This window comes from Streptomyces sp. NBC_00029, from assembly GCF_045160505.1.
GTDB lineage: Bacteria > Actinomycetota > Actinomycetes > Streptomycetales > Streptomycetaceae > Streptomyces.
In genome coordinates, this window is record NZ_CP108292.1 from 6,425,001 (window position 1) to 6,886,373 (window position 461,373).

Below are 461,373 nucleotides of genomic sequence, written 5' to 3' on the forward strand. Positions count from 1 at the left end.
CTGGTCGTTGTTTGAGAACTACACAGTGGACGCGAGCATCTGTGGCCAAGTTTTTAAGGGCGCACGGTGGATGCCTTGGCACCAGGAACCGATGAAGGACGTGAGAGGCCGCGATAGGCCCCGGGGAGCTGCCAACTGAGCTTTGATCCGGGGGTGTCCGAATGGGGAAACCCGGCAGTCGTCATGGGCTGTCACCCACTGCTGAACACATAGGCAGTGTGGAGGGAACGCGGGGAAGTGAAACATCTCAGTACCCGCAGGAAGAGAAAACAACCGTGATTCCGGGAGTAGTGGCGAGCGAAACCGGATGAGGCCAAACCGTATGCGTGTGATACCCGGCAGGGGTTGCGCATGCGGGGTTGTGGGAATTCTTTTGATCGGTCTGCCGGCCGGTCGGCGAGTCAGAAACCGTTGATGTAGTCGAAGGACATGCGAAAGGTCCGGCGTAGAGGGTAAGACCCCCGTAGACGAAACATCAGCGGCTTGCTTAAGAATCTCCCAAGTAGCACGGGGCCCGAGAAATCCCGTGTGAATCTGGCGGGACCACCCGCTAAGCCTAAATATTCCCTGGTGACCGATAGCGGATAGTACCGTGAGGGAATGGTGAAAAGTACCGCGGGAGCGGAGTGAAATAGTACCTGAAACCGTGTGCCTACAAGCCGTGGGAGCGTCGCCGTTGTTCTTCGGAACAACGGTCGTGACTGCGTGCCTTTTGAAGAATGAGCCTGCGAGTTAGCGGTGTGTAGCGAGGTTAACCCGTGTGGGGAAGCCGTAGCGAAAGCGAGTCCGAATAGGGCGATTGAGTTGCACGCTCTAGACCCGAAGCGGAGTGATCTAGCCATGGGCAGGTTGAAGCGGAGGTAAGACTTCGTGGAGGACCGAACCCACCAGGGTTGAAAACCTGGGGGATGACCTGTGGTTAGGGGTGAAAGGCCAATCAAACTCCGTGATAGCTGGTTCTCCCCGAAATGCATTTAGGTGCAGCGTCGTGTGTTTCTTGCCGGAGGTAGAGCACTGGATAGGCGATGGGCCCTACCGGGTTACTGACCTTAGCCAAACTCCGAATGCCGGTAAGTGAGAGCACGGCAGTGAGACTGTGGGGGATAAGCTCCATGGTCGAGAGGGAAACAGCCCAGAGCATCGACTAAGGCCCCTAAGCGTACGCTAAGTGGGAAAGGATGTGGAGTCGCAGAGACAACCAGGAGGTTGGCTTAGAAGCAGCCACCCTTGAAAGAGTGCGTAATAGCTCACTGGTCAAGTGATTCCGCGCCGACAATGTAGCGGGGCTCAAGCGTACCGCCGAAGTCGTGTCATTGCAGCAATAGGGCCAACGCCCGCTGTGATGGGTAGGGGAGCGTCGTGTGCCGGGTGAAGCAGCAGCGGAAGCTAGTTGTGGACGGTTCACGAGTGAGAATGCAGGCATGAGTAGCGATACACACGTGAGAAACGTGTGCGCCGATTGACTAAGGGTTCCTGGGTCAAGCTGATCTGCCCAGGGTAAGTCGGGACCTAAGGCGAGGCCGACAGGCGTAGTCGATGGACAACCGGTTGATATTCCGGTACCCGCTTTGAAACGCCCAATATCGAATCCTCTAATGCTAAAGCCGTGAAGCCGTTCCGGACCCTTCGGGGAAAGGAAAGTGGTGGAGCCGCTGACCCAAGGTGGTAGTAGGTAAGCGATGGGGTGACGCAGGAAGGTAGTCCAGCCCGGGCGGTGGTAGTCCCGGGGTAAGGGTGTAGGCCGAGGGGTAGGCAAATCCGTCCCTCATTAAGGCTGAGACCTGATGCCGAGCCGATTGTGGTGAAGTGGATGATCCTATGCTGTCGAGAAAAGCCTCTAGCGAGTTTCATGGCGGCCCGTACCCTAAACCGACTCAGGTGGTCAGGTAGAGAATACCGAGGCGTTCGGGTGAACTATGGTTAAGGAACTCGGCAAAATGCCCCCGTAACTTCGGGAGAAGGGGGGCCATCACTGGTGATCGGACTTGCTCCGTGAGCTGGGGGTGGCCGCAGAGACCAGCGAGAAGCGACTGTTTACTAAAAACACAGGTCCGTGCGAAGCCGTAAGGCGATGTATACGGACTGACGCCTGCCCGGTGCTGGAACGTTAAGGGGACCGGTTAGTGACCTTTCGGGGTTGCGAAGCTGAGAACTTAAGCGCCAGTAAACGGCGGTGGTAACTATAACCATCCTAAGGTAGCGAAATTCCTTGTCGGGTAAGTTCCGACCTGCACGAATGGCGTAACGACTTCTCGACTGTCTCAACCATAGGCCCGGTGAAATTGCACTACGAGTAAAGATGCTCGTTTCGCGCAGCAGGACGGAAAGACCCCGGGACCTTTACTACAGTTTGATATTGGTGTTCGGTTCGGCTTGTGTAGGATAGGTGGGAGACTTTGAAGCAGCCACGCCAGTGGTTGTGGAGTCGCCGTTGAAATACCACTCTGGTCGTGCTGGATGTCTAACCTCGGTCCGTGATCCGGATCAGGGACAGTGTCTGATGGGTAGTTTAACTGGGGCGGTTGCCTCCCAAAGGGTAACGGAGGCGCCCAAAGGTTCCCTCAGCCTGGTTGGCAATCAGGTGTTGAGTGTAAGTGCACAAGGGAGCTTGACTGTGAGACCGACGGGTCGAGCAGGGACGAAAGTCGGGACTAGTGATCCGGCGGTGGCTTGTGGAAGCGCCGTCGCTCAACGGATAAAAGGTACCCCGGGGATAACAGGCTGATCTTCCCCAAGAGTCCATATCGACGGGATGGTTTGGCACCTCGATGTCGGCTCGTCGCATCCTGGGGCTGGAGTCGGTCCCAAGGGTTGGGCTGTTCGCCCATTAAAGCGGTACGCGAGCTGGGTTTAGAACGTCGTGAGACAGTTCGGTCCCTATCCGCTGTGCGCGTAGGAATATTGAGAAGGGCTGTCCCTAGTACGAGAGGACCGGGACGGACGAACCTCTGGTGTGCCAGTTGTCCTGCCAAGGGCATGGCTGGTTGGCTACGTTCGGGAGGGATAACCGCTGAAAGCATCTAAGCGGGAAGCCTGCTTCAAGATGAGTATTCCCACCTCCTTGAGAGGGTAAGGCTCCCAGTAGACGACTGGGTTGATAGGCCAGATGTGGAAGCCCGGTAACGGGTGAAGCTGACTGGTACTAATAGGCCGAGGGCTTGTCCTCAGTTGCTCGCGTCCACTGTGTTAGTTCTGAAATAACGAACAGCTGTGAAAACACCAGCGTTCAAATTTCATAGTGTTTCGGTGGTCATAGCGTTAGGGAAACGCCCGGTTTACATTCCGAACCCGGAAGCTAAGCCTTTCAGCGCCGATGGTACTGCAGGGGGGACCCTGTGGGAGAGTAGGACGCCGCCGAACAACCCGCCCTTTTAGCTCAGTCGGTAGAGCGTCTCCATGGTAAGGAGAAGGTCAACGGTTCGATTCCGTTAAAGGGCTCCAAAGGAAAAGGCCCCCGCCATCTGGCGGGGGTCTTTTTTGTTTTGTGCCGAGCCCCGGCAGTACGTCGCCGGGCGCGCCCGGGCCCGCCTGCCTAAAGTGGATGTCATCCCGTTGGCTCAGGAGGCGTGATGACCGTTCCCCCCAGCGCGGCGCCGCAGCACACGCAGAGCGACCCCGAGGACGTGCTCAAGCAGGTTGGAGCCGCTTGGTACTGGGCTCTCGGCCTGGCTCTCGCGACGCTGATCCCCGGCATTCTGGTGCTGGTCTGGCCCGACGAGACGCTTCACATCCTGGCCGTCATCATCGGCCTGCAGCTCCTGGTGGCGGGTGTCTTCCGCTTCGTCGCGGCCTTCTCCCACAGCGGTGACGGGGGGAGGCTGGCCGGCGTACTGATCGCCGTGCTGGCGTTCCTGGCCGGCGTCCTGGTCCTGAGACATCCGATGCAGACGATCGGCGCGCTGACCCTGATCGTCGGGGTGTTCTGGCTGCTGACCGGAGTGCTCACGGCGTTCACCGCGATCGCGGACCACTCGCTCCCGCACAGGGGCCTGCGGTTCGGCCTGGGCGCCCTGGGCGCCGTCGCCGGCGTCGTCGTGCTCTGCTTCCCGGTGGACTCCGCGGTCGCCCTGACCCGGCTGCTGGGGCTCTGGCTGGTCCTGCTGGGCGTCTTCGAGCTGGTGATGGCCTTCGCGCTGCGTTCCGCCACGCGCCGGATCTCCTGAGTCCGGCCCGGGTCAGTCGCCGGTGCGCTGTTCCGGGACGCGGAAGGCCAGGATCGCCATGTCGTCCGAGGCCGGCTCTGCGGCGAAGCGTTCCACCGCGCGCAGGACGCGGGAGGCGACCGCGCCCGCCGTGAGGCCCGTACACGTGGTGAGGACTTCGGCGAGGCCGTCGTCGCCGAGCATGCGGGTGCCCTCGCGGCGTTCGGTCACGCCGTCCGTGACGCACAGCAGGACATCGCCGGGGTCGAGGGTGAGGGTCTGTTCGTAGAGGTCCAGATCGTCGATGACGCCCAGCAGGGGCTGCGGGTCCGCGGCCGCGTCGACCTGGCCGTTCGGGCGCAGGCGCAGCGGGAGCGGGTGGCCCGCGCAGACGACCTTCATCAGGGCACCGCCGTCGGGCTGGGGGTGCAGCTCGCCGTAGAGGAGGGTGAGGAAGCGGCTGCGGGCCCCCTCGTCGAGGATGGCCGCGTTCAGGCGCTGGAGGACCGCGGGGCCGCCGAGGCCCTCGCGGGCCAGCAGGCGCAGCGCGTGGCGGGCCAGGCCCGTGACGGCGGCCGCCTCCGGCCCCGTACCGCAGACGTCGCCGATGGCGAAGCCGTACGCGCCGTCGCGGATCGGGAAGACGTCGTAGAAGTCGCCGCCGACCTCGTTGCCCTCGCCGGCCGCGCGGTAGATGACCTCGACCTCCATGCCGGGGATGGCGGGGGAGCCGGGCGGCAGGAGGCTGCGCTGCAGGGAGCGGCTGATCGCGGTGCGCTCGGAGTAGAGGCGGGCGTTGTCGAGGGCCAGGGCGGCCCGGCGGGAGAGGTCCTCCGCGAGTTCGAGGATCTCCTGGCGGAAGTGCTCCTCGCGGGGCTTGCCGAGCGTGAGCATGCCGATGACGCGGTTCCGGGCGAGGAGGGGGAGGACCACCGTCTCGCCGCCGACCGCGAGGGCGGCCTCGGACCACGGGCGTGCGCCGGCCTCGCGGACCGGTTCGGGCGGGCTGACCCGGGAGAGCAGGTCCTTGAGGCCGTCGATGCGCTCCTCGTCCTCGTGCAGGACGTAGGAGAGGTACGGGTCGGAGGACTGGTCGGCGATCGTGTAGACGGCGCACCAGGTGGCGAGGGTGGGGACCGTCATCTGGGCCATGAGGGCCAGGGTCTGGTCCCGGTCGAGGGTGCCGGCCAGCAGGTCGGAGGCCTCGACGAGGAAGGAGAGGGATCCGCGGCGCAGCCGTTCCAGCTCGCCGAGGCGGGCGGATTCCACGGCGAGGGCGATGCGGTCGGCGGCGAACTGGAGGTGCAGCGCCTCTTCGTTGGAGTAGCGCCCGGGGGTTTCGGCGGCGACGCCGAGGGAGCCGGTGAGGCGGCCCTCCACCTTGAGCGGGACGGTGACGGCGGAGCGCATGCCGGTGGCCTCCAGGAGCGGGACGGCTCCGGGGGAGGCGATGAGGTCGTCGTGGACGGCGGGCATGCGGGCGGAGCCGTAGCGGTTGGTGCCGGCCTCGACGGGGACGCGGGCGAAGCGCTGGCGGGTGGAGGGCAGGCCGGTGGTGGCGCGGACCTCCAGCTCGGTCTCGTCGTCGGTGGCGAGCAGCAGGAAGGCGGCGTCGGCGTCGAGGAGGTCGCGGGCGCGTTCGACGGTGCGCTGGAGGAGTCCGTCGAGGTCGTCGGGGGCGGGGGAGCCGATGAAGACCTCGAAGGGGTCCGTCGGGCGCGGATCGGTGAAGTGGCCGCTGTCGGAGGTGGGCACCCGTACCGGGGTCTGGAGCAGGGCGCGCTCGTCGTCGTGGACCAGGAGGCAGACGATCGACGGTTCGCCGTGGGCGTCGCGGACCCGCAGGTGGGAGGCGAAGACGGGGATGACGCGGCCGTCGGCGCCGCGGAGGCCGTAGCTGCCCTCCCAGCGGGACAGGCGCAGGGCCTCGGCGATGCCGGTGCCGGTGCCGGGGGTCTGCGGCCAGGCGGCGAGCTCGGCGAGCGGGCGGCCCAGCGCCTTCTCGGCGGGGTGGCCGAAGATGTGCTCGGCGTCCTCGTTCCAGGCGGAGATGGCGTCGTCGGCGTCGATCTGGAGGACGGCGACGCGGACCCGGCTGTCGGCCAGGGGCAGCAGCTGGTCGGGGACGACGGGGCCTGCGGAGCGGGTACCGACCGGCCGGTCCGGGAGGTCGAGGCGGAACCACACGTGCTTGTGCGTGGCCGTGTATTCGACGCCCCAGCGGGTGGCGAGGGCGGCGCAGAGCATCAGGCCGCGGCCGTTCTCGCGGTCGGGGTCGGCGTAGGGGCGCTCGCCGGGGTGCTGGAGCGGGAGTTCACGCTCCGGATACCGGTCGGCGACCTCGACGCGTACGCCGCCCTCGGCGCGCAGGCACAGGACCTCGGCCCGGGTTCCGGCGTGGACCACGGCGTTGGTGACGAGCTCGCTGGTGAGGACCACTGCGTCGTCGACGATGTCCGCGAAACCCCAGCCGTGCAGGGTGTCGCGGACGAAACCGCGGGCGGCGGCGACCGAGCGCCCGAGGGGATCGAAGCTGGCAGCCGCCCGTGCCGTGATCACTAGTCTCCTTCGACGCGGTTGGACATCGGGTGCCAGGTTACTTACGTTCGCGGTCGGCGTGGTGCCGTCGTCGGGGATTCCACCCGCAGGGTACGGCGGGTGTGCGATGGTGCCGAAGTGTTATGGCCGGGTTCGGCCAGGGTGAAACACTGGGCAGGCTTGCAGAGCCGGCTCGTGACGAGTCAGGCGTCCGGTGGATGAGTGGTCGACCCTTTCGGGAGGGACACGGTGGAGTCTGGCGCAGCGGTGCGGCGTACGGGAACGCGGCCGAAGGGCGGACGTTCCCGGCGCAGTGGCACGACGGAGGTCGATACCGCCGCTCTGAACCGGCTGCTCACGGCCCTGGTGTCGATGCGGGACGGGAACTTCCGCAAGCGGCTGACGGTGTCCGGCGACGGCGTGATGGCGGAGATCGCCGCCGTCTACAACGAGGTCGCCGACCGTAATCTTCATCTCACCGGGGAGCTGTCCCGGGTGCGGCGGATGGTGGGCCGCGAGGGCAAGCTGAGCGAACGGCTGGAAACAGGTGCCTGTGAGGGCTCCTGGGCGGCCGCGATCGATGCCTCGAACCAGTTGGTGGACGATCTGGCCCGGCCGGTGTCCGAGGTGGGCCGGGTGCTGTCGGCGGTGGCCGAGGGCGATCTCGACCAGCGGATGGATCTGCGGACGCAGGCGGCCGAGGGGGCCGGGCATCCGCTGCGCGGGGAGTTCCTGAAGGTCGGGCGGACGGTGAACAACCTGGTCGACCAGCTGTCCGCGTTCACCGACGAGGTGACGCGTGTGGCGCTGGAGGTGGGCACCGAGGGCAAACTCGGCGGTCAGGCCCAGGTGCGCGGGATGTCGGGTTCGTGGAAGGACCTGACGGACTCCGTCAACACGATGGCGTACCGCCTCACCGCTCAGGTGCGTGACATCGCTCTCGTCACGACGGCGGTCGCCAAGGGCGATCTGTCGCGCAAGGTCACGGTGCATGTGGCCGGCGAGATGCTCCAGCTGAAGAACACCGTGAACACGATGGTGGACCAGTTGTCCTCCTTCTCCTCCGAGGTGACAAGGGTCGCCCGAGAGGTGGGTACGGAGGGCGAGCTGGGCGGCCAGGCGAAGGTGCCCGGGGTCGCGGGCGTGTGGAAGGACCTGACCGACTCGGTCAACACCATGGCCGGGAACCTGACGGCCCAGGTGCGCGGGATCGCGCAGGTGACGACCGCGGTCGCGAACGGCGACCTGTCGCAGAAGGTACGGGTCAGCGCGCGCGGCGAGGTCGCGCAGCTGGCCGAAACGATCAACCAGATGACCGAGACGCTGCGGACCTTCGCGGACGAGGTCACGCGCGTGGCCAGCGAGGTCGGGGCCAAGGGTCTGCTCGGCGGCCAGGCGCAGGTGCCGGGGGCGGCGGGCACGTGGAAGGACCTCACCGACTCGGTGAACACCGTCTTCCGCAATCTCACCACCCAGGTGCGGGACATCGCCCAGGTGACGACGGCGGTCGCCAACGGCGACCTGTCGCAGAAGGTCACCGTCGATGTGGCCGGCGAGATGCTGGAGTTGAAGAACACCGTCAACACCATGGTGGACCAGCTGTCCTCCTTCGGTGCAGAAGTGACGCGTGTGGCCCGTGAGGTCGGCGTCGAGGGTGAACTGGGCGGCCAGGCGCAGGTGCCCGGAGCCGCGGGGACGTGGAAGGACCTCACCGACTCGGTGAACACGGCTTTCCGCAACCTCACCGGGCAGGTCCGCAACATCGCTCAGGTGACGACGGCGGTGGCCAACGGCGACCTGTCGCAGAAGGTCACCGTCGACGTCTCCGGCGAGATGCTCCAGCTGAAGAACACCGTGAACACGATGGTGGACCAGCTGTCCTCCTTCGCGGACCAGGTCACGCGGATGGCGCGGGACGTGGGTACGGAGGGCCGGCTCGGCGGCCAGGCCCGGGTCGAGGGGGTGTCCGGCACCTGGAAGGAGCTCACCGACTCCGTCAACTTCATGGCCGGGAACCTGACGTCGCAGGTGCGCCAGATCGCGCAGGTGACGACGGCGGTTGCCCGCGGTGACCTGTCGCAGAAGATCGATGTGGACGCCCGGGGCGAGATCCTGGAGCTGAAGAACACCATCAACACGATGGTGGACCAGCTCTCGGCCTTCGCCGAGCAGGTGACCCGGGTGGCCCGGGACGTGGGGACCGAGGGCCGGCTCGGCGGTCAGGCGCAGGTGCCCGGGGTGGCCGGCGTATGGCGTGACCTGACGGACTCCGTGAACGGCATGGCCGGGAACCTGACCTCGCAGGTGCGCAACATCGCCCAGGTCGCGACGGCGGTTGCCCGCGGTGACCTGTCGCAGAAGATCGATGTGGACGCCCGGGGCGAGATCCTGGAGCTGAAGAACACCCTGAACACGATGGTCGACCAGCTCTCGAACTTCGCGGAGCAGGTGACGCGGGTGGCGCGCGAGGTGGGTACCGAGGGCATCCTCGGCGGCCAGGCGGAGGTGAAGGGGGTCTCCGGTACCTGGAAGGACCTCACCCAGTCCGTCAATTTCATGGCGAACAACCTGACGTCGCAGGTGCGCAACATCGCCGAGGTGACCACGGCCGTCGCCATGGGCGACCTCTCCAAGAAGATCACCGTCGACGCCAAGGGCGAGATCCTCGAGCTGGTCACCACCGTGAACACGATGGTGGACCAGCTGTCGTCGTTCGCCGAGCAGGTGACGCGGGTGGCCCGTGAGGTGGGCTCCGAGGGCATCCTCGGCGGTCAGGCCCGGGTGCGCGGGGTGACGGGCATCTGGAAGGACCTGACCGACAACGTCAACCTGATGGCCAACAACCTGACCTCCCAGGTGCGCAACATCTCCCAGGTCTCGGCGGCGGTCGCCAACGGTGACCTGACGAAGAAGGTCACGGTCGAGGCGCGCGGCGAGGTCGCGCAGCTCGCCGACACCGTCAACACGATGGTGAAGACGCTGTCGTCCTTCGCGGACGAGGTGACGCGCGTGGCCCGCGAGGTGGGTACGGAGGGACGCCTGGGCGGCCAGGCGCACGTGCCGGGCGTCTCGGGGACGTGGAAGGACCTCACCGACTCGGTGAACTTCATGGCCTCCAACCTCACCGGCCAGGTGCGGCAGATCGCCATGGTCACGACCGCCATCGCCAAGGGCGACATGACCAAGAAGATCGACATCGACGCCCGGGGCGAGATCCTGGAGCTGAAGACGACGATCAACACGATGGTGGACCAGCTGTCCTCCTTCGCCGACCAGGTGACCCGGGTGGCGCGCGAGGTGGGCACCGAGGGCATCCTGGGCGGCCAGGCCCGGGTCCGGGACGTCGACGGCACCTGGCGGGACCTGACCGAGTCCGTGAACGAGATGGCCGGGAACCTCACCCGGCAGGTGCGCGCGATCGCGGCCGTGGCCACCGCGGTGACCCGCGGCGACCTGAACCTGAAGATCGACGTGGACGCGGCGGGCGAGATCCAGGTCCTCCAGGACAACATCAACACGATGATCGCCAACCTGCGCGACACCACCTTGGCCAACAAGGAGCAGGACTGGCTCAAGGGCAACCTGGCCCGGATCTCGGCCTTGATGCAGGGCCGCCGGGAGCTCGACGACGTGGCCTCGCTGATCATGAGCGAGCTGACCCCCGTGGTCTCCGCGCAGCACGGCGCCTTCTTCCTGGCGCTGCCGGCCGGCGGTACCACCGAGATCGGGACGGAGGGGGGCGCGGACGGTTCGTACGAGCTGCGGATGCGCGGGAGCTACGCGTACGCGGGCGGCCAGATGCCGATCTCCTTCCGGCCGGGGGAGGGCCTGATCGGGGCGGTCGCCGAGGAGAAGCGGATGATCCTCGTCGAGAACACCCCGCCGGGCTACCTGAAGATCTCCTCGGGTCTGGGCGAGGCTCCGCCGGCGCACGTCATCGTGCTGCCGGTGCTCTTCGAGGGGAAGGTGCTCGGCGTCATCGAGCTGGCCTCCTTCACGCCCTTCACGCAGATCCAGAAGGACTTCCTCAGCCAGATCGCCGAGATGATCGGTACGAGCGTCAACACCATCAGCGTCAACTCCAAGACGGAGATGCTGCTGAAGCAGTCGCAGGAGATGACCGAGCAGCTGCGCGAGCGTTCCGACGAGCTGGAGAACCGGCAGAAGGCCCTGCAGGCCGCCAACGCGGAGCTGGAGGAGAAGGCCGAGCTGCTGGCCCAGCAGAACCGGGACATCGAGGTGAAGAACACCGAGATCGAGGAGGCCCGGCAGGTCCTGGAGGAGCGCGCCGAGCAGCTCGCGGTCTCGATGCGCTACAAGTCCGAGTTCCTGGCGAACATGTCGCACGAGCTGCGGACGCCGCTCAACTCGCTGCTGATCCTGGCCAAGCTGCTCGCCGACAACGCGGACGGGAACCTCTCGCCCAAGCAGGTGGAGTTCGCCGAGACCATCCACGGCGCGGGCTCCGACCTGCTGCAGCTGATCAACGACATCCTCGACCTGTCGAAGGTCGAGGCGGGGAAGATGGACGTCTCGCCGACCCGGATCGCGCTGGTCCAGCTCGTGGACTACGTGGAGGCGACCTTCCGGCCGCTGACGGCGGAGAAGGGCCTGGACTTCTCGGTCCGGGTCTCGCCGGAGCTGCCCGCCACCTTGCACACCGACGAGCAGCGGCTGCTCCAGGTGCTGCGCAACCTGCTGTCCAACGCGGTGAAGTTCACCGACAGCGGGGCGGTGGAGCTGGTGATCCGTCCGGCGGGGGCGGATGTGCCGATCGCGATCCGCGAGCAGCTGCTGGAGGCCGGTTCGCTGCGGGAGGCGGACGCGGACCTGATCGCCTTCTCGGTCACCGACACCGGGATCGGGATCGCGGCGAGCAAGATGCTGGTGATCTTCGAGGCGTTCAAGCAGGCGGACGGGACGACGAGCCGTAAGTACGGCGGCACCGGGCTGGGTCTGTCGATCAGCCGGGAGATCGCCCGGCTGCTGGGCGGCGAGATCCACGCGGCCAGCGAGCCCGGCCGCGGGTCCACCTTCACGCTGTACCTGCCGCTGCACCCGAGCGAGCTGCCTCCGCAGGGGTACGCGCCGCCGACGCCCGGCGGAGCCCGCGGCGAGCTGTACCGCAGGTCGCTGGACGGGGGACGGCCCGCGCTGCCGGGCAACCAGGCCGGGCCCGCGTCCGTACCGTCGGTGCAGTCGCAGCCGGCACGTCCTGCGCTGTCGGCGGCCGAGCCGGCCGGGCAGGGTCAGGGCGGCGGGGGCGCCGCGCTGTTCCGGCGGCGGCGCAAGGCTCCGAGTGACCTGGAGCCGCGTACGGCGGTGCCGGGGCAGCCGAACGTGGTGGGGCCCGAGGACGGCTGGGGCAGTGCGGACGAGGAACTTCCGGTGGTGCCCCGGACGTACGACTTCCACGGCGAGAAGGTGCTCATCGTCGACGACGACGTGCGCAACGTCTTCGCGCTCACCAGTGTGCTGGAACAGCACGGGCTGGCCGTGCTGTACGCGGAGAACGGGCGGGAGGGCATCGAAGTCCTGGAGCAGCACGACGATGTGACGGTCGTACTGATGGACATCATGATGCCCGAGATGGATGGGTACGCCACGACTTCGGCGATCCGGCGGATGCCGCAGTTCGCCGGGCTGCCGATCATCGCGCTGACGGCGAAGGCGATGAAGGGGGACCGGGAGAAGGCGATCGATTCCGGTGCTTCCGACTACGTCACCAAGCCCGTCGATCCCGACTACCTGCTGTCGGTGATGGAGCAGTGGATGCGCGGCAAGTGATCGCAGGGAGAGCGGACGGACGCCGGAGTTGACTCACTGTGCCCGGAGCGGTGTGGGAGAGCGGTATTCGGGGAACCTTCTGCTCTCCCACCACGTTTCTGCTTCGTGCACAGTGACATCTTGGTGACAGGGTGTGGCGATCTCGGGACTGGGGCTACGATGACCGGCACAAGGACGGACGGCGCAAGGATGCCGTCCTCTGGGGCGGGGCCCGGCGCACAGGCCGGAGCCAGGAGCCGGGGAGGCCCCGTGCCGGGGCGAGGAGGACAGGGCATGGTGCAGAAGGCCAAGATCCTCCTGGTCGACGACCGGCCGGAGAATCTGCTGGCGCTGGAGGCCATCCTCTCCGCGCTCGATCAGACACTGGTCCGGGCGTCGTCGGGGGAGGAAGCGCTCAAGGCGCTGCTGACGGACGATTTCGCGGTCATCCTGCTGGATGTCCAGATGCCGGGCATGGACGGATTCGAAACGGCCGCGCACATCAAGCGGCGGGAGCGGACCCGGGACATCCCGATCATCTTCCTCACCGCGATCAACCACGGTCCGCACCACACGTTCCGCGGTTACGCGGCGGGTGCGGTCGATTACATCTCCAAGCCCTTCGACCCGTGGGTGCTGCGGGCCAAGGTCTCGGTCTTCGTGGAGCTGTACACGAAGAACTGCCAACTGCGCGAGCAGGCGGCCCTGCTGCGGCTCCAGCTGGAGGGCGGCAGCTCGGGCGGCGTGGACGCGAGCAAGGAGACGGCCGGACTGCTGGCCGAGCTCTCCGCACGGCTCGCGGCCGTCGAGGAGCAGGCCGAGGCGCTGACCAAGCAGCTCGGCGAGGACTCGGCCGACGCGGGAGTGGTCGCGACCGCGGCCCATCTGGAGCGCAAACTCACCGGACTGCGGCGGGCACTCGACGCCCTGGAGCCCGGAACGGCCGGAGGGGCTGCGGCCCTGCCCGCGCAGAACTGACCGTACGCGGGTCGGTACTGGCGGTGCGTCAAAGCACCTACAGAGCCGACGACACGAACGGGTGAAGGGGTGGGCACGCGTGTCCACCGGCGCGCGCACCGGTAACCTCGGCCCCATGGCCTCAAGTACGTCCGGTAAGGGTTCCCAGAGCACCGCGGGCACCGCGAAGGGCCGCACCGGCCGTACGACGGCGCCGGCGAAGAAGGCTGCGCCCGCGCGCAAGCCGCCCGCGAAGAAGGCCGCGGCCGCCCGGCGCGCTCCGGCCAAGAAGGCGGCGGTCAAGCCCGCGCCGTCCCCGACCGGGGGTGTGGTGCGGCTGGTGCGCGCCGTCTGGCTCGGCTGCGCGCACGCCGTCGGTGCCGTCTTCCGCGGGCTCGGCCAGGGGGCCAAGAACCTCGATCCCGCCCACCGCAAGGACGGCGTGGCCCTGCTGCTGCTCGCCCTCGCGCTGATCGTGGCCGCCGGCACCTGGTCGAACCTGAGCGGTCCCGTCGGTGACCTGGTCACGATGCTGATCACCGGGCTGTTCGGACGCCTGGATCTGCTCGTGCCGATCCTGCTCGGCGTCATGGCGGTACGTTTCATCCGCCATCCCGAGCAGGGCGATGCCAACGGCCGCATCGGCATCGGGCTGTCCGCCCTCGTCATCGGTGTCCTGGGCCTGGTCCACATCGCCTGCGGGGCGCCCGGCCGGGACGAGGGCACCACCGCGATGCAGAACGCGGGCGGCCTCATCGGCTGGGGCGCCTCGAAGCCGCTGATCTTCACGATGGGTGCGCCGCTGGCCGTGCCCATGCTGGTGCTGCTCACGATCTTCGGGCTGCTCGTGGTCACCGCGACCCCGGTCAACGCGATCCCGCAGCGGCTGCGCAGGCTCGGCATCCGGCTCGGGATCATCGCCCCGAACGAGTACGACGAGGGCTACGGCGACGAGGCCGAGGGCGCCGCCGGGGAACGGCACGACCCGGAGCAGTGGCGGGCCCGTACCGCAGCCGGCTCCGGGGATCCGGCGGACGAGGCCGAGGAGGAGGCCCTCGCCCGGCGGCGCCGGCCCCGCAGGGCCCCGGCCCGGCCGGGCATGGAACGGGAGATGGACGCCGTCGACGTGGCCGCGGCGGCCGCCGCCGCGCTGGACGGGGTGGTCTACGGCGGAATGCCGCCCTCCCCGCTCGTCGCCGACCTCACGCAGGGGATCACCCCCGAGCGGGAGGGCGCGGAGCTCACCGCTCCGGTGCCGACCGCCCGCGGGGAGCGTCCCGTACCGCAGGCCGCGCCCGAGGCCGCGCCCGAGGCGATGCCCGACGCCTCCGCGCAGCAGCCGTACGCCACCACCGCCGCGGCCTCCGGGACGCTGTCGGTGCCCGACCTGACCAAGGCCCCGCCGCAGACCCAGGCGCTGCCGCCGCGCGCCGAGCAGCTCCAGCTGCGCGGGGACATCACGTACGCGCTGCCCTCGCTCGACCTGCTGGAGAAGGGCGGGCCGGGCAAGACCCGCAGCGCCGCCAACGACGCGGTGGTCGCCTCCCTGCGCAACGTGTTCACCGAGTTCAAGGTCGACGCGGACGTCACCGGCTTCACCCGGGGTCCGACCGTCACCCGGTACGAGGTCACGCTGGGCGCGGCGGTCAAGGTCGAGCGGATCACCGCCCTGACCAAGAACATCGCCTACGCCGTGGCCTCGCCGGACGTCCGGATCATCAGCCCGATCCCGGGCAAGTCCGCGGTCGGCATCGAGATCCCGAACACCGACCGCGAGATGGTCAACCTGGGTGACGTACTGCGCCTCGCGGACGCGGCCGAGGACGACCACCCGATGCTGGTCGCGCTCGGCAAGGACGTCGAGGGCGGCTACGTCATGGCCAACCTCGCCAAGATGCCGCACGTGCTGGTCGCCGGCGCCACCGGTTCCGGCAAGTCCTCCTGCATCAACTGCCTGATCACCTCCGTGATGGTCCGGGCCACCCCGGAGGACGTCCGGATGGTGCTCGTGGACCCCAAGCGGGTCGAGCTGACGGCGTACGAGGGCATCCCGCACCTGATCACGCCGATCATCACCAACCCCAAGCGGGCCGCCGAGGCGCTCCAGTGGGTCGTGCGCGAGATGGACCTGCGCTACGACGACCTGGCCGCCTTCGGCTACCGGCACATCGACGACTTCAACAAGGCGATCCGGGACGGCAAGATCAAACTGCCGCCGGGCAGCGAGCGGGAGCTCAGCCCGTACCCGTACCTGCTGGTGATCGTCGACGAGCTCGCCGACCTGATGATGGTCGCGCCGCGCGACGTCGAGGACTCGATCGTCCGGATCACCCAGCTGGCCCGGGCGGCCGGCATCCACCTGGTGCTCGCCACCCAGCGGCCCTCGGTGGACGTGGTCACCGGCCTGATCAAGGCGAACGTGCCCTCGCGGCTCGCCTTCGCCACCTCCTCGCTCGCCGACAGCCGGGTCATCCTCGACCAGCCGGGCGCCGAGAAGCTGATCGGCAAGGGCGACGGGCTGTTCCTGCCGATGGGGGCGAACAAGCCGGTCCGGCTCCAGGGCGCCTTCGTCACCGAGGAAGAGATCGCCGGGATCGTCCAGCACTGCAAGGACCAGATGGCGCCCGTCTTCCGGGACGACGTCACCGTCGGGCAGAAGCAGAAGAAGGAGATCGACGAGGACATCGGCGACGACCTCGACCTGCTGTGCCAGGCGGCGGAGCTGGTGGTCTCCACGCAGTTCGGGTCCACTTCGATGCTCCAGCGCAAGCTGCGCGTGGGCTTCGCGAAGGCCGGGCGGCTCATGGACCTCATGGAGTCGCGGGGAATCGTCGGCCCGAGCGAGGGGTCGAAGGCCCGCGACGTCCTGCTGAAGGCCGATGACCTGGACGGAGTGCTCGCCGTCATCCGCGGTGAGGCCCATCCGTAATGAAATCGCGGGCAACCGTTTCCCTTGGGCCCGCGTCAAGTTGAAGAGAGGTGGCGGCACCGCGCACGAGATCGCTCGTAGCGTCGGACCGCCGCACCGGAGAGGACCCGACTTCGCCATTCGGATGGCGTAGGAAGGGCACCCTCCGGTTGCTCCACCCTTTCGTCACCCCCCTAGACTGGACATCCAGCAGGTGGCTACACGCTCGAAAGGCGCCCACGTGTCCATCGGCAACTCCAACTCCCCCGAAGAAGAGCGGCCTTCGACCGACGACCGGTCCGAGGATCGGTCCGAGGACCGCATCGTCGAACGGCCCGTCGAAGGCCCGTCCATCGGGACGGCCCTCAAGAAGGCCCGGATCGCCGCCGGGCTCACAGTCGACGAGGTCTCCTCCACCACCCGCGTGCGCATCCCGATCGTTCACGCGATCGAAGAGGACGACTTCACGCGGTGCGGCGGCGACGTCTACGCCCGCGGTCACATCCGTACGCTCGCCCGCGCCGTGGGCCTCGATCCGGCACCCCTGGTCGAGAGCTACGACGACGCTCACGGCGGCCGGCCGGTACCCACGCCCGCCGCGCCGATGTTCGACGCCGAGCGGATCCGCCCCGAGCGGCAGCGGCCCAACTGGACCGCCGCCATGGTCGCCGCCATCGTCGCCGTGATCGGCTTCGTGGGCTTCACCGCCTTCAGCGGTGGCGACGACAAGGACAAGCGCCCGGTGGCGGAAGGTTCCGCCTCGCCCAAGCCCGCACCCAAGCAGAGCGGTGCCAAGCCGGCCGCACCGCCCCAGCAGACCCCGCAGGCACCCAAGCCGGAGCCCTCGGACAGCGCCATCGCCGCCGCGCCCAAGGACCTCGTCACCGTGGTCCTGACGGCCGACACCGGCGAGAGCTGGATCTCCGCGAAGGACTCCACCGGCCGGCTGCTCTTCGACGGCACCCTCGCCCAGGGTGAGTCCAAGACCTTCACGGACAAGGAGTCGGTCGACCTCGTGCTCGGCGACGCCGGGGCCGTGAAGCTCTTCGTGAACGGCAAGGAGATCAAGGACGACTTCCAGTCGGGTCAGGTCGAACGGCTGAAATACACCAAGGCCGACCCTCTCCAGGATCAGCCCCAAGCGGGCTGACGCCGGGCCGCCCTAGGGCGGAAGGCTTTGATCCGGATCCCCGGGGTGCTGCGCCGCACCCCGGGGATCTTGCTGTACGGGGACTTGCGGCTGGGGCCGACGCCGGGACGAAGTAGTCTTGAGTCCATGCCCGAACGCCGTACCGTCGCCCTTGTCACTCTTGGCTGCGCCCGTAACGAGGTGGACTCGGAGGAGCTCGCAGGCCGCTTGGCGGCGGATGGCTGGGAGCTCGTCGAGGACGCCGCCGATGCGGACGTAGCCGTCGTCAACACCTGCGGCTTCGTCGAAGCCGCCAAAAAGGACTCCGTAGACGCCCTCCTGGAAGCCAACGATCTCAAGGATCACGGCAAGACCCAGGCCGTCGTCGCCGTCGGCTGTATGGCCGAGCGCTACGGCAAGGAACTCGCCGAAGCGCTCCCCGAGGCCGACGGAGTCCTCGGTTTCGACGACTACGCCGACATCTCCGACCGCCTCCAGACCATCCTCAACGGCGGCATCCACGCCTCCCACACCCCGCGTGACCGGCGCAAGCTGCTGCCGATCAGCCCGGCCGACCGCCAGGCCACCGAGGTCTCCCTGCCGGGCCACGCCCAGTCGGCGCTCGCCGAGGAGCCGACCGAGGCCCCCGCCGACCTGCCGGACGGGCTCGCGCCCGCCTCGGGGCCGCGCGCGCCCCTGCGCCGCCGCCTGGACAAGAGCCCCGTCGCCTCGGTGAAGCTCGCCTCCGGCTGCGACCGGCGCTGCTCCTTCTGCGCCATCCCGTCCTTCCGCGGCTCCTTCATCTCGCGCCGCCCCAGCGACGTGCTGGGCGAGACCCGCTGGCTGGCCGAGCAGGGCGTCAAGGAGGTCATGCTGGTCTCCGAGAACAACACCTCGTACGGCAAGGACCTGGGCGACATCCGGCTGCTGGAGACCCTCCTGCCGGAGCTGGCCGAGGTGGACGGCATCGAGCGCGTCCGCGTCAGCTACCTGCAGCCCGCCGAGATGCGGCCCGGCCTGATCGACGTACTCACCTCGACCCCCAAGGTCGTGCCGTACTTCGACCTGTCCTTCCAGCACTCGGCCCCCGACGTGCTGCGCTCCATGCGCCGCTTCGGTGACACCGACCGCTTCCTGGAGCTGCTGGACACCATCCGCTCCAAGGCCCCGACGGCCGGCGTCCGCTCCAACTTCATCGTCGGCTTCCCCGGCGAGAAGGAGTCGGACTTCGCAGAGCTGGAGCGTTTCCTCACCCACGCGCGCCTCGACGCCATCGGCGTCTTCGGCTACTCCGACGAGGACGGCACCGAGGCCGTCACCTACGAGAACAAGCTGGACGAGGACACCATCGCCGAGCGGCTCGCACACATGCAGCGGCTCGCCGAGGAGCTCACCTCGCAGCGTGCCGAGGAGCGCATCGGGGAGACCCTGGAAGTGCTCGTCGAGACCGTGGAAGCGGTTGACGAGGACGGCGAGGGCGCCTACGGGCGCGCCGCACACCAGGCGCCCGAAACAGACGGCCAGGTGGTCTTCACGGACAGCACGGGCCTGGTCCCGGGGCGTATCGTCACGGCAAAGGTGGTCGGCACCCTCGGTGTGGACCTGGTGGCCGAGCCGCTCGGCATGGATCTTGAGGAGGCGGCCGGATGACCGGAGTCCCGGCATCTGCGGCGGGCGGGACCGGCCGTCGGCCCGTACCCGGCGCGAAGCTGGGGGCCGCGGCGGTCAATCAGGCCAGCCTGTGGAACATCGCCAACATCCTGACGATGATCCGGCTCGTGCTGGTGCCGGGCTTCGTCTTCCTGCTGCTCACCGAGGGCGGCTACGACCCGGCCTGGCGGGCCTGGGCCTGGGCGGCGTTCGCCGTCGCCATGATCACGGACATCTTCGACGGGCATCTGGCCCGCACGTACAACCTGGTCACGGACTTCGGCAAGATCGCCGACCCCATCGCCGACAAGGCGATCATGGGGTCGGCGCTGATCTGTCTCTCCTGGCTCGGTGACCTCCCGTGGTGGGTGACCGGGGTGATCCTCGGCCGGGAGCTCGGGATCACGCTGCTCCGCTTCTGGGTCATCCGCTACGGCGTGATTCCGGCCAGCCGCGGCGGCAAGATGAAGACCCTGGCGCAGGGCACGGCCGTGGGCATGTACGTCCTCGCGCTCACCGGGGCGCTGGCGACCATGCGCTTCTGGGTGATGGCGCTCGCCGTCGTGCTGACCGTCGTCACCGGTTTGGACTACATCCGGCAGGCCGTCGTGCTGCGCCGCCAGGGTCTCGCCGCGGAGCGGGGCGCGGAGCGGGCCGCGAAGTGACCGACGCGGCGGGGGATCCTCCGGCGGCGGGAGCCGGTTCCGGAGCGGCGGGAGCGACGGGAGTGGCTGCGGATGCGCTGCGGCTGCTCGCGGAGAGTGACCAGACCCTCGCCGTGGCGGAATCCCTGACCGGCGGCATGGTCGCCGCCGAGCTCACGGCCGTTCCCGGCGCCTCCCGGTCCTTCCGAGGCTCGGTCACTGCGTACGCGACGGAGATCAAGCACCTGGTCCTCGGGGTGGACGCGGGGCTGCTGGAGGCCGAAGGCGCGGTGAACGCGCAGGTCGCGGCCGAGATGGCGGCCGGCGTACGACGGGTGATGGGCGCTTCGTGGGGAATAGCGACCACCGGGGTGGCCGGTCCGGAGCCGCAGGACGGGCAGCCGGTGGGCACCGTTTTCGTCGCTGTGGACGGTCCGGGGGGCAGGAAAACGGTCCGTCTGAGGTTGAAAGGCTCCCGGGCGGAAATCCGTAGGGAGAGTGCACGCACAGTGCTCAGGCTTCTCTCGGACCAACTCCGCGGGAATGCGCGGGGGCAGGATACGGAACAGAACGGGGGGATTTGATGTTTGCAGCCCTGAGTGAACACGACATCGCTCCCCGCACGGCCGCGGCGCGAGGCGGTACGGTGGGGCGTGAAGGATGCGGCTACACGGTCAGAGGAGGGAGCCACCGATGATTCTGCTCCGTCGCCTGCTGGGTGACGTGCTGCGTCGGCAGCGCCAGCGCCAGGGCCGTACTCTGCGCGAAGTCTCCTCGTCGGCCCGAGTTTCTCTCGGCTATCTCTCCGAGGTGGAGCGGGGGCAGAAGGAGGCATCCTCCGAGCTGCTCTCCGCGATCTGCGACGCGTTGGACGTACGGATGTCCGAGCTGATGCGCGAAGTCAGTGACGAACTGTCGCTGGCCGAGCTGGCACAGTCGGCCGCGGCAAGCGAACCGGTGAGTGTGCCGGTCCGCCCGATGCTCAATTCGGTCTCCATGGCTTCGGTCACGGGTGGGCCGGAGCGGGTGACCATCAAGGCGCCTGCGGAAGCGGTGAATGTCGTAGCCGCGTGAGCGAGCACGTGCGTGTTTGAGCGTGGCCGGAGCCCCGGCCGGTGCCTTGTGCACCGGCCGGGGCTCCCGGCCGTTCTGGGTGCGGTGGCGGGAGGGGTGCGGGAGGATGGGGGCCGTCCGGGTTCCGGCCCCAGGGAGGTAGCCGTGCGGCGGTTGCTGCGCATACCTGCGGTGTCGGCCCTCGCGTTCACGGTGGGGGCGCTGTGGTGGTGGGCCGTGCTGCGGCTGGTGCTGGTGCCCGAGGAGTCGGGGGCCGTGGAGGGCGCGGTGGCGGTGGGCGGCTGGGGGCTGGGGCTCCTGCCGGTGCACTGCGTGCCGGGCCCGGTGCGCAGGGCGAAGGCGCGCCGGGAGGCGCTGTCGGCGGCGGGTGGGGCCGATGCGGGGAACGGGGCCGACGGGGCTACCAGGGCATGGACACCCCACCGTTCGGGCGAAGGATCTGACCCGTCATGAAGGACGAGGCGTCCGAGGCGAGGTAGAGCACCGCCCGGGCGATGTCCTCGGGCTCGCCGACCCGGCGCAGCGGGGACATGCGGACCATGGCCGCCTCGGTCTGTTCCTGGACCTCGGGGCTGTGGCGGCCGGTCATCGGGGTGCGGATCCAGCCCGGGGCGACGGCGTTGACGCGTATGCCGTGCGGGCCCGCCTCGGTGGCGAGGGTCTTGGTGAGCTGGACGACGGCGGCCTTGGCGGCGCTGTAGCAGAGCAGGCCGGGCTGGGCGGCGTCCACGGCCCCCGAAGCCATGGTGACGATCGAACCGGCACGGCCTGCAGCGATCATGGAGCGGGCGGCTTCCTGGCAGGTGCGCAGCACCCCCTTGAAGTTGATGTCCAGGATCCGGTCGAGGTCCTCGTCGGACGTCTCCAGGACGCTGCTCGTGTGCATGACCCCGGCGATGGCGGCCGTGATGTCCAGCGGGCCGGCCGCGGTGACGGCGGCACGGAGCGCGGCCCGGTCGGTGACGTCGAGGGGGTGTACGGTCGCGGCGCCGCCGGCCTTGGCGACGAGGGCGGCCGTATCGGCGAGTCCCTGCTCGTCGCGGTCCGCGCAGTGCACGTGCGCGCCCGCCTCGGCGAGGAGGACGGCGGTGGCGCGGCCGATGCCGCTGGCCGCGCCGGTGATCAGGGCGGTGCGGCCGGTGAGGCCGTACGGGGCTGTGGGTGTGGGCATGCGGGGACCGTACGACCGTATCTGACGGACCGTCAATCGGTGTGCACCGGTGCTTCCCAGGTGCTTCCTGCGGCCCGGACGCGTCCTACGGGGTCGGGCCCGACTGGCAGCGGGGGCACCAGTAGGTGGGGCGGTCGTCCTGGGGAGCCTCCCGGACGGGGGTGCCGCAGCGCAGGCAGGGGCGGTGCGCGCGGCCGTAGACGAAGAGGTCCTGGCCGGGGCGGCGGCTGCCGGTCGTGTTGCGGGGACCCGGCCGCTCGCCGGTGTTCGCGGCCAGCAGGCGGTGGGCTGCGGAGGCCAGCCGGGGGAGTGTCGACTCGGGGAGCGCGCCGACCGGGGTCCACGGCGTGACCTGGGCCAGGAAGCAGAGCTCGGCCTTGTAGATGTTGCCGATCCCGGCGAGGTTGCGCTGGTCGAGCAGCGCCTCGCCGAGGGACCGCTCGGGGGCGGCGAGGAGGTTGGCGGCGGCGAGGGCGGGATCCCAGTCCGGTCCGAGGAGATCGGGGCCGAGGTGGCCCACGGCGCGGTCCTCCTCGGCGGTCCGGATCAGCTCGAGGACGGGGAGGCGGTAGCCGACGGCCGTGTGGTCGGCCGTGCCGAGGACGGCCCGGATCTCGTGGGCGGGGCCGCCGCGCCACTTCTCGCCGGGGGCGAAGACGTGCCAGGCACCGTCCATGCGGAGGTGGCTGTGGAGCGTGAGGCCGCCCTCGAAGCGGGCGAGGAGGTGTTTGCCGCGGGGGGTGACGTCGAGGGTGGTGCGGCCGGTGAGGTCGGCGGTGGCGAAGCGGGGGACGCGGAGGTCGCTGCGGGTGAGCGGGCGGCCTGCCAGGGCGGCGTGGAGCCGGGTCGCCGCGCGCCGGATGCTGTCGCCTTCGGGCATGGGCCCATTGTCCTCTGCCGTGGCCCGATCGGGCGTGAGCGGGCCTGAGCGGGCCGGGTGGTGCGGGAGCCCGGCGGAGCCCGCGTCCGGCGGTTCAGGCGAACGGCGAGGGCCCCCGCGGCGAGGTGCAGCCGCAGGGGCCCTTCGGGTCAGGGCGGTGAAGAGGGGCCGCGTGGGCCGCTCATCACTTCCAGACGAGCCCCTTGTTCGGGTAGTTGTAGGGGTTGCCCCAGTACTCGGCGGCGGTGACCTTCGTCTGGGCCGACGGGGCGAGGGCCACGGCGCAGCTGGTCTGCGTCTGGCCGTTGGTGAAGCCCTTCGGCAGCGCCTCGTTCGGGCACTTGTCGAACTTGCCGATGATCGAGACGCGCTGGGCCTCGGTGCCGTCCGCGAGCAGGCCCTTGACCTGGGTCACGGAGGAGTGCGACAGGTCCGTGGTGCCGGTGTTCTTGACCGAGTAGCGGATGTAGTACGGAATCATCCCCTTCACCTTGTCGCCGAGCTTGAGCGTGTCCAGGTCGGCGGGGTTGCCCTGCTCGATCGCGGTGACGGTGAGGGCGATCTGGCCGCCCTTGTTGCTGCCGTAGCTGAACGGCATCTCCGCGGCCTCGCCGATCTTGAACGTCTGGCCGGACTTCGCCGTGCCGTTCGCACCGGGGGCCTCGCTGCCGCCGGCGCCGGGGGCGGCCGATTCGGACGGGGCGGCGGGCGAGGCGGACGGGGCGGCGGCCGAGGTGGCACCGCCCGGCTGCGCGGGGGCCAGCTCCTCGTTGCCGTTCTTGCAGCCCGTCAGGGCCAGGGTTCCGGCGACGGCCAGGCCGACCGCACCGAGGGTGGTGGAACGCATGCTGATGGTGCTCACTCTTCTTCTCCCCCATGACTGTGCATCGCCAATGCAATGCCTGTGATCATCTTGATAAGGGATGAATAAGCGCCACTTCCAGCTCAGGGGTGGCTCAGGACGGTTCTGTGACATGTCCAGGACGTGAGCGGAACAGTCGGCGCCGTTTTGCAGCCATCAGGAACGCAAGCGCAAACCCCTCGGCGTCGCGTGGAAACCGGCCGCCTCCAGGGTCCGTCCCAGCGGAGAGGTCAGGGCCGCGGCCGCATTGATGCGCTCCACCGTGAGGGCCGGGAGCGTGCCCGCGCGCGAGGCCGCGGCCAGGGCGGCCGTGGCCGCCGTGAGCCGGGGGTCCTCCGGCGGGGGCCAGGCCAGCAGGGTCTTGCCGCCGCGCTCCAGGTAGAGGGTCAGTTCCCCGTCGACCAGGACGACGAGGGAGCCCGCCTTGCGGCCCGGCTTGTGGGTGGCCCCGGCCGGGGGTTCGGGCCAGGGCAGGGCCGCGCCGTACGCGTTCGCCGGGTCGGCGGCCGCCAGGACCACCGCCGCCAGCGGGGGCGGGGTCCGCTCGGCGGCCCGGAGGCGGTCCACCGCGCCGTCCATCGCGAACTGGGCCGCGCCCAGCCCCTCGACCACATAGCCCCGGCGGGCCTGGCCGCTGTCCTCGAAGGCCGCCAGGACGCGGTAGACCGCGCTGAAGCCGCCCTCCACGCCTTCCGCGGCCACCGCTCCGCGGGTCACCACCCCGTGCCGGTCCAGCAGGGTGCGGGCCAGGGCGTGGGCCCGGTGGGTCGGGTCGGGGGCCGCGCCCGGAAGGAGCGACCAGCGCCCGGAGACCGTGGGCGGCCCGGTACGGGACACGGTCGCGCTGAGCGTGCCGTACCGGCCGCGGGGGACCGTACGCCGGGCCCGGTGCGCCGTCGAGCCCGCCGTGCGGCCCGAGCCGAGCAGGGAGCGCAACGGGCCCAGGGTGTCGTTGGTGAGCCGGCCCGACCAGGCAAGGTCCCACACCGCCTCGGAGAGCGCGATGTCGGACACCTCGGGGAACTCGCCCCGGATCGACTGCGCGATCTGCCGGAAGAACAGGCCGTACCCGCCCGCGAGGGACGCCAGGACCGCCTGGTGGAGGGGGCTCTGCTCCAGCGGGTGCGGCGGGGGCAGCAGCAGCGGGGCCGCCTCCGCCAGGTAGAGGGAGATCCAGCCGTCCTTGCCGGGGAGGGCTCCCGCGCCGGCCCAGACCACCTCGCCCGCGGTGGTCAGCTCGTCCAGGAGGCCGGGGGAGTACCCGCTCACCCGGGAGGGGAGGATCAGCCGTTCCAGCGCGGAGGCCGGGACCGGGGCGCCCTGGAGCTGTTCGACCGCCCGGGCCAGGCCGTCGAGGCCGCGCAGGGCCCCGCCCAGGTGCTGCCACTGGGGCAGGAAGGTGGCCAGCGAGGTGGGCGGGACCGGTTCCAGCTCCTGGCGGAGCGCGGCGAGGGAGCGGCGGCGGAGCCTGCGCAGCACCGTCGCGTCGCACCACTCCTGCCCGATGCCCGCCGGGTGGAACTCGCCCTGCACCACCCGGCCGGCCGCGGCCAGCCGGTGCAGGGCGCCCTCGGTCACCGCCGCGCCCAGGCCGAAGCGGGCGGCGACCGCCGCCGTGGTGAAGGGCCCGTGGGTGCGGGCGTACCGGGCGAGCAGGTCGCCGAGCGGGTCCTTGACCGGTTCGGTGAACGCCTCCGGGACGCCGACGGGCAGCGCCGTGCCCAGCGCGTCCCGCAGCCGGCCCGCGTCCTCGATCGCCGCCCAGTGGTCCGTGCCGCCGATCCTGACCTGGATGGCGCGGCGGGCCGCCGTGAGCTCCTGCGCCCAGGCCGGATCGGCCCCGCGCTCGGTCAACTGGCCCGGCGTCAGCGGGCCCAGCAGGCGCAGCAGGTCGGCCACCGACTCGGGATCCTTGGCCCGCCGGTCCTCGGTGAGCCACTGGAGCTCCCGTTCCAGCTCCTCCAGCACCTGGGCGTCGAGGAGTTCGCGCAGTTCCGCCTGGCCGAGCAGCTCGGCCAGCAGCCGGGAGTCCAGCGACAGCGCGGCCGCCCTGCGCTCGGCCAGCGGCGAGTCGCCCTCGTAGAGGAACTGGGCCACATAACCGAAGAGGAGGGAACGGGCGAAGGGGGAGGGCTCCGGCGTGGTGACCTCGACGAGCCGGACACGGCGCGCCTCGATGTCACCCATCAGCTCGGTCAGTCCGGGCACGTCGAAGACGTCCTGGAGGCATTCGCGCACGGCCTCCAGCACGATCGGGAAGGAGCCGAACTCCGAGGCCACCTGCAGCAGCTGGGAGGCGCGCTGCCGCTGCTGCCACAGCGGGGTGCGCCGGCCCGGGCTGCGGCGCGGCAGCAGCAGGGCGCGGGCCGCGCACTCGCGGAAGCGGGAGGCGAACAGTGCGGAGCCGCCGACCTGGTCGGTGACGATCTGCTGGACGTCGCCGTGGTCGAAGGCCACGTCGGCCGCGCCCAGCGGGGCCTTCTCGTCGTCGAACTCGAACCCCTGCGGAGCGGCAGGATCGTGGTCCAGGAGGTCCATGGACAGCAGGTCCGCGTCGGGGAGCCGGAGCACGATCCCGTCGTCGGCGTGCATCACCTGCGCGTCCATGCCGTACTTCTCGGCGAGGCGGGCGCCCAGCGCCAGCGCCCACGGCGCGTGCACCTGCGCGCCGAAGGGGGAGTGGACCACGACCCGCCAGTCGCCCAGCTCGTCACGGAACCGCTCCACCACGATGGTCCGGTCGTCGGGGACGTGCCCGCAGGCCTCGCGCTGTTCCGCGAGGTACGCCAGGACGTTCTCGGCGGCCCAGGCGTCCAGGCCCGCCGCCAGCAGCCGCAGCCGGGCGTCCTCCTCGCCCAGGCCGCCGAGCTCGCGGAGGAACGCGCCCACCGCGCGGCCCAGTTCGAGCGGGCGGCCGAGCTGGTCGCCCTTCCAGAACGGCAGCCGCCCCGGCACCCCGGGAGCGGGGGTGACCAGGACCCGGTCGCGGGTGATGTCCTCGATCCGCCACGAGGTGGTGCCCAGCGTGAAGACATCGCCGACCCGGGACTCGTAGACCATCTCCTCGTCGAGCTCCCCGACCCGGCCGCCGCCCTTCTTCGGGTCGGAGCCCGCGAGGAAGACTCCGAAGAGACCGCGGTCGGGGATCGTGCCGCCCGAGGTGACCGCGAGGCGCTGGGCCCCCGGCCGGCCCGTGATCGTCCCTGCCACCCGGTCCCAGACCACGCGCGGCCTGAGCTCGGCGAACGCGTCCGACGGATAGCGACCGGCCAGCATGTCCAGCACCGCCGTGAACGCCGATTCGGGCAGCGCCGCGAAGGGCGCCGCCCGCCGCACCAGGGCGAGCAGGTCGTCCAGCTGCCAGGTGTCCATCGCCACCATCGCGACCAGCTGCTGCGCCAGCACGTCGAGCGGATTGGAGGGCACCCGCAGGGACTCGATCGCCCCCGTGCGCATCCGCTCGGTGACCACCGCCGCCTGCACCAGGTCGCCGCGGTACTTGGGGAAGACCACACCGGTGGAGACCGCGCCCACCTGGTGCCCGGCACGTCCCACCCGCTGCAGTCCCGAGGCCACCGACGGCGGGGACTCCACCTGCACCACCAGGTCCACCGCGCCCATGTCGATGCCCAGCTCCAGGCTGGAGGTGGCGACCACGGCGGGCAGTCGGCCCGCCTTCAGATCCTCCTCCACCAGGGCCCGCTGCTCCTTGGACACCGAGCCGTGGTGCGCGCGGGCCAGCAGCGGCGGGGCTCCCAGGGCTGCCCCCGACTGGGCCATGACCTCGGCCGGGGGCGCTCCCTCCGGCAGCTTCTCGCCCATGGCGCGCTCGTACGCGATCTCATTGAGCCGGTTGCACAGCCGCTCCGCGAGCCGGCGGGAGTTGGCGAACACGATCGTCGAGCGGTGCGCCTGCACCAGATCGGCGATCCGCTCCTCCACATGCGGCCAGATCGACGGCTTGTCCCCGCCCTCCCTGCCCTCGGTCGCGGGAGAGCCCCCCAACTCGCCCATGTCCTGCACCGGGACGACCACCGACAGGTCGAACTCCTTGGTCGACGGCGGCTGGACGATCTCCACCTTGCCGCGCGGTGCGAGGTACCGGGCCACCTCGTCCACCGGCCGGACCGTCGCCGACAGCCCGATCCTGCGCGCCGGGCGCGGCAGCAGCTCGTCCAGCCGCTCCAGGGAGAGCGCGAGATGGGCCCCGCGCTTGGTCCCCGCGACCGCGTGCACCTCGTCCAGGATCACCGTCTCGATCCCGGCGAGGGAGTCCCGGGCCGCCGAGGTCAGCATCAGGAACAGCGACTCGGGCGTGGTGATGAGGATGTCCGGCGGGCGCGTGGCCAGCGCCCGGCGCTCGGCGGGCGGGGTGTCGCCGGAGCGGATCCCCACCCGGATGTCCGGCTCGGGCAGGCCGAGGCGCACCGACTCCTGGCGGATGCCCGTCAGCGGGCTGCGGAGATTGCGCTCCACATCGACGGCCAGGGCCTTCAGGGGCGATACGTACAGCACGCGGCAGCGCTTCTTCGGCTCGGCGGGCGGCGGGACCGAGGCGAGCCGGTCGAGGGCGGCGAGGAACGCGGCCAGGGTCTTGCCGGAGCCGGTGGGGGCCACCACCAGCACGTCCGAGCCCTCCCCGATCGCGCGCCAGGCACCCTCCTGGGCGGTGGTGGGCGTGACGAAGGCCCCCGTGAACCACGAGCGGGTCGCGGGGGAGAACGAGTCGAGCGCAGCGCCTGCCATGCCCCCATCGTGCACCCGGCCACTGACAACGGGCCGGACCTGGGGAAACGCGCGCAGCGGGCGGGGCGCAGAATGGGGGGATGGGCACGGACGAGGGCGCCGCGGGCCGCCGGGAGTGGGCACGGCACTGGCAGTACGCGGAACTGCCCGGCCTCGACCTGCTGCGCGCCCACTACGTACGCCACACCTTCCCGCGCCACGCGCACGACGGGTACGTCATCGCGGCCGTCACCGGCGGCATCGAGGAGATCGGGCTCCCAGGGCACGTGGTGCGCGCCGGGCCGGGCAGCGTGGTCCTGATCAACCCCGAAGTCCCGCACACCGCGCGCGCCGGGGTGCCCGAGGGCTGGGCGTACGCCACCCTCTACCCCTCCAGTGAGCTGATCGCGGAGGTCGCCGACGAGATCGGCACCCTGCGCGGCACCCCCGGCTTCACGGCCGACATGGTCGCCGACGCCCCGGGCGCCCGGGCGATCACCGAGGTCCACCGGGCCGCCGAGGCGGGCAACGCGCTGGCCGCCGACACGCTGCTGCGGAGCGTGGTGGCCCGGATGCTGACCCGGCACGCCGGCCCGCTGCCCGCCCGTACGGTGCAGGGCGCGGGCGGCGCCGACGCGGCGGCGGCGCGGGCCGTACTGCAGGAGAGGATGGCAGACCCGCCGTCGCTGGAGCAGCTCGCGGCGGAGCTGGGAACGAGCCCCTTCGCCCTGCTGCGGGCCTTCCGCGAGCGGTACGGGATGCCGCCGCACACCTGGCTGACCGACGCCCGGGTCCGCCGGGCGCGCCGGCTCCTCGACGCCGGCACGGCGCCGGCGGAGGCGGCCGTCACCGTCGGCTTCACCGACCAGCCGCACCTGAACCGGCACTTCACACGCATCGTGGGCGTGCCGCCGGGCGCGTACCGGCGGGAGCGGGCGGCCGGTTAGGGTCTCCGTCGAGGATCTTGGCCAGGGAGGGCGTACGGATGGACCGGCTGGAGCGGGCCCGGGTGCTGGGGGCGTACACGGCACAGGTGCGGGGGCGGGGGCCCCGGTGGCCGCCGACCGGAGCCGTGGTGGAGCTGGACGGTCCCCTCGTGCGGACCCACTGCGGCACGCACGGGACCGTCGGCCACGGGCCGCTGACGGACATCCCGCGCGCCGGGATCGCGGAGCTGGTGGGGCGCGGGACGGACGCCTTCGCCGCGCGCGGTGAGCCCGTGCGGTGGAAGGTCCACGGTCACGATCCGGGCGCCCTGGCCGCCGAACTGACGGCCGCCGGGTTCACGGCCGGTCCGGAACGCTCGCTGCTGGTGGCCGAGTTCGCCCGGCTGGAACCCCTCACAGCCCTGGAGCGGGGCCGGGCGCCCCGGGCCGGGGTGCACAGCCTGATCAGCAGCGGCTCGGGTTCCCCCTGGTGGGAGGCGGCCCGGGCCCTGGCCGAGGCCCCCGGTCCGCACGCCGAACCGCACGCCGAGCCGCTCGCCGACTTCGAGGCCGACGGCGGGCCGGTGTGGAAGGAGCGGGACGCGGCGGTGCTCCTCGAGGACGGCCGTGTCATCGCCGCGGGCTGGGCGGAGGTGCCCCGGGGCACCGACTTCCTCGTGATCGGCGGTGTGACGGGCCCGCACGCGGAGTTCCCCAGGGCCTGGCGCGAGCTGGTGACGCCGCCGGAGCACTACCACCGCAGCCTGCATCGGCCCGTGCCCTATTGCGTCGCCGAGGCGGCGGGAGAGCTCCGGACGGCCCTGCTCGCGGCCGGTTTCGCCGAGCTGACCACCGTACGCACCCATCACTGGGCCCCGCCCACGGTCCCGGCCGGTCGCCCTGCTCGACCCGCGGTGCGAGGACCGGCTGTGGGACCGGGTGGAACGCGAGTACGGCTTCCAGCCCAGAATCGAGCGGTTCTGCGCGTTCGAGGGCCCGGCCGCCGGTGCCACGTGGCGGCTCGACCGCGCGCTCGCCGACGAGCTGGAACGGATCGTGCGCCCGGCGCTGCAGGCGGTCACCCGCCCCGGCGAGCGGCTGGCCTGGCTCGACTGGAACCACACCTGCTACGACTTCGACCCCCACCGGGTGGGCGGGCCCGGCGAGCCGGACTGGCCGGGCGAGGCGTACCCGAACGGCGACTACCACCTCTTCCTCGACCACGACCTGCGCTTCGGCACCTTCGGTCACCCCTGGGAGGAGACCCTCACCGTCTTCGGGGCCGATCTGCTGGCCGCCGTCGGGGGAGGGCTGACCGCGCTGCTCGGCGAGCCGCTGCGGCGCACCGGATGAGGACCCGCTGGGGAGAGGCCGCGACGTGCGCGCAAGAACGTACAAGACCGGGCCGCCCCGACCTGCGTAGTTTCGGGGCGTGGGAGAACATCAAGCAGTGATGCAGGAGACCCCCGAGGGGGTCGCCGGGGGACGGCCGCGCGCCGCTGTCGTGCGCGACGCGCTCGGGGTCGGGGTGGCCGTCGGGCTGTCCGGGTTCGCATTCGGGGTGACCGCCGCCGGGGCCGGCGTCAGCACCCTGCAGGCCTGCGTGCTGAGCCTGCTCGTCTTCACCGGCGCCTCGCAGTTCGCCCTGGTCGGGGCGCTGGCGGCGGGCGGGAACCCGTTCACCGCCGCCGCCGGGGCCTTCTTCCTCGGCACCCGCAACGCCTTCTACGGGCTGCGGCTGTCGCAGCTGCTCAAGCTGCCCCGCGCCGTGCGGCCGCTCGCCGCGCACTGGGTGATCGACGAGACCACCGCCGTCGCCCTGGCCCAGCCCGACCGCAAGTCGGCCCGCCTCGGCTTCACCGTCACCGGGCTCACCCTCTACGCGCTGTGGAACCTCACCACCCTGCTCGGCGCCCTCGGCGCCGAGGCCATCGGGGACACCAACGCGTGGGGGCTGGACGCCGCCGGGCCCGCCGTGTTCCTGGCCCTGCTGGCGCCGATGCTGAAGACCTCCACCGAGCGGGCCGTCGCCGCCCTCGCGCTCGTCCTCGGGCTCGGCTTCCTGCCCGTGCTGCCCGCCGGAGTGCCCGTGCTGATCGCCGCTCTGGCCGCCCCCGTCGTGCTGTGGATGAAGGGACGCCGCCCGTGAACGTCTGGATCGCCATCGGACTGACCGTCCTCGGCTGCTACGCCGTCAAGCTCGCCGGGCTGCTCGTTCCCGCCGGGGCCCTGGAGCGGCCGCTCGTACGCCGCCTGGCCGCCCTGCTGCCGGTCGCCCTGCTCGCCGCGCTCACCGCCCAGCAGACCTTCAGCACCGGGTCCGCCCTCGTCGTCGACGCCCGCGCCGCCGGACTCGCGGCCGCCGGGCTGGCCCTGCTGCTGCGCGCCCCGTTCCTCGTCGTGGTCGCCGCCGCCGTCGTCGTCACCGCGGGGGTACGGGCCCTGGGGGGCTGACCCCGTCCGGCGAGCGCCCGTCCGGCAGGCGCCCGTAGGCCCGCAGGGTGAGCAGGGCCTCCAGGGTGGCGATCGGCCGCCGCTCCAGCGAGCTGCCCGGCGCCCAGGCCCGCCGGCGCACCGGCCAGCCGCCGTCCGGCTGCTGCTCGGAGGACAGGAAGTCCAGCGAGCGGCGCAGCTCCGCGTCGGTGAACCAGCCGCGGGCCAGCGACTCCGGCCGCCGCGCGAAGTCGTGCGGGTGGAGCCGCTCGCCCGGGGCGTAGCCGGGGGCCTCCGGGTACTCCGCCCGCCGCACCGGATCGAGCACGACGAGTCGCTGCTCGCGCACCAGCCGGCCCAGCCGGTCCGCGGCCGCCGCCGCGCGCGCCCGGTCGGGGATGCCGTCGAGGAAGGCCACCGCGCTCTGGACCTCGTACGGATGCGTGTGGCGCAGGTTCTCGACCCGGTCCCAGCAGAAGTCCGTGGCCCGGAAGAGCCAGGCGTGCCAGACCCGGTTGCGGTGCAGCGCGCCGACGACCGGGCCCGTGGTCAGCAGCTCGCCCGGCGGGTCGTCGTGCATCGGGTGATAGGGGGCGGCGGGATAGTCGCGGGGCCCCGGGAAGACCACCGGAAGCGCGCCGTCCGTGGTGGAGACCCCGGTCAGGTGGCGGCAGAGCCGCTCGATGCGCTGTCCGGAACAGCGGCCGAGGCTGTCCAGCACGCGCAGCGCGTGGGCGGTGTGCAGGGGCTGGCTGAGCGGACCGCGGAGATCCGGATCGAGTGCGTGACCGTAGCCCCCGTCCGGGTTGAGGTACGAACCGAGGGCCGTGTCCACCGGGTCGGCGGCCCCGCCGAGGAAGTGGAACGCGAACCGTCGCTGCTCCAGCACGCGGGCCGTGAGCCAGATGAACCTCTCGGCGCGGGCCAGTGGGTCCTGCGGTGGCCGGGCGGCCTGCGGTGTCTGCGGTGTCCGCGACGGCTGTGATGTTTGTGATGTCTGCGGGGTCTGCGGGGAAGCTTCGTCTCCGGGCATGGCTGCAACGTAGGACGCCGCGGTGCGGCCAGGAGGGCCGAACGCGGGCGGTGCACTCTCCCGGGGCGGGATACTGGGGGCATGCGGTTGACGATTTTCTGGGAACGGATGGCGGAGCACTTCGGTGCGGGCTACGCCGACTCCTTCGCGCGGGACCACGTCATGACGGAGCTGGGCGGGCGCACCGTCCACCAGGCGCTGGACGCGGGCTGGGAGGCCAAGGACGTCTGGCGCGCGGTGTGTTCGGCGATGGACGTGCCGGCGTCGCTGCGCTGACGGAGGGCCGGTCCGGAGCGCTGCCGTCCGGCGGCTTCGCGGTACGGGGCGGCCGTGGGACAGACTGGGCGCCGTGGCAGCCAGCGAAGAGACGAACGATCAGCCCGCGGACGCACAGGGAGTGACACCGCCGGGACAGCCGGGGCGACCGGGACGGCCCGCGACGCAGCCGTTGCGGGCGGAGGATTCGGGACCGGCGGAACCGCCGCTGCTCCCCGGTCCGCGGCGGCCCGGTGCGGCCCCCGCCGAGGACGATGCGCGCATGCCGCGCTGGCTGCCGCGCGCAGTGATCCTCGTACTGGCCCTCGTCGCCTGTTTCCAGCTCGGCAGCTGGGCCTTCCACCAGCTGATCGGCCTGCTGGTCAACATCCTGATCGCGTTCTTCCTCGCGCTCGCTATCGAACCCGCAGTGGCGAGGATGGCGGCCCGCGGCGTGCGCCGGGGGCTCGCCACCTTCCTGGTGTTCCTCGCGGTCTTCGTCGCGGTCGCCGGCTTCCTCGCCCTGCTCGGCTCCATACTCGCCGGGCAGATCGTCGCCATGGTGGAAGGCTTCCCCGGCTACCTCGACCGGGTGATCCACTCGATCAACGACACCTTCCGCACCGACCTGTCGCGGCTGGAGATCCAGGAGAGCCTGCTGCGCTCCGACTGGCTGCGCAAGTACGTGCAGAACAGTGCGACCGGCGTGCTCGACGTGTCCGCCACCGTGCTCGGCGGACTCTTCAAACTGCTGACGATCGGGCTGTTCTCCTTCTACTTCGCCGCCGACGGACCGCGGCTGCGGCGCGCCCTGTGCTCCGTACTGCCGCCCGCCAAGCAGGCCGAGGTACTGCGCGCCTGGGAGATCGCCGTCGCCAAGACGGGCGGCTACCTCTACTCGCGCGGGCTGATGGCGCTGATCTCCGGGGTCGCGCACTACATCGTGCTGGCGGTGCTCGGCGTGCCGTACGCGCCCGCGCTCGCGGTGTGGGTGGGGCTGGTCTCCCAGTTCATCCCCACCATCGGCACCTATCTGGCGGGCGCGCTGCCGATGCTGCTCGCCTTCACCGTCAACCCCTGGTACGCGCTGTACGTACTGGGCTTCGTGGTGATCTACCAGCAGTTCGAGAACTACGTCCTCCAGCCCAAGCTGACCTCGAAGACCGTGGACATCCACCCGGCGGTGGCCTTCGGATCGGTCGTCGCGGGCACCGCCCTGCTCGGCGCGGTCGGGGCGCTCATCGCGATTCCGGCCATCGCCACCCTGCAGTCCTTCCTCGGCGCGTACGTCAAGCGGTACGAGCTGACGCAGGACGCGGATTCCTCTACTGCTCGTCCGCGACGACGCGTACGACTGCCAGGGCTTCGCTGACGGTCGCCTCGACGCCGGCCTTGTCCAGGCCGAGGCCGTGCAGCGGGCCCTCACCGTTCTCCAGCTCCAGGAGCGCGAGCAGGATGTGCTCCGTACCGACGAAGTCGTGGCCCAGGCGCAGGGCCTCGCGGAAGGTGAGCTCCAGGGCCTTCTTCGCGGACGCGTCGAAGGGGATCAGGTCGGGGACCTCCGCCAGGGGCGGCGGCAGCAGGGCCGTCACGGCGGCGCGTACGTCGTCCGCAGCGACCCCGTGGGTGCGCAGGGCGTACCCCGAGAGGCCCTCGGACTCGGCGAGGAGGCCCAGGACCAGGTGCTCGGTGCGGATCTCGGCGCCGCCGGCGGCGCGGGCCTCGTTCTGTGCGGTCATGACGACGTTGCGGGCGCGCGGGGTGAACCGGCCGAAGCCCGCGCTGGGGTCCAGAGCGCCGTCGCCCTCCTTGTCGGCCTTGGGGACGAAGCGCTTCTGGGCGGCCTGGCGGGTGACGCCCATGCTCCGGCCGATGTCGGTCCAGGAGGCCCCGGAGCGGCGGGCCTGGTCGACGAAGTGACCGATGAGGTGGTCGGCCACGTCGCCGAGGTGCTCGGCGGCGACGACGGCGTCGCTGAGCTGCTCCAGGGAGTCGGTGTGGACCTTCTTGATGGCCTCGATCAGGTCGTCGAGGCGTACCGGATTGGTCATGCGAACGGGTTCCACTGAAGGGTTCGTCATAGGTGAAACCGTAGGTTGACACTTCGAGGAGTGTCAACCCTGGGTTGTCACCAGCGTGGGGTGTTCGTGGGGACGGTGCGCCGGTGCCATGCTGAGCGGGAGCAGCGGGGGCGAGCAGCGGAGGCCGTCATGGGGTTCTACGCCGACCAGGCAGTGCCGCGGATCCTCAACGTCGCCTGCGGTGCGAAGGTGGGCCGGCCGCTGCGGCGCCGGGTCTGCGAGGAGCTGAGCGGCGAGGTCGTCGAGATCGGCTTCGGGGCGGGCCACAACGTCCCCTTCTATCCGCCGGGCATCAGGGGCGTGGCGGCCGTCGAGCCCTCCGACGTCGCGTGGCGACTGGCGGCGAAGCGTGTACGGGACGCCCGCGTCCCGGTGCGGCGGGCCGGCCTGGACGGCCAGTCGCTGCCCTTCGAGGACGGCTGCTTCGATTCCGCGCTGTCCACGTGGACGCTGTGCACCATCCCGGACGCCGGGGCCGCCCTGCGCGAGTTGCGGCGCGTGCTGAGGCCGGGCGGAACCCTGCACTTCGTCGAGCACGGGCTCGCTCCGGAAGGGGACTGGCGGGTGCGCCGCTGGCAGCGCAGGCTCGAACCCCTCAACATGCGGATCCTGGGCGGCTGTCACCTCACGCGGTCGGCCCCGGACCTGCTGAGGGCCGTGGGGTTCACGATCACCGCTCTCGATGTCTTCTACGAGGAGGGCGGTCCGAAGGTCCTGTGCGCCGAATCCCTCGGGACGGCGGTCTCCCTCTGACGGCCGGCGCCCCGACGACTGGCGCCCCGACGACTGGCGGCCAGACGGCTGACGGCCCGACGCCCCGACGGCCCGTCACAAAAGCATCACGAGGGGCACGGGCCCGGACGGCCCCTGACAGCATCGGTCGCACCGATCCAGGGGGGTTCCAGGTTCCATGCGATTCCGTGTGCGTGTCCCCGTCACCGTCTCCGTTCCCGTATGCGTCGTCGCCGCCACCGTGCTGCTCAGCGGCTGTTCCCGGACTCCGGCCGAGCAGCTGGAGGACTGGTACGGCTCCGGCGGCGAGGCGCAGATGAGGAAGCTGACCGAGGACGCCGGCCGGGTCAACGAGGTGAGCATGCGCACGATCGACGTCCAAGGGCCCGCCTGCCAGGACCTGCTGGCCCAGACCGCCAAGGCCGAGAAGCTCGACCCGATCCCCGACGAAGGGGTCCAGCGGTACTGGAAGGAGGCCCTCGGCGGATTCAGGCGGGGGGCGGGCGAGTGCGCCGACGGAGCCGCGAAGAACGACGAGTCCCAGGTCTCCCGGGGCATCATGGCGGTGCAGACGGAAGGCCTCCCCAAGCTGGTGAGCACGGTCTCGTTGCTCAGGGCACGCCTGGCGTCGGCCAAGTGACCCGGACCGGGGACGCGTTCGGCGTCGCCGCCGGTGCCGGAGCCGTCCCGCGCAGCCTGTCGGCAGCCGCCGTCCACGTGCACCGCGACCAGGATCCGCTGCCCGTCACGGACCTCGCCGACGAGTTCCTCGCCCTCCGAGGCCGTCCCCCGATCGCCCGGGCCGCCCTCGAGGGTGCCCCCGGCCTCCCGTAATCGTGTCGATCCCGGCGCGGGGCGTTGCTTAGGCTGCTCGCATGCCCCACGCGAAGACCTCGTACATCTGCCTGCCCTGCCGGGCCGCGTACAAGCAGCCCTACGACAGGGACCGGGAACGGGTCTGCCCGCGCTGTGCGCGCACCCTCGTCCATGCCGGGTCGGCCTTCGCCGCGCCCCGGCGGCGCGACGACGCGGCGTGGCGCACGCTGTCCGTGCTGCTGAACGCGGGCGTGCGCTTCCACAAGAGCTGCTGCGGCGGGCCGGGTTACCGCCCGCGCACCCTGCACGAGGCGCGTGAGCGGATGACGTACGCGAAGCGGACCGGCAAGCCCTTCGCGGAGGCGCTCGTACTGCGGGAGCTGCCGTGACCGGGCCCGGCTCCCTGGCGCGGCTCGTTCCGCCGCCGGCCGCACCCGTCGACGCCCGCGGGGACTGGACCGCCGCCGAGGCCGCGCTCGGGGTGCGGCTTCCCGACGACTACAAGTGGACGGTCGCCACGTACGGGTGGGGGGAGTTCTGCGATCTCCTGTACCTCCACACGCCGTTCGGCACGAGCCGGCACAACGGCATCGAGTGGCAGCGCGCCCACCATCTGACGCAACCGGCGGAACGGGACGTTGAGCGCTACCCCTACCCGCTGCACCCGGAGCCGGGCGGGCTGCTGGTCTGGGGCACCACCATGGACGCCGACCGGCTGTGCTGGCTCACCGGTGGGGAGGCGCCCGAGGAATGGCCCGTCGTGGTGTGGAGCAGCGAGGGGTGGTACGAGACGCACCGCACGGGCGCGGCAGCCTTCATCGAGGGCTGGGCCGCCGGACGCCTCCGCTCCCGCCTGCTCGGCGCCATGCAGCCGGACCTGGCGCCCTGGTTCAACGCGTTCCGGCCCCGCATCGACCGGTGCCTGCGCCTGTCCGAGGGGCCCCTGCCCCACGACGAGCGTCTGAGGGCGCTGCGCGCGGCCCTGGCCCCGACCACGGACCGGGGCGCATGGAGGTCGAAGCACGACGAGATGGCGCAGGACCACTTCGCGACCGTCGACACCGACTGGCTGCTCACGTACGACGCGTCGCGCCCTCACCAGATCCGGATAGGTTTCCCGCCCGAGGACGCGGAGCGGGCCCGGGTGCGGCTCATGGCCGCCGTGGAGCTCATGCAGTGCCGGCTGCTCGAGCTGACGACCGCGGCGGGCACCACCTTGCCGGCCTGGGACACGCCCACGGACGAGGACGACGAGGAGTGACCGTCGACGGGGGCCGGGCGCCGGCGCCGATATCGGGGTGCGGGCCCGGCCGGGAGGGTGCCACAGTCCCGTCGTGACCTTGATGGACGTACTCGTCGACTTCTCCCGCACCGGCCGCATCGGGCCGCTCACCTGCGGGATGTCCCTGGCCGAGGCCGAAGACCTCCTCGGCCCGGGCCGCCCGCATCCGGCCCATCTCATGAAGGGGCCCGATGTCGACGGCTACTTCTACACGTGGGGCGGGCTGCGACTGGTGGTCACCCGGCGGGCCGTGAGCGGCATCTGGATCAGCCTCCGGCCGGGTTCGGCCGCCGGGCTCCCGCCGCTCGTCCTACCCGGTTCCGAGACCCTCGATGCCACCGTCCTGCGCGAGGAGCTGATCGCCGCCCTGGACCGCGCGGGCTGCCGGCACGCGGTCAACGGCGACCTCACCTTCGACGGGCAATCGAGCATCCTCACCCTGCCCGCCGAGGTCTGCGCCGTCTTCGCCCTTCCGGGACGTGACGAGCCCGCCCCGCACCGTGACCGTCACCACCTCATCGCGCTGCACCGGCACACGGCCTGATGTCCGTGGTGGGCGGCAGGCCGCCCACCACGACCGCGACCCGGGCGCGTCGGTGCAGGTGGGGGAGGGGTGGGCGTGGCGCGCTTGACAGGGAAATCGAACATCCATTCTGATGAGTTATCCACAGCCGAAACGCTCGTGGAGGCGCATTGTCAGTGGCAGGCATTAGCGTCAGTGACGTGAAGCGATCGACTCAAGCAAACCGGGTGGAACCCATGGCAGGCACCGACCGCGAGAAGGCTCTCGACGCCGCGCTCGCACAGATTGAACGGCAATTCGGCAAGGGTGCGGTCATGCGCCTCGGCGACAAGCCGAACGACCCCATCGAGGTCATCCCCACCGGGTCGACCGCGCTGGACATCGCCCTCGGCGTCGGCGGGCTGCCCCGCGGCCGTGTGATCGAGGTGTACGGCCCGGAGTCCTCCGGTAAGACGACCCTGACCCTGCACGCCGTGGCCAACGCACAGAAGGCCGGCGGCACCGTCGCCTTCGTGGACGCCGAGCACGCGCTCGACCCCGAGTACGCCAAGGCCCTCGGCGTCGACACCGACAACCTCATCCTGTCGCAGCCGGACACCGGCGAGCAGGCGCTGGAGATCGTGGACATGCTGGTCCGCTCCGGTGCCCTCGACCTGATCGTCATCGACTCCGTGGCGGCGCTCGTGCCGCGCGCGGAGATCGAGGGTGAGATGGGCGACTCGCACGTGGGTCTCCAGGCCCGACTGATGAGCCAGGCCCTCCGGAAGATCACCGGTGCGCTCAACCAGTCCAAGACCACCGCGATCTTCATCAACCAGCTCCGCGAGAAGATCGGTGTGATGTTCGGCTCGCCGGAGACCACCACCGGTGGTCGCGCGCTGAAGTTCTACGCCTCCGTGCGCCTCGACATCCGTCGCATCGAGACCCTCAAGGACGGCACGGACGCGGTCGGTAACCGCACCCGCGTCAAGGTCGTCAAGAACAAGGTCGCGCCGCCGTTCAAGCAGGCCGAGTTCGACATCCTCTACGGCCAGGGCATCAGCCGCGAGGGCGGCCTGATCGACATGGGCGTGGAGCACGGCTTCGTGCGCAAGGCCGGTGCCTGGTACACCTACGAGGGCGACCAGCTCGGCCAGGGCAAGGAGAACGCCCGTAACTTCCTGAAGGACAACCCCGACCTCGCCAACGAGATCGAGCGGAAGATCAAGGAGAAGCTGGGCGTGGGTGTCCGCAAGGACGCCGCCGCCGAGGCCGGTGCCGACACGGCCGACGCCGCGGCCACCGCCGTGCCCGCCCCGGCATCGAAGGCCAAGACGACGGCCAAGGCCGCCGTGGCCAAGAGCTGACCCGTGCGCGAGCAGGAAGGGGGCGGCGAGCGCCGGGGTGGCCGTGAGGGCCGTCCGGAGCTGCCGCCCCAGAGCCCCGAGGAGCAGGCGCGGGCGATCTGTCTGCGCCTGCTCACCGGGAGCCCGCGCACCCGGCGCCAGCTCGCGGACGCCCTGCACAAGCGGGGCATCCCCGAGGAGGTGTCGCAGCAGGTCCTCTCCCGGTACGAGGAAGTGGGCCTGATCGACGACGCGGCCTTCGCCGGAGCCTGGGTCGAGTCCCGCCACCGCGGCCGGGGCCTGGCCCGTCGGGCACTGGCCCAGGAGCTCCGTACCAAGGGGGTGCACGCCACCCTCGTGGAAGAGGCCCTGGAGCTGCTGGACTCCGACCAGGAGGAGCAGACCGCCCGGGAGCTCGTGGAGCGCAAGCTCCGCTCCACCCGGGGCCTGGAGCGGGACAAGCGGATCCGTCGCCTCGCCGGGATGCTGGCGCGCAAGGGATACCCGGAGGGCATGGCCCTGCGAGTGGTGCGCCGCGCGCTGGAGACGGAGGGCGAGGACGCCGACGACCTGGGGTTTGCGGGGGAGTGAGCCGGTGGGCCCGGGGTGGGGGTAGCCCCCGGGACCGGACGCCGGGACACGCCAATGCCAGGCGCCCGGCACGGCGGCAGAGTTGCCCGCATGATGCTGCGTTACGCCCTTCAGACCGTCAGGGACCGCAAGGCCGGTTTCCTCGGCGCCTTCGTCGCGCTGCTGTGCGCGGCCGCCCTCGTCACCGCCTGCGGGACCCTCCTGGAAACGGGACTCCGCGGAAGGATCGGCACCGAGCGCTACGCGGCCACGCCGGTCCTCGTCTCCGCCGACCGGAACGTCCACGAGACGACGGTCAAGGAGAAGAAGGGCAAAACCAAGACCAAGCACAAGGCCAAGCCCGTCGCCGAGCGGGCCTGGCTGCCGGCCGCCACCGTGGACACCGTCCGGGCCGTGCCCGGCGTCGGGCAGGCCGTCCCCGAGCTCACCTTCCAGGCCGTCCCGCTGGTCAAGGCACCCGGTGCACCCAAGCCCTCGTACGGGCACGCCTGGACCTCCGCCGCACTGACGCCCTTCACCCTCGCCGAGGGCCGCGCCCCCCGCAGCGGTGACGAGGTCGTCGTCGACCGTGCGCTGGCCGCCCGCGCCGGCCTGGCACCCGGATCCGGACTCACCGTGCAGTCCACCGGCGAACCCAGGACGTACCGGGTCAGCGGCATCGCGACGACGACCCGCGGCGACCTCGCCCACCAGAGCGCTCTCTTCTTCAGCGACGACGAGGCCCACAGGCTCGCCTCCCGCGACGGCCGGGTCAGCGCCATCGGAGTGCTGCCCGCACCCGGCGTCGGCGCCGCCGAACTCGCCACCAGGGTCGAGCAGGCACTGAAGGGCACCACCGCACAGGTCGCCACGGGCGACGAGCGCGGCCCCGTCGAGTTCCCCGGCGCAGCCGACGCCCGCATCAAGCTGGTCTCCATGGGCGGAGCCATGGGCGGCACCTCCCTGCTCGTCGCGGTCCTGGTCGTCGTCGGCACCTTCGCGCTCGGCATCCAGCAGCGCCACCGCGAACTCGCCCTGCTGCGGGCCATCGCCGCCACCCCCCGTCAACTGCGCCGCATGATCGGCCGGGAGGCGCTGCTCGTCGGCCTGGCCGCCGGGGTCTGCGGGGCGCTCGCCGGGCTGCCGCTCGCCGCCCGGCTGCACGGCCGGTTCGTCGACAGCGGGGTCGTCCCCGTCACCCTGGAGCGCACCGCCGGCATCTTCCCGATGTTCGCCGCAGTCGCCACCGGCCTGTTCGGAGCCTGGGCCGCCGCGCGGATCACCGGGCGGCGGATCGCCCGGATCCGTCCGGCCGAGGCCCTCGCCGAAGCCGCCGTCGAGCGGGCCCGGCCCCGCTGGATCCGCAGCGTGCTCGGCGTGCTGATGCTGGCCGGCGGGGCGGTGCTGGTCGTCGTGCTCGGCTCGCTGCGCACCGAGCCGGCCTCCACCCCGGTCACCTTCCTCGCCGTGGTGGTACTGGCCGGGGCGGTCTCGCTGCTCGGCCCGCTGCTCGTCAGGGGCGCCACCGCGCTGCTCGCCGGCCCGCTCCGCCTGGCGGGCCCGGGCGGCCACCTGGCCACCGCCAACCTGCGCGGGAACGCCACGCGGATGGCCTCCGCCGTCACCCCGATCGCGCTGCTGATCGGCATGACCTGCACCGTGCTCTTCATCACCCCGACGCTCGGGGACGCCGCCCGGGCCCAGGCCCGCGACGGGATCCGGGCCCCGTGGGTGCTGGCCGCCCAGGGTCCCGGCGTCACACCGGAGGCTGCCGAGCGGGTCCGGCGTACCCCGGGGGTCGCGGCGGCCACCGAGATCGTGCACACCTCGGTACGGGTGGGCCTGACGAAGTACGCCGCGCAGGGCGTGACCCCGGCCGGACTGGCCCGGACCTGGGACCCCGGGGTCACCGGAGGCAGCCTGGACGGCTTCGGCGAGGGGAGTGCGGCGGTGAGCGAACTGGCCGCCGATCAGCTGGGGCTGAAGCCCGGGAGCCCGCTGAGGCTGACGCTGGGGGACGGCACCCCGGTCACGCTGACGGTCTCGGCCGTGTACGCGCGGGGGCTGGGCTTCGGGGACCTGACGCTGCCGCACCCACTGGTGGCCGCGCACATGGACAACCCGCTGGCGAGCAGTGTGCTGGTGGCGGCGGAGCCGGGCTCGGGCACGAGCCGGGAGCAACTGGCCACGGCGCTGGCGGCATTCCCGGGCGTACGGGTGCTGACGGCGGCGGACGCCGACGCGGCGCGGGCTCAGCGGCAGGAGGCAGGAGCGGAGGTCAACCTGCTGGCGATGGGGCTCGTACTGGCCTTCACCGCGATCGCGGTGGTGAACACCCTCGCGATGTCGACCGCCGAGCGGTTCCGGGAGTTCGCGATGCTGCGGCTGGCCGGGGCGAAGCGTCGGCAGGTGCTGCGGATGCTGCGTACGGAGGCGCTGGCGGTGGTCCTGATCGGGACGGCGCTGGGCTCGGGGATCGCGCTGGCGGTACTGACCGCGTTCAGCGTGGGCATGACGGGGGCGGCCGCGCCCGCGGTGCTGCCGGTCGCGTACGCGGTGGTGGTGGGGGTGGCCGGGGTGCTGGCCCTGGCGGGTACTTCCCTCCCGGGGCGGGTGGCGTTGCGGGTGGCGCCGGTGGCTGTCGCCACGGCGAAGGGATAGCCCCGTACGGGGATCCGGCCCCGGGACCGTACCGCCTGAGCGGTGCGGTCCCGGAGCCGTCGCACGTGCGGCGCCGTTGCCGGGGGCGCTGCCCCCGGACCCCCGCGCCTCAAACGCCGGCGGGGCTGGATGAGCGACTCAAACGCCGGCGGGGCTGGAAGAGCGCCTCAAACGCCGGCGGGGCTGAGGGGGTGCCTAAACGCCGAGAGGGCCGGAACCGGTGGGGGTGACGGGGAGGCCCGCCGACCTCCACGCCTGGAAACCGCCCGTCAGGTCCGTGGCGCGGGCCAGGCCCAGGGCGTGGAGGGAGGCCGCGGCGAGGCTGGAGGCGTAGCCCTCGTTGCAGATCACCACCACCTGGAGGCCGTGACTCGTGGCCTCCGGAAGGCGGTGGCTGCCCTGCGGGTCCAGGCGCCACTCCAGCTCGTTGCGCTCGACCACCAGCGCGCCCGGGATCAGCCCGTCCCGTTCGCGCAGGGCCTGGTAGCGGATGTCCACCAGGAGCGCCCCGGCGAGCGAGGCGGCGTACGCCTCCTGCGCGTCCACGCGGGTGTAGCGCGCACGGATCCGTTCCAGCAGCTCGTCGATGCCGACCGGCGCGCTCACTGCCAGTCCGCCGGACGCTCGACGTGCTCCAGGCTGAGGACCGGGCCGCTGCGGCTGTAGCGGCGGATCAGCGGGAGCGGCGGGTAGTAGGCGTGCACGGAGACGGCGTGCTCGTCCGGGGACTCGTTGAGGACCTCGTGCACATGGTGTTCGCGGAAGGCCCGGCCCGAGCCCGCGGTCAGCGAGCGGCGGCGGTCGACGTCCGGTGCCAGCTCCAGGGACTTCCAGCCCTCCGACGGCAGGCGCACGGTCAGCGAGTGTTCGGTGAGCCGGCCCCGGGCGGTGGCGAACGCGCCCCGGGATTCGGCGTGGTCGTGCCAGCCGGTACCGGTGCCCGGCGGCCAGCCGATCAGCCAGGCCTCGCTGCCGCCCGGCCCGTCCAGCCGGATCCAGGTGCGGCCCTCGGGGTCGAGCGGCAGCGAGGCCACGATCGCGGGGTCGGCGGCGGTGCGCAGTGCGAAGTCGAGGAGTTCGGCGGCCGTGGGGCCCCCGGCGGGCACGTGCTCAGGGGCGTGCGCGGGCGCGGATACGGATACGGATGCAGACATGGGAGGAGACCGTTCCTGGGTTCGCGGAGGTGCGCGCAGGCCGGTGGACGGCACGGGGCGCGCGAGGGGAAGGGCGAATCAGCAGGAAGGGCGACACACGCAGCCCGCGTAGCGGAGCAGGTCCATATGGACCCTCCGCCACAGGCGTACGTCGTTGCCGGTCATTCCGCGAGTGAACCACGGAGTCCCGGAGACGGTCAATCGATCACCACGGTCGGTGCCGGCGCCGAAGAGGGCGCCGCGGTCGGTGTCGTCGTGGACGGCGTCGGCACCCGGGACGCGGGCGCGCCCGCCCGGACCGTGTCCGCCGCCTCGTACAGCTCGGCCGGGCGGACCCCCGCGAAGGTCGCCGCCAGGTGCCCGTCCGGCCGGACGAGCAGCACGGTGTGCGCCGGGGCCCCCGGGTAGCTGTCGGCGACGAGCAGATCGGTACGGACCGGCAGCGCGCTCACGGCCGCCGCGAGTCGGGGCATCAGCCCGGCGCCGAGCCAGTGGCGCCGGTCCCAGACCCCGGTACCCGGAGCGACCAGCACCACCAGCAGCCGTCCCTGCCCCAGCAGGTCCCGCAGCGGGACGGTGGACCCGTCGGGCGCGGTCACCGGGACGTTCGCCACCGGACCGCCCGGCTCCGTGGCCGTCGGCACCTCGCGCACCGCGACCGGCGGGGCGTACGTGGGCTCCGCGCCCAGCGGTCCCCGTCCCAGATGGCCGTCGGTGAGCAGGGACTCGGCGGAACGCGCGGCGCCGGGCAGGTAGGTGCGCAGACCGCCGCCCGCCCGCAGCGTCGGCATCGCCTGATCTGCCGCGCGCAGCCGGGAGGCGACCGCGGTGCGCCGCTCGTCCTCGTAGCTGTCGAGCAGGGCCTCGGAGGCCCCTTGGTGCCAGGCCAGGGAGAGCTTCCACGCGAGGTTCTCGGCGTCCCGGAGCCCTTCCTCGACCCCCTGGGTGCCGAGCGCGCCCAGCAGGTGCGCGGCGTCACCGGCGAGGAAGGCGCGGCCGTCGCGCCAGCGCCGGGCGAGGCGGTGGTGCAGGGTGTGGACCCCGGTGTCGATGAGGTCGTACGGGGGTGTCGTGCCGCCGCACCACACGGCGAGGGTGTCGCGGATCAGGGTCACCAGCGCGTCGGGGGTCACCAGCTCCCCGCGGGCCGGGAGCAGCCAGTCCAGCCGCCACACCCCGTCGGGCAGCGGCCGGGAGGTGACCTCCTGCGGCGGGTTGCGGTGCAGCAAGGCCTCGCCGGGCCAGGGCAGTTCGGTGCGCAGAGCGGCCACGGCGTGCCGTTCCACGGCGGTGCGGCCCGGGAAGCGGATGCCGAGCAGTTTGCGCACGGTGGAGCGGGCGCCGTCGCAGCCGACCAGGTAACTCCCGCGCCACCAGGTGGTTTCGGCGCCCCGGGTGTGTGCGGTGACGCCCCGGCCGTCCTGCTCCACGGTGTCCAGTCTGCTGTCGGTGACCAGTCGCACGAGCGGGTGCGCCGCGGCGGCGTCGCGCAGTCCGCGCGTGAGCGCGTGCTGCGGCAGGTGCAGCGGGGCCGGGTGGTCCTCGAAGGTGATCCGCCGGTCGGGCCGGCTCCGGCGCATGGTGCGCCAGGCGGCGAAGTACGCCCCCTCGTCGCGCAGCGTCGAACAGCCCAGCCGGTGCACCATGGCCGCGGTGTCGGAGTGCAGGACGACGGTACGGGCCGGGCGGACCTCCTCCTTGCCGGGCCCTTCGTCGAGCACGACGGAGGGCACGCCCGCGCCCGCCAGGGCGAGCGAGAGGGACAGCCCGACGGGCCCCGCGCCGACGACGATCACCGGGTCCATGGCGCGGCTCCCGATGTCCGGTATGTGATCACAGAACGTATGCAACCCACTGTAGGTGCCCGCGTCAAGTGACACCGGTCCGTACAACGCCGTGTGGTGCGGCGGATGAGATCCGCCGCACCACAAAGGTTACGCACTATGACTGACCGTATGTCAGACCCGGGGGGCCGTCCGAAGGGGCTCCGGCATCAGGCTCCGGCCGCGGTGTTCGCCCCGGGGATCGGGTCGTCGATCTCGTCCGTGCCGAGCACCGCGCCGGTGCTCTTCTTCGACTTCCGCAGTCGGCCCTCGAGCTGGGAGGCGAAGGTGGTGAGGCCGAAGTTCACGACGATGTAGATCAGTGCGATCACGACGAGCGTGGCGATGGTGTTGCTGTAGTTGGCCGAGATCTGCCGGTTCATGGAGAGCAGCTCCGCGAAGCCCAGCAGGGCGCCACCGAGCGCGGTGTCCTTGAGGATCACCACGAGCTGGCTGACCAGGGCCGGCAGCATCGCGGTGACGGCCTGCGGGATCAGCACGTGGACCATGGTCTGCCCCTTGCGCATGCCGATCGCCTTGGCCGCGTCGGTCTGGCCGCGGGGCAGGGAGAGCACACCGGCCCGGACGATCTCGGCGATGACGGCCGAGTTGTAGAGGACCAGGCCCGTGACCACGGCCCAGAAGGGCCGGGTGTCGGAGGGGACGTCCATGAGCTGGGGTGCGTACAGCGCACTGCTGAACAGCATCAGCATCAGCACCGGGATGGCACGGAAGAACTCGACCCACGCGCCGACCGAACCCCGCACCCAGGCGTGGTCCGACAGCCGGCCGATGCCCAGCAGCGCGCCCAGCGGAAGGGCGATCACCATGGAGAGCGCCCCGGCCTTGAGGGTCTCGATCAGGCCGGGGATCAGGTACGTGGTCCACACCCGGCTGTCGGTGACGAACGGGGTCCACTTGTCGGCCTCGAGCTGACCGTTCTCCGCCATGAGGGACAGAGCCCACCACATGACGAGCCCGAACAGGACGATGAAGATCCCGCTGTAGATCCAGTTGCGCGCCTTGGCCTTGGGGCCGGGGGCGTCGTACAGCACGGAGGTCATCGCTTCACCGCCACTCGCTTGGCGACCCAGCCCAGCAGGAGACCGGTGGGCAGGGTCAGCAGGACGAAACCGAGGGCGAAGACCGCGAAGACCGCGAAGACCGCCTGCGCCTCGTTCTCGAGCATTTCCTTCATCAGCAGGGCCGCCTCGGCCACGCCGATGGTCGCCGCCACCGTGGTGTTCTTGGTGAGCGCGATCAGTACGTTGGCGAGCGGTGCGATGACCGCCCGGAAGGCCTGGGGGAGCACGATCAGGGTGAGCACCTGGAAGAAGCTCAGCCCCAGTGCGCGGGCCGCCTCGGCCTGGCCGACGGGCACGGTGTTGATACCGGAGCGCAGGGCCTCGCAGACGAAGGTGCCGGTGTAGGCGATCAGTCCGAGGACCGCGAGCCGGAAGCCGATCTCCTTGAAGCTGTCGCCGCCCAGGTTGATTTTGAGGGTCTGGCTGAGACCCAGTGAGCAGCCGATGACCAGCAAGGTCAGCGGGGTGTTGCGCACCAGGTTGACGTACGCGGTACCGAAGCCCCGCAGCAGCGGGACGGGGCTGACCCGCATCCCCGCCAGGGCGGTGCCCCAGATCAGGGATCCGGCCGCCGAGTAGAGGGTGAGCTGAACCGTCACCCAGAAGGCTCCGAGCACGTCGTACTGCCCGGAATCAAGAAAATCGAACACGATGCCCTGCGCTCTCCCCAGGATGGCCGGTGAGGTGCGCCGCCGCCCGCGGCAGGCGGGCGGCGATGCTCCTCACCGATGAATCAGCTGCCTTCGGTGATCTGCGGGGCAGGCTCGCTCTTGAAGTTGGCCGGACCGAGGTTCTTGTCCACGGCCTTCTGCCAGCTGCCGTCCTCGACCATCTTCTTGAGCGCGGCGTTGATCTTGGTCTGGAGCTCCTTGTCGCCCTTCTTCAGACCGATGCCGTAGTTCTCGTTGCTCAGGCTCAGCCCGACCAGCTTGAACTTGCCCTTGTTCTTCTCCTGGGCCGCGTAGCCCGCCAGGATCGAGTTGTCCGTGGTCAGCGCGTCCACGGCCTTGTTCTCCAGGCCGGTCAGGCACTCGGAGTAGCCACCCTGCTCCAGCAGGTCGGCCTCGGGGGCCAGCTTGGTCTTGACGTTCTGCGCCGACGTCGAGCCGGTGACCGAGCAGAGCTTCTTCTTGTTCAGGTCCTCGGCCTTGGTGATGCTCGTGTCGTCGGCACGGACCAGCAGGTCCTGGTGCGCGAGGAAGTACGGGCCGGCGAAGTCGACCTTCTCCTTGCGCTTGTCGTTGATCGAGTACGTCGCGACGACGAACTTCACGTCGCCGTTCGCGATCAGGTTCTCGCGCTCGGCGCTGACGGCCTGCTTGAACTCGATCTGGTTCGGCTCGTAGCCGAGCTCCTTGGCGACGTAGGTCGCGACGTCGACGTCGAAGCCGGTGTACTTGCCGTCCGGGGTCTTCAGGCCCAGACCGGGCTGGTCGTACTTGATGCCGACGACGATCTTGTCCTTCGCGCCACCGGACGCACCGCCGTCACTGGCGGCGTCCTGCTTGCTGCCGCCACAGGCGGTCGCGGTCAGGGAAAGGGCGACGGCGACGGCCGCGGCCGCAGCGGCCTTGGAGATCTTCATGATGAACTTCCCTCGGATGAGACGTTGTTGAACGACGAGCGACGCTTACGGCGCACGCACGGCCGACAGGAACGATCCGGCGGTGATCCGCATACGGATGACTACCAGACGTGAACCTCAGTGATGCAGGATCTTCGACAGGAAGTCCTTGGCGCGGTCACTGCGCGGGTTGCTGAAGAACTGCTCGGGTGTGGCCTCTTCGACGATCTTGCCGTCGGCCATGAAGACGACCCGGTTGGCCGCCGAGCGGGCGAAGCCCATCTCGTGCGTGACGACCACCATGGTCATCCCCTCGCGGGCGAGCTGCTGCATGACCTCCAGCACCTCGTTGATCATCTCCGGGTCCAGCGCCGAGGTCGGCTCGTCGAAGAGCATCACCTTCGGCTCCATGGCCAGCGCCCGGGCGATCGCCACGCGCTGCTGCTGGCCACCGGAGAGCTGCGCCGGGTACTTGTCGGCCTGCGAGCCGACGCCCACCCGCTCCAGCAGGGCCACCGCCTTCTCGTGGGCCTCGGCCTGGTTGGTCTTGCGGACCTTGAGCTGGCCCAGCATGACGTTCTGCAGCACCGTCTTGTGCGCGAAGAGGTTGAACGACTGGAAGACCATCCCGACGTCGGCACGCAGCCTGGCAAGTTCCTTGCCCTCGGAGGGCAGCTCCTTGCCGTCGAGCGTGATGGTGCCCGAGTCGATCGTCTCCAGCCGGTTGATCGTCCGGCACAGTGTGGACTTGCCCGATCCCGAGGGACCGATCACCACGACTACCTCACCGCGGGCAATGCTCAGATCGATGTCCTGAAGCACGTGCAGCGCGCCGAAGTGCTTGTTGACGTTGCTCAGTACGACCAGGTCGTCTGCGGCACCGGCCGCGTCCTGCACGTCCTTGGTCACTGATACTCCGCTCATCGGCTTCTTGCTCCGTCCTCCTCGGTTGGGAGGACAGTAGTGATGTGACGCGCACAACGTCATCACATCTGAGGGAGAATTGAGGATAACGATCCGGCCTCTTCCGGATACGCTCCGTGCGCGGTCCCGGCGTGGTCGATCATGTCCGCGTACCGGGTGCATAACGGAAGGCGCGCCGGAGCGGGACCCCCTTGACGTGGGACTCCGCATCGGCGTGGATGCATGGTGGACGCGTGTGACCATGCCTGGAGAGGCCCGAGCGAGAAAAAGAGGAGAGGGGGACGACATGAGACTGCTGCTCGTCGAGGACGACGATCACGTCGCGGCGGCCCTGTCGGCGATCCTCGCCCGCCACGGCTTCCAGGTCACCCATGCCCGCAACGGCGAAGAGGCCCTGCAGGCACTCCTGCCCGCCGGCGCCGCGACCTGCCCCCAGCCCTACGGCGTGATCCTGCTCGATCTCGGTCTGCCCGACCAGGACGGCTACGAGGTGTGCGGCAAGATCCGCAAGCGCACCGCCACGCCCGTGATCATGGTGACCGCGCGGGCCGACGTGCGCTCGCGCATCCACGGCCTGAACATGGGCGCCGACGACTACGTGACCAAGCCGTACGACACCGGTGAGCTCCTCGCCCGCATCCACGCCGTCGCCCGGCGCACCGGCGCCGCCGAGGAGGCCATCGCCGGAACCGGCACGCCCGCCACCGTCCGGCTCGGCACCGTCAGCATCGAGCTGCCCAACCGCCGGGTCAGCGTGGACGGCGCCGACGTACCGCTCACCCGCAAGGAGTTCGACCTGCTCGCCCTGCTCGCGCAGCGGCCCGGCGTCGTCTTCCGCCGCGAGCAGATCATCAGCGAGGTGTGGCGCACCAGCTGGGAGGGGACCGGACGCACCCTGGAGGTCCACGTCGCCTCCCTGCGTTCCAAGCTGCGCATGCCCGCCCTCATCGAGACCGTCCGAGGGGTGGGCTACCGGCTCGTCGCCCCGGGCGCTCCCTAGCGGTCCTCTGTCGTGCGTGCCCGTCTGCTCCCGCTGCTCGTCATCCTGATGGCGGGCACGCTGCTCGCCCTCGGTTTTCCGCTCGCGGTGAGCCTGGCCGCCGGGCAGCAGCAGAAGGTGGTCGTCGACCGGATCGACGACAGCGCCCGCTTCGCCGCCCTCGCGCAGTTCTTCATCGACGCCGAGGGCTCCGGATCCACCGGCGCCGACGAGCGCCGCACCGCGCTCGGGCTCGAACTCGCCCGCTACCAGACCCTGTACGGGATCCGCGCCGGCATCTTCCACCGCGACTACAACGCCCTCGCCCGGTCCCCCGGCTGGTGGCAGCTCCCGGACACGCGTGAGGGGAAGCTGGCCCTCAAGGAGGCGCTGGCCGGAAGGCGCAGCCACGACCCGCCGCAGGTGTGGCCGTGGCAGACCGACGGCAAGCTCCTCGTCATCTCCCCGGTCGTCCTCAACGGCGACGTGGTCGCGGTCGTCGCCACCGAATCGCCGACCGACCAGATGCGCGCCCGGATCCTGCAGGGCTGGCTGCTCATCGCGGGCGGCCTCGCCGCCGCCATGCTGGTCGCCTTCGGCGCCGCCCTCAGGCTCACCAGCTGGGTGCTCAAGCCCGTCCAGACCCTGGACGCCGCCGCCCACGGCATCGCCACCGGACGGATGAACTCGCGCGTCGCGGCCGCCGGCGGCCCCCCGGAACTCCAACGCCTCGCCCACTCGTTCAATGAGATGGCCGACAACGTCGAAGAGGTCCTGGAACAGCAGCGCGCGTTCGTCGCCGACGCCTCCCACCAGCTGCGCAACCCGCTCGCGGCACTGCTCCTGCGGATCGAGCTGCTCGCCCTGGAACTGCCCGAGGGGAACGCGGAGATCGCCTCCGTGCGCACCGAGGGCAAGCGCCTGACCCAGGTCCTGGACGACCTGCTGGACCTGGCGCTGGCCGAGCACGCCTCCGCCGAGATCAGCCTCACCGACATCGGTGCACTCGCGGCCGAGCGGGTCGCCTCGTGGCGCCCGTACGCCGAGGAGAAGGGCGTACGGCTCACCGAGACGGGCCGCACCGCCGTCACCGGCTGGGCCGACCCCATCGCCCTGTCCAGTGCGCTCGACGCCGTCATCGACAACGCGCTGAAGTTCACCCCCACGGGTGAGGAAGTGGAAGTGTCGGTCTCCACCGCGGGGCGCTCCGTCCGTGTGGTCGTCGCCGACCGGGGCCCCGGCCTCACCGAGGACGAGCTGCTGCGCGTCGGCGACCGGTTCTGGCGCAGCGGCCGCCACCAGAACATCAAGGGCTCCGGGCTGGGCCTGTCGATCTCCCGTGCCCTGCTCGCCGCGGGCGGCGGATCCCTCTCCTACGAGAAGAACCCGCCGCACGGGCTCCGCGTGACGGTGGCCGTCCCGCGCACCGCCCCCCAGAGCTCCTGAGCCGCCGGGCCGCCGTGCCCCTCGGCTCCCCGGCCCCCGGGCGGGCCGCGGCTACCAGGTGAGGGTGGTGCGGGCCGGCGCCGACACCGCGTACAGCTCGTCGACGGCCCTGACCTCGAAGGCGGCGGCCCGCTCCCGCCCGGCGCGCGGGACGGCGGGCAGGTACAGGGCGGTGCCGCAGGTGCCCCCGAGGAAGCTCCGGGTGCCGTCCGGGAGGACCCGCCACACCTCGTAGTGGCGCGGCCGCCCGCCCGCGCCGCCGGATGCCGCCGCCCGCCAGGACAGGCGCAGCCGGGCCACGCCGTCCTGCCGGGCCGAGGCGTCCACGGCCGGTGCGGTGGGCGGGGCCGGGCGCCGGGTGCGGGTCTCGTCGTGTACCGACAGAGCGCCGATCCGCCACACCACCGGCCTCTTCCCGCGTGCGGTGATCCGTACCGCCAGGCCGTACGCGGTCCTGCCCGCCAGTGACGCCAGCGGGGCCCGCGTCGTGCGCCAGCCCTGCCCGCCGTCCCGGATCCCGGCCGGCAGCCACGTGTACGGGACCGGCCCGCCGGGAGCGGACGGCTCGCGCACGGCCACACCGATCTCCACCCCGACCGGATCCGCCCCGGTGGCGTGCACCAGCTCCAGGACCGACCCGCGGGTCAGCGGCAGCCGGGTGGAATGCAGCCCGATGACCACGGGCGCGGTCAGGCCGCCCTCCACCAGCACGCTCGAGCCGCCGCGCCACGCGTCCGCGAAGTCCAGGGTGACGGAGGGCCGCTCCCCGGCGGTGTCCACCACCCAGCGGCGTCCCGGGAGCCGGTCCTGGAGCCCGAGGTGGTTCCACGGCGTGTCCGAGACGACCCTGCCGCCGTCGTACCAGCGCAGCCCGTGCCCGGTGTTGAAGGAACAGGCGAAGGGAAGGCCGGTGACGGTGGACCGGTCGGCGACGGCCGTGGCGGGGGCCCGCCAGCGGGCCTCGGGCGCGGGCCGCGCCGGGTCCAGGGACTCGCCCGTCCAGAACCGGTCGTCGGCGCGGTGGAAGGCCCCGGGCGAGCGGTCGGCGAGGTGATTGCGGGTCCACTCGGGCCGGTAGAAGCCGAAGCTGACGACGTGGTCGCGACCGCGCGGGACGATCGCGTCCCAGCGGACGGGGGAGTCCCACCCGCGGGACTCGGTGTCCACCGCGGCCCACAGTTCGTGGCGGGAGCGCCCGAGGCGGTCGGCGAGGGCGCCGGACGCGGCCAGGGTGTCCGGGGTCCAGCGGAAATCCACGAACATCGTGTCCGAGACCTTCCCGGACCGGTCCTCGAAGAACTCCTGGTTGAGCGGGTTGAGGGCGCCCTGCCAGCCCACCCGCCCGCTGGTGTTCATGGCGTCGTACCAGGTGATGCGCAGACCGTGGGGCTCGCCCGCCGCCCGCAGGGCGCGCAGGAACTCCCGCATCCGGCCGGCGAGCGCGCTGTCCCCGCCGTCGGTCTCGGCGTTCACGAACCAGCCGTCGAATCCGTACGTGCGCGCCACCTGGACGAGCCTGTCCGCGATCGGGAAGCGGCCGAGGGAGTCCTGCTGCACCAGGTCCCGGGTCCAGCGCAGGTCGCCGCCGTAGGCGACGGGCGGCAGGAAGACGTTGCCCAGCACCCGGACCCCGTTGCGGTGGGCGGCGTCGACCACGGGCGCGTTCGGGGCGAGCACGATCCCCTCGCCGGCGGAGCCGCCCCAGAAGACCAGCTCGTCGATGTACGCCCAGTGCGTGAGCGCGTAGTGGTCGGCGGTCGGGGAGCCCTGGGACGGGTTCCCGGCCGTGGGCCCGAAGGAGACGAGGGAGGAGATCCGGGCCTGGCCCATGCGGGCGTCCCGGTTCGCCGGAACCGGGGTGAACCGCTCCGCCAGGGGCACGGTCGAGGTGTTGTGGGCCAGGTCGGGGTCGCTCCCCGGGGTCCAGCGGCTGAGCGATCTCCACACGATGCCGGGGCCGGGGGTGCCCGCCGGGAGGGAGTCCGGGAACCAGTAGGAGGCGTACGGGGCCAGGTCGGCCGGGGCCGGTGCGGCCGGTGCGGGGGCCGCGGTGTCGGCTGCGGCCCGGGCGCGGCCCGCCAGGCCCAGCAGCGCGGCGGCCCCGGCACCGGTGGCCAGCACTCTGCGCCGGGTCGGACGTATCGCGGTGGGCGGCGGCGCACCAGGATCGACGCCGTGGTCGGTCTCGGGCATGCGGGGCTCCTCACGAAGGGATCGGGTCGGATCGGTTCACGAAGGCATCGGGTCGGATCGGATCGGTTCAGGAACGGATCGGATCGGTCAGGTCACGTCGTGCACGCGCAGCACCTCGGTGATGCCGCGCGCGGCCAGATGGGCCGGGTCCGCGGCGCGCTCCTCCAGGACCACCGCCGGGCGCACCCCCTGGGCCGTCAGCGCGGCCCAGACTTCGAAGAACGCGCCGCCCGGGGCGCACACCGAGCGACCCGGGGCCTCCTCGGCCCCGCCGACGTCGACGGCGAGCGCGGTGGACCGCGGGGCCGGGCGGTGTGCGCGCCCCCGCCACTCCTCGGCGATCCGGGCGACGGCGGCGCCGGCCGGCTTGATCCGGCGGTCGTTGGTGAGCAGGCCGAGGCCGTACTCCAGCTCCGGGAAGTCGGCAAGCTCCCGGGACACGTCGTGCGAGCACCACCAGGTCACGCCCCACACGTCCGGGCAGTCCAGGGCGTTCGCCACGGTGGCCTCGGTGAACCGCGCCGCGCGCCCGGGCGGGATCAGCGGCGCCGGGGCGCCGACCTCCTGGAGCCAGACCGGGCGGTGCGGGTCGAGGGCCCACGCCTTGGAGAGCTCGATCAGGTACGCGGCATGGTGCTCGGTCGCCGTCCCGTCCACGCCGTGGCGCTGCGCGGTGCCGTTGAACACCCAGGAGTGCACGGCGGTGGCCGCGCCCAGCCGGGCCGCCTGGCCGGCGGTGAAGGGATGCCCGTCCTGGTACCAGGCGGCGTCGTACTCGCCGTGCACGTGGAACCGCCCGGGCGCACCCTCCTCGCAGGCGGCCAGCATCCGCTCCAGCCAGCGGTCGGCCTGGTCCCGGGTGATCCGGTCGGGGTCGGGGTGAGGGGCGTCGGAGAACTGGTTGATCTCGTTGCCGACGGTCATGCCCAGGAAGTTCGGCCGGTCGGCGAGGGCCGAGGCCAGCGTGCGCAGGTACTCCGCCTGTCCGCGGACCACGTCCGGATCGGTGAAGAGGCTGCGCCGGTGCCAGGTCCGGGTCCAGGCGGGCAGGAAGTCGAAGCTCGACAAGTGCCCCTGCAGTCCGTCCACGTTGACGTCGAGCCCGCGCTCGGCGGCCGCGTCGGCGAGCGCCACGAGCTGCTCGACGGCGCGCGGCCGGATCAGCGTCCGGTTCGGCTGGAAGACCGGCCACAGCGGGAAGACGCGGATGTGGTCCAGCCCGAGCGAGGCGATCGAGTCGAGGTCGGCCCCGACCTCGTCGAGGTCGAAGTCCAGCCAGTGGTGGAACCAGCCGCGGGCCGGCGTGTAGTTGGCACCGAAGCGGAGCGCGTCATCGGGCACGGGGCGTCCTGGAGTTCGGAAGGGGCGAGATTTCGGGAGTCAGGGAGTCAGGGAGTCCGGGAGCCCGGGGGACCGGAAGTTCGGGAGCTCTGGCGGAATTCACCGCAGGTGCCACAACCTGCCGGTGCGGATGAGGAAAGTCAACAGGGCCTCCGGTGCGTGCACTTATGCGCTTCAGCCCTGTTGACACAAGGGTTGTATTCGGCTGACTCTGGAGTGACTAATGCGCTTTAGTTGTGGCCGTCGAAAGAAAGTGTGCAGAAATGGACAGCGGTATTTCGGTCACGGCCGTCACCACTCCGGCGCTGTTCACCGGGCCGCCAGAGGCGCCGGCGCAGGTGGTCCGCGTACGGATCCGCAGAGACCGCCCCGCCGGCCCGCTCCACGTCACCGTGCCCGGCGCGGGCCTCAGCCGGGTCCGCTGGCGGTGACCGTCCACAACCCCGGTGTCGTGGACGCGGACCGACCTGGTCCGCGTGTCGGCGGACCCGGCTGCACTGGGACTCACGGGGCTCGCCGGACTCACGGGGCTCGCCGGACTCACGGGGCTCGCCGTGCCCTCGGCCCTCTCGGCCCTCAACGCCGCGCAGGCGCACCGGATCACCGTCCGCGACGCCGAGGGCCGACCCGGCGCGCGGCGGCGGACTCGCCCGGCTGCTGGGCCGGCGCACCGGGCAGGAGCTCATGAGCGCCGGGAAGGTGGACGAGCTGCTCGTGCAGGACGAGTACGACGCACACCCCTTCTTCGGGGAAGGCCCCTGGCACCTGCTGCCCAAGGGCCCGGGCACCGGCTCGGGCTCCGCGCCCGCCACGTCCTGCCGGGCGGAGCGCGGGCCGCTCGGGGCCCGGATCGTCGCCACCGGCCGCACCGGGCCGGTCCGCTGGACGCGCACGACCACCCTCCGGCACGGTCTCGACCGCGTCGAACCGACCACACGGATCGACGAGTTCGCCGACTCTGACCCACTGCTGCGGCTGCGGATCCCGGCCGACGCGCCGGGCGCGGTCCCGGTCGCCGGGACCGCCGCCGCGGCCTTCGGGCGCGGCTTCGCCTTCCCCGGGGCGGATGCCGGGGCCGACCCCACCCGGGTCCCGTGGACGCTGAACAGCTCCTGCCTGAACTGGTTCGCGCTCTCGGCGCCGCTGGCCGGGCCGGACCGGGCGCTGGGAGCGGGGGAGATCGTGCTGCCGGACGCGGGATCTCCCGACGGGCTGCGGGAGTTGATGACCGCGCTCGGCCGTCACGGGGTCACCGCCACCCCCACCCTGCCCGCCGGTCCGCGGCGGGGTGATCCGGCGGCGGACAGCAGCCTCCCGGACTTCCGGATCGCCCTCGGCGGTCCCGCGGCCGGTGCCTTCACGGCGGCGGTGCTGGAGGCGGCCGATCCCGCTTACGCACAGGCCGTACGAGAGCGCCCCCGGGTCCGGATCCCGGCCCGGGCCCCGCTCCGCGCGCTCTGGAGCCCCGGCTGCGACCTCACCGGGATCCGGGACCTGCCGGTCCTGGTGCACACCGGGTCACCGGCGGAACTGGCCCGGGCCGTCGGCGCCGCGGGCCGACTGGAGGCCGCCGGGCAGCCGGCCGAGGTGGCCGCGCGCGAAGCTCCGTACGCGCAGCGGACCGTCGGGATCCTGGCCAGGGGCACGCCCGGCTTCGCGGTGGACACGGCGGGCCGCCTGCACAGCGCCCTGATGCGTTCCTGCACCGGCCGGCCCGCCGGGGAGTGGATGGACCCTCCCCGGCGCACCGCCCCGGACGGCAGCTCCTTCCAGCTCCAGCGCTGGACCCACGTCTTCGAGCACGCGCTGGTGGCGGCGGAGGGGGACCGGCGCGAGCTGGATCTGTCGCGTCGGCGACGGGAGTTCAACAACCCCCTCACCGCCGTGACCGTGGCCCCGGGCGCGGGGTCTCGTACGGGCCCGGATCGGTGCGACCGGCGTGCGGACCGCGCTGACGGGACGGGCGTACGCCGTCTCCCCGTACGGCACCTGGCAGTTGATCGCCCTCGCGAGCCTGCCCCTGCACATCCCGGCGGACGGGGTGGCCGAGGTGGGGTTCGCGCTGCGGCCGCCGCTCGACGCACCCCCGGGGGACCACTGGATGCTCATCAAGGCCGCCCGTCGGGGAAGGATCGCGTACGGTCCGGCCATATCCCTCCGTATTCCGCCACGCGTGACGCATCCGAAGGACGAATGAGGCAGTCCATGGCCCGCAGACCCACGATCAAGGACATCGCCCGGCAGGCCGGGGTGTCCGAGAGCGCCGTCTCCTTCGCGCTCAACGACCGGCCGGGCGTCTCCCAGGACACCCGGGCCCGGATCCGGCGCGTCGCCGAGGAACTCGGCTGGCAGCCCAACAGCGCCGCCCGGGCCCTGTCCGGGGAACGCGCCGGGGCCGTCGGCCTGGTCCTCGCCCGGCCCGCGCACACGCTCGGCGTCGAGTCCTTCTTCCTCCAGCTCGTCTCCGGCATCCAGGAGGTCCTCTCCGCCGCCCGGACCGCGCTGCTGTTCCAGGTCGTCGAGGACATCGACGCCGAATGCGCCCTCTACCGCCGCTGGTGGGCCGAGCGGCGGGTGGACGGAGTCCTCGTGGTCGACCCGCGTACGAGCGATCCGCGGCCGGCGCTCCTGGAGGAACTGGCCCTGCCCGCGGTCACGATCGGCGAGGCCGCGCCGACGGGCGGCAGCGGGGTTGGGGCCGGGGCCGGGGCCGGGAGCGGGGCCGGGAGCGGGGGTGCTGCGTCCGGGACCCTTTCCTCGGTCCGGGCCGACGACGCCGGCGCCATGGCCCAGGTCCTGGACCACCTCCACGGGCTCGGCCACCGCCGGATCGCGCACATCGCCGGGCTCCCCGGCCTCGCCCACACGGTCCGCCGGATGGACTCCCTGCGGACCGAGGCCGCCCGGAGGGGGCTCGGCGCGGACCAGGTGCGCTCCGTCGTTACCGACTACTCCGACGCCGAGGGCGCGGCGGCCACCCGCCGGGTCCTCGCAGAGCCGCGGCCGCCCACGGCGCTCGTCTACGACAACGACGTGATGGCCATCGCCGGGAGCGCGGTCGCCGCCGAGCTGGGCATCCCCGTCCCGGGCCGGCTGTCCATCGTGGCCTGGGACGATTCCGCGCTCTGCCGCGTCACGCACCCCCGGCTCACCGCTCTCGTGCGGGACACCGCCGGGTTCGGACGGCTGGCCGCCGAGGAACTCCTGGCCGTTCTCGCCGGCAGCCCGCCCGGAGTGCGGATCAGCGAGCAGCCTCGGCTGGAGCCTCGTGAGAGCACGGCGCCGCCCCCGGCGCATACTGAATCCTGAAACCTTCCTGGAGCCGCCACCGTGATCATTCCCACCGCCCCGTTGCCCGCTGTGCGGGCCGCCGCAGCTGCCTCAGGCCCGACGGTGGCGATCGACATCGGCGGTACGAAGATCGCCGGTGCGCTGGTGCACCCCGACGGCACGATGACGGCCACCACCCGCCGCCCCACCCCGCGCGGGGTGGACGCGGACGGCGTCATGGCGGCGGTCGCCGAGGTCGTCGCCGAACTCGCCGAGTCGCCGCTGTGGGGCTCGGCGGTCCGGTGCGGGATCGGCAGCGCCGGCCCGGTGGACGCCTCCCGGGGAACCGTCAGCCCGGTCAACATCGGGGCCTGGCGGGAGTTCCCGGTCCAGGAACGGGTCGTGGCGGAACTCGCGGCCCACGGGGCCGATCTGCCGACCGTGCTGGCCGGTGACGGAGTGGCGATGACCGCGGCCGAGCACTGGCTGGGCGCGGCCCGGGGCCGTGCGAACGCGCTGTGCATGGTCGTCTCCACGGGCGTGGGCGGCGGCCTGATCCTGAACAACCAGCTCCACCCCGGCCCCACGGGCAACGCAGGGCACATCGGCCACATCAGCGTGGCCTTCGACGGCGAGCCGTGCGTCTGCGGCGGCCACGGCTGCGTCGAGTCGATCGCCTCCGGTACGGCGATCGCCCGCTGGGCCCTGGAGCAGGGCTGGACTCCGCCCGCCGCAGCGGACGGCGGCGGGCGCGATGCCACGGCCGCGGGCGTGGCCGCTGCCGCCGCCGCGGGCGACCCGATCGCCCTGGCGGCCTTCGACCGGGCGGGCCGCGCCCTGGCCGCCGCCATCGCGGCCACCGCGACCCTCGTGGAAACGGACATCGCGGTCATCGGCGGGGGAGTGGCCGCCGCCGGGGACACCCTCTTCGCCCCGATCCGCAGCCACCTCGCGGCCTACGCCACGCTCTCCTTCGTCAAGGACGTCCAAGTGGTGCCGGCGATGCTGGGCACCCACGCGGGGCTGATCGGCGCCGCCGCGGCGGCGCTCATGCTGCTGCCGTCCCCGTCCTCGTCCTGAACCCCGGCGCAGTCCCTGCACCCGGCGCACCTGGCGTCCCGCGCAGGCGCGCCCCGGGGGACCTCAGGGCTTGACGGACCGGTAGTACCGGCGCGCGCCCTCGTGCAGCTCCAGAGGGTCGGTGTAGATCGCCGTGCGCAGGTCCACCAGCTGCGCCGCGTGCACCTCGCGCCCGACGAGGTCGCGGCTGGAGATCACCGTCTGCGTCAGCTGCTCGGTGAGCGCGGGGTCCGTCTTGGCCGTGGTCACCAGCAGGTTCGGTACGGCCAGCGTCGTCACGGAGCTGGTGTTGCGCGCCAGCGCGTACGCGTCCTGCGGCATCACCGCCGTCCGGTAGTAGCGCGCCGGGCTGCCGCCCTGCTGCAGCTGTTCCACCAGGTCGCCCAGTTGCACGAGCCGGATGTCGAACCGCCCCGACAGCTCGCTCACGGCGTTCGTCGGCAGGCCGCCGGACCAGAAGAACGCGTCGATCCTGCCCGCCTCGAGCTCGCCCGGCATGGTGTCGATGCCTATGGTCACCGGCGTGATGTCCAGCACCGGGTCGATCTTGGCGGCCTTCAGCAGCCGCTCCGAGACGAGCCGCACGCCGGACCCGGGCTGGCCGATGGCGACCCGCTTGCCGCGCAGGTCACGGGCCGACTGCACCGGGGAGCCGGCCGGGACCACCAGCTGCACGTAGTCGTCGTAGAGCCGTGCGACCCCGCGCAGCTTGTCCGCGGCGGGCTTCCCGTCGAGCCGGTACTTGGCAACCGCGTCCGCCGTCGCCACGGTGAAGTCCGCCTCGCCGGTGGCCAGCCGCTTCAGGTTCTCCTGCGAGCCCTCGCTGGTCTCCAGCCGTACGTCCACCCCGGGCATGCTCTCCCGGAGCTCCTGCTCCAGCAGCTGGCCGTAGCGGTGGTAGACACCCGTCCGCGCGCCCGTGCTGAAGACCAGGTCGCCCGCCAGTTCCGTCTGCCCGAAGGGCTTCAGCCACCAGGTCAGGACGCCGAGCACGGCGAGTACGGCCACCAGGACCCGCAGGGCGTGGCGCCTGCTGATCCGGGGCGGTACGAGAGGCATGGCCGCGATCCTGCCACCCCATCCGCCGTCCTGTCACGGCGCGGCCGGTCCGGGGGCTCCCGAGCGGAGCCTTTTCAGCAGCTCGCGGGCGGCCGGGCCGGACGGTCCGTCCGCCCGCCAGGCCACGGCGACCCGCCCGTACAGCGCGGGCTCCGTGATCCGCAGGGCGCACAGCCCGCCGCCTCCCCTGCCCCCGCCCTCGGCCGCGGCCGCGCTGCCCGTCTCGCTCTCGGCCCCTGCCGCGCTGCCGGTCTCGCCCGGGCCGCCGGTCTCGGCCGCGCTGCTCGCTTCGGCCGCGCCTCCGGTCCCGGCCGCGCTGCTCGCCTCGGCCGCGCCTCCGGTCCCGCCCGCGCCGCCGGCTTCCGCCGCGCCGCCCGTCCGTCTGCCCGCGGTGGGTGCGCCCGCTCCTGACTCCGCCCCGGAGGGCACCACCGCCACCCCCAGCCCCCGCGCGGCCAGCCGGACCAGGACGGCGGGTGCCGCCGCCTCGAAGTCCACCCGCGGGGCGAATCCCGCCTGCGCGCACGCCCGCTCCAGCACCGCGCGCAGCCCGGTCCCGCGCGGCAGGCCGATCAGGGCCCGCCCGCGCAGGGCGGCCAGCGGGATCGCCCCGTCCACGGCCGCCGCCACCAGGGGGTCGTCCGCCCGGACCGCCGCGACCAGCGGTTCGTCGAGGACCACCTGCGTGGCGATACCCGGCGGTGCCTCCCCGCCGAGGCCCACCACCGCCAGGTCCAGCTCCCCGCGCAGCAGCGCGGCCAGCATCCGCTCCGAGGTGTCCTCCGACAGCGCGATCTCCACCCCGGGGTGCTCGTCGTGGAAGTCCCCGAGCGCCCCCACCACGTCGAACCCGTCCACCACCGCCCCGGCCGCCCCCGGAACCAGCCCGAGGGCCACCCGCCCGCGCAGCAGGCCGGAGAACTCCTCCGCCGTCCTGCGCACGCCCTCCACCGCCGCCAGAGCGGCCCGCGCGTACGAGAGCACCGCACGGCCCGCCTCGGTCGGGGTGACCCGCCGTGCGGAGCGGTCGAGCAGCCGCTGCCCGAGCTCCCGCTCCAGCTGCGCGATCTGGGCGCTCACCCCGGGTTGTGACACGTGCAGCCTCGCCCCGGCCCGGGTGAAACTGCCCTCCTCCACCACGGCCACGAAATAGCGCAACTGAGCCAGTTCCATAAGCTCGGATTCTAGATCGCAGAAGCATCTGCTCTTGGACTTATGAAAGGTCCCGCCCCGACCCTGGATCCATGAGCCGATCAGCGCCCCGACCCGAGCCCCGCCCCGGCCCCCGCCCCGGCCCCCGACCCGCGCCCGCCCCCTCCGTGCGCCGCCGTACCATCGCCGCGGCCGTCGCCGCCGAACGCCGCGAGCTGGCCGACGTACTGGACTCCCTCCCCCCGGACCAGTGGGACGCACCGTCCCTCTGCGCCGGCTGGCGCGTCCGCGAGGTCGCCGCCCACATGTCCCTCGGCTTCCGCACCACCCTCCCCGGTTTCGCCGCCGAGCTCCTGCGGGCCCGCGGCGGCCTGCACCGGATGACCGACCGCACCGCCCGCCGGGACGCGGCCGCCTTCACCGAGCGCGAGCTGGCCGCCCTGCTCCGCGAGAACGCCGCCCACCCCTGGAAACCGCCCGCGGCCGGCCCCACCGGAGCCCTCGCCCACGACGTGGTCCACGGCCTCGACATCACCGTCGCCCTCGGCCACCCGCGCCGCGTCCCCGAGGACCGGCTGCGGCTCCTCCTCGACGCCGTCACCCCCCGCTCCCTGCGCTTCTTCGGCGCGGACCTCACCGGCATCCGGCTGTGCGCGCAGGACCTCGACTGGTCCCACGGCGAGGGAACCCCGGTGCACGCGGACGCCCAGGACCTGCTGCTCGTCCTCTTCGGGCGCCGCCTTCCCGAGGATCGGCTGAACGGGGGACCGGAGGGCCACCGGGTACCGCCTACCCTTATTGCATGACCAGCAGCGACCGGAGCCAGGCAGTGGACGTGAAGCGAAGCTACGAGGTGCGCACCTACGGGTGCCAGATGAACGTGCACGACTCGGAGCGGCTCTCCGGTCTGCTGGAGGACGCCGGCTACGTCCGGGCGCCCGAGGGCGCCGACGGCGACGCCGACGTCGTGGTCTTCAACACCTGCGCGGTCCGCGAGAACGCCGACAACAAGCTCTACGGCAACCTCGGCCGGCTGGCCCCGATGAAGACGAAGCGCCCCGGCATGCAGATCGCCGTCGGCGGCTGCCTCGCGCAGAAGGACCGCGACACGATCGTCAAGCGGGCCCCCTGGGTCGACGTCGTCTTCGGTACGCACAACATCGGCAAGCTCCCCGTGCTGCTGGAGCGCGCCCGCATCCAGGAAGAGGCGCAGGTCGAGATCGCCGAGTCGCTGGAGGCGTTCCCCTCCACGCTCCCGACCCGCCGCGAGTCCGCGTACGCCGCCTGGGTCTCGATCTCCGTCGGCTGCAACAACACCTGCACCTTCTGCATCGTCCCCGCGCTGCGCGGCAAGGAGGAGGACCGCCGGCCCGGCGACATCCTCGCCGAGGTGGAGGCCCTGGTCGCCGAGGGCGTCTCCGAGATCACCCTGCTCGGCCAGAACGTGAACGCGTACGGCTCGGACCTGGGCGACCGCGAGGCCTTCAGCAAGCTGCTGCGCGCCTGCGGCCAGATCGAGGGCCTGGAGCGGGTCCGCTTCACCTCCCCGCATCCGCGCGACTTCACCGACGACGTGATCGCGGCCATGGCCGAGACCCCGAACGTCATGCCGCAGCTGCACATGCCGATGCAGTCCGGCTCGGACCCCATCCTCAAGGCGATGCGCCGCTCGTACCGCCAGGAGCGCTTCCTCGGCATCATCGAGAAGGTCCGCGCCGCCATCCCGCACGCCGCGATCTCCACCGACATCATCGTGGGCTTCCCCGGTGAGACGGAGGAGGACTTCCAGCAGACGATGCACGCGGTGCGCGAGGCCCGTTTCGCGAACGCGTTCACCTTCCAGTACTCCAAGCGCCCCGGCACCCCCGCCGCCGACATGGACGGGCAGATCCCCAAGGAGGTCGTGCAGGAGCGGTACATGCGCCTGGTCGCCCTGCAGGAGGAGATCTCCTGGGACGAGAACAAGAAGCAGGTCGGCCGGACCCTGGAGGTCATGGTCGCCGAGGGCGAGGGCCGCAAGGACGGCGCCACGCACCGCCTCTCCGGCCGCGCGCCCGACAACCGGCTGGTCCACTTCACGAAGCCGGAGGCGGAGGTCCGCCCGGGTGACGTGGTCACCGTGGACATCACCTACGCGGCCCCGCACCACCTGCTGGCCGAGGGCCCGACGCTGACCGTGCGCCGCACCCGCGCGGGCGACGCCTGGGAGAAGCGCAACGCGGCCCCGGCCCAGCCGGCGGGCGTCATGCTCGGCATCCCGACGCTGGGCGTCCCGGCGCCCCTGCCGACCGTGACCGCAGGCTGCTCGGTGCCCGCCTCCTCCTGAGGCGCCTGCTGCCCGCCCGGCCCGCGCCCTGCCCGGTCCGCCCGGTCCGACCGCCTGCCGTCCGCCGACCGGGCCGCGGGCGCGCGCCGACGTGCGTCCCGCCCCTCGTGCGCGTCCGGCTAGGCTGCGGATCATGCTCGTAGCCGCCGCCGTCTGTCCCGCCCCGCCGCTGCTCGTACCGGAGGTCGCCGCGGGGGCCGCCGCCGAACTCGGCGACGCCCGCACCGCCTGCTCCGACGCGCTGGCGGTGCTCGCCGCGTCCCGGCCCGACCTGCTGGTCGTGGTCGGGGCGGCCGGCCACGACCATCGCGGGGCCTACCCGCAGGGTGCCCGCGGCAGCTTCCGCGGATTCGGCGTCGCGAGCGACGTACAGCTGGGGGAGGGCGAGGAGGGACCGCGCCTGCTGCCCCCCTCGCTCGCCGTCGGCGCCTGGCTGCTCGGACACGCGCGCTGGGGCGCCGCCCCGGTCGAGGGGCTCGGGGTCGAGGAGCCCCTGGATACCGCGCGCTGCCTGGAAACCGGCCGGGAACTGGGCGCGCGCCACGACCGGGTCGCGCTGCTCGTGATGGGTGACGGCAGCGCCCGGCGGACCCTCAAGGCCCCCGGCTACCTCGACGAGCGGGCCGCCGCCTTCGACGAGGCCGCGGCCCGCGCGCTGGGCGCCGCCGACGTGGCCGCGCTCACCGCCATCGACGCCGGTCTCGCGGCCGAGCTCCAGGCCGCCGGACGGGCCCCCTGGCAGGTGCTGGCCGGCGCCGCGGAGGGCGCCGAGCTGGAAGGCCGCCTGCTGTACGAGGACGCGCCGTACGGCGTGGGGTACTTCGTGGCCACCTGGTCGTAGGCGCCGCGTACGGGCCGAGAGGCCCATGGAACGCCGAAGGGGCGCGGGACCGGCATCAGCTCGTCCCGCGCCCCTTTCCGGGACCGCGTCAGGAGGCGGCCGGCGGCGTCGGCCCGCCGGGAGCGTCCTTGTGCGCGATCTTCCCCAGGGCGTCCTTCGCCTTGCCCGTCCCGCTCGTGATCTGGCCGCTGTACTTGCCCTTGGTCTTGGAGTCCACGGCCTTGGCCACCTTGTCGAGACTCTCGCCGATCCTGCCCTCGTGCTGCTGGGCGAGGTCGCCGACCTTGTCCTTCGCCGGACCGAGCTTGGCCTTCAGATTGTCCAGCAGGCCCATGGGTCACCTTCCGTTGGCGGTGGCTACGTGCGGGCGCCCTCACCGGTCTCGCTGTCCGCGGCCACCTCGGCCGACTGCTGCTTCGGAATCTCCACGGCCTCCGCCGCCTGAGCCTCCGCGGCCGCAGGTCCGGCCTCGTCGGCCGCACCGGACTCCGCCGTCGGGTCCGTCGCCGCGACCTCCTCGGTCACGACCTCGTCCTTACGACGAAAAAACCGATCAAAAACGCCCATGTCTGCTCCTGTAACGTTACTCGTGTGAGTGAAGTTCCGCCTTGACCGGACCGGCCTCCGCCGGGCGTACGCCGGGCGTATGCACGGCCGGAACCTCGCCAGGGCAACGACCTCACCCCCACCCCGTCACGTCACTCGATCGGGTACATGCTCCTGTCTTGACCAGCGGCTGCGAGACTGGGGCGGTGAGGAAAGCAGCCCCCGCCCCGCGGGTCATCGCCGTCGTCGGTCCCACCGCGGCGGGAAAGTCCGACCTGGGCGTCGCCCTGGCCCGCCATTTCGACGGCGAAGTCGTCAACGCCGACTCCATGCAGCTCTACCGGGGGATGGACATCGGCACCGCCAAACTGACGACCGAGGAACGCGGTGGCGTCCCGCACCACCTCCTCGACATCTGGGACGTCACCGACACCGCCAACGTCGCCGACTACCAGCGACTGGCCCGCCTGGAGATCGACAGGCTGCTCGCCGAGGGCCGCACCCCCGTCCTCGTCGGCGGATCCGGCCTGTACGTCCGGGGCGCCCTGGACGTCATGGAATTCCCCGGGACCGATCCCGAGGTCCGCGCCCGGCTGGAGGCGGAGCTCGCGCTGCGCGGCCCCGGCGCCCTGCACGCCCGCCTCGCCGCCGCCGACCCGGCCGCCGCCCAGGCCATCCTGCCCAGCAACGGCCGCCGCATCGTCCGCGCGCTGGAGGTCATCGAGATCACCGGCCGCCCCTTCACCGCCAACCTTCCCGGCCACGAGTCCGTCTACGACACCGTGCAGATCGGCGTCGACGTGGCCCGGCCGGAGCTCGACGAGCGGATCGCACTGCGCGTGGACCGGATGTGGGAGGCCGGGCTGGTGGACGAGGTCCGCACCCTGGAGGCCCGCGGCCTGCGCGACGGAATCACCGCCTCCAGGGCGCTCGGCTACCAGCAGGTGCTGGCCGCGCTGGCCGGCGACTGCACCGAGGACGAGGCCCGGGCCGAGACCGTCCGCGCCACCAAGCGGTTCGCGCGCCGCCAGGACTCCTGGTTCCGCCGCGACCCGCGCGTGCACTGGCTCAGCGGGGCCGCCGCCGACCGGGGGGAACTCCCCGGGCTCGCGCTGTCGTTGGTCGAACGAGCGGTCACAGCCTGATCACGTGATTGCATCGGGACGCCTCACGCGCCAGTAGTGGGGCCGGGGGCGTGCCATCATCAAACTCGAGCGGGTGCGATCACCTGCGATGAACGGCGGCAAACCGAGTCCGAGTGGGGAGGGCGCGTGGCGATGGAGGCCGGCCCTCGTGACACCGGGCGGGACGAAACCCGGAGGGAAGCGGACCCGATGCTTCTGGACGGGACGGACGGGCCCGCCGGGCTCGGGCTGCCCGCGGAGCCCGCGCGGCTGACCCCCGACGGCCCGGACACGCCGGACCCCGCCGAGGCGGAGGCCGCCGCCGGACCCGAGTTCGAGGTCGAACTGCGTCCGCAGCGCCGCCTGCGCCTGTGGCAGATCGCCCCGATCGCGATGCTCGCCGCCACTGGCTCGCTGATGTTCGCCTTCCCGCTCGCCTTCGAGTTCGGCGACGGCGGAGCAGTGGTGGCCATGCTCGGCTTCCTGATCAGCTGCTGCGCCGGAGGCTGGGGGATGATGGCCGCTCGACGGGTGGGCTACACGTGGCCCGGTCTCCCGGCCCGGGGGAGCGGCCGCCGCCCGGACTGGCGCCTGGCCGCGCTGTACGCCGTGGTCGCACTGGCCGTCGTAAGTCTCGCCGTGTACCGGGTCGCCCGGCTCCGCTGACCGCCCCTCGGACGGCTCGACCCCTCTGAGCAGGGGCTGGGTACCATGTGCGGGTGACGCAGACCACCCTCTCCTTCCTCAAGGGCCACGGCACCGAGAACGACTTCGTGATCGTCCCGGACCCGGACAACGCCATCGAGCTGCCCGCGTCCGCCGTCGCGAAGCTGTGCGACCGGCGGGCCGGCATCGGCGCCGACGGCGTCCTGCACGTCGTCCGGTCCGCCGCGCACCCGGAGGCCGCGCACCTGGCCGACGAGGCGGAGTGGTTCATGGACTACCGCAACAGCGACGGCTCCATCGCCGAGATGTGCGGAAACGGCGTGCGCGTCTTCGCCCGCTACCTCCAGTACGCCGGACACGTCGAGCCCGGTGGACTCGCCGTCGCCACCCGGGGCGGCGTCAAGCGCGTGCACCTCGACAAGGGCGGCGACGTCACCGTCTCCATGGGCCGCGCCGAGCTGCCCGAGGGCGAGGTCACGGTCTCGGTCGGCGAGCGCTCCTGGCCCGCCCGCAACGTGAACATGGGCAACCCGCACGCCGTGGCCTTCGTGGACAGCCTCGACGACGCCGGAAACCTGTACACCGCCCCGCCGTTCAGCCCGGCGTCCGCCTATCCCACCGGCGTCAACGTCGAGTTCGTCGTCGACCGCGGCCCCCGGCACGTCGCCATGCGCGTCCACGAGCGCGGCTCCGGCGAGACCCGCTCCTGCGGCACCGGCGCCTGCGCCGTCGCCGTGGCCGCCATCCGCCGCGACGGCGCGGACCCGGCCGCCACCGGCGAACCGGTCTCGTACACCGTCGACCTCCCCGGCGGAACCCTGGTCATCACCGAACACCCCGACGGGCGGATCGACATGACCGGACCGGCCGTGATCGTGGCCGCGGGAGAGTTCGACGGGGCCTGGCTCACCGAAACGGCTTTCGCGTGAAGCTTCCCTCTAATGGGTGATCCGTTTCACGCTGAGCGAGAGGTGGACTGCGCCACGTGGTGGGGTCGGTAACATCAGGCACCGGCCCTGAGGGCTCACCCCATGCCCGCCACCGCCGGTCGAAGCCGCCGGAGGTGCCCATGAGTGCAGAGGCCACGAACCCCGAAGCACACCCCGAAGCGCGCCCTGAGCTCCGCAGACGTGGGCGGACCAGGCTCGATCTGCGCCGTCTCGGGCGTGCGGCCCTGCTCGGGCCGACGTCCAGGGACAGGCTCCCGGACGCCATCGGACACGTCGCCGAGGCGCATCGCGCCCACCATCCGGACGCCGATTTGTCCATTCTGCGCCGCGCGTACCTCCTCGCGGAGACCTCGCACCGCGGCCAGATGCGAAAAAGTGGTGAGCCGTACATCACACATCCACTCGCCGTCACCCTGATCCTCGCCGAACTCGGCGCCGAGACAACCACCTTGACGGCCTCTCTGCTCCACGACACCGTCGAGGACACCGACGTGACCCTCGACCAGGTCCGGGCGGAGTTCGGCGACGAGGTCTGTTTCATCGTCGACGGCGTCACCAAGGTGGAGAAGATCGACTACGGCGCCGCCGCCGAACCCGAGACCTTCCGCAAGATGCTCGTCGCCACCGGCAACGACGTCCGCGTCATGTCCATCAAACTCGCCGACCGGCTGCACAACATGCGCACCCTGGGCGTGATGCGACCCGAGAAGCAGGCGCGCATCGCCAAGGTCACCCGCGACGTCCTCATCCCGCTGGCCGAGCGGCTGGGCGTCCAGGCCCTCAAGACCGAGCTGGAAGACCTCGTCTTCGCGATCCTGCACCCCGAGGAGTACGAGAGCACCCGCGCGCTCATCGCCGCCCACGCGGGCGAGAGCGACCCCCTGCCGGCCATCGCCGACTCCGTGCGCGGCGTGCTGCGCGACGCCGGCATCGCCGCCGAAGTACAGGTACGGCCACGGCACTTCGTCTCCGTGCACCGCATCGCCCGCACCCGCGGCGAGCTGCGCGGCTCCGACTTCGGCCGCGTCCTCGTCCTCGTCGGCGAGAACGCCGACTGCTACGCCGTGCTCGGCGAACTCCACACCTGCTTCACCCCGGTCATCTCGGAGTTCAAGGACTTCATCGCCACCCCGAAGTTCAACCTGTACCAGTCGCTGCACACCGCCGTCGCCACGCCCGAGGGCTACGTCGCCGAGGTCATCGTGCGGACCCGGCAGATGCACCGCGTGGCCGAGGCCGGCGTGGTCGCCCTCGGTAATCCGTACGCCACTGCGACTCCCGACGCGGCCGCCGACCCGGACGAGGAGCGCGTGGACCCCACGCGGCCCGGCTGGCTGTCCCGGCTGCTCGACTGGCAGCAGTCCGCGCCCGACCCCGACACCTTCTGGACCGTGCTCCGGGCGGAGCTGGCCCAGGACCGGGAGATCACCGTGTTCCGGGCCGACGGGGGCACCCTGGGCCTGCCGGCCGGCGCGAGCTGTATCGACGCCGCCTACGCGCAGCACGGCGAGGCGGCCCACGGCTGTATCGGCGCCCGGGTCAACGGGCGCCTCACCTCCCTGTCCTCCCCGCTGTCCGACGGGGACACCGTTCAGCTGCTGCTCGCGCAGGACGCCTCCTCCGGACCCGCCGTCGAGTGGCTGGACCACGCGCGGACCCCCGCCGCCCGGATCGCCATCAGCAGCTGGCTCGAATCCCATCCCGACCGTGCCATGGCCACGACCTCCGCCGCCCGGGCGCCGCTGTCGGTGGTCGGGGCCCGCGGCGGCGGGGGCAACGCGGTCGCGGATCTGCCGGACGCCACCGTGCGCCTGGCCGGGTGCTGCACCCCGGTGCCGCCCGACGCCGTCGCCGGCTTCCTGGTCCGCGGCGGGGCCGTCACCGTGCACCGCATCCACTGCGCCGCGGTGGCACAGATGCGCGCAGTCGGGCGCACGTCCGTGGCCGTGCACTGGCGGGCCACGGCGGACTGCCGGGTCACCCTGCTCGCTGAATCGTTCGGCCGCCCGCACCTGCTGGCCGACCTGACCGAGGCCATCGCCCGTGAGGGGGTCGAGGTGGTCTCCGCGACCGTGGAGCCCCCGGTCGAGCAGCGGGTCCGGCACAGCTACACCCTGCAGCTGCCCGACGCGGCCGGGCTGCCGGCGCTGATGCGGGCGATGCGGGACGTGCCGGGCGTGTACGACGTCAGCCGGGTGTAGCCGGGCCGGTCGGACTGCGGTCTGTCAGCCGGTCGGTCAGCCGGTCAGGCCAGTCGCTCGGACTGCCCGTCGGTGGGTCGGTCAGCCGGTCGCTCGGACTGCCGGCCGTGGGTCGGTCAGCCGTCGGCCCGCAGCGGTCGCGACGCCGGCCCGGCGCGGTCGTGGCGTCAGCCCGGCGTAGGCCGGTACGGCTCCGGAAGGCCCCGTTCGGGTGGAACCGTCGCGCGTCGTACGCGGCCGCGTGGCGGGCGCTGGTAAGCGGTGGTGGATGCAGCTCTCCTCCCCCCGCCTGCGCGCCGCCCTGCTCGCCGCGGCCTCCCTCACCCTCGTCGCCGCCGTACTGCCCCCGCCGACGGCGCTGGGCATCGGCGACCGGCTCTTCCCGGAGCTCGGGAACCCCGGCTACGACGTCCTCTCGTACGACCTGTCCTTCGCCTACAAGGACAACCTGAGCCCCCTCGACGCGGTCACCGTCATCGACGCCCGGGCCACGGAGCGGCTGGAGCGCATCAACCTGGACTTCACCCACGGCAAGGTGGCGTCCGCCGAGGTCAACGGGGAGCCGGCGCAGTTCGACAGCGTGGGGGAGGACCTCGTACTGACGCCCGCGCGCGCGGTGGCCGGCAACATGCCCCTGCGGATCACCATTCGGCACACCAGCGACCCGCGCGGACGCGGGGACGGCGGCTGGGTGCCCACGGAGGACGGCCTGGCCATGGCCAACCAGGCGGACGCCGCGCACCGCGTCTTCCCTTGCAACGACCACCCCGCCGACAAGGCGTTCTTCACCTTCCGGATCACCGCCCCGGCCGGTCTCACGGCCGTCGCCAACGGCGAGCCGGTGGCCCCCGCCCTGCGGCTCGGCCCCACCACGACCTGGACGTACCGGACCCGGCACCCCATGGCCACCGAGCTGGCCCAGGTCTCGGTGGGCCGCTCCGAGGTCGTGCACGGCACCGGACCGCACGGGCTGCCGCTGCGCGACGTGGTGCCCGCCCAGGACCGGCAGCGGTTGGACCCCTGGCTGAAGAAGACCGCGGGACACATCGAATGGATGGAGGAGCGGGTCGGCCGCTACCCCTTCGAGAACTACGGGGTGCTGATCGCGCGGGCGACGACCGGCTTCGAGCTGGAGACGCAGACCCTCTCGCTGTTCGAGAGCAATCTGTTCTCGGGCGAGGGCTACCCCGACTGGTATGTCGAGTCCGTGATGGTCCACGAGCTCGCCCACCAGTGGTTCGGTGACAGCGTCACCCCGCGGACCTGGTCCGACCTGTGGCTGAACGAGGGACACGCCACCTGGTACGAGGCCCTGTACGCGGACGGACTCGGCAAGTACTCCCTGGAGCGGCGCATGCGCGAGGCGTACCAGCGCTCCGACCAGTGGCGGGCGGCGGGCGGCCCCCCGGCCGCCCCGAAGGCCGCCGCGCCCGGCGAGAAGATCGGTCTGTTCCGGCCGGTGGTCTACGACGGGTCCGCGCTGATCCTCTACGCGCTGCGGCAGGAGATCGGCGCCCCGGCCTTCGACCGCATCGAGCGCCGCTGGGTCACGGAGAACCGGGACGGGGTCGCGGGCACGGCCGACTTCGTACGTCTGGCCTCGCAGGAGGCGGGCCGGGACCTCACGGCCTTCCTGCAGCCCTGGCTGTACGGGACCACGACCCCGCCGATGCCGGGGCACCCGGAGTGGAGCGGGAAGGCGGCCGCCGGGCAGGCCTCCGGCGGCAGGGCGGCCTCCGGGCAGGCCGCCCCCGGCAAGGGCGCGTAGGGCGGAAGACCCGATAAAGCGTGTGACCGGCGAGGAGCGGGCATGTCACCATCGACGGGGCCGCGCGGGGAATCCCCCGGCGGTGTGACACGTTGGACGTGACAGTTAACGTGGCACTGCTATTCGAATCGACGTAAGGATCCAATGACCTCCTCTTCTTCCCCTTCCCAGGACGAGCGGGACGCACAGGACGTGCGGGACTCGCAGAGCTTCACCGAGAGCCTTCGGGCCGATGCCCTGATGGAAGAGGACGTCGCCTGGAGCCACGAGATCGACGGAGACCGGGACGGCGAGCAGCTCGAACGCTCCGAGCGCGCGGCCCTGCGCCGCGTGGTCGGCCTCTCCACCGAGCTCGAAGACGTCACCGAGGTCGAGTACCGGCAGCTGCGCCTCGAGCGCGTCGTGCTCGTCGGTGTCTGGACCTCCGGCACGGTGAACGACGCGGAGAACTCCCTCGCGGAGCTCGCCGCGCTCGCCGAGACCGCGGGTGCCCTCGTACTCGACGGCGTGATCCAGCGCCGTGACAAGCCGGACCCGGCCACCTTCATCGGTTCGGGCAAGGCGCGCGAGCTGCGTGACATCGTCATGGAGAGCGGCGCCGACACCGTCGTCTGCGACGGTGAGCTCAGCCCCGGCCAGCTCATCGCGCTCGAGGACGTCGTCAAGGTCAAGGTGGTCGACCGGACCGCCCTGATCCTCGACATCTTCGCCCAGCACGCCAAGTCCCGAGAGGGCAAGGCGCAGGTCGCGCTCGCGCAGATGCAGTACATGCTGCCGCGGCTGCGTGGCTGGGGTGCCTCGCTGTCCCGGCAGATGGGTGGCGGCGGCGGTGGCGGCATGGCCACCCGAGGCCCCGGTGAGACCAAGATCGAGACCGACCGGCGACGGATCCGCGAGAAGATGGCGAAGATGCGCCGGGAGATCGCGGAGATGAAGACCGGCCGTGACATCAAGCGGCAGGAACGGCGCCGCAACAAGGTGCCCTCGGTCGCCATCGCCGGCTACACCAACGCGGGCAAGTCCTCGCTGCTCAACCGCCTCACGGGCGCGGGCGTGCTGGTGGAGAACGCACTGTTCGCCACCCTCGACCCGACCGTGCGCCGGGCCGAGACGCCGAGCGGCCGGGTCTACACCCTGGCCGACACGGTCGGCTTTGTCCGGCACCTGCCCCACCACCTGGTCGAGGCCTTCCGCTCCACGATGGAAGAGGTCGGCGACTCCGACCTCATCCTGCACATCGTGGACGGTTCGCACCCGGCGCCGGAGGAGCAGCTGGCGGCGGTACGCGAGGTGATCCGCGAGGTCGGCGCGGTGAACGTGCCCGAGATCGTCGTGATCAACAAGGCGGACGCCGCGGATCCGCTCGTCCTGCAGCGGCTGCTGCGGATCGAGCGGCACTCGATCGCCGTCTCGGCGCGCACGGGCATGGGCATCGAGGAGCTCCTCGCGCTCATCGACTCCGAGCTGCCGCGGCCCGAGGTCGAGGTGGAGGCCATGGTGCCGTACACCCGCGGCTCGCTGGTGGCCAAGGCGCACGCCGAGGGCGAGGTGATCTCCGAGGAGCACACCCCGGACGGCACCCTGCTCAAGGCGCGGGTCCACCAGGAACTGGCGGCGGACCTGGCGCCGTACGCGCTCGCGAAGCGCTGAGCACCGGTTTGACGGTGTGACGACGGAGGCCCCCCTGCACCGCAGGGGGGCCTCCGTCGTCGGTCCGGGCTCCGGCTCCGACTCCAGTTCGGGCTATGGCTTCGGGCTCTGGCTACGGCTTGAGCTCCGGTGCCCGGTCATGCGCGCGCAGTGCGGCAGGGGTTACTTGAACTTGCCGCTGACGGCGTCGAAGACGCCCTTCGCCTCCGGACCCAGCCGCGGTCCGGCGAGCCAGCCCGCCTTGGCCGGGCCGATCGAGGTGTTCGACACCAGTGCCGGCCTGCCGTCGGCGCCCGCCGCGACCCAGCCGCCGCCCGAGGAACCGCCGGTCATCGTGCAGCCGATGCGGTACATCACCGGGTCGTTCGCCTTCAGGGAGAGCCGGCCCGGCCTGTCCGTGCACTGGAAGGCGCGCTGACCGTCGAACGGAGCCGCCGCCGGGTAGCCCGTCGCCGTGATGCCCGCGACCTTCGGCACGGCCTGGGCGTTGAACTCCACGGGGAGCGCCGAACCGACCGTCTCCTCCAGCGACTTGCCGCTGCCCTTCTCGGGCGTCACGTGCAGCACGGCGAAGTCGTACGGGGCACCCGCGCCGCCGGTCGGACCGCCGGTCGCGATCCACTGGTCGGAGGTCTGCGCCCAGTCGCTCCACCAGACGCCGAACGGGGCCACCTGCGAACGGGGCGCGCCCTTGAGCTGCGCCGCCGGCTTGCCCGCGTTGTTGTAGGACGGGACGAAGGCGATGTTGCGGTACCAGCCGCCGGCCTTGCCCGCGTGCACGCAGTGGCCCGCAGTCCAGACCATGTTCGACTTGCCGGGGCGGGCCGGGTCCTTGACCACGGTCGCGGAGCAGACCATGGAGCCCTCGGGGCCGTCGAAGAAGACCTTGCCGGACTCCGGAACGCTCCGGTTGTAGGGCGCGGTGGCCTGCTTGGCCGTCACCGGCACCGGAGTCGGGTCGGTGACGCCCTGGTCCTTGCCCGCGTCCGGGTCGACGGAGGGACGCTGGGGCTGCTCGGCGTCACGCATGCGGTCGGGGTCCCAGAGGTCCTCGATGATCGGGTTGACGTAGTCGCCCGCCTCGCGGAGCCAGTCCTCTCTCTTCCAGTTCTTCCACTCACCCCCCTTCCACTTCTCCAGGTCGATTCCGTGCTCCTTGAGCTTGTCCTTGAGCTGGTCCGGGATCTTGATCCCGTCCTGGCCGGGAAGGCTCGCCGCGACGGTCGGCTTGGCGTCGCCGCCGGCCTCCCCGTCGCCGGGGCCGCAGGCAGCCGCGGTCAGCGCGAGCGTGGCCGCGCACACTATCGCGGTGACCGGTCGGTTCCGTCGCATGTCTTTCGTCCCCCTGGGAGTTCGAGGAGTGGATGCAGCTCACCACTATGCCGCTGTCGCCGAGGACGACACAGCCCGGGGCCGTGGTTCCTGACGCTCGTCCCGTGAGGAACAAGGATCTTGAGCCGACCCGTGATCGGTCGCCGTCACCGTCGTTGGTACGTACGGGGGATGGGGGAGCAGCGTTCATGTTCGAGACGCAATCCGGAAGAGCAATCAGTGCGGGAGGACCGACACTCGTGGCTGTCACCGAGCCGGCCGCGGCGGCGGCCGCGGCAGAGATCCCGCCGCAAGTGCCGCCGCAGGGGAACCGGGTGGCCGGTCCGGGCGGCCCGGGCGGGCGCGGTGCCCCGACCGGCACCCCGGCCGGTACGGAAGTCCCCGAGGGCATCCTGCGCAGGCAGGCGCAGCGCGAGTCCGCGGCGCGGACGTACGCGCGCTCCCTGCCCATCGTCCCGGTGCGGGCCCGCGGACTGACCATCGAGGGCGCCGACGGCCGCCGTTACCTCGACTGCCTCTCCGGTGCAGGCACGCTCGCCCTCGGACACAACCACCCGGTGGTGCTCGAAGCCATCAGGGGAGTCCTCGACTCGGGGGCCCCGCTGCACGTTCTGGACCTCGCGACCCCGGTCAAGGACGGCTTCACCACCGAGCTGTTCGCCAACCTGCCGCCCGCGCTGGCCGCCGACGCCCGCATCCAGTTCTGTGGCCCGGCCGGTACGGACGCGGTCGAGGCCGCCCTCAAACTGGTGCGCACCGCGACCGGCCGCCCCGGGCTGCTCGCCTTCACCGGGGCCTACCACGGCATGACCGCCGGGGCCCTGGACGCCTCCGGTGGCGCACCGGAGGTACGGGTGACCCGGCTGCCGTACCCGCAGGACCTGCGCTGCCCGTTCGGCGTGGGCGGTCCCGAGGGCGCCGAACTGTCCGCGCGCTGGACAGAGAACCTGCTGGACGACCCGAAGGGCGGGGTGCCCGCCCCCGCCGGCATGATCGTCGAACCCGTGCAGGGCGAGGGCGGCGTGATCCCCGCCCCGGACAGCTGGCTGCGCCGGATGCGCGAGATCACCGCGGCGCGGGGGATCCCGCTGATCGCGGACGAGGTGCAGACCGGGGTCGGCCGGACCGGCGCCTTCTGGGGGGTCGACCACAGCGGGGTCGTGCCCGACGTGATGGTCCTCTCGAAGGCGATCGGCGGAAGCCTGCCGCTCGCGGTGATCGTGTACCGGGCCGAGCTGGACGTCTGGGCCCCCGGGGCGCACGCGGGCACCTTCCGCGGCAACCAGCTCGCCATGGCCGCCGGTACCGCCACGCTCGCCTTCGTACGCGAGAACCGGCTCGCCGAGCGCGCCGCCGTGCTGGGGGAGCGGATGCTGGCGGCCTTGCGGGGCCTGGCCTGCGGCCACCCCTGCATCGGGGACGTACGGGGCCGGGGCCTGATGATCGGCGTCGAACTCGTCGATCCCGACACCGGGGACGCCGCACCGGCCCTGGCCGCCGCCGTCCGCCAGGAGTGCCTGGACCGCGGCCTGATCGTCGAACTCGGCGGCCGCCACGGCGCCGTGGTCCGCCTCCTTCCCCCGCTGACCCTGACCGACGAGCAGGCCGCGGCGGTCCTCGACCGTCTCGCCGACGCCATTCCGGCCGCCGCCCGCCGGACCCACTGACCCGCACCCCGAGGACCCGCGATGGCAGACCCGCACCAGTCCACGCCCACCACCGAGACCCAGCCGGACCCCACACCCGCGGCCGCGGTTCCCGACCGCCCCTCCCCACCGTCGGAGCCGGCCCAACCGCACCCGCAGCTGGTTCCGCTGCCGGACCCCGAAGCCGCCGCCCCGGGGCAGCCGTCATCGCCGTCGGGCACCGCGGCCCCCGTACGGAAGTCCGCCGAGCTGCCGTCCCCGCAGCCCCGGCCGGACGTGCCCGAGGCGAAGGGCCCGGAACGTACGGTCACCTCGCCGGCCCGGCCCCTGCCCGCCGGGGAGGCACCGACGCCGCCCCCGCCCCCGGCCGCCACGCCGGACCACGCCGAAGGCGCCATCGCGGGGCACGCGCCGACGGGCCCGGCGGGCATGTCCGCCGCCGCACCGGCCGAGCAGTTCCCCGCGACCGCCAACGGGGCAACGGCCACCGTGCCCCGGCAGAAGGACGGCACGCCCCGGCCCCGCCTCGGGTGGACGAGCCCCCTGCGGCTGGAGCCGACCACACTGCCCGACCTCCTGAACCACCCCGACCCGGCCGTCGCCGCCGAGGCAGCGTCGGTGGAGAACCTGCTCCGCTGCTGGGTCCGGGAATCCGGACTCGGCCGCCCCGACGGCCCCGCCGGAAGCCCCCTGCGCATCCCCCTTCCCGCCTCCGGTACCGCCCTGCTCGTCCCCGTCCGCCACTGGTCCCACTCCGGCTGGCACCGCTTCGGTGCCGTCCGGCTCGAAGGCACGACCGCCGCCGCGCCCCCGCTCGACGCCGTCACCGTCGCCGCGCTCATCGCCCGTGAGGGCTCGAGCGGAGGCCGCGGCGCCGCCGACCTCGTCGGCCGGGTGGCCGACTCGGTCCGCCGTACCGCCGAGTTCATCGCCGACCGGCGAGAACGCCCCACCGGCCCGGCACCCGTCAGAGGGGACCGCTTCCTCACCGCCGAACAGTCACTCCTGCTCGGCCACCCCCTCCAGCCCGACCCGAAGAGCCGCGAAGGACTCTCCGAGGCCGAAGCGCGCCGCTACTCACCCGAACTCCACGGCTCCTTCCCCCTGCACTGGTTCGCGATCGCCCCCGCCGCCCTCGCGAGCGAATCGGCCTGGACCGAGAGCGGCCGCCCCGTCTCCGCACCACAGCTCCTCGGCCGACTCGCTCCCGGGCTCCCCCTGCCCCACGGCACCACCCCTCTTCCCCTGCACCCCTGGCAGGCCCGTGACCTGCTCCAGCGCCCCGCCGTCACCGCCCTCCGCGACGCGGGACTCCTGCACGACCTGGGCCCGCACGGCGAGCCCTGGTACCCCACCTCCTCCGTCCGCACCGTCCACCGCCCGGGCGCCCCCGCGATGCTCAAGCTCTCCCTGGGCCTGCGCATCACCAACTCCCGCCGCGAGAACCTCCGCAAAGAACTCCACCGCGGCGTCGAGGTGCACCGGCTGCTCCGCACCGGCCTCGCCGAGCAGTGGCAGGCATCCCACCCCCGCTTCGACATCGTCCGCGACCCCGCCTGGGTCGCCGTCGACGCCCCGGACGGCACACCCGTCCCAGGCCTCGACGCCCTGCTGCGCCACAACCCCTTCCGCCCGGGCGACGACCCCGTCTGCATCGCCGCACTCACCGCTCCCCGCCCGTGGCCCGGCCGGACCACCATGAGCTCCCGCCTCGCCGAACTCGTCACCGGCCTCGCCACCGCCACCGGACACAGCACGTCCGCCGTCGCCGCCGAGTGGTTCCTGCGCTATCTCGACCACGTGGTCCTGCCGGTCCTCGCCTTCGACGCGCTCGCCGGTATCGCCCTCGAAGCGCACCAGCAGAACACCCTGGTGCTCCTCGACCAGGCCGGCTGGCCGACCGGCGGCCGCTACCGCGACAACCAGGGCTACTACTTCCGCGAATCCCGCCGCACGGAACTGGAGCACCGGCTCCCCGGCATCGGAAGCGCCAGCGACACCTTCGTCTCCGACGCCGTCACCGACGAACGCTTCGCCTACTACCTCGGCATCAACAACGTGCTCGGCCTCATCGGAGCCTTCGGATCCCAGCGACTCGCGGACGAACGCGTCCTCCTCGCCGCCTTCCGCCGCTTCCTCGCCAAGGCCGCAGGCCTCGGCCCGCTCCCCACCCGGCTCCTCGACTCACCCACCCTGCGCTGCAAGGCGAATCTGCTCACCCGCCTCGGCGGACTCGACGAGCTGGTCGGCCCCGTCGACACCCAGTCCGTCTACGTCACCATCACCAACCCCCTTCACGATTGACGCGTCGGCGCCGACGCGGAGAAGAGCCCCCGATGCGCTCCACCGACACCACAGCCCCCGCCCCCGGATCAGTCCGCGACGCCCGTGACCCCCGCGCCGCCACCGGCGTCGCGGAAGGATCCGAAGGAAGGCGCGAACGGCGCGTGCCACGCCTCGACGCCACCCTGTTGCCGCTGCTCGCCGAGGCCGACCTGCTCGACTCCCCCGCCACCTGGGGCAGCGTCACCACACCCGTCGGAGCCTTCCGCCTCGAACCCGTACGGCCGGTCCGTGACCTGGAGCTCCTCACCGGCTGGATGAACGATCCCGAGGTGGCCGCCTACTGGGAGCTCGCCGGCCCCGCCGCGGTCACCGCCGCGCACCTGTCGGCCCAGCTCGACGGCGACGGCCGCAGCATCCCCTGCCTCGGCCTCCTCAACGGCACGCCGATGAGCTACTGGGAGATCTACCGGGCCGACCTCGACCCGCTCTCCGGGCACTACCCGGCGCGCCCCCACGACACGGGTATCCACCTGCTCATCGGAGACGGCACGAACCGCGGCCGCGGACTGGGAACGGCTCTGCTGCGCGCCGTCGCCGACCTCGTCCTCGGCAACCGCCCCCGCTGCACACGCATCGTCGCGGAACCGGACATCCGCAACACCCCCTCCGTATCGGCCTTCCTGAGCTCTGGTTTCCGCTGTTACGCGGAAATCGACCTTCCCGAGAAGCGGGCCGCCCTGATGGTCCGGGAGCGGGTGCTGCGCAATCTCCTCTGAGTGCCGCCCCGCAAGCCCCGACCCTCGTCGGCAGCTTCGCACCTCTCACTTCGATAACTCTGCGTGACGAAGCAAAGTTCCCGATCACCGAGGAGCCCCGTGCCGAACTTCCCCACAGTCCCCGACGCGGCCGAACCGGCTGTGCCACCCTCACCCCAGCACCCGTGCACGCCGCCCGAACTCAACCGCACGACATGGGACTTCGCCGCTCGTCGGCTCCTCGCCAAGATGCTCGGCGAATTCGCCTACGAGGAGATCATCCGCCCCGTCCCCACCCCGGTCGCCGCCGGCGACGCCTGGACCCTCACCCTTGACGACGGCAGCATCCTCGGCTTCCGCGCCCGCCGCCGCTCGTACGGCAGCTGGCACGTCACCCCGGACACCATCACCCTCACCCCGCCGGCACCCCCGACGACCGGGCTGCCCCCGATGACCGGGCTGCCCTCGCCGACCGGACTGGCCACGCCGACCGGACCGGCCACGCCGACCGGGCAGCCTTCATCGGCCGGGGCGGGAGACCTCGGGAACCCGACCGCCTTCGGCGACCCGTACTCCTTCCTCATCCGGGCCCGCACCCTCCTCGGCCTCGACGGACCCACGCTCGGCCACCTCGTCCGCGAACTGAGCGCCACCCTCGCCGCCGACGCCCGGCTCGACCACACCGCACTCACCGCCGACGTCCTCGCCGACCTCGACTACGCCTCCCTGGAAGGCCACCAGACCGGCCACCCCTGGCTCGTCCCCAACAAGGGCCGCATCGGACTCTCCGCCTCCGACACCGCGGCCTGGGCCCCCGAGGCCCGCACCCGCCAGCGGCTGCCCTGGCTCGCCGCCCACACCTCGCTCGCCACCTACCGCGGCACCGCCGGCCTGGAGGACCCCGCCCGCCTCTACACCGCCGAGCTCGGCCCCGTCACCCGCGCCACCTTCGACCAGTGCCTGCGCGACCGCGGCCTCGACCCGCTCCACTACCTCTATCTCCCGGTCCACCCCTGGCAGTGGGACGAGGTCGTCCTCCCCCTCTTCGCCCCCGCCCTCGCCTCCGGCGCGCTGGTGCCGCTCCCCGCGGATCCCGACGTACGGCTCCCGCAGCAGTCGGTCCGCACCTTCCTCAACCTCAGCCGACCCGACCGCCACAGCGTCAAACTCCCGCTGTCCGTCTTCAACACCATGGTCTGGCGCGGACTGCCCAGCGACCTCGCGCTCGCCGCCCCCGCCGTCACCGCCTGGATCCACTCCCTCCGCGACGGCGACCCCTTCCTCCGCGACGAATGCCGGGTCGTCCTCCTCGGCGAGGTCGCCTCCGTCACCGTCCGCCACCCCGTCTACGACGTACTCCCCGAGGTCCCGTACCAGTACAAGGAGCTCCTCGGCGCGATCTGGCGCGAGCCGCTCACCGGCCTGCTGGCACCCGGCGAGCGTGCCCGCACGCTCGCCTCCCTGCTGCACACCGATCCGCGCGGCCGGTCCTTCACCGCCGAGCTCGTCGCCCGGTCCGGGCTGACACCCACCGTCTGGCTGCAGCGCCTCTTCGCCGCCCTCCTGCCCCCACTGCTCCACTTCCTCTACCGCTACGGCACCGTCTTCTCCCCGCACGGCGAGAACGCCGTCGTGATCTTCGACGAGCACGACGTGCCGGTCCGCCTCGCGGTCAAGGACTTCGTCGACGACGTCAACATCAGCGACGAACCGCTGCCCGAGCTGGCGTCCCTGCCCGACGAGGTCCGGGCGGTCCTGCTCACCGAGCCCGCCGACTTCCTGCCCCAGTTCATCCACTCCGGTCTCTTCGTCGGCGTCTTCCGGTACCTCTCGGCCCTGTGCGAGGACCGCCTGGGCGTCCCGGAGGACGAGTTCTGGTCGCTCGTACGGGCGGAGATCCTGCGCCACCAGGCCCGCTTCCCCGAGCTCAAGGACCGCTACGAGCTCTTCGACCTGCTCGGCGAACGCATCGGACGGCTCTGCCTCAACCGGAACCGGCTCTACGAGGACGGCTACCGCGACCGCGCCGACCGGCCGCACGCGGTGCAGCACGGCACCGTCCCCAACCCCTTGCACCGGCCATGATTCCTCGCCGGTGCGCTCGCTGTCAGTGCGGCCCCGTAGGGTTGGCAGTGCTATGACGAAGCCCTCCCTCCCCGACCTGCTGCACGCCGCCGTCTCCGCCGTCGGCGGTACGGAGCGCCCCGGCCAGGTGGCCATGGCCGAAGCCGTCGCCGAAGCGATCGACGACAACTCCCACCGGCTCATCCAGGCCGGTACCGGCACCGGCAAGTCCCTCGGCTACCTGGTGCCGGCCCTCGCCCACGGCGAGCGCGTGGTCGTCGCCACGGCGACCCTCGCCCTCCAGCGGCAGCTGGTCGAGCGCGACCTGCCCCGGACCGTGGACGCACTGCATCCGCAGCTGCGCCGCCGTCCGCAGTTCGCCATGCTCAAGGGCCGGTCCAACTACCTGTGCCTGCACCGCCTGCACGAGGGTGCTCCACAGGACGAGGAGGACGGCCTCTTCGACCAGTTCGAGGCGGCCGCTCCCACGAGCAAGCTCGGCCAGGACCTGCTGCGGATGCGCGACTGGGCGGACGAGACGGAGACCGGCGACCGCGACGACCTGACCCCGGGCGTCTCGGACAAGGCCTGGTCGCAGATCTCCGTCTCCTCACGCGAGTGCCTGGGTGCGACGAAGTGCGCGTACGGCGCCGAGTGCTTCGCGGAGGCCGCCCGCGAGCGGGCCAAGCTCGCGGACGTGGTCGTCACCAACCACGCACTGCTGGCCATCGACGCCATCGAGGGGGCCCCGGTGCTCCCGCAGCACGAGGTCCTGATCGTGGACGAGGCCCACGAGCTGGTCTCCCGGGTGACCGGGGTCGCCACCGGTGAGCTCACCCCGGGGCAGGTCAACCGTGCCGTGAAGCGTGCGGCCAAGCTGGTCGACGAGAAGACCGCCGACTCCCTGCAGACCGCCGCCGAATCCTTCGAGCGGGTCATGGAGCTGGCGCTCCCGGGCCGGCTGGAGCAGGTCCCCGAGGACCTGGGCTATGCGTTGATGTCCCTGCGGGACGCCGCACGCAATGTGATCTCGGCGATCGGTGCGACGCGGGACAAGTCCGTCCACGACGAGGACGCCGTGCGCAAGCAGGCGCTGGCCGCAGTGGAGAGCATCCACGGGGTGGCGGAGCGGATCACCAACGGCTCCGAGTACGACGTCGTCTGGTACGAGCGCCACGACCGCTTCGGCGCCACCCTCCGGGTCGCCCCGCTGTCGGTGTCCGGCCTGCTGCGCGAGAAGCTGTTCGAGGACCGCTCCGTGGTGCTGACCTCCGCCACCCTCAAGCTGGGCGGCGACTTCAACGGGGTCGCGGCCTCCCTGGGGCTGTCCCCCGAGGGCGTCGAGGGGGACGACGTCCCCGTCTGGCGGGGGCTCGACGTCGGCTCGCCCTTCGACTACCCGAAGCAGGGCATCCTCTACGTCGCCAAGCATCTGGCCACGCCGGGCCGCGAGGGAACCCGCGGCGACATGATGGACGAGCTCGCCGAGCTGATCGAGGCGGCCGGCGGCCGCACCCTCGGTCTCTTCTCCTCCATGCGCGGCGCCAAGGCGGCCGCCGAGGAACTGCGCGGCCGGCTCGACAACCCGATCCTGCTCCAGGGCGAGGAAACCCTCGGCGAGCTGATCAAATCCTTCGCCGCCGACCCGAAGACCTGCCTGTTCGGGACGCTGTCCCTCTGGCAGGGCGTGGACGTGCCCGGCCCCAGCTGCCAGCTCGTGATCATGGACCGGATCCCGTTCCCGCGCCCCGACGACCCTCTGATGAGCGCCCGCCAGAAGTCGGTGGAGGAGCACGGCGGCAACGGCTTCATGGCCGTCGCGGCCACGCATGCCGCGCTGCTCATGGCCCAGGGTGCGGGTCGTCTCGTACGGGCCTCGGGTGACCGGGGTGTCGTGGCGGTCCTCGACCCCCGGCTGGCCACGGCCCGGTACGGGAGCTTCCTGCGGGCCACGCTGCCGGACTTCTGGTACACCACGGACCGCAACCAGGTCCGCCGCTCCTTGGCGGCGATCGACGCGACGGCCAAGGCCGACGGCAAGTAACCCGCGAGGCCTTCCGTCGTACGGCTCTCCCTGCTTCCGGGGCCGGCCTGCCGAGCCCGCCCGCCGGTCCCCGGGCATGAAACAACCCCCGGGACCGGCGCAGTGGATCCCGGGGGCTGAATGGGGGCAGCGGGTCAGACCCGGCGCAGTACCGCGACGACCTTGCCGAGGATGGTCGCCTCGTCGCCGGGGATCGGCTGGTAGGCGGCGTTGTGCGGGAGGAGCCAGACGTGGCCGTCCTCGCGCTTGAAACGCTTGACGGTGGCCTCGCCGTCGAGCATCGCGGCGACGATGTCGCCGTTCTCCGCGACGGGCTGGCGACGGACCGTGACCCAGTCGCCGTCACAGATGGCTGCCTCGATCATCGAGTCGCCGACGACCTTGAGGACGAAGAGCTCACCGTCACCGACCAGCTGGCGGGGGAGCGGGAACACGTCCTCGACCGACTCCTCGGCGAGGATCGGGCCGCCGGCCGCGATCCGGCCGACCAGGGGAACGTAGGAGGCGGCGGGCTTGCCCGTCGTGTCCGTGGGCTGCGAGCTCGGCTGGTCGGAGCCGCGCACTTCGTAGGCCCGGGGGCGGTGCGGGTCGCGGCGCAGGAAGCCCTTGCGCTCCAGGGCCATCAGCTGGTGGGCGACCGACGACGTGCTGGACAGGCCGACGGCCTGGCCGATCTCCCGCATGGACGGCGGGTAACCCCGCCGCTGGACGGAGTCGCGAATGACCTCGATGACCCTCCGCTGCCGGTCCGTGAGCCCGGAGCTGTCGGCGCGGATGCCTGGAGGTCGACCTGGCAGCGAGCGTGCGGGGCGTACTACGGGCTCCGCATCCGGGTTCAGGTTTGCGTCGTTCATGGCATGCACCGGCTCGAGTCGGCTCTGGCTCTGGGAGCGGTTCTGGGCAGTGATGGCGGCACTGTCTGCGGTGGTGGTCACGTCGGCCCCTCTCGAAATGTTCTCCCTAGCTGGACAACGGTAGTTGCTTTCGAAAGGTTGCGCCAAACACACGTTCGAGTGAAAAAACGCAGATCGTCCTTCGTGTGCATATCAAGAGGTGTATGGACGATCGGTTCGCCGAACGCGGGTTCGGCCCTGCATCCGCCGCTTACGGTACCCTTCCCGGTCGTATCGCCACCGTCCGGGCCCGTGTCCAGTGTGGCACCGGGAGGCCGCGCGTCCGCTCATCGGACGCCGCGACACGCGGGGTCGTAGAAATCCGCCACAACCCAAGATCTAGTGGTTGGATGAGCGCTGCCACCCAGAGGTTGTGGTCCTCGGGTCTTCCGAGGCCCCCGGCATCGCATATGCTGGTGGCTGCTGCACGAGCCCCCGACGGAGTCCGCCTCCGCCGTTCAGGGGCTCCGTGGGGTGATTCAGTCGTGCCAAGAGGGAGGGTGAGGGAACCATGCACTGCCCTTTCTGCAGGCACCCCGACAGCCGCGTCGTCGACAGCCGCACCACGGACGACGGCACGTCGATCCGCAGGCGCCGTCAGTGCCCCGACTGCTCCCGTCGCTTCACGACGGTGGAGACGGCCTCGCTGATGGTGATCAAGCGCAGCGGGGTGACGGAACCCTTCAGCCGTACCAAGGTCATCTCCGGCGTGCGCAAGGCGTGCCAGGGGCGGCCGGTCACCGAGGACGCCCTCGCCAAGCTCGGCCAGCGGGTCGAGGAGGCGGTGCGCGCCACCGGGAGTGCCGAGCTGACCACCCACGATGTGGGTCTGGCCATACTCGGCCCGTTGCAGGAGCTCGACCTGGTCGCGTACCTGCGCTTCGCGTCCGTTTACAAAGCTTTCGACACCCTTGAAGACTTCGAGACCGCCATCGCGGAACTCCGCGTGTCGCGGCCTCGCCCCGAAGAGTGCGAGCTCGCGGCGACCGCCCAGGTCCCCGTGCCCGCCTCCGCCGCCGACTAGCCGGACGTCCCGTGCCGCGGCGCTCACGCGTCGTGACACGGCCGGCTGATCAGGCGAAGAGACGTAGAGACAAGACACAGCACCGTGCCGCGGAATATCGCTGGCACTTTAGGGCGTTTTTGCCCGCATATGGGAGGAAGCGGCATGACAGAGACGGCGAGCAGCTCGGCACGTGGTTCCCGCGCCAAGGGGACCAAGGCTGCCAAGGGCGGCCTGCGTATCGAGCGCATCCACACCACCCCGGGCGTACACCCCTACGACGAGGTGAGCTGGGAGCGCCGTGACGTCGTCATGACCAACTGGCGCGACGGCTCGGTCAACTTCGAGCAGCGTGGCGTCGAGTTCCCCGACTTCTGGTCGGTGAACGCGGTCAATATCGTCACCAGCAAGTACTTCCGGGGCGCGGTCGGCACCCCGCAGCGCGAGACCGGTCTCAAGCAGCTGATCGACCGGATCGTGAAGACGTACACGAAGGCCGGCGAGGACTTCGACTACTTCTCGTCGCCCGCCGACGTGGAGATCTTCGAGCACGAGCTCACCTACGCCCTCCTGCACCAGATCTTCAGCTTCAACTCCCCGGTGTGGTTCAACGTCGGTACGCCCCAGCCGCAGCAGGTCTCGGCCTGCTTCATCCTGGCCGTCGACGACTCCATGGAGTCGATCCTCGACTGGTACAAGGAAGAGGGCATGATCTTCAAGGGCGGCTCCGGCGCCGGCCTGAACCTCTCCCGCATCCGCTCCTCCAAGGAGCTCCTCTCCTCCGGCGGCAACGCCTCCGGCCCGGTCTCCTTCATGCGCGGCGCCGATGCGTCCGCAGGAACGATCAAGTCCGGCGGCGCCACCCGCCGCGCGGCCAAGATGGTCGTCCTGGACGTGGACCACCCGGACGTCGAGGCCTTCATCGAGACCAAGGTGAAGGAGGAGGAGAAGATCCGCGCCCTGCGCGACGCGGGCTTCGACATGGACCTGGGCGGCGACGACATCACGTCCGTCCAGTACCAGAACGCCAACAACTCCGTCCGCGTGAACGACGAGTTCATGACGGCCGTCGAGAACGGCACCGAGTTCGGCCTGCGTGCCCGCATGACCGGTGAGGTCATCGAGAAGGTCGACGCCAAGGCGCTCTTCCGCAAGCTCGCCGAGGCCGCGTGGGCCTGTGCCGACCCGGGCATCCAGTACGACGGTGTGATCAACAACTGGCACACCTGCCCCGAGTCCGGCCGCATCACCGCGTCCAACCCCTGCAGCGAGTACATGCACCTGGACAACACGTCCTGCAACCTCGCCTCGCTCAACCTCATGAAGTTCCTGAACGACGACGGCAAGGGCAACCAGTCCTTCGACGCCGAGCGCTTCGCCAAGGTCGTCGAGCTCGTCATCACCGCGATGGACATCTCCATCTGCTTCGCGGACTTCCCGACGCAGAAGATCGGCGACAACACCCGCGCCTTCCGCCAGCTGGGCATCGGCTACGCCAACCTCGGCGCCCTGCTGATGGCCACCGGCCACGCGTACGACTCGGACGGCGGCCGCACCCTCGCCGCGTCGATCACCTCGCTGATGACCGGTACCGCGTACAAGCGCTCCGCCGAGCTGGCCGCCATCGTCGGTCCGTACGACGGCTACGCCCGCAACGCCGAGTCGCACAAGCGCGTCATGAAGCAGCACGCCGACGCCAACGGCGTCGCGCCGCGCACCGACGACCTGGACAACAGCATCTGGGCCGCGGCCACCGAGGCCTGGCAGGACGTCCTGCGCCTCGGCGAGAAGAACGGCTTCCGCAACGCCCAGGCCTCCGTCCTCGCGCCGACCGGCACCATCGGTCTCGCGATGTCCTGCGACACCACCGGTGTCGAGCCGGACCTGGCCCTGGTCAAGTTCAAGAAGCTCGTCGGCGGCGGTTCGATGCAGATCGTCAACGGCACCGTCCCGCAGGCCCTGCGCCGCCTGGGCTACCAGGAGGAGCAGATCGAGGCGATCGTCTCCCACATCGCCGAGCACGGTGTGGTCGTCGACGCCCCGGGCCTGAAGGCCGAGCACTACTCGGTGTTCGACTGCGCCATGGGTGAGCGTTCCATCTCCGCGATGGGTCACGTCCGCATGATGGCCGCGATCCAGCCCTGGATCTCCGGCGCGATCTCGAAGACGGTCAACATGCCGGAGACGGCGACCGTCGAGGAGATCGAGGAGATCTACTTCGAGGCGTGGAAGCTGGGCGTCAAGGCGCTCGCGATCTACCGCGACAACTGCAAGGTCGGCCAGCCCCTCTCCGCCAAGAAGAAGGAGGAGGAGAAGGAGGAGGTCACCGCCAAGACGGAGGAGACCATCCGCGCCGCCGTCGAGAAGGTCATCGAGTACCGCCCCGTCCGCAAGCGCCTCCCCAAGGGCCGCCCGGGCATCACCACCTCCTTCACGGTCGGTGGCGCAGAGGGCTACATGACGGCGAACTCCTACCCGGACGACGGTCTGGGCGAGGTCTTCCTGAAGATGTCCAAGCAGGGCTCGACCCTCGCGGGCATGATGGACGCCTTCTCGATCGCCGTCTCGGTCGGCCTGCAGTACGGCGTTCCGCTCGAGACCTACGTCTCGAAGTTCACGAACATGCGCTTCGAGCCGGCCGGCATGACGGACGACCCGGACGTGCGGATGGCGCAGTCGATCGTCGACTACATCTTCCGCCGCGTGGCGCTCGACTTCCTGCCCTTCGAGACCCGCTCGGCCCTCGGCATCCACTCCGCCGAGGAGCGCCAGCGCCACCTCGACACCGGCTCCTACGAGCCCCTCGAGGACGAGTTGGACACCGAGTCCCTGACGCAGGCGACCCCGCTGGCCGCCGTCCCCTCGGCCCCGAAGCCGGTCGCGGCCGTCTCCCTCCCGGCCCCGAAGACGGCGCACAGCAGCGCCGAACTGGTCGAGATGCAGCTCGGCGTCTCCGCCGACGCCCCGCTGTGCTTCTCCTGCGGTACGAAGATGCAGCGCGCCGGCTCCTGCTACATCTGCGAGGGCTGCGGATCCACCAGCGGCTGCAGCTGAAAGTAGGCGCCCACCAGGTATGACGTGCCTGGTCCAAGCGGGGAGTCGGCGATGCGCCGGCTCCCCGTCGGCGTTCTTGCGCGTGGCATCCGAAGCAACGTCCGGCCTCCCCCGGCCCCCCCTGGCCGTCAGTGGGGGATGCGCAGCGACGGGCGGGTGACCAGCTCCTCGCGGAATTCGGCGATCCGGGAATGGACCTGGCGCAGCAGCTGGGTGTCCTCGATGAGGTCCAGGTAGAGGCAGCGGGCGGCCAGGCCCGGCAGGTCGAAGGCGAAGCACAGCGACATCAGCGGGTTCACGAAGAGCTCGCTGCCCTTGGTGCGGGTGGTGAACTGCACGTCGCCGAACGAACCCCGGACGGCCGCGGCGATGGAACCGTTCACGATGCTGGGCCGGTCCGGGGTCTCCGCCTGGGCGTGAGCCACCGCGTCGAGGAAGAGTGCGCCCTCCCGGGTGGCGCGCGGTACGGAGAACGCGCCGAGGTACGCGCCCTCGCGCTCCAGCGCCGCGATGTTCTCCAGCACCAGTCCGTGGCTGACCCCGTGGTACGCGTCCACGCCGAAGCCCACCGACACGACGAGGCGCTGCGGTACGTGGTCCAGTGCGGCCAGCGCCGCGACGCTGGTCATGTCCTCCTCCGGGGTGCCGAGGCCCGCTTCGTCGCCCCGCATCAGGATGTCCGTGCCACCGTCGACCAGGACGATCGCGTCGATGCGGTGGAGGTCGATCAGCTCGCGGTAGGCGGCGCGCAGTGGCTGCACCCCGGTCTGGGGGAACGCGTACACGGTGGCGGGGTAGCCGTGCCTCTTCAGCCACTGGGCCAGGGTCCGCTCGGGGAAGTAGGACAGGTGGGGCGCGGAGTCCGGGGTGATGGCGGCGAGATCGGGGGCCACCCACTCCTCGACGGGCAGTCCAGCGAGCGAGCTGAAGGACAGGTTCGCCAGGTGGACCTGCTTGCCCTGGTGCATGAGGGACAGGGCGATGGGGAGGCCGGCGTAGATGTCGAAGCCGCCGCCCGCACCGGCTATCAGGATGTTCTCGGCTTCGGAGAGCCGGTCGAAAAGCGGGTTGGTGTGCAGAGCCGTCATGGCGATCATTGTGCGGGGTGCCTGCCCCGGCGCGCCTTCGAATTGCACGGCGGTGCGACGGCGGACGGCGCTTGCAGTCGGGACAACGGGGCAACGGGGAGATGGTCGGCCATGTGGAGCGGTGACGAACTGGATCTGGACGCCTACTTGGCGCGGATCGGAATACAGGGGAGTGCGGGGGACACGGAGCCGTCCGGGGAACTCCGGCCGGACCTGCGCACGTTGTACGCAGTGCACCGGGCCCACACCGCCGCCATCACCTTCGAGAGCCTGGACGTCCTGCTCGGCCGCCCCGTCGCGCTGGACCTCAAGTCGATCGAGGACAAGATCGTGCACGGCCGCCGCGGCGGCTACTGCTACGAGCAGAACTCGCTACTGGCCGCTGCCCTGGAGCGGATCGGCTTCGAGGTCTCCGGACGCGGTGCCCGCAACCGCACCCGTGGGACCTCCCTCCCGGCCGTCACCCATGCCGTCCTCGTGGTCACCGTCGAGGGGGAACCGTGGCTGTGCGACGCGGGGTTCGGCTACCAGGGACCTCGCGAGCCGGTACCGCTCGGACGGCCGGGCACCGAGGTGCGGCAGGGGGAGTGGACGTACCGCGTCCGCGAGGAGGAGGACGGCGTCCTCGTCCTGTGCCTGCTCCGCGGGGGCGTCTGGCGGGACCTGTACGCCTTCTCCCCGCAGCGCTACCACCCCGTCGACTACGTCGTGCTGAACCACTACAGCTCCAGTCACCCCGCCTCGTCCTTCGTCGGGCGGATCATCGTCCAGTACCCGGGGGACGGCGTCCGCCGGGCGCTCGTCGGGCGCGAGCTCACCCGCCTGTACCCCGACGGTCGGGCCGATCGGGAGATCGTCGGCCCGGACGGGCTGCTCGCCGTGCTCGACCGGGAGTTCGGACTTCGGCTGCCCGAGCGGGACGCGGCGGAACTGGTACGGATCCACCGCGCCGGGGACTGACCGGGGCCCCGCCCGGCCCGTACGATGGCGCAGTGCTGGTCAAGTGGATTCGCTGCACGGTGACGGACCGACGCGGGTTCGAGCGGGGGCAGCGAAAATGGGCGGGGCTGCCGGGCGAGCCGGGATTCCGGGGGCAGGGCGGCGGCTGGAGCCGGGGCCGGCAGGGGGTCGCGCATGTCTTTGCGTTCTGGGAGAGCCGGTCCTTCTACGACTCCTTCATGGCGCGCTCGCACGACCGGCTGGCCGCCTCCCAGAACGGCACCTACACCGATCTGCGGGTTACCCTCTTCGACCACCGCTTCGACGTGAAGACCGGCTTCGAGCCGCGCTTCACCGATGCCGACGTGGTACGGGTCGCGCACACGCGCGTCCGGGAGGGCAGGGTCGACCACTTCGCCCTCATGCAGGAGAAGGTGTGGAATCCGGCGATGGCCGGCTCGCCCGGGATGGTGCGCGGCCTCTTCGGGGAGGCCCCCGGCCGCGAGTTCCTGGTGCTGTCGATGTGGCACGCCGCCGCCGAGCACGGCAAGTACCGGCAGGAGCGGGTCGAGCGGCTCTCCCTGCGCGCCCAGATCCAGGCCGATGTCGAGGCGCTCACCGGGGACGTCGTCGACCTCGAACCCTCCTGGACGGTATGACCGTACGATGACCGCCGCGCCGTCGGCGTGCCCGGTCCGTGGGCCGCCCGATGGCCGAATAGGGTCGAGGGATGGTTCGACCACGGCGCATCGTCCTTGTCCGGCACGGGGAATCGGAGGGGAACGCCGACGACACGGTGTATGAGCGGGAGCCCGACCACGCCCTGCGCCTGACCCGGAACGGGCGCGAGCAGGCGTCGGCGGCCGGCGAGCGGCTGCGCGAGCTCTTCGGCGAAGAGACGATCAGCGCCTACGTGTCCCCCTACCGCCGCACACTGCAGACCTTCCGCGAGCTCCGGCTGGACCCGACACGGGTGCGGATGCGCGAGGAGCCGCGCCTGCGCGAGCAGGACTGGGGGAACTGGCAGGACCGGGAGGACGTACGGATGCAGAAGGCGTACCGGGACGCGTACGGACACTTCTTCTACCGGTTCGCGCAGGGCGAGTCCGGGGCCGACGTGTACGACCGGGTCGGCTCCTTTCTGGAAAGCCTCTACCGCAGCTTCGAGGCCCCCGACCATCCCGAGAACGTGCTGCTGGTGACCCACGGGCTGACCATGCGGCTGTTCTGCATGCGCTGGTTCCACTGGTCCGTGGCCGAATTCGAGTCCCTGTCCAATCCGGGCAACGGCGAATTCCGGGTCCTTCTGCTCGGTCCGGACGGCCGGTACCGGATGGACCGCCCGTTTGAGCGGTGGACCACACCCGAGCCTTATGACCTGGACGGCTAGAGTTGCCCGCGATGACGCCTGACTCCACTCCCGAACTGCGCTACGCGCGCGCCATGTCCAGCCTGCGAGGGCTGGCGCTGGGTGACGCCCTGGGCTCCCAGTACTTCGTCCCCGTCAACTACCCGCTGCTCAAGCGGCGCGAGCTGCCCACCGGCTCCGGCACGTGGCAGTGGACCGACGACACCGAGATGGCCTGCTCGGTGGTGGCCGTGCTGGCCGAGCACGGGCGCATCGACCAGGACGCGCTCGCGCGTTCCTTCGCCCACCACCACGACTTCGACCGTGGTTACGGTCCCGCGGTGAACCGGATGCTGAGACTGGTGCGGGAGGGGCAGGACTGGCGGACGCTGGCCGCCGAACTGTTCAACGGACAGGGCTCGTGGGGCAACGGCGCCGCCATGCGGATCGCCCCGCTCGGCGCCTGGTACGCAGACGACCCGGAGCAGGCCACGCACCAGGCCGAGATCTCCGCCTACACCACCCACCAGCACCGCGAGGCCGTGTGCGGGGCGATGGCCGTCGCCGCGGCTGCCGCGCTGGCCGCGAGCACGGACGGCCCTGTGAAGGCCTCCGACCTGCTGGACGGGGTGATCGCGCTGGTGCCGCGCAGCGCGGTGGGCGCAGGGCTGCGAAGGGCCCGGGACATGCTGGACTACGGCGACGCGACCACGGTCGCGGCAGTGCTGGGCTGCGGGCGGCGTACGAGCGCGCACGACACCGTGCCGTTCGCGCTGTGGTCGGCGGCGCGGGCGCTGGACGACTACGAGCGGGCGTTCTGGACCACCGCGCAGGTGGGCGGGGACGTCGACACGACCTGCGCGATCGTCGGCGGAGTACTGGGCGCGCGCGGGGACGCCGTGCTGCCGGCCGCGTGGCTGGCGCGTACGGAAGCCCTGCCGGCCTGGCTGCCGGAGGTTGCCGCGGGCTGAGGCCCGTGGAGCCGACGGGACCCGTGGACCCTCCGCGTCCGGGTGCCCGGGGTGTTCGGCGCCCCAGCGGCGCCCCAGCGGCCCCGGCGGCGCTCGGCGCGTTCGGCGTGGTGAAATCTCCCCTTCCGATTGTCACGGTCCTGCCACAGCACTCTTTTGATCCTGTTCAAAACTGCATCGCACCGGCCTACCCTGTCCGCACCGCCGCCCCACCCTGAACTCCGGGGCGGCCGACAGGGGAGGGAAACCGATGTCGGAGAACACCGGAGGGGCCGATGAGGCCCAGTCCAAGGACGCGGTCAACACAGAGGCCACGTCCGCGCATTCGCCCGCGGATTCGCCCGCGGATTCGACCGTGAGGCCGGCCTCGCCCGGGGGCAGACACACCGGTGCGGCCGGCCCACCGCCGCCGGCGCCCGCCGGTGCATGGGCCGGGAACCCCTGGCAGGTGCCCCAGAGCTCCGCCTCGCCCTCCTGGGCCACGCTGGTGCGCCCCGCCGACCCCGCGCCCATCCGGACCGCGACCCTCGTCGCCGTCCTCGCCTCGGGCCTGGCCACCGCGCTGCTGCTCGGCGACGGCATGGGCCCCGGCCTGCTGGTTGCCGTGGTGCCCGCCGTCGTCGCCGCGTACTTCGCCGCCCGCACGGCCGGCCGCGCCGCCCGCCCCTGGACCCTGGCCTGGGTGATCGGCTGCCTCGCGCTCCTCGTCGTACCCGCCCTGCGCGACTCCGCGTGGCCGGCCACGCTGGCGATCCTGTCCGCCGTCCTGCTCGGCGCGCTGGCCCTGCACGGCAGCCGTACCTGGCCCGGCGTCCTGCTCAGCCCGCTCGGCTTCCTCGACGCCGGTGTGTCCGGGACGGCCTGGCTCCTGACCGGGCTGCGCTCGCGTGGTGGGGGCAGCAAGGACCGCTGGCTGCCCATCGCCAAGGCGACCGGTGTGGCCGTCGCCCTGCTGCTGCTCTTCGGCGCGCTGTTCGCCTCCGCCGACGCGGCCTTCGCCGATCTGCTGGGCGACCTGCTGCCCGACGTGTCGGTCGAGGACGGACCCATCCGGTTCATGCTCTTCGTCCTCGGCGTGGTCCTCGCGCTCGCCGCCGCCCGCACCGCCGCCGCCCCGCTGCGCTGGGACCGGATCGAGGTGGCCCCGGGCAAGCCGCGGTCCCGTCTCGAATGGGCCCTTCCGCTCATCGTGCTGATCGTGCTGTTCGCCGGCTTCAACGCCGTCCAGCTGGCGGTCCTGTTCGGTGGCTACGACAAGGTTCTGGAGAGCACCGGCCTGACCTATGCCGAGTACGCCCGCCAGGGCTTCTGGCAGCTCCTGTGGGCCACCCTGCTCACCCTCGCAGTGATCGCACTGGCTCTGCGCTGGGCTCCGCGAGCCGGGGCGGGCGACCGCCGCCTGGTGCGCGTCGTGCTCGGGGTGCTCTGCGCGATGACGCTGGTCGTCGTCGCCGCCGCGCTGCGCCGCATGGACCTCTACGTGGATGCGTACGGGCTGACCAGGCTGCGCGTCTCCGTGGCCGCGATGGAGCTGTGGCTCGGGCTGGTCATCGTACTGATCATGGCGGCCGGGCTGTTCGGTGGACGCTGGCTGGCGCGCGCGGTCGCGGGCAGTGCGGCCGCCGCCGTCCTGGTCTTCGGCCTGATGTCCCCCGACGGGATGGTCGCCGAGCGGAACGTGGCCCGCTTCGCGGCCGACCAGAAGATCGATCTGGCCTACTTCCAGTCGCTCTCGGCGGACGCCGTACCCGCTCTGGACCGCTTGCCCGAGCCGCAGCGGTCCTGCGCCCTGCGCGGGATCAACGACGAGATGGCCCGGGCCGGAGACGTCCCCTGGTACGCCATGAGCATGGGCGAGTACCGGGCCCGGCAGATCCTTCGCGAGCGTCCGGTCACCGCCTCCTACGAGGTCTGCTCGCGCATGGGCTCTTTCGGCAGCCGCGTCGAGTACTAGACCGTCATGCGTACGGGGCCGGGCGTGGGCAGCGTTGCCCGCGCCCGGCCCCGTACGGCGCGGTGCGGTCAGGCGGCCGGACCGGCCTTCGCGGCGGCGCCCGCCAGGGCCTCCAGGTCGCTCTTGCGCACCCGGATCACCAGCAGGGCGGTGGCCAGGGCGAGGCCCGCCATGGCGACGGCCGCGTAGAACGCGGTGGAGATGCCGTGGGTGAGGACCAGGTCCCCCCAGGGGTCGGGCAGTAGCCCGGTCTCCTGGAAGGCGGCGATCTCCTCCGGGTCCGCCTGCGCCATGAAGGCCGGGACCTGCCTCGTGGCCTCGTCGCGGCCGGCCGTGCCGAAGACGGTGACCAGGATGGACAGCCCGAGCGAGCCGCCGACCTGCTGGCTGGCGTTGAGCAGACCGGAGGCCGCGCCCGCCTCCTTCGGGGCCACGCCGGAGACGGCGGTGAGGGTGAGGGTCACGAAGTTGAGTCCCATGCCGAAGCCGAACAGCAGCATCGGCCCGAGCACTCCGGAGACGTAGGAGCTGTCGGTCCGGACGAAGGTGAGCCAGGCCAGCCCCGTGCCGGTGAGCGCGGACCCGGCGACCATGAAGGGCTTGGGGCCGAAACGCGGCAGGAACCGCTGCGAGAGACCGGCGGCGGTGACGATCGCGACCGTCACGGGCAGGAAGCCGAGTCCGGACTGGATGGGGGAGAAGCCCAGTACGTTCTGCACGAACTGGACGATGAAGAAGAACATGCCGAACATCGCCGCGGCGAGGCCGAGCATGATCACGTAGGTGCCGGTGCGGTTGCGGTCGGCGAACATGCGCAGCGGGATGATCGGCTCGCGGGCCTGCGACTCGATGACCACGAAGAGCGCGAGCAGCACCAGGGCCGCGGTGAACGAGCCGAGGGTGAGCGCGTCGCGCCAGCCCTCCTCCGAGGCGCGGATGAACCCGTACACGAGCGAGGCCATCCCGCCGGTGGAGGTGAGGGCTCCGGCGATGTCGAAGCGGCCGGGGTGGCGCTCGGACTCGGTGATGTAGAGCGGGGTCAGGACCGCGATCAGCACGCCGATCGGCACGTTCACGAAGAGGACCCAGCGCCAGTCGAGCCACTCGGTCAGCATGCCGCCGGTCAGCAGGCCGATCGCGCCGCCGCCCGCCGATACGGCGGCGAACACCCCGAACGCCCGGTTCCGCTCAGGGCCTTCGGGGAAGGTCGTGGTGATCAGGGCGAGCGAGGTGGGCGAGGCGATGGCGCCGCCGACCCCCTGCAGGGCGCGGGCCGCGAGCAGCTGCCAGGGCTCCTGGGCGAAGCCGCCGAGGAGCGAGGCCAGGGTGAAGAGCAGGATGCCGGCGAGGAACACCCGGCGCCGGCCCAGGATGTCGCCCGCCCGGCCGCCGAGCAGCAGCAGGCCACCGAAGGTGAGGGTGTACGCGCTGAGCACCCACGACAGGTCGGTGGTGGTGAAGTCGAGCGCGGTCTGGATGTGCGGGAGCGCGATGTTCACGATCGTCGCGTCGAGGACGACCATGAGCTGGCATGCGGCGATCACTGCGAGCGCCACGCCGGGGCGCCCCTCCCGGCGTGCCGCGCCCGGTATCCGGGGTGTGGCGAGTTGAGAGCTTGTCACTGAGGATCCCCCCCCAAAGTGAAATAGTGAACGCATCCGTTCACTGCGGTCCACGGTAGGAGCCGCGCCTTAGTGAACGCAAGCGTTCACTAAGGCTGAAAATGCGTGTGTCGAACGCACAAGCCGGTCGGAGGTGGGGAGATGGTGGGTTCGCGCTGGTCGGCGGCGTCACCGGGGCGCAGGCGGGGCCCGGAACTCGAACGGGCGATTCTCGACGCCGCGTTGGAGCAGCTGAGCACGGTCGGCTGGAACGCGCTCACCATGGAGGGCGTCGCAGTCGGCGCGCACACCGGCAAGGCCGCGCTCTACCGCCGCTGGCCGTCGAAGGCGGACCTGGTGGCCGATGCGCTGCGGACCGGTCTGCCGCGGATCGGTGACATTCCCGACTGCGGATCGATCCGCGAGGACCTCCGCCTGCTGTGCGTGCGGATGCGGGACGTCATGCATTCGCGCGCCGGGCAGGCCCTCCGGTCGGTACTTCACGAATGCGATCACATGCATGCCGATCGCTTCCGTGGAGTGATCTGGTCCGGTGTGCACGAGCCTGCCCAGCATCTGATCAGGGAGCTTGTGGGGCGCGGAATCGACCGGGGCGACGTGCGGGCGGACGCGACTGGTCCGTTTGTCGTGGATGTCATTCCGGCCATGCTGATGTACCGCGCCAAGGTATGCGGAAGCGAATGGGGAGATGCGGAGATCGCGGCATTGATCGACGAGGTGATGGTGCCGCTGCTCAGGGTGTGAGACGCGGCGGGGCCGCCGCGGGGCGCGTGAAGCGGCATTCGCGTCCGATCGCGGGCGGGTCGGACCCGGGCGGGGGTGTGCAGTCGGCTCGGGGCGGCGTAACCTTGCTGGCGCCATGCCGTACGAAGCACCCACCCACACCGTCGAACGCTCCCTCCGTGCAACCACCGGCGCCAAGGTCATCGCCGGGGTCGACGAAGTCGGACGAGGGGCCTGGGCCGGACCCGTCACCGTGTGTGCGGCGATCACCGGCCTGCGCCGGCCGCCCGCCGGTCTCACCGACTCCAAACTGCTCACCCCCAAGCGACGTGACGCGCTCCTCGATGTCCTGGAGGACTGGGTCACCGCGTACGCACTCGGGCACTCCTCGCCCGAGGAGATCGACGAACTGGGGATGACGGCCGCCCTGCGACTGGCGGCGGAGCGCGCGCTCAACGCTCTGCCGGTGCGGCCGGACGCGGTGATACTCGACGGCAAGCACGACTATCTCGGCCCGCCCTGGCGGGTTCGTACGGTGATCAAGGGCGACCAGTCCTGTATCGCCGTCGCCGCGGCCTCGGTCATCGCCAAGGTCCGCCGCGACCGCATGATGGCCGAGCTGGGGGAACAGGGCGGTGGAATCGCGGACTTCGCTTTCGCGGCCAACGCCGGTTACCCCTCGCCCGTGCACCGGGCGGCACTGGAGGAGCTGGGGCCGACCCCCTATCACCGGCTCTCGTGGTCGTACCTCGACGCGCTGCCCCGGTGGCGCCACCTCAAGAAGGTGCGCCGCAGCGAGGAGTCGATGGAGCTGGAAAACGGAGGCCAACTCGGCTTCGATTTCTGATCGCACGCATGTGCCACCGACCGGTACGTTTCGTACCGGTGTTTGATAGATATCAACTCACGCCTCTCACACCCGCCATCGAGGAGCCTCAGATTCACGAGAGTGCCCAGGGTCCCCGCGTCACGCCGGCCGCGAGCCGCACCGCGCAGACCCCCCGCCCTGTACCTGGTCCGCGTCCCGCCGCCGTACCGCGGCCCGGCCGCCCCGGTCCCGCCCCCGCCGCGGCAAGCCGCGCGGGAGGTGCCCCCAGGCCCGCGCCGCGTGCGCCGCAGGCCACCCCCGGACCCGTTTCCGCAGCCCCTGCCCCCACCGCACCGTCCGTCTCCGCGGCGGTGCCGCAGATCCAGCTGATCCCGGCCTCCGCCGAGGGTGCGCTGGACGCGGCCGAAGAGGCCGTGGACCTGCTGCTCGACACCGGGCGCGCGCCCGGCGACATCCTGGTGCTCACCAGTGGCGACCCGCACCCGTGGGCCGCGCACGAGCTGTCCTTCGGCGAGGCCGCGTACTGGGCCCAGCACGACGCCGGGGACGACGTCTTCTACGCGGACGCGGCGCAGGCCCAGCGCGCCACCGGCCGTCCCGTCGTGGTCTTCGCGGTCAACGGCGGGGCGGTCGACTCCGTCGCGGGCGCCCTGCCGGTCGCTCTCACCCGGGCGGGTGCGCTGCTGATCGTGTGCGGCGACCCGCAGCAGATCAACTCCGTGCTGGGTGCGGGCGTCTGACGCCCTGTACCCCGGCACGGGCGAGGGGCGGGGCGGGCTTCGAGCCGGCCCCGCTGAAGCCCGCGCCGGGGCCCGAACCGGAGCTCGACGCCTGAGCCGCCGTACGCCCGCTCCCGGGTGTACGGCTGTGAGGCATGCCCGCGGCGCCCCGCTCGAGGCCTCGTGCCGCGCCCTCTCGTACCGCGCCCTCTGCTACCGCGCGTGGTCCGGCGAGGAGTGGCCGTACGGCGGGCAGTCCCCCGAAGCCGGCCGTACGAGGCTCAGCGCGCGGCGGTCCGCCGCAGGGCCTCGACCGCGCCGCCCCCGGTGTGCAGGGCCAGCGGAGAGAACTCGGCCACGGTGTCGCCGAGGCGCTGCGGCCTCGATTCGGAGCTCGGCCGTCGGCCACCGCGGCCCTCACCCAGCACCTGCCAGCCCTCACGGGTCAGCGTGATGTACGCGCCGCAGCGCAGGCCGTGCAGGGTGCAGGCGTCCCGCAGCCCCCACATCCACGCGCCGTCCTCCTCGGTCCACCGCTCGTCGCCCTCGCGGCAGTAGAGCAGCACCGCCGTCCGGACCGGGGTCCGTCGCCGCAGGTCGTGCGGCAGCACCCGGCGCAGCCGGGACAACAGGGCGTTGCGGTACTCCCAGCCGTCGGCCGAGGCCGACCGCTGCACGAAGGAGGCGCTCGCCACGAGCTGCTCCTCCGGGCCGAGGACGGCGATCACCGCGGTCGAGGGCACGGGGCTGTGCCGGGAGTGCAGCCCGCTGACGACCTCGCGCGGATTGCGCAGCAGCGGAATGCCCGCCGCTGTCCATTCCGCCGGTTCCAGCAGCCTGCCGTGCCGGCTGGTACCGCCGGTCGCTCTTGCAAGGGACGTGGTCGGGGGCGGCGCGAATCCGAAGGTCACGGTCCTCCCTTCGGGTACACGCCCGCGGACGGGCACGGCTGGAGTCAGGGCGCGCCGCAGCGCGGCCCAGGAGGGTGCCGAGGAGCCGAGCGGGAGCACCCCAATTCTCGCGTGGCCACGGAGCGTGCGGCAACGAGCAATTGACGCCGTGGACCGGAATTGGCCGGTATGCCGTTCATATCCTTGCCCCGCCACGCCGAGGATGACGCATTCGGCTATCCCTGGAGCGCCAGCACCAGAGGGAACACCTCCTTCGCGCCTGCCCGCCGCAGCAGCCGGGCGGTCACCGCAAGGGTCCAGCCGCTCTCCGCGCGGTCGTCGACGAGGAGCACCGGGCCCGCGGCCGCCGCCAGCGCCTCGGCCAGCGCCGGGGGCACGGTGAGGGACTGGTGGAGCCCGCGTACCCGCTGTGCGCTGTTCGAGGACACCGACCCGAACTCAGGGGCCCGGTCCGTGTACGCGACGGTGCCGAGCAGCGGCATCCGCCCGACCTCCGCGATCCGCGCGGCCAGCGAACCGATCAGCTGGGGGTGGCTGCGTGAGGGCAGGGCGACCACGCCCAGCGGCCGGGCCGGGGCGTCGGGCGCCCCCGAGGCCCAGCCGCCGGGGCCGCGGGCCCAGTCGGCCAGCACTGCGACCACGGCCTGCGCCACGTCGTCCGGAACCGGCTGGTCCGGAGCCTGGGGGGCGAGCATCGGGCGCAGCCGGTTGCCCCATCCGATGTCGGACAGCCGGCCCAGTGCCCGGCCCGTCGAGGCCTGCTCGCCGGCGGGGATGCGCCCCTTGAGGTCGACACCGACCGCCGCGAGCCCGGTCGGCCACATCTTGCGCGGCTCCAACTCCACTCCCGGGCGGCCGAGCTCACCGCGCGCGGTGTCCAGCGCGGTCGTGGAGACCTCCGCGGTGAACCGGGTCCCGGCGCAGTTGTCGCAGCGGCCGCAGGGCGCGGCCTCCTCGTCGTCCAGCTGGCGGCGCAGGAACTCCATCCGGCATCCGGTGGCCGAGGCGTAGTCGCGCATGGCCTGCTGCTCGGTGGCCCGCTGGCGGGCCACCCAGGCGTAGCGTTCGGCGTCGTAGGCCCACGGCTCGCCGGTCGAGGTCCAGCCGCCCTTGACCCGGTGCACGGCGCCGTCGACGTCGAGCACCTTGAGCATGGTCTCCAGCCGGGTGCGGCGCAGATCGACCAGCGGCTCCAGGGCGGGCAGCGACAGCGGCCGGCCGGCTTGGGCCAGGACGTCGAGCGTGCGGCGGACCTGCTCCTCCGGCGGGAAGGCCACCGAGGCGAAGTACTGCCAGATCGCCTCGTCCTCGCGGCCGGGGAGCAGCAGGACCTCCGCATGCTCCACGCCACGGCCCGCGCGGCCCACCTGCTGGTAGTAGGCGATGGGGGAGGAGGGCGAGCCCAGGTGCACCACGAAACCGAGGTCGGGCTTGTCGAAGCCCATCCCGAGGGCGGAGGTGGCCACCAGCGCCTTGACCCGGTTCGCCTGGAGGTCGTCCTCGGCCTGCTGGCGGTCGGCGTTCTCCGTCTTGCCGGTGTACGAGGCCACCGTGTGACCCCGGTGGCGCAGGTACGCGGTGACCTCCTCGGCGGCCGCCACGGTCAGCGTGTAGATGATTCCGGAGCCCGGGAGGTCCCCGAGGCGGTCGGCGAGCCAGGCCAGCCGGTGCGCCGCGTCGGGCAGTGTCAGCACCGCCAGGCTCAGGCTCTCGCGGTCCAGTGGGCCGCGCAGGACCAGCGCGTCCGTGCCGGCACCGGTCCCCAGCTGCTCGGCGACGTCGGCGGTCACGCGGGCGTTGGCGGTCGCGGTCGTGGCGAGCACCGGGACGCCCGGCGGCAGGTCGGCCAGCATGGTGCGCAGCCGGCGGTAGTCGGGGCGGAAGTCGTGGCCCCAGTCGGAGATGCAGTGGGCCTCGTCCACCACGAGCAGGCCGGTGGCGGCGGAGAGCTTGGGGAGGACCTGGTCGCGGAAATCGGGATTGTTGAGCCGCTCCGGACTCACCAGCAGGACGTCGACCTCACCCGCCGCGACCTCGGCCTGGATCCCCTCCCACTCCTCGGGATTGGCGGAGTTGATGGTGCGGGCGCGGATCCCGGCTCGGGCAGCGGCCTCGACCTGATTGCGCATCAGCGCGAGGAGCGGGGAGACGATCACGGTGGGGCCGGCGCCGCTCGCCCGCAGCAGCGAGGTGGCGACGAAGTACACCGCGGACTTGCCCCAGCCGGTGCGCTGCACCACCAGAGCCCGCCGCTTGTGCGCCACGAGGGCCTCGATCGCCCGCCACTGGTCCTCGCGCAGCTTGGCGGTCCCCGTGGGGTCGCCCACGAGACGGGCTAGTACGGAGTCGGCCGAGGACCTCAGGTCTGCGTTCATGCCCCCATGCAACCCGATGCCTCCGACATCGCGCCAATGCCGCTCCGGGCCTGTGGACAGCGGCGCCGGTAGTTATCCACAGGGCTTTCGGGATCGGATCATGCGCGGGACCTTCGTGTCATGACGAGCAACCACGAATCACGCACCCCGTCCGGCCGGCCCTCCATCAGCCCGGCCGGAGCAACCACCGGACCCCAGATCACCCTGCGCAGCCCGGCCGAACTGGCCGACGCGCTGCCCTACATGCTCGGCTTCCACCCGACCGACTCCCTCGTGATGGTGGCCGTGCACGGCGAGGGCGGACGCTTCGGCGGCCGGCTCCGCGTCGGGATCCCGGCCACGTCCGCGGAATGGGAGGACACCGCCCGACAGGTCGCCGAGTGCCTGATCCGGGGCAGCGAACGGCGCGGGAGCAAGCCCGACGGCATCGTCGTCTACCTCTGCCAGGAGCCGGGCGGGGAGGAAGGCGGTCTTCAGGTAATGAAGCGGCTTCGGCCGCTCGCCCAGGGGATCCGGCTGGCCTGCGGCGCACTGGACGTGCCCGTACTGGAGGCCCTGTGCCTGTCGGAGGGGCGGTTCTGGTCCTACGTCTGCCCCGACGAGCGGTGCTGCCCGGCCGAGGGCAGCCGGCTGGCCGCCGTCGGTACATCGGTGCTCGCCGCGACCGCCACCTTCGCAGGTCTCCAGGTCCGGGGCTCCCTGAAAGAGATCGAAGGCAGGCTGGCACCGCTGCACGGGGCCGTGGCCGACGAGGCGGAACGGGCCCTCGACCGGGCCGCCGCAGCCCTCATGCCGAGGATTCTCGACGGGGCCACCCGTGAGGAGGTCGGCGCCGAGACACTCGCCCTGGCCCGGACCCTGATGCGGCGGATGACCCTGGCGCCGCCCGTCGAGGGCGGCCCCCACGCCGACGACTGGGACGACGCGCTGCTCGGCCACGACGAGGCCGCCTCGCTGATCTTCGGCCTCCAGGACCGCGAGATCCGGGACGTCGCCGCCGAGTGGATGGAGGACGAGGAGGCGGCCCCCGCCCTGCGGCTGTGGCGGGCCCTGGCCAGGCGCTGCGTCGGGGCCTACCGCGAGCACGCCGCGGCTCCGCTCACCCTCGCCGGATGGGTCTCCTGGTCCACGGGGGACGAGCCGACCGCCCGGATCGCTTTCGGGCTGGCCCTGCGGGCCGACGCCGAGTACCGCTTCGCCCAGCTGCTCCACCACGCCTGCAACGAGGGGATCGACCCCGAGGGGCTCCGGGAGTGTCTGCGGGAGGAGCGGCGCCGCCGGGAGCCCGGGCGGGGGCGGTCCTCGGCCGGTACGCGCCCTCCCGGCCGACGGGGCCGCACGGCCACCCGCCGCAGGTCCCGCCGCACCGCGGGGAGCGGGCAGTGAACGCGCACGGGTTGTCGCACAGGCGTCCGGGACGGCTGCTCCGGTGCACCCGGGCCCTGCTCCGACTGCGTGGGCCGCGGGCCCGGCACGGCCCGCCGGGGGCCGGGCCCGTGACCCGGGCGGGGGTGGGGGCGTTCAGCTGGGGGGTGGTGGGGCCCCGGCCGCGCCGCCGCCCTGTTGAACCGACCGGAGCGCAGACAAGGCGACACATGTCTCACCTCGCACCTCCCCGCCCAGCCGGCGCGCCCGCGGCCCGCCGGTCCGAACTGCCGCCCGTGCACGGCGCCGTCATCTGCGTCGCCGCGCCCTGTCTGGTCATTTCCCCGGAGCACGGCCAGCTGACCGGGCAGGGAATCGACGGGATCTACCGATCCGGGCGCCGGCTGCTCTCCCGGTGCGTACTGCGCGTCGGCGGCCGGGATCCGGTCGCCGTGCAGGGGCGCAGCCTCGGCGCGGACCGGGCCGCATTCACCGCGACCGTGCGCACGGGGGCCGAGCCCGGTCCCGACCCCGACATCGGTGTGGAACGGGTCCGGCACGCGGACGGCACCGAGCGGATCACCCTGCGCAGCTTCGCGGCCCGGCCGGTACGCCTGCCCGTGGAGGTGCTCCTCGGCACCGACCTGGCGGAGCTGGCCGCCGTGGCCGCAGGCCGGGCCGGGCCGGAGCTGCCCGCCGGGGTGCACGCGGCCGGATTGCGCTGGAGCACCGGCGAGGCGCAGGCCGTGACCGCCGCCGAGCCGCCGCCGGACGACGCGCTGGCCTCGGCCGGGCTGCTGCGCTGGCAGCTGGAACTGGCCCCCGGCGAATCCCGCACCATCGAGCTGCGGACCACGCAGCACCGGGTGGAAAGGCCCCCCGTGGGGCAGGTGGCGAACCCGCTGGCCGACGCACGGGCCGAGGGGGACGACCCGAGGGCCGAGGCATGGCTGCGGTCCAGCGTCGAGGACCTGGGCGCCCTGCTCCTGAGGGACCCCGAGGAGCCCGGCGACGCCTTCGCCGCGGCGGGAGCGCCGTGGCGGCTGGGACTGTCCCCGGCCGAATCGCTCTGGGCCGCCCGCATGGCACTGCCGCTCGGGACCGGTCTCGCCGCGGCCACCCTGCGCATCCTCGCCCGGACCCAGACCGAGGAGCGGGGGCCGGACCTCGGGAAGATCCCGGGCCCGCTGCGCGGAGCGGGCGCGCAGCTTCCACCGGGGTGCACCGCCACCGAGGCGACCCTGGCCTTTCCCGCAGTGCTGGCCGAGGCCCGGCTCTGGGGCCTGCCGGAAGAGGATGTGGCCCGACTGCTCCCGGCCGCCGAAAGGTGCCTCGACTGGCTGCGGGGCGCGCTGGGGGAGGACGGGTTCCTGGCCGACCCCGACCCCGGCCCGCGGCGCTGTGAGACCCAGGCCCACGCCCACCGGGCCGCCGAGCTCGGCGCCGACCTGCTCGCCGCCTGCGGGCGGCCCGGCGCCGCGGAGTGGCGGGACCGCGCGGCCGCGCTGCGTGAGCGGTTCCGGGCAGCGTTCTGGATCGACGGTCCGGACGGCGGGCGGCCCGCTTCGGCCCTGCATCCCGACGGACGGCCGCTGCCACGGCTGACGGGGGCCGCCGCGCACCTGCTGGACACCGGACTGCTCAGTGGCGGCCGGATCGCCCCGGGGCTCCTGGACCGGACCCGCGCCGAGCAGCTGGCCCGGCTGCTCGGAGCTCCCGCGATGGATTCGGGATGGGGGCTGCGGAGCATGGCGGTCAAGGAGCCGGGGCACAACCCGTTCGGCCACCGCTCCGGGGCGGTGCGGGCGTACGAGAGCGCGGTGGCCGTGGCGGGCCTGGCCCAGTCGGGCTTCGAGAAGGAGGCCGCGGGCCTGCTCAGGGGCCTGCTGGACGCGGCGGAGGCCTTCGGGTACCGGCTGCCGGAGATGTTCGCGGCCGAGCAGCGCACGGCGGGCAGCGCCCCCGTCCCGCACCCGGCGGCCTGCCGCCCGGCCGCCGTGGCCGCGGCGGCCGGGGTCCAGGCGCTGACCGCCCTCGCCGGGATCCGCCCCGACGCCCCCGCGGGCACGGTCGCCCTCGTCCCTCTCCCCGGCGCGCCCCTGGGCGCGCTCAGACTCTCGGGCCTGCGTGTGGCGGGGGAGCCCTTCACCGTCAGGATCAGCCGGCTCGGCCTGGGCATGGTGGAGGAGGCGGCCGATGGGCTCCAATTGGGACGCTGAGCCCCCGCGCCCCGCTCGGGCCGGACCGGCTGCCCGACCAGAGGCCCCCAGCCTTCGGGGGAGTGTCTTCAAGGTCACCAAAGCGCTGTTTATCGTCAGGCAGACGACTATGATCGCGGCATGTCGCCCTACGACCCGTCGGCCTACCCGCCCTTTGCCGTCACCGTCGACCTGGTCGTGCTCACCGTGCGGCGCCACGCGCTCTGCGCGCTGGTCGTCCGGAGAGGTGAGCCGCCGTTCCAGGGGAGCTGGGCGCTGCCCGGAGGATTCGTCCGCGGGGACGAGGACCTGGCGGGCGCCGCCGCCAGGGAGCTCTCCGAGGAGACCGGCCTGTGCGCGCACGATCCCGCCCTGCCCGGTGCGGGCAACGGTGCGCACCTCGAGCAGCTGGCCACCTACGGCGATCCGAAGCGCGATCCGCGGATGCGCGTCGTCAGCGTGGCGCACCTGGTGCTGGCTCCGGACCTGCCTGCGCCCCGGGCCGGAGGCGACGCCAACAGTGCGCGCTGGGCCCCCGTCGACGAGGTGCTGGCCGACACCGGCGAGGGCGCCACGGGACTGGCCTTCGACCACGCCCGGATCCTCGCCGACGGTGTGGAGCGGGCCCGCTCGAAGATCGAGTACTCCTCGCTGGCCACCGCCTTCTGCCCGCCGGAGTTCACCGTCGGCGAGCTGCGCCGGGTCTACGAGGCGGTGTGGGGCGTATCCCTCGATCCGCGCAACTTCCACCGCAAGGTCACCGGCACCCCGGGATTCCTGGTGCCGGCCGGAGGGACGACTACCCGTCAGGGCGGGCGTCCGGCCCAGCTGTTCCGCGCGGGCGGGGCCACCCTGCTCAACCCGCCGATGCTGCGTCCCGAAGTCTGACGCCACACCGTACGCATCGCGGCCGCCGGCGTCGGGATCACCGGCCGCAGGAGCGGGCCCGGGGCCGCCGCCCGTTCGGGGCCCGGCAGCTGCAGGATCGGCATTCGATCGGACCGGTTGCGCCGAAAATCGGACATATCGCGTTATCTTGCTTGCGGTACCCACCCTGCCGCTGAGCGGTCTCACCCCCCGCGAGAGAAGCGATGCTCCAGGCCATCGGACTCACCAGCAAGCCCCGTCCCGACGCCCAGCCCCTCGTGGACGACCTCACCTTCGAGGCCCGCCCGGGGCATGTGACCGCCCTGCTCGGTGAGCCGGGATCGGGCAAGACCACCGCACTGCGGCTCATGCTCGAACTCGAACCGGGCCGCGGCGTCACCTACTTCCGCGGCCGCGCGCTGCACCGGATCCCGCACCCCGGCCGTGAGGTCGGCGTGCTCCTCGGCGACGTCCCCGGCAACCCCGCGCGGACCGTCCGCAACCAGCTGCGGATGCTCTGCGCCGCCGCCGGGGTGCCGGCCTCCCGGGCCGACACCATGCTGGAGGTCGTCGGCATCGCGGGGCTGCGGGACCAGCGGCTCGGCTCGTTGTCGCTCGGCATGGAGCGCCGGGTCGCACTGGCCTCGGCACTGCTCGCCGATCCGTGCACCCTGCTGCTCGACGAGCCCGGCGCCGGACTCTCCCCCCGCGAACGCGGCTGGCTGCACGGGCTGCTGCGCGGCCACGCCTCCCTCGGCGGAGCGGTGCTCTTCACCACCGATGACGCCAAGGAGGCCGCCCGCAGCGCCGACCGCGTCGTCAGCATCGAGGCCGGCCGGCTCGTCGCCGACCAGGACGCGGCCGAGTTCGCCCGGACCAGGCTGCGGCCGCGGGTCGCCGTGCGCACCCCGCACGCGGCCCGGCTGGCCGACGTGCTGGGCCGGGAGGCCCGCGCCGCCCGGCGCGCGGTGGAGATCGTCGCGGAGAGCGGCAGCCGGCTGTCGGTGTACGGCAGCAACTGCGCCGAGGTCGGCGAAGCGGCGTTCCGGCACGGCGTGCTGGTCCACCAGCTCGCCGACGAGACCGGTGACGCCGGTGCGCCCACGGCGCCGGTTCCGGCCGCCCGCACTGAGACGGGATCCGGGCCGGAGCCCGGCGCACCACCCACCGCGGCTCCAGGTGAACATCCCCGGCAGATCCGATCCGGGCGCCCGGCCTCGACCGTGCGCCGTGTGGGCGGCCCCCTGAGGCCGCTGCGCTACGAACTGCTCCGGGTCTTCGGGACCACCACCCCCGTCCTCACCGCCGCCCTCGTCGTCGCCTTCTCCGTCCTCACCGCCCTGGTGCTGGCCCGGACCGGGCAGACCCCGCAGAACCGGCTGCTGGCCGCCTGGCCCGAGCTGCTGCCGCTGCCGCCCGCAGCCCTGGGCGCGGGGCTGCTCGGCGCGCTGGCCTTCGGCGAGGAGTACCGCTACCCCGCCCTCGCCGCCGACCGCGGCACCGTGCCCCGTCGGATGGGGCTGCTCGCCGCCAAACTGGGCGTCTGCGCCGCCCTCGCCCTGCTGCTGGGGGTCCTGACGGTGACCGCCGACGCCGCCGCCCTCGCGCTGGTCTTCGACAGCGGCCCGCTGCGCACGCCGGTTGAGTGGCTGTCCCCTGCGGCGAGTTGGGCCGGGCTGCTCGTCGGGTGCGCCTGGGCCGGCGTACTGGCCTCCGGTGTCTTCCGGTCCGCCACCGCAGGACTGGCGGCGGTGCTCGCCGTACCGGTGATGGTGGTTCCTCTGGTTCGCAAGGCTCTGGAGGGCTCGTCCGCGTACCCGTCGACCGGGCTCGCGCACCGCTTGCGCGGCCTGACCTGGGGTCAGTGGCCTCCGGAGGTCGACCGGCTGCTCGCGGGGGCCCTCCGGGTGATGACCCAACCCGTCGGGACCGCGCTGGTGTTGTCGCTGATGGTCCTGTTGTGCGCCTATGGGTTCACCGGACTGCGCAGCCGGGTCCGTTGGTGACCGTTCCGGGTCGGGAGAAGTCGAGGACGGGACCGTTGCCTTCCGTGTCACGTCAAGCGGATCGCAACTCCCCGCAATACGCCCGGTTCCTTACGATAAGTCGTCAATTGCGTAGGTGGCACCGATCACCCTTTCGTGTGCTTTTCACCAAAGACCTCAAGGGTGATGGAGGCACGGCCGACAAAGGATTCGTGAGTACCCTTGCGCACACCATGATGACCGCCGCCCGCCATGCCGACTCCGGCCTCGCCGGCCCGGGCGACCTCGACCGCTACCCCTACGCGGAAACCCCCGGGTCCGACCGCGTCGGAGCACCTCATTGGGACGGTGCCGACGTCGAGTTGAGCCGAGTGGGCCGCCGCGCGGCAGGCAGCCGCGGACGCGGACTGCACGGCCAACTCGTCCAGCAGCTCGGCCAGATGATCGTTTCGGGCGACCTCGGTGCGGACCGCCCGCTGGTCCCCGAGGAGATCGGCCAGCGTTTCGAGGTCTCCCGCACGGTCGTCCGCGAATCCCTGCGGGTCCTGGAGGCCAAGGGCCTCGTCAGTGCCCGCCCCAACGTCGGCACCCGGGTCCGCCCCGTGGCCGACTGGAACCTGCTCGACCCCGACATCATCGAATGGCGGGCCTTCGGCCCCCAGCGCGACGACCAGCGCCGCGAGCTGGGCGAGCTCCGCTGGACCATCGAGCCGCTCGCCGCCCGCCTCGCCGCGGGCCACGGCCGCCCGGACATCCAGCAGCGCCTCGCCGACATGGTCGAGATCATGGGCCACGCCCTCGGCCAGGGGGACGCGATCACCTTCGCGCGCGCCGACAACGAGTTCCACGCGCTGCTGATCCAGGTCGCCGGGAACCGCATGCTGGAGCACCTCTCCGGCATCGTCTCCGCTGCCCTCCAGGTCTCCGGCAGCCCGATCACCGCCTGCGACCGCCCGAGCGAGACCTGTGTGGCGCACCACGCACGAATGGTCGAGGCCCTCGCCGCGGGTGACGCCATGGGCGCCGAGAACGCCATGCGGCAGCTCCTGACGGTTCATCCGGAGGTCGAGCGCGTGGTTCCCGCCCCGCGCGAGCACTGACGGGCGGACGCGCGGGGGCGTGGGGGTGCAGAACGTGTCGCCGGGCCCGGTCGGGTCCGGCGACACCGGCGTGAGGCCCTCTTTCGCGGCGGTCCGGGCCCCGGTGGAACACCGGGTACGACCACATGACCGGCACGGGTGGATACGGGGTGTGACTCGGGCCACGAATATTGGGCGTAACGCTCTGCGAGGTCACGCGATGACTTAAGAGGTGATGGCCGACGGAGGGAAGACAGCAGCCCTTGGGGGTGCTGTGCAGCTCCCCGGCCCCTGCCCGCGCCGCCGGCCCATCCCCGGTCGGAGGTCGTCGGCTCCGGTCCAGCACCACCAGGCCCGGGGTCGGAAGCCGTTCCCATCGTTCCGAGAGGTTGTTCGTGTCGGCCAGCACATCCCGTACGCTCCCGCCGGAGATCGCCGATTCCGAGTCTGTGATGGCGCTCATCGAGCGGGGCAAGGCCGAGGGGCAGATCGCCGGCGATGACGTGCGTCGGGCCTTCGAGGCTGACCAGATTCCTGCGACCCAGTGGAAGAATGTTCTGCGCAGCCTCAACCAGATCCTCGAGGAAGAGGGTGTGACGCTGATGGTCAGTGCCGCGGAGTCGCCCAAGCGCGCCCCCCGCAAGAGCGTCGCAGCCAAGAGCCCGGCCAAGCGGACGGCCACCGAGACCGTCAAGAAGACGGCGGCCAGGACGACGGCAGCGCAGCCCGCGGCCACTCCCGTCCCGGCGGACGCGGAGATCGTGGAAGCCCTCGCGGGAGAGCCCGGAACGGAGCCCGCCGCCAAGAAGACGACGGCGAAGAAGACGGCGGCCAAGAAGGCCGCTCCCGCCAAGAAGACCGCCGCCAAGAAGACGACGGCGAAGAAGACCGCCTCCAAGAAGGACGCGGACGACGGCGACGACGAGACCACGGACGAGGGCCCCGACGCCGCAAAGGCCGAGACCGAGGAAGAGGAGGAGGGCGGGGAGAACAAGGGCTTCGTCATCTCCGACGACGAGGACGACGCCCCCGCCCAGCAGGTCGTGGTCGCCGGCGCCACCGCCGACCCGGTCAAGGACTACCTCAAGCAGATCGGCAAGGTCCCCCTCCTCAACGCCGAGCAGGAGGTGGAGCTCGCCAAGCGCATCGAGGCGGGCCTGTTCGCCGAGGACAAGCTGGCGAACTCCGACAAGCTGGCGCCCAAGCTCAAGCGCGAGCTGGAGATCATCGCCGAGGACGGCCGCCGCGCGAAGAACCACCTGCTGGAGGCCAACCTCCGCCTCGTGGTCTCCCTCGCCAAGCGCTACACCGGCCGCGGCATGCTCTTCCTGGACCTGATCCAGGAGGGCAACCTCGGTCTGATCCGCGCGGTCGAGAAGTTCGACTACACCAAGGGCTACAAGTTCTCGACCTATGCCACGTGGTGGATCCGCCAGGCGATCACGCGCGCCATGGCCGACCAGGCCCGCACCATCCGCATCCCGGTGCACATGGTCGAGGTCATCAACAAGCTCGCCCGCGTGCAGCGCCAGATGCTCCAGGACCTGGGCCGTGAGCCCACCCCGGAGGAGCTGGCCAAGGAACTCGACATGACCCCCGAGAAGGTCATCGAGGTCCAGAAGTACGGCCGCGAGCCGATCTCCCTGCACACCCCCCTCGGCGAGGACGGCGACAGCGAGTTCGGTGACCTCATCGAGGACTCCGAGGCCGTCGTCCCGGCCGATGCCGTGAGCTTCACGCTGCTGCAGGAACAGCTGCACTCGGTGCTCGACACCCTGAGCGAGCGCGAGGCGGGCGTGGTCTCGATGCGCTTCGGCCTCACGGACGGCCAGCCCAAGACCCTCGACGAGATCGGCAAGGTCTACGGGGTCACGCGCGAGCGGATCCGCCAGATCGAGTCGAAGACGATGTCGAAGCTCCGGCACCCCTCCCGCTCCCAGGTGCTGCGCGACTACCTGGACTGACCGGGCGGCTTCCGACGGCGCCCGGCGCCGTCGGAAGCCCACGGAGCCGACGGGGCGACGGTGACCGCGCGGGTGCGCTCGGCCACCGGGCATCCCACTCTGGGTGGAGTCATGCACACTCGGAGTCAGGAGGCCTCATGCGTCGTCCCTTTGCCCGTGCTCTGGCGGGAGCGCTGACCCTGGCGGCGGGAGCGGCCGCTGCGCCGCTCGCCCAGATGCCGCAGGCGGCCGCGGACAGCGTGGTGATCGGCGGGAAGCCGGTGAAGGTCGCAGACAGCCCGTGGGTCGTCGCCCTGGCCAGCCGTGACCGGTTCGGGGGTACGCGGGGCGGGCAGTTCTGCGGAGGGGTCGTCGTGGCCCCGACCAGGGTGCTGACGGCGGCGCACTGCCTGGGCAGCCAGGTGCTGGGCGGCCCGGTGGAGTCCGTGGCCGACTTCCGGGTGATCGCCGGGCGTACGGAGCTCCGGGCGGCCGACGGCCGGGAGGTCGCGGTGCGCGGGGCACGGGTGAACCCGGCCTACGACCCGGCGAGCAATGCCGGGGACCTCGCCGTGCTGGAGCTGGCCGAGCCCCTTCCGGCGCACCACGTGCTGCCCATGGCGGGGGCCGGGCATCCCGCCTACGGGGCGGGGACCGAGGCGGCCGTGTACGGCTGGGGCGACACGAGCGGCTTCGGTGACTACGCGTACGCGCTCCGTGCCGCGGGGGTGACGGTGCTGGCGGACGAGGTCTGCGCGCGCGCCTACCCCGGGGACGCGGACGGCCAGTACCGCGCGGAGTCCATGGTGTGTGCGGGGGACAGCGGTGGCGGCAGGGACGCCTGCCAGGGCGACAGCGGCGGGCCGCTGGTGGCGCAGGGGCGGCTCATCGGGCTGGTCTCGTGGGGCCGGGGCTGCGGGCGCGCCGACAGCCCCGGGGTCTACACGCGTATCGCCCCGCTGGTCGACTTCGTGCTCGCCCCGGAGACGGCCGCGCAGGCCGCGAAGGTCCAGGACATCCGATGGGACGCCCGCAGGGGCTCCCAGCCGCACGCAGGGCCCGTACAGGGGCATCGCACGTCGTAGGTGCAGGTCGCGGACGTGAGGACGGGCGGCACCCCTGGGTCTCAGGGGTGCCGCCCGTCGACCGGCCTAGCCGGTCCTGGCTCGTCGGATGCGAGGTGCAGGCCTTGTGTCAGCGGTCCTCGGGTTCGGCATTGGCAGCCGGAGCGGACGTGAGCCGCTCGGTCTCATCCTGTATTTCCGCGGCGATCTTCTTGAGTTCCGGCTCGAACTTGCGACCGTGGTGGGCGCAGAAGAGCAGTTCACCGCCGCTCAGCAGGACGACGCGCAGATATGCCTGGGCGCCGCAACGGTCGCATCGGTCAGCGGCCGTCAGCGGGGTCGCGGGTGTCAGAACAGTAGTCACGTCGCCTCTTCTCTAGCTCGACGAGCTGTCGTACCAGGGTCAACATCCAACCAGGCCGAAAACGTTCCCGCTCGCGGCTTTTCCTCGAAACTTCCTTCCGAAGCTGGCCGGCTGTTGCCGGTTGGCGGCGAAGGAGCCGTATTGCGTTGCTTTACGGTTTCGCGTTGTCAGTCGTGCGCTTCTTGCAGTTCCATCCTCCCCCGGCGAGAGTGCCAGGTTGTTCATGAGGACGTGCCCGAACCCTAAATGGTTCATGCGCGGAAGGGAACGTGATGTTTCCTTCACCCGCCCGGGGGATCGAACACCCGTGCGGATCTGGACTAGGCTGTGGAATGCGCGAGGGTGGCGTTGCATCGGCTCTACCTGGCCTCGGTACCCTTCGAGCGGCACCCGAGCCACCCCTGCGCCCCACCGGGCCAGAAAAAGAATTCAGCGAGGAGCGAACTGCGTGACCGCCGACACGTCCGTGCCTTCCAGCGCGCTGCTGTCCGGAGCAGACCGGGACGGTTCCAACTACACCGCGCGGCACCTGCTCGTCCTCGAAGGGCTGGAGGCCGTCCGCAAGCGTCCCGGCATGTATATCGGCTCGACCGACAGCCGGGGCCTCATGCACTGCCTCTGGGAGATCATCGACAATTCCGTCGACGAGGCCCTGGGCGGCTACTGCGACCACATCGAGGTGATCCTCCACGAGGACTCCTCCGTCGAGGTCCGGGACAACGGCCGCGGCATCCCCGTGGACGTCGAGCCCAAGACCGGTCTGTCCGGCATCGAAGTCGTCATGACCAAGCTGCACGCCGGCGGCAAGTTCGGCGGCGGCTCGTACGCGGCCTCCGGCGGCCTGCACGGCGTCGGTGCCTCCGTGGTCAACGCCCTCTCCGCCCGTCTCGACGTCGAGGTCGACCGCAACAGCGCGACCCACGCCATCAGCTTCCGCCGCGGCGTCCCGGGGATGTTCACCGAGCAGGGCCCCGACAGCCCCTTCGACCCCGCCAACGGCCTCCGCAAGGTCAAGCGGGTCGCCAAGGGCCGCACCGGCACCCGGGTCCGCTACTGGGCCGACCGCCAGATCTTCCTCAAGGACGCCCGGCTCAACCTGGAGACGCTCTACCAGCGCGCCCGCCAGACCGCCTTCCTCGTCCCCGGCCTGACCCTGGTCGTCCGCGACGAGCGCGGCATCGACGGGGCCGGCAAGACCGAGGAGACCTTCCGCTTCGACGGCGGCATCAGCGAATTCTGCGAGTACCTCGCCCAGGACAAGGCGGTCTGCGACGTCCTGCGCCTGACCGGTACGGGCACCTTCAAGGAGACCGTCCCGGTCCTCGACGACCGCGGCCACATGACCCCCACCGAGGTCACCCGCGAGCTCGGCGTGGACATCGCCCTGCGCTGGGGCACGGGGTACGAGACCAACGTCAAGTCCTTCGTGAACATCATCGCCACCCCCAAGGGCGGCACCCACGTCTCCGGCTTCGAGCGCTCGGTCGCCAAGACCGTGAACGAGGTGCTGCGCTCGGCCAAGCTCCTGCGCGTCGCCGAGGACGACGTGGTCAAGGACGACGCGATGGAGGGCATGACCGCCGTCGTCACCGTCCGGCTCGCCGAACCCCAGTTCGAGGGTCAGACCAAGGAGGTGCTCGGCACCTCCGCGGCCACCCGCATCGTCGCCGCCGTGGTCGCCAAGGAGCTCAAGGCCTTCCTGACCTCCGCCAAGCGCGACGACAAGCAGCAGGCCCGCGCCGTGATGGAGAAGATCGTCGCGGCCGCCAGGACCCGGATCGCGGCCCGTCAGCACAAGGAGGCGCAGCGTCGCAAGACCGCGCTGGAGACCTCCTCGCTCCCCGCCAAGCTGGCCGACTGCCGCAGCGACGACGTGGACCGCAGCGAGCTCTTCATCGTCGAGGGCGACTCCGCCCTCGGCACCGCGAAGCTCGCGCGGAACTCGGAATTCCAGGCGCTCCTGCCCATCCGCGGAAAGATCCTCAACGTCCAGAAGTCCTCGATCTCGGACATGCTGAAGAACGCCGAGTGCGGGGCGATCATCCAGGTCATAGGGGCCGGCTCGGGCCGGACCTTCGACCTCGACGCCGCCCGGTACGGCAAGATCGTGCTGCTCGTCGACGCCGACGTCGACGGCGCGCACATCCGCTGCCTGCTGCTCACGCTCTTCCAGCGGTACATGCGGCCGATGGTCGAGGCGGGCCGGGTCTTCGCGGCCGTACCGCCGCTGCACCGGATCGAACTGGTCCAGCCGAAGAAGGGCCAGGACAAGTACGTCTACACGTACTCGGACAACGAGCTGCGCCAGACCCTGCTGGAGTACCAGCGCAAGAACATCCGGTACAAGGACTCGATCCAGCGCTACAAGGGCCTCGGCGAGATGGACGCGGACCAGCTGGCGGAGACCACCATGGACCCCCGCTTCCGCACCCTGCGCCGGATCAACATCGGCGACCTGGACTCGGCCGAGCAGGTCTTCGACCTGCTCATGGGCAATGAGGTGGCGCCCCGCAAGGAGTTCATCACGAGCTCCGCGGCGACCCTGGACCGCTCACGCATCGACGCCTGACCCGGGTGCCGCCGGAGTCCCGCGGCCACCGGCACCGAACGCGCCACGGCATACCGGCGCTCGTCACTCCATCACCTGTTGGAGTGAAGAGCGCCGGTACACCAGTCCGGAAAGCGGCATTCCGCACATCCTTGTGAGCACGCGGCCAATGCGGCAGCGGACAAGGAGAGTTCGGTGGACAAGCACGAAGGTCGTGATACCGGAACGATCCGGCTGGACGACCCCTGGTACGACGCACTCGCCGTCGGGTGGGGCGAGGGTGAGGAAACGTCCCAGCCGGCCCCGGTCCCCGGTGGCGGTCGCCCCGCGCCGGGCGCATCCGACATCTACCTCGAAGTGCAGCGCAGTGCCGCCTTCCAGGAGGTCCGCACCCGCTACCGCAGGTTCGTCGTCCCCGCCACCGCCGGGTTCTTCCTCTGGTACGTCGCCTACGTCGTCGCCGCCACCACCGCGCCCGGCCTGATGGCCCGGCCCGTGGTGGGCGCGGTCAACGTGGCCATGCTGGCGGGGCTCGGCCAGTTCCTCAGCACCTTCCTGCTGACCTGGGCGTACGCCCGGCACGCGCGGCTGCGCAGGGACCGGGCCGCGCTCGACCTGCGCTGGACCGTCTTCGAACAGGAACGCGGCCAGGAGCGGACCCGGGCGAGGAGGGCGGGCCGGTGACCACCGAGCACCAGACCCTCGCGCTGATCCTGTTCAGCGTCTTCATCGCGGTGACCCTCGGCATCACCACCTGGGTCAGCCGCAACCGGCACGGGTCGGCCGAGGAGTTCTACGCGGGCGGGCGGTTGTTCTCCCCCATGGAGAACGGTTTCGCCATCGCGGGCGACTACATGTCCGCCGCCTCCTTCCTCGGCATCTCCGGCCTGATCGCCCTCTTCGGCTACGACGGCCTGCTCTACTCGGTGGGCTTCCTCGTGGCCTGGCTCGTCGTGCTGTTCCTCGTCGCCGAACTCGTCCGCAACTGCGGGCGCTTCACCCTCGCCGACGTGGTCGCCGCCCGGATGAGCGAGCGTCCGGTGCGGATCGCCGCCGGCACCTCCTCGGTCGTCGTGTCCGTGCTCTACCTCATCGCGCAGATGGTCGGTGCCGGCAGTCTGGTCGGGCTGCTGCTGGGGAACTCCAGCGCCGTCGCCCGGACCCTCACCGTGGTGGGGGTGGGTGCGCTGATGGTGGTCTACGTGTCCTTCGGCGGGATGCGCGCCACCACCTGGATCCAGATCGTGAAGGCCGTGCTGCTGATGGGCGGGGCGATCACGCTGACCGTGCTCGTACTGCTGCGCTTCCACGGGAACTTCGACCAGCTGCTCACCAGCGCCGCCGACCGCAGCGGGCACGGCCGGGCGTTCCTCGGCCCCGGACTCAAGTACGGCGGGGACTGGACCGCCCGTGTCGACTTCATGAGCCTCGGTCTCGCGCTGGTCCTCGGGACCGCCGGGCTGCCGCACATCCTGTCGCGCTTCTACACCGTGCCCACCGCGCGCTCGGCCCGACGCTCGGTGGTGTGGGCGATCGCGCTGATCGGCGGCTTCTACCTGATGACCATCGTGCTCGGCTTCGGGGCGGCCGCCCTGGTGGGGCCGGACGCCGTACGGGCCTCCAACGCCTCCGGGAACACGGCAGTTCCGCTGCTGGCGGCCTTCCTCGGCGGGGGCGCGGGTTCCACCGGGGGCGCGGTGCTCTTCGCCTTCGTGGCCGCCATCGCCTTCGCCACCATCCTGGCCGTGGTGGCCGGCATCACCCTGGCCTCCTCGGCCTCCGTGGCCCATGACCTGTACGCCTCCCTCAAGCGCCGGCACGCGAAGCAGCGCAGCGAGGTCGCGGTGGCCCGGGTCGCCGCCGTCGGCATCGGGGCCGTCGCGATCGCCCTCGGACTGCTCGCCCAGAACCTGAACGTGGCGTTCCTGGTGGGCCTGGCCTTCGCGGTGGCGGCCTCGGCCAACCTTCCGGTGCTGCTGTACTCGCTCTTCTGGCGCGGCTTCACCACCCGCGGAGCCGTGTGGTCGGTGTACGGCGGGCTGATCCCGGCGGTGCTTCTCGTGCTGGTCTCGCCGGTGGTGTCGGGCAGCGCGGAGTCGCTCTTCCCCGGGGTGGACTTCCAGTACTTCCCGCTCCAGAACCCGGGGATCGTCTCGATCCCGCTGGGCTTCCTGGCGGGCTGGCTGGGCACGGTCACCTCGGGCGAGGAACCGGACGAGGCCAAGCACGCGGAGACGGAGGTCCGCTCCCTGACCGGCGCCGGAGCGGTCTGAGCGGCCGACGCCCGGCTCCTGGCTCACGGCTCCCGTCAGGCAGGTCCCTCCGACGGGAGCCAGGTGTAACGGTGCTCCGGGCGGCCGGTCTCGCCGTAGCGCAGGGCGAGGCTGACCCGGGCGGTGCGTTCGAGGAGCTTCACGTAGCGCTGGGCGGTCTGGCGGCTGATGCCCGCCCGGTCGGCGATCTGCTGGGTGGACAGGGGGCCCTCCGCGCTGCGCAGGACCTGGCGGACCAGCTCCGCGGTGGTGGGGGAGTGGCCCTTGGGGAGCTCGTTCGTGGATCCCGCGGCGGCGAGGGTGCCGAAGATCCGGTCCACCTCGGCCTGTTCGGCCTCACCGCCCGTGTCCAGGGTGCGGCGCAGGGCCCCGTACGCCTCCAGTCGCGTGCGCAGCCCGGCGAAGGTGAACGGTTTGACGAGGTACTGCAGGGCGCCGAGGCGCATGGCGGACTGCACGGTGGCGAGGTCACGGGCGGCGGTGACCATGATCACATCGGTGTGGTGGCCGAGCTCGCGCAGGCGGCGGACCAGGTCCAGGCCGTTCTCGTCGGGGAGGTAGTGGTCCAGCAGGACGAGGTCCACAGGATGCGCGGTGAGGAACTGCAGTGCCTCGGCGGCGGAATGTGCCTGCGCCGTCACCCGGAAACCGGGAACCTTCGCCACGTACGCCGCGTTGATCCGGGCAACACGTACATCGTCGTCGACGACCAGTACGGCATGAACCCTGCTCGGGGTCTCGTTCATCGCAGGGCCTCCGGGAGTACGACGGAGAACTCCGCCCCTCCGTCCGTTGCTTCACCGGCCCGGGCGCTGCCGCCCTGCCGCTCCGCGAGGCGGCGGACGAGGGCGAGACCCAGCCCGCGTTCGCGGTGGGCCCGGGGCTGCTTGGTGGACCAGCCCTCCGTGAAGATCTCTTCGCGACGCGCGGTGGGCACCCCGGGGCCGTTGTCGCGCACCATCAGCACGGCGGTACGGCCTTCGGCGCGCAGCTCCACCTCGACCAGGGGCGCCGGCGAACCGGCGGCCGCGTCCAGGGCGTTGTCCACCAGGTTGCCGAGGATGGTGACGAGGCCGCCCGGGTCCACCAGACGGTCGGGGAGCAGCGTGGCCCCGGCCAGGCGCAGCGGGACGCCGCGTTCGGCGGCGACGGTCGCCTTGCCCACCAGAAGGGCGGCCAGCAGGGGGTCGTGGACCTTCTCGGTCACCTGCTCGGCCGTCGTGCGGTGCACCCCGGCGACCTCGGTGACGAACTCCACCGCCTCCTCGTGCAGGCCCAGCTCCAGCAGGCCGAGGAGGGTGTGGAGGCGGTTGGCGTGCTCGTGGTCCTGGGCGCGCAGGGCGTCGATCAGGCCCCGGGTGGAGTCGAGCTCGCGGCCCAGGCGCTCCAGCTCGGTGCGGTCGCGCAGGGTGGCGACCGCACCGCCGTCCTCGGTGGGCATGCGGTTGGCCACCAGGACCCGGGGGCCCTGGACGGTGAGCAGGTCCCGGCCGGTGACGCGGCCCGACAGGACGTCCGCGGTGCGGCCCGCACCGAGTACCTCGTCCAGTGGACGCCCGGCGAAGCCGCCGGTGGCGTCCGGGGCGAGGCCCAGCAGACGGGCGGCCTCGTCGTTGACCAGCCGGACGCGGCCGTCGGGGGCGAGGGCGATCACGCCCTCGCGGATGGAGTGCAGCATCGCCTCGCGCTCGGCGAGCAGGCCCGCGATGTCGGAGAACGCCAGATCGCGGGTCTGGCGCTGGATCCTGCGGGAGAGCAGGTAGGCGGCGAGGGCACCCGCCGCCAGTGCGCCGCCCGCGTAGGCGAGCAGGCCGGGGATCGCGCCGAGCAGCCGTTCGCGGACGCTGTCGTAGGCGATGCCGACCGAGACGGCGCCGACGATCTCGCCGTCGGCCGCGAGGAGCGGGACCTTGCCGCGGGCGGAGCGGCCCAGGGTGCCCTCGTCGATCTCCATGACCTCGCGTCCCGCCAGGGCGTCGCTCGGATCGGTGGAGACGGGCAGCCCTATCCGGTCGGCGCTGGGGTGCGAGCGGCGGATGCCGTCGAGGTCGAGCACGACGACGTACTGGGCGCCGGTGGCCCGGCGGATCCGTTCGGCGGAGGACTGTACGGGGCTGTCGGCCGAGGCCCCGGAGTCCAGGAGCCCGGCGGCCAGTGAGGGGTCGGCCGCGGCGCTCTGCGCGATGGCCAGGGCGCGCCGCATGGCCTGGTCGTCGAGCTGGGCGCTCAGCGGCGCCAGGAACAATCCCGTCGCCAGTGCGACGACCCCGGCGGCGATGGCCAGCTGGGTCAGCAGGATCTGGGAGACGGCCCGTCTGGGCAGCCCGAGGCGCCGAGCGCTCATGAGGGGGAACCGCATGGGCAGCAACGGTAGGTCGGCCCCGGCGGGAGCGGAATGCTCTCGCCCTGCTTGTCGGGTTCCCCACTCCCGCCCTGCCCGGACCGTGTTCCGCCCCTCACCGGGGGTGAAGCGGGCGTCCGGATCCGTCACTGCACAGGCGTGGGTGCGGGCATCGGCTGTGGCGGGCGGGGTCCGTGGTACTGCCCGCTCGGTCGCATCCGCAGCGGCCGTTCCTGGTACTCCTCCAGGGCGTGAGCCATCCAGCCCGCCGTCCGAGCCACCGCGAAGACCGTCTCCCCAGCCTCCGCCGGCATTCCGCACGAGACCGTCAGCACGGCCAGCGCAAGATCCACATTGGCGTGCAGTCCGCCCTGCCGGGCCATCACCGAAGCCACCTCGCGCGCCGCGCCCAGTGCCGGACCGGCCTGCTCCAGCCCTTCCAGCCGGGCGAAGAGGGCCCGCGCCCGCGGGTCCTCGCCGCGGTACAGCCGGTGGCCGAGCCCCGGGACGCGGCGCCCCGCCCGCAGGTACTCGGCCACCACCGGCGCGGCCCCGCCCTGCTCCAGCACCTCCACCAGCATCCGGTGCGCGAGCCGTCCGGCCGCACCGTGCAGCGGGCCCTCCAGGGCGCCGAGCCCGGCGGACACCGCCGCGTACGGATGGGCGCGGGCCGACGCGGCCACCCGGACGGCCAGGGTCGAGGCCGCCAGGTCGTGGTCGACCAGCAGCGCCAGCGCCAGGTCCAGCACGGCCAGCGCGTCCGGGTCCGGCTCCCGCGCCGTCAGCCGGAACCACAACTGCCGGGCGATCCGGCCGTCCCCGGCCCAGCGGTCCGGGCCCGCGGTGGGCAACGCGCCGACCAGCGTGGGAATCAGGGCGCGCGCGGAGCCCAGTACCGCCTCCTCGGACAGGTCGAAGCGCAGCGGGTCCGCCACGGCAGCGGCGGCGACCGCCACCCGCAGCCGGTCAAGGGGGCCGCCGTGTTCCGGGAGCGCGGCGACCGCCCGCCGGGCCGCCGCCAGGGCCTGCGCGGGAGCGGTGAAGCGGGCCCCGGGGGTGAAGGTGCCCGTCCAGAGCCACTCGGCGACCTCCTCGTAGCGGTACCGGGAGGCCAGGTCCACGGCGTCCACGCCACGGAAGTAGTACCCGTCGGGCTCGATGAGGGTGAGCGCGGTGCGGACGGTGAGTTCCCCGGTGGGAGCCGCGGCCTCGCGCCTGCTCCGGCGGGCCAGCGCCTCCACCTCCGCGGCATCGAAACTGCTGCCCCGCCCGGCCGTGTCGCGGCGGCTGGTCAGCTGGCCACGGCTCACGTAGGCGTACACCGTCGCCGGTTTCACGCCGAGTGCGCGGGCCGCCTCCTGTGTGCTGAGCCTGTGCCCGCCGTCCGTCTGCTCGCTCATGACACATACCCTACAGATGGATAGCTATGTTGACTCAATCAATATTGACAGCGATTGAATCCATCATGGATGGTCGATCCATGGACACCACCTTGGAAGTACCCCGCGGTCTCGCGGGAGTCGTGGTCACCGAAACCGGGCTGGGCGACGTCCGGGGCCGGGAGGGCTTCTACCACTACCGCCAGTACTCGGCCGTCGAGCTCGCCGCCGGACGCAGCTTCGAAGACGTCTGGCACCTGATGTTCCGCGGCACGCTCCCGGCGGACGCCGCCGAACGCGGCGCCTTCGCGGCCGGCATCGCACCCCTGCGCCATCTGCCCGAGGAGGTGCGCAACGCCCTGCCGGACCTGGCCCGGGCCACGCGGCTCTCCGGCCCCCTCGCCGGGCTGCGCACCGCGCTCTCGCTGCTCGGGGCCTCGGCGGGCTTCCGCCCCGTCTACGACCTCGCCCCCGGCCGCCGGGCCGCCGACGCGCTGGCCGCCTGCGCCGCAGTACCCACCCTGCTGACCGCCCTGCACCGGCTGGGGCAGGGCCTGGAGCCGGTGGAGCCGCGCGACGACCTGCCGTACGCCGCCAACTACCTCTACATGCTGACCGGCCGGGAACCCGATGCGGCCCGGGCCCGGGCGGTCGAGCAGTACCTGATCTCCACCGTCGACCACGGCTTCAACGCCTCGACGTTCACCGCCCGTGTGATCGCCTCCACCGGAGCCGACGTCGTGGCCGCTCTGACCGGTGCGATCGGCGCGCTCTCCGGCCCCCTGCACGGTGGCGCCCCCAGCCGGGCCCTGGACACCCTCGACGCCATCGGGACGGTCGACCGGATCGGGCCGTGGATCCGCGAGAGGGTCCTGGCGGGCGAGAGGATCATGGGCTTCGGTCACCCCGTCTACCGGACCGAGGACCCCCGCTCACGCATGCTGCGCGAGATAGCCCTCCAGTTCGGCGGCCCCCTCGTGGACTTCGCCGTCGAGGTCGAGCGCCAGGTCGAGGAGATCCTCGCCGAACTGAAGCCGGGCCGGGAACTGCACACCAACGTGGAGTTCTACGCGGGCGTGGTCATGGAGCTGTGCGAACTCCCGCGCGAGATGTTCACCCCCACCTTCTGTGCGGCCCGCGTGGTCGGCTGGAGTGCGAACATCCTCGAACAGGCCTCCGATTCGAAGATCATCCGACCGGCCGCCCGGTACACCGGCCCCACCCCGCCCCAGCCGGTGCCGCCCCTGCACTGACGGAGGCTGGCTACGATCGACCGGGTGAACAGCAGGCAGCCCATCCCCGTCGTCGTCCTCGCCGGTTTCCTCGGATCCGGCAAGACCACCGTGCTGAACCATCTCCTCGCCAGTCGTGGGGGCACCCGGATCGGGGTCGTCGTCAACGACTTCGGTTCCATCGAGGTCGATGCCATGTCGGTGGCGGGCCAGGTCGGGGACTCGATGGTCTCCCTCGGCGGCGGCTGTCTGTGCTGCGCCGTCGACGGCAGCGAACTCGACGCGTACCTGGAGAAGCTCTCCGCCCCCGCGCACCGGATCGACGTGATCGTCATCGAGGCGAGTGGGCTGGCCGAGCCCCAGGAGATGATCCGGATGCTCATGGCCGGCGAGAACCCCGACGTCCGGTACGGCGGGATGGTGCAGGTCGTGGACGCCGCCGAGTTCGACGCCACCCGGGCGAGGCACCCGGAGACCGACCGCCACCTCGCCGTCGCGGACCTGGTGGTGCTCAACAAGACCGACCGGGTGGACGCCGCCGAGCGGGCCAGGATCGAGAAGGAGCTGGCCGCGCTGTGCGCCCCGGGCATCCCGGTCGTGGGCGCCGACCACGGGCGGATCGACCCGGAACTGCTCTTCGACCGCCGCCCCTGGACCGAGACCCGGGGACAGCTCTCCTTCGAGGACCTGCTCGCGGAGGCGGAGGGCCACGACCACGACCACTGCGGTCACGCGCACGCCGCGTACGAGAGCACGGAGTTCACCTCCGAGCAGGCCCTGTCCCCGCGCCGGTTCATCGACTTCCTCGACCGGCGCCCGGCCGGGCTCTACCGGATCAAGGGCTTCGTCTACTTCGGCGTGCCCGGGCACGAGGAGCGCTACGAGGTCCACGCGGTAGGCCGCTTCCTCCGCTTCGCCCCGCGGCCCTGGGGGCGGGGCGAAGCGCGCCTGACACAACTGGTCATGATCGGCGCCGGCACCGACGGGGCGGGGCTGCTGCGCGGCCTGGAGGCCTGCAGGGAACCCGCCCCGCACGAGGCGAGCCCCGAGAGCATGTGGGGAGTGCTGCGGTACGTGGCGCGGACCGCGGAGCCCGAGGCAGGGACGGGCGACGTAGGGGCCGGCGAGGCAGGGGCGGGCGAGGAACTCCTCGAAGACGGCCCGGACAGGGTCTAGGCGACCTCTACCCCGTACTCGCCCAGCAGGGCCTCCAGGCCGCCGCGGTAGCCCTTGCCGCCGATCACGAAGTCCCAGTCGCCGTTGGCGCGGCGCCGGAACGAGCCGAGGACCAGAGCCGTCTCGCCCGCGCGCCCGTCGGAGACGTCGAGCCGGCCGAGTTCCTCGCCACCGGCCGACAGCAGGCGGATGTGGGCGTCGGTGAATCCGGCGAGATCGGCGTGCGGATCGACCTCCGGATCTATCGCGGCCACCAGGACCAGCCTGTCGGCCTGCGACGGCAGGGCGTCGAAGGAGACCTCCAGCGCCGCTTTGTCGGGCATCGCGTGGTCACGGGAGCGGACCGAACCGTCCGGGGTGCGCGGGTTGTTGAAGAAGACGAAGTGGTCCTCGCTGAGCACCCGGTTGCCCGTGCAGACGAGGGCGCACACGTCCAGGGCGACCGAACCCGACCAGGACATGCCGAGCACGTTGTGGTCCGCCGGGGGAGCCGGCTCCGGCTCGGGAGCCCGTCGCGCGGGCGCCGCGGCGGCGCCCCCGCCGAGCCGGCCCCGCAGCCCGTACTGGTGGAGCAGCTCGACCAGGTCCGCCCCGGGAACCAACTCCAGCGGCTTGCCGTTGGCAAAGGTGTACGACCCCGGCCCGAAGGACGCGGTGGTGACCAGCACCCCCTTGTTCGCCCCCTTGTCCTGGACCGTGCCGTACAGATCACGCACGGCCGTCGGCGGCACCGTGTTCCGGTAGCGCTTGACCTGCACCACGATCCGCCCGCCCCGGATCGGCGCCGGGTCCACCGCCTCCACGTCCACCCCGCCGTCGCCCGACCGCTGCGTGGTCACCGCCTCCATGCCCATCGCCCGGAACAGCTCGGCGACCAGGTTCTCGAAGGCGATCGGGTCCATCACGAAGAGATCGGGCTCGTCGTCGTCCGCGCCGCCGGTGTGCCCGCCATGGCTGACCACGTCCCCGCCGACCTCGTCCGGCCGGCGCCCGGGGCGCACCGCCGTCAGCTGGTCGGGCCGCGCCGACAGCTGCCCGCCCAGCCCCGAGACCAGACAGTCCACCGCGCTGACCTGCTCCAGGCGCAGCCCGGCGAAAGCACTGCGCGCCGCCGGCACGGTGGCGAGAACGAACCGCGCCTCCTGCCCCGTCACCGGATCGTGGCAGTCCACGAACCCGTTGACCACGACCGACTCCAGTACACCGAACTCGTCCGCCGCGTACAGCTCGCGCACCACCAGCAGCACGCACTGCGCAAGCAGGTCCCGGTAGAGCGCCCGTCGTTCCGTGACCGGGCGGGGCTTCACCTTGTCCTGGTCCGTGCTCGGCAGGTACTGCACCGCCCGGGCCTCCGGCACCACCGCGTACCCGGGCAGCTCCCAGTCCAGCACCAGCTGGCGCGCGGCCGGGTCGTAGGCGGCCGTCACCTGCCTCGGCAGCGCCTCGGGCCAGGCCGTGGAGGCGTACAGGGCGGCCGAGAAGTACTCCACCGCCGCCTCGGCGTCGCCCGCGCGCAGGGCGTCGGCCAGCTCGGTGAGCCCGCTGTTGTGTTCCCGTACCCCGGCGAGCTGCTCCGCCGCCCACCGGTCGTACTGCTGCCGGTACGCGGCCAGTTGCTGCTGGCGCTGCGCCTCCGCCGCGTTCGCGGCCTGCCAGGCCTGGGTGTACCGGGCGTGCGCCTCGCGCTCCGCCTGCGCCCGGTGGCCCGAGCCGAGCGTCCAGCCGCTGCTCTGCCGCTGGAAGTCCTCGATGCGGGGCATCGGCACCGGCTGGGCCAGAGCGCCGGGGTTGAAGGGTTCCAGCCGGTCGGGCCGGGCCAGGTCGGACATCCGGAACGCCGGCGCCCGGCACCCGGCGGCCAACAGGCCCTTGAGGGCGGCGACCTCGGCGTCGAACTGCGCGGTGCGCCGCAGGGCCTCGGCCTCGCGGTACTGCCGGTGGCTGCGGGTCGCGTCCCGTTCGTAGGCCCGCTGCCGGCGCTCGGCATCCCGCTGCTGGACCAGCTGCGTCTGTTGCTGACGGCGCTGCGCCTCCGCCCAGTTCCCGATCAGTCCGCTGCCCGCTCGACGGCTCATCAGCTGCGTTCTCCCCCCACCACGTCCAAGGGGAAAACACTAGTCGGCATTCGGGTGGTACGTCCCCCCGGTCGCGCCACCCGAATGCCCTCGTACGGACTACAGCGCGGCTCCCGCCAGCGCCGCGACCACGGCCGGCAGCGCCGTTCCCGAGCCGTCCCGGCGCGGGTCCACGGCCGGCAGGCCGGCCGGAGTGCCGTTCGCCGACGCCGCACGGACGGGGGAACCGCCCGCCCAGGCCAGGACCAGCACGTCCTCGCCCTTCAGGAACCGCTGGCAGCGCACGCCACCCGTGGCCCGGCCCTTGCGCGGGTACTGGTCGAAGGGGGTCAGCTTCCCGGACGTCACCGAGTCGTCCAGGGTGCCGTGCGAGCCCGCCACCGTGAAGACCACGGCGTCCCGCGCCGGGTCCACGGCCGAGAAGTGGATCACCTTGGCGCTGCCGGCGAGCTTGATGCCCGCCATACCGCCCGCGGGGCGGCCCTGCGGGCGGACCTGGCCCGCCGGGTAGCGCAGCAGCTGGGCGTCGTCCGTGATGAAGACCAGGTCCTCCTCGCCCGTGCGCAGCTCGACCGCGCCGACGATCCGGTCACCCTCCTTGAGGGTGATGACCTCCAGCTCGTCCTTGTTCGCCGGGTAGTCCGGCACGACGCGCTTGACCACGCCCTGCTCGGTGCCCAGCGCCAGACCCTGCGAGGACTCGTCCAGCGAGGTCAGGCAGATGACCTTCTCGTCCGCCTCCAGCCCGGAGAGGAACTCCGAGACCGGGGCGCCGCCCGCCAGGTTCGGCGCGGCGTGGGTGTCCGGCAGCTGCGGCAGGTCGATCACCGACAGCCGCAGCAGCCGCCCGTACGAGGTGACCGCGCCGACGTCGGCCCGGGCGGTCGCCGCGACCTGCGAGACGATCAGGTCGTGCTTGGCGCGGGCGCCGCCCTCCTCCTCCGGCAGTGCGTCGCCGTTCGCCGTACGCGCCAGCAGGCCCGTCGAGGACAGCAGCACGCGGCACGGGTCGTCCGCGACCTCCAGCGGAACCGCCGCCACCGCGGTGCCCGCGGACTCCAGCAGCACGGTCCGGCGCTCGGTGCCGAACTTCTTCGCGACCGCCGCCAGTTCCGCGGAGACCAGCTTGCGCAGCTCGCTGTCCGACTCCAGGATCCCGGTCAGCTCGTCGATCTCGCCGGTCAGCCGGTCGCGCTCGGACTCCAGCTCGATCCGGTCGAACCGGGTGAGCCGGCGCAGCGGGGTGTCCAGGATGTACTGGGTCTGGATCTCGCTCAGCGAGAACCGCTCCATCAGCCGGGACTTGGCCTGCGCGGAGTTGTCGCTGTCCCGGATGAGCCGGATGACCTCGTCGATGTCGAGGAGCGCCACCAGCAGGCCCTCGACGAGGTGCAGCCGGTCGCGGCGCTTGGTGCGGCGGAACTCGCTGCGACGCCGTACGACCTCGAAGCGGTGGTCGAGATAGACCTCCAGCAGCTCCTTGAGGCCCAGCGTCAGGGGCTGCCCGTCCACCAGCGCCACGTTGTTGATGCCGAAGGACTCCTCCATCGGCGTCAGCTTGTAGAGCTGCTCCAGCACGGCCTCCGGGTGGAAGCCGTTCTTGATCTCGATGACCAGGCGCAGGCCGTGCGAGCGGTCGGTGAGGTCCTTGACGTCGGCGATGCCCTGGAGCTTCTTCGAGCCGACCAGGTCCTTGATCTTCGCGATGACCTTCTCGGGGCCGACCGTGAAGGGCAGTTCCGTGACGACCAGGCCCTTGCGGCGCGCCGTCACGTCCTCCACGGCCACGGTCGCGCGGATCTTGAACGTGCCGCGGCCGTTCTCGTAGGCGTCCTTGATGCCCGAGAGGCCGACGATCCGGCCGCCCGTGGGCAGGTCGGGACCCGGCACGAAGCGCATCAGCGCCTCCAGGTCCGCCTGCGGGTGGCGGATCAGGTGGCGGGCGGCCGCGATGACCTCGCCGAGGTTGTGCGGGGGCATGTTGGTGGCCATGCCGACCGCGATCCCGGACGCGCCGTTGACCAGCAGGTTCGGGTACGCGGCCGGGAGGGCGACCGGCTCCCGCTCCTGGCCGTCGTAGTTCGCGGTGAAGTCGACCGTGTCCTCGTCGATCGACTCGGTCATGAGCGACGTGGCGTCGGCCATCTTGCACTCGGTGTAACGCATCGCGGCCGGCGGGTCGTCGTTGCCGAGCGATCCGAAGTTGCCGTGGCCGTCGACCAGCGGCAGCCGCATGGAGAAGGGCTGGGCCATGCGCACGAGGGCGTCGTAGATGGACGCGTCACCGTGCGGGTGGAGCTTGCCCATGACCTCGCCGACGACACGGGCGCACTTCACGTAGCCGCGGTCGGGGCGCAGGCCCATCTCGTTCATCTGGTACACGATGCGCCGGTGCACCGGCTTCATGCCGTCCCGGGCGTCGGGCAGGGCGCGGGAGTAGATCACCGAGTACGCGTACTCGAGGAAGGAGCCCTGCATTTCGTCGACGACGTCGATGTCGAGGATCTTCTCCTCGAAATCCTCCGGCGGCGGGGTCTTCGTGCTGCGGCGGGCCATCGCTGCGCGGCTCCTTAACCAAAAATGGGGTGTGCTGGGTGGCTGGGTCTGGCGGTCTCGTCGTGGTCCGGCGGTCCGGGGGTGTCCGGCGAGGGTACGACGCGGACCATTGTGGCCCGACGCACCGACAACGCCGACTCCGACCCCGGGGGTCCCCCGGACGGAGTGCGGGGGAGTGACCCGGGAACTTATCCGGCGGTCGACGCGCTTGCATACAGTGGCAGGTCGATAAGAAATCTCTGCATCGCGATCGAAGGGACCACATGCCCATGGGTCACACGGCCACAGCCCAGGCCGGCTCCGGCGGCCTGACAGCGACCGAGCACCGGCTGGCCAACGGCCTGCGCGTGGTGCTGTCCGAAGACCACTTGACCCCGGTCGCCGCGGTCTGCCTCTGGTACGACGTCGGCTCCCGCCACGAAGTCAAGGGGCGTACCGGCCTGGCTCACCTCTTCGAGCACCTGATGTTCCAGGGCTCGGCGAGCGTACCGGGCAACGGGCACTTCGAACTGGTCCAGGGCGCCGGCGGTTCGCTCAACGGCACCACCAGCTTCGAGCGCACCAACTACTTCGAGACGATGCCGACCCACCAGCTGGAGCTCGCGCTCTGGCTGGAAGCGGACCGGATGGGGTCCCTGCTGGCCGCCCTGGACGACGAGTCCATGGAGAACCAGCGGGACGTCGTCAAGAACGAGCGCCGCCAGCGCTACGACAACGTGCCCTACGGCACTGCGTTCGAGCGGCTCACGGCCCTGGCCTACCCCGAGGGCCACCCGTACCACCACACCCCGATCGGCTCGATGGCCGACCTGGACGCGGCCTCCCTGGAGGACGCGCGCACCTTCTTCCGTACGTACTACGCGCCCAACAACGCGGTGCTCTCGGTCGTCGGGGACATCGACCCCGAGCAGACCCTCGCCTGGGTGGAGAAGTACTTCGGCACCATCCCCGCGCACGACGGCAAGCAGCCGCCCCGCGACGGCTCGCTGCCCGACACCATCGGGAAGCAGCTGCGCGAGGAGATCGTCGAGGAGGTCCCGGCGCGTGCGCTGATGGCCGCCTACCGGCTGCCGCACGACGGCACCCGCGAGTGCGACGCCGCCGACGTGGCGCTGACCATCCTGGGCGGCGGCGAGTCCTCGCTGCTGCACAACCGGCTGGTGCGCCGTGACCAGACGGCCGTCGCCGCCGGCTTCGGCATGCTGCGCCTGGCCGGGGCGCCGTCCCTGGGCTGGCTGGACGTCAAGACCTCCAGCGGGGTCGAGATCCCCACGATCGAGGCGGCCGTCGACGAGGAGCTCGCGCGGTTCGCCGCCGAGGGCCCGACGGCCGAGGAGATGGAGCGCGCCCAGGCGCAGCTGGAGCGGGAGTGGCTCGACCGGCTGAGCACGGTGGCCGGACGCGCCGACGAACTGTGCCGCTTCGCGGTGCTGTTCGGCGACCCGCAGCTGGCGCTGACCGCCGTCCAGCGGGTGCTGGACATCACCGCCGAGGAGGTGCAGGCCGTGGCCGCGGCCCGCCTGCGCCCGGACAACCGCGCGGTGCTCGTGTACGAGCCGATCGCGGCCGACGAGTCCGACCAGCACGACGAGTCCGACGAGAACGAGGGGGCGGAGCAGTGAGCGACACCGCAGCCGTCACGATGACCTTCCACCCGCAGCCGCAGGCCGGCGAACCGCAGCCGTGGGCCTTCCCGGCCCCCGACCGCGGGCAGCTGCCCAACGGGCTGACCCTGCTGCGCTGCCACCGGCCGGGACAGCAGGTCGTCGCGGTCGAGGTCAACCTCGCCGCCCCGCTCGACGCCGAGCCCGAGGGCCTGGACGGCGTGGCGACCATCATGGCGAGGGCGCTCTCCGAGGGCACCGACAAGCACTCGGCCGAGGAGTTCTCGGCCGAGCTGGAGCGGTGCGGCGCCACCCTCGACGCGCACGCCGACCACCCCGGCATCCGGGTCTCGCTGGAGGTTCCGGCCTCCCGGCTACCCAAGGCGCTCGGCCTGCTCGCGGAGGCGCTGCGTGCCCCCGCCTTCGCCGACGCAGAGGTGGACCGGCTGGTGCGCAACCGGCTCGACGAGATCCCCCACGAGCTGGCCAATCCGCAGCGCCGCGCCGCCAAGCAGCTCTCCAAGGAGCTCTTCCCGGCCACCTTGCGGATGTCCCGGCCGCGCCAGGGCACCGAGGAGACGGTCGCGCGGATCGACTCCGCCGCCGTGCGCGCCTTCTACGAGGCCCACGTACGCCCCGCGACGGCCACCGCGGTGGTCGTCGGCGACCTGACCGGCATCGACCTGGACGCCGTGCTGGCGGACACCCTGGGCACCTGGACGGGCAACACCGCCGCGGCCCGCCCGGTGCCGCCGGTGACCGCGGACGACACCGGCCGCGTGGTCATCGTGGACCGGCCCGGAGCGGTCCAGACGCAGCTGCTGATCGGCCGGATCGGGTCGGACCGCCACGACCGGGTGTGGGCGGCCCAGGTGCTGGGCACCTACTGCCTGGGCGGCACCCTCACCTCGCGCCTGGACAAGGTGCTGCGCGAGGAGAAGGGGTACACCTACGGCGTGCGCGCCTTCGGCCAGGTGCTGCGCTCCACCGCGGACGGCAAGGGCGCCTCGATGCTCGCCATCAGCGGCTCGGTGGACACCCCGAACACCGGCCCGGCGCTCGAGGACCTCTGGAAGGTGCTGCGTACCCTCGCGGAGGGCGGTCTGACCGACGCCGAACGCGATGTCGCCGTACAGAACTTGGTGGGCGTGGCCCCGCTGAAGTTCGAGACGGCGGCCTCGGTCGCGGGCACTCTCGCCGACCAGGTCGAGCAGGAACTGCCGGACGACTACCAGGCGCAGTTGTACGCCCAGCTCGCCGAAACCGGCACCGTGGAGGCCACTTCCGCGGTCGTGAAGGCCTTCCCGGCGGACCGGCTGGTCACCGTTCTGGTGGGCGACGCCTCGCTGATCGAGGAGCCCGTCCGGGCCCTCGGGATCGGTGCGGTGACGGTCGTCTCCAACTGACGCCCAGGTGACGGTCCTTTGAGGGCCGGCTGAAGGATTCGGCAAGGGGTTCTGGTGACTTGTTCACCAGAACCCCTTTTGTCCGTTTAGTGGTGAGGTTGCTTGTATGCGGTGTGGCGTACGCAACAAAAAGCCGTGTCTGTTTGGCGATTGACTGATGATCCGCCTAGCGTCGGCCGTGCTGTCCGTCAGTTGTGCCCGCCGCACCCGCGGCACCGGACAGTGATCGCCGAGTCCCCGTCAGGCGCGAGCCTGGGGAGCCGGGGACCCACATGTGTCCCTGGGGTGAATCGGACCCCCTCGCAAGAGGAGATCCGTAGGAGACCTTCCTGCTCCGAACCCGTCAGCTAACCCGGTAGGCGAGAAGGAAGGAAAGGATCAAACCCTTCATGGCGTTTGGCAGTCGTCCCGCTGGCTCCGGTAAGCACCGTGGTTCCAGCCGTCTGAGCCGCAAGACCGCCGGTTACGCCGGTATCGCCGCGATCGCCACCACGGGTGTCGTCGGCTCCCTCGCCGCCCCGGCCTTCGCCGCGGACAACCACAGCAGCAACATCGGCCAGGACAACGGCCTGAACGCGGTGGTCGTCGCCGAGGACCTCGCGGGCGACATTTCCGACCAGGCCGACTCCCAGCGCCGCGCCGCCGAGCACGACGCCGCGAAGGCGCAGGCCGAGGCCGACGCGAAGCAGCGGGCCGCGGAGGCCAAGCGCCTCGCCGAGGCCAAGGCGAAGGCCGAGCGCGAAGCCGCCGAGCGTGCGGCCCGCGAGGAGGAGCGCAAGCGCCTCAACACCTTCGTCGCCCCGCTCTCCGACTCGTACGTCAGCACGCAGTACCACGCGGGCGGCGGCATGTGGTCCTCCGGCAGCCACACGGGCATCGACTTCCACGCTTCCTCCGGCACCTCGGTGCACGCGGTGGGCGTGGGCACGGTCGTCGAGGCCGGCTGGGGCGGCGCGTACGGCAACAACGTCGTCATCAAGCACAACGACGGCACGTTCACGCAGTACGGCCACCTGTCCTCGCTGAGCGTCTCCGTCGGCCAGCAGGTCACCCCGGGCCAGCAGATCGGTCTGTCGGGCTCCACCGGCAACTCCAGCGGCCCGCACCTGCACTTCGAGGCCCGCACCGGCTCGCAGTACGGCTCGGACATCGACCCGATCGCGTACCTGCGCTCGCACGGCGTCAGCCTCTGACCCGGCCCCGCACCGCTTCACCGAAGACCCCGGCTCCCCGAGCCGGGGTCTTTGTGTTGCGCCCTTGTGCAAATGTTTCGTATTTCCGGCCGCTCTCGGAAATTATCGTGTGTTGCAATAGAGTCGCAGCACGCGCTTGGGCGTGCAATGAGGCTGGCAGTCGGAAATAGGCGGAGGTCCTGTCTTGCGTATTCCTGCGCACGCGGTATGCACAGCAATCCGCGACGACATCGTCTCCGGGGTGTTCGAGCCGGGCGGCCGGCTGACCGAGGAGGTGCTGGCCCGCCGGTACGGGGTCTCGCGCGTCCCGGTCCGCGAGGCCCTGCGGACCCTGGAGTCGGAAGGGTTCGTGACCACGCGGCGCCACGCGGGGGCCTGCGTGGCCGAGCCGACCGAGCAGGAGGCCGCGGACCTGCTGGAGGTGCGGATGCTCCTGGAGCCGCTGGCCGCCGCCAGAGCCGCCCGGCGGCGCACAGACGCGCACCTCAAGGTGCTGCGGGGGCTGGTCAGGCTGGGGCAGGAGCGGGCCAGGCGGGGCCAGGGGGAGGATCTGCGGTCCCTGGGCGGCTGGTTCCACGAGACGCTCGCACAGGCCTCCGGCAGCCCCGGCCTGATCGCGATGCTCACGCAGATGCGGCACAAGATCGCCTGGATGTACGTGGTGGAGGCGCCGGCCCGGCCCGTGGAGTCCTGGGCGGAGCACGGCGCGATCGTGGACGCGGTGGCGCGCGGCGATGCCGAACGGGCGCGAGCGCTGACCGTGCTCCATGCCGACCGGGCGGCGGGGGCGCACCGGCCGAGGCTCCGCCCGGCGGTGAGGACTTCGCAACCTGTCGTAAACATGTCGAGCGGCCGGCATTAACAGCAGCCGTATACAAAGGATGGAATCACGCGAATTCGCTGCGCGGTGGGCGGTCGATTTCCGCCCCGAGGCAATGTGCCGTGCCGAATTCCTGCGGAGCTGAATGCCGGTGCGCCCGGCATTTCGGCGAGACCCTTTCCGTGCCGCCGGGCCGGTTTCTTCCCGTTCCGATTCCGGAGGGGAAGCCGTGCGGGCGGGGCCGTTGCCGGGAGCGGCGGTCAGGGCGCGGGAATGACGAAGCCGCGGTCCCCGTCCGGGGGCCGCGGCTTCGTGGTGGGGTCGAACCCGAAGGGTCAGACGGTCTCGGGGAGCTCCTCGAGACCCTCGGCGACCAGCTTCGCGAGGCGGTCCAGCGCGGCGTCCGCACCCTCGGCCTCGGAGGCGAGGACGATCTCCTCGCCGCCCTGGGCGCCCAGGCCCAGGACCGCCAGCATGGAGGCGGCGTTGACGGGGTCGCCGCCGGACTTCGCGATGGTCACCGGGACGCCGGAAGCGGTCGTCGCACGGACGAAGATCGAGGCGGGACGAGCGTGCAGGCCCTCGGCCCAGCCGACGTTGACGCGGCGCTCTGCCATGGTGATGCCCTTCAGGTTCTTACGGTTGTCTAGACCAGTCTCTCACGACGCCCGGAATGCTCGGACCGACCTTCGGCCTGAATTTTTCGCCGTTCGACCTTCCCCAGCTTGCACTGACTTGTCCCGATATGCATCATGCGCCGCGCGCGCACTGCCGGGCCCGATCCGGCCGTAAGGTAGGCCCATGACCATCGAGTCGGACCCCTCCTACCCGGCCCACTGGGAAGCCGATGTCGTCCTCCGTGACGGCGGCACCGCCCGGATCAGGCCCATCACCACCGAGGACGCGGGCCGGCTCGTCAGCTTCTACGAGCAGGTCTCGGACGAGTCGAAGTACTACCGCTTCTTCGCTCCCTACCCCCGCCTCTCCGACCGCGACGTGCACCGCTTCACGCACCACGACTACGTGGACCGGGTCGGCCTCGCCGCAACCATCGGCGGGGAGTTCATCGCCACCGTCCGCTACGACCGCATCGACGCCGACGGCCGGCCCGCCTCCGCACCCGCCGACGAGGCCGAGGTCGCCTTCCTCGTCCAGGACGCCCACCAGGGCCGCGGGGTCGCCTCCACCCTCCTCGAACACATCGGGGCGGTGGCCCGGGAACGCGGCATCCGGCGGTTCGCCGCCGAGGTGCTGCCCGCCAACACCAAGATGATCAAGGTGTTCACGGACGCCGGCTACCAGCAGAAGCGCAGCTTCGAGGACGGCTCCGTCCACCTCACCCTCGACCTCGAACCCACCGCCGAGTCCCTCGCCGTGCAGCGCGCCCGCGAACAGCGCGCCGAGGCCCGCTCCGTGCAGCGGCTGCTGGCCCCCGGCTCGGTGGCCGTGGTCGGAGTCAGCCGTTCCGGCGCGGGCGTGGGCGCGGCCGCACTGCGGAACCTGCGCGACAGCGGCTTCCACGGCCACCTCTACGCCGTCAACGAGGCCGTCACCCGCGACCTGCTCGACGGCGTACGGGCCTACCGCACGGTCGAGGCCATCGGCGGCCCCGTCGACCTCGCGGTGATCGCGGTCCCGGCCGACCGGGTCCCCGACGCGGTGGCCGCCTGCGGCGAGCACGGCGTGCAGGGGCTCGTCGTCCTGTCCGCCGGATACGGCGAGAGCGGCCCGGCCGGACTCGCCCGCCAGCGCGAACTGGTGCGGCAGGTGCGCTCGTACGGGATGCGGCTCATCGGGCCGAACGCCTACGGGGTGATCAACACCTCCCCGGACGTGGAGCTCAACGCCTCCCTCACCCCCGCCCCGATGCCGACGCGCGGCCGCATCGGCCTGTTCACGCAGTCCGGGGCCATCGGCATCGCCCTGCTCTCCGGTCTGCTCCGGCGCGGCGAGGGCCTGTCCTCCTTCGTCTCCGCGGGGAACCGGGCCGACGTCTCGGGCAACGACATCCTCCAGTACTGGTACGACGACGAGGCCACCGACGTCGCGCTGCTCTACCTCGAAACCCTCGGCAACCCGCGGAAGTTCACCCGCCTCGCCCGCCGGACGGCGGCCGTCAAGCCCGTGGTCGTCGCCAAGGGCGGCCGCCACAGCCCCGCCGGGCACGTCGTCCCCGACACCAGGCTGCCGGACGCCACCGTCTCCGCCCTGCTGCGGCAGGCCGGCGTCATCCGCGTCGACACGGTCACCGAGCTCGTGGACGTCGGCCTCCTGCTCGCCGCGCAGCCACTGCCCGCCGGGCCCCGGATCGCGATCCTCGGCAACTCCGAATCCCTCGGGATCCTCACCTACGACGCCTGCCTCACCCAGGGCCTGCGGCCGCTGCCCCCGCTGGACCTGACGACGGCCGCCTCACCGGCGGACTTCCGCGCCGCCCTCACCGACGCACTGCGCTCCGAGGACTGCGACGCGGTGGTCGTCACGGCCATCCCCTGGGTGAGCGAGGACGCACCCGCGGACGACCTGGCCGGCGCGCTGCGCGACGCGGTGGCCGAGTACCCCGGCAAGCCCGTGGCGGTGGTGCACGTCGAGCTCGGCGAGCTCGTCGAGGCACTCTCCGCGGTGCGGGGCCTCCCGCAGCCCGCCCCCTACCGGAACTGGGGCCCGGCCCCGGACCCCGCCCCGGACGCCGCACCCCCGGCGGCGGTCCCGCTGTCCGCCGCGGGCGACAGCATCCCCAGCTACCCCGCCGCCGAGCGGGCGGTCAAGGCCGTCGCCGAAGCGGTCCGGTACGGGCAGTGGCGCCGGGCCACCGCCGACGCCGGGCAGGTCCCCGAGTACGAGGACATCGACGAGGCCGGGGCCGCGGCGCAGCTGGCCGGACTCCTGGTGGACGTCGACGCCGGGGCCGTGCTGACCCTGACCGACTGGGACGCCCGCGAGCTGCTCGCGCGGTACGGGATCCGGGTCCTGCCCACCCTGCCCGCCCCGAGCGCCGACGCGGCGGTCCGGGCCGCCGGGGTCCTGGGCTACCCGGTGGCGCTCAAGACCACCGCCCCCCACCTGCGCCACCGCGCGGACCTCGGCGGCGTACGGCTCGACCTCACGAGCGAGGCCGAGCTGCGGCGCTCGTACGAGGAGCTCACCGACGCGCTCGGCAAGCCGGCCGAGCTCCAGCCCGTGGTGCAGGCCATGGTGCCGCGCGGGGTCGACACCGTCGTCCGCTCGGTCATCGACCCGGCCGCGGGCGCCGTCCTCTCCTTCGGGCTCGCCGGTGTGGCCTCCGAGCTGCTCGGCGACACCGCGCACCGGCTCGTGCCGGCCACCGACCGGGACGCCGCCGGACTGATCCGGTCCATCCGGACGGCTCCCCTGCTGTTCGGCTGGCGCGGCAGCGACCCCGTGGACACACCCGCCCTGGAGGACCTGCTCCTGCGGCTCTCCCGCCTCGTCGACGACCATCCCGAGGTGACGGGCGTCCTGCTGGAGCCCGTCGTGGTCGCCGCGGAGGGCGTCTCGGTGCTCAGTGCCACCGTCCGTGTCGCGCACCCGCCCGCCCGCGGTGATCTCGGTCCGCGGACCCTCCCCAGTTACTGACCGGGTACGGCGCGGTGGGAGGGCACCCGAAGGGCCTTACCATTGACCCCATGGCGAAATCCGGTACGACGACCCAGGGGCTGCGCACGGCGATCGAGCGCAGCGGCTACTACCCGGCCCTCGTGGCCGAGGCCGTGGAGGCCGCGGTGGGCGGCGAGCCGATTTCGTCGTACCTGGTCCACCAGGAGACGACCTTCGACTCCAACGAGGTGCGCCGCCACGTCACGGTGCTGGTCCTGACCGGTAACCGGTTCATCGTCAGCCACACCGACGAGCAGGCCGCCGACGCCGGGTCCCCCTCCCCGTACGCGACCACCTCCACCGAGTCGGTCAAGCTGTCCAGCATCTCCTCCGTGGTGCTCAGCCGCGTCGTCGCCAACCCGGAGTCCTACACCCCCGGCACGCTGCCCCGTGAGGTCGTCCTGACCATCGGCTGGGGCGCGGTCTCCCGGATCGACCTGGAGCCGGCCGCCTGCGGCGACCCGAACTGCGACTCCGACCACGGCTACACCGGCAACTCCACCGCCGACGACCTCAGCCTGCGCGTCAGCGAGGCCGGCGACGGCCCGGAGGCGGTGCGCCAGACCCTGGTCTTCGCGCAGGCACTCTCCGAGGCAACGGCTGCGACCTCCACCCCCGCCCGCTGATGGCGTTTTCCGCGGCGCAGGAGTGGCCCGAGCCGGAGCTGCTGGACCTGGCCGGTGCCCCCGTCCCGGAGTACGGCACCGGGTCGCTCGCCGACCTGCTGCCCACGCTCGTGGCCGGCCAGGGCGTCCCCGGTTTCACGGCCGCCATCACGGAGCTGACCCCGGCCGACCGGAACTGCGTGTTCCTGGTCGACGGCATGGGCTGGGAGCAGATCAAGGCCCACCCGGACGAGGCCCCGTACCTCACCTCCCTCCTCGGCAGCTCGCGCGGCGGCACCGGCCGCCCGATCACCGCGGGCTTCCCGGCGACCACCGCCACCTCGCTGGCCTCCGTGGGCACGGGGCTGCCGCCGGCCCGCCACGGCCTGCCCGGCTACGCCGTGCGCAACCCGGCCACCGGCGAGCTGATGAACCAGCTCCGCTGGCACCCGTGGACCGCGCCGAAGCCCTGGCAGCCGTACCCGACCGTCTTCCAGCAGGCCGACAAGGCAGGCGTGGCGACCGCCCAGGTGTCCTCGCCCGCCTTCCAGACCACCCCGCTCACCAAGGTCGCGCTCAGCGGCGGCACCTTCCTCGGCCGGATGACCGGCGAGGAGCGGATGGACCTGGCGGCCGAGCGCCTCGCGGCCGGTGACCGCTCGCTCGTCTACACGTACTACAGCGAGCTCGACGGGGCCGGACACCGCCATGGAGTGGACTCCGACGCCTGGCGTGGCCAGCTGATGTACGTGGACCGGCTCGTCCAGCGGCTCGCCGAGCAGCTTCCGGCGCGCACCGCCCTCTACGTCACCGCGGACCACGGCATGGTCGACGTCCCCTTCGACGAGGACTCCCGGATCGACTTCGACGAGGACTGGGAACTGAGCGCCGGCGTCGCCCTGCTGGGCGGCGAGGGCCGGGCCCGGCACGTGTACGCGGTGCCGGGCGCGCAGGCCGACGTACTGACCGTGTGGCGCGAGGTGCTCGGCGACCGGTTCTGGGTCGCGAGCCGCGAAGAGGCCCTGGAGCTGGGCTGGTTCGGCGTGCCGGGGGAGTGCGACGAGCGCGTGCTCGGCCGTATCGGCGACGTGGTCGCGGCCGCCCAGACCGATGCCGCGATCACCGCCTCGCGCAACGAGCCGAACGAGTCCGCGCTCGCCGGAATGCACGGCTCGATGACCGCCGCGGAGCAGCTCGTCCCGCTCCTCGAAATCCGCACCTGACGCCTCACCCTTCATCCCTCACCCACCACCTGCCCACGACCCGAAAGGTCCGTACTTCCCATGCCCGAGCTGGTGTTCTTCTCCGGAACGATGGACTGCGGAAAGAGCACCCTGGCGCTCCAGATCGCCCACAACCGTGACGCCCGGGGCCTGCAGGGAGTCATCTTCACGCGGGACGACCGGGCGGGTGAGGGCAAGCTGTCCTCGCGCCTGGGGCTGGTGACGGAGGCGGTCGAGGCGCCGGAGGACATGGACCTGTACGCGTATTTGGTCGCGCAGTTGTCCAAGGGCGGCAAGGCGGACTACGTGATCGTGGACGAGGCGCAGTTCCTGGCTCCCGAGCAGATCGACCAGCTGGCCCGTGTCGTCGACGACCTCGGCCTGGACGTGTTCGCCTTCGGCATCACCACCGACTTCCGCACGAAGCTGTTCCCGGGCTCGCAGCGACTGATCGAGCTGGCGGACCGCCTCGAACAGCTCCAGGTGGAGGCGCTGTGCTGGTGCGGCGCCCGTGCCACGCACAACGCCCGTACGGTGGGCGGGGAGATGGTCGTCGAGGGCGCCCAGGTCGTCGTGGGCGATGTGAACCGCCCGGCGGAGGAGATCGGCTACGAGGTGCTCTGCCGCCGCCACCACCTGCGCCGCATGACCTCGGCCGCGGCCCATGCCGGCTCCCTCTCCCCGGACGTCCTCCCGGTCAACCACGCCTGACCGGCTGGGCACCCGCGGCGGCGATCCGGTGGCGGAGATCGGCGGCCATGGCTACTGCGTGCTGCCCTGGGTCGAGGGTGAGCACGTCCAGGGGACCGACCTCACCCTTGCCCAGGCGCGCGATCTCGGCGTCCTTCTGGCGCGACGCCACGAGGCCCTCCACCACCGGCGCGGCCTCCTGGCGCGGTACGCCGCTGCCGGGCCGAAGGGCGAGGTCCCGGCCGGGCCCCACAGCTGGACGCACGGCGACTTCCCGTACCGCAACCTGCTGCGGCAGGACGGGCGGGTCGTGGGGACAAGCGGCCTACGCGGCCCGCCGGCAACCTTGCCGCCGGGCGGGCCGGCCTTCCCTGCCGCCCGCGCCGGAGGCGTACGCCGCAACCCGGAGCGGGCGCATACCGGCGACTGCCGGATGGCAGCCGCAGCCGCCACTGCCCGGGGTGCGCACGGGCCGTCCGGGCGACCTGCTGACGGTCCCCGACGCGCTGGCGGGCCGTGGGGCGACCGGCTGGGGTCCGCTCGCTCGCCGGATTCAGCGGCGTGCTCGCCAGGTGCCGTAGAGGGCGGCGACGGCGCTGATGACTCCGGCGAATCCGGCTTCGCCGACGGTGAGATAGGTGCCGGCGCAGGTCGCGAGGAGCGCGACCAGGACCACGGCATCGGGGGTGCGGTGCCGCCTGGTCTCCAGTTCCGGTTCGCGGGCGGCGGGGGGCCGGTCGGGGTCGGGTGTCTGCGGGGTGGTGCCGGTGTCGGTCATGACTCCAGGAGAGCGCGTCTTCTGCCGGGTTCCCAGTGATCCGTACGGGCCCGCCCGGACCCGGACGTCATTGCGTTTCGGCCGATGGAGACCGGTCCGGTTCCGGACGGGCCGAGGCGTTCGTAACCGTTCGGAGCATTCCGCATACGTACGGTCTCACCGCCCTCTAGCGTGGCCTTTCCGTACTGGCAGGGGGTTGGATGGCAGCCGAAGAATCCGGGGTCGAGCCGCGGGACAGCGAGGCGGTCGAGGCGTACGAGGCAGCGCTGGCTGCCTTCGCCGAGAAGCTGAACCTGCTCCACATTTCCGGCGGTTCCCCCTCCTACGCGACGGTCGCCGCCGCCTCCGTGCAGCCGCGCCTGACCACCACCGGCGTGACCGAGATGCTCTCCGGCAAGCGCCTGCCCTCCCTGGAGTCGCTCCTCGAGTTCGTCCGGGTCGTCACCACCCCCAGCGGCCTGGACAAGCCGACCGCCGTAAAGTTTCGCGCCGACTCCGCCCTCGTCAAGGAGTGGCGCGGGTCCTGGCAGGACGTCAAGCTGGCCCAGCGGCGCGCCCAGTGGGAGAGCAAGCGCCAGCGGGCCACGGCCCCGTCCCAGGGCGGTTCTCCGGCCGGCTCGGCGGCGGACGCAGATGCGCCCCCGGAGGACCGGCGCCCCAAGGTCCCTGTGCAGGGGCCTGATCCAGCGGATGGCCGTCCTGCAACCGACCGGGCTGGAAGCCCGGTTTGCGCGGAGCCCTCCGAGTCGCCGGTCTCGGCGCAGGTATCCGCAGTGTCGGCACGATCAGGTGCGGGGCGGAGCTTCTGGCTCAGGCTTCCGCGCTGGCTAATGGTGGTGATCGCGTTGGTGTCGGTGCTCGCTTTGATCGCGGGTGGCTGGTGGTGGTACGTAGAGCGGGGGAGGGTGGCTGAGGATCTTGAGAATCTCGAGAATCAGCGGAAAGTGGACGCGCAGTTTCGCAAGGCTCATTGCGGCACCACGAACCAGGCCCTGACGACTGCGTCCGACGTGTGTGTGGGGATCACCGACGGCAGTGACGGGCCAGGCGTCTTCGGTCCCGGGCTCGAGCCGGCATTGGCCGTGCTCAACGCCGAGAACACGGCCGTGGAGAAGACCGACGGCTATGTCACCGTGGCGCTGATGGGGCCGCTGACCCAGGGCCCGGGCAGCCTGACCGGCGACCGCGCCGTGCACCAGATCGAGGGAGCCCTCATCGCAGTGCTCAAGGCGAACAAGGGCGACGTCTACCCCAAGATTCGGCTGGTGCTGGCCAACATGGGCTCGGACGAAACGCATTGGCATGGAGTCGTCGACCAGCTCAAGACGATGAGCAGTGCGCCCGGCGCAGCGGGCCCGCTCGTCGCGGTGACCGGGATGGGCCTGAGCCAGCAGGAGTCGATCGATGCCGCACGGTCACTGTCGGCAGCCTCCATCCCGATGGTCGGCGACGTCATCACCGCAGACGGATTCGATACCACCGGAAGTATCGACACCGGAGCCAGGATCGAGGGTCTGGTACGTGTCGCAGCCAACTCCAGCGCACAGCTGCAGGCGATCAGTCAGGAACTCCGCAAGCGTCCGGAGCTGAAGACCGCCGCCCTTGTGACCGCCCCGACCACTCCCGCCGGAACCCCCGACTTCTACACGAACTCCATCGCAAAGGCAGCCCAGAACCCGGCAACCGGGCTCCTTCCCTACCTGCAGGCCGGAAGTATCTCCTTCAACTTCGACGTTCGAGGCGGCGCCGCGCAGACCAGCCTCGGCACCATCAGCAAGAACCTCTGCGGCAAGGTCACACCCGACGTGGTGGTCTACGCAGGGCGCGCGACCTTCCTGCCCACCTTCCTCGAGAAGTTGCGCCAGCGGCAGTGCCGCACCATCCCGATCACCGTGGTCACGGGCTCCGACGCGGCCACTCTGGATCGCAAGCTGCCTGCCCTGAACGACCCCGATGCACCCATTTCAGTCCTTTACGTCCCGCTCGCCGATCCCAGCCAGCTCGGTGACAACACCAACCCCGACCGAGGCCTCTACCAGGCCTTCGCCGACGACTTCGGTCGCGTCCACCACGATCAGAAGTTCGACACAGGCCACCTGGCCAGCGGATGGGCAGTCATGGCCCACGACGCGACCGGCACCGCGATCCTGGCCATCCGCAACGCCGTCGACCCGCCCCAGACGCCGCCCACCGTTTATGCGGTCAGAGCGCAGCTCTACCTCTTCGACGTCACCAACGTCATCGAAGGAGCCAGCGGCGTCTTTCGCATCGACCCTCAGACCGGCAACCGGAAGAGCCTCCACACTCCCCAGGTGGTACGCCTGGGCACCCCCAGCGGCTGACCGGACGACACCGTCCCCCTGCAGCGCCCTGTCACCTGCCCGGTCCGCGCCTCCGGGTCTCTCGCAGAGGCATGCTCACACATCGCGGTGCCTCACGACGAGCACGGCGAGCGCGACCGCGAGCAGTGGCCAGAGTGCGTACACGATCCAGGAGCCGGGGACCGTGGCGGCGTGTCCCAGGGATCCGGGGTCCGGGTCCCAGTTCTGGACCAGGCGCTTCCAGGCGGTCGACACCATCGCGTGGTTGACGGCCGCCGACCAGCGATCGTTCTCCGTGAACATGGGGGGCAGCATGAGCAGGGTGAAGACGCAGGCGAGCATGGTTGCGGCGCTGTGGCGGAGCAGGACGCCGAGGCCCAGACCGATCAGGGCGCAGACCGGGGCCAGCAGCGCGGATGCCACCAGCGCCCGGAACACCCCGGGGTGGGTGAGCGGGACCCCAGAGTGCCGCCCGCTCAGGACGGCCTGGGAGACCAGGAAGGAACCGGTGGAGATGACCGCGCCGACCGCGGTCCACAGCGTGGCGGTGACGGCCGCCTTGGCCAGGACCACCGAGCCGCGGGCGGGCACGGCCACGGTGGTGGTGCGGATCAGGCCGCTGCTGTACTCGCTCACGACGGTGAGCGCGCCGATGCTGCCGGCGACGAGCATCAGCGTCCAGTAGCCGGCCGGCGGATAGGCGTCGTAGGGCAGGAAGTCAGCGGGGCCGGAGCGGGCGGCGCTGTCCGCGAGTGTGGCCACGGCGGAGGACCCGATGACGAACACGATGGTGAGTGCGATCGTCCATGGTGTGGAGCGCAGGGACCGCATCTTGATCCACTCGGAGGCGAGCAGGTCGCGGAAGCGGGTGGGAGGCCCGGTGACCGGGGTGGTCGGGGGGACAGGGGCGAGTGTGGTCATCGGGGCTGTCCTGCCTGGTATTCGACACTGTCGGCGGTGAGTTCCATGAAGGCCGCCTCCAACGAGGCTGCGTGGGTGCTCAGTTCGTCCAGCCGGATCCGGTTCTCGAAGGCGAGCGCTCCGATCCGGTCTGCCGGGAGTCCGGTCACGGCGAGTTTCTCGCTGCCCGCCGAGCCTTCCGGTTCGACCGTTGCGCCCGCCGCGGTCAGCAGGGCTGTCAGCTCGGCGGCCTGTGGTGTCGCCACCACGACGCTGCGACGGGTTCCGCGTGCCGCGAAGTCCCGTACCGACTCGGCGGCGATGAGGCGACCCCGGCCGATGACGACGAGCTGGTCGGCGGTGTTCTCCATTTCCGACATGAGGTGGCTGGAGAGGAAGACGGTTCGTCCCTCGGCGGCCAGACGCCGGAAGAGCCGGCGTACCCAGAGCACGCCCTCCGGGTCCATGCCGTTGATCGGCTCGTCGAACATGAGCACGGGCGGGTCGCCGAGCAGGGCCGTGGCGATCCCCAGCCGCTGCTTCATGCCGAGGGAGAAACCGCCGATGCGACGGCTCGCCGCCTCGGCCAGCCCGACTTCCTGGAGCACCTCGTCCACCCGGCGCCGCGGGATGCCGTTGCTGCGGGCCAGGGCGGACAGGTGGGCGGCGGCGCGGCGGCCGCCGTGGACCTGTCCGGCGTCGAGGAGGGCGCCGACGTGCCGCAGTCCCCGCGCGTGCTGGTGGAAGGGGACGCCGCTGACGGTGGCGGAGCCGGTGGTGGGCGCATCCAGGCCGAGGATCATCCGCAGGGTGGTGGACTTGCCGGCTCCGTTGGGGCCGAGGAATCCGGTGACCTGACCCGGCCGCACGGTGAAGGACAGATGGTCGACGGCCGTCTTGCCGCCGTAGCGCTTGGTGAGTTCGTTGACTTCGATCACGGCATCCACACTGCCGGGAGGACCCCGGCCGGGCATGGGGCCGTGGGAGGCAATCGCGCGGCAGGGTTGGCCCGTGGGCGTACGTCCCGGGGCCAATACCGCGCGGGCGGTGGGCCGGTTAGTCTCGCGGTGTGGACCTCATAACGATCATTCCGCTGCCTGCGCGTCCTGCGTACCGCGGCCTTGTTCCCCGGTCCGGGGCACGCCGCCGATGACGAGAACGAAGGCCGTGGCCTGGGCGGGGGGTGCCTCCTACCTGCTCATGGCGGGTCTGCTGGTGGGTGGCGCGCCGCGGGCCTCGGGCACGGCCCACGGGGTCGGGTCGCTGCTGGCCGTGAGCCTGCTCGTCGGCGTGGTACGACGGACGCCGCTGCTGGCTCTGGCCATGACGATCATCGGATCCACCGCCGTGGTGGTGGGCACCCCGAGCTCCGTCCATGCGGACCTGTCGGCGGGGTATCAGGGGCAGTTCCTGTCGTTCCTGGCTGTGGACCTCGTCCTGGGCTTCATCGTCGTCACCTGCACCCGGCGAGCCTCGCTCGTCGCCGTAACCGTGTCCTGCTCCGTGCAGCTCCTGGTCATCGCAGTCTTCGCGCACGGGGACAACTTGATCGTCAACGTCGTGATCGCCCTCTTGGCGACGGCCGCGTCCTGCACGGTCGGTCTGCTGAGCCGCGAGCGCCGTGAGCACGTGGCGGCGCTGCGTTCACAGGAGGTGGCCGAGGCCGTGACCGCCGAAAGGCTGCGGATCGCAAGGGAGCTGCACGACATGGTCGCGCACAGCATCGGCATCATCGCCATCCAGGCCGGTGTGGGCAGCCGGGTCATCCAGACCCAGCCGGCGGAGGCCCGCGAGGCCCTGCGCGCCATCGAGGCCACCAGCAGGGAGACCCTGTCGGGTCTTCGTCGCACGCTGGTGTCGCTCCGTCAGGCCGACCAGGGCGCCACCGGATCGGAGCCGTCACCGCTCGCGCCCTCGCCGGGGCTGGCGGACGTCGAACGGCTGGCGGCAGCGACCGCGGACGCAGGGGTACGCGTCGACGTGCGCCGCACCGGGAAGCAGCGTCCCCTGCCGGCCGACATCGACCTGTCCGCCTACCGGATCGTGCAGGAGGCGCTGACCAACGTGGTCCGTCACGCGGGCACCGGGCGTTGCCGGGTGGCCATCGACCACGGGGACGAGGAACTGTCCGTGGAGGTCGTCGACGACGGGCGCGGCGCCACCGGGGACAGCTCGGCCCGCGGTTTCGGCATCATCGGGATGCGGGAGCGGGTCGCCCTGCTGGGTGGTCACCTCAGCGCCGGACCGTGGGCCGAGGGCGGCTTCCGGGTCGCGGCCAGGCTGCCGCTGCCCGCACCCGTCGGAGTTCCGGTGGAGGCCCGATGACCGTACGAGTGGTGCTCGCCGATGACCAGCCGCTGGTGCGGTCCGGTCTGCGCGTACTCATGGCCGACCATCCCGACCTGGAGGTCGTCGGCGAGGCCCGCACCGGTGCCGAGGCGGTCCGGCTGGTCCAAGATGTCAGCCCCGACGTCGTGGTGATGGACATCCGGATGCCCGGCATGGACGGGATCGAGGCCACCCGCCTGATCATGGCCGGTCCCGCGACGACCCGCGTCCTCGTCCTGACCACATTCGACGAGGACGACTATGTCTACGGCGCGCTCCGGGCCGGCGCGAGCGGCTTCATGGTCAAGGACATGGCGCTGGACGACATCCTCGCGGCGGTCCGCGTGGTCGCCGCCGGCGACGCACTGATCGCACCGGGTGTGACGCGCCGTCTGATCGCCGATTTCGTCGGGCGCCCCGAAGTCGTTCCTGCGCGTCCCCCGCGGCCGGTCGAGGGCATCACCGAACGGGAAAGGGAAGTGCTGACCCTGGTCGGACGCGGCAGGTCGAACACCGAGATCGCGGAGGACCTCTTCATCACGGTGGCCACCGCCAAGTCGCACGTCTCACGGCTGCTCACCAAGCTGGGCGCCCGGGACCGGGTCCAGCTCGTGATCACCGCCTACGAAATGGGGCTGGTCACACTGCCTCGCTGAGACCGGCTCCGCGCCCGCGGCCCGGTTCCAGCACATCCGGGACCAGGGGAGCGCCAGTTCGGCCGGGGACGTGACCGGGAGCGGAGCCAGGGAGTCGACGGCGGCCGCCTCGCGGTGGCGGGCGTACACGCTGTCCACGTAGCGGTGCCCGGTGTCGGCGGCGATGAACAGGACCGTACGTTCCGGGGCCCGGGACCGTTCCCAGCGCGCGGCGAGGTAGCCGGCCCCGGTGGACAGACCGGCGAACACCGCGTGCCGCCGCAGCAGATCGACGCTGCCCGCCAGCGCGGCGTCGAAGGAGATCCAGTGCAGCGTGTCGTACGACGCGTGGCCGACGTTCCCGAAGGGGATGGAGCTGCCGATCCCGGCGATGATGATCTCGGGGTCGGCGACGTGCTCCGCGCCGAAGGTGACACTGCCGAAGGGCTGCACGCCGACGAGCCCGACGTCGGGGGAGTCCTCCCGGAGGTAGCGGGCGAGGGCCCCGGTGGAGGCGCCCGAGCCGACCCCTCCGACGATGGTGAGGCGCTCCTCGCCCGTGGACCTGCGGATCTGCTCGGCCACGGCGCGGTAGCCCAGGTAGTGGATGTCGTCGTGGTACTGGCGCATCCAGTGGTATTCGGGGTGCTCGGCGAGGATCTCGTGGATGCGCTCGACCCGCCGCTTCTGGTCCAGCTTCAGGTCGCTGCAGGGCTCCATCTGCTCCAGCGTCGCGCCGAGGAGGGCGAGCTGGACGCGCAGCGTGTGATCGACGGTCGTCGAGCCGACGATGTGGCAGCGCATGCCGTGCCGGTGGCAGGCCAGGGCGAGAGCATGGGCGTAGATCCCGCTGGAGCTGTCCAGCAGGGTGTCCCCGCGCCGCACGACCCCGGTGTCGAGCAGGTGGCGGACGGCGGCGAGGGCGGAGGCGACCTTCATGCTCTCAAAGCGCAGGCAGATGAGCCGGTCGTCGAGGCGTATCAGGTCCGGCCGGCCGATGGCCTCCGCGATGTGCTGGTCCACTCGGGAACTCCTTGGTCGTCGGGAGGGGAGAGAGGGTCGTGAAGACACGGGTGACCGTGATGCCGTTGCTGTCCAGGGCCCGTACGCAGTCACGGATCCGGTGGCGCAGCCCGCGGGCCGCCGGATCGAGGAGCAGGCCGGCCACCGCGCCGCTGTGCGCGATCTGCACCCCCACGGCCCCGAGCCGCCGGGCGATGTCGGTGAGCGTGTCGAACTCCGGGTGGCACAGCACCTGTTGTCCCCGTCGTGCGCTGGCGCTCGCGACCCGGCCCAGCAGGGCCGCGTCAGCCGTGGCCACAGCCCGCCGCAGCAGGGCGCGCAGCCGCTCGAAGGCACGTACGTCGCTGTCGTCGTACGCGCGGACCGGCAGGGAGAGGGTGTCCACCGGCGCGCCTTTGCCGAGGGCGCAGCCCACCACGACGAGGGGTGGCAGGCAGGCGCCGAGGACCTCCAGGACCCGTCCCTCCCGCTGGGCGAAGAGCACCGGGCGGGCGTCGAGCATCAGCGGGTCGCAGGCCTGTTCGGCGCGCACCGCCAGCCGGGCGACGGTGCCGGGCGCCAGCCGCATCCCGTAGGAGTCCGCGACCGCCCGTACGACGGCGATGACATCGCTGGTGGAGCTGCCCATGCCCAGGCCCACCGGGATGTCGCCGGTGATCCGCAACTCCCCTCCGCAGGGCGGCTCCCGGCGCCGCAGCGCGCACTCCTCGACGGCGAGGACCGCCGCGCGGGCGGCCTTCGTACGGTCGCCCGGCAGGACGGTGAGCTGTTCCGGCGGGGTGCCGGGGCGGCGGGTGAACTCGGCCCGGCTGGCCGGTCCGGTCATCGGCAGGGTGACCAGGCCGGCGCACCGGCGCCCGGCGGCGTCGAGGAAGACGCCCTGGAGGATCTCGCCGTGGTGGCAGGAGGCCTGCCCCGCGCCGTACCCCGCGCTGTGCCCCGGACCGTGTCCCGCCCCGTGCCCCGCCCCGTGGTGTGCGGTGGGCGCGGTCACGGCCGCCCCGCCGTCCGGTAGCGGTAGAGGGTCGTCGGGTCGGCGCTGAACTGGGAGAAGGGAAAGGGTTCCGCGGACAGGGCGGTCACCCCGGAGCCGAGGAAGGCCCGGGCCACCGCGCTGCCGCTCTGCGCGTAGACGACCAGCGGGATCCCCCGGGCGCGGCACCGGCCCAGGACGGTGTCGAAGGAGCCGTTCCCGAGGGTCATGCCGGTGGCGACGACGGCGTCGGCGCGCTCCAGCACCTCGTGCATGTCGGTGGTCACGGGATCGCCCCACCGGGTGGCCCTGAGGTTGAAGTCGCACGGCAGCGGTTCGCCGCCGCGCTCGCGGATGGCCGCGACCAGCGGGTCGACCACGCCGATGAGGCCGACCCGCGCGCCCGCGTCGATGTCCAGCAGTCCGGCGATGGCCGCGTCGCGCGCCGCGGCCCGCACTTCGGGGGTACCGGCGGGGAGGATCACCGGCTCCGCTCCGGCGTCGCGGTGCGGCCGCTGCCCGGACAGGTACGCGTCGAGGGCGGCGATCCGCAGCGGGCGCGGCGCCTCGCGCAGCAGGACGTCGAGCGGGACGCCCGAGGAGTCCCGGCAGATCGACGGGTCGATCTCGCCGGCTTCGAAGGCGCAGCCTCCGAAGGAGGCGCCGAGACGCACCAGGACGTACTGGTTGAGGTAGGTGGTGTGGCCGCCTGCCAGCCGGGTGCCGTGGTGGATCCAGAACACGCTGGTCGCCACGGACTCGGCGGGCAGCGGGCCGTGTTCACCGGCCAGTACGGCGGCGATGAGGGCATCGACGGTCGGTGCGGGCATGGGCGGCGTGGCTGTCTGGGGCGTCATGACGTTCCTTGTTCGGGTACGGAGGTGAGTGCGGGAGCGGCATCGGCTGCGCGAGCGGATGCAGGGGCGCGCAGCGGCCCGCGGTAGGAGACCGTGGGGCGCCCGCGGGAGTCGGTGGCCAGTTCGGCGTCCACGTCGAAGATCCGGGCGAGGTGCCCGGCCGTCAGGACGGCGGCGGGGGCGCCGGCGGCGATCAGGCGGCCCCGGTCCATGAGCAGCAGCCGGTCGCAGTAGCGGGCGGCCAGGGTGAGGTCGTGCAGGGCGACCAGTACCGTCTGCCCGGTGCCGGCGAGCAGCTCCATGAGCTCCAACTGGTGCTTGACGTCGAGATGGTTGGTGGGCTCGTCGAGGAGCAGGCCGTACGGCTGCTGGGCGAGCGCGCGGGCGATGTGGGTGCGCTGCCGCTCGCCGCCGGACAGCGTCCTCCAGGACCGTCCGGCGAGGGCGGTGAGCCCCACCCGGTCCAGTGCGGCGGCGACGACCGCCCGGTCGGTGGCGTCCGGTCCGCGCCAGCGGTCGCGGAAGGGGGTCCGCCCCAGCCCCACGACGTCGGCGACGCCGAGGTCGGTGTCGAATCCGGAGTCCTGCTCCACGAAGGCGATCCGGCGGGCGATCCGGCGGGCGCTCCAGTCCCGTACGGGCTGTCCGTCGTAGCGCACCGTGCCCGCGTCGGGCACGCGCAGCCCGGCCAGGCAGCGCAACAGCGAGGACTTGCCCGAGCCGTTGGGGCCCAGCAGCCCGACCGTCTCGCCCGGCGCGATGTCCAGGCCGACCCCGCGGACGACGGGTGTGCCCGAGGCCGACCAGCTCAGTCCTTCGGCGGTGATCCTCACAGCTCACCCCTCCTGCGCAGGACGAGGAGGAACAGCGGTACGCCGAGCAGCGCGGTGATCACGCCGACGGGTACCTCGCGCGGTGCGAAGGCCACGCGCGCCAGGGCGTCGGTCCACACGAGGAACACCGCGCCCGCGAGCGCCGCGTGGGGCAGCAGCACCCGGTGCAGGGGACCGGCGAGGAAGCGCACCCCGTGCGGGACGATCAGCCCGACGAACCCGATGGCGCCGACCGTGGCCACGGCCACCGAGGTCAGCACGGCCGTCACCACGAGCAGCAGCATCCGGGTGCGCCGTACGCCGATCCCCAGGGAGGCGGCGGTGTCGGCGCCGAACGCGAGGCCGTCGAGGGCGTTCGCGCACAGCCAGGCGGCCGCCAGCCCGAGCGGGGTGACGATCGCGCAGACCACGACGGAGTCCCAGCGGGCCGGGGCCATCGAGCCCAGCAGCCAGTGGGTGAGGGCGCGCGTGGTGTCGGCGTCGGCCGATGCCATGAGGACGAGCGAGGTCAGGGCGGTGAACAGCTGCCCGACGACCACGCCGGTCAAGGTGATGCGGACCGAGTCCAGGCCGGTCCGCCGCAGCAGCGCCAGCAGCAGGCCGAAGGAGAGCAGGGCGCCGACCAGGGCGCCGCCCGTGATTCCGAGCGGTCCGGCGCCGAGCCCGGACAGGGGCAGGACGGCCACGGCGACGGCCCCGGCCGAGGCGCCCGAGGACACCCCGAGCAGGTACGGGTCGGCCAGCGCGTTGCGGGTGACGGCCTGGAGCACGGTGCCGCAGACCGCGAGCGAGGCACCGACCAGGGCGGCCATCAGGACCCGCGGCAGCCGCAGGTCCCAGACGAGCGAGTCCAGCAGCGGCGGCAGCGGTTCGGTGCCCAGGCCCAGCCGGGCCCCGAGCGCCCGGCCGAGGTCGGACCATCCCACGTCGGCGGTGCCGATACGGGTCCCGGCCGCCACCGAGGCGGCCAGTACGAGCACCCCCGCGAGGAACAGCCCCGCCCGGGCCGGGGCCCCGGTCCGCCCGGTCCGGGTCGGCGGCGAGGGCGCGTCGACCCGGACTCCGCGGGCGGCCGGCAGCAGCAGGTCCACGGCAGCCGCCGGGTCAGCGGACATACCCGAGGTCCTTCATCGCGGCCGCCAGCAGCCCCAGGGCGTGCACGGAGCGTACGGAGGGGTCGAGTTCGATGCCCGGCACCTCGACGATCCGGTTCTCGCGCACCGCCGCCAGCCGGGAGACCACGGGGTCCGCGGCCATGGTGTCGCGCTTCTCGGCGGCGCTGTCGCCCGGCCGGCCGCGCTCGGACAGGTCGCCGATCACGATGAAGTCCGGGTTCCGCCTGGCGACCTCCTCCCAGGAGACCTCCGGCCAGTCCTCGTCCACGTCGTCGAAGGCGTTCTGTGCGCCGACGATCCGGCTCATTTCACTGGGCAGTCCGGTCCGGCCCGCGACGTACGGCATGCCGTTGAAGACCGAGTAGAGGTACACGACGGTGGGCCGCTTGCCGCCCTGGCCGACGGCCTTGGACGCGTTCTCACCGGCCTTGGCGACGGCGGCGCGCTGCTCCCGGGCGAGCTCGCCCGCCCGCTCCTCGCTGCCGAAGGCCCTGCCGAGCCGCTCGTAGTCGGAGAAGAGCAGTTCGAAGGGGGATTTGCCGGCCTCGTTCTGCTGCGGGCAGTCCACGGCGCTGACGAAGGTGGGGACCCCCAGGGCCGCCAGCTCCTCGCGGGTGCCGGCCCGGTCCTTCGTGTAGAGGTCGGTGGAGCCGCCGATCACGAAGTCGGGTGTGGCGGATCGCAGTTGCTCGCCGGTGGCGAGCTTGGGGGCGATGACCGGGACCTTGGCGTACGCCTCCTGGTACTGCGCGGGGATCTTCGTCTTCAGGTTGGCCGTCCCGGCCATCCGTTCCTGGAGCCCCAGTTCCAGCAGGGTCTCGGTCGAGGTCTGGTCCAGGGTGACGGCGCGCTCGGGGGGCCGGTCGAAGGAGAGCTGCCGCCCGCAACTGCTGAATGCGGCCGGGGCGCCGGCCGCCGCGCGGTCGTCGACGGCGGTGGTGGTCGTCGCGCAGCCCGCGGTCGCGAGGGCCAGGACGAGGGTGAGGGGAATGCCGAATCGGGCGCGGTGGCGCATGGGTTCTCCGGTCTGGAAGGAGTAGGGGTGTCGTCGTGCACCGGGCAGGAGTGCCACGTTCGAAGGGTACTGTAATGGTTATCGTTTTCATTAACACCCCCGGGTCCGGGTTTTCCGAACCCGCGATCCGGCATCCACCGACGAAGAGGAGCACCACACCGTGGCGACCACACCCCTGCCCGCGACGCCCAGGACCGGTCCACCGCCCGCCCGTTCCGTCCTGCGCGACACCGCCTTCCTGCGCCTGTGGGCGGGCACCACCGCCTCCGGACTCGCGACCTGGGCGCTGCCCTTCGTCCTGGGGCTCGCGGTCCTGCACCGGGAACTCGGCGCGGCCGGGCTGGGCCTGGTCCTCGCGGCACGCACCGCCGGCTTCCTCGTCGCCGTCGCCGTCGGCGGGGTGCTGGCCGACCGGCACTCGCGCCGGGCCGTCGTGCTCTGGTCCGCCCTCGCGGCCGCCGTCGCGGCCCCGCTCCTGGCCCTCGGCCTCGGCCGGTCACTGGTCCTGATGACCCTCGCCGCCGCGCTCGCCGGCGCCGGGCAGGGCGCGTGCCGCCCCGCCTTCCAGGCGCTCACCGCCGAGGTCGTCGCCGCCGACCGCAGGCAGCAGGCCAATGCCGCCATGACCGTGGCGGTACGGGCCTCCACGCTGGCGGGCCCCACCCTGACCGCACTGCTCGCCGCGTTCGTCGACGTGGGGACGCTGCTGCTGGGGATCGGCCTGCTCTGGCTGGTCGCGGCCCTGCTGCCGGGCCGGGGCGCCGCGGCGGCCGCACCGGGAGCCGCCCCCGCCCCGCGCGCCTCGTTGCGCGCGGAGTTCGTCGACGGGATACGCGAGGCCCGCCGGCACCCCTGGTTCCTCGCCGGACTCGGCGCCCTGACCACCGTGATAGCGCTGGGCTACTCCGCGACCAGCGTCGCCCTGCCCCTCATCAGCCGCGACCGCTACGGCACCGAGTGGGTACTGGCCGCGGCCATGACCGCCTACACCGTGGGCGCGCTCGGCGGCGCCCTGGTCGCCGCCCGCCGCCGGCCCCGCTCCCCGGGCTGGAGCGCCTTCGCCGGACTGGCCGTCTACGGGTTCGCGCCGCTCAGCCTGATGCTGCCGGTCCACCCGGCCGTGGTGATCGCGGCCTACGTCGTGGCCGGTATCGGGATCGAGCTGTTCAACGTGCCCTGGTTCACGGCCACCCAGCGCGAGGTCGCCCCGGACAAGCTCGCCCGCGTCTCCTCGCTGGACTTCCTCCTGTCCTACGGACTCGCCCCGCTGGGCCTCGCCCTCATCGCCCCGGCCATCGACGCCTTCGGCGTCACCCCGGTCCTCGCCGTGTGCGCCGCGGCCTGCTTCCTCCTACCCGCGGCGGCCGCCCTCGTCCCCACGGCCCGCCACTTCGGACGGACGCCGGGGCCGAGGGCGCGCTGAGCTCAGCGCCGCGCCCGCACGATGGCGAAGACCGCGCCCTCCGGGTCCGCGACCGTGGCCTGCCGGCCGCGCGGGCCCTCCCGGGGCGGGTCGACGACGCGCCCGCCGAGCTCGACGACCCGGGCCGCCGCCACGTCGGTGTCCTCCACCGCGAAGTAGGCCATCCAGTGCGGCCCCCGGTCGTGCGGCAGCGAGCGGCCGACCCCGTGCACGGCGGCCACCGGCCGGCCCTCCAGGTGCAGGGTCAGGTAGTCGAAGTCGTCGGAGGCCGTGGCGTGCGTCTGCGCCTCGTGGCCGAAGACGTGCTCGTAGAACTTGCCGACCGTCGAGGTGTCCTGGGTGACCAGCTCGTTCCACACGGGGGTGCCCGGTGCTCCGTGCAGCCGGGTGCCCATGCGGCTCTGCGCCTGCCACAGCCCGAAGATCGCACCCAGCGGGTCCGAGCAGATCGCCACCCGCCCCGCGATCCCGGCGTCCAGCGGGCCCACCGCGACCGTGCCGCCGCAGGCGCGGACCGACTCCGCGGTCGCGTCCGCGTCGTCCGTGGCGAGGTACGTCGTCCAGGCCACCGGAAGATGCCGGTCCGGCGGCATCTCGCCGATCCCGGCCACCTCGTGCCCGTTCAGCACCGCACGGACGTACGGGCCGAGCTGCTCGGGTCCCGGTTCGTACTCCCAGCCGAACAGGTCGGCGTAGAAGTCCTCGGTGGTCCCGAGGCCGTGCACCATGAGGCTCACCCAGCACGGGGTACCGGGCGTGCGCCGGGTTGCTTCCGCTGCCTCGGTCATGTCAGCCGTCTCCTCCGTCGTGGCGCTTACCGGTGCTGATGCTTCCACTCCCGGGGACTCGGCGCGCCCCGACCGGGCCGCATAAATGCGGCCCGGCACGGAGTTGACCGGATCGGTACGGCCTCCCGATGACGGGCTTGTTACGCGGGTGACGGGCGGGGAGGAAGATGGCCGGCATGACTGCGAAATCTGCGATCCTCGCCGCCGCCGAACTGAGGAACGAGCTGGCGGGCCCCCGCCCGCCGGTGCTGCTGGACGTCCGCTGGCAGCTCGGCGGCCCCGACCAGCGGCCCGCCTACGAGGCAGGACACCTGCCCGGAGCGGTGTTCGTCGACCTCGACCGCGAACTGGCAGGTCCGCCCGGGGCGGGCGGCCGCCACCCGCTGCCCGACCCGGAGGCCTTCGGGGAGGCGATGCGCCGGGCGGGCGTCCCGGCGGACGGGCCCGTCGTTGTGTACGACGGCGGTCTGGGCTGGGCGGCCGCCCGCGCGTGGTGGTTGCTGCGCTGGACAGGTCACCCGAACGTGCGGGTTCTGGACGGCGGCCTTGCCGCCTGGACGGAGGCCGGCGGCGCGGTGACGGCCGATCGGGTGACTCCCGCGGAGGGCGATTTCAAGCCAACGTCGGGGGCGGTCGGACTGCTGGACGCGGACGCGGCGGCCCTGCGCGCGAGGGAAGGGGTCCTCCTGGACGCCCGCGCGGGGGAGCGCTACCGGGGCGAGGTCGAACCGATCGACCCGGTCGGCGGCCACATTCCGGGCGCGCTGTCGGCCCCGACCTCGGAGAACGTGGGCCCGGACGGGCGGTTCCTGCCGGCGGACGCGCTGCGAGCCCGGTTCGAGGGGCTCGGCGCCCTGGAGGGGACCCCGGTCGGCGTGTACTGCGGCTCGGGAGTCTCCGGAGCGCACGAGGTACTTGCCCTGGAGGTGGCGGGCATCGAGTCCGACCTCTATGCGGGCAGTTGGTCGCACTGGTCGGCCGACCCGGCCCGGCCGGTGGCCACGGGACCGGACCCCCAGTAGGCGCGGGCCGCCGCCGGGTGAAGGCCCGGCGGCGGTGCTACTCCTGCTTCTTGCGGCGGGTGCCGAAGACGATCTCGTCCCAGCTCGGCACCGCCGCACGGCGCCCGGGGCGGACCCCGTCGGCCTCGGCCTGGCGGTCGGTGGTGCCCGTCAGGCGGTCGCGGTGGCCCGCCACCGTGCGGGGCATCAGGACATCGGCGTACGCGGCGCCCGCGCCCGCGGATGCGGCGGGGGCCGGCGGCTCCTCCGCCTCCGGTTCCGTCTCCGGGGCCTCGGTGCGCTCCGGGACCACCATGTCGCCCCGGAAGCTCGGTACCGCCTCCAGCAGGCTGGTCAGGGTGTCCCGCTCCTCCTCCGGTTCCGGCGCGGGGGCCGGCCGGCTGTCGGCCCGCTCCAGCTGCCGGTCCAGGGCGCGGTCCAGCGGCCGGTCGCGCGGCAGCCGCGCGATCCTCGGCACGAAGGGGAAGCTCGGCTCCGGCGTGGCCGGCAGGTCCTCGGACTCGCCGATCAGGGAGCGCGCCTCGTCGTCCACCGCCACGACCAGCCGGCGCGGCGGGTCGTAGGTCCAGCTCGCCGAGTGCGGCTCGCTCGCGACCCGGTAGACGAGGAGGACCTCCCAGGTGCCGTCGTCGCGGCGCCAGGAGTCCCACTGGACGGATTCCTTCTCGGCTCCGCGCAGGGTCAGCCGCTCCTGCACGGCCTCGCCGAGCTGGGGGCCGGTGTTCTCACCGGGACGGCGCACGGGGGTCTTGCGGGCGCGCTCGGCCATGAACGCGCGCTCGGCCAGCACCGGGCCCTCGAAGCGGCGTACGCGGTCGACGGGGATGCCGGCGAGTTGAGCGACCTCCTCCGCGGAGGCACCGGCCCGTATGCGGGCCTGGATGTCGCGGGGGCGGAGGTGGCTCTCCACCTCGATCTCGATCTGGTTCAGGCGTGCGCGATCGTTGCGGACGGCGGCGCGGAGCCGCTCATCGATCGGAAGCGTGTACTCCGTGCTGTCCGCAGCCTTGAGCACCAGTCGTGTGCCGTCATTTGAGACGGCCACGACACGCAGTTCGGGCATGGGGACCTCCCGGGTGGTGCCTGCCGACGTCACGTGCGTCGCTGCTTCCGCTAGTCGAGTGTGGCCTGCCCGGGTGCAGCCTGCCACAACCTTGCCGAGTTAAACCGGCGTGTCGGGCATGCGCCCTTGATCGCCGTTATGGCACGGTTACCTGTTGGGCACGCACAGTGACCGAACGGTTACTGTGCGCAGCAGGAGCCCGTGCAATACCGCGGCATCACCGGTCTTTGAGTGCCGTTTTCCATCAGTCGGCCCCCTCTCCCGAGTCCGGACATCCGAAAGGAAGGACGGCCCCAGGGCTCGCCACAGTACTCCATTCGGGCCACCTGGGTGGACCGCCGCGCCGCCGAAGTTTCCCCGGACGGCGGGAGTTGGCGTGCCCTCGATCGGGTCCGACCTGCACCCGTGGTCCGTTTTCGGGTGTCTTGCTTCACATAATCACCAGAAACGGAACTTTCCGCTTCGCACAGGGGTCGGTAACTCCTGTAAGGGCAGAAGCGCGAGAGGCAGGACACCCCGGGCATGGCGATGGGTCAGAGGGCGACGCGGGACGCCGAGGACGAGCCGGAGAAGAAGAAGCTCGATCTGAGCGCGGCCCAGGTTGCCGGTTCCTCGCTCGCCACGGTCGCGGCGGCGCTGCTCGCCTCGCAGATGGGCGTCTACGGAACCATCCTCGGGGCCGGTGTGGTCAGCGTGGTCGCCACCGCGGGCGGGCCCGTCATCCAGCACTTCTTCCGGCGCACAGGTGACCAGCTGCGCGAGAGCGCCCGCCCCAGGGCCCGTCAGGTACCGCTGCCCCGCGAGGAGTCACCGGTGGACGGTGCCGCGGAGCCGACGGCCACCGGGGAGTTCGGCGAGGCCACCGTGCACGGCACCCGGATGCGGGGCTGGAGGCGCACCGCGGTGGCCTCCGGTGCGGCCTTCGCCATCGCCATCGGCGGCCTCGGCACCTACGAGGCGATGGCCGGCACCTCCGTCAGCAGCGGCGGCGGCACGCTCTTCTCCGGCGGCACCCGCAAGGTGGGCCAGGACCCGCCCGCACCGCCGCGCAAGGAGCCGGGCGGCGAGGAGAAGAGCGGGGGGAGCCCCGGTCCCCGGACCTCCCCGAGCCCCTCGCCGTCGCACGGCGGCCGGAGCCCGAGCCCCGGCACCGGCCCCTCGGACCCCGGCAACTCCGTGGACCCCGGCAACTCCGGTGCCTCCGGGGAGCCGACGCCCGGGCCGTCCCCGTCGGGGAAGGCCCCGAGTTCGTCCCCCACCCCCGCACCACCGGCCCCGACGCACAGCCCCGACGCGTCGGTACCGGCGGTGCGGGATGCGCCGCGGCCGTGACCGGCGGGCACCGGCGGCTCAGTCCCCCAGGACGCGCCGCAGGTAGTCGTTGCCGAAGACCCGGTCCGGGTCGAGGCGGTCGCGCAGCGCGGTGAACTCACCGAACCGCGGGTAGACCTCCGCGAAGTACGCCGCGTCCCGCGTGTGCACCTTGCCCCAGTGCGGACGCCCGCCGTGCGCGGTGAAGATGCGCTCGGCCGCCGTGAAGTAGGACTGGTACGGGGTGCCCTTGTACATGTGCACCGCGATGTACGCCGTTTCGCGCCCCGAGGCGGTCGACAGCGTGATGTCGTCCGCCGGAGCCGTCCGTACCTCCACGGGGAAGCTGATCCGCAGTCCGGAGCGGTCGACCATCGCCCGCAGCTCCCGCAGCGCCTGGACCACCTGCTCGCGCGGGAGTGCGTACTCCATCTCCACGAAGCGCACCCGGCGCGGACTGGTGAACACCTTGTACGGGATGTCCGTGTAGGTGCGTGCCGACAGGGCGCGGCTGGCCACGCGGGCGATGGAGGGAATGCTGGCCGGGACCGCGCGGCCCAGCGTGTTGACGGCCTGGAAGAGGCCGTTGGAGAGCAACTCGTCCTCGATCCAGGCGCTCACCGGTCCGGGCGGGGCGGCGGGGCCCTGGCTGCGGTTGTTCCGCTTGGTGTTGCAGTTGCCGGTGTGCGGGAACCAGTAGAACTCGAAGTGCTCGTTCTCCGCGAAGTGTTCCTCGAACTCCGCCGTCACCCTCTCGAACCCCATCGGCTCCTCCCGGGCGGTCAGGAAGAAGAGCGGCTCCACCGCGAAGGTGATCGCGGTGACGATGCCGAGCGCGCCGATGCCGAGCCGGGCCGCCGCGAAGACCTCGGGCTCCTCCTTCTCGGAGCAGGTCAGCAGCCGGCCGTCGGCGGTGACCAGTTCCAGGCCCCGGATCTGGGCGGCGATGGAGGCCGAGTCGCGGCCCGTGCCGTGGGTGCCGGTGCTGGTGGCGCCGGAGACCGTCTGCTCCATGATGTCGCCCATGTTGGTGAGCGACAGGCCCTCCTGGGACAGTGCCGTGTTGAGGTCCTTCAGGACTGTGCCCGCCGCCACCGTGACGGTGCCGGCGGCCCGGTCGATCGAGCGGATCCCGGTGAGCGACTGCGGGCGTACGAGCACCCCGTCGGTCGCGGCGGCCGCGGTGAAGGAGTGGCCGGTGCCTACTGCCTTCACCCGCAGCCCGTCCTCGGCGGCCCGGCGGACCGCCTCCTGGAGCTCCCCGACCGAGGCCGGGGTCACCACGCGAACCGGGGTGGCGGTGATGTTGCCCGCCCAGTTACGCCACGCGGTCCGTTCCGTGCTGCTCTGCCCTGCTGTCGCCGTCCCCATCGGTTGCTGGCTCCTCCCCTTGCGCCGGCCTCGTCAGCCGGCGGTATCCCGCGAACGCAACCGCCGCCGCGGCCACTCCCGCCGAGACGGAGACGACGTACCCGGTCTGCGCCCCGGCTGCGTCGACGACCCAGCCGGTCACGGAGGACCCGAGCGCGATTCCGACCGCGAGGCCGGTGCTGATCCAGGTCATGCCCTCGGTCAGCTTCGCGTGTGGCACGTGCGCCTCGATCAGGGCCATCGTGGTGATCATCGTGGGAGCGATGGCGAGGCCCGAGACGAAGAGCGCCACGGCCAGAAACGGAAGGTTCCCGGCCAGTAGGAGGGGGATCATACTCACGGCCATCGCACTGATGCCCAGGATCCAGCGAGGTTCGGCCCTGCCCTTGAAGTGCAGAAGGCCGAAGACGATGCCCGCGAGGCAGGATCCGAACGCCCAGACCGCCAGGAACACCCCGCCGAGGGACTTGTTGCCGTGCTCCGCGGCGAAGGCGAGGGTCGAGACGTCGACGGACCCGAAGATCGCGCCGGTCGCCACGAAGGTGGCCACCAGGACCTGCAGGCCCGGGGAGCGCAGCGCCGAGGAGCGGTCCGTGTGCTCGTGGTGCGGATGCGGCGCAGGCTCGGTGGCGGTCAGCGCCGTCAGCCACCACACGCCCGTCACCAGGCAGACGAGGGCGACCACCGGGCCGGCCTCCGGGAACCAGCCGGCCGAGAGCGTCGCGGCCAGCGGCGGACCGATGATGAAGCAGAGCTCGTCGACGATGGACTCGAAGGAATAGGCCGTGTGCAGCTGGGGGGTGTCGCGGAACAGGGCCGTCCACCGGGCCCGGACCATCGATCCCACGCTGGGCACGCACCCGGCGACGACGGCGAAGACGAAGAGGGTCCAGCTCGGCCAGCCGTTCGCCGCCGCGACCAGCAGTCCGGTCACCGCGGCGGCCGCGATCAGCGTCGCCGGACGCAGCACCCGCCGCTGTCCGTACTGGTCCACCAGCCGCGAGACCTGCGGGCCCACGGCGGCGGCGGAGAGCGCGATGGTGCCGGTGAGCGCACCGGCGAGCCCGTAGCTGCCGCCGAGCTCAGTGATCATCGTGAGGACGCCGATGCCCACCATGGCCAGCGGCAGCCGGCCGATGATGCCGGCGCCCGTGAACCCCTTGGTGCCAGGGGTGGCGAATATGGCGCGGTAGGGACTGGGCAAGGTGGTGCCCTCCGTAAGGGACGTGGTTGGCTCACACAGATTACGTCCGCCGACAAGGCGCCCGCATGGGGAAAATACCGACAGGAAGTTAGGGTGACCTTACCTTCTGTCCGAGGTGTGGGACGGGCCGGGTCCGTTGCCCGGGCCCGGACCCCGGGTGGCAGGATTCGAGACATGTCAGACCAGCTCCGTGCCCCCGACGGCGGCTCCGCCGCCCCTTACGACGCCCTCCTGCTGCTGTCCTTCGGCGGCCCCGAGGGACCCGACGACGTCGTGCCCTTCCTGGAGAACGTCACGCGCGGGCGCGGCATCCCGCGCGAGCGGCTCAAGGAGGTCGGGCAGCACTACTTCGGATTCGGCGGCGTCAGCCCCATCAACGGGCAGAACCGCGAACTGCTGGACGCGCTGCGGGGGGACTTCGCCGGGCACGGGCTGGACCTCCCGGTCTACTGGGGCAACCGGAACTGGGCCCCGTACCTGACCGACGTGATGCGGGAGATGGCCGCCGACGGGCGTCGCCGGATCGCGGTCCTCGCGACCAGCGCCTACGCCTCGTACTCGGGCTGCCGCCAGTACCGCGAGAACCTCGCGGACGCGCTGGCCACGCTCGCCGAGGAGGGCGTGGAGCTGCCGCGGGTCGACAAGCTGCGCCACTACTTCAACCACCCCGGCTTCGTCGAGCCCATGATCGACGGGGTGGTGGCCTCCCTCGCCGAGCTGCCCGAGGAGGTGCGCTCCGGCGCGCACCTCGCCTTCACCACCCACTCCATCCCGACCGCCGCCGCGGACACCTCCGGCCCGGCCGCGGACCACACCGAGGACGGCGAGGGCGGGGCGTACGTCAAGCAGCACCTCGACGTCGCCCGGGTGATCGCGGACGAGGTCGCGGCCCGGACCGGGGTCGCGCACACCTGGGAGCTCGTCTACCAGTCCCGCAGCGGCGCCCCGCACATCCCGTGGCTGGAGCCTGACATCTGCGACCACCTGGAGGCCCTGCACGCCGCCGGTGCGCCCGCGGCCGTGATGGTGCCCATCGGCTTCGTCTCCGACCACATGGAAGTCCTCTACGACCTGGACACCGAGGCCACCGCGAAGGCCGCCGAGCTGGGGCTGCCCGTGCGGCGGTCCGCGACCGTCGGCGCCGATCCGCGCTTCGCCGGGGCCGTAAGGGAGCTGGTGCTGGAGCGCGCCGCCAAGGAGCGCGGGGAGCCGGTCCGGGAGTGCTGGGTGGGCACTCTGGGCCAGAGTCATGACCTGTGCGCGGTGGGCTGCTGCCCGGCGCGGGGCCCCCGGCCGGCGGCCGCGGGCGTGGACAGTCCGTACGCGTAGGAAGTGGGACCGTGATCTCTGACGAGCTGAAGGCCGAGCTGCTGGACGTGGGCCTGGAGGCCGCCCGGCAGGCCGGAGCTCTGCTGCGCGACGGCCGCCCGGCCGATCTGGCGGTGGCCGCGACGAAGAGCAGCCCGATCGACGTGGTGACCGAGATGGACATCGCGGCGGAGAAGCTGATCACCGGCATCCTCGCCGAGCGGCGGCCCGAGGACGGGCTGCTGGGCGAGGAGGGCGCGGACACCCCGGGGACGAGCGGGGTGCGCTGGGTCGTCGACCCGCTGGACGGCACCGTGAACTACCTCTACGGGCTGCCGAGCTGGGGCGTGTCCATCGCGGCCGAGTACGGGGGCGAGACCGTGGTGGGCGTCGTGGCGGCGCCGATGCGCGGGGAGACCTACCACGCGGTGCTCGGCGGCGGCGCCTGGATGGGGACGTCCCGCCTCGCCTGCCGGCCGGCGGCGCCGCTGGACCAGGCGCTGCTGGGGACCGGCTTCGCGTATGTGCAGACCCGGCGGGCCCATCAGGCCGGGGTCGTGGCACGGATCATTCCGCTGGTGCGGGACATCCGGCGGGGCGGGTCGGCGGCCCTGGACCTGTGCGACGTGGCCGCCGGGCGGCTGGACGGGTACTACGAGCGGGGGCTCAACCCGTGGGACCTGGCCGCGGGTGACCTGATCGCCCGGGAGGCCGGGGCGCTGACGGGAGGACGGCCGGGCGAGCCGGCCTCGGGCGAGCTGACCCTGGCCGCCTCGCCGGCCGTCTTCTCCTCGCTGCAGCCGCTGCTGGAGGAGTCGGGGGCCTGGCACGACTGAAAGCACGTGGACCCCGGCCGCCCACTCGGGCGTCCGGGGTCCACGTCGTGCAGGGGTCGTTCAGCAGAAGTCGTTCAGGAGTCGTGCCGGGGTCGTGCCGGTGTGCGGGAACAGCGGGCCGGGCAGGCCGTGGATCAGCAGGCGGGCACGGCGGCCGAGACCGGGACACCGTGTTCGGCGGCCAGGCGCTGGAGATCCTCCAGCTCCGCCAGTTCCACTTCCGCGAGGAAGTCGTCGCCCGTCTCGCGGGCGTGCCTGAGGTCCGACTGCGTGGTCCTGATGCGCTGCAGGAGACCCGCGGTGAATGCGTCCATGGTGGGTTCGCCCCCTCTTCGTGGGTCGGCGGCGGCACGTGGCTGTCCGCCGTCAGGGAGTGGTCGGGGTGTGATCTCGTCCTCCCCTGCACCCCGGCCCCAGAAACCTCGTAGGGCCAGGGAATCCTCACTTCTGCCCCGCCAGCCCCTCCCCGATCCGCCTTACAGCCGGTTTACGGCCGAAACGGGCAGGATGGGCGACGCCATACACGTGTGCCCTTCTGGGCTCGGAGGAAGGAAACGACGTGCGCGTACTCGTCGTCGAGGACGAGCAGCTGCTCGCCGATGCGGTGGCCACCGGCCTGCGCCGGGAGGCCATGGCCGTGGACGTCGTGTACGACGGCGCCGCCGCCCTGGAGCGGGTCGGGGTGAACGACTACGACGTGGTCGTGCTCGACCGGGACCTCCCGCTCGTGCACGGTGACGACGTGTGCCGGAAGATCGTCGAGCTCGGCATGCCCACCCGGGTGCTGATGCTGACCGCATCCGGTGACGTGAGCGACCGGGTGGAGGGCCTGGAGCTCGGCGCGGACGACTACCTGCCCAAGCCCTTCGCCTTCACCGAGCTGACCGCCCGCGTACGGGCGCTCGGCCGGCGCACCACGGTCGCGCTGCCGCCCGTGCTGGAGCGGGCCGGCATCAAGCTGGACCCGAACCGGCGCGAGGTGTTCCGCGAGGGCAAGGAGGTCCAGCTGGCGCCGAAGGAGTTCGCGGTGCTGGAGGTGCTCATGCGCAGCGAGGGGACCGTGGTCTCCGCCGAGCAGCTGCTGGAGAAGGCCTGGGACGAGAACACCGATCCCTTCACCAACGTCGTGCGGGTGACCGTCATGACCCTGCGCCGCAAGCTGGGGGAGCCGCCGGTCATCGTGACCGTGCCCGGTTCCGGGTACCGGATTTGAAGCGCGTACCCGCCACTCCGGAGCCCCCGGTCGCGCCACCGAAACCGACCTGGGACCCGGGCCAGCCCGAGGGGCCCTTCCCCTGGCTGCGGCCGACCATCCGCATACGCCTCACCCTGCTGTACGGCGGGATGTTCCTGATCGCGGGCATCCTGCTGCTGTCGATCATCTACCTGCTGGCGGCGGAGGCGCTGCGGCAGGGTCTGACGCTGCCGTTCCAGATCGTCGGCGGCGAGGTCAGGGTCTCCAGCCCCAACTGCTCGGGGGTGATGGGCGGCCCCCTGGAGCCGGAGCAGTTCAACGCGGCGGTCAACCAGTGCGTCCTCGATCAGCGCCGGCACGCCCTGGACGACCTGCTGAGCAGGTCGCTCATGGCGTTGCTGGGTCTGAGCATCATCGCCTTCGCCTTCGGCTACGCGATGGCCGGACGGGTGCTCTCGCCGCTCGGCAAGATCACCCGGACCGCCCGCCGGGTGGTCGGCTCCGACCTGACCCGGCGGATCGAGCTGGACGGGCCGGACGACGAGCTCAAGGAGCTCGCGGACACCTTCGACGAGATGCTCGACCGGCTGGAGCGGGCCTTCACGGCTCAGCAGAGGTTCGTGGCGAACGCCTCGCACGAGCTGCGCACTCCGCTCGCGATCAACCGGACGCTGCTGGAGGTCCACCTCTCCGATCCCGGGGCCCCCGTCGAGCTCCAGCAGCTCGGGAAGACCCTGCTGGCCACCAATGAGCGCAGTGAACAGCTGGTCGAAGGCCTGCTGCTGCTGGCGCGCAGCGAGAACCAGATCGTCGAGCGCAAACCCGTGGACCTGGCGGAGGTCGCCTCGCGCGCCGTCGACCAGGTGCGCGGCGAGGCCGAGGCGAAGGGCGTGCAGATCCGGGGCGAGCGCGCACCGGCGGTGGTCCAGGGCAATGGCGTGCTGCTGGAGCGGATCGCCCTCAACCTGGTGCAGAACGCCGTCCGGTACAACGTGCCGGAGGGCGGCTGGGTGGAGGTCGTCACGGAGTCTCAGCACGATCAGGCGGTCCTCCTGGTATCGAACGCAGGTCCCGTTGTTCCCGCGTACGAGGTGGACAACCTCTTCGAGCCCTTCAGGCGGCTGCGTACGGAGCGAACAGGCAGCGACAAGGGGGTGGGACTGGGTCTGTCGATCGCGCGCTCCGTGGCGCGCGCACACGGCGGCAGGATCCAGGCGATGCCCCGGGAAGGCGGTGGCCTCGTGATGCGTGTCACTCTTCCCTTGTGAAGCCCCCGCCCCGTGTTCGCTTTTGGCTGAATGCTTGCCCTGTGAAAACAAGTGGGCCTGTGTGATCGATCACAGTGGCCGGTGTCTGCCCATGTGCGTTCAGTGACCCCGGCGCGGCCGGAACGCCCGGGAAGTCCGGGTTTCCGGCCCCTCGGATGGCGGGAAATACACGGGGTGGCGTTTGTGCATGACGGCCCTCGGACCGTGTACGGTCCCGCTCGTCATCCCAGCCAATCGCCCTTCAGGCGGGCGGCTGGGTGTCGATTGAGTAACAGACCTTGATGTGAGGCAAAATCTCCGCCTCAGGTCGGGCACAAGTCCGGCCTCTCGTGCGTTACGTGCGCTGAGACACCGCTAACACCCAGAGGGGGAGAGCGAACAATGGCAACGGACTACGACACCCCGCGCAAGACCGACGATGACGTCGACAACGACAGCATTGAAGAGCTGAAGGCCCGGCGCAACGAGAAGTCGACTTCGTCCGCGGACATGGACGAATTCGACTCTGTCGAGAGCATGGAGCTTCCCGGTGCGGACCTCTCCAATGAGGAGCTGGCCGTCCGGGTCCTGCCCAAGCAGGCCGATGAGTTCACCTGCATGAGCTGCTTCCTGGTGCACCACCGCAGCCAGCTTGCACGTGAGAAGAACGGTCAGCCGATCTGTCGCGACTGCGACTGAGAGGCGTCGGCCGTGGCTGGCTCCACACCCTTTCGGAAGCGAGTCTTCCGGAAATCTGGTGATCCGGCGGAGACGCAGGTGGCACCCATCGATCCGGAAACGGGTCCGGGAGCTCCCGGCGGCTCCGCCAGTGCGGCGATCGCCGTGCCCTCCGACACCGCCCCGGCGGTGCCGTCGGCCACAGAGACCGACGAAGGGTCCCGGCAAGGTTTCGGGGCTCGTCGGATGCAAGCCGTCAAGAACGGTGTACGCAAGGGCGGCGAAAGTGTCAGGGACGCCGCCCTGTACCTCACGGACAGGGTCATCGAGAACGCACCGCGCGTTCCGGTTCGGGACCTCGCGACACTGCGCGCGCAGTTCCCGGGCCTCGGCCCCGATCAGCTCGCCGACAAGCTGATCTCGGGCGCCGCCAACGCCACCTCGACCGTGGGCGCCGGAATCGGCGCGGCGGCCATGCTGCCGGTGCCGCCCGCGATGCCGGCGGAACTGGCGGCCGAGATCACCGCCGTCGCGGCCATCGAGCTGAAGCTCATCGCCGAACTCCACGAGGTCTACGGCCAGCGGCCGCACGGCGACCTCAAGCAGCGCAGCCTCGCCTACCTCACCGCCTGGACGGAGGAGCGCGGGGTCGACCTGACCAAGCCGACCACGCTCAACGCGGCGCTCGGCGGACAGGTGAAGCGCGAACTGCGCCAGCAGATCATGAAGCGGATGTTCCGCAACCTGCCGAACCTCATGCCGTTCATGGTGGGCGCCGCCGTCGGCGCGGTCATGAACCGACGGGACACCCGCAAACTCGCCGAGAAGGTCCGTGGTGACCTGCGCAGGCGTGCCGTGGGCTGGGAGGTCCTGCGCTCCCTGCCGCCCCTGGAAGGGCCCGTACAGCCCCTTCCCGAGGCCACCAGGGTCGCACTGGAGGCCTCGGATCCCTCCGCGTACGGCTGAGGCCCTCCGCCGGGGCGCTCCGCCCCGGCCGGGGCATCCGGTCCGACGGCCCGTTCAGGCCGCCCGGGTGCGGGCGGCGAGCAGGGCCGCGGCCAGGGCCTGCGGCTCGCGGGTGGAGACGTAGACGTACGGGGTCGGGTCGGCCGGGTCGGTGACCTCGATGCGGACCGCGGTCGGCACGTAGCTGCGCATCAGCATGAAGGCGCGCGTGTCCGCCTTGTACGACCGCCAGGCGCGCGCCTGTTCGGCGTCCAGGATCTCGGGCTCGCCCAGGGCCGTCACCGGGATCCGCGCATCCCCGGCCGCCAGCGCACCGTTCACCACGCGCACGCGCGCGGAGCCGTACGAACTCACCAGCAGCCCGGCCAGCGCCGTGCCCCCGACCAGGCCGGCCAGCAGCGGCATCGTGCCCAGCGGCAGCAGCATCAGCGCGCACGCGAGGCCGATCAGTACGGCGATGCCCCACCAGGAGCGGGGGGCGGTCAGACGTTCGTCGTGGTGCACGGTGGAGAGCTGCATGCGGTCAAGCCTGCCACGAGGCGACCGGTGGGTAGCCGCGCGGGTAAGGTCTGCGGCTGTGAGTGGACGAAACACAGCGTTGACGCCCCCGGACGATGCCGCCGCGCCGGTCCGGCACCCCGACGCGCCCGCACCCGGCGAGCTCCTCGGTGCGCACTACGAGCACTGTTTCGGATGCGGCGGGGGCCAGCCCCACGGACTGCATCTGGAGGCACGGGCCGGTGAGGGCGTGCGCGTCACCGCCGAGTTCACCGTCAAGCCCGCGCACCAGGGCGCACCCGGTCTCGCGCACGGCGGCGTGCTCGCCACCGCGCTCGACGAGACGCTCGGCTCCCTGAACTGGCTGCTGCGCGTCATCGCGGTGACAGGACGGCTGGAGACCGACTTCGTGCGGCCCGTGCCGGTGGACACCGTGCTGTACCTGGAGGCCGAGGTCACCGCCGTCGCCGGCCGGAAGATCTACTGCACGGCCGTCGGCCGGATAGGCGGACCGCAGGGCCCGGTCGCCGTGCGCGCCGACGCCCTCTTCATCGAGGTGAAGGTCGACCACTTCATCGACAACGGACGGCCCGAGGAGATCCAGGCGGCGATGGCCGACCCGGACCAGGTCAGGCGCGCACGCGCCTTTGAGGTGAACCCCTGATGTCCCAGACCAACCACGATTCCCGGCCGCCGGTCGACGTGCTGATCCGCCGCGTCGACCCGGAGGTGCCGATTCCGGCCTACGGGCATCCCGGGGACGCCGGCTGCGACCTGGTCACCACCGAGGCCGCCGAGCTGGAGCCCGGTGAGCGCGCCGTACTGCCCACCGGTGTGTCCATCGCGCTGCCCGACGGCTACGCGGCCTTCGTGCACCCGAGGTCCGGCCTGGCCGCCCGCTGCGGGCTCGCGCTCGTGAATGCCCCGGGGACGGTGGATGCCGGGTACCGTGGAGAGATCAAGGTGATCGTGGTCAATCTCGACCCTCGCGAGAGCGTCCGGTTCGAGCGTTTCGACCGCATTGCCCAGCTGGTTGTCCAGAGGGTCGAGAAGGTGCGCTTCCACGAGGTGGCGGAACTTCCCGGCTCGGCCCGGGCCGAGGGGGGCTTCGGCTCCACCGGCGGTCATGCGGCCGTGGCCGGATCCGGCGCTGGTCAGCAGGGTGGGAATGGCTACGCTTCGGTCGTAACCGACCGGGAAGGACAGTGACGTGTTCGGACGTCGCAAGAAGAACGACTCCGCCCATGACGGCGGCGCGGCCGAGCAGGTCGTAGACGGCGTCGGCGCTGAGCAGGACGACGCGGGCGAGCAGGAGAGCGCTGCCCAGCCGCGCCGGGTGAACCTGCCGCCGGCCCCGCGGCCCGACGGCCCGTGGGACGTCTCCGAGGTGCTCGGAAACCCGGCCGACGGCCGGGTCGACCTCGGCGGCATCCTCGTACCCGGTGTCGAGGGCATGGAGCTGCGCGTCGAGGTCGCCGGTGACGCGATCGTGGCCGCGACCGTGGTCCTCGGCGACAGCGCGGTGCAGCTGCAGGCCTTCGCCGCGCCCAAGAAGGAAGGCATCTGGGGCGAGGTCCGCGAGGAGATCGCCACGGGCATCACCCAGCAGGGCGGCATCATCGACGAGGCCCAGGGCTCGCTGGGCTGGGAGCTGCGCGCACAGGTGCCCGTACCGCTCCCGGACGGACAGACCGGCGCCCAGCTGGTCCGCTTCGTCGGCGTCGACGGCCCGCGCTGGTTCCTGCGAGGCGTCATCTCCGGCCAGGGCGCGGTGCGTCCCGAGTCGGCGGGCGTACTGGAGCAGATCTTCCGGGACACCGTCGTCGTCCGCGGTGACGGCCCGATGGCTCCCCGCGACCCGATCGTCCTGAAGCTCCCGAACGACGCCCAGATGGTGCCGGACGGCGTGCAGACGGACGACCAGGAAGGCTCCCGCTTCGGCGGCGGCATGGGCCAGCTCGAGCGCGGCCCGGAGATCACCGAGGTCCGCTGACCTCGGACGGCCCCCGCGCACAGGGGGGCTCGTCATGCGTTTCGGCCGGTGGGCCCCACTCCTTCGGGGTGGGGCCCACCGGCTTGTCCGTGCCGCGTCAGGGATCCGTCAGGGATCGGCGCAGGGGCCCGGATCGGTGCGTGCACGGCGTGGACGTCCCGGAGAATGGGGCGCATGGGACGCGGCAAGCTCAGGATCTACCTCGGCGCGGCGCCCGGTGTGGGCAAGACCTACGCGATGCTCTCCGAGGGCCATCGCCGGGTGGAGCGGGGCGCCGACTGCGTCGTCGGCCTCGTCGAGCACCACGGCCGGCCGCGCACGGAGGTGATGCTCCACGGCCTCGAACAGGTCGGGCGCAAGGCCTTGGCGTACCGGGGCGCCGAGTTCACCGAGATGGACGTGGACGCGCTCCTCGCCCGCAGGCCCGCCATCGCGCTGGTGGACGAGCTCGCGCACACCAACGTGCCGGGCTCGCGCAACGCCAAGCGCTGGCAGGACGTGGAAGAGCTGTTGCGGGCCGGCATCGACGTCGTGTCCACCGTGAACATCCAGCACCTGGAGTCACTCGGTGACGTGGTCGAATCGATCACCGGGGTGCGCCAGCGCGAGACCGTGCCGGACGAGGTGGTCCGCCGGGCCGATCAGGTCGAGCTGGTCGACATGTCCCCGCAGGCCCTGCGCCGGCGGATGGCCCACGGCAACATATACAAGCCCGAGAAGGTCGACGCCGCCCTCTCCAACTACTTCCGGCCGGGCAACCTCACCGCCCTGCGCGAGCTCGCGCTGCTGTGGGTCGCCGACCGCGCGGACGAGTACCTCCAGCAGTACCGGGGCGAGCACGACATCCGCTCGACCTGGCAGGCGCGCGAGCGGATCGTCGTCGGGCTCACCGGCGGGCCCGAGGGGCGCACGCTCATCCGGCGGGCCTCGCGGATGGCCGCCAAGGGATCGGGCAGCGAGATCCTGGCCGTCTACATCGCCCGCAGCGACGGACTGACCGCCGCCTCGCCGAAGGAGCTCGCGGTCCAGCGGACCCTGGTCGAGGACCTCGGCGGCACGTTCCACCATGTGATCGGCGACGACATCCCCGACGCCCTGCTCGCCTTCGCACGCGGCGTCAACGCCACCCAGATCGTGCTCGGATCCAGCCGCCGCCGCTCGTGGCAGTACGTCTTCGGCCCCGGGGTCGGCGCGAGCGTCGCCCGCGACTCGGGGCCCGACCTCGACGTGCACATCGTCACGCACGAGCACGTCGCCAAGGGCCGCGGCCTGCCCGTCGTACGCTCGGCGGCCCGGCTCGGGCGGCCCCGGATCATCGCCGGCTGGGTGGTGGGGACGGTCCTCCCCGTCCTGCTGTGCCTGCTGCTCACGCACATCGACGCGGACCTCGGGCTCGCCAACGACATGCTGCTCTTCCTGTCGCTGACGGTGGCGGCCGCACTGCTCGGCGGGCTCTGGCCGGCCCTGGCCTCCGCCGCCCTCGGCTCGCTGCTGCTCAACTACTTCTTCGCGCCGCCCCTGCACCGGTTCACGGTGTCCGACCCCAAGAACATCGTTGCCATCGCCGTCTTCTTCGGGGTCGCCGTGTCCGTGGCCTCGGTGGTGGACCTGGCCGCGCGGCGCACCCACCAGGCGGCCCGGCTGCGTGCCGAGTCCGAGATCCTCTCCTTCCTGGCCGGCAGCGTGCTGCGCGGCGAGACCACCCTGGACGCGCTGCTGGAGCGGGTGCGCGAGACCTTCGCCATGGAGTCGGTGGCCCTGCTGGAGCGGGCGAACGACGTGGAGCCCTGGAAGCCGGCCGGCAGCGTCGGCCCGGCTCCGGCAGCCCGGCCCGAGGACGCCGATGTGGACATGCCCATCGGGGACCACATGGCGCTGGCCCTCTCCGGCCGGGTGCTGCCCGCCGAGGACCGCCGGGTGCTCGGCGCCTTCGCGGCCCAGGCTGCCGTGGTCCTGGACCGCCAGCGGCTGGTCGGCGAGGCCGAGGAGGCCCGTCGGATGGCCGAGGGCAACCGGATCCGCACCGCGCTGCTGGCCGCCGTCAGCCATGACCTCCGTACGCCGCTGGCCTCCATCAAGGCGTCCGTGAGCTCCCTGCGCTCGGACGACGTGGAGTGGTCCGAGGAGGATCGGGCCGAGCTGCTCGAAGGCATCGAGGACGGCGCCGACCGCCTCGACCACCTGGTGGGCAACCTGCTGGACATGTCCCGGCTGCAGACCGGCACCGTCACCCCGCTGATCCGGGAGATCGACCTCGACGAGGTGGTCCCGATGGCGCTGGGCGGCGTACCCGAGGAGAGCGTGCTGCTGGACGTGCCCGAGGCACTGCCGATGGTGGCGGTGGACCCGGGGCTGCTGGAGCGGACCGTGGCCAACGTGGTGGAGAACGCCGTCAAGTACAGCCCGGCGGGTGAACCCGTACTGGTGGCGGCCAGCTGCCTCGGTGACCGCGTCGAGGTACGGGTCGTCGACCGCGGGCGCGGTGTGCCCGACGAGGCCAAGGACCGGATCTTCGCCCCCTTCCAGCGGTACGGGGACGCCCCGCGCGGGGCCGGCGTGGGCCTCGGGCTCGCGGTCGCCCGCGGGTTCGCGGAGGCCATGGACGGCACCCTGACGGCCGAGGACACCCCCGGGGGCGGGCTGACCATGGTGCTCACCCTGCGCGCGGTAGCCAGGGGGCGGGAACCGGACCGTGCCACGGCGGACGGCGGCGGGGCCGCGGCCCTGACCCTGGAACCGACGGAACCGACGGGAACGGTCCAGCCGATGGAACCGATGGAACCGATGGAACCGATGGAACCGATGGAACTTGATCACGACCGTGATCGGACGACGCGACAGAAGGCAGGACCTCAATGACCCGGGTGCTCGTGGTGGAAGACGAGCCGCAGATCGTCCGAGCGCTCGTCATCAACCTGAAGGCGCGCAGGTACGAGGTCGATGCCGCGGCCGACGGCGCGAGCGCACTGGAGCTCGCGGCCGCCCGCCACCCCGACGTGGTCGTCCTCGACCTCGGGCTGCCCGACATGGACGGCGTCGAGGTGATCAAGGGCCTGCGCGGCTGGACCCGGGTACCGATCCTGGTCCTCTCCGCCCGGCACACCTCCGACGAGAAGGTCGAGGCCCTGGACGCGGGTGCCGACGACTACGTCACCAAGCCGTTCGGCATGGACGAGCTGCTCGCACGGCTGCGCGCCGCCGTCCGCCGGGCCGAGCCGGCCGCGGGCGCAGGCGGCGGCGAGGACGAGGTGATCGTGGAGACGGACGGCTTCACGGTGGACCTGGCCGCCAAGAAGGCCGTGCGCGAGGGGCGCGACGTACGCCTGACGCCCACCGAGTGGCACCTGCTGGAGGTCCTGGTCCGCAACCCCGGCAGGCTGGTCAGCCAGAAGCAGTTGCTCCAGGAGGTCTGGGGGCCCTCGTACGGCACCGAGACGAACTATCTGCGGGTCTACATGGCCCAACTGCGGCGCAAACTGGAGGCCGACCCCTCGCATCCGCGGCACTTCATCACCGAACCGGGCATGGGATACCGCTTCGAGCGGTAGTGGGCGCGCCGGTACGCTTCCTGTATGAGTGCTGAACCGCGTCCCGAGAAGCCCGCGAAGCCGGCCAGGCCTGCGGGCCGGTTCCGCCGGATGATTGAGCGGCTGTCCACCTCCCAGGAGGAGCTGCATTCGGCGGAGCTGCAGGAGGACGCAGAAGCCGCGGGGTGCACGCGGATCTGCGACTGCCACGACCGCCAGATAGTCAAGGTGACCGGGACGCTGCGTACGGTCACCCTGCGACCGCGTGCGGGCGTACCCGCCCTGGAGGCGGAGCTCTTCGACGGCTCGGCCGCCCTTGACGTGGTCTGGCTCGGGCGTCGCTCGATCGTGGGAATCGAGCCCGGCCGACGCATGATTGCCTCGGGGCGCATCTCCATGACCCACGGCCGTCGGGTGCTCTTCAACCCGAAGTACGAACTCCGCCCGCTCGGACAGGAGCAGTAACCGGTGACGTCACTCGACAAACCGACCACCCCGGAACCCGCCGGGCCGCGCCATGCGGCCGCGCCGTCCGAGGACCAGAAGGCCGTGACGCAGGCGGCGCTCTTCGATGCCTTCGGCGGCATCCGGGGCACCGTGGAAACGATGCTGCCCGGGCTGCTCTTCGTCATGATCTACACGATCAACAAGGACGTGAAGTGGTCCGCCGTCGCGGCGGGTGCGGTCGCCGTCTTGCTGGTGATCGTCCGGCTGCTGCGCAAGGACACGGTCAAGCACGCCTTCAGCGGGGTCTTCGGCGTGGGCGTGGGCGTGGCCTTCGCCCTCTTCACGGGCAGCGCGAAGGGCTTCTACCTGCCCGGCATGATCTACGGCGTCGGCCTGGGAGTGGCCTTCACGGTCTCCGCGCTGGTGGGCTTCCCGCTGCTGGGCGTGATCCTGGGCCCGGTGTTCAAGGAGAACCTGTCCTGGCGCACCCGCAACCCCGGACGCAAGAAGGCGTACGTCAAGGCCAGCCTGGCCTGGGGCCTGATCTTCCTCGCCAAGTACGCGATCCTCTTCCCGCTGTACTGGTGGGGCGACGCGACGCAGCTGGGCTGGGTACTGATCGCGCTGAAGCTGCCGCCGATGGTGCTCGCGGTGTACTTCACCTGGGTCTTCCTGGCGAAGGCGCCGCCGCCGATCGACGTGATCGCGGAGTGGGAGGCCAAGGAGGCCGCGGAGGCCGCCGCCAAGGAGACGAAGGCCTGACCGACGGCCCGCACTGAGGCCCGCAGCCGACGAAGGGGCGGGACCGGCCCAAGAGGCCCGGTCCCGCCCCTTCGCGCTGCCGTGGGGCCCGGGAAGCCCGAAGGGGGCGCCCCTCGTACGGGGGCGCCCCCTTCGCCGTCCAGCGTGCCCGCAGGGCTCGTGGCTAGCGACGGGCCTGGAGGAGGTCCTCCAGCTGTTCCTCGCGGGCCTGGGCGGCCACGAAGAGCAGTTCGTCGCCCGGCTCCAGGGTCTCCTCGCCGTGCGGGGTGAGGACCCGGTTGCCCCGGATGATCGTGACCAGTGAGGTGTCCTCGGGCCAGGTGATGTCGCCGATCTGGGTGCCGGCGACCGAGGAGTCCGGCGGCAGGGTCAGCTCGACGAGGTTGGCGTCACCGTGGCTGAAGCGCAGCAGCCGTACGAGGTCGCCGACGCTGACGGCCTCCTCGACCAGGGCCGACATCAGGCGCGGCGTGGAGACGGCGACGTCGACACCCCAGGACTCGTTGAAGAGCCACTCGTTCTTCGGGTTGTTGACGCGGGCCACCACGCGCGGGACCCCGTACTCGGTCTTGGCGAGCAGCGAGACGACGAGGTTGACCTTGTCGTCGCCGGTGGCCGCGATGACCACGTTGCAGCGCTGGAGCGCCGCCTCGTCCAGCGAGGTGATCTCGCAGGCGTCGGCCAGCAGCCACTCGGCCTGCGGCACCCGCTCCACCGAGATGGCGGTCGGGGCCTTGTCGACCAGGAGCACCTCGTGGCCGTTCTCCAGCAGTTCGCCCGCGATGGAGCGGCCCACCGCGCCTGCCCCGGCGATCGCGACCCTCATGCGTGTGCCTCCTCAGGCCCTTCGGCGAACGCCGCCTCGACCTTGTCGATCTCGTCCGTGCGCATCATCACGTGGACGAGGTCGCCTTCCTGCAGGACCGTCGCCGACGTGGGCAGCATCGCCTCGCCCAGGCGGGTGAGGAAGGCCACGCGGACGCCCGTCTCCTCCTGGAGCTTGCTGACCTTGTGCCCGATCCAGGCCTCGGAGGTGTGGACCTCGGCGAGCTGCACACCACCGCTCGGGTCGCGCCACAGGGGCTCGGCGCCCGAGGGCAGCAGCCGGCGCAGCATCTGGTCCGCGGTCCATCGCACGGTGGCGACGGTGGGGATGCCGAGGCGCTGGTAGACCTCGGCGCGCTTGGGGTCGTAGATGCGGGCGGCGACGTTCTCCACGCCGAACATCTCACGGGCCACGCGGGCGGCGATGATGTTGGAATTGTCACCACTGCTGACGGCGGCGAAGGCGCCCGCGTCCTCGATTCCCGCCTCCCGCAGGGTGTCCTGGTCGAAGCCGACCCCGGTGACGCGGCGGCCGCCGAATCCGGCGCCGAGCCGGCGGAATGCGGTGGGGTCCTGGTCGACGACGGCGACCGTATGCCCCTGCTGTTCCAGGGTTTGCGCGAGGGCGGAGCCCACTCTTCCGCAGCCCATGATGACGATGTGCACGGCCGTCCTTCCGGCTGTCAGCGACTCGCTGGTTCCCAGCCTCATTGCATGCTCTGGTTTAACAGGGTCTCAGACCATGGCCCAAGCTACACACGGGCGGTCACCGATGGGGCCTCTTGCGTCGCAGTCGTGCTGCGGGTGGGGAGGAATTGCGGCGGGATTGCGGTATGAGGGGGTGGGGGTTCGTCAGTCTGATTTCGAACGCTTACGATCCTCTGCGTGTCCAAACTGACCGACGTGCCCAAACGGATCCTGATCGGCCGGGCGCTACGCAGCGACCGCCTCGGAGAAACACTCCTTCCCAAGCGGATCGCCCTTCCCGTCTTCGCCTCCGACCCGCTGTCCTCTGTGGCATATGCCCCTGGCGAGGTACTGCTGGTCCTGTCGATCGCGGGCGTGTCGGCGTACCAGTACAGCCCCTGGATCGCGCTCGCGGTCGTCGTGCTGATGTTCACCGTGGTGGCGTCCTACCGCCAGAACGTCCACGCCTACCCCAGTGGCGGCGGCGACTACGAGGTGGCCAACACCAACCTCGGACCCAGGGCCGGCCTCACCGTGGCGAGCGCCCTGCTCGTCGATTACGTGCTGACCGTCGCCGTCTCGATCTCCTCCGGAGTCGAGAATCTCGGCTCCGCCGTCGATTTCGTCATCGAGCACAAGGTGCTCTCGGCGATCGTCATGATCCTTCTCCTCACACTCATGAACCTGCGCGGTGTGAAGGAATCCGGGAAGCTCTTCGCGATCCCGACCTATGTCTTCGTCGCCGCCGTCTTCGTCATGATCGCCTGGGGTGCCTGGAAGGGCATCGTCCTCGACGAGACCATGACGGCCCCGACCGCGGATCTCGAGATCAAGCCCGAGCAGCAGGGCCTGGCCGGCTTCGCGATGGTGTTCCTGCTGCTGAGGGCCTTCTCCTCCGGCTGTGCCGCCCTGACCGGTGTCGAGGCGATCAGCAACGGCGTACCCGCCTTCCGCAAGCCCAAGAGCAAGAACGCGGCCAGCACCCTCGCCCTCATGGGCGGCCTGGCCGTCACCATGTTCTGCGGGATCATCGGCCTGGCCATGGCCACCGACGTGCGGATGGCCGAGAACCCGTCCGCCGACCTGCTCGACAACGGTGTCCCCGTCGGCCCCGACTACGTCCAGCACCCGGTCATCTCGCAGGTCGCCGAGGCCGTCTTCGGCAACGGCAGCTTCCTCTTCATCCTGCTGGCCGCCGCCACCGCGCTGGTGCTCTTCCTGGCCGCGAACACCGCGTACAACGGCTTCCCGCTGCTCGGCTCGATCCTTGCCCAGGACCGCTACCTGCCGCGCCAGCTGCACACCCGCGGCGACCGGCTCGCCTTCTCCAACGGCATCGTGCTCCTCGCGGGCGCGGCCATGCTGCTCGTGTGGATCTACGACGCAGACTCGACCAAGCTGATCCAGCTCTACATCGTCGGCGTCTTCGTCTCCTTCACGCTGAGCCAGATCGGCATGGTCCGGCACTGGAACCGGCACCTGAAGACGGAGCGCGACGTCGCCGCCCGCCGCCGGATGCACCGCAGCCGGGCCATCAACACCTTCGGTGCCTTCTTCACCGGCATGGTGCTGGTCGTCGTCCTCGCCACCAAGTTCACCCACGGCGCGTGGGTGGCCCTGCTCGGCATGGTCATCTTCTACGGCACCATGAGCGCGATCCGGAAGCACTACGACCGGGTCTCCGCGGAGATCGCCGCCGCCGAGGGCCCCAGCGAGGACAGCGTGCGGCCTTCCCGGGTCCACTCCATCGTCCTGGTCTCCAAGGTCCACAAGCCCACGCTGCGCGCCCTGGCGTTCGCCAAGCTGACCCGCTCGGACACCCTGGAGGCGCTCAGCATCAGCGTCGATGTGGCCGAGACCAAGGCACTGCGCGAGGAATGGGACCGGCGCGGGATCAACGTACCGCTCAAGATCCTCGACTCCCCGTACCGGGAGATCACCCGCCCGGTGGTCGAGTACGTCAAGGGCCTGCGCAGCGAGAACCCGCGCGACGCGGTCAGCGTCTACATCCCCGAGTACGTCGTCGGCCGCTGGTACGAACACCTGCTGCACAACCAGAGCGCGCTGCGGCTCAAGGGCCGGCTGCTCTTCACCCCCGGCGTGATGGTCACCTCGGTGCCCTACCAGCTGGAGTCCTCGGAGCTCGCCAAACGGCGGGCGAAGAAGCGCCAGGACTGGAACGCCCCGGGTGCGGTGCGCCGCGGCCCGGTGGACAGCCCCGTCCGGACCTCGCCGCCGAAGGAGCCCACCGGGAAGGGCACCCCGAAGGGCTGAGCAGGTTGGTGAACGGCCGGACGAGATCCACGTAAACTGGTGGGTCGGTCGTCCGGCCGTTTTCCTTTTCAGTTTTTTGGAGTCTCCCCACCATGACGAGCGTCGAGCAGAACGAGAAGCAGTCACTGGTCGGGGAGGAGTACGAGGTCGAGGTCGGCCCCGTCGCACACGGCGGGCACTGCATCGCCCGGACCGAGGACGGCCGCGTGCTGTTCGTCCGCCACACCCTGCCCGGTGAGAAGGTCGTCGCCCGGGTGACCGAGGGCGACGTGGACTCCCGCTTCCTGCGCGCCGACGCGATCACCGTGCTCGACGCCTCCAAGGACCGGGTCGAGGCCCCCTGCCCGTACGCCGGCCCCGGCAAGTGCGGCGGCTGCGACTGGCAGCACGCCAAGCCCGGTGCCCAGCGCCGGCTCAAGGGCGAGGTCGTCGCCGAGCAGCTGAAGCGGCTCGCCGGGCTCACCCCCGAGGAGGCAGGCTGGGACGGCACCGTGATGCCGGCCGAGGGCGACAAGCTGCCGGCAGGGCAGGTGCCGCAGTGGCGCACCCGCGTGCAGTTCGCCATCGACGAGGACGGCAACGCGGGCCTGCGCAGGCACCGCTCGCACGACATCGAACTGATCGACCACTGCATGATCGCCGCCCCGGGTGTCAGCGAGCTGGGCATCGAGCAGCAGGACTGGCCGCAGATGGCCACGGTCGAGGCGATCGCGGCGACCGGCTCCCAGGACCGCCAGGTCGTCCTGACCCCCCGCCCCGGCGGCCGCCTCCCGCTGGTGGAGCTGGACAAGCCGGTCTCCGTCCTGCGCGTGGAGGAGAAGGACGGCGGGGTCCACCGCGTCCACGGCCGCCCCTTCGTACGGGAGCGCGCGGACGGCCGTACGTACCGCGTGGGCATGGGCGGCTTCTGGCAGGTCCACCCGCAGGCCGCGGACACCCTGATCAAGGCCGTCATGCAGGGCCTGATGCCGCGCAAGGGCGAGATGGCCCTCGACCTCTACTGCGGCGTCGGCATCTTCGCGGGCGCCCTGGCCGAACGCCTCGGCGAGACGGGCGCGGTGCTCGGCATCGAGTCGACGAAGCGCGCGGTGGAGGACGCCCGCCACAACCTGGCGGACTTCCCGCGGGTCCGCATCGAGCAGGGCAAGGTCGAGCAGATCCTCCCGAAGACGGGGATCACGGAGTGCGACCTGGTCGTCCTGGACCCCCCGCGCGCGGGCGCGGGCAAGCAGACGGTCCGCCACATCACGGGCCTCTCGGCGCGCAGGATCGCGTACGTGGCCTGCGACCCGGCGGCCCTGGCCCGCGATCTGGGCTACTTCAGGGAGAACGGCTACAAGGTCCGCACGCTCCGCGTCTTCGACCTCTTCCCCATGACGCACCACGTGGAGTGCGTGGCGATCCTGGAACCGATTGCCAAGGGCGCCTGACCTGTGATTTCACAGTTTCGGTAGTTCACCCGACCTGTGGCTGTCCATGAGGAATGGCGGTACCAGGCGCCGCCCGGCCTCCCTCCACGCTCAAACCGGAGGGAGGCCTGTCGCTCGAGCAGGGTGGACGATTCCAGGCCTGCGAAGGCAGGGAACATCACGAGGTGCAGGGCCCTGCCGTGGCGACTGCACGGCTCACGTCCGGTCGCCAAACCCCATGACCGTGTTCAGGTTCAGGACAGGTCCCGCGCCTCCCAGCGGTCCCGGAACCACGCCAGGGCCTCGAAGAGGCGCTCGCGGTTGGCGTCCTTCTCCAGCAGGGAGAGCCGGATGTTCGGACGCAGGTCCAGCCTGCCCTCCGGGATGTCGACGCCCTCCATTTCGTTGAGACGCCGGAGCAGTTCGGAGCGCAGCGCGCGGTCGGTGAACGGCTCCCGGCCGGCCAGATGCTGGAACACGACCTCCGCCGTGCCGCCGCGCCCGCTGCCCGGGTACAGGGTGAGCGGCCAGATGCCGCGGCCCGGACTGCCCGCGTCGCCGAGCATCAGGAAGGCACTGGTGGTGACGCGCCCTGAGCCGTGCCCGATCCAGCCGCCGAGCTCCTCCCAGTGGGCGAAGACGTCACGTACCGCTTCAACTGTTTCGGGGGAGTCGTCGACGTTCAACTGATGGAAGAAACGCTCGGCGCGCGTCTGCTCGCCCGGGCCCCCCGTATCGGCGCGCTCCGTGGTCTCCGCACCGTCCACGTCGTCACCGGTACCCCCAAGCAGTAGGGCGAGGTCGTCAGCCGTGAGGCGCTGAGCGGGGTCAGCTGCTCCGCTCCCGGTGAAGTGGATGCCGTCGGCGGTCAGTCGGGATCGGACGTTTCCTCCCGCTTCCTCGGGCGCCCACCGGAAGCCGTCGGCTACCTTGCCGTCGGCCGTCAAGACCCGGTACGCGTTTACGACACCCGCAGTGTCCGCCAAGTGGTTGCCGACGGCCTGGGCGCCGGAGCCGATGAAGGCTGCGAGATCGCCGTAGGAGGTCCACGTCCCGTGGGGGAGCGCAGCCAGTACCTGGTGGGCCAGCTGCCAGTCCCGGCTGCGCTCGGCCCTGCCCACCCCACGAAGGGGAGCCGGCCACAGACCGATCGCGCGGGCGGCGAGCTCGTCGGCGCGAGCCAGAATCTCCTTCGCCCCCCAACTCTCGGTGGCCGCGATACGGCGGTTCATCTCCAGGTGGCTGCCGTGGAGGAGATCCTGCTTGCGCTCGAACGGATGGTTGGAAAGTTCTGAGTTGACCGCGGTGAGCGTCAGATTCCCGAGAGTGTGCTGCAGCCGGGCGTGCAGCTCCTCCGTGCTCTCCCCGTCCGCCACGTCCTCGCCCAGCATCTGCAGCCATTCGTCGCCAGGGGACTGCGGCATGACGTGCTCGATGGTGAGCTGCGCGGCCGCGAAGTCCACCGGTTCCGGATGCTCGTGGCTCTCTTCCAGGCGCTGTAGTACCGACTTGCGCTGGTGCCAGCGCCCGAACTGGTAGAACGGGGCGGTCCGGACCTTCTCGCGCAGTTCGTCGTCGTCGGGCCAGAACCGGTTTTCGGAGGAGAGGAGTTGGCGCAGGCCGTCGGCCACAGGGAGATCGCGGGGAAGCTGTCCGGGCAATGCCTGGAAGATCCTGTTGAGGTTGTTCGTCGGCACCCGGCAGATCATCCGGCGGACGAGGAAGCTCTCGATGTACGACAAGGATCGGGCCGTTTCGGCGGAGTCCAGATCCCCGCGCTCGCGGCGGTCGAGCAACAGCATGAGTGCCGGATACGTGACCTGGGACTGCCACTCGTTCAGGCGGTGCAGGTGGGCGCGGACCAGCTGGTCCGGTTCCTCCTCGGGGTGGATCAGCCGCCGGAAGAGAGAACTGAGCCGGTGCAGCTCCCGGATGTACGCCTCGATGGCTTCCTCGCCCGTCTCCCGTCGCTCGAAGCGCTGCTGCTGGGCCGTGTAGAGGTCTTGGCGGCGGACCCGGTCGTCCCCGTCGAGTACGAGTTGCAGCCACATGAGCTGTTCGAGCTCGTCGTTGCTCAGGCTCGCCTGCATCGGCAGCCAGCGGGTCTCGTAGACGTGCTCCCCTCGGGTGGGCAGCCGCATGAACAGGTAGTTGCGCAGCAAGTCCGCCTGGCTGAGCTTGAGACCGGTGTTGTTGAGCGACTCGAAGATGCGGTGCACGTTGTCGCCGCGTTCAGCGGTTACCGCGACGAGGGTGAGGCGTGACGTGATGGCCTGCTCCATGCGGAACACGTCCTGGGATGCCGCCGGATCGCCGACGGCCACGAGCTTGCGGCGGAAGAACTGGTAGGCGTTGGCCACGCTGCCTCCGACGGTCGTTGCCGCCTCGTGGCCACGGATGTGTGAGGCGAACTGGGACCGGTCGGCCTGGGTCGGCAGCAGACGAAAGTGGTCGTCGCCGCTTTTGCGCTTGTTGATGAGGTATTCCTCGTCAATGCGCTCCGCCTCGTCGGGCTGGGACCCGGCGACGTGATCACGGATCGCTGCCAGGGCGAGGGAGAGCGTCGTGAGTCGCTGCTGACCGTCGACAACGAGCCAGCGGGGGAAAGTCGCCTCGTTCTGCGGGGACGGTGCAAGCACGACGGAACCGAGGAAGTGGGTGCTCGCCGGCTCCCCGGATTCGATCAGTTCGGCCTGCTCCAGAATGTCGCTCCACAGCTGACCCAGCTGCTTCTCCGTCCAGGAATACGTCCGCTGGTACAGGGGCACCTGGAACTGCTGGGCCCTTCCCTGCACAAGATCGGCGAACAGGGTTTCCTTCGCCTGCATTACTCCCCCTTTGTGGCGATTCGGTTGGTTCTGGTGCTCACGAACGTGAACGGACCAGCTGCCTGGTGAGCTGTTAAGCGGCTGCCGAGCCGGACGGTGGGCCGTCGCCTGCCAGCAGCTCGGCTGCCCTCCCGGCCTGGCGGTCCGCGTCCTCGGGCAGGAAGCGGCTGGCTTTGCCGTTCCACGTCACGACCAGTTCGTCGCGAGCCCGGGTGGCGGCCACGAACAAAAGCGAGCGGGCCCGCTGCTGCTCTTGGCGGTACCGGGCCGGATTGGCCAGACGGAACGCCTCGATGCGTTGATGCGGCACAAGGCCTTCACTGACACCGGCCAGGAATACGCGCTGGAACTCCAGGCCCTTGAACCGGTGCATGGTGCCGATCCGCACCGTGTCGGTGTCACGCGGGCCGTCCCGGCCGATCTCGGCGGCCGGAATGAAGAACGGCGCGGAGGCCAGGGTGTAGGCGAGCTGGGTCACGGCTGCCTTGTCGGGGACGCTGACGGCCATGGCCGCATAGGGAGTGCCGTAGCGGTCGTGCCGCTCCTTGATCAGCGTGGCGACCGTCCGCATCTCCGTCTGCCAGTCCGGCGCACGCCAGTACTGCGGAGCGAGCCCGGTCAGTACGGAGCGGTACCCGTTCAGCGTGTCGGCCCCGTCGTCGAGGTCGTCGAACGCCTCTCCGTGCACCAGGCCGTGTGCGCTGCCGAGGATCTCCCGTGTGGTGCGGTAGTTGAGCGTCAGTCGCCTCGATGCCCGGCCCGGCGTGCTGATGCCGAACCTGCCCAGCACCACTTGGTGCGAGTAGATGCGCTGGTGTGCGTCACCCACCAGGAAGATGTCGTTCGGTCCCGGTGCCACCATCGCGCGCAGCATGCGCCAGTGCGATGCGGACAGGTCCTGCGCCTCGTCCACGATGACGTGCTGGTAGCGGGGCTTCAGCCACATGCCGCTGCCCGCCTCGCGGTGGATGAGGTCGAGGCCGCCGTGTTCCGCCTTGTAACGGGCCTGCTCCGCAGCCTTGGCCATGCGGCGCTCCTCGATCCGGGCCGCTTCGTCCGCGATGAGCGCGTACGTGGTCCGGCGCGGTGGCTGAGCCAGATGCGCCCGATACATTTCGACCAGCTGCCACACCTGCCGGCGCTCTTCACGCTGCAGCTTGCCCCGGCCCTTGCGTTCGGCTCGGAAGTACAGCCGGTCGTTTCCGCAGCCCTGGGCGAGGATGACGTGCTTGAACTCCGAGTCCAGGAACTCCGCGTCGTAGTCGAAGACTCCGGCCTCCGTGCACACGGTGTGCCAGAGGTTCAAGGCCTCCTCGTCGCCCAGCGGAGTACCGAGGACGGCAGTGGGCTGCTGCTCGACCACCTCGCGAGCCAGCTGGTCAACGGACTTGATGTCGACCCGGCTCACTAGCTCGTCACCGCCGAGGCGGTGGAGCCGGTCCTTCAGATCGGAGGCGAGGTTGGTGTTGTACGTCGTCAGCAGCACCGGGCGGGTCCTTCCCGGCGGCAGCTGCGCGACGAGGTGCCGGACCCGGTGCAGGGCGACGACGGTCTTGCCCGTGCCGGGGCCTCCCGTGACCTTGGCGGACCCCTTGAAGGAAGCCGTGGCCAGCCGCTGCTGCTCGGGGTGGAGGAACAGCCGCCAGGCGTCGAAGGTGTCGCCGAGGGCATCGAGGACCGCCGCGTCCTCCGTGCTGACCTGGGACACCGGCCGACGCGCGGCCCTGGCCCAGTCATGCGGATCGACGGCCTCCTCGGCTTGCCACTTGCTGGTGATGTGTTCGCGGACCGCGTCCGGCTCCATGCCGTCGTGCAGAGCCAGCAACACGTCGCGGGTGAGCCCGGGAAGGTTGTGGGACAGCAGCGCTTCCAGCTGTCGGTCGTCCGTGACCCGACGCAGCGTGGGGAGGAGGGAGGCGATGACTCCCAGGCCGACGAGTTCGGAGTCCGGGTAGCGGGCGAAGAGCGGGACGGACAGGGACCGTGGTGAGGGAACGGACCCGTCGGCGCCGTCGGCAGATGCGGCCGGGGCCTCCTCGTGCCCGCCGGCGTCAGGTTCCGGCCGTACCGGCAGAGCGACGACGTTGGCGCTGACCTCGCTCTGGTCGACGAGCTCGACGCCGCCCGAGACGGCGTTGATCTCCACGGTCAGCCGGGCCAGCTCGTCCCGGGCGGTCGCGCCGACGCGGACGGCGAGCAGGTTGAAGCGGTTTTCCTCCGTTTCCAGGAACAGGCCCATCCGGCTGCCGTCCAGCGTGGCGAGGTACAGCCGCCCGTTCGCCCCAGCCTCGCGCAGCGGAACGAGGCGCAGGGCGCGGTTGGAGCGGTCCGCCCGCAGCCTGCGGACGAAGTCGCCCACCGCGTTCTTCGTCGCCGGATCCAGACGCCTGATGTCCTCGTTCGCTTGCGGCGCGACGGCGACCTGAGTCCTGACCGCACTGCTCATGTCCACTCCCTCCCTCTCCGACCGACCCCGTGCTGCTAGCGCAGCAGGCCGGCCAGCCCTTCCTCGTCCCAGCCGTCGGGTGCCCGGACCTCCCACCCCGCCGCCGCGCACTCGGCCATGTACGCCGCGTCTTCCGCGTCCTCGCCCAGGACGATGGCGATCCGCCGGTCGGGCCAGGCGAGTTCGAGCGGTCGCGAGATCCCGTCGGCATCCCAGCCGGCCTCGGCCGGTCGTACGTCGCCGCGCGCCGCGAGTGCCTGGGCCAGTGCGTCGATCGCCGGGTCGCCCATGTACGACAGCTCGCGCAGGACGACCTCCCAGGCAGCCCGTTCGACCGCGGTCGGTGTTCCAGCCGCATCGGGGGCCGCTGCGGCGGACGAGGGCGGCGCCGCTTCCGGCTCCGCGGCCGGCGCGGCCTCTTCCTGTTCCGATCCCGCTGTCAGCAGCCCGCTACCGGGCAACTCCTCGCGGAGCGCGGTCAGGAGTCCGTCGGCACGGACGGCTGTCGCAGCGAGCAAGCCGGCATCGAACGAGTCCAGTCCGCTGCGGGCGAGCTGGAGACCGTCGGCCCGGCCCGTACCGGTCGGGTCCAGGAACTGGAGTACGTTTCCCCAGCTCAGCCAGGCCTTCCAGCGCCGCCGGTGTGCCGCGCCGTCACCCCGTACGGCCTCGTCGCGATCGTCGAGCACGGCCAGGGCACTCAGCCCCGCAGGCTGCACCCGAGCATCGCCTATCAGCACGAAGGGCAGACCCGAGGAGTCCCGCACGGGGTAGAGCCGTAGCCCCTTACCGCCGACGGCAGGTGTGGCCTCGTCACGCAGCGCCGACTCGATCCAGGGCACGGCGGTCTTGGGGTCGGCGTCGACCACGTCCTCGCGCTGGGCGAGCTTCATCAGACCCCCCACGACGAGGCGTGCCAGAGCACGCCATCGGCCGAGGTCAGGATCGGCGAGGAATCCGAGCAGGGCCGGGATGGCACCGGTGTAGAGCCGGTCGATCTCGGCCGCATTCAGGGTCTTCTTCTCCCAGGCAGCCCGGGCCTTCCCGCCGGGCGTGCTCTCGCCCTGAACCGGGTACGGCGGCCAGGCCGCCTGCGCCGAGGGGCCGGCCAGAGCGGGCAGCAGTGCCTTTACGCCGCCGTCGTCCTCGGCCGTGCCCCGTCCGGCCTGCGTCCGCAGTTCCTTCTCCCAGGCGATCACGTCGTCCCAGGTGATCTGCCAGACCAGGGTGCCGTCGGCGCGGAGACGGGCGCGCTTGGCCGCGTCCCCGGCGATGCGGTTGGTGGCTGCCGAGGCGTGCCAGCGATATCCGTCCAGGTAGATCGCGACGGGCATGGGCGGCGCGCCGTCGCTCGTCGTCTCACCCGCAACCGGGCGCAACAGCAGGTCGGGCACGGTGCCCTGGGCGTACAGCGGCTTCTGGGCCACCGACTCCCAGCGGATCGGCGAGCCGTCCCGCCGCCGCAGGGTGAACTGCTTGCCGTGCCGCCCGGTCGGCGTCTCCTCGTGGTCGACATCGGCCTGGTGGGCGGGATCGGCGAGCCAACGGTCCAGGCAGTCGATGAAGCGCCGCTCCAGATCGCTCTGTGCCTGCTCGGCGAAGCGGATCCGGGCCTCTTCCTCGGCCGCTTCCCTCCCCGCCTGATCCTTGCGTACAGGGTGTACCGCCCAGCGGCTGCGGCCGTCCTCGCCCAGCATGTCGTCGAGCATCCACAGGGCCTCCTGCCGGTCCAGGAGTGGGTACTCCCGCTCCGGGGCGTAGCCGAGGAGGCACAGGTGGCAGGCGCGCCGCCGCCCGTCCCTGCAGGGGCAGTCCCGCAGATACGCCTGGGCCGCCGCCAGGACGGCCCGGAACTCCTCGCCCTCGCCCTCGACGAGCCGCTGGAGGTATCCCGTACCGCCCGGCAGGGAGTCGTACAGCACCAGGTAGTTCCGGGTCAGGCCGCTCTCCCGGTCCGGCTCGGTGCTCGGAGTGGAACGGATGTGCGCCGGATCGCCGCCGTAGCGCAGGGCCAGGCCCAGGTGCAGGGCGGCGGAGAACGAGGCCAGCCGCTCCGGCACGTGGAGGGTCGCCGCTTGCAGCAGGATGCGCAGCGCCTCCGTCTTGTGCTCGGTGGCGGTGATCACCCGCCGGTCCTCGGCGTGCACGGGCCGGTCCCGGCGCCGGGTGGGGCACCAGGGCCGGTGGTGCGCCAGCTCCGGGCGCCCGGCCAGCGACTCGCTCAGTTCTTCCTGTACGGGGGCGTGCCCCGGCTCGCGGTCCGACGCACCGCCGCACAGCGGGCAGACCACGAACGGGGTGACGCTGACCTCGGCCCCGGCGAAGTGCGTGTCCGGCCGCCGGGTCAGCTTGGCGGGACCCAGGTTGAACCGCCGGATCACGGCTTCACGCACGTGATCGACACCGAAGGTCGTACCCGCGTGCCGCCAGCTCTCCTTGATCGCGGCGGGATCGATGTCCACGGCCGTGGCCGTCGAGTAGTACCGCTGGTTGCGCGAGTCGTGGTCGTCGATGATCCGGGCGTCGTCCCTCTTGTCGCGCGAGGTGACCTTGCGGGGCACGATGACGTGGTGCAGGGCGGTCCGCCCGCCGATGCCGGGACCGGCGCAGCGCGGGCAGGGCGCGGTGTCCGTCTCCGCGTTCTTGGTGCGGACGTACCCGCATTCCTGGCAGACCCGCCATGCGACCACGGCCGAACGCGGGTCCTCCTCGCCCTCCTTCGGGCGCGGCCCCAGGTCGAAGCCGTCGATCTTGTGGCGGTAGCCGCGGACGTAGTACGAGTTGCCGGGGGCGAGCTCGGTGAGCGCCGATTCCGACGGCCGGTCGTACACCCGGTTCTCGGTGCGCCACTGCGACTTGGGTGCTTCGCCGGATACGGTCGCCCGGCTCCGGCGCGGGGGCTCCTTGCGGGTGAGGGCGGCCTCCAGCCGCACCCCGTCCTCCACCAGGCTGTAGTTCGGCAGCAAGCCCCGCTCCACGAGGAAGGCCTGTGCTCCGACCTGGGCGAACTCCTGTACCCGCTTGCCGACAGCAGCGGCCTCGCGGGCGAGGTTGCGCTTCTCCCGCGCCTCGTCCTCGACGTTCTCGTGCAGCGCCTCCGCCGCCTCGTTGATCATGGCGCGGCGGTCCACCAGCTCGGCCCGCTCCGACTCCCAGGCGTCCTCGGCCTCCTGCAGGGCCTCGGCCAGACCCCCGTCCGCGTACCGGCGCAGCGCCTTGCGGGCATCGCGCGACACACCCGAGTCCGGCACTCCCCCGATCTCGGGGAACAGGTCCAGGAACTCGCCCACGAGATCCATCCGGCCCGTCACGGCCTGCTCGAACCGCCGCAACCAGCCGACGCGGCCGAACAGCGCCGTCACCCGGTCGGGCAGCGGCTGTACGCCCTCCAGCCGGCCGCGTGCGGCCAGGTCGAGCAGATGCGCCGTGTACTGGCGGCGCAGCAGCTCGCCCGCCGACAGGAAGCAGCCGGGGGGCAGGATGCGGCCCGCGATGAGCTGCCGCGGTTCGGAGAGGTGGTACAGCGCGCGCGGACTGGTGTCGGCGAGCGAGACCATGAGGGCATTGCCCGTCGACCGGCCGGCGCGGCCCACCCGCTGTACGTAACCGGCGGTGCTCGGCGGCAGCGAGGCAAGGATCACCGCCTCCAACTGCCCGATGTCGATGCCCAGTTCCAGGGTGGGCGTGCAGGAGAGCACGTTCGGGTCGGTGTGCCGGACACCCTGCCGGAACCCCTTCTCGACCTCCTCGCGCTCCTTGCGGGTCAGCACGCCCGTGTGTTCGGCGGCGACGACGCTGTACGGGCCGGCCTCGCGGTACAGCCGGCGGTAGTAGTCCGACCGGTAGTCCCGCGCGGCCCGCCCCGCGGCCTGTGCCGAGGGTACGGCGAGCTCGCCCGCGCAGCCCTTGAGCGGGCACGGCAGTCCCTGCCATACCCCGACCCGCTCCGGCGGAACGGTCTGCGTCCAGCCGCACTCCGGGCAGGCGAGGGCCGCATGCGCCGTCTGCTCGTCGCTGAGCGGCCGCACCCGGACGTGGCCGGGGGTGAGCCCGTACACGCCGTGGCCCTTGTTGTTGCCGCCGGCCTTGTTCTCGCCGGTACGCCGGTACGCGAGCGCCCCGATCTCGCGGTCCGCCAGCCGCGGCAGCAGCTCGGCCAGGTATCCCGCCGCCAGCGCGCGGTCCATGCCCAGACAGCGCTCGGCGAAGTCGGTGTACCAGCTCTCCTTGGTGTCGACCCGCTCGAAGTCGGTACGGCCCGAACGCGCTCCGGACAACACGAACGCGGGAGCGTCCGAGTTCCGGCCGAACGCCTGCATGCCCTCGGGGCGCCCGGTCCAGATCGTGTAGCGGCTGCGCCCCTCGCCCTCGATGAACCCGTTCAGCCAGGCGTGCTGAACGCCTCCGCTCACGCGCAGGTGTTCCAGCAGGCCGCGTACGAACCCCTCGAAGCGGCGCAGCCGTTCGGGCCCGGAGGCCGGGAGGGCCGGCTTCGGGGCCGGTGCGAGATCGTCCTCGTGGCCGTCCACCGCCGGGAGTTCGCCCTGCGGGTCCACGGGCAGCTGCCGCCGCAGGTGCTCCTCGTACAGTCCTTCGGCCGTCCTCGCCGCTCGTTCCGGATCAGGGAGGTACACCTCCGCGGCCACCGTACGCGTGAGCTCCAGGGTGCGCCCCTGCCGGGAGTTCAGCCCGAACTCCAGCAGGGCGTTGAAGGCCAGACGCTCGCCGACCAGGTCCCAAGTGCCCTTGAGTAGGCGCTTCTTGCCGGCCAGCAGCCGCTTCACCCGGTCCACGTCGTGCAGATCCGGCGGCACGACGGAAGCCAGGAGCTTCTCCTTGTCGACGGAGGCCCGGCGCACCAGAGCCGCGATCAGCTCATTGAGCGGCACACCGTCCTTGTCGAAGCCGAGAACCTCCGCGGAGCGCTCCGCCAACTGCTCGTGCACGAGCGCGCGCAACGAGAACTTCCATGCCCGGCTCGCCACGAAGCCCGCCCGGTGCGCGGCGTCCTGCACCGAGTCGTTGAAGATCAGGGTCTTGCGCCGGTCACTGCCCTCGTCGTCCTTCTTCGGCAGCTCGCCACCGGTGAACAGCTGGGTGACCGCCACGGAGGCGAGGGGGGCCACACCGGCACCGAGGAAGCGGATGCCCTGGGCCTGGCCACAGGCGGGGCACCGGTCCTGCTTCGCGTAGTCGTCCTGGTCGGCGTTGTCGAACCAGGCCTTGACGAAGACCCCGTTCTCCGGGGCCTCGGCGATCCGCCCGTCGGCGAGGAACACCTCGTCCGGGTCGACGCGCCGCAGCGTCTCGCCGTTGTCCTCCAGCACCAGTACGGTGGCCTCGTGGGTCGCCGAGCGGCGCCCGCGCCGCAGGCTGCGTGCCAGGGCCCGCCGGGCCTGCTCGGCCGCCTCGGCCTGCGTGGCGGTGATCAGCGCACGCACCCGCGCCTTGCCGGCGCCGCCGCCCGCACTGAGCCGGTAGATGTCGTCGGGGGCCGTCACGAGGGAGGACGGGTTGCGTTCGGGGCACACGGCGGACCAGCCGGAGCGCCCGCAGTGCCGACAGTACGCAGACGGCAGCCGCCCGGAGCGTGCCGCCTTCCGGCGCCGCTCCTCCTGGGCGGCCGACGCCACCGCGGTGGCTGCGGCCTGGTCGGCGTCCGACCAGGAGAACACCGGCGTCGGCGAGACGAACCGCAGCACGCGCGACAGGGACCGTACCCACAGGTGCGTCTCGATCAACAGGAGCGGCCGGTCCTGGCCCGCGGGTGCATCAGGGGCCCGGGCCACCGAGACCAGGGCGATGAACCGGGCCAGTGCTTCGGCGGCGGTCTTCGGGTCCTGGGCCGCCGCGACGCACCACGCGGAGGTGGCCGGGAAGGAGCCCAGCACCTCCTCGGCGGTCAGCGGCTGGTCCACGTCGGCGCCCAGCAGCTGGTGCGTGAGGGGGTGTGCGAGCAGCCGCCGTCCGAGCTCGCGGGGGTCGGAGGTGTCGCAGCCGAGGACGGCGCGTGCGATGTCGTCCAGGCCGTGGTCGGCGGGGGCAGGCTCGGGGAGAGCCGCGAGTTCGGCGGGGGAGGGGAGCGGCAGGGACAGATCAACGGGGTGCAGGAAGGAGTTCAGGTCACGCCGGTCCTCCCCGATGACGGAGTCGTCGGGGAACCGCGTACCGAACACCTGCGAGGCCACGTCCAGCATGGCGCGCGGTCCGGAGCCTCCTTGTACCTGCTTGTCAGCTGCTACAGGTGCTTCGCCGAGGGTCGCGGAGGTCGCGACGGGGCAGATCGAGCCGAGCGGGCGCCCGTCTTCGGAGGCTCCGACCACCTTGCCGAGCCGGCGCAGCAGCATGGCGACGTCCGTGCCCTGGGCGCCGTCGTAGGTGTGGAACTCGTCGATCACGATGTACGCGAGGTCCGCGTCGGCCCACAGTGGGGCGTCCTGCTGCCGCTGGAGGAGCAGGTCCAGCATCTTGTAGTTGGTGATCAGGATGTCCGGCGGATTGCGCCGTATCTCGGCCCGCTCGACCATGACCCGCCCGTACGGGGAGCCGTTCGCGGTCGAGCTGGCCTCACCGATGTAGAGCCCGGCGGTGACGTCGGCAAGCCGCTCGTCCTCCAGGAGTTTGCCGAGCCGGTCGGCCTGGTCCCCGGCGAGGGCGTTCATCGGGTAGAGAAGGACGGCCTTGATGCCGGGCTTGCCGGCTGCCTTCGCGCGACGGCAGTGGTCGACGATGGGCACGAGGAAGGACTCGGTCTTACCGGAACCGGTACCGGTTGTGACCAGTGTCGGCTGCGGGGTGTGCCCGCCCTTGGTGGTCAGGCGCGCGAAGGACTCGGCCTGGTGCGCGTACGGCCAGAAATCGTCCTTGTACCAGTCGAGGTGCTGCTGCCAGCCGTCCTCGGCGGCCCGGAAGGGCCGCCGGATCCGGAGGTAGGGACCGCGGAAGAGCCCGTCGGCGGGGTCGGTGAGGAAGTCGGTGAGTGCCTGCTGGGTGGCGGGTTCGGCCAGCGCGAAGGTGGTGGTCAAATACTCGACCGTGGTCTCGCGCAGTGCCTGCGCGGCGAGTGTGGGTCTCATGGCTCGCCGGCCCTCCCGTAGATCCTGCTCACGACTCGTGTCACTGATCGCGACGACGATCTCGACCACTCTACGTGCGCGCTCCGACAGTCGGGCCGGTTTCAGCCGATGAGGGCTGGTGGGAGGGGGTGCGGGCCATCAGGGCGCGGGTGACGCAGCCGGTGCCCCCGCCTCGTACTCCGCCCAGACGATCTTTCCGGGCCCTCCTTCGGGGCGGTAGCCCCAGTCCCAGTGGGAAGCGAGGGCGGCGACGATGTTCAGGCCACGGCCGTGCTCGGCGAGCGCGGTGTCGTGGATCTGGGTGGGGAGCCGTTCGGCGCGGGTGTCGGTGACCTCGACACGGAGCGTGGTGGGGGTGATCGCCTTCAGGTCGAGACGGAAGTCCCGGCCGGGTACGTGGCCGTGCTGGATGGCGTTGGCGCAGAGCTCGGCGACGAGCAGGGTCACTTCGGCGTGGGCGGTGCTGTCGTACGGGTACCCCCACGCGTCGAGGCGTACGGCGGCCAGCCGCCGGGCGAGGCGGGCGCCGCGCGGGGTGGAGCTGAACCGCATGCTGAAGTGGTGGGTGGGGTTGCTGAGTTGCGTGACTGCCGTCGGGGTGGCGGGTTGTTCCATCATGCGGACAACGCTTCCGGTGGTGGCGTAGCGTGACCAGTGGTGACGCACTGACGCGGACTGCTTGTACGCGGTGGTGCGTGAGGTGTACGCGGGGCAGCGCGCGGCGTGGTGGACAGGCGGTGGCTGGTGGAAGACGACCTGGGTGTAGACGAGCCGGACGGCGGCGAGGGCCCGCGCCCGGAGGACGAACCGGGGACGGGGATCGTCGCCGCGTTCGGGAGGCAGCTGAAGCTGGTCCGGGTGGCGGCGGGCGTGGAACGGGCCGAGCTGGGTGCGCGGCTCGGCTACTCGGCGTCGAGCATCTCCTCGTACGAGCAGGGGCGCCGCATTCCGCCGCCGCGGTTCATCGACCGGGCGGATGAGGAGTTGGGTGCGGGTGGTGTCCTGAAGGTGCTGAAGGAGGAGGTGGCGCGGGCCCAGTACCCGGCGTTCTTCCGTGACGCGGCCCGGTTGGAGGCGAAGGCGCTGGCGCTCAGCGTGTACGCGGCCATCGCCGTGCCGGGGCTGCTCCAGACAGAGGACTACGCGCGGGCCGTGTTCCGGATGCAGCGGCCCCTGCTGGACGACGACCTCATTGAACAACGTGTGTCGGCCCGCTTGGCGCGGCAGGAGATCTACGATCGGCGTCCGGCTCCGCTCCTCAGCTTCGTGATCGAGGAGTTCGTGCTGCGCAGGCCCATTGGCGGGCGAGAGGTTCTGCTCGGGCAACTGGAACAGGTCCTGCTCCTGGGGCAGAAGCGCAACGTGGAGATCCAGGTCATGCCAGTGGACAGGGAGGATCACGCCGGCCTCGGTGGCCCGTTCAACCTGATCGACACTGCGGACGGGCAGCGCATCGCCTACACGGAAGTGCAGGACGACAGCCGCATGTACACGGCTCGCGCCAAGATCCACGAGCTCGAATCCCGCTATGGCATCATCCGGTCTCAGGCGCTCACCCCGCGTGAGTCGTCGGAGTTCATCGAGAAGCTGCTGGGAGAGAGATGACTGTTCAGCCCAACGGATCCGTGGTTCCGGACTCGGCCTGGTTCAAGAGCAGTTACAGCGGTGGTGGCGGCGGCGAGTGCGTGGAGGTCGCGACCACCGGTGGTTCCGTGTACGTCCGCGACTCGAAGACCTTGGCTGGCCCGATTGTAAGAGTGTCCCCGGCGGCGTGGTCGGGCTTGGTCGCCGTGGCCGTTGCCCACGACGCCTGATCGGTTGCCGAGCGGGGGAGCCCTGCCGCCTGCACCAGGCGGCAGGGCTCCTGCGTGTGCGCTACACCTCCGCCGCCGCTGGCGGCTCGGTGTCCCCGGGCTCCCAGCCGGCCGCCCGAAGCCGCCGCGTGAACTCCGCGTGCGCGGCCCGCATCTCCTTCACCCGATCCGCCCGGTAGAGCGGCCCCTCGTACCCGTCGGGCACGTTCGCTTCGAGCGGGAAGTTCTCGTGCGAGCTGAGCTGCTTCCAGGCGTCCTTGGGCTGGCCGTAGCCGTGCACCTGGTGCGCCTTGGTGATCCGCCGCCCGGTCGCGTCGAACCACATGTTCTCTTCGTACTGCTGGAGCACGGGGAAGCGAGCCCGGTACATGGCGACGAGCTCGTCCGCGCTGATCCCGAGCCACACCGCCACGAGAGCGTCGATCTCAACGAGAGCAGCCCGTCGGGCGAATTCGGATCGCAAAGGAGTTCTAACGGTCCACGTGGGGCCAAGGCCGTCCGTCAGGGGTCGGACTCCGGATGGCACTTGCTCGACGACCCAGTCATCAGATTTCCATGAAGGGTCGTGCAACTCGGCCCAGATTGCTGCGTAGGACGAGGTTTGGCTGTTCAGGCGCAGGGTGCGCAGCAATAGTGAGGGCGCGAGTGGGTGGCCTGCTGTGGGCGCCGGGAAAGAAGACGCCTCTCCAATTCGAAGGTGGCGGATGTTGTTGATTCGGAGGTAGTAGTCACTGGGCAAAGCAGCCCAGAATCCAGCGGCAAGGCAAGTTGTCATGGTCTCGTTGAGGGCCATGGTGTCGACCAAGTCAACATGGGCCGGTCCCGGTGGCATCAAGCAAGCGGTGAGGCTGCGCTCAGTATTCGAAGGAACCATGACCCGCCAGGCAACGCGGTAAAACTCAGAATAGGGGCGCATGCTAGCTGTGCGTAGCACTGAATCAACTGCCCGTTCGCGTTCGGTCGTGCTCAGGTCTGGGTAGTTCGTATCGACCTCGGCTTCGGCTGCGGCAACGGCGTAATGACTCGCCCGCAGTTGCTCAAGCCGATTGTGGTCCACCCAGCGATCCTGTGCTGCCAGATACCGCGTTCGCTGACCGGCTGGCCGGTAGTTCGTGCGTGGCACCTCGTTTTCGGCCAGGCCGTTGGGGTTCCACGCCTCCAGCTCAGTCGATGCTCGGGCGCCGTCAACGGGTCGCTTTGCAAACGGCGTCGCGATGCCGAAGAACGGGCCCTGAAGGATCACGTCGTCCCAGCTCTGCGCGGGTCCTGAGTCCCAAGTGAAGTAGCCGGCGGTACGGTCGTTCTTCTCGTGGAAGCCAGGGCTGATGCGTGGTTCGAGTGTTCCAAGTCGGTGAGGCCACTGCGCGAGTGCAGAAATGGCCGACTCCTCTGATGCCGTCACGGGGAAAAGCAGTTTGGCTTCCTCGACAGGCAGCGGTTTCTCGTCGCCCGCCAGCTTCTGCCAGTCAGCCAGTGTCGAGCGATCCACCGTGATCACGCGGTCTCGGTGCGCTCGCCTGTCCCAGGTGCCCTTGTGCTTGATTCCCGGAGAGTCCCCTTCGCCGTTGTGGCGCAGCGAGCCCGCGAGTACGAGCGGGTGGACAAGCCAGCTCAGGTGCTGGAATCGGATCGGGCGTTTCCGCCCGTAGATGTTCACACTGAAGTGAGTGCTGTGGTCGACGGGCCGTGCGAACAGGTAGAGCTCGTTCACGAAGTCGGCATGCATGCGGAGGTGACTGTAGGCCGCCTTGCGCAGTGCACCTTCCTTGGCGCCGGTGAGATGGGTGGCGGGGTGAATGAGCCCAACTGTGCCTCGCTCGCCCGATACGCGCCACGTCAGAAGCATGAAGGCGCGGTAGAGGTCAGGCTGCGTCCCGACTAGCTCCGGGTAGGCTTCGACTGAGGCGAGATACCCGGACATCGCGGCCGAATCGGCCAGCTCGGTCGTAAACGCCGACCGCGCTTTCGCCTGCTCAAGTACATCGTTCTTGCGGTCAGCCCACGCCTCATTGCTCGGCTTCTCCGCCAGCTCGAACCACGGCTCGAACTCGGCGAGGACGCCACTTTCCTTCCATTCCTGCTTGACCCATGGCGGGTTGCCGACCATCAGGTCGAAGCCGCCCTCCGCGAAGATGTGGGCGAAGTTCAGCTCCCAGTGGAAGAAGCCGCGGTCCTTTGCGATGCGGACGGCCGTGCCATGCCAGGGGAAGAGGTCGCCCAGGCTGAGGGGGTCGACCCAGCCTGAGAGCTCGGTCATTTTGTCGTCGAGGGACCGCTCGAACTCGTCCAGTCCCTTGAGGCCGTTGACCTTGGGGATCTCGAAGAGTGAGCCGGCGTCCTTGCCCGGGTCCACGTCGACACGACCGACGACGGACTCCGCGAACTCGATCCAGTCGTCCAGCGAACTCAGGGCTACCTTCCGGTCGCGGCCGCCCTTCTTGATCTTCTTCAGGTCCTGGTCGCCGTTGAAGTAGTCAGCCGCCGTACCGTCCAGCAGCGCCACTTCCTCCAGGGGCCAGAACCACAGCGCGCACCACGCGTCCATGATCTGCTTGAGCCGCCAGTACGGGCTGCCCTCCACCTGGAGGGCCTGCCTGACCGCCTCGCGGTCCATCACCGGTGTGGAACGGTCCGCATCGACCGGCATGCCCCAGACCGGGATGTCGCGGGAGATCTCCTGCTCCGACAGCTCAAGCCGCAGCTTGACCAGGTCCCACAGGTATTCCACCCGCTCTGCGAGTGCCCGCAGGCGGCCCGTCTCGGTGCGGCCGTCACCGGTGTCCGGGGTCTCGGGCTGCTTTGCCGCCCGCTTGGTCGGTGCAGGGGGCTCCGCCGGGACTTCGAGGCCGGGCTGTTCCCAGATGTCCAGGCCCAGGTCGAAAGAGGCCTGGCCAGTCCGGGTCTCCTTGGCGAGGGCCGATGCCTGGGTGGTGGGGGCCTTTGTACTAGGAGCCTTCTTCTCGCCCTTCGGGGCTCGGCGGATGCCCGAGCGCCACTTCTTCATCGCCTCGATGAGCTCGGGCTCCAGCCAGTCCGCCACGGAGCCGGCCACCACGCTCTGGCCGGTGCCCTTCCGTACCGAGACCGAGTCGCCGACCGAGCCCCAGCCTAGCGCCGGCAGCAGGAATTGGTGCACCGGCCGGTGCACGCCCGTCCCCGTCAGCTTCTGCGACAGCGGGACTGCCTTCGGCGCCTGCTGGGCCGAGGCCTTGAGCCAGCCGCCCTCGCCCAGGGTCTTGCCCGGGTAGACCTTCCGCGCGGCCCCGATCAGGGAGTTGCCCCGGTGCAGGTGCAGCCCGTACCAGGGCGCCCGCATGCCCGGGTACATGGTGTTGAGCCAGAGCGAGATCTCCGCCAGTTCCACCGCCGTCTTGTTGAGGTCGACGCCGTACGCGTTGTGCAGCGCGATGTACGCCTTGACCTTCTGGAGTTCGCGCGGGTACTCCTCCGGGTCGATCTGCTCGTCGGCCTCGTGCTGTGCCAGTTTCAGGTACAGCTCCGCCAGCTGGTTGACGGCCTCGTTCAGGAACGCGCCCGAGCCGAGTGCCGGCTCGCACACGCGCCAGCGCAGGACCTCGGCCGCCGTGACGTCCGACTTCTCCGGTTCGCGCGGGTCGACCTTCCCGTCGTCGTCCAGCCGGAAACGGAGCGTCTGCTCAACCGTCGCCTGGGTCAGGGACTCCGGCGTGTAGTACGAGGCGCTCGTCTGCCGGTCCCGACCCGCCAGCCGGTAGACGTACGAGCCCACCGGGTGGATGACCGAATCGGGTACGCCCGTCTCCGGGTTGATGTCCTTGGTCTTGACGAAGACGCTGTCGCCCGGGGTGTCCGCGTACAGACCCGACCGCACCTGCCTCGCGGTGATCAGCCAGGAGCCGCCCTCCGGGTTGCCGCCCTTGGCGACCTCGTACAGCGGCTCGGTGGCGATGAAGCCGGTGTACGACATCAGGCCCTCGTACACCGCGCCCAGGTGGTTGATGCTGAGGTTGGCGTAGCTGATGAAGCCGCCGCGGCTCTTGCCCCGGCCCTCGACCAGGGTCAGGTTGCGCAGGACCTGGTGCAGCACCTTGTTGCGCAGGCGCAGGTCCAGCGGCTGGGCCGGAGCCGGGGATCCGTCCGGGCGGACCGGGTCCGGGTAGTCGATCTTCTGGCCGACCAGCCCTATCGAGGCCGGGTCGAACAGCCGGGACCGCAGGGCTTCGATGCGGATGCCCTCGTAGCCGTCGTCCTCGACCAGCTCGGGTGCTTCCTCGCGCAGGGCGTCGCGGCTGGTGACCGTGTTCGCCACCGGGTGGCCGGTGAACACCTTCTCGAAGAGCAGGGCCAGCGACTCGTGGAAGTGGTACCGGTCCCGGGAGGTGCTGCTCAGCTTCTCCTGGACGACCAGCTCGCGCAGCCGGGCCACGCTGTACCCGGTCGCGTACTCCTCGCTCTTTACCGGCAGGATGCTCAGCTCCGGCCGGGCCTCCGCATACAGGAGGAACAAGATCCGGTACAGGTACCGGAGCGACTCCTCCGTCAGGAGGCGGGGGAGGTCGCCGGGCTCCTTCAGGGTCTCCGGCAGCCACTCCTGGAGGTCCTCCGGGTGGACGCCGTGTTCCTCGCGGGCCCGCCGCAGGACCTCGTTCGCGATCAGCTGGACGGACTTCTGCAGACCCACGCGCAGCTCGGCGGTCACGCCCACCGAGTGGTCACGGGACTCGGCGACCAGCTTGGCGATCTCGTCGTCCGAGCCGTCTTCCTTCGGCCGGAGCGACGTGGCGGCGAAGATAGCCGCGATCAGGTCGATCTCGTTGGCCTTCGCGCCTTTGCCTGCCTTGCGGGGCAGGGCCGTGTCCAGGTTCACCGCGAGGTAGCGGCCGCGGGAGAAGGCCTGGCTGTCCGCCAGGATCAGCACACCGCCGAAGAGCAGCAGTGCGTACCGGGGCGCGTTCTCCGCGTTCAGCAGCCAGGAGGCCAGCTCGCGCACGGTGGTCAGCGTCTTCGTGGCGGACACCCGGACGGGCGCCGGCAGGCGGTTGGCGGGACCGTCGCCCCGGGTGGCGTCCAGGTCCTCGGCGAAGCCGCCGGTCAGGACCACGATGCCGGGCTCGGAGTGGGCCACGGGAGCGGCGACCGGGCCGGTCGGGGTGTGGGCGGTGAAGTGCCCCGGCTGCGGGGTGAAGCCCAGGGCCTTCAGCAGGCCCTCGTGCCAGCCGGCCAGGGCCGCCCACCACTCGCCCTCGGGGGAGGTGTCCGCCTCACCCTCGGCCGCGGCCGGGAGGGGCTGGAAGGCGGGCGGCACCGTCTCCGCGGGAAGTGCCTTGAGTAGCGCGGCGGCCTGCTCCTGCGCGTCGACGGCTCGCGCGTACAGCAGGGAGTTGTACTTCTCGGCGTCCGGCCCGAGGACCGCCCGTACGTCCATGTAGGGGCGGGTCAGGTCGCGCAGGTTCTGTCGGGGCGTGGCCTGGCCCTGACGCTCCAGGGCCGTCCATTCCTTCAGCGGGCCGCTCGCGAGCTGCTTGGGCAGGATGTCGTCCAGGTAGAACGAGGGGAAGTACTCGCTCTCGTTGATCAGGGAGTCGAACGTCACGCCTGCTGCTCCTGCTCGCTGTTCTTCGGGGTGGTGCCCTGCCGGGGGCTGCGATGGTCGAGGCGGCCGGTCACGTGCCCGGTTCCAGTACGGCCAGCACCCGGACCATCGGGTCGCCTGCGGTACGCATCCGGGCGGCGGCTGCGGCCAGGGCCTCGGCGGCCTTGTCACGGGCCGTCTTGCCGCCGGTGAAGCCGAAGAGGGCATCCTGCTGCCAGTCGCCGACACGCTTCTCGTAGGCGCGCAGCGGAGCGTCGACTTCCTGGTCGGCGAGCTTCCGCAGGTGTCCCAGCGTGCGGCGGGTCTCCGCCACGGCCATGGGGACCAGGGTCTGGAGGGCCGCGCGGTCACCCGGCTGGTAGTGGTCCGGCATGTCGGGGCGGATGCCCAGTTCGGCCAGGAGTTCCGGGGTGAGTTTGCGGGTCCGCGGCTCAGGGGTGTCGAGTCGGTCGACGGCGAGCCAGGCGACCAGGGTCGGGCGTCCTTCCGCGTTGGACCACACGCCCTGCGTGAGGACCACCGGGACGGGCGCTCCCTTCGGGTCCACCTGGATGATCGGGGCCTGCTGCCGGCCGAGCTGGACCAGCACCTTGTCGGTGATCCACTCCACGACGGGGTGGAGTTCACCCACGTAGTGGGCGTCCGGCCAGAGAGAGGAGGAACCGGAGTCCTCGCGGGCGCGCTTGAGGGACTCCGCCGCGTCCTTGCGGCTGAAGGTCAGCTTCATGCGGCGGGTGATGTTCTGGTCGCGCAGATAGCCGGGCGGCAGGACGTCGAGCCGGTCGGCCAGGTCCTCGGGGGTGTCGAAGCTGAGGTCGGTGCCCGCGATGGTGGTGTTCAGGCGGAAGGACTCCAGCTCGGCGAGCTCGGCCAGACCGGCGAGCACGTACTCGTGGCGGTTGCGTTCCGCGGACGGGTCGAACAGCCGCAGTTCCTCAACGGTGGGGATGTCGGAGGCCCGGTCGGGCTGTGCGGTTTCACCGTCGGGTTCGGGGGCGGGTGCCTCGGCGGCGGACCCGTAGTCGTCGAGGTCGATGTCGAAATCATCGTCCAGGTCGAATTCCTCGAAGTCCTCGGACGCTGCGAAGTCTTCGGCGACTGGCGCAGGCCCCGTACCGAATTCACTCATCGTCTGCCGCTCCACCGGGAGTTCGGCAGCGAGGCCGAGGCCGTCCACCCCGTCGAGGGCGTCCACCGCTACAGCCTCAAGCTCCGCGACTGCCTCCTCGGGGGTGGCGTGGCGCAGCAGCGCCTCCATGACCCGACGCTCCTCCTTGGCTCCGTCGTTCTCCTTGGTCGCCGCCTCGACTGCGCCGAGCACCTCGTGGACTTTCGCCTCACGGGCGAGGACCTTCTCGGCGACGGTCCGGTCGTCGAGGGCTCCTTCGACGGCACTGGTGAGGATCAGGGCGCGGAACTCGGGCGGCCGGGTCTGCCCGTATCGGTCGATGCGACCGTTGCGCTGCTCGACGCGGATCAGGCTCCACGGGAGGTCCCAGTGGACGAGGTGGTGGCACTGGCGGTGCAGGTTGACGCCCTCGGAGGCGCCGTCGCCGGTCAGCAGCACCCGGACGTCACTGCCCGCGCGCGCGAACTCGTCGACGTAGTCCATCTGCACGGTGTCGGAGATCTCGCTGTGCATGACCTTGACGGCGGCCGCCGCGTCCTCGTTGCGCTTCCAGCCCAGCAGCGGGGGAAGGACGAGGCCGAGCCAGTTGAGGGTCTCGCGGCGCTCGGAGAAGACGACCGCACGGGTGGTGCTTCCGGGCTTGACGCCGATCTTGCGGAGCTCGGCCACGAGGCCGGCGAGCTTGGAGGTCGCGCCGAGGCCCATGGCCGACGCCTGCTCGATCTTGCGGGCGAGTTCGGTGAGGCGGATCAGGGAAGTGACCTCAGCCGGGGCCGTGTCATGGCCGGGCAGCGGCGGGTCGGTGACCTCTTTGTGCCCCGCGGGCAGGGCGTGGCCCAGAGTGGCGAGCTTTGCGCGGGCGCTGGCGAAGAGCGCGCGGTGCGAGGAGAGGAAGGACTTGAGCAGGACGTACGGGAAGAGGTGGTCGGCATCCTGCGTCTGAGGATTGCTGAGCCATGTGTGTGCCAGCTCGGCGAAGACCTGCTCTTCCAGCTCTCCCGCCGTGCAGGGGATGGGGTGTGACTTGCCGCGCGGGGCCCAGGAGCCTTCGAGGGCCGTCGCGACCTCCTCGCTCCGCTTCGTCCTGCGCAGCATGAGGTGGTGGAGCTCGGATGCTTCGGGCTTGTTCGGGTCCTTGACCGCCATGGGGTCGAGGAGCCGGACCAGACCGGTGAAGGCGCGCATGTCACCGTTGTGCGGCGTGGCACTGGCGAGGACCAAGGCGTCTGTGTGCTCGGCGAGCAGATTGGCGAGGATGCGCCGGTCGCTGCCCTGGTTGATCAGGTTGTGCGACTCGTCGATCACGACGGCGTCCCACTCGATGTTCTTCAGCCACGGGCCGTAGCGCTTGGCGTTCTTGAGCGTGTCCATCGAGATGATCACGCGCTTGTAGTACGTGAACGGGTTCCGGCCGACCGGGATCTTCCGCTCGATGCGCGAGACGCCCACGCTGTCGAGGCGCACCAGCGGCAGCGAGAAGCGCGTCCACATCTCGTGCTGGAACTGCTCCAGGACAGGAGCCGGCGTGACGACGAGGATGCGCTCGCCGCGACCCCGGCGGATCAGCTCGCCGAGCAGAATGCCGATCTCCAGGGTCTTGCCGAGGCCGACGACGTCGCCGATCAGCAGCCGCGGGCGCAGGCGGTTCTCGAGGGCCTTCGCGGCGGGGCGCAGCTGGTAGTCCATGCGGTCCAGCAGGAACCCATCGGTCAGGGCGAGCCCGCGCTCGATCTGGGGGAGGGGGGTCTTGCGCAGCGCGGCCTCCAGGAAGAGCCGGCTGCGGCGGAAACCGGGGGACGGATCGTGATCGATCCAGGTGTCCTCGGGACGCAGGACGCGGGGCGGGCCGTCGAGCGAGGTGAGGAAGCGTGCCTCGTGGCCTCGTACGAGCTCGGACGCACCGATGGCCTCGATGAGGATCTCACCGGGGCGGACCAGACGGCTGCTGCGGACCAGCCACTCCTCGTCGCGGACCTCGATCACCGTGCCTGCCGGGGGCGGGCCTGAGGCGAGACCGGGCGCTGCGTCGGGCATGGAGGGCGTTCCTTTCGGCGAACCGCTGTGCCCGCCGGACGGGGGCGGGTGGTTCTCTATTGTCGGTGCAGGAGCGGCGGAGGTTCCGCCGTTCAGAGGCGACCGCTGTGCGCGTATGCCTTGCGCAGACGCTCGGCGGCTTTGGCCGCGGCGGGCGGGACCGAGGGGCCGGCGTCACCGGGGGCATGTGGCGGCGTCGGTTGGGGCGGCGCCAGCGGGTAGCTCGTGACGGAGACAGGGTTACCCAGGGCGGGCGCGGGGCCGGGGAGCGGGTGGGCCTGCGGGTCGAGCACGGTGGGCACGTAGTCCGCGGGGGTGGCAGGAAGGGGCTCCTCAGCGGGAAGCTCGATGTCCGCGATCTCCTCGTCGAGGAACTCATCGAAGAGGTCGGGCTCATGGGCGGCCCACGGGCTGTCCGGATCGGCACCTTCATCGACGGCCTGCTGGGCAGCCTGCTGGAGCTCCGGGTCCGCCTCGTTGTCGCGGGCACGCTCCGGCAATTCGGGAATCAGCCCCGACCCGGCGACCAGGGTGCGGAGCTCCTCCGCTGCAGCCTCGACGGTCCGGCCATGCACGGCAAGCAGCTGGACCAGTTCGCCCTCGATCTCGGTGAGGGTGGGACGCTGCGTGGGGACCAGCGCGAGGAGACGGGCCAGGAGCGGGCGGTAGTCCGGCGGCACTCCCTCCCAGCTCGGGGTCAGCCCGGTCGGGCCGTAGGGGTAGGGGGAGCGGACGGCAGCGGCGAAGAAGAGGACCGCTCCCAGGGCGAAGATGTCCGACGGAGCCTCCACGTGTTTGGCATCCTGCGTCTGCTCCGGCGACATGTAGGAAACGGTGCCGAAGCGGGCGCCGGTCTTGGTGAGCGCCGCACCGCCGTCGCGCTCGGTCAGCACCGCGAGACCGAAGTCGAGGACGACGGGACCGTCCGGGCCCAGGGCGATATTGCCCGGCTTGAGGTCGCGGTGGAGCAGCTTCACCTCGTGGATCGCGCGCAGGGCGTCGACGAGCGCGAGACCGAGCGCTGCATACGGCCCCACCTCGAGAGGGCCGCAGCTGTGGACGACCTTGTGGAGTGTGGGCCCGTGCACGTAGTCCATTGCCAGCCAGGGCCGGGCGGCCTCGGGGTCGGCGCCGATCAGCGCCGGCACGCGGGCACTCGCCACGGTGCCCATCGTCTGTATCTCCTGCGCGAAGCGCGCCCGGGCCTCCTGCTCCGAGTTCTCGGTGCTGTCCCGCAGCTTCGACGGCTTGATCACTTTTACGGCAGCGAGTACGGGTTCGGCCTCACCGTCCGTGGCTGTCAGGTGGTACGCCGTCTCCTGCTCGGGGGCGAGGTTGGCCAGGTCCAGCTTGCGGGCGAGATAGGTGCGGCCCATGCCACCCTGGCCGAGCACCGCAAGGAGCTCGAACGGCCCGAGCACGGCCGGATCCGTCTCTTGGTTCAGCTCGTACATTGCGCTTCGTCCCCACCCGTATCGAACCTGGGATCCCATCGGCTGTGTGGACGGGTCCGGTGTGGTCGAGGTCCCCGAACGACGGCGATCACAGCTTGTGGGCCAGTTTACGCAGTGTGCCCACAAGATCAGCAGGATCTGGTCAGGTCCGTGCAAGGGCATGGAGCCCGTCTCACCCCAAGGGGTGGGGGTGCTTTTGGCTCTGTCGATCACGGGCGTGGTGCAAGCTCGAGGCCAGGCCCGTTCCGATGCCCCACGACCTGGGGCGCGTGGCGATTTCCGGAGCCGGTCGAGAAGGGCACCGGACGTGCAAGTCTCGCCGGCCCACCGGGTACCGGACGGTGTACGCGGTGCAGGTGCCGGAGCTCCCATAGCCCCGCCACCGCAATGCACCGCGCACCCCCGGCGTGGACCGCCGTGGCGGTCGCGGCAGTCCGTGCCTCGTTAAAGCGAGCGTGTCGTCCTCGGCCGCATGGGCGTTGCCGGGTTCGGTACGCGACGGTTGAAGACCCACACTCCTTGCGAGTACGTGGCTCCCAATACGCGTCCCGCGTCGCGGAGCCAGGGGTTCGCCTTCTGGAACGGTGCGAAGTTGTCGTTGGAGATGATCACCCCGCCGACTTCCTCGGCAATGCTGATCACCAGGGCGTCACCCCGGCCCTCGGTCCCTGCCGGAGGCTGGACTACCTTGCCGTCGGCGATCGCGGCTTCCACCCGGGGGCGCTCCTCGGCGGACACGTCGTGGCGCAGCGTGGCGTCGACCACCACGTGGATGTCACGGCCGAGATGTTTGAACTGCAGGGATCGTACTGCGGCTTCCAGGGCGGCGAAGCTCGGCCTGCCGCCGGCAGTGCGCGGAGGCCGACCGTTCCAGGCGAGATTGGAGCCGTCCACGACGAGCGCAGGCACGCCAGGATCTGCGGTCCGGGGTGCGGACCGCGGGGGAGTGGGCTTGGGAGTGCCGCCCGTTCGGCCCTCCGGGCCGCCCTGCCGCGGAGGCGGCGGCACCGTGGCTGGCCGGCCCGGCGTGGCGAGGTTGATCAGGCGGTTAAGCTCGTTCTGTACCTCGGGCAGGACGTTCCCGTCCCCGAACACCTTCACCTCTCCGTCGAGAACGACATCGCCGGTCTTCTGGAGAGTCGCCCTGACGGTCAGCAGGCCTTCCTTGCTGTACGTGTACTCCAGGTCGAAGACCCCGTCTTCGGCCTTGCCGCGCTGTGGGTACCTGAGGACGAGATCCGTCAGTTTCACGTTGTCGGGGTGGTCGACCTCACGGTCCGGGTCACCCTCCCAGACTTCCACGGTCAGCTCGGAGACGTTGTCCCTGGTCGGCTCGTAGGATTTCACGCGCTGCTGCGGCAGACGCTGGTTCCGGTCGATGAGGGCACTGAAGTTCCGCCTGCCCTCGCGGTCCTTGGTGATGGTGCCGAGGGCATGCGTGTTGACCACGCGAATGATGCTCTTCAGCTCGCCGTCCATGGCCGCTGCCGTGATGGCCGCTCCTTCGGCCACCGCGGTCATGGGATCGCACAGCGCGGTATCGACGAGTTCGCAGTCCAGTGCCTCCGACACCGCCGCACGTACGGCCGGGATCTGGCTGCTTCCGCCGATCATCAGGACCGCGGTGAGGTCGCGCGGGTCGATCCGAGCCTGCTCCAGACATTCCTCGACCGGGTCGAGCGCCCGGCTGATGAGGTCTTGTATGGCTTCGGCGAACTCCTCCTGTCCGATCGCGACGACGACCCCGTCGGGCGTCTGCACGTCGACGGACTCCTGGTGCGAGAGAAGGATTTTGGCCCGCTCGATGTCGAGGGCGAACTTCCGCTGTTCTGAGCCGCTCCACTGACCCCGCGCGGGCGCCCGCTGGAGGATCAGGCGACGCAGCCGGGCGTCGATCTCCAGACCGCCGAGGCGGTTGACGCCCCGGCTCGCCTTCTCGTCGAAGAAGCCGTCGTCGTGCAGGAGCAGGGTGGCGTCCATGGTGCCGCCACCCCAGTCGAAGACCAGGAACTCGCCGTCGACCTCCATCTCGTGTGCATAGGCGATTGCCGCGGCCGTCGGTTCGTTCAGCAGGGTGCGGACCGAGATCCCGGCGGCACGCGCGGCCTCACGCGTCCGGAATCGGGCGGCTCCGGTCGCATTGGCGGGAACGGTGATGACGGCTTCGTGGATCTCGGTGGCGGCTTCCTCCTCCGCAGCTCCTGCGATGGCGCGGAAGACACCGGCCGCGGCCGTGGTGGCTGCGAACCTCTGTCCGCCGAGGCTGACGAAGGGTTCCTCGCGCAGCATCCGCTTGCACGCTTCGACGGCCTGCTCGGAGCGAAGCTTGGCCTCCCAGCCGAACAGCGTGCCCGGACGCAGCGAGCTGGTTCCCACGACCGATGGGTAGAGCAGCTCGAACCCCTTCCGTCGCCAGTTGGCATCGAGCCCCTGTCCGCCGATCTCCAGTACCTCGACGTACTCGCCGTTCCATTGGGCGGCTACCGAGTTGGTGGTCCCGAAGTCGATTCCTGTCGCTGTCATGCCTCTTCCCCCCCATTGACACCCGCGGGGGCGGCGACGCGCCGCAGTTGTCCCGCGAGAACGACCTTCCCGGTCAGCTCGTCGACGTATGCCGGGCTCAGCAGTTCGAAGGTGTCTCCCTCACCCTCGGTCACCACGAAGCGGTCGCTCTCTTCGGGCTCCGTCACTCGGAGCAGTCGAAGTTCGCGCAGGTGGGCGGACATCGCGCTCTCGACGGTTTCGCTGCTGCCTCCGGCCCGGGAACGGAGGAGTGCATCGATCTCGGCGAGGCGGCCGGTGAACTGGGCACGCGTGCGGAACTCGTCCAGGACTGCCCTGCGAACGGCGGCGGCAAGGGCGCTGGACGAAGGCGCATCGCCGATCTCGGCGGCCTTCAGGGCGTCGGGCAGTCGACCCGTCACTCCCCTGATCACCGTCATCGCGTCGATCGGATCGGGCGTGGCCGGAATGCCGGCGACGTCGGTCGACGGGGCCGGAGACTCGGTGCTGCGTTCTCGACGACGCCTCAAGCCCCCGGGCTTGTGTGGTGCTTCCTTCGTGCTCGTGCCGGGTTGCGTCTGGCCGCAGGCGGGGCACGGGCGGTGGGAACGCTCCCTCTTGGGGATCTTCTTCTTGGGAGGCATCAGGCTCTGCTTCGTTCGGTTCGGGCGGTGGATCAGATCGCGGATGCCGATGTGGTCATCGGGCTGAGCTGTGGCGGTCGAGGTGGGGAGCGGTGCTGCGGAAGTCGTCGAGGAGCTCGACGGCGGCACGGGCACGAATCGTCTCCAGCTCCCTACCACTCGTCACCGGAGTCCGGCGCGGCAGGCCCTCCACCGGCGGCACGAGATGCCGCGGTACCTGAGAGGGCATCACGTAGCGCGATGGGTCCAGCGGCAGTTGGTAGAAGACGTCCCAGCCCGCCTCGTTGCGCAGCGCTCCTCGGATGCGCTCCTCGGCCATGTTCAGGGCGGATTGTGCTCTGGTGTCGCCTTCGTACCCGCGGAATATCTCTCGGCAGCGTTCCTCCCACGCGTCTGCACCGTGATCCAGGCCGATTTCGAGGAAGGGATTGCTGAACCGGCCTCGGACATTCCGTCTCGTCTCCCGCCAGGCACGCAGAAGCCGGAGGTTGCGTTCGGCAACGGAGCTTCCGTGATCTGCGGCCATCTCCGCGTACTTCTCCGCAGAGTCGAGCAATCTGTCCCTGGCCGCGGGTGACTCGGCGTTCTCGCTCTGCACTGCGGCCGCGTAGGCAGCAAGGGCGCAGCCTTCCTCCACGAGCTCTACCGAGATCCTGCGGCTGCTGCTGCTGCCGCCGCGCGCCAGCGAATGCGCCTGACGAGCAGCAGCCTCCAGATCGCCTGCCTTGACCGCATCGTAGGCCCGCTGCGCGGCGATGAGGGCGTAGAAGGGACTACGACCTGCGTCCACGGTCTCCCTTGGTTCCCACAGGGCGGCCATCAGTTGCCAGAGCCCGAGGTCCTCGCCCATGGCAGTCGGCCACTGTCCCGAAAGAGCGCCCGACTTGAGATCGCGCAGTTCGATCTGCTGGGTACGGGGCAGAGCCGCGTCGAGCGCGTCGAACACCGTCAGGTCGCCGTCGAGGACGACGTCGTACAGCAGATCCCACACGTCGTCCGGCTCCTGCCGCGTGAGCGGCTCACCACGCAGGAATGACTGCCGACGCAGGAAGCCCTGCCAGCCGAGCCTCGAGGCTTCCTCATCGGTGATTTTCTCCGGCACGAGCCGTGCACGCAGGTAGAGGGCCTCCTGCGCGTCCCGCGTCATCCAGGGCGTGTCTTCGGCAAGCAGCCCGCCGCGATCGACGAGGTCGTCGATGACGGTCAGGGGAGCCCACGGGAGCAGCTCGTCCAGGAACCGGTTCGGCAGGGGCACCGCGCCCCGGGTGGCGGCGGTGGCGAAGAGGGAGAAGGCGGGACCGCCCGTCACCGCGTGGGACCGCGTGCCGACGAGGTCCAGGCTGGGCGCCGTCGAACACAGCAGCCGGCACCGCTCCAGGCCCGCCTCGGTGAGCCATTGGACGCCGGCCGCCCATAGGTTTCGTATGTGCCCCAGTATCGAGGCCGGTGGAAGGAGGGCAAGGCCCGAGCGCACGGCGGGCAACAACTCCACTCGGTCGGGATCTCCTTCCAGTGCCCGGAGGAGCACAGTCTTGTCCGCCTCGGGTATCCCGGTGGCGGCCGCCGTCTCCGCAAGCATGGCCAGCACGGCTTCGACCGCTTCGCTGCCTCCGACACCGAGCCACCGCCACTTGCGCTGCACGAAACCGCTCACGGCAGAGGGGTCTCGGCCTTCCCGGCGCTCCCGCGCCCGCGTCAAGCGCTCGCGTTCGGCTGCCTTTGCCGCCTGACGGGCGGCGAGCGCATCTGTCATTTCGTACACGGCGACAGGTTATCCGTGCACCCTGACGAACCGTACGGTCGCGCACGCATCGTGACCTTGGCGAGGCATGGTGCGGCGGCACCGTAGGCCGGGCGTCGAGCACAGGACGGCTCTTACCGATGACCGTGTGCGGGGGCGAAGGGCGCACACCGGCGCCGCCGGACCTCGGCGGCCGGCATCCCGGCCGAGCCGGAGGCTCCCCATGAGCGCACGGACCTTCCGGCAGCGGTCAGCCCGGGCGATGGGAGCCGGATGCTGATCCCGTTCGCGCGCAAGGCGGAAGACCGTGTCGATGCAAAAACAAAATTGCATGCTGCCAAAGCCGTGGGGCCGCGCACTCATACCTTCGTCCTGTCAGAAGCGCTGTCACTGAAGGATCGAGGGGAGTCGTAGCATGCAGCAGCACAGGAGTCTGCTCTTCATTCTGGTCATCCAGGCCGCCGTGATCGTCGGCCTGCTGGCCGGCATCATCCAGTTCGCTGATGGGGGACAGCTGATGGGGGCGATCAAGTACGGCGGCGTGGCCTTCGCAGGTGCCATGGGGCTGGGCATTTCGACCGTCACCTGGCTGAGGCCGTCATGACGTTGTCCGGACGGCACGGCTCGTCAGAGTTAAGAAGTGTGTGGCGCGCGTTGGACGCGTTGTGTGCCGCCTCGGCGCCGGAGCTCGGTCACCAGCTCGCCCTCCAGGTGATCTTCCTGAGATCGTGGCCCGCACCCGATGGGGCAGGGCTCGACCGGTCCTTCGGGCCCGCTGAGCCTGCGCTGAACAGAGCATGGGCACTTCTGGAATTCGGCCGCTTGTCCGACCCGGTGGCCCATCAGGCGGTCCGGTCCCGCAGGCTTCACGGAGAGGCCGACCGCGCGCTGGCCGCGCTGATCGCCCAGGTCGCTCGGCTGGAACAGCCCGCAGGCCTGTTCGACGCTTGCCTCGACCGGTACTCGTCCCGGTTCGGGGCGGGAGGGGACTACTACACCCCCCGTCCGCTGGCCCGGCTCATGGCCGGCCTGGCCGCGCCCCAGCCCGGAGAACGCGTCCTTGACCCCGTCTGCGGAAGCGGAAGGCTTCTGGTTGCCGCAGACGAGTGGGCGCGCGGAAAGGAGCACGGGCCCGGTGTGCTGGCGGTACATGGCCGGGACATCCGTCCTGAGGCTCGTCGCGCCGCAGCGATGAACCTGACGCTCGGTGGACTGCACTACGAACTGGGCGGTGAGGCGGTCGACAGCCTGCATGCCGGCCCGACCGGCCTGTCCCCCGATGTCATTCTCGCCAACCCACCGCTGAACACCAACGACTGGGGATACCAGGAGCTGATCCGAGACCCACGGTGGAGCCTCGGCCCTCCGCCGAAGGGAAACGCGAACTTCGCCTGGCTCCAGCACGTCGTGCACGAGCTGTCGGCTCAAGGGCGGGCAGTCATACTGCTTCCGGACAGTGCGACGAGAGGGCTCAACACTGCGGAGTCGTACATCCGCCGCCGCCTGGTGGAGCGTGACCTACTGGCCGGCGTGGTGGCCCTGCCGTCGCGGCTCTTCCCTCACACGAGGTCGGGCGCAACCCTTTGGCTTCTCGCCAGGGACAAGAGCGCGAGCCCACGCTGGGGCCGGAAGTCCCGGGTGGGCGAAGTGCTCCTGGCGGACGCGCGGCGATTGGGCACCCCAGCCGACCGGGCGGGCGGCGCTCCCCGCGCGGACGCGGCCATCGATCGGATCTGGCAGATCTTCGCGAACTGGAGAGGCACCTCCTCCGCCCAGGAGGACGGAACCGGGCAGGTTGACTGGTGCCGCTCTGTGAACCATGACGACATCGCACGCCGCGGCTACGACCTCAGCCCGGGCAGTTACGTACAGACGGCCCCCGCGAGCACGGAGGACGCATTGTCCGAGGCGGAGCACCGGCATCCGAAAGACGCGCTGTACGAGCACTTCGAGCACGCCCTGCGCATGAGCGAGCGGCTCCGGGACGTACTCGGGACGGAACCGGCGGAGTGGGTGCAGGAGTGAAGCGCACAAGGGAAGCCGGCGCATTCGATGCGCCGGGGTGGATCACATGCGAGCTGGCCGACGTACCCGGCGTCGAGTCGGTCTCCTACGGCGTGGTGCGCCCAGGCAGGCACGACCCGGGGGGCGTCCCCATGATCCGGGCCGGCGATATTGCGGACGGAGCCGTAGACACGAGCGAGCTTGCACGGATCGCCCCGGATGTGCACCGGCAGAACCGGCGGACGTCACTTCGGGCGGACGATCTCCTCGTCGTGCTGGTCGGGAGGATCGGGGACACGGCAGTCGCCGGTCCGGACAACCACGACTGGAACGTCGCCCGATCAGTCGCCGTCATCCGGTTCACCGTGGCCGGACTGACCCACGGGATCGACATGTGGATCCGCTGGTGGCTTGGCACGCCCCGAGCCCGAGACCTGCTGCGCGTGGGCTCCGCGGGCGCTGAGCACGCGACGCTGCCTCTCGCCGACCTCAAACAGCTTCCCGTTTCGGTTCCGCCACAGCATCTTCGTGAGCGGATCCTGCTCACGATCGACCTCGCGCAACGGAAGACGGCGCTGAACACGAAGATCGCGGGTCGCGCGACCGAACTCGCGGACGCGTACTTCGGCCGCTTCGCGCAGGGCCACGCCCGCAGCGACATGCACCGGCCAGGAGTGACTGTCGCGGACGTAGGCCAGGTCATCGGCGGTGCTCCCCAGGCCGGACGGCTCGACGGTGACCGAGCCCTCGCATGGGCATCGCCGAGGGAAGTACTCAACAACAGGACGGTTCATCTGGACCGCACTGCCGGGATCACCTGGGCGCCATGCGATATGGCCTGCCCACCGGGAACGCTGCTGATCGCACCGCGGCCGGGCGAAGTCAGAACGGTCGCGGCGGCGATGCCTATCGTTCCCGGGCGCGGCATGCTGGCGATCCGCACGGGAAGCGAGGTGGACCGGATGTGGCTGCTCCACGAGTTGCGGGCCAGAAGCGAGGAGCTGGTCGCCACGGCGCAAGGAGAACAAGCGCGCGCGATGAGCCGGAAGGCGTTCTCGAAGTTCCCCCTGTCGTGGCCGCCGGAGGAGGTACGAGAACGGTTCGCCGGTATCGCTGCTCCGCTCCACGCCCGGGCCCTCGCGGCCCTCAGGGAGAACCGCGCGCTCCAGGAACTGGTCGTGTTCGAAATGACCGGGGATCCGACAGCCAAGAGGTGAGTAATGTGCCCCCACAGAACGAGCAGACGGCAGCCTCCAGCTTGTTGCGGAAGGTCACGAAGACCCTGCGCGGAACCATGGACGCGGCCCAATACAAGAGCATCGTCCTGACCCTGCTCTACTTTCGCTTCCTGTCCTTGGAGTTCGAGCAAGCACGACGACGGACAGAGGCGGAGGGCCTGCGGGACGAACACCTCCTCCATGGCGCCGGAGGACCGCGATGGGTCCCTCCCCTGGCCCGCTGGGACACCCTCATCCGGCGCGTCCGGGATCCTGACGACGATCCGGTGACGGCGCTCGACGAGGCACTCGACGCCATGCGGCGAAGCGAGGGTGATCTCGCCGACCTCTTTCCGCCCGCCAATGCCCTCATCGGAGGCCTGCGGCGATCGCAGGTCACCGAACTGTTCACCCTCCTGGACGAGCCCCTCGACGCCGCGTCGTACGAGAACCTTCTCGGAGAGTTCGCCCGCTTCGAAGGCAAGAAGGGCGGCGAGTTCCACACGCCGAGGAGTGTGGTGCGCCTCCTCGTCGAGACGTTGCAGCCGGAGCGTGGGCGTGTGTACGACCCCTGCTGCGGTTCCGGCGGGATGCTGATCCAGTCGGCGAGGTTCGTGGTCGAGCGAGGGGGCGATCCGGATGCGGACCTGGCGTACTACGGGCAGGAGGTGAACGCCGGCAGCTGGAAGCTGGCGCGGATGAACCTGCACGTTAACGGGGTCCCGGCAGACCTGCGCCGCGCCGATGTGCTTGAGCGTGACCCGATTGCGCGGCTCAAGGCGGACTGGGTGTTGGCCAACCCACCGTTCAACATGCGGGATTGGGCGCGCAACGAGGGGGATCTGCGTTGGCGCTACGGGGTTCCACCGCGTACCAACGCGAATTTCGCCTGGTTGCAGCACGCCGTCGACAAGCTGAGTGATCAGGGGAGCGCCGGCCTCGTACTGGCGAACGGTTCCTTGTCATCCAAGCAGATGGGTGAAGGTGAGATTCGCCGGGCGATGGTGGAGGACGACCTGGTCGCGTGTGTCGTAGCGCTGCCTGCCCAGCTCTTTTCGTCCACTCTGATATCGGCATGTGTCTGGTTCCTGACCAAGGACAAGTCGCCGCAGGGGAAAGCGGGATTGGCGGACCGTCGTGGTCAGACGCTTTTCGTTGACGCCCGCGGTATGGGTGACCTGGTCGGGCGAGCTCATCGCGTGCTGACGGATAGTCATCGATCGGAGATCGCCGGTGTCTACCACGCCTGGCGCGGAACGGGTCGCCGAGGCGACGTGTACAAGGACGTGCCCGGCTTCTGCCGTTCCGTAGGGGGAGATGAAGTCCGGCGGAACCAGCACATTCTTACCCCGGGCCGATATGTAGGCGAGGCGCCGGCGGCGGGCTCGGCCCCGGGCGACCGGCAGGCCGACGAGCTCATCTTCGAACTGGAGCGTGAGCTTCTCGAGCTGCTGGAGCGATCCGATCAATTGGCACGGCAGATCCGTCTCCATCTGGACACGTGAGGTCGCCCAGGGAGGCGTGATCCAAGCGCTTCATCGACCAGCTGACGTGGGAAGGGGAGGCCGCCGAGCAGGCTCTGGCCTTATACGGCGAAGTGCTGGGGCGGCGGGGTGAGCTGCAGGCCGTCGCTGCACGACATCGTCGCGCAGTTGCGGGCCCTCCTCGTGCTGGCAGCCGAGGAGGTGCCGGATACGGCCAAGACCAATCGCGCGCGCCGCCCTCGCCAGCCGCATTGCCGTGCTCGCCGACAACGCGCAAGCCTCATGGAATCGCTCACGCGGACGATCGACCTCCACGACATGGGCGAGTACGTCTTCGTCGGCTGGGGCCAGCTCGTCCAATAGCTAGAGCGCTTCATCCAGGAGCTGATCAGCCTCGGCGGGCGCATCGTTCGGCTGATCCTGGAGCTGGAGGGCGACGGCCTGATCCAGCGCCTGTTGCGGGCTGCTGCTCGCGAGGCCGCCGACGCAACCCTGCAGGGAGCCGCCCATGCCGAGCTGGCCGCGTACGAGCGGTGGGCCGGACGCTGTTGGTGGACCTTGAGGAACGAGCATGTGCATCCAGCCGCGACGCTCGTTTGACGCTCTCGGAACCGGCCCGCCCGCAGAGCTGGGAAACCGCCTCTGACCAGCAACTTTTGCGGGCCCGGTTCGCATGACGTGTAAACGATGACCCACCACGTGGAGTGCGTGGCCATCCTGGAGCCGATCGCGAAGGGCGCCTGACCAGCAGTTTCGCCGGTGCGCGGGATGTGCGCCAGGGGTGATCATCAGTGAAGGAATGCCGCCTCTCCGGCGTGGCCGCACGGCTTTGCAGGGGGGCGGCTTCTTTGCGCCACGGACGGCCGAGGGCTGTTCGTGGCCGAAGCCGGCCGGACTCGTTCTGTGGTCACGCTGAAGTGGAGACAGGCCGTGCTGTGCCGCGGCCGCGGCGGATGTCACCATGATCCTCTGCGCTCGCGAGTGAAAGCGCGCCGTTCCGGGGCAGCCGCAAGGTGCCGCGGGGAGAACGGCGTGGCGTGCCGGAACCGGTTCTCCTGTCGCGGGTGTTGACCTCGCGCGTCGTAGACGTCCAACAGCACCGTGTGCCACCACAGGAGGAAGCCCGTCATGCCTGAAGCCCCGAGCTGGAGCACCCGGCGGGTCGTCGTCATCGGGGGCAGTATGGCCGGCATGCTCGCTGCGGCCGCGGTCAAGGACCACGTCGAATCCGTGGAGATCATTGAGGCCCACGACCTGCCGGCGGGGCCCGGTCCGCGTACCGGCGTGCCTCAGGCCGGCCACATCCACTGGCTGCAGACCGCAGGCGCCGAGGCGATGGACGCGCTCTTGCCGGGCAGTGTCGGTCTGCTGCTGGCCGCCGGCGCCCACCGGATCCCGGTGACCACCGACATGGTCATCCACTCGCCCGAGGGCTGGTACCGGCGTTGGCGGCGCGCCACCCACTACGTGATCACTGCCAGCCGGGACCTGACCGACTTCGTTGTCCGGGAACAGGTCATGAAGGACCCCCGGGTCAGAGTGCGGATGCAGACCAGGGTGGTCGGTCTGCTCGGTGACCGTCGTACCGTCACAGGCGTACGGGTTTTGGCCGCCGACGGCACCGAGGCGGAACTGCCCGCCGACCTGGTCATCGACGCCGGCGGTCGGGGCACCCGCATGCCGCAGTGGCTCAACGGGCTGGGAATCACCGGCCTCACCGACGAGCACGTCGACTCCGGCTTCGCCTACGCCAGCCGTATCTACCGGGCCCCCGTCCCGACCAGCGGCTGGCCCGTGGTCGGCATTCAGGCCGACCCGCGTCTGCCCGGGCCGGGCACGGCCGGCGGCATCCTGCCGATCGAGGGCGACCGCTGGCACGTCAGCCTGATGGGAGGCCCCGGCGGGCACCCCACCGATGACGCGGAGGCCTTCGAGCCCTTCGCCAGAACCCTGCGCCACCCCCTCATAGCCGACCTCCTCAAGCACGCCGAACCGCTCACCGACGTCGGCGTCACCCGTAGTACCGCGAACCGGCGTTACTACTACGAGCGGCTCCGCCCCTGGCCCGAGGGCCTGGTGGCGCTGGGAGATTCCGTCGCTGCCTTCAACCCGGTGTATGCGCAGGGCATGTCGGTGGCGGCACTGGGGGCGCTAGCCCTGCGCGATCTGCTCTCGGCCGGCTCAGGGCCCGGCCTTGCCCGCCGGGCCCAGCGCGCCGTTGCCCGCCCTGTCGATGCCGCGTGGGCCCTTGCCGTGGGCCAGGACATCCATTTCCCCACCACCCGCGGCAAGCGCCCGAACCTCGCCGATCGTCTCCTGCACCGCTATGTCGGCCGCCTGTCGCGTACGGCGACCGGCTCGTTCCATGCCGCCACGGCCCTGACCGACGTGCTGTCGCTCCAGGCCCCGCCCACGTCGCTGGTCAGGCCGAGCGTGCTGCTGACCGCGCTCGTCGGGCCCTTGCGGGCTCCGAGCGACGGGCCCACGTTCACCCGGTCCGAACGGATGCTCCTGGACCGCCTTGTTGCGGATGAGCCAGCCGGCGAGTAGCAGGCGCATTGCATCCTGCAGACCGTCCGGCCCGGTGGGTCCGTCGGTCTATGGCGCAGGTTGGCTCAGAGTGGCGCATGAGTGGCACACGTTCTGACCTGGCGTTTTGAGGTTCCTCGCGATTGTGGCGCCAGATTGGCTCGACGTGGCGCCATGTGTGTGTCATGCTGTGGGACATGGACCTCTCGCCCTATGTCGCCAGTCTTCGTAACGAGCTCGCGGTTGCCGCCGAAGCCGGTGGTGAAGAAGCTCGCGCTCTCGCCGAGCGCATCACCGCGCCGCTGGAGTCGGCAGCCAGACTCACCCTGTTGAACGCCCTGTCCGATGCCATGGGTGAGGTCACCCGGGAGCTCGCTCCGGGGTCGGTCGACGTGCGGTTGCGGGGGCTCGATCCGGAGTTCGTCGTGACCGCGCCGCCGAAGGAGGAGCCCTTCGTCGTGCAGGGATATGAGGAGGCGCACGCGCTGCCCGCAGTTCCGGTCGTGCCGGAGGGGGAGGACGGCACCACCGCGCGTATCAACCTCCGACTCCCCGGCCACATCAAGGCGCGCGCGGAGCAGGCGGCCGCGCGGGAAGGGCTTTCGCTCAACGCATGGCTCGTCAGGGCCGTTTCGGGTGCTCTCGAGCCCGGCGGTGGGCGTCAGGGCGACGCGGCGGCACCCCAGCGGGGCAGCAGCAGGAAGAGCTTCACCGGCTGGGTGAGCTAGCCCCGCCGCAGCACTGTTTCGGCCTGCGGGAGGCCGACCACTCTCGCGACATGTTCACGTCCCCGGAGCGGGGACGACCACCAGACTCACGAGGACGGGACAGCCATGCCTTCTTACGAGACCGACGGACCCATCACCGCGATCATCCACATCGAGGTCGGAGTCGCCCGGATCAGTGCGACGGACCGCACCGACACGGTGGTCGAGATCCACCCGCGCACCGCCGGGGACAAGGACGACATCCGCGCCGCCGAGGAGACCAAGGTCGACCTCAACGACGGCACCCTGTCGATCCGTACCCCGAAGGCGCGTGGGCTGTTCTCCGCCCGGGGCGCGGTCACGGTCGACGTCGCGCTGCCCCAGGGCTCGCGGCTCGTCGGCACGCTGGAGATGGGTGACCTCAGCTGCAAGGGGACGCTGGGCGAGTGCGAGGTCCGCACCAGCGCCGGGGACATCCGGCTGGACCAGGCCGGCGTGGTGCGGCTGAAGACGCAGCACGGGGACGTCCAGCTCGACATGGCGGCAGGCGATGCCGACATCACCACCGGGTCGGGCGATGTCCGTGTCCGCATGGTCGGCGGCACCGCCGAGATCAAGAACTCCAACGGCAACACCTGGCTCGAGGACGTGGTGGGCGATCTGCGACTGAGGGTCGCCAATGGCAGCATCACGGTCGGCCGGGCACAGGGGTCCGTGTCGTCGAAGAGCTCGAACGGCGATGTACGCATCGAGGAAGTGGCGCGGGGCACTGTCGCGCTCCAGACCAAGGCCGGCGACCTCGAAGTCGGGATTCGCCAGGGCACTGCCGCCTGGCTCGACATCCACTCCCAGGCCGGGGTGGTCCACAGTGCCCTCGGATCCGCCGAGGGTCCGGCGGAGGGCGCGGAGACCGTCAAGGTGCACGCGAGGACCAGCCTCGGTGACATCACCATCCAGCGCGCGCCCGGCGCCTGACGACACCACTCGGCCTCGCAACAGCTACGAAAGGGAGGGGGCACGATGAGTGCCGCGACCGGACAGATGACCCCACCCAAGGGGATCAGCGCAGTCGGCCTGCGCAAGTCGTACGGCGAGAAGGTCGTACTCGACGGGATTGACCTGCATGTGCAGGCGGGCACGATCTTCGCGCTGCTCGGTCCCAACGGAGCGGGGAAGACCACCACGGTCCAGATCCTCTCCACCCTCATCGCCGCCGACGGTGGCGAGGCGACGGTGGTGGGGCACTCGCTGGAGCGGAGCGCGGACGACATTCGTGCCCGGATCGGTGTCACCGGCCAGTTCGCGGCGGTGGACGGCCTGCTGACCGCCGAGGAGAACATGCTCCTGATGGCGGACCTGCACCACCTCGACCGTGCGGAGGGCAGGCGCCGCACCGCGGAGTTACTCCGGCAGTTCGAACTCACCGACGTGGCGGGCAAGATGGCCTCGACCTTCTCCGGCGGTATGCGCCGCAAGCTCGACCTGGCGATGACCCTCGTCGGCAACCCGAGCCTGATCTTCCTCGACGAGCCGACCACCGGCCTCGACCCGCGCAGCCGCCGCACCATGTGGCACCTGATCCAGCAGCTCACCGCCGCCCAGGGCGTGACGATCTTCCTCACCACGCAATACCTGGAGGAGGCCGATCAGCTCGCCGACCGGATCGCCGTCCTCGACAAGGGCAAGATCGTCGCCGAGGGCACCGCGGACGAGCTCAAGCGCCGTGTACCCGGCGGGCACATCCGCCTCCGGTTCTCCGACCCGCTCAGCATGGACGCCGCCTCCCGCCGCCTCGGCCTCGACGAGGGCGCCCGCGACGAGGAGAAGCTCACCCTGCAGATCCCGAGCGACGGCAGCATCCCCGCGCTGCGCTCCGTACTCGACCTGCTGGAGGGCGCCGGTGTCGCGGCCGATGCGCTGACCGTCCACACACCCGACCTGGACGACGTCTTCCTCGCCCTCACCGGTGACGGATCGCGCCACCACGCGACCACCGTTCCCGACTCCGCCGACACGGTGCAGGAGGCCCGCCGATGAGCACCACGTACGCGATGCGCGACTCGATGACGATGCTGCGCCGCAATCTCAAGCACGCGCAGCGCTACCCCTCGATGACGATATCGATCGTCGCGATGCCCATCCTGATGCTGCTGCTGTTCGTGTACGTCTTCGGCGGCGCGCTCGGAGCCGGCATCGAACTGCCGGGCGGCGGTACGGGAGACCGCGACGATTACACCAACTTCGTGGCCCCCGGCATCCTCCTGATGGCGGCCACCGCCGGCGCGGTCTCCACCGCGGTCTCGGTGTGCACGGACATGACCGAAGGCATCATCAACCGCTTCCGGACCATGTCGATCGCGCGCTCCTCCGTGCTGACCGGGCATGTGGTGGGCAACGTCATCCAGACCATGATCAGCCTGGTCCTGGTCATCGGTGTCGCGCTCCTGGTGGGCTTCCGGCCCGATGCCACGGTCGTCGAGTGGTCCGCTGCCATCGGCATCCTGGCCCTGCTCTCCTTCGGCCTCAGCTGGCTGTCCGCGGCGATAGGCCTGGGCTCCAGCAGTATCGAGGCGGCGAGCAACGCGCCCATGCCGCTGACCTTCCTGCCCTTCCTCGGCAGCGCGATCGTCCCGCCGGAGTCCATGCCGGTCGGCCTGCGCTGGTTCGCCGAGTACCAGCCCTTCACCCCGATGACCGACACTCTCCGCGGCCTGCTCATGGGCACGGAGATCGGAAACAGTGCATGGCTCGCGCTCGGTTGGGGCGTCGTCCTCAGCGCCCTCGGCTATCTGTGGGCCCGCTCGGCCTTCAACCGTGAGGCGCGTCGCTGACCCGCCCGCACCACCGCACCACCCGAACGGGGTTGCCCGGCCGAAGGCCGGACAACCCCGTTCTGCGTGTTCCCCGACCTTCCGTCGACGGGGAAGCAGGAACACACAGAACAGGGCACGGCGGCCGGGAATGCCGGCCGCGATCCCCGGTTGCGGGGCTCAGAGCCAGCCGCGTTGGGCCGCCTTGAGGCCGGCTTCGAAGCGGCTGGCCGCGTCGAGTCGTTCCATGAGGGCGGACATCTGACGCCGTACGGTCCGCAGGGAGACTCCGAGCCGTTTGCCTGCGGCTTCGTCGGTCATGCCGGAGGCGAGGAGCTTGAGGAGTTCCCGCTCCCCGCCGGTGATGCCCTCCTGCGTGGTCGTCCTGCGGGCCGCGCCGAGGGGTACGGCGGTGTCCCAGGTCTGGTGGAACAGGCTGACGAGGGAGGCCACGATCCCGGGAGCCGTGGTGCACAGCGCTCCGAGACGGGAGTTGGCCGGGTCGATCGGGACGACGGCTGTGGCCCGGTCGAAGATCAGCAGCCGCGGTGGCAGTACGGGGCTGGTGCGGACCTCTCCGCCCCGCTCGGTGGTCCACTGCGCGTAGGCGAAGGTCGCCGGGTCGTTCCTGACGCTGTCCTGATAGATGACGCGCATGCCGACCCCGCGCGCGAGTGCCTCCTCGTCCAGCGGTCGCGAGGCGTCCAGGCTCGCCTGCGACTGGGCGCCGCCCGGCATGATCGCCAGGCACTCCCGGCCCAGGTCCCGAGTGAGCACCTCCAAGCGGGACTGGATGGCATCGAGACCGACGAGACGCTCCGCACCGTCGGTCTCGGTGTTGGGGCGCAGGTCCGCGTACTCGGCGACGGCGCGGGCCGCGGCCGCCTTGCTCAGGGCCAGTTCGTGCTGGCGCCTGACGAGTTCTTCCTCCTGGCGGCGCAGCAGCTGTTCCAGGCCCGCCTGGGGACTGATGGCGCGCAGCCCGCCGGACGTATCCCGGGACGCCGCGAGCAGACCGAGGTCCACCAGCCGGTCCAGTGCCTCCCTGACCTGGGACTCGGCCATTCCGAGCCGCCGCCCGAGCTCCTCCACGCCGCCGGAGGGATCCGCGAGCATCCCTCGATAGACGGTTTCTGCATGTACGTCCAGCCCCAACGCTTTCAGCATTGTTCAGCCCCCCCGGCTGCACTTCGGTATCAGTCTTGATCAAACCCCCAGCGTGGCGATCTTAATCGCCGGTGCGGCGAGCCGTGGCCCCAAGGTGCCCGGCAGCTTGGTGCCAGCCGTGATCCCTTCCGGTGGAGTGCGCCCGGCAGCAGGATGGTGATCACCGGACGGCGGGGCGCACGAGCCCCACCCCAGGCCAGGGCCGAAAGGCCGTCCGGTGCGGTGCGCATCACCCATCTTCCGTACCAACTGCCCATGTTCCAGGGGGAACTCATGTCGCGCACCACCCGCCTGATCGTCGCTGCCGGCCTCACCGCACTGCTCTCCGCCGGCGCAGCCTCCCTGGCCCCCGTGGTCACCGGCCCGGGTGTGATCGGCTGGGACTCGGTCCGGGCGGGCGGCGGCGGATCCGAGGTCATCGGCTGGGACTCGGTCCGGGCGGCCGGCAGCAGTTCCCAGGTCATCGGCTGGGATTGAGCTCCGTGCGTGTGATCCAGGCCTCTCTCGTCCGCACCTCGGCGGACCCGCCGGCCGAAGGCGCGGCGCCGCTTCTGCAAGATCTGCTGTGGGCGCACGCCAGACCGTCCGACGGCCTGGAGCACGTCCGGGCCCGGCCTGTTGAACACGGCCTGGACGTAGTCCTGTTCGTCCACGCCCCGTGCGACGTTTCGGCTCTCACCCAGATGCGTGCGCTCCTCGACCGAGTGCACGGGCCCATCGCCGTGCATGGATTCACCCTCGCGCTCCCCTGACCTCGCCCGTACCTGACGCGTACTCACGACGGCGACCTGCCGGACCCCGGGGGATGCGGCGATTTAACTCGCCAGTAGCCCTTCTCCTCCTTCCTCGCCCTCCACCGTTCCGGGAGCAGCCATGTCCAGACGACCGCACCGATCCACCTTCGCGAGCGCCGCTTTCGTGGCACTGGCCGTCTGTACCGCCGCTGTGGCGACGGGCTGCAGCCACGGCCGGAACGGGGCCTCGCCCGCCGCAGCCGCTCGGGAGGTATCGGCCGTTGCCCCGGCACCGTCACCCTCGACCGGCTCGCCCCCGCCGGCACCGGCATCCGGAACCCCGGAGGCAGCCGGGCGGCCCGCCGACCCCGCGGGGTCCGGGCCCGCGAACGGAACGACTGCACAGGCCGTTGCGGATGCGGGCGCCGCACGCACCGCCGCGGTCACTCCTGAGGGCGTGGCGAAGCTGCCCGCGCAGAAGGCGCTCGGGTGGAAGCCGGACGGCCCCCTGTCCAGCCAGGACCTGAGCGACGGCCGGAAGATCACAGTCAACGAGTGCGCAGCCGTCGCCGGTGCCACCCTCTGGCAGCAGCAGGGATACCGCAGTTCGGCCGGGAGCCCGGCCGGCCAGCAGCTGTTCGCCTTCCCGGACGCCGAGGCCGCGCAGAGCGCGTACCGGCGACTGGTCGCCGACATGAACAACTGCCAGACCGTCTCCCGGCATGTTCAGAAGCGTGAGGGCGTACGGCAGGACGCCGTCGTGACCACCACCGCGACGACCGGAGACGGCACCGCCTGGGCGCGCCACTGGACGGGCGTCGGCGGGCTGTCGGCCCCGGACACACAGACCAACCACCTCTACGTCGTCCACCAGGGCGACCATCTCACGCTCTTCCAGTTCGACGAGTTGGCCGAGCGCGCGGCGCCGCCGCACGACACCGGCACCGACGCCGCCGTGCTCGGCGCGCTGGCCGAACTCGGCGCCAAGAGCTGACCGCGGCGAAGAACCGCGAACGCTCCGCCCGGCCCTTCTTCCACTTCTCTCTTCACCAGGAGTCCAGTTGTCCATCAAGACCTCGGCCTTCCGCACTGCCGGCATCATGACCGCCGCCTGCGCCGCCTCGCTCGTCCTGTCGGTCCTGCCCGCCCATGCCGCCGGCACCCAGGCCGCCCCGACGGGTACCGCTTCGCAGGGCACGACCGTCGACGTCGAGCGCCCCCAGGGTCAGCCGGGCCCCCTCAAGACCACAGGTACGAAGAACAAGTTCGCCGGAGCCGCTGCGGCCGCGGAGAGCAGCAGTGCCCCGATCACCCGTAGTTCCGTCATCGCCCGGGCCAAGACCTGGGTCGACGCCAAGGTTCCGTACAGCCAGAGCAGCTACCGCGAGGGCTACCGCACCGACTGTTCCGGCCTGGTGTCCATGGCCTGGAACCTCGGGACGAACGCCTGGACCGGAAACCTCGACACCTACGCGAACCGGATATCGAAGAGTGAGCTGCGCAAGGGCGACATGCTGCTCTTCCACAACGCCGCCAACCCGGTCAGCGGTTCGCACGTGGTCCTCTTCGAAAGCTGGACCGACTCCTCGATGACCTCCTACATCGGCATCGAGCAGACCCCGCCGCACGCCGTGCGCAGGGTGATCCCCTACTCGTACTTCAGCAACGCCGGCTCCTACGTCCCGTACCGCTACAAGAACATCGTCGAAGACCAGGTCGCTGCCCCTTCGAAGGTGCATCTGGAGGTTGTTGGTGCGGATGGTGCGATGTGGAACACCGATGGTGATTATGCGGCGGGTGCCTGGTCGGGTTCCTGGACGTCGCTGGGTGGTTCCGGTCTGAAGGCGCTGACGAGTGTGGTGACCGATGACACGATGCACGTCTTTGCCATCGGTTCGACGGGTCGTGTCTATACGAAGGACGCGAACTACGGGACGGGTCAGTGGAGCGGGGACTGGGTCGAGGTTCCGGGTGGGTTCGAGGGTGCCAGTGCGTTGACGGCTTCGGTGACCGGCAGCAAGGTGCATCTGGAGGTTGTTGGTGCGGATGGTGCGATGTGGAACACCGATGGTGATTATGCGGCCGGTGGCTGGTCGGGTTCCTGGACGTCGCTGGGCGGCTCGGGTCTGAAGGCGCTGACGAGTGTGGTCACCGGGAACACGATGCACGTCTATGCCATCGGTTCGGGCGGCCGTGTCTTCACCAAGGACGCCAACTACACGACGGGGCAGTGGAGTGCGGGCTGGGCGGAGGTGCCGGGCAATGCTGAAGGCGCCACGGCGCTGACGGCATCCGTCACCGGCAGCAAGGTTCACCTCGAGATCGTCGGTGCGGATGGTGCGATGTGGAACACCGATGGTGATTATGCGGCCGGTGGCTGGTCGGGTTCCTGGACGTCGCTGGGCGGTTCCGGTCTGAAGGCGCTGACGAGTGTGGTCACCGGGAACACGATGCACGTCTATGCCATCGGTACGGGCGGCCGTGTCTTCACCAAGGACGCCAACTACACCACGGGCCAGTGGAGTGCGGGCTGGGCGGAGATCCCCGGCAGCGCCGAAGGCGCCCTCGCCCTCACCGCATCCGTCACCACCAAATAGCAGGGACCGGCTCCGGAGCAGCAGCCCGGTCGCGCCTACCGCACCGACGGTTGGCGCGGCCGGGCTGCCCGGGTGTTTTCCACGGGTCGGTAGGCGGCCGCGACCTTGAGGAGCCACGCGATCTCCTCGCGCGGGGTGCGGCCGCCGACGGAACGGTCGAGCGTGGCGGGGAGAGAGGGCGCCGGGAGGCCCCTGGCCCGCTGTTGTACCGCGAGGCGGAGCCAGCGGGCTTCGGTGCCGGCCGGGTCCTCCTCCGCGCCGCCGTCCGGCACGGGGGAAGCGGGGACCGCGGTGGGAGTGTCGTCGCGCAGGGCGAGAGCGGCGTCGCGGATGGCGAAGGCGCGGTGCGCGACGTCGATGGTCCGGTCCCCGGGAGTGAACAGGTCGCGCAGACGGCTGGTGGGGGTGCCCAGGACCACGTGCGGTACTGCCGTCACCAGGTCCGCCCACAGGGGGTGGAGGCGCCACAGGGCGTACTGGTCGCGGACGTAGTGCAGCAGCGTGCGGGTCGGCGGTATGGATACGCCCAGGACCAGCAGGACCACGGACACGGCGGGAAGCAGTTCGGAGACGGGATCCGTGAGGGGCACGGGCTTTCCGTCGGCGTCGAGCGTCGTGGAGTCGCCCTCCCGCAGGACGAAGTAGATCCGGTACACGGTGTAGAGGAGCCCGTTGGCCGTGGCCGCGGCGAGGCAGGTGACTCCGGCTCGTAGCGGTCCCGGGGGCACGTTGCGGCGGTTCGTCCAGAACAGGAGGGCCGCCTGTGCACTGGCAACCCCGTACACGGTGTAGATGACGGCGAGGTAGACCTGGACGCCGGGGTGGCCGTAGTGGGCGTCGAGGCCGTCCGCGCCGGTGTAGTCGTGCGGGAGCCAGAAGACGAAGAGCGCGGTCAGGGTGGTCATCGCGGCGATGACGAAGACGAGCTTCAGGCGCGAGGCGCGCTTGTGGTGGGGCCGTTCCTGGATGGCGTGGACGTAGTCGAGCAGGAAGGACGCCGCCATCACGATGGCGAGGTGCTTGATCAGCAATGTCACATCGCCGATGCCGGTGACCGTTTCCAGGGCGTGCGCGATCCAGGGGGGACGGGTGGTGAGACCGACCGCGCCCGACACGAACGTGGCCCACAGAGCACGGTTCGCACGCGACCCGAATGCGGACGGCGTTCGCCAGATCACCACGCTCCACGCCAGGAGCGGCATCAGCCATTCGAACAGCGGGCGCATCAGCGCTTTCTCCATCGGCGAGTACGTATGGGGTGCAGCAGGCTCTCGGCCAGTCGGCCGGAGGTGGGATCGGCCGTGGCTGTGGGCCCGCAGAGATCTGCCAACAGCAGCGCGATCATCTCCGCCTCCTGCTCCTCGACGGTGTCGTAGCTGGTGCGCCCGGCGCCCATCGCCTGGGCGATCACCTCCGGAGTCAGATCGGGCATCAGCGCCGCCAGGTGGGCCAGTTCGAACACCCCGGAGTGGCCGCACAGGACGTGGCCGAGCTCGTGCAGTTTGATGAGGTCCTGGTGCGCGGGGCTGGTGTGCTGTTCGTAGAAGACGACGTCGACACTCGGCAGCGCGATCCACAGGCCGCACGGTGCGTCACGGCCGAGGACGGGGAGCGGTTCCATGACGATGGGCCGCCCGCGCTGCTGTTCCAGCGAGGCGCGGAAGCCGTCGACGGTGAAGGGGCTGGGCAGGTCCAGGCCTGCGAGAACCGACTCGCAGCGCTTGCGCAGGCCTCGGGGGAGCGGCATGACTCGGGAAACGTTCTTTCTTGATGGGGGCGTAGGCGTGTCCGTGCCGGGCGTTGTACGCCTCATGCCCCGTCGGAGACGCCCGCTCGCCGTTCGCCGGTTGCCGCGTTCTCCTCGAGCTGCTTGAGCTTGTCTGCGAGGGCCACCAGCATGTGCAGGCTGCCGTCGGAGAGGCCCGATGCCCGCTGGACGAGGCTGACCACCTCGGAGTTGCCCAGGGCCTGCCTCAAGTCGCCCATCTTCTCCAGCCGGTCGAGCTGTTCGTCCACCACGGCGGCCTTGGTGTCGTCCACGAAATAGCTCGCGCCGGCCTGGATGCCGAAACCGCGGCCCAGCCAGTCGAGTGTGTCCACCGTGGGATTGGGGACCTGCCCCTTCTGGTTCACACCGTGGTGCAGGTTGCGGATGGTGTCCTTGGAGATGACGTCGCGGCCCGCCAGCCTGTTGATGCGGTCGGTCAGCTCTCGGTACGTCGGGGACCGCCCGCCCGCTTTGGCCGCTTCCCGGCCGATGAGCCGGTCCAGCCGGTCGGCGATCTTCCGAGCGCGCTCCGCAGGGCGGCCGGTCTCGTCTGTGGCGCCGGTGGCGCCGCGCCCCGCTGAAATCACCGTTACCTCCGATCCGGACCTCCACACCGTACCGTCGCCAGCCGCCGGGCCGCCCCCGCGACCGCGAGCGGTCGACTGCGCAGCGCCCGAGGGTGTCCGCGACCGCCCGGACGCCCGAGGGTGTCCGCGACCGCCCGGGTCACCTCGGGCTCCTGTGACCGGGGAGAAGCGACCTCCTCCGAAGAACCGGACCCTGGACCCGGAGACCCGTGCTCGCTCCACCGCAACAGCCCCTCGCCCGGCACGTCGTGGCCGTGCGCGCCGGAGCACGTGCAGCGGCACCCCCCGGCACGGCGAAGGGTGGGCGCGGTGCCGGACGACCCGCACCGGAGCCCGCCCCTCGGCCGTCTTCGGTCATTCCGCGGGATGACGCAGCCGCCTCACGCGGTGCCGACGGCAACCGAGTCGGAGGCCATCGCCTCGCGCAGGCTCTTCGGCCGCAGGTCGGTCCAGTGCGCCTCGACGTATTCCAGGCACTGCCGGCGGCTCTCCTCGCCGAACACGATGCGCCAGCCGGCGGGAATCTCGGCGAACGACGGCCACAGTGAGTGCTGCTCCTCGTCGTTCACCACGACGTAGAACCGGCCGTCGGCGTCGTCGAACGGGTTGCTGCTCATCAGTCCACTCCCATACGAACCGTCATCCATTGATGGGGACGGAGTCGGTGAGACCGCCGTGCCCGATCACGGGCGCTCCGTGGAGGCCGGCGTGCGGATGAGGCGCTCCGGCGGTCGTCGATGTGTCTTCCCCGCCGCCCCGTTGAGGTGGCGGCGGTAACACATTCCCCGAATTCGCTCCGATCCGCACCGAGTTCGCAGAGATGGGCTTCCGGTCCGGTGTTCTCGAATGCACTGTCGTCGCCGATGCGGCGTGAACCGGCGACCGTGCCGGATGCCCAGGACGCGGGATGCTCCCGGTAGCGGCTCCGCCGGGAGTGGCCGATCACTGCTTGCGGAGCCATGTTGGCACTATTGGCGCCGAGGTGATGTCGGGGTGGCGCCGGTGGAGTTGGCGGGATCGCATGCGATGTCGCGAGCTGTACCGGCGATCTCCTGAATCCCGGCGTTGAGCAGCTCCAGCAGTCGATTCGGGGACCGTTTCTCCTGGTGGGCCCCCTGGTCGGGTGACGCCTCGCGCCGCTTTCCGGGTGCGCCTCTCTCTGGCGGGCAGGGAGCATTTTTCGGCCAACTCGATGCGATGGCTCAGATTTGGCGCGACAATGGCGCCATTGATGTGCCACTATGGCGTCACGGATTCGGCGGTGCGGATCACGCCGCCGAGGGTGAGACGCCCGCCGTCCCCGCTCCGGGCCGCCGGTCGAACCAGCCGGCCGACCCGCCGGCCGTCCGACTCGAATCGCCCCTTCGTTCCATGCCGATCGACACAGGAGTTCTGTCTTATGGCCACCTTCCTCTACAAAGTGGGCCGTCTCGCCTTCCGGCGACGGGGCCTGGTGTCACTGCTGTGGCTCGCCGTCCTCGTCGGGGTCGGGTTCGCCGCCTCCGCCGCTCCGCCTCCGCCCACCGACACGTTCTCGATGCCGGGTACGGAGTCACAGAAGGCTTTCGACCTGCTCAAGGAGAAGTTCCCGGCCATGAGCGTGGACGGCGCGACCGCCCGCGTGGTCGTCCGGGCACCGGTCGGCGCGAAGCTCTCCGACCCGGCCGAGAAGGCCAAGGTCGAGAGCCTCGTCGGTGCGCTCGCCAAGGCGCCTGACGTGGTCTCCGCCTCCGACCCCTTCAAGACCAACGCCCTCAGCCAGGACGCCACCACGGCGTACGCCGTGGCCACGTACAAGGTCTCCGCCCTCAAGGTGACCGACGAGGCGCACAAGGGCCTCGACGAGGTACTCGAGGACGCCCGCACCACCGGGCTGGTGGTCGAGGCCGGCGGTGACGCCGTCAAGGTGGACGGAGCACCCGGCGGCGGTGCCGAAGGCATCGGCATCCTCGTCTCCGCCATCGTCCTGGTGCTCACCTTCGGCTCGATGATCGCCGCGGGCATGCCCCTGCTGACGGCCATCATGGGCGTCGCCATCGGCGGAGCGGCCATCACCGCACTCGGCAGCACCCTCGGCCTGTCCAGCACGACCTCCACCCTCGCGCTGATGATCGGCCTCGCGGTCGGCATCGACTACGCCCTGTTCATCGTCTCCCGCTACCGCTCCGAACTGGCCGAGGGCCGCGAACGCCAGGACGCCGCGGGACGGGCCGTCGGCACCGCCGGCTCCGCCGTCGTCTTCGCCGGACTCACCGTCATCATCGCCCTCGCCGGCCTCAGCGTCGTGAACATACCGATGCTCACCAAGATGGGCCTCGCCGCCGCCGGCACGGTCGCCGTCTCCGTCCTCATTGCCGTCACCCTCGTCCCGGCCCTCCTCGGCTTCGCGCCGATCAAGGTCATGCCCCGCCGGGAGCGCAAGAAGTACTACGGCAAGCCGCTCACGGAGCGTCAGCAACGCAAGGCCGACAAGCGGGCCGCGCGCCAGAAGCCGAACCTGGGCACCCGCTGGGCGGCCTTCGTCGTCCGCCGCCCGCTGGCCGTACTGCTCCTCGGTGTCGTGGGCCTCGGCGTCGTCGCGGTGCCCGCCGCCGGCCTCCAGCTCGGTCTGCCCGGCGAGGGCACCATGGCGGCGGACACCACGCAGCGCAAGGCGTACGACATGCTGTCCGAGTCCTTCGGGGCCGGGTTCAACGGGCCGCTGATGGTCACCGTCCAGGCCAAGGACGCGGTGACCGCGGCCGGCAACGTGGGCAAGGAGCTCGGCAGGGTCGAGGGCGTCGCCGCGGTGACCCCGGCCACGCCCAACGACAAGGGCGACACGGCGGTCCTCACCCTCATCCCGACGACCGGACCCGCAGAGCACGAGACCGAGGAACTGGTCGGGAAGATACGCGGCATCGCGAGCGGCCTGGGCGCCGAGAACGGGGCCGAGGTCCTGGTCACCGGTCAGACCGCGCTGTTCATCGACTTCTCGCGGACCCTCGACGACGCGATGCTGCCGTACCTGGGCCTGGTCGTCGGTCTCGCCTTCGTCCTGCTGGTACTCGTCTTCCGCTCGCTGCTCGTCCCGCTCAAGGCGGCCCTCGGCTTCCTGCTCTCCGTCAGTGCGGCCCTCGGTGCGGTCGTGGCCGTCTTCCAGTGGGGCTGGCTCGCGGACCTCTTCGGCATCGACCAGCCGGGCCCGATCATGAGCACGCTGCCGATCTTCATGATCGGTGTGGTGTTCGGTCTCGCGATGGACTACGAGGTCTTCCTCGTGACCCGGATGCGGGAGGCCTACGTCCACGGCGCGCAGCCGGGCGAAGCCGTGGTCACCGGATTCCGCTACGGCGGCCGGGTGGTCGGCGCCGCCGCGATCATCATGGTCAGCGTCTTCTCCGGCTTCATCATGGAGGTGAACGTCTTCGTCAAGATGGTGGGCTTCAGCCTGGCGATCGCCGTCCTGTTCGACGCCTTCATCGTCCGCATGGCCCTGGTGCCCGCGCTCTTCGCCCTGCTCGGCCGGTCTGCCTGGTGGCTGCCCCGCTGGCTCGACCGGATCCTGCCGAACATGGACGTCGAGGGCGAGAAGCTCGGCCGCACGACCGCCACCCCGGTCCTGCCCGCCCAGCAGCGCCGGGAGCAGGAGGCCAACCTCCCGGGCTGATGACCCACCGAAGCGAAAGCCCGTACGCCGACGGCCCCGAGCCGCCGGCGCGCGGGCTTGCCCGCTGCCGGCTTGGCCCGCCGGGCGGGATCCCGCCGGGCCGGATCCCGCCGGGCCGGATCCCGCCGGGCCTGATCCCGGCAGCGTGGGCCAACGGTGCACGTATGCCGATCAGGGGCCGACGGGCAGGCCGTTCGGTTCCTTGATGCGCTTCATGATGATCTGCGAGTTGACCTCGGTGATGCCGGTGAGGGCCGTCAGTTTCTCGATCCACAGGCGCTCGTACGCGCGCAGGTCCGCGACGGCGATGCGCAGCAGGCAGCCGGGGCTGCCGAAGAGGCGATAGGCCTCGATGACGTCGGGGATGTCCTGGAGGGCCGCCTCGAAGGCCTCGACCGCCTCCCGGTCGCGGCGCACCTCGACCGATACGAGCACCTCGAACCCGCGGTCCACCGCCTCGGGTGAGATCACCGCGCGGTAGCCCTGGATCACCCCGTCCTGCTCCAGCTGCCGCACCCGGCGCATACAGGGGGAGGGGGTGAGTCCCACACGCTGGGCGAGTTCCTGGTTGCTCAGGCGGCCGTCTGCCTGGAGCTCACGCAAGATATCTCTGTCGATGGCGTCCATGGCGCAATTATCACCCGGCGAGTGTGAACGGGCCTGGCGGAAAACGCAATCACATTGCGCATGGATCGCTCTATCATTGCTGCTTTAAGCACATATGTACGAGTGACGTATGAGTGACACGAGTGACACGAGTGAAGGGTGGCCACGGCCAATGGGACGGATCGTCGTCATCAGCACCGGCGGGACGATAGCCAGCCGCTGGCAGGGTTCCGGCTTCGCGGCGGAGGCCGACGGCAACGAGGTGATCGCGACCGCGCCCCTCCCCGAGGGCATCACCGTCGAATTGGTCGACCTCTTCAGCGTGAACAGCCCGCGGCTCACCACCGCGCACCAGCTCACCCTGCTGCGCACCGTGCACGAGGTACTCGCCGACCCCGGCGTCGACGGCATCGTCGTCACGCACGGCACCGACACCCTGGAGGAGTCGGCCTTCCTCCTCGACCTCCACCACCACGACCCGCGCTCCGTGGTCTTCACCGGCTCGCAGCGCCCCATGGGAACCGCCGACGGCGACGGCCCGGGGAACCTCTACGACGCCCTGCTCACCGCCGCGAACACGCGCGGGCTCGGCGTGCTCATCGCCTTCGCCGGACGGGTGCACGCCGCACGCGGCACCGTGAAGACCCAGGCCGTGGAACTGGACGCGTTCGCCGACCCCTCGAAGGAGCTCTTCGGGAAGATCGGCTTCGGCAAGGTCACCATCCTGCGCACGCCGCAGCGCCCGGCGCCGCTCCCGCTGCCTGCCATGCCGGAGATCCCGCCGCGCGTGGACGTGGTGGTGCACCACGCCGACGGTGACCCGGTCCTGCTGAACGCCGCCGTCGAGGCCGGCGCCCGCGGCATCGTCCTCGTCGGGACCGGCGCGGGCAACGCCACCCCGGAGATCGTGGACGCCGTCCGGGCCGCCGTCGCACGCGGAGTGCTGGTCGCCCTGAGCACCCGCGTCATGGCCGGACCGGTCACCGAGATCTACACGCACGGCGGCGCGGTGGACCTCGTCGCCGCCGGAGCCGTCCCGACCGGCACGCTGCGCGCCGGCCAGGCCCGTATCGCCGTCCTTTCCGCGCTGCTCGCCACGGACAACAAGGTGGAGCAGGCCCGCATCCTGCGCGAGGCGCTGGGCGCGGACGGCTCGGTACTCGTCGGGGCATAACCCTCCGGGGCGGCGTCGGCGACCGTTAGGCTCCGGGCCAACGGTCGCTACGCTGCGGGGGGTTGCATGGATCCCGTGAACATCGGTATCCGGCTGGCCTCGACGGCCGTCGGACCCCTCGTCAAGAAGCTGTTCGTCACGGAGGGCGGCGGAGCCGGCCTCGTCGACAAGCCGATCCGCATCTCGGGTCATGTGTCCTTCAAGGGCGAGAAGCGCTCGCTCACGGAAGCCGATCTGCGGACGCTGGCCGCCAAGCTGGTCACGCAGGCCTTGCGGACCGGCGGCGAGCGTCCGATCGCGGCGGACGAGCGGCAGGCGGTCACCGATGCCCTCGCGCAGACCCTGCGGGGCCTCGGCGAACTGAAGATGACCGACCTGGACGCCGTCCGGCTCGGCTCGGCGGCCTTCGCCGGGGCGCTGCGCGCAGCCGCCGGCCATCCCGAGCGGGAGCTGAGCGCCGACGCCACGTACTTCTACGAGCGACTCGTCGACGCCGCCTGCCTCCACATCCTGCAGTTCTTCACGCAGCGCTCGACGTTCGTGGCCCACGCCCTGGTCCAGCAGACCCGCGGGATCGCCGAACTGACGGCCAAGGTCGACGAACTGATCCGCCGCGCCCCGCTGCCCGGCGGGCAGGACGCCGCGTTCGAGCAGCTGTACCTCCCGTACGTGGAGAAGAAGCACGGCCAGCTGACCATCTACGGCATCGATCTCATCAACTCCCCGACGCGCTGGCCGCTGGACGCGGCGTACCTGAGTCTGGAGGCGACGCCGCTCGCGTTCCGCCGGCCGGTGAACGGCCCACCGCCCCCGCCCGACCGGGAAGCGCGCGAACCGGACGCGGTCACCGACGTCATCGCAGCGGCATCCCTCGCGCACCGCACCACGCGGGACCCGGGGTCCGCAGCGGCCCCCGGCACACGGGCCCACACGCCGGCGACCGGGCTCATGGGACTGCGACCGGCGGACCAGGAGCAGGTGGGCGAATGGGCGCGGAGGTTCGCCCGGAGGTTCGCGCCGAAGCCCGCCGACCAGGCTCTCGCGGAGAGCCCCCGGGTGCTGCTCCGGGGCGAAGCCGGGTCCGGAAAGTCCACGCTGGTGCAGTGGCTGGCCGTCACGGCCGCCCGTCAGGACCTCACCCCGCAGATGGACTACCTCTACGACCGCATCCCCTTCGTCCTGCCCCTGCGTACGCTGACCCGCCATGGTGAACGGCTGCCCGCCCCCGCGGACTTCCTGTCCTCCTCCGGCTGTCCGCTCGGGGCCGAGCAGCCCCACGGCTGGGCGCACCGCGTCCTCGCGGCGGGCCGCGGCCTGGTCCTCGTCGACGGCATCGACGAGATTCCCGACGCCGAACGGGAACGGGCCCGCCGCTGGCTGCGGGACCTGATGGACGCCTACGGCGGCGACAACCGCTGGCTCGTCACCTCACGGCCCTCCGCCGTGGGAGCGCACTGGCTCGCCGAGGAGGCCTTCACCGAGCTGACCCTTTCCGCCATGGGGCCGGTGGAGGTCGCCACCTTCATCAAGCGGTGGCACGGCGCCGCAGGCGACGACGACGGGGACCGGGACGCACAGCTGAGTGCGTACGAGGCGCAGCTGCTCACCGCCGTACGGATCAAGCCCGACCTCGGGAGGCTGGCCACCAACCCGCTGATGTGCGCACTGATCTGCGCCCTGCACCGGGACCGGCGCGGCTACCTCCCGCACGGCCGCAAGGACCTCTACGAGGCGGCCCTCTCCATGCTGCTGATCCGCCGCGACCGGGAGCGGGACATGAAGGTCCCGGACCTGCGGGAGGAGCCGCAGCTCGACCTGTTGCAACGCCTCGCGTACTGGCTGATCAAGAACGGCCGCACCGAGATGGACCGGTCCCGCGCCGAGGACATCATCGCCCGCGCGCTGCCCATGGTCCCCGAGGCAGCCGCCCTGGGCGATGCGCCCGTGGTCTTCGAGCACTTCCTCGAGCGCAGCGGGCTGCTGCGGGAACCGGCTCCCGGCACGGTGGTCTTCGTCCACCGCACCTTCCAGGACTTCCTCGGCGCGCGGGCCGCGGTGGAGGAGGGCGACTTCGGGCTTCTCATCGCCCATGCCGACGACGACCAGTGGGAGGACGTCATCCGGATGGCGGTCGCCCTCGCCCGGCCGGGGGAGCGCGGGGCGCTGATCCGCGACCTGCTCGACCGGGGAGACCGCTCCTCCGGCAAGCGCGCACAGTCCCGGATCTACCTGCTCGCCGCCGCCTGTCTGGAGCACGCCACCACACTGGATCCCGCGATCCGCACGGCCGTGGAAGTCTGCACCTCCATGCTCATTCCACCGTCGAACGAGCAGGAGGCGCGCGCCCTCGCGGAGGTCGGCCCCCTGATCCTGGGCCTGCTCCCGGGACCCGAGGGCCTCGGCGACCGCGATGCCTACCATGTGGTGATCGCCGCCTCGCACGTGAAGTCGGACGCCGCTCTGTCCTTCCTCACGCAGTTCGCCAGGCACCCCTTGCTCCCGGTCCGGTCCCAGCTCCTTTGGGCCTGGTCGCGCTTCGACTGCGCGGACTATGCCGATGAGGTGATCGCACGGCTGGACCCCTCGGACCTGCGTTACTCCATCCGCTCGGACGAACAGCTGCACCAACTGGAACGTCTCCAACTCCGGCCGGACCGGCTGGACATCAGGACCGAGGTGTCCCTGGAAGCCCTGGCCGGGTACTTCGACCGGAAAAGGCTCACGGAAGTCGCGCTCGCGCACGACGCCGTGACCGATCTGGGCTTCCTGAGGCAGCAGTCCGCCCTGGAAGTCCTCGACATCAACCGCTGCCCGGACCTGATCGACCTCTCCGCGATCGGCGGCCTGCCGATCCGGCGGCTGAGCATCACGACGCACCGGCCGGACATCGATCTGAGTCCGGTCGCGGACCTGGGGCGGCTGGAATCACTCAGCGTCGAGGGAACCGGGGGTATGACCTGGTCCGCGCGGACCCTGCCGGCCGGTGCTCCGCTGCGTCAGCTGGCGGTGGGTGGCTTCGCGACTTCCGCGCACGGGCTCGACGGTCTCGGTGCGCAGTCCGAGCTTAGGGAGCTGATGCTCGACGAGCTGTCCAGCCCGGCCTCGGCGGCCGAATGGCGGGAGATCGGCGACCTGCCGGCCCTCTTCCACCTCAAGGTGTTCGCCCTGTCGCTCGAAGCGCTGCCGGCGGACGCGGTGCTGCCGGGCGTCACCAGTCTGGCCCTCCTCGCGGGCGGAGGGGACAGGACCGTACAGGCGGCGATCTCGCGATTGGCCGCAGCCTTCCCGCGGCTGAACGAGTGCACGTTCATGGGGGACTTCCCCGCAGAGGGAGACATCGACGTCGCGCCACTGGCCGGGCTGTCCCAGCTGCAGTACGTTGCCGTCTCCGTCGGCCGAGAGCGCATCCGCAATGCCGAGCTGCTGCGGCCGGCCGTGGAACTGATCTGTCTGTGAGGGACCGGCGCCCGCGTCGGGCGCCGGTCCGTCCTCAGCTTCCTGCGTTCCCGAACGCCGACAGGATGCGGTCCGCCGCCGACGTCGGTGTCACCGTGCCCGCCCGGACCGCGGACTCCAGATCCGGCGCCAGCTCCCGTACCGCCGGGTCCGCCCGCAGGCGTTCCAGCAGTTCGTCGCGGACCATCGACCAGGTCCACTCCACCTGCTGCGCCGCCCGCTTCGCCGTCAGCCGGCCCCCCGCCTCCAGCAGGGTCCGGTGCTGCTCCAGGCGGCTCCACACCTCGTCCAGCCCGGCCGACTCCCGCGCGCTGCACGTCAGCACCGGCGGCGTCCAGGCCGCGTCCACCGGGTGCATCAGGCGCAGCGCGCCCGACAGTTCACGGGCCGCGGCCTTCGCGTCGCGCTCGTGCGGGCCGTCCGCCTTGTTCACCGCCAGGACGTCGGCCAGTTCCAGGACGCCCTTCTTGATGCCCTGCAGCTGGTCGCCCGTACGGGCCAGGGAGAGCAGCAGGAAGGAGTCGACCATCCCCGCCACCGTGGTCTCCGACTGGCCCACGCCGACGGTCTCGACGAGGACCACGTCGTAGCCCGCCGCCTCCATCACGATCATCGACTCGCGGGTGGCCTTGGCGACCCCGCCCAGCGTGCCCGCCGAGGGGGACGGGCGCACGAACGCCGCCGGATCCACCGACAGCCGCTCCATCCGGGTCTTGTCACCCAGGATGGAGCCGCCCGTGCGCTTCGACGAGGGGTCCACCGCGAGGACGGCCACCCGGTGGCCGAGCCCCGTCAGCATCGTGCCGAAGGCGTCGATGAAGGTGGACTTGCCCACCCCCGGCACCCCGCTGATGCCGATCCGCCGGGCCCGGCCCGCGTGCGGCAGCAGCTCCGCCAACAGCCCCTGCGCCAGGACCCGGTGAGCGGGCAGGGTGGACTCGACGAGCGTGATCGCGCGCGCGACGAACGCGCGCTTCCCGTCGAGTACCCCCTTCGCGTAGGCCTCGATGTCTATCTTCGGCACCGGCGGCCGCCTACAGCTCGTGGCCCAGGTCCGCGGCCAGCCGCGTCACCAGGTCGTGGGCCGCGTCCGGGATCACCGTGCCCGGCGGGAAGACCGCCGTCGCGCCCATCTCCAGCAGCGTCGGGACATCGGCGGGCGGGATCACCCCACCCACGACGATCATGATGTCCTCGCGGCCCTCCTCCGCCAGCTGCTCGCGCAGCGCCGGTACGAGGGTCAGGTGGCCGGCCGCCAGCGACGACACGCCCACCACGTGGACGTCCGCCTCGACGGCCTGACGGGCCACCTCCGCCGGGGTCTGGAACAGCGGGCCGACGTCCACGTCGAAGCCCAGGTCGGCGAAGGCGGTCGCGATCACCTTCTGGCCGCGGTCGTGCCCGTCCTGGCCCATCTTGGCGACCAGGATGCGCGGACGCCGTCCCTCCGCCTCCTCGAACCGGTCGACGAGCGCACGGGTGCGCTCCACGGACGGGGACTCGCCTGCTTCGGTGCGGTACACACCCGAGATCGTACGGATCTGGCTCGCGTGCCGCCCGTACACCTTCTCCAGTGCGTCCGAGATCTCACCCACGGTCGCCTTGGCGCGCGCCGCGTCCACCGCCAGGGCCAGCAGGTTGCCGTCACCGCGCTCGGCGGCGTTCGTCAGCGCCCGCAGGGTGTCCTGGGTGACCGCCTCGTCGCGCTCCTCGCGCAGCCGCCGCAGCTTGGCGATCTGCTGCGAGCGCACCGAGGAGTTGTCGACCTTCAGGACGTCGATCGCCTCGTCGTTCTCCACGCGGTACTTGTTGACGCCGATCACCGGCTGGCGGCCCGAGTCGATCCGCGCCTGCGTACGGGCCGCGGCCTCCTCCACGCGCAGTTTCGGGATGCCCGCGTCGATGGCCTGCGCCATGCCGCCGGCCGCCTCGACCTCCTCGATGTGCTGCCAGGCCCGGCGCGCCAGGTCGTACGTCAGCTTCTCGACGTACGCGCTGCCGCCCCACGGGTCGATGGACCGGCAGGTCCCCGACTCCTGCTGCAGCAGCAGCTGGGTGTTGCGGGCGATGCGAGCCGAGAAGTCCGTCGGCAGTGCGAGGGCCTCGTCGAGGGCGTTGGTGTGCAGCGACTGGGTGTGGCCCTGGGTCGCGGCCATCGCCTCGATGCAGGTGCGCGTCACGTTGTTGAAGACGTCCTGCGCCGTCAGGGACCAGCCCGAGGTCTGCGAATGCGTGCGCAGCGACAGCGACTTGGCGTTCTTCGGGTCGAACTGCTTGACCAGGCGCGCCCACAGCAGGCGGGCCGCGCGCAGCTTCGCGACCTCCATGAAGAAGTTCATGCCGATCGCCCAGAAGAACGACAGGCGCGGTGCGAACGCGTCCACGTCCAGCCCGACGGCCTGACCGGCCCGCAGGTACTCCACGCCGTCGGCCAGGGTGTAGGCCAGCTCCAGGTCGGCCGTGGCCCCGGCCTCCTGGATGTGGTAGCCGGAGATGGAGATCGAGTTGTACCGGGGCATCTTCTGCGAGGTGAACGCGAAGATGTCCGAGATGATCCGCATCGAGGGCTTCGGCGGGTAGATGTAGGTGTTGCGGACCATGAACTCCTTGAGGATGTCGTTCTGGATGGTCCCGGCGAGCTTGTCGGGGGAGACGCCCTGCTCCTCCGCCGCCACGATGTAGAGCGCGAGGACCGGCAGCACCGCGCCGTTCATCGTCATCGACACCGACATCTTGTCCAGCGGGATCCCGTCGAACAGCTGCCGCATGTCGTAGATCGAGTCGATCGCCACGCCCGCCATGCCGACATCGCCCGTCACCCGCGGGTGGTCGCTGTCGTAGCCGCGGTGGGTGGGCAGGTCGAAGGCCACCGACAGGCCCTTCTGGCCCGACGCCAGATTGCGCCGGTAGAAGGCGTTCGACTCCTCGGCCGTGGAGAAACCGGCGTACTGCCGGATCGTCCAGGGCTGGTTCACGTACATCGTCGGGTACGGGCCGCGCAGGTACGGGGCCACGCCCGGGTACGTCCGCAGGAAGTCCAGGCCCTCCAGGTCCCGCCCGGTGTAGAGCGGCTTGACGCCGATGCCCTCGGGCGTCTCCCACAGCAGGTCGGCGGCCGCGGTGCCGGTGGACTCCTTCACCGACGAGCGCCACTGCTCCTCGGTCACGCCGGAGGGGGCGGTCGGGTCGAGCGCCAGCTCGGAGAAATCGGGGATGCTCAAGACGGCACTCCCATCCGGTCGAGTACGGAGGAGAGCACGGCGACGGCGTCACAGCCGGCGAAGACGTACTCGTCCACGGAAGCCTCTGCGGTGCCCGGCCGGCCGGCGAGGAAGACGGTCGTGGCGCCCGCCGCGCGCAGGGCCTCGGCCACCGCCGCGGCCTGGTCCTCGTACAGCGCGTCGCTGGAGCAGAGCACGGCCATGCCGTCGGCGCCGCTCGCGGCGTAGGCCTCGGCGGCCGTCGCCGGATCGACCGACACCGGATCGTGCACCGGTTCGATGCCGCCCGCCTGGAACAGGTTCGAGGCGAAGGTGGCGCGCGCGGTGTGCGCCGCCGCCGGGCCCAGCGCGGCGAGGAAGATCCTCGGCCGGGCGCCGGTCGCCGCCAGATGCGCGTCGCTGCGGGCGCGCAGGGCCTCGTACGCCTCGTCGCGCCGCACGCGCGGCAGGCCGCCGGTGGGACCGGCGGGCGCGGGCTCGCGGACGACCGGCTTCTCCGAGAGCAGCGGGAACTCGCTGACGCCCGTGATCGGCTCGCGCCGCTTCGCCAGCTTCTTGGACCGCGCGGCCCAGGTGGCGGCGAGCCGCTCGGCCACCAGCCCGGAGCGCAGGGCGGCGGCCTGACCGCCGGCCTTCTCCAGGGTCTGGAAGAACCCCCAGGCGGCGTGGGCGAGTTCGTCGGTGAGGCGCTCGACGTAGTACGAGCCGCCGGCCGGGTCGATCACCCGGGCCAGGTGCGACTCCTCCAGCAGGATGGTGGAGGTGTTGCGGGAGATCCGGCGCGCGAAGGCGTCCGGCATGCCCAGCTCGCTGTCGAAGGGGAGCACCGTCACCGAGTCGGCGCCGCCCACACCCGCGGCCATGCAGGCCACGGTGGTGCGCAGCATGTTCACCCAGGGGTCGCGGCGGGTCATCATCACCGGCGAGGTCACCGCGTGCTGGAGCTGGGCACCCGCCTCCGGGGCCCCCGAGGCCTCGGCGATACGGGACCACAGCCGGCGCGCGGCGCGCAGCTTGGCGATGGTGAGGAACTGGTCCGCGGTGGCGGCGTAGCGGAACTCCAGCTGTCCGAGCGCCGCTTCGGTGCCGAGGCCCGCTTCGGTGAGCGCGCGGAGGTAGGCGACACCGGTGGCCAGGGACAGGCCCAGCTCCTCGGCGGCGCTGCCGCCGGCCTCGTGGTAGGGCAGTGCGTCGACGGTCAGGGCGCGCACCCCGGGCCAGCCGGCGGAGGCCTCCAGGGCCAGTTCCACGGCGCCGGCCGGGTCCAGGACCTCACCGGTGCGTGCCTCGTGGCCCAGGGGGTCGGCGCCCAGCGAGGCCCGAGCGGCCTCGGGGGCCACCGCGCTCTCGGTGTAGAGGCGCAGCAACGCGCGGGCGGCTTCGGCGTATTGGGCTCCGGCGTCCAGGGCGATGGGGGCGAGGTCCAGATAGACCCCGTCCAGCGCCCGGGCGAGGCCCTCGACCGGGAGCCCGCCGCTGCCGACGGTGAGCCACAGGGAGGTGACGCCGTTCTCGAGGTCGGCGAGGGCCGCCTCGTTCAGGCGCGCCGGATCGGTTCCGGCGAGGCGCTGGCGCACGTCCCAGCCGTTCGCGGTGGTGCCTTCCGGCCTGCCTCCGCGGACGAACGGGGCGAAGCCGGGCAGACCGATATCGGGAGCCGACCCGTCGGGCGGCGCGGTGTAGAGCGGGCGCGTGATGAGCCCGTCCTCGATTGGGGTGGACAACGCGTCTTCTGCGGCCTCGCCGGAGACTTCCTTGCCCGACTTGCGCAGTACGCCTTCTACAAGGCGCTGCCACTGCTCATGCGTCGCGTCAGGGAACTCGGCGGCCAGGGAGAGCCCGTCGTCAGGCAGGACCGTCATGGCTCGAATGTAGGGGAGCGCGCTCAGGTGGCACCATACCGATGGGTGTGATCTCCCCCTCTCGGGCCATGCCGAATGGATCCTGGAACACCCGGCTGAGCAGCACGGTTGCCGCGGCCTCCGGGAGGACGGCAGGTCCCGCGTGCGGTACCACGATCCGCCCGGGGTCGTCGCAGACGTGCGAGAGCTCCATCGCGGCGGCCCGGACCTCCTCCAGATATCCCTCGTCCAGGACGCTCGCCAGCTCGGTCACGACCATGACCGCCGGATTGAAGACATCCAACAGAAGAGCCGCCGCGCGGCCGACCGCTCGGGCGCGCTCGCGCAGCAGCCGGTCGGCGCGCGGGTCGCCGGTGGCGGCCGCGTCCACCAGCAGGTTGACCGAAGGGTCCGGGACGATGCCCCGGCGCACGGCCTCGGCGCCGAGCGCGGTGTCGGACGCGGTCGCCTCCAGGCAGCCCGTACGTCCGCACGCGCACGCGGCCCGGGAGCGCGGCACCGGCAGATGGGCCACGTCGCCCGCGGCCGAGCCCGGACCCTGGTGCACGGTCCCCTCGATCCCGAAGGCGGCGTCGACGACCCGGCCGATGAACAGGTGCACCAGGCTCCGGCGGGCCTCGGGCCGGCCGAAGAGGATCTCTGCCCGCGCGACGGCCCGCGCGTGGTTGTCGATCCACACCGGCAGCCCGAGCGCGGCCGACAGTTCGGCGGCGAGCGGCTTGCGGCTCCAGCCGAGGGCTGGGTGCCGTACGACGATCCCCTCGTCGGGATTGATCCAGCCGCCCAGGGCCGCGCCGACGCCCAGGAGCGGCCGCCCGGCGGTGAACTCGTCGAGGAAGCGGCGGAGTCCGGAGGCGATCACGGGGGACAGGTCGGCCGCGGGCAGCCCCTCGTGCGGGAAGGCGCGGCGGGCGAGCAGCTGCCCCCGCAGGTCGACGAGGCTGAAGGTCGAGTGCGGCACCCCGATGTGCAGCCCGGCGGCGACCGGCCCGCCGACGGCCCCGGTGTGCAGGTCCAGCGGGATCCGCGGCCGCCCCACCCCACCGCCGGGCCCGGGCAGCTCGCGCAGCAGCCCGCGGCGGACCAGGCCGGTGGTCTGCCGGGACACGGCGGCGGGACTCAGCCCGCACAGCGGGGCGATGCCGCTGCGGGCGACCGGTCCGTGGTCGAGCACCGTCCGCAGCACGGTGGCGGCATTGGCGGCGGTCCGGCTGTCACCGGCCATATGCGTCACGCGGTCTCCTCGGGGGGCTGGGGGCGTGCCCCCGATCATGCCGGTTCCCCTGCGGGGGTCAGGGGGTGTCCCGGCCGTCCCGGGCCGTCGCTTCCGGATCCTGCCGGATGAGCCCGGGGCGGCCGGTGCGGTACGTCGCCCGGCGGGATCCGGCGGGGACGGCCCGGTCGGGGTCGCTCCAGGGCCGCCAGGTCTGTCGGTCGGTAGGTCGGGCCGGGGGTGTGCAGGCGCAGGGGCGGCGCCGGTCGTACCCGCGCGAGGCGACACCGCGGCGAGCGCGCGTGCCGGGCCGCGCCGATCGGGCGGGAGTTGCGGGCACGCCCCGTGGTCCGGCCCGATCGGCAGGGCGAGCCATGGGGGCGTGGCCGCACGAGAGCGGCGGCGGGTCGTACCCGCGCGGGACGCGCCGACGCGGCGAGCGCGCGTGCCGGGCCCCGCCGGCCGGGCGGGAGCTTCACGTCCCGGGCCCGCGACCGGGTGGCGGGGGCGGATCCCGGCGAACGCGTGGCGGCCGCATTGCGGGGCCATGAAATCCAGCCACGCTTTTCGGCCGCCGGGGCGGGCCGGGGCGCGGGTCGGCGCGCGGGGGAAAGCGCAGGTCGTGGGCGGTGTGCGGGGTGGACTCGGAGGCCGGCGAGGGGTGCGTTCGGCGGCCGCGGGCGGGGGTTGACCGCCGCCGGGGCCGCTGACACGCTCCGGGACATGTCCGCGAACGCATTCCTCGCCCCGCGGCTCCACACCACCGGCCTCTGTACCGAGCCGGGCGCGTGTCCGGGCCGCTGTCCGGCCCCCGGCCGCGCCTGACCGCGCCGATCCGGCGCCCCGCCTGACCGGTCCACCCGGTCCAGGACGGTCCCCCGGATCCGGCTCGCGCCCGCCCGACCCGCTCCCGTCCGGTGGTGCACCCCCAGGGGTGGTGCACCACCGGACAGGTGACCGCCCGGGCCCCGTCCGGGCGGTCACCTGCCGGGGCGGCGGGTCTTCGCCGTCCGTGGTTCCGGGCGGGGCCGGGTCGCCCGAGGGGCCTCCGCGGCCTCGGGCGGCCGGCTGCGTACCGCCTCGCCCCCGCACGACCGTGCACCCGTACTCGTCACCGCACCGGCACCCGCACCCGCACCCGCACCCGTACTCGCGCTCGCACTCGTCACCGCACCCGTACCGCTCGGCGCAGCGCCGCGCCCTGCTGCTCCGTCCCGCCATTTCTTCCGCTGCGGAAATAACTCAGCGCCCCGACCCAGGGAGTCCTCATGGCCACTGCCACAACCACCGCCGCCACCACTACCGTCACCAGGATCGGCGGCCGCATCGGCGCCGAGATCGGCGGCGTACGGCTCGGCGGCGAGCTGCCCGACGGCACCGTCGCCGAGATCCGGGCCGCCCTCCTCGCCCACAAGGTCGTCTTCTTCCGCGGCCAGGACCACCTCGACGAGGCCTCGCACGAAGCCTTCGCCCAGCGGCTCGGTGCGCCCGTCGCGCACCCCACCGTCCCGTCCGCCGACGGCCGCTACGCCCTCGGCATCGACTCCCACCACGGCGCCCGCGCCAACCAGTGGCACACCGACGTCACCTTCGTCCCCGCCTACCCCGCCTTCTCCATCCTCCGCGCCGTCACCGTCCCCCCGTACGGCGGCAACACCCTCTGGGCCAACACGGCCACCGCCTACAGCAACCTCCCCGAGCCGCTCCGCGCCCTCGCCGACAGCCTGCGCGCCGTCCACTCCAACGAGTACGACTACGCCGCCCTGAAGCCCGACGCGCTCCCCGAGGCCCTGGCCCAGTACCGCGAGGTGTTCACCTCCACCAAGTTCCTCACCGAGCACCCGCTGGTCCGCGTCCACCCCGAGACCGGCGAGCGCACCCTGCTCCTCGGCAACTTCGTCCAGCGGATCAACGGCCTCACCGGCCGCGACTCCCGCGCCCTCCAGGACCTCTTCCAGTCGCACATCGAGAGCCCCGAGAACACCGTCCGCTGGCAGTGGCGGGCCGGCGACGTCGCGATCTGGGACAACCGCGCCACCCAGCACTACGGCGTGGACGACTCCGACGACCACGAGCGCACCCTGCGCCGCGTCACCGTCGACGGCGACGTCCCGGTCGGCCCCGACGGCGAGCCCTCCCGCCTGATCAGCCCGGAGGCCGTCCCGGACCCGGCCTTCGGCATCGCTTCCGGAGCCTCCACCACCGCCTGATCCCCCCGCTCCCCGTACGAATCCCAAGGAGCCCCCGTGCCCAGCCTGCTCGCCATCACCGGCAGCCCCTCCGCCCACTCCCGCACCGCCGTCGTCGCCGACCACGTGCTGCGCCGCCTGGCCCACTCCGGCTTCGAGACCGCCCACCTCTCCGTGCGCGACCTCCCCGCCGCCGACCTCCTCGCCGCCCGCCGCGGCGAGCCCGGGATCCGCCGGGCGCTCGAGGCCGTCGCCGAGGCCGACGGCCTGGTCATCGCGACCCCGGTCTACAAGGCCTCGTACACCGGACTGCTCAAGGCCTTCCTCGACCTGCTCCCGCAGGACGGCCTCGACGGCAAGACGGTCCTGCCGCTCGCCACCGGTGGCAGCCTCGCCCACGTCCTGACCATCGACTACGCCCTGCGCCCCGTGCTCGCCGCCCTCGGCGCCCGGCACGTCACCGCCGGCCGGTTCGTCCTGGACTCCTCCGTCGAGCGCGGATCCGGCCCCGACCGGCTGCGGCCCGAGGCCGAACTGGACCTCTACCAGGCCGTCGACGAGTTCTCCGCCGCCCTGCGTTCGACGCCCACCGCCGCCCTCACCGCAACCCCGTAACACCGCCACCACGCAGGCCCATACCCGTACCGACAAGGAACCGTCATGCCCGCAGCCTTCACCTCGACCACCACCTCCCGACGCCAGTTCCTCACCCTGCTCGGCATCTCGGCGGCCGCGGTGAGCTGCGGCACGGCCACCGCGGGCAGCAGCGGTTCCGGCGCCCAGATCAAGACCCTGAAGTACCAGGGTTCGGTCGGTGCCGTCACGCTGCCCGAACTCGCGGCCGACCTCGGTTACTTGGAGGACCTCAAGCTGGAGTGGGTCGGCAACACCATCAGCGGCCCGCAGGACATCCAGTCCGCCGCCACCGGCCAGACCCACTTCGGCGGCGCCTTCAACGGCGCGATCGTCAAACTCGCCTCCAGCAAGGCCCCCATCAAGGCCGTCATCTCCTACTACGGCGTCGACGAGCACTCGTACAGCGGCTACTACGTCCTGGAGGACAGCCCGATCCGCTCCGCCCGCGACCTCCTCGGCAAGAAGGTCGGCATGAACACCCTGGGTGCGCACTCCCAGGCCGTCCTCGACATCTACCTGAGCCGCAACGGCCTCGCCAAGGCCGACTCCTCGAAGGTCGAGTCGCTCGTGGTGCCGCCCGTCAACACCGACCAGGTGCTGCGCCAGAAGCAGATCGACGTGGGCGTGCTGGGCGGCATCCTGCGCGACAAGGCCGTGGCGGCCGGCGGGATCAGGCCGCTGTTCAGCGACTTCGACCTGCTCGGCAAGTTCAGCGCCGGCTCCTACATCATGACCGAGCGCTTCATCAAGCAGAACCCGGACACCGCACGGACCTTCGTGACCGGCGTGGCCAAGGCCATCGAGTGGGCCCGCACCACCCCGCGCGAGGAGGTCATCGCCCGGCAGACCGAGATCGTCAAGAAGCGCGGCCGCAACGAGGACGCCTCGACCCTCCAGTACTGGCGCTCGTACGGGGTCGCCGAGACGGGCGGCCGGATCGAGGACAAGGAGTTCCAGCTCTGGCTGGACTGGCTCGGCGAGCGCGGCGACATCAAGCCGGGACAGCTGAAGCCCGCCGACCTCTACACGAACGAGTTCAACGGCTTCGGGAAGGGCTGATCCGCCATGGCGAAGATCGTGTTCGAGGAAGTGACCAAGACCTTCCCGACCAAGGACAGGAAGAGCAAGGAGCAGTTCACCGCACTCGACGGCATCGACCTGGAGATCGAGGCGGGGGAGTTCGTGGTGGTCGTGGGCCCCAGCGGCTGCGGCAAGTCCACCCTCCTGGACCTGCTCGGCGGGCTGACCCGGCCGACGTCCGGGCGGATCCTGCTCGACGGGAAGCCGATCACCGGGCCCGGCCTGGACCGGGGCATCGTCTTCCAGCAGTACGCGCTGCTGCCGTGGCGCACGGCGCTCGGCAACGTGGAGTTCGGCCTGGAGGCGACCGGCGTCCCGCGCCGCGAGCGCAGTTCGAGGGCCCGGGAGTTCCTGGACCTGGTCGGCCTCACCGGCTTCGAGGACCGGCACCCGCACGAACTGTCCGGCGGCATGCGCCAGCGCGTGGCCATCGCCCGCTCGCTGGCCTACGACCCGGACGTGCTGCTGATGGACGAGCCGTTCGCCGCGCTCGACGCGCAGACCCGCGAGTCCCTCCAGGACGAGCTGCGGCGCATCTGGCAGCGCACCGGCAAGACCGTCGTCTTCATCACGCACGGCATCGAGGAGGCGGTCTACCTCGGCCAGAAGGTGGCCGTCATGACCTCCCGTCCGGGCCGTGTCAAGGAGATCGTCCCGGTCTCCTTCGGCGCCCGCGGCGCCGGTTTCCTGGGCGAGGACCTGCGTTCCAGCCCCGAGTTCGCCCGGTATCGCCACGAGATCTGGACCCTGCTCCACGACGAGGTGGCCCGCGCCCAGCAACTGGAGAAGGAAGAGGCCACCGTATGACCACCGACATCACGACCCCCGCCGATGCCCCGGCCGACCGACAGGCGGTAAGCGAGGCGGTACGGCAGGACACCGCGCCCGCGGCCCCCGCGACCGCCGACCGGGAGTCCCGCAGGCCGCGGTCCGGTCTCCCGTCGCTGCTGGTACGCCGACTACGCGGCGCCGGCCGGGCGGCCACGGCAACGGCACCCGCCCCTGAGCGGACCCCGACGGCCTCGGCGACCCCGACGGCCTCGGCGACCCCGACGGCCCCGGCGACTCCGGAGGCACCCGCGGCCCCGGAGGCACCCGCCACCGGACCGGACGCCGCGCCCGCGCCGAAGGGCCCCGCCGCCCCGGGCGCCGGTCGAGGCACCGCCCACGGACGCAGCGCCCCGTCCCCCGTCCGGAAGGCCGCCGGGGCACTCGGCCGGTGGCTGCGCGCCGCCGCCCTGCGGTCGGCGGCCCTCGTCGCCCTGCTCGCCCTCTGGGAGACCGCGCCCCGCCTCGGCCTGGTCGACGCCACCTTCCTGCCGCCGGTCAGCGAGGTCGCCACGGCCTGGTGGGACCTCCTGGGCAACGGCCAGCTCGGCCAGCACACCCGGGCCAGCCTCGCCCGCTCCTTCGGCGGCTTCGGCATCGCCGTCGTCGTCGCGGTCCCGCTCGGCCTGCTCATCGGCTGGTACCGGCCGGTGGCCGCGTTCCTCGGCCCGCTGCTGGAGGTGTTCCGCAACACCGCCGCGCTGGCCCTGCTCCCGGTCTTCGTGCTGCTGCTCGGCATCGGCGAGACCTCGAAGGTCTCGATCGTCGTCTACGCCTGCCTCTGGCCGGTCCTGCTGAACACCATCAGCGCGGTGGGCAACGCCGACCCCACCCTGGTCCGACTGGCCCGCTCGATGGACCTGTCCACCCCGCGGCTCTTCCAGAAGGTGATCCTGCCGTCGTCCGTGCCGGCCATCTTCACCGGCATCCGGCTGGCCGGAGCGGTCTCCATCCTCGTGCTGGTGGCCGCCGAGATGATCGGCGCCAAGGCGGGACTCGGCTACCTGATCAACGCCTCGCAGTACAACTTCGCGATCCCGCAGATGTACGCGGGCATCATCACCATCTCCGCCGTCGGCGTGGCCTTCAACCAGCTGCTGGTCACCGTCGAACGCCGTCTGAGCACCTGGCGCGTCCCCGCCTGACGTCCCCCCCTGACGCCCGCGCCTGACGCCCGCGCCGTCCGGGCCCGCCACCGTACGCAACGCCACCGAACACAGGGAACAGCCATGACCGCGAACCGCACCCTCCACCTCAACGCCTTCCTGATGAACGCCGGTCACCACGACGCCGCCTGGCGCCACCCCGACAGCCGGCCCGAGCGGATCACCGACCTGCGCTACTTCCAGGACCTGGCCCGCACCGCCGAGCGCGGCCTGCTCGACTCGATCTTCTTCGCCGACGGGGTCGCCCTGTGGGGCAAGGCCCGCCACAACGCCCTCGGCGGATTCGAGCCGCTCACGCTGCTCTCCGCCATCGCCGCCGTCACCGAGCACATCGGGCTCATCGCCACCGTCTCCACCACCTTCAACGAGCCCTACAACCTGGCACGCAAGTTCGCTTCGCTCGACCACATCAGCGCAGGCCGCGCCGGCTGGAACATCGTCACCTCCGGCACCGTCGACGAGGCCCGCAACTTCAACCGCGACGAACACCTGGAGCACCACCTCCGCTACGAACGCGCCCGCGAGTTCCTGGACGTTGCCACCAAGCTCTGGGACAGCTGGGAGGACGACGCGATCGTCCTCGACAAGGAGCGCGGCATCTACGCCGACACCGACAAGCTGCACCCCGCCGCCCACCGCGGCGAGCACTTCGGCGTCGCCGGCCCGCTCAACGTCCCGCGCTCCCCCCAGGGGTACCCGCTGCTCGTGCAGGCCGGTTCCTCCGAGGACGGCAAGGAGTTCGCCGCCCAGTACGCCGAGGCCGTGTTCACGGCCCAGCAGACCCTCGCCGACGGCCAGACCTTCTACAAGGACCTCAAGTCCCGCCTGGCCAAGTACGGACGTACCGAGAACGACCTGCTCGTCCTGCCCGGCATCGCCCCCGTCATCGGATCCACCGAGGCCGAGGCGAAGGCCCTGGAGCAGCAGCTCACCGACCTCCAGGTGCCGGAGTACGGGCTCGCCCAGCTTTCCGGGATGCTGAACGTGGACCTCACCGGCCTGCCGCTGGACGGCCCGCTCCCGGACCTGCCCGAGGAGCGGGACATCAACGGCAACAAGAGCCGCTTCACCCTCGTCGCCGAGCTCGCCCGCCGCGACGGCCTCACCCTGCGCCAGCTGATCGCCCGCCTCGGCGCCGGCCGCGGCCACCGCGTCTTCGCCGGCACCCCCGAGCAGATCGCCGACCAGCTGCAGGAGTGGTTCACGCAAGGGGCCGCCGACGGCTTCAACATCATGGCGCCGGTCCTGCCCACCGGCCTGACCGCCTTCGTCGACCATGTCGTGCCGATCCTGCAGCGGCGCGGGCTCTTCCGCACCGAGTACACCGGCGCCACCCTGCGCGAGAACTACGGCCTCGGCCGGCCGGCCAACCGGCACACACGGGCAGGCGCATGACCGAGTACGCCGCCGACGTCCTCGTCGTCGGCGGCGGACCGGCCGCCACCTGGGCCGCCGGGGCGGGAGCCCGGTTCGTCCTCGCCGACAAGGGCTACCGCGGTACGAGCGGCGCCGAGGCCGCGGGCGGCACCGGTGTCTGGTACGTCCCGCCCGAGCCCGCCGCCCGGGAGGCCGCCATGGCCTCCCGGGAGGGCCTCGGCGGACAACCGGCGGACCGCCGCTGGATGGCCCGGGTCCTCGACGCCACCCACGACCGGATGAACGAACCGGCCGTGCGGGGGCGTTACCCGTTCCCCACCGGCCCCGACGGGCAGCCGCTCCGGGGCGGCCTGCAGGGACCCGGGTACATGCGGCGGATGCGCATCCGGATCCGCACCCTCCTCAGCGGCGCCCTCGGTACCAACACCGACACCGGCGACGGCGCGCTGTTCGCCGCCGCCTCCTGCCGCAGGACCCGGCCCCGGCGGCGCGCACGTGTGCCGCGCGGCGGCTCAGACGGTGAGGACGATCTTGCCGCGGGTGCGGCCCGCGGCGCTCAGCTCCCAGGCCTTCGCGGCCTCCGCGAGCGGCAGCACGCTCTCGACGTTGACCGTGAGGCGGCCCGAGTCCGCGAGTTCGGCGAGGAAGGTGAGGTCGGCGGTGTCCGGCCGGACCCACAGCTGGTGCGCGCCCTTGGCCGCGGCCTCGTAGTCGGCGATGGACACGACCCGGTCGCGCTGCTTGACCAGGGACTGCAGCACGTCGACGGCTCCGTCCCCATGGAAGTCGAGGCCCGCGTCGATGCCGTCCGGCGCCAGTGCGCGGATCCGGTCGGCCATGCCCTCTCCGTACAGGACCGGCTCGGCGCCGAGGGAGCGCAGGTAGTCGTGGTTGTGCGCGCCCGCCGTGCCGATGACCCGCAGGCCGAGCGCGATCGCGATCTGCACGCCGAAGGACCCGGTGCCGCCGGCCGCGGAGTGGATGACCACCGTCTCCCCGGCCTTGAGGCCCGCGCGGGCGAGCGACTGATAGGCGGTGAGGCCGGCCAGCGGGATGCCCGCGGCCTGCTCGAAGCTCAGCTCGCGGGGCTTGCGGGCGAGGGTGCGGACGGGGGCGGACACCAGCTCGGCGTACGTGCCGAGCTCGACCCACTCCTTGCGGACGTACCCGTACACCTCGTCGCCCGCGGCGTAGTCGAAGGTGTCCTCGCCGACCGCTTCGACGACTCCGGCCACGTCCCAGCCGGGTATGACCGGGTGGCGGACCTCGAGGATCGGGTCGAGGTATCCGGCGGCGAGCTTCCAGTCCACCGGGTTGACGCCGGCGGCCCTGACGCGGACGAGCACCTCGCCCGGGCCCACCTTGGGCTGCGGCACGTCAACGAGCTTGAGGGTGGCGGGAGTTCCGTATGCGCTGTAAGTGATGGCCTTCATGATCGACCCCAACGCGGGGCCACGAACGCGTATTCCGGGCCGTCGGCCGTCGGGCCGTCGGGCCGCCGGGCCGACCGGGCCGGCCGCGTCGTCAGGCCGGCAGGGTGTTGCGGTGCGAGCTGCGCCGGGCCGCGCTGAAGAGCGCCTGGATCTGCGTCCCCGCCTGTTCGACGTCGTCGAGGGGCGAGGGGAAGGGCAGCCGCACGTCGCGGTGGCCGCGCCGCTCCTCCAGCCGCAGGGTGATCCCGTACCGGTCCATGGCGACGGGCAGCGCGCGGACCACGGAAGCGGTCGGCAGCGGCCGGACCAGGCGCAGCAGCAGGGTGACGAGGTCGTGGTGGTCGTCGAGGAGGTGCGTGAGCATGCCCGCCTCGTACGGGGCCAGCGGGTCGGGGCAGGCCGCGTCCAGCTCGTCGAGCCCGACGTGCGAGCGGCCGTCCGCGGTCTCCAGGACGGCCCGGTCGAATTCCATGCAGGTGGAGTTGACGCCGGAGTCGTCGGCCAGGTCGGTGTACGGGGTGAGCAGGCGGCCCAGCACGGTGACGCGGGCGCGCACCCGGTGCCGTACGGGGGTGGGGGCGACGTCGGTGAACTCCAGCCGGATGGTGGGCCGGTACTCGCTCTCGCCACCCGGTTCGGCGGGGTGCAGGTGCAGCCGCCCCATCGGGTCGCTGCCGTCGAGGTGGCGGACCTCCGACCGCAGGCCGTCGGTGACCGCGGTCATGGAGTGGGCGGCGGTGAGGATCGACCGGATGCGCTCGGCATCGGTGGGCCGGTCGGCCGGGGTGGCGGGGGCACCGAACAGGCGCATGCGGATCTCTCCATCGTCCGAGTGACTTAGGTATGCCTAACCTAACCTATCTGGCTCTTGGGGAGTACCCGTCATGGCTCGTGTCGTTGTTGGGCTGAACGGGTGAAACGCGAGAGGATGGGGGGATGCACATGAAGCGCACGGCCGGGGCGGCCCGGTGAGCAGGTACGACGTCACCGACGAACAGTGGGAGGGGCTCGCGCAGGTGGTCCCCCTGCGCAGTCGCAACGAATGGCCCTCCCGGGTGGACCACCGCACGATTCCCAAGGCACCCGGAGCCTCGGCGGCGGAACAGCGGCGCTTCGTGGTGATCAGAGTCCAGATCTTCGCGGACGCCCGCGAGGTGGCCGAGTACCTGATCGCGCAGATCCCGGTGCTGCTCGACCTCACCGGGGCGGACAGCGAAGTGGCCAAGCGGATCCTGGACTTCAGCAGCGGCGTCGTCTTCGGACTGGGCAGCGGGATGCACCGGGTGGACCGGAACGTCTTCCTGCTCGCGCCGGTGGGGACCGAGGTCGAGGGGATCGCGGCCGCGGCCGTCCCCCGATCGTAGGAAGGTCCCCGCGAGGGAACGGTTCGCCGGAGCCGCGGGGGGTCCGGCGGGCCGTACCGTCCCGCGCATGGACGCCACCCTGGACGCGACGGCGGGGCGGACCACCGCCACCGCCGCCGTCGCGTTAGCCGACACCCCTGCCGTTCCCGACGAGGCCGGGCGGGCCGGTGAGCCGCGCACCGCGGTACACCCGGCCCCGTGCCCGCCCCCGCCCCCGCCTCCCGTGACCTCGGCCGCGCCGGCGGGTGGCCGTCCCGCGGAGGCGGCGGAAGTCCCGGAGGCGGCGCAGGCCTCGGCGAGGACGGGGGCCTCGGCGAGGACGGAGGCCTCGGGGGCGGCGGAGGCCGACGCCCCGGTCGTGCCGACGCAGGCCCGCCCCGGCGGTTCCGGCCGTCCTGCCGAGCCCGCGCAGCGGTACCCGAGGCCCGTGGTCACCGAACTGAGGCTCTCCGCCTTCGGACCGCACCGCTCGGCGGTCTTCCCGCTCGGCCCCCTCACCCTCTTCGCCGGGCCGAGCGGCAGCGGAAAGTCCCAGGCCCTTCAGGCTTACGAGGCCATGGCCGCGCTGGGGTCCGGAGCCACCCTGGAAGAGGCCTTCCCCGACCCGCGCGCCCGCATCCCCGAGCGGGCCGTCCCCGACGCCGAGCGCCGGCGCGGGTTCCGCCTCGGCTGCACCGTCGACGGTCCGGCCGGCCCGGTCCGTCTCGACCTCGCCGTCCAGGCCGAGCCCACGCTGCGGATCGTCGGTGAACGCCTCTCGCAGGACGGGCAGATCCTGCTCGCCACCGCCCTGCGCGACCCGGGCCGGCGCTCCGTCCAGGCCGCCTGGCTGACCGGCGGCGCCGTCGGCGTCACCAGGGCCCCGCTGCCCGACGACCGGCTCGGCACGGCGCTGCTCCCGCTCCGCGTCGCCGGGTCCACGACCGGCCAGCGCCAGGTACTGGCCGCCGCCGAGCAGGTGGTCGTGGCCCTGCGCTCGGTGTTCCCGTGCGACCCCCGGCCCGGCCGCATGCGCACGGCCGTACCGCCGGGCGAGGGCCGGCTGCTGGGGGACTGCGCCAACCTGGCCGACGTGCTGCGCCGGACCCGCAGCGAATGCGGCACCCGGCACGCGCTGCTGGCGGAGGCGGCCCGTACCGGCTGTGCGGGGAGCGTCGTGGGGCTGGACGTACGGATTCCCGCCGGCGGCGGCCCCGTCACGGCGGTACTGGACCGCGGCCCGGGCCGGCCCGCCACCGAGCTCGCCCGGCTGGGCGCGGGCGAACTCCGCTTCCTCGCCCTGGCGCTGGTCCTGCTCACCGGGCCGGGGGTGCTGGCCATGGACCCGGCCGCCGAACTGCTCTCCGCGCGGCAGGCGCTGACGGTGCTGGCCGACGGCTTCGACCGGGGCCTCGACCGGCGGCAGAGCGCCGAACTGCTGCGCCTGGCCGGGCTGTCCTGCGGCCGTGGCCACATCAGGCTGGTGGCGGAGGTGGGGGAGGGGACGGCGGCCGCCGCCCGCGACCTGCCGGGCGTCGCAGTGGTAGACCTGGTGCCATGAACGAGACGCAGGAACAGCCGCCCGAGCCGACTCGGCAGCCCGAGCCGTCGCAGCCGGCCGGGCGGCGGCCCGACGAGCGGCTGGAGCAACTGCAGCGCCGGCTCGCGCAGTTCGCGGCGGCGCGCGGCTGGGAGCCGTACCACACGCCCAAGAACCTGGCGGTGGCGCTCAGTGTGGAGGCGGCCGAACTCGTCGAGATCTTCCAGTGGCTGACGCCCGAGGAGTCGGCGAGGGTCATGGAGAAGCCGGAATCCGCCCATCGCGTGGCCGATGAGGTGGCCGACGTGCTCGCGTATCTGCTGCAGTTCTGTGAGGTCCTCGGGGTGGATGTGCTGGATGCGCTCGCCGCGAAGATCGAGAGGAACGAAATCCGCTTCCCCGTGCCGGGTACACCGACACCGAATCGTCACTCTTCGGAGTGATGGACTCATCCACAATCACGTTTGTGTCCACATTTTCCGAATACCCCTGGCTTTACTGGCTCATTGCCCTCACTCTGGGTAGTGGTGAGGACGGCGGGATGTCGTGCGGACGGGGGACGGCATATGGATGCGGTACGGCTCATCGCGGCCGGCCGGCACGCGCTGGCACAGAGCGGGGCTGCGTGGGACATCGTGGGCGAGGCCTGGCAGACCCAGGCGCTCGCGCAGGGCATAGGGAGCTATCTGGCGGTCACCGGGCCGCCGGAACTGAGATCGGAGGCACGGGGACTGGGGGAAGCGGGAGGCAGAGGCTGCGGGGTGATCGACCGGGCGGCCCTGCGCGGAGAGGGCAGCGCGCCCGAGTATCCGCCGAGGGCGGCGCAGTTGAGCGAGGTGTCGGACGTCCGGCAGGCGCTGCTCGGACTCCAGGCACTGCTGGGTGAAGTGGGGATAGCCCTGGTCGGGGTGGCCTGCGGGACGGACGAGGAGGCCCTCTACTGGCAGTGCATAGAGTCGATCGACGCGGCCGACGAGTCGAGTGACCGGGTACGGGCGATCCTGCGCCGCATGACGGTGCGCGAGCGGGGTTCGGCTTCGGGCGTTGCCTGAGGGCGGTACGGGCGGGGTCCCGCCGTGCGCGACGGGACCCGCACGGTCAGGACGGCCGGGAGGACGGGCGCCCGCCCTCGGGGGTGCGGTCCGTGGAGGCCTGGAGATCGGCGTCGAGCCGGGACAGATCGGCGTTCAGTGCCGCCATCAGTTCTTCCATCTGCTGCAGGAGGCCCTTCGGCGCGCCTTCGGCCCGGTCGGGTACCGCGGGCTCCTGACCTGCAAGGTCGGGCGCTTCCTGTGCTGTCCGTCCGGTCGGTCCGGTCTGTGGGTGGGTCTCCGGCGCGGCCTCGTGGGACATCGCGGCCTCCTCGGCTCTGGCCCTTCCGGGGCGGAAGGGGGCGGTGGACGCACCGACGGGAAGCCGCCGGCGCGCGGGCCGGGCGGTCCGGCTCCGTCCGAGCCAACGATCACCGTCCGGGCTGGTCACTGGCGGGCCCGGGGGCGGGCCGTCCGGTTGACGAAGATTCACCCTGCCGGGGCGGGAAGTGCAGGATGGGGGGTATGGATCTTCGCATTTTCACCGAGCCCCAGCAGGGCGCGAGCTATGACACCCTCCTGACCGTCGCCAGGGCCACCGAGGACCTGGGTTTCGATGCGTTCTTCCGCTCCGACCACTACGTGCGGATGGGATCGGCCGACGGCCTGCCCGGCCCCACCGACGCGTGGATCACCCTCGCGGGCCTGGCCCGGGAGACCAAGCGGATCCGCCTCGGCACGCTGATGACGGCCGGCACCTTCCGGCTGCCGGGAGTCCTCGCCATCCAGGTGGCCCAGGTCGACCAGATGTCCGGCGGCCGCATCGAACTGGGCCTGGGCGCGGGCTGGTTCGAGGAGGAGCACAAGGCGTACGGGATCCCCTTCCCGGCGGACCGGATGTCCCGGCTGGAGGAGCAGCTGGCCATCGTCACCGGCCTGTGGGCCACCGGCGCCGGCGACACCTTCGACTACGAGGGCAAGCACTACCGGGTGGAGAACTCGCCCGCGCTCCCCAAGCCCGCCCAGGCCAAGGTCCCCGTCCTGATCGGCGGCCACGGAGCCAAGCGCACCCCGCGGCTCGCCGCCCGCTACGCCGACGAGTTCAACATGCCCTTCGCGTCGATCGCGGACAGCGAGCGGCAGTTCGGCCGGGTCCGCGAGGCTGCCGAGGAGGCCGGCCGCAAGGCCGACGACCTGCGCTACTCCAACGCCCTGGTCGTCTGCGTGGGCAAGGACGACGCCGAGGTGGCCCGCCGGGCTGCCGCCATCGGCCGCGACGTGGACGAGCTCAAGGCCAACGGCCTGGCCGGCTCCCCGGCCGAGGTCGTGGAGAAGATCGGCGCCTACGGCGCCACCGGCTCCTCCCGCATCTACCTCCAGCTGCTCGACCTCGACGACCTGGACCACCTGGAGCTGATCTCCGCCCAGGTGCTGTCCCAGCTCCGCTAGGGGCGCGACCGATGCCTCGCGCGACCGGCCCGCTCGCCGAAGCCCTGGCCCGCAGGGCCGTGCTCCTGGACGGCGGGCTCAGCAATCAGCTCGCCGCCCAGGGCTGCGACCTGTCCGGCGACCTCTGGACGGGCCGGGTGCTCGCCGAGCGCCCGGACCAGGTGGAGGCCGCCCACGCGGCGTACGCGCGGGCCGGCGCCGAGGTGCTGATCACCGCCAGTTACCAGATCGGCCCCGGCCGCGCCGAGTCCACCGCCCTGCTGCACCGCAGCGTGGACCTGGCCGCCCGCGCGGCCGACGCCGCCGACCACGAGGTGTGGGTGGCCGCCTCCGTGGGCCCGTACGGCGCGGTGCTCGCGGACGGCTCCGAGTACCGCGGCCGCTACGGCCTGACCGTGCGCGAACTCGCCGCCTTCCACCGCCCCCGCATCGAGGCCCTGCTCGCCGCCGGGCCCGACGTCCTGGCCGTGGAGACCGTCCCGGACACCGACGAGGCCGAAGCGGTGCTCACCGTCCTCGCGGAGACCGGCGCGCCCGCCTGGCTCTCGTACACGGTGGCCGACGGCCGCACGCGGTCCGGCCGGCCGCTCCCCGGGGCCTTCGCCCTGGCCGCGGCGTCCCCGCAAGTCATCGCGGTCGGCGTCAACTGCTGCGACCCCGCCGATGTCCTGCCCGCCCTCGAGGCCGCGGCCGCCGCGACCGCCAAACCGCTGCTGGCCTACCCCAACGACGGCTCGGTCTGGAACGCGGACACCCGGACCTGGCACAGCCCCCGCACCCCGGCCCCCTGGCCCACCGAGGCCTGGCACACCACCGGCGCCCGCCTCATCGGCGGCTGCTGCCGCATCGGCCCGGACCGGATCGCAGCCCTCCGTTCGCGGCTGCCCGGCCGGCCGCGCTGAGCTGCGACCTCGAAAAACCGGAGGCAGGCCGGGTGGGTGACCAGCAACAATCGATGGTGTGTTCCTGACGATCTCCACCACCGGCTCCCCCGAACGCCCCGCTACCGACCTGGGTCACCTGCTGCACAAGCATCCCGACAGGACGCAGGCGTTCTCCACCTCCCACGGCACCGCCCACGTGTTCTACCCCGAGGCCTCGGCCCAGCGGTGCACGGCGGCACTGCTGCTGGAGGTGGACCCCGTCGCGCTCGTGCGCCGCGGCCGGGGCAAGGGCCGCGGCGGGGCGCCGGACGCCGCCCTCGCGCAGTACGTCAACGACCGGCCGTACGCCGCGTCCTCGCTGCTCGCCGTCGCGCTCAGCGCAGTGTTCCGCACCGCGCTCAAGGGGCAGTGCGCCGCCCGTCCGGAACTTCCGGAGCAGGCCCGGCCGCTGCGCATCGAGATCCCGGTACTGCCCGCCCGCGGCGGCGCCGAGCTCGTGCACAGGCTGTTCGGCCCGCTCGGCTGGGACCTCGTACAGGCCGAGGCCGTGGCGCTCGACGCGCAGTTCCCCGAGTGGGGGGACTCCCGCTACGTACGGCTCGTCCTGGAGGGCGAACTGCGCCTCGCCGACGTCCTGCGCCAGCTCTACGTACTGCTCCCGGTGCTCGACGACGGCAAGCACTACTGGGTCTCCCCGGACGAGGTCGACAAGCTGCTGCGCGCCGGAGACGGCTGGCTCGCCGCCCACCCCGAGAACGGCCTGATCTCCTCCCGCTACCTGGCCCGCCACAAGCGGCTGACCCAGGACGCCATCGAGCGCCTGGAACTGGTCCGCCTCGCCGAGTCCGACGGCAGCGAGGTCGAGGAGCTCGACAACGCGGTGGACGAGGACCGCGACACGGAGGAGCGTCCGGTGCCGCTCGCCGTGCAGCGGCGCGAGGCGATCCTCGCCGCGCTGCGGGGCGCCGGCGCCCAGCGGGTACTGGACCTCGGCTGCGGACAGGGCCAGTTGGTCCAGGCGCTGCTGAACGACCCGGTGTACACCGAGATCGTCGGTATGGACGTGTCCGTGCGCGCCCTGCAGATCGCGGCCCGGCGGCTGCGGCTTGACCGGATGGGTGAGCGGCAGAGCGCGCGCGTCACCCTGCTGCAGGGCTCGCTCGCGTACACCGACAGGCGGCTCGGCGGCTACGACGCGGCCGTGCTCAGCGAGGTCATCGAGCACCTGGATCCGGAGCGGCTGCCCGCCCTGGAGTACGCGGTGTTCGGCTCGGCCCGTCCCCGGACGGTCCTCGTCACCACCCCGAACGTCGAGTACAACGTGCGCTGGGAGACCCTGCCCGCCGGGCACGTCCGCCACGGCGACCACCGCTTCGAGTGGACCCGCGAGGAGTTCCGAGCCTGGGCGGACGAGGTCGCGCGCCGCCACGGCTACGGGGTCCGGTACGTGCCCGTCGGCGACGACGACCCCGAGGTCGGGCCGCCGACCCAGATGGCCGTCTTCACCCAGAACGACACCACCGACACCGCTGACACCACCGACACCCCGAAGGAGGGCGAGGCAGCATGACCGGCACCGAGACCCCCCGTACGCGCACACTTCCCGTCACCGACCTGTCCCTCGTCGTCCTGATCGGGGCCACCGGATCGGGCAAGTCCACCTTCGCCCGCAAGCACTTCAAGCCCACCGAGGTCATCTCCTCCGACTACTGCCGGGGCCTGGTCTCGGACGACGAGAACGACCAGAGCGCCAGCCGGGACGCCTTCGACGTCCTGCACTACATCGCGGGCAAGCGCCTCGCCGCCGGCCGCCTCACCGTCGTCGACGCCACCAGCGTCCAGGCCGAGGCCCGCCGCGGGCTGGTCCAGCTCGCCCGCGAGCACGACGTCCTGCCGATCGCCATCGTCCTGGACATGCCCGAGCAGGTCTGCGCCGAGCGCAACGCCGCCCGCCCCGACCGGGCCGGCCTGCCCCGCGCGGTCATCCAGCGGCACCGCCGCGACCTGCGCCGCTCGCTGCGCGGCCTGGAGCGCGAGGGCTTCCGCAAGGTCCACGTACTGCGCTCCGTCGACGAGGCCGAGACCGCCGAGGTGGTCCTGGAGAAGCGGTTCAACGACCTCACCCACCTCACCGGCCCCTTCGACATCGTCGGTGACATCCACGGCTGTTCCTCCGAGCTGGAGACCCTGCTCGCCAAGCTCGGCTACGAGGACGGCGTCCACCCCGCTGGCCGCACCGCCGTCTTCGTCGGCGACCTCGTCGACCGCGGCCCCGACAGCCCCGGCGTGCTGCGCCGCGTCATGGGCATGGTCAAGTCCGGCAACGCCCTGTGCGTGCCCGGGAACCACGAGAACAAGCTCGGCCGTTATCTGAAGGGCTCCAAGGTCCAGCGGACCCACGGCCTCGCCGAGACCATCGAGCAGCTGGAGGCGGAGCCGGAAGAGTTCGTCCAGGAGGTGCGGGAGTTCATCCGCGGCCTCGTCAGCCACTACGTCCTCGACGGCGGCAGGCTGGTGGTCTGCCACGCCGGGCTGCCCGAGAAGTACCACGGCCGCACCTCCGGCCGGGTCCGCTCGCACGCCCTGTACGGGGACACCACCGGCGAGACTGACGAGTTCGGCCTGCCCGTGCGCTACCCGTGGGCCGAGGACTACCGCGGCAAGGCCGTCGTGGTCTACGGCCACACCCCGGTCCCGGACACGACCTGGATCAACAACACCATCTGCCTCGACACCGGCGCCGTCTTCGGCGGCCGGATGACCGCCCTGCGCTGGCCCGAGCGCGAACTGGTCGACGTACCGGCCGAGAAGGTGTGGTACGAGCCGGTCAAGCCGCTCGTCGCCGAGGCGCCGGGCGGACACTGGGGGTCCCCCCGGACGGAGTCCGGGGGAGGGCGCCCGCTCGACCTGGCCGACGTGCACGGCCGCCGGGTCGTGGAGACCCGGCACCTGGGCAACGTCAACGTGCGCGAGGAGAACGCGGCGGCGGCCCTGGAGGTCATGAGCCGCTTCGCCGTGGACCCCCGCCTCGTCCCCTACCTGCCGCCGACCATGGCGCCGACCGCCACCTCGCGGGAGGAGGGCTATCTGGAGCACCCGGCCGAGGCCTTCGCCCAGTACCGCAAGGACGGCATCGCCCAGGTGGTGTGCGAGGAGAAGCACATGGGCTCCCGCGCGACCGTCCTGGTCTGCAAGGACGCCGACGCGGCCCGGACCCGCTTCGGCGTCGACGGCCCGACGGGCTCCGTCTACACCCGTACCGGGCGGCCCTTCTTCAAGGAGCCGGAGGTCACCGAAGAGGTCCTCGCACGGCTGCGCGCGGCGGTCACCGACGCCGGTCTCTGGGAGGAACTCGGCACCGACTGGCTGCTGTTCGACGGGGAACTCCTGCCTTGGTCCCTGAAGTCCACCGGCCTGCTGCGCAACCAGTACGCCGCCGTGGGCGCGGCGTCCGGCGCCGTCTTCCCGGACGCCGTCGCGGCCCTGGAGGCGGCCACCGCCCGGGGCGTCGACACCGGTGCACTGCTGGAGCGCCAGCGCGGCCGGGCGACCGACGCGGCCGCCTTCACCGACGCGTACCGGCGCTACTGCTGGACCACCGACGGGCTGGACGGCGTACGGTTCGCGCCGTTCCAGCTGCTCGCGGCGGCCGGGCGGTCGCTGGCCGCCGTGCCCCACGACGAGCAGCTGTTCTGGCTGGACCGCCTGGTCGCCGCCGACGAGGCGGCCGGCACCGGGCTGCTGCGCCGCACCGGCCGGATCCTGGTGGACACCGCGGACGAGGACTCCGTACGGGCGGGCACCGACTGGTGGCTGGAGCTGACGGCCGCCGGCGGCGAGGGCATGGTCGTCAAGCCGCTCCAGGCGTACGCCCGGGACGGAAGCGGCCGGCTGGTCCAGCCCGGGGTGAAGGTGCGCGGGCGGGAGTACCTGCGGATCATCTACGGCCCGGAGTACACGCGTCCGGACCACCTGGAGCGGCTGCGCGAGCGGTTCCTCGGGCACAAGCGCTCGCTCGCCCTGCGCGAGTACGCGCTCGGGCTGGAGGCACTGGACCGGCTGGCGGCCGAGGAGCCGCTGTGGCGGGTCCACGAGGCGGTCTTCGCGGTGCTCGCGCTGGAGTCGGAGCCGGTCGACCCGCGCCTGTGAGCGAGCACGCTCGCGGGCGCCGTCGCGGGGGCGGGCCGCGTCAGCACGGTACGTAAAGGAGTGGCCCCCGTACGGCCTCTAATTAGGTCGTATGGGGGAACTTTCGCGGAGAACTCCGGGAAACCCATCGGCGGGATCGTTCAACCAGGGCAGCGGAATGTCCGCGACCCTGGAAGGACGGAACGTCACCTATGAAGATGACCGCGCGCGGAAGCATTGCGGCACTCATGACCTGTATGGCTGCGGCCGGCGCGGCCACCCCGGCCGTGGCCCAGTCGGTACCGGTCGATGTCCCGCTGGACGCCGTGAAGGCCACGCTGGGCGTGGACACCCCGCGCGTGGGCACCGGCGTGCCGATGCCGGTCGTGGGAGCGCCCGAGTCACCCCGCTTCCACAAGGGGAACATGCTCCCGACCCCACTGCTCCCGTCGGTACCGGTCGGCACCGAGCTCGGCAGCACCCTCGTCACCTCCCCGGTGCCGAACCTGCTGGGCAAGCCGGAGACGGACGGCGAGGGATCCGTGAAGGCGCCGGCCACCGACCTGCTGGCCCGGACGCCCGCCCTGGTCGCCGGCGGTCTGCTGACGATGCCGGACGCCTCCAACTCCGGGGTGCCGAACCTGACCGCGCCCGAACTGGGCCTGACCACCCCGGAACTCACCGGCGCCCCTTCGGCGCTTCTCGGCCTCGCGACCCCTCGCTGAGCGGACGCCACGTCAAAAAGCCGTTCGGTCTGGGAATGTGTACGGCATGGGATTCCATGTCGACTCCGAGACCGGGCGGCTTCGCCGCGTCATCCTCCACCGGCCCGACCTGGAGCTGAAGCGGCTCACACCGAGCAACAAGGACGCGCTCCTCTTCGACGACGTGCTGTGGGTGCGCCGGGCCCGCCAGGAGCACGACGGCTTCGCGGACGTGCTGCGGGACCGGGGCGTGGAGGTCCACCTCTTCGGGGACCTGCTGTGCGAGGCCCTCGACATCCCGGAGGCGAGACACCTCGTACTGGACCGCGTCTTCGACGAGAAGGAGTACGGACCGCTCGCCACCGACCACCTGAGATCGGTCTTCGACGGGCTGTCCTCGGCCGAACTGGCGGAGGCGCTGGTCGGCGGGATGACCAAGCGGGAGTTCCTGGAACGGCACGCCGAGCCGGTGTCCGTGCGCTTCCACGCGCTGGACCTGGACGGGTTCCTGCTGGGCCCGCTGCCCAACCACCTCTTCACCAGGGACACTTCCGCCTGGATCTACGACGGGGTGTCCATCAACGCGATGCGCTGGCCCGCCCGGCAGCGCGAGACGGTCCACTTCGAGGCGATCTACAAGCACCACCCGCTCTTCACCACCTCCGGCGCCTTCCACACCTGGTCGCAGGGGCAGGCGGACTATCCCTCGACGATCGAGGGCGGGGACGTACTGGTCATCGGCAACGGCGCGGTGCTGATCGGGATGAGCGAGCGGACCACCCCGCAGGCGGTGGAGATGCTGGCACGGGGTCTGTTCGCGGCGGGTTCGGCGACGACCATCGTGGCGCTCGACATGCCCAAGTCGAGGGCCTTCATGCACCTGGACACGGTGATGACCATGGTCGACGGAGATACGTTTACTCAGTACGCGGGGCTCGGCATGCTCCCCTCCTACACGATCGAGCCGGGCGGCGGGCCGCATGAGCTGAAGGTGACCGACCACCCGGAGGACCACATGCACCGGGCCATCGCGGGGGCGCTCGGTCTGGACTCGATCCGGGTGCTGACCGCGACGCAGGACGTGCACTCGGCGGAGCGCGAGCAGTGGGACGACGGCTGCAACGTGCTGGCCGTGGAGCCTGGAGTGGTCGTCGCGTACGAACGGAACGTGACGACCAACACCCACCTGCGCAGGATGGGCATCGAGGTGATCGAGATCCCGGGCAGCGAGCTGGGGCGGGGCCGGGGCGGCCCGCGCTGCATGAGCTGTCCCGTCGAGCGGGACGCGGTCTGAGACCGGCCGGGCCCGGGGAAGGGGTCCCGGGCCCGGCCGGTGGACCGGTCTGTATATCAATACAGAGGATCGTATAGACTTCCAGCATCCCCTGTCACCGTGACGCTGGAGCGACCCCATGGCCACCGACCTCGCCGGCCGCAGTTTTCTCAAGGAGCTGGACTTCACGGCCGCCGAGTTCCGCGGCCTGATCGAGCTCGCCGCCGACCTGAAGGCGGCCAAGAAGGCCGGGGTCGAGCAGCGGCTGCTGCAGGGCAGGAACATCGCGCTGATCTTCGAGAAGACCTCGACGCGGACCCGCTGCGCCTTCGAGGTCGCCGCCGCGGACCAGGGTGCCCACACCACCTACCTCGACCCCGCCGGATCCCAGATGGGCCACAAGGAGTCGGTGAAGGACACCGCCCGCGTGCTGGGCCGGATGTTCGACGGGATCGAGTACCGCGGTGACAGCCAGGAGGCCGTCGAGGAGCTCTCCGCCCACGCCGGCGTCCCCGTCTTCAACGGCCTCACCAACGACTGGCACCCGACCCAGATGCTGGCCGATCTGCTCACCATGACCGAGCACACCGCCAAGCCGCTGAACCACGTCGCGTTCGCCTACCTCGGCGACGCCCGCTTCAACATGGGCAACTCCTACCTCGTGACCGGCGCGCTGCTGGGCATGGACGTACGGATCGTCGCGCCCCGGGCCTACTGGCCCGCCGAGTCGGTGGTGGCCGCAGCCCGGGAGCTCGCGGCGGAGAGCGGCGCCCGCCTCACCCTGACCGAGGAGGTGGCCGAGGGGGTCGCCGGGGCGGACTTCGTCGTGACCGACATCTGGGTTTCCATGGGCGAGCCCAAGGAGGTCTGGGACGAGCGGATCGCGGCCCTGTCCCCGTACGCGGTGACCATGGACGTGCTGCGCGCCACCGGGAACCCGGACGTGAAGTTCATGCACTGCCTGCCGGCCTTCCACGACCTCGGCACCAAGGTGGCCCGGGAGATCCACGAGCGGCACGGCCTGGAATCCCTGGAGGTGACGGACGAGGTGTTCGAGTCCGAGCACTCCATCGTCTTCGACGAGGCCGAGAACCGGCTGCACACCATCAAGGCCGTACTTGTCGCCACGCTCGGCCGGCCCGGCCGGAGTGACGCATAGTCATACGCCGGGGCCGAATGCCGTGCCGTGGCGGGGTCACGCCCTGCCGGGGCCGGTCTGCTGCGCGGGCAGGGTGAACCACACGGCCTTGCCGCCCGGGGTGGGGCGGTGACCGCAGTCGGAGCTCAGGGCCCGGATCAGCAGCAGCCCGCGGCCGTGCTCCTGCCAGAGGTCGGGGCGGTCCGCGGCCGGACGGGCCGACAGGTTGCCGGGCGGGCTCGGATCCCCGTCGTGGACCTCGACCTGGCAGCCGCTCGCCAGCAGTTCCACGACCAGCTCGATCGGGGCGCCGGAGCGGGTGTGCTCCACGGCGTTCGCGACCAGTTCCGCCGTCAGGAGCTCCGCGGTGTCCCGGTCGGCGGGTGCGTCGGTGTCGGCCAGCGCGGTGCGGACGAGGGCGCGGGCGAGGGGCACGGCGGCCGCCGTGCGGGGCAGGGCGATCCGCCAGGCGGAGGCGTCGGGCAAGGAAGGACCATCCGTTCCGGTGTCGGGTGTCGCGTCGGGAGCGAACCGTGCGCAAGTGGAGAGCTCCCGCTTTCAACGATACGAAGTCGAATTCTCGTCCCGCAGGGCACCCCGGGCGCAAAAGTGTCGCGCTTCTGTGACGGCAGTCACGATCTGGTGATACCTTCGGTGGTGTGAGCCCCTTCACCGGTTCCACACCAGCGACCGAACGGTGGCACCACCTCCGGATCACCCGGCAGGACGGCGTCGCCACCGTCACCTTCGACCGCCCCCAGAAGCTGAACGCGCTCACCTTCGGTGCCTACGCCGACCTGCGCGATCTGCTCGGCGAACTCTCCCGCGAGCGCTCCGTGCGCGCCCTCGTGCTCGGCGGCGAGGGGCGCGGCTTCTGCTCCGGCGGGGACGTCGACGAGATCATCGGCGCCACCCTCGCCATGGACACCGCCCAGCTCCTCGACTTCAACCGGATGACCGGCCAGGTGGTCCGCGCCATCCGCGAATGCCCCTTCCCGGTCATCGCCGCCGTGCACGGCGTGGCCGCCGGTGCCGGGGCCGTACTCGCGCTCGCCGCCGACTTCCGGATCGCCGACCCCACCGCCCGCTTCGCCTTCCTCTTCACCCGCGTCGGCCTCTCCGGCGGCGACATGGGCGCCGCCTACCTGCTGCCCCGGGTCGTCGGCCTCGGCCACGCCACCCGGCTGCTGATGCTCGGAGAGCCCGTGCACGCGGCCGAGGCGGAGCGGATCGGCCTGCTCAGCGAGCTCACCGAGGAGGGCAAGGCCCACGTACGGGCCGCCGAACTCGCCGCGCGCCTGGCCGCGGGCCCCGCCCTCGCCCATGCGCAGACCAAGGCGCTGCTCACCGCCGAGCTCGACATGCCCCTGGCCGCGTCCGTGGAACTGGACGCCGCCACCCAGGCCCTGCTGATGCACGGCGAGGACTACGCGGAGTTCCACGCGGCCTTCACCGGGAAGCGGCCGCCGGAGTGGAAGGGCAGGTAGTCACATGACTCCGGGTGCCATGCGGGTCGCCGTCGTCGGCGGGGGACCGGGAGGGCTGTACGCCGCCGCACTGCTGGCCCGCCAGGGCCACACGGTGGAGGTCTGGGAGCGGGGCGCCCCGGACGACACCTTCGGCTTCGGCGTGGTGCTCTCCGACGAGACCCTCGGCGGCATCGAGCGGGCCGACACCGTCGTCCACGCCGCCCTGAGCGCGGAGTTCGTGCGCTGGGACGACGTGGACATCGTCCACCGGGGCCGGCTGCTGACCTCCGGAGGCCACGGCTTCGCGGCCATCGGGCGGCGCCGGCTGCTGGAGATCCTGCACGAGCGCTGCGCCGGGCTCGGCGTCCGGCTCCGTTTCCGCTCACAGGCCCCGGCCGCGGCCGTGCTCGCGGCCTCGTACGACCTGGTCGTCGCGGCCGACGGGGTGCACAGCGCCGTCCGGGAGGCGGACTCCGCGCACTACGGCCCCACGCTCACCGCCGGACGCTGCCGCTACATCTGGCTCGCCGCCGACTTCGCCTTCGACGCCTTCCGCTTCGAGATCGCGGAGACCGAGCACGGGGTCATGCAGCTGCACGCCTATCCCTACTCGGCGGACGCCTCCACCGTGATCGTGGAGATGCGCGACGAGGTGTGGCGGGCGGCCGGCTTCGACCTGTGCGACGAGGAGGAGTCGGCGGCCCGCTGCGCCAAGATCTTCAGCGAGGCCCTGCGCGGACGCCCGCTGCACTGCAACCGCTCCACCTGGACGCAGTTCCGCACCGTCGTCAACGCGCACTGGTCGCACGGCAACACGGTGCTGCTCGGCGACGCGGCGCACACCGCCCACTTCTCCATCGGTTCCGGCACCAAACTGGCGGTGGAGGACGCGCTCGCGCTCGCCGAAGCCGTGGCCGCCGCGCCGGACGACGTACCGGCCGCCCTCGCCGCCTACGAGACGGCCCGCCGCCCCGCGGTCGCCAGCACCCAGCGGGCGGCGGCCGCGAGCCGGCACTGGTTCGAGGAAATCGCCGGCTACGTCGACCAGCCCGCGCGGCAGTTCGCCTTCAACCTCCTCACCCGCAGCCGCCGGGTCACGCACGAAAACCTGCGGCTGCGCGACGAGCGGTTCACGCGGGCGGTGGAGCGGGACTTCGGCTGTCCGGACGGCACCCCCGCGATGTTCACGCCGTTCACCCTGCGCGGCCTGACCCTGCGCAACCGGGTCGTCGTCTCTCCGATGGACATGTACTCCGCCGAGGACGGTGTGCCGGGGGACTTCCACCTCGTGCACCTGGGCGGGCGGGCCCTCGGCGGGGCCGGGCTGGTGATGACCGAGATGGTCTGCGTGTCCGCCGAGGGCCGGATCACCCCCGGCTGCACGGGCCTCTACACCCAGGAGCAGACGGCCGCCTGGAAGCGGATCGCCGACTTCGTCCACACCTCGGCGCCCGGCACCGCCCTCGGCGTCCAGCTCGGGCACGCCGGCCGCAAGGGCTCGACGCGGCTGATGTGGGAAGGCATGGACGACCCCCTGCCGGAGGGCAACTGGCCGCTGGTGGCCGCCTCCGCGCTGCCCTACCGGCCCGGCGTCTCGGCGCTCCCGCGGGCCCTGGAGCGCACGGACCTGGCGGCGCTGCGCTCCGAGTTCGCGGCCGCCGCGGTCCGGGCCGCCGACGCCGGATTCGACCTGCTCGAACTGCACTGCGCCCACGGCTACCTGCTCTCCGGGTTCCTGTCCCCCCTGACCAACCACCGCACCGACGAGTACGGCGGCTCCCTGGAGAACCGGCTGCGCTTCCCGCTGGAGGTCTTCGACGCGGTCCGCGCGGTCTGGCCCGAGGACCGCCCGATGACGGTCCGCCTCTCGGCCACCGACTGGGCACCCGGGGGCACGTCGTCCGAGGAGGCGGTGCGGATCGCGGCCGCCTTCGCCGCCCGCGGCGCGGACGCCATCGACGTCTCGACGGGCCAGGTGGTCGCGGACGAGGCCCCCGAGTACGGTCGCTCGTACCAGACCCCGTACGCCGACCGGATCCGGGGCGCGCTCGGCGTCCCCGTCATCGCGGTCGGCGCCATCTCCTCCTGGGACGACGTGAACTCCCTGCTGCTGGCCGGCCGCGCCGACCTCTGCGCTCTGGGCCGCCCCCACCTCTACGACCCCCACTGGACCCTGCACGCGGCCGCCGACCAGTCCTACGAAGGCCCTGGTGCGCCCTGGCCGGCCCCGTACCGCGCGGGCAGCCGCCCCCCGCCGACGGGCCGCGGCTAGGCCGTCCGGCCCGTCAGGCCGAGACGATCTCCGTGCGGTCCTCGACCGGGGTGTAGCCCAGACGCAGGTACACGCCGTTGCTGGTGGGGTTGGCCAGGTCCGTGAAGAGGAGGACCTCGGCGGCGCCGGTCGCGTACGCCGCTTCGCTCGCCGCGTGCGTGACCCCGGCGGCGTAGCCGCGGCCGCGGTGCTCCGGCGGGGTGTAGACCGGGCCGATGCGGGAGGCCGAACCGATCGCGCGGGAGAAGCCGGCCAGCGAGACGGGGGTCCCGGCCCGCTCCCACAGCAGGGCCCCGCCGTAGGAGATCCGGTCGCGCAGCACGGGCTCGGAGGCGCTGCCCGGCACGCCCGCCTCGGCCTTGAAGGCCGTGACCCACTCCAGCAGCAGCGGTAGATCGGCCTCGGTGGCGGGCCGGGCCCGCCCGGCCGGGGCGGGGTCCGGGGCGGCCAGGGCGGCCAGCCGGTACAGGCGCTGCTCCTCGGAGGTCCGGGTGGGCCGCCCCCATGCCTCGGCCAGCACCCGGGCGTCCGGGCGGCGGGCGTTGAGCGTGCGCACCCCGGCGAGCAGCGGTTCGGTGGCGAGCGCCGCCCCCAGCGCGCGGACCGCTTCCTCGGGCACCACGCCGAGGTGCAGCGGGAACGGCGGGGTGCACAGCAGGCCGCCGGCGACGGCGCCGTCGGTGCCGGTCCACCAGCCGAAGAAGGGGGTGCCGCCGCCGTAGGCATCGGGACCGCGCCGCGCCAGAGCGTCGGTCACGGTCAGCAGGACGGTGTGGGGGACGGGCCGCGCGGCCAGGGCCGGGCCCGCCGCGCGCACGAAGGCCGCCAGATCTGTGGTGAAGGTCCAGTTCATGTCCCATGCTGGCGCGGTGCCCGGCCCGCCCGCATCCGGTTTTCCCCTGACAGGCCCCCCGGAGACGGCCTAAGCGGGCAGCCAACCCGGCCACCACGGCGGCACGTTGCCGGGTCCGCACCTGGTGCGGTCCCCGGGATAGCCGTCGAGGGTGCCGCGCACGGCGAAGTACAGGACCGTCAGGCCTGCCAGCACGAACAGGACGGTGCCCAGTTGCAGCGCCACGGGCTGCCGGTCCAGCAGGTACGCCACGAACAGGGCGATCGCCGTGAAGGCCACGGTCAGCGGGAGCAGCGTGAGGCTCAGCTCCAGGATGCCGCCCGGGTCCGCGCCGGCGTCGCAGTAATGCCGGGCGTGGGAGGCCAGCGAGATGGCGGCGCAGCCGAACGCGAGTCCGGCGAGTGCGGCCGGGCCCAGCGTGAGGAGACGCCTCTTGGGGGAGGGCCGCGCAGCAGGTGACGTCATGTGTGGGTAGGACGTGCCCCGGCCCGTCACGGTTGCGCGAAGCGCTCCCCCGCATCCCGCAGGCGTTCGTGCAGTTCGGCGAAGACGGCCGCCGAGCGGTCGCCCGGCCAGCCCGCCGGCAGCAGCGCGCGCGGCAGGCCCGGGTCGGCGTACGGCAGCCGGCGCCAGGTGTCGAGTGCGAGGAGGTAGCCGCGGTAGGCCTCCTCCGGGGTCGGCTCCGGGCCCGACTGGAGGGCGCGCAGAGCCGGTTCGTGCAGGTCGAGGAACTCCTCGTGCTGCTTGGCCAGGGCCGCCAGGTCCCACCAGCGCGCCACCGTCTCGGCGGTCGGCGCGAAACCGAGGTGGGCGCCGCGGAACAGTTCCACGTACGGCGTCAGGTGCAGCCGCTCCAGCGTGTGCGCGGCCTCCTCGTACAGCTGGGCCGGGGCGATCCACACGCCCGGCGCCACCGCGCCGAAACCGAGCCGGGCCAGCCGCGAGCGCAGCAGGTGCCGCTTGTTCCGCTCCTGCTCGGGGACGGAGAACACCGCCACCAGCCACTCGTCCGACAGCTGCGGGCTGCCGTAGATCCGCCGGTCGCCGTCGTCCAGCAGCTGCCGCGCCTCCTCGGAGAGCCCGTACGCCGCCGAACCGTCCGCCGCGCGCCCGGGCAGCAGGAAGCCGCGGCGCTTCAGCCGGGACACCGACGAGCGGACCGACGGGGCGTCCACGCCGGCCGCGCCCAGCAGGCGGATCAGCGCGGACACCGGGACCGGGCCCTCGAAGGCCCGCCCGTAGGCTCCGTAGAACGTGACGATCAGGGATCGCGGGGTGTGCTGCTCGACCACGGGTTCACTCTAGATCCTGTCGGGCGGATCGGGCCGGGCGCCGGGTTCGCGCAGCCGGAAGCGCTGCAGCTTGCCCGTCGCGGTGCGGGGGAGCGCGGGCAGGAAGACGAAGGAGCGCGGGCACTTGTGCGGGGCCAGTTCCGCCCGCATGAAGGTGCGCAGGACCTCCTCCGTCAGCACCGCGCCGTCGCGTGCCACGGTGTACGCCACCACGATCTGTCCGCGCCGCTCGTCCGGGAGGCCCACCACGGCCGCCTCCACCACGTCCGGGTGGCGCAGCAGGGCTTCCTCCACCTCGGGCCCCGCGATGTTGTAACCCGCCGAGACGATCATGTCGTCGGCGCGGGCGACGTAGCGGAAGTAGCCCTCCGGATCGCGGACGTAGGTGTCACCGGTCAGGTTCCACCCGCCCTGTACGTACTCCCCCTGCCGGGGGTCGGCCAGGTAGCGGCAGCCCACCGGGCCGCGTACGGCCAGCAGCCCCGGCTCGTTGTCCGGGACCGGCCGCCCCGACCGGTCCACCACCCGGGCCTCCCAGCCCGGGACCACCCGGCCCGTCGTACCGGGCCGGATGTCCTCGTCGGCGGCGGAGATGAAGATGTGCAGCAGCTCCGTCGCCCCGATGCCGTTGATGATGCGCAGGCCGGTGCGCTCGTACCAGGCTTGCCAAGTGGCGGCGGGCAGGTTCTCCCCGGCCGAGACGCAGCGGCGCAGCGCGGACAGGTCGTACATGCCCACGTCGTACGGGCCCAGGGCGTCCAGCATCGTCCGGTAGGCGGTGGGCGCGGTGAACAGCACCGTCACCCGGTGCTCCGCGAGCGCCGGCAGCAGCCGGCGCGGTACCGCCTCCTCCAGCAGCAGCGCCGAGGCCCCGGCCCGCAGCGGGAAGATCACCAGCCCGCCGAGACCGAAGGTGAACCCCAGCGGCGGACTGCCCGCGAAGACGTCGTCCGGGCGGGGCCGCAGCACGCTGCGGGAGAAGGTGTCGGCGACGGCGAGCAGGTCGCGGTGGAAGTGCATGCAGCCCTTGGGGCGTCCGGTGGTCCCCGAGGTGAAGGCGATCAGGGCGACGTCGTCCGCTGAGGTCGGGGCGGCCGGGAAGGGCTCGGGATGTCTTTCTGCCAGCCGGAGCAGATCGCCCGGCGCCCCGCCCCCGTACACGGTGATCCGCAGCCCCGGCACCTCGGCCTTGACCAGGTCGTCCAGTACGTCCGCGTGGCACAGGGCGTGGCCCACCCGGGCCATCGCGCAGACCGTGGCCAGCTCCTGCGCGCGCTGCTGCGGCAGTACGGTGACCGCCACCGCGCCCGCCTTCATCACCGCGAGCCAGCAGGCGGCGAGCCAGGGGCCGGTGGGTCCGCGCAGGAGCACCCGGTTGCCGGGGACCACGCCGAGGTCGGCGGTGAGCGCGTGGGCCAGGCGGTCCACGCGCTCGCGCAGGCCGCCGTAGGTCCACACCTCGCCCGCGCCGCTGCGGAAGGCCGGGCGGTCGGCGCCCGCGGGACCGAACCGGGCGATGGTGGCGTCGAGCAGCTCGGCACCGCAGTTCAGGCGGTCCGGGTAGGCCAGTTCGGGCAGATCGAAGACCAGCTCCGGCCAGGTGTGCGCGGGTGGCAGATGGTCACGGGCGAAGGTGTCGGTGTGAGCGGAAGGCTTGAGGTCCAAGGCGGGTCGCCCCCTGCAGCGGTCCGGGGTGGGGTGGAGCCGGCCGTGCGGTAGTTCCTCCAGCCACCGCTGGAGGTCCTTCCAGGAGCGTATCGTGATGGTGACGGCAGTCAACAGGACGCGATAGAAGCGGGGATATTCGGATGACCGGATTCGCGCTCGGGGTGGACCAGGAGGAGTGGTGCGGGCAGTTGCGCGCACTGGCGGCGGAGCGGCTGAGGCCACTGGCCGAGAAGGGGGAACCGGGTCGGGTCAACCGGCCGCTGCTGGCGGCGCTGGGGGAGCTGGGCCTGCTGGATCGGGTGTTCGCCTCGGGCGCGCTGGACCTGTGCCTGCTGCGGGAGTCCCTCGCCCACGGTTGCACGGAGGCCGAGACGGCGCTCGCCCTGCAAGGACTGGGCGCGTACCCGGTGCTGCACGCGGGGAGCGAGGCGCAGCGGGAACGCTGGCTGCCGCAGGTGCGCGCCGGGCGGGCGGTGGCGGCCTTCGCGCTGAGCGAGCCGGGGGCGGGCTCGGACGCCGCGGCGCTGGCGCTGGCGGCGACCGTCGATCCGGCCGCAGCTCCGGCCGACGGTGGGGGCTGGCGGCTCAGCGGTGAGAAGCGCTGGATCTCCAACGCCCCCGAAGCGGATTTCTACACGGTGTTCGCCCGAACGGGCGAGGGGCCGGGGGCGAAGGGGGTCTCGGCCTTCCTGGTCCCGGCCGACCGCCCCGGACTCTCCGGCGCTCCCCTGGACATGCTCTCCCCGCACCCCATCGGCTCCCTCGCCTTCGACGGGGTACCGGTCGGCCCGCAGGACCTGCTCGGCGAGCCGGGACGGGGCTTCCGGGTGGCGATGGACACCCTGAACCTCTTCCGGCCGAGCGTCGGCGCCTTCGCGGTGGGCATGGCCCGGGCCGCGCTGGACGCGACGCTCGCGTACACGGCCGGCCGCAGCGCGTTCGGCGGGACGCTGAGCGACCTTCAGGCGGTGGCGCACCGGGTGGCGGAGATGGCCACCCGCACGGAGGCGGCCCGACTGCTGGTGTACGCGGCGGCCGCGGCCTACGACAGCGGGGCGGGCGACGTCCCGCGCCGGGCGGCGATGGCGAAACTGCTGGCCACGGAGACCGCCCAGTACGTGGTGGACCACGCGGTCCAGCTGCACGGGGCGGTCGCCCTGCAGCGGGGCCATCTGCTGGAACACCTCTACCGGGAGGTACGGGCGCCACGGATCTACGAGGGGGCGAGCGAGGTGCAGCGCATGATCATCGCGAAGGAACTGTACGGAGCCCTGCCGCAGGCCCGGCCGGGGAAGGTGGCGGCGCGATGAGCCTCGACCGGATCAACCCGGCGGAGCTGTCGCCCGCGACGGGCTTCTCGCACGCGGTCGCGGTGACCGGCACCCGGCTGGTGTTCCTGGCGGGCCAGACCGCGCTGGACGGCGAGGGCAAGGTGGTGGGCGACAGCCTGCCGGAGCAGTTCGAGGTCGCCCTCGCCAACCTCCTGACGGCCCTCGCCGCGGCGGGCGGCGCCCCGGCGGACCTGGCCCGGGTGACGGTGTACGCGGTGGACGTGGCGGCGTACCGGGCCCATGCGGCAGAACTGGGCCGCATCTGGCGGCAGTCGGCGGGCCGCGACTATCCGGCGATGGCCGTCATCGGCGTGGTCCGCCTCTGGGACGACCGGGCGATGGTGGAGCTCGACGGCGTCGCGGTCCTCCCGTAGCCCGGACGCCGCCCGCGTCGGGCGGACACTGCGCCCGACGCGGCGCCGCGGCCCGACGAGGCCCGGCCGCTACGACCGTGCGCGGCGGCGGTACTCATCCGTCGGGACGCCGCCGACGCCCCAGTCCTCCAGGTCGACCTCGTCGATGAGGACGAACGTGGTGGCAGGGTCCTTGTCGAGGACCTTGACCAGCAGGTCGGTCACGCCGGCGATGATCGCGGCCTTCTGGGCGGCGGTGGCGCCTTCGCGGGTGATCTTGACGTTGACGTACGGCACGGTGGATCGGTCTCCCATTTTCTCGGGGGCAGGGCAGGGCAGGGCAGGGCAGGGCCGGGCAGGGCCGGGCAGGGCCGGGCGGGTTGCGGCTCAGGCGCGGCCGGTGACGTGGCCGCCGTCCACGCGCAGGGCGTGGCCGGTCACGAAGGTGGCGCCCGCGAGGTAGAGCACCGCCCCGGAGACCTCCGAGACCTCGCCGACCCGCTCCAGCAGGGCGAGCCCGCCGAAGGCGTCCACGTCGGAGCCCGCGTGCAGCGGAGTGCGGATGATGCCGGGCGACACGAGGTTCACGCGGATACCGTCCGCGGCGAGTTCGGCGGCCAGGCTGGTCGTCAGTGCGTGCACCCCCGCCTTGCTGACCACCGGTGCGGAGGACGGGAAGCCCGCCAGCGCGTGGTCCACGAGGACGGTGCCGATGTTGACGATGCTGCCGCCCCGGCCCTGCGCGCGCAGCGCCCGTACCACGGCCTGGGTGGTGAGGTAGGTGCCCTTGAGATTGCCCGTCAGGAAGCCGTCGAGTTCCTCCTCGGTGACCTCGGTGAAGGGCTTGGGAGCGAAGGTGCCCGCGTTGTTGACCAGGACGTCGATGCCGCCGAACCGGTCGAGGGCGGTACGGACGAGGGCCTCGCCGGTCGCCGGGTCGGCGATGGCGCCCGCGACCCACGCGGTCCGCTCGGGATGGCCGAGTCCGGCCGCGGCCTTCGCGAGGCGGTCGGCGTCCCGGCCGTTCAGGACGACCTCGGCGCCGCTCTCCAGGAAGGCGCGGGCGATGTCCAGGCCGATGCCGCTGGAGGAGCCGGTGACGATCGCGGTGGTGGTGGCTGACGTGGTGGCCGTGGTGGTGGTGTCGGTCATGGTGCTGGTGCCCTTCGTGGGAGGCCGGGGGTCCGGCCGGCTGACACCACGAACCTAGGAGCGCCCAACTCATAACACCACGACGAAGATTGGAGCGTGTGATAATCCAGCGTTATGGATGTGGACCTGCGTGACCTGGAGCTGCTCGCCGCCACCGCCGAGGCCGGCTCGCTGACCGCCGCCGCCGAGCGGCTCTACGTCAGCCAGCCCGCCCTCAGCCAGCGGCTCACCCGGCTGGAGGCACGCCTGGGCATGGCCCTCTTCGATCGCAAGGGCCGCCGCCTGATCCCCAACGCCGCCGGCCGCCGCCTGCTGGTCGCGGCCCGCCACGTCCTCGGCGAACTGGACTCGGCGGCCCGGGACCTGCGCGAGATCCGCGACGGGCGCGACCGGCGGGTCCGCTTCACCGCGCAGTGCAGTACGACCTTCCCGTGGCTGCCGCCCGTACTGCGGGCCTTCCGCGAGCGCGCACCGGACATCGACGTGCGCATCGAAACCGTCGCCGACGACGCGCCCGTCCCGGCCCTGCTCGCCGACCTCGTCGACGTCGCCCTGGTCACCAAGCCGGACCTGCAGATGGACCGGGTGTCCCTGACCCGGCTGTTCGAGGACGAGATGATGGCCGTGGTGCCGGCCGGCCACCCGTGGGCGTCGCGCGCACACCTGACCGCCCGTGACTTCGACGGCGCCGACCTCGTCCTCTACGACTTCTACGACCAGAAGCGGATCCCGTCGATGCCGCTGCCGATCCCCGCGGGGGCCAGGCCGGCGAGGATCACCACCATGCCGGTGGTGACCGACCTGGTGATCGAGATGGTGGCGGGCGGCCAGGGCGTGACCGTGCTGCCCAACTGGGTGGCCGGCCCCTACGCGGCCTCGCACGACCTCGCCCTCGTCCGCATCGGCGCACGGCCGCTGACCCGCACCTGGTACTGCGCCACCCGGACCGGCCCCCGCCCGCCCCACCTGGAGGCCTTCGTCGAGGAACTCACGACCCGGCTCGGGGACACCCGCGCGGACGGGCGGACCGGCCACTTCGGCACGTGAGGCGGGGCCGAGGGGCTCAGCCCTCCAGCAGCCGGCCCATCCACTCCTCGATCCCGGCCACCGTGCGCGGCAGCGCGCCCGACATCAGGCGGGCGCCGTCCGACGTGATGACCAGGTCGTCCTCGATGCGCACGCCGATGCCCCGCAGCTCCGCCGGGAGGGTCTCGTCGTCGGGCTGGAGGTAGAGGCCCGGCTCCACCGTCAGGACCTGTCCCTCCTCCAGGACTCCGTCCAGGTAGGTCTCCGCCCGCGCCTTCGCGCAGTCGTGCACGTCCAGCCCGAGCATGTGGCCGCTGCTGCACAGCGTGTACCGCCGGTGCAGGTCGCCCTCGGCGTTCTTCAGGACGCCCCACTGCGCCAGGCCCTCCGCGATCACCCGCATCCCGGCCCGGTGGAAGTCCCCGAAGCTCGCTCCCGGGCGGAGCGCCGCGATGCCCGCCTCCTGGGCGGCCAGGACCAGCTCGTACACCTGGCGCTGGACGGGGGAGAAGCGGCCCGACAGCGGGAGGGTGCGGGTGATGTCCGACGTGTAGAGGGTGTCCGTCTCCACGCCCGCGTCCAGCAGGAGCAGTTCCTCCCCGTTCAGCCGGCCGTCGTTGCGGATCCAGTGCAGGGTGCAGGCGTGGGCGCCCGACGCCGCGATCGTCTCGTACCCGGTGCCGTTGCCCTCCGCCCGGGCGCGCAGGCCGAAGACCCCCTCGATCCACCGCTCCCCCCGCGGGTGGGCCAGCGCGCGCGGCAGGGCCCGTACGACGTCCTCGAAGCCCGCCGTCGTGTGGTCGACGGCCAGCTGGAGCTGCTCGACCTCCCAGGCGTCCTTGACCAGGCGCAACTCCGAAAGGGCGGAGGCGAGTTCGGCGTCGGTCGCCGCATTGCGGCCGGACGGTGAACCGAGCCGGTCCAGGTGCGCGCAGCGGATGCCGGTGAGGCGTTCGGCCTCCGCGAGGTCCGGCCGGCGGCCCACCCAGAACTCCCCGTACCGGCGGTCCCGGTAGAACTCCCCGTTCCCGTCCGCCCGCGGCGAGCGCGGCCGCAGGTACAGGACGGCCTCGTGCGCGTGCGGGCCCGACGGCTCCATGACCAGGACGTGGCCCGCCTGGTCCTCGCCCGTGAGGCCGGTCAGCCAGGCGTAGGCGCTGTGCGGCCGGAACCGGTGGTCGCAGTCGTTGGAGCGGACCTTCAGCTCGCCGGCCGGGACGATCAGCCGCTCGCCCGGGAAGCGGGCCGAGAGCCGGGCCCGCCGGGCCGGTGTGACGGCGTGGCCGGGGACGCGGGTGGAGTCGGACAGGGGGGTCGGGGTCCAGTTGCCCGCCATGAACCGGGACAACTCGGGTGACACCGGGCGGTCGTGACTGCCCGTGTTGAGGTGGGCGGAGGTGTCGGCCGGGGCGTCGGTGGGGGCGTCGGTCACGAGGGCTCCCTCAAGAAAGATGCGAACTGGTGGGCGCATAGGGCTTGTCAGTGCAATTTCACATTACTATGTTACAGCTCACACCGCGGCACGTTAACCCCCGTCAAACGCCGTGTGACGCAGGGCAGTTCACGCACCACCCCCCACCTCACCTCTCTCCAATCAGGAGTTCTCGGTGCTCAAGCACAGAGCTGTGCGCTCTTCCCTTCTCGCCTCCGCCGTAGCCGTGACCCTCCTTGCCGGCGCGGGTCAGGCCGTCACGCAGGCCGCAGAGTCCGCGGCCCCGGCCACCTTCACCGGCGCACAGGCCGCCCCGGCCACCCCCGCCCCCGGCCCCACGGGGAACCCGTTCGACGAGGTCGAGCGCCTGGCCAACCCGAAGGACAACGCCCCGGCGCCCGCCCCGGCCCCCGGCGGGCAGAAGATCGCCGGACAGGTCCCCGGCGCCTCGACGGCCGCCGCCGCGCCCGCCGACGACCTGGAGAAGCGCGGCAGGGCCGCCAAGTCCGTCCCCACTGCGAAGAGCGTCGCCGCGGGCGTCCCCTGCACCCTCGACGGGATCACGAACCTCACCCCCGAGCAGTTCGCCGACTTCCTCGCCGACCAGGCCGTCACCGCCGACGGCTGCCTGCGCGGCCTCATCTGGACCTGGGACGCCCGCCTGACCCCGGTGATGTCGGACGCGCACGTCCAGGCCGTCTCCCGCCGGATATCCAGCCTGGCCGCCGCCCACGACGGCCGTAACTCCTCCCACCTGGAGGAGATGTTCACGTACCTGCACGCGGTCGCCTACCACGACTACTCGCGCACCGAGATCGACGTCACCGACGCCCCCACCGTCGACGCCATGTGCCGCGCCATCGCCGACTTCGGCGCCGCCGCCCACACCTTCGACGCGACGCCCTCCAACGCCCGCACCCTGCGCGAGGCCCTCTACGCCGGCAGCGCGCCCGGCCTGCGCCAGCACCAGCTCGGCCTCATCAAGCAGGTCCTGGCCACCATGGACCCGGCCCACCCGGCCACCCACCACGACGCCGGCTGGGCGGGCGCCGCACTGGCCGCCCTGTCCGTCACCTACCTGGGCGTCTACCCGGGCAACCAGGACGCCGCCTTCCATTCCGCGGTGGCCGCCGACGCCACCTACCGCCAGGCCTTCAAGGCCTTCTCGACCTACATGCACCTCAAGGACACCGGCAACGCCTGGGTGGTGCGCGACGCGCTGAGCGAGTACGCCCGCTTCGGCCAGGTCGAGGGCCTGCGCGACCAGGTCGTCGCCGAGCTCGGCGCGATGCTCGGGCCCGTCAAGGCCGCCTTCGGCAACGGCAGCGAGCCCTGGGCCAAGGTCGTCTCCTGGCTCAACTTCTACGACGCCTGCAAGCCGTACGGGGTGTGCAAGGAGGACATCGAGAAGCAGCTCTTCCCCTACACCTACTCCTACGACAACGGCGCCATCAAGGTCCGCACCGCCCTGGACCGGGCCACGGTCGACCAGCTGTACTACGCGAGCAAGCAGGTGAAGGCCCAGTACCACCGCGTGCTCGGCACCGACCAGCCGCTCGCCGGCGACCCCAACTCCACCCTGAACATCGTGCTCTACGGCTCGCGCGCCGACTACGTGAACTACCACCCGATCCTGACCGGCTACGACACCAACAACGGCGGCATCTACATCGAGAACGGCGCCACCTTCTACACCTACCAGCGCCGCGTCCCGCAGGACTCCTCGCTCACCCTCGAGGAGCTCTTCCGCCACGAGTACACCCACTACCTCAACGGCCGCTTCGCCGTCCCCGGCTTCTTCGGCGAGGGCCCCTGGTACGAGGGCGACCGCACCACCGCCATGGACGAGGGCACGGCCGAGTTCTTCGACGGCGCCACCCGCGACAACGGCATCGCCGTCCGCAAGTCCCTCGTCAAGAGCATCATCAGCGACACGGCCGGCGGCGGCCCGCGGATGAGCGTCGAGCAGCTGCTCAACGCCACGTACGACGGCGACGGCTTCCGCTTCTACAGCTACGCGGGCACCTTCTTCGAGTTCCTGTGGACCGAGAAGCCCGCCCTGCTGCGCGAGATGTACACGCACCTGCGGGCCAACGACGTGGCGGCCTACGACGCCTGGCGCCACCGGACGGGGGCGGACACCTACCTCCAGCGCGACTACGACCGCTTCCTGGACGCGCAGATCGCCAAGGTCGACCAGCTCTTCGTGCCGAACACCACCTTCACCCCGAACGGGCAGCTGCGCGACGCGGCGCTGGCCTCGGTGAAGTCGTCCTTCGCCTCGGCCACGCAGAACACCCCGGACTGTGTGGAGAACGGCGACGCCGCCAAGCGCCGCTTCACCTGTACCGGCCGGATCACCGCGAACCTGAAGAACTGGCGCAGCGACGACCAGGTTTTCAAGGACATGTCGGAGACGGTCGACTACTTCATCCTCGACCGGGCGGGCGCGGCCTCCAACAACCTCGCCGACATGAACTGCTCCTTCGGTCCGGTGGAGATCTGGACCAACAAGGTCGCGGGAACCTCCAGTTACAGCTGTGAGGGTCCCCTCCGCAGCTGACCGGCAGCGCCTTCGGCCCGGCATCTGGGCAGGCCCTAAAGAATGTGACATATTACTGTCGTGCTCAAGAGACACTCCCTGGACGCCGTGATCATCGGCGCCGGCGTCGTCGGGGCGGCCTGCGCGTACTACGCGGCCCGCGCCGGACTCTCCGTGGCCGTGGTCGACCGGGGCCCCGTCGCGGGAGGCACCACCGGCGCCGGCGAAGGCAACCTGCTCGTCTCCGACAAGGAGGCCGGACCCGAACTCGACCTCGCCCTGCTGTCCGCGCGCCTGTGGACCGAGCTCGCCGCGGTCCTCCCGCGGGAGATCGAGTACGAGTCCAAGGGCGGGCTCGTCGTCGCCCCCGACGACAGGACCGTCAAGGCCCTGCGCACCTTCGCGGAGGGCCAGCGCGCCTCCGGCGTCGACGCGGTGGAGGTGGCGGCGGACGCCCTGCACGAACTGGAGCCGCACCTGGCCCCGGGACTGGCGGGCGGCTTCCACTACCCGCAGGACGCCCAGGTCCAGCCCGCGCAGGCGGCGGCCCGGCTGCTGGCCGCGTCGGGCGCCGAGGTCCACCTCGGTGAGGAGGTGACCGGGATCCTGCTGGACCGGGGCGCCGTACGCGGAGTGCGCACGCCGCACCGTGAACTCCTGGCCCCGGCCGTGGTGAACGCGGCCGGCACCTGGGGCGGCCGCATCGCCTCGCTGGCCGGGATCACCCTGCCCGTCCTCCCTCGCCGCGGCTTCGTCCTGGTCACCGAACCCCTGCCGAGGGTGGTCCGGCACAAGGTCTACGCCGCCGACTACATCGCGGACGTCGCCAGCGGCTCGGCCGCCCTGCAGTCCTCGGCGGTGGTCGAGGGCACCCCGTCGGGCCCCGTACTGATCGGCGCCACCCGCGAGCGGGTCGGCTTCGACCGCACCCTCTCGACAGAGGCCCTGCGCCGCCTGGCCGCCCAGGCCGCGGCACTCTTCCCCGTCCTGGCCGACATCCGGGTGATGCGCGCCTACCACGGCTTCCGCCCCTACCTGCCCGACCACCTCCCGGCGATCGGCCCGGACCCGCGGCGCCCCGGGCTGCTGCACGCCTGCGGCCACGAGGGCGCGGGCATCGGCCTGGCCCCCGCGACGGGGCTGCTGATCGCCGCCGCCCTGACGGAGGCCGAACCGCCGCTCCCCGTGCACCCGTTCCGCCCGGACCGCTTCGCCGCGGACCCGGACCCGGCCGCCTTCGACATCCCCGAGGAGCAGCACTGATGCGCAGCCCCCGCTCGCTGGTCGGCGGCAGCCCGGCAGCCGTGCACGAGATCACCTTCGACGGCCGGGAACTGGCCGCCCAGCCCGGCCAGAGCATCGCCGCCGTGCTCTGGGGCGCCGGCATCCTCGCCTGGCGGACCACCCGCGAGGGCGGCGCCCCGCGCGGCGCGTTCTGCGGGATCGGCAGCTGCTACGACTGCCTCGTCACCGTCAACGGCCGCCCCAACCAGCGCGCCTGTCTGGTCCCGGCCCGGCCCGGGGACACCGTCACCACCCAGGAGGGAACCGGCCGTGCCGACCTCGCCGTCTGAACCCGCCGGCCCCGGCCCCGGCCCGGGCCCCGGCGCCGCCCCCGTGGCCGACCTGGCCGTCGTCGGGGCCGGGCCGGCGGGCCTCGCCGCCGCCGTCACCGCCGCCCGCCTCGGGCTGCGGGTCACCCTCCTCGACGCGGGCGACCGCCCCGGCGGGCAGTACTACCGCCACCCCGCCCCGGGCCTGGGTGCGGCCCGCCCCGAGGCCCTGCACCACGGCTGGGACGGGTTCGCGACCCGCGAAGCCGCCCTGCGCGCCCACGAGTCGGCCGGCCGAATCCGCCACCTCGCGGGCCACCACGTCTGGACGGTGCTCCCGCACGAGGACGCCTGGATCCTGCACGCCGTGGCCGGCCACGCCCCCGAGGAGCGGGCCGCGACCGTCACCGCCCGCGCCGTGCTCATCGCCACCGGCGCCTACGAGAGGCAACTGCCCTTCCCCGGCTGGACCCTGCCCGGGGTGGTCGGGGCCGGCGGGGCGCAGGCCATGCTCAAGGGCGGGCTGGTGCTGCCGGGCAGGCGGGTGGTCGTCGCCGGGAGCGGGCCGCTGCTGCTCGCCGTCGCCGGGTCGCTCGCCGCCGCCGGAGCCGCCGTGCCCGCCGTGGTGGAGGCCGCCGCCTACACCGCGTACGCCGGCCGGCTGCCCGCCCTGCTGCGCAACCCCGGCAAGCTCGTCGAGGCCGCGGGCTACGGCGGGGCGCTCGCCCGCCACCGCGTCCGGCTCCTGACCCGCCGCGCCGTCACCGAGGCGCACGGCACCGACCGGGTCGAGGCCGTCACCGTGGCCCGGCTCGACCGGAACTGGCGGCCGCTGCCCGGCACGGCACGCCGGATCCCCTGCGACGCCCTCGCGGTGGGCCACGGGCTCGTGCCCCAGCTGGAACTGGCCACCAACCTCGGCTGCGCCACCCGGCCCGCCCCCGACGGCACCGTCGCCCTCGTCCTGGACGCCGGGCAGCGGACCTCCGTCCCCGGCATCTGGTCGGCGGGCGAGACCGGCGGCATCGGCGGGGCCCAACTGGCCATGATCGAGGGGGAACTGGCCGCGCACTCCGTGGCGGGGGCATGGCCCGCCCCCCGGCTGATCCGGAGCCGTGCGCGGCTGCGCGCCTTCGCCGACGCGATGGCCGCCGCCCACCGCCCCGGCGAGGGCTGGACCGGCTGGCTCCGCGACGACGCCGTCGTCTGCCGCTGCGAGGAGGTGCCGGCCGGGCGGATCCGCGAGGCCACGGACGACCTCGGCGCGCGTGACGCCCGTACCGTCAAACTCCTCACCCGGGCCGGGATGGGCTGGTGCCAGGGCCGGATGTGCGGTCCCGCTGTCGCGGCCCTGGTCGGAGAGGGGCCCGCGCCCGACCGGCGGCCGCTGTCCTGCCCGGTGCCCCTGCGCCACCTCGCCGAACTTCCGCCCGCCGGGCACTGATCGGGTGCCTGTGGCCCTTGTGGCCGCGCCACACCCACTAGTAAAATGTCACACACCACTCTAGGGAGCTCTCACATGACCCACGCGCACACCCCCGCGCCCCGCACCCGCCCCTGGCACGGAATCATGGTCGCCACCGCGCTCCCGCTGCGCGAGGACCTCACCGTCGACCACGACGCCTACGCCGAACACGTGGCCTGGCTGATCACCAACGGCTGTGACGGCGTGGTCCCCAACGGCTCCCTCGGGGAGTACCAGACCCTCACCGAGGAGGAACGGGCGCGCGTCGTGCGCACCGCCGTCGAGGCGGCCGGCGACGGCGACCGCGTCATGCCCGGCGTCGCCGCCTACGGCAGCGCCGAGGCCCGCCGCTGGGCCGATCAGGCCGCCGAGGCCGGAGCCGGCTCCGTCCTGCTGCTGCCCCCCAACGCCTTCCGGGCCGACGAGGACGCCGTACGCGCCCACTACGCCGAGGTCGCCCGCGCCGGGCTGCCCGTCGTCGCGTACAACAACCCCATCGACACCAAGGTGGACCTGACCCCGGCCCTGCTCGCCCGGCTCCACGCCGACGGTTCCATCGTCGCCGTCAAGGAGTTCAGCGGCGACGTGCGCCGCGCCTACGAGATCGCCGAACTCGCCCCCGGCCTCGACCTGCTCATCGGCGCCGACGACGTCCTGCTCGAACTCGCCCTCGCGGGCGCCGTAGGCTGGATCGCCGGCTACCCCAACGCGCTCCCGAACTCCTGCGCGCGCCTTTACCGGGCCGCCGTCGCAGGAGACCTGGAGACCGCCCTGCCGCTCTACAAGTCCCTGCACTCGCTGCTGCGCTGGGACTCCAAGACCGAGTTCGTCCAGGCCATCAAGCTCTCCATGGACCTGGCCGGGCGCCCCGGCGGCGCCACCCGCCCGCCCCGTTTCCCGCTCACCGGCGAGACCGAGGCCGCCGTCCGCGCCGCCACCGAGAAGGCCCTCGCCGAGGGCCTCAACTAGTCACCGGGGGGAATCCGGAATGCGTACGCGCCACGTCTACCACGCGGTGGACTCGCACACCGAGGGCATGCCGACCAGGGTCATCACCGGGGGAGTCGGGGTGATCCCCGGCGCCACCATGGCCGAGAAGCGGCTCCACTTCATCGAGCACATGGACCACGTCCGGACCCTGCTCATGTACGAGCCGCGCGGGCACTCCGCGATGAGCGGCGCCATCCTGCAGCCCCCGACCCGCCCGGACGCCGACTACGGCGTCCTCTACATCGAGGTGTCGGGCCTGCTCCCCATGTGCGGGCACGGCACCATCGGGGTCGCCACCGTCCTCGTCGAGACCGGCATGGTGCCGGTCGTCGAGCCCGTCACCACCGTCCGGCTCGACACCCCGGCCGGGCCGGTGAGCGTCGACGTACGCGTCGAGGACGGTGCGGCCACCGCCGTCACCCTCACCAACGTCCCCTCCTTCAGCGTCGGCCTCGACCTCAAGGCCGACGTCCCCGGCTTCGGCACGGTCACCTACGACCTGGCCTACGGCGGCAACTTCTACGCCTTCGTCGAACTCGACGCTCTGGGCCTGCCCTTCGACCGCGCCCGTAAGGACGACCTGATCGCCGCCGGACTCGCGGTGATGGACGCGATCAACGCCGGCCCGGACCGGCCCGTCCACCCCGAGAACCCCTCCATCGCCGGGGTCAAGCACGTCTACCTGGCCGCCCCCGGCTCCGACGCCCGCCGCAGCCGGCACGCCATGGCCATCCACCCCGGCTGGTTCGACCGCTCGCCCTGCGGTACGGGCACCAGTGCGCGGATGGCCCAGCTGCACGCCCGCGGCCTGCTGGAACTCGGCACGGACTTCGTCAACGAGTCCTTCATCGGCACCGAGTTCACCGGCCGGCTGGTCGGCGGGACCACCGTCGGCGGGCTCCCCGCCGTGGTCCCCACCGTCACCGGCCGGGCCTGGATCACCGGCACCGCCCAGTACTTCCTCGACCCGACCGACCCCTTTCCCGGAGGCTTCCTCCTGTGATCACCGTCCGCACGGTGGACTACCACACCGCCGGCGAGCCCTTCCGGATCGTCGATTCCGGCGCCGCGGGAATGCCACCGGTCCCCGGGGACACCGTCGCCGAGCGCTGCGCCACCGTCATCGGCCCGGGGGGCTCGGGGACCGCCCCGCGCCGGGGCGCGCTGGACGACGTACGGCGCCTGCTCGTGCAGGAGCCGCGCGGACACGCCGGGATGTACGGGGGGTTCGTGGTCCCCCCGGACGACGACGGGGCCCACTTCGGCGTGCTGTTCTGGCACAAGGACGGCTACTCCACCGCCTGCGGACACGGCACCATGGCCCTCGGCGTCTGGGCCGTGGAGAGCGGGCGCGTGGCCGCCCCGGACGACGGGGACGCCCCGGTGCGCATCGACGTACCGTCCGGGCGGGTCACCGCCACCGTGCACCGCGGCGGGGGCCGCACCACCGGGGTCACCTTCCGCAACGTCCCGGCCCGGGTGGGCGCCCGCAAGGTCCCCGTCGCCACCTCGCTCGGGCTCGCCGACGTGGACATCGCCCACGCCGGGGCCTGTTACGCCTCGGTCCGCGCCCGCGACCTCGGCCTGGACGTCTCCCGGGCGGCGCTGCCCGCCCTGGTGCGGGCCGGACAGGAGATCAGGGCGGCGCTGGCCACCCATCCCGCCACCTGGCACCCGGGCGGCCCGCTGCTGTCCGGGATCTACGGGGTGATCCTCCACGAGGAGCTGCCCGACACCCCGTTCGGGCCGCACCAGCGCAACGTCACCGTCTTCGCCGACGGGCAGATCGACCGCTCGCCCTGCGGCTCGGGCACCTCGGCGCGGCTCGCGCTGCTCGCCGAGGACGGGCGGATCGGCCCGGGGGAGGACCTGCTGCACGAGTCGGTAGCCGGCACGGTGTTCACGGGGCGGATGCTGGACGGCGGGGTCACCGAGGTCAGTGGCACCGCCCACCGCACCGGTGAGCACGCCTTCGTGGTGGACCCGCACGACGCGCTCGGCGCCGGGTTCCTCCTGTGACGGACATCCCCCGGCTGGGCGCCGGGCGGATGGCCGCACTGATCACGCCGGCCGCGGCCGCCGACGCCGTGGCCGCCGCCCTGCTCGGCGGCCTCGACCCGGAGAGCTGCCCGCCGCGTTCCGCGATCGGGGTGCCCGGCGGGGGCGAACTGCTGCTGATGCCGGCCGCGTCCGGCGCGTACGCCGGGGTGAAGATCGCCGGGGTCGCGCCGGGCAACCCGGCCCGCGGGCTGCCCCGGATCACCGGCTCCTACCTCCTGCTGGACGGGCCCACCCTGCGCCCGCTGGCCCTGCTCGACGGGGCGGCGCTGACCACCCTGCGCACCCCGGCGGTCTCCGCCCTCGCCCTGCGCCACCTGGCGCCGGCCGGCCGGCCGTTGCGGCTGGTGCTCTTCGGCTCCGGGCCGCAGGCGTACGGGCACCTGGAAGCCACCTCGGCCGTACGGGAGCTGGCCGAGGTGGTGGTGGTCGCCCGGGACGCGGCGGGCGCCGAGCGGCTCGCCGCGCACGCCCGGACGCTGGGCCCGCGCGCCCGGACCGGCACCCCGAAAGAGGTGGCGGACGCCGATCTGGTGATCTGCTGCACCACGGCCCGCGAACCGCTCTTCGACGGCGGGCTGGTCGGCGCGGGCGCCACCGTCGTCGCGGTCGGATCGCACGAACCGACGGCCCGGGAGACGGACACCGCCCTTGTGCGACGGGCGGCGGTGTACGTGGAGTCCCGGGCGGCGGCCCTGCGGGAGGCCGGGGACCTCCTCGTCCCGGAGGCCGAGGGGGCGATCGGGCCCGGTCACATCACCGGCACCCTCGCCGATCTGGTCGGCGGGCGGATGCCCGCGGGCGGGCCGCGGAGTTGTCCACAGCTCTTCAAGAGTGTGGGCATGGCCTGGGAAGATCTCGCTGTGGCGGTCGCGCTCTACGAGGCCGCCGGAGTGTGAGCAGCGCAACGTGACATTGTACGCTGGTCCTCTCCTCGTCGGTCGTGTACGGGGGTCTCGGAGGAAATGCAATGGGTGACCTGAAGCAGCACAGTCTCATCAAGGCCCAGGAACGCCTCCGCGACCAGGTCGGCCACGCACTCCGAGCCGCGCTGATAGCGGGAGAGCTGCGCCCCGGGAGCGTCTACTCGGCCCCGGGTCTCGCGGCCGAACTCGGCGTCTCGGCCACACCGGTGCGCGAGGCCATGCTGGACCTGGCCCGCGAGGGCCTCGTCGAGCCCGTCCGCAACAAGGGCTTCCGCATCACCGAGGTCAGCGAGCGCGACCTGGACCAGTTCACCGAACTGCGCACCATGATCGAGGTGCCGACCATCGGCCGGATCACGAAGATCGCCACGGCCGAACAGCTGGAGGCGCTGCGTCCCATCGCCGAGGAGATCGTCACCAGCGCGCGCGAGCACAACCTGATCGGCTACCTGGAGGCCGACCGCCGCTTCCACCTGTCGCTGCTGGCTCTCGCGGGCAACGACCGGCTGGTGGAGACCGTCGGCGACCTGCGCAAGCGCTCCCGGCTGTACGGCCTGACCGGCCTGGACGAGGCCGGCAAGCTGGTCTCCTCCGCGCAGGAGCACATCGAACTGCTCGACCTGATGCTCAGCGGCGACGCCGAGGCGGCACAGGAGTGCATGCTCCGCCACCTCGGCCACGTCCGCTCCCTCTGGGCCCAGGGCCGCGACGAACCGGTCGGCCGCGTCCCCGGGGGCCTCGGCTCGGGCGTCCAGTAGCCTCCGGGGCGATCAGCAGGGGGCACGGCCCCCGCCGCGGACCGGCTGCGGCCGGTCCGCGGAAATGATCGCCGCCTCCGGGCGCGGCACGGGCGTGCCGTCGGGCAGGAGCAGGACCGGCGGGTCCACCACGGTCCCCACGTCGGCCGCCGCGCCGCTCGTGTTCGCCGCCGTGACCCGCCCGCGGGGCGGCGGCGTCAGCACCGCCGTCTCGCGGACGTACGCGACGAAGCTCTCGAAGTCGCGCTGGTGCCGGTAGGGCTCACGGAAATCGGAGAGCGCCGGGTAGCCGTCGCTCGCGAGGAGTGTGTACGAGGGCGCCGCGAGCCGGTAACTGCCGCCGAGATCGAGCGGGTTGCCGTCGATGAACACCTCCTCGGGGTGCACCCGGTCCCCGGCCGGCCCCTGCGCGTCGAAGCTGTAGCGGACGTTGCGGGAGACGGCCAGGGGAGCGAAGCGCAGCTCGCCGTCCTCCGTCGTCGTCCACTGTTCCTCCAGGGCGTCGTGGATCCGCTGCCCGGTCACCCACGCGCTGACGACCGGGTCACCGAACCCGAGGGCGCGCCAGGCGCTGCCGAAGGTGACGGCGCCGTCCGAGGCCGCGTCCAGGACCAGGTCCCCGGCGATGACCGTCTGGCCGACCCGCGGCGCGGCTGCGACCACGGCGAGCTGGGCCGGGACGTTGGGGTGGATGTTGCCGTCGTTCTCGGGATCGGCGGGCCGGCTGCCCGCCCACAGCGCCCAGTCGGCGGCCAGATTGCCCATGGTGCTCTCGCCCGCCGCATTCCGGGCCCGCAGGAACGAGCCGGTCTGCCGTCCGATCCGGGTCCGGTCGCGCTCGGCCGCCTGCCCCGCCCAGTGGTCGACGACCTCCTGCAGCCCCGGATGAGGGGCGATGTCACGCGTGTTGGGGTGGTTGGTGGAGACGGTCAGTTCCCGGACCACCCGGCCGGTGAGCGGGTCCAGCCGCAGGCTGATCTCGTTGATGATCTGGCCGTAGCAGCCCGCCTCGACGAATGGGCGGGGGACTCCGTTCGGATCGGGGACCATCATGTTGAAGCGGGTGTGCCAGTGCCCGGTGACGATCGCGTCGATGTCCGGGGAGACCCGCAGCGCGAGGTCGAGGGCCGGCCCCGAGGGCGCGGAGCCGCTGTTGAAGTCCGCGCCCGCGACCGCCCCGTCGTGCAGGCTGAGCACGATCGCGTTCACTCCCTGCGCCTTCAGCAGCGCGGCGCAGCGATCGGCGGTGGCGACCTCGTCCAGGGTGGCGAGGCCCGGCTGGAAGGAACCGGGGAAGCGTTCGCTGCCCAGGGCGGTGAGGTGGATGAAACCGATCGGCAGCTCCCGGCCGTCGGCCGTGCGGACCTGTTCGACGTGGTAGGCGGGCAGGACCGTACGGCCGTCCGCGCCCCAGACGAGGTTGGCGCTGTAGTAGCGGAAGTCGGCGCCGTGGAAGCGCAGGCCCGAGGAGTCGGTGAAGGAGTGGTCGCGGCCCTCGACGGGGAAGGGGACACCCTGCTCCATGTGCCGCTGGAGCATCGCGGGGGACTTGTCGAACTCGTGGTTGCCGGCCGTGGCGAAGTCGAGCCCCATCCGGTTGAGGGCCTCGATGGTCGGCTCGTCCGCGAAGGCCGCGGCGTCGAACTCCCAGCCGGAGAAGGCGTCCCCGGGGGTGAAGAAGAGCGAGTTGGGGCGCCCGGCACGGAGCCGTTCGAGGTGCGCGGCCATATGGGCGACGCCTCCGACGGTGTAGCTCCGGCCGCCATTGCCGATGATGACGGAGTTGCTCCCGGGGGCGCCCTGCAGGAAGCCGTGCAGGTCGGTGATGCTGAGCAGCTGGACGTCGACGTACTCGACGGCGGTGACGGCGTCCCGGCCGGCGGCGGTGGCCCGTGCGGGAACCCCGAGGGCGAAGGTCGCCGCCGCCGCTCCCGCGGCGGTGAGGAAGTCCCGCCGCCCGGGCTCCCGCCGGTCGGGCTCCCCTCGCCCCGGATCCCGCCGGTCCGGCGTCCGGCTTCGTGAACTCCTGCTCCGCTGCGCGGCCTTGGCCTGCGTGATCACACCCGGCATGCTCCCGCCCGCCGGGCCGGGTGTCGCGCCGACGCGCCGACCAGTCGTTCGGGACACGGCTGGATAACGGCGTGGCCAACCCCTTGTCAGTGCAATTTCACATTACTATGTTACCGGTCACATCCTAGAGCGCGGCCCTTCACTGGAGTGACCATGACCAAGCGCACCCAACTCGCCCTCGCCACCGCCCTGGTGGCAGCTCTCGCACTCGGCGCCTCGGGCTGCTCCGGCACCACGAAGGGCTCGGCCGGCGCGGGCGCCTCCAACCCCGCGGCCGCCAACGACGGCAAGATCCTCGGCGGTACCCCGGCCAAGGGCGGCACCCTCACCGTCCTGTCCAACCAGGACTTCGCGCACCTAGACCCGGCCCGCAACTGGACCATGCCGACCATGGACTTCGGCACCCGGCTGCTCTACCGCACGCTCGTCACCTTCAAGGCCGAGCCCGGCAAGGCCGGCAGCGAACTGGTCCCCGACCTCGCCACCGACCTCGGCACCCCATCCAACGGCGGCCGCACCTGGACCTTCACCCTCAAGGAGGGCGTCAAGTACGAGGACGGCACGCCGGTCAGGGCCCAGGACGTCAAGTACAACGTCGAGCGCTCCTTCAGCCCCGACCTCACCGGCGGCCCCGATTACGCCGCCCAGTACCTCGCCGGGACCGAGGGCTACAAGGGCCCGCTCCAGGGGCAGCACCTGGACTCCGTCAAGACGCCCGACGACCGCACGATCGTCTTCGAACTGAAGCGTCCCGTCGCCGAGTTCTCCGCGACCGCCACCCTGCCGACCTTCGCCCCCGTGCCCCAGTCCCAGGAGAAGGGCACCCAGTACGACGCCCGCCCGTTCTCCTCCGGCCCGTACAAGATCGAGTCGTACGACCGCGACAAGAAGCTGGTCCTGGTCCGCAACGAGCACTGGGACGCGAAGACCGACACCGTCCGCAAGGCCTACCCGGACAGGTTCGTGGTCGTCATGGGCCTCAAGGGCGGCCAGATCGACGACCGGATCATCGCCGGCGAGGGCGCCGACGCCTCCGCCGTCCAGTACTCAGACATGCGCCCCGAGAGCGCCCCCAAGGTGCTCCCCAAGCCGGACGTCAAGGCCCGGCTGCTCGCCGAGTCCCAGGGCTGCACGGAGATGCTCCACCTGAACAACTCCCGCGCCCCCTTCAACGACCCCAAGGTCCGCGAGGCCATGCAGTACGCGGTGGACAAGGAGGCCGTGGTCACCGCGGGCGGCGGCCCGGCCCTCAACGAGATCGCCACCGCCTACCTGCCCCCGGCCCTCTCCGGCGGCAAGCAGGCCGACGTCCTGAAGATCGCCCCGGCCGGCGACCCGGCCAAGGCCAAGGAACTCCTCAAGGCCGCCGGCAAGGAAACCCTGAAGGTGTCCCTCTCCGTCTCCACCGGCGACAAGGGCAAGGCGGAGGCCATCCAGCAGGGCCTGTCCCGCGCGGGCATCGAGGTCGTCATCGACACCGTCGACCCGGGCGCCTACTACGACGTCATCGGCGACCTCTCCACCACCCCCGACATGACCCTCACCGGCTGGTGCCCCGACTACCCGTCGGGCTCCACCTGGATCCCCTTCGTCTTCGACGGACGCACCATCAAGGACAAGGGCAACCAGGGCAACTACAGCCAGTTCCGCGACGAGGCGACCATGAAGCGGATCGACGAGATCAACGCCATGGCCGACGCCAAGGAGGCCAACCAGGCCTGGATCGACCTCGACGCGGCCCTGATGGCCAAGTCCCCGAACGTCCCGCTCCTCCTGGAGCGCAAGCCGCTCCTCGTCGGCACCAACATCGCGGGCGCCTTCGGCCACCCTGTGTGGACCGGCACCGTCGACTACGCGACCGTCGGTCTCAAGGACCCCGCGAAGAGCCAGGGCTGAGGAAGCCGGAGGCCTGCGACACCATGACCACCACCGCACCGGTCCCGGACGACCGGGCACCCCTTAGCCCCGACGGCACCCCGGCCACTGATGCAGCACGGGCCCCGGGCAGCGGCGCACCAGCCCCCGGCGCAGCCCCTGCCCCCGGCACGGCCTCAGCCCCCGAAGCCGCCACGGTCCGGCCCGCGGCAGCGCCCGGCAGCAGCCCGTGGCAGCTCGCCCGGCGGGAACTCCGCCGCCGCCCCGCCGTCCGCGTCAGCCTCGGCGTCGTCCTGCTCTTCGTCCTCATGGCCGTGACCGCCCCCTGGCTGGGCGCCCTCGGCGGCTGGTCCCCGAACGAGTTCGACAAGACCGCCATCGACCCCTACCTCGGGGGCCAGCCGCTCGGCGCCCTCGGCGGGATCAGCTCCGAGCACTGGCTCGGCGTCGAACCCGTCACCGGCCGCGACCTGTACGCCCGGGTGATCCACGGCGCGCAGGTCTCCCTCCTGATCGCCTTCGCCGCCACCGCCATCGTCGTGGTCGCCGGCACCGCCGCCGGGATCGCCGCCGGCTACTTCGGCGGCCGCACCGACGCGGCCCTGTCCCGGCTCATGGACCTGACCATGTCCTTCCCCTCGCTGATCTTCATGATCGCGATGCTGTCCGTGGCCAAGGACGTCAACCGGATCGTCCTCATGACCACCGTCATCGGAGTGTTCGGCTGGCCCGGCGTCGCCCGCGTGGTCCGCGGCCAGACCCTCTCCCTCAAGCACCGCGAGTACGTCGACGCCGCCCGCGTGGGCGGTTCCGGGCCCTGGCGGATCCTGACCCGCGACATCCTCCCGGGCGTCTCGGGCCCCGTCATCGCCTACACCACCCTGCTGATCCCCGGAATGATCAGCACCGAGGCCGCCCTCAGCTACCTCGGCGTCGGCGTCCGCCCGCCCACCCCCTCCTGGGGCCAGATGATCGCCGAGTCCGTGGCCTACTACGAGACCGACCCCATGTACTTCGTCATCCCCAGCGTCTTCCTCTTCCTCGCCGTGCTCGCCTTCACCCTGCTCGGCGACGCCCTGCGCGACATCCTCGACCCGAGGGGCGGCCGCAGTTGATCCTCTACCTCGCCCGCCGGCTGCTCGCCCTCGCCGGCGTGCTCCTCGCCATCGCCGCCGTCACCTTCCTCATCTTCTACGTCCTGCCCTCCGACCCGGCCGCGGCCGCCTGCGGCAAGACCTGCAGCGCCGAACGCCTGGCCGACGTACGGGCGTACCTCGGCCTCGACCAGCCCCTGTGGAGCCAGTTCACCGACTTCCTCACCGGCATCTTCACCGGCCGCACCCTCGGCACCGGCCAGTACGCCGTCGACTGCGACTTCCCGTGCCTGGGCTACAGCTACGAGAACTCGCTGCCCGTCTGGGACCTCCTGACGGACCGGCTCCCGGTCTCCGCCTCCCTCGCCTTCGGCGCCGCCGCGCTCTGGCTGGTCCTCGGCCTCGGCGCCGGGGTCACCGCCGCCCTGCGCAAGGACACCGCCACCGACAAGGCCCTGATGGTCGGCGCCGTCGCCGCCGCCTCCCTGCCCGTGTACTTCACCTCCGTGATGCTCATCTACGGGGTCATCCGCATCGCCGGTCTCCTGCCCTACCCCACCTACCAGGCCTTCACCGACAATCCGCTCGCCTGGGCCTCGAACCTGGCCCTGCCCTGGATCGCGCTCGCCCTGCTCTACGCCGCCATGTACGCGCGCCAGAGCCGCGGCTCGATGATCGAGGCGATGGCCGAGCCGTACATCCGTACCGCCCGTGCCAAGGGCATGCCCGAGCGCACGGTCGTCGTCAAACACGGGCTCCGCTCCGGCATGACCCCGATCCTGACCATCTTCGGCATGGACCTCGGCGGGCTGCTCGCCGGAGCCGTCATCACCGAGTCCATCTTCGGACTCCCGGGCATCGGGCGGCTGTTCTACGGCGCCCTGGTCAACTCCGACCAGCCCGTGGTCCTCGGCGTCACCCTGCTCGCCGCCTTCTTCATCGTCGTCGCCAACCTCCTCGTCGACCTCCTGTACGCCGTCATCGACCCGAGAGTGAGGTACTGATGGCAGCCGACACCGCCGCTCCGCTCCTCGAAGTACGAGATCTGCGCGTCACGTTCACCACCGGGCGCGGGGCCGTACGGGCCGTCGACTCGATCGGCTTCACCGTCGAGGCCGGACGCACCCTCGGCATCGTCGGCGAGTCCGGCTCCGGCAAGTCCGTCACCTCGCTCGCCGTCATGGGACTGCACCGGGGCCCGGTCGAGGTCAGCGGCTCCGTGGCGCTGGCCGGACGCGAGCTGACCGGGCTCCCGGAGCGCGAGCTGTCCAAGGTCCGCGGCCGCCGGATGGCGATGATCTTCCAGGACCCGCTCTCCAGCCTGCACCCCTACTACACGGTCGGCGAGCAGATCGCCGAGCACTTCCGGGTGCACTTCAAGGCCGGCCGGGCCGCAGCCCGCAGGCGCGCCGTCGACATGCTCGGCGAGGTCGGCATCCCGGAACCGGCCCGTCGCGCGGGGGAGTACCCGCACCAGTTCTCCGGCGGCATGCGCCAGCGCGCGATGATCGCCATGGCGCTGGCCTGCGAGCCCGACCTGCTGATCGCCGACGAGCCGACCACCGCCCTGGACGTCACCGTGCAGGCGCAGATCCTCGAGCTGATCGCCCGGCTCCAGCAGGAGCGCGGACTCGGCGTCGTGATGATCACCCACGACCTGGGTGTCGTCGCCCGCGTCGCCCACGAGGTGCTCGTCATGTACGGCGGCCGGGCCGCCGAACAGGCACCGGCCGACGAGCTGTTCGCCGACCCCGCCCACCCCTACACCCGGGGCCTGCTCGACTCGCTGCCCCGCCTGGACACCGCCGACGACGTCCCCCTGCCGTTCATCCCCGGCTCCCCGCCCTCCCTGCTCACGCCCGCCCCCGGCTGCGCCTTCGCCCCGCGCTGCCCGAGGGCGGCCGCGCGCTGCACCGACGTACGGCCCGAACCGGCGGCGTACGGGGACGGACCCGCGCGGACCGTGGCCTGCCACTTCGCCGGGGACCGCACCGCCCAGGAGGCGGCCCGATGACCGAGACCGCAACGCCCCTGCTGTCCGTACAGGACCTGACCATGACCTTCCCCGGCCGGCGATCCGTGACCGGGCGCCGGGGGGCGCCCGTGCGCGCCGTCGACGGGGTGTCCTTCGACCTGGCGGCCGGGCAGACCCTCGGCCTGGTCGGGGAGTCGGGGTGCGGCAAGTCCACCACCGGCCGGATGCTCGTGCGGCTGCTGGAGCCCACGTCGGGCCGGGTCGCCTTCGAGGGCAAGGACATCAGCCGCCTCTCCCCGTCCGCGATGCGCCCGCTGCGCAAGCACATCCAGATGGTCTTCCAGGACCCCCACTCCTCTCTCAACCCCCGCCAGACCGTGGCCCGGATCATCTCCGACCCGCTGCTGGTGCAGGGCTGGAGCGCGGGCGATGCCCGCCGGCGGGCCGCCGAGCTGATGGAGCTCGTCGGACTGATCCCCGAACACATCGACCGCTACCCGCACGAGTTCTCCGGGGGCCAGGCCCAGCGCATCGGCATCGCCCGCTCGCTGTCCACCAGCCCCCGGCTGATCGTCGCCGACGAGCCGGTCTCCGCGCTGGACGTCTCCGTCCAGGCCCAGATCGTCAACCTGATGGAACGGCTGCGGGCCGAACTCGGCCTCGCCTACGTGTTCATCGCCCACGACCTGTCGGTGGTCAAACGGGTCAGCGACCGGGTCGCCGTCATGTACCTCGGCAGGATCGTCGAGATCGGGGACAAGAAGTCCCTCTACGAGGACCCGCAGCACCCGTACACCCGGGCGCTGTTGTCCGCCGTCCCGCTGCCCGACCCGGCGGCGGAACGGCGGCGGGAGCGGATCGTGCTGCTCGGCGACCCGCCGAGCCCGGCCGCTCCACCCCCGGGCTGCACCTTCCACCCGCGCTGCCCCAAGGCCCAGCAGCTCTGCCGCACGGAGCGCCCGCTCCTGCGTCTTGCCGCCTCCCGCGAGGTGGCCTGTCACTTCCCTGGTGACTGACGGGGAGCCATGGGAAGAGAGAGGAGGACCCGGGCCGACACGATCGGCCCGGGTCCTTCCGTTGCCCAGGTGTTCGCGCAGCGTCCCATAACATCATTCAACGCAAATGATCTAGGGGTGGACATGGCATCAAGTAGCGACGGATATGCGGCGAACGCCGCGTCCATCAACGGCAATTCGCATCTCCTCGTAGAACTGGCCGGGCTTTTGTACGCGGGGCGGCCCGACGGCGAGTTGACGGTCATGGCCCGGGTGCCCCGCTCGCACCAGGAGGTGTCGACCGCTCTGGACTCGTTCGCGCGGTTCGGCAACGACCAGTACCTGGACACCGTTTCGCTGTTGGCCGCGCTGGCCACCAAGCTGAAGGTGGCCGGCGGCGACTACGCGCAGACCGACCTCGCCACGGAGGGCGCGTTCCGCGCGGTTCTCGACAACGGCCGGTTCATACCGGCCGAGGACAGGTGACCGGCATGACCTACCGCACCGAGGTTGAGTTCCTCGAACTGTGCAGTCCTCCCCTGATCGAACGCACCGCCCAGGAGTACCGCAGGCTCCACCTGCTGCTGGACTCCGCCGACTCGGCCTTCCTCAAAGCGACGCGCACCTACTGGGTGAGTGACGCCGAAGAGCTCTATGTCAAGCGGCTGGGCGAGGCCGAGAAGCTGGCCACCGCCCTGTCGGGCGCCTTCCGGAGTGTCCATGCCGCGCTCGTGGACTACGCCGAGGCGGTAGGCCGGGCCAAAGGTCGCTACGAGAGCGGTCTGTCGAGCGAGCGCGCCCTGTCCAGGGTCATGGCGCGGGTGGCGAGTCCGGTGACCGAAACCGCGCAGCGGGCCGAGCCGATGAGGCAGTGGGAGGACCTCCGCAAGCGCACCGGGATCCTCGACTGGCTGGCGGAGATCACGGTCGACGTCGACGAGATCCGTGACGAGGCGGAGCAGCAGTACAACGGGGCGAAGCACGCCTTCGGCGACGCCGAACGCATCGAGCACGAGGCGCGCACCACGTGCGTAGCCCAACTCGGCAAGGCCCAGCGCGACTTGCCCGACTTCCGGGGCGACCTGCCGCACCCTTCGGTGCTCCTCGCCGGGATGCCCGCGTTGAGGCAGGAGGTGGGAGAGGCCGCACACGACCCCAACGCGGCGCTCCCCGGCGCCGGCCCCCGGGTCGACGGCATCGCCCACAACGTCGGCAGTGAGACGGTGTCCCCCAAGCTCCGGGAGATCCGGTCCCGGCTGGACGGACTGCCGCCCGCCATGGACCAGAACAAGTGGGGTCCGTCGGATTCGGACGAGGATCGGCGCGAGTGGATCCACACCAACCGCGCGCACATCCGCGACGCGGCCGCGTACACGGGCCTGCCCGCCGACATGATCGCGGGCATCGCCTGGCAGGAGGTGCAGGGCGACCCCAAGTGGGCCGACAACATGGCGGTGAACTACCGGCGGAACCAGCACGAGGTCTGGCCCGAGTTCCAGTGGGTGGCGGAGCAGATCGGACTGGCGGGTGAGGCTGACCAGACGTCCATGGGGCCGATCGCCATCCAGCTGCGCCGCTCCGCGGAGGTGCTCGGCTACGATCCGGAGAACCTCACGCCGGACCAGCGGGACGAGATCCAGGAGGCCACGCAGAACCCGTCGACGAACATCTACATCGCCTCCGAGTACCTTGCCCAGCTCAAGGCGGAGAGCTCGTTCGCGAACGTACCCGCCGACCAGATGACCCCTGCGCAGTACCAGGAACTGGCGGCCCGGTACAACGGCGGCCCGGGCTGGCGTACGGACGATGCCCAGGGCTACGGTCGTGGCTTTGGCGTGAACATCGAGGACGCGAGGCGGGCGCTGAATGACTGAGCAGGCAGTACCGGGGCCCACCCGACGCCATCGGGTGGCGGCGGCCGCGGGGGCGGTCGTCCTGCTGGCGCTGCACACCGTGGCGGGCTTCTTCCTTTACAACGCGCTGCTCACCGAGTCCGAGGGACCCTGGGACCGGTCGGTGACGCAGACCGTCCGTCTGATGGGCGTGCTCAGCCTGTCGGTGGAGCTCCTGGCCGTCGCGGTCACGGCGGTCTGTGTGAACACGGGCCGGCTCGGTCGCTGGTGGTACGCGCCCGTGACGGCTCTGGTCCTCACCGCGCTGATCCGGATGGTCTTCGCCCCGCAGCCCTGACCGCCCGGCCGGGCACGCCCCGCCGGTGCCGAGGCCGGCGGGGCGCAGGGGACGGCGCTCAGGCCAGTTCGCGGCGGAAGAACTCCAGTTCCAGGGCCATCAGCTTCTCCCGGGTGCCGCCCGGGGTCATGTGCGTGACGCCGGGCAGCGCCAGGAGCTGGTGCGGGCGGCCCGCGTCCGTCAGCGCCTGCGAGAGGCGCAGGGTGTGCGACGGGTGGACGTTGTCGTCGGCGAGGCCCGTGATCAGCAGCAGGGGGCGGGAGAGCTTCGGGGCGTCGGGGACGAGGGAGTCCCGCTCGTAGACCTCCGGGTGATCCTGCGGGAGGCCCAGGTACCGCTCGGTGTACGCGGTGTCGTAGTGCCGGAAGTCGGTCGGCGCGGCCCCGGCCGCCGCCGCGTGGAAGACGTCCGGGCGGCGCAGTACGGCCATGGCCGCGAGGTAGCCGCCGTACGACCAGCCGCGCACCCCGACCCGGCCGAGGTCGAGGTCGGTGTGGCGGGCGGCGAGCGCGTGGAGGGCCGCGACCTGGTCGTCGAGGGTGACCTCGGAGAAGCCGCGGTACATGGCGTGGGTGTGGGCGGGGGAGACGTACGGGGTGCCGCGGTTGTCGACGGTCACCACCGCGAAGCCCTGGTCGGCCCACCACTGGCGGTGCTGGCGGCGGCGCGGATCGGCGGTGATGTCCTGCGCGCCGGGGCCGCCGTAGCCGTCGACCAGGACCGGTAGCCGCCGGCCGGGGACGTGGTCGCGGGGCAGTACGAGGGCGGTGGGGACGCCGTGTTCGGTGACCCGCTCCAGGATCGCGTCCACCCGGTAGGGCAGTGGCTCGGACAGGTCGGCGGGGGACAGCTCCCGCCCGTCGGGGGTGCGTACGGTGCGGCGTACCCCGTCGGGCCCGGCCGAGGTCAGCAGCAGGGTCCCGGCCGCCGCGGACACGGTGTGCACCCCGGGCCCGTCGGCGAGCGGGGTCAGCTCCCCGGTGGCCGGGTCCAGCAGCAGCACCTGCTGCTCGGACGGGTCGCGCAGGCCCGCCTCGATCAGCAGCCGGCCCTCGTGGACCCCGGCCACGCAGCGGACCTGGATCCCGTCGCCGGTGAGCAGCTCGCCGTCCACCGCGAGGGCGCGGGCGGCGCCGCCCGGGGTGTCGGCGGCGGTGAGCATCCGCCCGTCGGCGAGGCGGGCCGGAGTGCCGGGGACCAGCGGGTCCACCCACTGCGGGTGGGTGGTGCGGGACAGTTCGGTGGTGCGGCCGGTGGCCGGGTCGGCGGAGAGCAGCAGGACGCATCGCTGGAGCCGGTCCTGGACGGTGAGCAGGATCTCGGTGGCGGACTCCCAGCCCGCGTCGCTCACGTACGGGAAGGCCCCGGCGTCCCAGTCGAGCCGTGTCCGGGCCCCGCCCTCGCCGAGCACCCACAGCTGGACGTCGGCGTTGGGCCCGCCGGCCTCGGGGTACGCGAAGTCCTCGGCCGGGAGCTCGGGGTGTGCCGGGTCGGCGAACCAGCGCCGCTGGAGGGCGGATTCGTCGACGCGGGCGGCCAGCAGGGTGACCCCGTCGGGGGACCACCAGTGGCCCCGGGTGCGGCCCAGCTCCTCGGCGGCGGCGAACTCGGCGAGGCCCCAGCGGGCCCCGTCGTCGGGGCTGACCCGGCCGCCCGGGACGACGTACAGGACGTCGTCGGCGACGTATGCGGTGCGCGAGCCGTCGGCGTTCGGCCGCGGGTCCAGGGCGGGACCGGCGGCCGGGATCTCCTCGGGCGTTCCGGCTTTGCCGGCGGTGACCTCGAAGAGCCGCCCGTACAGGGCGAAGACGGCGTGCAGTCCGTCGCCGGAGAGGGCGTACGAGCCGATTCCGGCGGCGACGAGCCGGGTCCGCTCGCGGAGCCGGCGCTCGGCGACCGGCAGGGGCCCAGGCTCGGGGCACAGTTCGCGGGGATCGGCGAGCCGGGTCTCGGCGCCGGTGGCGGTGTCGAGCACCCAGAGGCTGTCGAAGGCGTCGGTGGGGCCGGTCGAGCGGAGGAACCAGAGCAGCCGGCCGTCGTCCCCGAAGGAGAACGCGCGCGGGGCGCCGTGGGTGAAGCGGGCCGTGCTCGCGGAGAGCCTGAGGAAGTCATCCATGATCGTAGTGTGACATGTGAAATGTCACCCCCACTAGGCTGTTCGAGTGGTGACCCCTGGGGCACGGGCTTAGCGTCGAAAAGGTGGACCCGAACGCATCGCCTGGCAACAACGGGACCGACGGCAAGGTCCGGGCAAGCAGCGGACTCGCCCTGTTCGTCATCGCCTCCTGCCAACTCATGGTGGTTCTCGACATCACGATCGTGAACATCGCGCTGCCGCACATCCAGACCGCTCTCGACTTCTCGACGGAGAGCCTTTCCTGGGTCGTCAACGCCTACACGCTGGCCTTCGGCGGCCTGCTGCTCCTCGGCGGCCGCACCGGCGACATCCTCGGCCGCAAACGCGTCTTCATCTTCGGTGTCCTGCTCTTCGGACTGGCTTCCCTCCTCGGCGGACTCGCCCAGAACGAAGGCCAGTTGATGGCCGCACGCGCCCTCCAGGGCGTCGGCGGCGCCATCGCCTCGCCCACCTCCCTCGCCCTGATCACCACCACCTTCCGCGAGGGACCCGCCCGCAACCGGGCGTTCGGCGTGTTCGCCGGGGTCTCGGCCGCCGGCGGCGCCATCGGACTCCTCGCGGGCGGCATCCTCGTCGAATGGCTCGACTGGCGCTGGGTGCTCTTCGTCAACGTCCCCATCGCCATCGTGATCGCGGTCCTCGCCACGAAGGTCCTGCGCGAGTCCGAACGCCACCCGGGCCACTTCGACTTCGCCGGCGCGCTGCTGTCCACCCTGGGCATGGTCTCGCTCGTCTACGGCTTCATCCGGGCATCCCAGGAGGGCTGGCGCGACCCGGTCACCCTCGGATCCTTCGGCGCCGCCGTGGTCCTGCTGACCCTCTTCATCCTCAACGAACGGCGCTCGCCGCAACCGATCACCCCGCTGCACATGTTCGCCGACCGCAACCGGGCCGGGACCTACGGCATCATGCTCATGCTCGCCTGCGCGATCTTCGGCATGTTCTTCTTCCTGACCCTCTTCGTGCAGATCGTGCTGGGCTTCAGCCCGATCCAGGCCGGCCTCGCCTTCCTGCCGGTCAGTGCCGTGATCGCCGTGGGCGCCGCGATCACTGCGAAACTGCTGCCGAAGTTCGGCCCCAAGCCCTTCATGGTCACCGGCGCGCTGTCCTCGGCGGCCGGCCTCGCCTGGCTGACGCAGACCGACGTCGACTCGACGTACCTCGGCAGCATCCTGGGCCCGATGCTGCTCTTCGCCCTGGGCATGGGCCTGCAGTTCGTCTCGCTGACGCTGATGGCCCTGTCCAACGTCACCGACCGGGAGTCGGGCGCGGCGTCCGGCCTGCTGAACACGATGCAGCAGGTGGGCGGCTCACTGGGCCTGTCGATCCTGGTGACCGTCTACGGCACGTCCAGCCGCAACGAGGCCAAGGAGCAGATACCGGAGTTCCTCAGCACGGCCGGCCCGGTGCAGAAGGCCTTCTTCCAGCGCACCGGGCAGCTCCCGAAGCCGTGGAGCGACCAGGTCCTCACCTCGGGCATAAGCTCGGCCTTCGTCGTGGCCGCACTGTTCACGCTGGTCGGGGCGCTGATCGCACTGTTCGTCATCCAGGTCCGCCCCTCGGACCTGGAACGTCTCAAGGGCAACCACACACCGGCGGCCGACCACAGCTGACGGCGCGGGCGGCGACGGCAGCGGTAGCGGCAGCGGCGACGGAAGCGGCAACGGCAGCCCTCTGGGTGGGCCGGCGGGTCACGCCGCGGTGTCGGTGACGCGGGCAGCGAAGGCGTCCAGGTTGTCCGTCATGCGGGCGAGCCGCTCGTCCAGCGTGAGGGACTCCTCGTACCGCCCGGCGCGCAGCTTCGGCTGCCGCTTGCCGCGTACGTAGAGGGGGCAGGCGAGGTCCGCGCAGATGTACGTGCCGACCGTGTTGCCCTCACGGCCGCGGGCCCCCGCCAGCGGGGCTGCCAGCAGGGTGACCCCGGAGGAGGCGTGACCCGTGAGGCAGATCTGGCACAGGCTGGACTTCACCGCGCTGGTGCGGCCGAGGGCCGGTACGCGCAGCACCAGATGGGCCCGCAGGGGCGCGCCCGGGTCCACCCACCCCAGGAAGTCGAGCTCCTGCCAGGGCAGTTCGGCGAAGTCGAGGGGCAGCCGCAGCCGCGCCGCCTCGCCCTTGGTGCTGTTCACGAACGACGAGCGGATCTGTTTCTCGGTGAGTGGTTCCACGTGGACCGACCCTACGACCGGTTCCGGACCGCCCGCACCCCAATATCCACGGACAATCCGCCCGGAACCGTCTCCGTCGTCCGTTCGTCATGACCGGACGCCCGGCCGCTACCCGTCCGAGCGGCGGATCCGGCACCGCGCCGGACCGTTCGTCCGCAGGGTGATCCCCGCGCCGACCGGGATCTCGGTGTCCACGGCTTCGAACTCGTACGCCCGCAGGATCATCGCCAGCGCGATCACCGACTCCAGCATCGAGAAGTGCTGCCCGATGCAGGCGCGCGGTCCCCCGCCGAAGGGGAACCACGCGTACCGCGGACGCCCCGCCTCCGCCTCGGGTGAGAAGCGCTCGGGGTCGAAGCGGTCGGGGTCCGGCCAGTGGGCGGGGTGGCGGTGCGTCACCCAGGGCGCCAGGATCACGTCCGCGCCCGCGGGGATGGTGTGCTCCCCGATCCGGGTGGTGGCGACGGCCTTGCGGCCGATGACCGGCGCGGCCGGATAGAGCCGCATGGCCTCCTTGAGGACCTGGGTGAGGTACGGCAGCCGCTCCAGGTCGGCGGCCCCGGGCGTACGGTCGCCCAGCACGCGGGAAATCTCCTCGCGGGCCCGGTCCTGCTGCTCGGGATGGCGGGCCAGCAGGTGCAGGGCGAAGCAGAGGGAGGTGGCGGTCGTCTCGTGCCCGGCGAGCAGGAAGATCAGCACCTGGTCGCGCAGCTCGGAGGCGTCGAACTCCCCGTCGTCCGAACTCCTGGCGGCGGCGAGCAGCGTCAGCAGGTCCTCACCGGCGGCTCCGGCTCCGGACTCCGCCTCCGCCTCCGTCCCGGTCCCGGCGCGCCGACGCTCCGCGATGATCCTGTCGCACACCCCGTAGAGCTCGTCCATCGCGGCGGCCGCCCGCCGGTTGCCGGGGGTGGGCCAATGGCGCGGGATGTTGGCGGGGGAGTAGCCGCGGCGCAGCACGTAGTCGGTGATGACCGGAAAGCATTCGGCCACGACATCGGCGGTGGCCTCGACATCGGTGCCGAAGAGGATGCGGGCCACGGCACGCAGGGCGAGGTGCATCATCTCGTCCGAGACGTCGACGACACCGTCGACGGCCCCGCCCCAGGCGCTGATGACCGATGCGGTCTCGGCGGCGATCGCCTCGGCGTAACCGTCCACCCGGCGCCGGGTGAACAGCGGCTGCACGAGCCGCCGCTGGCGCAGGTAGTCCTCGTCCTGACTGGTCAGCAGCCCGTTGCCGAAGGACTCCCGGACCTCCTGGTAGAAGCGGTTGTCCTTGCGGAAGCGGGCGGCGTCGGTGGCGAGCACCTGCTGGGCGCCCGCGGGGGAGAAGACGCAGTACAGCTCGGCCCGCATCCCGGGCGGGCCGGCCGAGATCCGTACCAGGTCACCGTGCTGGTGCTGGGCCCGCAGATAGGTGCCGAGGGAGTCGGACTTCAGGTCGAACAGCGACCCGAGCAACGGCACCCCGGTCAGCCCGGGCACCTCCGTCCCCGTGTCCGCGCCGGAGTTCGTTCCCACTGCCATGGCCGCCCCTTCGTCCTACGGAGGCCCGATTCTGCCGTGCCGGCGCCGCAGATGGCGAGGACGGCAGCCGGATCGGGCCGCAGAGTGGCCTGATCACGTTCTTCCCGCCTGCGTGGCGATCAGTGAGGGGTGAAGCCACAATGGAAAGGCTTTCCGTGCGTCGCACCCCGAGGTGATCGCTCATGTGTCGATGGCTCGCGTATTCGGGAACACCCCTGCTGCTCGAAACCATCCTCTACAAACCGGCCCACTCGCTGATCGACCAGAGCCTGCACTCCAAGCTGGGTGTGGAGACGACCAATGGCGACGGGTTCGGCGTCGGGTGGTACACGGAGGAGGAGACGGGCTCCCCGGCGATCCTGCGGGAGATCGGTCCCGCCTGGAACAACCGGAACCTGCGGGAGATCTCGGACCACGTCCGCTCCCCGCTGTTCTTCGCCCACATCCGGGCGTCGACGGGTACGGCGGTGCAGCAGACGAACTGTCACCCCTTCCGGCACGGCCGCTGGATGTTCATGCACAACGGGTCGATAGCCGAGTTCCACCGCATGCGGCGGGACCTCACGCTGCTCATCGACCCCGAGCTGTACCCGTACGTCGAGGGAACGACGGACTCCGAGGTGATGTTCCACCTGGCGCTCACCCTGGGCCTGGAGGAGGACCCGCCCGGCGCGGTGGCCCGGATGGCGGGCGTGGTGGAGCGCGTCGGCCACGAGCACGGTGTGGAGTACCCGCTCCAGATGACGCTCGCCATCAGCGACGGCGAACGCCTGTGGGCCTTCCGCTACTCCAGCCAGGGCGCGTCGAGGTCGCTGTTCTACAGCAGCCGCGTGGACGCCCTGCGCAAGCTGCACCCGGACATGGCGTTCCTCCAGGAAGTCTCCGACGAAACCCGCCTGGTCGTGTCGGAACCCCTCGGTGACCTGCCGGGCGCCTGGAACCAGGTCCCGGAGAGCTCCTACGGACTCGTCGAACCGGGCAAGGACGCGCTGTACCCCTTCACCCCGCAGGCCGCGTAGGCCCGGGGAGGTCAGTAGCCCCAGCGCTGACCGACGCTGCTGTCCTTGCGGCAGTGGATCGTACGTCCTCCTGCGTCGCGCCCGGACGTGCCGACATCGGCCTTCCGGCATATCTGCCCGGCCTTGTAGCAGTTGCCGGCGTTGGAGAGGGGATAGCAGTCGGCGGCCGCCTTGGTGGGCGCGGGTGCGGGCGCCTGGGTACGGGTGCGGGTGGGAGCCGGCGGCGCGGGCTTGGCGGCTTCCGGTGCCTTGGTGGTGCGCTCGACGGCAGGGGCCGCAGAAGTCGGCGCGGCCGTGGTGGGCGGGACGCTGGCGCTCGGACTGGGACTGGGACCGGTCGGCGCGACCGAGGGACTGGCGCCGGCGGTGGCCGTGACGCCGACGCTCGGGGTACCGGCGGCCGGCGCGGCCGGATCGCAGGCGACGAGCGACAGAACGGCGGCGACAACGGCAAGGGCGCCGCCGAAGCGCCTGCCGCCGGACAGCATGGTCATAGGGAACTCCCGGGTGCCGAGGATGCCTTGAGGGGCGCCAAGATACCCAGAAAGTTGAATCCGGAACCGGTTGTTGAAAAGAAATGAGATGCCACGACAAAGCGACCGCACAACATGGACGCCGATCCGCCGCTCCGGACCCCGGGGAGGCCCATGCCTGCCGCGCGGGCGTGTGCGCGGAGGGCCGTCTTCGGTGTCTCCGCAGGGGCGGAGGCGCCGGAGACGGCCCACGGGCGGCCCGGGAAGGCGGGGTCGGTCCGGGCTGCGGCGGACTCAGATGTCGCGGAAGATCTCGATCTGGGCGCCCACCGAGTTGAGGCGCTCGGCCAGTTCCTCGTAGCCGCGGTTGATCACGTAGACGTTGCGCAGGACCGAGGTGCCCTCCGCCGCCATCATCGCCAGGAGGACGACCACGGCCGGGCGCAGGGCCGGGGGGCACATCATTTCTGCCGCGCGCCAGCGGGTGGGGCCCTCGACCAGGACGCGGTGGGGGTCCAGGAGCTGGAGGCGGCCGCCCAGGCGGTTCAGGTCCGTCAGGTAGATGGCCCGGTTGTCGTAGACCCAGTCGTGGATCAGGGTCTGGCCCTGGGCCACGGCGGCGATGGCCGCGAAGAACGGGACGTTGTCGATGTTCAGCCCGGGGAACGGCATGGGGTGGATCTTGTCGATCGGGGCTTCGAGCTTCGAGGGGCGGACCGTGAGGTCGACCAGGCGGGTGCGGCCGTTGTCCGCGTTGTACTCCGGCGAGCGGTCGTGGTCCAGGCCCATCTCCTCCAGGACCGCGAGCTCGATCTCCATGAACTCGATCGGCACCCGGCGGATGGTGAGCTCCGACTCCGTGACGACCGCGGCGGCGAGCAGGCTCATCGCCTCGACCGGGTCCTCGGAGGGGGAGTAGTCCACGTCCACGTCGATGCTCGGCACGCCGTGCACGGTGAGCGTCGTGGTGCCGACGCCGTCGACCCGGACGCCCAGCGCCTCCAGGAAGAAGCACAGGTCCTGGACCATGTAGTTGGAGGAGGCGTTGCGGATGACGGTGACGCCGTCGTGCCGGGCGGCGGCCAGCAGCGCGTTCTCGGTGACGGTGTCCCCGCGCTCGGTCAGCACGATCGGGCGGTCCGGGGAGATTCCGGGGGCGACCTTCGCGTGGTAGATGCCCTCGGTCGCGGTGATGTCCAGGCCGAAGCGGCGCAGGGCGATCATGTGCGGCTCGATGGTGCGGGTGCCGAGGTCGCAGCCGCCCGCGTAGGGCAGACGGAAGGTCTCCATCCGGTGCAGCAGCGGACCCAGGAACATGATGATGCTCCGGGTCCGGCGGGCCGCGTCCGCGTCCATGGCCTCCATGTCGAGGCGGGCGGGCGGGATCAGCTCCAGGTCCACGCCGTCGTTGATCCAACGGGTGCGCACGCCGATGGAGTTGAGGACCTCCAGGAGGCGGTAGACCTCCTCGATGCGGGCCACCCGCCGCAGTACCGTACGGCCCTTGTTGAGCAGTGAGGCACAAAGCAGCGCGACGCACGCGTTCTTGCTCGTCTTGACGTCGATGGCACCCGACAGGCGGCGGCCGCCGACCACGCGCAGGTGCATCGGGCCGGCGTAGCCGAGGGAGACGATTTCGCTGTCGAGCGCTTCGCCGATCCGGGCGATCATCTCAAGGCTGATGTTCTGGTTGCCGCGCTCGATCCGGTTCACGGCGCTCTGGCTGGTGCCGAGGGCGTCCGCGAGCTGACTCTGTGTCCAGCCCCGGTGCTGCCGGGCGTCACGGATGAGCTTGCCGATGCGTACGAGGTAGTCGTCTGCCATGGGGGCACGCTATCTCAGATATGAGATGACTCCCGCGCCGGGTGTGGCAAATGGGTGATTTGAGAGGGTGTTACCGGTCTCCGGGCTCCATGGCGGGGTCTCCGTGGGCGTGATGCTCGACGATCCGGCCCAGCAGGCGCACCAGCTGCTGCCGCTCCTGGGCGGACAGCGGCGCCAGGAGCTCGTCCTGGGCCGCGTCGAGGATCTGCTCCAGGGTGCGCAGCCGGCGCCTGCCGAGCGCCGTGACCGTGATGACGTTGCGCCTGCGGTCCTCGGGGTCGGGGGTCCGTTCGACCAGTTCGCGTGCGGCGAGTTCGTTGATGACGGCGACCAGGTCGCTGCGGTGGATGCCGGTGCGGGCGCTCAGGCCGGCCTGACTCGCCGGGCCGGATTCCTCCAGGGCGACCAGGGCTGCGTAGTGCCATTTGCGGGCATCTGCCCCACTCAGTCCCTCGGTTACGAGTCGCTGCGCGTGGGTGGAGGCCTGTCCGAGCAGTCGGCTGGGCAGCTCGCGCAGCCGTGCGGGGACGAGGGTTCCGTTCTCTTCCGTGGTCATGGGGCGATGGTACTCATTGCGTTAGTGCCACTAACGATATAGCTTCGTTGGTGTCGCTAACGTTAGTTGCCCGAACGATATTCGGAAAGGGTCTCCATGGCCACGATCGACGTGCTCGACTCGACCATGTACTACGAGGACCGCGGCGCGGGCACCCACGGTGTGCCCTTCGTCTTCCTGCACGGCAACCCGACCTCCTCCCACCTCTGGCGCGGCGTCCTGCCCCGCATCGAGGGAGGGGTCCGCGTCCTGGCCCCCGACCTCATCGGCATGGGCCGCTCCGGAAAGCCGGGCGGGGAGTACCGCTTCGAGGACCACGCCCGCTACCTGGACGCGTGGTTCGACGCCCTCGGCCTCGACGAGGTGGTGCTGGTCGGTCAGGACTGGGGCGGCGCACTCGCCTTCGACCGGGCCGCCCGGCACCCCGGGCGGGTCCGCGGCATCGCCTTCATGGAGACGATCGTGCGGCCGCTGAGCTGGGAGCAGTACCCGCCCGCCGCGCGGGTCCGGTTCGAGGCCCTCCGCACGCCGGGCGTCGGGGAGGAGATGGTCCTGGACCGGAACATCTTCATCGAGGACAGCATCAGGCAGACGGTCCTGAACCCGATGAGCGAGGATGACCACGCGGTCTACGCCGCCCCCTACCCGACCCGCGAGAGCCGGCTGCCCATGCTGCGCTGGGCCCGTTCGCTGCCGATCGACGGCGATCCGGCGGACGTGCACGCCGTCGTGGAGAAGTACGACGCCTGGCTGGCAGACAGCCCGCAGGTGCCCAAGCTGCTGCTCACCTTCGACGGCTCGCCGGCGCTCATGACCGACCCCGGAACGGTCGCCTGGTGCGAGGAGAACGTCTCGGCGCTGGAAACCGAGTACTGCGGCCCGGCCGCCCACCTCTGCCCCGAGGACCGGCCGGAGGAGATCGCCGCCGCCGTCAACGCCTGGGCCGCCCGGCACGGCCTCGCAGCAGGCTGACCCCGGCGCGGCAGGCCACTGCCGGCCGCAGCAGGCCAGGCCCCGGCAGCGGCGCCCCGCTCAGTGCTTGCAGGCGTGGTGGCGCCCCCCGGCGTGCACCGCCGCGTACGAGGCCGGGCGCGGGCCGGAGGCGGCGCCGGCCACCCGCGCCGACGCGGCTTTCCCCGACGCCGAATCCGCGTCGTGCACCACCCGGCCGCCGACCAGGGTCATCCGTACCCCCGTCCCGCTGATGTCCGCCACCGGGCAGCGCGTCACGTCCCGGTCCAGCACCACCAGGTCCGCCGCCCTGCCCTGCTCCACCGTGCCCGTCAGCCCCTCCTGGCGCAGCTGCCACGCGGTGCCCGAGGTGTGCATCCGCAGCACCGTGTCCCGGCCGAGCCCCTCCAGTTCGCGGTACAGCGGGCCCGCCCCGAAGGCGCCCTGCCGGTCGATCGCCGTCCGCAGCTGGTTCCACACCTGGAGGGCGTCCACCGGCCAGTCGGAGCCGCCCGACAGCCGCGCCCCCGCCTTCTCCAGGCTCCGCGCCGGGTACATCCACCGGTGCCGCTCGGGGCCGATGTACGGAAGCAGCGCCTCCATCGTCCAGGTGTCCTTCGCCGCCCACTGGAGCTGCATGCACGCAGTGACCCCCAGCTGCGCGAAGCGCCGCAGGTCCGCCGGGTCCACGAGCTGCAGGTGCGCCACGGCGTTGCGGGCGTCCCGTCGGCCCGTCACCCGCTTGGCGTACGCGTATCCGTCCAGAGCGGTGCGCACCGCACGGTCGCCGAGTCCGTGGGCGTGCATCTGCCAGCCCGCCCCGTTGAAGGCTGCGGCGAGCCGGCCGTAGTCCGCCGCCGAGGTGTAGAGCTCGCCCCGGTTGCCGGTCGGCCCGCCGTTCCCGTCGAGGTACGGCGCCAGCAGCGCGGCCGTCTGCGCCGGGTACTCGATGACCCCGTCCAGGAAGACCTTGATCATCCCAAACCGGAGCCCCCGCACCCCCTCGAACTCCCGCCGCAGGCCCCGCGCGTACGCCAGCGCGCCCGCCGGGTCCCTGGTCTGCTCCGCCTCCAGCCGGATGGCCGGCACGATCCGCTGCGGCAGCTTCCCCGCCGCCGAGAGGGCCTGGTACAGCTCCAGCTCGTGCCGTCCCACCAGCGCGTCCATCATCGTCGTGACCCCGGAGGCGGCCGCCAGCTCCAGCACCTTCGCGCACGCCGCGACCAGCTCGGCCCGGGTGGGTTCCGGTATGTGCCGCCGCACCAGGCCCTGGGCGTCGTCCTTGAGGACGCCCGTCGGCCGGCCGTCCGCACCCTTCACCACCTTGCCGCCGACCGGGTCGGGCGTGGCCGCCGTGATCCCGGCGATGTCCAGGGCCCGCTGATTGGCCCACAGGTTGTGCCCGTCGCCGCCGACGAGGGCGATCGGCCGCCGGGTCGGGAGCGCGTCCAGCACCGCGTGGTGCGGGTGGGTGCCCACGGGGAGCAGTCCGACCGGGTTCCAGTCCTCGACCACCAGCCAGCGGTCGGGCTCCGCGCCCGCGCCGCCCGTGTCGGCGAGGAAGCCGGTCAGGATCTCCTGGAGCTCGGCCGGGGTGGTCTCCGCGCCGCCCAGCGAGGGGGACAGCGAGCGTTCGCCCGCGCCGAGCGGGTGGACGTGGCCGTCGTGGATGCCGCTCATCACCGTGCTGCGGCGGGCGTCGACGACCTCGGTGTCCCGGCCCACGTGCCGGCGTACCGCCGCGTCGGTGCCGGTGGCCAGGATCCTGCCGTCCCGGCCGACCGCGACGGCCTCGACGGGTGCCCGGCCGCCGGTCCCGGTGAACACCGAGGCGTTGTGGACCACCAGGGCCGCCGACCCCCGCCCGGCGGTGGCGGGGGAGGCCGAGGCTGCCGGGGAGGCGGCGGCCGGAGCGGCTCCCAGCAGGCCAGCCGCCCCGGCGACGCCGGCGACCCCGGCGGCCGCGAGGAGGCCCCGGCGGGAAAGAGGAGAAGACGTCATGCTCACTCCAAACGTTGGTGTGGCCAGGACACTGTTTGATTAACCGCTTAACCAGAAGCCGCCTCCGCCGACGAAATCCGTACGATGGCCGCGTGCCAGAGCACCCACCCGCGCCGGGCCCGACACCCGCGCCGGGCCCGACACCCGCACCGGGCCTCCCGTCCGGCCCGACACCCGCACCGGGCCCCACGCCCCCGCCCGGCCCGACCCTCGCCGACATCGCACGCGCCGCCGAGGTCTCCACCGCGACCGTCTCGCACGCGCTCAACGGCACCGGCCGCCTCGGGGGTTCGACCCGCAGACGGGTCCGCGAGGTGGCGGGCGCGCTCGGCTACGGAGCGCGCCGCGGCCCGCGCACCCGCAGCCTCGGCCTCGCGGTGACCACGTACGCCGGCGACGCCTGGGACTTCGCGGGGATCGCCTACTTCTCCCGCTGGCTCACCGCGGCGACCTCGGCCGCGCACGCGCACGGGTACGCCCTGACCACCCTGCCCGCCGACCGCGGCGCCGAGCCGCTGTGGCACACGCTCGCCGTGGACGGGATGCTGCTGCTCGACAGCCCGGCCGGCGACCCGGTGCTGAGGGCCCTGCGGGCGCGGGGCATGCCGGTGGTCTTCGACGGGCGGCCGCCCGACCCCTGGCCGGGGGACGTTTGGGTGGACAACGACCACACCGCCGCCACCCGCGAGGTGCTCGACCATCTCGCGGCGTCCGGCGCCCGGCGGATCGCACTGCATTCGGGCTACGGCCGCGAGTTCTACACCGGGGCCGTCACCGCGGCCTACGAACAGTGGTGCGCGGAGCGCGGCCTGGCCCCGCTCCTGGTCCCCTTCGACCCGGACGACACGGCCGGGCACGCCTTCGACCCCGCGTTGGCCGGAGCGGACCGGCCCGACGCCGTGTACTGCGTGTACGACCCGGGGGGCCGCCAGGTGCTGGCCGCCGCCGAGCGCCACGGTCTCCGGCTGCTGCTGGTCTGCGCCAGCGAGGATCCGGCGTACGCGGAGACCGAACCGGCCGTGACCACCGTCACCCTGAATCCGGAGCGGATCGCCGCCTCTGCGGTGTCTGTCCTGGTCAACCTGATCGAATCCGGGCATGCGGAATCGACTGGTCAGCTGACGGTCCCGGCAGGACTGCGGGTGCGCGCCTCGTCCCTCCCCCCGGACATGTACTAGAGTTATCTCGACATCGAGATATCTGCCGAAGGCGTACCGCAGCCGCCCCCGCTGGTAAGGGTTACCTAACTTAGCCCTACCTTAGCGGATTGGCCAAGGGGCGTGGCGGCAGGATTGCGGTTATACGCGCGAATTCATGCATGAAGGAGACTGTCGTGTCGGCGAACAGCTTCGACGCCCGCAGCACGCTGCAGGTGGGCGACGAGTCGTACGAGATCTTCAAGCTGGACAAGGTCGAGGGCTCCGCCCGCCTTCCCTACAGCCTGAAGGTCCTGCTGGAGAACCTGCTCCGTACCGAGGACGGCGCGAACATCACCGCCGCCCACATCCGGTCGCTCGGCTCCTGGGACTCGCAGGCCCAGCCCAGCGAGGAGATCCAGTTCACGCCGGCCCGCGTGATCATGCAGGACTTCACCGGCGTTCCCTGCGTGGTGGACCTCGCCACCATGCGCGAGGCCGTCAAGGCCCTCGGCGGCGACCCGGCGAAGATCAACCCGCTCTCGCCCGCCGAGATGGTCATCGACCACTCCGTCATCGCCGACAAGTTCGGCACGCCGGACGCCTTCGCGCAGAACGTCGAGCTGGAGTACGGCCGCAACAAGGAGCGCTACCAGTTCCTGCGCTGGGGCCAGACCGCCTTCGACGACTTCAAGGTCGTCCCCCCGGGCACCGGCATCGTCCACCAGGTCAACATCGAGCACCTGGCCCGCACGGTCATGGTCCGTAACGGCCAGGCGTACCCCGACACCCTCGTCGGCACCGACTCGCACACCACCATGGTCAACGGCCTCGGCGTGCTGGGCTGGGGCGTCGGCGGCATCGAGGCCGAGGCCGCGATGCTCGGCCAGCCGGTCTCCATGCTGATCCCGCGCGTCGTGGGCTTCAAGCTGACCGGCGAGCTGCCGACCGGCACCACCGCCACCGACCTCGTGCTGACCATCACCGAGATGCTCCGCAAGCACGGCGTCGTCGGCAAGTTCGTCGAGTTCTACGGTGAGGGCGTCGCCGCCACCTCGCTGGCGAACCGCGCCACCATCGGCAACATGTCTCCGGAGTTCGGCTCCACCGCCGCGGTCTTCCCGATCGACGACGAGACCCTGAAGTACCTGCGCCTGACCGGCCGCGACGCCCAGCAGGTCGCGCTCGTCGAGGCGTACGCCAAGGCCCAGGGCCTGTGGCTGGACCCGGCCGCCGAGCCCGACTTCTCCGAGAAGCTGGAGCTCGACCTCTCCACGGTCGTCCCCTCCATCGCCGGCCCGAAGCGGCCGCAGGACCGCATCGTCCTCGCCAACGCCGCCGAGCAGTTCGCCGTCGACGTACGCAACTACGTCTCCGACGACGAGGAAGCCGGCAAGGAGTCCTTCCCGGCGTCCGACGCCCCGGCGTCCTCCAACGGTGTGCCCACCAAGCCCACCGCGGTGACCCTGGCCGACGGCACCTCCTTCGAGATCGACCACGGCGCCGTCACCGTCGCCGCGATCACCTCGTGCACCAACACCTCGAACCCCTACGTCATGGTCGCGGCCGCCCTCGTGGCGAAGAAGGCCGTGGAGAAGGGCCTCGCCCGCAAGCCGTGGGTCAAGACCACCCTGGCCCCGGGCTCGAAGGTCGTCACCGACTACTTCGACAAGGCCGGCCTGACCCCGTACCTCGACAAGATGGGCTTCAACCTCGTCGGGTACGGCTGCACCACCTGCATCGGCAACTCGGGTCCGCTGGAGGAGGAGATCTCCAAGGCGATCAACGACGCCGACCTGGCGGTCACCTCGGTCCTCTCGGGCAACCGCAACTTCGAGGGCCGCATCAACCCCGACGTCAAGATGAACTACCTGGCCTCCCCGCCGCTGGTCGTCGCGTACGCCATCGCGGGCTCCATGAAGGTGGACATCACCAAGGACGCCATCGGGATCGACACCGAGGGCAACCCGGTCTTCCTGAAGGACATCTGGCCCTCCGAGGCCGAGGTCAACGACGTCGTCGCGAACGCGATCGGCGAGGACATGTTCAGCAAGTCCTACCAGGACGTCTTCGCGGGCGACGCCCAGTGGCAGGCCCTGTCGATCCCGACCGGCAACACCTTCGAGTGGGACCCGCAGTCCACCTACGTGCGCAAGCCCCCTTACTTCGAGGGCATGACGATGGAGACCACCCCGGTCTCCGACATCGCCGGCGCCCGTGTGCTGGCGAAGCTGGGCGACTCGGTCACCACCGACCACATCTCCCCGGCCGGTGCGATCAAGGCCGACACCCCGGCCGGCAAGTACCTCACCGAGCACGGCGTCGAGCGCCGCGACTTCAACTCCTACGGTTCCCGCCGCGGCAACCACGAGGTCATGATCCGCGGTACGTTCGCCAACATCCGCCTGCGCAACCAGATCGCCGCGGGCACCGAGGGCGGCTTCACCCGCGACTTCACGGTCGAGGGCGCGCCGGTCTCCTTCATCTACGACGCCTCGCAGAACTACCAGGCCGCCGGCATCCCGCTGGTCATCCTGGCGGGCAAGGAGTACGGCTCCGGCTCGTCCCGCGACTGGGCGGCCAAGGGCACCGCGCTGCTCGGCGTCAAGGCCGTCATCGCCGAGTCCTACGAGCGCATCCACCGCTCCAACCTGATCGGCATGGGCGTCCTGCCGCTGCAGTTCCCGGAGGGTGCCACCGCGGCCTCCCTGGGCCTGACCGGCGAGGAGACCTTCGCGTTCACCGGTGTGGAGGAGCTGAACAACGGCACCACCCCGCGCACGGTCAAGGTCACCACCGACACCGGTGTGGAGTTCGACGCGGTCGTGCGCATCGACACGCCGGGCGAGGCGGACTACTACCGCAACGGCGGCATCATGCAGTACGTCCTGCGGAACCTCATCCGGGGTTAAGGGCGCGCCAAGCGGAGCCCTTCTCCGCTGAATCGGCACCATAGGGCCGTATCCCCGTCACGGGGGTACGGCCCTTCCGCATTTTCGTCACGCGGTGCCAGATGACGGACAGGTCTCAACTCGGAAAAGCTGGCGGTCATCCTTGTGCACGATCTTGCTCAGGCGAGCGGAAGTGGACTATACCTGTGCCCGTCCAGGTCGCTTCGTAGGAGCGGCCCCGGACCCGGGGGACAGCGGGGAACTGCGGCGTCGTCCGCATGGACGGCAACTGCCGTGATTTCCCGCGTCCTTCACACTTCTGACGAAGGCGAGGACATGAGCATGGCATCCACCGGTGAGGGCCTCGGCCGCCGTGATCTGATCAAGCGCTCTGCGGCACTCGGCCTGATCACCGTGCCGACGATGGGCTTCCTGTCCGCCTGCGCGTCCGGCGGCGGCGAATCCACCAGCGGCCCGTCCAAGGCCGCGACGAGCGCGCAGAACCCCTTCGGCGTCTCGAAGGGCAGCAAGATGGACGTCGTCGTCTTCAAGGGCGGGTTCGGTGACGACTACGCGAAGGCCTGGGAGGCCGCCTTCGACAAGAAGTGGGGCACCACCAGCTCCCACCTCGGGACCCAGGAGATCACCGGAAAGCTCCAGACGCGCTTCAACGGCGGAAACCCGCCGGATGTCGTCGACAACTCCGGCGCCCAGCGGATCAAGCTGGACGTGCTCTTCAAGAGCAACCAGCTCGCCGACCTCACCCCGGTGCTCGACGCGCCCTCGCTCGACGACCCGAGCAAGAAGGTCCGTGACCTGCTGATCGCGGGCACCGTCGAACAGGGCACGCAGGGCGGCAAGTTCATCTCGCTCAACTACGTCTACACCGTCTGGGGCTTCTGGTACTCGGGCAAGCTCTTCAAGGAGAAGGGCTGGACCGCCCCCAAGACCTGGGACGAGTTCCTCGCCGTCTGCACGAAGGCCAAGGAGGCCGGCATCGGCGGCCTCGCGCACCAGGGCAAGTTCCCTTACTACATCAACGTCGTCATCATGGACCTGATCGCCAAGAAGGGCGGTCTGGACGCCGTGAAGGCGATCGACAACCTGGAGCCGAACGCCTTCGAGGGCAGTGCGGTGGCCCTCGCCGCCGTCGAGGCCGTCTACGAGGTCGTCGAGAAGGACCTGCTGCTCCCGGGCACCAACGGACTGACCCACACGGAGTCCCAGACCGCCTGGAACCAGTACAAGGCGGCCTTCATCCCCTCCGGCTCCTGGCTGGAGAACGAGCAGCTCAAGCAGACGCCGGAAGACTTCGACATGCAGTTCCTGCCGGTCCCGCTGCTGGCCGACAGCAAGCTGCCCCTCGAGGCCATCCGGGCCGGCGCCGGCGAGCCCTTCATCGTCCCGGAGAAGGCGGCCAACAAGGCGGGCGGCCTGGAGTTCATCCGTTCGATGCTGTCCCGCGAATGGTCGACCATGTTCGCCCAGCAGGCCAATTCGCTCACCGTGGTCAAGGACGGCGTGGACCCGAGCGTGAAGCTACGGCCGGGCACCCAGTCGGCCGTGGGGGCGCTCAAGGCGGCGGGGGACAACACCTTCAACTACCTTTACCCCGACTGGTACAGCGAAATGGACACGGCGATCCAGGACGCGTCCAATGAGCTGATGGCGAAGCGGATTCAGCCGAAGGAGTGGATCAAGCGGGCCCAGGCTGCGGTAAACAAGGCGGCGCAGGACCCGAACGCCAAGAACAACCGTCGCAGCTGACCTCGCGCTCCACCGGGCACCGGTCACCGGGCACTCCAGGGACGGACACCATGAGCCAAGTAGCCCAGGGCAGGGGACGGGGCGGCTTCATCGCCGGCTTCCTCCTCGCACCCCTCGCGCTGTACCTGACCTTCGTCATCTGGCCGTACGTACAGACGTTCGGCTACTCCTTCACCAACTGGACGGGCCAGTCACCGACCTTCGATTTCGTCGGGGTGGACAACTACACGGCCCTGATGAAGGACGAGGTCTTCCGCGGCGCCCTGTGGAACAACCTGCTGCTCCTGGTGTTCGTCCCGGTGGTCACCATCCTGCTCGCCCTCTTCTTCGCCTTCATGGTGAACGCGGGCGGGCGGGGCGGGGCCGGCGGGGTGCAGGGCGTACGGGGATCGGGCTTCTACAAGATCGTCTACTTCTTCCCGCAGGTCCTCTCCCTCGCCATCCTCGCGGTGCTCTTCGGCGCCGTGTACCGCACCGACGAGGGCGGCCTGCTCAACGGCGTCCTCATCCGCCTCGGCCTGGTCGACCGGCAGCATCCGGTCGAATGGCTCAACGAACCGCGGCTCGTGCTGTGGTGCCTGCTCCTGGTCGTCGTCTGGCACGGCGTCGGCTTCTACCTCGTCCTGTTCTCGGCGGCCATGCAGTCCGTCCCCAAGGACATCTACGAGGCCGCCCTGCTCGACGGGGCCGGGCGCGCCCAGACCTTCTTCAAGGTCACCCTGCCCCTGCTGTGGGACTCTGTGCAGACCTCCGCGGTCTACCTGGGCATCGCCGCGATGGACATGTTCGTCCTGGTGTCGACCATGACCTCGGGCCAGTTCGGCGGCGGCCCCGACCACCACAGCGAGGTCATGGCGACGGTGCTGATGAGGAACTTCCTCTACTTCGGCAAGAGCGGCTACGCCTGCGCCATGGGCGTGGTCATGCTCGTCCTCACCATGATCCTTTCCGTCATCACGCTGCGCGCCACCCGCCGCGAGCGCATCGAGTTCTGAGCGGGAGACCCTCATGACCACAGTGATCAAGGCTCCGGGCGAAGCAGCCGCGGAGCGGTCCGGGGGAGCCGGACCGAGCGGCGAACGGGGCGCGAAGAGCTCCGAGGGCATGGTCCTCAACGTCTTCTCCCACGGCTTCCTCGCCGTCTGGGCCGTACTGATCGTCCTGCCCCTGATCTGGCTGGCGCTCGGCTCCTTCAAGACCGACGCGCAGATCGGCGGATCGGCCCTCAGCTGGCCCTCCAACTGGAACCTCGACGCCTTCGGCCGCGCCTGGGACAAGGGCATCGGCGACTACTTCGCGAACACCCTGATCGTGATGGTGTTCTCGGTCCCGCTGACGATGCTGCTCGGCTCGATGGCGGCGTACGTACTGGCCCGCTACCCCTTCCCGGGGAACCGGTTCGTCTACTACTTCTTCGTCAGCGGGGCGATGTTCCCCGTCTTCCTCGCGCTCGTCCCGCTGTTCTTCATGGTCAAGCGGTTCGACATGCTGAACACGTACCAGGGCCTGATCCTCGTGTACGTCGCGTACTCGATGCCGTTCACCGTCTTCTTCATGCACTCGTTCTTCCGGACGCTGCCGACGGCGGTGCACGAGGCGGCGGTGATCGACGGGGCCTCGGACACCCGGATCTTCTTCCAGGTGATGGTGCCGATGGCCAAGCCCGGCCTGATCAGCGTCGGGATATTCAACATCCTGGGCCAGTGGAACCAGTACATCCTGCCCTCGGTGCTGATGCAGCCCCAGACCGGCTCGGACCCCGAGCGCTACCTGCTCACCCAGGGCCTGATCCAGCTCCAGCAGCAACAGGGGTACGAGACCGACCTGCCCGTCCTCTTCGCCGGTGTCACCATCGCGATGATCCCGATGCTGGTGGTCTACCTCTCCTTCCAGCGCCAGATCCAGGCCGGCCTCACCTCGGCGACGCTGAAGTAGCGGCTCCGGCCCCCGGTCTCCGGCCTCAGGAGCCGCCGGAGGTCTTCCGCAGCCTGTACAGCCTCCGGGAGCCCGGGTCGCCGACGTTCTGGCTGATCCGGGGCTCCCGGGCGGTGCCGTCGACGGCCCAGGCCGGCCACGGGCACTCGGGGATCCGTACGCGGACCTCCTGGGACCGGGCGTCCCGCCCGCTCTCGTACGACCAGGTCCCCGAGCCCGAACACCGCCGCGACGGGCCGCTGGGGTGCTCGCCGGAGCGGTGCAGGCCGACGCCGGACGCCGTGACCCGGCCGTCCGGGGTGAAGACCAGCGTTCCGCTCGTGTGGTCGGTCCAGGTGCCGGGCATGGTCTGCGGTCCGATCCTCGGCGGCTCGTACGCGGGCAGCAGGCCGGCGGTGAGTCCGAGAGCGCCGAGCAGGCCCGTGCCCGCCACCACCGCCGTGCCCCCCAGCGCCACCCGCCGCAGCAGTCCCTCACGCCTGGGCAGGGCGGTCAGCGCGCCCAGCGAGAGCGAGGCGGTGGCGCAGGCCCAGAAGATCAGCGTGGATCGCGTGGGCACGTCGTTGTACGCCGAGAAGCCGAAGACGGGCAGCGCGAGCAGGACCGCCACCATCAGCGGCGCCGACCACCATGGCGCGTGCCGGCCGAGCAGGCGCCCGAGGAGGTCGGCCAGTGCGACCGCCGGCAGCACGAGGACCAGCGACAGCAGGAAGGCGATGACGGCGACGAGGGGCCAGGCCGAGAACACGGCCCCCGTGATGGCGGTGTGGTCGGGTGGCGTGTCCGGCGGCGGCTGCGTCTGGGCGTACAGCACCGCCACCACGACGGCGAGCGCCACCTCCAGGTTCCCCACCAGCGTCGAGACCAGCAGAACCCTGCCGTAGGAACGTTTCTGATGCACGCTCGATCCCCCCTCGCGGCGTGACGGACGAACGCGCCGGCCCGGCCGGCGGCGTCCGGATCCATAGTGCCAGCCGGGCTGAACGTGTTCAATTCATTCTTCGCCCCCGCCCGTCCCGGGCGCGACCGCACCACGGGGTGGCTCCTGCGTTCAGGCCCCTACAGCCAGGTGTTGAACTTGCGGATGTACCAGGTCTTCACCAGCTGCGTGAGCGTGCAGTACGCGAGCAGTACGCCGATCAGCCACGGGAAGTAGCTCGCCGGCAGGGCCACGAAGCCCAGCGAGGGCGCCAGCGGCGAGAAGGGCAGCCAGAGCCCGGTCAGCACCGCGAGGACGGTCATCACCATCACCGGCCAGGAGGCGCGGGACTGGATGAAGGGGATCTTCCGGGTGCGGATCATGTGGACGATCAGGGTCTGCGAGAGCAGGCCCTCGATGAACCAGCCGGACTGGAAGAGGGACTGGCTCGCCGTGCTGTTGGCCTCGAACACGTGCCACATGATCAGGAACATCGAGATGTCGAAGATCGAGCTGACCGGACCGATGGTGACCATGAAGCGGCCGATGCCCTTGGCGTCCCAGTTGCGGGGCTTCCTCAGGTACTCCTCGTCCATCCGGTCCCACGGGGTCGCCAGCTGCGAGATGTCGTAGACGAGGTTCTGGACCAGCAGCATGATCGCGAGCATCGGCTGGAAGGGGATGAAGGCGCTCGCCACCAGGACCGAGAAGACGTTGCCGAAGTTCGACGACGCGGTCATCTTGATGTACTTGACCGTGTTGCCGAAGGTGGTCCGGCCCTGGACGACACCCTGCTCCAGGACGGTCAGGTCCTTCTCCAGCAGGATGATGTCCGCCGACTCCTTGGCGATGTCCACGGCGGTGTCCACCGAGATGCCGACGTCGGCGTCCCGGAGAGCGGCCGCGTCGTTGATGCCGTCGCCGAGGAACCCGACGGTGTGTCCCTCCGCCTGCAGGGCCCGTACGATCCGGGCCTTCTGGACCGGATTGACCTTGGCGAAGACCGTCGTACGGACGGCCAGCGCGCGCAGTTCGGTGTCGCCCAGGCCGTCGGTCGCGGAGCCCGGCACCACCTGCCCGACATCGATGCCGACGTCGGCGCAGACCCGGGCGGCCACGAGCTCGTTGTCGCCGGTGACGACCTTCACCGCGATGCCCTTGTCGGACAGACCCTGCAGGGCCCGGGCGGCGTCCGCCTTCGGCGGGTCGAGGAAGGCCAGGAAGCCGACGAGGGTGAGCCGGTCCTCGTCCGCGACCGAGTAGGTCTCGCGCGGGGTGTCGATCGTGCGGGTGGCGACGGCGAGGACCCGCAGGCCCTGCCGGTTGTTGTCCTCGGCGATCCGGGTGACGTGCCACCGCAGCTGCTCGGTGAGCTCGACCCTCCCCCAGCCTTCGGCCGGGGGGACCCCCTGGCCGCGGTCCGTCATGTGCGTGCAGAGGTCCAGGACCTCCTCGACGGCACCCTTGGTGATCATGATGTGTTCGGAGCGGCCGAAGTCGCCCACCACGCTGTTGCGGTCCAGGACCACGGTCATCCTGCGCCGGGCGAAGTCGAAGGGGATCTCGTCGACCATCGAGAACCGTGCGTCGACGACAACCTCCTCGGCCTCGTCCACGCGGTCGATGACGGCCCGGTCCATCAGGTTCTTCAGGCCGGTCTGGAAGTGCGAGTTGAGGTAGCCGTACTCCAGGACCTCGCCGTCCTCCTGGCCGTGCACGTCCAGGTACCGGTCCAGGACGATCCGGTCCTCGGTGAGGGTGCCGGTCTTGTCCGTGCAGAGCACGTCCATCGCGCCCAGGTTCTGGATGGCGTTGAGCCGCTTGACGACCACCTTGCGCCTGGACATGGCGACCGCGCCGCGCGCCAGGTTGGCGGAGACGACCATCGGCAGCATCTCGGGGGTCAGCCCGACGGCGACGGCGATGCCGAAGAGGAAGGCCTCGTCCCAGTCGCCCTTCGTGAAGCCGTTGATCATGAAGACGACCGGGACCATCACCAGCATGAAGCGGATCAGCAGGAAGCTGACCCTGCGCACGCCGGTGTCGAAGTTGGTCTGCGGGCGCTCGCCGACCAGCGAGCCCGCCATCGAGCCGAAGTAGGTGTCGGCGCCGGTGGCGACGACGACCCCGGTGGCGGTGCCGGAGGTGACCGAGGTGCCCATCAGGGCCAGGTTGTCGGCCTCCACCGGGTCGGTGGTGTCCGGCCGGCCGAGGTCCGGTGCGCGGGTGTCGGCCTTCGCCACCGGCAGGGACTCGCCGGACAGGGCCGCCTGCGCGACGCTCAGGTCCTTGGCGGTGACGATCCGCAGGTCGGCCGGGATCAGGTCGCCTGCCGCCAGCTTGACCACGTCGCCCGGGACCACCTGGTCCATGGGTACCTCGAACGTGGTGGGCGCGGAGCCGCTGCCGGCCCTGCGCTGCACCGCGCAGGTGGTGGTGACGAGCTGCTTCAGCGCATCTGCGGCGCGGCCCGAGCGGAACTCCTGCCAGAAGCGCAGCAGCCCGCTGATCCCCACCATCACGGAGAGGATGACGACGCCCGGATCCTCGGGGTCCTGCCAGTACATGACGGCGGCCAGGAAGGCCAGGACGGCGATGAAGGGGTTCCAGAAGGCCTTCGCCAGCTGGACGTACCAGCGGGGCGCGCGCTCCTGGGCGACGACGTTCGGGCCGTGGCGCTCCAGGCGCAGTGCGGCCTCGGCGTGGGTGAGGCCGGCCGTCGAGGCGTCCACCTCCTGCAGGACCTGGACGCCGGAGCGGGCGCTGATCGCGGTGAGGCGCTCGCCGACGAGCCGGGTACGGGACTCCAGCTCGGCGGCCTTGCGCTCGCGCCGGGACCGGCCCGGCGGTGCGAGCTTGGCCGGAGTACGGGGGGTGAGCATGGTCATGACGAATACCTCCCTCCACGGTGTCCGGGCAGCGCGAAGCCGAGCGGTCACGTGGAGTGATCATGGGTCGGCGCGGAACGGCCCGAGGGGACGCGGGCACGCCGATGGGCATGGATGACGCACGCCCGGCGGAGTTGGCAGGGCATGCGGAAGGAAGGGAACGTGGAAGTAAGCAGCGCAAGCGCGCACGGGGCAGCGGTCCGCCGCTGCCGCGGGCACTCGGAGAAAGGTCAGCCGGTCACAAGGTCAGCCGACGGGAGCGCTGCAAGGACTTCGATCGGGACTCATCCCGAACACCTCCTTGCATAGCGCGGTCATAGCGAGACGCCCGATCCGGCCGGAATGGCCGCAGATGATCGGCGTCTCGGCGACCGTAGCACGATCCAGGGGCCGCTTCTCTCCCCCTTTGGGTCGGTAGTGGGCGGTTCATGCCGTGTCAGCCTCTTGACGTGTGGAAGCGCAAAGGCTCGACTTAAGGTTCACAAGTTGGAGAGATGCCGGGGTCTCGGAGCGTGAAGCCGTGACGTGCCCCGGCCGGGGGGCGACGGCTGGCCGTCGCTAATGGGCAGGAGTGGATGAGTCGTGCAGACTCCCGGATCGCAGTCGTCACTGCATCGCGCGAATCTCGAACGGGTCGTGCGGGCGGTGCGGCTCGCTGGATCGCTGACCCAGGCGGAGATCGCCCGCGCCACCGGACTGTCGGCGGCCACGGTCTCCAACATCGTCCGGGAGCTGAAGGACGGCGGGACCGTCGAGGTCACCGATACGTCGGCCGGCGGCCGCCGCGCGCGCAGCGTCTCGCTCAGCGGTGACGCCGGCATCGTCATCGGTGTGGACTTCGGCCACACCCACCTGCGGGTGGCGGTGGGGAACCTCGCCCACCAGGTGCTGGCCGAGGAGTCCGAGCCGCTGGACGTCGACGCATCCTGGGCGGACGGCTTCGACCGGGCCGAAGCCCTGGTCGGACGGCTGATCGCGGACATCGGGGTGGGCCTGGAGAAGGTCATCGGCGTCGGGCTCGGCGTGCCCGGACCGATCGACGTGGAGTCGGGGACCCTGGGCTCGACGGCGATCCTGCCGGGCTGGGCGGGCATCAACCCCCGTCAGGAGCTCTCGCAGCGCCTCGGGGTGCCCGTGTACGTGGACAACGACGCGAACCTCGGCGCCCTCGGCGAACTCGTTTGGGGGAGCGGGCGGGGAGTAAAGGACCTCGCCTACATCAAGGTGGCCAGCGGCGTCGGCGCAGGCCTCGTGATCAACGGCCAGATCTACCGCGGACCGGGCGGCACGGCGGGCGAGATCGGGCACATCACCCTGGACGAATCGGGCCCCGTCTGCCGCTGCGGCAACCGCGGCTGCCTGGAGACCTTCGCCGCCGCCCGGTACGTGCTGCCGCTGCTCCAGGGCACGCACGGCCCGGAGTTGACGATGGAGCGGGTGGTCGAGCTGGCCCGCGAGGGGGACCCGGGCTGCCGCCGGGTGATCACGGACGTGGGCCGGCACATCGGCAGCGGCGTGGCCAGTCTGTGCAACCTGCTGAACCCGAGCCGGGTGGTGCTGGGCGGCTCGCTGGCGGAGGCCGGTGAGCTCGTGCTCGCCCCCATCCGCGAATCGGTCGGGAGGTACGCGATCCCCAGTGCGGCCCGGCAGTTGTCGGTGCTGACGGGGAACCTCGGAGGGCGCGCCGAAGTGCTGGGCGCACTGGCACTCGTACTCAGCGAGATGGGCGATTCGACACTTTTGTCAGATCATGGAAGTGGAGTGCGAGCTCCCGCCGTCTTGTCTTCAGGTAGATAACGAATGGCACCGTTGTCATCTCGTTAAGAATTCACTCCTTGACGGCAAAACGCGGCCGGGGTTGACTCACATCCACCTCGGCCGCGGCGTAGCGGCCTCGTCAGGGAGGTTCAAGTAATGAACACGCGTATGCGCAGAGCCGCTGTAGCCGTTGCCGCCGGCGCCATGGCCGTTTCCCTCGCCGCTTGTGGCAGTGCCAAGGAGGCCGGCGACAAGACCAAGGAGTCCTCCGGCGCTGCCAAGGGCGACGCGATCAAGGTCGGTCTGCTCCTGCCGGAGAACCAGACCGCGCGTTACGAGAAGTTCGACAAGCCGCTCATCGAGAAGAAGGTCGCCGAGCTCACCGGCGGCAAGGGCGAGGTCGTCTACGCCAACGCCAAGCAGGACGCGACCACGCAGAACTCCCAGGTCGACACGATGATCACCAACAAGGTGGACGTCCTGATCATCGACGCGGTGGACTCCAAGGCCATCGCCGGCTCGGTCAAGAAGGCGAAGGAGGCCGGCATCCCGGTCGTCTCCTACGACCGCCTGGCCGAGGGCCCGATCGACGCCTACACCTCCTTCGACAACGAAGAGGTCGGCAAGGTCCAGGGCAAGGCCCTGCTGGAGGCCCTGGGCGACAAGGCCAAGGACGGCCAGATCGTCATGATGAACGGTTCGGTCACCGACCCGAACGCCAAGCTCTTCAAGTCCGGTGCGCACTCCGTGCTCGACGGCAAGGTGAACGTCGGCAAGGAGTACGACACCGTCGAGTGGAAGCCGGAGAACGCCAACACCAACATGGCGGCCGCGCTCTCCGCGCTCGGCAAGGACAAGGTCATCGGCGTCTACTCGGCCAACGACGGCATGGCGGGCGGCATCATCACCGCCCTCAAGGCCGCCGGCGTCTCCCCGCTGCCCCCCGTCACCGGCCAGGACGCCGAACTCGCCGGCGTGCAGCGCATCGTCGCGGGCGAGCAGTTCATGAGCGTCTACAAGCCGTACGCCCCCGAGGCCGAGGCCGCCGCGAAGATGGCCGTCGCCCTCGCCAAGGGCGGCAAGCCCGAGGGCACCACGTCCACGGTCGACAGCCCCACCACCAAGGGCGTTCCCTCCGTGCTGATCCCGGTCATCTCGCTGACCAAGGCCAATATCAAGGACACCGTCGTCAAGGACGGCGTCTACTCGGTCGACGAGATCTGCTCCGACAAGTACGCGGCGGCCTGCGCCGCAGCCGGCCTGAAGTAGCGGCCCCCGTCGCCTCCTCGCGAGGCGGCCCCCCATCCCTGACCGGCGTCCCGCCCACTCATCCCCGCCACTGGGCGGGGCGCCGGGCAGAAACGTTCCCCCATTCGCCCCGCTCCTGCTCTTTTTGCACGACATCCCCGCCGGTCAGGCGGCGAAGGAGATGGTTCATGTGTCCGCTGCGCCCGTGCTGGCGTTGCGAGGGGTCTCGAAGCGGTTCGGCGCCGTTCAGGCCCTCACCGACGTAGAACTCGAGATCCACTCCGGTGAAGTGGTCGCCCTCGTCGGCGACAACGGTGCCGGAAAGTCCACGCTGGTCAAGACGATCGCCGGCGTGCACCCCATCGATGAAGGTGTCATCGAGTGGGAAGGGCGCCCGGTCTCCATCGGCAAGCCCCACGACGCCCAGAACCTGGGCATCGCGACGGTCTACCAGGACCTGGCGCTGTGCGACAACATCGACGTTGTCGGCAACCTCTTCCTCGGCCGTGAGCTCAAGAGCTTCGGCATCCTCGACGAGGTGGAGATGGAGCGCCGCGCCCGCGAGCTCCTGACCACCCTGTCCATCCGGATCCCCAGTGTCCGCATCCCGATCGCCTCGCTCTCCGGCGGTCAGCGCCAGACCGTGGCGATCGCCCGTTCCATGCTGGGCGAGCCCAAGCTCGTCATCCTCGACGAGCCCACCGCCGCCCTCGGTGTCGAGCAGACCGCCCAGGTCCTCGACCTGGTCGAGCGGCTGCGCGAGCGCGGCCACGCCGTCATCCTCATCAGCCACAACATGGCCGATGTGAAGGCCGTCGCCGACAAGGTGGCGGTTCTGCGGCTGGGCCGCAACAACGGTGTCTTCAACGTCGCCGACACCTCGCAGGAAGAGATCATCTCCGCCATCACCGGTGCCACGGACAACGCCGTGACCCGCCGGGCGGCCCGCACCTCGGAGGCCGGCAAGTGAGCACCCAGAACCCTGCCACCGGTCCACTGGACAAGGGCCCCGTGGACCAGCCGGAGCACATCGACCCGGTCAACCCCGCGGCCGCGCACGACGCGATCCCGGCCGTGGACCCCCGCCTGCTCGTCCGCGAAGAGGGCCTCGCCGGATACGTGGGCGAGTTCAAGCGCAAGATGAAGGCGGGCGACCTCGGTTCCCTCCCGGTCGTCATCGGCCTGATCGTCATCTGGTCGATCTTCCAGGGGCTGAACTCGAACTTCCTCTCCCCGGAGAACCTCACCAACATCGCGATCACGATGACCGGCACCGGCATGATCGCCATCGGCATCATCTTCGTGCTGCTGCTCGGTGAGATCGACCTCTCGGTCGGCTCGGTGAGCGGTGTCTCGGGCGCCATCGTCGCCGTCCTCGCCGTCACCAACGGCGTGAACGAATGGCTGGCCATCCTCGCGGCCATCGTGGGAGGCGCCCTGATCGGCTCCATCCACGGCTTCTTCTTCGCCAAGATCGGCGCCCCGGCCTTCGCCGTCACCCTGTCGGGCCTGCTCTTCTGGCTCGGCGCGATGCTGCAGATCCTCGGCAGCAACGGCACGATCAACATCGACTCCGACGGCGTGGTCGGCCAGCTGACCACGTACTTCTTCTCGGAGGTGGCCGTCGCCTACGGGCTGGCCGCGCTCGCGGTGGCCGGCTACTTCCTCGCGGCCTTCCTCGACGCGAGGCGCCGCGAGGCCGCCGGGATGCCCTCCCGGCCGCTCGCCGAGATCCTGCTGCGCACCGGCCTGCTCGCCCTGTGCACCTTCGGTCCCGCCGTGCTGTTCAACCAGTACAAGGGCCTGCCGCTCGCGGTGGTGCTCTTCCTGCTGGCCCTGGTCGTCACGGACTTCCTGCTGCGCCGTACGACGTTCGGGCGAAACGTTTTCGCACTGGGTGGCAGCGTCGAGGCCTCCCGCCGTGCGGGCATCAACGTCACCCGGATCCGGATCACGGTCTTCGCGATCTCCAGCACCTTCGCCGCCATCGGCGGCCTGTTCTGGGCCTCCAAGATCGCGGCGGCCAACCAGAGCGCCGGAGCCGGCGACCTGCTGATGAACGTGATCGCGGCGGCCGTCATCGGCGGCACCAGCCTCTTCGGTGGCCGGGGCCGGACCTGGAACGCCCTCCTCGGCGTCATGGTCATCGTCTCGATCCAGTACGGTCTGGCCCTGGAGGGCATCGCCACGCCGATCCAGTACATGATCACCGGCGCGGTGCTGCTGGCGACCGTGGTGATCGACTCGGTGACCCGCAAGACCCAGAAGACGGCCGGCCGCGCCTGATCGCACGTCCGACCGCCCGCCGGAGCGGCATCCGGCGGTAAGACCGGTCACAGTGCCCGGCGCCACTTCTCGTGGCGCCGGGCATCCGTGCGTGCACGTACGGGGTACTCATGTGCGGGTATACATCCGTATGTGATGTGTGGCCGCGCGATCATGCGTACATGTATGACAAAGGTGTGACGCCCCAGGGACGGCCCGATGACCGTGCCCGGGAACGGAACATTAGACTCGACAGACCAGCAAGCAACTGCAAGGAGGCACGGGTGCTGCTGACCCGCATCAAGGGACCGCGCGATCTGGACCGGCTCAGCCAGGAGGAGCTCGACCAGCTCGCGGCCGAGATCAGGTCCTTCCTCGTCGACGCCGTCTCCAAGACCGGCGGGCACCTCGGCCCCAACCTCGGGGTGGTCGAACTGACGATCGCCCTGCACCGGGTCTTCGACTCGCCGAAGGACAAGGTCCTCTTCGACACCGGCCACCAGGCCTACGTCCACAAGCTGCTCACGGGCCGCCAGGACTTCGCCGGCCTGCGCACCAAGAACGGCCTCTCCGGCTACCCCTCGCGCGCCGAGTCCGACCACGACGTGATCGAGAACTCCCACGCCTCCACCGTGCTCGGCTGGGCCGACGGCCTGGCCAAGGCCAATGAGGTGCTGGGCCGCGAGGACCACCACGTCGCCGCCGTCATCGGCGACGGCGCGCTGACCGGCGGCATGGCCTGGGAGGCGCTGAACAACATCGCCGCCGCCAAGGACCGCCCGCTGGTCATCGTCGTCAACGACAACGAGCGCTCCTACGGGCCCACCATCGGCGGCCTCGCGAACCACCTGGCGACCCTGCGCACCACGGACGGCTACGAGCGGTTCCTGGCCCGCGGCAAGGAGATCCTGGAGCGCACCCCGGTCGTCGGGAAGCCGCTCTTCGAGACTTTGCACGGCGCCAAGAAGGGCCTCAAGGACTTCATCGCCCCGCAGGGCATGTTCGAGGACCTCGGCCTCAAGTACATCGGGCCCATCGACGGCCACGACATCGAGGCCCTGGAGTCCGCCCTGCAGCGCGCCAAGCGTTTCAGCGGCCCGGTCATCGTGCACTGCCTCACCCAGAAGGGCCGCGGCTACACCCCGGCCCTGGAGCACGAGGCGGACCGCTTCCACGCGGTCGGCGTGATCCACCCCGACACCGGCCTGCCGGTGAAGACCGCCGCGGCCAGCTGGACCTCCGTCTTCGCGGACGAGATGGTCAAGCTCGGCCACGAGCGCGAGGACATCGTCGGCATCACCGCCGCCATGCTCCACCCGGTCGGCCTCAACAAGTTCGCCGAGGCCTTCCCGAACCGGATCTACGACGTGGGCATCGCCGAGCAGCACGGCGCCACCTCGGCGGCGGGCCTGGCCACCGGCGGGGTCCACCCGGTCTTCGCGGTGTACGCGACCTTCCTCAACCGCGCCTTCGACCAGGTCCTGATGGATGTCGCCCTGCACAAGTGCGGGGTCACCTTCGTCCTGGACCGCGCCGGTGTCACCGGTGACGACGGCGCCTCCCACAACGGCATGTGGGACATGTCCATCCTCCAGGTCGTGCCCGGCCTGCGGCTGGCCGCCCCGCGCGACGCCGAGCAGTTGCGCGCCCAGCTCCGCGAGGCCGTCGAGGTCAAGGACGCCCCGACCGTCGTGCGCTACTCCAAGGGCGTCGTCGGCCCGGCCGTTCCGGCCGTCGGCCGGATCGGCGGCATGGACGTCCTGCGCGCCCCGGGCGCCGAGGTCACCCGTCCGGACGTACTGCTCGTCTCGGTCGGCGCACTCGCCCCGATGTGCCTGGAAATCGCCGATCTGCTGGACAAGCAGGGCATCTCCACGACCGTCGTCGACCCCCGCTGGGTCAAGCCCGTGGACGAGGCCCTGGCCCCGCTCGCGGACCGTCACCGCGTGGTCGTCACCGTCGAGGACAACGGCCGTACCGGCGGTGTGGGCGCCGCCGTCTCGCAGGCCCTGCGGGACGCGGGTGTCGACGTACCGCTGCGCGACTTCGGCATTCCGCAGCGCTTCCTCGACCACGCCCTCCGCAAGGAGATCATGGCGGAGATCGGCCTGACCGCGCCGGACATCGCCCGGCAGGTCACCGGCCTCGTGGCGAAGCTGGACGGCCGTTACGACAGCGAGCCGGCCGCCACCGTCGACTAGTCCGGAAACCACCGCTTGCGCCGTTCGTAGATCGACGCGCGGTTGCACGTCACGGGCCGGGAGATCACTCTTGAGGAGTGGGCCTCCCGGCCCGTTCGTGCGCCCGGCCCGTTCGTGCGTCGTCACCTCTCGGAGGCGTCGGTGAGCAAGGATCTGAACAGCCCATTCCGCACCAAGACGGTGGAGCAATCCATCCGCGACACGGAGGAGCCGGAACACGCCCTCCGAAAGTCGCTCTCCGCCTGGGACCTCACGGTCTTCGGTGTGGGCGTCATCATCGGCACCGGCATTTTCGTCCTGACGGGCATCGCCGCCCGCAACAATGCCGGTCCCGCCACCGCCCTCGCCTTCGTGGCCGCGGGCATCGTCTGCGCCCTCGCGGCGCTCTGCTACGCCGAATTCGCGTCCACCGTCCCGGTGGCCGGGTCGGCGTACACGTTCTCGTACGCCTCGATCGGAGAGCTGCCCGCCTGGATCATCGGCTGGGACCTGGTGCTGGAGTTCGCACTCGGCACCGCCGTCGTCGCGGTCGGCTGGTCCGGGTACGTGCGCCACCTCATGGACACCAACCTCGGCTGGACCCTGCCGACCTCCCTGTCCGGCCCCGATGCCGGCGGGCACTTCGACCTTCTGGCGTTCCTGCTGGTCCTGGTGCTGACGTGGATCCTGGTCGTCGGGACGAAGCTCTCGGCCCGGATCACCGCGGTCGTCGTCGCCATCAAGGTCACGGTCGTGCTGCTGGTCATCGTCGCGGGCCTGTTCTTCATCAAGGCCGACAACTACTCGCCGTTCATCCCGCCGGCCGTGCCACAGGCCGAGGGCGTCAGCGGCTGGCACGCGCCACTGGTCCAGTTGCTCTTCGGCTACGAGCCCACGAACTTCGGCGTCATGGGCATCTTCACGGCGGCCTCGCTCATCTTCTTCGCCTTCATCGGCTTCGACGTGGTGGCGACGGCGGCAGAGGAGACCAAGAACCCCCAGCGGGACATGCCGCGCGGCATCCTCGGCTCGCTGCTGATCTGCACCGTGCTCTACGTCGCCGTGACCCTGGTGGTCACGGGCATGCAGAAGTACTCGGAGATGTCCCCGACCGCGCCGCTCGCCGAAGCCTTCAAATCGGTGAACCAGCCGTTCTTCTCGGGCGCCATCAGCCTCGGTGCGTCCGTCGGTCTGATCACCGTGTGCATGATTCTGCTGCTCGGCCAGACCCGCGTGTTCTTCGCGATGAGCCGCGACGGACTGCTGCCGCGCGTCTTCTCCGTGACGCACCCGAAGTACCGCACCCCCTACCGGGCGACCATGCTGCTCGGCGGGATCATCGCGGTCGTCGCCGGCTTCACCAGCCTGGAGAGCCTCGCTGAACTGGTGAACATCGGCACCCTGTTCGCCTTCGTGGTGGTCGCCCTCGGCGTGATCATCCTCCGCAAGTCCCGACCCGACCTGCACCGGTCCTTCCGCACCCCGTGGGTGCCGTTCGTCCCGATCCTGTCGATCGCGGCCTCGTTCTGGCTGATGCTCAACCTGCCGGCCGAGACCTGGCTGCGCTTCGGCATCTGGATGGCCATCGGCATCGTCGTCTACTTCGCCTACGGCTACCGCAACAGCCGCCTGCACAAGGTCGGCCAGGAAGCGGAGTTCTGACCGCCGGCCCGCACCGCGCTCATGACGCAGCGGGCCCGTACGGGAGGGAATCCCGTACGGGCCCGCTGCGTCATGAGCGCGGTGCGGCGGCCGGAGCCTCAGCCCTTGGCGGGGGAGTCCTTCGCCGAGGCCGGGACCTTCTGGTCGTTGCGCAGGGCCTCCCACAGCTGGGTCGCCTGCGGTTCGGCCACGATCACGCGGTTCGGGTCGACCTTGTCGTAGGCGACCGGCAGCATGATGGTCTCCATCGTCTCCGGATTCACGCCCTTCATGCTCTGCGCGAAGTCGGACAGCGCGGTGAGCGAGGCGAGGTCGGAGTCGGTGGTCAGCGACTTGGTGCCGGCGTCCGCGAGCTTGTAGAGCCGCGCCGGGTTGCCGAGGGCGTCCTGCTTCTTGATCTCGGACAGCATCGCCAGCATGAACTGCTGCTGCAGGCCGATGCGGCCGAGGTCGCTGCCGTCGCCGTAGCCGTAGCGGGTACGGACGAACTTGAGCGAGTCGGTGCCGTTCAGCCGGTGCGTGCCCGCGTCCAGCTTGAGGCCGCCCTTGGCGCCGCTCATCGGCTTGTCCAGGGTGACGGTGACCCCGCCCAACGCGTCCACCAGGCCCTTGAAGCCGGCGAAGTCCACCTCGACGAAGTGGTCCACGCGTACGCCGGACAGCTGCTCGACCGTGTTGACCACACAGGCCGGACCGGCCAGCGAGTAGACGGAGTTGAACATGACCCGCTTGGCGGACGGCACGGTCTTGCCGTTCGCGTCCTTGCACTCGGGCCGGGTGATCAGGGTGTCGCGGGGGATGCTCACCGCGGTCGCCTTGGACCGGCCCTCGGGTATGTGCACCAGCATCGCGGTGTCCGAGCGGGCGCCGCTGACGTCGCCGTGGTCGAGATCGGCATTGGCCCCGGCGCGCGAGTCGGAGCCGAGCACCAGGATGTTCTGCGCGTTCGCGACGACCTTCGCGGGCCTGTTGTCGCCGATCGCCCGGTCCAGGTCGACGCTGTCGATATTGGAGTTGAGGTGGCTGTACGTCCACCAGCCGGCCCCGGCCGTGCCCAGGATCAGCACGGCGACCAGCAGGAGGGTGATCCGCAGAATGCGGCGGCGGCGCCCGGGCCGCGCGTGCTTGTCCGTCATACGGGTGAATCTTAGACAGGTATTCGAATGGCCGAAGCCCGCCCCCCGAAGGGGGCGGGCCGACCGTTTCGCAGCCGTCTGCGACCCGGACTAGACCGGGACGCTCGCCAGGCCCGGGGCGAGGAACTTCTTGCCGTTCACGCGCTCCGAGACACCTTCACGGTCCAGGTACGGCGTCACGCCGCCCAGGTGGAAGGGCCAGCCGGCGCCCGTGATGAGGCAGAGGTCGATGTCCTGGGCCTCGGCCACGACACCCTCCTCCAGCATCAGGCCGATCTCCTGCGCCACCGCGTCCAGGACGCGGTCGCGGACCTGCTCCTCGGTCAGGACGACGTCGCCCTGCACCAGGAGGGCGGCGACCTCGGGGTCCAGCTCCGGCTTGCCGGAATCGTAGACGTAGAAACCGCGCTTGCCGGCCTTGACGACCGCAGCCAGGTTCGGGGAGACGGTGAAGCGCTCCGGGAAGGAGCGGTTCAGGGTCTCGGAGACGTGCAGACCGATCGCCGGTCCCACGAGCTCCAGGAGCACCAGCGGGGACATCGGCAGGCCGAGCGGCTCGATGGCCTTCTCCGCCGTGGCGACCGGGGTGCCCTCGTCGATGACGTTCTGGATCTCGCCCATAAAGCGGGTCAGGATGCGGTTCACGACGAACGCCGGGGCGTCCTTGGTGAGGACCGCGGTCTTCTTCAGCTTCCGCGCGACACCGAAGGCCGTGGCCAGCGAGGCGTCGTCGGTCTGCTCGCCGCGGACGATCTCCAGCAGCGGGAGGATCGCGACCGGGTTGAAGAAGTGGAAGCCGACCACGCGCTCCGGGTGCTGAAGCTTGGAAGCCATCTCCGACACCGACAGCGAGGAGGTGTTGGTGGCGAGGATCGCGTGCGCCGGGGCGACCGCCTCGACCTCCGCGAACACCTTCTGCTTGACGGACATCTCCTCGAACACGGCCTCGATGATGAAGTCCGCGTCCGCGAAGCCCTCGGCCTTGTCGAGCACACCGGAGACCAGGCCGGTCAGGCGGTTGGCCTTGTCCTGGTTGATGCGGCCCTTGCCGAGCAGCTTCTGGATCTCGGCGTGGACGTAGCCCACACCCTTGTCCACGCGCTCCTGGTCGATGTCGGTGAGGACCACCGGCACCTCCAGGCGGCGCAGGAAGAGCAGCGCCAGCTGCGAGGCCATCAGACCCGCGCCGACGACGCCGACCTTGGTGACCGGACGGGCCAGGGACTTGTCCGGGGCACCGGCCGGGCGCTTGGCGCGCTTCTGGACCAGGTTGAAGGCGTAGATGCCCGAGCGCAGCTCGCCGCCCATGATGAGGTCGGCCAGGGCCGTGTCCTCGGCGTCGAAGCCGGCCTGGAGGTCGCCCGACTTGGCCGCGGCGATGATGTCCAGCGCGCGGTAGGCGGCCGGAGCGGCACCGTGCACCTTGGAGTCCGCGATGAAGCGGCCCTTGGCGACGGCCGCGTCCCAGGCCTCGCCGCGGTCGATCTCGTCGCGGACGACCTCGGTGGTGCCGTTCAGGACGTTCGCGGTCCACAGGAGCGACTGCTCCAGGAAGTCCGCGCCCTCGAACAGCGCGTCCGCGATGCCCAGGTCGAAGACCTGCTTGCCGCGCAGCTGCTTGTTCTGGTTGAGCGAGTTCTCGATGATGACCGAGACCGCGCGCTCGGCGCCGATCAGGTTCGGCAGGATGGCGCAGCCGCCCCAGCCGGGGACCAGGCCGAGGAAGACCTCGGGCAGCGAGAAGGCCGGGATGGCCTTCGAGACGGTGCGGTAGCTGCAGTGCAGACCGACCTCGACGCCGCCGCCCATGGCCGCGCCGTTGTAGTACGCGAAGGTCGGGACCGCCAGCGCCGAGAGGCGCTTGAAGACGTCGTGGCCGCCCTTGCCGATGGCGAGCGCCTCGTCGTGCTTCTTCAGGAGCTCGACGCCCTTGAGGTCGGCGCCGACTGCGAAGATGAACGGCTTGCCGGTGATGCCGGCGCCGACGATGGAGCCCGCGAGGGCCTCCTGCTCGACCTGGTCGATCGCCGCGTTCAGGTTGGCGAGGGACTGCGGGCCGAAGGTGGTCGGCTTGGTGTGGTCGAAGCCGTTGTCCAGCGTGATGAGCGCGAAGCGCCCGGCGCCGAACGGCAGGTCCAGGTGGCGGACGTGCGCGGACGTGACGACCTCGTCCGGGAACAGCTCGGCCGCGCCCTTCAGGAGCTCAGCGGTGGTGCTCACTTGGAGTCTCCCTCGGCGTTGAAGTTCGGGTTCTCCCAGATGACCGTGGCGCCCATGCCGAAGCCGACGCACATGGTGGTCAGGCCGTAGCGGACGTGCGGCTGCTCCTCGAACTGACGGGCCAGCTGCGTCATCAGGCGCACGCCGGACGAGGCCAGCGGGTGACCGAAGGCGATGGCGCCGCCGTACTGGTTGACGCGGGCGTCGTCGTCGGCGATGCCGTAGTGCTCCAGGAACGCGAGGACCTGGACCGCGAAGGCCTCGTTGACCTCGAAGAGGCCGATGTCCTCGATCGTCAGGCCGGCCTGGGCCAGGGCCTTCTCGGTGGCCGGGATCGGGCCGTAGCCCATGACCTCGGGCTCGACACCCGCGAAGGAGTACGAGACCAGGCGCATCTTGACCGGGAGGTTGTTCTCGCGGGCGAAGTCCTCGGACGCGATGATCGCGGCGGTGGCACCGTCGTTGAGACCGGCGGCGTTGCCCGCGGTCACGTTGCCGTGCACACGGAACGGGGTCTTCAGGCCGGCCAGGTTCTCCAGCGTGGTGCCCGGGCGCATCGGCTCGTCGGTGGTGACCAGGCCCCAGCCCGTCTCACCGGCCGCCTCGTTGGTGTTGCGCACCGAGATCGGGACCAGGTCCTGCTGGATCTTGCCGTCGGCGTACGCCTTGGCGGCCTTCTCCTGCGAGCGCACGGCGTACTCGTCGGCGCGGAGCTTGGTGATCGTCGGGTACCGGTCGTGCAGGTTCTCGGCGGTCATGCCCATGAACAGGGCGGACTCGTCGACCAGCTTCTCGGAGACGAAGCGCGGGTTCGGGTCCACGCCCTCGCCCATGGGGTGACGGCCCATGTGCTCGACACCGCCGGCGAGGGCGACGTCGTAGGCACCGAAGGCCACACCGCCCGCGACGGCGGTCACGGCGGTCAGCGCGCCGGCGCACATGCGGTCGATGGAGTAGCCCGGTACGGACTGCGGGAGGCCCGCGAGGATGCCGGCCGTGCGGCCCAGCGTGAGGCCCTGGTCACCGATCTGCGTGGTCGCGGCGATGGCGACCTCGTCGATCTTCTTGGGGTCCAGGTCCGGGTTGCGGCGCAGCAGCTCCCGGATCGCCTTCACGACGAGGTCGTCGGCGCGGGTCTCGTGGTAGATGCCCTTCGGGCCCGCCTTGCCGAACGGGGTGCGGACGCCGTCGACGAAGACGACGTCCCTGACGGTACGAGGCACGTTGGCTCTCCTCCAGGTGCGGGGTGGCACTGCTGCGCGCGGGGGCGTTCGGCGTACGTTGCTGAGCGCCCGCTCACCCGACCATGCTACTTGCGGGTAACCAATGTGCACACCCCCTCCCGGAGGAGCGGCGAAGGTCACACTCGGCCCGCGCTTCCACGGCCCCGCGCCCCGACCGATCGGACCCGTCCGGCCAACCCGTTCAGGTCACGTGCGCCCGGCCCCCGGCCGTGATGGTGGCGCCGCCCCCGGGCAGTCCCGATCCTGACCGGGCCGGAGCGTCCCCCTCCGGCCGAGTCGACGGAGGATGCGAGCCATGGCCACCACCACGCCCACGAACCACCAGGTCCCGCACGTCTCGACGGTCCCGGCCAACGCGGGCCAGAACGTCCACCTGTACGTGCGGGAGTACGACGGCACCCCGGGGGGCCCCAACGCGCAGCGCAAGGTCGTCCTGATGCTGCACGGGCGCAGCGTTCCCTCGGTCGTGGCCTTCGACCTCCAGCACGACGGCGGCAAGTACAGCTGGGCGCGCGCCCTGGCCAAGGCCGGGTTCGACGTGTTCCTCATGGAGCTCACCGGCTCCGGGCTGTCGCCGCGTCCGGAGATGGACAAGGCGTGCAACGCCAACCCGCAGCACCAGGAGATCCTGAACCCCAACCCGCTGACGTACACCTGCACCCCGCCCTACCCGCACGAGCTCGGCAACTCCGCGAGCGAGTGGGGCGAGGTCGACACGGTCGTCGAGTACATCAAGGCGAAGAAGGGCGTCACCAAGGTGGCGCTCGTCGGGCAGTCCGCCGCCGCCTTCGTCTTCGGGCCGTACGCGATCCAGCACCCGGAGAAGGTCGAGAGCCTGCTCCTGCTCGCCCCGATCTACCCGCCCACGGGCCGGGCCAGCTCCCCGCCGAAGAGCTTCGGCGCACCCGTCCCGTCCTTCCCGGTGTCCACCCCGGCCTCCCTGTTCGGCTTCCCGATGAACCTGTCGAGCAGGACGGGCCTGGAGAGCGCCTGGGACAAGGAGGTGAGGTCCCCGAAGCAGCGGGCGGCGGGGATGGTGGAGGCGGTGTGGAAGGAGCTCATGGCCCTCGACCCCGTCGGGAAGACCTGGGGCGGCCCGACGGCCGGAACGCCCGAGGGCGTGCTCCGGTTCCGCAATTCCTACTGGTGGGGCTGGAACCAGGACACCGTCCCGATCGGCGGCGTACTCGGTGACAAGGTTCCGGTGATGATCGTCTACGGCGAGCACGACGCGACGGCGAACTCGCCCACCTTCTCGGTCCCCGCCTTCTACGACGCCGTCCCGGGCGTGCGCAAGCTGATGTTCCGGGTGTCCTGCGCCGGTCACTCCATTGTCTGGGAGCGCCAGTCCAAGGTCCTGCACCGGCTGTCCAAGCAGTGGCTGGGGCACGGGAAGGTCGACGACCTGGAGAAGGGCAGCTACTACGTGGACGAGGACGGCGCCTACGCGGACACCGTCTAGCCACGGCCTGGGCGTGCGGCCCGGGGCGGCCCCGCTCGCGGTCCGTGAGCGGGGGCCGCCCCGTGACGGCGGAACCGGTCGGCAACCCGGTCCCCGGCGACGCGCGGAGGCGTTCAGGCCCGACGCATGCGGCGGCGGACGACGCGGCCGACGGCTCCCGCCGCGGCCAGGACCGCGGCCGCGCCGAGCAGCCAGGGTGCCGCCCGCCGGGCCGCGCCCGCCCGGGGCGCGCCCACCGGGTCCTGGCAGTGGCCGCCCACAGCCGGGGTCACCCGGTAGCGGGCCCATTCCCGGGCGGGCTTGCCCTTCTCGTTCCAGTGCACGACGTAGAGGCCGGGCTCGGCGTCGCACCGGATGCGGACCGTGGCGGAGACCAGCTTGGCGCCGTGCATCAAGAACGGCCGCGTGAACCCGGGGGACGTCAGCTTCACCATGCCGTCGTCGCCCATCGCCAGGCCGTCCCCGGCTTCGAGCTCCCCGCCGGGCTCCACGGAGCGCACGTCCCAGGGCCCGGACGGCCACCCCGAGCCCGCGGGGTACCGCTCCTCCATGGACTCCGGCGGCCGGGCGGCCACCTGCCGCGCGCACTGCGCCCGCTCCGCCGCATCGGCCGGTGCTACGCGGATGCTGCCCCACAGGCGGTCGATCTCCACGCCGAGGTGCACGTCTGCCGCCGAGCCGAACCGCACTTCGTAGGAGCCCGGTTCGGCGGTGCAGGACACCGTCGCGACCGCCTTGAGGAGGAGGTCGTCCATCCGGAACGTGCCGTCGGCGGCGAAAGCCGGGGAGGTCACCCGGACACCGCTGAAGGCGTCCCCGGACCGCATCGCCTCGGTCGTCACACCGACCCGCTCCCCAGGCCTGACCGACAGCTCCGCACCGCTCGGCACCGGCCGGGGCGGATCCTCGGCCGGAGCGGCCGACGCGCTTCCCGCTCCTCCTGCCAACAGCAGCGCTGCCACGGCACCGATACGCATGGCTTCTGAGTGCACAGGGACCCGTTTCCTTGCCGTCGACCGTCCTCGAGCCCCGCATCGCCGCGAAGACCGGGTACTGGACCGCTGAGCGTACGGCCCGGGCCGTAGCGGGCTGTCGGTGGACGGCGAGAGCCCCCGGCCGTAGCGGTCGGGGGCTCTCGTACGGGCCGCGTGCGTCAGGCGGCGGTCGCGGCCAGCGCCGTGAGGAGCACCGGGGTCACCAGTTCGACCTGCCAGGGCCGGGCGCCGTAACCCGCCAGGGCCTCCGAGACCGCGTCCGCGGTCAGCCGCTGCGGGGGCTCCCAGCACAGCCGGCGGACCGTGTCGGGGGTGATGAGGTTCTCCTGGGGCAGGTTCAGTTCCTCGGCCAGCGCCGAGACGGCGGTGCGGGCGGCCGAGAGCCGGGCCGCGGCCGCCGGGTCCTTGTCCACCCAGGAGCGCGGGGGCGGCGGACCGGCCGGGGTCGCCCCGGGCTGCGGCAGCTCGCTCTCGGGCAGGGCCTTCGCCCGGTCCACCGCAGCCATCCACTGGTCCAGCTGGCGCCGGCCCATCCGCTGCCCGTAGCCGGGCAGGGTGGAGAGGGTCTGTACGTTCGCGGGCAGGGCGAGAGCGGCCTCGACGATCGCGGCGTCGCCCAGCACCTTGCCCGGGGACACGTCACGCCGTTGCGCGATCCGGTCCCGGGACTCCCACAGCTCCCGTACGACGGCCATCTGCCGGCGGCGGCGCACCTTGTGCATGCCCGACGTACGGCGCCACGGGTCCTTGCGCGGCGGCGCCGGCGGGGCGGCGGCGATGGCGTCGAACTCCTGGTGGGCCCATTCGAGCTTGCCCTGCCGGTCCAGCTCCTTCTCCAGCGCGTCCCGCAGGTCCACCAGCAGCTCCACGTCCAGGGCGGCGTAGCGCAGCCACGGCTCGGGAAGGGGGCGGGTGGACCAGTCGACGGCGGAGTGGCCCTTCTCGAGCGCGAAGCCGAGCACGCTCTCGACCATCGCGCCGAGTCCGACCCGCGGGAAGCCGGCGAGGCGGCCGGCCAGCTCGGTGTCGAACAGCGAGGTGGGCACCATGCCTATTTCGCGCAGGCAGGGCAGGTCCTGGGTGGCGGCGTGCAGGATCCATTCGGTGCCGGAAAGGGCTTCGCCCAGTGCGGACAGGTCGGGACAGCCCACCGGATCGATCAGTGCGGAGCCCGCACCCTCGCGGCGCAGCTGCACCAGGTAGGCGCGCTGGCCGTAGCGGTACCCGGAGGCCCGTTCGGCGTCGACGGCGACGGGGCCGGTGCCCGCGGCGAAGGCCGCGACCACTTCGGCGAGGGCGTCCGCGTCGGCGACCACCGGAGGAATCCCCTCACGGGGCTCCAACAGGGGAGTCGGCAGCCCACCGGGCGGAACAACGACGTCGTCCGGGGGGCCGCCCCCGGTGGTGGTGCGCAGGTCTGCTGCGGGATCTTGGGCGTCGGTCACCGGTCAAGGGTATCCGTGTATACGACGCGCCCGTCGCCGGAACGTTCCGTCGACGGGCGCGAGCGCGGTGCGGGGAGTTTCCCCGGGGTACTCCGGGGGTCTTCCGGGAGGTTCCCCCGGGAGGTTTCCGGGGCGGATATCCGGGGGCTCCGGCCCGCGGTCAGTGGATGATCCCGGTACGCAGTGCCACGGCGACCATTCCGGCGCGGTCACCGGTGCCCAGCTTGCGGGCGATCCGGGCGAGGTGGGACTTGACGGTCAGGGCGGACAGGCCCATCGAGACGCCGATGGCCTTGTTGGACTGGCCCTCCGCGACGAGGCGCAGGACCTCGACCTCGCGGCCGGAGAGCTCTCGGTAGCCGCCCGGGTGGCTCGGGGCACCCGGGGGGCGGCGGTGCATACGGGCGGCTGCAGCGCCGATGGGGGCGGCGCCGGGCCGGGTGGGGAGCCCGATGTTGGTCCGCGTACCGGTGACGACGTAACCCTTCACGCCGCCCGCGAGGGCGTTGCGCACGGCGCCGATGTCGTCGGCGGCGGACAGGGCCAGGCCGTTGGGCCAGCCGGCGGCCCGGGTCTCGGAGAGCAGGGTGAGACCGGAACCGTCGGGCAGGTGTACGTCGGCCACGCAGATGTCGCGCGGGCTGCCGACGCGGGGGCGGGCCTCCGCGATGGACGAAGCCTCGATCACGTCACGTACTCCGAGGGCCCACAGATGACGGGTCACGGTGGAGCGGACGCGCGGGTCGGCCACGACGACCATGGCCGTCGGCTTGTTCGGGCGGTAGGCGACCAGGCTTGCGGGCTGCTCGAGAAGAACGGACACCTAGGCCTCCTGGGGGAGTGGCGGGACGGCCGGCTCGGGGATGGAAGCCGGTGCGAACCGTACGGATGGTCACCCACTCCTTCGGCACGTCACCCGCCCGGCTTTAGGGAATGATCACGATTTGGTGAGTAACAATTCGGGCAATTCGGACGCACGATCGATCATCGGTTGATCAGAAGCCCGCAAGGGACGCCGCCTTTCGACAATCCGCCCAGGTCTTCGATCAGTCGTTCTGCGTCGGCGCCGGTTCCGGCGGCCGTACGGCCCTGCGGCTACGGGTGGTGCGGACCGCGGCGCTGTGGCAGGGAGACCACACCCGTCGCGGTGTCCGTCGGCCCCACCGGCGGCAGCCCTGCGATCTGGCACAGCAGTTCGCACCATGCCGACAGGTGCGCCGAGGTGTCCGGCACCCCGCCCACGCCCTCGCGCGGCGTCCAGGACGCCCTGATCTCGATCTGCGTGGCCGGCCGCCGCTCCGCGAGCCCGCCGAAGTAGTGCGAGCCCGCCATGGTCACGGTGCCGCTCGCCTCCCCGTACGCCAGCCCGCGCGCTTCCAGCGCCCCGGTGAGCCAGGACCAGCAGACCTCGGGCAGCAGCGGGTCCGCGGCCATTTCCGGCTCCAGCTCCGCCCGCACCAGGGTCACCAGCCGGAAGGTCCCCTGCCAGGCGTCGTGCCCGGCCGGATCGTGGAGCAGGATGAGCCGGCCGTCGGCCAGATCGTCCTCGCCGTCCACCACCGCGGCCTCCAGCGCGTAGGCGTGCGGGGCCAGTCTCTGGGGCGGTTTCGTGGGGTCGATCTCGATCCCCGGACGCAGCCGGGCCTTCTTCAAGCCGTCGACCGCCCGCCGGAACGGGAGCGGGACGGAGCTCTCCTTCGCGCTGTCCATACCCTCGGCGCCATCTGAAAATCGTCCCTGAGCCGCAGCCATGCGGGGAAGACTAGGCGGAACGGGCGCCCGTGCGGTGCAGGGACACCCTCGCCGGGGTGGACACTTCTTCATACGTGCGAAGATTTGGGTCGTGAGTGCCAACACCCGCCCCACGGGCCAGCCGAGTCAGACGTACGATTCCGCCTTCCTGAAGGCGTGCCGGCGGGAGCCGGTGCCGCACACCCCGGTGTGGTTCATGCGGCAGGCGGGGCGCTCGCTCCCGGAGTACCGCAAGCTGCGCGAGGGCACGCAGATGCTCGAGTCCTGCATGCGCCCCGACCTGGTCACCGAGATCACGCTGCAGCCGGTGCGCCGCCACAAGGTCGACGCGGCGATCTTCTTCTCCGACATCGTGGTCCCGCTCAAGGCCATCGGCGTCGACCTGGACATCAAGCCGGGCATCGGCCCGGTCGTCGCCCAGCCGATCCGCCGCCGCGAGGACCTCGCACAGCTGCGCGACCTCACCCCGGAGGACGTCTCGTACGTCACCGAGGCGATCGGCATGCTCACGAGTGAACTGGGCTCCACTCCGTTGATCGGATTCGCGGGCGCACCCTTCACCCTCGCGAGCTACCTCGTCGAGGGCGGCCCCTCCAAGAACCACGAGCACACCAAGGCCCTCATGTACGGGGACCCGCAGCTGTGGGCCGACCTCCTGGACCGCCTCGCGGAGATCACCTCCGCCTTCCTGAAGGTCCAGATCGAGGCCGGCGCCTCCGCCGTCCAGCTCTTCGACTCCTGGGTCGGCGCGCTCGCCCCGGCGGACTACCGCCGCTCGGTGATGCCCGCGTCCGCGAAGGTGCTGGAGTCCGTCGCCTCCTACGGAGTCCCGCGGATCCACTTCGGCGTGGGCACGGGCGAGCTCCTCGGCCTCATGGGCGAGGCCGGCGCCGACGTCATGGGTGTCGACTACCGGGTCTCGCTGGACGAGGCCGTACGCCGGGTCGGCCCGGGCAAGGCGCTCCAGGGCAACCTGGACCCCGCCGTGCTCTTCTCCACCCCTGAGGCCGTCGAGGCCAAGACGGACGAGGTCCTCGCGGCCGCCGCCGGCCTGGAGGGCCACGTCTTCAACCTGGGCCACGGCGTCCTCCCGACGACCGACCCCGACGCGCTGACCCGCCTGGTGGACTACGTCCACACCCGCACCGCGCGCTGAGCCCGCCGCCCCGTTCCGGGAACCCGGAACGGGGCGGCCCGGTAATGCCGTGGCGTACGGGGGGACCCCGTGGGCAGGGTGTGTGCATGAGCCATCAATCCGACCGGATCACCACGCCCATCACCCCGGACCTCCTGCGCGGGGCCCTGGACCTGGAGCGCACCGAGCACGGGCTGCTGCCGCACCGGCTGCCCGCCCGGGCCCGGGCCCAGTTCACCGAGGGCGACCTGTCCACGGTCGAGACGCAGCCCTCCGGCGTACGGCTGGCGTTCCGCACCCGGGCCACCGTCATCGAGCTGGACGCGCTCCGCACGAAGATGGCCTACGACGGGGCCCCGCCCCGGCCCGACGGGCTGTACGACCTGCTGATCGACGGCCTGCCGGCCGGGCAGGCCGGTGTCGGCGGCGGCAACGTCCTCCAGGTGGACATGGCCACCGGCGCCGTGCGCCCCCGGTCCGGCCCGCCCGGAACCGTACGGTTCGCCGGCCTCCCGGGCCGTGCCAAGGACGTCGAGATCTGGCTGCCGCACAACGAGACCACCCAGCTGATCGCCCTGCGCACGGACGCTCCCGTCGAGCCGCTGCCCGACACCGGCCGCCGCAGGTGGCTGCACCACGGCAGCTCGATCAGCCACGGCTCCGACGCCGCGAGCCCCAGCACCACCTGGCCCGCGCTGGCCGCCGCCCTCGGCGGTGTGGAGCTGACGAACCTGGGCCTGAGCGGCAACGCGCTGCTCGACCCGTTCACCGCCCGCGCCCTGCGCGACACCCCCGCGGACCTGATCAGCGTCAAGATCGGCATCAACCTCGTCAACCGCGACCTGATGCGCCTGCGCGCCTTCGGCCCCGCCGTGCACGGCTTCCTCGACACCGTGCGCGAGGGCCACCCCACCGTCCCGCTCCTGGTCGTCTCACCGATCCTGTGCCCCATGCACGAGGACACCCCCGGCCCCAGCGCACCGGACTTCGGCGAGCTCGCCGAGGGACGGCTGCGGTTCCGGGCCGCGGGCGACCCCGCCGAACGTGCCTTCGGCAAGCTGACCCTGAACGTCATCCGGGACGAGCTGGCCCGGATCGTGCGCCTGCGCGCCGCCGACGACCCGAACCTGCGCCTCCTCGACGGTCGCGCCCTCTACGGCGAGCCTGACGCGGCGGACCTGCCGCTGCCCGACGGACTCCACCCGGACGCGGCCGCGCACCGCCGCATGGGCGAAAGGTTCGCGGCCCTCGCCTTCGCCGCGGACGGCCCGTTCGCGGCGCAAGACACTCCCTAGACCGCCGAGCGGACCGCGGAGACCGCCTTGCGGGCCGCCACCAGGACCGGGTCCCAGACCGGGGAGAACGGCGGGGCGTAACCCAGGTCCAGGGACACCACCTGGTCCACGGTCATGCCCGCCGTGAGGGCCACCGCCGCGATGTCCACCCGCTTCGCGGCGCCCGCGCCGCCGACGATCTGGACCCCGAGGAGGCGGCCCGTGCGGCGTTCCGCGATCATCTTCACCGTCATCTCCGCCGCGCCCGGGTAGTAGCCCGCCGTGTTGGTGGAGGTGATGGTGGCCGTCACGAACCGCAGGCCCGCCTCCAGCGCGTCCCGCTCGCGCAGCCCCGTACGGGCGATCTCCAGGTCGCAGACCTTGCTGACCGCGGTACCGACCACCCCGGGGAAGGTCGCGTAGCCGCCGCCCGCGCCCGAGCCGATGACCTGGCCGTGCTTGTTGGCGTGGGTGCCCAGCGGGATGTGCCGGGTGCGGCCCGCGACCAGGTCCAGGACCTCCACGCAGTCGCCGCCCGACCAGATGTTCTCGTGGCCCCGAACGCGCATCGACAGGTCCGTGAGGATGCCGCCCGAGGTACCGAGCGGGAGGCCGGCCGCGCGGGCCAGCGCGGTGCGCGGCTCCACGCCGATGCCGAGGACGACCACGTCCGCCTCGTACTCCTCGCCCGCCGACGTGGCCACCGCACGGGCCCGGCCCTCCTCGTCGGTGAGGATCTTCGTCACCTCGGCGCGGGAGACCGTACGGATCCCCATGCGGTTCATCGCGCTGTGCACCAGGCCGCCCATGTCCGGGTCCAGGGTGGCCATCGGCTGCTCGCCCCGGTGCAGGACGGTGACCTCGAAGCCCCGCGCCACCAGGGCCTCCGCCATCTCCACGCCGATGTACCCCGCGCCGACCACGACCGCCCGGCGTCCCTCGGTGCGCCGCAGGGTGTCCATCAGGCGCTGGCCGTCGTCCAGGCTCTGGATGCCGTGGACCCCGTGCGCGCCGATCCCGGGGAGCCGGGGCCGCACGGGGCGGGCGCCCGTCGCCAGGACGAGCTTGTCGTAGCCCGTCCAGGATTCGGATCCGGTGTCCAGGTCGCGGGCACGCACCCGGGATCCGGGGAGGTCGAGCTCCACGACCTCCGTGCGGGTGCGCAGATCGATGTCCCGGGCGCGGTGCTCCTCGGGTGTGCGGGCGATCAGGTCGTCGCGCCCGGCGACCTGCCCGCCGACCCAGTACGGGATCCCGCAGGCGGAGTAGGAGCTGAAACGGCCGCGCTCGAAGGCGACGATCTCCAGCTCCGCCGGGCCCTTCAGCCTGCGGGCCTGTGACGCGGCGGACATCCCCGCCGCGTCACCGCCGACCACCACCAGTCGTTCCGTCGCCATCGTCCGTACCGCCCCTTCACCACCGTTGGATGGTGAACACGCTACGGCCGAACGGGCGTTCAGTCCTGTACGTCGGCCTCGGTGTCCGGAGCCGTCCGCGCCGCCGGCACGGTCACCCGCTCCGGGACCGGGACCGGGGCCGGCTTCGGCGCCGCCGGCCGCCACCGCCGGTACAGCCGGACCAGCAGCGCCACCGCAGCGGCCGCCAGGGCGAACGGCAGTACCGCGCCCACCGCCACCGTCAGGTAGCGCACGACCTTGGTGAAGACGTCCCAGCCACCGCCCAGGGCCCCCAGGAAGGTGGGCTCCTTCTTCTTCTCCTTCTTCTCCGCCTCCGGCTTCGCGGCCGGCTCGGTGACCTCCAGCGTGATCGTGCCCAGCGAGGTCTTGTCCTTCAGCGCCGTCTGCTGCGCCAGCAGCGACTCCAGGTCGGACTGGCGGCGGGACAGCTCGCTCTCCAGCATCACCACCTCGCTCAGGGCCGAGGCCTTGCCCATCATCTCGCGCACCCGTGCCACGCTGGCCTGCTGCGAAGCGACGCGGCTGCCGATGTCGGCGACCTTCTCGGTGACGTCCTGCGCGTCGACCTTGCGGTGCAGGAGCTTCCCGCTCCCCTCCATCGAGCCGAGTACCGCGTCGTAGTGCTCGCCCGGCACCCGCAGGGTCACCGTCGAGGTCATCCGGCCGTCCTCGCCGCGCTTGGTCGACTCGTTGCCGACGTAGCCGCCCGCTCCGTCGGCGGCCGTGCGGGCCGCGGCGAGCGTCTTCTGCACATCCGTCGTCTCGATGCCGAGGGTCGCCGTACGGATGACGTTCGGGCGGACCACGACCGGCGGCGCGTTCTTGTCGGCAGGGGCCCCGGAGGCGTTCGCGGAGCCCGCGGCGCCCGCGGACCCGGCCGGCGCCGGGGCCGCCGCGGCGCCCTCGGGGGCCTTTCCGTCGGCGGCGGGCGCCACCGCCGCCTTGTCCTGTGCGGATCCCTGGCCGCTCGCGCCGCAGCCGGTGAGCACGAGCGCCCCGGCCAGCGAGAGGGCGGCCAGGGCCGCCGCGGAACGGTGTCTGTCGAAACTGCGCATCGCTGTAAACCCCCGAGGATCGGCTGGTGTTGCCGTTTCGACGTACAGAGTCCCGTCGCAGGTTTCGAATCCACGGTCCCGGGCCGATCCCGATGCGGTCACGGTCCGGCCTCGGAGATCGATCTGAGACGATGTGTCCATGCACGAAGCGGACATGCGTACGGACCGGCCGGCCGGTGCCCCCGGATCCACCGGCTCCCGGGGGCACGCCGTCGTCATCGGCGGCGGCATCGCGGGCCTCGCGGCCGCGCACCGGCTGCTCGCCGAAGGCCTCCGCGTCACCCTGCTGGAGGCCGGACCGCGCCTCGGCGGCAAGCTGTACGCCGGTGAGCTCGCCGGTGCCCGCGTCGACCTCGGCGCCGAATCCATGCTCGCGCGCCGCCCCGAAGCCGTGGCCCTGGCCCGCGCCGTGGGCCTCGGCGACGCCGTGCAGCCGCCCGCCACCGCCACCGCCCACCTGTGGACCCGCGGCGCGCTGCGGCCGATGCCGCGCGGCCACGTGATGGGCGTCCCCGGCGACCTGGGACCGCTCGCCGCCTCCGGCGTGCTCTCCGCCGAGGGACTGGCCCGCATCGAGGCCGAACGGACGCTGGCGCCCACCGAGATCGGCGAGGACGTCGCCGTCGGCGAGTACGTCGCGGCCCGCCTCGGCCGTGAGGTCGTCGACCGGCTGGTGGAACCGCTGCTCGGCGGGGTCTACGCCGGCGACGCCTACCGGATCTCCATGCGGGCCGCCGTGCCCCAGCTCTTCGAGGCCGCCCGCACGCACGCACTCCTGGGCGACGGCGTACGGGAACTGCAGCGCCGGGCGGAGGCGGCGCCCCAGCAGGCCGGCCCGGTCTTCGCCGGCATCGACGGCGGCATCGGACGGCTCCCGCTCGCCGTGGCCGAGGCCTGCCGGGCGGCCGGGGCCCGGCTCGTCACCGATACGCCCGTCCGCGAGGTGGCCCGCACGCCCGACGGCTGGCGGGTGGTGGCCGGCGCCGAGGTCATCGAGGCCGACGCCGTGATCCTGGCCACCCCGGCCGGGGCCGCCGCGCGCCTGCTGGACGGTCTCGCGCCGGCCGCGGCCGCCGAGCTGCGCGGGGTCGAGTACGCCTCCATGGCCCTCATCACGATGGCCTTCCGCCGCACCGACCTGCCGGAGGCCGTCTCCGGCGGCGGCGCCAGCGGGTTCCTCGTACCGCCCGTCGACGGCCGGACCATCAAGGCCTCCACGTTCTCCAGCAACAAGTGGGCCTGGGCCGGGGCGGATCCGGAGCTCTTCCTGCTGCGCACCTCGGTGGGCCGCTACGCCGACGAGAGCGACCTGCGGCGCGAGGACGGCGAGCTCGTCGACATCTCCCTCGCCGACCTCGGCGAGGCCGTGGGCCTGGCCGCCCGGCCCGTCGCCTCCACCGTCACCCGCTGGGACGGCGGACTGCCCCAGTACCCCGTCGGCCACCTCGACCGCGTCGCCCGGATCCGCGGCGCCGTCGCGGCCCTGCCGGGCCTCGCGGTGTGCGGCGCGGTCTACGACGGCGTGGGCATTCCGGCCTGCATCGCGAGCGCGGGCAGGGCCGCGGACGCGGTGATCGCCGGGCTCGGTGCGCGTACGGCACCCCTGGCACCGACCACTGATCAGCGCACGGGACAATAGGCACATGACTGCACCAGAGAAGATTCCCAATGCGGGGAAGAAGGCGAAGGACCTCAACGAGGTCATCCGCTACACCCTGTGGTCCGTCTTCAAACTGAAGGACGTTCTCCCCAGTCTTGACGCTGACCGTACCGGCTACGCCGACGAGGTCCAGGAGCTCTTCGACCAGCTGGGCGCCAAGGACATCACCGTCCGCGGCACCTACGACGTCTCCGGCCTGCGCGCCGACGCCGACGTCATGATCTGGTGGCACGCCGAGACGGCGGACGAGCTGCAGAGCGCCTACAACCTGTTCCGCCGCACCAAGCTGGGCCGCGCGCTGGAGCCGGTGTGGTCGAACATGGCCCTGCACCGCCCGGCCGAGTTCAACAAGTCGCACATTCCGGCCTTCCTGGCCGACGAGGTCGCGCGCGACTACGTCAGCGTGTACCCCTTCGTGCGCAGTTACGACTGGTACCTGCTGCCCGACGAGGACCGTCGCCGTATGCTCGCCGACCACGGCAAGATGGCACGCGGCTACCCCGACGTGCGCGCCAACACCGTCGCCTCGTTCTCGCTGGGCGACTACGAGTGGATGCTGGCCTTCGAGGCGGATGAGCTGTACCGCATCGTCGACCTCATGCGTCACCTGCGTGCCTCCGAGGCGCGTATGCACGTCCGTGAAGAGGTGCCCTTCTACACCGGGCGCCGCAAGTCCGTCGCCGATCTGGTGGCCGGGCTCGCCTGATACCTCCCCTGGGGGGAAGGACCGGAGGACGACCACACCGTCAGGTGAGTTCCTCCGGTGCATCGGGAGGCAGGGCCTGATCCGAGGACAGGCCGGCCCCCGAAACGACGCAGCCGGAGATCCCGCCCGGAAGTTCAGACGACCGGCGGCAGCAGCGCCCTGCGGGCGCTCGCTGCCCGGTCGTCCAGCGACACCGGTGCGGGCTCCGGATGCGGCGCACATGTGACACGCCACCCCGGGGTGGCGCCCGTCAGCAGGTACCGCTCCACGTGACGGTCCACGCAGCCATTGCCTCCGCCGACGACTCCGTGGGAGCCGGCCCCCGTCTCCGTCACCAGCGAAGCCCCCGCGCCGAGCCGCCGCTGGAGTTCCAGCGCCCCCGGGTAGGGGGTCGCCCCGTCCCGCTCCGCCGCGACGACCAGGGTCCTGGGCAGCCGCTCGGGCTGCGCCCCTACCGCCACCGGCCGCTGCCGCTCGCGCACCGGCCAGGAGGCGCACGGGAGGTTCAGGAAGGCATTGGCCCAGGTCTCGAAGGGGGCCCTGCGGGCCAGCTCGGTGTTGTCGCGGTCCCAGGTCTGCCAGTCCGCGGGCCAGGAGGCGTCGTTGCAGAGCACCGCCGTGTACACCGCCGTCGCGTTCTCCGCCTCGGCCGCCGTCCGGGGGTCCGGGGCCGCCTGGGCGGTCAGCGGCGCCGGATCGCCGCGCAGGAAGGCCGCGAGGGCCGCGGCCCGCTCCGGCCAGACGTCGTCGTAGTAGGCGGCCTGGAGGTAGGCGGCCCGCAGTTCGCCGGTGCCGACGACCCCGCCCGCGGGCGTACGGGCCACCGCGTCCAGGACGCGCCCGTAGCTCGCCTGTACGGCGGCCGGGGTGGCGCCGAGCCGGTACGTGCCGTGGTGCCGGGCCGCCCAGGCGCGGAAGTCGTACCAGCGGCGCTCGAAGCCGGGTGACTGGTCGAGGTTGTTGCGGTACCAGACGCGGCGCGGGTCGGGATCGACCGCCGAGTCGAGGACCATCCGGCGCACGCGGCCCGGGTGCAGGGTGGCGTAGACGGCTGCGAGGTAGGTGCCGTACGAGGCGCCCATGAAGGTCAGCCTCGGTTCGCCGAGCGCGGCCCGCAGGACGTCCAGGTCGCGGGCGTTGTTGAGCGTCGTGTAGTGCGGCAGGGCCGCGCCGGCCAGCCGTGCGCAGCCGCGGGCGTAGGCCCGGGCGGCCGCGAGGCGCTGCCTCTTGTACGCCGGGGAGGGGTCGGCCGGGACCTGGGTGGGGCCCTGGGCCCGGGTGGCGGGGTCCTGGCAGGACAGCGGGGCGGAGCGGCCTACACCGCGCGGGGCGTAGCCGACGAGGTCGTAGGCGGCGGCGATCCGCTCCCGGCCGGGGAGCCCCGCGGTGAGCGGGAAGAACATGCCCGAGGCGCCGGGGCCGCCGGGGTTGTGGACCAGCGCGCCCTGTCGGACCGCGCCGCCGGCGCCGGTGGCGATGACCCGGCTGACGGTGAGGGAGATCTGCGGGCCGTCGGGTCGGGCGTAGTCGAGCGGTACGCGCAGGGTGGCGCAGCGGACCGGGGCGGGGAGTTCCTCCACGTCCGGGCAGTGGCGGAAGTCGAGGCCGCCATTGCCCCCGGCCGCCGCCCCGGCCGCCGCACGGCGGGCGACGAGGGCGGCGCCGGCGGCCTCGGCGGCCGTCCCGCCGAGCGGGACGGGCGGTGCGGTCGGCGCGGCGTGGGCCGGGAGGTGGGCCGGGACGCAGAGGGCGAGGGAGAGCGCCCCCAGCGCGGCTGCGCGGCGTATCGGGTTCGTCCCCATGGCGACCCCTTCCTCTCATCGGATGAACCGATGAGAGGCCTGGGTGCCGCGGTTGTAAAGGATCATCTCCGGGTGTCGGTGCCGATGGCCCCATTGCCGCGTGAACCGCCCCCGGTTGCCGTACCCCGGCCGATCAGGAGCTGCTGCCGCAGCTGGAGCCGGACGAACTGCCGCAGCTCGACGAACTGCCGCAGCTGGAGCTGCTGCTCGAACAGCTGGAGCCGCCGCCGGAGGAGCCACAGCTACTGCCGGAGGAGAAGCAGCCGCCCCCCGAGGAACCGCAGCCCGAACCGCTGCCGCAGCTCGAACCGCCGCTGCCGCCGTCGCTCGCGGCGCACCAGACGATCGGCAGCACCGCCGCCGCGGACCAGTCCGCAGAACTGTCCGTGCCGTGGGGCCGGGTGCCGGACTGGGCCGCGGCCAGCCGGGTGCCGCGCACGGCGGGCACCAACTGCTGGCGCAGGTAGGGGTCCCGCAGACCGCGCAGCCCGAACAGAGCGGTCTGCACGTGCGCGGCCGGGTCGTTGCGGTGGGCGGAGCGGATGTCGCGCAGCGCCCGCGTCCCCGCCGCGGTGACCCGGCTCTTGGCCCGGGCCGCGCAGACCAGACCGACGACGATGCCGCCGATCAGCGCGAGCAGCACCTTCGCGATGAACGGCACCCCGGAGCCGGACGAGGCGATGAGCGACACGACGGTCAGCACCATCGACACCGGGATCAGGAGCGCGCACACGGCGGCCTGGGTCAGGGCCCAGCGCCGGTGGCGCCGCAGACCGGATCCGGGCGGGGTGATCAGCCCGCGGTCGGCCAGCGCGTCCCCGATCTCCTGGACGGCCGGGTCGCACATGGCGGCGAAGCGCACCTGGTAGAGCCAGCCGGAGGGCGCTGCCTGGTGGGCCCGCAGGACGGCCCGCTCGGCGGGGTCGTTGGCCCGCGCCCCGGGGCGTACCTGCACGATGCCCGGGCCGCCGCCCACCAGCCGGCCGTCGCCGAGCATCGAGACGAGCGCGGCGTCGACGACGGTGCCGGGGCCACCGACCACGAAGGCGGCCTCGGAGAGGTCGTGCAGTGCAGGGGCGGGTCCCGCGGGCCCGGACCGGGACCTGCGGAGCCCGGCCATCAGCAGGACGGAGGAGACGATGACGGCGATCCACATCGCCAGGGCGAGGAGGTTCATGCCGCTCTCCCCGCGAGCGTCCGGGCCCAGCGCACGATCCGGCGCGGTGGCCTGGCTCCGGACCGCTCGCGCCACCAGTCGGTGAGCCGGCGCCGGGCGGCCGGATCGGCCGGCAGGTCCCGGATCAGCAGGTCCTCGGCGAAGTCCAGCGCGTCCCGGCGGTATCCGGCGGTCATGGGGCGCCCCTTGGCGTACGAGAGGAACACCTCGCGGTACGCGTCCGGGCCGCCCAGAATCCCGGGCAGCTCGGGGGCCAGCCTGGCCACCACGTCCGCCCGCTTGGCGGCCAGCGCCCGGGCCTGTACCCGGATCCGCCGGCGGTCGAAGCCCTCGGGCACGGGGGTCCCGGCCACCAGCGCCGACAGCAGCGCGGCCTGGCCGAGCGCCACCCGGGTCCGGGCCGACTCCTCGACCGGGCGCGGCCCGGTGCCGACCGGAGCGGACCCGGCGACGGCCGGCTCCTCCGGTGCGGACGCCCCTGCGGTCCGTGCCGTCACCGCCGCTCCGGCCGTCCCCGATGTCACCACCGCGCGGATCGCGGACAGCTCGCCCGCGAGCTCCGCCTCCGCCGGGAAGTCGTCGTCCCGTTCCAGCAGGACGCCGGGCGGATCCACCCGGGAGCGCAGCTCGGCCAGCAGGTCGAGCACCACCGGCGGCACCGGGTGCGCGTGGGTGTCGTGCCAGACGCCGCCCCGCTCGATGCCGCCCGCCACGTGCACGTACGCCAGCGCCTCCAGCGGGATCGCGTCCAGCACGGCCGCCGGGTCCTCGCCCCGGTTGACCCGGTTGGTGTGCAGGTTGGCCACGTCGATGAGCAGCCGGACACCGGTCCGCTCGACCAGCTCCGTGAGGAACTGCCCCTCGGTCAGCTCCTCGCCCGGCCACGAGAACAGCGCGGCGATGTTCTCCAGGGCCAGTGGCACGGGCAGAGCGTCCTGCGCGATCCGTACGTTCTCGCACAGCACGTCCAGCGCGTCGCGGGTGCGCGGCACCGGCAGCAGGTGGCCGGCCTCCAGGACGGGCGAGGACGTCCGTACGAAGGCGATGTGCTCGCTGACGAGCGGCGCCCCCAGCGCCACCGCCCGCTCGCCGAGCGCCGCCAGCTTCGCCGGATCGGGGCGGTCGGCACCGCCGAGGCCCAGCGACACCCCGTGCGGCACCACGCGCGTCCCCCGCTCGCGCAGCCGCATCAGGGACTCCGGCAGGTGGCCGGGGCATACGTTCTGGGCCACCACCTCGACCCAGTCCAGGCCGGGCAGCCGCTCGACGGCGTCCGCGATCTCCGGCCGCCAGCCGATGCCCACCCCCAGGTGTGCCATGGGTGTCATGTCCCCTCGCCCCCTCTCGTCGCACTGTGTGCCGATGTCATGGCCCCGACGGAGTCCCGCCAACCGCAGGAGGGGACGTTCAGAGGAACATTTGAGGTTCCCGCCGGCCGGGGATCCGCGTCGGGGTCCGTGCCGGGGTCCGTGCCGGGGTCCGTGCCGGGGTCCGCGTCTGCGCTCGTGTCGGGGTTCGTGTCCGGGTTCGTGTCAGAGCCGGGCCCGCAGCGCCGGATGGTCGGCCACCACCGTCGCGCTGCCCGGTGCGATCTCGGTGAATCCGGCGTCCCGGACCACCGGCAGCCCGCTCCCGCTCAGCTCCGCCCACCGCTCGCGCGGGGCCGTCCGTACCGCCAGCCGGAAACCGGAATCCCGCCAGGCGGCCCGCTCCGGCTCCGCCAGTTCCCACCACGCGAGCTGCGCCGCGTGCCCGGCCTGGGCCATGGCCTTGCCGGCCGACATGCCGAGACCGGGGTTCAGCCACAGCACGGGCAGACCCGGCTCCGCGTGCGCGGCGACCGGTTCGGGGTCGTCCAGATCGGTGCCCGACACCTGGAGCTTGGCCAGCTCCTTGGGCCAGCCGTCGAGGGGGACCGGCGGGAAGACCCGTACCTGCGCGTCCTCTCCGTGCACCGTGACGCCCGGCAGGGTCTCCGCCTTGCGCCACGCCGCGCCGCGCGCCCGCCGGACCACCTTGCGGATCCGGGCGTCCTGCCAGTCGCGGACGGCCTGGGCCCATTCGCCCTCGCCGTGCGCCCGCTCGTCGGTGAGGAGGACCAGCACGGCGCGGGCGGCCGTCTCCAGGGCGTCGGTCCGGGCCGGCGGCGCGGCCTTCTCGATGCGCACCACCAGCGGCAGGACGAACTGCGGGGCCTCGTCGCGCAGTACGTGCTCCTGCCGGAAGGGGCTGTCCGCCCCGACCGCGGGGACGTCGGAGATGTCGTTCGTGTGCTGGCTGCTCATCCCGCCAAGGATGCCAGCCTCCACCTTCAGGAGGATGCCCCGGGTGGCCGGGCCGGGTGAGGATCGCAGCCATGAAGAGTGATCTTTTCGCGTCCGAGAACATGGCCCAGGCGGCCGTCACCCCCGGCATGAGCCTGCAGAACGCCAAGTCCGTGAAGTACAACGTCAGCGGTGAAATGCTGGCTCGTCAGGGCTCGATGGTCGCCTTCCGCGGCAACCTCCAGTTCGAGCGCAAGGGACAGGGCATAGGCGGCATGCTCAAGCGCGCCGTGACGGGCGAGGGCCTCGCGCTCATGTCCGTACGCGGCCAGGGCGAGGCCTGGTTCGCCCACCAGGGGGCCAACTGCTTCATCATCGACTTCGAGCCGGGCGACGCCCTGACCATCAACGGCCGAAACGTCCTGTGCTTCGACACGACCCTGTCCTACGAGATCAGGATGGTGAAGGGCGCCGGCATGACCGGCGGCGGCCTCTTCAACAGCCTTTTCACCGGCACCGGCAAGCTCGCCGTCGTCTGCGACGGCCACCCGATCATCATCCCGGTCACCGCCCAGGCCCCGGTCTACGTGGACACGGACGCGGTGGTCGGATGGAGCGCCGGGCTGGAGACCGGCCTGCACCGCTCCCAGTCGGTCGGCTCGATGATCCGCGGCGGCTCCGGCGAGGCCGTCCAGCTCAAGCTGAGCGGCGAGGGCTTCGTCATCGTCCGCCCGAGCGAGGTCACCGAGTCGACGGCCGCCTACCGAACCTGACCGGTGTGGGCCGCCACTACGGACGGCGCGGGCCCTGGGTGCTGCGCGGGGTCTCGCTGGAGCTGCCGCGCGGAGCCCTCGTACGGATCGAGGGCGGCAACGGCGGCGGACGGACTGGAGCGGTTCGGCGCCGCCGCGTACGCCCGCACCCCGCTGGCCGAACTGTCCAAGGGGACCAGTCAGAAGGTGGCCGTCGCGCAGGCGCTGCTCGCCGAGCCGGGGCTGCTCGTCCTCGACGAGGCGTGGACCGGCCTCGACGCGTCCGCCCGGGCGGAGCTGGACCGCGCCGTCGCCGAACGCACCGCCGCCGGAGGCACCGTGGTGTTCGTGGACCACGACCCGCGGCGGCTCGCGGGCGCGGCCGACGCCCGCCACCCTCGCGGTGGCGGCCTGCGCACTGACCGGCCTCGCCGTGGGTGCCCTGTGCAGCAGGCCGCTTCTGCGGCGCCGCGGTCACGGGGTCCTGGCCGGGACCCTCGGCTCCCTGCTGGCCTGGGTCCTTCCGTTCTCCCCGGCCCGGGGCGCGGTGTCCGCCCTGGTGACGGCGTCGGGCCCGGGCCCGGTGCCGCTGCCGGTCGCGGCACTGGCGGGCGCGCTGCTGCTGGCCGCCGTGGTGGGCACGACGGCCTGGCTGGTGGCCGCGCGGCGGAGCTGAAGAACGCCCGGGCCGATGGCTGCGGGGGAGGAGGCGTCCGGGGCGAGGAGACGGGGCTGGCCCGTGCCGTCGGCCGGGACCGACCAGATGTCGCTCGCGCGGCCGCCCCGGCCCGGCAGGGCGTAGGCGAGGGTCGAGTCGTCCAGCCAGGCGGCCTGGTCGTCGACGCTGTGCGCTTCGGCGGACGGGTGCTCGCGCATCGTCGCCAGGTCCAGGACATACAGCCGCCAGGGTGCCCGGGGGTCGTCGGAGACCTTCTTCTTGAAGGCGACGCGGGTGCCGTCCGGTGACAGCGAGGGGCATTCGGCGTTCTCGCGCAGGGCCTTGGCCGACCATGCGCGCAGGTCGCCCTCGACGAGGTGGGTGATGCCCCGGGTGGAGACGGTGGCGTAGAAGCGGTTGTCGTCGGCGGCGAAGGTCACGCCCCAGTAGTTGACGTCGGAGTCGTGGTGGCGGGTCCCGCCCAGGGTCAGCGGGATCTGCTCGATCGACTTGATCAGGTAGCCGGTGCGCAGGTCCAGGACGGCCGTCCGGGTGGAGAACGCGGCCGTGTTGTAGGAGTCGCCGGTCGTGAAGGTGGTCCAGGAGAGCACCTGCCCCGAGGCCGAGACACGGGCCCGGTTCGGGATGCCGGGCACGGTCACCTTGCGCACCTCCCGTAGCCGCCCGTCGAGGACGAGGGCCTCGGTGCGCGCCGGGACCCCGGGCAGTTTGCGCAGGCACAGGGCGTGGCCCCCGGCGGTGTGGAAGCGGTCGCAGGAGGGGCCGCCGGTCACCCGCGGCAGGCCGGGGCCGCCCTGGCGCGCGACCCGCCCGCCGGCCGTGTCCCGGAAGTAGAGCCCGGGCTCCTCGACGGTGAAGGAGGCGTCCGCCTGCTGTCCGGGTGGCCGTTCCCGGTGCCGTGCGTCCAGTACGTAGCTCAAGGAGCCGCCCGCGAGCACCAGGACGGCGGTGACGACGAGGGCGAGGCGGAGCCGGCGGGACGGGGGGTTCACGGGGCCTCCGGGACTGCGGTCGGGGGAGCGGCGGGCATGATGCGCCAGGCGGCCGCGAGCGCCCCGGCCAGCGCGAGGGCAGCGGTCCACAGGGCGGGCCGCGGTCCCCAGAGGGTCCACGCCGCCCCGAAACCGGCGGCGCCCAGCAGTCGGGCCAGCGCCTGGCCGGTCTGCAGCACCGCGAGTCCGCCCGCCCGCCCGGCCGCCGGCAGTGCGGGCGCGGCGAGCGCCATCAGAACCCCGTCGGTGGCGGCGTAGAAGAGCCCCAGCAGGACGAGCACCCCGGCGACGGTCGGCGGGGAGAGGGGGGCGAGCAGCAGGGCGTACGCGCCGAGCAGGGCGCCGTGCCCGAGCAGGAACGCCGTCCGGCGCCCGGTCCGGTCGGCGATCCGGCCCGCGGGGACGGCGAGCAGCAGGTAGACGGCGGCGGCCCCGAGCGGCAGCAGTGTGAAGAGGGCGGGCGGCAGGTCGAGGCCGCGCAGGAGCAGGAGGTAGAGGAAGGCGTCGCCGATGGTGGTGGCGCCGAGCAGGGCCGAGGCACACAGCACGCGCCGGAAGGCGGGATCGCGCAGGGCCCGGACGCGCGGTGGGCCGGCCCCGGGCGGGGGAGAGGCGGCCGGCCCGGGCGCGGCCGGGACGTACACCACGAGCAGGAGCACGCCGAGCAGGCCGGTGCAGAAACTGACGGCGAACACCGCGTCGTAGGCGTCGGCGGTCGCCCACAGCACGGCGAACGCGGCGAGCGGTCCGAGGAGGGCGCCCGTGGTGTCCATGGCGCGGTGCACGCCGAAGGACCGGCCGAGCGTCTCCGGGGGCCCGCTGAGCGAGATCAGGGCGTCGCGCGGGGCCGTACGGATGCCCTTGCCCAGCCGGTCGGCGGCGAGCGCGGCAGCGATCCCGCCAGTGGCGCCCCCCGCGAGCAGCAGTCCGAGCCGGGAGAGCGCGGAGAGCAGGTAGCCGGCGCCGGCGACCCTCTTGTGGTGGCCCCGGCGGTCGGCGAGCCGGCCGCCGAGCAGCCGTACGAGGGCGGTGGCCCCGTTGAACATCCCGTCGAGGAAGCCGAACTGGAGGGGGGTCAGGCCCAGGCCCAGGACGAGGTAGAGCGGCAGCACCGCGGTGACCATCTCGGAGGAGATGTCGGTGACGAGGCTGACCGTGCCGAGCGCGAGGACGGCGGCGGGGACGCGCCGCCGGGCCCCTGGGGTGCGGGGCGGCGCGTCCGGGCGGCCGTTGGCGGCCAGGTACATCAGTGGCAGCTGTACTTCGGGCCGGTGTCCTTGACCTGGCCGTCGGTGGCGACGTAGGTCCAGCCGTAGCCGGTGTCGGTGAAGTCCAGCTTCACCACGCCGTACGGTCCGCTGACCCGCTTCTGGCTGTTGGGCTGGACCTCCTCGATCGGGTAGGGCTCGGCGCCGCCCATGCCGCCGACGATCTCCACGATCCCGTCGGCGGTCGCCCGGCCGTCGGGGTCCTGCGGGGCGAACCGCTCGTAGTGGTGGTCGTGCCCGTTCAGGACCAGGTCGGCCCTGGCGGCGTAGAGGATCTTCCAGACCGGCTTGGAGACGGGGTCGTTGCCGTGCCCGCCGGAGGAGTACAGCGGGTGGTGCCAGTAGGCGGCGATGCACGGCTTGGTGTTGGCGGCGAGGTCGGCCTTCAGCCAGTTGAGCTGGGCGGCCTGGTCGAAGGAGTTGGAGTCGAGGGCGACGAAGTGCCAGTTGCCCTCGTCGAAGCTGTAGTAGCTCCTGCCCTGCGGGTAGGCGATGCTCCCGAAGTACGACTTGTACCCGGCGAGCGGGCCGGCCGGGTCGTACGTCTCGTGGTTGCCCGGGACCGGCCGGGTCCGGGCCTTGAAGGCGCCCCAGGTCTTGTCGTAGTAGGCGCGGTAGTCGGACAGCCGGGCGTCGTCGTACTGGTTGTCGCCCATCGTCAGATAGAACTTCGGGTCGATCCGCTGGGCCAGCGCGGCCGTCTTCGGGTGCGCGCAGCCGCTGTCGGACGCCGTGCACTGCGCGGCGATGTCACCGGCGGCGACGACGGTGAAGGAGCCGCCCGGCGGCGGCCCGTCCCCGACGGTGCCGTACACCTCGGCCTCGAAGAGCGAGTAGCCGTACGAGGTGCCGCGCGCGGTGCCCTGGACGCGCAGGTAACGGCCCTTGCCCGACAGGCCGGTCCAGTCGTCGACGCCGCCGTTGCCGGCGCTCTCGGCGGCGAGCGGGGTCCAGGCGGCGCCGTCGGCGGAGATCTCGACGCGGTACGCCTTGGCGTAGGCGGCCTCCCAGGTGAGCCGTACCCGCGAGACGGTGGCGCCGGCGCCGAGGTCGACCCGGATCCACTGCGGGTCCTTGCCCTCGGCGCTGGCCCAGCGGGTGGCCGGATCGCCGTCGAAGGCGTTCTTCGCGCCCAGTGAGGAGGACTCGGTGGAGGAGGCGGTGGCGGGCTTCCCGCGGGATATGAGGGGGTCGGCGGCGGCCCCGGCCCGGCCCGGCCAGGCCAGCAGGAGCCCGCCGAGAAGCGCGAGTGCGGCGAGGCCGGTGAGGGCGGTGAGGAGGAGGGGGCGGAGTCTGCCGCGTAACAGACGGGGGTGAGCGGAGGCGTTCAGGCGCATACCTGGAACTCCCTGCCTTGAGGGGGCGGCGAGAGCTGGACACTGGCGCGGGGCGCCGCTCCCGCCCGCGGGCGGGCAGGGGACGGCGCCACGGCGGCCGGGTCAGAGCTCTCGCTGAGCGCGTCATGCCCGTGGGGGCGGGCACCGCGCCAAGCCGCCGCCCGGGACACTAACAGGAAGGAAAGTTTCCTACCAGTGGTCCCGCGGCAGTTGTCCCGGGCCTTTCCGGAGCCCGTTCCCCGCCCGCGGGTAGGCTCGTACGCATGGACCGGCCGGAAGAGACCCCGTCGTACTGCCCCGCCCCCGCCGCGCCGGCAGGCCGGGTGGCCGGGCCGCCGTACGCGGACTGCCTGGAGTGCGGACGGCCCACCGAGTACGGGGTCGCCACCCCGGGCGTGGTGCTCTGCCCGGTCTGCGAGTGGCAGGATGCGCAGCGCAACGCCTGCTCCGGGTAGCCGGTTCGAGGGCGGCCCGGGCCCGCGCTACTTTCCGATCAGCTCGGAGACCTTCACGAACCGGTAGCCGCGCTTGCGCAGTTCGGGGACGATCCGCCGGACGGCCTCCTCGGTGACCGGGGCGGCGCTGCGCGTGCAGTGCATGACCACCACCGAGCCGGGCTTCACCCCGGCGAGCACCTGCTCGGCCACGGCGACCGGGTCCTTGGCGAAGGCGTCCCCGCTGACCACGTCCCACTGGACGGCCGTGACCCCGGCCGTGGACAGGGCCCGCAGCGACTGGTCGTCGTAGCAGCCGCCCGGGAAGCGGAAGTACGGGACGGTGTTGACCGCGCCCGCCTGCCGGAAGGCGGCGAAGGCCCGGTCCACGTCGGCCCGGGCGGCCGCGGTGTCGAGCACGGGCAGCCCGTAGCAGGGCGAGGTGAAGGCGTGGTGGCTGTACGAGTGGTTCGCGATCTCGAAGTTCGGGTCGGTGCCGATCGACTTCGCCTGATCCGGGTACTCCTCGGCCCAGCGGCCCGTCATGAAGATCGTCGAGGGCACCTTGAGGGTGCGCAGGGCCGAGATCAGCGCGGGGTTGTCGAAGTGCTCCCCGCCCGCGGCGCGCGGCCCCTGGTCAGAGGTCATGTCGGCGTCGAAGGTCAGCGCCACGGTCTTGTCCGTCTGCTGCTTCGCCCGTTCGAAGACGGGGGCCAGGCCGTTCGGGCCGGGCGCCATCGTCGGGGGCTTGGCGGGGGCGCCGGCCTGCGGGGAGGCGGCGGGCGATCCGGCGGCCGATGCCGATGCCGATGCCGACGCGGATCCGGATGCGGAGGCGGCGGGGGTGCCCATACGGGCCTCGCGGCCGGCGGCCGGCGCGTCGGCGCCGCCCCCGCATCCCGCGAGGGCGGCGCCGAGCACCGCCACGGCAGCTGCGGCAGCTACTTTTCGTACGGAATTGGTCACGCACGCAAACTATATGACTAACTGATCAGAAGAATGGACGACAGGCGGTCGAGCGGAACTCACCCCTCCAGCAGCTGCCTGCGGCACTCCTCGACATCGAAGTCACCCTTCGGATAGTGCGGATCGATGTCCTCCAGGTGCTCCAGCAGCAGGGTGCTGATCGCCCAGTTGCGGTACCACTTGCGGTCCGCGGGCACGACGTACCAGGGCGCCGCGTCGGTGGAACAGCGCTCCAGCGCCAGCTCGTACGCCTCCTGGTACGCGGGCCACAGGCTGCGCTCCGCGATGTCGCCCAGGTTGAACTTCCAGTGCTTGTCGGGGTTGTCCAGCCGGGCCAGGAGCCGGCTCCGCTGCTCCTCGTGGCCGATGTGCAGGAAGACCTTCACCACGCTCACGCCGTCGTCCGCGAGGGCCTGCTCGAACCGGTTGATCTGGGCGTACCGGCTGCGCACCCGGTTGCGCGGCACGAGCTCGCGGACACGGGCGATGAGCACGTCCTCGTAGTGGGAGCGGTCGAAGATCCCGATCTCGCCCGGCAGGGGGAGCTCCTGCTTGATGCGCCAGAGGAAGGGGTGGCTCTGTTCCTCCTCGGTGGGCGCCTTGAAGCCCTTGATCCTGCAGCCGGAGGGGTTGAACTGGCCGATCACGTGCTTGACGGTGCCGCCCTTGCCGCTGGTGTCCATGCCCTGCAGGACGAGCAGGACGCGGCGGCGGTCCCCGGCGGTGCTCGCCGCGTAGAGCCGCTCCTGGAGAGAGGCGAGCGGCTGCGCCAGCAGGGCGGTGGCGGCCAGCCCGGCCGCCTTGCCCGCGGGGCCGCCGGGGGTCCCGGAGGAGTCGAGGAGGCGGAGGTCCGGCCGCTCGCCCGGGGTCACGCGCAGCAACTCCCGCAGCGACGGCCGCGCTCCGTCGCCGCCGCCGTCGGACCGCTTCCCGGCCTTGCCGCCCTTCGCGGCCTTCTCGGGCCCCTCCTGTTTCGCGGGCTTCTCCGACTTCTCCGACTTCTCGGACTTCGCCGATTTCCGCTTCTCGTGCCGCTTCTCGTGCCGCTTCTCGTTCTGCTTCCCGGCCATCGCTGACCACCCCATTCCCGTCGGTTCCGTACGATCTTCCAGCAGACCGAACGGGAGCGCGAGATCAGCGCCAGGGCCCCGTCACCGCGAACGTGGTCCCCGGCGCGTAGGCGTTCGCGTACATCGTCCGCCCGTCCGGGGAGAAGGTGACCCCGGCGAACTCCCCCCACTCCGGGGCCCCCGGCTGTCCGATGTCCTCGGCGTTGCGGGCCATCGGGTAGACCTCGCCGTCCACCGTCACCCCGAGGACGTACTGCGCCCCGCCGCCGTCCTCGCACACCATCAGTCCGCCGTCCGGGGCCAGGCAGATGTTGTCGGGGGAGTCCCCGGGCAGCGCGATGTCGGCGGCCGGGCCGAAGACCACGTCCAGCCGCAGCACGGAGTTCCGCGGATCGTAGAACCAGACCTGCCCGTGGTGGTCGCCGGCCGCTCCCTCGCCGCTGCGGGCGAAGCTGGACACGAAGTGGACCCCGCCGTCGCCCCAGTAGCAGCCCTCCAGTTTCTGCGCGTGGGTGATTCCGCCCGGCCCGAAGTCCTGCAGCCGGATCGGCGTCCCGGCCGCCGAGGGGTCTGGTACGGGCACCCATTCCACCGGGAACCGGGACCCGGGCTCGTCCACGACCGCCAGGTCCGCCAGCCCCGGTACGCGCAGGGCCTCCAGCCGGCCCCCCGCCCGCAACGAGCCGAGCCCGCCGAGCGGCCGCTCGGGCAGGAACCGGTAGAAGAGCCCGAACGGGCGGACGAAGGCGTCCTCGGTCTCGTAGACGACCCCGCGGTACGGGTCCACGGCGACGGCCTCGTGAGCGAAGCGGCCCATCGCGGTCAGCGGGACCGCGCCCGAGCGGTGCGGGTCGGCCGGGTCCACCTCGAAGACGTAGCCGTGGTCCCGGGTGTAGCCGGAAGTGCCCGCGCGGTCCTCGGTCTCCTCGCAGCTCAGCCAGGTGTTCCAAGGGGTGCGGCCGCCCGCGCAGTTGACGGCGGTGCCGGCGAGGGCGACCCGCTCGCCGGTGACCCGCCCGTCCGCGTCGAGCTCCAGCGCGGTGCAGCCGCCGAGGGCCCCGGGGTCGTACGTCAGTCCCCGTACGGCGGGAACGCGCAGGGCGGCGGTGGTGCGGTTCTCGTGGTTGCGGACCAGCCGCACACGCCCGCCGCCCGCCTCGAAGGCGGCCATGCCGTCGCAGTTGGCCGGCACCGCGCCCTCGCCGGAGCGCAGCGGCCGGCCCGCCCGTGACAGCACCCGGTACGTGAACCCCGCGGGCAGGTCGAGAAGCCCGCGCGGATCGGCCACCAGCGGCCCGTAGCCGCCGGTGACCCGCGGAGCCCGGGGGGCCCGGGCGGCGAGGGAGTCACCCCCGGCGAACAGCGCGCCGAGCGCCCCGCTGAAGACGATCCCGCCCGCGGCGAGCAGGCTGCGCCGGGTGACGGACACCGGTGGCCGCACGGGCGGCATCAGGCGGCCGGCTTGGGGCGGGTGGTGCCCGGAAGGCAGTTCACCGCCTTGTTGAAGGTCGTGAACAGACCGCCGGGATTCTTCTTCCACAGCCACATGTGGAGGGCGTAGTGCACCGGCTGACCGGGGAAGTTGCCGGGCCGGGGGCCCTGGAAGGCGGTGCCGAACATCGTGGGGCGGTCGTCGTCCGTCGTCACCTTCTGATCGCGGTCGTAGACCAGCCACTGGACCGCGACGAGCCGCTTTCCGCCGCGCCCGTCGTCCTCGTAGAACAGTGCGGCGGGCTTCGCCGGGTCGACGGAGTTGTCGTACTTGTGGTTGAAGTGCGGGTAACCGAGCGCGCCGGTGCCCGCCTTGTCGACGACGCAGTACTGGTCGGGCTTGTAGCCCGCCGCCACGGCGTTGGCGTGCAGCTGGAACCTGGCGGTCGCCGCGTACACGAGGGCCCGGTCGCCCAGGGCCCGGCCGGGGCCGTGGTCCGCCGTGGCGGGGGGAGCGGCGAGGGCGGCCAGGGTGAGCGAGGCGACTGCGGTGAGGGCCGGGGCGAGACGGCGTGCCATGCGCGGGCTCCTTGTGACGGGCTGGCTGGGGCACCTGCAGCCCTTCCCCGGGCTGCTGCACCCGCCACACACTCGGCCCGGACGGACGACCGCCGATCGGCTGACGGCCGGCCGGACCCACCCCGGCCCCCGGCCCGGCCGGCTCACTCGAACGGGAAGCGCGCCGTTTCACGACGCCTCCGTACGGGGAACCGCTCTTGTCCCGAGCGGACGAGTACGACGGAGGGTGCGGATCATGGCGCAGCAGGATGCGGCACCGAACGGCGGCGGCGAGCTGCACGACATCGTGTCGGCCGTGTCCAGGGGCGCGCCCGAGTACCGGCAGTGCCCCCATCCGATGTACGCCGCCCTGCGGGAGCAGGCCCCGGTGTGCCGGCTGACCCCGCCCCACGGGATCGACACCTTCCTGATCACCCGTCACGACGACGCCCGCGAGGCGCTGTCCGATCCCCGGTTCAGCAAGAACATGCGCGGGGCCATCGACACGTACCACGCCGTCTACGGCAGCTTCTTCGACGCGCTCGACGACAACGTGCTCTTCTCGGACCCGCCCCGGCACACCCGGCTGCGCCGCATCCTGCGGAGCGCCTTCACCCCCCGGCGGGTGGAGGAGATGCGCCCGAGGATCACCGAGATCGCCGAGGGCATCCTCGCCGAATGCCGCAGGGCGGGCACGGTCGACCTGATGGCGGCGTTCGCGTTCCCGCTGCCCGTCGCGGTCCTGTGCGAGCTGATGGGCATTCCGCAGGAGGACCGCCCGGAGATCCTGGAACAGTTCGCGGTGGTGACCCGCTCCCGGTTCGATCCCAGCAGGAAGGCGGAGCTGAAGGCGGCCGAGGAGCGCCTCCAGCACCGGCTGGAGCGGCTGATCTCGGACACCCGCGACCACCCGTGCGACTCCTTCCTCAGCGACCTCATCCGGGCGGAGGAACCGCTGGAGGACGCCGAACTGGTCGCGTCGTTGTGGGTCCTTTTCTTCGCGGGCCACAAGACGACCGCCTACCAGATCGGCAATTCCGTCCTCAACCTGCTGCTGCACCCCGATCAGGCGGCGAAGCTCCGCAGGGACCCCGCGCTCGTCCCGCGCGCGGTCGAGGAGATGCTGCGCTTCGAGGGATCGGTCGAGACGTCGACGTTCCGGTACGCGGCGCAGGACGCCGAGATCCGCGGCACGCCGATCCCCCGGGGCTCCCTCGTGCAGATCGCGATCTCCTCGGCCAACCGGGACCCGGAGAAGTTCGACCTCCCCGACGAACTGGACGTGACGCGCGAGGGACTCCAGGGCACGCACCTGGGCTTCGGACACGGAACCCACTACTGCCTGGGGGCGCCGCTGGCGCGGCTCGAACTCGAGATCGCGCTCGCCTGTCTGCTGCGGGAGTTCCCGGACATGGAGTTGGCCGACGCGCAGGAGACCGGGAGGGCGTGGCTCAAGGGGCCGGTGCCGGCGTTCCGGGGCCTCGAACACCTCCGGCTCGTCCTCGACCCGGCGCGCCCCGACGGGGACCCGGGCGAAGCGGAACTGGCCTCCGTGGCCTCCGGAAAGTAACCCAGACCCGATGGACGGTGGATTGGCATGACGGAATCCGTGAGCACTTCCGCTTCCGTGGGGACTTCCGCGGTACGCCTCCTGGGAACGCCGGCGGACGGACTGCGCATCGCCGCGGTGGGCACCAGCGAGATCATCCGGGTCGCGCACGGATCTTCTCCACCCGGCGGGCAGGACGCGGCCGGCGCGGTCCATTCGAAGATCGACATGCACCATCACTTCTGCGCGCCGCAGTGGCGCGACTGGGCCGCGCACCACGGACTGATCGATCCGGAGCGGCTGCCGCCGTGGACCCGGCTCGACACCGAGGCGGCGATCCGCTTCATGGACGACACCGGTATCACCACCGCCGTCCTCAAGCCGATGCTGCCGGCCCGCTACCGCTCGTCGGCGCAGCTGCGCGAGGCCATCAACATCACGCTGCAGTCGATGACCGAGGTGGCGCAGTCGCATCCGGGACGGTTCTCGTTCTACGTGCCGCTCTTCCTGGACGACCCGGACGCGTCGTCCTGGGCCGTGCGCCGCGGGCTCGGGCAGCTCGGCGCCGTCGGCGTGAACGTGACGGCCAACTACGGGGGCGTCTACCTCGGGGATCCCGCCTACGACCGGCTGTTCCACGAGCTGAACGAACGCGCCGCCGTGGTGGACACCCACCCGCACAACCTGCCCGACGGGCCGCACGGCGGCCCCGGCGGCCCTGACGGTCCCGGCGGTCCCGGTGCGCCGGGTGCACGGGGTGGGCCGGGTGCGTCGACGGTTCCGGGCATCCCCAACTTCATGTGCGACTTCCTGCTGGACACCACACGGGCCGCCGTGAACATGATCAGCAGGAGGACGCTGGACCGCTTCCCGGACATCTCCGTCGTCCTGCCGCACGCCGGCGGCTTCCTGCCGTACATCGCGACGCGCCTGCAGGCCCTGGGCCGGTTCTGCGATCCGCGCGTCGAACCCGCGGCCGTCCGTGACCACCTGAGCCGCTTCTACTACGACACCGCGGGCCCCATGGCGCCCGCCACGACCCTGCTGGAGCACGTGCCGGCCGACCACATCCTGTTCGGCACCGACTGGCCCGCCGCCCCGGCCGACACGGTGACCGATCTGGCCCTCCCGGCCCTAGAAGCGGACCCGGCCTTCACCCCGGAGCAGCTGAGGGGGATCTACCACGACAACGCGATGCGCCTGATCCCGCAGCTGGCGACCGCCTGACGGGGTGCGGGCCGCGTCGTGCGGCCCGCACCCCCGCAGGAGCGGGAGCGATCAGGCGAGCTTGGCGCTCAGGGTGATCGTCGTGCCGGTCAGGGCCTGGCTGACCGGGCAGTTCTTCTTGGCGTCCTCGGCGGCGGCGACGAAGCCGTCGTTGTCCAGGCCCGGGACCTCGCCCTCCACCGTGAGGTGGATGCCGGTGATGCCCTCACCGGGCTGGAAGGTGACGTCGGCCTTGGTCTCCAGCCGGGTGGGCGGCGTGCCCGCGCCCGCGAGCCCGTGGGACAGGGCCATCGAGAAGCAGCTGGAGTGGGCGGCGGCGATCAGCTCTTCCGGGCTGGTCTTGCCGTTCGGGGTCTCGGAGCGCGCCGGCCAGGAGACGTCGTACGAACCGATGCCCGAGGAGTCCAGGCTGACGACACCCTTGCCCTTCAGCAGGTCGCCTTCCCAGACGGTGTGCGCGTGACGCGTGGTGGCCATGGTGATCCCTTCGAAGATGTGGGAAACGGCCGGGCCCCCGAGAGGGCCCGGCGTTCCCAAACCTACTGGGAGACCAGGGGCTTCGCGTCGCGCGCCAGCGCGGTGAGCCGCGATATGGCGCGGAAGTACTTCTTCCGGTAGCCGCCGTTCAGCATCTCGTCACTGAACAGCCGATCGAAGGGCACCCCGGAGGCCAGGACCGGGATCTCGCGGTCGTACAGCCGGTCGGCCAGTACCACCAGGCGCAGTGCCGTCGACTGGTCCGGCACCGGGCCGACATCGGTCAGGCAGACCGCCGTGATGCCGTCGGTCAGCCCGCCGTAGCGGCTCGGGTGCACCCGGGCCAGGTGTTCGAGCAGCCCGGGGAAATCGTCCAGGCTCGCGCCCTCGGTCGCGTACGCGGCCTTGGTGACCTGCTCGTCGGAGAACGGCGCCGGAGCCTCCGGCAGACCGCGGTGACGGTAGTCCTGGCCGTCGATCCGCAGCGGCCGGAAGTGAGCCGAGAGCCCCTGGATCTCGCGCAGGAAGTCGGCGGCGGCGAAGCGGCCCTCGCCGAGCTTGCCGGGCAGCGTGTTGGAGGTGGCGGCGAGCGCCACGCCCTGCTCGACGAGGCGGCTGAGCAGCGAGGACACCAGTACGGTGTCGCCCGGGTCGTCCAGCTCGAACTCGTCGATGCACAGCAGCCGGTGTCCGCCCAGGGTCTGCACGGTCTGCTGGAAGCCGAGCGCGCCGACCAGGTTGGTCAGCTCCACGAAGGTGCCGAAGGCCTTGAGCGCGGGCTCGGCCGGGGTGGCGTGCCAGAGGGAGGCCAGCAGGTGGGTCTTGCCGACGCCGTAGCCGCCGTCGAGGTAGACCCCGCGCGGACCGGTGGGGGCGGCGGGCTTCTTGGAGAACCAGCGCTTCTTGCCGGCGCCACTGGCGTGCGCCCCGCCCAGACCGGCGGCGAAGCCGCTCAGGACGGTGACGGCCTCGGACTGGCTCGGCTGGGTCGGGTCCGGGTTGTACGTGTCGAAGCGCACCGAGTCGAACCGCGGCGGCGGGACCATCTCGGCCACCAGCCGCTCGGCGGGCACCCGCGGTTCGCGCGCGCACAGGGCCTGGGGGCCCGCGTCGGCTATGGGGGGCCGGCCGGAGGTGTAACCGGAGGTGGAGAGAGATGTTGACACAGCTCTTAACTCTACGGGGCGTGGCACACTGCACCGATGCGACGCCTGTTCCCTGTGACCGATCAGACATCAGCCTCGCGCCAGGACCGGGCCGACCGGGAGTGGTCGCTCGACGAGCTGGCGGACGCCTACGCGTACCCCGCGCTGGGGGCCGACGGCCCGGCGCACTGGCTCCGGGCGAACATGGTCTCCACTCTGGACGGGGCCGCCCAGCACGACGGCCGCTCGCAGCCGATCTCCGGCGAGAGCGACATGCGGATCTTCGGCACCCTGCGGGCGCTGGCCGATGTGGTGGTCGTCGGCGCGGAAACGGTTCGCCAGGAGGGCTACCGACCGGCCCGCGCCCGGGAGGCCTTCGCCGCCCGCCGTGCCGCCTCCGGGCAGGGCCCGGCCCCCGCCATCGCCGTGGTCACCGCGAGCATGGACCTGGACTTCTCGCTGCCCCTGTTCACCTCCCCGCTGGTGCCGACCCTGGTGGTCACCGGAGCCGCCGCGCCCGCCGCCAGGGTGGAGGAGGCCGTGGGGGCCGGTGCCGAGGTCGTGGTGGCCGGTGACGGCGCGGCCGTGGACGTCGCCCGGGCGGTGCGGGAGCTGGCCGCGCGGGGACTGCGCCGCCAGCTCACCGAGGGCGGGCCGCGGCTGCTGGGCCAGTTCGTGGCCGCCGACGCCCTGGATGAGCTGTGCCTGACGATCTCCCCGATGCTCACCGCCGGCGGTGCCCAGCGGATCTCCGGCGGGCCCTCCGTCACGGTTCCGCACCGGCTCGCGCCCGCCTGCGTACTGGAAGAGGCCGGGTTCCTCTTCACGAGCTACCGTCGGATCTGACAAGGCGCGGAATTTGTCGTTCCGCTTTGCTTCCGCCGGGCACATAACTGGGCAGGTATGTCTGCGCAGGGCCCCGTGCGACAGCGGGGCAGGATGGTTTCCGCAGGGGCCGGCCGGCCGGCCTCGGCCCATGAAGGAGAGGGCGTCCGTGTTCACGAGCGTTTTGATGATTGAGCAGCCGCTGACCACGGTGGACGTGGACTTCGTCACCACCCTGCACGGGGACGACGCGGTCTCCTTCATCGTCCTCATGCAACCCCGGGGCGACCAGGACCGACTGCTGCGCGCCATCGACGACGTGGCGCTCGGCGAGCTCCCCGAGGCCATCCGCGAGGGCGACGAACCCGAGGGCGAGGCCGCCCTCGGCCCCGCCGCGCACGCCCTCGCGCACTCCCTGAACGCGCTGCGCGCCAAGGGCGCCAAGGCCGTCGGGCAGCTCGTCGAGGACCACCCGCTCGACAAACTGAAGTCCGTCGTGGAAGAGCACGGCGCCGACGAGGTGATCGTCCTGACCGCCCCGCACTTCGTGGAGGAGTTCTTCCACCGGGACTGGGCCTCCCGCGCCCGCCACAAGGTCGGCGTTCCCGTGCTCAAGCTCTTCGCCCACAACGAATAGGCTTGGGGCCAGTCAGAGCCTCACGCGCACCCGCAAGCAACACGATCCTGGAGCGACCTGAATGAAGCCCGGCCTGCCGACCGCCATGGAACGGCCCCACTTCATCGGCATCGGCGGCGCCGGCATGTCCGGCATCGCGAAGATCCTGGCCCAGCGCGGAGCCCAGGTCGCCGGCAGCGACTCCCGCGGTGACTCCGAGACCGCCGAGGCGCTGCGCGCCCACGGCGTCACGGTCCACGGCGGACACGCGGCCGGCAACCTCGCCGCCGACTCCACCTGCGTGGTCGTCTCCAGCGCCATCCGCGCCGACAACCCCGAGCTGGCCCGCGCCGCCGAGCTGGGCATCCCCGTCGTGCACCGTTCCGACGGCCTCGCCGCACTGATGGACGGGCTGCGCCCGATCGCCGTCGCCGGCACGCACGGCAAGACCACCACCACCTCGATGCTGGCGGTGTCCCTCTCGGCCCTGGGCCTGGACCCCTCGTACGCCATCGGCGGCGACCTGGACGCGCCCGGCTCCAACGCCCACCACGGCGAGGGCGACATCTTCGTCGCCGAGGCGGACGAGAGCGACCGCACCTTCCACAAGTACACCCCGCAGGTCGCGATCATCCTCAACGCGGAGCTCGACCACCACGCGAACTACGCCTCCATCGAGGAGATCTACGAGTCCTTCGAGACCTTCGTCGGCAAGGTCGTGCCCGGCGGCACCCTCGTCGTCGCCCACGGCCAGGAGGGCGCCGCCGAGATCGCCCGCCGCGTCGCGGGCCGGGAGGGCCTCACCGTCGTCACGTACGGCGAGGAGGAGGGCGCCGACGTCCGCATCACCAAGATCACCCCGCGTGGCCTGACCAGCGAGGTCACCGTGATCCTGGACGGCCGGATGCTCACCTTCACCGTCTCGGTCCCCGGCCGCCACTACGCGCACAACGCCGTCGCGGCCCTCGCCGCGGGCGTGGCCCTCGGCATCCCGGCGCACAACCTGGCGAGCGCGCTCGGCAAGTACACCGGCGTCAAGCGCCGCCTCCAGCTCAAGGGAGAGGCCGCGGGCGTCCAGGTCATCGACTCCTACGCGCACCACCCCACCGAGATGACCGCCGACCTGGAGGCCATCCGCGGCGCCGCCGGGGACTCCCGGATCCTGGTCGTCTTCCAGCCGCACCTCTTCTCCCGCACCCAGGAGCTGGGCAAGGAGATGGGCCAGTCGCTGGCGCTAGCCGACGCCTCCCTGGTGCTGGACATCTACCCGGCCCGCGAGGACCCGATCCCCGGCGTCACCAGCGAGCTGATCATCGCGGCCGCACGCACCGCCGGCGCCGACGTGAGTGCCGAGCACGACAAGGCGGCCGTCGCCGACGCCATCGCGGGAATGGCCAAGCCCGGCGATCTCGTTCTCACCATGGGCGCGGGTGACGTCACGGACCTCGGTCCGGCCATCCTCGCCCGGCTGTCGAGCTGAAGGTACGAGGGAGCGGGAGAGTCATGTCGTACGAGGTCGAGAAGACGGACGAGCAGTGGCAGGCGGAGCTGACCCCGTCCGAGTACCAGGTCCTGCGCCTGGCGGGCACGGAGCCGGCCTTCCGCGGTGAGTACACGGACACCAAGACGGAGGGCGTCTACTCCTGCCGCGGCTGCGGGTCCGAGCTGTTCCGCTCGTCGGAGAAGTTCGAGTCGCACTGCGGCTGGCCGTCCTTCTTCGACCCCAAGGACACCGACGCGGTCGAACTGATCGCGGACACCTCGCACGGCATGGTCCGCACCGAGGTCCGCTGCGCGAAGTGCGGCTCCCACCTGGGCCACGTCTTCGAGGGCGAGGGCTACCCGACCCCCACGGACCAGCGGTACTGCATCAACAGCATCTCCCTGCGCCTGACCCCGACGGAGGCCTGACCCCGACGGAGGCCCGGCGGCGCGCGAGGCGCGGGCCCCGGAACACAGGACACACGGGACACACAGGACGGCCGCCACCGAACCCGGTAGCGGCCGTCCTGTCGTGTCTGCGGCCCGTCTCAGGCCGGGGTGTTCCATTCGACCAGCTGGACGACGATGCCGTTCGGGTCGGTCAGCTGGAACAGGCGCTCGCCCCAGGGCTCTTCGCGCAGGGGCATCGTGATGGGGGCGCCCTCGGCACGCAGGCGGGCTTCCTCCGCCGCGAGGCCGGTGACGGTGAGCGCCAGGATCAGGCCGGACGCCCGCTGGTCGCGCTGCTCGGGCGGGAGGACCTCGATGCCGCGGCGCAGCAGCACGATGTCGGCGGCGGCGTCCTCGCGGGTCAGGGAGGCGAAGCCGTCATCGGCCATGGCGACCTGATAGCCGAGGTGGGTGCAGAAGAACGCGCGGGAGGCGTCCACGTCGTCGACGGTCAGGGACAGGGTGGAAGTGGTGACGTGCACGCGGCTCCTGAGGCAGGCTTGGGCGAACTTTACGACGGACGTAACTTTAAGCGGGCCGCGATGGGTCGGTCAAGCATAATTTTGCTACGAGTGTAAGATTTCCTCATGACTGCCGAGACGGGACTCCGTGAGTCCAAGAAGCAGGAGACCAGGCAGCTGATCTCCGACCGCGCCACCCGGCTCTTCATGGAGCAGGGTTTCGAAGAGACGACCATCGCCGAGATCGCCGCCGCGGCCCGCGTCGCCAAGAAGACGGTCACCAACTACTTCCCGCGCAAGGAGGACCTCGCCCTCGACCACCACGAGGCCTTCACCCGGACCCTGGCCGACGCGGTCGCGGGCCGCGGCTCGGGGGAAGGGCCGCTCGCCGCCGTGGGGCGGGTGCTCCGCTCCGCGCTGGCCGAACACAGCCCGGTCGCCGGATTCACCGGCCCCGACTTCGCCCGTATGGTCGCCGCGAGCCCCACCCTCACCGCCCGCCTGCGCGAACTGCACGACCGGCGGGAGGAGGAGCTGGCCCGAGCCCTGGCGGCCGCCGCGCCGCAGGAGGCCGACGGGATCGCTCCCCGGGCCGCCGCCGCCCTGATCGCCGCGGCCGACCGGCTGTTGTTCCGGCGCATCCAGGAACTCACGCTCGCGGGCCGCACCGACGACGAGATCGAGGCCGCGCTGGTCCCGGAGGCGGACCACGTCCTCGCCCTCCTCGCCGTGCCCCTCGGCGCCTTCGCCGCGCCCGCGCCCGCGGCTTAGACCTGCTCCCCGTACACCCTGATCCCGGCGGGCCGGAGCGCGCCGACCGTCGTCCAGGCCGGCCGCCCCGTCAGCTCCCGTGCCCACGCGTCGAGATCGTCACCGGAGTCGTGGAAGAACCAGGACCCGAAGCTTCCCAGGGCCTCCAGGGCGGGGGCGGGCCGGTAGCGCAGCTCGCAGTGGACCTGGACGTAGTGGTCGTGATCGCCGTCGTCGTCGCAGACCTCGAACTGCCGCGCCAGGTCCAGCGTGAACATCGCCGGGCCGTCGAACGAGTGGGTCCCGTACTGGAACAGCAGGCCGTCGGCGTCGGGGGCGTCCGGTACGTCGAACGGGCGGCGGCCGAAGCGGAGGAAGGCGAGCCAGGCCTCCTCCGTGCCGGGGCCGGCGAGCGCCCGCCGCGCGGACCGCAGTTCACCCTCCAGCAGTCCCACGGCCTCGTCGACCGACGGCCTCGGCGTCATCTCCGCACTCCTCGTCACCACAGTGATGTCCGCCGTGGCGAACCGAACGGCCGGACCTGCGCGCGGGTCAGGTGATGACCCGGACGGAGTCCGGCTTGGGGAAGGGCATCATCGTCCAGCCCGCCGGCCAGCCGCCTTCGTAGGGGTCCCCGGGCTCGATCACCAGCAGCCGGGGGATGCGCCACATCCACCACTGCTCCTCGTCGCCGCGGCCGGGCCATTCGATCGTTGCCGCGCGGAACCGCTCGTCGAGCTCGTCCAGCCTGGGCTGCCGGGCCGACCGCACGCGCGGGGGCAGCAGCGGCCAGACGTCGGCCAGCGTGCTCCGGCACGAGATGTCGTTGTCGAATTCGGGCCCGCACCACGCGTAGCCCTCCTCCACGCCCGCCACCTCGACGCCCCAGCCCTCGAGCAGTGCGTGGAACGTACGGGTCCGGCCGCCCGGCCGGCGGTCGGCGCCGGCCGCGACCATGGCCGCGTGCACGGCCGTCTGTTCCTCCGTGGTCACGAGTACTCCTCCGGCAGGGCTCCGCCTCGTCGCCGTCGCGATCATCTGCAGACGGTGTCCTTCCGGTCAACCGGTTTTTGTCCGGGGCCCGGTGGCAGGGCCGCGCCGCACGTCGCCGGGGGAAGGGCCCGAACGGTTTCGTGGCGCGCGCGAGCCCGCGCCCGACCGGGCGCCCGAACCGGCCGGGGCCGCCATGGTGTCGAGTTCATCGCGGTTCGATTCCGATCCGATCTCTGGCCTGCGATGATTCGCGGCAACTAGCACGCTTCGGCCACGGAAGACATCTATCCGATTCTTCGCCATGTCTGGTTATGATCGCCCTCCCGCCGTCCCCCGCTCGCGAGGACCGATGTCTCCCACAGAACCCGAAGGCATACGACGGCAGTCGACGACCCGTCGGCGGCGTACCGTGCGCCTGCGCACCCTGCTCATCCTGCTGGCGGTGGTCCCCACCGTCGCGATGGGCACCCAAGTGACGTTGACCGCGCAGCGGTTGCTGGCCCAGTCGGAGCAGCTCCGGGCCGACGTGGCCGCCGCCGAGAAGATCGGCGCCCCGCTCTACACCCTCATGGTCGACATGCAGGCCGAGCGGACGGCGACCGCCGCCCAGTGGGCGGGCGCCGCCGGGGCCGACGGTGAACTGCGCGCCCGGCGCGAGGCCACGGACCTGGCCGCCGCCGAGTTCCGCCGGCTGGCCGACGACCCCGCGAGGTCCTTCGGGGAGGTGACCCGGCCGCTCGACAAGCTGGCCGAGTACCGCCAGCGCGCGGACACCCGCAGCGGCACCGCCGACAGCGCCCTTTCCTACTACTCCGGGGTGATCGGCAAGGTCATCCAGGTGTACCAGCAGGAATTCAGCCACGCGGAGGACGCCGAACTCGCCCAGGCGAGCCGGCCCGTGGTCGCGATGCTCCAGGCCACCGAGATGGTGGCGCGCGAGGACACCGTCCTGGCCCTGGCCGGGCCGTCCGGAGACCTGAGCTTCGCCGGCTACGACCAGTTCGTCAGCGCCCTGGGCGCCCAGCGGTACCTGCACGAGGCGTTGATCGTCCCGCACCTGACGGCCAGGGACCAGCGGTTCTACGACCGGGTCGTCGGCTCCCACGACTGGCAGACGAAGACGCGCATCGAGAGCGCGGTCCTCTCCGGGCACAAGGACATCGTCTCGGGCATCCGGCTGCCCGCCGAGATCCGCGGCTGGCAGTCGGCGCACGCCAACTTCTCCGTGCAGATGACCACGCTCAACATCGACCTGGCGCGCTCGGTGCTCACCCGCGGCGAGGCCAAGGCCGACGAGCTGCAGACCGAGGTCGCCTGGCTGATCGCCGGCAGCGGCGGCGGGCTGCTGGCCGTCGTGGTCGTGGTCGTGTTCACCACCCGGTCGGTGCTCCGCCGTCTGCACAACCTGCACGTCCGCACGGTGACCGTGGCCGAGGAGACCCTCCCCGACGTCGTCGCCCGGCTCCAGCGCGGACAGACCGTGGACCCCGAAGCCCTGCCGGCGGTCAGCGGGGACCGGGACGAGGTCGGACGCATCAGCGACGCCTTCGCCCGCGCCGTCGCCGTGTCCGTCGAGGGCCACCGGCAGCTCGCCGCCGAGCGCCACGGATTCGGTCTGTTCGCCTCGGGCATCGCCTCGCGGACCGGAAACCTGGTCAGCCGCCAGCTGAGCCTCACCGAGGACCTCCAGGACACCTTCGGCCACGACGAGGCGCTGCTCGCCGAGCTGATGCGCGCCGACCAGCTGACGGTCGGCATGCGCCGGCAGATCGAGAACCTCCTCATCCTGGCGGGCGGCGAGGTCCCCGACCCGCACACCGACCCCATGCGCGTCGCCGACCTGCTGCGCGAAGCGGCTTCGGAGGTCGAGGACTTCCGGCGCATCGAGCGGCAGGCGCTGGACGAGACCAGCGTGGAACCGAGCGCGATCAGCCAGATCAGCCACCTGCTCGCGGAGCTGCTGGACAACGCCACCCGCTTCTCCCCGCCGCGGTCGAAGGTGGTCATCCGCGCCGAACTGGTCACGGACGGCCTGTCGGTCGAGGTCGAGGACCGCGGACCACGGGTGAGCCCGGAGCGCTACGAGGAGATGAACGGGCGCCTGCACGAGGCCCCGCCGTACTCCGTCCTGGCACAGAACGCGCACCGGCTCGGGCTCTTCGTGGTCGGGCACCTCGCCGACCAGCTCGGGGCGACGGTCACCCTGCGCCGCTCGGTGTACGGGGGCACTTCGGCGGTGGTGATCCTGCCGCAGCAGCTGCTGGTGGCCACCGACGAGGGGCAGGCGCCGCGCGCGTCCGAGCCGAGGCCCAGGCGCGAGCTGCAGGCTCCGCCCCCGGCCCTGGAGTTGCTCCCGGCCCCGGTCCCGGCCGCAGCCGCAGCCGATGCCACAGCCACAGCCGCAGCCGACGCCGCCCTCGTGCCGACGGTCCCGCCCGAGCCCGAGCCGGTCGTGCACACGAGCGCCGGACTGCCCAGCCGCCGTACGAAGGCCCCCGCGGCCCTGGCCGCACCCGCGGCCGCACTCGTCCGCGTACCCGCAACGGCGGCCCGCCCGGCCCTCCCGGAGCGCGTCCCGCAGACCCACATCGCCGAGCAGTTGCGCGAGCCCCGCGCGCCGGAAACGACAGTCCGGCCCGACACCGCGACACCCGAAGAGGTGGCCGATGCCTGGGCGGACTACGAACAGGGGACCCAGACAGTGGAAGAAGAGCTCCGACGGGAACAGCCATGACCACCTCATCGAACACCGCGGCATCCAACGACGCGATCTACAGCGTCCTCGACAACAACCTGAGCAGGATCGCCGGCATCCAGGGAGCCGTGCTCCTGTCCAACGACGGCATCAAGCTCAGCGCCTACCTGCTGGACGAGCCCCAGGCCGAGCGCATGGCGGCCGCGGCCTCCGGCATCGCGTCCACCATGAAGGCGATATCCCGGGACGTCGACGGCGGTCGCGTCATCCGCCAGCTGGTCGAGATGGACGACCGGTACCTCTGCATCGTCGGATGCGGCGAGGGCAGCACCCTCATCGTGGTGACCTCCCGCAAGGCGCGGCTCGGGGAGCTGGGCGGCGAGGCCGTGCGGACCGCCCAGGCGCTCGGCGAGTGGCTGGGCACCCCCGAGCGCGGCCAGCCGTCCGCGTAATGGCGCAGGACGAGCCACCGCCACAGCCGCAGCCACCACCCGCACGCCGCCGCCGGACGCGGCTGTACGCCCTGACCGACGGGCGTACGGCCGCTCCGCAGACCGTCCTCACCATGGACACGACGATCACGGCGGCGGACGGCGGCGACACGGACGGCGGCCTGCCCACCGAGTGGCAGGAGATCCTCGCCATGTGCGCGCCGCCCGGCGGGCGGGCGGTCGCCGAGATAGCGGCGCGGATGCACATCCGCCTCACCCCGATGATGCTGCTCCTCGGGGAACTCGCCGACCGCGGGCTGATCCACCACCGGTCGCCCCTGGCGGCCACCGAGACCACCGACGTCCACCTGCTCATGAGAATCAGGGACAGCCTTGCCCGGATATGACACGACCGCCCCTCAGGAACCGGCCCCGGTCAAGATCCTCGTCGCCGGTGGGTTCGGCGTCGGGAAGACGACCCTGGTGGAGACGATCTCCGAGATCGAACCGCTGCGCACGGAGGAACGGCTGACGGCCGCGGGGATCGGCGTCGACGACCTCGACGGCATCGAGTCCAAGTCCGTGACCACCGTGGCCATGGACTTCGGCCGGATCACCCTCACCGACGCCGGCGTCGTCCTCTACCTGTTCGGTACGCCCGGCCAGGAACGCTTCTGGTTCATGTGGGACGACCTGCTGAACGGGGCGCTCGGGGCGATCGTGCTCGTCGACACCCGGCGCCTCGACCGCAGCTTCCCCGCCGTGGACTTCTTCGAGAGCCGCGGGCTGCCCTTCGTCGTCGGCGCGAACTGCTTCGACGGCGAACAGCCCTACACCGCCGAGGAGATCGGAGCCGCGCTGCACCTGCGCGATCCGAACACGCCCGTCCTCATGCTCGACGCGCGTTCCCGTACGGACGTCCGCGCGTCCCTGCTCTCGCTGCTCGACCTGCTGATCGCCAGGGCGCAGGCGGCCCCGGCCGCCGTCAGCCGCTGAACCCGGACCGGCCCCCGGTCACCGACGCCAGGTGGTCCGCCAGGTTCCGGTGCGGCACCCAGCCCTGGGACCGGGCCCGGGTGAGGTCCAGGACCACCGGGTGCGCCAGCTGGTCCACCGCGTAGCGGCTGAGGGCCGGCTCGGCGGCGCCGGCCGAAGCCACGGCCTCCGCGATCCGGGCCGCCGCGGCGGCCACCGGCAGCGGGAGGTGCCGGATCCGGGCCCGGACGCCGTGGGCGCGCAGGACCGCGCGGACCGCCGCGTCGCGGCCGTACGGCTCCCCGTCGGCGATGTTGTACGCGCCCGGTGCCCAGTCGGCCGCCGTCAGGCAGGCCCGCGTCAGGTTCTCGACCGCGGTGAGGCTGAGCCGTACGTCCGGGCCGGGCAGCAGCAGGGTGCCCGCCCGGACCCGGGAGAGCAGCCGGGGCAGCAGTGTGGTGTCGCCGGGTCCGTAGACGGCCCGCGGGCGCAGCACCACCGCCCCGGCGGCGAGAGCCAGGGCCTCGCCCTCCGCCTTCGTCCGCCCGTAGGCGTTCAACTGCCCGGCCCGCGGATGCTCCTCGCCGACCAGGCCGCGGTCCCGCCGCGGATCGTAGACGCTGGCACTGCTCACCCAGACCACCGGCCGGCCGCCGGCCGCCGCGAACAGCCGCTCCGTGCCGTCCACGTTGACCGCGCGCATCAGCGCCGCGGCCCGCGAGCCGGGCGCCGGATCGCCGACGGCGGCCGCGCAGTGCACCACCAGGTCCACGCCCGTCAGGTCCGGCAGCTCCCGGGTGGCGTCCCAGAACCGGTGCGTGCCCACCGGGCCGGGCCTGCGGCCCAGACACACCACCTCGGCCCCGTCCGCCGCGGCGGCGCGTGCGACGTGCCCGCCGCAGAAGCCGCTGGCTCCCGTGACCGCGATCACGATCCGGCCCCGGTGGAGCGCGCCCGTACGGTCAGTGCGCGCCAGCCGGGCAGCGCCGCCCCCCGGTCCACCCGGGCCCGCGTCACCACCGGCCGGTACGGGGCCAGGGCGCCCAGCACATCGGCCAGCTGGACCCGGGCCAGCCGGGCCCCGGGGCACGCGTGCGGTCCGGCGCCGAACACCAGCCGGTCCACGGCCGGCCCGGCGGGCCGCAGGGCGTCCGGGTCGCGCCGGTGCGCACCGGCCGCGTGCCGGGCGACCAGCAGCAGCCGGTCCCCGCTCCGCACCGGGCAGCCGCCCACGGCCCCGTCCGCCGCGGCCACCCGGGGGAGCAGCGGTGAGGCCGCGGTGACCCGCAGCAGCTCATCGGCGAGCGCGGGCCGCAGCTCCTCGTCCGCCGCCTGCTCCCACAGTCCCGCGTCGGCGCACCAGGCCACCGCCCGGGGCAGCGCGGCCACGGTGGTGTTGACGGCGGCCACGGCCACCATCGCCGGCAGGGCCTCGTCGGCGGAGCCCAGCAGCAGCCGGAGCCGCTCGGTCGCGCGGGCCGCGGCGGCCTCGGCGCGCGGGCGCCGCGGCCCCGGCAGATGGCTCCGTACGGAGGCGGCCGCGGCCTCGGCGGCGGCCTCCGCGACGGCCAGGGGAGCGGCGCCCGAGCCCGACAGCGCGCACACCACCGCACCGGACAGTTCCCGCGCGAGGCCGACGAGGTCCACCTCCCCGCCCCGCTCCAGCGGCGCGAGACGGCGTACGAGCAACGGCTGCCAGCCCGCCCGGAGTTCCTCCACCCCGGCCGCGCCCAGTCCGCCCGCGAGGCCGCGCCGGTCCGCCCGGTGCCCGCCGCCCTCCTGGTCGAACAGCACGCCCCCGCCGCCCTGCAGCGCGGCGCGCGCCGCCGCGCCCGTCGTACCGGCCGCCGTCCGGTCGAGCGGCAGCCGCGTCAGGGCCTCCCGGTAGGCGTCCGGGCCGTGCACCAGCAGGGTCCGGCCGAGCCGGCGCACCGGACGCCCGCGGGTGACGGCGAGCAGCCCGAACAGCACGGGATGGCTGCGCAGGTAGACCCGGCGGTCCCGCCGCCGGGCCCGTGCGTGGGACACGGTGGTCATCGGCCCGGCACCTCCGTCCGGCGCGCCGCCAGCGCGGCCGTCGCCGCCCGGTCCGGTTTGCGCGAACGCCCGGACAGCGGGATCCGGGCGAGGAGCACCGCGTCCGGCCGGGCCGTGCCCATCCGCGCGACCGGCTCCGACAGGGCGGCGCGCACGGCCTGTTCGTCGGCGCCGCGCTGCGGCTGGACGACGGCGACGAGCCGTTCGTCGCCCTCGCCCGCCGGTATCCCGACGAGCACGGCCAGCTCCACCCCCGGCACGTGCAGGGCGGGCTCGTACAGCCCGGGATAGATGTTCTCCGCCCGGCGCAGCACCATGTCCTTGCTCCTGCCCTCCAGGACGATGCGGCCGGCGCCGTCCAGCCGGGCCCGGTCGCCCGTGCGCACCCACGGATCGGGCTCCTCCCCGAGGTAGCGGTGGCGGGCCGCGGGCCCGGCCAGCAGCAGCTGCCCGGTCTCGTCCGGCTTGGCGAGCACGCCGGGCAGCGGCGCCCCCACCAGGTCCCCGGCCTCCTCGAAGGCCGACTTCTCCCGCGACTCCACCGCGGCGGCCGGGAACAGCTCGGTGAGCGCGTACACGCCCCAGGCCTCGGCCGCGCCCGCCGCGCGTACGCGTTCCAGCAGCCCGGCGCCGGCCGGGGCCGAGCCCGTCCACACCCGGCCGTGGAAGCGGGCCCGCGCGCCCAGCGCGTCCCGCAGCCGGGGCGGGGTCAGATAGGTGTCCTGGGGTCGCAGCCGGTGCAATTGCCGTGCCAGTACACGGGCGTTGCCCGCCGGGAGGGCCACAGCGGCGCCGCGCGTCAGCGCGGGCACGAGGACGAAGAAGGTGCCGCCGAGCACCGGCCGGTCCCCGCGCGCGTCGAAGAGGCCGGCGACGGTGGCCATTCCGGCGGCCAGGCTCGCCCGGGTGTGGACGACGGCACGCGGCCGGGAGGTGGTCCCGGAGGTGAACACGATCACCGCGTCGGCGTCCCCGTCCAGGTCACCGCCGGGTGCGGGCACCCCGGCGCGCGGCGCGCCCAGGTCCAGCGCGGGCGCGCAGCCCGGCAGCCGGGGCCCGACCGTGGCCACCGGCCCCAGCTCGGCCAGGTCCGGCAGCGCGAGGCGGGCCCGGCGGGCCAGCGGCCGGGCCCAGCCCGCCACCGCCTGCGCGGCCGCGTCGGCCAGCACCAGCGAGGGCCGGGCCAGGGCCAGACGGGCGCGCAGCACGTCGGGCCCGGCGCCCGGGTCCAGTACGGCCCCGCGCAGCCCGAGCCGCCACAGCGCGAGCAGCACGGCGAGGGCGCGCGGCCCCGGGCGTACGGCGACGCCGACGGTGTCCCCGGCGCGCAGCCCGCGGGCGTGCAGGGCCGCGGCGAACGCGTCGGCCAGCTCGGCGAGTTCGCCGCGGGTGGCGCGTACCCGGGGCGCGCCGGTACGGGTGGCGGTCAGTACGGCGGGCCGCTCGGGGCGGCTGCGCAGCGCGTGGTCGAGGCGGTCCAGCATCAGCGGGGGTCGTCCGTTCCGTGGGTGCCGCTGCCCTGGTCGAGGTACCAGCGGGCGGTGCCGGCGAGCCCGTAGGCCCGCAGGCGCCGCGTCGAGTTCTCCACGACCATCGCCCGGCAGTGCGTGATCCGGTCGGTGTGGCGGCGTACGGCGTTGAGGAAGAGCCGGTCGGTCGGCGAGGGCCGCCGGGGCATTCCGCCGACGGCCAGGTACAGCTCGGCGGTGATGGCCATGTTGTTCCCGGCGTGCATGCGGTACGGCGCCCGGTAGCCGCGCCGGCGGGCGTGCTCGGGCCGCAGCCGGCCGAAGAGCGCCGCGAGGGACACCAGCGTGCCGAACCCGGCCCGGCCCAGCGGCCCGTGCTCGTCGCGGCGGGCCACGACGCGCCCGCACACCAGCCCGGGGCTGCGGGTGAGCGCGCCGCGCGCGGCCCCGGTCCAGCCGGGCCGGGGCAGACAGTCGGCGTCCGTACGGGCGAGCAGGGCCGCGCCCCGGCCGATCGCGTACCGGAATCCGGTGTCCACGGCGGAGCCGACCCCCTTCTCCGGCTCCTCGATCACCTCCACCGGGAACGGCGCGCCGGCCGCGAACGCGCGGGCGACCGTCCCCGTACCGTCCGTCGAGGCGTTGTCCACCACCAGCAGGGTGAAGTCCCGGTCCCGCTGCGCGGCGAGCGCCCGCAGGGTGTCCGCCAGCCGGGCCTCCTCCTCGTACGCGGGCACGACCACCCACATCCGAGCCCCCGCGGCCGTCACGACTTCTCCCAGACCATCGTCATGATGCTGATGCCGCCCCCGAGTCCCACGAACAACACCCTTTCTCCCGGCTCCAGTTCCCCGAAGACCCGGTCCAGCTGGAGCCCGATGCTCGCACTCGCGACATTGCCGAGCTCGGGCACCGTCACCACCAGCTTCCCGGCGGGCACCCCCGTCAGCTCCGCGAACCGCTCCAGGTACGGCACCGTCACCTGGTGCACCAGCACCTTGGCGAAGCCGTCCCAGTCCGTCCCCGTGCGGTGCAGCGTCCGGTCGATGACGGCCGTGCCCACCTTCTCGAAGACGCCCCGCAGTTCGTGCCCGTCGCCGCGGAAGTAGGTGTACTCGTCCCCGCGCGGGTGCCGTGACCCGCCGCCCGGGATGCCCCCGACCTCCCAGTGCTCCGAATGGGTCTCGCAGTCCACGTCGAGGATCCCGCCGCGCTCCACGGCCTCCACGACGACCGCGGCCCCCGCGTCGCCGAAGGTGTACCCGGCGAAACCGTCGCGCAGCTCCACGAGATCGGCCGGGTCCCTGCGCACCGCCCGGCTCGGCGTCTCACCGGTGACCACCAGGGCCCGCCGCGCCCGCCCGGCGAGGATCATGGAGCGGGCGAGGTCGATGCCGTTGACGAAGCTGTTGCAGGCGTTGGTGACGTCCAGGGCGTGGGCCCGCGAGCCCAGCTCCGCCTGCACGATGTGCGCGGTGGCCGGCTCGACCAGGTCGCGGGAGGCGGACGCGAAGAGCAGCAGGTCGATGTCGAGGGGGGAGAGCGAGGCGGAGGCCAGCGCCCGGCGGGCGGCGCCCACCGCGAGGGTGGAGGCGTACACGCCCTCGCCCGCGACACGGCGGGAGACGATCCCGGTGGCCTGCGTCAGCAGCCTCGGCGGCAGCGCCAGGCCACTGCGGCGCGCCACCTCCCGCTGGAGGGCGTCCGAGGACAGCACCTCCTCGGGCAGCATGCTGCCGACGGCGGTTATCCCGGCGCGCGGCAGCGGATCACACGGCTCGATGAACATGCCCCCACGATGACAAGCCGGGGGCGCCCGGAGCCTGAGTACGGATGCTCAGTCGCGCCCCGCCACCCGCACGGGCCGTCTGAGTATCCGCACCCCTGCCGGGCCGGGCCGGCTCACCTCGCCCGTACGACGGCCCGCGCGCCGCCCGCCGCCGAAGTTTCCAGCCGTTGCGTCCGCGCAGCAGGCGGCGCACCACCTCGCCCAGCCAGTGCCGGGTCAGCAGGTACCGGACGGTCAGCGCGGCGTCCCGTCCGGCGAAGCCGGCGTCCCGCCACATCTGTCCCGCCCGGTACGCGGGCCGGGCCGGTTCGGGACCGGTGTACGGGACGATCCGCCGGTCGGTGCCGCCCGGCGGGTCCGCGCGGAACGCCGCCCGGGCGGCGGAGAGGGCCAGCGCGAGGAACCGCCACAGCCCGTACCCGGGGCACACGGCGATCCCGACGACGACCGTGGGTGCCGAGGATCCGCGCGATCAGCTCCGGATCCACCATGTCAGGCTCCCTCCCCGCCGGTACCGCGCCCACGCGCGGTGTCCGGCCCGGCGGACCACCAGTCGGGTCCGCCCGCTGTCCGACCCGGTCCGCCGACAGCCCGGCCCGGACCGTCAGCTCCGCCCGGTCCGGGCGGGACGTCGGCGGGGCCGGGGGCCGGGGTGCGGCCCGCGGCGGCCGAGCCGGAGCGGCGCCCCGCGAAGCGTTCGCGCAGGCGGCCGAAGGCCCCCGGCCGCTGCCAGCCGCGGAACTCGTCCGCCCAGCGCCCGCCGAGGCGCGCCAGCGCCTGCTCCACCGCGGCCAGCTCCGCCGCCGCCAGCCCCCGTACGACCGGCCGCAGCACCCCGTCGAGGAGGTCCGTGCGCGTCTCCTGCCAGACCGCTCCGGCCTGTGGCTGGGAGGACCACGCCGTGAAGCAGTCGGCGACATAGCCCGGATCCAGCCGCAGCCGGTCGAGGACCCCGGGCCGGCGCGCCGCGAGCCGGTAGGCGCCCAGCAGCTCCGCGTCGTTGCTCTCGATCAGCGCCCGCAGCTCGCTGTCCGGCCGGTCCCCGGCCAGCAGCCGCGCGCAGAGCGCCGCGTACGCGCTCTCGCGCGGGCCCGGTTCGGGATCCAGCGACCGCAGGTCCAGCGCCCGGCGGACCCAGCCCCCGCCCGCCGGGCCCGCCCGCAGGTTCCGGGCCAGCTCCAGCAGCAGCAGCGACGGCCGCAGCCGGGCCGGGATCTCCTCCTGGAACTCCCCGAGCACCTCCGGCGCCAGCTCGGCCGCGTCCACGTCCCCGGCAGGGGCCCGCACCGCCGCCCGCACGAGCAGCTCCCAGGTCCCGGAATCCCGGTGGACCTGCGCGCCGGTCGCGGCGAGCACCAGGGCCGCCTCGCCCGCCCCGGGCGGCTCCCCGTCCCACACCAGCCGCATCGCGGTCCGCAGGACCGACGGCTCCGCGTACAGCGAGACGCCCGACTGTGCCAGCAGGGCGTTCAGCGCGCCGACCCGGTCCGGGCCGGCCGCGGCCACGACCGGAGCCCCGGCGCACATCCGCAGGTGCGGCCGGGCGTCGGCCGCGGTCAGCCGCAGCCCGGTTCCGTCGAACAACCGCCGCCCCGCCGTCGGATCGCCGGCGGCGAGGGCGTCCAGCCGGTCCAGTACGAGGGCCCGCAGCCCGGGCAGTTCGCTCAGCGCGGCCCGTACCCCCGCCCCGTAAGCCCGCTCCGGATCGGCGAGCAGTGCGAGTGCCAACTGCCGGGCCACATCCGGCAGCAGGTCGCTCACGTCCACCCCGAGCACCGAGGCCACCCGCAACAGCCCGGCGGCATGCGCCGGTTCGTCCGCGGGACCGCGGAGCGCCGTCCGCAGGTCCGGTTCCAGCCTCGCGGCGAGCCGGCCGCGGACGGCCGCGCCCAGGGCGCCGGCGGTGGGCAGGTCCGCGGGCGGCTCGCCGGTGCGTACCGCCTCGGTCAGGGTCAGGGCCACCAGCGGCTCGCACACCGCGGGCGGGGCCCAGCCGTCCAGGGCCGCGAGCAGCCGCCCGGCCGCGTCGGCCTCCGCCCGGTCCCGGTCCCCGGCCGGGCGGCCCAGCGCCAGGGCGAGCGCGTGCAGCCGTACGTCGTCCAGGGCGTCCCGGTGCCCCGCGGCCCAGTCGGCGGCCGCCGTCCGGCCGGGGGAGGTCAGGGGAATGCCCGCGGCCAGGGCGAGCGCGGCCAGCGGGCCCGCGTCGTACGGTCCGGCGGCCAGCCGCCGTACCTCGGCGACCAGATCCTGGCGCTGCGCCTGCCAGACCCGTGCGGCGGTGTCGGCCCACGCGTCCGGCGCCCCGGCTGCGGGGGCGGGGGCGGCGGAGCGCATGGCGTCGTACACCCGGTAGCGGTGCTCCTGCCCGGCGAGGCCGAGCCCGCCCTCGGGCATCACGCCGATGATCTGCTGCCGGGCCAGCTGCGGCCGCCGGGTGTACGTGGTGAAGGTGAGCCACTGCCCCCGCTGGTGCGGCAGCACACTGCACGCGAGCATGATCCAGCGGGCCACCGCCTCGCTGTCCGACTCCACGAGCACGATCTGCGGGGCGTCCGGGTCCTCGCCGAGCCGGCGCACGTCGGCGAAGAAGGCGGCCAGCCAGGGCCCGCGGGCGGCGACGAAGGAGGCCAGCGCCGCCACGTCGAGACGGCCCGGCGCCGGCACGGCGGCCAGTGCGGGAGCACCGCCCGCCGGGGTGGCGGCGGCCCACTGCGGCGAACCCCAGGCGGTGATCGGCAGCTCGCCGACGGCCGGGCCGGAGCCGGCGGGCTGCGGCAGGTGCACCGCGTGGGCGTGGAAGTTGCCCCAGCGGCCGCTGTAGTCGGCGCCCGTGTACACCGAACGCGCCAGCAGCCGGCTGCCGTCGGCCAGCACGTTCAGGCTGAGCGCCTGGGGGAAGGCGGCCAGCTCCTGCGGACCCGGGCACGGCGGCGCCTCCCGGGGCGGTTCGTAGCCGATCAGCTGCTCCGCCTCGCGCAGCAGGGCGGGCGGCACCCCGGGGCTGACGGCGGTGAACCGGAAACCGGAGCCGTCCGGACCGGGAGGGGCCGAGGTGTAGTGCAGTTGGGCGAGATTCATGAGTTCCCCTCCGAGCCGGTACGGCTGCCCGTGCCGGCGGAGCCACCGGTGCGCGGCAGCAGCCCGCCCAGCCCCGGCAGCCACAGCAGCGGATCCTCCACGCGCAGCGGCCGCGGACCCGACTTCGGGGCGTCGGCCGGAGCGTGCGAGGGCGGCGGCGGCCCGTCGTCCGACGGCAGCCGGTCGCGCACCGCCCGCACCTGCAGCGGGTCGTCGAAGCCGAGGGCGGCCGGTCCGGTGGCTTCCGGCAGCCGCAGCCGGTCGTAGAGGTCCTCGGCCAGCTCGCGGTCCCGGCGCCGGGTCTCGCCGCCCATCGCGGTCACCGATGCCCCGTACGCCCGGCCCACCCTGCCCCGCAGTTCGCCCAGGAGCACCGAGACGCAGGTGCTCTTGCCGGAGGCCTTGGGGCCGAGCAGGGCGGTGATCCGGGTGTCCTGGTCGCAGTAGTCGCTCGGGAAGTCGCTGTGGCAGCGCAGGCACACCCGGACGGGGGCGGATCCGCCGCGGGCGGGGCAGTCCGCGCGCGATCCGCCCCCGTTCGGCGCGAGGCGTCGGCCGGGGCCGCGCGCGGCGGTGAAGACGGGCCCGCGCATCTTCAGCGCCGGAGGCACGCTCGGTCCCGTGAAGTCGGCCCATATGGTGTCGAGTTCGGCCGGGCAGGGCCGGGCGCCGCGCACCCCCGTGGCGGACATCCGGCAGCGGTACGGCAGCCGGGCCGCCGGGGACCGGTCGAAGCAGTAGGGGCAGACGACGGAGGTCATGTCAGCGGACCACCAGGGAGAGGAGGGGAGGCTCTTCGAGCCGGACGGAGGCGGCGGCGCCGCCGAGGAGAAGACCGCGCAGGGCGTACGGGCGGCCGGGCGCGGCCGCGGTGTCGATCGGCCGCTCCACCGTGCCCGTACCCGTCCCGGTGACCGCGGCCGCGAGTTCGGCCCCGGTCACCCGGCACACGGCCGTTCCGGCGGCCGGGCAGCCCGGGCGCTGGGGGTTGCGGCCGCCGTCCCCCCGGACCGCGAGGACGAACTGGGGGAGGCCCGGGCCGGCTCACCGCGGGTGAGCCGCACCACCCGCCAGTGGGTGTCCCCGAAGTCCCCGGGCGGCCAACGCAGTTCGATGCCGCCGGGGACGAGTAGGGACTCCAGCGGGCCGGGGTCCCCGGGGTCCGGCCGGTGGGTGCGGACCAGCCCGCGCACCGCGCGCGGGCAGTCGCCCGCCAGCGCCGCCGCCTCCTCGTAGTGGACGCGGGCCCGCTCCGGATCCCCCTGCTCCTCGGCCCGCCCGGCCACCGCGAGCGCGGTGTCGGCGGCGGCCGCCCGGGCGGCCAGTCCGGCGAGGAGGCCGGCCAGCGGCCGGTCCCCGCCCGGCGGCGGCAGGAGGGCGGCCCGGCGGGCGGCGCAGCGGATCCGGTGCTCCAGCACGTCGTCCGGCAGGGCCCCGGCGGCGGTTCGCTGGCCCTCGTCCTGCCGGGCCCGCCCGGCGGCCGCGTGGACCAGGGCGACGGTCTCGGCCGGGTCCACCCCGAATCCGGCGGCGGTGGCCGGCAGATGTCCCTGGGGACGGTCATGGAGCAGGTGGGTGAGCTGGTAGAGCAGGACCCGGCGCAGGGCGGCCGGGTCCGCGTGCCGGATCGTGGCCAGCCGCTCCAGCAGCCGGGCGGCGGCCGGGTCCGGCGCCTCCCGGCGCATCGCCCGCAGCGCCGCGGTGCCCACGTGCCGTCGCCGGCCGGGCCCGGTGACGCCGAAGACCCCGTCGAGCACCCGTAAGCGGCCGCCGGGCGGGACCAGCATCTCGCCCAAGTGGCTTAATCCTAGGGTCTGTTGTGTGGCAAGGAGTGCCCCGTAACCTCCCACCAGCGGCGACAGCGGCATGGCGGAGAGCGCGCGGGACGGCCCGAGGGCATGCCCGAAGTCGGTCCCCGCCATCCGCTCTGCGCCCCCCGTGCAGTGTCTGGGAGGTCATTTCAGCAGATGCGCAGGTCCTTCGGGAGCGCTTTCCGTTCTCCAGGTGTACGGCGCAGTGTCACGAAGTGATCTCCGGCCGGTACCCCGGGACCGCTGTCCTTGGGGCGCCCCTCGACTCCCCCCTCACCCGCAGAGGTCGTCACCCCATGGCAGAACTCAACCGTCGTAGGTTCCTGCAGATAGCCGGTGGCACCGCTGCCCTCACGATGCTGAACGACAGCATCGCGCGGGCCGCCGCCATCCCTGCGCAGGGCGCCACCGGAACCATCCAGGACATCGAGCACATCGTCGTCCTGATGCAGGAGAACCGGTCCTTCGACCACTACTTCGGCGCGATGAAGGGGGTCCGGGGCTTCGGTGACCCGCGGCCGGTCCTCCAGGACAACGGCAGGTCGGTCTTCCACCAGTCGAACGGGACGAAGGACATCCTGCCCTTCAACCCGCAGATCCAGGACCTCGGCATGCAGTTCCTGGAGGGGCTCAACCACGACTGGGCCGGCGGCCACCAGGCGTACAACAACGGTAAGTACGACAAGTGGGTCCCGGCGAAGACGGCCACGACCATGTCCTACATGACCCGGAACGACATCCCGTTCCACTACGCCCTCGCCGACGCCTTCACGGTGTGCGACGCCTACCACTGCTCCTTCATCGGCGCCACGGACCCGAACCGCTACTACATGTGGACGGGCCACACGGGCAACGACGGAACGGGCGGCGGCCCGGTCCTCGGCAACCAGGAGGCCGGCTACGGCTGGAAGACCTACCCCGAGCGGCTGGAGTCCGCCGGGATCTCGTGGAAGGTCTACCAGGACATCGGCGACGGCCTGAACGCGGCCGGCTCCTGGGGCTGGATCAACGACGCCTTCCGCGGCAACTACGGCGACAACTCGCTGCTGTACTTCAACAACTACCGCAATGCCCAGCCCGGCAGCGCCCTGTACGAGAAGGCCCGCACCGGCACGAACGTCAAGGCGGGCGACGGATACTTCGACCGGCTGCGCGCCGACGTGGTGGGCGGCAGCCTCCCGCAGGTCTCCTGGATCGCCGCCCCCGAGGCGTTCAGCGAGCACTCGAACTGGCCGACGAACTTCGGCGCCTGGTACATCTCGCAGGTCCTGGACGCGCTGACCGCGAACCCGGAGGTCTGGGCGAAGACCGCCCTCTTCATCACCTACGACGAGAACGACGGCTTCTTCGACCACGTGGTCCCGCCGTACCCGCCGGCCTCCTCGGCCTGGGGCATGTCCACGGCGGACGTGTCGAAGGACCTCTACGCGGGCGGCGGCGGGTACGCGGCCGGACCGTACGGGCTCGGGCCGCGCGTCCCGATGATCGTGGTCTCCCCCTGGAGCAAGGGCGGCTACGTCTGCTCCGAGACCTTCGACCACACCTCCGTGATCCGCTTCATGGAGAAGCGCTTCGGGGTGCAGGAGCCCCAGATCTCCCTGTGGCGCCGAGCCGTCTGCGGCGACCTGACCTCGGCCTTCGACTTCACCCGGGCCGATTCCGCGCCCGCCGCCCTCCCGTCCACGGCCGGGTACGTCCCGCCGGACAAGAACCGCCACCCGTCCTACCACCCGACCCCGCCGGCCACGGGCACCCTGCCCCGGCAGGAGGCCGGCTCCAAGCCGGCCAGGGCGCTCGGCTACAGCCCCTACGTGGACGGCGCCCGCACCACCTCCACCGGCAAGTTCACCCTCACCTTCTCCTCCGGCCCCACTCTGGGCGCGCACTTCCACAGCACCTCGGGCAACCGTACGGACGGCCCGTGGCCCTACACGGTCGAGGCCGGCAAGACCCTCTCGGACACCTGGTCCACGAGCAGCGCCACGGGCAACCGGATCGACCTCACGGTGTGGGGACCGAACGGCTTCCTGCGCACCTGGCAGGGCCCGGCGAAGAAGACCGGCCCGGAGGTCACGGCCCGCCACGTCGCGCCCACCGGCAGCCTGGCCCTCACCCTGACCAACTCCGGGACGGCGGCGGTCAACCTCACGGTGACCAACGCCTACGGCGGCGCGCCCCAGATCCTCCGGGTGGCGGCCGGTGCGAGCGTCTCCCACACGGTGGCCCTCGCCGCCTCGGCCCACTGGTACGACGTGAAGGTCGTCTCCGACGCCGATGCCACCTTCCTGCGGCGCTTCGCAGGGCACGTGGAAACCGGCGCCCCGAGCGTCTCGGACCCGGCGATCAGGACCGTCTGATCCGGTCCTCCGGCGCACGCAGCAGCCGCCGTTCCAGGACCGGGAGGTCCGCGGGACGGTGGCTGCGGGCGTACCGGAGCAGGAGGTCCCGCGCGGTGTCCGGCACCCGGCGCCGCTTCGGGTGCCGGGTGGTGAACTCCTCGCTCGCGAAGAACCGCACGGCCCCTTCCAGGCCGGCCCGGTCCGTCTCCCGCACGGCCCAGGCCAGTTCCGCGGTGGCGGCCCCGGCCAGCAGGCGCAGCGGGGCCCGTTCGGCGAGGAGCCACGCCGCGTCGCGCGGCTCCTCCCGTACGGCGCCCAGCCAGCCGAAGGCCACGCTCAGCGGCACCCCGCGCGGCGCCGCGGGATCCTCCTCGCCCGCGGCGAGGGTCCCGGCGTACTCCCACAGCTCCGCGGGCGCCGCGGCCACCCACCGCGCGCGGTGCCGGGCCGGTATCCCTTCGGGGGACAGCGGGTTCAGCAGCCGGTTCGACTCGGCGGTGGGGTGGTGGGCCCCGTCGCCGTCCTCACAGGCGCACGTGAACACCACGTCGCCGGCCGCGGCGGCGCGCAACCGGCCCAGCTCCCGGACGGCCCGTACCTCGGCGGCCTCGGCGGGATCGGTGATCTCGTAGCTGCGCGGGTGGTGGGGGTGCCGGGCCCCGTCGGCCCGGGAGAAGTCCCCCATGACCAGACGGTCGGTGCGCGATGTCGGGCTCACGGTGTGATGGTAGGCGCGATGGGCATGACGTACGGCGTCGGTTGTCACCACCTCCGTCACCGAGGGAGAACGCATGGCCATCGCCCACCGCAGGATCGGCACCGGACCCGTCCGCGTCATCGTGCTGCACGACTGGTTCGGCACCTCCGCGAACTGGGGTTCCGTACTGGACCACCTGGACCCCGAGGGCTTCAGCTACGTCTTCCTCGACTACCGCGGATACGGCGACCGCCGGGACGTCGCGGGCCGCCACAACCTGGCCGAGATCGCCGACGACGTCCTCGCACTCGCCGACGAGCTCGGCTGGGACACGTTCTCCCTCCTCGGCCACTCGATGGGCGGCAAGGCGGTCCAGCAGGTTCTCGTCCGGGCCCCCGAGCGCGTGGAGAAACTGATCGGCCTCGCCCCGGTCCCGGCCGGGCCCTACGCGATGGACGACGCCACCCATTCGCTCTTCCACGGCGCCGCGACCGACCCCGAGAAGCGCCGCGCCATCCTCGACCTGGTCACCGGCAACCGGGTGAGCCGCCACTGGCTCGACCGGATGGTCGCCCACTCCCTCGCCGTCTCCCGCCCCGAGGCCTTCGCCGGTTACCTCGCGAGCTGGCAGCCGCTCGACCTGTCCGCCGCGGTGAAGGGCAACACGGTCCCGGTGCTCGTCCTCGTCGGGGAGTACGACCTGGCGATCACCCCGGATGTGATGCGGGCCACCTGGCAGGCGTCGTACCCGGACTGCCGGATCGTGACGATCCCGGGGTCCGGCCACTACCCGCCGCACGAGACCCCGGTGGCCTTCGTCACCGAGGTGGAGGCCTTCCTTCGGATCTAGCCGGAGGACACACGAAAAAACCCGTGGGGCACGAGGAAACCTCGTGCCCCACGGGATCAACAGGGTGAGTGACGGGACTTGAACCCGCGGCCACCTGGACCACAACCAGGTGCTCTACCAACTGAGCTACACCCACCACGAAGGGCGGCGGACCACCCGTTCGATGTGCAAGCACAGCATAGCCGATCAGAGGGGTGGTCCCGCGACGCGTTATCCGGCCGTGGAGCTGCTTGCGGCCCGGCCCGCGTCCCGGGCACGGGCGCGGACGACGGCGGCCGCGGCGAGCGCCCGGACGATCGGATGCGGCCTCGACCCGTCCCCCTGCAGCTCCGGCTGGAAGAGCGTGGCCAGGAAGAAGGGGTGCCCGGGCAGCTCCGCGATGCGCACCTGCCCCTCCTCGTCGTGCCCCGACAGCCGCAGGCCGTGCTCGACGAGCGTCGGCAGGTGCCGGGGCGCCGGTCCGTAACCGCAGTGGTAGCGCTCCATCGACCGCTCCGCACCGAGCGCGGTCTCGGCGAGCGAGCCGGGCTCGGTCTGTACGAGGCCCTCGTGCCCGACGAGCGAACAGGCGAGCGGGGCGATCAGCAGGTCCGCCGCCCCGGGCTCGTTCTCGGCGTGCGCGGCGCCGGTCAGACCGCAGACGTTCCGGCCGTACTCCAGCAGTGCGTGCTGGAAGCCCCCGCACGTCCCGAGGAAGGGGACGCCCTCCTCACGGGCCACCCGGATCGCGGCCAGCGCCCCGGCCTCGCTCGCGTACGGACTCCCCGGGAGCACCCACACGGCGTCGAAGCGGGCCAGGGTCCCGGCGGCGGCCTCGGCCTCCGCATCGCCGGTGGGGATCCAGTAGCCGTCGAGGACGAGTCCGTCGCGGGTGGCCAGGGCGTCGAGGAGGAGGGGGATCCGGGTGTGGGACGCCACATGCGGGGAGCGGTCGCCGACGAGGGCGATCCGGGCGGTCGGCTCGGTCGGCGCGGTCCGTGAGGTCGGTGCGGTGGTCATACCGGCCATCGTGCGACCCGGCCCCGCTTCAGCGCCAACGATGATTCGTGCACCTTCGATCAGTGATCCTGATGGGATCCTGCCGGTCATGGATCCACACCTGCTCCGCACCTTCGTCGCCGTGGCCCGGCTCTCCTCCTTCTCCGCTGCCGCCCGCGAGCTGGGCTACACCCAGTCCGCCGTCTCCCAGCACATCGCCGCGCTGGAAGGGGACCTGCGGGCGGAGCTGCTCACCCGCCGCCCCGTCGCCCCGACCCCGGCCGGGGTGCGGCTGCTGGAGCACGCCGGGCCGCTGCTGCTGCGGCTCGACGCCGCGCGGGCCGACGTGCTGCGGCTGGCCGCCGCCCCGCCCGGGCGCGTCACGCTCGCCGCCTCCCCGCTCGCCCTCGGCCCCCGGCTGCTCGCGGCGCTGCCCGCCACTGGAGTCACCCTGCGCGTGATGCCCCCGGCCGAGGTGCCGGCCGCCGTCGCCACCGGCGGCTGCGACCTCGGCCTGGTCGACGGCCTCGCCGCGCCGAACGATCCGCTGCGGCTGCCCGACGTGGCCCCGCTCACCGTGACGGCCGTCGCGCAGGAGGAGCCGGTCGTGCTGCTGCCCGCCGGGCACCCGCTCGCCGGGCGGGCCGCCGTCCGGCTGGACGACCTCGCCGACGCGCGCTGGATCGACGCCCCCGGCCTGGGACTGCCGCTCACCGCCGCCCGCGCCTCCGTCCGCTACGAGGGCACCGACCTGCTCGGCCTCTGCGCCCTCGCCGCCGCCGGACACGGACTGGTCCTGCTGCCGGGCCGCGTGGCGCGGGCCGCCGGCACGGGGGTCGCCGTACCGCTGTCCGCCCCACGCCTGGTGCACCGTACGGAGCTCCTGTCACCGGGCAGCCCGACCGGCGCGGCCGCTGCCCTCGCGGCGCGGCTCGCGGCAGGATCACCCGTATGACAAGTGAACCCGCACCCTTCACTGCCGACGACTACGCGGCCCGGATGGCCGCCGCCGCCCGGACCGCCGCCGAGGCGGGACTGGCCGGTCTGCTGATCGCCCCCGGACCCGACCTCACGCACCTCACCGGATACCGGCCCACCGCCGAGACCGAGCGGCTGACCCTGCTCGTGCTGGCCGCCGGGCAGGACCCCGTGCTCATCGTGCCCGCGCTGGAGGCACCCGACGCGGAGCAGGCCCCGGGCGCCGCCGCGCTGACCCTGCAGGACTGGGCCGACGGCAGGAACCCGTACGCCGTGACCGCCCCGCTGCTGGACTTCCGCGGGCGCTTCGGGGTGAGCGACAACACCTGGGCCCTGCACCTCCTCGGCCTCCAGCGGGAGTTGCCGAACACCTCCTACGCACCGCTCACCGACTGCCTGCCCATGCTCCGCGCGGTCAAGGACGAACGGGAGCTGGACCGCCTCGCCGCGGCGGGGGCCGCCGCCGACGCCGCGTACGCGCAGGTCCTCCACCTGCCCTTCGCGAACCGCCGGGAGACGGACGTCGCCGAAGACCTGGCCGCCCTGCTGCGCGCGCACGGCCACTCCCAGGTCGACTTCACGGTCGTCGGCTCCGGTCCCAACGGGGCCAACCCGCACCACGAGGCCGGCGACCGCGTCATCCGCCACGGAGACATGGTGGTCCTCGACTTCGGCGGCCTGCGCTTCGGCTACGGCTCCGACATCTCCCGCACCGTGCACGTCGGCGAGCCCACCGCCGAGGAGCAGCGGGTCCACGACATCGTCCGCGAGGCCCAGCAGGCCGGTGTGGCCGCGGTCCGGCCCGGGGTCTCCTGCCAGGAGGTGGACCGGGCGGCCCGCGCCGTGATCACCGAATTCGGTTACGGGGAGCGCTTCATCCACCGCACCGGCCACGGCATCGGCGTCACCACCCACGAGCCCCCGTACATGGTCGAGGGCGAGGAGCAGCCGATGGTCCCCGGCATGTGCTTCTCCGTGGAGCCGGGCGTCTACCTCCCGGGCCGGTTCGGCGTCCGCATCGAAGACATCGTGACCGTCACCGGGGACGGCGGGCGCCGCCTCAACAACGCCCCGCGCGAGCTGGCCGTCGTGGAGTGAGGCTCACAGGGCGAGGACGACCGCCGATTCGCCCGGTACGTGGATCCGCCCGTCGGGCCCCGGGTGTTCCAGCGGCTCCCAGGCGGCCAGCACCCGCACCCCGTTGCGGCCCAGCGCGATCGTCACCGGGTCCGGCGAGAGGTTCACGGCCACCCGTACGTCACCGCGCCGGAAGGTGAGCCAGCGACGCTCCTCGTCGTGGGCGACCCGGACCGCGGCCAGGTCCGGGTCGCGCAGGTCGTGATGGGTGCGGCGGAGCGAGATCAGGGTGCGGTACCAGTCCAGCAGGCGGGCGTGGACGCCCTGTTCGGGCTCCGCCCAGTCCAGGCGGGAGCGGTCCCGGGTGGCCGGGTCCTGCGGGTCCGGGATCTCGTCGGCCTTCCAGCCGTGCGCCGCGAACTCCCGGCGCCGGCCGGACCGTACCGCCTCGGCGAGGCCCGGGTCGGGGTGGTCGGTGAAGTACTGCCAGGGCGTTGCGGCCCCCCACTCCTCGCCCATGAACAGCATCGGCACGAACGGCCCGGTCAGGGCCACGGCGGCGGCGCACGCCAGCAGCCCGGGGGAGAGCGAGGCGGAGAGCCGGTCGCCGAACGCCCGGTTCCCGATCTGGTCGTGGGTCTGGGTGTAGCCGAGGAAGCGGTGGGCCGGGGTCCGGCGGTGGTCCACCGGACGGCCGTGGGTGCGGCCCCGGAAGGCGGAGAAGGTCCCGTCGTGGTAGAACACCCGCGTCATGGTCTTGGCGAGGGCTGCCAGCGGCGCCACGGCGAAGTCGGCGTAGTACGCCTGGGACTCGCCGGTCAGCGCGCAGTGCAGGGCGTGGTGGAAGTCGTCGTTCCACTGGGCGTGCAGGCCCAGGCCCCCGGCCGGGCGCGGGGTGGTGGTGCGCGGATCGCACCGGTCGGACTCGGCGATCAGGAACAGCGGGCGGCCGGTGTCCGCCGCGAGTTCGTCGACGGCCGCGCTCAGTTCCTCCAGGAAGGTCAGCGCCCGGTCGTCGGCCAGCGCGTGCACCGCGTCCAGCCGCAGCCCGTCGATCCCGTAGTCGCGCAGCCAGGCCAGCGCGCTGCCGAGGAGGTAGGCGCGCACCTCGTCGGAGCCGGGCGCGTCCAGGTTCACCGCGGAGCCCCACGGTGTGTGGTGGGTGTCGGTGAAGTACGGGCCGTAGGCGGGCAGGTGGTTGCCGGACGGGCCGAGGTGGTTGTGGACCACGTCCAGCACCACGCCCAGCCCCGCCTCGTGCGCGGCGGCCGTGAAGCGGGCCAGGCCGGCCGGGCCGCCGTACGGCTCGTGCACCGACCAGGGTGCGACCCCGTCGTACCCCCAGCCGTGCCGGCCGGAGAAGGAACAGACCGGCATCAGCTCCACGTGCGTGACGCCCAGGGAGGTGAGGTGCCCGAGCCGGGCGGCGGCCGCGTCGAAGGTGCCCTCGGGGGTGAAGGTGCCGATGTGCAGCTCGTACAGGACCGCGTCCTGCAGCCGGGTGTAAGGCGGTTGCGCCGGGCGCGGGGCGAGGGCCTCCAGGTCGACGACCGCCGACAGCCCGTCGGGCCCGTCGGGCAGCCGCCGTCCGCGCGGATCGGGCCGGGGGGCCGCTCCGTCGAGCAGGAATCCGTAGCGGCTCCCGTCCGCCGCCGGGGCCCGGACGGTCCACCAGCCGTCCCGGTCCGGATCGCGCGCCATGTCGTACGCCGCTCCGTCGACCTGCACCGCGACGTGACCTGCCGGCGGTGCCCACACCTCGAACTGCACGGACGGTCCCCTCGTCGGCGGCGGTGTCCAGCATGCTTATCCTGCCCATCATCGCGGGCCCGGCGCGGGTGTTCTGGACACTCCGCCCCCGACGGGCCGACAATCACCCTGTGACGTCCAGTTTCGAGATTCCCGCCTTCCCCGCGCCGCGGCTGTCCGACGCCGAGCGCGACCGGGCGCTGGGCCAGCTCAGAGAGGGAGCCGCCCTCGGCAAGCTCTCCCACGACACCTTCCTGCGCCGGATGGAACTGGCCCTCGTCGCACGGCGCTCCGAGGACCTCGCCGTGCTCACGGCCGACCTCCAGAGCAGGGAGGCCGCCGAAAGCCCCTGGACGCGTCGGCTGTTCGGCTGGGTCGGCCGGGTCTCGGCCGTGTCCGTCGGGGTCCGGCGCGCCTGGACCGCCGAACGGCTGCCCAAGCTGCTGCTGCCGCACCCGAGTGCGGCGGCCCTGCGGATCGGCCGCGACCCGGGCAACGGGCTGCGGCTCAGCCACGAGACCGTCTCCCGGACCCATGCGGAACTGAGCCTGCGCGACGGGACGTGGGTGCTCAAGGACCTCGGCTCCACCAACGGGACCACGGTCAACGGGCGCCGGGTGACCGGCTCCGCCGTGGTCCGCGACGGGGACCAGGTCAGCTTCGGGAACATGACCTTCCGCCTCTCGGCGAGCTGAGGCCGTCCGCCGGGGTCGCCGGGCCGAGGACGCCCCGCCGGTCCGCCGTGCGGTACGACCGCGCAGGATGGCCGTCATGGAACACATGCCCGTCATCCGCCGCGCACGCGTCGGGGACCTGCCCCGCCTGGCCGAACTCGTCCACGAGCACGTCGCGTACGAGAAATCGGCGCCGCGCCCGGCCGGCCTCGCAGGACGGCTCGGCCCGCAGCTGTTCGCCGAGGACGCCCGGCTGTGGGTGCTGCTCGCCGAGACCGCGGACGGCACGGTCGCCGGATATGCGGCCTGCTCCGCCGAGTTCGCCTTCTGGGACGCCCGGCACTACCTGCACATGGACTGCCTCTACCTGGCGCAGGAGGCCCGCGGCCACGGCCTGGGCTCCGCCCTGATGGACGGCGTGACGGGTCTGGCCCGCGAGCTCGGCCTCGACCAGGTCCGGTGGCAGACCCCCGACTGGAACGAGGGCGCGATCCGCTTCTACGACCGGCTCGGGGCCACCGGGTTCCCGAAGCGCCGGTACGCCCTGACCGTGGAGCCCGCCCCCGCTCCCGGCCCTGCCTCCGCTCCTGCCTCCGATCCTGCTCCCGACTCCGACTCCGACTCGGACCCCGGCCCCGGCAACGGCCCCGCTCAGGGCGACCGGTCGGCCGCGACGAGGCGGTCGTAGGCGGCCAGGACGGTCCGGGACTGGTGCTCCACCTGCGTGGCCACCGGGATCCAGCGGGCCCCGAAGCGGGCCGCGAAGTCCTCGCACCACCCGGTGACCAGCCGGTCCAGCCCGGGCGCCGCCGGATGACCGTGGGTGCGCAGCACCCGCAGCAGCATCGCGGCGGCGCGCAGCGAGAGCCGGCGACCGAAGGCGTCGATGCTGGCGATGTACGCCGCCGTGGCCTCCGCCGGAGCCGCGTTCGTCCACTCGGCGGCGACCCGCGGGATCAGCGCGAGCGTCCAGTCCACCGCGCGCAGCAGGGGCGCCGCGGCCGGATCCCCGTACGGCAGCGGATCCGCCCGCGTTCCCCCGCCGCCCCGGACCGCGGCGACGAGCGCGGCGTCCGAGGTGAGCCGCTCGGCCAGCATCCGCAGGGCGCGGCGCGGGTCCGGGTGCGGGGTGGGATCGTCGACCAGGTCGGAGGCCCACATCGGGACTTCGACGATCGCGGTCGTGCCGGCGTAGCGGTGGGCGTGGTACCAGGTGCTCAGCCGGGTGTCCTCCGGGTGGAATGCCCCGGCGGCCTCGCCGCCCGGCTGCGGTATGACGAAGATCCCGGGCCCGGGGGAGGGCCAGCCGGCCGCGTCCGAAGCTCCGTTCTCCACCGGGATGCGCAGTTCGGCGGCCGATTTCGCGAACGGCTCGGCGAGGCCGGGTATGTCCCGGGTGAGCTGGACCCAGGTGCCGCCGAGGTCGGTGGCGTGCAGGGACACCTGGAGGACGGGCCGCAGCTCGTCGATGAGCGCGGTGAGGGCCAGGGTCTCGGGCGGCAGCCGGTCCGGGGGCAGTAAGGACGGCGCCCACTCGGGCTGTTCGGGACCGGGCGGCCGGAAGAAGTTCCGGTGGTAGTCCAGGAGCGAGTACGGGCGGGGCGTGCGGTGCAGGTCCGCGCCGTCCGGGTCGGCGCAGAGCAGGAAGTGCCAGCCGCAGCCGGCCCGTGGTGCGGGCTCGCGCAGCAGGCGCCGGGCGAGCGCGAGGACGGTGGCGCCGCCGACGGGTTCGTTGGCGTGCGCCCCGGCGACGACGAGGACGTCGCGGCCCGCCCGGCGCGGGGCGCCGCCCGTCGCGGCGACGGACAGGACCCACAGGGGCTGCCCGGCCCGGGAGGTGCCGGCCTGGCGGAGCCGGACCGTGCCGGGGTGTTCGTCCGCCAGAGCGCGGGCGGCGAGCCCGAGTTCCTGCGGTGTGGGGTAGCACATGTCACGGAGGAGAGTCACAAGGGATGCCATGCCCGCGGGGCCCGCCGCCTACTGCTCCGCGGGCCCCGCAAGTTTCCTCGAATCCCCGGGAAACCCCTGGCCAAGGCCTGCGGCAACGGCGGTGGCAACAGCTGCGGCCACGGCTGCGGGGTGTCGGCGGGGACCCGGTCCGGATCGGGCTACTGCTGGTGCAGGCCGCGGCCCGCAAGGCTCAGGAAGGCCTCTCCGACCGCCTCCGAGAGCGTCGGGTGGGCGTGGATGTGCCGCGCCACGTCGCCCGGCTCCGCGTCCCAGCCCACGATCAGCTGGCTCTCCGCGATCATCTCGGACACGTGTGGCCCGACCAGGTGCACGCCGAGCACCCGTCCGCCCCGTTCCGCGACCACCTTCACGGTGCCCCCCTGCCCGTGCACCATGCCCTTGGCCACGGCGGTCAGCGGCATCGTGTTCACCACCACGTCGTACGCCGCCTCGCGCGCCTGCGCCTCCGTCAGCCCGACGGCCGCGGTCTGCGGGGCCGAGTAGGTCACCCGCGGCACGGCCGCGTAGTCCACCGGCGCGCTCGCCACCCCGGCCAGCGTCTCGGCCACCAGCAGCCCCTCCGCGAAGGAGGCGTGCGCCAGCCCGGGCGAGGGCGGCGGCAGCAGGTCACCCACGACATGGATCCCCGGGACGGCGGTCTCCAGCCGGGACCAGTCGGCCGGGGCCACGAACCCCCTTCCGTCGGTGGCCAGTCCGGCCGCCGCGAGGTCCAGCCCGTCGGTGACGGGCACCCGCCCGACCGCCACCAGCAGCCGCTCCGCCCGGATCTCGCGCAGCTCCCCGCGCGCGGTGCGCACGGTGGCCCGGACGCCACCGGAGGCGAGCCGCTCCGCCCCCTCCAGCCGGGCCCCGGTCTGCACGTCGATCCCGCGCTTCTTCAGGCCCCGCGCCAGATGCCGGGACACGTCCGCGTCCTCCAGCGGGACCAGCCGGTCCGCGGCCTCGACCAGGGTCACCCCGGCGCCCATGGAACGGTGGAAGGACGCGTACTCCACCCCGATCGCCCCGCCGCCCAGCACCAGCACCGAAGCCGGCAGCCCGGGCGCGAACAGCGCGTCGTCACTGGTCACCACCGCGTGGCCGTCGGGCTCCAGTCCCGGCAGGGTGCGCGGCCGGGACCCGGTGGCCAGCACGATCCCCCGGACTGCGGTGAACTCCCGGCCGTCCTCGGTCCGGACGGAACGCGGCCCGGTCAACCGGGCCCCGCTGCGCACCACCCGCACCCCCGCGTGCTCCAAGTGCCCCTCCACACCCCGGTGGTTGCGGGAGACGATCTCGTCCCGGGTGGCGGTCAGGGCCGTCCAGTCGACCGAGTCCACGCTCACCCGGACCCCCCAGCGCTCGCGCGCCTCGGCGATGCCGTCGACGAGTTCCGCCGCGTGCAGCATGGCCTTGCTGGGGATGCAGCCCCGGTGCAGGCAGGTCCCGCCGACCTTGTCACGTTCCGCGAGCAGGACGCTCAGGCCCAGGGCCGAGGCGCGCAGGGCGGTGCTGTAGCCGCCCGTGCCGCCGCCGATCACGATCACATCCACGGTGCTGTCGTTGGTCATGTGCCCAGCCTCTAGGGCCCGTTGGACCGAGTCCAAGGAAATGATCCTCTGGGATCCATGCAGGATCTTTATGCTCGGAGGTCATGAGCCTGCGCCAGATGGAGTACTTCCTCGCCGTCGTGGAGGAGTCCTCCTTCACCCGCGCCGCGGACAGCCTGCACGTCACCCAGCCCGCCCTGTCCCACCAGGTCAAGGCCCTGGAGCGGTCCGTGGGCGGCGCGCTGCTGGAGCGCATGCCGCGCGGGGTCCGGCTCACCGCCATGGGCCGCGCCTTCCTCCCGCACGCGCAGCTCGCCGTCCGCAGCGCCCACCAGGCCGAGCGGGCCGCCCGCGCCGCGGCGGGGGTGGCCGGCGGGGAACTGCACATCGCCACCGTGCACGCCCTGGCCGTCGGCCTGCTGCCCGGCGTCGCCGCCCGCTGGCGGTCCCTGCACCCGGAGGTCTCCCTGGTGATCCGGGAGTACGGCTCCACCGAGGCGCTGGAGGAACAGCTGGAACGGGGTGTCGCGGACCTCGCGGTGGGTCCCGAGCCCGCGGGGTGGCAGGGCCCCCTGCTCCCGGCCGGCCGCGAGGAACTGGTCATCGTCGTCCCCTTCGACGATCCGCTGGCCGGCCGCGAGGCCGTCCGCCTCGCCGAGCTCGCCCATCACGACTGGATCCGCTGCGCGATGGAACCGCTGGTCGACGGGGTCCTCGTACTCGACCGGGCGTGCGGGGCGCTCGGCTTCACCCCGCACACGGTGCTGCGTACGGAGCACACCTCGACGGCCGTACGGATGGCGGCCGCCGGGGTGGGCATCGTCATGGCCCCGGCCCACATGGTCCGCGGCGCCGTCGGCGAGGACTGCGTACTGCTCCCCCTCGACCCGCCGTGGCACCGGCCCCTCGCCGTCTTCTCCAGGGTCCCGCTGACCGGGGCCGCGGCCGCCTTCGGGGAGCTGATCGGCGCCGGCCGCGGCCCCGCCGGATCACCCGCGCAGCCAGATCCCCACCGGCCGGCCCGCCAGCAGGCCGTCGACCTCGGGCGAACCGCTGTGTGAGGGCGTGGAGTCGGGGGAGCCGGGGACGAGGGCGGTCCAGGTGCCGGGCGGCAGGTGCAGGCGGGTGTCGCGCCAGCCGCCGGAGGCCGCCAGCCGGTGGGACAGCCGGGTGGCCGCCACCAGCAGCCCGGGGCCCCGGGTGAAGGCCACCAGGTGGTCGGCGGCCGGGCCCCGGGCCAGGACGGGCGCGTAGCCCCGGAAGAGCTCGGGCCGCTCCCGCCGGAGCCGCAGCAGGGTGGCCGTCAGGCTCAGCTTCTCCTCGGCCGGGTCCTGCGGGGCGGCGCCGGCGTCCAGCCGGTTCAGCGCCCCGGTGGGGAAGTGGGCCGGACGCCGGTTGTCGGGGTCCACCAGGGCCCGGTACTCCGTCTCCGCGCCCTGGTAGACCTCCGGGACCCCCGGCATCGCCAGGTGCAGCAGGGTCATGCCGAGCAGATTCGCCCGGGCGGCCCCGGCCAGCTCCGCCGGGAGGTCGACGGGGCCCTGGACGTACGAGGCCACGCCCGCCTCGTACGCCTCGTCCGGCTCGGTCCAGCTGGTGCGCAGGGCCGCCTCGCGGACCGCCTTGAGCAGGGCGCCGGTCAGCCGGGGCCCGGCCTTGGGGACGTTGCCGAGGCCCACCGCGGTCTGGTGGGCCACCCAGGCCAGTTGGGGGTCGGGCCCGGCCGGGCTGCCCATCAGCTCCGGCGCCTGGGACAGCGCAGCGATCCGGGCCCGGACGTCCGCGCTGCGCTTGGTGTCGTGCGTGGACAGCACGGTCCCGGCCCCGGGCCACTCCTCGGCGAGGGCGGCGCAGTACGCGTGGAACTCCGCGGCCGACACCGCCGGCCGCCCCGGCTCCCCGCCGACCTCGGTGGCCGACAGCAGCGGCGCGTACCGGTAGAAGGCCCGGTCCTCCAGGGACTTGGCGCGCAGGGCCGCCGAGGTCTGGGCGAAGCGGGCGGCGAAGGCCGGATCCCGCAGCAGCAGCTCCCGTACGGCGGCCACCGCGCCCGCGCCGGCCGCCGCGGCCGCCTGTTCCAGGGCCCGCGGCGGCAGGTCGCTCTCGCCGGGGTACGGCCGGTAGACGGGGAAGACGATCAGCAACTCCCTTACGGCTGGCGCCAGTTCCGGCCCGGCCTGCCGTTCCAGTACCCCCAGCTCGGCGGCCAGGTCGCCGGTCAGCACCTCCCGTGCGGACGTCCGGGCCGCCTCCGGCCACTGCGGCAGCCCGGTGCTCTCCCCGTACCGGGCCGCCAGTTCCGCGGCTCCCTCCGGGTCGGTGAACACCCCGTCCACCCGGTGCAGGGCGTCGTAGCCGGTGGTCCCCGCCACCGGCCAGGCCGACGGCAGCCGCTCCTCGCGGGCCAGGATCTTCTCGACCACCACCCAGCAGTGCTCGCCTGCGGCGGCCCGCAGCCGCCGCAGGTACTCCTCCGGGTCCGCCAGACCGTCCACGTGGTCGATCCGCAGCCCCTCCGCGACCCCGTCCCGGACCAGTTCCAGCACCTTCGCATGGGTGGCGGTGAACACCTCGGGGTCCTCGACCCGGACCCCGATCAGATCCGAAATGGTGAAGAAGCGGCGGTAGTTGAGCGAGGTACGGGCTTCGCGCCACCAGGCCGGCCGGTACCACTGCGCGGCGAGCAGCTCGGGCAGGGCCAGCCCCGCGGTCCCCTCGCGCAGCGGGAACTCCTGCTCCCCGTAGCGCAGCACCTCGCCGTCGGCCTCCAGCTCGCAGGTCTCCACCGGACCGGCGAGCACGGGCAGCAGCACCTGCCCGCCGCCCGCCTCCCAGTCGATGTCGAACCAGCGTGCGTACGGCGAGGCGGGCCCGTCCCGCAGCACCTCCCACAGAGGCCGGTTCAGCCGCAGCGGGGTCGGCACCGCCATGTGGTTGGGCACGATGTCGAGGACCAGGCCGAGCCCGTGCGCCCGGGCGGCCCCGGCCAGCGCCCGCAGCCCCGGCTCGCCGCCGAGCTCGGCCCGCACGCGGGAGTGGTCGGTGACGTCGTAGCCGTGCGTCGAGCCGGGTGCAGCCTCCAGGACGGGGGAGAGGTGCAGGTGTGACACGCCGAGCGAGGCGATGTGCGGCACGACTGCTTCCGCCGCCGCGAAGGGAAACTCCGGGCACAGCTGGAGGCGGTAGGTCGACGTCGGAGTGACAGGTGTCGGAACGTCAGATTCCGATTCAGGGGTCGGGTGCGGCTGGCTCATGAGAACGTACGTACCCAGCCTGCCGGATTCCGTGCCATTACCCAATGCATCCGAGTGACTGCATCGGGTTAGCGTTGATCAAGTGGTTGGAACCGTCAACACCTATCGAAGAGTCATCGCCCTGACCGGGCCCCTACTTCCGCTCGTCTCTTTCCTCGCCCGACTGCCCGTCGCGATGTCCCAGTTCGGCAGCTTCCTGCTGGTCGCCCAGACCAGCGGCTCCCTCGCCACCGCGGGTATCGTCGGCGGCGCCCTCTCCGTCGGACAGGTCCTCTTCGGGCCCGTCCTCGGCTGGCTCTCCGACCGGCACGGGCAGCGCCGCGTCGTCCTGGCCGCGGCCGCCGTCAACGCCGTGGCCACCGCCGCCCTGGTCGCCGGGGCGCTCGCGCACCTGGCCACCGTCCCGCTCGCCGCGATCGGCGCGCTCACCGGCGCCTCCGTACCGCTGATCGGACCGCTCGCCCGTACCCGGTCCGTCGCCCTGGCCCACCGGGCCAAGGCCGACGAGAGTGTCGTAGGCGCGGTCCACGCCCTCGAAGGCACCCTGGACGAGGTCTCCTTCGTCTTCGGCCCCGCCCTGGTCGGACTCGCCGCGCTCCTCGCCCACCCGGCCTTCGCCCTCGCCGCCGCGGCCGGCCTCGTCGCCGTCTTCGGCACCGTCTACGCGCTGCACCCGACCGCCGCCGTCACCGGGGGGTACCCCCGGACGGAGTCCGGGGGAGGGTTCCCCGCGCGCGACCGGGGTGCGGGTAGCCGGGTCCGGCCGCCCGGCGTGGTCCACGCCGTACGCGGCTCCCTCTTTCTGCAGGGCGCGATGTTCGGCGCCTGCCAGGCGGGCATCACCGCGCTCACCATCCGGCTCGGCGTCCCGGACCAGGCCGCCGTCGTCTACTCGGCCATGGGTGTCGTCAGCGCGGTCGTCGGCATCTCGCTCGGCGCGCTGCCCGCCCGCTTCGGGCTGCGGCTGCGCTGGCGGGCGGCGACCGGAGCGGCCCTGGTGTTCTCGGCGCCGCTGCTGGTCACCGACGGCCTGTGGCCGCTGTACGTCGTCGTCACCGTGCTCGGCGCCGCCTACGCACCCCACCTGATCACCGCGTTCGCGCTCACCGAGCGGTCCGTGGAACCGGCCCGGCTCTCCGCCTCGATGGCCCTCGCCGCCAGCTGCCTGGTGGCCGGGCAGGCCACGGCCCTCGTCGCCTGCGGGCGCCTCGCCGAGGGGTACGGCCCCGCAGGGGCCTTCGCCGTGGCCGTCGGGGCGGCCGCCGTCTGCCTGCTCCTCGCCCTCGTCACCGAGGTGCCCGCCGCCCGGACGCACACCGCCAGGGTGAGCGTCGCGGGCCCGCGGGCCGGCTCCGCCCCGGCGGCGGACGGGAGCGCCGCCGTCTACGCCGGGCGCTGAAGCACCACCAGACACCGCCCCGTCAGCGCCACCCGGTCCCCGGCCGCATACTGCGGCCCGGTGCCGGGTGGCAGTACGTCCGCCCGCGCCGTGTCCACCACCAGCCGCCACTGCGCGCCGAAGCCCGCCGGAACGGTGAAGTCCTGCGGTTCCGCGCCCGCGTTGAACATCAGCAGGAACGAGTCGTCGGTGATCCGCTCCCCGCGGGTGCCCGGCTCGGAGATCGCCTCCCCGTTCAGGAACACGGTCAGCGCCCTCGCGTGCTGCGCCTGCCAGTCCCGCGCCCGCATCTCCTCGCCGTGCGGGGTGAACCAGGCGATGTCGGAGAGCTCGTCGTGCGTGCCCTCCACCGGCCGCCCGTGGAAGAACCGGCGCCGCCGGAAGACCGGGTGGTCGCGGCGCAGCCACACCATCCGCCGGGTGAACTCCAGCAGGGACGGAGCCGGTTTGCCGGGCTCCGGCCAGCTCACCCACGACAACTCGTTGTCCTGGCAGTACGCGTTGTTGTTGCCCTGCTGGGTGCGGCCGAACTCGTCGCCGTGGCTGAGCATCGGCACGCCCTGCGACAGCATCAGGGTGGCCGTGAAGTTGCGCATCTGGCGTTCGCGCAGCTCCAGGACCTCCGGATCCTCGGTGGGACCCTCCACACCGCAGTTCCAGGAGCGGTTGTGGGTCTCGCCGTCCCGATTGCCCTCCCGGTTCGCCTCGTTGTGCTTCTCGTCGTACGACACCAGGTCGTTCAGGGTGAAACCGTCGTGGCAGGTGGTGAAGTTGATCGACGCCAGCGGGCGCCGTCCGTCGTCCTGGTAGAGGTCGGAGGAGCCGGTCAGCCGCCCCGCGAACTCGGCCAGCGTGCGCGGCTGCCCGCGCCACAGGTCCCGTACGGTGTCCCGGTACTTGCCGTTCCACTCGGTCCACAGCGGCGGGAAGTTGCCCACCTGGTAGCCGCCCTCGCCCAGGTCCCAGGGCTCCGCGATCAGCTTCACCTGGCTCACCACGGGATCCTGCTGGACCAGGTCGAAGAACGAGGACAGCCGGTCCACCTCGTGGAACTGGCGGGCCAGCGTCGCCGCGAGATCGAAGCGGAAGCCGTCCACGTGCATCTCGGTCACCCAGTAGCGCAGCGAGTCCATGATCAGCTGGAGCACGTGCGGGGAGCGCATCAGCAGCGAGTTGCCGGTGCCGGTGGTGTCCATGTAGTGGCGCGGGTCGTCCGCCAGCCGGTAGTACGAGGCGTTGTCCAGCCCGCGGAAGGACAGTGTCGGCCCCAGGTGGTTCCCCTCGGCCGTGTGGTTGTAGACCACGTCGAGGATCACCTCGATGCCGGCCTCGTGCAGGGCCCGGACCGCCGACTTGAACTCCAGCACCTGCTGGCCGCGGTCGCCCGAGGCGTAGCCGTTGTGCGGGGCGAAGAATCCGATGGTGTTGTAACCCCAGTAGTTGCTCAGCCCGTCGTTGACCAGCCGGTGGTCGTTGACGAACTGGTGCACCGGCATCAGCTCCAGCGCCGTCACCCCGAGCTTGGTGAGGTGGCCGATGACCGCGGGATGCGCGAGCGCCCCGTAGGTGCCCCGCAGCTCCTCCGGGAGGTCCGGATGGTGCATGGTCAGGCCCTTGACGTGGGCCTCGTACAGCACGGTGTGGTGGTACTCGTGACGCGGCGGCCGGTCGTTGGCCCAGTCGAAGTACGGGTTCACCACCACCGAGCTCATGGTGTGCGGGGCGGAGTCCAGGTCGTTGCGCGAGTCGGGACGGCCGAAGTGGTAGCCGTACACCGCCTCGTTCCAGCTGACCCGGCCGCTGATGGCCCGCGCGTACGGGTCCAGGAGCAGCTTCGCCGCGTTGCAGCGGCGGCCGCGCTCGGGCTCGTACGGCCCGTGGACGCGGAAGCCGTACCGCTGCCCCGGCATCACCCCGGGCAGGTACGCGTGACGGACGAAGGCGTCCGTCTCCCGCAGTTCCACCGCGGACTCGGACCCGTCGTCATGGAGGAGGCACAGCTCGATGCGTCGGGCGGCCTCCGAATAGACCGCGAAGTTGGTGCCGGCGCCGTCGTACGTGGCACCCAGCGGATACGCCTGTCCCGGCCAGACCTGCATAGATAACGACTCTTCCCTCATTGCCCGAAGATGTCCCGGCTGACCCGGCGTGGACTCAAGTCCCTGCCAGATCTTCCCCGAAAGAGGGGCCCCAAGCGCGGACTTGCGAGGGGTCCTACCGGGTGACCCGCAGAGCCGATATGCGGGTCAGCGGACTGTGTGTGCATCGGATAATGGGTCAACGGACCTCCTTCGTAAGGGCCGTCGGGCTGCACCGGGCCGCGCGCGCGGAGTACCCTTCCGTGATCACTGGAGACGGGCGTCCAGACGCAGAAGGCGGTGCACGGGTGAGCTCGGGAGGTCTGGAGCTGCCCCCTGGTGACAGCAGTCACGAGGGTGGCCCGGCGGACGCCCCAGGTGGTGTCCCCGGCGGGACACCCGCGGGGATCCCGGCCGGGGCGGTCTCCCTGGCGGGCGGACCGGCGGCGGCCGGGAGCGCGGGGGCCGGCGTCGAGCTGGACTGGGGCACGGAGGCCTGGAGCGAGGTCCGTACCCGGGCGCAGCGGGCCGGCCGTGCGTACATCTGGCTGAACCTCATCGAGCAGCGGCTGCGCGCGGTGGTCGGGGCGGTGCTCCGGCCGATCTACGAGCCGGTGCACGGCACGGACGACTGGGTCGTCGCCGCCGCCGGACCCGCCGGGCAGGAATGGGTGCAGCGGGCCGTCGCCGTGCGCGAGGTCAGCCGGCGCAAGGGCTACCTGCTCGACTCGGCCGACGACAACGTGCTGAGCTTCCTCACCCTGCCCCAGCTGCGGGAGCTGATGGTCCAGCACTGGCCCTGCTTCGAGCCGTACTTCGACGACCGGCGCGAGATCGAGCTCGCCCTCGACGAGCTCGAGGTCACCCGCAACGTCGTGTCGCGCAACCGGGCCCTGTCCCGGCCCGTGCTGGAACAGGCGGAACGCGCCTCGGCGCGCCTGCTGGAGGTCCTGGGCGGGGTCTCCGGCAGCCCCTCGGCCGAGCGGCTGCCGATCGACGCCGTCGAGGACCTGGTGGGCGACCGGTACGCGGACGTCATCTCGGTCCACCCGGACCGGGTACGGCTGCAGCGCCAGCTCCCGGCCGAGGACCTCTTCGGGGGCGCCCGGCGGCTCGACGCCATCGGCATAGGGCTCAACCTGCTGGTCCAGAACTTCTCGGGCCGAAGACTCGTCCGGCTCACCGAGGCCGGCTGCCGGGTGCGGCTGCTGTTCCTGAACCCGGCGAGCAGCGCCGTGAAGCGGCGCGAGCGGGAACTGGGACTGCGCAAGGGCGAGCTGAGCCGCTCGGTGGAGATGAACATCCTGCACGTCCGCCGGGTCCGGGCGGGCCTGCGGGACCCCTCCCGCTTCGAGATCCACGTGTTCGACGAGACCCCGCGCTTCACCGCGTACCTGGTCGAGGGGCAGTCCTCGGGCATCGCGGTGGTCCAGTCGTACCTGCGGCGGGCGCGCGGCATGGAGTCGCCCGTCCTGGTGCTGCGGGGCGGCGGGCGCGGAGTGCCGAAGGACGCGGAGCACGGCCTGTTCACGACGTACCGGGAGGAATTCGAGTCCATGTGGGAGGACTCCCGGCCGGTGTCCTGACCGGCGGTACGAGCGCGTGACCCGCGGCCCCGGCGGCCCGGCTGTCAGTGCCCCGTGGCAGGCTGAAACCCGTTGACCGAAGGTGTACGGGGGAGGGGCACGGGGTGGAGGACTGGCACGGCATGGGGGACTGGCACGGCGGTGTGCTGATCGGATTCGACCTGGAGACGACCGGCACGGAGCCGGGGGAGTCGCGGATCGTGACGGCGGCCCTGGTCGAGGTGCGGGGCGGAGCGGTGCGCGAGCGGCGCGGCTGGCTCGCCGATCCGGGCATACCGATCCCGGAGGGGGCCTCGGCGATCCACGGGATCAGCACGGAGCGCGCGGTCGCCGAGGGGCGCCCGGTGCGGGAGGTCGCGGACGAGGTCGCGGAGGCCCTGGTCGGCCACTGGCGGGCCGGTGCGGTGGTGGTCGCGTACAACGCGGCCTTCGACCTGACGCTGCTGACGGCCGAACTGGCCCGGCACGGGCTGCCGTCACTGGCCGACCGGCTGGGCGGGGCGCAGACCGGGCCGGTGGTGGACCCGCTGACCATCGACCGGGCCGTGGACCGCTACCGGCGGGGCAAGCGGACCCTGGAGGCGGTCTGCGGGGTGTACGGGGTCACCCTCGACGACGCGCACGACGCGGGGGCGGACGCGCTGGCCGCGGTCCAGGTGGCCCGCGCGATAGCCGAGCGGCACCCGGAGGTCGCCGCGCTCACCCCGGCCGACCTGCACGCGCGCCAGAGCACCTGGCACGCGCGCTGGGCCCGGGACTTCCAGTCGTACCTGCGCCGCCAGGGCACCCCGGACGCGGTGATCGACGAGGCCTGGCCGCTGCGCGGACTGGTCCCGGCCTGAGCCGGCTCCTCCCGGACGAATAAGCAGGCGGGCCGACCCCTACGGATGTGCGACGATCTCTCGTCGCACATCACCCTGGGGGGTTCATGCCAAGCCCAACGGCATCCGCTAGACGTCCGTTTTCCACCGTAATAACCATCCTGCTGGCCGTCCTCGCCGCGCTTCTCCTCCCGGTGGGCGCAGCCCAGGCCGCACCGGCCGCCGAGGACTGCGTCGGCGTCACCGAAGGACGGTACACGGGCACCCTGACCACCGCCGGGCAGACGCACTGCCTGGAACTGCCGAGCCCGAAGGGCGCCCGGATCGCCGCCCTCACCTCGCTCGGCGGAGCGGGCCTGACCGTCGTGGTCGAGGTGGTCGACAGCAAGGGCGCCGTTCAGTGCACCGAAGGCGCCCTGGGCCTGGGCGACTGCGCCCTCACCGGAACGGCGCCGTTCCGTGCGCTCGTGCGCGCCGGGGACGACACCGAGACCGGGTCGTACGGCGTGCACTTCGTCCGTACGGACATCGTCCAGAACGGCTGCCAGGTCCTGCCCGCCGGCAGCTTCGCCGACGACAAGGGCGCCGTGCGCCTGGAGACCGGCAACGGCGTCTTCTCGCACTGCCTGACCATTCCGGCCGACGCGCACTCCACGTCCGAGCTGCTCCGCATTCGCTACGGCTTCCCCGACGACACGGACCTGTTCCCGAAGTTCGTGCTCAGCGTGATCGCCACCGATGGCAGCGGCCCCGACTGCTACAACCACCCCGCCCCGGGTCAGCAGCTCAGGACGGACGGCCTCACCAGCTGCTCCTTCGCGGCCGGCGCGGCGTACACGGTGCTCGTGCGGGGCCAGGACGCCGTTCGCACCCACACCCTGGACCGCCGGGACGTCACCGCCACGGCCCCGGGATGCGCCGCCTCCGCCGCGACGGCGGTCGGAGCCCCGGCCACGAGCGGCGCCTCCGGCCAGAACGGCACCCTGCGCTGCCACCGGATCACCACGTCCGCGGCCACGGACCGGCTGCGCCTCGACGTCCGGGACGCCCACGACAGCACGCACCTGCTGATCATGGACGGTAACGGCGGAATCGCCTGCCACCAGAAGAGCTGGGCGTGCATCGTCACCGGTTCCACCAGCTACCAGGTCGTGACCCAGGTACCGCAGGACTGGTCCCTGCCCGACTCCTACCGCCTCGACGCATGGCGGATCGCCACGGCCGCCGGTGCGGCGCCCGAGTGCACCCGTGCCGGATCCGTCGCGCACGGGTACGGCCCGCTGACCGGCACGCTCTCCGCGGAGCGCACCGCCGTCTGCGCGGTCCTGCCGAGCGTCTCGGGTGACCGGTTCAGGGCCACTGTCACGGCAACGGACGGTGGGGCGCGCACCCCGCGGCCCGCGTTCTACAGCAAGGCCGGAACCGACCTGTGCACGGGCAACTCGTCGCCGCACGATTGCTCCGCGGCCGGAGAGAGCCTCTTCGTCCTCCCCCTGCCGGACGGGGCGGACCGTACGGCCTACCGGGCCGAGCTCGTCTGCACGACGGCGCCCTGCGGCGCCGAGGAGGTGTCCGTCGGGACGGTCACGCCGAACACCGCGCAGAGCGGTTCGGTCGCGACCCTCACCGTGACGGGCACGGCCCTGGGCATGAGCTCCACCGTCCAGCTCACCGGCGGCCCGGCGCCGCTGACGGCCACGACCGTCTCGGTCTCCGACGACGGCCGGACGCTGAAGGCGACCGTGGATCTGCGCACGGCCCCGGCCGGTATCTGGAACATCCGCGTCACCGTGCTGAACAGCAGTTACTCGGGTGGCACCCTGACGGTGACCCCGCCCCCGTCCTCCGGCCTCGGTACGTACAAGCCGATCACGCCGACGCGGCTGATGGACACCCGTGAGGGTCTGGGTGTGCCGAAGGCGAAGGTGGGCGCGGCCGGGACGGTGACCCTGCAGGTCGCGGGCACGGCCGGGATCCCCGCCGGCGCGACCGCGGTGGTGCTGAACGTGACCGCCACCGAGGCGACCGCGGGCAGCTTCGTGTCGGTGTACCCGAACGGCACGACCCGCACCAGCGCGTCGAACCTCAACTTCACGGCGGGGCAGACGATTCCGAACCTGGTCGTCGTCCCCGTCGTGAACGGGAAGGTCAGCTTCTACAACCACGCGGGTTCGGTGCACCTGATCGCGGACGTCGCCGGTTTCTACACGACCGACGGTTCGGGTTCCACCTACAAGCCGATCACGCCGACCCGGCTGATGGACACCCGTGAGGGTCTGGGCGTGCCCAAGGCCCGGGTCGGTGAGGCGGGCACGGTGACCCTGCAGGTCGCGGGCACGGCGGGGATCCCGGCGACGGGTGTCACCGCGGTGGTCCTGAACGTCACGGCCACCGGGCCGACGGCGGGGAGTTTCGTCTCCGTCTACCCGAACGGCACGACCCGTACGAGTGCGTCGAACCTCAACTTCACGGCGGGGCAGACGATTCCGAACCTGGTCGTCGTCCCCGTGGTGAACGGGAAGGTCAGCTTCTACAACCACGCGGGTTCGGTGGACCTGATCGCGGACGTCGCCGGTTTCTACACGACCGACGGTTCGGGTTCCTCGTACAAGCCGATCACGCCGACGCGGCTGATGGACACCCGTGAAGGCCTGGGCGTGCCGAAGGCGAAGGTGGGCGAGGCCGGCACGGTGACCCTGCAGGTCACCGGAGCGGCGGGGATCCCGGCAGGGGTCACCGCAGTGGTGCTGAACGTCACCGCCACCGAGCCGACCGCCGGCAGCTTCGTGTCCGTCTACCCGAACGGCACGACCCGCACCAGCGCGTCGAACCTCAACTTCACCGCGGGGCAGACGATTCCGAACCTGGTCGTCGTCCCCGTCGTGAACGGGAAGGTCAGCTTCTACAACCACGCGGGATCGGTACACCTGATCGCCGACGTGGCCGGCTACTACACGTCGTAGAGCCGTGGGGTCCCGCCCTCCGCGGGGCGGGACCCCCCACGCCGAACCCGGTCCCTTCGACCCACCGGCCGGATCCACGTGCTCCGGCCCCGGGGCATCGGCTACGGTCCTTGGCTGTGAACCGTACCGAGCGTCTGTACGCCCTGGTGGAGGAGTTACGTGCGGTCTCGCCCCGGCCGCGCAGCGCCCGGTGGCTCGCCGAGCGCTTCGGCGTCAGCACCCGCACCGTCGAGCGCGACCTCAGCGCCCTGCAACAGTCCGGCGTGCCGCTCTACGCCGAACCGGGCCGCAGCGGCGGGTACGTGGTGGACAAGGACCACACCCTGCCGCCCCTGACCATCACCCCCGCCGAGGCGGCGGCCCTGGCTGTCGCCCTGCACACGCTGTCCGGGACGCCGTTCGACGAGGACGCCCGCTCGGCGCTGTACAAGGTGTTCGCCGTCATGCCGCAGCGCGAACGCCAGGCCGCGCGCGAACTCGCCGCGCGGGTACGGCTCGCCGTGCATCCCGTACGGCCCTCCGCGCTCCCGCACGCCCTGCGCGAGGCGCTCTCCGCCCGCCGGCTGCTGCATCTGCGCTACGCCGACGAGCAGGGAAAGGTCACCGACCGCACCGTCGAACCCCTGGGCCTCCTCGGCGGCGAGCACTGGCACCTCATCGGCTGGTGCCGGCTGCGCGCCGCCGTCCGGGGCTTCCGCCTCGACGGCATCCGCGAGGCGCGGGCCCTGGAGGAGACGGCGGAGCCGCGCCCGGTGGACCTGTCCGAACTGGGCGCCCTGGGACGGGATTTCGTCGCGCTCGACGAGCTCTACAGTTTCGCTTGAGCCGCCTCCCGGAGGGCTAAACACCGACAGGGGGCTGTCGCTCCGGGCCCGGAGTCTGGGTGACCACGAACCGACCCTGGAAGGCACCCATGTCTGTGACGACGACGACCCCGACCCCGGCCACCGACTCCGCCCTGCTGACCCGGGAAGCCGGCACCCGGCTGGTGGAGGGCTGGACGGCGCTCTGGAACGGAGACGTCGCCCTCGCCGAGCAGATCCTCGCCCCCGGCTTCCGGCTGCACTTCGCGGACGACTTCGACGGCACCGGCTCCGGCTACACCTTCGGCCAGGAGGAACTGACGGCGTTCATCTCGGCCAACAGCCACGCCCTCACCGGCCTGACCTTCGCCGCCGAAGCCGCACCACTGGTCGACTCCGAGCGCGCCGAGATGGCCTGCCGGTGGAGCGAGAGCCACGCGGACGGTGACGGAGACGTCATCGTCAAGAGCGGCATCGACATGTTCGCCGTCACGGACGGCCGGATCTCCGCCGTGTGGTCACTCACCGGCAGCCGCCGCTTCGCCGCCTGACCGGCACGGTCCCGTGCCCGCACGGGACCGTGCCGGCCACGCGAGCGGCCGTGGGCGTGGTCGTGAGAGTGACCACGGTGACGGCAGGCGTGACCACGATGACGCCGCCTCCTAGAACGAACGCCACTGCATCTCCCGGTCGCCGTCCCTGAGGGAGGCCACGCGGCGGCGGAATTCGGCCAGGGCCCTCGGATTGGCCGGGGCGTGCTGGGCGACCCAGGCACAGCTGGCCGTCTCCCGGGCACCGCGCAGGACCGCGCAGCCCTCCCATTCGCGGACGTCCCACCCGTACGCCGCCACGAAGGCCTCGTACTCCCCGGCGGGCATGTCGTACCGGTCGCGGGAGAGCGCCATCACCACCAGGTCGTGCTCGCGCAGATCGGCCGACACGGTCTCCAGGTCGACCAGGGCCGGGCCGTCCGCGCCCACGTGGACGTTGCGGGGCAGCGCGTCGCCGTGGACCGGGCCCGGGGCGAGGCGCGGGGTCAGCGCGGCCACCTCACCGGCGTAGCCGTCCCGGCGGGCCCGCAGGTAGGCCGCGTCGGCGGGGTCGATGAAATCCCCCGCGAGCCGCAGCCAGCGCTCGACCCCGGCCAGCAGGTCCCGTGCGGGCAGCGCGAACGGCGGCGCGGGCAGTGCGTGCACCAGGCGCAGCAGCTCCGCCAGGTCCGCGGGCCCCGCGGGCCGCACCGCGTCCGGCAGCCGGTGCCAGAGGGTCAGGGGATGCCCGTCCACCAGCCGCGGCTTCGGCTCGGCCGCGCGGACCGCCGGGACGCCGGACGCGGCGAGCCAGCCGGACACCGCCAGCTCCCGCGCGGCCCGCTCCAGCAGCGCCGCTTCCCGGCCCACCTTCACCACCAGGTCTCCGACCGCGAAGACCGCGTTCTCGCCGAGCGCGAGGAGGACCGCCTCCCGGGGCGCGCCCCGGGCCAGGCCCGCCGCCGCCAGTACGTCCCTCGCCCGCGCCTCGTCCATGCCGCCGCTCTCGCCCTTCGCCGCCCGCCCGTGATCCGCCGGCGATCCGTCCGGCGATCCGGCCGCCGTGGATCAGCCGTCGTCAGCCAGTATGTGGTGGCTTCCGGCAGGTGGCCCGATCCTGGAGTCATGGGCGCCGGACATGACGCACGCACCGGCCGCGGCCCCTCGGTCGTGGCACGGCGCGCCCTGCGCACCACCCTCGCCGCGTGCGTCTCGTTCTTCGTGTGCCTGTACGCGCTGGACCGGCCCGTGGCGGCGACGTACGCGCTGTTCGGCGTGGTGTCCATGGCGGCCCTCTCGCACATCCCCGGCACCGGCCGCCAGCGGGTGGCCGTCCTCATCAGGACCACGCCCGTGGCCTGGGTGCTGGTGACGATCGGCACCTACCTCGCGGTCCGGACCTGGACCGCCGTGGCCGGCATGCTGCTGATCGGTTTCGCCCTGGCCTTCGTGGCGGTGGCCGGGCCGCGCGCGGCGGGCGCCGCCCCGGGTCTGCAACTGCTCTACATCCTGCCCTGCTTCCCGCCGTACGCCCCGGACACCCTCGGCGAACGGCTCGCGGGGGCGACCTTTGGCCTGCTGCTGCTCGTCCTCGCCGAGGCCTTCGTCCTGCCCGAGGAGCCGGGGCCCACGTACCGGAGGCTGGCCTCCGGGGCGGCCGGTACCGCCGCCCGTTGCGCCGCCGAGCTGGGCCGCGCCCCGTACACGCTGTCCGCGGCCTCGACCGAGGCGGCCCTGGCGTCCGGCGAGTCGCTGCGGCCCTTCCGGGTCGACGAGGCCGACCGTCCCGCCGGGCCGGGCCTGCGGGACCGCGCCCTCACCCACGCGGGCCTGGCCGCCCGTACGCTCCTCGGCCGCATGGTGAACCTTCCCCCGCCGCCCCGGCCCCCCGGCCCGCTGCCGATGGAACTGGAGTCCGAGGTGCTGACCGCGGTCGGCCGGGCCGTCGGCGAGAGCGCCGCCCTGCTGGACGGAACGGCCGACTCGACCGAAGCCGCCGGCGTCCTGCGGAAGGTACGGGAAGAGGCCGCGTCGGCCGCCGCGCGGGAGCCGCCGACCACCGCGGCGCGGGGCCGCCGCCGGGCGGCGCTGCTGGAGGTGGCGGACGCCGCCGTGGCCCTGGTGACGGCCGCCGAGCTGGCGGTACGGGGCCGCCGCGCGCAGGTGCCCTGCGATGTGGACGCAGGCCGCTTCTGGTACGCCGGCCGGCTCGCGCCGGGCCTGTGGTGGCACCGGGTGGCGGGACACGCCGGGCCCCGGTCCGTGCACTTCCAGAACGCGGTCCGGATCAGCCTCGCGCTCGCGGCCGCCCGCACGATCGCGGGCGTGGACTCCCTGCCGCACGGCTTCTGGGCGATGCTCGCCGTCCTCAGCCTGACCCGGACCACGGCCGCCCAGACCCGGGCGACCGTACGGGTGGCCATCACCGGCACCCTGCTCGGCGCCCTGGTCACCGGGATCCTGCTGGCCCTGATCGGGGGCCACACCGTCGTCTATGCCATCGCCCTGCCGTTCGTGATGCTCACGGCGTTCCGGGTGGGGCCGGTGCGGGGCGTGGGCTGGGCCCAGGGCATGTTCACGCTCGTGGTGGCCTTCGTCTTCGCGCAGCTGGCGCCCGTGACGTGGCAGCTGGCGGAGGTCAGGATCCTGGACGTGGTCATCGGCAGCCTGATCGGCGTCGTGTTCGGGGTGCTCGCCTGGCCGAGGGGGGCGGAGCGGGAGCTGCACCGGGCGGTGGCCCTGCTGCTGACCAGGGAGGCCGAGACGGTCGAGCGCACCACCGGCGCCGTGGTGGAGGGCGGACCGGGGCGCACTCCCGACGACGAGCCGCTCCTGCACGCGCTGACGATGGCGGAGACGGCCTTCGCGCAGCACCAGAGCGAGCCCCGGACGCACGAGGGCCCGAGGCCGGACTGGCAGGCGGCGATGATGACGGGCCACCACGTGCTGTGGGGGTCGCGGCGGCTGCTGGTGCGCGGCGGTCCTGCCGTGGGGCCGGAGAACGGGGCCCGGCTGGACGGCCGGGCGACCGGGCTGGCCACCCGGATGCGGCGGGAGGCGCAGCGGGCGGGGCGGGCCCCGGGCGACCCGGAGCCCGAAGGCGCACTGCCGCCTCTCGGCGCCGATGCCGACGGACCTCCCGGGCTTTCCTCCCCGCGGTTCTTCTCCGCGCTGGCCTGGCTCGACTCGCTTGCCGTCGACGTCGCGCGCGTGACGGCCTCGGGTCACCCGTTCGGTCCAGCCCGCCCGAAGAGTCCGTCCGCCCCGGGGAAGCCGTCCGCCCCGGGGGAACCGTCCGCCCCGGCCTGACCGGCCTGACCGGCCTGACCGGCCTGACCGGCCTGACCGGCCTGACCGGCCTGACCGGCCTGACCGACCTGACCGGCACGATCGGTGAGACCGGCACGATCGGTGAGACCGGCGCCAAAGGGTGTTGCACGAGACGTCTCGTCTCGCTTATGGTTCGATCATGACCGCAGCCAAGCCCGCCCACATCGCCATGTTCTCCATCGCCGCCCACGGGCACGTGAACCCCAGCATCGAGGTGATCCGCGAACTCGTGGCCCGGGGCCACCGCGTCAGCTACGCCATCCCCGCCTCCTTCGCCGAGAAGATCGCGGAGACGGGCGCCACGCCCGTGCTCTACACCTCCACCCTCCCCACCGACGACGAGCCGGAGGCCTGGGGCACCGAGCTCATCGAGAACCTCGAGCCCTTCCTGAACGACGCCGTCCAGGCACTCCCGCAGCTCGCCGCCGCCTTCGAGGGCGACGAGCCGGACCTCGTCCTCCACGACATCACCTCCTACCCGGCGCCGGTGCTCGCCCATCGCTGGGGAGTCCCCGCCGTCTCCCTCTCCCCGAACCTCGTCGCCTGGGAGGGGTACGAGCAGGAGGTGGCCGAGCCGATGTTCGCCAAGCTGAAGGCCTCCGAGCGCGGTCAGGCGTACTACGCCGCCTTCGCGGCCTGGCTCACCGAGAACGGCCTCGGCGACCAGGTCGACCGGTTCCAGGGCCGCCCGCGCCGCGGGCTCGTCCTGATCCCGCGGGCGCTGCAGCCGCACGCCGACCGCGTCGACACCTCCGTCCACACCTTCGTCGGAGCCTGCCAGGGCGACCGCAGCGCGACCCAGGGCAGCTGGCACGCGCCCGCGAGCGCCGAGGGCAAGAAGATCGTGCTCGTCTCGCTCGGCTCCGCCTTCACCAAGCAGCCCGCCTTCTACCGTGCCTGCATCGAAGCCTTCGCGGACCTGCCCGACTGGCATGTCGTCCTCCAGATCGGCAAGTTCACCGACGAGGCCGACCTGGGCCCGGTACCGGCCAACGTGGAGGTCCACCGCTGGGTCCCCCAGCTCGACATCCTGCGCCGGGCCGACGCCTTCATCACCCACGCGGGCGCCGGCGGCAGCCAGGAGGGGCTCGCGACCGCCACCCCGATGGTCGCCGTCCCGCAGGCCGTCGACCAGTTCGGCAACGCCGACATGCTTGTCTCGCTGGGCGTGGCCCGCCACGTCCCGATGGAGGAGGCGAACGCCCGGACCCTGCGCGAAGCGGTCCTCCAGCTGGTCGCCGACCCCGAGGTCGCCGCCCGCGCCGAGGCCGTCCGCGCGCAGATGACGACCGAGGGCGGCACGCGGCAGGCCGCCGACCTCATCGAGGCCGAATTGTCGTAGCCGGGTCTTAGGGTGCGCGCATGACGAAGAAGGACACGGCCAAGAAGGACACGACGAAGAAGTACGCGGCGCTGCTGCGCGGGATCAATGTCGGCGGGAACAAGAAGGTCCCGATGGCGCAGCTGCGTACGGTGCTGGAGGGGCTCGGCCACGGCGACGTGCAGACGTACCTGCAGAGCGGCAACGCCGTCTTCAGCAGTACGCAGCAGGACCCGGCGGTCCTCGGCCGGGAACTGGAGGCCGCCATCGAGGGCCACTTCGGCTTCCGCGTGGCGTGCCTGGTGAGGGACGGCGCGTACCTGCGCGCCGTCGCCGACGCCTGCCCCTTCCCGGCGGCGGAGCTGGAGGGCAAGCAGCTGCACGCCACCTTCTGGTCCGAACAGCCGGGCCCGGAGCGCTTCGCCGCGCTCGACGAGGCCTCGTTCCTCCCGGAGGAGTACCGGCTCGGCGACCGCGTCCTCTACCTCTACGTCCCCGACGGCCTGGGCCGCTCCAAGCTCGCCGAGGCCCTCGCCAGGTCCGCCGTGGTCAAGGGGATCGACGTGACCACCCGCAACTGGAACACCGTCGCCAAACTCGTGGAGCTGACCGGACCCTGACCGGTTCCCGGAGCAGGACGGCCGGAGCGCCGTCCGGCTCGACCTCGACTTCCGCCGGGAGGGCGCGAGCCCCCGCGTCCGCCGCATCGAGCTCTTCGTCGCGGGCGGTCACGGTCAGGTCTGCCAACTCCTCGTCGAGGAACGGTACCTGGACGAGGACTCCGCCCTGACCGGCCTGTTCGATACCACCCGCACCCACGTGCGCACCGACCGGCCCTGACCCCGGCCTCGGGCGAGCGCGTCCAGCAGCTCCAAAAGGCTCGCCAGCGGGATCCGGTGCCCCGTTCACCGTGCCCCGACGGCATCCCGGGGCGGGGGATGTGCCAGGCTCGTGGCATGCGTTACATCATCATCGGCGCGGGCGCGGTCGGCGCCACCATCGGCGGACGGCTCGCGGAGGCGGGCGGCGAGGTCGTACTCGTCGCACGCGGTGCCCACGCGGACGCCCTGCGGGCCGACGGGCTGCGGCTCACGACGGCCGACGGCACCCGGGTGCACCGGCTGCCCGTGGTCACCGGACCGGAGGAACTGGGCGAACTGCGCCCCGACGACGTCCTGCTGCTGTCCGTGAAGACCCAGGACGCCATCGCCGCGCTCGACGCGTGGGGCGACGCGGAGGTCACCGGCGGCGGCACGGCGGCGCAGCGGCTGCCCGTGCTCTGCGCGCAGAACGGAGTGGAGAGCGAGCGGCTGGCGCTACGGCGCTTCGCGCGCGTGTACGGGGTGTGCGTATGGCTGCCCGCCACCTTCCTGGAGCCGGGCGTGGTCTCGGCGCTGTGCGCGCCGCTGACCGGCATCCTGCACGTGGGCCGGGCGGCGGGCGGCACGGACGCCCTGTCCCTGGCCGTCGCCGCGGACCTCGGCAAGGCCGGCTTCGGGGCGCCGCCGGTCGAGGACGTGATGCGGTGGAAGTACGCGAAGCTGCTGGGGAACCTGGGCAACGCGATCCAGGCGACGACCGGCCCGGAGCCGGACCCGGCGAAGGCGGCGCTGCTGCTGCGGGCCGTCCGTGAGGGGAAGGCCGCCTTCGGGGCCGGGGGCATCGCCTACGCCTCGGACGCCGAGCAGTCGACGGCGCGCGACGGCAAGGTCGAGCAGCCGGCCGGTGTGCGGGGCGGGTCGTCCTGGCAGAGCCTGGCGCGGGGGACGGGCTCGGTGGAGGCGGACTACCTCAACGGGGAGATCTCCCTGCTGGGCCGCCTGCACGGGGTGCCGACCCCGGTCAACGACGTGCTGCGGCACGCGGCGAACATCTTCGCCCGTGAGGGCCTGCCGCCGGGGGCGATGTCCATCGAGGACCTGACGGCCCTCGCGGACGAGGCCGCGGCCCGCGCGTAGGAGACGACGTCCGGCCGGCCGGACGGCAGTCCGCCGGGGGCGGCTGGCGGACGGCACAATGGCCCGGTGGGTTCACAGATCGATGTCTTCAGGCTCTTCGAGTACCGGCCGTGCGGGCACGGGCTGCTGGTGCGGGTCGTCCGGCCCGCCGCCCCGAACGCCTTCCAGGGGGCGCTGGACGCCGCCGACGCCGTCGCCGACGAGGCGACGGAGCGGCTCCGTACCGGATGGGAGCGCGAGCACCTGCGGCCCCGGTGCCCGCACCCGCACACGGCGGCCCTGGTCGCCGAGATGCAGGACGTACCGGTCGGGGAGGACCTCCACGGGCCGGGGCGACGGCAGTTCGGGGTGTGGGTGGCGCCGACGGAGTACGGCGTCCCGTGGACGGTCCTCGGGACCGCGGCGACCGAAGAGGAGTTCTGGCGAGCGGTCCGGGACGACGACGACCTCCTGGGTCTCGGCCCCCGGGCACCCTCCGAACTGCGGCACGTCCACTTCCTCACCGACGAGGACGGCCCGGCGAGTTCCTAGGTCCTGTCCGGCGGTGCCGGAGGCTACGCCGTCAGGGCGGGCAGCCGGGCGGGGGCCGTGGCCGCCGCGTCGAAGCGGCGCAGCAGCAGCCGGGCCAGTTCCGGGGCCGCGCCCAGGACGCCGGCGACGACGTCCGCGCCCCCGGCCGCGGCGCCGGCCGCGATGCGGTCCGGGAGCCGGCCCGGGGCGATGACGTACGGGGCCACCGCCACCCGCTCGAAGCCCTCGGCGCGCAGGGCCCGTACGGCGTCCTCGGTACGGGGGACCCCTGCGGGAGAAGCTCCGGAGGCGAACGCAGGCCGCACGGCGCACCAACCGGTGTGCCGCCACTCCCGCGCGGTTTCAGCGATCACTGCGATCGCCTCCGGGTCCGTGGAGCCGGCGGACGCGAGCACCACCGCGGTGGTGGCACGGTCCGCCGGGGTGAGGCCGGCTTCGGCGAGCCGGCGCTCGAGGGCGGTCAGCAGGAGCGGGGACGGTCCGAGGACGTCCGCCACCCGCACCGACAGCCCGGGCAGGCGCGAGGCCGACTCGGCGAGCGCCGCCGGGATGTCGGACTTCGCGTGGAAGGCGCGGGTCAGCAGCAGCGGGAGCGCCACGACCTCCCGCACGCCGGAGAGGTAGAGCGAGGACAGGGCCTGGCCCACCGTCGGGGTGTTGAAGTCGAGGAAGGCCGTCTCCACGCGCAGCCCCGGCCGCAGCGCCCGTACCCGCCCGGTGAGGGCGTGCACGGTCGCGGCGTGCCGCGGATCGCGGCTGCCGTGGGCGATGACCAGGAGTGTGCGGGACACGGCGATCAGCTCTTCGCCAGCAGGCCGCGGCTGCGCAGCACCCACCGCTCGACCGGGCTGAAGATCAGCAGGTCGATGGCGATGCCGACCACGAGGATCAGGATGATCGCGAGGAACACGCCCGGCAGGTCGATGTTGTTGCGGCCGTTCTCCAGCAACTGGCCCAGGCCCAGGCCCAGGTCCGGCGAGGAGGCGATGATCTCGGCGGCCATCAGCGAGCGCCAGGAGAAGGCCCAGCCCTGCTTCAGGCCGGCCAGGTAGCCGGGCAGCGCGGCCGGCATGACGATGTGCCGGGCCCCGCGCAGACCGGTGGCTCCCAGGGTGCGCCCGGCGCGCAGGTACAGCGGCGGGATCTGGTCGATGCCGGAGACGAGGCCGTTGGCGATGGACGGGACGGCGCCCAGCAGGATCACCGTGAACATCATCGCGTCGTTCAGGCCGAACCACAGGACGGCCGGCGGCACCCAGGCCACCGACGGCAGCGACTGCAGGCCCTGCAGGATCGGGCCGATCGCGGCCCGGACGAACTTCACCCGGGCGACGAGCAGGCCGAGCGGCGTACCGATGGCCAGGGCCAGCAGGAAGCCGAGCAGGCCGCGGGAGACGCTGGTCCAGATGACCTCCAGCAGCGTGCCCTTGAGCCACATGTCGGACAGGCTGTGCCAGACCGCGGACAGCGCGGGCAGCTTGGTCTCCTCGGTGACCCCCGCCGAGACGAGGACCTGCCAGACCAGGAGCACCAGGCTCACGGCCAGGACCGGCGGGAAGACCTTCTTGACGAGGATCTCGCGGATCGGGGTGCGGTGGGTCTGGACCGCGTCGAGCGCGTCGAGGCCCGCCTCCAGGCCGGCCAGGTCGTCGTTCTTGCCCGTGGCCTTCGAGGTGGTGTCAGTGCTGGCCATGGCGGCGGATCTCCCCACGCAGGTGTTCAGTGATCTCGAGGGACAGTTCCGCGACGTCCGCGTCCTCGATGCGGCGCGGCTGCGGGATGTCCACGGTCCATTCCTTCGCGACCCGGCCGGGCCGGGAGGAGAGCAGGACCACGCGCTGGGCGAGGCGGACGGCCTCGCGCACGTTGTGGGTGACGAAGAGGACGGACAGTCCGGTCTCGGCCCAGATGCGGGTCAGCTCGCCGTGCAGCACGTCCCGGGTGATGGCGTCGAGCGCGGCGAACGGCTCGTCCATCAGCAGCAGCCGGCTGTCCTGGGCGAGCGCCCGGGCCAGGGCCACGCGCTGGCGCATGCCGCCGGACAGCTCGTGCACGCGCTTGCCGTACGAGCCGCCGAGCCGGACCAGCTCCAGCAGCCGCTCGGCCTCCGGGCGGCGCTCGGCCTTGGCCACCCCGCGCAGACGCAGGGCGAGTTCGATGTTCTTGCCCGCGGTCAGCCACGGGAAGAGGGCGTGCTCCTGGAACATCAGGGCCGGACGGCCGCCGGGGGTCTCGATGGACCCCGCGGACGGCTTGTCCAGACCCGCGACCAGGTTCAGCAGCGTGGACTTACCGCACCCCGAGGCACCCAGGATGGTGACGAACTCTCCGGGAGCGACATCGAGACTGATGTCGTCCAGGACGAGCTGCGATCCGGCCGGGCCGGAGAAGGACTTCGATACGTGCTCGATGCGGGCAGCGTGCGTCTGCTCCAGGGCAGAGCCCTCGGCAGCCTTGGCAAGCGTGGTGGCCATGGTCGTCACCTCCTGGGATTGCTGGGTTGCGGGGTTACTTGGCGCCGAGACCGGCGTCGGAGACCTCGGGCTTGCCGGCGGCCTTCAGCACCTTGTTCAGGAGCGTCAGGTCGTAGATGCCGGCGAGGTCGGGCTGCTCGATGAGCTTGGCCTTGACCGCCCACTCCGACTGCGTCTTCAGCGTCGCGGCCAGCGGGTCGTCGGTGATCGCGATGCTCGGCCATGCCGGGTCGATGACCTTCGCGTCGAGCGGCTTGCCGCCCTCCGCCTCGAGCTTCGCGTTCGCGGAGGCCTTCGCCTTGTCCGGGTTGGCGTTGATCCACTCGTTGGTCTTCACGGTGCCCTTGAGGACCGCCTCGACCACGTCCGGGTGCTCCTTGAGGAACTTCTGCGACACGATGATGTTCGTGATCACGAACTTCTTGTCGGGCCACAGAGCGGTCTCGTCGAGGAGGACGGAGCCGCCGTCGGAGACGAGCTTGGAGGCCGTGGGCTCCGGCACCCAGGCGCCGTCGATCGAGCCCTGCTTGAAGGCGTCCGGGGTGACCTTGTTGTCCGTACGGACGACGGAGACGTCACCCTTGCCGGACTCCGGGTCGACCGTCCAGCCCTTGGTACCGATCCAGTTGAGGAACGCGACGTCCTGCGTGTTCCCCTTCTGCGGGGTGGCGATCTTCTTGCCCTTGAGGTCGTCCAGGGTCTTGATCTTGTCCGGGTTCACGACGAGCTTGACGCCGCCCGAGGCGGAACCGGAGATGATGCGCAGGTTGGAGCCCTTGGACTTGACGTAGCCGTTGATCGAGGGCGAGGGGCCGATGAACCCGATGTCGAGAGAGCCGCCGTTGAGGGCTTCGATCTCGGACGGGCCGGCGTTGAAGGACTGCGGCTTGATCTTGGTGCCGTTCAGTTCCTTCTCGATCAGGCCTTCCTGGAGGCCGACCAGCGCGGTGGCGTGCGTCAGGTTGGGGAAGTACCCGATGCGGACCTCGGCGGCGGAGAGCTTCTTGCCGGAGTCGGCGCTGTCCGCGGCCTTCGGCTCGTCCTTCTTGGCCTCGGAGCCGTAGCCGCAGGAGGCGAGCGCACCGATCAGGAGCGGCAGCGCGGCAGCGGCGACGACGCTGCGGCGGAGGGTGGAGCGGTTGGTACGGGTCCGACGGGTGGTGGCGGTGGCAGGCACGGGAGGGCTTCCTCTCGTGACGGCGTCATCTCATGACGCACGTCTTCGTTTGTGGAGCGATGGCGGGTACGGCTCGTGGGGGGTGAGGGCGCGCATGCGGTGCGCGTACGTCATCGCGCACATCGCGCAACCCCTCCCTGGCCGCTGCCGAGGGCACCGCTGCCTACGCGGCCGCCCTCCTTCGCGAAGGTCGAATAGATGTCGGAAATCATAAGTTAGAAGTCCCAACCTTCCTCGTCCGCCTGGACGGTGGTCTCGGCCTTGGAGGCGAAGGACTCGCCGGCCATGCCCGCCGCCAGGGTGGTGCCGTCGGCCGGGTCGATCAGCAGGAAGGACCCGGTGCGGCGCGAGTCGGCGTACGCGTCGAGCGCGAGCGGCTCGGCGGTGCGGACGACCACGCGGCCGATGTCGTTGGCCACCAGCTGCCCGGGGTTCGGGTGCTGGGACAGGTCGTCCAGGGTCAGCCGCGAGGGGATCTCCTTGACGATCGCCTTGACCGTGCGCGTCGTGTGCTTGATCAGCACCCGGGCGCCGACGGCCAGCGGCTGGTCCGCCACGTGGCACACCGTCGCCTCCACGTCCTGCGTGGTGGCCGGGGCGCTCGCGGACGGCGCGATCAGGTCGCCGCGCGAGATGTCGATGTCGTCCGTCAGACGCACCGTCACCGACTGCGGGGCCCAGGCGATGTCGACGCTCTCACCGAGCGCGTCGATGCCCGCGATGACACTGGTGCGGCCCGAGGGCAGCACGGTCACGGCCTCGCCGACGCGCAGCACGCCGGAGGCGATCTGGCCCGCGTAGCCGCGGTAGTCGGGGTGCTCGGCGGACTGCGGACGGATCACGTACTGCACCGGGAAGCGCGCCGGGCAGGCCGTGAGGTCGTGGCTGACCGGGACGGTCTCCAGGTGCTCCAGTACCGTCGGGCCGCCGTACCAGTCCATGTTGGCGGAGGCGTCCACCACGTTGTCCCCGGCCAGGGCCGAGATCGGGATCGCGGTGATCTCCGGGACACCCAGGTCGGAGGCGTACGCCGTGAACTCCTCGGCGATCGCCGCGAACACCGACTCCTGGTAGCCGACCAGGTCCATCTTGTTCACGGCCAGGACCACGTGCGGGACGCGCAGCAGCGCGGCGACGGCCGCGTGCCGGCGGGTCTGCTCGATGACACCGTTGCGGGCGTCGACCAGGACCACGGCCAGGTCGGCGGTGGACGCGCCGGTGACCATGTTCCGGGTGTACTGCACGTGCCCGGGGGTGTCCGCGAGGATGAACCGACGGCGCGCGGTGGCGAAGTAGCGGTACGCGACGTCGATGGTGATGCCCTGCTCCCGCTCGGCCCGCAGGCCGTCGGTGAGCAGCGCGAGGTCGGGGGCCTCCTGGCCGCGCTGGGCGGAGACGGCCTCCACGGCCTCCATCTGGTCGGTCAGGACCGACTTGGAGTCGTGCAGCAGCCGGCCCACCAGGGTGGACTTGCCGTCGTCGACGGAACCGGCGGTCGCGAAGCGCAGCAGCGTGGTCGCCGACACATCGGCGAACTGCTCGGTGGTGCTGGTCATTTCTAGAAGTACCCTTCGCGCTTGCGGTCTTCCATCGCGGCCTCGGACATCTTGTCGTCGGCGCGGGTCGCGCCCCGCTCGGTGAGCCGGGAGACGGCGATCTCGGCGATCACGGCGTCCAGCGAGACGGCGTCGGAGTCCACCGCGCCGGTGCAGGACATGTCGCCGACGGTGCGGTAGCGGATGAGCCGCTTCTCGGGCGTCTCGCCCTCCTTCGGGCCACCCCACTCGCCGGCCGTCAGCCACATCCCGTTGCGCAGGAACACCTCGCGCTCGTGGGCGAAGTAGATCTCCGGCAGCTCGATGCCCTCGCGGGCGATGTACTGCCAGACGTCCAGCTCGGTCCAGTTGGAGAGCGGGAAGACCCGCACGTGCTCGCCGGGGGCGTGGCGGCCGTTGTAGAGCTGCCACAGCTCGGGGCGCTGACGGCGGGGGTCCCACTGGGAGAACTCGTCGCGCAGGGAGAAGACGCGCTCCTTGGCGCGGGCCTTCTCCTCGTCGCGCCGCCCGCCGCCGAAGACCGCGTCGAACTTCAGGCTCTGGATCGCCTCCGTCAGCGGGACGGTCTGGAGCGGGTTGCGGGTGCCGTCCGGGCGCTCGCGCAGCTTGCCGGCGTCGATGTACTCCTGGACGGAGGCCACGTGCAGGCGCAGGCCGTGCTCGGCGACCGTGCGGTCGCGGTACTCCAGCACCTCGGGGAAGTTGTGCCCCGTGTCGACGTGCAGCAGCGTGAAGGGCACCGGCGCCGGTGCGAACGCCTTCAGCGCCAGGTGCAGCATGACGATGGAGTCCTTGCCGCCGGAGAAGAGGATCACCGGCTTCTCGAACTCGCCCGCCACCTCGCGGAAGATGTGCACCGCCTCGGACTCCAGGGCGTCGAGGTGCGACAGCGCGTACGGGGCGTCGGAGCCGGAATCGGTGTGCAGGTGTGCGGCCGTGGTCATGCCAGACCCCTCTCGGTGAGCAGCGCGTGCAGGGCCGAAGCCGACTCCTGCACGGTCTGCGTGTGCGACTCGATACGCAGGTCCGGGGACTCCGGGGCCTCGTACGGGTCGTCGACGCCGGTCAGACCGGAGATCTCGCCCGCCGCCTGCTTGGCGTACAGGCCCTTCACGTCGCGCTCCGAGCACACCTCGACCGGGGTGGCCACGTGGACCTCCAGGTAGGAGGTGCCCTCGGCGCCGTGCCGCTTGCGGACGGCCTCACGGCTGTCCGCGAACGGTGCGATCACCGGCACCAGCGCCTTGACGCCGTTGCTCGCGAGCAGCTCGGCGACGAAGCCGATCCGCTGCACGTTGGTGTGCCGGTCCTCGCGGGTGAAGCCCAGGCCGGCGGAGAGGAACTCGCGGATCTCGTCCCCGTCGAGCACCTCCACGCGGTGGCCCTCGGCGCGCAGCCGCTCGGCCAGCGCGTAGGCGATCGTGGTCTTGCCCGCGCTGGGCAGCCCGGTCAGCCACACGGTGGCGCCCTGGTCGCTCACGCTCATCTGGTTCGTCTCCGTAGGTTCTGTGCTGTCCGTCATCAGCCGTGCAGTCCGCACTCGGTCTTTCCCCGCCCGGCCCAGCGGCCGGCCCGCGCGTCCTCGCCCTCGGCGACGCGCCGGGTGCAGGGGGCGCATCCGACGGAGGCGTAACCGTCCATCAGCAGCGGGTTGGTGAGCACTCCGTGCTCGGCGACGTACGCGTCCACGTCGTCCTGGGTCCAGCGCGCGATCGGGGAGACCTTGACCTTCTGCCGCTTCTCGTCCCAGCCGACGACCGGGGTGTTGGCCCGGGTCGGGGACTCGTCGCGGCGCAGGCCCGTCGCCCAGGCGGCGTACGCGGTCAGGCCCTCTTCGAGCGGCTTGACCTTGCGCAGCGCGCAGCACAGGTCGGGGTCCCGGTCGTGCAGCTTCGGGCCGTACTCGGCGTCCTGCTCGGCGACGCTCTGCCGCGGCGTCAGGGTGATGACGTTGACGTCCATCACCGCTTCCACGGCATCACGGGTGCCGATGGTCTCCTCGAAGTGGTAGCCCGTGTCGAGGAACACCACGTCCACACCGGGGAACACCCGGGAGGCCAGGTGCGCGACGACCGCGTCCTCCATGGAGGAGGTCACGGCGAACCGCTTGCCGAAGGTGTCGGCCGCCCAGCGCAGGATGTCCGGCGCGGAGGCGTCCTCCAGGTCCCGGCCCGCCTGCTCGGCCAGCTCCTTCAGTTCCTCGGCGCTGAGACGCACGTCTTGAGTGGTGGTCATATCCGGTCCCCTCCCGCTGAATCCGACTGAACGCCCCGGGCCAGCAGCCCGAGGTACTTCAGCTGGAAGGCTCGGTTGCAGGCCCTGCATTCCCACGCGCCGTGGCCCGTCTCGTTGGGAAACAGGTCCTCGTCGCCGCAGTACGGGCAGTAGAACGGTGCGGCGCGCTCGCTCACGAGAGGCTCTTCTCGTCCGCGCGGGCGACCCACGCCGCGAAGCGCTCGCCGTCCTCGCGCTGCTCCTCGTAGTGCTTGACGACCCGCTCGACGTAGTCGGGCAGACCGGCCGAGGTGACCTTCAGGCCGCGGACCTTGCGGCCGAAGCCGGCCTCCAGGCCGAGGGCGCCGCCCAGGTGGACCTGGTAGCCCTCCACCTGGTTGCCGTCGTCGTCCAGGACCAGCTGGCCCTTGAGACCGATGTCCGCCACCTGGATACGGGCGCAGGCGTTCGGGCAGCCGTTGATGTTGATCGTGAGCGGCTCGGCGAAGTCCGGCAGACGGCGCTCCAGTTCGTCGATCAGCGAGGCGCCGCGCGCCTTGGTCTCGACGATCGCCAGCTTGCAGAACTCGATGCCGGTGCAGGCCATCGTGCCGCGGCGGAACGGGGACGGCTTGACCCGCAGGTCCAGCGCCTCCAGCGCCTCGACCACCGAGTCGACCCGGTCGGCCTCGATGTCGAGCACGATCATCTTCTGCTCGGCGGTGGTGCGCAGCCGGCCGGAGCCGTGCTGGGCCGCCACGTCCGCGATCTTGGTCAGGGTGGCGCCGTCCACGCGGCCCACGCGGGGCGCGAAGCCGACGTAGAACTTGCCGTCCTGCTGCTGGTGGACACCGACGTGGTCGCGCCACTGGCCGCTCGGCTGCGCCGGCGCGGGGCCGTCGGTCAGCTTGCGGTGCAGGTACTCGTCCTCCAGGACCTGGCGGAACTTGGCCGGGCCCCAGTCGGCGACGAGGAACTTCAGGCGGGCGCGGTTGCGCAGCCGGCGGTAGCCGTAGTCGCGGAAGATCGAGATGACGCCCTCGTAGACGTCCGGGACCTCGTCGAGCGAGACCCAGGTGCCCAGGCGCACACCCAGCTTGGGGTTGGTGGACAGACCGCCGCCGACCCAGACGTCGAAGCCGGGACCGTGCTCGGGGTGGTTCACGCCCACGAACGCGATGTCGTTGATCTCGTGCGCCACGTCGAGCAGCGGCGAGCCGGAGATCGCGGACTTGAACTTGCGGGGCAGGTTGGAGAAGTCCTTGTTGCCCACGATGCGGCGGTAGATCTCGTCGATCGCGGGGGTGCCGTCGATGATCTCGTCCAGCGCGATGCCGGCGACGGGCGAACCGAGGATGACGCGGGGCGTGTCACCGCAGGCCTCGGTGGTCGAGAGGCCGACGGCCTCCAGCCGGCGCCAGATCTCCGGGACGTCCTCGATCCGGATCCAGTGGTACTGCACGTTCTGGCGGTCGGTGAGGTCGGCGGTGCCGCGCGCGAACTCCTCGGAGATCTCGCCGATCACGCGGAGCTGCTCGGTGGTCAGCCGGCCGCCGTCGATGCGGACGCGCAGCATGAAGTACTCGTCGTCCAGCTCCTCCGGCTCCAGGATCGCGGTCTTGCCGCCGTCGATCCCGGGCTTGCGCTGGGTGTAGAGGCCCCACCAGCGCATGCGGCCGCGCAGGTCGTTGGGGTCGATCGAGTCGAAGCCGCGCTTGGAGTAGATCGTCTCAATGCGTGTCCGCACGTTGAGACCGTCGTCGTCCTTCTTGAACTGCTCGTTGCCGTTGAGGGGTGTGTGGTGTCCGACGGCCCACTGGCCCTCACCGCGGTGACGGCCGGTCTTGCGGCGCGCGGCGGCTGCGGGTGCGGCTGCGGGCGTTTCGGGGGTGGCGGCCATGGCGGTACGTCCTTCTTCGGCGGCTCGAGGCAAGGGCAGGGGGAGGCGGCGGCGCTCCCCTGCGGGCTCGGCGGCTCCGAGCGGGTGTGGCTGATTCCCGCTCCGCGCCGGGGTTGCCGGCGAGCAGGGCGGTACTACGGCCTCAGGGGGCTAGCGGGTGATCGGCGCGTCCGCGGCAGCGGGGACGACGGCGATGTGCGGCGTGGCTGGTTCCGTCAGCGGGCCGGACAGATGGCGCTGGACATGCGGCCGAGGTCGACGTGCCGCCGACTCACCAAGGCAATTCCAGCTCCATTCATGGCGGAAGCGTGTCATGTGCCGATTGGAGGAGTCCACTACTGTCCACGATACGGACGAAGTCGTCCCGCATGTTGGGACAACGTGACGGGGGTCACCTGTCGAAGCCGGCCGGGCCGACCTCGGTCCGGCCCCGGGCCGCCACCCGGGGCCGGGCCCCGGACACGGCGCCCCGAACGACGGCGGGGCGTGATTCCAGCCGCTCCGGGGCGAGGGGAGCGGGGGGTCCGGGGCGGTGGCCCGGGGCGGGAGTTCTGGTCGAAGCCCCGCAGCGGCGCCCGCACCCGGCGGGCCCGACCGACCGGCCCAGGAGGGGCTACGGGCCCGGCCACGGGGGGCTGGGGCCCGCCCCCGGAAGGGCTACGCGCCCGGCCACGGGCCGGGGGTCGGGGTCTCTTCCTTCTGTTCCGTCTCGGTCCTGAAGACCTTGAAGCCGCGCCGCTCGTAGTTGCTCATCGCCGTCGGACCGTCCTGGCTGCACGTGTGCACCCACACCCGCCGGGTCGGCTCCCGGTCGGGCCACCTCTCCGCGAGGGACCAGGCCCGGGCGACGCCCACCGACAGCAGGTGCCCGCCGATGCGGCGCCCGCGGAAGTCCGGGAGGAGACCGAAGTACATGATCTCCACCACACCGTCGTCCTGCGGATCGAGTTCCACGTACCCGGCCGGCGTGCCCCGGTCGTACGCCACCCAGGTCTCCACCCCCGGCCGGGCCAGCTGCTCCACCCACTGCGCACGGGTCAGCGACAGCCGGTCCGTCCAGTGGATGTCGCCGCCCACCGACGCGTACAGGAAGCGGCTGAACTCGGGAGAGGGGACCTCCGCCCGGACGACGGAGATCTCCGGGCCGGCCTGGACCGCCGGGACGAGGTCCGCCGGAGAGGTCATCTCCAGCGACCAGGTGGTGAGAGTGATGGTGCTCATGCAGCTCAGGGAATCATGCCGGGAACCGTCCGGCCCAGGCGGGCCCTGATCACCGCGGGGGCGGTGGAGTGCGGGAGCAGCGCGGCCGGGTCCTGGGGGCGGATCAGCTCCACCTCCACGTCCTGCGCGAAGCGGTACGGCCGGTGCGTGAGGACCCCCGCGAGGTGGCGGCGTACGCGGGACAGCTCGGCCCGGACCGTCACCGTGCGCGTCGGATCCCCGAACAGCTCCGCGCTCAGCTCCGCCGCCGAGCGCCCCCGCGGGCTCTCCGCCAGCAGGAACAGCAGCTCCGCGTGGCGCGGGCTCAGCTCCTGAGACCAGCTCCCGGAAGGCCCGTACACCGTCGCCGACCAGCAGCCGGCCCGGCTGAGGTCCAGGACGATCCGGGTCGCCGCCGTACTGTGACGGTCCTGCGCGACGCGCACCAGCCAGCCGCCGGGCAGCGCCTCCACCACGCACTCCCCGAGCTGCGGCACCCACACCCGGCCGGGCCCGAAGGTCTTCGGCAGCGGGATCCGTTCCGTCGGGGCCAGGCCCGTCACCGCCGCCGTCCAGCCGTTCGGGTCCACGGCCAGGGCCCGCCCGGGCAGCCGGGCCAGCAGCGGGGACGCCACCGCCCGCAGCAGCTCCAGCGACTCCAGGTGCCGCAGCCGCAGCTCCCGCTCCGCGAGGCGGGCCACCGAGCTCACCCACGCCAGCGTCGCCGGGTGCATGGTGGCCAGCGGCCCGCTGACGTCGACCACGCCCAGCAGCCGCCCGTCCCGCGGGTCCCGTACGGGCGCCCCGGCGCAGGTCCAGTCGTGGTGGCTGGAGACGAAGTGCTCGGCCGAGAACACCTGCACCGGCCGCCGGGCCACCAGGGCGGTGCCCACCCCGTTGGTGCCGACGACCGCCTCGTCCCAGTCGGCGCCGACCGCGAAGCCGAGCCGGTCCGCCTTGCGCAGGATGGACGCGTGGCCCTCCCGCCACAGCAGCCGCCCGTCCGCGTCCGCGACGACCATGATGTGCAGGGCCTCGTCCAGGGCGGGCAGCAGCCCCTCGCGCAACACCGGCAGGATCTCCCGCAGCGGCGACACGTGCCGCCGCTCCTCCGTCTCGGCGGCCGACAGCATCCGCGAGCGCGCGTCCCGGTCCGGGTGCACCCCGCCCGCCAGCATCCGGCGCCAGGACTCCGCGATCTCCGGCCTGGGCGCGGCCGGCGGGCGGTCCCCGGCCAGTGCCGCCGCCCGCACCCCCTTGAGCAGACGCGCCGCCGCCCGCGCGTCCATGGCCGAGATGCGTGCGACATCGACCGTGCTGCCTGTGGTGTCGGCCACCGGAACCTCCCCGTGCGAACAGGACGTACGACGCAGGCCGCCCGGGCGGCCTGCGCATGCCGTTCCCCCGGCACCCCGACGGACGGCTGCCGAGTCAAAGGTTGCAACGGTATGCAACTCTCGCCAAGTCCCGGTCGGCCGACCGAAACTGTCCGGACGCCGCAGAGCGGCGTGCCGGCTCCTCCTCGGGGCTTCGGATCAGGGGTGGTGCCGAGTCGGCGCGGCGCCACCCCTGTACCGGTGATGGGCCCGGATCCCGGCTGGGAGCGGTTTGGGGACCGCGGCGGAGCCCGACGGGGGCTTCCTCTCAGCCCGCGATCCGCGCCCGTTCCACCACCGCGCGCAGGTCCAGACTGTGCGGCAGCGTGCCGAAGGCCGTACCCCAGTCGCCGCCCAGCCGCGAGGCGCAGAAGGCGTCCGCGACCTCCGGCGGGGCCCACCGCACCAGCAGCGATCCCTGGAGCACGAGCGCCATCCGCTCGACCACGCGGCGGGCCCGTGCCTCGATGCCCTCCAGATCGGCGAGGTCCGTCAGCAGGTCCTTGACGGCCGAATCCAGCCGGTGGTCGCCGCCGCGGGCCAGGCCGACCTCCTGCAGGAAGGCGTTCAGCGCCTGCGGCTCCCGCTGGAGGGCGCGCAGTACGTCCAGCGCCTGCACGTTGCCCGAGCCCTCCCAGATGGAGTTCAGCGGGGACTCGCGCAGCAGTCTCGGCAGCCCCGACTCCTCTACGTAGCCGTTGCCGCCCAGACATTCCAGGGCCTCCGCCACCATCGGCGTACAGCGCTTGGTCACCCAGTACTTGGCGGCGGGCACGGCCAGGCGCAGGAAGGCCTTCTCCTGCTCGGTCCCGGCGTCGTACGCGGCCGCCAGCCGCAGGGTCAGCACGGTCGCCGCCTCCGACTCCAGTGCGAGGTCGGCGAGCACGTTGCGCATCAACGGCTGGTCGATGAGCGGCGCTCCGAAAGCGGAGCGGTGCTCCGTGTGGTGCACCGCCTGCGTCAGGGCCTGCCGCATCAGCGAGGCCGAGCCGATGACACAGTCCAGCCGGGTCGCCGCGACCATCTCGATGATGGTCCGCACCCCGCGGCCCTCCTCACCGACCCGCCGCGCCCAGGTCCCGTCGAACTCCACCTCGCTCGACGCGTTCGACTTGTTGCCCAGCTTGTCCTTCAGCCGCTGGATGGCGAAGACATTGCGCGTACCGTCCGGCAGCACCCGCGGCACCAGGAAACACGTCAGTCCCCCCGGAGCCTGCGCCAGCACCAGGAAGCCGTCGCTCATCGGCGCCGAGCAGAACCACTTGTGGCCGGTCAGCAGGTACTCACCGGACGCGTCCAGCGGCACCGCGGCCGTCGTGTTCGCCCGTACGTCGCTGCCTCCCTGCTTCTCCGTCATCCCCATGCCGAAGAGCACACCGCCCTTCTCGGCGGCCGGCCGCAACCCCTGCTCGTACACGTGCGAGGTCAGCCGCGGCTCCCATTCGGCCGCGAGCACCGGATCGGCGCGCAGCGCCGGCACGGCGGCGTGCGTCATCGAGATCGGGCAGCCGTGCCCCGCCTCCGCCTGGGACCAGATGAAGAAACCGGCGGCCCGGCGCAGGTGCCCGGCCGGACGCCCCCAGGCGTCGGTCAGCCCGGAGGTCACGGCGTGCCCGAGCAGCCGGTGCCAGGCCGGGTGGAACTCCACCTCGTCGATCCGGTTCCCGTACCGGTCGTGTGTCCGCAGCTTCGGCGGATTCTCGTTCGACTGCACACCCCATTCCTGGGCCTGTGCGGAACCTGCCGCGCGACCGAGTCCGGTGAGCTCCTCCCTTACCTCGCCGAGGAGTTCGGGACCGGCGGATGCGAGGTGACGCTCGACGCCCTCGCTGAGGGCCCGATCGCCGCCGTAGACGTCGTACCCCACCAGGGGCGGGGCCTGGTTGCTGACTGTGTGGGTGGTGGCTGCCATGCGGATACCGTAAGGACGTGCAGCCAGCAAAAGAAACACCCGAGCGGATCCCAGGACGGCTCCACCGGGCCCGCGCGCTCTACCGGAACGTCTCGAAGCGGAAGATGGGCTGGCTGCTGCTGAAGGACACCGTCAATTCGTGCATCGAGTACCGGATCCTCGGGCTCGCGGCGGAAGCGGCGTTCTTCACCCTGCTCTCGCTGCCCCCGCTCTTCCTGGGCCTGCTGGGCCTGCTCGGCTACGTCGACGGCTGGACCGACACCCGTACGGTCGAAAGCATCGAGGAGAACATCCTGCGGGCGGTCGGCACCGTCCTGTCCGACCGGGGCGTCAACGACATCGCGCGGCCCCTCCTCGACGACGTCACCGGCCGCGGCCGCCCGGACCTGATCTCGCTCGGCTTCGCCTTCGCCCTCTGGTCCGGCTCACGCGCCGTGAACGTCTTCATCGACACCATCACGGTGATGTACGGGCTCGACGGCCACCGCGGCATCGTCAAGACCCGGCTGCTGGCCTTCCTGCTCTACATCATCGCGCTGCTCATCGGCGCGATCGTGCTGCCGCTGATGGTGGTGGGGCCGGACGCGGTCGTACGGCTGGTGCCCTGGGGCACCGAAGTGATCGCGGTCCTGTACTGGCCGACCGTGACCCTGCTGTCCATCGCCTTCCTGACCACGCTCTACCACGTGTCCGTGCCCGTGCGCTCGCCGTGGATCGAGGACGTGCCCGGGGCGCTGGTGGCCCTCGCCATGTGGGTGCTGGGCTCGTTCCTGCTGCGGATCTACCTCACCAACACCGTGGAGGGGCCGACGATCTACGGATCGCTGGCCGCGCCCGTGGCCGTACTGCTCTGGATCGGCATCTCCGCCTTCGCGGTGCTGGTCGGCGCCGCCGTCAACGCCGCGATCGACCGCGTCTGGCCCTCCGTGGCCACCGCAGCGGCGCGCGAGGCGAACGAGCGGGCCCGCGAGGCGGAGGCCGCCCAGCTGATCGCGCGGGCCGCCGCCTGGCGGGCGATGGCCGAGGGCGAGTCGGAGGACGACGAGGACGACGCGATGCCGTCCGAGTTCCCGGAGCGGTGGTCGAAGTTCCTGCCGCCGGAGGACTACCACTCCCGCCTGCGCAAGCACTGAGCGCATCATCCGGGGACGCGGCAGGGCCGCCGCCCGGGGCCGCCCCTACGGGCCCTTCACACCCCAGGCGGTGATCATGCCCGGGGAGAGGGCGGCGCAGTCCGGCGAGTCCAGGTAGCGGATCGCCGCGTCGATCGTCGCGTCGTCGACGAGCCCGGTGGCGGTCATCGGCTCCCGGGCACGGTCCCACGTACCGGCCCAGAAACGGCTGATCGGGCTGCCGGGCAGCAGCGGCGGGACGTGGATCTCGGCCCCGACGGACAGCAGACCGGCCTCCCGCAAGTGCCGCGGATAGTCCGGCACCCAGGAGACGTCGGTGCCCAGGCTCTCCCGAAGCCCCTCCCACATCGCCCGCATCACGCGGCCGTACGTGGTCGTGGGCGCGGCCGGGGTGGTCAGGTCGACCGCGTCGCCCAGGACCAGGACTCCGCCCGGGGCGACCAGGGACGCCAGCTTGCCGATCATCCGCGGCCAGTTCCGCAGGTGCATCAGGACGAACCGGGCGTGCACCAGCTGGAACCGTCCCGGGCTGAAGTCCAGCGCGGTGACGTCCGCCTCCAGGGGAGTGAGCCCGGGTGCCGGGTGCGCCCTCAGGAAGGCCGTGTCCCGGTCGACGGCGAGGACCTCCGTGACCCCGGCCCGGTCCAGGAGGAGGCGGGCGACCGTGCCCGTTCCCGCGCCCACGTCCAGGCAGCGCCAGCCCGGCCCGGCGCCCAGCGCGCGCAGCCGCGCCAGGGTGAACGCGTCGTAGGCGAGCGCGCCCAGGTCGATGCGGTCGTCCTCGCCCGCCAGCTCCGGCCGGAACACCGCCTCGCCGTAGCGGCCGCCCTGCGCATCCTCGGGACGCGGCGGCGGGTCGTCGTCGGGGAGATTCACGTCCGGACCTCTTCACGGGGCGGGGGAAGGGAATCCACCGATCCTCCACCGGCGCCCTCCCGGCCCACCGAGGCGCGCCGGGCCTGATCCGAAAGAGACGGCCCCGGTCCTTAACCTGGAGGGGTGTACGAGGAAACTCCGTCGGCCGTGGTCCCCGGGGCCGTGCTGTGGCGGGCCGCCGCGGGCGGCGGCGGGACGGTGCTGCCCGACGGCTGCATGGACCTGCTGTGGGTCGACGGGCGGCTGCTGGTGGCCGGACCCGACACCGGGCCGCATCCGGCCGGCGAGGTCCCGGGCGGCTCCTTCGCCGGGATCCGGCTCGCGCCCGGAACCGCGCCCGCGCTGCTCGGCGTACCGGCGCACGTCCTGCGGGACCGGCGCGTCGAGCCGGCCGAGCTGTGGCCGGCCCGCGAGGCGCGCCGGCTGTCCGGCCTGGTCGAGAGGTACGGGGACGCGCGCGCGGGACTCGAAGCGCTGGCCCGCGACCGCGCCGCCGCGGCCGGGCCGCCCGACCCGCTGGCCGCCGAGGTCGTGGCCCGGCTCCGCGCGGGGGAGACGGTGGCCGCGACGGCCCGCGCCGTCGGTCTCGGCGAGCGGCAGCTGCACCGGCGCTCGCTCGACGCCTTCGGGTACGGCCCCCGCACGCTCGGCCGCATCCTGCGGCTGCGCCGGGCCCTGGCCCTGGCCCGCGCGGGCATGCCGTACGCCGAGGTCGCCTGCGTCGCCGGGTACGCCGACCAGGCCCACCTCGCCCGCGAGGTGCGCGCGCTGGCCGGGACGACCCTGGGGGCCTACGCCGCGGGATCCGACGGGGCGAAGAGCGAGACCCCGCAGCCGTCCGGGTCGAGGACGACGGCGTAGCGCTGGCCCCAGAAGGCGTCCCAGGGCAACAGGTGCCCGGTGTGCCCGGCGCCGGTCAGTTCGGCGTACAGCGCGTCCACCTCGGCGGGGGAGTCGCACAGGAAGGCCAGGTCCCGGCGGCCGTCGCCGCCGGGCGGTGTCCAGGACGGGTCGAAGGAGCGGACGGTGGCCTCCGTGTCCCACCCGATCCGCAGGCCCCCGGGCAGGACGGCCTCCACGTGCGGCAGGCCGTCGGCCTCGGCCGGGATCTCCAGCCCGAGGCGGCGGTAGAAGGCGAGCGAGGTGGCCATGTCGGAGACCACCATGCCGATCATGTCGAGTCGAGGAGTCATGCCGGCAGGCTAGGCGGACACCCGGCGGCCGTCTTGAACGAATCGGACACCGGCCGCGCCGTGTCACGCTCCCGGACAGGCCGGGCAGGACTTCGACGCCGCCTAGGCTTCCCCCGTGAACGACACGACGCACGACATACGGATCAGGCCGGGCGGACCCGCCGACGCGCCGGCCGTCCTGGACATGCTCGACGGCGCTGTTGCCTGGATGAACGCGCGCGGCAACACCGAGCAGTGGGGCACGACCCCGTACTCGCGGAGGCCCGGCGGGGTGGCCCGGGTCGAGCGGTACACGACCGAGAACACCCCGTACATCGCCGAGTCGGCCGGCGTGCCCGTCGGCGCACTGGTGCTGGACTCCGGCCCCGGCCCGCAGACACCGATCGCGCCGGCCGGCGAACCCGAGCGGTACGTCCGGCTGCTGGTCTCCGACCGGCGCCACGCCGGTCAGGGCATCGGGGCGGCGCTGCTGGCGCACGCCGCCGAGGAGACCCGGCGGGCCGGCGTCGGGCTGCTGCGCGTCGACTGCTGGGCCGGCGGCGGGGGCGAACTCGTCGCCTTCTACGCGCGCAACGGCTTCACCCCCACCGAGCGCTTCCGGGTGGATGCCTGGCCGGGACAGGTACTGGCCCGCCGGATCGGCTGACGCGGCGCGCGAAGGCCGCCCGAAAAAGAAGTGGCCCCGCCGGGATCGGGCTTGTTACGGTGGGGCCGTTCCCGCCGACCGGTGGGGAACAACCAGCATGTGCATGGACCCGGAGGTGAGTTCGTTGATGACTGTCATTGCGCAGGGCGCTGCCCTCACTCAGAAGATCATCAATGTCACTTCCGTGGTCGCCGGCTGACCTCACACTTCTTCGCGCGCCGCCGCTGAGCGAGCGCGCGCGGCCGGGGCCACCCTGTGAAGGGTTTCCCTTGTCTTCCTCCGCTTTCCCGTCCTTCCCGCAGACCTCGCACTCGCACGCCCTCGCCCCCTTCGGCTGGGACACCGCGTGGGAGGCCGAGTTCGCCCCGTACGCCGAGCAGGGCCTCCTGCCCGGCCGGGTCGTCCGCGTCGACCGCGGCCAGTGCGACGTCATGACCGCGGACGGCATCGTCCGCGCCGACACCGCCTTCGTCACCCCGCACGACCCGCTCCGGGTCATCTGCACCGGGGACTGGGCCGCCGTCGAGGCGGCCGGCCACCCGCGTTACGTGAAGGCGTACCTCCCGCGCCGGACCGCCTTCGTACGGTCCACCTCCTCGCAGCGGTCCGAGGGTCAGATCCTCGCCGCCAACGTCGACCACGCCATCATCGCCGTCTCCCTCGCCGTCGAGCTGGACCTGGGCCGCATCGAGCGCTTCCTGGCCCTGGCCTGGGAATCGGGCGCGCAGCCACTGGTCGTCCTCACCAAGGCGGACCTGGTCCCGGACGCGGCGACGCTCGGACACCTGGTCCAGGACGTGGAGGCCACCGCGCCGGGCGTCCAGGTGCTGACCGTCTCCTCGGTCACGGGCGAGGGTACGGACGTCCTCGCCGCGATCGTCGGCGACGGCACCAGCGTCCTGCTGGGCATTTCGGGCGCCGGCAAGTCCACCCTGGCCAACGCGCTGCTCGGCGCCGAGGTCATGGAGGTCCAGGAGGCGCGCGAGGTCGACGGCAAGGGCCGTCACACGACCACCACGCGCAACCTGCTCGCCCTGCCGGGCGGCGGCGTCCTGATCGACACCCCCGGACTGCGCGGCGTCGGCCTCTGGGACGCCGAGACCGGAGTCGGCCAGGTCTTCTCCGAGATCGAGGAGTACGCGGAGAACTGCCGCTTCCACGACTGCGCCCACGAGGCGGAGCCGGGCTGCGCGGTGCTGGCCGCGCTGGACTCCGGCGAGCTCCCGGAGCGCCGCCTGGAGAGCTACCGCAAGCTGCTGCGGGAGAACCAGCGGATCGTCGCCAAGACGGACGCCCGGCTGCGGTCGGAGATCCGCCGTGACTGGCGCCTGAAGTCGGCGGAGGGCCGTGCCAACTACGCCGCCAAGCGGGGCGGCGGCCGGGGCTGAAACGCTTCGGAGACAGGGGCGGCGGCCGGGGCTCAAACGCGTCCGATGCAGGGGCGGCGGAGGAGGGCCGGGGGCGCGCAGGCCGTGGCCGCCGCGCCCCCGCCCCCGACACCCCCGGTGCCGCGGTCGGCCGGCCCGGTCAGAGCCCCCACGCGTGGACGCGCTCCGGATGGATCCGGATCACCTCCGGGCTGAAGTGGGGGCCCAGCCCGTGCGGGCCCGTCTCCAGCGTGGCGCGGCCCCGGATCTCGATGCCGCGCACCCGCCACGGGCGGGTGCTCACCAGGTCGTCGACGACGAGGGACAGCCGGGGGTTCCCCTGCAGGTTGCGCCACTTCTTCGTCGTGCCCATCGCCATCCCGCCCACCAGGATCGTTCCGTCCTCCTGAGGGAAGAAGCCCACCGGGTTCGCCTGCGGCTGCCCCGCCGCGTCCACCGTGGCCAGGCGGCCCAGGTGCTGGGAACGCAGATACGCCAGTTCCGCCTCGCTGAAACCCTCGAAGTCCGTCATACCGGCCAGCCTCGCAGCCCCCGCACCCCGCCGCATCGGACCACGGCCCTACGCCGCGCGGCGTACGCCCGGCCCTGCGCCGCCGCCCGCGCGGCTACTGCGCCACCACTGCCCCCACCCACGCCCCGACCACCAGCAGGCACGCGAACAGCTCCACGAGGACGCTCGTCCCGACCGCCCGCATCACCGCCCGTGCCGACGCCCAGGCCTCGCCGTGCGTCCCCAGGCGGAGCCGCTCGCAGAGGTAGATGCCGCCCACGAAGCCCGGTACCGCCCCCACCACCGGCACGAGCACGAAGCCCAATACCGCTCCGGCCCCCGCGAACGCCGCCATCCGGGCGGTGACGCCCAACCCGTGCATCCGCCGGGGCGGCAGCAGCCACTTCACCACCTGGACCACCAGCAGCAGGGCCGTCGCCGCGACCAGCAGGGACCACGCCACCGCCGAGCGCACGTGCAGCGCCCACCACAGCAGTCCCGCCCACACCAGCCAGGTGCCCGGCACACCCGGGATCAGCACTCCGACCACCCCGAGCAGCAGCACCAGCCCCACCAGCAGCAGCTGAGGCAGATCCATCTGCTCAGCCTGACCGACCAGGTGCTATCGGGCCACCCAGCCCCGTTCGTACGCGTGCCACCCCAGCTGCAGACGCGTCGTCACCCCCGACAGCTCCATCAGGCCCTTGACCCGCCGCTGCACCGTGCGCAGCCCCAGCTCCAGGTGCTTCGCCACGCTCGCGTCCGTCATGCCCGCCAGGAGCAGCGAGAGGATCTCCAGGTCCGTGGCGTCGGGGCTGCCCCCGGACTCCTCCGCCGAACCGGACGCCCCCAGCCGCAGCGGCAGCGACTCCCGCCACACCGCCTCGAACAGGCCGGTCAGGGACTCCAGCAGACCCGAGGCGTGCACCACCAGCGCCGCCGGCTCCGCCCCGCGGGCCGTCAGCGGGACCATCGCGAGGCTCCGGTCCGCGATCACCAGCTTCGTCGGGACCTGCGCCGTCACCCGGACCTGCTCACCGCGCGCCAGCGCCGTCGACGCCTCCCGGATCCCGCTCGGCAGGGTGAGCACCTCCCGCTCGATGACCACCCGGTAGTCGACCCCGCGTACGGAGGCCCGGTCCTCCGCGTCGTTGTCCGTGCCCGTCACCACCTGCGGCCGGCCGGTGACCAGCGCGCAGACCTCCTTCTCCGCACCCAGCTGGATCTGGTGGAAGCGGTGCGCCACCGCGCTCGCGCCCTGCACCACCTCCACGAGGTCGTGCACCGCGGGCTCGGTCGCCTCCGCCCGGTACTCCTCGGCCAGCAGCACCGCCGCCAGCTCCGCCTGCTCCAGCTCGTGCCGCTGCTGGGTCAGCAGAGCGCCGAGGGCCACCCCCGGCGGGGCCGCCACCCAGCGCCCGGGCCGGGCCGAGGACTGCGCGGCCAGCCCGTGCCGCTCCAGATGGCGCAGGGCCCGTTCGGTGTGCGGCACGGGCAGGGTCAGCCGGTGCGCGAGGTCGGGTACCTCCGCCGCCCCCAGCGCGACCAGCGCGCGGTACGCCGACTCCTGGCCCTCGTCCAGGCCTATCGCACCCAGCAACCCGTCCACCCACCTTTCGACACGCGCCTGGCGGGAAGCGGCCACGGCGCGAACCCGCCGCGGACATCATCGCCGCACCCGGCGCCACTCTGCCAAGGTGACGCCACCGCAGCACCAACATCCGCCGGCCAGAAGCCATTTACGCGGCGCTTCGCCGTGCAATGCAGTGGTTGGCCGCAATTCACCTGGGGAGAGCGATGCGTCCGATATCGCGTACGGCACTCGGGGCGGCCGCCGCGGCCGTCCTGGCCGTCACCGCCGTCGGCCCGTCGACGGCGCAGTCGGCCGACGGAGCGCCCGGAGCGGGGAAGAGACCACTCGTCGGCGGCGAGGCGGCCGGAAAACAGCCCACCGCCCCCGTCACGGTGACCCTGGTCACCGGCGACCGGATCCTGCTGTCCACGGACACCGCCGGCCGCACCGCCGCCACCCCGATGCCGCGCGCGGACGGCTCGCAGCCGCTCGTGCAGACCCGGCAGTCCGGAAAGGACCTGTACGTCTACCCGGAGGGCGCGGTCGCGGCGCTCGCCGCGGGCAGGGTCGACCACGAGCTCTTCAACGTCACCGGCCTCGTCCGCCAGGGCTACGACGACGCGCACACCAAGAAGCTGCCGCTCATCGCGGTCTACGACGGCTCCGTGAACGTGGCGCGCAGCGCCCCGCCCGTTCCCCGGGGCGCCGACCGCTCCCTCGTCCTCGGCTCCATCGGAGCGGTCGCGCTCGCCGCGGACAAGGAGCAGGCCGCCGCCTTCTGGACCGACGTCACCGGTACGGACGCCCGCACGCGCTCCGTGGCGGGCGGGCTCAAGAAGCTCTGGCTGGACGGCAGGGTCCGGGCGAACCTGGAGCGCTCCACGAAGCAGGTCGCCGCCACCGCCGCCTGGGCCGCCGGGTACGACGGCAAGGGCACGAAGGTCGCCGTCCTCGACACCGGCACGGACCTGGACCACCCCGACCTCAGGGGCCGGGTCTCCGCGTCCGAGAACTTCACCGACTCCGACACCGATGCCGACCGGCAGGGCCACGGAACCCACACCATTTCCACCGTCGGCGGCTCCGGCGCCGAGAGCGGCGGCGCCAGGAAGGGCGTCGCCCCCGGCGCCGAACTGCTCAGCGGAAAGGTCCTCGACGACGCTGGCTACGGCCTCGATTCGTGGATCATCGCGGGCATGGAATGGGCGGTGGAGGCCAAGGCCGACGTGGTCTCCATGAGCCTGGGCGACCCCTCGCAGACGGCCTGCGACGACCCGCTGGCCGCCGCCGCGGAACGGCTCTCCCGGCAGGGCCCGCTGTTCGTCGTCGCCGCCGGCAACTCCGGCCCCGGCAACAACACCGTCTCCTCGCCCGGTTGCGCCGCCTCCGTGCTGACCGTGGGCGCCGTCGACCGCGACGACACCACGGCCGTCTTCTCCAGCCGCGGCCCGGCCGGACTCCAGCACACCCTCAAGCCGGAGATCGCCGCCCCCGGCGTCGCGATCTCCGCCGCCGCCGCGGGCGGCCGCGGGGTGTACGCCTACCAGGCCATGTCCGGCACCTCGATGGCCACCCCGCACGTCGCGGGCGCCGCCGCCATCGTCAAGCAGCGCCACCCCGACTGGACCGCGCAGCAGATCAAGGCCGCCCTCGTCGGATCGGCCGCGACCGAAGTCCCCGGCGACGTACGGGAGACCGGCGGCGGCCGCCTCGACGTGAAGGCCGCCCTCGACACCACCGTGACCGGCGCGCCCGCCGTCCAGGGCGGCACCTACAACTGGCCGCAGGACCGCAGCGACCGCACCACCGTCGAGATCCCGTACACCAACACCGGCAAGAGCCCCGTCACCCTGAACCTGGCCGTCGAGAAGGTCACCGGCAACGACGGCTCGCCCGTCCGCGCCCAGGTGGCCCGCCTGGAGCGGCGCACCGTGAGCGTCCCGGCCGGTGCCACCGTCAGGGTGCCGCTCGTCCTCGACCCGGCGGCGAAGCTGGAGCGCTCCCAGTACGGGGACGTCACCGGTCGCGTCGTCGCCACGGCGAACGGCGTGCGCGTCTCCACCCCCTTCTCGCTCTACGTCGAGCCCGAGACGGTGACCCTGCGCGTCAAGCTCGTCGACCGCGCGGGCCGGCCCGCCGCCGGACCGTCCTCGCTGGACGTGATCGGCACCGACGACGCCACCGGTGAGCGCCGCTTCAACGAGGGCGCCGCGGACCAGGTCTACCGGGTGCGCCCGGGCGCGTACTTCCTCTCCGCCTTCGTCGCCACCCCCGACGCGGGAGAGGCAGAGGGCGACAGACTGCTCGACTCCCTCACCTATCTCGGCCGCCCCCAGGTCGAGTTGAAGAAGGACACCACCGTCGTCCTGGACGCCCGCAGGGCCAGGCGGCTGGACATCGCCGCCGACCGGCCGGTCGAGGCCCGCAACACCACCCTCGGATTCGCCCGCAGCTGGGACGACACATGGCTGCACGCGGGCACCGCCATGGGCGGCCGCACCATCCGCGGCTTCTACGCCTCCGTCGAAGGCCGCGCCCGGGACGGCGAGTTCGAGTTCGCGTCCTACTGGCGGGCGGCCGCGCCGCTCGTCTCCGAACTGAAGGCCGTCGGCGGACCGGTACTGCACCCCATCACCGCGTCCACCGGCAGTGACAACCTCGACGGAACCGGCAGCGCGCCGCTGGTCGACGCCGGTTCCGGCACCCCCGGGGAACTCGCCGCGGCCGGCGCCCGGGGCGCCGTCGTCCTGGTGAAGGCGGCCGACGGCGCACTGCACGAGCTCGCCGAGAACGCCCGGGCCGCCGGCGCCACGGCGGTCCTCGCCCACCGCGAGGCCCCCGGCCGCTGGACGGGCTTCACCGGCTACGCGGGCGGCGCGCTGCCCGCGCTCACCGTCGAAGCCGCCGAGGCGAAGGCGCTGCTGGCCCGGCTCGCGAGCGGCAAGGTCACGCTCTCCTGGAAGGCCGAGGCGCAGAGCCCGTACGCCTACTCCCTCGCCCTCCCCGAGAAGGGTGAGGTCAAGGGTGGCGGCCACACCTACCGGGTGCGCGACCGCGACCTCGGGCAGACCGAATCCACCTACAACTCCATGGGCGTGTCAGCCGACTTCATCGACCTGGCCGGGGCCTACCGGCCGATCGGCACCGCCGTGCACTTCGGCGGCATCGAGACCGTCGCCGCCCCGGGCCGGCGCACCGAGTACCACTCCGCCGGGGACACCGCCTGGGACCAGCTGCTCTCCAGCAGCTTCCCCTGGGGCGAGTTCATGGTCGGCGAGCAGCGCACCTACGCCAAGGGGCAGAAGAGCAGCGCCACTTGGTACGACGGGATCACCGGCCCGGTCGCACCGCGCGACGCCACGGGCAAGGAAACCCTCGCGGCCGAGCGGCAGGGCAACCTGATCGGCTTCGCGCCCGCCATGTGGGGCGACAGCGCCCACGCGGCGCAGCCCGGCTCCTTCGGCGACATCGGCTCCCTCGTGCTGAAGCGCGGCGGCGAGGTCGTCGGGGAGAGCTGGTACCCCTTCGGCGTCTTCGAGGTGCCGGCCGAGGAGGGCCGCTTCGAACTGACCCAGTCCATCGAGAAGATCGGCCCGCCCGCCCGCGTCTGGCAGCGCTCCACCGCGGTGCAGACCACCTGGGCCTTCTCCTCCAAGCCCGACGCGTCTGCGTACTCACAGGGCCTGGCGATCCTCTTCCCGCGGTACGCGGCCCCGCTGGACGGGATGAAGACGGTCGCGGCGGCGAACGGCCAGAGCATCGGGCTGGGCGTCACCGGCCACGCGGGCTACACGCCGGGTGCGCTGAAGTCGGCGAAGCTGTCGTACTCCTACGACGGTGAGCACTGGACGCAGGCGAGGACGAGCGAGCACGGCGGCCGGTGGAGCGCGGTCGTCGACCACGCCGGAGCCTCCGGCAGGCCCGTGTCGCTGAAGGTCGAACTGACCGACGCGAAGGGCGCCGTGGTCACCCAGACGGTCGTCCGGGCGTACGACGTGCGCTGATCCGTACGGGTGGAACGGGAGGGGTTCACCGGACTGTGGTCCGGTGGACCCTTTTCGCGCATTCGGCGTTTTCCGCCCCCGCGGGGGGCCGAGAATGAAGCCATGAGTCAGCAGGGCGCGGACGACTGGTGGCAGAAGCTCTACGAGGGCCCTGACGCGGGAGCGGAACCCGACCCGGGGGACACCCTGGACAACCGGTTCCGCTCGGCGGCGGGCGTGACGACGGATCCGGCAACGGACCCGGGCGGGGCACCGACCCCGGCACCGACCCCGGCTTCGGGTGCGGCGCGGGCTTCGGGTCCGGTGCCGGACCTGGCGCCGGACCCCGGCCCGCCGGAACCTCCGCGCGCCCCGGAGCCGCTCGTGCCCGGCCCCCGGCAGGGGGACGCGGAGCCGGCGCCGCCCGCGCCGCCGGTCCCGCCCCCGACGCGCACCCCGACCCTGCCCACCCTCCCGCCGCCGCGCGACCCCCGGGCGGGCGAGGCCACCGGGTACGCCCTCGGCGGCGTGGCCGTACCGCCCGTGCCGGGCCCCGAGCTGCCGGTACGGAACTGGGAGCCCCCGCGCGGGGAGGCCTGGTCAGCCCCCGCCCCCTCCTCGGGGCCGGCCGCGGATCCGGGGCGCGCGGCGACGCCCGAGCGCGAGCGAGAAGCCCAGCCCGAGGCCGAGGCCGAGGCCGAGCCCGAGGCCGAGCCAGGGCCCTCGACCTCCGGGCCGGCGGCCGTCCGGCCCGAGGTGTCCCACCTGGGCGACCGCGCACCCACCTACGCCCCCGAACCGGGGGCCCTCCCTCCCGCCGACCCGGCCGCCCTCGACGGGCTGACCCCGGACACCGTCCTGGAGGGCGCCCGCTACGGCACCTACACCCTGCGCGCCGCCTCCCTGCGCGGGGACTCCGCCCGCTACCGCGGCGAATCCCGCCGCGACTTCCTGCTCACCGCGCGCTTCGGCAGCGGCGACGACGCGCTGATCCTGGTGGCCCTCGCGGGCGGGGACCGGGCGGCCCCCGGCGCCGCCGAGGCCGCCGCCGAACTGTGCCGCACGGTCGCGTCCGCCGTCGGGCGCAGCCAGGACAGGCTGGCCGACGACATCCGCGCCGGGCACCGCGACGCCCTGCGCTCGGGCCTCCAGCGCCTCACCGACCGCGGCTACGGGCGACTGCGGGCCCGCGCCGCCGAGCTCGGGCTCGCGGAGTCGGCGTACACCGCGGGACTGCGCGGGCTGCTGCTCCCGGTGGACCCGCAGTGCCGCACCCGGGTGTGCTTCGGCGCCGGCGCGGGCGGTCTGTTCCGGCTCCGCTCGGGGCAGTGGCAGGACCTGGAGCCCGCCGGGCAGGCCGTGGACACCGAGGGCGGCTTCCGGTTCCGCGCGGCCGTGGCCCGGCCGGGGGACACCCTGCTGCTGTGCTCCGGTGGCCTGGCTGAGCCCATGCGCGAGGAGGTCGCCTTCCCGGCGGAGCTCGCCGCGCGCTGGGCCGGACAGGAGCCACCCGGCCTCGCGGCCTTCCTCGCGGACACCCAGCTCCGCCTCAAGGGCTACGCCGACGACCGTACGGCTGCCGCGATCTGGGAGGCGTGACGGTGCGCCCGTGGGCTGGACGGGAGGCGTACGCGGTGTCACCGTGATGGTGCGGCGTGCTCGTGCGGGGTCGCCCCGCGGCGCGTGGCCGCGGGGCGCCCGCTCGGGTGTGGTCCAGTGGTGTTAGTCGACCATCTGCCCGTCCTTCGTGCCGCCCTGGCAGTACATTCCGACGACCTTTCCGCCGGCGTCCGTGCACTCACCCGGGGTGAGGCTCCCGGTGACGGCGGTGTTGGGGGCGGCCGCGGCGGTGGCGGCACCTGTGAGGCCGAGTCCGGCGAGGGCTGCCGTGGCCATGACGGCGGCCAGAATTCGTCGCATGCGCATGTGGTTTCCCTTTCACGATTAACTCGGTTGGGGCACTCATCAGTTTGATCTTCACTCGTGTGGGTGGCGCGTTGGATTACTCCATTCGGGTGACGCCTGTCGGGCCGCCGGGCCCGGTCGGACCTCGCGTTCCGGGGCGACGTACGGAAGACCTTGCGCGCCCTGAACGTGCCGGTGCGGCGAAGCCGACAGCGGCATGTGCAATGGGTGGGCGGCGCGCTATCTTTCCCCGAACGGCAGTCAAGTGGTGTCGATGTCGGGCGACGGCGGTTTCTCGATGCCGGTGGGAGATTTCCTCCCCCTGCTGCAGTACGGCCTGCCCGTCAAAGTGCTCCTGTTCGCCAACTCATGTGCCGTAGTGGCCGAGTTGGGGACGCCGGTTTCCGGCCTGCCCTCCTGCGGGACGACGGACAAGAACCCCGACCTCGCGGCCATCGCCCGCGCGGCGTGTGCGTACGGGATCCGCGTGGAGAAGTACGAGCAGCTCACAGGGGCTCTGAAGGACGTTTTCCGGCACCCGGGACCGGCTCCGGTGGACGGGGTGACGGACCCCGATGCCCTGTCGGTTCCTCCGAGGACCGGCGCCGAAGCGGTGACCGGATATGCACGGTCCACCGGAAGGATCGTGCTCGACGGCGGGATGGGACGCGTGATCCGGATGGCTCGATCCAGCCTCCGTGAAGCGCCCCGTCCGTAAGCCCGCAGGAGTGCGGAACCGCCCCGGGGGCATGCATCCCGTAGACCTGTTCGAGAGCAAGGACGCGGGGGAGGGACATCGCCGTGCGGGTGGGGGCGAAGACCGGAAAGCAGTGGGGGAGAGGGAGGCCGGTGCCGCGCGAGCCGTCCGCCGACGAGGACGGGGGCGCGGTGGACACGCTGCGGATCACCCGGAGCGTACGCCGGGCCGACCTGAAGGCCGTGGGTGAAGTCCGCCGGGCATTACGGGAGTTGATGCGCCACCGGTGCCGGACCGACGCCGCGGAGGTGGCCGAGCTGCTGATCACCGAGCTCGTCACCAACGCCCTCGTCCACACCGACCGGGGCGCGGAGGTGCACGCGAGTCTCGCCGCCACCCGCTTACGGGTGGAGGTCCGGGACTACGCCGCACGCAGACCCCGGCCGTACGTACCGACCGCCGACGACGGTACGCACGGCCGGGGGCTCGTGCTGGTACAGGCGCTCGCCGACGACTGGGGCGTGGACGCGACAGCCCCGGGCAGCGGCAAGGTGGTGTGGTTCGAGCTCGACGCACGGCGCGACGCGCCGTACGACGGAGGGCCCGCCTGACGGGCGGGCCCTCCGGGGTTTCCCCTCACCGCAGGACCCGTCAGCCGAACTGCTGCTCCAGATCCTTCAGTTTGCGCTCCAGCGAGTCCAGCCGGGGAATGGTCTGGGTGTCGTCCTCGGCGGTGAGGTCCACCGTCCGGGGGCCGGTCACCTCAAGGGATTCGGTTCCGTTGACGGCCTGCAGGGAGGGCCGGCGTCGTAGTGGCAGCTGTCCCGATTCCGGTATGGCCGGCTCCGCGCCGACCGGCGCGGAGCCCGCTCCCTGCGTGAGTTCCGGGAGCTCGACCTGGCGGCCGCGCGACCGCCCGAACGCCCGGTTCTGCCGGCCCAGCGCCTTGATGCGCGCCCGGTCCAGCCGGTTCTGATCGCGCCTGCGGTGCCGGTCCTGCTCCCGCTCCTTCTTGTCCTCGCGCACCTCGTCCACGGCCTCGTCGAGCGTGCGGACCCCCTCCAGCAGCATGAGCGACCACGCGCCGAAGGTCTCCCGGGGGGCCCGCAGCCAGCGGACCATCCGGATCTGCGGCAACGGCCGCGGGATCAGGCCCTGTTCGCGCAGCGCCGCCCGGCGGGTCTGCTTGAGGGCGCGGTCGAACAGGACGGCCGCCGAGAGTGACATCCCCGCGAAGAACTGCGGGGCCCCGTCGTGTCCCAGGCCCCGCGGGGCGTGCACCCAGTTGAACCAGGCGGCCGCGCCCGCGAACAGCCAGACGAGCATGCGCGAGCCGAGGGCCGCGTCGCCGTGGCTGGCCTCGCGCACGGCGAGCACCGAGCAGAACATCGCGGCGCCGTCGAGGCCGAAGGGGACCAGGTACTCCCAGCCTCCGGTGAGGTTGAGGTTCTGCCGGCCGAAGCCGACCAGTCCGTGGAAGGAGAGCGCGGCGGCGACCGCCGCGCAGCAGAAGAGCAGGACGTACGACGCGGTCCCGTAGACGGCTTCCTTGCGGCGCCGCCGTTCCTCGCTGCGCTCCCAGCTGTCGTCGGCCGCGGCCTTCTCGCTCTCGCGCTTGCCACGGGCCAGTACCGCAACTGCCGCAAGTACGCCCAGGATCAGCAGGCTGCCGGGCAGCAGCCAGTCCAGCGATATGTCGGTCAGTCTCATGCGGATGTCCCTTGCCTCGCGTATGCGGCTGTGCGGCCGTGCGGCTTTCCGGGCGCCATAGTGGCGCAGCCGGTGAGCCGTGCACGCGGGTTTCGGGGCAAGTGGACGCCATCGGGGGGCGGGGCCCGCCGGATAGGGTGTTGTGACTCGAACTGACGCCCGTGCGGGCCGAGTTGCGTTCGAATTCGGTCAGCCGTACGGGGTGGGTTCAGGCGGCGGTCGCCGCGAGCCGGGTGACCCGCTCGGCGTCGCAGGTGCGGGGGCAGGTGACGCAGGTGTCCTCGGGGCGGATGGTGTAGAAGAAGCAGCAGCCGGCCCGGTCCCGGGTGGGCAGCTCCTCACCGGCGGGCCCCGTGAGCGTACGGAACCCCGCGCCCCCCGTGTACGGGGCGGTCGAGCCGGGCAGGAGCGCCTCCAGCTCGGCCATGGCCCGCTGCTCCTCGCCGAGCAGATTGCCGATGTACCAGAGGCTCTCGACGACCTCGTCGGTCACCATCCCCCACAGGGCGCGGCGGCCGCGCCGCATGCGCGGGCCGAAACCTTCCAGCAGCGGACCGAGGTGCTGGGCCACCGCAGCCCGCACCTCCTCGCGCAGCGCCTCCTCGTCGGGCACGACACGGGCCCCCGGGAGCGCGGCCGCCGGGTCGTCCGGCAGGCAGGCGAATTCCCCGACGTGGATGCTCATCCGGCCCAGCGTCCGGTGGAAGGCCACCTGGGTGACCGGGATCCGGGGGACCCGCCGGTGCAGGAACCACGGCAGGGTGATCAGCAGGCAGGCCGGCCACGCGTACCGGTGCAGCCCGAACCCCGCGATCACATCGGGGCGGGCCTGGGTCCCGTAGTCCCGCAGGACCTGGGCGTTGTCCCAGGCGAGGAAGGCGTCCAGGGCCGGCCCGCCGGCCGCGAGCTCGTCCGCGCCCACCCATCCCGCACCGCGAGGGACGGGTTCGTGCGCGGTTCGCTCGATCACCTTCAGCCCGCCGTACGCCTCGGCCAGCCGGGCGAACGCATCCGCCACCGCAGAGACGGGCGGGGCGGTTGTGACGGCCGGGAAGGTCGTGACGGTCATGGCGGGCCACCGAATCACAGAATCGCACGATCGTTAACAGGTTAGCCTTACCTTACCTGATGTGGATCGATCCGCACCCCCTCCCCGCGCGCCCCGTCACCTATTCTCAGGACAGGTCGAGACCCGGAGGAGGACCGAGTGCACGAAACGGCCCGCGCCCGGGTACCGGCACAAAGCCGGAAGGTGATGCGCCATTCGGTGCGCGGTCAGGTGCTCGACGCGCTGCGCGCGGCCCTGGTCGACGGAGAGCTGGTGCCCGGCGAGATCTACTCGGGCCCGGCCCTGGGCGAGCGCTTCGGGGTCTCCGCGACCCCCGTGCGCGAGGCGATGCAGCAGCTGGCCGTGGAGGGGGCGGTGGAATGCCTGCCCAACCGCGGCTTCCGCGTCCTCTCCCGCACCCCGCGGGAGCTCGCCGAGCTGGCCGAGGTACGGGCGCTGCTCGAGGTCCCCGTGATGCTGAGGCTGGCCCGTACGGTGCCGGCGGACGCCTGGGAGGCGCTGCGGCCGGTCGCGGCCGCGACGGCCGAGGCGGCCGCGGCCGGTGACCTGCCGGGGTACGCGGAGGCGGACCGGGACTTCCACCGGGCCGTGCTGCGACTGGCCGGCAACGACCAGCTCGTACAGGTGGCGGAGGAGCTCCACCGCCGCGCCCAGTGGCCCCTGCCGGGCGCACCGCGGGTTCGCCGGGCCGATCTCGTCGCCGACGCGGCGGAGCACTCGGCGCTGCTGGAGGCCCTGATCGCGCGGGACCTCCCGGTGGTGGAGTCCCTGGTCCGCGAACACTTCGCGGGCTCCCCGGCCTGACCGGGGGCCGGGGCGCCCCGCGGGTGCGGGCGGCTACGCCGCGGGCGAGGGGGTCGGGTGGAGCTGGTCCGCCAGCCAGGTGGGGATGCCGCCCAGCAGGTGGAACAGGCGGCGGGCCTCCGCGCGCAGACGGGCGGCCTCCGGTTCCGGTTCTGCCTCGGCCAGCGCCGCCAGCGCCGGGGCCGTGCCGATCAGGAAGCCCAGGTCCTCGCGGATGCGCAGGGACTCCGCGAAGCCCTTGCGGGCCTCCGCGACCTCCCCGTCCCGCAGGGCCAGCGCGGCCAGGTGCCGCCAGGTGAAGGACAGCAGCAGGGTGTCCCCGTGCGCCTCGGCCCCCGCGTGGGCCCGGTGGTAGGCCGGCCGGGCCGACTGAGGTGCGTCCGCCAGGTGCTCGGCGACGAGCCCCCGCCGGAAGTCCAGCAGCGGGCGGGTCCGGGAATCGGGGGACAGCAGGGCCGCGGCCCGGCCCAGCGCGGAGCGGGCCTCGTCGGCCCGGTCGCGAACGCCGAGCACGGTGGCGGCGTACGCCAGCTGGCCCCGTTCGCACGCGGCCGCACCCCGGTCCTCGTCGTCCTGGGCGATCGCCTCGGCGATCCGCAGCGCGTCCTCGGCCTCGGCCCAGCCCTGACCGGTGAACAGGCACCGTTCCACCAGCAGCGCGGTTCGCTGCACCGCGGCCGCGGCGCTGCCGACGTGCGGCGTCAGGAGCGCAGCCGCATCGGTCCAACAGCCGCGCGAGCGCAGCCGCCATATCGCCCGCTGAAGGGGGTCGTCCCCTCCGGTTGTTCCGGCACCCGACATGGCGGTGTCCGCCACATTGCCCTCCCCAAAGCAACCAAGCAGCGCGTCATTGAGCCCTGGGGCGAAATGAGAGCACGGATCGGAGCCATCGGCCAAGGGGTTGGGTGAACTCTTTCACAAAGTCCGGACGGATCATCAGCCGCCCCGCGGCCGAACCGCCGCGGCCGCGGGCGGATCTTCTCAGCTCATCCGCAGTGCGAGGAAGAAGTCGAGCTTGTCCTCCAGCCGGGACAGGTCCCGGCCCGTCAACTGCTCGATTCGCCCGACGCGGTAGCGCAGCGTGTTGACGTGCAGGTGCAGGCGCGTCGCGCAGCGGGTCCAGGAACCGTCGCAGTCGAGGAAGGCCTCCAGCGTCGGGATGAGCTCCGCGCGGTGACGCCGGTCGTAGTCCCGCAGCGGGTCCAGCAGCCGGGCCGTGAAGGCACGGCGGACGTCGTCCGGGACGAACGGCAGCAGCAGCACGTGCGAGGCCAGCTCGTGGTGGCCCGCCGCGCAGACCCGGCCCGGGCGTGCCGCGGCCACCCGGCGGGCGTGCCGGGCCTCCTCCAGCGCCCCGCGCAGCCCCTCGGCGGAGTGCACGGCCGCGCTGACGCCGAGCGTGAGCCGGCCGTCGTCGGCCAGACCGGCGGCCAGGGGGTCCCGTACGGCCGCGAGCAGCTCGTCGGCGTGCAGGGCGGAGTCCGGGCCCTTGTCCTCCCCGGCGTCCCCGGACAGCGACGGCAGCGGTACCAGGGCGATGGCCTCGTCGCCCGCATGGGCGACCGCGATCCGGTCCGAGGGCTCGGGCCCCGAGACCGACGGGTCGACGAGGATCTCCTCCAGCAGCGACTGGGCCACCGGGCCGCCGGGGATGTCCCCGCCGTCCCAGTCCACCCGGGCCACGACGACCTGCCAGTGCGGGGCGGCGCCCAGCCCGGGCAGCAGCACCGGGGCGGCCACCCGCAGACGGGCGGCGATCTCGGCGGGCGGGGCACCCGTCTGGACCAGTTCCAGGACCTCCTGTGCGAGGCGGCGCCGCACCGTGCGGGCCGCGTCGCGCCGGTCCCGTTCCACGGCGATCAGCTGGGTGACGCCCTGCAGCAGATCCAGGCGCTCGGCGGGCCAGTCGCCCGCGTCCGCCTCGACGGCCAGCAGCCAGTCCGACAGGACCGTCTCGCGCACGTCGCGGGCGGCCGGACCTGCGGCGCCGCGGCCGTGTCCCCTGATCGGGAAGAGCGAGTACGTAATACCCTGGATGGAGATCCGATGCGGCCCCCTGCGGCCCGTCCGGACCGCCGCAAGGTGCTCGCTCGCCAGTGCTGCGCACACGCCCGGCGCCAGCGGCTCGCCCGCCCCGGCGATCTGCCGGCCCGTGGGGGACAGCACCCAGGCCCGGAGATCGAGGTCGGTGGTGAGCAGATCCAGCACCACATCGGGGCCGCCGCCGGCCGGACCCGAGGTCATCAGGCGGCGATGGCGGTCCACGACGGCCGCGAGGTCACCCGCACGCTCTCCCGAGACCTGCCGGACGACGTACTCGGTGATCGTGGCGAATGCAACGTCCTCGTTCACGGCGAACAGCGGCAGCCGGTTGCGCACGCAGGCCGAAACAAGATCGTCCGGGATCGCTCCCAGCTCCGCCTCGCCCGCGGCGAGCCCGGCGACGCCCGCACTCGCCAGGATTCGTACGAATGGCTCGGAGTCGGCTGAATTTCGTCTCCAGGCCAGGCCAGTAAGGACCAGCTCGCCCCCCGACAGGTACCGGCTGGGATCCCGCAGGTCGGTCGTCATGACCCCGCGGACCGTCCGGTCGAGTTCACCCTCGCCGCCGAGCAGCCGCAGCCCCAGCGCCTCGGTTTCCAGCAGTGCGCGCAGCCGCATGATGTCGCCGCCGATCTGTCTCGAATGTTGCCGTTGGAAATCGGGCAGGTCGTCGCATCCTGCCTTTCATACGAATCTACAAGACGAGGGAGGCCGTCAGCCAACTCCTTCATGGTTTCGGTGACTGCACCCGGGGGACGGGCGGCTTGTGTACTGGGTCCACACCGCGTTAACAGCACGTGAACGACCAGTCGAGGGCTCTCGGGCCTCCTGGCTTGAAGTAAACGACACGATGAAGAAGAAGAGAGCCGCTCATGGACTTCCTTCGCCCCGCCAGCTGGGAGGAGGCGCTCGCCGCTAAGGCCGAGTTCCCCTCAGCTGTGCCGATTGCGGGTGGCACCGACGTGATGGTCGAGATCAACTTCGACCACCGCCGGCCGGAGTACCTCCTGGACCTGAACCGCATCGGTCTGCTGCGGGAGTGGGAGGTCGGCGAGGATGTGGTTCGCCTGGGCGCCTCCGTCCCGTACACGCAGATCATGGAGAACCTCCGTACGGAGCTTCCGGGACTCGCGCTCGCCTCGCACACGGTCGCGTCCCCGCAGATCCGCAACCGTGGCGGTGTCGGCGGCAACCTCGGTTGCGCCTCGCCGGCCGGTGACTCCCACCCCGCGCTGCTCGCGGCGGGCGCCGAGGTCGAGGTGGAGTCCGTACGCGGCTCCCGCCTCATCCCGATCGACGAGTTCTACACCGGCGTCAAGCGCAACGCGCTCGCCGCCGACGAGCTCATCAAGACCGTCCACGTCAAGAAGGCGGACGGACCCCAGCAGTACTCCAAGGTCGGCTCCCGCAACGCGATGGTCATCGCGGTCTGCGCGTTCGGCCTGGCGCTGCACCCGGACACCCGCACGGTCCGCACCGGCATCGGCTCGGCCGCGCCGACCCCGATCCGTGCGAAGGCCGCCGAGGAGTTCCTGAACGCCGCGCTCGAAGAGGGCGGCTTCTGGGAGTCCGGCAAGGTCATCACCCCGTCGATCGCCAAGCAGTTCGGTGACCTCGCCTCCGGCGCGGCCAACCCGATCGACGACGTCCGCGGCACGGCGAAGTACCGCCGTCACGCGGTCGGCATCATGGCTCGCCGCCAGCTCGTCTGGACCTGGGAGCAGTACCGCGGTACCGGCAACGGCCGCTCGCTTGAAGGGGCTGCGTAATCATGCGCGTCAATTTCACGGTCAACGGCCGTCAGCAGGAAGCCGACGATGTGTGGGAGGGCGAGTCCCTTCTCTACGTCCTGCGTGAGCGTCTGGGCCTGCCGGGCTCGAAGAACGCCTGTGAGCAGGGCGAGTGCGGTTCCTGCACCGTCCGCCTCGACGGCGTACCGGTCTGTTCCTGTCTCGTGGCGGCCGGCCAGGTCGAGGGTCGCGACGTCGTGACCGTCGAGGGTCTGGCGGACTTCTCCAAGCAGCGTGACGAGCACGGTCACGGCGGTGCCTGCGGCACCGGCGGCGGTTGCGGCAGCAAGGGTGTGTCCCTGGACGCGGCCAAGCAGTGGCAGGCCAAGCCGGGCGACTCGCAGACCGGCGAGGGCACCCCGCTCTCCAACATCCAGCAGGCGTTCATCGACGCCGGTGCCGTGCAGTGCGGTTTCTGCACCCCGGGTCTGCTCATCCAGGCGGACGCGCTCCTGGAGGAGAACTCCTCCCCGTCCGACCAGGACATCCGTGAGGCCCTGTCCGGCAACCTCTGCCGCTGCACGGGCTACGAGAAGATCCTCGACGCGGTCCGCCTCGCGGCCGCCCGTCAGGGAGAGGCGGTCTGACCATGGCTCAGAACACCCGCACCGTGCCCGCCGGTACGCCGACGAACGTCACCCAGAAGCACAACAAGGGCGGCATCGGCGAATCGATTCTCCGTCCCGACGGCACCCTCAAGGTCACCGGTGAGTTCGCCTACTCCTCGGACATGTGGCACGAGGACATGCTCTGGGGCCAGACCCTGCGCAGCACCGTCGCCCACGCCGAGATCGTCTCCATCGACATCTCCGAGGCGCTCGCCATGCCCGGCGTCTACTCGGTGCTGACGTACGACGACCTGCCGGCCGAGATGAAGAACTACGGCCTCGAGATCCAGGACACCCCGGTTCTCGCCAACGGCCGGGTACGGCACCACGGTGAGCCGGTCGCCCTCGTGGCCGCCGACCACCCGGAGACCGCCCGCCGCGCGGCCGCCAAGATCAAGATCGACTACCGTGAGCTGCCGCTCGTCACGGACGAGGCCTCCGCCCTCGCCCCCGACGCGCCGCTGATCCACGAGGGCCGCGACGACCACCACATCGGTCACGTCCCGCACCCGAACATCGTGCACCGCCAGCCGATCATCCGCGGCAACGTGGAGGAGGCCCGCAAGCGCGCCGACGTCATCGTCGAGGGCGAGTACACCTTCGGCATGCAGGACCAGGCCTTCCTCGGCCCGGAGTCCGGTCTGGCCGTGCCGTCCGAGGACGGCGGTGTCGAGCTCTACGTCGCCACCCAGTGGCTGCACTCGGACCTCCAGCAGATCGCCCCGGTCCTGGGCCTCCCGCCGGAGAAGGTTCGTATGACGCTCTCGGGCGTCGGCGGTGCCTTCGGTGGCCGCGAGGACATCTCGATGCAGATCCACGCCTGCCTCCTGGCCCTGGCCACGAACAAGCCGGTCAAGATCGTCTACAACCGGTTCGAGTCCTTCTTCGGCCACGTGCACCGTCACCCGGCGAAGCTGTACTACGAGCACGGCGCCACCAAGGACGGCAAGCTCACGCACATGAAGTGCAAGATCGTCCTGGACGGCGGCGCCTACGCGTCCGCCTCCCCGGCGGTCGTGGGCAACGCCTCCTCCCTCTCGGTGGGTCCCTACGTCCTGGAGGACGTGGACATCGAGGCGATCGCGCTCTACACGAACAACCCGCCCTGCGGCGCGATGCGCGGCTTCGGCGCCGTCCAGGCCTGCTTCGCCTACGAGGCCCAGATGGACAAGCTCGCGGCGAAGCTGGGCATGGACCCGGTCGAGTTCCGCCAGCTGAACGCCATGGAGATGGGCACGGTCATGCCGACCGGCCAGGTCGTGGACGCCCCGGCGCCCGTCGCCGAGCTGCTGCGCCGGGTCAAGGCCCGCCCGCTGCCGCCCGAGCGCCAGTGGGAGTCCGCCGGCGAGAGCGCGGACGTCCGCGCGCTGCCCGGTGGCCTCTCGAACACCACCCACGGTGAGGGCGTCGTCCGCGGCGTCGGCTACGCGGTCGGCATCAAGAACGTCGGCTTCTCCGAGGGCTTCGACGACTACTCGACCGCCCGCGTGCGGCTCGAGGTCATCAACGGCGAGCCCGTCGCGATGGTCCACACGGCCATGGCGGAGGTCGGCCAGGGCGGCATCACCGTTCACACGCAGATCGCCCGTACCGAGCTGGGCGTCACGCAGGTGACGATCCACCCGGCCGACACGCAGGTCGGCTCCGCCGGTTCCACGTCCGCCTCCCGGCAGACGTACATGACCGGTGGCGCGGTGAAGAACACCTGTGAGGCCGTCCGCGAGGCGCTCCTGGAGATCGGCCGCCGCAAGAACGGCTCGTACCACCCCGCGTGGGCCACGGCCGAGCTGCTGCTCGAAGGCGGAAAGGTCGTCACCGACGGCGGCGAGGTCCTCGCGGACATCGCCGACATCCTCGGGAACGAGGCCATCGACCTGGAGCTCGAGTTCCGTCACGCGGCGACCGAGCCCTTCGACCTGGTCACCGGCCAGGGCAACGGCCACGTCCAGTACACCTTCGCCGCGCACCGCGCGGTCGTCGAGGTGGACACCGAGCTCGGCCTCGTCAAGGTCGTCGAGCTGGCGACCGCACAGGACGTCGGCAAGGCCCTCAACATGCTTTCCGTGGTCGGCCAGATCCAGGGTGGTACCACCCAGGGTCTCGGCGTCGCGATCATGGAAGAGATCATCGTGGACCCGAAGACCGCGAAGGTGCGCAACCCCTCCTTCACGGACTACCTGATCCCGACCATCCTCGACACCCCGACCATTCCGGTCGACGTCCTGGAGCTCGCCGACCCGAAGGCCCCCTACGGCCTGCGCGGTATGGGCGAGGCCCCGACCCTCTCGTCCACCCCGGCCGTCATCGCGGCGATCCGGCAGGCGACGGGTCTTGAGATCAACAAGACGCCGATCCGTCCGGAAGCCCTTACCGGGACCCTCTAGGACGGCGCGGTCCGGGGGCCGCAAGGCCACCGGACCTCCTCAGACTCTCCGGACGGTGCGCATGGGAACGTCACACTTCACGGCGCGCCGTCCGGAGGACATACGAAGCACCGCACCGCTCGCGGTCCCTTCACTTGGCAGTACCCCTGCAAGAACCCCCGTAGTACCAGCGGTCACCCCCGCACTACCCGCAGTACACGCAGTGCACATTCGCGTCGCCTCGGGCCGTCACCCCGGGTCGTGCAGCCAAACGCACCATCCCAAATCCCGCGTCTCCAATCTCCAAGCGGGTGCCCCTTTGAACCTTGGGAGTTAGGCACCATGACCCAATCGTCAGTAGAGCCGAAGACCACCGCGGAAGATGCCGGCGACGGCTCTCATCCCCCCGCGGGAAGGTCCTGGCTCGACCGGTACTTTCACATAACGCACAGAGGATCCAACGTCGGCAATGAGGTTCGTGGCGGTATCACGACCTTCATGGCGATGGCGTACATCCTGCTGCTCAACCCCCTGCTCCTCTCGGGCAAGGACGTCGCCGGCGCCTCGATGGCCGCCTCGGCGATCATCACCGCCACCGCGTTCGCCGCAGCCGTCACCACGCTCCTCATGGGCTTCGTCGGCAAGGTGCCGCTCGCCCTCGCCGCCGGTCTGTCCGTGTCCGGCGTGCTGGCCTCGCAGGTGGCCCCCCAGATGACCTGGCCGCAGGCCATGGGAATGTGTGTGGTCTACGGTGTCGTGATCTGTCTCCTGGTCGTCACCGGCCTCCGAGAGATGATCATGAACGCGATCCCCCTCGCGCTCAAGCACGCCATCACCATGGGCATCGGCCTCTTCGTCGCGCTGATCGGCTTCTTCAAGGCCGGCTTCGTGGGCAAGGGTCCGGAGTTCGGTCCCCCCGTCCAGCTCGGCGCGGTCGGTGAGCTGTCCGGCTGGCCCGTCATGCTCTTCTGCATCACCCTGATCGCGATCTTCATGCTCCAGGCCCGCAAGGTGCCCGGCGCCATCCTGATCGGCATCGTCGGCGGCACCGTCCTGGCAGCGATCCTCAACGCCATCGTGGACATCGACCCGAAGGCCTGGAAGAACGGTCCGCCCACCCTCGACGGCTCCGCGGTCTCCATGCCGGACTTCTCGCTCTTCGGCGACGTCTCCTTCGGCGGCTGGGGCGACGTGGGCTACATGACGATCGGCATGATCGTCTTCACCCTGGTGCTCGCCGGCTTCTTCGACGCGATGGCCACCATCATCGGTGTCGGTACCGAGGCCAAGCTCGCCGACGACAAGGGCCGCATGCCGGGCCTGTCCAAGGCGCTCTTCATCGACGGTGCCGGTGGTGCCATCGGTGGCGTCGCGGGCGGCTCCGGCCAGACCGTGTTCGTCGAGTCCGCGACCGGCGTCGGCGAGGGTGCCCGCACGGGCCTCGCCTCCGTGGTCACCGGCCTCTTCTTCGCCGCCTGCCTCTTCTTCACCCCGATCACGCAGATCGTCCCGGGTGAGGTCGCCTCCGCGGCCCTGGTCGTCATCGGCGCGATGATGATGCAGAACGCCCGCCACGTGGACTGGGCCGACAGCGCGACCGCGATCCCGGTCTTCCTGACCGTCGTGATCATGCCGTTCACGTACTCGATCACGGCCGGCGTCGCCGCCGGTGTCATCTCGTACGTCGCCATCAAGATCGCCCAGGGCAAGGCCCGGGAGATCGGCGGCTTCATGTGGGCGCTGACCGCGATCTTCGTGGTGTTCTTCGCCCTGAACCCGATCGAGCACTGGCTCGGGGTCGGCTGACCCGGACCGGCCTGATCAGCCAGAACCGCACCCTTCACGTATCCGATACTGGAACCGAACCTCTCCGAGGAGGCCCCCCATGCTGGACATCGCCGAAGAGCTGAACCGGTGGGTCGAGCAGGGACGTGACTTCGCCGTCGCCACCGTCGTGGCGGTCGGCGGGAGCGCGCCCCGGCAGCCCGGTGCCGCCCTCGCCGTCGACAGCGAGGGAACGGCCATCGGCTCGGTGTCCGGTGGATGCGTGGAGGGTGCGGTGTACGAGCTGTGCCGGCAGTCGCTGGAGGACGGCGAGACCGTCCGGGAGCGCTTCGGATACAGCGACGACGATGCCTTCGCCGTGGGTCTGACCTGCGGCGGAATCATCGACATCCTGGTCACCCCGGTCCGCGTGGGCTCTCCCGTGCGGGAGGTGTTCGCGGCCGGCCTGGCCGCCGCGGCCCGCGGCGAGGCCGCGGCGGTGGCCCGGATAGCGCAGGGCCCGGCCGAGCTCATGGGCCGCGCCGTGTTCGTCCGTACCGAAGGCGCCCACCAGGGCGGATTCGGCGGACACCCCGAGCTGGACCGCACCATCGCCGAAGAGGCCCGCGCCATGCTGGACGCCGGCCGGACCGGCGTGCTGGAGATCGGCGCAGACGGCAGGCTCTGCGGAGAGCCGCTGAAGGTGCTGGTCGAGTCCAGCGTCCCGCCCCCGCGGATGATCGTCTTCGGTGCCAT

Annotated in this window: 377 protein-coding genes, 2 tRNA genes, 2 rRNA genes, 2 pseudogenes and 1 riboswitch (1 of these 384 cut by a window edge); of the genes and pseudogenes, 221 read left to right on the forward strand and 162 right to left on the reverse strand. The window is 72.1% G+C overall.

Going from position 1 to position 461,373, the window contains the following annotated elements; all coding sequences use genetic code 11:
• Window positions 1–43: 43 nt before the first annotated feature.
• The 4 genes from OG753_RS30120 to OG753_RS30135 all read left to right on the forward strand — a co-directional run bounded on the left by OG753_RS30120 (window position 44) and on the right by OG753_RS30135 (window position 4,163).
• Window positions 44–3,166, forward strand: a 23S ribosomal RNA gene (locus OG753_RS30120).
• A gap of 76 nt (window positions 3,167–3,242) precedes the next feature.
• A 5S ribosomal RNA gene (gene rrf, locus OG753_RS30125) occupies window positions 3,243–3,360 on the forward strand.
• A 5-nt stretch (window positions 3,361–3,365) separates the two neighbouring features.
• A tRNA-Thr gene (locus tag OG753_RS30130) sits at window positions 3,366–3,441 on the forward strand.
• 128 nt (window positions 3,442–3,569) lie between these two features.
• Complete coding sequence (locus OG753_RS30135; RefSeq protein ID WP_401283463.1) at window positions 3,570–4,163, forward strand: HdeD family acid-resistance protein; 594 nt, start codon at window positions 3,570–3,572, stop codon at window positions 4,161–4,163.
• A gap of 12 nt (window positions 4,164–4,175) precedes the next feature.
• Here the strand turns inward: OG753_RS30135 and OG753_RS30140 are convergent, their stop codons facing one another.
• Window positions 4,176–6,737 carry a SpoIIE family protein phosphatase gene (locus OG753_RS30140; RefSeq protein WP_405792860.1) on the reverse strand — a complete coding sequence of 854 codons (2,562 nt, stop codon included), beginning with the start codon at window positions 6,735–6,737 and terminating at the stop codon, window positions 4,176–4,178.
• Window positions 6,738–6,929: 192 nt separating this feature from the next.
• On the opposite strand from OG753_RS30140, the gene OG753_RS30145 reads away from it, so the two are divergent.
• The 9 genes from OG753_RS30145 to OG753_RS30185 all read left to right on the forward strand — a co-directional run bounded on the left by OG753_RS30145 (window position 6,930) and on the right by OG753_RS30185 (window position 21,261).
• On the forward strand, window positions 6,930–12,467 hold the full coding sequence (locus tag OG753_RS30145; protein WP_405790855.1) for a HAMP domain-containing protein: 5,538 nt from the start codon (window positions 6,930–6,932) through the stop codon (window positions 12,465–12,467).
• 273 nt (window positions 12,468–12,740) lie between these two features.
• Window positions 12,741–13,424 carry a response regulator gene (locus OG753_RS30150; RefSeq protein ID WP_327264749.1) on the forward strand — a complete coding sequence of 228 codons (684 nt, stop codon included), beginning with the start codon at window positions 12,741–12,743 and terminating at the stop codon, window positions 13,422–13,424.
• 115 nt (window positions 13,425–13,539) lie between these two features.
• Window positions 13,540–16,332 carry a DNA translocase FtsK gene (locus tag OG753_RS30155; protein ID WP_327264750.1) on the forward strand — a complete coding sequence of 931 codons (2,793 nt, stop codon included), beginning with the start codon at window positions 13,540–13,542 and terminating at the stop codon, window positions 16,330–16,332.
• A 220-nt stretch (window positions 16,333–16,552) separates the two neighbouring features.
• Window positions 16,553–17,461 (forward strand): helix-turn-helix domain-containing protein, encoded by a 909-nt coding sequence (locus tag OG753_RS30160; RefSeq protein ID WP_405790858.1) that lies wholly within the window; start codon window positions 16,553–16,555, stop codon window positions 17,459–17,461.
• Window positions 17,462–17,587: 126 nt separating this feature from the next.
• A complete protein-coding gene (rimO, locus tag OG753_RS30165) occupies window positions 17,588–19,090 on the forward strand; it encodes a 30S ribosomal protein S12 methylthiotransferase RimO (protein WP_405790860.1) in 1,503 nt (500 codons plus the stop codon).
• A complete protein-coding gene (gene pgsA / locus OG753_RS30170) occupies window positions 19,087–19,755 on the forward strand; it encodes a CDP-diacylglycerol--glycerol-3-phosphate 3-phosphatidyltransferase (RefSeq protein WP_405790862.1) in 669 nt (222 codons plus the stop codon). The genes rimO and pgsA overlap by 4 nt, the downstream gene beginning before the upstream one ends.
• A gap of 62 nt (window positions 19,756–19,817) precedes the next feature.
• Complete coding sequence (locus tag OG753_RS30175; RefSeq protein ID WP_327264753.1) at window positions 19,818–20,318, forward strand: CinA family protein; 501 nt, start codon at window positions 19,818–19,820, stop codon at window positions 20,316–20,318.
• Window positions 20,319–20,427: 109 nt separating this feature from the next.
• On the forward strand, window positions 20,428–20,808 hold the full coding sequence (locus OG753_RS30180; protein ID WP_030012484.1) for a helix-turn-helix domain-containing protein: 381 nt from the start codon (window positions 20,428–20,430) through the stop codon (window positions 20,806–20,808).
• A gap of 144 nt (window positions 20,809–20,952) precedes the next feature.
• Window positions 20,953–21,261: a hypothetical protein gene (locus tag OG753_RS30185; protein WP_327264754.1), complete on the forward strand. Its 309-nt coding sequence runs from the start codon at window positions 20,953–20,955 to the stop codon at window positions 21,259–21,261.
• On the opposite strand, the gene OG753_RS30190 is transcribed toward OG753_RS30185, so the two are convergent.
• The 4 genes from OG753_RS30190 to OG753_RS30205 form a co-directional block, all read right to left on the reverse strand.
• Window positions 21,209–21,979, reverse strand: a complete 771-nt coding sequence (locus OG753_RS30190) for an SDR family NAD(P)-dependent oxidoreductase (RefSeq protein ID WP_327264755.1) — start codon at window positions 21,977–21,979, stop codon at window positions 21,209–21,211. The genes OG753_RS30185 and OG753_RS30190 overlap by 53 nt on opposite strands.
• A gap of 85 nt (window positions 21,980–22,064) precedes the next feature.
• A complete protein-coding gene (locus OG753_RS30195; protein ID WP_405790865.1) occupies window positions 22,065–22,859 on the reverse strand; it encodes an Fpg/Nei family DNA glycosylase in 795 nt (264 codons plus the stop codon).
• Between the two features lie 184 nt (window positions 22,860–23,043).
• Window positions 23,044–23,721: a hypothetical protein gene (locus OG753_RS30200; protein WP_327264757.1), complete on the reverse strand. Its 678-nt coding sequence runs from the start codon at window positions 23,719–23,721 to the stop codon at window positions 23,044–23,046.
• A 156-nt stretch (window positions 23,722–23,877) separates the two neighbouring features.
• Window positions 23,878–28,467 carry an ATP-dependent helicase gene (locus OG753_RS30205; protein WP_405790867.1) on the reverse strand — a complete coding sequence of 1,530 codons (4,590 nt, stop codon included), beginning with the start codon at window positions 28,465–28,467 and terminating at the stop codon, window positions 23,878–23,880.
• An 80-nt stretch (window positions 28,468–28,547) separates the two neighbouring features.
• Here OG753_RS30205 and OG753_RS30210 point away from each other — a divergent pair, with 80 nt between their 5' ends.
• From OG753_RS30210 to OG753_RS30225, 4 genes are all read left to right on the forward strand, one after another.
• Window positions 28,548–29,393 (forward strand): AraC family transcriptional regulator, encoded by an 846-nt coding sequence (locus tag OG753_RS30210; RefSeq protein ID WP_327264759.1) that lies wholly within the window; start codon window positions 28,548–28,550, stop codon window positions 29,391–29,393.
• Window positions 29,394–30,299: 906 nt separating this feature from the next.
• The gene (locus OG753_RS30215) at window positions 30,300–30,725 is read left to right on the forward strand and encodes a DUF2716 domain-containing protein (protein ID WP_405792862.1); all 426 of its coding nucleotides are present in this window, start codon (window positions 30,300–30,302) and stop codon (window positions 30,723–30,725) included.
• Between the two features lie 100 nt (window positions 30,726–30,825).
• The gene (locus OG753_RS30220; protein WP_327266958.1) at window positions 30,826–31,521 is read left to right on the forward strand and encodes an AzlC family ABC transporter permease; all 696 of its coding nucleotides are present in this window, start codon (window positions 30,826–30,828) and stop codon (window positions 31,519–31,521) included.
• A complete protein-coding gene (locus OG753_RS30225; protein WP_327264761.1) occupies window positions 31,518–31,826 on the forward strand; it encodes an AzlD domain-containing protein in 309 nt (102 codons plus the stop codon). The genes OG753_RS30220 and OG753_RS30225 overlap by 4 nt, the downstream gene beginning before the upstream one ends.
• On the opposite strand, the gene OG753_RS30230 is transcribed toward OG753_RS30225, so the two are convergent.
• Complete coding sequence (locus tag OG753_RS30230) at window positions 31,795–32,838, reverse strand: hypothetical protein (RefSeq protein ID WP_405790870.1); 1,044 nt, start codon at window positions 32,836–32,838, stop codon at window positions 31,795–31,797. The genes OG753_RS30225 and OG753_RS30230 overlap by 32 nt on opposite strands.
• Window positions 32,839–32,919: 81 nt before the next feature.
• On the opposite strand from OG753_RS30230, the gene OG753_RS30235 reads away from it, so the two are divergent.
• Window positions 32,920–33,114: a DUF3046 domain-containing protein gene (locus OG753_RS30235; RefSeq protein ID WP_030154244.1), complete on the forward strand. Its 195-nt coding sequence runs from the start codon at window positions 32,920–32,922 to the stop codon at window positions 33,112–33,114.
• A gap of 262 nt (window positions 33,115–33,376) precedes the next feature.
• A complete protein-coding gene (locus tag OG753_RS30240) occupies window positions 33,377–34,465 on the forward strand; it encodes an AI-2E family transporter (protein ID WP_327264763.1) in 1,089 nt (362 codons plus the stop codon).
• Here the strand turns inward: OG753_RS30240 and OG753_RS30245 are convergent.
• Window positions 34,419–35,174, reverse strand: coding sequence for a Clp protease N-terminal domain-containing protein (locus OG753_RS30245; RefSeq protein ID WP_327264764.1), 756 nt, complete (start codon window positions 35,172–35,174; stop codon window positions 34,419–34,421). The genes OG753_RS30240 and OG753_RS30245 overlap by 47 nt on opposite strands.
• Before the next feature lie 129 nt (window positions 35,175–35,303).
• Here OG753_RS30245 and OG753_RS30250 point away from each other — a divergent pair, with 129 nt between their 5' ends.
• The 9 genes from OG753_RS30250 (at window position 35,304) to OG753_RS30290 (ending at window position 43,083) form a co-directional block, all read left to right on the forward strand.
• A complete protein-coding gene (locus tag OG753_RS30250) occupies window positions 35,304–35,927 on the forward strand; it encodes a class I SAM-dependent methyltransferase (RefSeq protein WP_327264765.1) in 624 nt (207 codons plus the stop codon).
• A 157-nt stretch (window positions 35,928–36,084) separates the two neighbouring features.
• Window positions 36,085–36,546, forward strand: a complete 462-nt coding sequence (locus tag OG753_RS30255; protein WP_327264766.1) for a hypothetical protein — start codon at window positions 36,085–36,087, stop codon at window positions 36,544–36,546.
• Complete coding sequence (locus OG753_RS30260; protein ID WP_405790873.1) at window positions 36,543–36,740, forward strand: hypothetical protein; 198 nt, start codon at window positions 36,543–36,545, stop codon at window positions 36,738–36,740. The genes OG753_RS30255 and OG753_RS30260 overlap by 4 nt, the downstream gene beginning before the upstream one ends.
• 41 nt (window positions 36,741–36,781) lie before the next feature.
• Window positions 36,782–37,111 (forward strand): deoxyxylulose-5-phosphate synthase, encoded by a 330-nt coding sequence (locus OG753_RS30265; protein WP_405790874.1) that lies wholly within the window; start codon window positions 36,782–36,784, stop codon window positions 37,109–37,111.
• Complete coding sequence (locus OG753_RS30270) at window positions 37,108–37,983, forward strand: SMI1/KNR4 family protein (RefSeq protein WP_327264769.1); 876 nt, start codon at window positions 37,108–37,110, stop codon at window positions 37,981–37,983. Before OG753_RS30265 ends, OG753_RS30270 begins: the two co-directional genes overlap by 4 nt.
• A gap of 82 nt (window positions 37,984–38,065) precedes the next feature.
• Window positions 38,066–38,548: a hypothetical protein gene (locus OG753_RS30275; protein WP_405792864.1), complete on the forward strand. Its 483-nt coding sequence runs from the start codon at window positions 38,066–38,068 to the stop codon at window positions 38,546–38,548.
• Between the two features lie 215 nt (window positions 38,549–38,763).
• Window positions 38,764–39,873, forward strand: coding sequence for a recombinase RecA (gene recA / locus OG753_RS30280; RefSeq protein WP_327264770.1), 1,110 nt, complete (start codon window positions 38,764–38,766; stop codon window positions 39,871–39,873).
• A 3-nt stretch (window positions 39,874–39,876) separates the two neighbouring features.
• Window positions 39,877–40,443 carry a recombination regulator RecX gene (gene recX, locus OG753_RS30285; RefSeq protein WP_327264771.1) on the forward strand — a complete coding sequence of 189 codons (567 nt, stop codon included), beginning with the start codon at window positions 39,877–39,879 and terminating at the stop codon, window positions 40,441–40,443.
• 90 nt (window positions 40,444–40,533) lie between these two features.
• A complete protein-coding gene (locus tag OG753_RS30290; RefSeq protein ID WP_327264772.1) occupies window positions 40,534–43,083 on the forward strand; it encodes an FtsX-like permease family protein in 2,550 nt (849 codons plus the stop codon).
• A gap of 195 nt (window positions 43,084–43,278) precedes the next feature.
• Here the strand turns inward: OG753_RS30290 and OG753_RS30295 are convergent, their stop codons facing one another.
• The 8 genes from OG753_RS30295 to OG753_RS30330 form a co-directional block, all read right to left on the reverse strand.
• Window positions 43,279–43,689, reverse strand: coding sequence for a rhodanese-like domain-containing protein (locus OG753_RS30295; RefSeq protein WP_405790877.1), 411 nt, complete (start codon window positions 43,687–43,689; stop codon window positions 43,279–43,281).
• Window positions 43,686–44,237: a cysteine dioxygenase gene (locus tag OG753_RS30300; RefSeq protein WP_405790878.1), complete on the reverse strand. Its 552-nt coding sequence runs from the start codon at window positions 44,235–44,237 to the stop codon at window positions 43,686–43,688. Before OG753_RS30300 ends, OG753_RS30295 begins: the two co-directional genes overlap by 4 nt.
• A gap of 78 nt (window positions 44,238–44,315) precedes the next feature.
• A complete protein-coding gene (locus OG753_RS30305; protein WP_311318651.1) occupies window positions 44,316–44,402 on the reverse strand; it encodes a putative leader peptide in 87 nt (28 codons plus the stop codon).
• A gap of 32 nt (window positions 44,403–44,434) precedes the next feature.
• Entirely contained in the window at window positions 44,435–46,042 is a 1,608-nt protein-coding gene (locus OG753_RS30310; protein ID WP_405790880.1) for an FAD-dependent monooxygenase, read from the reverse strand.
• A 188-nt stretch (window positions 46,043–46,230) separates the two neighbouring features.
• Complete coding sequence (locus OG753_RS30315; protein WP_405790882.1) at window positions 46,231–47,124, reverse strand: amino acid ABC transporter permease; 894 nt, start codon at window positions 47,122–47,124, stop codon at window positions 46,231–46,233.
• Entirely contained in the window at window positions 47,121–47,795 is a 675-nt protein-coding gene (locus OG753_RS30320) for an amino acid ABC transporter permease (RefSeq protein WP_327264777.1), read from the reverse strand. Before OG753_RS30320 ends, OG753_RS30315 begins: the two co-directional genes overlap by 4 nt.
• 83 nt (window positions 47,796–47,878) lie before the next feature.
• On the reverse strand, window positions 47,879–48,730 hold the full coding sequence (locus tag OG753_RS30325; RefSeq protein ID WP_327264778.1) for a glutamate ABC transporter substrate-binding protein: 852 nt from the start codon (window positions 48,728–48,730) through the stop codon (window positions 47,879–47,881).
• Window positions 48,731–48,847: 117 nt separating this feature from the next.
• Window positions 48,848–49,633, reverse strand: coding sequence for an amino acid ABC transporter ATP-binding protein (locus tag OG753_RS30330; protein WP_327264779.1), 786 nt, complete (start codon window positions 49,631–49,633; stop codon window positions 48,848–48,850).
• 286 nt (window positions 49,634–49,919) lie between these two features.
• Here OG753_RS30330 and OG753_RS30335 point away from each other — a divergent pair, with 286 nt between their 5' ends.
• Entirely contained in the window at window positions 49,920–50,633 is a 714-nt protein-coding gene (locus OG753_RS30335) for a response regulator transcription factor (RefSeq protein WP_327264780.1), read from the forward strand.
• A 12-nt stretch (window positions 50,634–50,645) separates the two neighbouring features.
• On the forward strand, window positions 50,646–52,058 hold the full coding sequence (locus OG753_RS30340; protein ID WP_327264781.1) for a HAMP domain-containing sensor histidine kinase: 1,413 nt from the start codon (window positions 50,646–50,648) through the stop codon (window positions 52,056–52,058).
• Window positions 52,059–52,109: 51 nt separating this feature from the next.
• Here OG753_RS30340 and OG753_RS30345 read toward each other — a convergent pair whose 3' ends face one another.
• Together OG753_RS30345 and OG753_RS30350 are read right to left on the reverse strand one after the other, a co-directional pair.
• The gene (locus OG753_RS30345) at window positions 52,110–54,251 is read right to left on the reverse strand and encodes an endo-beta-N-acetylglucosaminidase (RefSeq protein ID WP_405790886.1); all 2,142 of its coding nucleotides are present in this window, start codon (window positions 54,249–54,251) and stop codon (window positions 52,110–52,112) included.
• An 87-nt stretch (window positions 54,252–54,338) separates the two neighbouring features.
• Window positions 54,339–55,592 carry a glycosyl hydrolase gene (locus OG753_RS30350; RefSeq protein WP_405790888.1) on the reverse strand — a complete coding sequence of 418 codons (1,254 nt, stop codon included), beginning with the start codon at window positions 55,590–55,592 and terminating at the stop codon, window positions 54,339–54,341.
• Window positions 55,593–55,855: 263 nt separating this feature from the next.
• On the opposite strand from OG753_RS30350, the gene OG753_RS30355 reads away from it, so the two are divergent.
• From OG753_RS30355 to OG753_RS30365, 3 genes are all read left to right on the forward strand, one after another.
• Window positions 55,856–56,023 (forward strand): hypothetical protein, encoded by a 168-nt coding sequence (locus OG753_RS30355; RefSeq protein ID WP_327264784.1) that lies wholly within the window; start codon window positions 55,856–55,858, stop codon window positions 56,021–56,023.
• A 1,762-nt stretch (window positions 56,024–57,785) separates the two neighbouring features.
• Window positions 57,786–58,901: a LacI family DNA-binding transcriptional regulator gene (locus OG753_RS30360; protein ID WP_405792866.1), complete on the forward strand. Its 1,116-nt coding sequence runs from the start codon at window positions 57,786–57,788 to the stop codon at window positions 58,899–58,901.
• 27 nt (window positions 58,902–58,928) lie between these two features.
• Window positions 58,929–59,942 (forward strand): ROK family protein, encoded by a 1,014-nt coding sequence (locus OG753_RS30365; RefSeq protein ID WP_327266960.1) that lies wholly within the window; start codon window positions 58,929–58,931, stop codon window positions 59,940–59,942.
• 63 nt (window positions 59,943–60,005) lie between these two features.
• Here the strand turns inward: OG753_RS30365 and OG753_RS30370 are convergent, their stop codons facing one another.
• Both OG753_RS30370 and OG753_RS30375 read right to left on the reverse strand, forming a co-directional pair.
• Entirely contained in the window at window positions 60,006–61,001 is a 996-nt protein-coding gene (locus tag OG753_RS30370; RefSeq protein WP_327264787.1) for a TAXI family TRAP transporter solute-binding subunit, read from the reverse strand.
• Between the two features lie 33 nt (window positions 61,002–61,034).
• Window positions 61,035–62,174 carry a LysR family transcriptional regulator gene (locus tag OG753_RS30375; protein ID WP_405790891.1) on the reverse strand — a complete coding sequence of 380 codons (1,140 nt, stop codon included), beginning with the start codon at window positions 62,172–62,174 and terminating at the stop codon, window positions 61,035–61,037.
• A gap of 71 nt (window positions 62,175–62,245) precedes the next feature.
• Here OG753_RS30375 and OG753_RS30380 point away from each other — a divergent pair, with 71 nt between their 5' ends.
• From OG753_RS30380 to OG753_RS30390, 3 genes are all read left to right on the forward strand, one after another.
• Window positions 62,246–62,959, forward strand: a complete 714-nt coding sequence (locus OG753_RS30380; RefSeq protein WP_405790892.1) for a maleylpyruvate isomerase family mycothiol-dependent enzyme — start codon at window positions 62,246–62,248, stop codon at window positions 62,957–62,959.
• The gene (miaB, locus tag OG753_RS30385; protein ID WP_405790894.1) at window positions 62,956–64,479 is read left to right on the forward strand and encodes a tRNA (N6-isopentenyl adenosine(37)-C2)-methylthiotransferase MiaB; all 1,524 of its coding nucleotides are present in this window, start codon (window positions 62,956–62,958) and stop codon (window positions 64,477–64,479) included. Before OG753_RS30380 ends, miaB begins: the two co-directional genes overlap by 4 nt.
• Before the next feature lie 133 nt (window positions 64,480–64,612).
• The gene (locus OG753_RS30390; RefSeq protein ID WP_327264791.1) at window positions 64,613–65,320 is read left to right on the forward strand and encodes a class III extradiol dioxygenase subunit B-like domain-containing protein; all 708 of its coding nucleotides are present in this window, start codon (window positions 64,613–64,615) and stop codon (window positions 65,318–65,320) included.
• Between the two features lie 88 nt (window positions 65,321–65,408).
• Here the strand turns inward: OG753_RS30390 and OG753_RS30395 are convergent, their stop codons facing one another.
• Both OG753_RS30395 and OG753_RS30400 read right to left on the reverse strand, forming a co-directional pair.
• The gene (locus tag OG753_RS30395) at window positions 65,409–65,654 is read right to left on the reverse strand and encodes an antitoxin (protein WP_327264792.1); all 246 of its coding nucleotides are present in this window, start codon (window positions 65,652–65,654) and stop codon (window positions 65,409–65,411) included.
• 23 nt (window positions 65,655–65,677) lie between these two features.
• Complete coding sequence (locus OG753_RS30400) at window positions 65,678–65,845, reverse strand: gliding motility protein (RefSeq protein WP_327264793.1); 168 nt, start codon at window positions 65,843–65,845, stop codon at window positions 65,678–65,680.
• 227 nt (window positions 65,846–66,072) lie between these two features.
• Here OG753_RS30400 and miaA point away from each other — a divergent pair, with 227 nt between their 5' ends.
• From miaA to hflX, 6 genes are all read left to right on the forward strand, one after another.
• A complete protein-coding gene (gene miaA / locus OG753_RS30405; protein ID WP_327264794.1) occupies window positions 66,073–67,011 on the forward strand; it encodes a tRNA (adenosine(37)-N6)-dimethylallyltransferase MiaA in 939 nt (312 codons plus the stop codon).
• 189 nt (window positions 67,012–67,200) lie between these two features.
• A complete protein-coding gene (locus OG753_RS30410; RefSeq protein WP_327264795.1) occupies window positions 67,201–67,656 on the forward strand; it encodes a hypothetical protein in 456 nt (151 codons plus the stop codon).
• A 53-nt stretch (window positions 67,657–67,709) separates the two neighbouring features.
• Window positions 67,710–68,585, forward strand: coding sequence for a diaminopimelate epimerase (dapF, locus tag OG753_RS30415; protein ID WP_405790897.1), 876 nt, complete (start codon window positions 67,710–67,712; stop codon window positions 68,583–68,585).
• Between the two features lie 140 nt (window positions 68,586–68,725).
• The gene (locus OG753_RS30420; protein ID WP_405790898.1) at window positions 68,726–70,807 is read left to right on the forward strand and encodes a RelA/SpoT family protein; all 2,082 of its coding nucleotides are present in this window, start codon (window positions 68,726–68,728) and stop codon (window positions 70,805–70,807) included.
• Between the two features lie 268 nt (window positions 70,808–71,075).
• Entirely contained in the window at window positions 71,076–72,575 is a 1,500-nt protein-coding gene (locus OG753_RS30425) for a M1 family metallopeptidase (protein ID WP_327264798.1), read from the forward strand.
• A 144-nt stretch (window positions 72,576–72,719) separates the two neighbouring features.
• A complete protein-coding gene (gene hflX, locus OG753_RS30430; protein ID WP_383190588.1) occupies window positions 72,720–74,225 on the forward strand; it encodes a GTPase HflX in 1,506 nt (501 codons plus the stop codon).
• A gap of 162 nt (window positions 74,226–74,387) precedes the next feature.
• Here hflX and OG753_RS30435 read toward each other — a convergent pair whose 3' ends face one another.
• Window positions 74,388–75,557: a hypothetical protein gene (locus tag OG753_RS30435; protein ID WP_327264800.1), complete on the reverse strand. Its 1,170-nt coding sequence runs from the start codon at window positions 75,555–75,557 to the stop codon at window positions 74,388–74,390.
• A 188-nt stretch (window positions 75,558–75,745) separates the two neighbouring features.
• Between OG753_RS30435 and OG753_RS30440 the strand changes: the two genes are divergently transcribed.
• The 5 genes from OG753_RS30440 (at window position 75,746) to OG753_RS30460 (ending at window position 84,352) form a co-directional block, all read left to right on the forward strand.
• Window positions 75,746–77,224: a diaminobutyrate--2-oxoglutarate transaminase family protein gene (locus OG753_RS30440; RefSeq protein WP_405790900.1), complete on the forward strand. Its 1,479-nt coding sequence runs from the start codon at window positions 75,746–75,748 to the stop codon at window positions 77,222–77,224.
• A gap of 21 nt (window positions 77,225–77,245) precedes the next feature.
• Window positions 77,246–79,507: an IucA/IucC family protein gene (locus tag OG753_RS30445; RefSeq protein WP_405790902.1), complete on the forward strand. Its 2,262-nt coding sequence runs from the start codon at window positions 77,246–77,248 to the stop codon at window positions 79,505–79,507.
• 32 nt (window positions 79,508–79,539) lie between these two features.
• Window positions 79,540–80,265, forward strand: a complete 726-nt coding sequence (locus OG753_RS30450; RefSeq protein WP_405790904.1) for a GNAT family N-acetyltransferase — start codon at window positions 79,540–79,542, stop codon at window positions 80,263–80,265.
• Window positions 80,266–80,364: 99 nt separating this feature from the next.
• A complete protein-coding gene (locus OG753_RS30455; RefSeq protein ID WP_405790906.1) occupies window positions 80,365–82,329 on the forward strand; it encodes an IucA/IucC family protein in 1,965 nt (654 codons plus the stop codon).
• A 52-nt stretch (window positions 82,330–82,381) separates the two neighbouring features.
• Window positions 82,382–84,352, forward strand: a complete 1,971-nt coding sequence (locus OG753_RS30460; RefSeq protein WP_327264805.1) for an ATP-dependent DNA helicase — start codon at window positions 82,382–82,384, stop codon at window positions 84,350–84,352.
• Between the two features lie 134 nt (window positions 84,353–84,486).
• On the opposite strand, the gene lexA is transcribed toward OG753_RS30460, so the two are convergent.
• Window positions 84,487–85,287, reverse strand: coding sequence for a transcriptional repressor LexA (gene lexA, locus OG753_RS30465; RefSeq protein WP_327264806.1), 801 nt, complete (start codon window positions 85,285–85,287; stop codon window positions 84,487–84,489).
• Between the two features lie 469 nt (window positions 85,288–85,756).
• Between lexA and nrdR the strand changes: the two genes are divergently transcribed.
• Together nrdR and OG753_RS30475 are read left to right on the forward strand one after the other, a co-directional pair.
• Window positions 85,757–86,269 carry a transcriptional regulator NrdR gene (gene nrdR / locus OG753_RS30470; RefSeq protein ID WP_327264807.1) on the forward strand — a complete coding sequence of 171 codons (513 nt, stop codon included), beginning with the start codon at window positions 85,757–85,759 and terminating at the stop codon, window positions 86,267–86,269.
• Window positions 86,270–86,413: 144 nt separating this feature from the next.
• A complete protein-coding gene (locus OG753_RS30475; RefSeq protein WP_327264808.1) occupies window positions 86,414–89,302 on the forward strand; it encodes a vitamin B12-dependent ribonucleotide reductase in 2,889 nt (962 codons plus the stop codon).
• Window positions 89,303–89,430: 128 nt separating this feature from the next.
• Here the strand turns inward: OG753_RS30475 and OG753_RS30480 are convergent, their stop codons facing one another.
• The gene (locus OG753_RS30480) at window positions 89,431–90,390 is read right to left on the reverse strand and encodes a DUF1152 domain-containing protein (RefSeq protein ID WP_327264809.1); all 960 of its coding nucleotides are present in this window, start codon (window positions 90,388–90,390) and stop codon (window positions 89,431–89,433) included.
• A gap of 111 nt (window positions 90,391–90,501) precedes the next feature.
• Here OG753_RS30480 and OG753_RS30485 point away from each other — a divergent pair, with 111 nt between their 5' ends.
• The 5 genes from OG753_RS30485 to OG753_RS30505 all read left to right on the forward strand — a co-directional run bounded on the left by OG753_RS30485 (window position 90,502) and on the right by OG753_RS30505 (window position 95,602).
• Window positions 90,502–91,350: an arylamine N-acetyltransferase gene (locus OG753_RS30485; protein WP_405790910.1), complete on the forward strand. Its 849-nt coding sequence runs from the start codon at window positions 90,502–90,504 to the stop codon at window positions 91,348–91,350.
• A gap of 32 nt (window positions 91,351–91,382) precedes the next feature.
• Entirely contained in the window at window positions 91,383–91,988 is a 606-nt protein-coding gene (locus OG753_RS30490) for a YdbC family protein (protein WP_030008846.1), read from the forward strand.
• Window positions 91,989–92,059: 71 nt separating this feature from the next.
• The gene (locus tag OG753_RS30495) at window positions 92,060–92,719 is read left to right on the forward strand and encodes a histidine phosphatase family protein (protein WP_327264811.1); all 660 of its coding nucleotides are present in this window, start codon (window positions 92,060–92,062) and stop codon (window positions 92,717–92,719) included.
• Window positions 92,720–92,730: 11 nt separating this feature from the next.
• Entirely contained in the window at window positions 92,731–93,648 is a 918-nt protein-coding gene (locus OG753_RS30500) for an ADP-ribosylglycohydrolase family protein (RefSeq protein ID WP_327264812.1), read from the forward strand.
• 448 nt (window positions 93,649–94,096) lie between these two features.
• The gene (locus OG753_RS30505) at window positions 94,097–95,602 is read left to right on the forward strand and encodes a DUF4153 domain-containing protein (protein WP_405790913.1); all 1,506 of its coding nucleotides are present in this window, start codon (window positions 94,097–94,099) and stop codon (window positions 95,600–95,602) included.
• 68 nt (window positions 95,603–95,670) lie between these two features.
• On the opposite strand, the gene OG753_RS30510 is transcribed toward OG753_RS30505, so the two are convergent.
• Window positions 95,671–97,224 carry an MFS transporter gene (locus tag OG753_RS30510; protein ID WP_405790915.1) on the reverse strand — a complete coding sequence of 518 codons (1,554 nt, stop codon included), beginning with the start codon at window positions 97,222–97,224 and terminating at the stop codon, window positions 95,671–95,673.
• 141 nt (window positions 97,225–97,365) lie between these two features.
• Between OG753_RS30510 and OG753_RS30515 the strand changes: the two genes are divergently transcribed.
• The 3 genes from OG753_RS30515 to OG753_RS30525 all read left to right on the forward strand — a co-directional run bounded on the left by OG753_RS30515 (window position 97,366) and on the right by OG753_RS30525 (window position 99,516).
• Entirely contained in the window at window positions 97,366–97,968 is a 603-nt protein-coding gene (locus OG753_RS30515; RefSeq protein ID WP_405790917.1) for a TetR/AcrR family transcriptional regulator, read from the forward strand.
• A gap of 115 nt (window positions 97,969–98,083) precedes the next feature.
• On the forward strand, window positions 98,084–98,794 hold the full coding sequence (locus tag OG753_RS30520) for a ribonuclease HII (RefSeq protein ID WP_327264816.1): 711 nt from the start codon (window positions 98,084–98,086) through the stop codon (window positions 98,792–98,794).
• An 8-nt stretch (window positions 98,795–98,802) separates the two neighbouring features.
• Window positions 98,803–99,516: a hypothetical protein gene (locus tag OG753_RS30525; RefSeq protein ID WP_327264817.1), complete on the forward strand. Its 714-nt coding sequence runs from the start codon at window positions 98,803–98,805 to the stop codon at window positions 99,514–99,516.
• 260 nt (window positions 99,517–99,776) lie between these two features.
• Here OG753_RS30525 and OG753_RS30530 read toward each other — a convergent pair whose 3' ends face one another.
• The gene (locus OG753_RS30530) at window positions 99,777–100,406 is read right to left on the reverse strand and encodes a hypothetical protein (protein ID WP_327264818.1); all 630 of its coding nucleotides are present in this window, start codon (window positions 100,404–100,406) and stop codon (window positions 99,777–99,779) included.
• A 215-nt stretch (window positions 100,407–100,621) separates the two neighbouring features.
• Window positions 100,622–102,781 (reverse strand): RecQ family ATP-dependent DNA helicase, encoded by a 2,160-nt coding sequence (locus tag OG753_RS30535; protein WP_405790920.1) that lies wholly within the window; start codon window positions 102,779–102,781, stop codon window positions 100,622–100,624.
• A gap of 120 nt (window positions 102,782–102,901) precedes the next feature.
• On the opposite strand from OG753_RS30535, the gene OG753_RS30540 reads away from it, so the two are divergent.
• The 7 genes from OG753_RS30540 to OG753_RS30570 all read left to right on the forward strand — a co-directional run bounded on the left by OG753_RS30540 (window position 102,902) and on the right by OG753_RS30570 (window position 113,303).
• Window positions 102,902–104,167: a DUF4192 domain-containing protein gene (locus OG753_RS30540; RefSeq protein WP_405790922.1), complete on the forward strand. Its 1,266-nt coding sequence runs from the start codon at window positions 102,902–102,904 to the stop codon at window positions 104,165–104,167.
• 209 nt (window positions 104,168–104,376) lie between these two features.
• Window positions 104,377–106,365 (forward strand): glycogen debranching N-terminal domain-containing protein, encoded by a 1,989-nt coding sequence (locus OG753_RS30545; RefSeq protein WP_405790924.1) that lies wholly within the window; start codon window positions 104,377–104,379, stop codon window positions 106,363–106,365.
• Between the two features lie 120 nt (window positions 106,366–106,485).
• Window positions 106,486–107,232 carry an NUDIX domain-containing protein gene (locus tag OG753_RS30550; protein WP_405790926.1) on the forward strand — a complete coding sequence of 249 codons (747 nt, stop codon included), beginning with the start codon at window positions 106,486–106,488 and terminating at the stop codon, window positions 107,230–107,232.
• A gap of 203 nt (window positions 107,233–107,435) precedes the next feature.
• Window positions 107,436–109,217 (forward strand): ATP-binding cassette domain-containing protein, encoded by a 1,782-nt coding sequence (locus tag OG753_RS30555; protein ID WP_405790928.1) that lies wholly within the window; start codon window positions 107,436–107,438, stop codon window positions 109,215–109,217.
• A gap of 191 nt (window positions 109,218–109,408) precedes the next feature.
• Entirely contained in the window at window positions 109,409–110,296 is an 888-nt protein-coding gene (locus OG753_RS30560) for a FadR/GntR family transcriptional regulator (RefSeq protein ID WP_327264824.1), read from the forward strand.
• A gap of 374 nt (window positions 110,297–110,670) precedes the next feature.
• On the forward strand, window positions 110,671–112,239 hold the full coding sequence (locus tag OG753_RS30565; protein ID WP_327264825.1) for an RNA polymerase sigma factor: 1,569 nt from the start codon (window positions 110,671–110,673) through the stop codon (window positions 112,237–112,239).
• Window positions 112,240–112,376: 137 nt separating this feature from the next.
• Entirely contained in the window at window positions 112,377–113,303 is a 927-nt protein-coding gene (locus OG753_RS30570; protein WP_405790931.1) for a serine protease, read from the forward strand.
• A 109-nt stretch (window positions 113,304–113,412) separates the two neighbouring features.
• Here OG753_RS30570 and OG753_RS30575 read toward each other — a convergent pair whose 3' ends face one another.
• Window positions 113,413–113,646 carry a hypothetical protein gene (locus OG753_RS30575; RefSeq protein ID WP_030016583.1) on the reverse strand — a complete coding sequence of 78 codons (234 nt, stop codon included), beginning with the start codon at window positions 113,644–113,646 and terminating at the stop codon, window positions 113,413–113,415.
• A gap of 448 nt (window positions 113,647–114,094) precedes the next feature.
• On the opposite strand from OG753_RS30575, the gene OG753_RS30580 reads away from it, so the two are divergent.
• The 3 genes from OG753_RS30580 to OG753_RS30590 all read left to right on the forward strand — a co-directional run bounded on the left by OG753_RS30580 (window position 114,095) and on the right by OG753_RS30590 (window position 118,467).
• Complete coding sequence (locus tag OG753_RS30580; RefSeq protein WP_327264827.1) at window positions 114,095–116,215, forward strand: DNA topoisomerase IV subunit B; 2,121 nt, start codon at window positions 114,095–114,097, stop codon at window positions 116,213–116,215.
• A gap of 174 nt (window positions 116,216–116,389) precedes the next feature.
• The gene (locus OG753_RS30585; RefSeq protein ID WP_383198730.1) at window positions 116,390–116,878 is read left to right on the forward strand and encodes a DUF485 domain-containing protein; all 489 of its coding nucleotides are present in this window, start codon (window positions 116,390–116,392) and stop codon (window positions 116,876–116,878) included.
• The gene (locus OG753_RS30590) at window positions 116,875–118,467 is read left to right on the forward strand and encodes a cation acetate symporter (protein ID WP_327264829.1); all 1,593 of its coding nucleotides are present in this window, start codon (window positions 116,875–116,877) and stop codon (window positions 118,465–118,467) included. The genes OG753_RS30585 and OG753_RS30590 overlap by 4 nt, the downstream gene beginning before the upstream one ends.
• Before the next feature lie 35 nt (window positions 118,468–118,502).
• Here the strand turns inward: OG753_RS30590 and OG753_RS30595 are convergent, their stop codons facing one another.
• The 3 genes from OG753_RS30595 to OG753_RS30605 all read right to left on the reverse strand — a co-directional run bounded on the left by OG753_RS30595 (window position 118,503) and on the right by OG753_RS30605 (window position 122,208).
• Window positions 118,503–119,213, reverse strand: a complete 711-nt coding sequence (locus OG753_RS30595) for a response regulator (RefSeq protein ID WP_405790934.1) — start codon at window positions 119,211–119,213, stop codon at window positions 118,503–118,505.
• Entirely contained in the window at window positions 119,210–120,811 is a 1,602-nt protein-coding gene (locus OG753_RS30600; protein ID WP_405790935.1) for an ATP-binding protein, read from the reverse strand. Before OG753_RS30600 ends, OG753_RS30595 begins: the two co-directional genes overlap by 4 nt.
• 143 nt (window positions 120,812–120,954) lie before the next feature.
• A complete protein-coding gene (locus OG753_RS30605) occupies window positions 120,955–122,208 on the reverse strand; it encodes a citrate synthase (RefSeq protein WP_327264832.1) in 1,254 nt (417 codons plus the stop codon).
• A gap of 65 nt (window positions 122,209–122,273) precedes the next feature.
• On the opposite strand from OG753_RS30605, the gene OG753_RS30610 reads away from it, so the two are divergent.
• On the forward strand, window positions 122,274–123,440 hold the full coding sequence (locus OG753_RS30610; protein WP_405790936.1) for a citrate synthase/methylcitrate synthase: 1,167 nt from the start codon (window positions 122,274–122,276) through the stop codon (window positions 123,438–123,440).
• A 24-nt stretch (window positions 123,441–123,464) separates the two neighbouring features.
• Window positions 123,465–124,595 (forward strand): GTP-binding protein, encoded by a 1,131-nt coding sequence (locus OG753_RS30615; protein ID WP_327264834.1) that lies wholly within the window; start codon window positions 123,465–123,467, stop codon window positions 124,593–124,595.
• On the opposite strand, the gene OG753_RS30620 is transcribed toward OG753_RS30615, so the two are convergent.
• A complete protein-coding gene (locus OG753_RS30620) occupies window positions 124,592–126,670 on the reverse strand; it encodes a restriction endonuclease (protein ID WP_405790937.1) in 2,079 nt (692 codons plus the stop codon). The two genes, OG753_RS30615 and OG753_RS30620, sit on opposite strands and share 4 nt — an antisense overlap.
• 99 nt (window positions 126,671–126,769) lie before the next feature.
• Window positions 126,770–129,226 (reverse strand): DNA topoisomerase IV subunit A, encoded by a 2,457-nt coding sequence (locus OG753_RS30625; protein ID WP_327264836.1) that lies wholly within the window; start codon window positions 129,224–129,226, stop codon window positions 126,770–126,772.
• A 269-nt stretch (window positions 129,227–129,495) separates the two neighbouring features.
• On the opposite strand from OG753_RS30625, the gene OG753_RS30630 reads away from it, so the two are divergent.
• From OG753_RS30630 to OG753_RS30645, 4 genes are all read left to right on the forward strand, one after another.
• Window positions 129,496–130,848: a M16 family metallopeptidase gene (locus OG753_RS30630; RefSeq protein WP_383198722.1), complete on the forward strand. Its 1,353-nt coding sequence runs from the start codon at window positions 129,496–129,498 to the stop codon at window positions 130,846–130,848.
• A gap of 20 nt (window positions 130,849–130,868) precedes the next feature.
• Window positions 130,869–132,236, forward strand: a complete 1,368-nt coding sequence (locus OG753_RS30635; RefSeq protein WP_327266961.1) for a pitrilysin family protein — start codon at window positions 130,869–130,871, stop codon at window positions 132,234–132,236.
• A 217-nt stretch (window positions 132,237–132,453) separates the two neighbouring features.
• Window positions 132,454–132,613, forward strand: a riboswitch (cyclic di-AMP (ydaO/yuaA leader).
• Window positions 132,614–132,625: 12 nt separating this feature from the next.
• Window positions 132,626–133,429, forward strand: a complete 804-nt coding sequence (locus tag OG753_RS30640; protein WP_327264838.1) for a M23 family metallopeptidase — start codon at window positions 132,626–132,628, stop codon at window positions 133,427–133,429.
• Between the two features lie 184 nt (window positions 133,430–133,613).
• A complete protein-coding gene (locus tag OG753_RS30645) occupies window positions 133,614–134,291 on the forward strand; it encodes a GntR family transcriptional regulator (RefSeq protein WP_327264839.1) in 678 nt (225 codons plus the stop codon).
• Window positions 134,292–134,584: 293 nt separating this feature from the next.
• Here OG753_RS30645 and OG753_RS30650 read toward each other — a convergent pair whose 3' ends face one another.
• Window positions 134,585–134,866: an HPr family phosphocarrier protein gene (locus OG753_RS30650; protein ID WP_030012489.1), complete on the reverse strand. Its 282-nt coding sequence runs from the start codon at window positions 134,864–134,866 to the stop codon at window positions 134,585–134,587.
• 184 nt (window positions 134,867–135,050) lie between these two features.
• Between OG753_RS30650 and OG753_RS30655 the strand changes: the two genes are divergently transcribed.
• From OG753_RS30655 to OG753_RS30670, 4 genes are read left to right on the forward strand one after another with little or no spacing between them, the layout of a single operon-like run.
• A complete protein-coding gene (locus tag OG753_RS30655; protein ID WP_327264840.1) occupies window positions 135,051–137,846 on the forward strand; it encodes a GNAT family N-acetyltransferase in 2,796 nt (931 codons plus the stop codon).
• A 50-nt stretch (window positions 137,847–137,896) separates the two neighbouring features.
• Window positions 137,897–138,493: a DUF5998 family protein gene (locus tag OG753_RS30660; protein WP_073909804.1), complete on the forward strand. Its 597-nt coding sequence runs from the start codon at window positions 137,897–137,899 to the stop codon at window positions 138,491–138,493.
• Window positions 138,493–139,695: an alkaline phosphatase family protein gene (locus tag OG753_RS30665; protein ID WP_327264841.1), complete on the forward strand. Its 1,203-nt coding sequence runs from the start codon at window positions 138,493–138,495 to the stop codon at window positions 139,693–139,695. Before OG753_RS30660 ends, OG753_RS30665 begins: the two co-directional genes overlap by 1 nt.
• A 60-nt stretch (window positions 139,696–139,755) precedes the next feature.
• Entirely contained in the window at window positions 139,756–140,406 is a 651-nt protein-coding gene (locus tag OG753_RS30670) for a thymidine kinase (RefSeq protein WP_405790938.1), read from the forward strand.
• Here the strand turns inward: OG753_RS30670 and OG753_RS30675 are convergent.
• Together OG753_RS30675 and OG753_RS30680 are read right to left on the reverse strand one after the other, a co-directional pair.
• Window positions 140,393–140,650 (reverse strand): hypothetical protein, encoded by a 258-nt coding sequence (locus tag OG753_RS30675; RefSeq protein ID WP_405790939.1) that lies wholly within the window; start codon window positions 140,648–140,650, stop codon window positions 140,393–140,395. The genes OG753_RS30670 and OG753_RS30675 overlap by 14 nt on opposite strands.
• A gap of 288 nt (window positions 140,651–140,938) precedes the next feature.
• Window positions 140,939–141,163, reverse strand: coding sequence for a hypothetical protein (locus OG753_RS30680; protein WP_327264847.1), 225 nt, complete (start codon window positions 141,161–141,163; stop codon window positions 140,939–140,941).
• Between the two features lie 200 nt (window positions 141,164–141,363).
• On the opposite strand from OG753_RS30680, the gene OG753_RS30685 reads away from it, so the two are divergent.
• The gene (locus tag OG753_RS30685; RefSeq protein WP_405790940.1) at window positions 141,364–143,505 is read left to right on the forward strand and encodes a hypothetical protein; all 2,142 of its coding nucleotides are present in this window, start codon (window positions 141,364–141,366) and stop codon (window positions 143,503–143,505) included.
• A 75-nt stretch (window positions 143,506–143,580) separates the two neighbouring features.
• On the opposite strand, the gene OG753_RS30690 is transcribed toward OG753_RS30685, so the two are convergent.
• Together OG753_RS30690 and OG753_RS30695 are read right to left on the reverse strand one after the other, a co-directional pair.
• Window positions 143,581–144,405 (reverse strand): ABC transporter permease, encoded by an 825-nt coding sequence (locus OG753_RS30690; RefSeq protein WP_405790941.1) that lies wholly within the window; start codon window positions 144,403–144,405, stop codon window positions 143,581–143,583.
• Window positions 144,402–145,322 (reverse strand): ABC transporter ATP-binding protein, encoded by a 921-nt coding sequence (locus OG753_RS30695; protein WP_405790942.1) that lies wholly within the window; start codon window positions 145,320–145,322, stop codon window positions 144,402–144,404. Before OG753_RS30695 ends, OG753_RS30690 begins: the two co-directional genes overlap by 4 nt.
• Window positions 145,323–145,533: 211 nt before the next feature.
• On the opposite strand from OG753_RS30695, the gene OG753_RS30700 reads away from it, so the two are divergent.
• A complete protein-coding gene (locus OG753_RS30700) occupies window positions 145,534–146,709 on the forward strand; it encodes a sensor histidine kinase (protein ID WP_405790943.1) in 1,176 nt (391 codons plus the stop codon).
• Window positions 146,706–147,368 carry a response regulator gene (locus tag OG753_RS30705; protein ID WP_405790944.1) on the forward strand — a complete coding sequence of 221 codons (663 nt, stop codon included), beginning with the start codon at window positions 146,706–146,708 and terminating at the stop codon, window positions 147,366–147,368. The genes OG753_RS30700 and OG753_RS30705 overlap by 4 nt, the downstream gene beginning before the upstream one ends.
• Here OG753_RS30705 and OG753_RS30710 read toward each other — a convergent pair.
• The 6 genes from OG753_RS30710 to OG753_RS30735 are packed head-to-tail and all read right to left on the reverse strand — an operon-like array spanning window position 147,279 to window position 153,220.
• The gene (locus OG753_RS30710; protein WP_405790945.1) at window positions 147,279–148,370 is read right to left on the reverse strand and encodes a pyridoxal-phosphate dependent enzyme; all 1,092 of its coding nucleotides are present in this window, start codon (window positions 148,368–148,370) and stop codon (window positions 147,279–147,281) included. The genes OG753_RS30705 and OG753_RS30710 overlap by 90 nt on opposite strands.
• Window positions 148,291–149,364 carry a GHMP kinase gene (locus tag OG753_RS30715; protein ID WP_405790946.1) on the reverse strand — a complete coding sequence of 358 codons (1,074 nt, stop codon included), beginning with the start codon at window positions 149,362–149,364 and terminating at the stop codon, window positions 148,291–148,293. The genes OG753_RS30710 and OG753_RS30715 overlap by 80 nt, the downstream gene beginning before the upstream one ends.
• A complete protein-coding gene (locus OG753_RS30720) occupies window positions 149,361–150,200 on the reverse strand; it encodes a Rossmann-like domain-containing protein (protein WP_327264855.1) in 840 nt (279 codons plus the stop codon). Before OG753_RS30720 ends, OG753_RS30715 begins: the two co-directional genes overlap by 4 nt.
• Complete coding sequence (locus tag OG753_RS30725) at window positions 150,197–151,033, reverse strand: ABC transporter ATP-binding protein (protein WP_405790947.1); 837 nt, start codon at window positions 151,031–151,033, stop codon at window positions 150,197–150,199. The genes OG753_RS30720 and OG753_RS30725 overlap by 4 nt, the downstream gene beginning before the upstream one ends.
• A complete protein-coding gene (locus OG753_RS30730) occupies window positions 151,030–152,148 on the reverse strand; it encodes a FecCD family ABC transporter permease (RefSeq protein ID WP_405790948.1) in 1,119 nt (372 codons plus the stop codon). The genes OG753_RS30725 and OG753_RS30730 overlap by 4 nt, the downstream gene beginning before the upstream one ends.
• The gene (locus tag OG753_RS30735) at window positions 152,138–153,220 is read right to left on the reverse strand and encodes an ABC transporter substrate-binding protein (RefSeq protein WP_405790949.1); all 1,083 of its coding nucleotides are present in this window, start codon (window positions 153,218–153,220) and stop codon (window positions 152,138–152,140) included. The genes OG753_RS30730 and OG753_RS30735 overlap by 11 nt, the downstream gene beginning before the upstream one ends.
• 103 nt (window positions 153,221–153,323) lie before the next feature.
• Here OG753_RS30735 and OG753_RS30740 point away from each other — a divergent pair, with 103 nt between their 5' ends.
• Entirely contained in the window at window positions 153,324–154,586 is a 1,263-nt protein-coding gene (locus OG753_RS30740) for an MFS transporter (protein ID WP_405790950.1), read from the forward strand.
• A 2-nt stretch (window positions 154,587–154,588) separates the two neighbouring features.
• On the opposite strand, the gene OG753_RS30745 is transcribed toward OG753_RS30740, so the two are convergent.
• On the reverse strand, window positions 154,589–155,374 hold the full coding sequence (locus OG753_RS30745; protein WP_327264860.1) for a VOC family protein: 786 nt from the start codon (window positions 155,372–155,374) through the stop codon (window positions 154,589–154,591).
• Window positions 155,375–155,550: 176 nt separating this feature from the next.
• Between OG753_RS30745 and OG753_RS30750 the strand changes: the two genes are divergently transcribed.
• Window positions 155,551–156,396 carry a sulfurtransferase gene (locus tag OG753_RS30750; protein WP_405790951.1) on the forward strand — a complete coding sequence of 282 codons (846 nt, stop codon included), beginning with the start codon at window positions 155,551–155,553 and terminating at the stop codon, window positions 156,394–156,396.
• 37 nt (window positions 156,397–156,433) lie between these two features.
• On the opposite strand, the gene sepH is transcribed toward OG753_RS30750, so the two are convergent.
• A complete protein-coding gene (gene sepH / locus OG753_RS30755) occupies window positions 156,434–157,459 on the reverse strand; it encodes a septation protein SepH (RefSeq protein ID WP_383194262.1) in 1,026 nt (341 codons plus the stop codon).
• 522 nt (window positions 157,460–157,981) lie between these two features.
• Here sepH and OG753_RS30760 point away from each other — a divergent pair.
• Window positions 157,982–158,791, forward strand: coding sequence for a hypothetical protein (locus tag OG753_RS30760; RefSeq protein ID WP_405790952.1), 810 nt, complete (start codon window positions 157,982–157,984; stop codon window positions 158,789–158,791).
• Window positions 158,792–158,809: 18 nt separating this feature from the next.
• Here OG753_RS30760 and OG753_RS30765 read toward each other — a convergent pair whose 3' ends face one another.
• Both OG753_RS30765 and OG753_RS30770 read right to left on the reverse strand, forming a co-directional pair.
• On the reverse strand, window positions 158,810–160,141 hold the full coding sequence (locus OG753_RS30765) for a D-arabinono-1,4-lactone oxidase (RefSeq protein ID WP_405790953.1): 1,332 nt from the start codon (window positions 160,139–160,141) through the stop codon (window positions 158,810–158,812).
• Window positions 160,089–161,345: an MFS transporter gene (locus tag OG753_RS30770; RefSeq protein ID WP_405790954.1), complete on the reverse strand. Its 1,257-nt coding sequence runs from the start codon at window positions 161,343–161,345 to the stop codon at window positions 160,089–160,091. Before OG753_RS30770 ends, OG753_RS30765 begins: the two co-directional genes overlap by 53 nt.
• A gap of 174 nt (window positions 161,346–161,519) precedes the next feature.
• Between OG753_RS30770 and OG753_RS30775 the strand changes: the two genes are divergently transcribed.
• Entirely contained in the window at window positions 161,520–162,674 is a 1,155-nt protein-coding gene (locus OG753_RS30775) for a ferrochelatase (RefSeq protein ID WP_327264866.1), read from the forward strand.
• An 11-nt stretch (window positions 162,675–162,685) separates the two neighbouring features.
• A complete protein-coding gene (locus tag OG753_RS30780) occupies window positions 162,686–163,489 on the forward strand; it encodes an inositol monophosphatase family protein (protein ID WP_383194251.1) in 804 nt (267 codons plus the stop codon).
• Between the two features lie 134 nt (window positions 163,490–163,623).
• Here the strand turns inward: OG753_RS30780 and OG753_RS30785 are convergent, their stop codons facing one another.
• Window positions 163,624–163,803 carry a hypothetical protein gene (locus OG753_RS30785; RefSeq protein ID WP_030008766.1) on the reverse strand — a complete coding sequence of 60 codons (180 nt, stop codon included), beginning with the start codon at window positions 163,801–163,803 and terminating at the stop codon, window positions 163,624–163,626.
• Between the two features lie 245 nt (window positions 163,804–164,048).
• Here OG753_RS30785 and OG753_RS30790 point away from each other — a divergent pair, with 245 nt between their 5' ends.
• The 4 genes from OG753_RS30790 to OG753_RS30805 all read left to right on the forward strand — a co-directional run bounded on the left by OG753_RS30790 (window position 164,049) and on the right by OG753_RS30805 (window position 167,575).
• On the forward strand, window positions 164,049–164,702 hold the full coding sequence (locus OG753_RS30790; protein WP_030008767.1) for a response regulator transcription factor: 654 nt from the start codon (window positions 164,049–164,051) through the stop codon (window positions 164,700–164,702).
• Entirely contained in the window at window positions 164,699–165,952 is a 1,254-nt protein-coding gene (locus OG753_RS30795) for a sensor histidine kinase (RefSeq protein WP_405790955.1), read from the forward strand. The genes OG753_RS30790 and OG753_RS30795 overlap by 4 nt, the downstream gene beginning before the upstream one ends.
• Window positions 165,953–166,333: 381 nt before the next feature.
• Window positions 166,334–166,630 (forward strand): DUF4193 domain-containing protein, encoded by a 297-nt coding sequence (locus OG753_RS30800; protein ID WP_030008769.1) that lies wholly within the window; start codon window positions 166,334–166,336, stop codon window positions 166,628–166,630.
• Between the two features lie 12 nt (window positions 166,631–166,642).
• On the forward strand, window positions 166,643–167,575 hold the full coding sequence (locus OG753_RS30805) for a hypothetical protein (RefSeq protein WP_327264868.1): 933 nt from the start codon (window positions 166,643–166,645) through the stop codon (window positions 167,573–167,575).
• Window positions 167,576–167,629: 54 nt separating this feature from the next.
• Here the strand turns inward: OG753_RS30805 and OG753_RS30810 are convergent, their stop codons facing one another.
• Window positions 167,630–168,094 (reverse strand): DUF3093 domain-containing protein, encoded by a 465-nt coding sequence (locus OG753_RS30810; RefSeq protein ID WP_327264869.1) that lies wholly within the window; start codon window positions 168,092–168,094, stop codon window positions 167,630–167,632.
• A gap of 58 nt (window positions 168,095–168,152) precedes the next feature.
• Between OG753_RS30810 and OG753_RS30815 the strand changes: the two genes are divergently transcribed.
• The 7 genes from OG753_RS30815 (at window position 168,153) to OG753_RS30845 (ending at window position 174,802) form a co-directional block, all read left to right on the forward strand.
• Window positions 168,153–168,737, forward strand: coding sequence for a PaaI family thioesterase (locus OG753_RS30815; protein WP_327264870.1), 585 nt, complete (start codon window positions 168,153–168,155; stop codon window positions 168,735–168,737).
• Complete coding sequence (dut, locus tag OG753_RS30820; RefSeq protein WP_405790956.1) at window positions 168,737–169,282, forward strand: dUTP diphosphatase; 546 nt, start codon at window positions 168,737–168,739, stop codon at window positions 169,280–169,282. The genes OG753_RS30815 and dut overlap by 1 nt, the downstream gene beginning before the upstream one ends.
• Before the next feature lies 1 nt (window position 169,283).
• Window positions 169,284–170,066: a DUF3710 domain-containing protein gene (locus OG753_RS30825; protein ID WP_401283225.1), complete on the forward strand. Its 783-nt coding sequence runs from the start codon at window positions 169,284–169,286 to the stop codon at window positions 170,064–170,066.
• Between the two features lie 174 nt (window positions 170,067–170,240).
• Window positions 170,241–172,925 carry a DUF4118 domain-containing protein gene (locus OG753_RS30830; protein ID WP_405790957.1) on the forward strand — a complete coding sequence of 895 codons (2,685 nt, stop codon included), beginning with the start codon at window positions 170,241–170,243 and terminating at the stop codon, window positions 172,923–172,925.
• A complete protein-coding gene (locus OG753_RS30835) occupies window positions 172,922–173,614 on the forward strand; it encodes a response regulator (protein ID WP_327264874.1) in 693 nt (230 codons plus the stop codon). The genes OG753_RS30830 and OG753_RS30835 overlap by 4 nt, the downstream gene beginning before the upstream one ends.
• A gap of 24 nt (window positions 173,615–173,638) precedes the next feature.
• Window positions 173,639–174,058 carry an OB-fold nucleic acid binding domain-containing protein gene (locus tag OG753_RS30840; RefSeq protein ID WP_327264875.1) on the forward strand — a complete coding sequence of 140 codons (420 nt, stop codon included), beginning with the start codon at window positions 173,639–173,641 and terminating at the stop codon, window positions 174,056–174,058.
• Between the two features lie 3 nt (window positions 174,059–174,061).
• Window positions 174,062–174,802: a DUF3159 domain-containing protein gene (locus OG753_RS30845; RefSeq protein ID WP_405790958.1), complete on the forward strand. Its 741-nt coding sequence runs from the start codon at window positions 174,062–174,064 to the stop codon at window positions 174,800–174,802.
• A 163-nt stretch (window positions 174,803–174,965) separates the two neighbouring features.
• Here OG753_RS30845 and OG753_RS30850 read toward each other — a convergent pair whose 3' ends face one another.
• Together OG753_RS30850 and OG753_RS30855 are read right to left on the reverse strand one after the other, a co-directional pair.
• Window positions 174,966–175,628 carry a TrkA family potassium uptake protein gene (locus tag OG753_RS30850; protein ID WP_327264877.1) on the reverse strand — a complete coding sequence of 221 codons (663 nt, stop codon included), beginning with the start codon at window positions 175,626–175,628 and terminating at the stop codon, window positions 174,966–174,968.
• Complete coding sequence (locus OG753_RS30855) at window positions 175,625–176,293, reverse strand: TrkA family potassium uptake protein (protein ID WP_327264878.1); 669 nt, start codon at window positions 176,291–176,293, stop codon at window positions 175,625–175,627. The genes OG753_RS30850 and OG753_RS30855 overlap by 4 nt, the downstream gene beginning before the upstream one ends.
• A gap of 219 nt (window positions 176,294–176,512) precedes the next feature.
• On the opposite strand from OG753_RS30855, the gene OG753_RS30860 reads away from it, so the two are divergent.
• Both OG753_RS30860 and OG753_RS30865 read left to right on the forward strand, forming a co-directional pair.
• Complete coding sequence (locus OG753_RS30860) at window positions 176,513–178,588, forward strand: APC family permease (protein ID WP_327264879.1); 2,076 nt, start codon at window positions 176,513–176,515, stop codon at window positions 178,586–178,588.
• A gap of 92 nt (window positions 178,589–178,680) precedes the next feature.
• Window positions 178,681–180,018: a class I SAM-dependent RNA methyltransferase gene (locus OG753_RS30865; RefSeq protein ID WP_405790959.1), complete on the forward strand. Its 1,338-nt coding sequence runs from the start codon at window positions 178,681–178,683 to the stop codon at window positions 180,016–180,018.
• A gap of 233 nt (window positions 180,019–180,251) precedes the next feature.
• Here OG753_RS30865 and OG753_RS30870 read toward each other — a convergent pair whose 3' ends face one another.
• The 4 genes from OG753_RS30870 to OG753_RS30885 form a co-directional block, all read right to left on the reverse strand.
• Window positions 180,252–182,825 (reverse strand): DUF262 domain-containing protein, encoded by a 2,574-nt coding sequence (locus OG753_RS30870; RefSeq protein WP_405790960.1) that lies wholly within the window; start codon window positions 182,823–182,825, stop codon window positions 180,252–180,254.
• Window positions 182,826–182,898: 73 nt separating this feature from the next.
• Window positions 182,899–185,271 carry a UvrD-helicase domain-containing protein gene (locus tag OG753_RS30875; protein ID WP_405790961.1) on the reverse strand — a complete coding sequence of 791 codons (2,373 nt, stop codon included), beginning with the start codon at window positions 185,269–185,271 and terminating at the stop codon, window positions 182,899–182,901.
• 35 nt (window positions 185,272–185,306) lie between these two features.
• On the reverse strand, window positions 185,307–192,347 hold the full coding sequence (locus OG753_RS30880; RefSeq protein WP_405790962.1) for a DEAD/DEAH box helicase: 7,041 nt from the start codon (window positions 192,345–192,347) through the stop codon (window positions 185,307–185,309).
• A gap of 138 nt (window positions 192,348–192,485) precedes the next feature.
• The gene (locus OG753_RS30885; protein WP_405790963.1) at window positions 192,486–192,965 is read right to left on the reverse strand and encodes an ATP-binding protein; all 480 of its coding nucleotides are present in this window, start codon (window positions 192,963–192,965) and stop codon (window positions 192,486–192,488) included.
• A 126-nt stretch (window positions 192,966–193,091) separates the two neighbouring features.
• Here OG753_RS30885 and OG753_RS30890 point away from each other — a divergent pair, with 126 nt between their 5' ends.
• Window positions 193,092–193,952 carry a helix-turn-helix domain-containing protein gene (locus OG753_RS30890; protein WP_405790964.1) on the forward strand — a complete coding sequence of 287 codons (861 nt, stop codon included), beginning with the start codon at window positions 193,092–193,094 and terminating at the stop codon, window positions 193,950–193,952.
• A complete protein-coding gene (locus tag OG753_RS30895; RefSeq protein ID WP_405790965.1) occupies window positions 193,949–194,161 on the forward strand; it encodes a DUF397 domain-containing protein in 213 nt (70 codons plus the stop codon). The genes OG753_RS30890 and OG753_RS30895 overlap by 4 nt, the downstream gene beginning before the upstream one ends.
• A 61-nt stretch (window positions 194,162–194,222) precedes the next feature.
• Here the strand turns inward: OG753_RS30895 and OG753_RS30900 are convergent, their stop codons facing one another.
• From OG753_RS30900 to OG753_RS30925, 6 genes are all read right to left on the reverse strand, one after another.
• Entirely contained in the window at window positions 194,223–199,733 is a 5,511-nt protein-coding gene (locus OG753_RS30900; RefSeq protein ID WP_405790966.1) for an Eco57I restriction-modification methylase domain-containing protein, read from the reverse strand.
• A 70-nt stretch (window positions 199,734–199,803) separates the two neighbouring features.
• Complete coding sequence (locus tag OG753_RS30905; RefSeq protein WP_405790967.1) at window positions 199,804–202,896, reverse strand: SNF2-related protein; 3,093 nt, start codon at window positions 202,894–202,896, stop codon at window positions 199,804–199,806.
• A 92-nt stretch (window positions 202,897–202,988) separates the two neighbouring features.
• Entirely contained in the window at window positions 202,989–204,350 is a 1,362-nt protein-coding gene (locus OG753_RS30910) for a serine/threonine-protein kinase (RefSeq protein WP_405790968.1), read from the reverse strand.
• Window positions 204,351–204,794: 444 nt separating this feature from the next.
• Window positions 204,795–206,873 (reverse strand): Hsp70 family protein, encoded by a 2,079-nt coding sequence (locus OG753_RS30915; RefSeq protein ID WP_405790969.1) that lies wholly within the window; start codon window positions 206,871–206,873, stop codon window positions 204,795–204,797.
• Window positions 206,870–207,631 (reverse strand): hypothetical protein, encoded by a 762-nt coding sequence (locus OG753_RS30920; protein WP_405792994.1) that lies wholly within the window; start codon window positions 207,629–207,631, stop codon window positions 206,870–206,872. The genes OG753_RS30915 and OG753_RS30920 overlap by 4 nt, the downstream gene beginning before the upstream one ends.
• Entirely contained in the window at window positions 207,552–209,249 is a 1,698-nt protein-coding gene (locus tag OG753_RS30925) for a hypothetical protein (protein ID WP_405792869.1), read from the reverse strand. Before OG753_RS30925 ends, OG753_RS30920 begins: the two co-directional genes overlap by 80 nt.
• A gap of 403 nt (window positions 209,250–209,652) precedes the next feature.
• Here OG753_RS30925 and OG753_RS30930 point away from each other — a divergent pair, with 403 nt between their 5' ends.
• The 5 genes from OG753_RS30930 to OG753_RS30950 all read left to right on the forward strand — a co-directional run bounded on the left by OG753_RS30930 (window position 209,653) and on the right by OG753_RS30950 (window position 214,305).
• The gene (locus OG753_RS30930; RefSeq protein WP_371640022.1) at window positions 209,653–209,841 is read left to right on the forward strand and encodes a hypothetical protein; all 189 of its coding nucleotides are present in this window, start codon (window positions 209,653–209,655) and stop codon (window positions 209,839–209,841) included.
• Window positions 209,838–211,262: an N-6 DNA methylase gene (locus OG753_RS30935; protein WP_405450205.1), complete on the forward strand. Its 1,425-nt coding sequence runs from the start codon at window positions 209,838–209,840 to the stop codon at window positions 211,260–211,262. Before OG753_RS30930 ends, OG753_RS30935 begins: the two co-directional genes overlap by 4 nt.
• Window positions 211,259–212,458, forward strand: coding sequence for a hypothetical protein (locus OG753_RS30940; RefSeq protein ID WP_405790970.1), 1,200 nt, complete (start codon window positions 211,259–211,261; stop codon window positions 212,456–212,458). The genes OG753_RS30935 and OG753_RS30940 overlap by 4 nt, the downstream gene beginning before the upstream one ends.
• Window positions 212,455–213,963 carry an N-6 DNA methylase gene (locus OG753_RS30945; protein ID WP_405790971.1) on the forward strand — a complete coding sequence of 503 codons (1,509 nt, stop codon included), beginning with the start codon at window positions 212,455–212,457 and terminating at the stop codon, window positions 213,961–213,963. The genes OG753_RS30940 and OG753_RS30945 overlap by 4 nt, the downstream gene beginning before the upstream one ends.
• Before the next feature lie 108 nt (window positions 213,964–214,071).
• Window positions 214,072–214,305, forward strand: coding sequence for a hypothetical protein (locus OG753_RS30950; RefSeq protein WP_405790972.1), 234 nt, complete (start codon window positions 214,072–214,074; stop codon window positions 214,303–214,305).
• On the opposite strand, the gene OG753_RS30955 is transcribed toward OG753_RS30950, so the two are convergent.
• A complete protein-coding gene (locus OG753_RS30955; protein ID WP_405790973.1) occupies window positions 214,306–214,521 on the reverse strand; it encodes a hypothetical protein in 216 nt (71 codons plus the stop codon).
• A 549-nt stretch (window positions 214,522–215,070) separates the two neighbouring features.
• Between OG753_RS30955 and OG753_RS30960 the strand changes: the two genes are divergently transcribed.
• The 5 genes from OG753_RS30960 to OG753_RS30980 all read left to right on the forward strand — a co-directional run bounded on the left by OG753_RS30960 (window position 215,071) and on the right by OG753_RS30980 (window position 220,009).
• Window positions 215,071–216,492 (forward strand): FAD-dependent oxidoreductase, encoded by a 1,422-nt coding sequence (locus tag OG753_RS30960; protein ID WP_405790974.1) that lies wholly within the window; start codon window positions 215,071–215,073, stop codon window positions 216,490–216,492.
• A gap of 176 nt (window positions 216,493–216,668) precedes the next feature.
• Window positions 216,669–217,199, forward strand: coding sequence for a toxin-antitoxin system HicB family antitoxin (locus OG753_RS30965; RefSeq protein ID WP_405790975.1), 531 nt, complete (start codon window positions 216,669–216,671; stop codon window positions 217,197–217,199).
• 105 nt (window positions 217,200–217,304) lie between these two features.
• Window positions 217,305–218,153, forward strand: coding sequence for a DUF4097 family beta strand repeat-containing protein (locus OG753_RS30970; RefSeq protein WP_405790976.1), 849 nt, complete (start codon window positions 217,305–217,307; stop codon window positions 218,151–218,153).
• Window positions 218,154–218,198: 45 nt separating this feature from the next.
• Complete coding sequence (locus OG753_RS30975; protein WP_405790977.1) at window positions 218,199–219,215, forward strand: ATP-binding cassette domain-containing protein; 1,017 nt, start codon at window positions 218,199–218,201, stop codon at window positions 219,213–219,215.
• Window positions 219,212–220,009, forward strand: a complete 798-nt coding sequence (locus OG753_RS30980; RefSeq protein ID WP_405790978.1) for an ABC transporter permease — start codon at window positions 219,212–219,214, stop codon at window positions 220,007–220,009. The genes OG753_RS30975 and OG753_RS30980 overlap by 4 nt, the downstream gene beginning before the upstream one ends.
• A gap of 159 nt (window positions 220,010–220,168) precedes the next feature.
• On the opposite strand, the gene OG753_RS30985 is transcribed toward OG753_RS30980, so the two are convergent.
• A complete protein-coding gene (locus OG753_RS30985) occupies window positions 220,169–221,155 on the reverse strand; it encodes a LuxR C-terminal-related transcriptional regulator (RefSeq protein WP_405790979.1) in 987 nt (328 codons plus the stop codon).
• 273 nt (window positions 221,156–221,428) lie between these two features.
• On the opposite strand from OG753_RS30985, the gene OG753_RS30990 reads away from it, so the two are divergent.
• From OG753_RS30990 to OG753_RS31005, 4 genes are all read left to right on the forward strand, one after another.
• Complete coding sequence (locus OG753_RS30990) at window positions 221,429–221,632, forward strand: hypothetical protein (protein ID WP_405790980.1); 204 nt, start codon at window positions 221,429–221,431, stop codon at window positions 221,630–221,632.
• A 5-nt stretch (window positions 221,633–221,637) separates the two neighbouring features.
• A complete protein-coding gene (locus OG753_RS30995; protein WP_405790981.1) occupies window positions 221,638–221,907 on the forward strand; it encodes a hypothetical protein in 270 nt (89 codons plus the stop codon).
• Between the two features lie 439 nt (window positions 221,908–222,346).
• Window positions 222,347–222,883, forward strand: coding sequence for a sensor domain-containing protein (locus tag OG753_RS31000; protein WP_405790982.1), 537 nt, complete (start codon window positions 222,347–222,349; stop codon window positions 222,881–222,883).
• A 67-nt stretch (window positions 222,884–222,950) separates the two neighbouring features.
• The gene (locus OG753_RS31005; RefSeq protein ID WP_405790983.1) at window positions 222,951–224,486 is read left to right on the forward strand and encodes a hypothetical protein; all 1,536 of its coding nucleotides are present in this window, start codon (window positions 222,951–222,953) and stop codon (window positions 224,484–224,486) included.
• Between the two features lie 35 nt (window positions 224,487–224,521).
• On the opposite strand, the gene OG753_RS31010 is transcribed toward OG753_RS31005, so the two are convergent.
• From OG753_RS31010 to OG753_RS31025, 4 genes are all read right to left on the reverse strand, one after another.
• Window positions 224,522–225,727, reverse strand: coding sequence for an MAB_1171c family putative transporter (locus OG753_RS31010; protein WP_405790984.1), 1,206 nt, complete (start codon window positions 225,725–225,727; stop codon window positions 224,522–224,524).
• Window positions 225,712–226,233, reverse strand: coding sequence for a hypothetical protein (locus OG753_RS31015; RefSeq protein ID WP_405790985.1), 522 nt, complete (start codon window positions 226,231–226,233; stop codon window positions 225,712–225,714). The genes OG753_RS31010 and OG753_RS31015 overlap by 16 nt, the downstream gene beginning before the upstream one ends.
• Window positions 226,234–226,295: 62 nt before the next feature.
• Window positions 226,296–226,841 (reverse strand): hypothetical protein, encoded by a 546-nt coding sequence (locus OG753_RS31020; protein ID WP_327264894.1) that lies wholly within the window; start codon window positions 226,839–226,841, stop codon window positions 226,296–226,298.
• Window positions 226,842–227,221: 380 nt separating this feature from the next.
• Window positions 227,222–227,458, reverse strand: coding sequence for an MbtH family protein (locus tag OG753_RS31025; RefSeq protein ID WP_327264895.1), 237 nt, complete (start codon window positions 227,456–227,458; stop codon window positions 227,222–227,224).
• 782 nt (window positions 227,459–228,240) lie between these two features.
• Here OG753_RS31025 and OG753_RS31030 point away from each other — a divergent pair.
• Entirely contained in the window at window positions 228,241–230,490 is a 2,250-nt protein-coding gene (locus OG753_RS31030) for an MMPL family transporter (RefSeq protein ID WP_405790986.1), read from the forward strand.
• A 171-nt stretch (window positions 230,491–230,661) separates the two neighbouring features.
• On the opposite strand, the gene OG753_RS31035 is transcribed toward OG753_RS31030, so the two are convergent.
• Complete coding sequence (locus tag OG753_RS31035; protein WP_109778110.1) at window positions 230,662–231,117, reverse strand: Lrp/AsnC family transcriptional regulator; 456 nt, start codon at window positions 231,115–231,117, stop codon at window positions 230,662–230,664.
• A 151-nt stretch (window positions 231,118–231,268) separates the two neighbouring features.
• Here OG753_RS31035 and OG753_RS31040 point away from each other — a divergent pair, with 151 nt between their 5' ends.
• Both OG753_RS31040 and OG753_RS31045 read left to right on the forward strand, forming a co-directional pair.
• Window positions 231,269–232,270 (forward strand): asparaginase, encoded by a 1,002-nt coding sequence (locus OG753_RS31040; RefSeq protein WP_383199426.1) that lies wholly within the window; start codon window positions 231,269–231,271, stop codon window positions 232,268–232,270.
• A 66-nt stretch (window positions 232,271–232,336) separates the two neighbouring features.
• Window positions 232,337–235,726 (forward strand): NACHT domain-containing protein, encoded by a 3,390-nt coding sequence (locus OG753_RS31045; RefSeq protein WP_405790987.1) that lies wholly within the window; start codon window positions 232,337–232,339, stop codon window positions 235,724–235,726.
• A gap of 34 nt (window positions 235,727–235,760) precedes the next feature.
• Here the strand turns inward: OG753_RS31045 and meaB are convergent, their stop codons facing one another.
• The 4 genes from meaB to OG753_RS31065 are packed head-to-tail and all read right to left on the reverse strand — an operon-like array spanning window position 235,761 to window position 242,034.
• Window positions 235,761–236,750, reverse strand: a complete 990-nt coding sequence (meaB, locus tag OG753_RS31050) for a methylmalonyl Co-A mutase-associated GTPase MeaB (RefSeq protein ID WP_327264899.1) — start codon at window positions 236,748–236,750, stop codon at window positions 235,761–235,763.
• Between the two features lie 10 nt (window positions 236,751–236,760).
• The gene (gene scpA, locus OG753_RS31055; protein WP_327264900.1) at window positions 236,761–238,947 is read right to left on the reverse strand and encodes a methylmalonyl-CoA mutase; all 2,187 of its coding nucleotides are present in this window, start codon (window positions 238,945–238,947) and stop codon (window positions 236,761–236,763) included.
• The gene (locus OG753_RS31060) at window positions 238,944–240,809 is read right to left on the reverse strand and encodes a methylmalonyl-CoA mutase family protein (protein WP_405790988.1); all 1,866 of its coding nucleotides are present in this window, start codon (window positions 240,807–240,809) and stop codon (window positions 238,944–238,946) included. The genes scpA and OG753_RS31060 overlap by 4 nt, the downstream gene beginning before the upstream one ends.
• Window positions 240,793–242,034 (reverse strand): ROK family protein, encoded by a 1,242-nt coding sequence (locus OG753_RS31065; protein ID WP_405792871.1) that lies wholly within the window; start codon window positions 242,032–242,034, stop codon window positions 240,793–240,795. Before OG753_RS31065 ends, OG753_RS31060 begins: the two co-directional genes overlap by 17 nt.
• A 1,256-nt stretch (window positions 242,035–243,290) precedes the next feature.
• Between OG753_RS31065 and OG753_RS31070 the strand changes: the two genes are divergently transcribed.
• From OG753_RS31070 to OG753_RS31095, 6 genes are all read left to right on the forward strand, one after another.
• Window positions 243,291–244,232 (forward strand): TauD/TfdA dioxygenase family protein, encoded by a 942-nt coding sequence (locus OG753_RS31070; protein ID WP_405790989.1) that lies wholly within the window; start codon window positions 243,291–243,293, stop codon window positions 244,230–244,232.
• Window positions 244,233–244,268: 36 nt separating this feature from the next.
• Window positions 244,269–244,826, forward strand: coding sequence for an NADPH-dependent FMN reductase (ssuE, locus tag OG753_RS31075; protein ID WP_327264903.1), 558 nt, complete (start codon window positions 244,269–244,271; stop codon window positions 244,824–244,826).
• A gap of 45 nt (window positions 244,827–244,871) precedes the next feature.
• Window positions 244,872–245,906 (forward strand): ABC transporter substrate-binding protein, encoded by a 1,035-nt coding sequence (locus tag OG753_RS31080; protein ID WP_405790990.1) that lies wholly within the window; start codon window positions 244,872–244,874, stop codon window positions 245,904–245,906.
• A gap of 6 nt (window positions 245,907–245,912) precedes the next feature.
• A complete protein-coding gene (locus OG753_RS31085) occupies window positions 245,913–246,734 on the forward strand; it encodes an ABC transporter ATP-binding protein (RefSeq protein ID WP_327264905.1) in 822 nt (273 codons plus the stop codon).
• A 416-nt stretch (window positions 246,735–247,150) separates the two neighbouring features.
• On the forward strand, window positions 247,151–247,900 hold the full coding sequence (locus OG753_RS31090; RefSeq protein ID WP_405792873.1) for an ABC transporter permease: 750 nt from the start codon (window positions 247,151–247,153) through the stop codon (window positions 247,898–247,900).
• Window positions 247,901–247,984: 84 nt separating this feature from the next.
• Entirely contained in the window at window positions 247,985–249,316 is a 1,332-nt protein-coding gene (locus OG753_RS31095; protein WP_405790991.1) for an LLM class flavin-dependent oxidoreductase, read from the forward strand.
• Between the two features lie 494 nt (window positions 249,317–249,810).
• Here the strand turns inward: OG753_RS31095 and OG753_RS31100 are convergent, their stop codons facing one another.
• Window positions 249,811–250,731 carry an NADP-dependent oxidoreductase gene (locus OG753_RS31100; protein ID WP_405790992.1) on the reverse strand — a complete coding sequence of 307 codons (921 nt, stop codon included), beginning with the start codon at window positions 250,729–250,731 and terminating at the stop codon, window positions 249,811–249,813.
• Window positions 250,732–250,822: 91 nt separating this feature from the next.
• Window positions 250,823–251,542 (reverse strand): DUF2470 domain-containing protein, encoded by a 720-nt coding sequence (locus OG753_RS31105; RefSeq protein WP_405790993.1) that lies wholly within the window; start codon window positions 251,540–251,542, stop codon window positions 250,823–250,825.
• Between the two features lie 157 nt (window positions 251,543–251,699).
• Between OG753_RS31105 and OG753_RS31110 the strand changes: the two genes are divergently transcribed.
• The 4 genes from OG753_RS31110 to OG753_RS31125 all read left to right on the forward strand — a co-directional run bounded on the left by OG753_RS31110 (window position 251,700) and on the right by OG753_RS31125 (window position 254,666).
• Window positions 251,700–252,095, forward strand: a complete 396-nt coding sequence (locus OG753_RS31110) for a cell division protein SepF (protein WP_189739116.1) — start codon at window positions 251,700–251,702, stop codon at window positions 252,093–252,095.
• Between the two features lie 358 nt (window positions 252,096–252,453).
• On the forward strand, window positions 252,454–253,635 hold the full coding sequence (locus OG753_RS31115) for an AAA family ATPase (RefSeq protein WP_405792875.1): 1,182 nt from the start codon (window positions 252,454–252,456) through the stop codon (window positions 253,633–253,635).
• Window positions 253,632–254,057: a nucleotide pyrophosphohydrolase gene (locus OG753_RS31120; protein ID WP_405790994.1), complete on the forward strand. Its 426-nt coding sequence runs from the start codon at window positions 253,632–253,634 to the stop codon at window positions 254,055–254,057. The genes OG753_RS31115 and OG753_RS31120 overlap by 4 nt, the downstream gene beginning before the upstream one ends.
• A 123-nt stretch (window positions 254,058–254,180) precedes the next feature.
• Window positions 254,181–254,666 (forward strand): DUF6099 family protein, encoded by a 486-nt coding sequence (locus OG753_RS31125; RefSeq protein ID WP_327264911.1) that lies wholly within the window; start codon window positions 254,181–254,183, stop codon window positions 254,664–254,666.
• Window positions 254,667–254,712: 46 nt separating this feature from the next.
• Here OG753_RS31125 and OG753_RS31130 read toward each other — a convergent pair whose 3' ends face one another.
• A complete protein-coding gene (locus OG753_RS31130) occupies window positions 254,713–254,967 on the reverse strand; it encodes a hypothetical protein (RefSeq protein WP_405792996.1) in 255 nt (84 codons plus the stop codon).
• Window positions 254,968–255,170: 203 nt separating this feature from the next.
• On the opposite strand from OG753_RS31130, the gene OG753_RS31135 reads away from it, so the two are divergent.
• From OG753_RS31135 to argF, 7 genes are all read left to right on the forward strand, one after another.
• The gene (locus OG753_RS31135; protein WP_327264912.1) at window positions 255,171–256,094 is read left to right on the forward strand and encodes an LLM class F420-dependent oxidoreductase; all 924 of its coding nucleotides are present in this window, start codon (window positions 255,171–255,173) and stop codon (window positions 256,092–256,094) included.
• Between the two features lie 11 nt (window positions 256,095–256,105).
• Window positions 256,106–256,996 (forward strand): homocysteine S-methyltransferase, encoded by an 891-nt coding sequence (mmuM, locus tag OG753_RS31140; RefSeq protein ID WP_405790995.1) that lies wholly within the window; start codon window positions 256,106–256,108, stop codon window positions 256,994–256,996.
• 58 nt (window positions 256,997–257,054) lie between these two features.
• Window positions 257,055–258,548 carry a 3' terminal RNA ribose 2'-O-methyltransferase Hen1 gene (locus OG753_RS31145; protein WP_405790996.1) on the forward strand — a complete coding sequence of 498 codons (1,494 nt, stop codon included), beginning with the start codon at window positions 257,055–257,057 and terminating at the stop codon, window positions 258,546–258,548.
• Entirely contained in the window at window positions 258,545–261,127 is a 2,583-nt protein-coding gene (locus OG753_RS31150; RefSeq protein ID WP_327264915.1) for a polynucleotide kinase-phosphatase, read from the forward strand. The genes OG753_RS31145 and OG753_RS31150 overlap by 4 nt, the downstream gene beginning before the upstream one ends.
• A gap of 227 nt (window positions 261,128–261,354) precedes the next feature.
• Window positions 261,355–261,831 carry a hypothetical protein gene (locus tag OG753_RS31155; protein ID WP_327264916.1) on the forward strand — a complete coding sequence of 159 codons (477 nt, stop codon included), beginning with the start codon at window positions 261,355–261,357 and terminating at the stop codon, window positions 261,829–261,831.
• Window positions 261,832–261,877: 46 nt separating this feature from the next.
• A complete protein-coding gene (locus OG753_RS31160; protein ID WP_327264917.1) occupies window positions 261,878–263,104 on the forward strand; it encodes an arginine deiminase in 1,227 nt (408 codons plus the stop codon).
• Window positions 263,105–263,222: 118 nt separating this feature from the next.
• Window positions 263,223–264,242: an ornithine carbamoyltransferase gene (gene argF / locus OG753_RS31165; RefSeq protein WP_327264918.1), complete on the forward strand. Its 1,020-nt coding sequence runs from the start codon at window positions 263,223–263,225 to the stop codon at window positions 264,240–264,242.
• A 36-nt stretch (window positions 264,243–264,278) separates the two neighbouring features.
• On the opposite strand, the gene OG753_RS31170 is transcribed toward argF, so the two are convergent.
• The gene (locus tag OG753_RS31170; RefSeq protein WP_405790997.1) at window positions 264,279–264,707 is read right to left on the reverse strand and encodes an ATP-binding protein; all 429 of its coding nucleotides are present in this window, start codon (window positions 264,705–264,707) and stop codon (window positions 264,279–264,281) included.
• Window positions 264,708–264,880: 173 nt separating this feature from the next.
• Between OG753_RS31170 and OG753_RS31175 the strand changes: the two genes are divergently transcribed.
• The gene (locus OG753_RS31175; protein WP_327264920.1) at window positions 264,881–265,708 is read left to right on the forward strand and encodes an enoyl-CoA hydratase family protein; all 828 of its coding nucleotides are present in this window, start codon (window positions 264,881–264,883) and stop codon (window positions 265,706–265,708) included.
• A 4-nt stretch (window positions 265,709–265,712) separates the two neighbouring features.
• Window positions 265,713–267,962 carry a bifunctional salicylyl-CoA 5-hydroxylase/oxidoreductase gene (locus OG753_RS31180; protein WP_405790998.1) on the forward strand — a complete coding sequence of 750 codons (2,250 nt, stop codon included), beginning with the start codon at window positions 265,713–265,715 and terminating at the stop codon, window positions 267,960–267,962.
• A gap of 13 nt (window positions 267,963–267,975) precedes the next feature.
• On the opposite strand, the gene OG753_RS31185 is transcribed toward OG753_RS31180, so the two are convergent.
• From OG753_RS31185 to OG753_RS31200, 4 genes are all read right to left on the reverse strand, one after another.
• A complete protein-coding gene (locus OG753_RS31185; RefSeq protein ID WP_327264922.1) occupies window positions 267,976–268,815 on the reverse strand; it encodes a GNAT family N-acetyltransferase in 840 nt (279 codons plus the stop codon).
• Between the two features lie 69 nt (window positions 268,816–268,884).
• Window positions 268,885–269,280 (reverse strand): hypothetical protein, encoded by a 396-nt coding sequence (locus tag OG753_RS31190; protein WP_327264923.1) that lies wholly within the window; start codon window positions 269,278–269,280, stop codon window positions 268,885–268,887.
• A gap of 26 nt (window positions 269,281–269,306) precedes the next feature.
• Entirely contained in the window at window positions 269,307–270,107 is an 801-nt protein-coding gene (locus OG753_RS31195) for a PaaX family transcriptional regulator C-terminal domain-containing protein (protein ID WP_327264924.1), read from the reverse strand.
• A gap of 9 nt (window positions 270,108–270,116) precedes the next feature.
• The gene (locus tag OG753_RS31200; RefSeq protein WP_405792877.1) at window positions 270,117–271,772 is read right to left on the reverse strand and encodes an AMP-binding protein; all 1,656 of its coding nucleotides are present in this window, start codon (window positions 271,770–271,772) and stop codon (window positions 270,117–270,119) included.
• A 143-nt stretch (window positions 271,773–271,915) separates the two neighbouring features.
• Between OG753_RS31200 and OG753_RS31205 the strand changes: the two genes are divergently transcribed.
• On the forward strand, window positions 271,916–273,085 hold the full coding sequence (locus tag OG753_RS31205) for an acyl-CoA dehydrogenase family protein (RefSeq protein ID WP_405790999.1): 1,170 nt from the start codon (window positions 271,916–271,918) through the stop codon (window positions 273,083–273,085).
• Window positions 273,082–273,480, forward strand: a complete 399-nt coding sequence (locus tag OG753_RS31210; protein ID WP_327264927.1) for a RidA family protein — start codon at window positions 273,082–273,084, stop codon at window positions 273,478–273,480. The genes OG753_RS31205 and OG753_RS31210 overlap by 4 nt, the downstream gene beginning before the upstream one ends.
• Window positions 273,481–273,549: 69 nt before the next feature.
• Here OG753_RS31210 and OG753_RS31215 read toward each other — a convergent pair whose 3' ends face one another.
• Both OG753_RS31215 and OG753_RS31220 read right to left on the reverse strand, forming a co-directional pair.
• Complete coding sequence (locus OG753_RS31215; protein WP_327264928.1) at window positions 273,550–273,774, reverse strand: 4-oxalocrotonate tautomerase family protein; 225 nt, start codon at window positions 273,772–273,774, stop codon at window positions 273,550–273,552.
• Window positions 273,775–273,846: 72 nt separating this feature from the next.
• Window positions 273,847–274,611 (reverse strand): SDR family oxidoreductase, encoded by a 765-nt coding sequence (locus OG753_RS31220; protein ID WP_327264929.1) that lies wholly within the window; start codon window positions 274,609–274,611, stop codon window positions 273,847–273,849.
• Between the two features lie 114 nt (window positions 274,612–274,725).
• Here OG753_RS31220 and OG753_RS31225 point away from each other — a divergent pair, with 114 nt between their 5' ends.
• Window positions 274,726–275,658 (forward strand): LysR family transcriptional regulator, encoded by a 933-nt coding sequence (locus tag OG753_RS31225; RefSeq protein ID WP_405791000.1) that lies wholly within the window; start codon window positions 274,726–274,728, stop codon window positions 275,656–275,658.
• Between the two features lie 16 nt (window positions 275,659–275,674).
• Here the strand turns inward: OG753_RS31225 and OG753_RS31230 are convergent, their stop codons facing one another.
• Window positions 275,675–277,069 carry an aminopeptidase P family protein gene (locus OG753_RS31230; protein WP_405791001.1) on the reverse strand — a complete coding sequence of 465 codons (1,395 nt, stop codon included), beginning with the start codon at window positions 277,067–277,069 and terminating at the stop codon, window positions 275,675–275,677.
• A gap of 175 nt (window positions 277,070–277,244) precedes the next feature.
• Between OG753_RS31230 and OG753_RS31235 the strand changes: the two genes are divergently transcribed.
• The 9 genes from OG753_RS31235 (at window position 277,245) to OG753_RS31275 (ending at window position 287,361) form a co-directional block, all read left to right on the forward strand.
• Window positions 277,245–279,632, forward strand: a complete 2,388-nt coding sequence (locus tag OG753_RS31235) for a collagenase (RefSeq protein WP_405791002.1) — start codon at window positions 277,245–277,247, stop codon at window positions 279,630–279,632.
• Window positions 279,633–279,692: 60 nt separating this feature from the next.
• A complete protein-coding gene (locus OG753_RS31240; protein ID WP_405791003.1) occupies window positions 279,693–280,874 on the forward strand; it encodes an NAD(P)/FAD-dependent oxidoreductase in 1,182 nt (393 codons plus the stop codon).
• Window positions 280,874–281,185 carry a (2Fe-2S)-binding protein gene (locus OG753_RS31245; RefSeq protein WP_327264934.1) on the forward strand — a complete coding sequence of 104 codons (312 nt, stop codon included), beginning with the start codon at window positions 280,874–280,876 and terminating at the stop codon, window positions 281,183–281,185. Before OG753_RS31240 ends, OG753_RS31245 begins: the two co-directional genes overlap by 1 nt.
• Window positions 281,166–282,608: an FAD-dependent oxidoreductase gene (locus OG753_RS31250; protein WP_405791004.1), complete on the forward strand. Its 1,443-nt coding sequence runs from the start codon at window positions 281,166–281,168 to the stop codon at window positions 282,606–282,608. The genes OG753_RS31245 and OG753_RS31250 overlap by 20 nt, the downstream gene beginning before the upstream one ends.
• Window positions 282,609–282,683: 75 nt before the next feature.
• Window positions 282,684–283,598 (forward strand): dihydrodipicolinate synthase family protein, encoded by a 915-nt coding sequence (locus OG753_RS31255; RefSeq protein WP_405791005.1) that lies wholly within the window; start codon window positions 282,684–282,686, stop codon window positions 283,596–283,598.
• A 19-nt stretch (window positions 283,599–283,617) separates the two neighbouring features.
• Window positions 283,618–284,622 (forward strand): proline racemase family protein, encoded by a 1,005-nt coding sequence (locus OG753_RS31260; RefSeq protein WP_401702696.1) that lies wholly within the window; start codon window positions 283,618–283,620, stop codon window positions 284,620–284,622.
• Complete coding sequence (locus OG753_RS31265) at window positions 284,619–285,638, forward strand: proline racemase family protein (RefSeq protein ID WP_405791006.1); 1,020 nt, start codon at window positions 284,619–284,621, stop codon at window positions 285,636–285,638. Before OG753_RS31260 ends, OG753_RS31265 begins: the two co-directional genes overlap by 4 nt.
• A 29-nt stretch (window positions 285,639–285,667) precedes the next feature.
• Window positions 285,668–286,576, forward strand: coding sequence for an ornithine cyclodeaminase family protein (locus OG753_RS31270; protein ID WP_327266967.1), 909 nt, complete (start codon window positions 285,668–285,670; stop codon window positions 286,574–286,576).
• Between the two features lie 71 nt (window positions 286,577–286,647).
• The gene (locus OG753_RS31275; RefSeq protein WP_327264939.1) at window positions 286,648–287,361 is read left to right on the forward strand and encodes a GntR family transcriptional regulator; all 714 of its coding nucleotides are present in this window, start codon (window positions 286,648–286,650) and stop codon (window positions 287,359–287,361) included.
• Window positions 287,362–287,373: 12 nt separating this feature from the next.
• Here OG753_RS31275 and OG753_RS31280 read toward each other — a convergent pair whose 3' ends face one another.
• A complete protein-coding gene (locus OG753_RS31280) occupies window positions 287,374–289,422 on the reverse strand; it encodes a bifunctional metallophosphatase/5'-nucleotidase (RefSeq protein WP_405791007.1) in 2,049 nt (682 codons plus the stop codon).
• 162 nt (window positions 289,423–289,584) lie between these two features.
• Here OG753_RS31280 and OG753_RS31285 point away from each other — a divergent pair, with 162 nt between their 5' ends.
• The 8 genes from OG753_RS31285 (at window position 289,585) to OG753_RS31320 (ending at window position 297,560) form a co-directional block, all read left to right on the forward strand.
• Window positions 289,585–291,327, forward strand: a complete 1,743-nt coding sequence (locus tag OG753_RS31285) for an ABC transporter substrate-binding protein (protein WP_405791008.1) — start codon at window positions 289,585–289,587, stop codon at window positions 291,325–291,327.
• Between the two features lie 23 nt (window positions 291,328–291,350).
• Window positions 291,351–292,421 carry an ABC transporter permease gene (locus OG753_RS31290; RefSeq protein ID WP_327264942.1) on the forward strand — a complete coding sequence of 357 codons (1,071 nt, stop codon included), beginning with the start codon at window positions 291,351–291,353 and terminating at the stop codon, window positions 292,419–292,421.
• Window positions 292,418–293,404, forward strand: a complete 987-nt coding sequence (locus OG753_RS31295; RefSeq protein WP_405791009.1) for an ABC transporter permease — start codon at window positions 292,418–292,420, stop codon at window positions 293,402–293,404. The genes OG753_RS31290 and OG753_RS31295 overlap by 4 nt, the downstream gene beginning before the upstream one ends.
• On the forward strand, window positions 293,404–294,414 hold the full coding sequence (locus OG753_RS31300) for an ABC transporter ATP-binding protein (protein WP_405791010.1): 1,011 nt from the start codon (window positions 293,404–293,406) through the stop codon (window positions 294,412–294,414). The genes OG753_RS31295 and OG753_RS31300 overlap by 1 nt, the downstream gene beginning before the upstream one ends.
• A complete protein-coding gene (locus OG753_RS31305; protein WP_405791011.1) occupies window positions 294,411–295,391 on the forward strand; it encodes an ABC transporter ATP-binding protein in 981 nt (326 codons plus the stop codon). The genes OG753_RS31300 and OG753_RS31305 overlap by 4 nt, the downstream gene beginning before the upstream one ends.
• 123 nt (window positions 295,392–295,514) lie before the next feature.
• The gene (locus tag OG753_RS31310) at window positions 295,515–295,856 is read left to right on the forward strand and encodes a hypothetical protein (RefSeq protein ID WP_405791012.1); all 342 of its coding nucleotides are present in this window, start codon (window positions 295,515–295,517) and stop codon (window positions 295,854–295,856) included.
• A gap of 5 nt (window positions 295,857–295,861) precedes the next feature.
• Window positions 295,862–297,244, forward strand: coding sequence for a hypothetical protein (locus OG753_RS31315; protein ID WP_405791013.1), 1,383 nt, complete (start codon window positions 295,862–295,864; stop codon window positions 297,242–297,244).
• Window positions 297,237–297,560 (forward strand): hypothetical protein, encoded by a 324-nt coding sequence (locus OG753_RS31320; RefSeq protein ID WP_405791014.1) that lies wholly within the window; start codon window positions 297,237–297,239, stop codon window positions 297,558–297,560. Before OG753_RS31315 ends, OG753_RS31320 begins: the two co-directional genes overlap by 8 nt.
• A 58-nt stretch (window positions 297,561–297,618) precedes the next feature.
• Here OG753_RS31320 and OG753_RS31325 read toward each other — a convergent pair whose 3' ends face one another.
• Window positions 297,619–299,676, reverse strand: a complete 2,058-nt coding sequence (locus OG753_RS31325; protein WP_405791015.1) for an alpha/beta fold hydrolase — start codon at window positions 299,674–299,676, stop codon at window positions 297,619–297,621.
• 83 nt (window positions 299,677–299,759) lie between these two features.
• Between OG753_RS31325 and OG753_RS31330 the strand changes: the two genes are divergently transcribed.
• Window positions 299,760–301,310, forward strand: a complete 1,551-nt coding sequence (locus OG753_RS31330; RefSeq protein ID WP_405791016.1) for an MFS transporter — start codon at window positions 299,760–299,762, stop codon at window positions 301,308–301,310.
• A gap of 78 nt (window positions 301,311–301,388) precedes the next feature.
• Here the strand turns inward: OG753_RS31330 and OG753_RS31335 are convergent, their stop codons facing one another.
• Window positions 301,389–301,865 carry an FBP domain-containing protein gene (locus OG753_RS31335; protein ID WP_405791017.1) on the reverse strand — a complete coding sequence of 159 codons (477 nt, stop codon included), beginning with the start codon at window positions 301,863–301,865 and terminating at the stop codon, window positions 301,389–301,391.
• A 108-nt stretch (window positions 301,866–301,973) separates the two neighbouring features.
• Entirely contained in the window at window positions 301,974–303,392 is a 1,419-nt protein-coding gene (locus OG753_RS31340) for a cytochrome P450 (protein ID WP_405791018.1), read from the reverse strand.
• A 182-nt stretch (window positions 303,393–303,574) separates the two neighbouring features.
• Here OG753_RS31340 and OG753_RS31345 point away from each other — a divergent pair, with 182 nt between their 5' ends.
• The gene (locus OG753_RS31345) at window positions 303,575–304,411 is read left to right on the forward strand and encodes a class II glutamine amidotransferase (RefSeq protein WP_405791019.1); all 837 of its coding nucleotides are present in this window, start codon (window positions 303,575–303,577) and stop codon (window positions 304,409–304,411) included.
• A gap of 11 nt (window positions 304,412–304,422) precedes the next feature.
• On the opposite strand, the gene OG753_RS31350 is transcribed toward OG753_RS31345, so the two are convergent.
• The 3 genes from OG753_RS31350 to OG753_RS31360 all read right to left on the reverse strand — a co-directional run bounded on the left by OG753_RS31350 (window position 304,423) and on the right by OG753_RS31360 (window position 307,264).
• The gene (locus OG753_RS31350; RefSeq protein WP_327264952.1) at window positions 304,423–304,905 is read right to left on the reverse strand and encodes a hypothetical protein; all 483 of its coding nucleotides are present in this window, start codon (window positions 304,903–304,905) and stop codon (window positions 304,423–304,425) included.
• A 273-nt stretch (window positions 304,906–305,178) separates the two neighbouring features.
• Window positions 305,179–306,708, reverse strand: coding sequence for a UDP-N-acetylglucosamine 1-carboxyvinyltransferase (locus OG753_RS31355; RefSeq protein WP_327264953.1), 1,530 nt, complete (start codon window positions 306,706–306,708; stop codon window positions 305,179–305,181).
• Between the two features lie 70 nt (window positions 306,709–306,778).
• The gene (locus tag OG753_RS31360; protein WP_327264954.1) at window positions 306,779–307,264 is read right to left on the reverse strand and encodes a MarR family transcriptional regulator; all 486 of its coding nucleotides are present in this window, start codon (window positions 307,262–307,264) and stop codon (window positions 306,779–306,781) included.
• Window positions 307,265–307,360: 96 nt separating this feature from the next.
• Between OG753_RS31360 and OG753_RS31365 the strand changes: the two genes are divergently transcribed.
• Window positions 307,361–308,236 (forward strand): haloalkane dehalogenase, encoded by an 876-nt coding sequence (locus tag OG753_RS31365; RefSeq protein ID WP_405791020.1) that lies wholly within the window; start codon window positions 307,361–307,363, stop codon window positions 308,234–308,236.
• A 60-nt stretch (window positions 308,237–308,296) separates the two neighbouring features.
• On the opposite strand, the gene OG753_RS31370 is transcribed toward OG753_RS31365, so the two are convergent.
• Window positions 308,297–310,216: an amidohydrolase gene (locus OG753_RS31370; protein ID WP_405791021.1), complete on the reverse strand. Its 1,920-nt coding sequence runs from the start codon at window positions 310,214–310,216 to the stop codon at window positions 308,297–308,299.
• A gap of 92 nt (window positions 310,217–310,308) precedes the next feature.
• Between OG753_RS31370 and OG753_RS31375 the strand changes: the two genes are divergently transcribed.
• The 5 genes from OG753_RS31375 to OG753_RS31395 all read left to right on the forward strand — a co-directional run bounded on the left by OG753_RS31375 (window position 310,309) and on the right by OG753_RS31395 (window position 317,945).
• On the forward strand, window positions 310,309–311,394 hold the full coding sequence (locus OG753_RS31375; protein WP_405791022.1) for a LacI family DNA-binding transcriptional regulator: 1,086 nt from the start codon (window positions 310,309–310,311) through the stop codon (window positions 311,392–311,394).
• Window positions 311,395–311,534: 140 nt separating this feature from the next.
• Complete coding sequence (acnA, locus tag OG753_RS31380) at window positions 311,535–314,264, forward strand: aconitate hydratase AcnA (RefSeq protein WP_405791023.1); 2,730 nt, start codon at window positions 311,535–311,537, stop codon at window positions 314,262–314,264.
• A 315-nt stretch (window positions 314,265–314,579) separates the two neighbouring features.
• On the forward strand, window positions 314,580–316,010 hold the full coding sequence (ngcE, locus tag OG753_RS31385) for an N-acetylglucosamine/diacetylchitobiose ABC transporter substrate-binding protein (RefSeq protein ID WP_401275663.1): 1,431 nt from the start codon (window positions 314,580–314,582) through the stop codon (window positions 316,008–316,010).
• Between the two features lie 50 nt (window positions 316,011–316,060).
• A complete protein-coding gene (locus tag OG753_RS31390; RefSeq protein WP_327264960.1) occupies window positions 316,061–317,005 on the forward strand; it encodes a sugar ABC transporter permease in 945 nt (314 codons plus the stop codon).
• Window positions 317,006–317,018: 13 nt separating this feature from the next.
• Window positions 317,019–317,945, forward strand: a complete 927-nt coding sequence (locus OG753_RS31395; RefSeq protein WP_327264961.1) for a carbohydrate ABC transporter permease — start codon at window positions 317,019–317,021, stop codon at window positions 317,943–317,945.
• A 25-nt stretch (window positions 317,946–317,970) separates the two neighbouring features.
• Here OG753_RS31395 and OG753_RS31400 read toward each other — a convergent pair whose 3' ends face one another.
• Together OG753_RS31400 and mgtA are read right to left on the reverse strand one after the other, a co-directional pair.
• Entirely contained in the window at window positions 317,971–318,846 is an 876-nt protein-coding gene (locus OG753_RS31400; RefSeq protein WP_405791024.1) for a hypothetical protein, read from the reverse strand.
• Window positions 318,847–319,004: 158 nt separating this feature from the next.
• Window positions 319,005–321,752, reverse strand: coding sequence for a magnesium-translocating P-type ATPase (gene mgtA, locus OG753_RS31405; RefSeq protein WP_405791025.1), 2,748 nt, complete (start codon window positions 321,750–321,752; stop codon window positions 319,005–319,007).
• A gap of 582 nt (window positions 321,753–322,334) precedes the next feature.
• Here mgtA and OG753_RS31410 point away from each other — a divergent pair.
• The 6 genes from OG753_RS31410 to OG753_RS31435 all read left to right on the forward strand — a co-directional run bounded on the left by OG753_RS31410 (window position 322,335) and on the right by OG753_RS31435 (window position 330,865).
• The gene (locus OG753_RS31410; RefSeq protein WP_030008678.1) at window positions 322,335–323,549 is read left to right on the forward strand and encodes an ROK family transcriptional regulator; all 1,215 of its coding nucleotides are present in this window, start codon (window positions 322,335–322,337) and stop codon (window positions 323,547–323,549) included.
• A gap of 117 nt (window positions 323,550–323,666) precedes the next feature.
• Entirely contained in the window at window positions 323,667–324,779 is a 1,113-nt protein-coding gene (locus OG753_RS31415; protein WP_327264964.1) for a substrate-binding domain-containing protein, read from the forward strand.
• Window positions 324,780–324,939: 160 nt separating this feature from the next.
• Window positions 324,940–325,728: an ATP-binding cassette domain-containing protein gene (locus OG753_RS31420; RefSeq protein WP_030386091.1), complete on the forward strand. Its 789-nt coding sequence runs from the start codon at window positions 324,940–324,942 to the stop codon at window positions 325,726–325,728.
• Window positions 325,729–325,754: 26 nt separating this feature from the next.
• Window positions 325,755–327,044: a sugar ABC transporter permease gene (locus OG753_RS31425; protein WP_405792879.1), complete on the forward strand. Its 1,290-nt coding sequence runs from the start codon at window positions 325,755–325,757 to the stop codon at window positions 327,042–327,044.
• 263 nt (window positions 327,045–327,307) lie between these two features.
• Window positions 327,308–329,224, forward strand: a complete 1,917-nt coding sequence (gene dxs / locus OG753_RS31430) for a 1-deoxy-D-xylulose-5-phosphate synthase (RefSeq protein WP_327264965.1) — start codon at window positions 327,308–327,310, stop codon at window positions 329,222–329,224.
• A gap of 141 nt (window positions 329,225–329,365) precedes the next feature.
• Complete coding sequence (locus OG753_RS31435) at window positions 329,366–330,865, forward strand: amino acid permease (protein ID WP_327264966.1); 1,500 nt, start codon at window positions 329,366–329,368, stop codon at window positions 330,863–330,865.
• Window positions 330,866–330,963: 98 nt separating this feature from the next.
• On the opposite strand, the gene OG753_RS31440 is transcribed toward OG753_RS31435, so the two are convergent.
• From OG753_RS31440 to OG753_RS31450, 3 genes are all read right to left on the reverse strand, one after another.
• Window positions 330,964–332,001, reverse strand: a complete 1,038-nt coding sequence (locus OG753_RS31440; protein WP_327264967.1) for an LCP family protein — start codon at window positions 331,999–332,001, stop codon at window positions 330,964–330,966.
• A 90-nt stretch (window positions 332,002–332,091) separates the two neighbouring features.
• Window positions 332,092–334,221, reverse strand: coding sequence for a 3-hydroxyacyl-CoA dehydrogenase NAD-binding domain-containing protein (locus tag OG753_RS31445; protein WP_405791026.1), 2,130 nt, complete (start codon window positions 334,219–334,221; stop codon window positions 332,092–332,094).
• Window positions 334,218–335,444: an acetyl-CoA C-acyltransferase gene (locus OG753_RS31450; RefSeq protein ID WP_327264969.1), complete on the reverse strand. Its 1,227-nt coding sequence runs from the start codon at window positions 335,442–335,444 to the stop codon at window positions 334,218–334,220. Before OG753_RS31450 ends, OG753_RS31445 begins: the two co-directional genes overlap by 4 nt.
• 316 nt (window positions 335,445–335,760) lie before the next feature.
• Here OG753_RS31450 and OG753_RS31455 point away from each other — a divergent pair, with 316 nt between their 5' ends.
• Window positions 335,761–336,927: an alpha/beta fold hydrolase gene (locus OG753_RS31455; RefSeq protein ID WP_405791027.1), complete on the forward strand. Its 1,167-nt coding sequence runs from the start codon at window positions 335,761–335,763 to the stop codon at window positions 336,925–336,927.
• Window positions 336,928–337,040: 113 nt separating this feature from the next.
• On the opposite strand, the gene OG753_RS31460 is transcribed toward OG753_RS31455, so the two are convergent.
• The 4 genes from OG753_RS31460 to OG753_RS31475 all read right to left on the reverse strand — a co-directional run bounded on the left by OG753_RS31460 (window position 337,041) and on the right by OG753_RS31475 (window position 341,119).
• The gene (locus tag OG753_RS31460) at window positions 337,041–337,769 is read right to left on the reverse strand and encodes a hypothetical protein (protein WP_405791028.1); all 729 of its coding nucleotides are present in this window, start codon (window positions 337,767–337,769) and stop codon (window positions 337,041–337,043) included.
• Window positions 337,770–338,080: 311 nt separating this feature from the next.
• Window positions 338,081–339,367, reverse strand: coding sequence for a ribonuclease D (locus tag OG753_RS31465; protein WP_327264972.1), 1,287 nt, complete (start codon window positions 339,365–339,367; stop codon window positions 338,081–338,083).
• A gap of 160 nt (window positions 339,368–339,527) precedes the next feature.
• Window positions 339,528–340,190, reverse strand: coding sequence for a response regulator transcription factor (locus OG753_RS31470; protein ID WP_007267191.1), 663 nt, complete (start codon window positions 340,188–340,190; stop codon window positions 339,528–339,530).
• Window positions 340,191–340,462: 272 nt separating this feature from the next.
• Entirely contained in the window at window positions 340,463–341,119 is a 657-nt protein-coding gene (locus tag OG753_RS31475; RefSeq protein WP_052876936.1) for a DUF3000 domain-containing protein, read from the reverse strand.
• Between the two features lie 91 nt (window positions 341,120–341,210).
• Here OG753_RS31475 and hemE point away from each other — a divergent pair, with 91 nt between their 5' ends.
• Complete coding sequence (gene hemE, locus OG753_RS31480; RefSeq protein WP_327264973.1) at window positions 341,211–342,275, forward strand: uroporphyrinogen decarboxylase; 1,065 nt, start codon at window positions 341,211–341,213, stop codon at window positions 342,273–342,275.
• Between the two features lie 86 nt (window positions 342,276–342,361).
• Window positions 342,362–343,549: a GDSL-type esterase/lipase family protein gene (locus OG753_RS31485; protein ID WP_405791029.1), complete on the forward strand. Its 1,188-nt coding sequence runs from the start codon at window positions 342,362–342,364 to the stop codon at window positions 343,547–343,549.
• Here the strand turns inward: OG753_RS31485 and OG753_RS31490 are convergent.
• Both OG753_RS31490 and OG753_RS31495 read right to left on the reverse strand, forming a co-directional pair.
• On the reverse strand, window positions 343,546–344,925 hold the full coding sequence (locus OG753_RS31490; RefSeq protein WP_327264975.1) for an FAD-dependent oxidoreductase: 1,380 nt from the start codon (window positions 344,923–344,925) through the stop codon (window positions 343,546–343,548). The genes OG753_RS31485 and OG753_RS31490 overlap by 4 nt on opposite strands.
• Before the next feature lie 59 nt (window positions 344,926–344,984).
• The gene (locus OG753_RS31495; RefSeq protein ID WP_327264976.1) at window positions 344,985–346,001 is read right to left on the reverse strand and encodes a DUF4349 domain-containing protein; all 1,017 of its coding nucleotides are present in this window, start codon (window positions 345,999–346,001) and stop codon (window positions 344,985–344,987) included.
• A 154-nt stretch (window positions 346,002–346,155) separates the two neighbouring features.
• On the opposite strand from OG753_RS31495, the gene hemG reads away from it, so the two are divergent.
• The gene (hemG, locus tag OG753_RS31500) at window positions 346,156–347,640 is read left to right on the forward strand and encodes a protoporphyrinogen oxidase (protein ID WP_327266969.1); all 1,485 of its coding nucleotides are present in this window, start codon (window positions 346,156–346,158) and stop codon (window positions 347,638–347,640) included.
• A gap of 4 nt (window positions 347,641–347,644) precedes the next feature.
• Window positions 347,645–348,367 carry a hydrogen peroxide-dependent heme synthase gene (gene hemQ / locus OG753_RS31505; protein WP_327264977.1) on the forward strand — a complete coding sequence of 241 codons (723 nt, stop codon included), beginning with the start codon at window positions 347,645–347,647 and terminating at the stop codon, window positions 348,365–348,367.
• A 134-nt stretch (window positions 348,368–348,501) separates the two neighbouring features.
• On the opposite strand, the gene OG753_RS31510 is transcribed toward hemQ, so the two are convergent.
• The 4 genes from OG753_RS31510 to OG753_RS31525 all read right to left on the reverse strand — a co-directional run bounded on the left by OG753_RS31510 (window position 348,502) and on the right by OG753_RS31525 (window position 353,631).
• A complete protein-coding gene (locus OG753_RS31510) occupies window positions 348,502–350,169 on the reverse strand; it encodes an alpha/beta fold hydrolase (RefSeq protein WP_405791030.1) in 1,668 nt (555 codons plus the stop codon).
• A 133-nt stretch (window positions 350,170–350,302) separates the two neighbouring features.
• Complete coding sequence (locus tag OG753_RS31515) at window positions 350,303–351,346, reverse strand: TIGR04222 domain-containing membrane protein (RefSeq protein WP_327264979.1); 1,044 nt, start codon at window positions 351,344–351,346, stop codon at window positions 350,303–350,305.
• Window positions 351,343–352,674, reverse strand: a complete 1,332-nt coding sequence (locus OG753_RS31520; RefSeq protein ID WP_405791031.1) for a DUF692 domain-containing protein — start codon at window positions 352,672–352,674, stop codon at window positions 351,343–351,345. Before OG753_RS31520 ends, OG753_RS31515 begins: the two co-directional genes overlap by 4 nt.
• Window positions 352,675–352,878: 204 nt before the next feature.
• Window positions 352,879–353,631 carry an aminoacyl-tRNA hydrolase gene (locus OG753_RS31525; RefSeq protein ID WP_405791032.1) on the reverse strand — a complete coding sequence of 251 codons (753 nt, stop codon included), beginning with the start codon at window positions 353,629–353,631 and terminating at the stop codon, window positions 352,879–352,881.
• 71 nt (window positions 353,632–353,702) lie between these two features.
• On the opposite strand from OG753_RS31525, the gene OG753_RS31530 reads away from it, so the two are divergent.
• A complete protein-coding gene (locus OG753_RS31530; protein WP_327264981.1) occupies window positions 353,703–354,383 on the forward strand; it encodes an AIM24 family protein in 681 nt (226 codons plus the stop codon).
• Window positions 354,380–354,905 (forward strand): annotated as a pseudogene (locus tag OG753_RS31535) (ATP-binding cassette domain-containing protein); the annotation flags it as partial. The gene OG753_RS31530 and the pseudogene OG753_RS31535, both read left to right, overlap by 4 nt.
• Here OG753_RS31535 and OG753_RS31540 read toward each other — a convergent pair.
• Genes OG753_RS31540 through OG753_RS31550 form a run of 3 tightly spaced genes read right to left on the reverse strand, consistent with a single transcriptional unit; the run spans window position 354,837 to window position 358,638 of the window.
• Entirely contained in the window at window positions 354,837–356,033 is a 1,197-nt protein-coding gene (locus tag OG753_RS31540; protein ID WP_405791033.1) for a TolB family protein, read from the reverse strand. The pseudogene OG753_RS31535 and the gene OG753_RS31540 overlap by 69 nt on opposite strands.
• Entirely contained in the window at window positions 356,030–357,280 is a 1,251-nt protein-coding gene (locus OG753_RS31545) for an MFS transporter (RefSeq protein WP_405791034.1), read from the reverse strand. Before OG753_RS31545 ends, OG753_RS31540 begins: the two co-directional genes overlap by 4 nt.
• Window positions 357,280–358,638: a discoidin domain-containing protein gene (locus OG753_RS31550; protein ID WP_405791035.1), complete on the reverse strand. Its 1,359-nt coding sequence runs from the start codon at window positions 358,636–358,638 to the stop codon at window positions 357,280–357,282. The genes OG753_RS31545 and OG753_RS31550 overlap by 1 nt, the downstream gene beginning before the upstream one ends.
• Before the next feature lie 263 nt (window positions 358,639–358,901).
• On the opposite strand from OG753_RS31550, the gene OG753_RS31555 reads away from it, so the two are divergent.
• Window positions 358,902–359,093 carry a hypothetical protein gene (locus OG753_RS31555; RefSeq protein ID WP_327264985.1) on the forward strand — a complete coding sequence of 64 codons (192 nt, stop codon included), beginning with the start codon at window positions 358,902–358,904 and terminating at the stop codon, window positions 359,091–359,093.
• 27 nt (window positions 359,094–359,120) lie between these two features.
• On the opposite strand, the gene OG753_RS31560 is transcribed toward OG753_RS31555, so the two are convergent.
• The 4 genes from OG753_RS31560 to OG753_RS31575 all read right to left on the reverse strand — a co-directional run bounded on the left by OG753_RS31560 (window position 359,121) and on the right by OG753_RS31575 (window position 363,118).
• On the reverse strand, window positions 359,121–360,038 hold the full coding sequence (locus OG753_RS31560; RefSeq protein WP_405791036.1) for a polysaccharide deacetylase family protein: 918 nt from the start codon (window positions 360,036–360,038) through the stop codon (window positions 359,121–359,123).
• Between the two features lie 59 nt (window positions 360,039–360,097).
• Window positions 360,098–361,108, reverse strand: a complete 1,011-nt coding sequence (locus OG753_RS31565; protein WP_405791037.1) for a PPK2 family polyphosphate kinase — start codon at window positions 361,106–361,108, stop codon at window positions 360,098–360,100.
• 64 nt (window positions 361,109–361,172) lie between these two features.
• On the reverse strand, window positions 361,173–362,549 hold the full coding sequence (locus OG753_RS31570; RefSeq protein WP_405791038.1) for an alkaline phosphatase PhoX: 1,377 nt from the start codon (window positions 362,547–362,549) through the stop codon (window positions 361,173–361,175).
• Between the two features lie 8 nt (window positions 362,550–362,557).
• Window positions 362,558–363,118, reverse strand: coding sequence for a hypothetical protein (locus OG753_RS31575; protein WP_327264989.1), 561 nt, complete (start codon window positions 363,116–363,118; stop codon window positions 362,558–362,560).
• Window positions 363,119–363,353: 235 nt separating this feature from the next.
• Here OG753_RS31575 and OG753_RS31580 point away from each other — a divergent pair, with 235 nt between their 5' ends.
• Together OG753_RS31580 and OG753_RS31585 are read left to right on the forward strand one after the other, a co-directional pair.
• Window positions 363,354–364,667: a cytochrome P450 gene (locus OG753_RS31580; protein ID WP_405791039.1), complete on the forward strand. Its 1,314-nt coding sequence runs from the start codon at window positions 363,354–363,356 to the stop codon at window positions 364,665–364,667.
• Between the two features lie 39 nt (window positions 364,668–364,706).
• Window positions 364,707–365,873: an amidohydrolase family protein gene (locus OG753_RS31585; RefSeq protein WP_405791040.1), complete on the forward strand. Its 1,167-nt coding sequence runs from the start codon at window positions 364,707–364,709 to the stop codon at window positions 365,871–365,873.
• 51 nt (window positions 365,874–365,924) lie between these two features.
• Here OG753_RS31585 and OG753_RS31590 read toward each other — a convergent pair whose 3' ends face one another.
• Window positions 365,925–366,350 (reverse strand): OsmC family protein, encoded by a 426-nt coding sequence (locus tag OG753_RS31590; RefSeq protein WP_383205122.1) that lies wholly within the window; start codon window positions 366,348–366,350, stop codon window positions 365,925–365,927.
• 62 nt (window positions 366,351–366,412) lie between these two features.
• Window positions 366,413–367,468, reverse strand: coding sequence for a cell division protein ZapE (gene zapE / locus OG753_RS31595; protein WP_405792882.1), 1,056 nt, complete (start codon window positions 367,466–367,468; stop codon window positions 366,413–366,415).
• Window positions 367,469–367,552: 84 nt separating this feature from the next.
• Here zapE and OG753_RS31600 point away from each other — a divergent pair, with 84 nt between their 5' ends.
• The 4 genes from OG753_RS31600 (at window position 367,553) to msrB (ending at window position 370,847) form a co-directional block, all read left to right on the forward strand.
• Window positions 367,553–368,341 (forward strand): pyrimidine reductase family protein, encoded by a 789-nt coding sequence (locus OG753_RS31600; RefSeq protein ID WP_405791041.1) that lies wholly within the window; start codon window positions 367,553–367,555, stop codon window positions 368,339–368,341.
• A gap of 148 nt (window positions 368,342–368,489) precedes the next feature.
• A complete protein-coding gene (locus tag OG753_RS31605; protein WP_327264994.1) occupies window positions 368,490–368,957 on the forward strand; it encodes an indole-3-glycerol phosphate synthase in 468 nt (155 codons plus the stop codon).
• 61 nt (window positions 368,958–369,018) lie between these two features.
• The gene (murC, locus tag OG753_RS31610; protein ID WP_327264995.1) at window positions 369,019–370,416 is read left to right on the forward strand and encodes a UDP-N-acetylmuramate--L-alanine ligase; all 1,398 of its coding nucleotides are present in this window, start codon (window positions 369,019–369,021) and stop codon (window positions 370,414–370,416) included.
• Between the two features lie 23 nt (window positions 370,417–370,439).
• A complete protein-coding gene (gene msrB / locus OG753_RS31615; protein WP_327264996.1) occupies window positions 370,440–370,847 on the forward strand; it encodes a peptide-methionine (R)-S-oxide reductase MsrB in 408 nt (135 codons plus the stop codon).
• 119 nt (window positions 370,848–370,966) lie between these two features.
• Here msrB and OG753_RS31620 read toward each other — a convergent pair whose 3' ends face one another.
• Entirely contained in the window at window positions 370,967–371,350 is a 384-nt protein-coding gene (locus OG753_RS31620) for a VOC family protein (RefSeq protein WP_327264997.1), read from the reverse strand.
• 105 nt (window positions 371,351–371,455) lie between these two features.
• Between OG753_RS31620 and OG753_RS31625 the strand changes: the two genes are divergently transcribed.
• Complete coding sequence (locus OG753_RS31625) at window positions 371,456–372,100, forward strand: TetR family transcriptional regulator (RefSeq protein WP_327264998.1); 645 nt, start codon at window positions 371,456–371,458, stop codon at window positions 372,098–372,100.
• Here OG753_RS31625 and OG753_RS31630 read toward each other — a convergent pair.
• On the reverse strand, window positions 372,097–372,564 hold the full coding sequence (locus OG753_RS31630) for a hypothetical protein (RefSeq protein WP_405791042.1): 468 nt from the start codon (window positions 372,562–372,564) through the stop codon (window positions 372,097–372,099). The genes OG753_RS31625 and OG753_RS31630 overlap by 4 nt on opposite strands.
• Window positions 372,565–372,631: 67 nt before the next feature.
• Entirely contained in the window at window positions 372,632–373,072 is a 441-nt protein-coding gene (locus OG753_RS31635) for a hypothetical protein (protein ID WP_405791043.1), read from the reverse strand.
• 349 nt (window positions 373,073–373,421) lie between these two features.
• Between OG753_RS31635 and OG753_RS31640 the strand changes: the two genes are divergently transcribed.
• The 4 genes from OG753_RS31640 to OG753_RS31655 are packed head-to-tail and all read left to right on the forward strand — an operon-like array spanning window position 373,422 to window position 377,194.
• Window positions 373,422–375,806 (forward strand): nitrate- and nitrite sensing domain-containing protein, encoded by a 2,385-nt coding sequence (locus OG753_RS31640; RefSeq protein ID WP_405791044.1) that lies wholly within the window; start codon window positions 373,422–373,424, stop codon window positions 375,804–375,806.
• Complete coding sequence (locus OG753_RS31645; protein WP_327265002.1) at window positions 375,803–376,219, forward strand: roadblock/LC7 domain-containing protein; 417 nt, start codon at window positions 375,803–375,805, stop codon at window positions 376,217–376,219. The genes OG753_RS31640 and OG753_RS31645 overlap by 4 nt, the downstream gene beginning before the upstream one ends.
• Complete coding sequence (locus OG753_RS31650; RefSeq protein ID WP_327265003.1) at window positions 376,219–376,605, forward strand: DUF742 domain-containing protein; 387 nt, start codon at window positions 376,219–376,221, stop codon at window positions 376,603–376,605. The genes OG753_RS31645 and OG753_RS31650 overlap by 1 nt, the downstream gene beginning before the upstream one ends.
• Window positions 376,592–377,194: an ATP/GTP-binding protein gene (locus tag OG753_RS31655; protein WP_327265004.1), complete on the forward strand. Its 603-nt coding sequence runs from the start codon at window positions 376,592–376,594 to the stop codon at window positions 377,192–377,194. The genes OG753_RS31650 and OG753_RS31655 overlap by 14 nt, the downstream gene beginning before the upstream one ends.
• Here OG753_RS31655 and OG753_RS31660 read toward each other — a convergent pair.
• The 10 genes from OG753_RS31660 to OG753_RS31705 all read right to left on the reverse strand — a co-directional run bounded on the left by OG753_RS31660 (window position 377,184) and on the right by OG753_RS31705 (window position 387,342).
• Entirely contained in the window at window positions 377,184–378,104 is a 921-nt protein-coding gene (locus OG753_RS31660; protein WP_327265005.1) for an NAD(P)-dependent oxidoreductase, read from the reverse strand. The genes OG753_RS31655 and OG753_RS31660 overlap by 11 nt on opposite strands.
• Window positions 378,101–379,210 (reverse strand): cytochrome P450, encoded by a 1,110-nt coding sequence (locus OG753_RS31665; protein ID WP_405791045.1) that lies wholly within the window; start codon window positions 379,208–379,210, stop codon window positions 378,101–378,103. The genes OG753_RS31660 and OG753_RS31665 overlap by 4 nt, the downstream gene beginning before the upstream one ends.
• Window positions 379,207–380,694: a class I adenylate-forming enzyme family protein gene (locus OG753_RS31670; RefSeq protein WP_405791046.1), complete on the reverse strand. Its 1,488-nt coding sequence runs from the start codon at window positions 380,692–380,694 to the stop codon at window positions 379,207–379,209. Before OG753_RS31670 ends, OG753_RS31665 begins: the two co-directional genes overlap by 4 nt.
• Window positions 380,694–381,449, reverse strand: coding sequence for a glycosyltransferase family 2 protein (locus tag OG753_RS31675; RefSeq protein ID WP_405791047.1), 756 nt, complete (start codon window positions 381,447–381,449; stop codon window positions 380,694–380,696). The genes OG753_RS31670 and OG753_RS31675 overlap by 1 nt, the downstream gene beginning before the upstream one ends.
• Window positions 381,446–382,468 carry a 3-oxoacyl-ACP synthase III family protein gene (locus OG753_RS31680; RefSeq protein ID WP_405791048.1) on the reverse strand — a complete coding sequence of 341 codons (1,023 nt, stop codon included), beginning with the start codon at window positions 382,466–382,468 and terminating at the stop codon, window positions 381,446–381,448. Before OG753_RS31680 ends, OG753_RS31675 begins: the two co-directional genes overlap by 4 nt.
• Window positions 382,449–382,898: a hypothetical protein gene (locus OG753_RS31685; protein WP_405791049.1), complete on the reverse strand. Its 450-nt coding sequence runs from the start codon at window positions 382,896–382,898 to the stop codon at window positions 382,449–382,451. Before OG753_RS31685 ends, OG753_RS31680 begins: the two co-directional genes overlap by 20 nt.
• A 62-nt stretch (window positions 382,899–382,960) precedes the next feature.
• Window positions 382,961–385,546, reverse strand: coding sequence for a GTPase-associated protein 1-related protein (locus OG753_RS31690; protein ID WP_405791050.1), 2,586 nt, complete (start codon window positions 385,544–385,546; stop codon window positions 382,961–382,963).
• Window positions 385,543–386,307 carry a hypothetical protein gene (locus tag OG753_RS31695; RefSeq protein ID WP_405791051.1) on the reverse strand — a complete coding sequence of 255 codons (765 nt, stop codon included), beginning with the start codon at window positions 386,305–386,307 and terminating at the stop codon, window positions 385,543–385,545. Before OG753_RS31695 ends, OG753_RS31690 begins: the two co-directional genes overlap by 4 nt.
• 1 nt (window position 386,308) lies before the next feature.
• The gene (locus OG753_RS31700) at window positions 386,309–386,488 is read right to left on the reverse strand and encodes a hypothetical protein (RefSeq protein WP_327265013.1); all 180 of its coding nucleotides are present in this window, start codon (window positions 386,486–386,488) and stop codon (window positions 386,309–386,311) included.
• A complete protein-coding gene (locus OG753_RS31705; protein ID WP_405791052.1) occupies window positions 386,485–387,342 on the reverse strand; it encodes a hypothetical protein in 858 nt (285 codons plus the stop codon). Before OG753_RS31705 ends, OG753_RS31700 begins: the two co-directional genes overlap by 4 nt.
• A 311-nt stretch (window positions 387,343–387,653) precedes the next feature.
• Between OG753_RS31705 and OG753_RS31710 the strand changes: the two genes are divergently transcribed.
• Window positions 387,654–389,714 carry a phosphocholine-specific phospholipase C gene (locus OG753_RS31710; protein ID WP_405791053.1) on the forward strand — a complete coding sequence of 687 codons (2,061 nt, stop codon included), beginning with the start codon at window positions 387,654–387,656 and terminating at the stop codon, window positions 389,712–389,714.
• Here OG753_RS31710 and OG753_RS31715 read toward each other — a convergent pair.
• Entirely contained in the window at window positions 389,701–390,414 is a 714-nt protein-coding gene (locus OG753_RS31715; RefSeq protein WP_405791054.1) for a hypothetical protein, read from the reverse strand. The two genes, OG753_RS31710 and OG753_RS31715, sit on opposite strands and share 14 nt — an antisense overlap.
• A gap of 73 nt (window positions 390,415–390,487) precedes the next feature.
• Between OG753_RS31715 and OG753_RS31720 the strand changes: the two genes are divergently transcribed.
• Complete coding sequence (locus OG753_RS31720) at window positions 390,488–391,243, forward strand: alpha/beta fold hydrolase (RefSeq protein ID WP_383198524.1); 756 nt, start codon at window positions 390,488–390,490, stop codon at window positions 391,241–391,243.
• 63 nt (window positions 391,244–391,306) lie between these two features.
• Here OG753_RS31720 and OG753_RS31725 read toward each other — a convergent pair.
• Window positions 391,307–391,379 (reverse strand) — tRNA-His (locus OG753_RS31725).
• Between the two features lie 74 nt (window positions 391,380–391,453).
• Window positions 391,454–392,242 carry a glutamine amidotransferase-related protein gene (locus OG753_RS31730; protein WP_405791055.1) on the reverse strand — a complete coding sequence of 263 codons (789 nt, stop codon included), beginning with the start codon at window positions 392,240–392,242 and terminating at the stop codon, window positions 391,454–391,456.
• An 88-nt stretch (window positions 392,243–392,330) separates the two neighbouring features.
• Here OG753_RS31730 and OG753_RS31735 point away from each other — a divergent pair, with 88 nt between their 5' ends.
• Both OG753_RS31735 and OG753_RS31740 read left to right on the forward strand, forming a co-directional pair.
• Window positions 392,331–393,176 carry a LysR family transcriptional regulator gene (locus OG753_RS31735; protein ID WP_327265019.1) on the forward strand — a complete coding sequence of 282 codons (846 nt, stop codon included), beginning with the start codon at window positions 392,331–392,333 and terminating at the stop codon, window positions 393,174–393,176.
• On the forward strand, window positions 393,173–394,297 hold the full coding sequence (locus OG753_RS31740; RefSeq protein ID WP_405791056.1) for a M24 family metallopeptidase: 1,125 nt from the start codon (window positions 393,173–393,175) through the stop codon (window positions 394,295–394,297). The genes OG753_RS31735 and OG753_RS31740 overlap by 4 nt, the downstream gene beginning before the upstream one ends.
• A 3-nt stretch (window positions 394,298–394,300) precedes the next feature.
• Here the strand turns inward: OG753_RS31740 and treZ are convergent, their stop codons facing one another.
• Window positions 394,301–396,046: a malto-oligosyltrehalose trehalohydrolase gene (gene treZ / locus OG753_RS31745; protein ID WP_405791057.1), complete on the reverse strand. Its 1,746-nt coding sequence runs from the start codon at window positions 396,044–396,046 to the stop codon at window positions 394,301–394,303.
• Window positions 396,047–396,156: 110 nt separating this feature from the next.
• Here treZ and OG753_RS31750 point away from each other — a divergent pair, with 110 nt between their 5' ends.
• The gene (locus OG753_RS31750) at window positions 396,157–396,720 is read left to right on the forward strand and encodes a DUF1707 and FHA domain-containing protein (RefSeq protein WP_327265022.1); all 564 of its coding nucleotides are present in this window, start codon (window positions 396,157–396,159) and stop codon (window positions 396,718–396,720) included.
• Window positions 396,721–396,796: 76 nt separating this feature from the next.
• On the forward strand, window positions 396,797–397,387 hold the full coding sequence (locus tag OG753_RS31755) for a GNAT family N-acetyltransferase (RefSeq protein ID WP_405791058.1): 591 nt from the start codon (window positions 396,797–396,799) through the stop codon (window positions 397,385–397,387).
• Here OG753_RS31755 and OG753_RS31760 read toward each other — a convergent pair.
• Together OG753_RS31760 and lpdA are read right to left on the reverse strand one after the other, a co-directional pair.
• Window positions 397,351–398,628 (reverse strand): M14 family zinc carboxypeptidase, encoded by a 1,278-nt coding sequence (locus OG753_RS31760; protein ID WP_327265024.1) that lies wholly within the window; start codon window positions 398,626–398,628, stop codon window positions 397,351–397,353. The two genes, OG753_RS31755 and OG753_RS31760, sit on opposite strands and share 37 nt — an antisense overlap.
• 179 nt (window positions 398,629–398,807) lie before the next feature.
• Window positions 398,808–400,220, reverse strand: coding sequence for a dihydrolipoyl dehydrogenase (gene lpdA / locus OG753_RS31765; protein ID WP_405791059.1), 1,413 nt, complete (start codon window positions 400,218–400,220; stop codon window positions 398,808–398,810).
• An 83-nt stretch (window positions 400,221–400,303) separates the two neighbouring features.
• Between lpdA and OG753_RS31770 the strand changes: the two genes are divergently transcribed.
• Complete coding sequence (locus tag OG753_RS31770; protein WP_405791060.1) at window positions 400,304–401,260, forward strand: LysR family transcriptional regulator; 957 nt, start codon at window positions 400,304–400,306, stop codon at window positions 401,258–401,260.
• Here the strand turns inward: OG753_RS31770 and treY are convergent.
• Window positions 401,189–403,453, reverse strand: a complete 2,265-nt coding sequence (gene treY / locus OG753_RS31775; RefSeq protein WP_405791061.1) for a malto-oligosyltrehalose synthase — start codon at window positions 403,451–403,453, stop codon at window positions 401,189–401,191. The genes OG753_RS31770 and treY overlap by 72 nt on opposite strands.
• An 82-nt stretch (window positions 403,454–403,535) precedes the next feature.
• On the opposite strand from treY, the gene OG753_RS31780 reads away from it, so the two are divergent.
• Complete coding sequence (locus OG753_RS31780) at window positions 403,536–404,852, forward strand: MFS transporter (protein WP_405791062.1); 1,317 nt, start codon at window positions 403,536–403,538, stop codon at window positions 404,850–404,852.
• Here OG753_RS31780 and glgX read toward each other — a convergent pair.
• Window positions 404,837–406,951, reverse strand: a complete 2,115-nt coding sequence (glgX, locus tag OG753_RS31785; RefSeq protein WP_327265029.1) for a glycogen debranching protein GlgX — start codon at window positions 406,949–406,951, stop codon at window positions 404,837–404,839. The genes OG753_RS31780 and glgX overlap by 16 nt on opposite strands.
• A gap of 287 nt (window positions 406,952–407,238) precedes the next feature.
• On the opposite strand from glgX, the gene OG753_RS31790 reads away from it, so the two are divergent.
• The 5 genes from OG753_RS31790 to OG753_RS31810 all read left to right on the forward strand — a co-directional run bounded on the left by OG753_RS31790 (window position 407,239) and on the right by OG753_RS31810 (window position 413,654).
• On the forward strand, window positions 407,239–408,516 hold the full coding sequence (locus OG753_RS31790) for an SAV2148 family HEPN domain-containing protein (protein ID WP_327265030.1): 1,278 nt from the start codon (window positions 407,239–407,241) through the stop codon (window positions 408,514–408,516).
• Between the two features lie 122 nt (window positions 408,517–408,638).
• A complete protein-coding gene (locus tag OG753_RS31795; protein ID WP_327266971.1) occupies window positions 408,639–409,358 on the forward strand; it encodes a 3'-5' exonuclease in 720 nt (239 codons plus the stop codon).
• 173 nt (window positions 409,359–409,531) lie between these two features.
• Window positions 409,532–412,300 carry a hypothetical protein gene (locus OG753_RS31800; protein WP_405791063.1) on the forward strand — a complete coding sequence of 923 codons (2,769 nt, stop codon included), beginning with the start codon at window positions 409,532–409,534 and terminating at the stop codon, window positions 412,298–412,300.
• A gap of 116 nt (window positions 412,301–412,416) precedes the next feature.
• On the forward strand, window positions 412,417–413,124 hold the full coding sequence (locus OG753_RS31805; protein WP_327265032.1) for a WYL domain-containing protein: 708 nt from the start codon (window positions 412,417–412,419) through the stop codon (window positions 413,122–413,124).
• Window positions 413,125–413,213: 89 nt separating this feature from the next.
• Window positions 413,214–413,654 (forward strand): nuclear transport factor 2 family protein, encoded by a 441-nt coding sequence (locus OG753_RS31810; protein WP_327265033.1) that lies wholly within the window; start codon window positions 413,214–413,216, stop codon window positions 413,652–413,654.
• Window positions 413,655–413,765: 111 nt separating this feature from the next.
• On the opposite strand, the gene OG753_RS31815 is transcribed toward OG753_RS31810, so the two are convergent.
• The gene (locus OG753_RS31815; RefSeq protein ID WP_405791064.1) at window positions 413,766–414,629 is read right to left on the reverse strand and encodes a phosphotransferase enzyme family protein; all 864 of its coding nucleotides are present in this window, start codon (window positions 414,627–414,629) and stop codon (window positions 413,766–413,768) included.
• A 129-nt stretch (window positions 414,630–414,758) separates the two neighbouring features.
• Here OG753_RS31815 and OG753_RS31820 point away from each other — a divergent pair, with 129 nt between their 5' ends.
• The 5 genes from OG753_RS31820 (at window position 414,759) to OG753_RS31840 (ending at window position 420,773) form a co-directional block, all read left to right on the forward strand.
• Window positions 414,759–416,942 carry an FUSC family protein gene (locus tag OG753_RS31820; protein ID WP_405791065.1) on the forward strand — a complete coding sequence of 728 codons (2,184 nt, stop codon included), beginning with the start codon at window positions 414,759–414,761 and terminating at the stop codon, window positions 416,940–416,942.
• Between the two features lie 160 nt (window positions 416,943–417,102).
• The gene (gene mgt, locus OG753_RS31825) at window positions 417,103–418,305 is read left to right on the forward strand and encodes a macrolide-inactivating glycosyltransferase (protein ID WP_405791066.1); all 1,203 of its coding nucleotides are present in this window, start codon (window positions 417,103–417,105) and stop codon (window positions 418,303–418,305) included.
• Between the two features lie 20 nt (window positions 418,306–418,325).
• The gene (locus tag OG753_RS31830) at window positions 418,326–418,904 is read left to right on the forward strand and encodes a DUF1697 domain-containing protein (protein ID WP_405791067.1); all 579 of its coding nucleotides are present in this window, start codon (window positions 418,326–418,328) and stop codon (window positions 418,902–418,904) included.
• A gap of 336 nt (window positions 418,905–419,240) precedes the next feature.
• Complete coding sequence (locus tag OG753_RS31835; RefSeq protein WP_327265038.1) at window positions 419,241–420,242, forward strand: 2-dehydropantoate 2-reductase N-terminal domain-containing protein; 1,002 nt, start codon at window positions 419,241–419,243, stop codon at window positions 420,240–420,242.
• A 66-nt stretch (window positions 420,243–420,308) separates the two neighbouring features.
• Entirely contained in the window at window positions 420,309–420,773 is a 465-nt protein-coding gene (locus OG753_RS31840; protein WP_405791068.1) for a hypothetical protein, read from the forward strand.
• A 23-nt stretch (window positions 420,774–420,796) separates the two neighbouring features.
• On the opposite strand, the gene OG753_RS31845 is transcribed toward OG753_RS31840, so the two are convergent.
• The 14 genes from OG753_RS31845 to OG753_RS31910 all read right to left on the reverse strand — a co-directional run bounded on the left by OG753_RS31845 (window position 420,797) and on the right by OG753_RS31910 (window position 434,582).
• Window positions 420,797–421,573, reverse strand: coding sequence for a sirohydrochlorin chelatase (locus tag OG753_RS31845; RefSeq protein ID WP_405792884.1), 777 nt, complete (start codon window positions 421,571–421,573; stop codon window positions 420,797–420,799).
• Window positions 421,570–422,466, reverse strand: coding sequence for an ABC transporter permease (locus OG753_RS31850; protein ID WP_327265041.1), 897 nt, complete (start codon window positions 422,464–422,466; stop codon window positions 421,570–421,572). Before OG753_RS31850 ends, OG753_RS31845 begins: the two co-directional genes overlap by 4 nt.
• Window positions 422,453–423,247: an ABC transporter ATP-binding protein gene (locus OG753_RS31855; protein WP_033217807.1), complete on the reverse strand. Its 795-nt coding sequence runs from the start codon at window positions 423,245–423,247 to the stop codon at window positions 422,453–422,455. The genes OG753_RS31850 and OG753_RS31855 overlap by 14 nt, the downstream gene beginning before the upstream one ends.
• A gap of 34 nt (window positions 423,248–423,281) precedes the next feature.
• Window positions 423,282–424,424 carry an aliphatic sulfonate ABC transporter substrate-binding protein gene (locus tag OG753_RS31860; protein ID WP_327265042.1) on the reverse strand — a complete coding sequence of 381 codons (1,143 nt, stop codon included), beginning with the start codon at window positions 424,422–424,424 and terminating at the stop codon, window positions 423,282–423,284.
• Between the two features lie 215 nt (window positions 424,425–424,639).
• Entirely contained in the window at window positions 424,640–425,980 is a 1,341-nt protein-coding gene (locus tag OG753_RS31865) for a GTP-binding protein (protein WP_327265043.1), read from the reverse strand.
• 2 nt (window positions 425,981–425,982) lie between these two features.
• Window positions 425,983–426,924 (reverse strand): sulfate adenylyltransferase subunit CysD, encoded by a 942-nt coding sequence (gene cysD, locus OG753_RS31870; RefSeq protein ID WP_405791069.1) that lies wholly within the window; start codon window positions 426,922–426,924, stop codon window positions 425,983–425,985.
• Entirely contained in the window at window positions 426,921–427,466 is a 546-nt protein-coding gene (gene cysC / locus OG753_RS31875; protein WP_327265045.1) for an adenylyl-sulfate kinase, read from the reverse strand. The genes cysD and cysC overlap by 4 nt, the downstream gene beginning before the upstream one ends.
• A 35-nt stretch (window positions 427,467–427,501) precedes the next feature.
• Window positions 427,502–428,215 (reverse strand): phosphoadenylyl-sulfate reductase, encoded by a 714-nt coding sequence (locus OG753_RS31880; RefSeq protein ID WP_405791070.1) that lies wholly within the window; start codon window positions 428,213–428,215, stop codon window positions 427,502–427,504.
• Window positions 428,212–428,391: a hypothetical protein gene (locus OG753_RS31885; protein ID WP_327265047.1), complete on the reverse strand. Its 180-nt coding sequence runs from the start codon at window positions 428,389–428,391 to the stop codon at window positions 428,212–428,214. Before OG753_RS31885 ends, OG753_RS31880 begins: the two co-directional genes overlap by 4 nt.
• Window positions 428,388–430,094 (reverse strand): nitrite/sulfite reductase, encoded by a 1,707-nt coding sequence (locus OG753_RS31890; protein WP_405791071.1) that lies wholly within the window; start codon window positions 430,092–430,094, stop codon window positions 428,388–428,390. Before OG753_RS31890 ends, OG753_RS31885 begins: the two co-directional genes overlap by 4 nt.
• A 215-nt stretch (window positions 430,095–430,309) precedes the next feature.
• Window positions 430,310–430,393 carry a putative leader peptide gene (locus tag OG753_RS31895; RefSeq protein ID WP_312847410.1) on the reverse strand — a complete coding sequence of 28 codons (84 nt, stop codon included), beginning with the start codon at window positions 430,391–430,393 and terminating at the stop codon, window positions 430,310–430,312.
• 358 nt (window positions 430,394–430,751) lie between these two features.
• Window positions 430,752–431,315, reverse strand: coding sequence for a GNAT family N-acetyltransferase (locus tag OG753_RS31900; protein WP_405791072.1), 564 nt, complete (start codon window positions 431,313–431,315; stop codon window positions 430,752–430,754).
• 5 nt (window positions 431,316–431,320) lie between these two features.
• Window positions 431,321–432,583 (reverse strand): GAF domain-containing protein, encoded by a 1,263-nt coding sequence (locus tag OG753_RS31905; protein WP_327266972.1) that lies wholly within the window; start codon window positions 432,581–432,583, stop codon window positions 431,321–431,323.
• Window positions 432,584–432,938: 355 nt separating this feature from the next.
• Window positions 432,939–434,582: an acyl-CoA dehydrogenase family protein gene (locus tag OG753_RS31910; RefSeq protein WP_405791073.1), complete on the reverse strand. Its 1,644-nt coding sequence runs from the start codon at window positions 434,580–434,582 to the stop codon at window positions 432,939–432,941.
• 17 nt (window positions 434,583–434,599) lie between these two features.
• Here OG753_RS31910 and OG753_RS31915 point away from each other — a divergent pair, with 17 nt between their 5' ends.
• Window positions 434,600–435,715, forward strand: coding sequence for a YihY/virulence factor BrkB family protein (locus OG753_RS31915; protein ID WP_327265051.1), 1,116 nt, complete (start codon window positions 434,600–434,602; stop codon window positions 435,713–435,715).
• Window positions 435,716–435,760: 45 nt separating this feature from the next.
• Here OG753_RS31915 and OG753_RS31920 read toward each other — a convergent pair whose 3' ends face one another.
• Complete coding sequence (locus OG753_RS31920; protein WP_327265052.1) at window positions 435,761–436,591, reverse strand: class I SAM-dependent methyltransferase; 831 nt, start codon at window positions 436,589–436,591, stop codon at window positions 435,761–435,763.
• Window positions 436,592–436,714: 123 nt separating this feature from the next.
• Between OG753_RS31920 and OG753_RS31925 the strand changes: the two genes are divergently transcribed.
• Window positions 436,715–437,452 (forward strand): AraC family transcriptional regulator, encoded by a 738-nt coding sequence (locus OG753_RS31925; RefSeq protein ID WP_327265053.1) that lies wholly within the window; start codon window positions 436,715–436,717, stop codon window positions 437,450–437,452.
• Here the strand turns inward: OG753_RS31925 and OG753_RS31930 are convergent.
• Window positions 437,383–437,784, reverse strand: coding sequence for a VOC family protein (locus OG753_RS31930; protein ID WP_405791074.1), 402 nt, complete (start codon window positions 437,782–437,784; stop codon window positions 437,383–437,385). The genes OG753_RS31925 and OG753_RS31930 overlap by 70 nt on opposite strands.
• A gap of 115 nt (window positions 437,785–437,899) precedes the next feature.
• On the opposite strand from OG753_RS31930, the gene OG753_RS31935 reads away from it, so the two are divergent.
• Both OG753_RS31935 and rsgA read left to right on the forward strand, forming a co-directional pair.
• Window positions 437,900–438,430: a GNAT family N-acetyltransferase gene (locus OG753_RS31935; RefSeq protein WP_327265055.1), complete on the forward strand. Its 531-nt coding sequence runs from the start codon at window positions 437,900–437,902 to the stop codon at window positions 438,428–438,430.
• A 269-nt stretch (window positions 438,431–438,699) separates the two neighbouring features.
• The gene (gene rsgA, locus OG753_RS31940) at window positions 438,700–439,818 is read left to right on the forward strand and encodes a ribosome small subunit-dependent GTPase A (protein ID WP_405791075.1); all 1,119 of its coding nucleotides are present in this window, start codon (window positions 438,700–438,702) and stop codon (window positions 439,816–439,818) included.
• Between the two features lie 139 nt (window positions 439,819–439,957).
• On the opposite strand, the gene OG753_RS31945 is transcribed toward rsgA, so the two are convergent.
• The 3 genes from OG753_RS31945 to OG753_RS31955 all read right to left on the reverse strand — a co-directional run bounded on the left by OG753_RS31945 (window position 439,958) and on the right by OG753_RS31955 (window position 441,908).
• Window positions 439,958–440,329 (reverse strand): PPOX class F420-dependent oxidoreductase, encoded by a 372-nt coding sequence (locus OG753_RS31945; RefSeq protein WP_327265057.1) that lies wholly within the window; start codon window positions 440,327–440,329, stop codon window positions 439,958–439,960.
• Window positions 440,330–440,423: 94 nt separating this feature from the next.
• The gene (locus OG753_RS31950; protein WP_327265058.1) at window positions 440,424–440,906 is read right to left on the reverse strand and encodes a DUF456 domain-containing protein; all 483 of its coding nucleotides are present in this window, start codon (window positions 440,904–440,906) and stop codon (window positions 440,424–440,426) included.
• Window positions 440,907–440,930: 24 nt separating this feature from the next.
• On the reverse strand, window positions 440,931–441,908 hold the full coding sequence (locus tag OG753_RS31955) for a helix-turn-helix domain-containing protein (RefSeq protein WP_327265059.1): 978 nt from the start codon (window positions 441,906–441,908) through the stop codon (window positions 440,931–440,933).
• A 197-nt stretch (window positions 441,909–442,105) separates the two neighbouring features.
• Between OG753_RS31955 and OG753_RS31960 the strand changes: the two genes are divergently transcribed.
• Together OG753_RS31960 and OG753_RS31965 are read left to right on the forward strand one after the other, a co-directional pair.
• Window positions 442,106–445,885, forward strand: a complete 3,780-nt coding sequence (locus OG753_RS31960; RefSeq protein WP_405791076.1) for a S8 family peptidase — start codon at window positions 442,106–442,108, stop codon at window positions 445,883–445,885.
• 102 nt (window positions 445,886–445,987) lie between these two features.
• Complete coding sequence (locus tag OG753_RS31965; protein WP_405791077.1) at window positions 445,988–447,463, forward strand: protein phosphatase 2C domain-containing protein; 1,476 nt, start codon at window positions 445,988–445,990, stop codon at window positions 447,461–447,463.
• 123 nt (window positions 447,464–447,586) lie between these two features.
• Here the strand turns inward: OG753_RS31965 and OG753_RS31970 are convergent, their stop codons facing one another.
• Entirely contained in the window at window positions 447,587–447,790 is a 204-nt protein-coding gene (locus tag OG753_RS31970; RefSeq protein ID WP_327265062.1) for a hypothetical protein, read from the reverse strand.
• Window positions 447,791–447,977: 187 nt separating this feature from the next.
• On the opposite strand from OG753_RS31970, the pseudogene OG753_RS31975 reads away from it, so the two are divergent.
• A pseudogene (locus OG753_RS31975) lies at window positions 447,978–448,487 on the forward strand (thiamine pyrophosphate-dependent enzyme); the annotation flags it as partial.
• Between the two features lie 131 nt (window positions 448,488–448,618).
• Window positions 448,619–449,077 carry an ATP-binding protein gene (locus tag OG753_RS31980; protein WP_327265063.1) on the forward strand — a complete coding sequence of 153 codons (459 nt, stop codon included), beginning with the start codon at window positions 448,619–448,621 and terminating at the stop codon, window positions 449,075–449,077.
• Window positions 449,078–449,117: 40 nt separating this feature from the next.
• Here OG753_RS31980 and OG753_RS31985 read toward each other — a convergent pair whose 3' ends face one another.
• Together OG753_RS31985 and OG753_RS31990 are read right to left on the reverse strand one after the other, a co-directional pair.
• The gene (locus OG753_RS31985; protein WP_327265064.1) at window positions 449,118–450,176 is read right to left on the reverse strand and encodes a DUF2637 domain-containing protein; all 1,059 of its coding nucleotides are present in this window, start codon (window positions 450,174–450,176) and stop codon (window positions 449,118–449,120) included.
• 208 nt (window positions 450,177–450,384) lie between these two features.
• Window positions 450,385–451,245 (reverse strand): (2Fe-2S)-binding protein, encoded by an 861-nt coding sequence (locus tag OG753_RS31990; RefSeq protein ID WP_405791078.1) that lies wholly within the window; start codon window positions 451,243–451,245, stop codon window positions 450,385–450,387.
• 69 nt (window positions 451,246–451,314) lie between these two features.
• On the opposite strand from OG753_RS31990, the gene OG753_RS31995 reads away from it, so the two are divergent.
• Window positions 451,315–452,049, forward strand: a complete 735-nt coding sequence (locus OG753_RS31995; protein ID WP_405792887.1) for a GntR family transcriptional regulator — start codon at window positions 451,315–451,317, stop codon at window positions 452,047–452,049.
• Between the two features lie 33 nt (window positions 452,050–452,082).
• On the opposite strand, the gene OG753_RS32000 is transcribed toward OG753_RS31995, so the two are convergent.
• Window positions 452,083–452,850 carry a hypothetical protein gene (locus tag OG753_RS32000; RefSeq protein WP_405792889.1) on the reverse strand — a complete coding sequence of 256 codons (768 nt, stop codon included), beginning with the start codon at window positions 452,848–452,850 and terminating at the stop codon, window positions 452,083–452,085.
• Window positions 452,851–453,030: 180 nt separating this feature from the next.
• Entirely contained in the window at window positions 453,031–454,710 is a 1,680-nt protein-coding gene (locus OG753_RS32005) for a PucR family transcriptional regulator ligand-binding domain-containing protein (protein ID WP_327265067.1), read from the reverse strand.
• Window positions 454,711–454,964: 254 nt separating this feature from the next.
• Between OG753_RS32005 and OG753_RS32010 the strand changes: the two genes are divergently transcribed.
• The 5 genes from OG753_RS32010 to OG753_RS32030 all read left to right on the forward strand — a co-directional run.
• Complete coding sequence (locus tag OG753_RS32010; RefSeq protein WP_327265068.1) at window positions 454,965–455,861, forward strand: xanthine dehydrogenase family protein subunit M; 897 nt, start codon at window positions 454,965–454,967, stop codon at window positions 455,859–455,861.
• A gap of 2 nt (window positions 455,862–455,863) precedes the next feature.
• Window positions 455,864–456,469, forward strand: a complete 606-nt coding sequence (locus OG753_RS32015) for a (2Fe-2S)-binding protein (RefSeq protein WP_383204574.1) — start codon at window positions 455,864–455,866, stop codon at window positions 456,467–456,469.
• Window positions 456,470–456,471: 2 nt separating this feature from the next.
• Window positions 456,472–458,874 carry a xanthine dehydrogenase subunit D gene (gene pucD, locus OG753_RS32020; protein WP_327265070.1) on the forward strand — a complete coding sequence of 801 codons (2,403 nt, stop codon included), beginning with the start codon at window positions 456,472–456,474 and terminating at the stop codon, window positions 458,872–458,874.
• A gap of 321 nt (window positions 458,875–459,195) precedes the next feature.
• The gene (locus tag OG753_RS32025; protein ID WP_327265071.1) at window positions 459,196–460,659 is read left to right on the forward strand and encodes an NCS2 family permease; all 1,464 of its coding nucleotides are present in this window, start codon (window positions 459,196–459,198) and stop codon (window positions 460,657–460,659) included.
• A 79-nt stretch (window positions 460,660–460,738) separates the two neighbouring features.
• On the forward strand, window positions 460,739–461,373 hold the 5' portion of the coding sequence (locus OG753_RS32030) for an XdhC/CoxI family protein (RefSeq protein ID WP_327265072.1). Its footprint extends 517 nt past the window's final position; only the first 635 of its 1,152 coding nucleotides appear in the window; it begins with the start codon at window positions 460,739–460,741; the stop codon falls past the right edge of the window.

What these genes read in the sequence shown, in the direction of transcription:
- OG753_RS31890 (WP_405791071.1), bottom strand. Translation starts at nt 430,094, where the DNA reads ATGGCCGCCACCCCCGAAACGCCCGCAGCCGCACCCGCAGCCGCCGCG.
- OG753_RS32015 (WP_383204574.1), top strand. Translation starts at nt 455,864, where the DNA reads ATGCGCGTCAATTTCACGGTCAACGGCCGTCAGCAGGAAGCCGACGAT.
- OG753_RS31095 (WP_405790991.1), top strand. Translation starts at nt 247,985, where the DNA reads ATGACCGCGAACCGCACCCTCCACCTCAACGCCTTCCTGATGAACGCC.
- OG753_RS31060 (WP_405790988.1), bottom strand. Translation starts at nt 240,809, where the DNA reads ATGACGGTCCTGCCTGACGACGGGCTCTCCCTGGCCGCCGAGTTCCCT.
- rimO (WP_405790860.1), top strand. Translation starts at nt 17,588, where the DNA reads ATGCCCGAACGCCGTACCGTCGCCCTTGTCACTCTTGGCTGCGCCCGT.
- mgtA (WP_405791025.1), bottom strand. Translation starts at nt 321,752, where the DNA reads ATGACCATGCTCACCCCCCGTACTCCGGCCAAGCTCGCACCGCCGGGC.
- OG753_RS31680 (WP_405791048.1), bottom strand. Translation starts at nt 382,468, where the DNA reads ATGTTCATCGAGCCGTGTGATCCGCTGCCGCGCGCCGGGATAACCGCC.
- OG753_RS31365 (WP_405791020.1), top strand. Translation starts at nt 307,361, where the DNA reads ATGGCCACGATCGACGTGCTCGACTCGACCATGTACTACGAGGACCGC.
- OG753_RS30155 (WP_327264750.1), top strand. Translation starts at nt 13,540, where the DNA reads ATGGCCTCAAGTACGTCCGGTAAGGGTTCCCAGAGCACCGCGGGCACC.
- hemG (WP_327266969.1), top strand. Translation starts at nt 346,156, where the DNA reads ATGCGTACGGACCGGCCGGCCGGTGCCCCCGGATCCACCGGCTCCCGG.
- OG753_RS31795 (WP_327266971.1), top strand. Translation starts at nt 408,639, where the DNA reads ATGGGGGACTGGCACGGCGGTGTGCTGATCGGATTCGACCTGGAGACG.
- OG753_RS30625 (WP_327264836.1), bottom strand. Translation starts at nt 129,226, where the DNA reads ATGGCCCGCCGCAGCACGAAGACCCCGCCGCCGGAGGATTTCGAGGAG.
- OG753_RS31710 (WP_405791053.1), top strand. Translation starts at nt 387,654, where the DNA reads ATGGCAGAACTCAACCGTCGTAGGTTCCTGCAGATAGCCGGTGGCACC.
- OG753_RS31285 (WP_405791008.1), top strand. Translation starts at nt 289,585, where the DNA reads ATGACCAAGCGCACCCAACTCGCCCTCGCCACCGCCCTGGTGGCAGCT.
- OG753_RS30720 (WP_327264855.1), bottom strand. Translation starts at nt 150,200, where the DNA reads ATGACGCCCCAGACAGCCACGCCGCCCATGCCCGCACCGACCGTCGAT.
- OG753_RS30650 (WP_030012489.1), bottom strand. Translation starts at nt 134,866, where the DNA reads ATGGCAGAGCGCCGCGTCAACGTCGGCTGGGCCGAGGGCCTGCACGCT.
- OG753_RS31300 (WP_405791010.1), top strand. Translation starts at nt 293,404, where the DNA reads ATGGCAGCCGACACCGCCGCTCCGCTCCTCGAAGTACGAGATCTGCGC.
- OG753_RS30885 (WP_405790963.1), bottom strand. Translation starts at nt 192,965, where the DNA reads ATGATGGAACAACCCGCCACCCCGACGGCAGTCACGCAACTCAGCAAC.
- OG753_RS30275 (WP_405792864.1), top strand. Translation starts at nt 38,066, where the DNA reads ATGGACGTACTCGTCGACTTCTCCCGCACCGGCCGCATCGGGCCGCTC.
- OG753_RS30390 (WP_327264791.1), top strand. Translation starts at nt 64,613, where the DNA reads ATGCTCGTAGCCGCCGCCGTCTGTCCCGCCCCGCCGCTGCTCGTACCG.
- OG753_RS31855 (WP_033217807.1), bottom strand. Translation starts at nt 423,247, where the DNA reads ATGGCCACCACGCTTGCCAAGGCTGCCGAGGGCTCTGCCCTGGAGCAG.
- OG753_RS31355 (WP_327264953.1), bottom strand. Translation starts at nt 306,708, where the DNA reads ATGGCAGACGACTACCTCGTACGCATCGGCAAGCTCATCCGTGACGCC.
- OG753_RS30395 (WP_327264792.1), bottom strand. Translation starts at nt 65,654, where the DNA reads ATGGGCCTGCTGGACAATCTGAAGGCCAAGCTCGGTCCGGCGAAGGAC.
- OG753_RS31770 (WP_405791060.1), top strand. Translation starts at nt 400,304, where the DNA reads ATGAGCCTGCGCCAGATGGAGTACTTCCTCGCCGTCGTGGAGGAGTCC.
- OG753_RS30195 (WP_405790865.1), bottom strand. Translation starts at nt 22,859, where the DNA reads ATGCCCGAAGGCGACAGCATCCGGCGCGCGGCGACCCGGCTCCACGCC.
- OG753_RS31565 (WP_405791037.1), bottom strand. Translation starts at nt 361,108, where the DNA reads ATGGCCGGGAAGCAGAACGAGAAGCGGCACGAGAAGCGGCACGAGAAG.
- OG753_RS30975 (WP_405790977.1), top strand. Translation starts at nt 218,199, where the DNA reads ATGAGTGCCGCGACCGGACAGATGACCCCACCCAAGGGGATCAGCGCA.
- OG753_RS30670 (WP_405790938.1), top strand. Translation starts at nt 139,756, where the DNA reads ATGCCCGAGCTGGTGTTCTTCTCCGGAACGATGGACTGCGGAAAGAGC.
- lpdA (WP_405791059.1), bottom strand. Translation starts at nt 400,220, where the DNA reads ATGACCAACGACAGCACCGTGGATGTGATCGTGATCGGCGGCGGCACG.
- OG753_RS30960 (WP_405790974.1), top strand. Translation starts at nt 215,071, where the DNA reads ATGCCTGAAGCCCCGAGCTGGAGCACCCGGCGGGTCGTCGTCATCGGG.
- OG753_RS31485 (WP_405791029.1), top strand. Translation starts at nt 342,362, where the DNA reads ATGAGCCATCAATCCGACCGGATCACCACGCCCATCACCCCGGACCTC.
- OG753_RS30685 (WP_405790940.1), top strand. Translation starts at nt 141,364, where the DNA reads ATGGCAGCCGAAGAATCCGGGGTCGAGCCGCGGGACAGCGAGGCGGTC.
- OG753_RS31395 (WP_327264961.1), top strand. Translation starts at nt 317,019, where the DNA reads ATGACCACAGTGATCAAGGCTCCGGGCGAAGCAGCCGCGGAGCGGTCC.
- OG753_RS31985 (WP_327265064.1), bottom strand. Translation starts at nt 450,176, where the DNA reads ATGAGACTGACCGACATATCGCTGGACTGGCTGCTGCCCGGCAGCCTG.
- OG753_RS30555 (WP_405790928.1), top strand. Translation starts at nt 107,436, where the DNA reads ATGCTCCAGGCCATCGGACTCACCAGCAAGCCCCGTCCCGACGCCCAG.
- OG753_RS30875 (WP_405790961.1), bottom strand. Translation starts at nt 185,271, where the DNA reads ATGAGCAGTGCGGTCAGGACTCAGGTCGCCGTCGCGCCGCAAGCGAAC.
- OG753_RS31530 (WP_327264981.1), top strand. Translation starts at nt 353,703, where the DNA reads ATGAAGAGTGATCTTTTCGCGTCCGAGAACATGGCCCAGGCGGCCGTC.
- OG753_RS31665 (WP_405791045.1), bottom strand. Translation starts at nt 379,210, where the DNA reads ATGACCACCGTGTCCCACGCACGGGCCCGGCGGCGGGACCGCCGGGTC.
- OG753_RS31080 (WP_405790990.1), top strand. Translation starts at nt 244,872, where the DNA reads ATGCCCGCAGCCTTCACCTCGACCACCACCTCCCGACGCCAGTTCCTC.
- OG753_RS30700 (WP_405790943.1), top strand. Translation starts at nt 145,534, where the DNA reads ATGACGAGAACGAAGGCCGTGGCCTGGGCGGGGGGTGCCTCCTACCTG.
- OG753_RS31720 (WP_383198524.1), top strand. Translation starts at nt 390,488, where the DNA reads ATGGCCATCGCCCACCGCAGGATCGGCACCGGACCCGTCCGCGTCATC.
- OG753_RS32025 (WP_327265071.1), top strand. Translation starts at nt 459,196, where the DNA reads ATGACCCAATCGTCAGTAGAGCCGAAGACCACCGCGGAAGATGCCGGC.
- OG753_RS30485 (WP_405790910.1), top strand. Translation starts at nt 90,502, where the DNA reads ATGTGGAGCGGTGACGAACTGGATCTGGACGCCTACTTGGCGCGGATC.
- OG753_RS30265 (WP_405790874.1), top strand. Translation starts at nt 36,782, where the DNA reads ATGCCCCACGCGAAGACCTCGTACATCTGCCTGCCCTGCCGGGCCGCG.
- OG753_RS31245 (WP_327264934.1), top strand. Translation starts at nt 280,874, where the DNA reads ATGCGCAGCCCCCGCTCGCTGGTCGGCGGCAGCCCGGCAGCCGTGCAC.
- OG753_RS30515 (WP_405790917.1), top strand. Translation starts at nt 97,366, where the DNA reads ATGGTGGGTTCGCGCTGGTCGGCGGCGTCACCGGGGCGCAGGCGGGGC.
- OG753_RS30760 (WP_405790952.1), top strand. Translation starts at nt 157,982, where the DNA reads ATGGCGATGGGTCAGAGGGCGACGCGGGACGCCGAGGACGAGCCGGAG.
- OG753_RS31670 (WP_405791046.1), bottom strand. Translation starts at nt 380,694, where the DNA reads ATGCTGGACCGCCTCGACCACGCGCTGCGCAGCCGCCCCGAGCGGCCC.
- OG753_RS30550 (WP_405790926.1), top strand. Translation starts at nt 106,486, where the DNA reads ATGTCGCCCTACGACCCGTCGGCCTACCCGCCCTTTGCCGTCACCGTC.
- OG753_RS30205 (WP_405790867.1), bottom strand. Translation starts at nt 28,467, where the DNA reads ATGGCAGGCGCTGCGCTCGACTCGTTCTCCCCCGCGACCCGCTCGTGG.
- OG753_RS30540 (WP_405790922.1), top strand. Translation starts at nt 102,902, where the DNA reads ATGACGAGCAACCACGAATCACGCACCCCGTCCGGCCGGCCCTCCATC.
- OG753_RS31600 (WP_405791041.1), top strand. Translation starts at nt 367,553, where the DNA reads ATGCGACGCCTGTTCCCTGTGACCGATCAGACATCAGCCTCGCGCCAG.
- OG753_RS30355 (WP_327264784.1), top strand. Translation starts at nt 55,856, where the DNA reads ATGGACAGCGGTATTTCGGTCACGGCCGTCACCACTCCGGCGCTGTTC.
- OG753_RS31015 (WP_405790985.1), bottom strand. Translation starts at nt 226,233, where the DNA reads ATGCCGCTCCCCCGAGGCCTGCGCAAGCGCTGCGAGTCGGTTCTCGCA.
- OG753_RS31950 (WP_327265058.1), bottom strand. Translation starts at nt 440,906, where the DNA reads ATGGATCTGCCTCAGCTGCTGCTGGTGGGGCTGGTGCTGCTGCTCGGG.
- OG753_RS31220 (WP_327264929.1), bottom strand. Translation starts at nt 274,611, where the DNA reads ATGACCGACACCACCACCACGGCCACCACGTCAGCCACCACCACCGCG.
- hemQ (WP_327264977.1), top strand. Translation starts at nt 347,645, where the DNA reads ATGACTGCACCAGAGAAGATTCCCAATGCGGGGAAGAAGGCGAAGGAC.
- OG753_RS31180 (WP_405790998.1), top strand. Translation starts at nt 265,713, where the DNA reads ATGACTCCGGGTGCCATGCGGGTCGCCGTCGTCGGCGGGGGACCGGGA.
- OG753_RS30440 (WP_405790900.1), top strand. Translation starts at nt 75,746, where the DNA reads ATGTTCGAGACGCAATCCGGAAGAGCAATCAGTGCGGGAGGACCGACA.
- OG753_RS30985 (WP_405790979.1), bottom strand. Translation starts at nt 221,155, where the DNA reads ATGCTGAAAGCGTTGGGGCTGGACGTACATGCAGAAACCGTCTATCGA.
- OG753_RS31260 (WP_401702696.1), top strand. Translation starts at nt 283,618, where the DNA reads ATGCGTACGCGCCACGTCTACCACGCGGTGGACTCGCACACCGAGGGC.
- OG753_RS30990 (WP_405790980.1), top strand. Translation starts at nt 221,429, where the DNA reads ATGTCGCGCACCACCCGCCTGATCGTCGCTGCCGGCCTCACCGCACTG.
- OG753_RS31630 (WP_405791042.1), bottom strand. Translation starts at nt 372,564, where the DNA reads ATGACGCCGAGGCCGTCGGTCGACGAGGCCGTGGGACTGCTGGAGGGT.
- OG753_RS31360 (WP_327264954.1), bottom strand. Translation starts at nt 307,264, where the DNA reads ATGACCACGGAAGAGAACGGAACCCTCGTCCCCGCACGGCTGCGCGAG.
- OG753_RS31275 (WP_327264939.1), top strand. Translation starts at nt 286,648, where the DNA reads ATGGGTGACCTGAAGCAGCACAGTCTCATCAAGGCCCAGGAACGCCTC.
- ngcE (WP_401275663.1), top strand. Translation starts at nt 314,580, where the DNA reads ATGAGCATGGCATCCACCGGTGAGGGCCTCGGCCGCCGTGATCTGATC.
- OG753_RS30375 (WP_405790891.1), bottom strand. Translation starts at nt 62,174, where the DNA reads ATGGAACTGGCTCAGTTGCGCTATTTCGTGGCCGTGGTGGAGGAGGGC.
- OG753_RS31025 (WP_327264895.1), bottom strand. Translation starts at nt 227,458, where the DNA reads ATGAGCAGCAACCCGTTCGACGACGCCGACGGCCGGTTCTACGTCGTG.
- OG753_RS31735 (WP_327265019.1), top strand. Translation starts at nt 392,331, where the DNA reads ATGGATCCACACCTGCTCCGCACCTTCGTCGCCGTGGCCCGGCTCTCC.
- OG753_RS30410 (WP_327264795.1), top strand. Translation starts at nt 67,201, where the DNA reads ATGCTTCTGGACGGGACGGACGGGCCCGCCGGGCTCGGGCTGCCCGCG.
- OG753_RS30610 (WP_405790936.1), top strand. Translation starts at nt 122,274, where the DNA reads ATGGATGGTCGATCCATGGACACCACCTTGGAAGTACCCCGCGGTCTC.
- OG753_RS31120 (WP_405790994.1), top strand. Translation starts at nt 253,632, where the DNA reads ATGAACGAGACGCAGGAACAGCCGCCCGAGCCGACTCGGCAGCCCGAG.
- OG753_RS30905 (WP_405790967.1), bottom strand. Translation starts at nt 202,896, where the DNA reads ATGCCCGACGCAGCGCCCGGTCTCGCCTCAGGCCCGCCCCCGGCAGGC.
- OG753_RS30775 (WP_327264866.1), top strand. Translation starts at nt 161,520, where the DNA reads ATGTCAGACCAGCTCCGTGCCCCCGACGGCGGCTCCGCCGCCCCTTAC.
- OG753_RS31495 (WP_327264976.1), bottom strand. Translation starts at nt 346,001, where the DNA reads ATGCGCAGTTTCGACAGACACCGTTCCGCGGCGGCCCTGGCCGCCCTC.
- OG753_RS31065 (WP_405792871.1), bottom strand. Translation starts at nt 242,034, where the DNA reads ATGGCCGGTGACAGCCGGACCGCCGCCAATGCCGCCACCGTGCTGCGG.
- OG753_RS31820 (WP_405791065.1), top strand. Translation starts at nt 414,759, where the DNA reads ATGGGCGCCGGACATGACGCACGCACCGGCCGCGGCCCCTCGGTCGTG.
- OG753_RS31550 (WP_405791035.1), bottom strand. Translation starts at nt 358,638, where the DNA reads ATGCGCCTGAACGCCTCCGCTCACCCCCGTCTGTTACGCGGCAGACTC.
- cysC (WP_327265045.1), bottom strand. Translation starts at nt 427,466, where the DNA reads ATGAGCGTGAGCGACCAGGGCGCCACCGTGTGGCTGACCGGGCTGCCC.
- OG753_RS31210 (WP_327264927.1), top strand. Translation starts at nt 273,082, where the DNA reads ATGAGCCTCGACCGGATCAACCCGGCGGAGCTGTCGCCCGCGACGGGC.
- OG753_RS31035 (WP_109778110.1), bottom strand. Translation starts at nt 231,117, where the DNA reads ATGGACGCCATCGACAGAGATATCTTGCGTGAGCTCCAGGCAGACGGC.
- OG753_RS31085 (WP_327264905.1), top strand. Translation starts at nt 245,913, where the DNA reads ATGGCGAAGATCGTGTTCGAGGAAGTGACCAAGACCTTCCCGACCAAG.
- OG753_RS31475 (WP_052876936.1), bottom strand. Translation starts at nt 341,119, where the DNA reads ATGGCTGCGGCTCAGGGACGATTTTCAGATGGCGCCGAGGGTATGGAC.
- OG753_RS30660 (WP_073909804.1), top strand. Translation starts at nt 137,897, where the DNA reads ATGGCGAAATCCGGTACGACGACCCAGGGGCTGCGCACGGCGATCGAG.
- argF (WP_327264918.1), top strand. Translation starts at nt 263,223, where the DNA reads ATGGCCACCGACCTCGCCGGCCGCAGTTTTCTCAAGGAGCTGGACTTC.
- cysD (WP_405791069.1), bottom strand. Translation starts at nt 426,924, where the DNA reads ATGACCACGGCCGCACACCTGCACACCGATTCCGGCTCCGACGCCCCG.
- dut (WP_405790956.1), top strand. Translation starts at nt 168,737, where the DNA reads ATGTCCCAGACCAACCACGATTCCCGGCCGCCGGTCGACGTGCTGATC.
- pucD (WP_327265070.1), top strand. Translation starts at nt 456,472, where the DNA reads ATGGCTCAGAACACCCGCACCGTGCCCGCCGGTACGCCGACGAACGTC.
- OG753_RS30250 (WP_327264765.1), top strand. Translation starts at nt 35,304, where the DNA reads ATGGGGTTCTACGCCGACCAGGCAGTGCCGCGGATCCTCAACGTCGCC.
- OG753_RS31490 (WP_327264975.1), bottom strand. Translation starts at nt 344,925, where the DNA reads ATGGCGACGGAACGACTGGTGGTGGTCGGCGGTGACGCGGCGGGGATG.
- msrB (WP_327264996.1), top strand. Translation starts at nt 370,440, where the DNA reads ATGTCGTACGAGGTCGAGAAGACGGACGAGCAGTGGCAGGCGGAGCTG.
- OG753_RS30180 (WP_030012484.1), top strand. Translation starts at nt 20,428, where the DNA reads ATGATTCTGCTCCGTCGCCTGCTGGGTGACGTGCTGCGTCGGCAGCGC.
- OG753_RS30345 (WP_405790886.1), bottom strand. Translation starts at nt 54,251, where the DNA reads ATGCCCGAGACCGACCACGGCGTCGATCCTGGTGCGCCGCCGCCCACC.
- OG753_RS32010 (WP_327265068.1), top strand. Translation starts at nt 454,965, where the DNA reads ATGGACTTCCTTCGCCCCGCCAGCTGGGAGGAGGCGCTCGCCGCTAAG.
- OG753_RS30880 (WP_405790962.1), bottom strand. Translation starts at nt 192,347, where the DNA reads ATGAGACCCACACTCGCCGCGCAGGCACTGCGCGAGACCACGGTCGAG.
- OG753_RS30870 (WP_405790960.1), bottom strand. Translation starts at nt 182,825, where the DNA reads ATGCAGGCGAAGGAAACCCTGTTCGCCGATCTTGTGCAGGGAAGGGCC.
- OG753_RS31390 (WP_327264960.1), top strand. Translation starts at nt 316,061, where the DNA reads ATGAGCCAAGTAGCCCAGGGCAGGGGACGGGGCGGCTTCATCGCCGGC.
- OG753_RS30135 (WP_401283463.1), top strand. Translation starts at nt 3,570, where the DNA reads ATGACCGTTCCCCCCAGCGCGGCGCCGCAGCACACGCAGAGCGACCCC.
- hflX (WP_383190588.1), top strand. Translation starts at nt 72,720, where the DNA reads ATGACCTCCTCTTCTTCCCCTTCCCAGGACGAGCGGGACGCACAGGAC.
- OG753_RS30300 (WP_405790878.1), bottom strand. Translation starts at nt 44,237, where the DNA reads ATGTCTGCATCCGTATCCGTATCCGCGCCCGCGCACGCCCCTGAGCAC.
- OG753_RS30235 (WP_030154244.1), top strand. Translation starts at nt 32,920, where the DNA reads ATGCGGTTGACGATTTTCTGGGAACGGATGGCGGAGCACTTCGGTGCG.
- treY (WP_405791061.1), bottom strand. Translation starts at nt 403,453, where the DNA reads ATGAGCCAGCCGCACCCGACCCCTGAATCGGAATCTGACGTTCCGACA.
- OG753_RS30970 (WP_405790976.1), top strand. Translation starts at nt 217,305, where the DNA reads ATGCCTTCTTACGAGACCGACGGACCCATCACCGCGATCATCCACATC.
- OG753_RS31910 (WP_405791073.1), bottom strand. Translation starts at nt 434,582, where the DNA reads ATGGCAGCCACCACCCACACAGTCAGCAACCAGGCCCCGCCCCTGGTG.
- OG753_RS30150 (WP_327264749.1), top strand. Translation starts at nt 12,741, where the DNA reads ATGGTGCAGAAGGCCAAGATCCTCCTGGTCGACGACCGGCCGGAGAAT.
- OG753_RS31130 (WP_405792996.1), bottom strand. Translation starts at nt 254,967, where the DNA reads ATGTCCCACGAGGCCGCGCCGGAGACCCACCCACAGACCGGACCGACC.
- OG753_RS31520 (WP_405791031.1), bottom strand. Translation starts at nt 352,674, where the DNA reads ATGACACCCATGGCACACCTGGGGGTGGGCATCGGCTGGCGGCCGGAG.
- OG753_RS30595 (WP_405790934.1), bottom strand. Translation starts at nt 119,213, where the DNA reads ATGAACGAGACCCCGAGCAGGGTTCATGCCGTACTGGTCGTCGACGAC.
- OG753_RS31340 (WP_405791018.1), bottom strand. Translation starts at nt 303,392, where the DNA reads ATGGCAGTGGGAACGAACTCCGGCGCGGACACGGGGACGGAGGTGCCC.
- OG753_RS31905 (WP_327266972.1), bottom strand. Translation starts at nt 432,583, where the DNA reads ATGGACGCGCGGGCGGCGGCGCGTCTGCTCAAGGGGGTGCGGGCGGCG.
- murC (WP_327264995.1), top strand. Translation starts at nt 369,019, where the DNA reads ATGAAGCCCGGCCTGCCGACCGCCATGGAACGGCCCCACTTCATCGGC.
- nrdR (WP_327264807.1), top strand. Translation starts at nt 85,757, where the DNA reads ATGCACTGCCCTTTCTGCAGGCACCCCGACAGCCGCGTCGTCGACAGC.
- OG753_RS31650 (WP_327265003.1), top strand. Translation starts at nt 376,219, where the DNA reads ATGGCGCAGGACGAGCCACCGCCACAGCCGCAGCCACCACCCGCACGC.
- OG753_RS30765 (WP_405790953.1), bottom strand. Translation starts at nt 160,141, where the DNA reads ATGGGGACGGCGACAGCAGGGCAGAGCAGCACGGAACGGACCGCGTGG.
- OG753_RS31040 (WP_383199426.1), top strand. Translation starts at nt 231,269, where the DNA reads ATGGGACGGATCGTCGTCATCAGCACCGGCGGGACGATAGCCAGCCGC.
- OG753_RS31850 (WP_327265041.1), bottom strand. Translation starts at nt 422,466, where the DNA reads ATGGCCAGCACTGACACCACCTCGAAGGCCACGGGCAAGAACGACGAC.
- OG753_RS31515 (WP_327264979.1), bottom strand. Translation starts at nt 351,346, where the DNA reads ATGAACCTCCTCGCCCTGGCGATGTGGATCGCCGTCATCGTCTCCTCC.
- OG753_RS31645 (WP_327265002.1), top strand. Translation starts at nt 375,803, where the DNA reads ATGACCACCTCATCGAACACCGCGGCATCCAACGACGCGATCTACAGC.
- OG753_RS31070 (WP_405790989.1), top strand. Translation starts at nt 243,291, where the DNA reads ATGGCCACTGCCACAACCACCGCCGCCACCACTACCGTCACCAGGATC.
- OG753_RS30640 (WP_327264838.1), top strand. Translation starts at nt 132,626, where the DNA reads ATGGCGTTTGGCAGTCGTCCCGCTGGCTCCGGTAAGCACCGTGGTTCC.
- OG753_RS30965 (WP_405790975.1), top strand. Translation starts at nt 216,669, where the DNA reads ATGGACCTCTCGCCCTATGTCGCCAGTCTTCGTAACGAGCTCGCGGTT.
- OG753_RS30445 (WP_405790902.1), top strand. Translation starts at nt 77,246, where the DNA reads ATGGCAGACCCGCACCAGTCCACGCCCACCACCGAGACCCAGCCGGAC.
- OG753_RS30190 (WP_327264755.1), bottom strand. Translation starts at nt 21,979, where the DNA reads ATGCCCACACCCACAGCCCCGTACGGCCTCACCGGCCGCACCGCCCTG.
- OG753_RS30460 (WP_327264805.1), top strand. Translation starts at nt 82,382, where the DNA reads ATGACGAAGCCCTCCCTCCCCGACCTGCTGCACGCCGCCGTCTCCGCC.
- OG753_RS32005 (WP_327265067.1), bottom strand. Translation starts at nt 454,710, where the DNA reads ATGCGGCTGCGCGCACTGCTGGAAACCGAGGCGCTGGGGCTGCGGCTG.
- OG753_RS30605 (WP_327264832.1), bottom strand. Translation starts at nt 122,208, where the DNA reads ATGAGCGAGCAGACGGACGGCGGGCACAGGCTCAGCACACAGGAGGCG.
- OG753_RS31045 (WP_405790987.1), top strand. Translation starts at nt 232,337, where the DNA reads ATGGATCCCGTGAACATCGGTATCCGGCTGGCCTCGACGGCCGTCGGA.
- OG753_RS30310 (WP_405790880.1), bottom strand. Translation starts at nt 46,042, where the DNA reads ATGGACCCGGTGATCGTCGTCGGCGCGGGGCCCGTCGGGCTGTCCCTC.
- OG753_RS31695 (WP_405791051.1), bottom strand. Translation starts at nt 386,307, where the DNA reads ATGACCTCCGTCGTCTGCCCCTACTGCTTCGACCGGTCCCCGGCGGCC.
- OG753_RS30420 (WP_405790898.1), top strand. Translation starts at nt 68,726, where the DNA reads ATGAGTGCAGAGGCCACGAACCCCGAAGCACACCCCGAAGCGCGCCCT.
- OG753_RS30570 (WP_405790931.1), top strand. Translation starts at nt 112,377, where the DNA reads ATGCGTCGTCCCTTTGCCCGTGCTCTGGCGGGAGCGCTGACCCTGGCG.
- OG753_RS31760 (WP_327265024.1), bottom strand. Translation starts at nt 398,628, where the DNA reads ATGTGCTACCCCACACCGCAGGAACTCGGGCTCGCCGCCCGCGCTCTG.
- OG753_RS30255 (WP_327264766.1), top strand. Translation starts at nt 36,085, where the DNA reads ATGCGATTCCGTGTGCGTGTCCCCGTCACCGTCTCCGTTCCCGTATGC.
- OG753_RS31900 (WP_405791072.1), bottom strand. Translation starts at nt 431,315, where the DNA reads ATGAGCACCATCACTCTCACCACCTGGTCGCTGGAGATGACCTCTCCG.
- OG753_RS30335 (WP_327264780.1), top strand. Translation starts at nt 49,920, where the DNA reads ATGAGACTGCTGCTCGTCGAGGACGACGATCACGTCGCGGCGGCCCTG.
- OG753_RS31310 (WP_405791012.1), top strand. Translation starts at nt 295,515, where the DNA reads ATGGCATCAAGTAGCGACGGATATGCGGCGAACGCCGCGTCCATCAAC.
- OG753_RS31455 (WP_405791027.1), top strand. Translation starts at nt 335,761, where the DNA reads ATGGCCACCACCACGCCCACGAACCACCAGGTCCCGCACGTCTCGACG.
- OG753_RS30305 (WP_311318651.1), bottom strand. Translation starts at nt 44,402, where the DNA reads ATGACCGGCAACGACGTACGCCTGTGGCGGAGGGTCCATATGGACCTG.
- OG753_RS30840 (WP_327264875.1), top strand. Translation starts at nt 173,639, where the DNA reads ATGAGTGCTGAACCGCGTCCCGAGAAGCCCGCGAAGCCGGCCAGGCCT.
- OG753_RS30690 (WP_405790941.1), bottom strand. Translation starts at nt 144,405, where the DNA reads ATGACCACACTCGCCCCTGTCCCCCCGACCACCCCGGTCACCGGGCCT.
- OG753_RS31555 (WP_327264985.1), top strand. Translation starts at nt 358,902, where the DNA reads ATGGACCGGCCGGAAGAGACCCCGTCGTACTGCCCCGCCCCCGCCGCG.
- OG753_RS31835 (WP_327265038.1), top strand. Translation starts at nt 419,241, where the DNA reads ATGCGTTACATCATCATCGGCGCGGGCGCGGTCGGCGCCACCATCGGC.
- OG753_RS30895 (WP_405790965.1), top strand. Translation starts at nt 193,949, where the DNA reads ATGACTGTTCAGCCCAACGGATCCGTGGTTCCGGACTCGGCCTGGTTC.
- OG753_RS30930 (WP_371640022.1), top strand. Translation starts at nt 209,653, where the DNA reads ATGCAGCAGCACAGGAGTCTGCTCTTCATTCTGGTCATCCAGGCCGCC.
- OG753_RS31415 (WP_327264964.1), top strand. Translation starts at nt 323,667, where the DNA reads ATGAACACGCGTATGCGCAGAGCCGCTGTAGCCGTTGCCGCCGGCGCC.
- OG753_RS30620 (WP_405790937.1), bottom strand. Translation starts at nt 126,670, where the DNA reads ATGAGCCGTCGAGCGGGCAGCGGACTGATCGGGAACTGGGCGGAGGCG.
- OG753_RS30745 (WP_327264860.1), bottom strand. Translation starts at nt 155,374, where the DNA reads ATGACCGAGGCAGCGGAAGCAACCCGGCGCACGCCCGGTACCCCGTGC.
- OG753_RS30600 (WP_405790935.1), bottom strand. Translation starts at nt 120,811, where the DNA reads ATGAGCGCTCGGCGCCTCGGGCTGCCCAGACGGGCCGTCTCCCAGATC.
- OG753_RS31420 (WP_030386091.1), top strand. Translation starts at nt 324,940, where the DNA reads ATGGTTCATGTGTCCGCTGCGCCCGTGCTGGCGTTGCGAGGGGTCTCG.
- mmuM (WP_405790995.1), top strand. Translation starts at nt 256,106, where the DNA reads ATGCCTCGCGCGACCGGCCCGCTCGCCGAAGCCCTGGCCCGCAGGGCC.
- OG753_RS31155 (WP_327264916.1), top strand. Translation starts at nt 261,355, where the DNA reads ATGACCTGTATGGCTGCGGCCGGCGCGGCCACCCCGGCCGTGGCCCAG.
- OG753_RS30680 (WP_327264847.1), bottom strand. Translation starts at nt 141,163, where the DNA reads ATGACCGACACCGGCACCACCCCGCAGACACCCGACCCCGACCGGCCC.
- OG753_RS30210 (WP_327264759.1), top strand. Translation starts at nt 28,548, where the DNA reads ATGGGCACGGACGAGGGCGCCGCGGGCCGCCGGGAGTGGGCACGGCAC.
- OG753_RS31930 (WP_405791074.1), bottom strand. Translation starts at nt 437,784, where the DNA reads ATGACTCCTCGACTCGACATGATCGGCATGGTGGTCTCCGACATGGCC.
- OG753_RS31105 (WP_405790993.1), bottom strand. Translation starts at nt 251,542, where the DNA reads ATGCGCCTGTTCGGTGCCCCCGCCACCCCGGCCGACCGGCCCACCGAT.
- OG753_RS31160 (WP_327264917.1), top strand. Translation starts at nt 261,878, where the DNA reads ATGGGATTCCATGTCGACTCCGAGACCGGGCGGCTTCGCCGCGTCATC.
- OG753_RS30705 (WP_405790944.1), top strand. Translation starts at nt 146,706, where the DNA reads ATGACCGTACGAGTGGTGCTCGCCGATGACCAGCCGCTGGTGCGGTCC.
- OG753_RS31270 (WP_327266967.1), top strand. Translation starts at nt 285,668, where the DNA reads ATGGCCGCACTGATCACGCCGGCCGCGGCCGCCGACGCCGTGGCCGCC.
- OG753_RS31590 (WP_383205122.1), bottom strand. Translation starts at nt 366,350, where the DNA reads ATGGCCACCACGCGTCACGCGCACACCGTCTGGGAAGGCGACCTGCTG.
- OG753_RS31150 (WP_327264915.1), top strand. Translation starts at nt 258,545, where the DNA reads ATGACCGGCACCGAGACCCCCCGTACGCGCACACTTCCCGTCACCGAC.
- OG753_RS31990 (WP_405791078.1), bottom strand. Translation starts at nt 451,245, where the DNA reads ATGACCGTCACGACCTTCCCGGCCGTCACAACCGCCCCGCCCGTCTCT.
- OG753_RS30480 (WP_327264809.1), bottom strand. Translation starts at nt 90,390, where the DNA reads ATGACGGCTCTGCACACCAACCCGCTTTTCGACCGGCTCTCCGAAGCC.
- OG753_RS31895 (WP_312847410.1), bottom strand. Translation starts at nt 430,393, where the DNA reads ATGAATGGAGCTGGAATTGCCTTGGTGAGTCGGCGGCACGTCGACCTC.
- OG753_RS30830 (WP_405790957.1), top strand. Translation starts at nt 170,241, where the DNA reads ATGGGACGCGGCAAGCTCAGGATCTACCTCGGCGCGGCGCCCGGTGTG.
- OG753_RS31190 (WP_327264923.1), bottom strand. Translation starts at nt 269,280, where the DNA reads ATGACGTCACCTGCTGCGCGGCCCTCCCCCAAGAGGCGTCTCCTCACG.
- OG753_RS31315 (WP_405791013.1), top strand. Translation starts at nt 295,862, where the DNA reads ATGACCTACCGCACCGAGGTTGAGTTCCTCGAACTGTGCAGTCCTCCC.
- OG753_RS30810 (WP_327264869.1), bottom strand. Translation starts at nt 168,094, where the DNA reads ATGCAGCTCTCCACCGTGCACCACGACGAACGTCTGACCGCCCCCCGC.
- OG753_RS30835 (WP_327264874.1), top strand. Translation starts at nt 172,922, where the DNA reads ATGACCCGGGTGCTCGTGGTGGAAGACGAGCCGCAGATCGTCCGAGCG.
- OG753_RS31325 (WP_405791015.1), bottom strand. Translation starts at nt 299,676, where the DNA reads ATGGATGACTTCCTCAGGCTCTCCGCGAGCACGGCCCGCTTCACCCAC.
- OG753_RS30630 (WP_383198722.1), top strand. Translation starts at nt 129,496, where the DNA reads ATGGGTCACACGGCCACAGCCCAGGCCGGCTCCGGCGGCCTGACAGCG.
- OG753_RS30230 (WP_405790870.1), bottom strand. Translation starts at nt 32,838, where the DNA reads ATGCCCGGAGACGAAGCTTCCCCGCAGACCCCGCAGACATCACAAACA.
- OG753_RS30240 (WP_327264763.1), top strand. Translation starts at nt 33,377, where the DNA reads ATGCCGCGCTGGCTGCCGCGCGCAGTGATCCTCGTACTGGCCCTCGTC.
- OG753_RS30290 (WP_327264772.1), top strand. Translation starts at nt 40,534, where the DNA reads ATGATGCTGCGTTACGCCCTTCAGACCGTCAGGGACCGCAAGGCCGGT.
- OG753_RS30435 (WP_327264800.1), bottom strand. Translation starts at nt 75,557, where the DNA reads ATGCGACGGAACCGACCGGTCACCGCGATAGTGTGCGCGGCCACGCTC.
- OG753_RS30980 (WP_405790978.1), top strand. Translation starts at nt 219,212, where the DNA reads ATGAGCACCACGTACGCGATGCGCGACTCGATGACGATGCTGCGCCGC.
- miaB (WP_405790894.1), top strand. Translation starts at nt 62,956, where the DNA reads ATGACCAGCAGCGACCGGAGCCAGGCAGTGGACGTGAAGCGAAGCTAC.
- OG753_RS30475 (WP_327264808.1), top strand. Translation starts at nt 86,414, where the DNA reads ATGACAGAGACGGCGAGCAGCTCGGCACGTGGTTCCCGCGCCAAGGGG.
- OG753_RS30315 (WP_405790882.1), bottom strand. Translation starts at nt 47,124, where the DNA reads ATGACCTCCGTGCTGTACGACGCCCCCGGCCCCAAGGCCAAGGCGCGC.
- OG753_RS31730 (WP_405791055.1), bottom strand. Translation starts at nt 392,242, where the DNA reads ATGACCACCGCACCGACCTCACGGACCGCGCCGACCGAGCCGACCGCC.
- OG753_RS30535 (WP_405790920.1), bottom strand. Translation starts at nt 102,781, where the DNA reads ATGAACGCAGACCTGAGGTCCTCGGCCGACTCCGTACTAGCCCGTCTC.
- OG753_RS31225 (WP_405791000.1), top strand. Translation starts at nt 274,726, where the DNA reads ATGGATGTGGACCTGCGTGACCTGGAGCTGCTCGCCGCCACCGCCGAG.
- sepH (WP_383194262.1), bottom strand. Translation starts at nt 157,459, where the DNA reads ATGCCCGAACTGCGTGTCGTGGCCGTCTCAAATGACGGCACACGACTG.
- OG753_RS30525 (WP_327264817.1), top strand. Translation starts at nt 98,803, where the DNA reads ATGTGCCACCGACCGGTACGTTTCGTACCGGTGTTTGATAGATATCAA.
- OG753_RS31345 (WP_405791019.1), top strand. Translation starts at nt 303,575, where the DNA reads ATGTGTCGATGGCTCGCGTATTCGGGAACACCCCTGCTGCTCGAAACC.
- OG753_RS30325 (WP_327264778.1), bottom strand. Translation starts at nt 48,730, where the DNA reads ATGAAGATCTCCAAGGCCGCTGCGGCCGCGGCCGTCGCCGTCGCCCTT.
- pgsA (WP_405790862.1), top strand. Translation starts at nt 19,087, where the DNA reads ATGACCGGAGTCCCGGCATCTGCGGCGGGCGGGACCGGCCGTCGGCCC.
- OG753_RS31815 (WP_405791064.1), bottom strand. Translation starts at nt 414,629, where the DNA reads ATGGACGAGGCGCGGGCGAGGGACGTACTGGCGGCGGCGGGCCTGGCC.
- OG753_RS30370 (WP_327264787.1), bottom strand. Translation starts at nt 61,001, where the DNA reads ATGCCTCTCGTACCGCCCCGGATCAGCAGGCGCCACGCCCTGCGGGTC.
- mgt (WP_405791066.1), top strand. Translation starts at nt 417,103, where the DNA reads ATGACCGCAGCCAAGCCCGCCCACATCGCCATGTTCTCCATCGCCGCC.
- OG753_RS31865 (WP_327265043.1), bottom strand. Translation starts at nt 425,980, where the DNA reads ATGACCAGCACCACCGAGCAGTTCGCCGATGTGTCGGCGACCACGCTG.
- OG753_RS30935 (WP_405450205.1), top strand. Translation starts at nt 209,838, where the DNA reads ATGACGTTGTCCGGACGGCACGGCTCGTCAGAGTTAAGAAGTGTGTGG.
- OG753_RS30730 (WP_405790948.1), bottom strand. Translation starts at nt 152,148, where the DNA reads ATGTCCGCTGACCCGGCGGCTGCCGTGGACCTGCTGCTGCCGGCCGCC.
- OG753_RS31185 (WP_327264922.1), bottom strand. Translation starts at nt 268,815, where the DNA reads ATGAACTGGACCTTCACCACAGATCTGGCGGCCTTCGTGCGCGCGGCG.
- OG753_RS30500 (WP_327264812.1), top strand. Translation starts at nt 92,731, where the DNA reads ATGACGCCTGACTCCACTCCCGAACTGCGCTACGCGCGCGCCATGTCC.
- OG753_RS31960 (WP_405791076.1), top strand. Translation starts at nt 442,106, where the DNA reads ATGCGTCCGATATCGCGTACGGCACTCGGGGCGGCCGCCGCGGCCGTC.
- OG753_RS31290 (WP_327264942.1), top strand. Translation starts at nt 291,351, where the DNA reads ATGACCACCACCGCACCGGTCCCGGACGACCGGGCACCCCTTAGCCCC.
- OG753_RS31125 (WP_327264911.1), top strand. Translation starts at nt 254,181, where the DNA reads ATGGATGCGGTACGGCTCATCGCGGCCGGCCGGCACGCGCTGGCACAG.
- OG753_RS30495 (WP_327264811.1), top strand. Translation starts at nt 92,060, where the DNA reads ATGGTTCGACCACGGCGCATCGTCCTTGTCCGGCACGGGGAATCGGAG.
- OG753_RS30635 (WP_327266961.1), top strand. Translation starts at nt 130,869, where the DNA reads ATGACCTTCCACCCGCAGCCGCAGGCCGGCGAACCGCAGCCGTGGGCC.
- OG753_RS30800 (WP_030008769.1), top strand. Translation starts at nt 166,334, where the DNA reads ATGGCAACGGACTACGACACCCCGCGCAAGACCGACGATGACGTCGAC.
- OG753_RS30925 (WP_405792869.1), bottom strand. Translation starts at nt 209,249, where the DNA reads ATGACAGATGCGCTCGCCGCCCGTCAGGCGGCAAAGGCAGCCGAACGC.
- glgX (WP_327265029.1), bottom strand. Translation starts at nt 406,951, where the DNA reads ATGCAGGTCTGGCCGGGACAGGCGTATCCGCTGGGTGCCACGTACGAC.
- OG753_RS30750 (WP_405790951.1), top strand. Translation starts at nt 155,551, where the DNA reads ATGACTGCGAAATCTGCGATCCTCGCCGCCGCCGAACTGAGGAACGAG.
- OG753_RS31010 (WP_405790984.1), bottom strand. Translation starts at nt 225,727, where the DNA reads ATGGAGAAAGCGCTGATGCGCCCGCTGTTCGAATGGCTGATGCCGCTC.
- OG753_RS30665 (WP_327264841.1), top strand. Translation starts at nt 138,493, where the DNA reads ATGGCGTTTTCCGCGGCGCAGGAGTGGCCCGAGCCGGAGCTGCTGGAC.
- OG753_RS30850 (WP_327264877.1), bottom strand. Translation starts at nt 175,628, where the DNA reads ATGAGGGTCGCGATCGCCGGGGCAGGCGCGGTGGGCCGCTCCATCGCG.
- OG753_RS31545 (WP_405791034.1), bottom strand. Translation starts at nt 357,280, where the DNA reads ATGTACCTGGCCGCCAACGGCCGCCCGGACGCGCCGCCCCGCACCCCA.
- OG753_RS31945 (WP_327265057.1), bottom strand. Translation starts at nt 440,329, where the DNA reads ATGACGGACTTCGAGGGTTTCAGCGAGGCGGAACTGGCGTATCTGCGT.
- OG753_RS31625 (WP_327264998.1), top strand. Translation starts at nt 371,456, where the DNA reads ATGACTGCCGAGACGGGACTCCGTGAGTCCAAGAAGCAGGAGACCAGG.
- OG753_RS31525 (WP_405791032.1), bottom strand. Translation starts at nt 353,631, where the DNA reads ATGAGCAGCCAGCACACGAACGACATCTCCGACGTCCCCGCGGTCGGG.
- OG753_RS31320 (WP_405791014.1), top strand. Translation starts at nt 297,237, where the DNA reads ATGACTGAGCAGGCAGTACCGGGGCCCACCCGACGCCATCGGGTGGCG.
- OG753_RS30425 (WP_327264798.1), top strand. Translation starts at nt 71,076, where the DNA reads ATGCAGCTCTCCTCCCCCCGCCTGCGCGCCGCCCTGCTCGCCGCGGCC.
- OG753_RS30330 (WP_327264779.1), bottom strand. Translation starts at nt 49,633, where the DNA reads ATGAGCGGAGTATCAGTGACCAAGGACGTGCAGGACGCGGCCGGTGCC.
- OG753_RS31575 (WP_327264989.1), bottom strand. Translation starts at nt 363,118, where the DNA reads ATGGCACGCCGTCTCGCCCCGGCCCTCACCGCAGTCGCCTCGCTCACC.
- OG753_RS31305 (WP_405791011.1), top strand. Translation starts at nt 294,411, where the DNA reads ATGACCGAGACCGCAACGCCCCTGCTGTCCGTACAGGACCTGACCATG.
- OG753_RS31640 (WP_405791044.1), top strand. Translation starts at nt 373,422, where the DNA reads ATGTCTCCCACAGAACCCGAAGGCATACGACGGCAGTCGACGACCCGT.
- OG753_RS30380 (WP_405790892.1), top strand. Translation starts at nt 62,246, where the DNA reads ATGAGCCGATCAGCGCCCCGACCCGAGCCCCGCCCCGGCCCCCGCCCC.
- OG753_RS31690 (WP_405791050.1), bottom strand. Translation starts at nt 385,546, where the DNA reads ATGAATCTCGCCCAACTGCACTACACCTCGGCCCCTCCCGGTCCGGAC.
- OG753_RS31135 (WP_327264912.1), top strand. Translation starts at nt 255,171, where the DNA reads ATGGATCTTCGCATTTTCACCGAGCCCCAGCAGGGCGCGAGCTATGAC.
- OG753_RS30910 (WP_405790968.1), bottom strand. Translation starts at nt 204,350, where the DNA reads ATGTACGAGCTGAACCAAGAGACGGATCCGGCCGTGCTCGGGCCGTTC.
- OG753_RS31100 (WP_405790992.1), bottom strand. Translation starts at nt 250,731, where the DNA reads ATGAAGGCCATCACTTACAGCGCATACGGAACTCCCGCCACCCTCAAG.
- OG753_RS31510 (WP_405791030.1), bottom strand. Translation starts at nt 350,169, where the DNA reads ATGGGGACGAACCCGATACGCCGCGCAGCCGCGCTGGGGGCGCTCTCC.
- OG753_RS31215 (WP_327264928.1), bottom strand. Translation starts at nt 273,774, where the DNA reads ATGGGAGACCGATCCACCGTGCCGTACGTCAACGTCAAGATCACCCGC.
- OG753_RS31740 (WP_405791056.1), top strand. Translation starts at nt 393,173, where the DNA reads ATGACAAGTGAACCCGCACCCTTCACTGCCGACGACTACGCGGCCCGG.
- OG753_RS31255 (WP_405791005.1), top strand. Translation starts at nt 282,684, where the DNA reads ATGACCCACGCGCACACCCCCGCGCCCCGCACCCGCCCCTGGCACGGA.
- OG753_RS31970 (WP_327265062.1), bottom strand. Translation starts at nt 447,790, where the DNA reads ATGCGCATGCGACGAATTCTGGCCGCCGTCATGGCCACGGCAGCCCTC.
- acnA (WP_405791023.1), top strand. Translation starts at nt 311,535, where the DNA reads ATGAAGGAGACTGTCGTGTCGGCGAACAGCTTCGACGCCCGCAGCACG.
- OG753_RS31810 (WP_327265033.1), top strand. Translation starts at nt 413,214, where the DNA reads ATGTCTGTGACGACGACGACCCCGACCCCGGCCACCGACTCCGCCCTG.
- OG753_RS31580 (WP_405791039.1), top strand. Translation starts at nt 363,354, where the DNA reads ATGGCGCAGCAGGATGCGGCACCGAACGGCGGCGGCGAGCTGCACGAC.
- OG753_RS30520 (WP_327264816.1), top strand. Translation starts at nt 98,084, where the DNA reads ATGCCGTACGAAGCACCCACCCACACCGTCGAACGCTCCCTCCGTGCA.
- OG753_RS30245 (WP_327264764.1), bottom strand. Translation starts at nt 35,174, where the DNA reads ATGACGAACCCTTCAGTGGAACCCGTTCGCATGACCAATCCGGTACGC.
- OG753_RS31205 (WP_405790999.1), top strand. Translation starts at nt 271,916, where the DNA reads ATGACCGGATTCGCGCTCGGGGTGGACCAGGAGGAGTGGTGCGGGCAG.
- OG753_RS30785 (WP_030008766.1), bottom strand. Translation starts at nt 163,803, where the DNA reads ATGGACGCATTCACCGCGGGTCTCCTGCAGCGCATCAGGACCACGCAG.
- recA (WP_327264770.1), top strand. Translation starts at nt 38,764, where the DNA reads ATGGCAGGCACCGACCGCGAGAAGGCTCTCGACGCCGCGCTCGCACAG.
- OG753_RS30545 (WP_405790924.1), top strand. Translation starts at nt 104,377, where the DNA reads ATGTCTCACCTCGCACCTCCCCGCCCAGCCGGCGCGCCCGCGGCCCGC.
- OG753_RS31880 (WP_405791070.1), bottom strand. Translation starts at nt 428,215, where the DNA reads ATGACCACCACTCAAGACGTGCGTCTCAGCGCCGAGGAACTGAAGGAG.
- OG753_RS32000 (WP_405792889.1), bottom strand. Translation starts at nt 452,850, where the DNA reads ATGTCGGGTGCCGGAACAACCGGAGGGGACGACCCCCTTCAGCGGGCG.
- OG753_RS31030 (WP_405790986.1), top strand. Translation starts at nt 228,241, where the DNA reads ATGGCCACCTTCCTCTACAAAGTGGGCCGTCTCGCCTTCCGGCGACGG.
- OG753_RS30450 (WP_405790904.1), top strand. Translation starts at nt 79,540, where the DNA reads ATGCGCTCCACCGACACCACAGCCCCCGCCCCCGGATCAGTCCGCGAC.
- OG753_RS30220 (WP_327266958.1), top strand. Translation starts at nt 30,826, where the DNA reads ATGCAGGAGACCCCCGAGGGGGTCGCCGGGGGACGGCCGCGCGCCGCT.
- OG753_RS31440 (WP_327264967.1), bottom strand. Translation starts at nt 332,001, where the DNA reads ATGACGGACAAGCACGCGCGGCCCGGGCGCCGCCGCCGCATTCTGCGG.
- OG753_RS30955 (WP_405790973.1), bottom strand. Translation starts at nt 214,521, where the DNA reads ATGCACATGCTCGTTCCTCAAGGTCCACCAACAGCGTCCGGCCCACCG.
- OG753_RS31965 (WP_405791077.1), top strand. Translation starts at nt 445,988, where the DNA reads ATGAGTCAGCAGGGCGCGGACGACTGGTGGCAGAAGCTCTACGAGGGC.
- OG753_RS30915 (WP_405790969.1), bottom strand. Translation starts at nt 206,873, where the DNA reads ATGACAGCGACAGGAATCGACTTCGGGACCACCAACTCGGTAGCCGCC.
- OG753_RS31755 (WP_405791058.1), top strand. Translation starts at nt 396,797, where the DNA reads ATGGAACACATGCCCGTCATCCGCCGCGCACGCGTCGGGGACCTGCCC.
- OG753_RS30655 (WP_327264840.1), top strand. Translation starts at nt 135,051, where the DNA reads ATGACCATCGAGTCGGACCCCTCCTACCCGGCCCACTGGGAAGCCGAT.
- OG753_RS30360 (WP_405792866.1), top strand. Translation starts at nt 57,786, where the DNA reads ATGAGGCAGTCCATGGCCCGCAGACCCACGATCAAGGACATCGCCCGG.
- OG753_RS31830 (WP_405791067.1), top strand. Translation starts at nt 418,326, where the DNA reads ATGACGAAGAAGGACACGGCCAAGAAGGACACGACGAAGAAGTACGCG.
- OG753_RS30865 (WP_405790959.1), top strand. Translation starts at nt 178,681, where the DNA reads ATGACGAGCGTCGAGCAGAACGAGAAGCAGTCACTGGTCGGGGAGGAG.
- OG753_RS31350 (WP_327264952.1), bottom strand. Translation starts at nt 304,905, where the DNA reads ATGACCATGCTGTCCGGCGGCAGGCGCTTCGGCGGCGCCCTTGCCGTT.
- OG753_RS31370 (WP_405791021.1), bottom strand. Translation starts at nt 310,216, where the DNA reads ATGACGTCTTCTCCTCTTTCCCGCCGGGGCCTCCTCGCGGCCGCCGGG.